Genomic DNA, 461,373 nt, shown 5'->3' with positions numbered 1-461,373 from the left:
ACATGAAAAATATTAACAGGCTGATCGCAAGCTTTCTTATATATCTGCTGATAGGTGCATGTGGCAAAGAAGACAGGCTCATGTACAAGGAGGCTCCCAGTATCTCTTTCCGGCGTGATGTGGTGATGCCGGACAGTATCAATTATACATTTGTGGTAAAACCGGATTCCCTACTGACGGATACCATCTATCTGAATATCCGTATCAGTGGCGTAGCATCGGATAAAGACCGGAAGTTTAACCTGATGACCGGTGAAAATTCTACCGCCATAAAAGGAAAGCATTTTGATATAGGCGAAACCGTTATAAAGGCGGGCGTGTATGCCATTAAGTTCCCGGTATACCTGCATCGCACGCCCGATATGAAGGATAAGATATTCTCCATTTATTTCCGCATGGGTTCCTCGGATGATTTTAAAGCCGGATTCGATAACAGCCTTACCTACCAGGTAAAGGTGACGGATAAACTCTTGAAGCCGGCCGACTGGAGCGATTTCTTTTATGGATCCTATTCGCTGGCGAAGCATCAGTTTATGGTGTCACGCCTGGGTACCACCGCGATTACTATGGGTACGGGCGCACAGTTTTCCCAGATCATGTCTATCCTGCAGAAGATGCGCGTAGAGCTGATCAAATATGAAAATGTAAATGGTCCGCTGATAGATGAAAATGGTAACCGGGTTACGTTCCCGACTATCTGACCGTACTGTTTATTCTTTATCCTAAAAGTTACATCATGAAATTCTCCGTATATAATTGGTTATATATTTTGCTCCTGGTCGCGTTCATACAATCCGGTTGCCTGAAAGATAACGGCAACAAAGCAGTGACGCCTATCAATGTGCTCACCATCACCGATACCACTGCGGTGGCAGCAGTGCTCCAGTTCGATACGCTCACGGTGAAGCCCGATATCAAACAGGCATTGCCGGTAGACGATGGCGGTTTGATATTTGAATGGAGTATCCATCAGAATGATTCCGAAGACGCTTACCCGGTGTATATCCTGGACAGCACCCGTTATCTGCATAAGTCTATTTCTGTGAAGCCCGGTATTTACCGGCTCATTTATAAAGTAACGGTGAAGGCTTCCGGTGTCACCTATTTTAAATTCTTTGACCTGAAAGTGATCAACCGTTTCAGTGAAGGTTGGTTGGTATTGGAAGATATTGGAGGCAAGACGGATCTTACCGTCATCCTGAAAACAGATACACTTTTCCATCATGTTTTCACCAGCCTCAATAAAGAAAATACATTGGACAATCCGGTGCAGGTGGCCACTACCAACACTTACGGCGATAAGCAATTATTCCTCTTCGGGGCAAATAATGCAATTGAACTGGATTATACCCAGCTTACCAAACTAACGGATTATACCAGGTGGTTCTGGGAAACACCAGCTGTATTCCGGCCGCAACGGTTCAGACAAATCAGTACCAGCGTTCGTTTTATTATTAATGATGGTCGTTTAACGGCCCGTTTTTCCGGAGGTTTTCCGGGAGAAGTAAAATATCTCAACACCCTTCCTTTCCCCGGTGGCAAAGCGGACGACTATTATTTCTCTTCTTATGCGGGTGTAGGTCCGCAACCCTATACTGGTGAAAAAACGCCGTACACGGCTTTCTTCTTTGATACAAAAACCAAAGGGTTTGTGTATCTGTCAGGTGCCTCCCTGATCCCTTCCCTGGCGGCCTTTAATGCGCCCACCGGCAGTAGCCTGTTTGATATGCGCAATATCGGGTTAGACTTGCTGGCGATGGATCAGGGTAATGCATCTTATCTGAATAACGCCATTTTTAAAGATGGCAGTAATTATTACTTATACCAGATAGATGCCAACGTATCGGATCCTGCTGTTAATAAGAAGCTGATCACCGGCGACGCGCCTCAGCTGGCCGCTTTTACCAGGATGACCAGTTCTAAAAAGTTGCAGCAGATCTATTTCCTCAGTAATGGAAATATCCACCTGTATGATATTCTTTCCGGTAAAGCACGGGTGATACAAGCCATCGCTGCCGGGGAAGAGGTGACCTATATGCAGTGTACCGGCGATGAAGTAATGGTGGGTACCTGGAATGGCACAGAAGGTAAGTTGTACCGTTATACGATCAGTCCACTCGGTGAATTCGGCGGGGTGAAAGTATTTACGGGCTTTGGAAAAATTGTGAGTATGAATTACAAGGCTGCATAACATCAAAACCCACTAGTTATATGAAGAAATCATTTGCCCTGATAGCAGCTGTCTGCAGTATGCTGTCGGTACAGGCACAGAACGGAAAAGGCTATACGATTAATGGTGTGATCCATGGAATGGATACCGGTAAAGTATATCTCAATACTTTTATGCTACCAGGCCACCAGCCGGATTCCACGATGCTGAAAAATGGAAAGTTTACATTTAAGGGAAAGGTGAGTTCTCCCCAGTTGTATTCGGTCTGGCCGGCCTCGTCCCGGAACGGAGGGGTTGCCTTTTTTCTGGAAAACAGCCAGATTACTATCACAGCAGAAAAGGATTCTTTTTCCGCTGCCAGGGTCACTGGTTCGACTGCCAGCCCATTGTATAAGCAATGGGACGAACAATGGGAAGCTATCCGCCAGAAAGCCGGTAAGCTGTATCATCGTTCCGATGTAGCTGCAAAAAATAAAGACAGCGTGGAAGAGAAGGCCGTAAAGGCGGGTTTTGCAGCACTGGAAGTGGAACTGGATAGTTCCGTGACCGCCTTTGTTAAGCAATCTCCTGCCTCTCCGGTGGCTGCTTTTGTGATCATGGACCGTTACATCAATTATTCTTATCCGGAGAAAGCAGCGGCTGCCTATGAACTGTTGGCAGCTTCCGCAAAGAAAACAGACTATGGTGTGGCTATCAAAGCCTCACTGGATAAGCATGCAAAAATGAGTGTGGGCGCCCGCCCGGTAATGGCGTTGCCGGATACTACGGGTAAGCTGGTTAAACTGTCCGACTTCAAAGGAAAGGTGGTGCTGGTAGATTTCTGGGCCAGCTGGTGTGGTCCCTGCCGGGCAGAAAATCCGAATGTGGTAAAGGCGTATCAGCGCTTCCATGACAAAGGCTTTGAAATTCTCGGTGTATCATTGGATACCGATAAAAAAGCCTGGTTGAAAGCAGTAAATAAAGATGGGTTGAATTGGTGGCATGTATCTGATCTGAAAGGCTGGAAAAGTACGCCGGTGCTGGAGTTTGGTATCTCCGGTATTCCCACCAATTTTATCATGGATGGCAATGGTAAGATCATTGCACAGAACCTGAGGGGAGAAGAGCTGGAAAAGAAGCTGGAAGAGATTTTAAAATAGAAAGCGTATCCGTGGAAACCTTATTTAGTAAAGGGGGTGTGGTGATGTTGCCACAACCCCTTTACATTTTTATTTGGTAAAGGTATTATACCGTCCGATCATGGTATCCAGGTCACCATCGAGGGTTTCCAGCTGACTGTTGGTCATTGCACCTTTTTCTTTGGCATCGCGTTGTATTTTCCGGGCTGCCAGCAGGAAGTCGTGGAAGCTGTCGTAGAAAGATTTGTAGTAGCCTTCTTTGCCTGCTTTGGTAGCGTTGGCCATATCCATAGCAGCATGTGCTGCCTGGTCTTTTTCCAGTTTGTCGTAAGCGGCCTGTGCTTTATCTGCAATCTTTGCATAATCTTCACCGCCTTCTTCCAGCAGATCTATGTAATTGCGTACGGCCTGCATATCGGCTTTCATGGCTACTACATAGTCTTTAACCGGACTATCTTTCAGGATAATGATTTCACTGGCGTCGGCCACTTCATTCACTCTTTTCATCAGCACTCCTTTCTCGTCAAAGAAAACTTGTGCCTGGCTGCGGATAGAATCGGCCAGTGCAAGGCCTTTTACGCCTTTGTCGTCTTTGTAATCCTGTGCTTTCAGGTAATCATCCAGCAGGGTGTAAGTAGCTTTTACCTTATCAAAGGCGGTTTTGAAGTTGGTAACATGTGTTTTGAAGAATGCCTGATCGGTCTTGTTTAAAGCGTCTACCGGTTCCTCTACTTTTACTTTTCCGTGGCTGATTAAATTAATCATGATCGGTTTGATGATGCCGCTCATCATCATGGGATTGCGGTTGTCTGTGAGCCGTTTGGTCACATTGTCGGCGTTGTCAACGAGGCGGACTACATAAGCAGAATTCTTGTTAGACAGGTCTACAATCAGGTTCGTGTATTCAATGACATCATTCGCGGAGGAGGCAGATTTCTCCTCATAGGCCGTGTTATCTCCTTTTTTGCCGTTTTCATTACATGACATAAACGTAGTGGAGAGCAGGGTGGAACCAAGGGCTAAGTACAGCATGGATCTCTTCATGATAATGGTGTTTTTTCGGATTAAACATGGTACAATCCCGTACCGGGGGTTATTTACGTGGGCAAAGATATTTTTTCGGATACAGACTACAAAACAAATGTCAGGAGCAGAAACTACTGGTTTGAGTATATGTCAACATTTTTATTACCGGTAATTTTATCGGGGTTATAAAGATGCATATTGTCAGATCTGTCGATTATACACGGAATACTATGCTGCTGGCTGTTTTTAACGATTTCTATCCGGTTGGAGGCACAGCAGATTCCTCTGGGAAACCCTTCACTGGAAGGTCCTGTGGGGAAAGGGAAGGTGCCTGCACCCTGGAAAGTAGCCGCAGGCACCCCGGATACCCAGCCGGGTATTTTTGAAATTGCATTGGCGCCATCGGCGGGGCGTAGTTATATCGGCATGCATAGTGGCAGAGGATTCCTGGAAGGGATTGCGCAACAGCTGGTCAGGCCTTTGCAACCCGATAGTGTGTATATCTGCAGCTTCGACCTGGCTTTTACACCTGCTTACCTGTACCCGGCCTGTTATGGTAACCTGGCTGTTTTCGGGGGAAATGCCCCGGGAGATACGGCGGAACTGTTATGGTCATCCGGAAATTTTACCCACGAAAACTGGCAGCGGTATCATGCTGTATTTAAACCACATGCTGCTTATACTTACCTTTCCTGTTGGGCCTATCCTACGGCGCCCTGTAATAAAAGCATGTATGGTATTGGCTTGCTGCTGGATAATTTTTCAGCAATAGATCCACTGGTACCACCGCTGGTGACGGCGAGTGTAACGCCTTGCAGTTGTGGAGAAGTGAATGATGGGCGTATAGTCCTGCACGTAAGTGGTGGTGTTGCACCCTACCGGTATAAACTGGATAACGGGAGATGGCAAACGGATAGTGTGTTTGCCGGTCTCAAAGCAGGGCCCCATGCCGCTGATATCATCGATGCCCACGATTACACCGCTTCGGCTGCAGCTTTAGTCACATCTCCCTGGAAAAACTGCATAGTGATATTGCCTACCGCTTTCAGTCCCAACCACGACGGGCAGAATGACATTTTCCGCCCCAAAGTATATGACGCCATACACGACTATCGGTTAAGCATATACGATCGCTGGGGCGCCTTGCTGTTTGTGAGCAATGCACCGGAAGCCGGATGGGATGGCGAAGTAAAAGGTGCGCCGGCAGGGGTACAGGCATATGTATACGTATGTTCGTATACAGATAGCCGTGGTGAACAACACCTGCTCAAAGGCACCGTAATGCTGGTCCGCTAATAAGGAAAGGTAACGGTAAAAACAGATCCGGCTTCGTTGCTGCTCACGGTAATCTGCCCGCCATTGGCTTTCACAAAGGATTTCACAATGGCCAGTCCAAGCCCCGTACCTTCTTTATGTATTGCATTACCGGCCCTGAAAAAAGGCGTGAATAAAAAACGTATATCCTTTTCCGGTATGCCGATACCATTGTCTTTTACTTTGATGCAAAGCTGATCTTTCCTGTAATGCAGGCAGAGTAAAGGCCCCGGTCCGGAAGAATATTTAAACGCATTGCTGATCAGGTTAGTGAAGATACTGGCCAGGTGCGTATTATCGATACTGATATTACGGCGGCGTCCGGATACGGTGATGTGCAGCCGGCGCCGGTCTGCCCGCTGACTGAAATACTGCTCCCGGATCATCCGGGCAAACGGCAGTATATCTGTTACTTCCGGTTGCGTTACCGGGTTACCCGCCACCATGCTCCCGGTAGTGAGAATATCATCCACCATGTTCTTCAAAATGTCTATTTCTTCCTTAATGCGCGATAAATTACGCTCATAAAAGGGCAGCATTAATTCATCGCGCTGCATTTTTGTTTCCAGTAATTCGATAGAAGAAGAAATAGCGCTGATGGGTGTCTTGAATTCATGTGTTGCCAGGGAAATAAAGGCAGATCTCATTTCGAGAAGGTTGGCTTTTCCGGTGGTATGACTGTTGGTTGCATTCAGCATACTTCTCATTTAGGTTGACAGAAAAAATAAGGTTTCTTAGTTCGCAGGATTTCAGTCTGGCAGGATAAATATGGTTGCACACACAATATACTGAATAATTCTATATTTTAAAAATGGATCTTTAATTGAAATATGAACGGTTCTGTTTTAATAAAAATATAAATAGAATATTTTTATATTTATCATTTTCCTACCCAGCTATCCTTTTTCCGTTTATATTTACGAAGAGATTTATAGTACTGCCATATCATTCGAAACCTTTACCCCTTCAGCCATGATCAACATCGGAATCATTGAGGATAACCATTTTCTGTTAAGTAATTATCGCGAATTCCTGGAAGATTTTCAGGAATGCCGGGTTTTGTTCGCCTGTAAATCTATAGAGGAATTTATGGCACTGCCCGTTATCTATCCCGACCTTCAGGTGATCCTGCTGGATATTACCTTGCCGGGTATTTCCGGCATTGAAGGCATCCGGGAAGTAAAGCAATTATACCCCGACACCAGTGTGATTGTACTCTCCGGACATGAAGAACAGCAGTTTATTGTTGATGCCATTAAGAATGGCGCCAGCGGCTATATTATAAAATCGAGCCGCCTGAGCGATATCTATCAATCCATTATGGACACGGTGCAAAACGGTGCCGCGCTTTCTCCCCGCGCAGCTCATTTACTAATTACACATCTCAACAGAGACCCGATGGCACACATCAAAGAAAAGCTCACCCGTCGGGAATACGAACTGGTAGCGTTACTCAAGGAAGGTTACTCATATAAGGAAATGGCGGCCCGGTTGTTTGTTACTGTCTTCACCGTGAACCAACACCTCAAAAAAGTATATGCTAAACTGAATGTTTCCACTAAATCTGAGTTGATCTCAAAAATTTTATCAAATAATTTATTCTCCTGCATCGGTGTGATGCTTTTCCATTTATTTTTTTCAGATTTTAATTTATTGGATATGTTGCTGGTGAACGACGGCGGCTTACTTTAATGAGTAAACATGTGCTGCTTTGTGCCTCAATTTGTACTCTGGTGAGTAATTGAATGCCACTTCATTCTGAAGTAATATTGTATGGAGGGAAACGGACAGTGTAAGAGATGATGTTAAACGCCATATGATGAAATTGAAAACCTGCTTAACCTGGATAGGATGGGGATTGCTATGCTTCAGCTGTTTGTTTACTTCCTGCGTATCAACCAAAAATGCAGTTTATTTCAATGATGTAAAAGATACGGTGCTATTGCCTGCAGATAGCAATTTTGACCCCCGTATACAAAAGAACGACATACTGCAGATTAATGTGAGTAGTATGAACCCGGAGGATGTGATTATTTATAATGTTTCCAACATGACTTCCGCTTCCGGTGCAGGTGGCGCCAATGCAGGCGCCGGCGCAATGCTGGGAGGCTTCCTGGTAGATGAACAGGGATTTATTCAGTACCCCGTACTCGGTCCTATCAAAGTAACCGGCCTTACCAAAAAAGCATTGACCGTTTACCTGCACGACCAGCTCATTGAACGTAAACTATTAGTAGATCCGGTGGTGAGTATACGCTTTCTCAACTATCGGGTTACCATACTCGGAGAAGTGACCAAGCCCACGGTCGTGAATGTTACCAACGAGAAAATTTCGGTACTGGAAGCATTGGGCATGGCGGGGGATATAACGGTGTTCGGTAAACGAAATAATATCCTGTTGATCCGGGAGGTAGATGGAGAACGCATTATACGCCGCATTGATCTGAATGATAAACGCATCCTGAATTCTCCTTACTACTTTCTGCAATCAAATGATATTCTTTATGTGGAACCAAATAAATCAAAAATAGCGACGGCTGACCGATCACGGCAGATCCTGCCTATTGTGCTCAGCAGTCTTTCCCTGCTCGTTATTATCCTGGACCGGTTAGTTGTTAATAAATAGGTTATGCAAAAAGTAAACGGACATAGCATCAAACAAACGGAAGCGCCATTGAGCCTGCTTACGCTGATCCGCACGCGGTATCTGCCTTACTGGCCCCTCTTTGCGGGCGCCGTTGCCGTGGCGCTGCTGGCCGCTTTTCTTTATCTCCGCTACGCCACGCCACTCTATAAAATTTCCGGTGTACTCCTCGTACAGGAAGCCTCCAACGGTCTCGGCGCCAGCGATATGCTACAGTCGCTCGACCTCATGGGCGGCAGCAAAACCATCATGGAAAATGAAATTGAAATCCTGAAATCACGTACACTAACGAAAGCGGTTATACGTAATTTAAACCTCTATGGAGAAGTAGTGGAAAAAGGGAAAATAAGGGATGTGGTACTCTATAAAGATAGCCCCCTGCAATTTACTTTCCTGGAACCAGACAAAATTGCCAGCGCCGCCAGCGGTAACTGGCCTTTTACCTACGATCCCATAAAAAAACGTGTAGCCATCGACGGTAAAATCGTTCCGCTGCAGGATACGGTACAAAGCCGTTGGGGAAAGCTCCTGGTAAAGCCTGGCGCCGGACACGCAGACACCGCTGCTTCCTATGTGCTGCACATCATGACGGAGAAAACATGGATGCAGATGATCCTGGGCACCATGAAAATAATGCCTGCCGCCAAAGCTGGCAGCGTGGTAGACCTGGAATACACCGATGCCGCACCCGAACGGGGAGAAGACATTGTAAATGAACTGATCAGTGTATACAACAAAGCCGCTGTGGAAGATAAGAACAGGACCTCTGCCAACACCATGCACTTTGTGGAAGAACGCCTGCGTATTGTGAGCGCGGAACTGGGGCAGGCAGAAACACAGGTGGAACATTTTAAAACAGCAGAAGGGATTGTTGACATCGGTGAACAAAGCAAAATATTCCTCGCCGGTGTACAGGAAAACGATCGCAAAATCAGTGAGGCCAATATGCAGTTGTCCGTACTGGACGCCATTGAAAAATATGTGAACAGCCAGAATGCCGGTGGCAATATCGTTCCCGGTACCCTGGGCCTTTCAGATCCGGTGTTGCTGGAATTAGTCAGTAAGCTGTCTGAAACAGAACTGCAACTGGAAAGACTACGTAAAACCACCGGTGAAAACAGCCCCCTGCTGGCCAGTTTACACCGGCAGGTAGAACGGCTGAAACCCGCTATCCTGGATAATATCGGGAGCCTGAGAGCGAACCTGCAGGCCGGTATGACCCGGCTCCAGGCAGAGAACAGCCGCAACATGGGCATTATCCGGAGTGTACCTGGTAAAGAGAAGGCGCTGCTGGAAGTGAGCCGGCAACAGGTGATCAAGAACAACATCTATACCTTCCTGCTGGAGAAAAGGGAAGAAACCGCACTTGCTTATGCTGCTGCGGTCTCCGATAGCCGCGTGGTAGATGCGGGGGAGGCCGCCGCATATGCTTTCAGTCCGCAGAAACCCATGGTACTCGGTATTTCCATTCTCGGCGCACTGGCACTCGTAGCGGGATTCATCTCCCTGAAAGATATGATGATCCGCGAAGTGATGTTCCGCGCCGATATTGAACGCGTGACCACCGCACCGATTGCAGCAGAAATTATGCACCACGACAGCAAGGAAGCCATAGTAATGTCCAACAACAGCAGAACTGCAGTAGCCGAGCAATTCCGCGCACTGCGCACCTCTTTATCTTACATAGGACTGAATGGTGATCGAAAAACCTTGCTGATCACGTCTTCTATCTCCGGTGAAGGAAAAAGTTTTGTATCGGTAAACCTGGCCATGAGTTTATCACTTGCCAAAAAGAAAGTTGTGCTGCTGGAGTTCGACCTGCGAAAACCCATGATCAGCAAAATGCTGAATATGCGCGCAGATCCCGGCATCAGCAACTACCTGGTGGGAAAGGCTTCGCTGCAACAGATCCTGCAACCCGTAGGCGATAATGAGTATCTCTACCTGTTATCAGCCGGTATCATGCCGCCTAACCCCAGTGAACTGATCCTGAATGGTGAACTGGAACGCCTGCTGAATGAACTGAAAGAACGTTTTGATTATATCATTATTGATTCCGCACCGGTGGGATTGGTCACAGATGCCAGGCTCATTGCGCCTTACTGTGATGCCACCTTGTACATCGTGCGGCATCAGCGTACGCCCAAACACTACCTGAAACTGGTAGATGAGTTGTACCAGAATAAAGAACTCGGCAAACTCAATATCGTGTTTAACGGTATCAAACGACAAGGTGTAGCAGGATATGGTTATGGCTCCGGCTATGGCGATATTAACGGCTACGGTTATACGGAAGTAACAAAGAAACCCGGTTTATTCCGGCGCAGTGTAAAATAGCTGCTACAGGAATAGCAAGATACCATATCATAGCGGTAGAACAATGGCCGCTCCTGCCTTTATAAATTCTCCACAAACTATCCGATCACCTTAAAACCGGCTACTATGTTTAATGAACAGCCTCCGGTCTGGTATGCGGTATATACCCGGCCCAAATGCGAAAAGAAAGTGACAGATCTTTTCACCCGCAAGAAAGTGGAACATTATTGTCCTGTGCAACCGTTGGTGCGTGCCCGTAAGATCATCCAGGAACCGCTTTTCCCCTCTTATGTATTTGTACATATCCCGGAGAGCAGGAGTTGGGTGGTAAAAGAAACCGACCATGTGATCAACTTCGTTTACTGGCTGGGGCAGCCGGCCATCATTCCCGATCATGAAATAGGATTGATCCGCCAGTTCCTGCGGGATTATGAAGAGGTGTCGATGGAGAAATTTCCTTTATCTGCAGAAGGCGATAAAGTTGTTGCCACCGGCGCACGCATTGTGCAGATCAGCAGCAACCGGGTAAAAGTAGCGCTGAGCAGCCTGGGTTGCTCCCTGGTAGCCACTATTCCATCGAGGGAAATAACGGTGATCAGCGGACACAAGGCCGTAAACGGACATCATTACTGACCATAAACCAATCATCCTATGATGCAGCATATTCTCCTTTGCGGTGGCTCAGGCACCCGTTTATGGCCTTTGTCCAACCAGCAAACGCCCAAACAACTGTTAACCCTTTTTGATGGCTATAGTTTATTGCAACTCGCTTTCCGGCGCAACCGTTTTGCCTGTAACAAGGTAACGGCCATCGTCAATGAACAACAAGCCGCACTGGTGGAGGAACAGTTATTACAGGCCGGCGCCACAGCACCGGTATGCCTGGCGGAACCCGTAGGCCGTAATACCGCTGCCGCTATTGCTTTGGCCGCCTTTACCGCCGACCCGGAAACAATCCTGCTCATCACTCCGGCAGATCATCTCATCGGTACGCCGGACCGTTACGGTATGGCTATTGAAACGGCACGCATACTCGCTTCCAGTAATCATATCGTCACTATCGGGCTGGTACCCACCCGGCCGGAAACAGGCTTCGGCTATATCAGTTATTCCGGGCATGATGTACTCCGCTTCGTGGAAAAACCGGATCGCCCCGTGGCGGAAGCCATGCTGGCTGCCGGTGGCTTCCTCTGGAACAGCGGTATCTTCTGCTGCAAGGCCCGCATCATGCTGCAGGAATTACAGCAACATGCGCCTGCTATCTATGAAGCTGCCGCTATTGCTGCGGAAGAGTGGAAACAGACAGGTGTTTTGTCAAAAGCCTCGATGGAAGCCATCCCCGCAGATAGTATCGACTATGCCGTACTGGAGAAAAGCGACATCGTAAAAGTAGTCCCCAGCAAAATGGACTGGAGCGATGTAGGCAGCTACGAAGCCCTGGCAGAGGCGCTTTCCCAGCACTACCAATACCGGAATCACCAGGCGGTATTCATCGAAAGCGATCCCCGTAAAAGTATGGTGATCGGAAAAGATAAACTGGTGGCGCTGGTGGGTGTGGAAAATATGGTGGTGGTGAATACCGCCAGCGCATTGCTCATCATGCAAAAAGGAAACGGACAGGATATTAAACAACTGCATCAGTGGGTTCGGGAAAACCGCCCGGAACTGCTCTAAACATCACAACATATGGAGGCAAACGATTTAATTTATGTAGCCGGCCACCGTGGAATGGTAGGAAGTGCTATCAAAAGAAGACTCGAAACATTAGGCTACCAGCGCATTATCACCCGCTCTTCCGGTACGCTGGATTTAAGAAATCCTGCGGCGGTAGACGAATTTTTCGCCGCAGAGAAACCGGCCTACGTGTTCCTGGCCGCCGCTAAAGTTGGCGGTATACACGCCAACAATACCTATCGTGCAGAATTTCTCTATGATAACCTCATGATCGCTGCCAATGTTATTCATGCGGCTTATAAACATAACGTTACCAAGCTGCAGTTCCTCGGAAGCTCCTGCATCTACCCGAGGATGGCGCCTCAGCCTATCAAGGAAAGCTTCCTGCTGACCGGCGTACTGGAACAGACCAATGAACCCTATGCCATTGCAAAAATTGCCGGCATCAAGTTATGTGAAGCCTATCGTGATCAATATGGCTGCAATTTCATCAGCGTGATGCCCACCAACCTGTTTGGTATAGGGGATAACTATCACCCGGAAAATGCACATGTATTGCCTGCGCTGATCCGCCGCTTCCATGAAGCAAAAGTGAATCACAAACCATCTGTAACCGTATGGGGTACGGGCATGCCTAAACGGGAATTCCTGTTTGCGGATGATCTCGCAGATGCCTGTGTATACCTCATGCAGCACTACAATGAAAAGGAACCCGTGAATATCGGCATAGGAGAGGATCTCACCATCCGCCAGCTGGCGGAGTATATCCGGGAAGTGGTATGCTATGAAGGCGATATCATTTTTGACGATAGTAAACCGGATGGTACTCCGCGAAAGCTGATGGATGTTTCCAAACTGCACCGGTTGGGATGGAAACATAGTATCAGCCTGAAAGAAGGACTGGTCATGGCCTACCGGGATTTCCTCCAGCAGGATCAGTTCAAATTGCAATCTTAAAACTCAGTGCTATGAAAGTTGTCATCGTAGGAACAGGATATGTAGGATTAGTCACCGGCGCCTGCCTGGCGGAAGTGGGAACCAGTGTGGTTTGCGTAGATGTGGACGCAGCCAAGATCGCCCGTCTTCAGAAAGGGCTGTTGCCCATATACGAACCCGGTCTGCCTGAAATTGTGATGCGCAATCAGCAGAGCGGCGGGCTTTCTTTCACTACCTCACTGGCCAGTGCATTGCCGGGAGCAGAAGTAGTATTCATCGCGGTAGGCACGCCACCGGGAGAAGACGGCAGCGCCGATCTGCAATATGTGTTACAGGTAGCACATGAAGTAGGGCAACATATGGACCACTACCTGCTGGTGGTTACCAAAAGTACGGTGCCGGTAGGTACCGCTGCGCGGGTGAACCGCGCAATCAAGGAGAGTCTCAGTGCCCGCCAGCGCATCATCGAATATGATGTGGCCTCCAACCCGGAGTTTCTCAAAGAAGGTGCGGCAGTGAACGACTTCCTGAAACCGGACCGCATCGTGGCCGGGGTAAATACCACGCATGCCCGGGAAGTATTGGAACAACTTTATCGCCCCTTTGTACTGAACGGCCATCCGCTGCTGTTTATGGACGTAGCTTCTGCAGAGATGACCAAGTACGCCGCCAACGCCATGCTGGCCACCAGGATCTCCTATATGAACGATATGGCCAATGTATGCACGCTTGTTGGGGCAGATATCAACCAGGTACGCAAAGGCATCGGCAGTGATCCCCGCATCGGGAAACACTTTTTGTATCCGGGTATCGGTTATGGCGGTTCCTGTTTTCCGAAAGATGTAAAAGCGCTGATCCGTACAGGCCGCGAATACGGCTACCAGTTGCGCATCCTGGAAGCAGTGGAAGCGGTGAATGAAGATCAGAAGCAACTGCTGGCAGATAAAGTGATACGTCACTTCGATGGCAACATCAGCGGCCGCAGTTTCGCCATCTGGGGATTGTCTTTCAAACCCAATACCGACGATATGCGGGAGGCTCCTTCCCTGATCCTGATAGAACGCTTACTGGCGGCCGGTGCACAGGTACGTGTATACGACCCCGTGGCAATGGAAGAAGCACTGCCGTTGTTGGGCAACAGCGTCACCTTTGCAGATGATATGTACGCCGCCGCCACAGATGCAGATGCTATTCTCCTGGTAACGGAATGGAATGCTTTCCGGATGCCCGACTGGCAACGGCTGAAAGGCCTGCTCCAGTCGCCCGTACTCTTTGATGGCAGGAATATTTATGATGATGTACACCTGGTTAAACAGGGATTCACCTACTACGGTATCGGCAACACGGCGGCAACAGCTGTGAATGCCCTGATGCAATAGCCCCCTAATTTTCTTTATCACTAAAATAAACGATCGTATGAAAGTAGCCCTGATAACAGGTATTACCGGCCAGGATGGCGCTTATCTCGCAGAACTGCTGCTGGGAAAAGGATACATGGTGCATGGCGTAAAACGACGCGCTTCCCTGATCAATACAGAAAGAATTGATCACCTCTACCAGGATATGCACAGCGAAAATATACGCTTCCGCCTGCACTATGGTGATATGACAGATAGCACCAACCTGATACGCATTATACAGGAAACACAACCGGATGAAATCTATAACCTCGCGGCCATGAGCCATGTGCGCGTAAGTTTTGATACACCGGAATACACCGCCAATGCAGATGGTATAGGTACCCTCCGCCTGCTGGAAGCTTTACGCATCCTGAAACTGGAAAAGAAGACACGCATCTACCAGGCCAGTACTTCGGAGTTATACGGACTGGTACAGGAAGTACCGCAAAGGGAATCTACGCCTTTCTATCCCCGCAGTCCGTATGCAGTAGCCAAGTTGTACGCCTACTGGATTACGGTAAACTACCGTGAAGCATATGGCATGTTTGCCTGCAACGGAATCCTTTTTAATCATGAAAGCCCCTTGCGCGGGGAGACTTTTGTAACCCGTAAAATTACCCGTGGCGCTGCTGCCATTGCACTGGGATTACAGGATAAATTATACCTGGGTAACCTCGATGCACAGCGCGACTGGGGCCACGCAAAAGATTATGTGGAAGCCATGTGGCGCATCCTGCAACAGGAAACACCGGACGACTATGTGATTGCAACCGGTATTACCACTACGGTCCGGGAATTTGTACGCATGTCTTTCGCGGAGCTGGGTATTGAAATCGCTTTCCAGGGCAGCGGTGCAGAAGAAACCGGTGTGGTAGCTGCCTGTACCAATGAAGTATATGCTTTGCCGTTAGGAAAGGAAATCGTGGCAATTGATCCCCGCTATTTCAGACCAACGGAAGTAGAGCTGCTGATCGGCGATCCCACTAAATCAAAAACAGTATTAGGTTGGGAACCCGCTTATGATTTACCCGCGCTGGTAAAAGAAATGATGGCCAGCGATGTGGCATTGTTTGCAAAGAAGGAAGTAACACAACTGGAACATTTAATCGGATAATGACATGCAGGTAGCAAACAGGGTGATATTGAACACAGGCGCGCTCTACGGACGGATGCTCATCACCGTTTTTATTTCTTTGTACGCCACCCGGCTGGTGCTGAACCTGCTCGGAGCGGCGGACTATGGCCTGTTTAACCTGATCAGCGGTGTTATCGCCATGTTGTCTTTTCTCAATATGGCCATGACCATCAGCACACAACGCTATATGTCGTTTCACCTGGGCACAAAGGATGCACACAAACTGAAGGTAGTATTCAACTCCAGCGTGTTGCTCCACTTTATACTCGGGCTTGCACTGGTGATATTGTTTGAGGTAGCGGGCAGTTACCTGTTTGATCATGTACTCAATTATCCGCCTTCTCGCACCACTGCGGCCAAACTGATCTTCCAGTTTATGGTGATCAGCGCATTTTTTACCATCATCTCGGTGCCTTATGATGCTACTTTGATTGCGCAGGAAAATATGGTGATGGTAGCAGTACTCGGCGTGGTGGAATCAATGGGTAAGCTGGTGATTGCATTATGTCTGTCCTATCTGCCTTACGACCGGCTTATTGTGTATGGCGGTTTGATGGCGTTGCTCACTGTTTTGCTACTGCTCTTTAAGCAGGTGTATTGCGCCGTAAAGTATGAAGAAAGCCGTATCCGTATCCGGCAGTATTTCGATCCGCTCCTGCTCCGGGAAATGTTTGCCTATGCGGGATGGAATATGTTTGGCGCCGGTAGTTTTGTGGCCCGTAACCAGGGTATTGCATTGTTGCTGAATATTTTCTTTGGCACTATTGTGAATGCGGCCTATGGGATCGCCAACCAGGTAAATGCCCAACTCAGTTATTTCTCTGTCACCATGCTGCGCGCATTAAACCCGCAGATCATCAAAAGTGAAGGCAGTGGCGATCGGCCCCGTATGCTGCGGCTGGCAATGATCGCCAGCAAGTTTTCCTTTTACCTGCTGAGCTTTTTTGCGATTCCCATGATGATAGAAATGCCTTTCGTGCTGCAATGCTGGCTTAAACAGGTACCCGCTTTCACTGTCATAATGTGCCGCCTGATCATTATTGCTACGCTCATCAACCAATTGTCTTCCGGGATACAGATCGCTGTGCAGTCTGTCGGAAAAATAAAAAGATACCAGGTAATCGTCAGCACCATGGTGCTGTTCAATTTACCCATTGCATGGCTGCTGCTGAAAGCCGGTTATCCCGCTGCTACGGTGCTGGTCAGCGCCATCGGGATAGAAGTGGTCAGCGGTATTTACCGTATGGTGGCGGCCAAAAATATTACCGGTTTATCACCGGCGGTATTTTCCAGGCAGGTGCTCATTAAAGCTATTCTCCCGGTGTTACTCTCCGCCGGGTTGGCCTGTGTGCCGCAGCTTTTGCTGGAAGAGGGTTTTGTGCGACTGGGAATCACCACCCTGGTGAGCATTATCGGGATGATCACCTGGATACGCGTCATCGGGCTTACCGCAGATGAAACGGCTAAACTGGAACAACTGATCAACAGGTTTTTTTCAAAAGTACAGGCAAAGATGCTCCTGTTAAAAGCGAACTGATATGTATATACTTTTCTTCACCGACATCTCCCCTTTCCCGCAGAACGGGGGAGAAAGGATCAGGAGTTATTACCTGATCAAAGCCTTATCGCAACTGGGATATGAGGTCGTAGCCGTGGTGCGCAATGTAGAAAAGGTAGACTTACAGAAATATCATCTCCCGAATGTTATTTTTTATACCTACGAAACAAAACCTTTCGACCTGCTTACCCGTATTACCGGTAAGCAATACTTTCAGCGGACTGCCGCTGTGATGGAGATCTTTGAAGAGATCTGCCGCGAATATCCACTCGCTGCCGCTGTTCTGGACTATGGCTTTGTAGGGCACTATATTTCCTATTTCCGGCGGCAGGGTATTCCGGTGATCCTGGGTACACACAACGCGCAGCCTATGATCACCTGGCAACTCCCTTCAAAAGGCCTGGTAGATAAGCTGCGTAAATGGCAGCTGTTCAGCATGGAGAAATTGCATGAGCGGATGTACTTTAATAAAGCCGCTGCTGTATTGGTGGTCAGTGACGATGACAACGCCTATCATACCCGCTTTCTGCCAAAGCAGAAAGTATTCACCGTACCCAACTTCCTCGATGAAAAAGATTACCGCCTGTTTGGAAAGAAGCAGCAGCGCGTGCTGGTAATGACGGCTAACTTCGGTGTATATATGAATTTCGCCGGGCTGAAATGGTTTATCGAAAACGTATGGGATGAAGCACTGGCCGGAAAGTACGACCTGTGGCTGGTGGGCAGGGGTTCCAAAGAAGCGTTGAAGAAAATTACCGGCAAAGATGAATACCGTAACATTGCGGCCTTCGGAAAAGTAGATGATGTGAAATGGTATATCTCTGTAGCCAGTGCCGTCATTATTCCGTTGGTACATGGCAGTGGTACCCGCCTGAAATGCCTGGAAGCCATGGCCCTAAGCACACCCATTATCAGCACCCGTAAAGGCGTGGAAGGAGTGAAGAGCGAACACTTTATAGTGTCTGATGAACCCGGCGCCTTCCGGCAATCCCTGTTATCCTTTGATCCGGAAACAGATAGAGGAGCAAAACTGCGGGAAGATTTCCTGGAAGAATATAGCCTGGATGTAAACCGGGAACGGCTGCAACAGATTGTTCATTACGCGGTACGCGGTAAAATGCCTGCCTGTGTTTAACCGGATCAAAATAGCGTTGTATACTTTGCTCAGTGGCGTAAACCTGTCGCTGGTAGGGCAGTTGAAGCTCAATGAAATTATGGTGCTGCTGTCTGCTCCCTTTGTATTTGACCGGAGAGATTTTAAAACATATCCTTTTTTCCGGAAAATCATTCTTGCATTGGTAGCGCTTTTTGTATGCCAGGCTGTCACCGATCTGTTTATCGTACACAGTTCATCTGAAAATTTTCTGCGGGGCTGGGCGGCCATTATCATGTCTATGCTGTCTTTTATATTCCTGTTTAAAACTTTGGGAGATGATAAAGCGATTTTTTTCTTCCTCTGTATGACCCTGATCAAAAATATTATCTGGACAGATGATAACGCAGATACGGATATGTCTTATTTCAAGTTTAAGATGGTGCCTATTTTGTCGTATGCCGTATATATCTGTTCTTTTTTGTTATACCGCAAAGGGCAATGGAAAGCGGTATTGGCGCTGTTGCTGGGCTATAGCCTGTTATGTTTTGCGCGCGATTCCCGTTCTACCGGTATGGTGTTTTTCCTGGGCGCTATTATCATCTATTGCTTTAACAGTGGTATGTATCTCACGCGCGATCGCTTGGTGGTATTCGGAATAGCGGGCCTGCTTCTTTTCCAGTTTGCCTATATCGGCTATGTAAATGCTGTGCGGAATCATGAGATCGGTGGCGATCATGCTGCCGAACAGATAGAACGGCTTGATAATCCTTACAATCCGCTGGCTTTGCTCATGACCGGCCGTGGGGAAACCTTTGCAGCCCTGGCAGCCATCAGCGATGCGCCCTTGTTCGGGCATGGCTCCTGGGCAAAGGACGACAACCTGCAATACTACCGTATTCTTTTGCTGTATCAGAATGAGGAGATGAATGAACAACTGGCTGCTTCTACGGATCACCTGATTCCCAGTCACTCGATCCTGCTGGGCGCCTGGGTAAACTGCGGACTGGGTGGCTTTATTGCAGTACTGTGTGTATTTATTTTTCTGTTGAAGATGGGCTTTTACCTGATCCGTCATGCGGCAGATACGGCCCTGTACCCGGTATTGGTATTGATGACCATAGGCGTGATCTGGACTTTTCTCTTTTCACCTATTCAGCAGTTACGGTTCAATATACCTGCGGTGGGAGCGATTCTGCTGCGGGCGTACTATGATTTCCTGGAAGAAAGTACTGCGGCGGAAGTTGCCGGACAAACGGATGAATCCCTGCATTTGCTATCTCCCGGAGGGAAAATATAAACGGATAAAACAACAGCTATGAAAATATGCTTCATCACATTAGGCGACATTAAATTTATTGCTACCATGAAACGGGCCATCGGTATGGCCGGGCCGTTATTGTCGCTCGGCTGGGAGGTAGCCATCATTGCGGAAGACAGTGAGGAGAACAGAAAACGTATCGCCATGGAGTGTAGTGAGGCAGTGAAAATCTTTTATTATCAGCGTGGCACGGCGGCAGAAGAAGTGAAGATAAAAACAGCGTTGGTAAACGAGATCGCACCGGACTATGTACTGTTCTGCTCTTTCAGTTTCCGTAACCGCATTGCCAGGAGTAAGCTGACGGTTAAACCGAAGATCCTCATAGAACATTCAGAACTGCCGTCCGGTATTCCAGATAACAAGGGATTGCGCAGGTATGCCCTGCTGGCGCTGGAGTATTGGTCGGTATGGTATGCCGATGGGTTACTCTGCGCCAGCAGGTATCTCTGTAACACCTATACGAAAAGAGCTGCACAGCTGCTTCGGAAGCAACTGCCGGTATTATATTCTCCCTATGCCTTTAACCAGGACGTGGTAGAATCGCCCCGCGTGCGGCTGAAAGAATTGCAGGAAACTTTTGCGGGCAAAACCATGCTGGTGTACATGGGTACGCTTACACGAAATTATGGCTTGTTTACGATGTTACAGGCCATGGAAATGGTGAGTAAGGAAAGAAGCGATGTGATATTACTGCTACTCGGACAGGGGCGTCACCAGGAAGAAGCCAAAGTTTTTGTAAAAGAAAAGCAACTGGAAGCACAGGTGCAGTTTCTCGGATATACGCCGGAAGAAGAACTCAGCTCCTGGTTTGCAGCCGCCAGCGCCTTTATCTCCCCGCTGAATGATACCGTGCAGGATTGGGCGCGTTGCCCCAGCAAGATCTACATGTATATACCATTTAATAAACCTGTTTTCACCGGGCCAATCGGAGAACCACTGGAAATATTCGGGGAAGACGGCTACTATTTCAACAACAATGCACCGGCTTCGCTGGCGGTATTGATCAGTAAACTGGCCAGTGGTAAGCTGTTGCCGGTTACGGTAAACAAAGAAGCGCATAGCTGGGAAAGAAGGGCCGCAGATTTCTCCGCATGGATCAACAGTACAGACGCGGTAAAGGTATTACGTATTGCTAACCTGTAAATGATGACAACGTGAATTATGTATACTACAAGGATCCAAAAGGCAATTTTGGGGACGACCTCAACGGATGGCTGTGGCCGAAACTTTTCGGCGAAGGCCGCAGCGATGACCCGGAAGCTTTTCTGGGTATAGGTTCTATTCTCTTCGAAGGATCGCCGTTATTCCGGGATATTCCTGATAAATGTAAAATTGTATTTGGAACCGGCGTACGGCCTTCTTACCACACTTTCAGTCTGGATAATACCTGGGATATCCGTTTTCTGCGTGGACCGCTGTCTGCCTATGCGTTCAATAACCAGTTCCCCTATATCGCGGATGCAGCTTATGCGATCCGGCAATTGCCGGCATTTGATCAGTTCCTGCAGGTGAAAAAGAAATATAAAGTCAGCGTGATCCCTTATTTCAAATCAGTGCCTTTCTTCGACTGGGAAGCACTGTGCAAACAGTTAGGTTTTAACTATATCTCCCCGAGATCTGAAAAGGGAGTGGAGCATACGTTGCAGGAAATTGCCGCATCGCAGTATGTGATCGCAGAAGCCATGCACGGCGCTATCCTGGCTGATGCGCTGCGGGTGCCCTGGCACCGGTTTATTTTGTCTACTCCGCATACGGAGGGCAGCGGCGTGGCGGAGTTTAAGTGGATGGACTGGCAGGCAGCGATCCGGCTCTATAACATCAATGCTACACCGGTGAAGTTGTACCGTAAATCTTTTTTACATCAGAAAATAAAAGCGATCTCGGGAAACCGTATCAGCGCAGAGTTCCTGGCTACCAATATGGTGAAAACAGCACTACTGGAAGCCCTGTCGGGTGTTACGGAATTTTATTTATCGGAAGAAGATGTGATCAGGCGTATCGATCATAAAATCTATGACCAGGCTTTTCTGTTGAAAAAAGAAAAGTTACCGGATAGTTCTTCATTTATCACAACACATTAGTATATGCAGCAGGAATTTACGTTATCAGCAGGCGAAGGACATTTCTTTTTTGGGTTTCATGACCTGGTGGCATGGAATGATGCCGGGGATAAATTACTCGCGTTACAAACGCCGGATATCAGCGTACCGCCCGATCCCCGTGTTCCCTGTGGCATCGGTTACTTCGATGCGGCTCAACAGTTTCACCGCATGGGCAATACCTACGCTTATAATTATCCACAAGGCGCCCGGCAGCAATGGATTGGCGATACCGATACCTTTATTGTCAATGACCGCGTGCAGGAGGTGTGGGGCGCCAGGATCTACGATGTAAATGCCGGCAAATGTGTCCATGTATTGCATCAGCCTGCGCATGTGATCACAAATGAAGGCATTGCTTTTGGCATCGATTACGCGCGTTTGTACCGGGTAGGCGGCTATGGTTATACCGGTTTGCCGGATAAATATGCACACCTGCATACGCCGGAACATTCCGGTATTGTGAAACATAACGTATACACCGGTGAACAAAGCCTGCTTTTATCCATCGCCGCGGTGGCCAACTATAAAATGAATCCCAATCTCGGGCAGCACCATTATATCACGCACCTGTTGTTGAATCCATCACAGCAGCGACTGGCATTCCTGCATCGTTATAAGCTGAAAGACGGTGGAGAAACTACCCGCCTCATGACCATCGGTATAGACGGTAGTGGCCTCACCTGCCTCGCTACCGGGTTTCTCAGTCATTTCGACTGGAAAGATGATACCCATATCGCCATCTGGGGCAGAACCGGGAGCAATATCGAAAGATTGCGTGGTTCGTTGTTGTATAAGATGATGCCATCCGGTTTGATAACGGGAGGCAAAAAGATGCTGAAGAAATTACTATACACAAAAGAAAAAGGCGCTAAGGCGGTCGCACCTTTTAACTGGTTGCTGCTGGAAGATGTGGATAACGCTGTGCCTGCGATGCTGGCCAAGAATATTATTACGGAAGACGGGCATCCGATGTTTTGCCCGGCTAACCGCGACTGGATGATCTGTGATACCTATCCTGATCAACAGGGCATCCGCACCTTGTTTCTTTTCCAGTACAGCACCCAGCAGAAAACAACGTTGGGTACTTACCGTATGATAGATGCGAAACCAGATCTGCATTTGTCGCACCCGTTGCTGGCCGGTGTGGAAGAAGGTGTGTTAAAGGCTTTTTCGCTGGAGCAGATGGCCTTTACCCGAAGTGGTTTACACTGCGATCTGCATCCACGCTGGAAGCGGGACGGCAGCCTGGTGGCTTTCGATTCTATCCATGAAGGACAGCGGATGATCTATGGTTACGATGTGAGCAGTATTATTTATGCAAACAAAAATGTATTGGTATGATTGCCATCCTGCAACCGCTGGTGCCCCACTACCGCGAACATTTTTTTAACCGTCTGCAGGAGCAGGCGCCCTTTGACCTGTATTGTTATGATCAGGCCGGGATGCAGCAGCAAAACCTGTCGGCAGGCAATACTACCGTAAAGGCATTGCCTGCCTGGAGCGTAGGTCCGTTTGTGTTATATAACCCCCTGCGCTTCTTCAGAAAGGATTACAAGGTGCTGGTGCTGATGCTCAACTTCGCGCATCTCTCCACCTGGATGATCCTGTTGCTGAAGCCCCTGTTGAAACAAAAGATTATTCTCTGGGGGCATGGTATTTCTGTAAAGCGCTATGTACAGGAAGAGCAACACCCCAGCCGCTTGCTGAAGTGGATGATGCAGCTGGCCGACGCCACCTGGTTTTATACACCAAAGGAAATGACGCTCTGGCAGCAGCAGATGCCGGGTATGAAAGCAGTAGCGCTCAATAATACCATTTCCGAAGTAGAGAAAATTATACAACAGAGCGATATCGATAAGGCCGTAATCCGGGAGAAGTATAACATCCACGCAAAACGGGTGCTGATTTACTGCGCGCGGTTTAATGAAACGGGCCGCCGCATTGACCTGCTGTTACAGCTGATAGCGGAAACAGATCCCGCGCAATACGCATTTATCATTATAGGCGCCGGAAAATATAAGCCTGATTTCAGTGCCTGGCCACATGTACATGATTTTGGAGCGGTATACGATCCGGCGTTGAAGCGGGAATTGTTTGGTATGGCAGATCTGTATTTTCAGCCCGGTTGGATCGGGTTGTCGGTGGTGGAAGCCATGGCCTATGGTAAACCGGTATGCACTTTTAAGCGGAGCGAAGCCGTATTGCAATGTGTGGAATACAGCTATATCCGCGACGGCGTGAACGGAATGATCTTCAACAATATGGCGGAGTGTTTATATCTCCTGGATCAGTTGTCCGATGATGATATAACGGTCATGGGCCAACGCGCGCGCCAGTTTGTACAACAGCACCTCACCATGACAGCCATGGTAGACAATGCGCTGCATTCACTAAATAGTCATTGTGTATGAAGATACTTTTTATTGTTCCTTCCTATAAACCGGCGTACGTATACGGAGGACCTATTGTTGTAATTGCGCGGCTGGCAGAGCAACTGGTGCAGATGGGGCATGAGGTGGAAGTATATACTACTACTGCCAATGGGGCAAAGGAGCTGGACATAGCCGCCAATACCACCGTACTCATGGATGGTGTGAAAGTGACCTATTTCAAACGGATCACCGGGGATCATACACATGTGTCACCGGCGTTGTGGAAAGCCTTGTGGCAGCATGCACAGCAGTTTGATAAAGTGCATATCCACTCCTGGTGGAACTTCCTGGTGATGGGAGCTTCTTTTATCTGCAAATGGAAAAAACGCAAACCATTATTATCTCCGCATGGGATGTTCTGTGATTATGTACTCACCGCCCGTAACAACCGGAAGAAAAAGTTATTGCATACGTTAATGGGTAAACGGCTATTACGCAGTACTTACCTGCACGTTTCTTCGGAACTGGAATGGAAAGAATGCCGGCAGATCCATTCTTCCTGGGAGGGTGGACAGGTGTTCAACCTGGTGGATCTGCCGGAAGGTAATTTTGAACGGACAGATAACGGTGTGTTTACCATCAGTTTTTTATCCCGGGTAGACCCCAAAAAGGGGCTTGACCTGCTGATCCGGGCATTGTCCCGTGTGTCTTTTCCATTCCGTTTGCAAATTGCCGGAAGCGGGGATGAGGCATATATAACTACACTCAAAGAATTAATTGCTTCGCTCGATATGGATAACAGCGTCGAATGGGTAGGTTGGAAAGGCAGCGGGGATAAGTTTCATTTCCTTGCTGCCACCGACCTTTTTGCGCTTACGTCCCGCAATGAAAACTTTGCTATTGTGGTGATTGAATCATTGTATGCAGGCACACCGGTGCTGATCAGTGATCAGGTAGGCCTCGCTGCCTATGTGCGGCAGTATGACATGGGATGGGTGACGCCTATTGATAACGTGGAGGTGATCAGTGAACAGCTGACCCGGGCATATGAAGCAAAAGAACAGCGGCAAACGATTACCCGTGCCGCCCCCGCACAGATCCGACATGATTTTAATGATGCCGTACTGGCATCGTCTTATGTAGCATTGTATGAAAAATGTAGTTAGATGAAGATCGCCATAGTTATACTCACCTTTAATGAATCATTGCACCTGGCGCGTTGTCTGGAGAATCTCCGCCAGGTAACGGAGGAGCTATACGTGATAGATGCGTTTTCAACAGATGATACGGTAGCTATTGCCACTGCTTATGGCGCGAAAGTTTTCCAGCGCAAATGGGTAAACTATGCTGATCAGTTTCAATGGGCACTGGAACATTGCGGCATTGAAACACCCTGGATCATGCGCATGGATGCCGACGAATACCTGGAACCTGCCCTGATCAGGGAAATACAGCAGCGCATGGCAGGTATTCCCCCTGCTGTAACGGGTATCTATATACGTAGGAAAGTGCTGTTCAAAGGAAAATGGATCCGCTTTGGCGGTTTTTATCCGCATACGCTGCTCCGCATCTGGCGCAATGGTATCGGCAGTATAGAACAGCGTTGGATGGATGAACATATCATTGTATCCGAAGGTACTACGCTGTTGTTTAAGGAGCATATTGTAGATGATAACCTGAACTCTATTCACTGGTGGGTCAATAAACACAACAACTACGCCATCCGGGAAATGGTAGACCTGCTTAATATCCGTTACGGTTTCTGGCAAACCGATCAGCGGTTGCTAAAAGCCAACGGACAGGCCAAGCGGAAACGTTTCCTGAAAGAGAAAGTGTATGCGGCTATGTCGCCCGGTATGCGGGCTTCGCTGTATTTCCTGTTCCGGTATATCCTGCGCTATGGCTTCCTGGATGGATACAAAGGGTTTCTTTTTCATTTTATGCAGGGATACTGGTATCGTTTACTCGTAGACGTGAACGTACAGGAATTTCAACAAAAGCTGCACGGACAGGAAACAAAGGAAGATATCATGGCTTTGCTGAAAGCAGATTATAACATTCATATCTGAGATGACATGACAACGAACCTCGCCGCATTTAATCCCGGTAACTATTATGCCGGCCCGAAATGGAAAATAGCGATATGGTATTTCCTGAACTACTATATCCTTAACAGTGCGTTTCCCTGGCCGTATGCCCTGAAAACCCGGCTGCTGCGCCTGTTTGGCGCACGGATCGGAAAAGGATTTGTCATTAAAACAAAAGTGCGCATCAAATATCCCTGGTTGCTTCAGATAGGCGATCACTGCTGGATCGGTGAATCAGTATGGATCGATAACCTCACGCAGGTTACTTTGGGAGATCATGTGTGTTTATCGCAAGGCGCCCTGCTGCTCACCGGTAACCACGATTATAAACAACCCGATTTTCCTTACCGGCTGGGAACTATCCATATTGAGAATGGCGCCTGGATTGGCGCCATGGCGGTGGTTTGCGCCGGTGTTACCTGTGGCAGCCATTCCGTATTAACGGTTAACGCAGTAGCCGCCAAAGACCTGCAACCCTGGCTTATTTACTCCGGTAACCCGGCTGTGGCGGTGCGCAGGCGCGAAATAAAAGAGCATCGTGTTACGGTACTAAATGCAGCGACTATATGAAAAAATTACCTGGCTATATTGTAGGAAGGGGAGCCGTTGCTGTTGTGCAGTGGAAGATATGCTATGTGTGCAGTTGTATCGTACTTCTCACCACCGTTCTCCCCCTGCAGGCACAGGTACATTTCACGGACTCGCTGGAAGTTCACGCCGGCGCAGTTGGTACCGTTGCCTCCAAAGATTATCAGCCGCTGTGGCTCATGGCGAACCACTTTGGAACGATTACAGACCGTAAGGGCGATGTATCCGCACACGTGGGATTCAGCAACCGGCATGCCTGGGAGCGTGGTTTCTATTTGCGCTACGGACTTGATGTGTATAACAACGATCAGTTTCATCAGACCTTTATTGAACAGGGATACCTGAAAGCCGGTTATAAACACTGGGAAATCAGGGCCGGCCGCTATGAGGAAATCATCGGGGAAAACGATAAAGATCTCAGCAGCGGATCGCTCAGTATCAGCGGTAACGCACTTCCCATTCCAAAGATCGGCATCGCGGTAACAACGTACACCGATATCCCTTTCACTAACGGCTGGGTACAGTTTAAAGGCTTACTGAGCCATGGCTGGATGGGGCAGGATCAATACATCAGGAATGCCTGGCTGCATGAAAAGAATTTCTATCTACGCATCGGGAAACGGAAGTTGAAAGTTTTTGGCGGCGTCCAGCACTATGCAGTATGGGGCGGTAACCGAAACGACCTGCCAAAAATTACGAACAGCTGGCAGGGATTTATGGATGTATTGCTCGTGAAAACAAAAGACGATGGCACCGTAGGGAATACAGATATACAGCCCAACCGTCCCGGAGATCACAGGGGCGTAATAGAAGGCGGCCTGGAATGGGAAAATGAACAATTTTCGCTGCGACTGTACAATCAAACACCTTTTGAATCCGGCCAGGGCATCAGCATCCGGAACATCGACCGCTTGCTGGGCTTCGTATACACCAACAAACAAGCCGGCAGCTGGCTGCAAAAAATCACTGCCGAATTTATCTACACCAAACAGATGAATGATTTCTACCTGCTCCGGTTGAGGGAGAGTTACTATAACAACGGCGTGTATATGACCGGGTGGGATTATCACGAGCGCATCATCGGCACACCGCTGTTTATTGACCGCAACCGTGGACAACACTATTTCCCTCAAATGAAACCATTAAACTGGGATGATCCGAAAGACTCGCTACGTGGGAAAGGAGGAAACATTATCAATAACCGCGTAGTGGGCGTGCATCTCGGCGCGTGTTATCATCTCACAAAAAAAATAACCGGTAAAACCATCGTTACCTACACGCAGAACTACGGCACCTATACGAACACCGTACTGTTTAAACCCGTGAAACGGCAATGGTATACACTCCAGGAATTGCAATACCAGTTACCACAGAAACGCATTTCCCTGAAAGCGGGGATAGCTGTAGATCAGGGCGAACTGACGGATAACGTAGGTGGGATGTTTGGCGTGTTGTGGAACTGGAAACAATAACTTTTAAATGTAACGTATATGGGTAAACGAATCTTACTGATAGGCGGTAATTTTTCCCCGGAGCCAACGGGCATCGGAAAATACAATGGTGAAATGATGCGCTGGCTGGCGGATAACGGTTACGATTGTACGGTGATTACTACCTATCCCTATTACCCGCAATGGCAGGTACAGGCGCCCTATGAACGGGCCAGAAACTGGTTTAAGAAGGAGCTGGTAAACGGGATTACGGTGTACCGTTGTCCGCAGTACGTGCCGGCGGCGCCTTCCGGGAAGAAGCGCCTGCTGCAGGATGCTTCTTTTGCTGGGTCAGCACTGCTCAAAGTGTTACAGCTGTTATGGAAGAAAAAGTATGATATCGTGATCACGGTAGCGCCGCCCTTTCATCTTGGGCTACTGGCGGTGTTATATAAAAAGCTGAGAGGCGCCCGGTTTGTATATCATATACAGGATCTGCAAATTGAGGCGGCGCGGGACTTACAGATGATCCGCTCCGCACGCCTGATCAACTGGCTGCTGAAACTGGAGAAAATGATCCTGCGTCAGGCAGATCAGGTAAGCAGTATTGCAGACGGCATGATCCGAAAAATAAGCGATAAAGCCGGTAAGGAGGTAATGTATTTTCCGAATTGGGTAGATGTGATACAGTTTTATCCTTTAACGGATAAGGCTATATTAAAACAATCCTTTGGCTTTCAGCCCGGTGATAAGATAGTTTTATACTCCGGCGCCATCGGTGAAAAGCAGGGGCTGGAGGCCTTACTGCATGCAGCGGCTGCCTGGCAGCACCGGGAGGAAGTGAAGTTCCTGATCTGTGGCTCCGGTCCGTATAAAGCAAAACTGGAACAGGTAGCTGCTCAGCTGCAGCTACGGAATACGATCTTTTATCCTTTGCAGCCATTGGAAATGTTTAACCGTTTCCTCAACATGGCAGATGTACACCTGGTCATACAGAAGTCGCATGCCAGCGACCTGGTGATGCCTTCCAAGTTAACCACCATCCTCGCCGTGGGGGGGATTGCACTGATTACCGCCAATGAGGGTACCGGTCTGCATGAACTGGTAAGCCGGCATCAGATGGGAATCCTGGTGGAGGCAGAAAACCAGGATGCTTTGCAGGCAGGCATAGGAAAGGCCGTATGGGATAATACTGCAGATATTGCCCGTAACGCCCGGGCATTCGCAACAGACCATCTTTCTATTTCGGGAGTGATGACGCGCTTTAAAGAACAGGTGGCGTAGCGCTTTTATTGATCAACCATATTCTTTTTTTATGCTGAACCGGTATCTTAAAATTTGTAGTATCCAGTTAGTGGTACTGGATTTTCTCTGGCTGAATGTATTATTTTTTATTACCAGTGCCTGGCTGGAACGGTACGATCGTATGCAGGATATCAATGTGGATATTTTCCTGGTGGTATCCAATCTTTCCTGGCTGGTGGCGCTATATACCAACGGTATTTATTTTCTAAGCCAGCAGTTGTCGTTCGATCGCATTGCGCGCAAAACCATACAGAGTTTATCGCTCTACCTGCTGTTGCTGTTGCTGTGCCTGTTTTTATCGAAGCAACTTTATTCCCGGCTGTTTATTCTCAGCTATTGCGGCAGCTTTACAATGATGGTACTGCTGGGCCGCTGGTTGTTTTATCGTGTTACGGATCATATCCTGCATCGCAACGGTGTAGAGAAGAAAGTAGTGATACTGGGATATAACGAGCTGTCCAAACAACTCGCGGATCAACTGGTGGAAGAGAACAGTAACCTGAAATTTGAAGGCTATTTCGAGGAGTATAATAATGTGCATGAACTATCTTACTACCCTGTGATCGGTAACCTGGAGGCCTGTGTGCCCTATGCACAGTCTAACAACATCCGTGAAATTTATTCTACGTTATCTCCCGAAAAATTTCCTTACCTGTATACGCTGGCGAAGGAAGCAGAGCTGAACCTGATTCATTTCCGATTTGTGCCGGATTTCAAGCTCTTCGTTAACCGCCAGATCTTTGTGGATTACTTCAACAATATCCCGATCATTTCATTGCGGTCCGAGCCATTGGATGATATTGCCAACCGCATCCGCAAGCGGGTATTTGATATTATTTTCAGCAGCCTGGTGATCGTATTTATTCTTACCTGGCTGATTCCGTTGCTGGCCCTGCTCATAAAACTGGAATCAAGAGGTCCTGTTTTCTTTATTCAATACCGTACAGGTCGTAATAACCAAAACTTTCCCTGCCTGAAACTACGCAGTATGTATGTGAACGACGAGGCCAATGCAAAGCAGGCGACCCGCCATGATAGCCGTTTTACTCGTGTGGGCCGCATTCTGCGGAAAACCAACCTGGATGAAATGCCGCAATTCCTCAATGTGTTTATGGGAGATATGTCTATAGTCGGACCACGGCCGCACATGCTCCGGCACACGGAAGAATTTTCACGGGTGATCCAGCAGTACATGATCCGTCATTTTCTGAAACCAGGTATTACCGGCTGGGCGCAGGTTAGCGGGCTACGGGGTGAAATTACGGAGGAGTCTCACCTGCGCAAAAGAATTGAACATGATATCTGGTATATGGAGAACTGGTCGGTTTATCTCGATCTGCGGATCATATTTCTCACAATCCGGAATACGGTGAAAGGAGATGACAACGCATTTTGAATAGGTATGGTTTGTGTGAATGATAGAGTCCTACTCATCATTAAAAAACACCAGGACCATGGCAAAGAAAAAAGTTACTCCCATTGCAAAGCTGAACGCGAAACAGGAAAACCTTGCCCCGCATACGGAAGAAGGGGTTGATCAATTCCTCACCACTAACCAGGGTTTGCGGATCAATGATAATCAAAATTCCCTCAAAGCAGGAGAACGGGGCGCCACACTGCTGGAGGATTTTATTTTAAGGGAGAAAATTACCCATTTTGACCACGAACGTATACCGGAAAGAATTGTACACGCCCGGGGAGAAGCCGCGCATGGTTTTTTCCAGGTGTATGAATCGATGTCGAAATACACCAAGGCCGGCTTTCTGCAAGACCCAGGCAAACAAACACCTGTGTTTGTCCGTTTCTCTACTGTAGCAGGCTCACGCGGATCTACCGATCTGGCGCGGGATGTAAGAGGCTTTGCCGTGAAGTTTTATACAGAAGAAGGCAACTACGATCTCGTAGGCAACAATATGCCGGTGTTCTTTATACAGGATGCCATGAAGTTCCCCGATTTTATACATGCCGTAAAACCGGAACCCCATAATGAAATTCCGCAGGCAGCTTCTGCACATGATACCTTCTGGGATTTTGTGTCTATCGCACCTGAGAGCATGCATATGATCATGTGGGCCATGAGCGACCGCGCCATTCCCCGCAGTCTGCGTATGATGGAAGGTTTTGGCGTACATACTTTCCGGTTTATCAACGCTGCCGGTAAATCCTCCTTTGTGAAGTTTCACTGGAAACCATTGCTGGGTGTGCATTCAGTAGCCTGGGATGAAGCACAGAAAATTTCCGGGAAAGACCCCGATTTCCATCGCCGTGATCTGTGGAATGCTATTGAATCGGGCGCCTATCCCGAATGGGAACTGGGTGTACAGATCGTGGCAGAAAAAGATGAACATAAATTTCCTTTCGACCTGCTGGATCCTACCAAACTGATTCCGGAAGAAGTGGTGCCGGTAATGCGTATTGGTAAAATGGTGTTGAACCGGAACCCGGATAATTTTTTTGCAGAAACAGAACAGGTAGCCTTTCATCCAGGGCATATTGTGCCGGGCATTGATTTTACAAATGATCCGCTTTTACAGGGAAGATTGTTTTCGTATACAGATACGCAGTTATCAAGGCTGGGCAGTCCCAACTTTCATGAAATACCCATTAACCGCCCCATTGCGCCGGTACACAACAACCAGCGGGATGGCCATATGCGGCAAACCATTAACCGTGGCGAAACGGCCTACGAGCCCAATACTATCAGTAATGGTTGTCCTTACCAGGCAAAGATGAAAGAGGGCGGCTTTACTTCCTACGAAGAAAGAATAGATGCTAAAAAGATCCGTGGCCGCAGCAGTAGCTTCTTTGATCATTTCAGCCAGGCAACCTTGTTTTACAACAGCCAGTCGGAGGTGGAAAGAACGCATATTGTAAACGCACTGCGCTTCGAATTGGGCAAGGTAACGCGGACGGATATACGCGAACGTATGGTCGGTATTTTAACACAGATAGATAAATCACTCGCACTCCGCGTGGCTACCGGCCTTGGACTGCCAGTGCCGTCTAAGCCGGAAACACCGATCAATCATATACGGCCGGCAGATGGAGAAGTGAGACGCTATGAACCGAAAGCAGTAAAGCAACAGGTCATCAACTCCCCGGCGCTTAGCATGTCCAACACCGTGAAGAATACCGTGAAATCAAGGCAGATCGCTTTCCTGACCGCCGACGGTGTAGCTGGTAAGGAAGTGGCTAAAATGAAGGCAGACCTGTTGGCGGCTGGCGCACAGGTGCAACTTATTGCTCCTCATCTCGGTAAAATAAAAACAGCAGAAGGCGATCACCTGGAAGTAGATCAGTCTTTCCTCGGGGCCGCCTCTGTATTATTCGATGCGGTATATGTACCGGGTGGAAAAACCAGTGCTGATGCGCTGGTGAAAGAGCCGGCCGCGCTGCATTTTATCAATGAGGCATATAAGCATTGCAAGGCGATTGCGGTAACAGGCGATGGGCTGAAAGTATTGAAAGCCACTTACCTGGAAACGGAAGGCAATGACCCCGGTTTGCTGATCAACAAAAGCAGCAAGGACTTTATCAATGCCATTGCACAGCATCGTTTCTGGGAGAGAGAGGCAATAGATACCATTCCTGCGTAGATATTTTGTTTTAAATGAAACTAAATATCTAAATTTCGGTATACCAGCAACATAAAACGTTCCTATGGATATAAGAGCCATCATTACAGGGAGTACCGGAATGGTCGGAGAAGGGGTGCTGCATGAGTGCCTGCAACACCCGGATGTAACAGCGGTGTTGGTCATTAACCGCAAGCCGTGCGGGGTACAGCACCCTAAGCTGAAGGAAATTATTCATGAAGATTTCTATGATATGTTGCCCATTGCGGCGCAGCTGCATGACTACAATGCCTGCTATTTCTGCCTGGGCGTGTCTTCCGTAGGAATGAAGGAAGCCGCGTATAAGCGGGTAACCTACGACCTGACGATGGAGTTAGCCAAAACACTGGCGGCATTGAACAGCGACATGACCTTCTGTTATGTGAGCGGCGGTGGTACCGACAGCACAGAGAAGGGCCGCAGCATGTGGGCCCGTGTAAAAGGCAAAACAGAAAACGACCTGCTGAAACTTCCGTTCAAAGCGGCCTATATGTTCCGGCCGGGATTTATGTTGTCGTCTGATGGTATGAAAAATACGCAGGCTTTCTATAAGTATGTTGCCTGGATGTACCCTTTTTTCCGGCGCTATTTTCCGCAGTGGGTTTCCACGCTGGCAGAGCTGGGACAGGCTATGATCAACGCCACCCGCTATGGCTACGCAAAACCCGTACTGGAGGTGAAGGATATTGTGTCCCTGGCTCATCATCCTTAAAATACTGGTAACCTGAGGGATAGCAGCCCACTTTATATGGGTTATGGAATGTATCTTTGCATCTTGTTACTTTAACAGTGTAACAGTTGTAGGTTATGAGATGACTGGAATATTCCTATCCCGGGTCCAAATAAAAAAGGCGGTGCTTCGGCGCCGCCTTTTTGTTTTTCAGCTGCTGCGTATAACAAAAAAAAGTTACCTGTAATTGCTTTTGCATTTTATTTTTGTGAGATGAATAAGTCGTTTTTACCAGCCCTTTCACTCGTATGGCTATGCAGCCACTATAGCTACGCACAACGCACAGGCGCCACAAAGGATACCCTGCATACACAGCTGAACCAGCTGGAAGTAAACGCTCCCCGCATTGAAAAGGCGATGATGAAAGTGGATCTAACCATGACACCGGTAAATACGGCGCAGGACCTGCTTCGCAAGGTGCCCGGATTATTCATTGCACAACACGCCGGTGGAGGTAAAGCCGAACAGATCTTTCTGCGTGGTTTCGACTGTGACCATGGTACCGATGTGAACATCAGCGCGGATGGTATCCCGGTGAATATGGTGTCGCATGCACATGGGCAGGGATATGCAGACCTGCACTTCCTGATCCCGGAAACCATTGAGGGTATTGACTTTGGAAAGGGCGCCTACTATGCAGATAAGGGCGATCTGAATACCGCCGGTTATGTGAACTTCAGCACCTTTGACCAATTGCCCCACAGCATGTTTAAACTGGAAGGCGGCGCTTTTAATACCATGCGGGCCATGGGCATGTTCAACCTGCTGCCCACCGGCGACGATACCAAAAGCCACGCCTATATTGCTTCTGAATACAATTATACCGATGGTCCTTTTGATGTGAAGCAGCATTTTAACCGCTTCAACCTGATGGGCAAATTCAACCGTTGGCTCAATGACCGCAACTATCTTGCTATCCAGGCATCTACTTTTACTTCTGGTTGGAATGCTTCCGGCCAGATCCCGGAACGTGCAGTGAGTGAAGGGCTTATTACCCGTTGGGGCGCTGTCGATCCTACAGAGGGCGGTAGTACTTCCCGGACCAACCTGGCACTCACGTTTAAACACGTAGTAGATGAAAACACCGACTGGCAGAGCTTTTTATATTACTCCCGTTATAAATTCAACCTCTACTCCAACTTTACTTTTTTCCTGAATGACCCCGTAAACGGTGATGAGATTGAACAGAGAGATGACCGCAGCGTATATGGTTGTGATCAGAAATTTACCAGGCGATTTTCATTGCCGCATAGCAGTTTTACCTGGCAATCCGGCGCCGGTATGCGGTTGGATGATATCTACAACCTGGAGCTGAATCATGTGTATCAGCGCGATTCCCTGCTGGATCGTTTGTCGTATGGCTCAGCAACAGAAACCAACCTGCATGCTTACACTGAACTGGAATGGCGTAAAGGGAAATGGGCTATTACACCCGCTGTACGGATCGATCATTTTATTTTCAATTACCACGACAAGCTGAAATCCCTTCCAGGGCAGGAACAGCAGGCGACCCGGGTAAGTCCTAAACTGAACTTCGTATATACGGCTAACCGGTTTGCACAATTGTACCTGAAATCGGGTATGGGCTTTCACTCCAATGATGTGAGAGTAGTGATGGCGCAAGAGGGAAAGGAAATTCTGCCTTTCTCCGCCGGTGCGGATCTGGGTGTGGTGTTGAAACCCGCCAGGAACCTGATGATTCAACCGGCCATCTGGTATCTTTACCTGCAACAGGAATTTGTTTACGTTGGCGATGAAGCGGTGGTGGAGCCTTCCGGCAAAACAAAAAGACTGGGAGTGGATCTTAGTGTGCGTTACCAGCCCTGGCGCTGGTTGTACATAGATGCTGATGTAAACTATGCCCATGGCCGTTTTGTGGATGAGCCCAAAGAGGCAGATTATATTCCCCTGGCACCACAATTAACCAGCACCGGTGGGGTGGCTGTGAAGTTGCCTGCCGGCTTCTCCGCCAATATGCGTTACCGTTATATGAAAGCCCGGCCCGCCAATGAAGATAATTCCGTTACCGCCAGAGGGTATTTTGTAAACGACCTGTCGCTGGCATACAGTCTGCCGCGTTGGGAATTCAGCATCCAGGCGCAGAACGTATTTAATACCAACTGGAATGAGGCGCAGTTTGAAACCACCACCCGGTTGAAAAATGAGCCGGCGCCGGTAACAGAACTATGCTATACCCCCGGTACGCCTTTTTACCTGAAGGCGGGCGTGGCCGTGAAGTTCTAAAAACGCATGTGAGCAAAGGGGCAGGAGCGACTGGTTTGTTCCTGCCCCTTTGCTCTTTTTTTAGGCTATCTCCCGAAAAATGCTTTACTTCACGTTAAAATGACGCAAAGAGAGTATGAAGTCTTTCCACGAATATAAAAATCCCTCCCTGGCGGTAGACCTGGTGGTATTTGGTTATCACGATAACACCTTATCGGTGTTATTGCTCAACCGCAAAGAGGAACCGTTCAAGGACTGCTGGACGTTGCCCGGAGGCTTCCTGCAAATGGAAGAAACTTTCCTGGGTACCTGCTCCAGAATCCTGCAAACGAAACTGGGCATGGACCAGGTATTCCTGGAGCAGCTGTATTCTTTTGATGCGCCCGACAGGGATCCCCGTGGCCGTGTGATTGCGGTGGGTTATTACGCCCTGATCAATCCTGCTAAATTTAATGTGGTGGCCGGTAACATGGCCAACGATGTAAAGTGGTTCAATGTGCGCAAACTGCCCGCGCTGGGCTTTGATCATAAACATATTTTTAAACAGGCCCTGCAAAGGCTCCGTTCCAAGATCCAGTATTACCCCGTAGGCTTTGAGCTGCTCGATGAGTTATTCACCATTACAGAGCTGCATGAATTGTACGAATGTATCCTGGAAACTACCATCGACCGGCGCAATTTCCGCCGCAAAATACTGGACGCCGCCTATGTAATCAACACCGGCCTTAAACGGGAAGGACTCAAAAACAGGCATCCCGAACTCTATAGATTCAATAAGCAATTGAAGAAAAATAGTTTCCAGATAAATGTACCCACTGAATCCTGATGTTATGGAAAAACAGTTATATACCCCGGAGATATTTACCATATCGAACTTCCTGAGCCTGGAAGAATGCGCCGCCCTCATTGAAAAAAGTGAGGCCATGGGCTATGAAGAAGCCACGGTAGACGTAGGTGGAGGTGTACAACGTATGATCAAAGGCGTACGAAATAATGAAAGGGTCTTGTATAAAGAGCCAGCTTATGCTACCTTTATCTGGAACCGGCTGAAAGCGTTTGCGCCGGAAGAAAAGGATAACCGGTCTGCTGTTGGTGTGAATGAATTGTTCCGGTTCTATAAATATTGCCAGGGACAACGCTTTAAAATGCACAAGGATGGCAGTTTTGAGCGAAACCGTTTCGAGGCCAGTCAGTATACCTTTATGATTTATCTGAACGACGCCTACACCGGTGGGGAGACCATTTTCGCTTCCGGAGAAATTATCCGGCCGGAAACAGGTACCGCACTGGTCTTTCATCATCCGTTGCGGCACGAAGGAGCCCTGCTGACAGCCGGTGTGAAGTATGTGCTGCGAACCGATATTATGTACAAATAAAACCGAACATGCCCGCAACCTACGTAATAGGTGATATACACGGTGCGCTGAAAGCCTTGAAACAGCTGATCACACGCATCGCGCCGAAAGAAGAAGATACCCTGATTTTTTTAGGAGATTATGTGGATGGCTGGTCCGAGTCTGCAGAAGTGATCACCTGGCTCATGGAGCTGGAAAAACAATACCACTGTATTTTTATCAAAGGCAATCACGATGCCTGGTGTGAATCCTGGTTGCATGGCATCATGCCCGAAGCCTCCTGGCAGCGCAACGGCGGCAAGGAAACCGTAGAGAGCTTTAATAAATTATCACCGGAGCAACTGGCCATCCACACGCAGTTCCTGGAACGCATGCTTCCGTATCATATCGATCACCAGAACCGGCTTTATATCCATGCCGGCTTTACGTCCACTCATGGCCCCGCTCATGAAAGGTTTGAGCCGATGCTTTACTGGGACCGTAGTCTGTGGGAACTGGCACTGGCACTCGATCCCCTCATTCCAAAGGATTCCAACCGCTATCCAAAACGATTAGCCCTCTTTCATGAAATCTATATCGGGCATACACCCAGCCTGAATTACGGCGAAGTAATGCCGATGATAGCCGCCAATGTGCATAACGTGGACACCGGCGCCGCTTTCACCGGGAAAATCTCCGGCATGAATGCAGATACCAAACAGGTATGGCAAAGCGATACCGTGCAGTTGTTATACCCGGACGAAAGAGGCCGCAACCGCTGATCTTTAATCATTATTTTCATGGAACAGAATTTTACCTATAAATGTGCCTGCTGTGGCCTGGAGTATGGAGCGGTACCCCTGTGCTTCGGGGCGGAATTTCCCGCTTCTTATTTCTCCATCCCGGAAGAAGATCGCGCAGAAAGAATTGAAATAACAGAGAGTCTTTGTGTAATAGATGGTGAACATTTCTTTCATCGCGGCCGTATCACCATCCCCATTCATGATTACCCGGAAGATCTGCTTTTCAACGTGTGGACCAGTATCAGCGAAGCGAATTTTCGCATCAGAATGGATAGCTGGGAAGATGTCAACCGCGTGAATAATGCCCCGTATTTCGGATGGCTGCAAACCATGGTGCCCGGTTATGGAGATACGCTCAGTATCAAAACCCAGGCAAGGGAAACCGGACTGGATACTATTCCTGAAATAGAAATAACAGAAGAAGGCCATCCGTTGACAATAGATCAGCAGCAGGGAATCAGCTTTGCGGAAGCACTGAAGAAGGTGGATGGAATTATGCGGGAAGCCCACCTGGGAAAAATATAGAGAGATGCCTGCCAGTTATGTGATCGGATTATTATATCCGGATGAAAAAGGCCGGAACCACTGATCCCGGCCTCTCCACAGCTATTTTCCCACCGCTGCTTTAATGCTATTTAATTCATTCACTAACGTAGCATTTACGGTCTTCACTTCTGTAATTTCCTTTTGCATGGAAATCAGGTACAATGTCAGTTCTTCCACTTTCTTCAATAGTATAGCATTCATATCACCCAGGTCTTGTCCTTCGGCTGTAATTTGCTTTGCGGAAGGCACTTCCGGCAGATGCTTGTTTTCCCGGATAAAAGCTTCGATGGCGGGCAAGGAACGTAATGTATAATCCGGTTCAAAAACATAGTCCGGCCATGGGGTGGTTTGTGTAACTTTCATTCTCCTGGCAGCGATAGTACCTTCTACGGCTAGTCTGTTGGTACCTGGATTGTTGGTGCCGATACCCACATTACCATTTCCTTTTATCATAAACATGGTACCACCATAAGTATTGATGGCAAATAAATTGGCATTATAAAGACGGCTGCCTGTTTTACTTCTGGCGTCCATCATAATGGCAGCTGAATAGGGCTCATTGGCAGTAGGGACGAGGTCTTCTGCTTCAGCAGTGATGCTAAGTGCAAATGGCCGGCCGGGACTGTAACCTCGGGCGGTAATATTGGGGATGAAACTGCTGTCCGCGCCTGTAGCGTTGGTAATAATCAATGCTGCCTTTGCCTCAGGAATATTTGCAAGCGTGAATTTGGCCAGGTGAACGGTCGTTGTACCGGACACGTGCAACCGGGCGGTTGGCGTAGTATTATTCAAACCGATAAATCCATTATTTCTCATGATGGTGAAATAATGACCAAGAAAAGTATCTCCGTTATAACCTGCAATGGAAAAGTCAGTGCCCTGGTTAAGCGTTCCTGTTTCTACATTGGAGGTGAGTAAACCCCAGCGGTTGGCGGTTCCCTGTCTCATGATATAATGGCCATTACCATTGATCCCGGTGGTACTGGACGTTATAAATCGCTGTGCCATTCCGAGACCGTCAATATTGAAATTCGCATTTGGCTGTAAAGTAGTGCTGTTAGTAATAGTCTGTGCATGGCTGATTCCTGCTCCAAGGCAGGAAATGGTAGTTAACAAAAAGAATATTCTTTTCATGGTAAGAAGGAATATAGGTTACAAAATATGGCGTAAGATGTAAAAACTTTTCCACAAAAAAAAGCCCGGAACGCTCAGGTGTACCCCCCTCGCATCCCGGTGCTTTAAACTTAGACAACTACTTATTGAATCACTTCCTGCATACCCTGCATACCAGCGCCCATATTCTTTCTCTTGAACAGGCTGGCATCTATTTTACCAAATCTGTAAGCAAAGGTCAGCCGCATCATCTGCGGATCACGCAAACGGCTGTAGTATTGTGTGAAGTAATCACTTTCAGAATACTGGTCAGACCAGCGGGTTCTGAAAATATCGTTAACGCTGAACGTCACGGACGCTGCATTGTTTTTCAGGAAACTCTTTTTGATCGCTGCATCTACGCCGTAGAAAGAGGCGATATAACCCTGTGAAGCATTCTGCGACTGCTGCATAGGCGGACCGCTCTGCACGTTCTTGTTTTCATTGACAGGCAGATTGGTTTTAGACTGGTAGGTACCGGTTAGCTGCAGCTCAAAACTGGCGGGCAGTTTAAAGGTATTGTTGAGTTTTCCGAACCAGCTCCAGAGTGCGTCCTGTGATTGTGTTACATTATCCGTGTTGATTTTGGAATTGTAGATATTCACATTGGCCGTCATATTCCACCATTTGGCCAGGTTGAACATACCTGTTACTTCTGCACCGGCAGAGTAGCTGGAGTTGGCGTTGATATAGGTGTTCACCAGCAGTTCCTGGCCGTTTGCCGGATCGGTTTCTTTTGTCAGGTAACGGGTAATCAGGTTGTTGGTATGTCTGTAGTAGAGAGATGCCAATATGGTATTGTTACCTTTCAGCGTTTTCAGGTACGACATTTCCAGTGAAGTGGTGAACTCCGGAACCAGTCCGGGATTACCTTTGGTGATATTCAGCTTATCCGTTGAATCTGTAAAAGGAATCAACTGGAAGAAATTAGGCCGGTTAATACGACGGGTATAACTCAGCTGCAATTCCTGTTCGTGTTTCAGCTTCTGGCTTAAGAATATCGATGGGAATAGGCTTACCGGGTATTTGTTGGAGAAATGCTGGCCATTGTTCAGCAGATCACCGGTATAATTGGAGCTTTCTGCACGCACCCCGACCTTATAACCAAAGTTTTTGATGGTATTGGAGATGCTGGCGTAAGCTGCATATACGTTGTCGCTGTTCTTGTAATTGTTGGATGCTGCCGGAATCAATACATATTTCTGGGTTTCCGGATCCAGCATATAGTTGTTAAAATTGCTTTTTGTATTCCGGATGGAGGCGCGTAAACCTGTTTCCAGCTTTAATTTACCGGTAAAAGGTTTTACGTAGTCCGTCTGGATCGTCATAAAGCTCACGGAACCATTGCCCAGGATCTGTTGAATATCGCTGCCGCTGATGTTGTTGCCGGAGTAGCGGTCGGTCCGGTAATCAGAATTGTTGTCGCTTTTACCACCGAAGTAGTTGAAGTCGGCCGTCAGTTCTTCTCCTTCTTTGGGGAACAGGTGCTTCATACCCAATACCAGTCCGTTGGCGTTGAACTGGTTGTGTGAGCTGGAATTACGCTGACTGAAAGCGCGCATTGTACCTGCTTTATCCAGGCTGTCTGTGTTGATATCAATTCTTTCGGTGGGGTTCATGGAACCATGTACCTTGATACCGGCTACAGAGAGGGTGGTGCGGTTGGTCAGGAACCAGTCCAGTCCCAATTTACCAAACACAAATCCACCGTCGGTTTTATTGCTGTTGTACTGGTTGATGAAAGTAGGAGGTACATCGGCGAAGTTGTTACGCTCGGTAGTACCATTGGTGCGGCCTTTCATCTGGTTGCCCATTACGCTGGCGGTGATATTTACCTTATCCTGGCGCAGGTTGAAGTCGGCGCCGCCGTTTACTGCACCGCGTTTATCCACACCGGCACGCACGTTACCGTTGTAACCGGTTTTACGGTTCTTTTTCAGTACAATGTTCAGGATACCTGCACTACCACCGGAGGCGTCGTATTTGGCAGAAGGGTTGGTGATCACTTCCACGTTCTCGATGGCATCGGCAGGAATCTGTTCCAGGGTGAGGGTAGTAGGGCGACCGTCGATATACAGCTGTGGAGCGCTGTTGCGGAGGGTCACATTACCATCAATATCCACATTTACAGAAGGCACGTTTTTCATCACATCCAGTGCGGTTCCACCGGCGCTCACAATATTCTTTTCCACATTGAATACCTTTTTATCGATATCCATCTGCATCAGTGGTTTGGTACCGGCTACAGTAACGCCCTGCAGCTGGGTGGTACTCACTTCCAGCTTGATGTTGCCCAGGTCCTTTTCAAAAGGAGGAAAGCTGATGGCCCGGTCAATCGTTTTGTAACCGGTAGCCGTAATCCGCAGTTTCAGCGGACCCCTGGCAGGTAACTCTTCCAGGCTGAACTCCCCATTTCCTTTGGTGAGCGCGCCTTTTAACAGTTTTTCTGTCATTTTTTTAGTAACACTATCCATGCGGTTCTGCAGGATGATAACGGATGCGTAAGGAACGGCTTTTCCGTCGGGGTCAATAATTTTACCATAAACATGCCCACTGATACTCATACCTCCAGGCATTTTGGCGCCTGCCGGTGGTTGAGCGATAGCATTCATTGAAAGCAAAAACAGGGTGATAAACAAATAAATCTTATACATTTTATTTTAAATTCAGATCACGCAAAAGTATAATCCGCAGGCGGATAAAATGAATTAAATGAGATGAGTGGGGTAAAATCAGCTACGAACAGTCATCTGTCGTCATTGACCTGATTTTCCGGCAATCGCATACAAGGTATCACGGTATGTATCGCCAACAGGGAGTTCCAGCGTATCCAGGAAAACACTGTTTTTCCGGATGGTGGTAATAGCGGCTACAGAAACGATATAGGATTTGTGTATCCGGATGAACTTAGCGCCTGGCAACTGCTCTTCCAATCCCTTGATGCTCATCCTGGTAATCACCGGTTTGGTGCTGCTGTTGAGGTGGATCTTGACATAGTCTTTCAACCCTTCAATCCACCGGATATCAGCAAAAACCACTTTATGTAAACTGTAATCCACATTTACGAAGAAGAAATCCGCTTCTTCCCGGGCGGTTTTTCCACCGGTTTTGAGCTGGTGCAGCTCCTGCGCTTTATTGCAGGCTTTGATAAAACGCTCCAGGGATACCGGTTTTACGAGATAATCTGTCACTGCCAGGTTAAAACCTTCCAGCGCATACTTTTCGTACGCAGTGATCAGGATCACCAACGGTTTATTCGGTAACGATTCCAGGAATTGCAATCCCGTCAGGCCTGGCATCTGGATATCCAGGAAGATCAGGTCCACCGACTGATGCCGTAGTATTTCCATCGCTTCAAAGGCATTGTTGCACTTGCCCGTCAGCTGCAGATAGGGCACCATGCTGATATTGTCTTCCAGCAGGTCCAGCGCCAGGGGTTCATCGTCTATGGCAATACACTTCATCATCAATGGAGATTTAATTGCAAGGATACTATAAACCAGTCATCTTTCTTATCTATATGCAAAACATAATGATCGCCGTATAATAAATTCAGGCGTCTTTTTACATTCGTAAGACCGATACCGCTGGTTTTATCTTTTATTTCGGAGGAATCCTTATTGAATTTGTTTCGCACGGAGAAAAACAGCATATCATTCCGGGTATATAACCGGATATCTATCGTAGCATCGGTAATCAGTCCGGTACCATGCTTAAAGGCATTTTCCACGAATGGAATCAGCAGCATAGGTTCTATTTCGTAGCTGGTAGCGGTGGTTTCCAGGGAAACGTTGATAGCTACGTTTTTTCCAAAGCGTTGCTGTTGCAGGTCGATATAGCTTTGAAGGTATTCTGCTTCTTTTTGTAAGGGTACTTTGTCTTCGTCTGCTTCATAGAGCATATAGCGCATGAGCGATGAAAGTTTGATCAGGGAAGGTTCCAGTACATCTGATTTCTTCCGCGCCAGCGACACCATATTATTGAGCACATTAAACATAAAATGCGGACTCACCTGGGAGCGGAGCAATGACAGTTCTGTTTTCAGGCTTTCATTTTCACGGGCGCTGGTTTGTCTTTCCAGGCGCATTTTATCCACAATCATCTGGAAGGCAGTACTGGCAGAGAGTACAAAGAAGAAGATGAAGAAGGTGAAGAGAATCACCGGTTTAATATCGATCTCCTGGTGTTTAAGGATTATTTTTTCGAAACCATACCTGGACGAGAACATCAGCAAAAATATCCCTACGATATAGATCACATATTCCACGATCTTCTTTTTATATACCAGCTTTGGGATAAATACCCAGGCATTCAGGTAAAAGAAGACCACCATCGTAAAGTCAATGAAATAAAGATAGAGGTCCCAATACTGTTTTTCGCTGGCACGGTCGTGCGCATTGTATTCCTGTGTAGGGTGTAAAAGGTAGGGAAGGGAAAAAAATACCGCCCATGCAATGATATGCCTGACCACCATCACCAGTTTCCCTTGATGCGATTCCTGTCTCATGGCGGCAAATTAGGGCATTTATCTATCCGGGAGATAAAAGTTGCGACCAATTACGGCAATTGTACGACTAACTTACCATTTCCCGGGAGGGGCGAGCCGCTCCCGGGAAAGTGGTTTAAGAAGCTTTACTGGCAGACATCAGCTCCTGTATCCTGGCCGGGCCGGTGATTACATTCGCTTTGAGGTCGCTCAGGATGGAGTATAACCCAAAATAGGTGCGGTTAATATAAAGACTGTGCCGGGAGCCACGGGCTACTTTGGAGTCACGGATTTCTTTCATGTTATAGAGTTCATCCATATAGGCGTAGATCTCATTGAAATAGGCCTCGTTGCCAAAGTCGAAATGGTCCAGCGTAAAGGGTAAGGTCAGCAGATCAATCATATGCTGGAACAGACCGGAAAAGAACTCCACTTCCTTAGGGGTATCGGTGGGATGGATCATTTCCAGGTTGGTATAGATCTGGTGCCGGCGTTTTTCATCTTTCAGTACTTCTTTATCTACCAGCAGGAAGTAGTTGACATAAAAATCTTCCGGAATTTCTTTTACGCAGCCGAAGTCAAAGATGCCTACGGTGCCGTCTGGCCGCATCAGGAAGTTACCCGGATGTGGATCGGCGTGTACCTGTTTCAGGCTATGTACCTGGAACTGGTAGAAATCCCACAGCGCCTGGCCGATACGGTCCCGCACGTCCTGCGAAGGATTGGTTTGCAGAAATTCCTTCAGGTGCTGGCCATCGAGCCAGTCCATGGTGATAATCCGTTCGGATGACATCTCCGGATAATAACCGGGAAACTTCAGATTAGGGATATGCGCGCACTCGCGTGACAGGTCCATAGAGCGGCGCAGTTCCAGTTTATAATCCGTTTCTTCCAGCAGTTTACTTTCAATTTCATCAAAATACTTGTCCATATCCACTTCGTTCATTCCCACGATGCGGATGGCAAAGGGTTTTACGATACGCAGATCGGATTTTACGCTATTGGCCACCCCGGGATACTGGATTTTAACGGCCAGTTGTTTGCCGGCTTTGGTGGCTTTATGTACCTGCCCGATAGAGGCGGCGTTGGAGGCCTGCATCTCGAACTGGTCGTACAGCTGCGAGGGGGATTTGCCCAGTGTTTTTACAAAGGTATTCACTACCAGCGGTCCGCTCAGGGGCGGCGCACTGTATTGCGACATGGCAAACTTTTCCGTATAGGCTTTGGGAAGCATTCCCTTGTCCATACTCAGCATTTGTGCTACTTTCAGCGCACTGCCTTTCAGATTGCTCAAAGTGTCATAGATATCCGCCGCATTGTCCTGGTGAAGTTCCTCTTTGGTAGTGGAGGGATCCATCAGTTTGCGGGTGTAATGTTTGATATAATTGGTTCCTACTTTAAGTCCGGTCGTTACGAATTTGCCTGCCCTTTCCACCTTCGAGGTGGGGATATTGGATTGCTCTTTCATGATGCTTATTTCCTCGTAAAAATAAATTTCCCGAAGTCCAGCAAACTATCCAGGGTATTGGATTTGATGAGCTGGAAACTCAGGTTTACCGCTTTTTCAATGGCGGCATCTGTCATTTCGAACTGCGGACTGGTATCATCCAGCCAATATTTCAGTACAAAGAGGGCCTGTAACCAGAAGCCGTGTACGTACTGATCTGAAATGTATTTTCTTTCCTTGATTTCACTGGAGATATAACCTTCTTTCACCAGGTTGCTCACATACTCGTTAAAAGCCTGACGGAAAGTTTCCAGTTTGTTGCGGTAGAAATCCGGTAACCGGAAATGTTTGCGCTGTAATAACAGGTAGCTGCGGTCTTCCTTGAGTTTCTGTACCCAGAGGAAGTAGAAGGCCAGCAACTTTTCCTGTGCATTATATTGCTGATAAATTTCATCTGCATGTAGCTGATCCAATGTTTGTTGGAAGATCGCTAACCAGATGTCTTTTTCTACCGCTTCCAGCGAACTGTATTGTTCATAGAAGTCGGTTTCAGACACTTCTACAATTTTGCAGAGCGCATATACAGATACGGGCGCTTTACCGTTTTCCAGCCAGTACACTTTATAGGCGTTGCGGATGAGCTGTTTGTCCATATGAAAAAGTTTTATAGTTGTTGACGTAGCCCGTCCGGACGGGTTCCGGAGGTTAAAAATGCGGGTACATACAAATTTACGTCATGCGGGGTTATAAATGCTTTTTTATCCCGGCACGAAATGTTAAAATCTGTTGGCGTATGCGCGAAATTGTTATGTAAAAAAAATGCGCTGGGTATTTAAAAAATAAATATACCTTTGCATCCGAATTCCTTATTGCTCATCTTTTTAAACTACAAGGAATCATGACAGAACATACCCACATATCGTCCCTTTCGCTCCTTGCCTGATCAGGCAGATGCAGCCGCTTTACATTTTAATTAAGCCGGAATAATGTATACATCCCCGTGATGCTATTCATTGCATTATATTTCGTATATACATATACGTTAGCGCCTCCGTTTGCACTCCCGCGAAAGGGAAAACACCATTACTTTTTATTATTTATATCATGGTTGTCTGGCTAAAAACCGGGCAGCAGGTGAAACTATTGTCATGTCATCAGGGGAATCTTCTCTGATAACAGGGTACTCATCTATGAGTAAGATCCAGATAACCCATATATAACCCGTATCTAATAGGTAAGGCTTATATATAGGGGGGATAGGGCTTATGTACGGCTGAGATGGGGCGGGCCGCTATTTAATGCGGCAACCGGCAAGGTAGTTTTACCGGCATTGCACATCAAAAACAACACTTGCTTTATGAGCAATCTGAAAACAAAAGAACTCAGTAAAATAGGATATACAAACGACCAGGCGAGAAGCCTGGTCATCAATATCGTTTCAAAACATTTTAAACACACAGCAAAGGCAGATCTCATGACGCTGCTGGCCGCTATCAAAGCAGATCCGGCCAGTTACCATTCTCACGAGATACTGGGAAAAATAGCGGACACCTTTATGGATGAACCGGTGGAATGTAATTTTCAGTCGTACGAACTGCTGGAAAAAACAGGGCACTTAAAAGTATATGGCGCCAAAGAAATAGAACGCTCTGCCAAACAACAGATGGAGCTGGCCATGTCTTTACCGGTTACGGTGCAGGGCGCGCTGATGCCCGATGCACATACCGGCTATGGTTTGCCTATCGGTGGGGTACTGGCTACGCAAAATGCCGTACTGCCGTTTGCGGTAGGCGTAGACATTGGCTGTCGCATGGCACTCACCCTTTTCGATGAAGGAGAAAGCTTTTTGAAACGCTTTTCACACCAGGTAAAAGTAGCGTTGAAAGAGTACACGCACTTTGGTATGGAAGGCGGCCTGGAATTCGAACAGGAACATGAAGTGCTGGACAGTCCGGTGTTTCAATCGACCGAACTGTTGCGGAAATTGCAGGCGAAAGCTGCGCGGCAGTTAGGCTCTTCCGGTAGCGGCAATCACTTCGTGGAATTCGGGATCATCGAAATGCAGGAAAATAATGCGCTGCAATTGCCGCCCAAAAAGTACCTGGCCTTACTGTCGCATTCCGGCAGCCGTGGCCTGGGCGCCAATATTGCGCAGCATTACACCCGCATCGCTATGGATACCTGCAAGCTGCCACGGTCGGCACAGCAGCTCGCCTGGCTGGATCTCAACAGCAGCGCCGGACAGGAATACTGGTTGTCGATGAACCTGGCGGGCGATTATGCCAAAGCCTGTCATGACCGTATCCACATCAACCTGGCAAAAGCGCTGGGGCTGGAGCCGCTGGCTAAGGTGGAAAACCACCACAACTTTGCCTGGGAGGATACCCTCGCGAACGGCCAGCAGGTGATCATTCACCGCAAAGGCGCTACCCCGGCCCATGCCGGCGAAATGGGGATCATCCCCGGCAGCATGTGTACGGCCGCTTATCTCGTGATGGGAAAAGGGGTGGACAACGCTTTATACTCCGCCTCACATGGCGCAGGAAGAGCGATGAGCCGCAAAAGAGCCAAAGAAAATATGACCGTATCCGGTCTGAAAAAGATGCTGTCTGCCGCAGGCGTTACCCTGATCGGTGGCAGCGTGGAAGAAAATCCGCTGGCGTACAAAGACATTGAAAACGTGATTGGGGCGCAGCAGGAATTAGTAGACATACAAGGCCGGTTCATGCCCGCCATTGTAAGAATGAATAAAGATTAATCAGATGGAACAGATAATTGTACAGATCACCTCCGGCCGTGGCCCTGCTGAATGCAGCAGGGTAGTGGCAAAGGTGCAGGAAATGATGATCAGGGAGGCCCGCGCCGCCGGCATCGGCATACAGGTACTCGAAAATATAAAGGGAGACCTGAATGGTACCCTGCTCTCTGCCACGTTGTTGCTTAAAGGAGAAAAAGTAACGGCTTTCTGCCAGCCCTGGGAAGGCACTATTCAATGGATTGCCCAAAGTCCTTACCGCAAATTCCACAAACGTAAAAATTGGTTTGTCGGCGTATCGGTATTTGACATAAAAAAACAGGTGCAGTGGAATCTGAAAGACGTGACCCTCGAAACCTGCCGTGCGGCAGGACCAGGCGGACAACATGTCAATAAAGTAGAAACTGCCGTGCGTGGTATCCACCGGCCCAGCGGGCTACAGGTACTGGCCATGGACAGCCGTTCGCAGTTACAGAATAAACAACTATGCTTGCAACGGCTGGAAGCAAAATTTCTTGCGTGGCAAGCTGGTGAACTGGTAAAGCAGCAACAGGACCGCTGGCAGGAACATAATGAACTGGAAAGAGGAGAAGCGGTGAAAGTGATAAGGGAGAAGTTGTAAAATAGTGTGATGGGGGAAACAGCGTTTCCCCCATCACACTTCCGTTGAAAAATGCTAGGTTTCCTGCGCTATCGCTTTTGTGTATTCCAGTTCAAACGTTTCTCCATAAATACTCTGATAGGCAGTCATAAAGGAAGTATACATTTTCTTTGCCGACGCATGTTGTCCGAGCGCTACCAATGCCCTGCATTTAAATAACACCGCTTCTTCACACAGTGAATCAAAATTAAGCAGGCAGTCACAGATACTGATCACCTGCTCAGGCGGTGTGGTATGTACTTCCAGGTAATGCAGCAGCAGTGGAATAGCCTGTGCCGACATATCGCCTTTGAACCTGTCCAGCCAGGCGTATTCTGTTTCCTGGAGGAAAGCACCCCGCTTCACGATTTCGGCTATACGATGCATATGCCATTCCTCCATATGGGCGGGTGTAAGCAGCTGGAGATAGCTGATCAGATCTACCTGCATCCGGGGATCATCAAAATGAAAGATCCATTTGTCGTTTTCTTTTATAAGGGTATATGCGCCTGTTTTATCAAGCAGGCTTTTCAGCTTTACTATATTCACCGAACGGTTATTCTTTGCATCTTTCAGCGATCTGCCCGGCCATAATATTTCATTTATTTTTTGGGAAGAAATGCCGCCTTTGCCGGGTAGTGAATGAAGGAATAGTAACAGGAACAATTCCTTCAGCAGTGGACTGAATAAACGGGTGATATCGTTGCCTGTTTTGTCCAGTACGGTGAAATGCCCGAAAAGAAATACCGCCGGAAAGGTGTTGATTGTTTGAGGTATATCGTCTGGTATTACAAAAGGAGCATGGGTACTTATTTCCGGGTCCTCCGTAATCTGTCCGGCTGCTTTGTTTGTTCCCGGTGCTACATTTTCCTGCACACGATCTTCTGCAACAGGTAAGTTTGTTTGCCCGGCAGATAAAAGCAACGGTGCATTTCTTTTCTCATCAGTTATCTTACCCAGGTCTTCTTCTCTCTTATTTATTTTTAACCTCGACAGTCCTGCTGCCAGCAGGAACAGTGAAAACCCAATACCCGCCGCCAGTAACAACCGCATCACATATACAGGTACCGGGTCGTCGGCCGGCACATCCACGGCAAGGAGGTAAGGTGAAAAATGAAGGGTATATATTTTTACTTCCGTGCTGTTATTTTTGGGAGAGAAGAAAGTTACCGCGACCAGCTGATCATTCTGCGGGCAATAAAAGAGTTGTACCGCTGATTTGGTATCGTAGAAGCGGTAAGGAAAGGGTGCTGCCAGTTTGGTGTATGCCGGATTATTCAGTGATCCCCGGATCAGTTGCAGGGAAGAATTCATGCGATCGTTCGGAAATATCAGCGTGAAATATTCCTGGTGGGCGCTGTTAATCACCATGTTGCCGGCGAAACCAAATGGTTCTTCCGGTTCTTTTCCCTTGTAAATGTTTTTGAAAGTATGCCGCTTCACGTCAAATACCTGCAGGTCGTACAGCGAATGAGGATTGAGTAACTGATCGCCGGTGAGACTGCCATAGCCGCCGAGTATATAGAGGGAATCTCCTGCGGCATTGGCTCCTGCTGCGGCCATGTAGCGGGGTGTAAAGAAATCGCCGCCCACCTGGACCGTTTCCCAATGGGGATGTCCCGGAGTATAGCGGTGTACTTCATTTTTATAACGGAAATCGCCATAGCCTCCTAAAAAATAAAGGGAGCTGTCGTATGATGAAAAGAAAATATTGGAATGCCAGAACGTGGTAACAGCCCCTGCATCCATCGGCTGGTTCCAGGCGCCGGTGGCGGAGTCGAAGGCGGCTACCTGTTGTTTGTCGGGGAAGACGCTGTATAACTGCTGCCGTGCTGCATCATATACTGTGCGGATCCCTGCGGGAGTGCCTTGTGGTTGTGGCAATGCGCGGGCACTTAACCTGCGGTTACTGCACCGGTATTCATATAAAGAGTCTCTCCCTGTGAGATAGATCTGTTCTGTTGAAGGATTCATGGCTACACCGGCATTACCCGCTACCAGGAAAGAATCGGCCAGTTCCCACTGGCTGAACTGCGGTCTTAGCCATACCGGGTTTTTTACGGTGGCGGTATGGCCGGTGATCTCGTCTTTTGCCGTATAACCATTTGCGTGGTCAAGGGGCCAGTGATGTTGTAATTCGCCGTCTCCATATAATTCTATATCCCGGAGCCGCATCGGCGCTATATCAAATGACTTAAAGTTTTTCCGGTAACTGGCGCCGAAACAGATGCGCAGTTGTTGCCCGGAAATCACCGGATGCCGGACGGTTTTTATCAACCGGCCGTTGACCGTTACTCCCAGTGTATGCGTTACCGTATTCATGTCCAGCCTTATCCGGTTCCACTGATGGCAAAGGCTATCTTTATTCACCTGGAAGGAGATGCCGGAGAAATCATTGCCTGTCACTATATTAAATTCGTACGTGTGTACATTATAGATCAGGTCTATGTTCTGCTTCTTCTCATCTGTGATCCGGAAAATATATCCGAAATAAGAAGTATAAAAAGGGAGGAAGGATAAATCAAAAGAAAGGGTATACGCTGTTTTTACCGGGAATGGTTTATCCGGAAACAGATCCAGCGAGGTGCGGGATTCCTGGGCAATATTTTTACAGGCAAACTCCAGCCCGTAAACATCCTGGGCTTTGCTGATATGGGTAATCGTAAGTAATAACAATAACAAGTGAGTAAATCTGTACATAGGCTGCCTTACAATTATTTATTGCTGGAAGTCTTTTCAATTGCTCCAAGGGAAAGCGGGTTACCGGCTTTCAATAACGTGGTAAATTACTGTCTCTGTGTTAATATCTTCCGATCTGAAAGTTATCTTTTGTTTAAGAAAACATCGTAGTGTTAAAATAAACGATTATAGCTTCATTTCATAATTATTTTAGCTTAATCGATTTCGTTAATCCCCAGTTAACCTGCCCGTTAATCCCTCACATCCTTAATTGCAGCAGATATTTTATTATTCCTGATCTACAAAATCACAGAATCGCCATGAAAAGATGGTTATGTATGCTCCTGCTGCTCGGTTATGCATTTAGCAGCAATGCGCAATCGCACCCGGTCACCGGACGAGTGATAGACGACGCCGGCCAGCCCCTCCTGGGAGTGTCCATTAAGTTGTCTGGTACCAGCACCGGGACCAACACCGATACAAAAGGTAATTTCAGTATTGCCGCTGCACCCTCCGACCGGTTAATTTTCAGCTTCGTAGGGTATAAGCCGGATACTATTTCCGTTGGAAACAAAACTACCTTCCAGGTGGTATTGAAAGACAATGTTTCCACGCTTAATGATGTGGTAGTGGTAGGTTATGGTACCCAGAAAAAGGCCAATCTCACCGGTGCGGTAGCACAGGTGACCGGGCAGGTACTGGAAAATCGCCCGCTGCCCAATCTCAGCCAGGGCCTGCAAGGGGTGATTCCCAACCTCAACCTGATTCCCGGTGACGGTAAGCCCATTCAATCTCCTGCATATAATATCCGTGGTACAACATCCATCGGGCAGGGCGGAAGTGCGCTCATCCTCATCGATGGGGTAGAGGGTGATCCCAGTATGATCAATCCCGCCGATGTGGGTAGTGTGACCGTACTGAAAGACGCTTCTTCTGCGGCTATCTATGGCGCAAGGGCAGCTTTTGGCGTGGTGCTGATTACCACCAAGGTGCCGGTGAAAGACAGGTTGAGTGTGAGCTATTCTTCCAATTATTCCTTGAAGAAGCCGACCACCGTTCCTGATATGGTAACTAACGGCTACGAATACGCTAAAAACTTCAACGAAGCCTGGACTGCCTGGAACGATTACTCCCAGACGCCCCAGAATATCAATAAAACGCAGCCTTTTTCCCCGGCCTACCTGGCCGCACTCAAAGCGCATAACGATGATCCTTCTTTGCCAAAGACCATTGTAAATGCTGCCGGCGCCTATGAGTATTACGGTAACACCGATTGGTACGGACTGCTTTATAAAGACCATACCACCGCTACCGATCAGAACCTCACCGTTTCCGGCAGCAGCGGAAAAGCCAGCTACTATATTACCGGCAGATATTATGGTCAGGATGGTTTGTTCCGCTTTAACTCAGATGATTATAAAATGTATAACCTGCGCGCCAAAGGAAATATCCAGCTCTTCCCTTTCCTGCAGGTATATAATAATACCGAATTCTCGAACCGTGACTATCATAACCCCGTGAACGTAGGCGAAGGTGGCGGTATCTGGCGCAACATGGCCGATGAGGCGCATCCCTCTTCCATGTTGCTCAACCCGGATGGTACACTTACTGCTTCCGCCGCCTACACCGTGGGGGATCTGTACTATGGTAAAAACGGACTGGACTGGAACAAACAACTTTTCCGTAATACCACCGGTTTTGTGGCCAATATTTATAAGGACAAATTCAGGTTAAAGGGAGATTTTACTTTCCAGAATACCGCAGATAATCAAAAACGTATACGCGTCCCCGTTCCTTACAGCAATGCTCCTGGTGTGATCGCCTATGTAGGCTCCAACTACAACGATCTGATGATGAGCAACTATAACACGCTGTATATGGCCTCCAACATTTACGGAGAGTATGAAAACCATTTCGGCGGCAATACGCATTATTTCAAAGCATTGGTAGGGTTCAACTATGAACAATCTACCTATAAAGGTTTTGCTACCACCCGCAACGGGCTGGTGTACAGCGATGCAAAAGACCTGAATCTTGCACTGGGCACCAATATCAATACCGCCGGTGGCTACGACCGCTGGGCCATCATGGGGGAATTTTTCCGGTTGAACTATTCCTATAAGGATCGCTACCTGGTAGAAGTAAATGGTCGCTACGACGGGTCTTCCAAATTCCCTTCCAACCAGCGTTATGCATTCTTCCCGTCTGTATCCGCAGGCTGGAGAGTAGCACAGGAACCTTTCTGGAAAGTATCTCCTAAAATTATCTCTGACCTGAAAGTGAGAGGTTCTTACGGTTCCCTGGGAAATGGTAACGTTGCTTCTTATGCCTTCCAGGAAAAGATGGCCATTACCCAATCCGGCCGGGTGATCAATGGTGGCAAGCAACAGCAAACCACACAGCCTGCGGTATTGCCGGATGGTCTTACCTGGGAAACATCTACCACGCGTGATCTCGGACTGGACCTGACTGCACTCAATGATCACCTCACTATTAACGGAGACGCTTATACGAGAATCACCAAGAATATGTTTACTGTAGGCCAAACCCTGCCAGCCGTTTTTGGTACGGATGTACCCAAAGGAAACTATGCCGACCTGAAAACGGTGGGCTGGGAAATATCGGTTGGCTGGAAAGACCAGTTTAATGTAGCCAGCAAACCGTTACACTATGCGGTGAGTGTATCCATGGCCGATTACAAAGCCACTATTACCAAATATAACAATACCAATAATAAACTCACTGATTATTATGTAGGCCAGAAATACGGAGAGATATGGGGATATGTAAATGATGGCTACTGGAATAAAGATAACGTGGCGCAGGCAGCTAAAACACAGGCGCTCTTCAAAGCTTCCAACAGCGGACAATGGCTGCCCGGTGATATTAAATTCAAAGATCTGAATGGAGACGGGGTAATTAACAACGGCGCCAATACCCTCAGTCAGCATGGCGATCTTGCCATTATCGGTGATACACTGCCACGCTATACTTATGGTATTTCCCTGAACGCCGACTGGAATAATTTCTTCGTAGGCGCTTTCTTCCAGGGTGTATTGCAACAGAACTGGTGGCCGGGATCTGAATCAGATGTGTTCTGGGGACAATATAACCGTCCCTACAACTTTATGCCTAAATCGCAGGAAGGAAAAATATGGTCAGAGGATAATCCGGATGCTTATTTCCCGCGTTACCGTGGTTACGTAGCCCAGAACGGTGCAGGTGAGCTGGCCAGCGCGCAGTCGAAATACCTGCAGAATGTGGCGTATATCCGTCTGAAAAATTTACAGGTAGGCTATAACCTGCCGCATTCGCTGGTATCCAGAGCGAAGATGTCTTCCGCGCGGGTTTATCTCTCTGCGGAAAACCTCTGGTCGTGGTCGCCCCTGTATAAAATTACCCGCGACCTCGATGTGGAAAGTATCCGTCGCTCCGATACCGTCACCGATACCAACAGTTCCGGGAATGGTAATAACTATCCCATCTTAAAAAGTTATACGATAGGCATCAACATCACACTCTGATAAATAAAAAGGAAAAGCTATGCAACAAGCTATCACCGCATTACTCCGGAAAAGGGTGGCATTGATATTAGCAGCCGGGATGCTGATCACCGGTTGCGCAAAGAACCTCGACCAGGTTCCACAGTCTACCGCTACAAAAGATGCGGTATTCGGCAGTGTGGATGGATTGAAACTCTATACCAATTCATTCTATGACGGATTACCCGGCATCAACGATGTATATAAAACCGATGGCATGGCCGATTACAGCGCCGTGAGTTCCGTACCTGATTTCCTGAGGGCAGGCGCTTATACTTCCAGGGTAGCCACGGGATGGGACTGGAAACAGCTCCGTAATATCAACTACTTTATTGCCAACTGCAATGATCCCCGTGTACCTGTGGCTACGAGGAATAATTATATTGCCCTGGCACGTTTCTTCCGGGCGTATTTCTATTTCGATAAAGTGAAGCGTTTCGGGAATGTACCCTGGATTGGTAAGCCTTTTGAAGTAACGGATCAGGGCCTGTATGCCGGCCGCGATTCCCGTACGCTGATCATGGATTCCGTAATTGCCGACCTGGATTACGCCGCAGCCAATCTTACACTCACTTCCGATCCCACTTGCAGCCAGGTTACACAGAGCGTGGTATATGGATTTAAATCAAGGGTATGCCTGTTTGAAGGTACCTTCCGTAAATACCAGACAACACTTGGTCTTGGCGGCGGCGCCGACAGTCTCCTGAGAAAAGCTGCTACGGCCGCCAGAACGGTGATCGACAGCAAAATATTCAGTCTTAACCAGGTGGGTGGCACTACTATGGCTTACCGCCAGGTGTTTACCAGCGCTGCTCCGATCATATCGGAAGTGATGCTGGCTAACGTGGCCAGTGCGAGTTTAGGGGCCTACAATGATGCCAACTGGTGGTATACGAGCGCCACTTACGGTTCCCGGCTCAGCTTTACCAGGAAGTTTATCAACACTTACCTGAACAGCGATGGAACGCCGTTTACCAGTAAGCCCGGTTACGATACACTGCCTTTTGTAAAAGAAACACAGGGCCGTGATAACCGCCTGGCACAAACTATCCGCACACCGGGATACCTGCGTACCAATAATGGAAAAGTAGTGGCCGCGCCACCGGTATTTTCGTATACCTATACAGGTTATATGCCCATTAAATGGTCGCTGGATGATACGAACCTGGATAACGCCACACTCAATACGAATGCCATCAGCCTGATGCGCTATGCGGAGATATTACTCAACTATGCGGAAGCAAGAGCAGAACTGGGCCTGCTGACAGACGACGACTGGAAAATCACTGTCGGCGCACTACGGGCAAGGGCGGGTATTACCGGTGGTCTGGCAAATAAACCGGTGGTCATAGATAGCTATATGAAAAGCGCCTATTTTCCCGATATTAGTGATGCTTCGCTGATGGAAATCAGAAGGGAAAGAGGGATAGAACTGGTGTTGGAAGGTTTCCGGTTCAATGACCTGGTAAGATGGAAACAGGGACCGTTGCTCGCCGGATCATGGAATGGCATGTACGTGCCTGCACTGGACGTGCCTATGGACCTGGATGGTGATGGTACACCGGATGTATGCTTCTACCAGACCATGCCTGCTAATCCGGTAAAAGGTGTCACTTATGTCAATGTATCTCCGAAACTGGGGAACCTGGTGAATCCGCAGCAGTTGTCGAACGGCACCTATGGCGAATTACACTGGTTGGATAACGTGGAAAAACAATGGCAGGACCGCAAGTACCTGTATCCTGTTCCGTATACTGATTTGCAGCTCAATCCTGCTCTGGGACAGAACCCGGGATGGGAAGATTAATAACCGCATAAATAAAAACAGATGAAGAAAAGCGTAATGCTGTTAATGGCTTGTGTTGTCATTTTATCTTATGGTGCCACCGCACAAAAGTTCAATGTAGGTACCTACAATATGAGGAACGATAATAATAAAGAGGATTCTATTGCCGGCAACGGCTGGAAGCAACGTTTCCCTGTAATCGCTTCACTCATTGCGTTTCACGACTTCGATATCTTCGGTACACAGGAATGTATGTATCACCAGCTGGAAGATATCAAAGGCAGTTTACAAGGATATGATTTTATCGGCGTAGGCCGTGATGATGGAAAACAGGCAGGGGAGCATTCCGCCATTTTTTATAAAACCTCGAAGTTTAAATTGCTGAAGAAAGGTGATTTCTGGATGTCGGCGATCACTGATAAGCCCAATAAAGGATGGGATGCGGTGTTGCCCAGAATCTGTTCCTGGGGCGAGTTCAAAGAAATAAAAACCGGTTTCACTTTTTACTTCTTTAACCTGCATATGGATCATATTGGTGTAGTGGCCCGCGCAGAAAGTGCGAAACTGGTGCTGGCGAAAATAAAGGAAATGACCGGTGGCAAACCAGTGATCCTCACGGGCGATTTTAACGTAGATCAGACCAGCGATTCCTATGCGATCCTTCACACCTCCGGTGTATTGGAAGATGCGTATGAAACAACTGCCATCCGTTATGCGCTCAACGGTACGTTTAATGCGTTTAAAACAGACAGCAAAACGGATAGCCGCATTGATCATATTTTCCTGACCAAACAGTTTAAAGTTAGCCGTTATGGTATTCTTACCGATACCTGGCGCAGTAAACGTCCGGAAGGCGCTAACCCGGAAACCAATGGCAACTTCCCCAAGGAAGTACGTATGTCCAAGTACGTAGCCAGGGAGCCATCAGATCACTTCCCGGTAATAGCTACCGTAGAATACAGCAAATAATCACTTCTTACTTTATCCACAACGGGCCTGCACATGCAGGCCCGTGTTATGAACAGCATCCTATGCAGTCACGCTTTTGTTATCTCGCGGTAATCCTGTTACTGCTCCTGGCCGGCTGCCATGACGGTCCGCAGATCAGCACCGAAGAATATATTGACCCGACGATCGGGAATATTTCCACGTTGTTACAGCCTACCAGGCCCACGATGCAATTGCCCAACCAGATGATCCGCGTATATCCGTTAAGGAAAGATGCCACCGACGATCAGATCAATGGCTTCCCCTTGCAGATAGTGGCGCATAACAACGGGCCCGTATTTATATTGAAACCTGTAACAGGCGCCCTGACGCCGGCAGCGTGGCAACGGCCGCAAACCTATGACCAGGAAGTCATTCATCCCTGGTATTATCGTACTTACCTGCTGGAAGATAATGTAACTGTGGCATTTGCGCCCGGCAGCAAAACGGGCATCTATCGTTTTACCTTTCCGTCAACGGGCCCCCGGCATCTATTGCTGGATACCGCTGCTTACCGGGTGAAAGATAAAAGTATCCGTGCGCAAACCTTCTATCACGGCGATGTACCGGTGTATCTCTACGGAGAATTTAATACACCCGTGAACGTGGTAACACTGACGGATACACTAAAGTATCTTGCTTTTCCTGATACAGCATTCAATAACATCACCCTGAAGTATGCTATCTCTTATGTGAGTATGGCCAGTGCGGAAAATAGTTTTAAACGGGAGATCGGGAAAAAGGATTTTACCATGGTGCAGAAAGAAGGCCGGGCACGATGGAAAAGCGTTACGGACCAGATCAGCGTGGAAGGTGGCAGCCATGCACAGCGCCGCGCATTTTACACGGCATTGTACCGTTGTCATGAGCGCATGGTGGATATTACAGAAGATACCTTGTACTATAGCGGCTACAATAAAAAAGTAAATGTCACCCACCGGCCGTTCTATGTAGATGATGCCACCTGGGATACCTACCAGGTGCTGCATCCGCTGCGCATGATCCTGGACCCGCAACAGGAAGCAGATATGCTGAACGCCTATACGGAGATGTACCGGCAAAGCGGGTGGATGCCCACCTTCCCCCGAATTTACGGAGATCATCCCTGCATGAACGGTTTTCACAGTACCATCCTATTCCTGGATGCGTTGCGGAAAGGCATTCCTGTCGCTGACCTGGAAACGGCTTATGCAGGCATGAAAAAGAACGCCCTCTCGGCAACGATGCTGCCCTGGCGCAATGGCCCGAATGGCGTGCTCGATTCATTTTATTATACGCATGGCTATTACCCGGCGCTGGCGCCGGGCGATACAGAAACCATTGCCGCAGTTCATCCCTTTGAAAAGCGACAGGCCGTAGCAGTGACCCTGGGGCATAGTTACGACGACTGGGTATTATCACAGCTGGCTACTGCATTGAAGAAGGAAGACGATGCCCGCCTGTTTGCTGCCCGTGGAGAAAATTACCGTCACCTCTGGCATGCCGGCCGTGGTTTCTTTATGCCTAAAGATGCTGCCGGCAACTGGATCAATATTAATCCCGCAACAGACGGTGGTCCCGGCGGACGGGATTATTATGATGAAAACAACGGCTGGACTTATCTCTGGCAGGTGCAACAAAATATTCCCGCGCTGATCAGCCTGATGGGTGGAGAAAAGCAACTGGAAGCAAGACTGGATGAATTATTCCGGACTGACCCCGGCATGCCACGTTATGAGCTGTGGCACCAGTTCCCGGACGCCACGGGTCTTGTTGGTCAGTTTTCTATGGGCAATGAACCCGGTTTTCATATCCCCTGGCTGTATAATTATGCAGGGGCTGCCTGGAAAACACAAAAGCGCGTCCGCTTCCTGCTGGATCTCTGGTTCAAAGACAACGTATTCGGTATTCCCGGTGATGAAGATGGCGGCGGTATGAGTGCCTTTGTGGTATTTGCTTCCATGGGCTTTTATCCGGTTACTCCCGGTATTCCTATTTATACTATTGGCAGCCCTGTATTCCCAAAAATAACGATTGCCCTCCCGGAAAGCCGTCAGTTTACCATCCTGGCACCCAATAGCAGCGCCGTCAATAAATATATACAAAGTGCCCGCCTCAATGGAGAAACCCTTACCTCCCCGTTTTTTACCCACCAACAACTGATGAAGGGGGGAACGCTGGAGCTGGAAATGGGGCCCACCCCCAACTACCGCTGGGGTGCCAGCGTGCATGCGTTGTAAGACGGAGGATTCTATAGAGAATCCCCGTCTTTTTCCCTATTTTTATAGCGAACGCGGATATCAACCAAATACCACACGTGGAGGAACTAAGCGACATAGCGCTATTAGAAAGACTGCAGCAGTCCGATGAAGCGGCTTACACCGAAATATTTCATCGTTACTGGGAGAAGCTATACGCCATTGCGTATAACCGTTTACGTGTACGCACGGCTGCTGAAGACGTGGTACAGGAAGTACTGGCCAGCCTGTGGGTTCGCAAAACCGCTGTGGATATCCGTCACCTTTCCGCCTATCTGGCCACCGCCACCCGGTATGCCGTTTTCCGCCAGATCAGCCGCTTATTACCAGATCATCCGATAGATACGCCGGATGTGGCACAACAGATGATAGCCCTGCCCGATATGGATCATCTCGACTATTGCCGGCTCCAGGAAAGACTGGGACTGGAAATTGCCCAGCTGCCGGAAAAATGCCGCCTGGTATTTTTGTATAGCCGCCGCGATCAGTACAGTAACAAAGAAATTGCCGCCGCCATGCAGCTGTCGGAAAAAACCGTGGAAGCCCATCTCACAAAGGCATTGAAGCATCTTCGTGTGCGTCTGAAAGATGTATATCCCTATCTTTCTTTCTTCTTCTGAAAAAAAAGTTAAAAAACACTAAGGGTAAACCGGGTATTTCTGTACTCAGTTAATATGCAGCACCTGAAAGACCTGATCCACCGTTACCTGAAAGGCCAGGCTTCACCGGAAGAAGCCGGTGCACTCCATGATTGGTACAACAGCTTCGACGATAGCGAAGTAGAACTGCCCCTGGAGCCGGGGGAAGACCGCCGACAGCTGGAACAGCGGCTGCTGAACAGGCTGCGGCCGGTGATGCAGCCTGCCCGTGTCAGGAGAACGCCCTGGTGGCGCTATGCAGCTGCGGCAGCTTTGCTCATCCTGGTAACAGTATCGGGGATCATAGGCTGGCAGCACCGTTACCCATCTCCCGGGAAAAAAATAATAGCCACCCACACACCGGCAAAAGATAAAGCACCTGCTAACCAGAAAGCGATGCTTACCCTGGCAGACGGCAGCACTATTACCCTCGACGATGCTGCCAATGGCGCACTCGGCAAACAGGGAGGCGCAAAGATCATCAAAAAGGAAAAAGGACAACTGGCCTATCAGGCAGATAATACCGCCGGGGAAGTGGTGTACAATACGCTAACCGTACCGCGTGGCGGACAATATCAGCTGGTATTACCCGATGGCACCAAAGTTTGGCTGAACTCCGCTACTTCCCTGCGATATCCCACTGCTTTCCGTGGAACAGAAAGAAAGGTGATCCTCCAGGGGCAGGCCTTTTTTGATATTGCTACCAATGCAAAACAACCCTTTAAAGTTCAGGCAAATGAAATGGAAGTACTGGCACTCGGTACCCGCTTCGATATGATGGCCTATGCCGATGAACCCACCATTAATGCTACGCTGATTGATGGAAAGATAAAAGTGCAGGACAAAATCCTGCGCCCCGGTCAGCAAGCCGTACTGGCCCTGTCCAGGCATCAGCTTACCGTAAGGGACGCGGATGTAAATAAAATTATGGCCTGGAAAAATGGCCTTTTCGTATTTAACAACACTGACCTCCCTACTATTCTGCGGGAAGTGGCCCGATGGTATGATGTGGAAATTGTATACCAGGCCGCACCCGGTAAAGAACTGTATGGTGGCGGTATCAGCCGGAATCTTAATTTATCCGCCGTACTGGATGTACTGGAGAAAAACGGAATTAATCACTTTAAAACCGAAGGAAATAAAATAGTCGTATTACCGTAAAAACAAGTTATGAAGTAAACTTTTGAACAATGAAAAAGAACCGGAGGTGCGGACACACCCCCGGCAGCGGTTCAGCATCCTGTAAGATCATTTAAGAATTCTAAACCTTATTAAAAGTATGCATTTAAAATTTAAGGAGATACCATTTCTCCCCAAGGGACTTTTATTAACCAAAATTTTGCGGGTTATGAAAATGACCACCTGGCTTATCCTGATCGCCTGCCTACATGTAAGCGCCAGGAGTTTTTCACAACAGGTTACTCTCTCTGTGAAAAATATGCCCCTACAGAAAGTGTTTGCGGAAATTATCCTGCAATCCGGGGCCACCATTGTATACAATGAATCGGTCCTCAAAAACACCAACCCGGTAACGCTGGAAGTAAACAGCGCCTCCGTACAATCTGTCCTGGAACAATGCCTGCTCCATCAGCCGGTCACTTACGCCCTCAGCAACGGCGTATTTGTGATCCGTCCCAAAGCCGCTCCAGTGGCAGCCGCCACGGATACGCTGGGCCGTATCAGCGGTATTGTCCGGTCGCCCGATGGTATCCCGCTTCCCGGCGCCACCGTGGTGGTGAAAGGGAGCAGCCGGGGCAATGCGACCAACGCCGCCGGACATTTCACGGTATCTGCCAACGCCGGTGAAACACTGGTGTTTACGTTTACGGGCTACGACAAACAGGAACTGCCCGCCCGCGAAGGCATGCAGGTAACGCTGCGCCCCGGCAGCAGTCAGCTGGACCAGGTAGTGGTAGTGGGGTATTCCGATAAAAAGAAAAGTGAACTTACCAGCGCCGTCACTGTAGTAGATGCGGCCAAACTGAAAGACGTGACCACCAACGATGTGGGGACCATGCTTCAGGGTAAGGTGGCCGGCTTACAGGTAGTAAGCAGTTCCGGTGTGCCTGGTGCAGCGGCCGAAATCCGTATGCGCGGTATCTCTTCGGTAAATGCATCTCAAAGTCCGCTCGTAGTGGTAGACGGGATTATCGGTGGCAACTATGATCCCAACGATATTGAAAGCGTTACCGTACTAAAAGACGCCGGCGCTACCGCCATGTATGGCTCCCAGGCCAATGCCGGTGTGATCATCATTACCACAAAAAGAGCCGCCTCCGGGAAGGTACAGTTCCAGGCGAAAGTAACCACCGGTTTCCGGACCCCCGATTTCGGTACCATGGATATGATGAACGGCAGTGAATTGTATGAACGCCAGAAAGAATATTACCGCGATTATATTCCGGGCGCTACCAACAACTCCTATAAAATTGACCTGCTGAAATTCTATAACGAACGCCCGCTGGCCCTGCGCAACCAGAACTATAACTGGTTAACAGATATGTTCCAGCGTGCCCCCATGCAAAATATTTATCTCTCTGCCAGCGGCAGATCAGAAAAATCAGATTATTATCTCGGCCTCTCTTATTACAATGAGAAAGGTACTTTCATGAATACCAAATATCAACGCGTCAACCTGCGCGCTAATTCCACCTATCATTTTACCAAGCGGATCAGTCTTACGAACAACATCAATCTCAGTGGCTCCTTTGGTAAAACATACGACTACAACGATATGTACTATGCCTACCTGAACATGCCCTGGGATAACCCCTACGACAGCTCCGGTAAAGCCCTGTATGTAGATGGCAATGCACCGTTCAAGTGGTGGTCGCGCGATAAGGTGAACCCGATTCATACCATCAATAATTCAGAACATCCGTACAAAGCTTTTGATGTGAATTACGACCTGGGACTGAATATCGGTATCACCGACTGGCTCAGTTTTGTGAGTACCAACCGGCTTTCACTGGGGTATAATAAAAACAAAAGCTGGTATTCACCGGATGTAGCGGGGCAGTATCATAGCGTGGGTAATCTTGCAGAACTCAGCACGCTGAACTACGGCTATATTTCCAATAACCTGTTAAAGGTAGATTTCCACAGAGGAGATCATCATATCAGCGGTCTTGCAGGCGTGGCGGTGGAAGGCAATAATATCGAAACGCTGGGTGCATCCGGGCAGGGATTGCCGGCAGGGTTGAAAGTATTGAACGTGGTATCTACCAAACAGATTGTAAACGGAGATCTGAACGAAGCCATTATTCAATCACTCATTTCGCAGGTGAACTATAGCTTCCGGGATAAATATTTCCTCACCGGATCTTTCCGTGTGGATGGATCATCCAATTTTCCGTCGGCCAACCGCTGGGCTTCTTTCCCCTCAGTGTCTGCTGCCTGGCTGGCCAGCAATGAAGATTTTCTGAAAGATAATGCCGTGGTTTCCAATCTGAAACTCCGCGCCAGTTATGGCGTTACCGGTACACAGGACATCGGTTCGTCGCGTTACCTTGCCTTGTTTTCACTGGCCGCCAAATACAACGAGCAGGTGGCCGCCACACCATTGCAATTACCCAGCCCGGATCTCACCTGGGAAAGTAAATACCAGTGGAACGGCGGTATCGATATCGGTTTGTTTAAACGCATCGACCTGAGTGTAGATGTGTATAACAACGTTACCAAAAATCTGCTGTTACAGGTATCACAGCCTTTGTCTGTAGGCTTTGAAACCCGCTGGCAGAATGTGGGAGAGCTGGTGAATAACGGGGTGGAACTGGGCATCAGTTCCATCAATATCCGCAGCCGTAAATTCCAGTGGAGCACCGATTTTAATATCAACTTCAACACCAATAAACTGCGGAAATTTCCGGCGAGTATTATCAATACACAGTCTACCTGGAGCATTTCACAGATCTACCGCAATGGTGGTAACCTCTACGAATTCTACATGCCTAAATGGCTGGGCGTAGATAAACAAACCGGTGCGCCGTTGTGGGAAGTGGTGGATAAAGATGGCACCCGGAAATCCACGTCTGATTATGCCAGCGCTACTTACCAGGAAGTGGGTTCCGCATTGCCGAAGTTCCAGGGCGGTATGACAAATACCTTTACCTACAGCGGTATTTCGCTGGGGGTGAATGTGTATTTCCTTTCCGGTAATAAAGTGTACAGCAACAACCTGCGCTTTGTGGAAAATGACGGGAACGAACCTTACTACAACCAGGTGAACCTGCCCAAAGGCAGCAGTACCTGGAGCAAGCCCGGTGATGATGCCACAGAACCGAGTCCGCAGAATTCTGCCAACAGCACGCAAACGTCTACACGTTTTCTGAAAGATGGCAGCTTCCTGGCATTGCGCAATATCAGTCTGAGCTACGAACTGCCTAAGGCGTTGGTAAACCGCTGGCGCCTCGATGGGGTGACCGTAGGCTTCACGGCAGATAACGTGCACACCTTTACCAACTTCCTCGGACAGGATCCGCAAACCACCATTACGCCCGGTTCACAGGTGATGCCCGGTGTATCGGATTTCAAGTATCCGAATAACCGCCAGTACCTGTTCAACATTAATTTCAGATTCTAAAATGCCTGTCATGAGATCAGCAATTCTCCTATTGATATTACTCCCGGTATTGTTGTGGCAAACCGGTTGTATGAAAGATGTAGTACCCAGCGATGCCCTGACCACAGAAACCATCAGCAGTTCGCCCGAAGGACTTAAAAATGCCGTGAATGGCGCCTATGCACTGTTAAAGGATCACGTACCCTTTAATGGTACGACTGATGATAATAATATGTACCTGCGCCAGTATTTTCAGTTGTCGGATTTTGCCAGCGATGATATTGTATGCGGACAAACAACAGAAGATCCGTTGTTCTACAGTTTCTCTCTGGGACATTCGCCCACGCAGACGAATACACGGTATTTCTGGTATATCTCCTATAAAATTATCAACGATGCCAATACGGTAATAGAGGCCGTAGAGAAGCAGGCTAACCCCGACGCCACTACGCAGCAGATGCTGGGCGAGTGTTATTTCCTGCGGGCGTTCAGTCATTTAAACCTGTTGAAATTGTTTGCCGTACCCTATACACAGAATCCGGCTGCTGCGGGTGTAATCCTGCGTACGTCTACTACAGACCCGGGGCAAAAAGCACGGTCTACTGTAGGGGAAGTATATGCGCAGATCATTGCTGACGCCAGGAAAGGAGCCGACCTGATGTCGCAGAACAGGGGACCGCAATACGCTTCCCGCGAGGCCGCATGGGCGCTGTTGTCCAGGGCATACCTGTATGAAGGCAATAACGACAGCACCAGCTATTTCGCCGGTAAAGTGATTGATGCCGGCCGTTTTTCACTGGCTACTGCGGCTACCTATCCTGATCTGTTTGCAAAAGCCACTTCCGGTTCAGAAACGATTTTCTGCGTGGCGTTCCGGGCAGTAGATGACTATCGCAAATTTGGATCTATCGCTTCCATGATCTATTCTGATGGTAATTCCGGCTGGGGAGAAGAGTTTGCATCCGCTTCGCTGAGAGATACCATGGCCGCTAATCCGGAAGATGTACGCTGGAAATACATTGTGCCACTGAAAGATGATAACGGTGGTATGCAACAAAAGAATGGGATCGACATTTACTATATCTCCAAGTTCTCCGGCCAGGATGGTAGTCCTACGCTGAGTTCACCGATCATGTTCCGCCTGGCAGAAATGTACCTGAACAGGGCAGAGGCATCTGCGAAAGCAGGTAAAACGGCGGCGGCGCTGGATGATGTGGACCAGATCCGTGCTAACCGCGGGTTGCAGAATGCCTTGTACCATCAGCAGCTTCCGGCCGGTAAAACGGTACTGGAGGTAGTATTGAAAGAAAGGAGAATAGAGCTGGCTTTTGAAGGACACCGTAGTTATGATCTCTACCGGAACAAACTGGCAATGAACAGAACCTACTGGGGATATCATTTACCGGGCCTGAAACAATCCGATATCAACCCGGCCGTAAACCCTTCCGGTTATGCCAATATGATTGTGCAATCTACCAATCCCCGGACGATCTATTACATCCCCATTGATGAAATAGAAACCAATAAACTGTGCGTACAGAATCCTTAAAACTCCCTGATCATGCAAAAGAAACTGCTATATATATTCCTGCTGCTGGTGACAGCATCCGCCTGTAAAAAAGACGATAATAACCCTGCCCCCCTGGTCGTATATGCGATCGAGGTAGACGGTAACCAGGTGTCTTTTACTAATACCACCACCGGCGCTACTTCCTGGAAATGGGATTTTGGCGATGGTACTTCCTCCACTGAGCAAAGTCCTGTACACGTGTATGCCGGTAAAGGAAAATATGTGCCCACGCTGTATGCTACATCTGCTGCAGGTGTTACGGCGGAAGGTTCTACCGTGATCCGTATTTCCAAAACTTCACCGGTGAAGTTAAATGATAACAGCCTGGCCGACTGGGATACCATCAGCCAGAATATGATCACGGCTGGTCCGGCGGGAGGTGTTTTCAAAAAACTCAAATTCGATTACGATGGGCAGAACGTGTATTTCTATGGAGAAATGACCGGGCAGCTGGCCGACGGGGTGATTTTTGATATGTATATCGACAGCGATAATAGCTCTGCTACGGGGCTACTGACATCCTTATTTACAGGTGGGGCTTACGACGTACTGTTGGAAGGACAGTTGCTGCTGAATCAGAGCAGCGCCCCGATTCCCATGGCGATGTATTATCATAACGGAGCGCAAACGGCATTTAGTTTTGATCAGCAGTCCGGTACTTCTTTTTTCAGTATGGGGACTATCAGCGCGGCCAATGGCGTGATCCGTTTTGAAGGAAAACTGGATCGTTCAAAAATAAAAGGATTTACGGGGACGGCTATACGGTTGGGTATGGTGGCCACTTCCGGCGATTGGAGTACCCAGTTGGGTACGATCCCGGATGAAGGGGCGCCTGCTTTTTTATTAAATATGCCGGAATAAATTATTAATTTAAGCCTACAAACAGGACAATGAGCCAAACAACCAATGTCAGCCAACGATTGATTTCCCTGGATGTGATGCGTGGCCTTATCATGATTCTCCTTGCAGGAGAAAGTGCCCGTATCTATGAGTCGATAGCGCATTTGCACCCTACGGGTATTGCAGGCAGTTTAATAGAACAGTTTTTTCACCATCCCTGGAACGGGTTACGTGCCTGGGACCTGGTGCAGCCGGCATTTATGACCATGGCAGGAGCAGCCATGTTTATCTCCTATTATTATAAAACACAAAAGGGCATTACCTGGTCACAAAATTTCAGGCATATTGCTTTGCGTTGTGTAAAGTTGTTTATATTTGGTACTGCCCTCCATTGCGTATATGCCGGAAGGTTAGTATGGGAATTATGGAACGTATTGACACAATTGTCCGTTACCACCCTGATCGCCTACCTCATCATACGACGTTCCTATGGTTTCCAGCTGGGTGTAAGCCTGATATTATTGCTGGCAACCGATCTGATGTATCGATTTGTGCTGTTGCCGGGTTTCGAAGAACCTTTTACACAGGGTCATAATTTCGGAGCCTTTATGGATACCGTGTTCATGGGAAAAATCAATTCCGATGGATGGGTCACCATTAACTTTATTCCTACCGCTGCGCATACCATCTGGGGCGTACTGGCAGGAAAGTTACTGATCAGCGACCGGTCCAGAACACAGAAGATCCGTATACTGCTGATTGCAGGTGTAACAGGACTGGTCACCGGCTTCGGGCTCGACTGGGCAGGCGTAACGCCCATCATTAAAAGGATTGCCACTGCTTCTTTTACGCTGGCATCCGGTGGCTGGGTGATGCTGGTAATGGCATTGCTGTACTGGCTCATAGATGTAAAACAAAATGTGCGTTATGCGTGGATCGCCACCGTGGTAGGAATGAACGCCATCTTTATTTACCTTTTCTTTGAAACCGTAGGGCATCAATGGGTAAACCCCACTACCGCCGTTTTTGTAAATGGATTTACCGGTTTAGCCGGTATCCCGGAAGGCATCCAGGATGTCGTTTGTGCCTTTGTGGTACTTGCGCTGGAATGGGGCCTCTGCTATTGGTTATATAAAAAGAAGATCTTCTTTAAATTATAAGCTATCTACTGAAACCCCCATGAAAAAAAGCTCCGGTATCATTTACCGGGGCTTTTAATTTTTTTACAGGGCCGGTATGTTTTTACAATTTTATTATTTACCTTGATTCAGTTTTAAATCAACAAGCCAGAATCTTTAGTAACAAAAGCGTGAACAGTGGAAGAAACAGATCTCTTCCCTTATCAGTTTTAAAGTCAATGTCACTGTAAGCAGCCACCTTCGGGTAGCGCTACAGGATCGTTATGTGTTTAGTCTACCTGTATATTTACCAATAAGGGTTCCTGTTTCATGAATCATCCGTCAGACATAATATTGGTGCAACGGTTAAAGGAAGGTGATGCCTCGGCATACGATGCTTTATTTATGAAGTATCATAAGCTGCTTTGCCTGAATGCCTATTGGTTTCTCCGGAACGAAGCAGAAGCCAATGACCTGGTACAGACGTTCTTCCTCGATATCTGGGACAAAAAGTTATACCTTCAGTTTACGGGAGATATCAAGGGATACCTGCACCAGGCAGTGAAAAACCGTTGCCTGACCCATCTCCGGAAACAAAAAACAGAACTGGAGAATCAGGTGGCATTTACGCAGTTACAGGAAGATTCCTGCGTGGTAAATATAGAAACTTCTCCTGATTATTATAAGCAGGTATTGTCGGCCATCAATGAGATGGCGGTACAAAAAAGATCGGCAATACAAATGGTGTATATCCAGGGAAAACGGTACCAGGAAGCAGCGGATGAAATGGGCATCAGTATCAATTCTTTCAAAACCCATCTGAAAAGAGGGCTGAAAGTGTTACGTCATGCAATTACTAATAAGGGCTATTAGCCCGCGTTTTAATAATAATGGAGCAAATACCAGCGAAAATATTTGAATTATACCTGGATCATCTGGTGGGCACTATCTCAGCAGATGACAGGTTATATGTGCAGCAGCAGCTGGAAACAAACCCTGTTTTTAAAGCGCAGTGGGAATACCTGGAGCGGGAAGGTGAAACGATAGATGCAGGCGATTACCTCCATCGCATTGATTCTGCAGCTGCCCTGCAACAACTGAAAGCCGCCGGAACAACACCAGCTGCCGCCACCGTAATTCCCTGGAAAAAATGGCTGGCCGCCGCCGCTGTGGTATTATTCCTGGGTTTGGGCGGTTATTATTTCCTGCACACCCATGCCCGCGTGAAAGCACCACCGGTAGCCACGCTGCAAAGGAAACAACCGGTAAGGCTGCTGACAGGTAATGGCGAAGCGATTGCACTGAGTAAAGACAGCAGCGTACAAACCATTGCGCTCAACAACGCTACCCTGAATACCAGCAACGGCGCCCTGCAATATACTTCTGCCGATACGGTACTGAATACACTGGAAGTACCTGCCGGTGAAAACTACCAGTTAACCTTATCAGATGGTACCAAAGTATGGCTGAACGCTGCTACTAAGCTGCGTTTCCCTTTTCATTTCGGTCGTGCCGCCCGTGAAGTATATATAGAAGGAGAAGCTTACTTCCAGGTGGCTGCCAATGCACAACAACCATTTACCGTGCATACATCCCTTACCAGTGTGCAGGTATTGGGTACCGCATTTAATATTAATACCTATCAGACCGGTACCGTGAAAACAGCGCTGGTATCCGGCAGCGTGATTACCCGGGATAAAAAGAACGGGCAGCAAATGCTGACGCCGGGTATCCAGGCCGACTATACGAATAACCAGGGCTTTGCTACTGCACACTTCGACGAAGAAGAAGTGCTGGCCTGGCGTAGGGGTGTGTATTATTATCACCGTATGCCGTTGACCAACCTGTTGAAAGAAGCTTCCCGCTTTTATGGTATCCGTTTTACGTTGAACGATGTTACTGCCGCTAACCAGGTGGTGACCGGCCTGATGGACCGGAGCCGGCTGGATGATTTCTTATCCGATCTTGCCACCACAGCGCACATCAGTCACCAGGTTGCTGGAAATGAGATTATCCTGAAATAGCCTTCTGTACCTCCCTCAAAAATATTTTTACTGCTCCTTGTCACCCGTTTTAAACAAAACGATGTAGTTGTAATGAAGGCATCTGTTTAACCATTTGCTGTACCATCATTTTAACTTGTAAACAGTTCCCGAATGAAAAAAAGTATACGCCACTGCCAGCTGGCTATGCGAAGCGTTGTACGCCTGTTGGTGCTATGCGCTCTTACAGGTATTGCATTTTTCCCGGCGAAAGCACAAACAACGGCGCCCTCGTTGCAAACCATTGTTACCGTTACCGGTAACGAGGTGACGTTGCAGCAGATCTTCCGGGCTATTAAAAAACAAACAGGCCTCACATTGGTATACAGCAATCAGCTGCTGAACGATGGAGAAAAGATGTCGCTCGATTTCCGCCAGGCAAAACTGGAGGAGGTGCTGGCTTTTATTTTTAAGCATAAAAATATCAGCTATGTACTGCAACGCAACCGGATTGTGCTGGACAAAAAATCGGTGGCCGCCCCGGAAACCACGGTAGCTGCTCCTGCGGATAAGTCGGATGAATGGCTGATCCGTGGCCAGGTCATGGATGGCGATGGTAACCCGCTGCCCGGTGTTACCGTTACCGTAAAAGAGAGTAAGAAAGGCACTGTCACAGATGTAATGGGCGTTTTCTCTATCAACGCCAGTAAGGATGATATCCTGAAAATGGCAATGATGGGGATGAACCCCGAAGAAGTAAAAGTGGTCAGCCAGAAAACATTGAAAGTGAGTATGACACCAAAAGTGGATAAGCTCAACGAAGTAGTGGTAGTTGGTTTCGGGAGCCAGAAGAAAGTAACCGTTACCGGTGCCGTATCTACCGTGAATATGGCCGATATGCAGACACCGGTGCGTTCCCTCACCAATGCGCTGGTGGGCAAGGTAGCCGGTATCATTTCCATGCAGAGCGCCGGTGGTGAACCCGGATACGATAATCCTACTTTCACCATCCGGGGTATGGGTACATTTACCGGTAACGCTTCTCCGCTGATCATCGTGGACGGTGTGCAACGGGAAGATGTAAACAGCAGCTACGGTGGTGCTTTTAATAACATTGATCCGGAAGATGTACAAAGTATTTCTCTGCTCAAAGATGCCTCCGCTACTGCCGTATATGGCGCCAAAGGTGCAAACGGTGTACTCATTATCACTACCCGCAGAGGGGTGGCCGGCAAACCAAAAGTATCCGCCAAAGCAGAAACAGGATACAGTGGATTAACCATCATGCCCAACATGCTGGATGGAGTAAACTACATGAAACTGCATAACGAAGCACGCACCAATGCAGGCGATCAACCTGTATACTCCGATGAAATAATACGCAAAACCGCCAGTGGTCTTGATCCTTATATGTACCCGGATGTGAACTGGATCAATACTATTTATAAAGACTGGGCATCCATGGCCAATGCCAATGTGAATGTAAGCGGCGGTGGCGAAGCGATGCGCTACTATGTCTCCATGTCGTTTTACAACCAGGACGGACAATACAATGTAAAAAAGATCAACGACTACAATCCCAATCTCAACTTTAAACGATACGATTTCAGGAGTAACGTAGACCTGAACGTCACCAAAACAACACTGCTTTCCCTCAATCTCGCCTCTATGCTGGTAAATACCCGCTATCCCGGTAACTCCGCCGGGATGATCTGGTATGCTACCTACGCTACCAACCCGATTTCATTCCCGGTATCTTACCCGGATAACAAATGGGCCGGCCCTATCAATAACGGTGGCGCCAATCCCTTTAACCTGGTACAGAATGCCGGTTACAGCACAGAATTCAAACCCTCTATTCAATCTGTATTATCCCTCAATCAGAAACTGGATGCACTCACAGATGGGTTGAGCGCAACGGTTCGCTTTTCTTTTGACACCTATGCGGAATTTGATAACAGCCGTAAAGGACTCAATGACCTCTGGTATGCCAGCGAAAGAAATGAGGATGGTTCTCTCTATTATGGTATGCCCGTTAGAACAGGCGATACCTATCTCAATTATAGTTCTTCTTCACAGGGCGAACGCATGATGTACCTGGAAGGAAACCTGAATTATGACCATAGCTTTGGCAAACATAATATAGGCGCCTTGCTGGTAGGTAGTATCCGTAACCGCCTGGTAGGTAATGCCGGCAGTGTGAAATATTCTATTCCTTACCGCAATCAGAATGCGGCGGCGAGGGTTACTTATTCCTTTATGGATAAATACCTGGCTGAAGTGAACATGGGTGCTACCGGTTCTGAAAACTTTGAAAAAGGAAACCGCTGGGGTTATTTCCCTGCGGGTTCCGTAGGTTGGGTGATTTCCAAAGAAAACTTTTTCCAGCCGCTTGCGAAAGTCGTAACACTGCTGAAGATCCGTGGATCTTATGGTATGACGGGTAACGACCAGATAGGCAGCAATGCCAACGCAGACCGTTTCGGTTATCTCACTATCTATAATACCGGCGCCGGTGGTGTGTCTTTCGGAAGTACCGGTAATCCTGTTTTCCGCAGCGGTATTGCAGCCAGCGTATTTGGTACGCAAGGCCTCACCTGGGAAAAATCTGCCAAAGCAGATATTGGTATTGAAGCCGGTTTTCTGAATAAGTTCAACCTGGTGGTCGATTTATTCCACGATCGCAGAACGGCTATCCTGGTACCTCGCAGCAGTATTTCACCTATCGGCGGTTATTCCTCTGCCGCGATATATGGCAACATCGGTGAAATGGTAAACAGGGGTATGGATGGTAGCCTGGAATACAATGATCATTTTGGAAAAGACTTTACACTTCGTTTATTCGGTAACGTTACCTATGCAAAAAATAAGATCATCTACGCTGATAACCCCAAAGCGATTTATCCCTATCAGCAGTTGGAGGGGCATATGTACGGAGAGTTTAAAGGATACCAGAGTCTTGGTTTGTTCATCAGCCAGGATGATGTGGAAAAGAGTCCTACGCAATCAAGGGTAGTACATCCCGGTGATATCAAATATGCCGATCTGAATAATGACGGAAAGATAAACGGTGATGACCAGACCTATCTGGGTAAATCCAGTTTTCCTGTATGGTCCTATGGTTTCGGATTCAACCTTGGATACAGGCGGTTTGAAATCTCCGCCATTTTTGCGGGGGTAGCAGACGTGGGTATTATGGCCAATGGTTCAGATGTGGCTATGGATGGCGCCGGCGCACCGGGCGTAGGTGTAGTGCCTTTTGCCGGTATGGGACAATATCCTGCCAGTGTGCTGTCTAATATCATGGACCGCTGGACACCGGATAATCCTAACCCCAATGCATATTATCCACGATTAACGATTGCCAACACCGGAGATAACAACTATGTAAACAGCAGCTGGTGGGTAAAAGATGGCAGCTTTATGCGAATGAAGCAGGCCACCTTCAGTTACGCTTTTATCACTCCTGCCATGAAACGCAGAGGTATCAGCAGTTTACAGGCTTACACCACCTGTACGAATATGCTCACCTTTTCGAAATTCAAGTTGTGGGATCCTGAATTAGGTAACAGGGCTGCAAAGTATCCTTTCCCTAAAACAGTAACCCTGGGTATAAGAGCGCAGTTTTAATCAAAGTAAAAAGATCATTTATGACCAGATATAAATACCTGTTACTTTTTTTTATCGGTATGAGTGTAGTGGCCCTGCAATCCTGTACCAAATACCTGGATAAAAAACCGGATAACCTTTTAACAGATGAGCAGATATGGCAAACGAGGGCGAATGCCGAAGGCTACCTGGCCAACATCTACAGCTATCGTGCGGGTGGTGGCGACTATGCCAACATCGGTGCCTCAGATGATATCTCGGTATCCATTCCCAGTACTTCTGTAAGATATATGGTAGGTGGTAACTGGAGTGCTTCCGATTGGAATTATTATAACTGGGGAGGCTTCTACACTGCTATCCGGCAGTCCTTTATTTTTGAGCAGAATATTGATAAAGTACCCGCTATTCAGTTGAGCGATGCGCTGAAAGCACAATATAAAGCCGAAAACCTTTTTCTCCGTGGTTACTTCTACTGGCTCTTACTCCGTCAGTACGGCCCGTTCGTAAAACTCACGAACGTCATGAACCAGAATGATGATTATGATAAATTGAACAGGGCGCCTTTTGATACATGTGTGGCGTATATCAACGAATTGCTGGATGCTTCTGCAAAAGGACTGCCTTATGTGTGGGCATCTGCCGGTAACAATGGCCGTGCTACTGCCGGCGCCTGTTATGCCGTAAAATCCAAACTGGCCCAGTGGGCTGCCAGCCCTTTATGGAATGGTAATCCTAAACTGGCCGGATTTAAAAACCAGGATGGAACACCACTGGCGCCCACTACCTACGATGTAAATAAATGGCGTATTGCTGCGAAAGCTGCAAAAGGAATTATCGATTCCGGTTATTATAAACTCTACACCAATCTCGATAACGGTGACCAGGAATTTAATCCGTTCAAGTCTGTCAGAGATGTATTTCTAACGCCGTGGAACAATGAAATTATACTCGCTACTATGAACTGGAGCCGCTGGAGTTATACCATTTGCGCCTCTCCAGGTCCGAATGGATACAACCTGTATAATACTACCCAGAATCTGGTGGATGCATTTTATATGAATAACGGGAAGTCGATCGATGATCCGACTTCGCAATATGTGGAAACCGGTTTTTCTTCGCAGGCAGGGAGCAAATCATGGGAACAGAAAAAAGGAGACTGGAACATGTATGCCAACCGTGAACCCCGGTTCTATGCTTTTATTGCCTATAACGGCCGCCCGGTTACCTGCGCTGTGTCTGTAGATGATAAGAACTATTTTTCTTCGGATAACAATAAAGATGGTACCGGCAGAATCGAACTATATTATTCCGGTAAATCAGGGATGTCTGCTATGGGGAGCAATATTATTACCGGCTACCTGCCCACCAAGTTTCTTAGCCCGGATGATAACGTGCGTAGTATGGGCAGCGATGCCTATCGCTCGCCGTATATTCTTATCCGTTACTCAGAGATTTTACTCGACTATGCAGAAGCATTGAATGAATATGATCCCGGTAATGCAGATATCGTTACTTATCTCAACCAGGTAAGAACCCGTGCAGGTTTGCCCGGTATTGAAACCGTGTATCCGGATGCCGTGGGTAACCAGGCGCTGATGAGAAAGTACATCCTGAAAGAAAGACAGGTGGAACTTTGCTTTGAAGGTGACCGTTATTACACACAGATCCGCCGCCTTACACTCGGTAAACCGGAGAACCAGACTATTTATGGTATGAACGTTAATGCCAATGATGATAAGCAGGGATTTTCCTTCACCGGATTTTATACCCGCACGTTATTCCAGAAACGCTTCTGGGATGACCGGATGTATATGTTCCCTATTCAGCAGAAAGACCTGGAAAGAGCCAGGGGATTGGTACAGAACCCGGGATGGTAATTTTTTCTTTATTAAATGCTCAACTCATTGCTATGATCAGGCTACTGAATTTATATACACTCACCAGTTGTTTTTTGATGTATGGCCTGTTAACAGGTTGTTCGAAAGACAAAGACCTCACACACAACGATGGCCAGCCCGTGCAGCTGACGGATTTTATCCCGGCTGTAGGTACGTCTTCCACAGAAATACTAATAACCGGGGATAATTTTTCTTCCGATACCAATGATATACGTGTAACGATCAATGGCAAACGATGCGCTATCGTGAACGCCAATACGAAACAGATCATGGTGGTGGTACCGAAGCGCTGCGGCTCCGGTAATCTGGTGGTGAAAGTAGGGAAAGACAGCGTTGTCAGCAAAACGTCCTTCAATTACATTTTCAGACGCTATGTCACTACTTTCGCAGGTAATGGGGAAGCTGCCTATATAAATGGAAAAGGTACAGATGCCTCCTTTAATTTTAACGGTCAGTCGTGGTACAGGGCCATGGGCATTACCACCGATAATGAGGGCAACGTATATGTAGCGGACGTGGGTAACGCCTGTATCCGCAAAATTGATCCATCGGGCAATGTGAGCCTGTTTGCGGGTTCGCCTGGCAACGCCGGCTATGGAGATGGTAAAGGCAACGCCGCAAAATTCAACCTTCCCTACGGACTGGCATCCGATGCTGCCGGTAATATTTATAGTGTAGATGCTGCCAACTACGACATCCGGAAAATTACCCCGGATGGTACAGCTACCACTATCGGCTGGGCACAGCAGGCGCCCTGGAGTGTGGCTATCGATAAGGCCAATGGCAATCTTTATTATACCAGCTGTGATCCGGAAGGGAATATATACCAGCTGAAAGACGATACACAAACACAGATCATCTCCAAACTCACCTATCCGGCGGGTCTTGGGGTGGATAAAGCCGGTAACCTGTATGTATCCGGCAACGGCACGCAGGTGATCACCCAGTATAAAGCCGGTACCTGGACGCCAACGATTATTGCCGGTCAGCTGAATACAGGCGGTTATGTAAATGGGGCAGGAAAGGATGCGAAGTTTTCGAATCCCTGGGGACTGGCTACAGATGCCGATGGCAATATTTATGTAGCGGGGAATGGCACCTGGGACAGCGGCGCCAACGCCGATCAGAGCATCCGCATGATCAGTGCAGGCAGCTGGATGGTACAGACTTTCGCCGGTAGCGATAAAGCCGATTACCTGGATGGAGTGGGAGAAGCAGCTTCTTTCAAAGGTGCGATCGGTGTTACCGTAGATAAGAATGGGGTGGTGTATGTCATCGATAAAAATAATAACCGCATAAGAAAGATCGTATCGGAATAAATCTATGTGTAAACTCACGGCGGCAGTAGTAATACTGCCGTCATTTATTTTTTCGCAAGATGTTAAACAGGAATATGTATTTCTTTTTATTCGCCCTGGTGGCAGGCGCCTGTAGTAAAGGCACTACTGCCATTAACGCAGAAAAGGTGGCGCAGACCCACACGTATTATGTAGCGCCCAATGGTAGCAATACCGCAGACGGCAGCAGCAATCATCCGCTGGCCAGTATCAATACCGCGCTGGGGAAAGCTAATCCCGGCGATACCGTTATGGTACGGGCAGGCACCTACGGAGAAAAGGTGGTGTTTCCACGTTCCGGCCGGCTGGAAAAACTGATCACGCTGAAAGCATATCCCGGCGAAAAGGCCGTGATAGATGGCACCGGCATGACCGTTACCGGCAGGGAGGCATTGGTGACTATCAGTAATGCCAGTTATGTGGTGCTGGAGGGATTTGATATCTGCAACCTGAAAAGCACGGCGGCTGGTGCCAATGTGAATGGGATTACAGCGGATGCCGGGTCCGGGAATATCATCATCCGGAAAAACAAGATCTATAACATAGAACACAATGTGGATCCTTCACAGGGCCGCAGCGGACACGGTATCGAAATTATCGGCAACACTGCGGATGTGATGAAGAATATCCTGGTAGAAAATAATGTGATCCACGATACAAAAACCGGGTACAGCGAAAACCTTACCATCAATGGTTATGTAGATGGATTTACGATCCGGGGAAACACGATTTACAATACCGAGAACATTGGCATTGATGCGGCTGGTGGCTATGCGGCTAACAGTAATCCTGCGTTTAACTACGCACGCAATGGTGTGATCAGTGATAATGAATTATACAATATTGATATGACACACGGACCGGTTGGGGGCACGCATGGTCATGGCGCTATTGCTATTTATGTAGACGGCGCCCGCAATATCATAGTAGAACGTAACCGCATACACGAAGCAGACCGTGGTATCGGCATCGTGAGTGAGAATGATGCATATCCCACGAGCAGCTGTATTGTCAGGAATAATTTTGTATCTAACTGCTGGCGTACGGGTATTTACCTGGGAGGTTATCTTGGTTATACTTCCGGCGGTACGCGTAACTGTTATGTGGTGAATAATACACTGCTGTTTAATAACCGGGAGCCGGGTGCTTTTGGTGAAATAGAGGGGGAGATCCGTCTAACCGAACAATGCTTTGATAACGTGATCCGCAATAATATCGTTTATGCGAGACCGGTAGATATTTTTGTGCATAAGTATACGAACACGGGGTCGGGGAATGTGATTGACAATAATCTTTACTATACTACGGGTATGCCGCAATGGATTTGGGGTAGCACTAACGGTAATGTCAATATGGATTTTAATGCCTGGAAAACGGCGTCAGGTATGGATGCGGCATCAGTATATGGGGTGGATCCATTATTGATCAGTACTACGGTGCCTGATCTGCATATCGCTCCCGGCTCGCCTGCGCGTAACAGCGGTGTGGTAATTTCAGAAGCGGTAAATGGGACGCTGGATATAGATGGTAAGCCGCGTATCGTGAATAACCAGATCAGCAAAGGAGCGCAACAGTAATAAATCCCCTTTTTACGTGATATCGAAAAAGGCTTTCTTGTCGTAGATTCAGGGTAACCTAAATCTGTAGCAATATGAAAAAGAAAATCACTTCCAGGTTGAAGCTCACAAAAATTACTGTAGCAAGTCTGAGCAAAATATCCACCGAAAAAAACAAGGAACGTTCACTGCCGACGACGCAGTTCATTTCCTGCGGAGAAACTTTTTGGGTGTGCTGATAGCCGGTTTGCCCAATGGCTAACGTTTGTTTTAGTTGATGGAACCCGCTGTCACAGGCGGGTTCTGATTTTGCTGCGGGGAAAATAAAAAAGCATTACGTCTTTCCCCGTAATGCTTCTTTTTTACCTGGTTGCTTCATACACCGGGTAATCTGTATACCCATGTGTAGCCCCTCCATAGTGTAATTGCCTGTCGGGTGTATTTAATGGCCAGTCGTTTTTCAGTCGTTCAGTAAGATCCGGGTTGGCAATAAAAGGTTCTCCCCATGCTGCCAGATCTATTATCCCTTTATTGATCAGTTGTGTAGCTTTATCGCGGGTCATGCCGCCTGCCAGTATCAGTACGCCGCGATACTGTTGTCTGAATTTTTCCAGAAATCCTTCCGGTAATGCGTAGCTGCCTCTGGATTGCTGATCCATCAGGTGGATGTAAGCGATTTGCCGTTTACCCAATTCCGCTGCCAGGTAACTGTAAGTAGCTTCTATTTCGTCGTAATGTGGCATCTCATGCAGACCGCCATAAGGTGTTAAGCGGATGGCCACTTTATCGGCGCCGATGTTGGCAATACTGGCGTCTATTGCCTCCAGCAGGAAGCGGCTGCGGTTTTCGATGCTGCCACCATATTCATCGGTGCGGTTGTTTACGAACGGATTCAGGAACTGTTCTATCAGGTAGCCGTTGGCGCCATGTAGTTCTACGCCGTCGAAACCTGCTTTTACGGCGTTGGTTGCTGCGTTCGCGAAATCCTGTACTACTGCTTTCACGCCATCGGTAGTCAGTGCTACGGGTGTGGAGCAGGTAACGAAGCTTTCCTGGCCGTTTTCGTCGTATCCCCATGCGTGGGAACTGGCGGCAGGAATATTGGATGCGCTCACGGGGGCGATGCCACCCGGCTGATTGCTGGTATGTGATACGCGGCCAACATGCCACAGCTGTGTGAATATTTTGGTACCTGTAGCGTGTACGGCGCTGGTCACTATTTTCCAGCCTTCCACCTGTTCATCGGTATACAGCCCGGGAATATGCAATACGCCCGTAGCGGTAGGAGAGATGGCAGTACCTTCGGTAATGATCAGTCCTGCGTTGGTACGTTGCTGATAGTACAATGCGTTCATCTCATTCGGAATACCATTGGGATTCCGGGCGCGTGTCATGGGCGCCATCACGATCCTGTTCTTTAAGTCCAGGCCTTTATCGTTATATTTTTCAAATAATAGCATCTGCTGTTTTTTTAATCGATGGATAATCGGTGTAACCGGCTACGCTGCCACCAAAGAATTTGCTGCGATCGGGTTCATTTAAAGGTAATCCGTGCTGCAAACGGTAAGGCAGATCCGGATTGGCGATAAACGGCCGTCCGAAGGCGATCAGATCGGCCCAGCCTTTCCGGAGAGCTTCTTCTGCGCGGTCCAGGGTGTATTTACCGGCATAGATCAGGGTGCCGGAGAATGCTTTTCTATAGGCCTCCTTGAAGGGGATGGGCATTACAGGTGCATTGTCCCAGTCGGCTTCCGCAATGTGTATATAAGCAATACCAATTTCGTTCAGCACTTTTGCGGCGGCAATGTAGGTTTCTTCCGGATGATCATCCATAGCGCCCATCAGGGTGGTGAGTGGCGCCTGGCGTACGCCTACACGTTCCTTTCCGATGGCATCAGCCACGGCGGTCACTACTTCTTTCAGAAAGCGCAACCGGTTTTCCAGGGACCCGCCGTATTCATCGGTACGGTGATTGGTTTGTGAGTCGATAAACTGTTCTATCAGGTAGCCATTGGCGCCATGTAATTCCACACCGTCGAAACCGGCGGCTATAGCATTACGGGCAGCCTGTGCATAATCGTTGATAATCGCCTTTATTTCGGGCTTTGTCAGTTCCCGGGGCATAGAGTGCTGGATCATTTCTCCGGCGCCATTTTCGGCTCCTTTGCCTTCGGGATCGGCAAATACTTTTACGCCTGTTGCCAGGATAGCGGAAGGTGCTACCGGGGCAGCGCCATTTTCCTGGAGGGAAGTATGCGATACACGTCCCACATGCCAGAGCTGTGCAAAGATAAGACCACCTGCCTCATGCACGGCTTTGGTTACCTGTTTCCAGCCCGCTATCTGTGCAGCAGTATAAATGCCCGGTGTCCAGGCATACCCCTGGCCCTGGCGGCTGATCTGTGTTCCTTCTGATATAATAAGACCTGCTCCCGCACGCTGACGGTAATACTCCGCCATGAGGGATGTGGCCGCTTCTCCGCTGGCCGCTCTGGACCTTGTCATCGGCGGCATCACTATCCTGTTTTTCAGGGTCAGTCCGCCAAGTGTATAATCTGTAAAAAGCATCGTCTTTCAATTTTGATAAGGCAAAATTCCATCAAAAAAGATTATTATCATAATTATTTAACTTATACCTTTGTATCATAATAATGATAATTGATCATGGGACTAAACCTCGAATGGCTACGTACCTTTAAAGCCATCTATGAACAGGGTACCCTTACCGGCGCCGCGCAGGAGCTGTTTATTTCACAGCCGGGCGTAAGTCTGCACCTGAATTCGCTGGAGGCGTATACAGGATATAAACTGTTTGACCGTTCCGCCAAAAAACTCGTGCCCACGGAAAGAGGGAAAGTGATTTATAATTTTATCGAAGAACCACTCGGGAAACTCGAAAGTGCGGAACAACTGTTTCATAAAAGCACTAAAACAGAACGGGCCACTATCAGCATCGGCATGTGCTTCGAAACATTTCAGTATACCCTGGAGAAATATATTGCCACTTTGCCGTTTAATATCATCATTAAGTTCGGTGATTATCCGCAGATGATCCACGACCTCGACAAGGGCTTACTGGATCTCATTATCACGCCGCAGAAAGGTGATCAGACGAACCTGGAATTCAAACCTTTTTCAAAAGAAAGGATTGTGCTGGTGGCCGGCGGTAAAACAGATACACAACCACTGAAAGCACTGCTGAAAAAGAAAGATTACAGCGGTGCTGAAAACTGGCTCAAAGAACAGCTCTGGTACAGCACTGCTGCGGATACCGAGCACTTAAAGCGGTTCTGGCAGCTCAACTTCCGCCGCCACCTCGATTTCAAACCCAATTATATTGTACCGAATATGAGTTCTATTGTGCGCTGCCTGAGCGGGGAAACCGGTTTTTCTGTAGTGCCTGATTTCTTATGCGCGGAGGAAATTGAAGCAGGTGGGATGCAGCTGGTATGGGAAGGACAATCCATCATCGAAAACACGCTGTACTTTGGTACCCGCAAAAAAACAATGTATGCGGATGAAATCAGCCGTATACAGGAAATTTTCCGGCAGATGATGCACCCGCTTACTCATGGATCGTAACGGCAGGTGTAACCGTTAGTGATTTGATATATTCCGTAGGAGTAAGACCGGTCATCTTTTTAAAATACTGGTTGAAAGACGACTTGGCTTTGAAGCCACAATCATACGCCAGTGTAAGCACATTCACCGGTAGTTTTTTTTCATTCATAAAACGGATCTGCTCCGTTGCACGCCTGATCCGCCATTCATTGATATACTGGTAGAAAGACTTACCAGCATAGCTGTTCAGCGTTTCCGAAATATGATACTTACTGATTCCGGCGCCCTGTGCGAGCTTGTCAAGATTCAACTCCGCATCCGTAAATATTTTGGTAGTATGCAGATACGCTTCCAGCGCCTGGAATGTTTGGTGCTGCTCTTCCTTGCTCAGCTGCATCTTCCGCGTAGGTAATATATTTTCTGCCGCCGCTTTTATGGGCTGCATACCCATTATCCCTACATATTTATAACGGATAATGACCACGCAGATAACTATCAGCAGAGAGTATACGATATCCCGGCAGATGATATTAAATGACTGCGCCGGTTGCATCAGTTTAAATCCCAGGGAAATGACACTGATCAGTGCCAGCAGGTAACTGATACTGCGGATCAATTGCTGCTCCGCTGGTGCATCTGGCAACTGCCGCGCAATACGCAGCGACCACCACGGAAATAGAACGCCCAGCGCTATCATCATCCAGGTAGTAATTTCATTGTAATAGTACAGGAAGGCATGGCCGGCAGGAGCCGATAACCATAACAGGCAGGTAACCGTGAGATAGCCTGCAGCACCCGCCATAAAAGGCAGGAATACGTACCAGCGCGACGCAGGTACAAATGCCGCATCCCGGCGCCGGCAGGCGTACAGGTACAGCAAAGGTCCGTAACAGCAACCAATGAACGTATTCATTTGTGCACGTACCTGGTGATCATCTACAAAAGAATAGATACAAAACTTGATAGCGAGATGGGCTGCAATGCAGCATAACAAAAAGATCAGCAGTACATCTGCTTTACTACGCAACTGACTGCTCCTTAGCAAAGCAACTGCAGTCAGCGCCTGAAATGCTCCAATGGCAATTACATATATCATAGTCCGGGTATGTACCGAATGTAGTTAACCAGTATTACCGGAATGTTAAACCTCCCTCATCAGGCCATCTGTCCCTATTTGGTAATGATTTCGTAACATATGCTAATGCGTTGATCCTCAGTAAAAGTGAGTACGGATAAACCGAAAAATACGTGTACACGTACCCGTTGTTCGGCGCGGTCGCACACCTGCACCACAATATTCATCTTTGCCGGAAAATACCTTCGTATGGATCGCATTGTTATAAAATTCACACATGTCTTTTGTCTCCTGATGGGCATGGCAGGTGCAGCATCAGCACAATTATCAGACAGCACACAGCGGGTAGTGCGTATGCAGGGAACCGTTAATTTCCGCGATGTAGGTGGCTACCGCACTAACGATGGGAAGAAAGTGGTTTGGGGTAAGATATTCCGCTCGGCCGATGTAAGCCATTTAACAGACCAGGATCTTACGGTACTGGAGCAGAAGCATATTCATACCGTGATTGATTTCCGGGGTGTGAAAGAAGCTGCCGCAGCACCGGATCACCTGTTGCCTCAAACAGATTACCTGCTTTGCCCTGCCGGCAGCGATAGCCTGCCCAGCGCGGCACAAATGGGAGAAGTGATTAAAAGCGGTCAATTCCTGGAGAAGTTTTATAGCAACACCGACTACCTGGGGGCACGTTACAAACCACTGTTCCAGAAACTGCTGACGCTTCCGGACAATGAGTCGATGATGTATCATTGTACCGGTGGCCGCGACAGAACCGGGATGGCTACGGCGTTGTTCCTGTACGCACTGGGTGTGCCGCAACAAACCATTGAAGCAGATTTTACTGCCAGCAATGTGTACCTGATGCCCATGAATCAGCGGATGTTTAAAGGCATGGAGCAAAGCACCGGGCTGGATACGGAAACCATCCGCAAAGCGCTGGAGCTGAAACCGGAATTATTACAGACGCTTTTTAATGCCATCAAAGGAAAATATGGCAGCGTAGACAATTTCTTTGAGAAAGAGTTAGGAATCGGAGAGAAGGAACGCGCGATCCTTAAACAGAAGTATACGATCTGATAGTAACGGAGGAGGCTACGGCCTCCTCCTTATTTTTTTAGTCTTCTTTCATACCTTTTACCAACCACACAATGGCTAGTCCGCATATGGCCATTACAGCAAAAGACCAGCGCAAACTGGTAGCCTGGGCTACCAGTCCTACTAAAGGCGGTACCACCATAAAACCTAAGTAACCGATGGTGGAAATAGATGCCAGCGTTTGACCGCTATTGGTACTTTTTGATTTTCCTGCCAGGCTGAATACCAGCGGTACCACACAGGCCACTCCCAATCCCGCGAAAATGAACCCGATGCCGGCTGTAACCGGGTAAGGCAATGCAATAGCCAGCGACAGGCCACCCAGGATAAACCAGCCACTGTACATCAGGATAGCTTTGATACCGATGGTTCTTACAAGCCGGTCGCCGATAAAACGACCCGTGGTCATGGCCGCCATATAAATACCGAAAGCCGCTGCCGCAGTGGATTTATGGGTACCTACAATCTGTTCAAAGTATAAGCCGCTCCAGTCGTACATCGTATTTTCCGTGGCCATGCAGGCAAAACAGATCAGCGAGTATTTCAGCAAAGATTTATCCGGCAAAGCAAAGGCTGCTCTTTTTACCGTTTCTTTTACAGGTTGATCCGGGAATGTTTTGGGATAATAATACATCGTAAAAACCAGCAGCAGTACGCTCACCAGCAACAGGTGGTACGACGGCGACACGTTCATGGTGATCATCAGGTAGCCGATAGCGGTACCCGCAAAACCGGCTACGCTCCAGATGCCGTGAAAACTGGTCATAATAGATTTGGAAAACAGGTGTTGTACCTGCACCGCCTGCGCATTCATGGAGAGGTTCAGGAGGTTACGGGCAGAACCGAAGCAGAACAGTACCAGCGCCAATTGCCAGATACTGGTGGTAAATCCGGGCAAACTCAGGATCAGGTTAAAAACCATCGCCCCGAAAACCATAATTTTCCTGCTGCTGAAAAGCCCCAGTAACTTTCCGGTGACTGGCATGGTCAGCATAAGACCGATCGGCAGGGCCAATAGCACCAGCCCGAACTGTGCCTCATTTAAATGCAATTGTTGCTTGATGGAAGGAATCCTGGAAGCCCAGGAAGAATAACCCAATCCGGAAATGAAAAAGAATACAGACGTGGCAATCCGGTATTGCCGGGCATCTGTATCATTGTGAATATCTGCTAACATGATCTGTGTAACACACCCCTTATGGCATGGAAAGCTGCAAAATTAGACAAATCCCGGGAGAAACGACCGGTGGAAAAATACACGTAAGCTGAAAGTCAATCCCCATTTGATTCCAACCCAAAAAATCACGAAATTGCCGGAATGAACCATTTATTCAGACTCATCAGCACGGAAGAAGCCATCATACAGTATCAGATCGATGAACAGCTTTATGAAAGCAAAGAAGTGTTCGAAGATATCGTGGAGGGCGACAGCTATTTTTACCTTCACGAAGGCGATTTACTGTTAAACGGACACTTTATACTCGATACGGATCAGTTGACAGACACCAAGGATGGTAAACGGATCGAAGGCTATATCGTTACCGGGGATCTCACGGTTACCGGCAATATCATTAATGAAGAAGGCGATTATGGTCCGGCTTTATATGTAACTGGTGATGTCAGCTGCCAGAGCATGTTGCTCGGAGGCTCACCTGTTCACATCACCGGGAATGTTACTGCCGCTGAAGTAATCATGGTGCATTATAATCATGGCTGGATGAAATGCCCGGGGGTATTTACTGCGCCTGTTTATATCGGGGACGACTATCATTTCATTCCTGCACAAAAACATATTTCTTTGTTTTATATGAATGACCGGGATCCGGCGAGTCCACCGGAAAACGCCTGGGAATCGGATGAAGACGATGATTATCTGTTGCCTCCCGTATTGCAGCAGGTATTGAATAACCCGTTGACCATTACGCCGGACGAATTGCGCCGGGATCTGGCTGCAGGTGAAGCGGTATTGCAACCACAGGAAAGAAATGCGGAATACTGGCGCCGCAAGGTGGCCCATAACTGGGGCGATCTGCGAAGGGCGCCGATGGAATTCCGTACCCGCGAGATCTGCCTGCAGGCCCTGCAGGTAACTCCTGCTGTATTGGCCTGGTTTCCGCCTGCTTTGCAGCAACCTGACATATACATGCAGGCGCTGGATAAATTTCCTGCTGCCCTCCAATACTTTCCTGCTTCCCTGGTAAATGAAGAAGTGGCGGCTATTGCAGTACATAAACACGGTAAAGCGTTACGCTATCTCCCGGAACAACTTATTACCAGGGAACTTTGCTACACAGGGGCTGCCAATGGCGCCACCCTGCAGCATGATATTCCCGAACATTTTTATGAGCCGGCTTTACTACTGATGGTTATCAGTCATAATGACTATGAAATGCAATATGTTCCTGCAGCCATGATCTCGGAAGATTTGCTGGTAGCCTATGTAAAAGTGGGGCGCGGCGCTTATCTCGATAAATATTGTAATGAAGGGGGTGTTTCTAAAGCCCGTGTACTGGAAAGGGTAGTGGAAGATGGCCCTGCATACCTGGAGAACCTCTTTGGCTGGCATTTATCGCCGGCTGTTTATAACGCAGCACAACAGCAATATGATAATGATACCTATCAGCGCGAATGGCAGGCCATTACGCAGCGGTATGCCACAAAAATAGACCGTGTCAGAAAGCAGTTGTAGTATCCGGCTGCAAGACGCCTTCCGGTATTTCATTGAATGTGGATAACGGTGCCGCACATACGGAGCAGCAGTAGCTTGCAGGTAAATCCTGGAATAAAGTACCCGCTGCTACCTGCTGACCGGCGTCGCCTACGGTATCATCATACACGGTAAAACAGTCGGGGCATTGATGTATCCGGCGTACCGGAGTGGCTGCGGTAGCCAGTGATTGCTGCTCTTTTACATAATGCTGCAACACATTCACTTCGCTGTGCTGTTCATAGAAAGTTTTGCACAATGCCACGATGTAAGGTCCCAGGTGTTCTTTGGAAACGCTTTCCCGGTATATGACCAGCTGCGCGGAGTTGGCGTTGTAGCCGGCGGTATGCAGGATGTCGTAACGCTGCATGTATTTTAACTTGCTGCCATGTTTGTTTTCCTGTTTGCGGATAACAACGGTGCCGAATAAACTGGCGGGTTTGTTTACCCTTACACTGAAGCATAACCCATACGTACGTACGTCGGCTGTATCAAAATACCGGATCACATGCCGTTTGAGGATAAGACCGTCTTCGCAGTTATCTTCTACCTGCCAGTTCAGTTCATTGGCCGCATGACGGACATTGATACCGTATTTGCCCAGTACATAGTCCCACAGTTTGCGATGCGCCGGATCAATATTTTTGATGATCAGTGATTTCCATGGTGTGGCATAGAGTTGCCCGATGCGGGTTTCAAGGCAGATGGCACATACTTCTTTCAGAAAGGCCAAGGGGAAGTCTTCATCTCTCCGGTAAATACCCAGCCAGTAGCTATTTTCATGCTTGTTAAAACCTTCGTAATAAGGTAAATGAAAAGCTGGCAGGTCTGGCTCTTTGTCCAGGGGCCGGGTGATGTAATTATTTTCTTTTTTTACCAGTGTATATATCGTTTCGGGTGTAGTACCTGCATTGATATGTTGTTCTACCGATTTACTCACGGCAGCGATATTGTTAGTGTAAATCAGTTCCGGCCATGCATATAATTGCTGACTGTCCGGCAGCCGGATATAGAGATGCCAGTAATGTACGCTGGCAGAAGAAATCCAGTTGATATGCCCGGTGAATAACGGTACAAAGGTTTGACGGCTGTCGCAGATGTTTATTTTCAGTGCGGGCGTATAGTCGAACAGGTTAAACACATCTTTATAGATCCCTTCACTCAGCCAGCTATCCTGGATAAAAATTCCGGCTGCCGCATAGGAGCTCATGATATTGGGACTGTCGGCTATACGCAGCTGCTGTGCAGCGCAACTGCTTTTAAAGGCTGCCAGGTTTTTATCAGGAATATCGATGAGCAATTGTTGCCGTAAACCAAAACGTACCTGTGTGGCCTGCGCGGCTGCTGCTGTTTTCAGCAGTTCCAGCAGGTAGCCCGGGGAAACAATGCCGCCGGTAAAGTTGATGGGTAAGGTATGAATGTGTTTGGCCATAGTTATACAAGTGCTGTTGTGGGTTTTAAAACAGATTTTGCCAGGATCGCTTTTACTTCCGGCTTGCAGCTTCCACAGCCCATGCCGGCGCCGGAAGCCTGGCAGAGTTGCGCCAGGTCGTGACAACCGGCCGCAATTTTTTCCAGGATATTTCCTTCTCCTACCTGTCCGCAGGAGCACACCAGTTTACCGATCAGTGGGGTGCCTTTTTTCCCGGAGCGCAGGAGTTCCAGCCTTTTTTCGGACAACTCGGTTTTTTGCTGAATAAGATCCCTGAACTCCAGGAACTCTGATTTATCGCCGATCAGGATGGCGCCCACAAGGCGGTCCTGGTGAATGATACATTTTTTATAATAGCGTTTGGCTTTGTCTATAAACACTACTTCTTCGTAAGCCGGATCCTTGGGCGTTTCCACCATCCCCAGCGAACAGAGATCCGTGCCATGCATTTTGAGAATGTTCATAAAAAGAGAGCCCTGGTAATAATGGCTGATGTCTCCGTTAAGATAACGTGCAACCACTCCCGCCTGTTGCTCGGCGGCCGCGGTAATGCCATACAATACGCTGTTGAAGGCGGCAATTTCCCCGATGGCGTAGATATCCGGATCGCTGGTTTGCAGGTATTCATTCACGATCACGCCCCGGTTGCACGATAGTCCTGCTGCCTGTGCCAGTTCGATGTTTGGCACGGTGCCGATGGACATCACTACTGCCTGGCAGGGAATGTACACACCACTTTTCATTCGGATGCCTTCCAGTTGCTCCTGCCCGGTAAAGCGGTCAATTTCGTCATTGTAATAGATGTCGATACCCCGGTCGGTCAGTTCTTCATACAGCAGTTGTCCGCCAAGCGTATCCAGTTGCCGGTCCATGAGCCGGGAGGTACGCTGTATAACCCCTACGTCTATATTAATTTCTTTGAGAGATGCCGCCAGCTCTATTCCCAACAGGCCACCCCCTACGATCATTACTTTGCCTCTGGCCGGATCAATATGTTGTTTGAAGGCGTCTGCATCCATCCGCGTGCGCATGGTGAAGATGCCCGGTATAGCCGGTATATCCCGGAGTGTAGCGGCTCTGCTACCGGTGGCCATCAGCAGCACATCGTACGTATGTACCTGCCCGTTACTGTCTGTCAGCAGTTTATTGGGGCGGTCGATCTGTGTGATACTTACGCCCCGGTGCAAAGTGATGTTGTACTCCGCTTCTTCTGCACGGGTCATTTTTATCAGTTGTTTCCATTGCTGGGTGCCGCTGATATAATCCGGTAGCATCACACGGTTGTAGAAGGGGAGGTTTTCTTTGCTGAATACCACAATTTCATCATCGGTGTTCAGTTCACGGTACGATTTCACAAAGCCACAGGCGCCTGCTCCTGCGCCTATCACTATAATTTTTTGTACCGGCTTCCGGTAACGTTCTACCTGTACGGCAGCGTATTTAAAATCCGGCTGTTTGGAGATAGGATCGAGTAGTTGGCTGGTAAGATTGTTGGCACGGTGTAAATCACTGTTCAGTATCTTCCCCCAGTGCATTGGTAAAAACACAACGCCCTGTTTGATGGTATTACTGAGCTGCGCTTTCACCCTTACGGTGCCACGGCCATTACTGACGGTTACCATGTCATCGGCGTGAATGCCACGTTGCCGCGCATCTTCCGGATGTATTTCGAGAAACGAAGTAGCAATGTGCTGCTTCAATTTACTCACTTTGCCGGTTTTGCTCATGGTATGCCACTGGTCACGGATCCTGCCCGTAGTGAGGATCAGTGGCAGGTCTGAACTGAGCGGTTCAGATTTGTTTTCATCTTCAAAATGATGGATCATCGCTTTTTCATCCGGTGTATAGAAGCGGTGGTCTCCGAAAAGTCGCGGGGTACCCTGACCTCCGGTGTAAGGCCATTGTACACTGCGCTGTTTTTTAATGATATCGTAGTTCAGATGACTGATATCGATGTTGGTACCGGCGGTGAGCCGGCAATGTTCGTCATATATCTCCGATACGTTCGTATAGTCGAAACCGTGATATCCCATTTTTTTCGCAAAACGGCAGATGATTTCCGCGTCGGGCAACGCTTCGCCTGGTGCATCATTAACCTTCGTAAGGTAGCTGATGCGGCGTTCCGCGTTAGTCATGGTGCCTTCCTTTTCTGTCCATGCGGCGGCAGGCAGCACCACATCCGCATAACGCAGCGTTTCCGGCTTGCTGGAAATTTCCTGTACTACCACATACTTCGCCTTTTGCAGGGCGGCTTCGGCAAAACGAACGTCTGGTAAACTGATCAACGGGTTGGTGCACATGATCCAGATAGCTTTCAGCCGTCCGTCGTGCAGGGCGCTGAACATCTCCGTGGCGGTTAGTCCCGGTTTGTCTGATAATGCGGTACCGCCCCAGAATTCCTGTACTTCCTGGCGGTGTTGCGGATTACTCAGTACGCGGTGTGCCGGCAGCAGGTTGGAAAGCCCACCTACTTCCCGGCCCCCCATGGCGTTGGGTTGCCCGGTAAGGGAGAAGGGGCCGCTGCCGGGTTTACCGATATGCCCCGTGATCAGGTGCAGATTAATCAGGCTTAAATTTTTATGTACGCCAACGGCGCTCTGGTTCAGCCCCATGGTCCAGAAGGTCATGAAGCCCTGCGCGTTACCGATATATTCTGCTGCCGTGTAAATATCTGCTGCGGCGATCCCGCAGATAGCTGCGGCTTCTTCGATGCTGCGTGCTGTTACGGCTTCCCTATATGCAGCAAAACCGTTGGTATGTGCGCCAATAAAGCCGCTGTCGGTATACCCGCCGGTGATCAGTGCACGGCCAATGGCGTGATGCAATACAATATCGGTTCCGGGATTTACCTGCAGGTGCAGGTCGGCCAGTGAGCAGCTCTGGGTGACCCGTGGATCGCTTACGATGATCTTCATAGCAGGATTGGCAGCTTTAGCCGCTTCCACCCGCCGCCAGATGATAGGATGACACCAGGCCGGATTGGCGCCTGCCACAAAGATGCAATCGGCCTGTTCTATATCATCGTAAGTACCGGGCACGGCATCTTCCCCCAGCGCCATTTTATAGGCCGCTACGGCACTGCTCATACAGAGGCGGGAGTTGGTGTCGATGTTATTGCTGCCAATAAATCCCTTGATCAGTTTATTCACCACATAATATTCTTCCGTCAGGCATTGACCGGATGCATAAAATGCCACGGCATCGGGGCCATGTTTTTTGATGATCGCTGCAAATACGGCGGCGGTTCTTTCCAATGCCTGGTCCCAGCTAGCCCTTTGCCGGGGCAGGTTCCGGTGGTAGCGCATTTCCGGATACAATAAACGGTCGGAGGTATCCATCACGGTATAGTGCAGGTTCATCCCTTTGGAACAAAGCATGCCTCTGTTCACCGGGTGAGCGGTATCTCCTTCTACATGTAGCTTACCCTGCCGGTCCTTATGTACGACGATCCCACAGCCTACGCCACAGTAACAGCAGGTGGTTTTGAATGATGCTTGCATGTAGTTGTTTTACATTGTTGATGATACCCACGCTGGTGTGAGATGCGATTATAGTTTACCACACCGCCGCAGCAATCCGATCTTACGACACCGCTACCGGCGTCCTCACCGGGGCCTCGGCTGTAACGGGTTGCCGGGTAAACCGTGTCAGCATCACTACACAGGAAATACCGATAACGATATACCCGATATACGTGAACGCCTCTACGTAAGTGATACTTTCTGACTTGAATAGAAATCCGAATAACATCCCGCCCATGTTGCCCCCGGCGCCTACAATGCCACTCACAAGTCCGGCATTTTTTTCATTGATAAAAGGTACGATGCCATAAGTAGCGCCATTGGCCATTTTCAGGAAGAGCGCAAAACTCAGCATGGCGATGATAGCCACTGCCAGTGAACCTGCCTGTGCAAATAGCAATAGTCCGATACCCTCTGCCAGCAGCATGACCGCCAGCAACCAGCCCTTTCCTTTCATACCTGATCTGGCGCCTACTTTGTCGGAAACGATACCGCCCAATGCGCGGGCAAAGAGGTTCATAAATCCAAAGATGCCTGCCCAGAATCCGGCGCTGCCCTGCGATAAATGAAACGTATCTACGAAATGCAGCGAGGCTACGTTGTCGAAGGTGATCTCCATACCGAAACACATGCCGTAGGCCAATGTGAGCGCCCAGATGCGCCAGTCGGCCAGCACGGACCAATCTGTTTTGGTTCCCTTTTTATGATGACCGGTTTCTTCGAAATTGCCGTTGGGCGTATCCTTTGTATAACGGTAATATAGCCACGCTACACCCAGCATCATCAGCCCGGGCAGGATCATGGCATAACGCCAGGCCTCTGCTTTTGTATAACCAAAACCTACTATCGCCGCAAAGATCACCGGCATTACCATATTGGTAACGCCTCCGCCCAGGTTGCCCCAGCCGCCGGTAATGGCGTTGGCCGTTCCTTTAATGGCAGGGGCGAACATGAGTGAGGTGTGAAACTGCGTAATGACAAAGGAGCCACCAATAACGCTGATGGCTAAACGGAATAATAGAAAGGAAGTGTAATCATGGGCCAGTCCCACCAGGAATACCGGTAAAGAACCGAGCAGCAGCAACCGGATGGCTGTTTTGCGCGGCCCCCAGGTATCGCATAAGCGCCCTATCACCAGCCGTGCGATGATAGTGCCGGATACAGAAGCGATAATGATATTGCCAACCTGTGGTTTGGTTAACCCGAGATCAGTACGGATAGTGGGCATCAGCGGTGCGAGGCCAAACCATCCGAAAAAGCAGACAAAGAACATGAGCCAGGTGATATGGAATGTCCGCATCTGTATGGTATCGAGACTGAATATTTTTAATTTATCTAAAGGAGCAGCCATGTGTTAAGTTTTACAGGTTATTTAATCAGGAACTCGGGCCGTATATTGACGGAGATGTAGGCCCAGTTGCTATTGGCAGCGGCGTTTTTAACATTCTTTACCATTGGGGAAGACAGCGTGGCCGTACTCCAGAAGTGGCTGTAGCCGGCTTCAAAACCAATCATTTTAGTTAGTGTATAGTTCGCCGTGATATCTGCTTCGGTGCCAAATTGTTTTTTTATACCGGTAATGGCAGATGCGCTGTAGAATTCATGTACATCGCCGCTTACGGCCCAACGGGCATTCGGTTTGAATTTTGTTTTGATATAATAATCCTGTAATCCCTTGTTGCCAAAACCACTGGCTACATAGAAATAATCCATGCTGCCCCAGAATTTATGGGGCGTGCCATACAGCGGATCAAAGTCCGGACTGGTATAGTCTGCACCAGCGCCTGCACTGAATGTTTTGTTGACACTATAAAAAAAGGAAGCTGATAACAAGCTGCCACTTACTGTTTGTCCGTTTCCGTTAGTTCCAAACTGCTGATAGGCCGCTGCGGTACAGGAGAACCTGTTGACAGCCTGTGTGTAAAACAATCCGGTGGTCATGCGTGTGTTTACAGCGCCTTCGTAAGTTTTCACGGCTACATGTTCCACACTATCGATATGATACCTGGAGAATTGATCTGCGAGGAACAGGAATGATAAGTTCCCTTTGTTTAGTTTCCTGGATACATATAAAAACTCCAGGCTTTTGTATGCGTTCCCGCCATTGGTATTTGCGGTATAGTTACCGGGAGGAGTGGCATTATAAACAGTGCCGCCAGCATTTTCTTTATTCTGGTTAAAAGCGGCGCCGATATGTGTACTCCACGAGTTGCTTTCATACTTTAATACAGCGGCGTCGTGCCGGCGGCCCTGCTGCAGCCAGTCGAGGTTGCCCAGTAAACGGCTGTCGTCGTATACCAGTTCCTGGCGGCCAATCTTTAATGAGAGGCTTTTATTTTTCACCACGGTATCTGTGAGCAGTATTTCCGCCCATGCCTCATGCAGCATAAAGCCATTGTTATCGGGCGTGGTGGTGCGGTTGATGGTAGATGCATCCTGTCCCCATACGCGTACATCCTGTACCGTTAGTCCCAGTTTAATACGGTAGGCGCTGAAGCCGGCCATGAGGCGGGTGCGTTGGGAGGTGAAGAAGGCGGGAGCGGTGCCTTCGGGCTGCGGGGCGCCTTGTCCGTTCCGTAGTTCGGTGCGGGTCCGGAGTTGCGCCCCAAGGGTGAGTTGGGCATACCCGTACTGTGATAACAACAGCCCGGGGAGTATCAGTGATACCCTGCCTGGAAACCATTTTTTCATGTAACTTTGGTTGATTTTGAATGAGCCAATCATTTCGGATCAGAAACCCGGTTAGCCTGCCAGCTGCCGGGTTTCGTTTTTTATATTACACACCTGCCATTTCCATTACTGCGTCTACACCGATGTATACCAGGTCGTCTACGATCTTTACCGGGTAAGTGGTGAGGGAGCATTCGTGTTCATCAGACAGGCATCGCCCATCTTTCAGGGAGAATGTTTTTTTGTGAAAAGGGCAAGCCACTTTGGGCTCATCTTTTACGGTGCCGGTCATGCCCCGGCTAAGCGCCATCTGCTGGCGATGCGGGCACAGGTTCTGCGTGGCATACCATTCGTTTCTGCGGGCAAAATAAAACAGGGCGATCTGCTCCTCTTTATATTTTACACAAACGCCGCCATTGGTAGGTACATCCGATGTTTTACAGGCAAGGAACCAGCTGGTGGTGGTAGTAGTAGACATAGCAGTGTGTTTTGTGTGTGCAAAAATTATTTCCATTCTGCGGCCTTTTTCTGGGCGCGCATGGTTTCAAATTTTACGGTCGGGTCTTTATCTGCCGGTGCATTTACAAAGTGGGAGAAGCGCTTGCGCAGTTCCGGATTTTCAACCACTTCTCTCCATTCGCATTTGTAGTTATCTACCAGCGATTGCATTTCGGCTTCGAGCTGGTGGGCAATACCAAGACTATCATGCAGTACCACATTGCGGAGATAATCCATGCCGCCGTCCAGTTTGTTGAGCCAGGTGGCGGTACGGGTCAGCGGATCGGCAGTTTTGATATAGAACATGAGGAAGCGGTCGATGTACTGAATACAGGTTTCGCTATCCACGTCTGCAGCGAGCAGCTGCGCATGTTGCGGTTTGGAACCGCCATTGCCGCATACATACAGGTTCCATCCTTTTTCAGTGGCAATGATGCCAAAGTCTTTCGATTGTGCCTCCGCACATTCCCGGATACAGCCAGATACGGCGGATTTGATTTTATGTGGTGCCCGTAATCCACGGTAACGTTCTTCGATGCGGATAGCAAAGCTTACGCTGTCGTGCAGTCCGAAGCGGCACCAGGTAGAGCCTACGCAGCTTTTCACGGTGCGTAGTGCCTTGCCATAGGCATGCCCGCTTTCAAATCCTGCAGCAATCAGTTCTTCCCAGATATTGGGCAGGTCGCTGAGATGTGCGCCAAATAAGTCGATGCGTTGTCCACCCGTGATTTTCGTATAGAGGTTATATTTAGTACCTATCTGTCCGATGACAACCAGTTTTTCCGGAGTGATTTCTCCGCCGGGAATCCTCGGAACTACAGAATAGGTGCCGCCTTTCTGGATATTGGCGAGATAGCGGTCGTTGGAATCCTGTGCGGTATCGTTGCCTTTATCCAGGATCATATCGTTCCACAGGCTGGCGAGAATGGAAGCTACTACTGGTTTACATACTTCGCAGCCTTCTCCGTCGCCGTAGTGATCAAGTACATCATCGAAGGAGCGCAGTGATTTTACTTTGATGAGGTCCAGCATTTCCTGCCGGGAATAGGGGAAATGTTCGCAGACTACATTGCGGATATATTTGCCCTGTGCTTTCATGGTAGCGGTAATGAGATCTTTTACCATGGGAGTGCATCCGCCGCAGCAGGTACCGGCTTTGGTGCATTTCTTTACTTCGTCCAGTGTTTCGTGGCCATCGGTTACGGCCTGGCAGATGGCGCCTTTGCTGACGCTTTCGCAGCTGCAGATCATGGCTTCATCCGGCAGGGCAGTAACGCCCGCGCCGGTATCAGCGGCACTACGGCTGGAACCGAGGAGTAAGTCTTCCGGATTGGCCGGCAGGGTCATTTTATTTTTAGTGGTTTGCAGTAACAGGTTATAGGCGGCGGCATCGCCGATTAAAATACCGCCCAGGAGATATTGCCCATCGGTACTGATATTGATCTTTTTGTAGGTGCCTTTGAATTTATCTTCAAACACAATGCTGTGGCACTTTTCAGGATCAGCAAACGGATCGCCGAAGCTGGCTACATCCACACCAATGAGTTTTAGTTTGGTACTCATATCAAAACCGGTGAAGGCTTTTGCTTCACCGGCAATATGTGAGGCGGCTACTTCGGCCATTTCATAACCTGGTGCTACCAGGCCATAGATCATGTTGTTGTAAAGTGCGCATTCACCGATGGCATATATAAAGGAGTCGCTGGTTTGCATTTGTTCGTTTACCTGGATGCCTCCGCGCGGGCCTGTGGTAAGACCGGCAGTCCGGGCCAGTTCGTCGCGTGGTTTGATACCGGCAGATACCACCAGGATGTCTGTCTCCAGGATCGTATCGTCGGTAAACTGTAACCCGGTAACGGCGGTATCTCCGGTTACTTCCCGTGTGTTTTTGCCGGTCAGTACTTTTAGTCCGAGGCTGGCCAGTTTTCCCTGCAGCATAGCGGAGCCCTGTTCATCTATCTGCCTGGGCATGAGGCGGGAGGAGAACTCTACTACATGCGTATTGCTGATACCCAGGTCCAGCAGGGCTTTGGCGGCTTCCAGTCCCAGCAGGCCGCCACCAATAACGGCGCCTTTGCTGGCTTTGGGGGCATAGGCTTTCATCATTTCCAGGTCTTCGATGGTGCGGTAAAGGAATACGCCTTGTTTGTCGATGCCTGGTATGGGAGGTACAAATGCGGCTGATCCGGTGGCCAGCACCAGGTAGTCGTAGGTTTCCACTACGCCTTTGAACGAGTGAATGGTTTTATTGTTCCGGTCAATCTGTAGCACCGGATCGCCCAGGTGGAGGCGGATACCTTGCTGCTGGTACCAGTCGGCCGTAGCCAGGAGCAGGTCATCGGCTGTTTTGCCATCGAACCAGGAGGTGAGGTGTACGCGATCATAAGCCGGGCGGGGTTCTTCTCCAAATACGACCAGTTGGGGTGGCGTAGTCGCCGGTTTGGAAAGGATTTTCTCACAAAATTTATATCCTACCATACCATTTCCTATAACTACTATTTTCATTGGACTATATTTAAGGATCAGCAATCTTAATTATATTATTAATTATTTAATATAATATTATTTCTTGCTTTGGAGATGATTTTATAGGTAGGTGTATGATGCTAATTATAAAATTAAGCGATTTTGTTTTAATTTTAAGCATGCATCTATGTTAAATCATTACATAAAATTAAATATAATATGTATGCCCGTGTCAAATCCCTTTCTATCTTTAATCGGTGCAGGACCCGGAGATCCCGAAATGATCACCCTGAAAGCCATTAATATCATCCGTCAGGCAGATGTGATATTATATGATGCCTTAGTGAATGAATCCCTGCTCAGTTATGCCAAACCAACGGCACTGATACGGTTTGTGGGAAAGCGATATGGCTGTCATGCCCTGTCCCAGCAGGAAATTAACCACCTCATCGTGGAAATGGCCTTTGCCCACGGACATGTAGTACGATTGAAGGGAGGTGACCCGTTTGTATTCGGGCGGGCAGTAGAGGAAATCCGCACTGCCAGGGAACATGGGATAGGCGTAGCCGTTATCCCGGGCATCTCCAGCGCAGTGGCCGTACCGGCATCTCAAATGATACCACTCACCTGCAGAGGTGTGGCGGAAAGCTTCTGGGTAACCACCGGTACCACCAGCAGCGGGGATATTTCGAAAGACATTGCTCTGGCCGCACAATCCACCGCGACTGTGGTGATCTTGATGGCGATGAGCAAACTGGAAGCTATCATGGATATTTTTAGTACCTATGGGAGAGGAGATACACCCGTGGCTATTATCCAGGACGGCACCACGCCGCAACAGAAGATGGTAACGGGTGCAGTAAAAGATATCGTGTGGCGCGCACAAAACGCCGGCATGGGTAATCCTGCGATTATAGTGGTGGGAGAAGTGGTGAACCTCCAGGCCTTGCTCGCAGCAGATACGGTACAACAATTACAAAACAGCGATATCATACATGAAGAAAGACAAACAGGGATGTGATGGCAAAACCTGTCTCCTTTGCCGGTTATCGCTCAAAGAATGGGCGCCCGCCACGGCATTGCACCGCAGAAATTTTACCCTGAACAAGGGCGAAGTGTTGTTTAAAGAAGGAGATGAGGTAGAAGGCATTTACTTTATCTATGAAGGCCGTATGAAAGTACATAAGCACTGGGGCGCCGAAAAAGAACTCATTGTACGGTTTGCACAGAAAGGCGATATTGTGGGGCACCGTGGGATGGGCGGTGTGGGGCATCAATACCCGGTTTCCGCCACCGCACTTGAACCGGTAAAAGTTTGTTTTATAGAGATGGACTTCTTTCAGTCGTCTCTCAAAGTCAATCATGATCTCCTGTATGAACTGATGCTGTTTTATGCACAGGAACTGCAGACTTCCGAAAAGCAGATGCGCAACCTCGCGCATATGTCTGTTAAAGGCCGCATGGCTAATGCCCTTTTACTGCTGCAACAGAAATTCGGTTTTAATAAAGATGGGTTTATTGATCTGCCACTGAGTAAACAGGATCTTGCGTCGTATATCGGCGCTACCTATGAAACCACCTTCCGTGTACTCAATGAACTCATAGAAGAGCGGTTGGTAGCGGTTTCCGGAAAGAGTATGACCATACTCAATGAACATAAGCTACAGCATCTCACTGCCATGAGCTAATGTTCCTTACACAATATATTTCCTTAATTTTTTTTCATTCAGGATGGTGATGGCCCTTCCTTCTACTGCAATGAGTTTTTCCTGGATGAACTCCTGCAGGTTGCGGTAAGTAGTTTCATAGGTGGTGCCTGCAAACGAGGCCAGGTCCTGGCGGCTGATGGTGAAATGAGGATCCTGCTGCTGCCGGCTGATATCCAGCAACGCGTCTGCCAGTCGCGCTTTTACTTCCATATGCACCAGGTTGCGCATTTTCCTTTCTGCCTCCTGCAATTCATCTGCATAAAACTGCATCAGCTTCAATGCCAGCGATGGATTTACTTTCAGGGACGCTTCAAAAAAAGCAAGGTCGGTATAACAAACGGTAGTGTCTTCCAATGCAGTAGCCGAAACGGTATACAGCCGGTCGCCGCTGCCCAGGCCACGGTGACCGAGGATGTCGCCTTTCTGCGCAAAGCGTACAATCAGGTCTTTATCCGTACCCCATTGCTTATGCACTTTCACCCGTCCTTCGTACAAAAAATAAATACCCTGCACCGGACTTCCTTCCTGGAAGATCGTTTCATTCTTTTTAAAAAGTAAATGCTGTTTATGATCCGATACCGCTGCAATCCACTCCGGAATGCTGAACTGGCAAAGAAAACAGGTTTTTAAATCGCAGGCCCCGGCTTTTTTCATGATTGCAATAGTAAGGTTTTTTTGTGTTTTTGAAAGAAAAAATAGGTTTTAATATGATTTAGATCATAATTTTGTGCTGATTTAAAGTATTTTATTGTCATTTTATATAGTATGAATCATAAAATTGCACCGAAATGGGCCGGGAATATGTCCAGGAGAGTATTTTACCTCAGTATACAAGCGGGGATCAACGCGCTGGTCATTGGCGTGGTGGCGAAAGCGCTGGTGATGCTGATCAGTCTTATTACCAATCTCTCTTTCTATGGTAAATTTTCCTTTGAAGAAGGAGGGCCGGCGGGAAACAGCCTGGGCTGGATGGTGGTACTGGTGCCGGTGGTGGGGAGTTTACTCGTAGGACTGATGGCCCGTTTCGGTAGTAAAGCCATCCGTGGTCACGGTATCCCGGAAGCCATGGAAAATATTATCCTGAATGAAAGTAAGATCCCGCCGGTGATTACCCTGCTTAAACCTTTATCTGCAGCTATTTCCATTGGTACAGGCGGTCCCTTTGGCGCAGAAGGTCCGATCATTGCTACTGGTGGCGCCATTGGCTCTTTTACGGGGCAGGTGATCCATATTTCTTCTGCCGAAAGAAAAGTATTGCTGGCAGCCGGCGCCTGTGCAGGTATGGCGGCCATCTTTGGCAGTCCGCTGGCAGCGATCCTGCTGGCGATTGAGTTATTGTTATTTGAATTTTCGCCCCGCTCTGTAATCCCGGTGGCTATTGGTTGTATTACCGGCGCAGGTATGCACATCCTGTTATTCGATAGTACCCCTGTTTTCTCCATGCCGGATATCCCGGCGGTATCGGACATCGCCCTGGTTACTTATGTGCTGATGGGGGTAGTAGTAGGCGTGGTAGCGGCTTATGTGTCGAAGTCCGTCTATTTTGTGGAAGACCTTTTTGAAAAACTCCCCATTCACTGGATGTGGTGGCCCGCGCTGGGCGCTGTGGTAGTAGGTGTGGTGGGTTACTATGCCCCGCATACCATGGGCGTTGGATATGATAACATTAAAACCCTGCTTACCGGTAATGCACCACTGGCACTGCTTTTATCGCTCTGTATCCTTAAATATCTTTCCTGGGTGATTTCCCTGGGTAGTGGCACCTCCGGCGGAACCCTGGCGCCGTTGTTCACCATTGGCGGCGCTTTGGGCGCTTTGCTGGGTGTAGTGGTACTGAAACTTTTTCCCGGCAGCGACATCAATATTGCCACAGCGGCTTTGATTGGTATGGCGGCCATGTTTGCCGGCGCCTCCCGCGCCTTGCTCACCGCTATTGTATTTGCGCTGGAAACCACCGGGCAGCCACATGGATTGCTACCGCTCATCGGCGCCTGCACTGCGGCATATTTTGTATCGTTTTTCCTGATGAAGGGCAGCATCATGACAGAAAAGATCCGCCGCAGAGGAGTGTCCGCTCCGGATGAATATACGCCGGATATGATGCAGCTCATCAATGTAGCCTCGGTGATTACCCGCCCACTGCTGGTCCTGCACGAAGAAATGACCGGAATACAGGCGCAGCAGGAACTGCAAAGAATGAATACACCTTACTATTATCAATACCTCCCTGTTACAGATGATGCCGGGCATTTCAAAGGCTACCTGGACAGGGACAAACTGCGTACCGGTGGCAACATGCGGGTAAAGGAGCTCCTGGCAACGGCTGCTCCATACGTGTATGCCGGTGATGATATTCATCTCGTGACAGAATTATTCAGCAGCTATTCACCGGATATCCTGGCGGTACTGGATGAGGAGAAAAAGATCAGCGGCATTGTTACGGCGGATGCCATATTGAGAACCTACGGAGAGCGCCGCAAGGCCGATGCCCGCTACCATTCTGCGTTTTATGGCAATACCCGCCTGCTGCGCCTGATGGCCCGGGGCAAACGCCTGCTCGCCCGCCCGTGAAGATATAAGATAGGTTGAATGCAGGTCCGCTCCCTTGGGCGGGCCTTTTTTATGAAAAATAAAATATTCTGCCAGGCTGCCCGTCTTCCTATAAAAGTTAACTTTATTCATGCAGCGGAAATTACCCAACATCGAAAGGATACAGCATTCGCAGAACTTCCGGAACGGCGCGTTCCAGAACCTCTCCCTCACGCCGATGAAGCCGGAAGACGTGACCTATTTCACCATGATGCGGAAAATGCTGAAACGCCCGGCAGATGTAAGACCTCCCGGTCCGATGGTAACGGTACATACCGATCTGAAAGCATTGTATTCCGATAAGCCTGTGGTGGTGTGGTTCGGTCACTCCTCTTATCTCATTCATGTAAAAGGATTCAATATCCTTGTAGATCCTGTATTCAGCGGCAGCGCTTCTCCCATGTCTTTTATGGTAAAGGCTTTTCCGGGAGCAGACGCCTATACGCCCGCAGATATGCCGGAAATAGACCTGATGGTCATCACCCACAACCACTATGATCATCTCGATAAAAAAACACTGGCAAAACTAAAACCACATACCCGGAAAATAGTAACTGGTCTGGGTGTGGAAAAAGACCTGGAACATTGTCTTGTTACCAATGATAACATCATCGAACTGGATTGGTGGGAAACCCGCGAAATCGCAAAAGATATACAACTAACGTCTACGCCTGCACGACATTTTTCCGGTCGCGGATTAAAGAGAGGTGGTAGTCTCTGGTCTTCTTTTGTATTGGAAATTTTTGGGTATAAAATCTTTATCGGCGGCGACTCCGGTTATGATACGCATTTCAAAGCCATCGGCGACAAATTCGGTCCTTTCGACCTCGTCATCCTGGAATGCGGTCAATACAACGATTACTGGCCTTTCATCCATATGAAGCCGGAGGAAACTGTGCAGGCAGCCATCGACCTGCAAGCCAAAGCCCTGCTGCCGGTACACTGGGGTAAGTTTGTGCTGGCCATGCATGCCTGGAATGATTCCCCCAAAAGAGTCACCGCTGCCGGTGCTCAAAGAGGTCTCCTGGTCACCACCCCCCGCATTGGAGAACCGGTCACTGTTGGGGAGCGCTATCCGCAGGATCATTGGTGGCTGTAATCAGATCCGGAAACTCACCATTTCCAGTATCCCCTCGCCGGGGGCATGAAAGTAATGATTGCTCCCGGTCACTTTTTTCTCTGTTTCATACAGCGGCTCCGCCGTTTCCAGGATGGCGTCCAGCTGGTAGAGGAGTCCTGCCATATCCGCGCGGTTATTGACATTGAGCGGCATTCCTATATACGCCTCCAGGATCCGCATTACGCCCTGGTGATACGGCAGAAATTTTGCCGGTACCTCTTCTTCTGATAAGGCATAGTCCAATAATACCTGGTTCTTTTTATAAGGTGTTTTAAAGAGATGCATGAGTTGTAAAAAAGCATTGTTAGACAGGTAATGCATCACGCCCTCAAAAATAACGATCGCCGGAACGGCTTCGCGGTAGCCATTCTCCAGCAACCTACTCCACAATAACGCGGTATCGGTAATATCACATTTCGCAAAACGGATGATATGGTCTCCGGGTAAAATGTCGTGGTAGAGCCGTTGCTTCTCTTCCAGGTAACCGTTATCTACTTCTATGATGCGGCTGATCTGTGCCGGGTAATTTTCCAGGAGATATAAAGAGAGCGGATCCAGTCCGGCGCCGAGCATAATCACCTGTTGTCCTGCAAATTCCGGGATACGTTCGCGCAGCATTCCCCGGATACTTTGTTTCCGCAGACAGATCATTTCTATCACCAGCGGATATTGTCTTTTTAACTCATAATGCAGGCGGCTGGTTTCGCTGAAATCAATGGCTTCTATATACTGCTGCTGTAAAGGGGAAGTATAGAGGGGCATGGCGGCTTCCAGCACCAGGCGGGAAGTGGAGGGTACTTTTAATTTCTGGGTCATTTTGAGGTGCATTTAGGATAAAGCTAGCATGTGGCGATGCATAGGTACAGCAGGGTTATATTAATATTAAACAGGTGTACACCCTTCATAATAGGTTATATTTATAGAACAAAATGGTAGCATCATTGTTTCACTAATAATGTCAACAACTCAGATTATGCAGCCACGTATCGCCTCTCTCAGCAAATTGGAACAGGAAGGACGTCAGATCTCGCGTCTGCCTTTCTCCATCAGGATCTTACTGGAAAATGTATTGCGGAACCATGATAACTTCGCCATTACAGATGAACATCTCGACACGCTGGTCAACTGGGACCCGGCGGGAACCGACAAGGAAATACCATTTAAGCCGGCCCGTGTGCTGATGCAGGATTTTACCGGCGTAGCCGCCGTAGTGGATATTGCTTCCATCCGTGCAGAAGTGATCCGTAAAGGAAAGGACGGCGCTAAAATTAACCCGGCCATCCCGGTAGACCTGGTAGTGGATCACTCCGTACAGGTAGATTTCTTTGGCACCGATTATTCTTATACAAAAAATGTGGCCTATGAGTACGAACGTAACAAAGAGCGTTACCAGTTACTCAAATGGGCGCAACAGGCATTTAATAATTTCACGGTGGTGCCGCCGGGTATGGGTATCTGTCACCAGGTAAACCTGGAATACCTCGCACAGGGCGTCATTAACCGCGATGGATGGCTGTTTCCGGATACACTTGTAGGCACCGATTCGCATACGCCCATGGTCAATGGTATCGGCGTATTAGGCTGGGGTGTGGGTGGTATTGAAGCAGAAGCCGCCATCCTGGGCCAACCCATTTATTTCTCCTGTCCGCAGGTGATCGGGTTAAAACTCAATGGCCGCCTCACGGAAGGCGTTACTGCTACTGATATGGTGCTGGCCATTACACAGTTATTGCGCAAATACGGGGTGGTGGATAAGTTTGTGGAAGTGTTTGGCGATGGACTGGATCATCTCTCCGTACCCGACAGGGCTACCATCTCCAATATGTCGCCGGAATTTGGCTGTACGGTCACTTATTTCCCCATCGATACCCAGACGTTGCAATATATGCACCGCACCAATCGTGCGAAAGCCACCATTGAACAGGTGGAAGCCTATTGTAAAGAGAATATGCTCTGGCGCCATGGCAGCGAAAATATTACCTATACGGATATCATTGAATTAGACCTCGGCCAGATACAATCAGCCGTGGCAGGGCCTAAACGTCCGCAGGACCGTATCCTGGTGCGTGATCTGCACAACGAGTTTGAAACCTTGCTGAACAAGGAATTCAAGCGCATGTATACGCCGGAAGGAAAACGCCGTGATACCGCCTGGCTGGCGGAAGGAGGCTCCGGTACTTCCTTTACCTACGAAATTCAAAAATCTACAGAAGAAGTGGCGGCTGTAGAACTGGATTATCTTAAATCGGTTCGCATCAAACTAAAAAATGAAGAATATGTACTGAGTGATGGTGCCATTACTATTGCTGCTATCACCAGTTGTACCAATACTTCCAATCCCAGTGTAATGATAGGCGCCGGACTGGTGGCCCAGAAGGCCATCAGGCGCGGACTGTATGTAAAGCCCTGGGTGAAAACCAGCCTGGCGCCGGGTTCGAGGGTGGTTACGGAATACCTGAAACGTGCCGGCTTACTGGCAGAACTGGAAGCCCTGCGTTTTCATATTGTCGGTTATGGCTGTACTTCGTGTATCGGTAACAGTGGTCCGCTGCCGCCGGCCATTGCAGAAGCGGTGGATAAAGGTAATCTCGTAGTAGCGTCGGTGCTGTCGGGCAACCGTAACTTTGAAGCGAGGGTACATCCACAGGTAAAAATGAATTTCCTGGCGTCTCCGCTGCTCGTGGTGGCCTATGCCATTGCCGGCCGCATTGACGTAGATATGCTCACCGCGCCGCTGGGATATGATCCCAACGGAGAACCTGTATACCTGCGCGATATCTGGCCTACACAGGAAGAAATTAACAACGCTGTAGCAGAAGCAGTAAAACAGGAAGATTTCGAAAATATCTACAAAGTCATTTTTGACGGTGATGAGCAATGGCGCGGATTACTGGCGCCCTCCGGAAAAGATTATCACTGGAGTAATGACTCCACCTATATCCGCGAAGCGCCTTTCTTCAACGGCCTGTCGGAGTTCCCCGCTGCCATTGAAGATATCAGGGATGCCCGTGTGTTGTTGAAGCTGGGAGATTCTGTCACCACAGATCACATTTCTCCTGCAGGCTCTTTCAAGGCAGACACCCCTGCGGGTAAATACCTGCTGGATCGGGGTATCGATCCCCGTTTGTTCAACTCCTATGGTTCCCGCAGGGGCAATCATGAAGTGATGATCCGGGGTACGTTCGCCAATGTGCGGATCAAGAATGAGCTGTCGCCCAAAGAGGGCGGCTTTACCACCATTATTCCTTCCGGTATGGTACTGCCCATTTTTGACGCAGCGCAGCAGTATGCCGCCACTAAAGTGCCGCTGATCATACTGGCAGGCAAGGAGTATGGCAGTGGTTCATCGCGCGACTGGGCCGCAAAAGGCACCAATCTGCTTGGGGTGAAAGCTGTGATTGCGGAAAGTTATGAACGTATTCACCGCAGCAACCTGGTAGGAATGGGCGTGTTACCGCTGCAATACATGGAAGGCGAAAGTGCTGCTACATTGGGATTGAGCGGTACGGAAGCGTATACCATCAGCGATATTTCCACCGACCTGGTTCCCGGCAAGATACTAACGGTAACGGCTACCCCGGCAACGGGCGATCCGGTGGTGTTTAAAGTAAAATCGAAGCTGAACTCTGCTATTGAAATTGAATACTACCGTCACGGCGGGATTTTGCAATATGTGTTGAGAGCGTTCCTGCAAAAAGCATAATCTGTTTTAAACACGGTGTGAACGAAAAAGGGTGTTTCCATTGGAAACACCCTTTTCTATTGGTTAATCTTTACTTCTTGAAAACTCCAGGATCTTTTTCCGGTTGCCTACCAGCCAGATCACATCTTCCCATTCAAACGGGGTTTCTGAGGCCGGGTTCAGCATCTTTTCCCCGCCGCGGGCAATACCTACTACCAGCGCCTGCGTTTTTTCCCGGATACCGGAACCACGGATGGTCTGGCCTTTCAAGCCGTTGTGTTCATCCACTACGATGCTGGTCAGCCCGATGTTTTCATCGGCCACATCGTCGCTTCTTTCCACATTCAATGTATTCACTACGCGGTTAAATTCTTCCAGTTGCGCCTCCGTACCAATGGCGGTGAGGATGTCGTGCGGGAATAGTTTTTCATCACGCGTAGGTGCATAAATCGTAACATTCCCTCTTTTGATAGCGCCTACGTTGATACCGTATTTCTCCCGCAGTTGCAGGTCTATCAGTGGTTTATCCACCAGCGTGGACCAGGGATCGATTTCTATTTCTGATACCTGCGCATCCCACGGCAGCAGATCCGCTGCTTTCGCCTTATGAGCGTCAGCATCTGCGGTTTCACGCGCATTCAGGTTTGTGAGGAAACGGCTTTCAATACGGTTGTAATATTTCTGCAATTGTGAGCGTAATACCAGCAACACACAGCCGAGGATAACGGCGGTACCCAGCAAGGCCGGCCAGAACGGGAAGTATTGATTCACAAGGAAACCCACCAGCAGTACCGCTACTACGTTACGCACCACTTCTACTACTACCAGCGGACCGTGATTATATTTGGAATCCAGCCATAATGCTTTATAGGAGTTACTGGAAATCTTTTTCACCATCAGTGCCCAGATAAAAGGCGACATCATGGCAATACCGATGACCACACTCAGCATCTCCGCGAAGAACAGGTTCTTGACATATTTGATCACAAAAGGACCGATGTAATAAGTATTCAGCAGGATGATGGCCAGTATAATCACACTGTTTAATATAATCACCCTCACATAACTGCGTAAGACAATACGCCAGTCGCTTTCCGCCTGCAGGGTTTGTGAACTGGCGCTATAGCGGTTCAGGGCATTCATCCATCGTTCCGGGATGATCTTTTCCAGCCAGTTGTACAACGGCACGGAAAATTTAATCATATAAGGTGTAGTGAAGGTAGTAATCGCTGAAACGCCTACTGCTACCGGGAAGAGGAAAGAGCTGGTTACCCCGAGGGTAAGACCCAGCGTAGCAATGATAAAGGCAAACTCGCCCACCTGCGCCATACTCATACCTACCTGCACGGCCTGTTTCAGTGGCTGGCCGGATAACAGGGCGCCAAGAGTGGTACTGAAAAATTTACCGGTAAGTGTCAGCAAGGTAATCCACAATACCGGCCAGCGATATTCCACAATCATTTCCGGGTTAATGAGCATCCCTACCGATACGAAAAAGATAGCGCCGAACAGGTCTTTCACCGGTTGTATCAGGTGTTCTACTTTTTCAGAAGAAGTAGTTTCTGCAATGATGGAGCCCATGATGAAGGCGCCCAGTTCTGCGGAGAAGCCCACTTTGGTAGCGAGGATCACCATACCAAGGCAAAGCGCAATACTTAATATCAGCAAGGTTTCACCATTCAGGTAACGTTCTATTTTTTTGAGGGCAGTGGGCAACAGGAAAATCCCTGCCAGGAACCATACTGCGAGGAAGAACATCAGTTTACCGATGGTAAACAGCATCTCCGTTCCTTCAAACTCGCGGCTTACCGCCATGGTGGATAACAACACCATCATGAGGATCACCACGATGTCTTCTATCACCAGTACGCCGAATACAATCTTGGTAAACGGCTTTTTCTTGATGCCTAATTCTTCAAATGCACGGATGATAATGGTGGTGGAGGAACTGGCCAGCAAGCCTCCGAGGAAGAGACTGTCCATAAAGCCCCAGCCCATCAGCTGACCGGTGAAGTAACCAGCTACTGTGATAAAGGCTATTTCTACAAATGCGGTGATGGTGGCGGTACCTCCTACCCGCATCAGTTTTTTGAAACTGAATTCCAGTCCCAGGGAAAATAACAGGAAGATAACGCCGATCTCGGACCATGTTTTAATCCCTTCCGCATCCGCGATAGTGGGAAACAACCGGAAGTTGGGACCCACTATAAATCCTGCGATAATATACCCCAGCACCATCGGCTGCTTGAGCCGTTTAAATAATAAAGTAATAACCCCCGCCGCTCCTAATATTAATGCCAGGTCAATGATCAATGATGGTAGATGCATACAGTAATAATCGATTTAATGTTTCGTGTGATGTACCGTTATGGCGTTGAGAAATCAACGCACATATGTGTCAGATGCCAGTTTCCGGATCTTTGAATTATCGCTAATATATCATTTTTCCGGCGTGGAAGCAAGATAAACTTTGAAGAAGGAGGCGGGTAAAGGGGCAACAGGAGGGGAGAAGACCGGAAGAGGCAGTTATTACCGGTCTTTTTCTGCCTGGATCTGCGCCACATATCTTGATGGCAAGATCCCAAACTGCTTCTGGAAATTTTTTCCAAAATTTGTCAGGGAGGCAAATCCACACAGCTCCGCCACTTCATTGATTTTATAAGCACCGGTCGATAGCAGGGAAGCCGCTTTTTTTAATCGTGCTATATTGATCAGCTCATGTGGGGTAAGATCAGAGATCGCTTTTATTTTCCGGTAAAAGGTAGGACGGCTCATATTCATAAAATCAGCCAGCTGTTCCACATCGAGGTCCATGTTATGAAGATGCTGGTTAATCAGCTCATTTAGTTTTTCAAGAAACTGTTCGTCTGCACTGGTATAGGCCATACTGCGCAGATGTACCAACGGGGTACTGGCGTAATAGGATTTTATTTTATGCCGGTTGCTCAGCAGGTTGGCTACCTGCACCTGCAGGTATTCCGGCGAAAACGGTTTCTCGATATAGGCATCCGCGCCTAACTCCAGCCCTTCAATTTTTGATTGCAGGGTATTCCGGGCGGTCAGCAGGATCACGGGAATATGACTGGAAACAAAATCAGATTTAATGACGCGGCATAGCTCGAAGCCATCCATTACCGGCATCATCACATCGCTGATCACCAGCTGCACCGGATGCTCCTGCAGCAGTTGCAGGGCAGCCTGTCCATCGCGCGCAGTGAGGATCTTGTATTTATCTTCCAGGTCGTCGGCAATAAAGGAAAGAATTTCTTCATTGTCGTCTACCAGTAGTATCAGCGGTTTGTTTTCCATTTGCTCAGATTAAATTCTATTTCCTGGTGAACAGGTAAAGTAAGTGAAAATATATTGAATGTTCCATCGGTGGGCAATAGTTCCAGCCGGCCCTTATGCAGCAACGTTAATGATCTCGACAGCGATAAGCCAATACCGGTGCCGGATTTCTCCGCCGTGGCCTTTGCCCGGAAAAAGGGTTCGAATACTTTTTCTTTCATCTCCGCTGGAATAATATAGCCATCATTTTTTACCAGGATGGTAAAGGTAGTATCGTTTTCTGTTACGGGCAACAGGTGTACCGAAGCTCTGGTGGCGGCATAGCGGATGGCGTTGTTGAGCAGGTTGCCCAGTATTTTGTGCAGGGCTTCCCCATCTACATAAGCAAAGAAATGCAGGACCGATAGTTCAATTTTGAAACGGATGTTCTGCTGCTCCGCTGCCGGTGTAAAGCGCAGGTGATTTTCTTTCAGCAATTCGGAGATATCGGTGCGTACAAAATTCAGACTGAAACCATGTATTTCTGTTTTGCGGAAATCGAGCAACTGGTTCGTCAGTTCCAATAGCCGGTCTGTATTACGTTCCATGATACGCAGGTTTTTCTGGATCTGCGGCACTTCATCCGATTTACGGATTACCTTTTCCATCGGGCCTTTGATCAGCGTCAGCGGCGTACGGATCTCATGTGCCAGATGGGTGAAGAATTCAATTTTAGCCTGGTAAATTTCTTTTTCTTTTTCGTGTTCCAGCAATTGCAGTTGCCGCTTCTGTTTCAACAGCGCGCGCTGATGGTAATAACGGATAACGATATACGCAATACTGCAAAGCAATAGTGCATAGGCGGCATATGCCCAGTAGCTTGCCCAGAAAGGCGGCAGAATAATAATGGTCAGCACTTTTGGCGTAAGGCTCCAGTTGCCGCCGCTGCTGGCCGATTTTACCATAAAGTGGTAGGTGCCCGGAGATAATTTCGTGAAGAAGGCTTTGCGGTTGGTTTCCAGGTAGGTCCAGTCACGATCCAGCCCCTCCATTTTATAGGCATAAGCCGTCATCTCGGGGGATGTATAACTCAGCGCGGCAAAGTCAATACTGAACGACGACTGGTCATGCGACAATACAATAGTATCTGTCTGTGAAATGGATTTTTTCAGGATATCTCCTACCATGGCTTCGCGGTTATACACCTGGAAGCCCGTGATGTATACCGGTGGCAGATAACTGTTACGTATAAACTTTCCGGGGTTAAACCGGATCATTCCTTTTACGCTGCCGAAATACATATTGCCGCTGCTATCTTTGTAAGCGGAGTTATAGTTGAACTGATCATTGAGTAATCCGCTTGCTTTCGTATATACGACCGCGTTCTCCGTGGCCGGAGTAAAACAGGCCAGTCCTTTGGAGGTGGTTACCCAAAGGCGGTCGGTGCGGTCTTCCAGTATACTGAACATCATATTGCTCTGGAAGCCATGCCGCAGGGAATATGTAGTAAAGTTTTGCTGCTTCGGATTAAAGAGGCAAAGGCCATCGTCTGTTGCGAGCCACAGCCGGTGCCGGCTGTCTTCAAAAATACTGTTTACGCGGTTGTTACTGATACTCCCCGGCTTCGCAGCATCATGGAGATATACGCCTTTTTTACCGGTATGCGGGTTGTAGTAGTAAAGTCCATCCCGGATAGTTCCCATCCAGATAGTACCATCACGGTCTTCAAAAGCAGCGGTATAAAAAATATAATAGGGCACTTCGGTGACCGGATCAAAATCATCACGGGAACGGTTATACTTAAATACGCCCCTGGTGGTAGACACGATGATATCGCCATTCCGGGTTTGTAACAGGGAGTAGATAAAGCCGCTGCGCAGTTCATGTGGTCCGTTGCCTGCGGCATAATGCCGGACAAATTTTCCGGTGCGGATATCCATCACATCCAGGCCATGTTCGAAAGTACCTATCCACAGCGAATCACCTGTTACCAGCAGGCCATGCAGGTTAGTATGGGATAAGCCAACTGCCGGCGCCGGCAAAGGTTTGATGTTGGTAAAGCTGCCCGTTGCCGGTGTGAATTTATTCAGTCCGCCATCTTCCGTACCTATCCAGAGATGCCCGTATTTGTCGGCATGAATTTCTCGCACCGCATTCCCACTCAGCGAAGGAGCCCCTGTTTTCGGGAACATTTTTTCAAAATAGGTATACGGTTGCGGGAAGTAATTGATGCCTCCAAAGTAAGTGCCCACCCAGATGCCGCCTTCCTTATCTTTAAAAAAATTATAAACGGCATTGTCTGAAACAGAGTAAGGATCATCATAATTTTTTTTCAGGTTGATGTATTTGCCATCTTTCCGCTGATAAATATAGATACCTGACTCCGAGGCTATCCAGTACTCGTCATTATTCCGTTGAATGATGTCACGGGTATACAGTTCTATCCCTGCTGCATCTTTGCTAAATACATCTTCATAATCACGGGTACGGGTATTAAATAATTTCAACCCCTGACCGGTGGTACACACCCAGATACTATCCTTTCCCATAGGCACAATTTTCTGTATGCCCCTGGAATTGGGTGTTGGAGAATGCGAAAAAAGAGAATAGCTGGCAAAGTTGTTTTTCTGTGGCTGATAAACGCCCATGTTGCCTCCGGCAGATGAGAACCACACGTTCCCGTCATTGTCCACCCCGTTGTACGTGGGGTCGGGAAAGCCCGGTACCTCCTGTAAACTATCAGTGGCAGCCTGGTAACGGAATATCCTTCCGCCGGAGATCATCCAGATATTTTCCTGACGGTCTTTCGCAATTGAGCGGATTTCCCCATCCAGCTTTTTGTTTAGTTCATGAAACTGTTCATTGCGCGGATTATATACATACACCCCTCTGTCTGTACCTACATACAACAAGCCATTGTCGTCCTGGAATAAACAGACGATGGCATTGCCTCCCAGGCTCCCCGGCTGCTCTGTGCGGCGGAATACCCGGAAGGTATAGCCATCGAACCGGTTTAGTCCGTACATGGTGCCAAACCACAGGAAGCCCTGCTGATCCTGTAGCGTACACAGCACGGCATTATGGGATAACCCGTCTTCTACCTGGTAGTGTACAAAACCGGGCGACTGGCCATATACCAACTGACTCAACTGCAGCAATACCAACAATATATAGTGTCGCGCTTTTGGCATATATTCATTTCTGTGGAAACCTTAAAACTAATCGTTTTTCTGCTAAAAGTCAGTACTGGCCCACTAAAAGGCAAAATGATACAAAATCGAGAAAAATTGAGATAAATGGACAAACAACTATTGCAAGTATAGCCTTTCTTTGGAAAAGCATTTTAAGCGTGAAATGTACACTTAAATAAGCCAATTTTAAACCCATGTTATGAAAAGTAGCCAACTACTTTCCCTATTATTCTTACTGTTCATCAAAGGGGCCTGTTACGCGTCGGCAGATACAACCGGTACGTTTACCAATCCGTTGCTGAGCACAGGACCTGATCCCTGGGTGATACAATATAAGGGTATGTACTATTACATGCATACCACGGGCCATAACCTGGTAATGCGCAAAACAAAGAGCATGTCAGACCTGGGGGCATCACAACAAACCGTTATCTGGACACCGCCTGCAAAAGGACCGAATGCCAGGGATATATGGGCGCCTGAACTGCACCGTATCCAGGGCAAATGGTATGTGTATTATACCGCCGGCTCATCAGACAGCATTCATCCGCAGCATTCTTTTGTACTGGAAAATACCGCTGCTGATCCTACCACCGGCACCTGGACAGATAAGGGACAAATCACCGATCCCGTACATCCTTCACATTTTGCCATTGATGGTACCGTGTTTTCCCATAAGGGCAAGCAATATTTCATCTGGAGCGGACATAACGGCAAAGACGCTATACAACGGCTATATATTTCCCTTATGAAAAATCCGTGGACGCTGGCTACCGAAAAAGTGGAAATCGCAGCGCCCACCTATCCATGGGAGCAGAATGGGGTAAATGAAGGACCAGAAATTTTACGGAATGCAAAAGGAGCAATATTTCTTATCTTCTCCGCCTGCGGTTGCTGGACAGAAAATTATACCCTTGGTATGATGACACTGCATCCCGGCGCAGATCCGTTGTTAGCGGCAAGCTGGACGAAATCACCGGAGCCCGTGTTGCAGAGCAGGCCGGAGAATGGCGCTTTTGCACCGGGACATAACGGCTTTTTTAAATCACCGGATGGAAAGGAAGACTGGATCATCTATCACGCCAACTCCAAAGCCGGACAAGGCTGCGGCAACCTGCGCAATCCAAGGATGCAAAAGGTAGCATGGAGTGCAGATGGTACACCATTCTTCGGAGAACCGGTAAAAATAAATATACCGGTTGCCCGTCCTTCAGGAGAATAAAATCACTTTAAGTATATATATGAAAAAGAAGTACCTGATTTTGGCGCTGGCTGTTGGATTTAGCGCCAGTACAGCATTGGCACAGCAGCAGCAAGACTGGAAAGTAGTACCGGGAAAGATTACCACTTCCTGGAGTGAGAAAGTATCCCCTACCGCCGTATTGCCGGAATATCCGCGCCCGCAGATGGTGCGTGACAACTGGAAAAACCTGAATGGTTTGTGGAACTATGCGATCAAAGGAAAAGAGGAAAGTCAGCCTGCCAGCTGGGACGGCAAAATACTGGTACCCTTTGCCGTAGAATCTGCGCTCTCCGGCGTTGGCCGTAATGTGGGCAAAGACAATGTACTCTGGTACAACACTTCCCTGACGCTGCCTTCCGGCATGCAGGGTAAAAAGATCCTGTTACATTTTGGAGCGTCCGACTGGCGTACTACTGTATACGTGAATGGCAAAGAAGCCGGTAGTCATGAAGGTGGCTTTGATCCATTTAGTCTTGATATCACTTCCCTGCTGAAAAAAGGCAAACAGGACATTGTGGTAAAAGTATGGGACCCCACCGATGAAGGTCCGCAGCCAAGAGGCAAGCAGGTAAAGAAACCGGAAGGTATCTGGTATACCCCCGTAACAGGCATCTGGCAAACAGTATGGATAGAAGCAGTAGCAGATACTTATATCGCATCTACCAAACAAACACCGGATATCGATCAGCAAACATTAACGGTGGCTGCTAAGGTAGAGAATGCGAAGCCCGGTGATGAAGTAAAAGTAACCGCTTTCGATGGCGCCATCAAAGTAGCAGAAGGTACTGTCAGCGGGGAAAACGCCCGACTGAAAATAGCTTCACCTAAATTATGGTCGCCCGAAAATCCTTTCCTCTATAATCTTACAGTAACGGTTACACGAAAAGGAAAAGTGATCGACGAAGTAAAGAGCTATTTCGCTATGCGTAAATCATCCATCGGCAGAGATGCCAATGGTATCGTGCGTATGTTGCTGAACAATAAATTTGTGTTCCAGTATGGCCCGCTCGATCAGGGCTGGTGGCCTGACGGACTATATACCGCTCCAACAGATGAAGCCCTGAAATTTGATATTGCACAAACAAAGGCAATGGGCTTTAACATGATACGCAAACACATCAAAGTAGAACCTGCCCGTTGGTATTACTATTGCGATCAGATGGGTATGCTGGTATGGCAGGATATGCCGAGCGGCGACCTGGGCAACGGCTGGGAACCACGTCCTGGTGTAATTGACCGTGGTACAGATCAAAACCGTTCTCCTGAATCAGAAGCCTACTACCGTAAAGAGTGGAGCGCTATTATTGATCAGTTATACAACTTTCCTTCTATCGTAGTATGGACGCCCTTCAATGAAGCATGGGGACAATTCAAAACCGTGGAAATTGCGGTATTCACCCGGGAGAAAGATCCTTCCCGCCTCGTGAACACGGCCAGTGGTGGCAACTTTGTAGCGGTGGGGCATATCATCGATCTGCATAACTATCCTGAACCAGCTATGCCGGATCCGGCAGTGTATGGCGATAAGCGCGCTATTGTATTAGGTGAATTCGGCGGACTCGGATTGCCGGTAGATGGCCACATATGGCAACAGAAAGATAACTGGGGCTACCAGAGTTTCAAGAATGCAGAAGATCTTTTCAAACGTTACAGCGGTTTCACCGACAGACTGGAAACCCTGATCAAACAAGGATTATCCGCTGCTGTATACACACAAACCACGGATGTGGAAGTGGAAACCAATGGCCTGATGACGTACGACAGAAAAGTGCAGAAGATGCCGCTGGAAAAACTGAAAGAGATCCATCAGAAATTATATAACCCTGCACTGGTCAATCTAAAACCATAAGGATGAAAAGACGGAAGTCGTTTGGCTTATTATTACTTTCTTCTTTTTTTGCTGGTCTTATGCCGGCGGATGCACACCCGCATCCGCCAGGCAACCAGGCAGATACCAATACTTTTGTAGCACCGGTGTATCGCGCATTGCCGTTGGGCGCAGTAAAGCCACAAGGCTGGCTGCTGCACCAGTTGCAGATCATGCGCGATGGTACCACCGGTCATCTCGATGAAGTATATGACAGGGTAAAGAACGACAATGGCTGGTTAGGCGGCAAAGGCGATGGCGGAGAAGAAACCCCCTACTGGCTGGATGGCGCGGTACCCCTGGCTTACCTGCTCGATGATAAAATATTAAAAGATAAAGTACTCCGCTACATCAACTGGACCCTGGACCACCAGCGACCCTCCGGTTATTTTGGGCCTGTCTCAAAAACTGAAAGGGAAAAGAATACGCCGGTAGGACTGAATAATGTCGCCGATGGAGAAGACTGGTGGCCAAAAATGGTGATGCTGAAAGTACTGCAGCAATATTATACGGCCACAAATGATTCCCGTGTTTTACCTTTTATGACGCGGTATTTTCACTATCAGCTACAGGCATTAAAAACCTGTCCGCTGGGTAAATGGACCGAGTGGGCCACCTCCCGTGGAGCAGATAATGTGATGGTGGCACAATGGCTGTATAGTATTACGAAAGATAAGCAACTGCTGGAATTACCTGCCCTGATTCAATCACAGGCCTTTACCTGGAGCGACTGGTTGGGCAACCGAAGCTGGGTGATTGACGCTGCCGCACAGCAGAATGATCAGCACTGGATGCGCCGTCATGGTGTAAACGTAGCCATGGGACTGAAAGATCCCGTGATTAACTATCAGTTCACCGGCAATAAAAAATACCTGGAGGATTTACACACCGGCTTCGCCGATCTGATGCACCTGCATGGTTTGCCCATGGGCATTTTTTCTGCCGACGAAGATCTTCACGGTAATGCACCTACGCAAGGCACTGAATTATGTGCCGTAGTGGAAGCCATGTTTTCACTGGAAGAGATCATCGCCATCACCGGTGATCCGCGATACATGGAAGCACTGGAACGTATGACCTTTAACGCACTGCCAACACAGACGACAGACGATTATAACAACAAACAATATTTCCAGATTGCCAACCAGGTGAATATCAAAAGAGGCGTATTCAATTTTTCCCTGCCCTTTGAGCGGGAAATGAATAACGTACTGGGTATGCGTGCCGGCTATACCTGTTGCCTCGCTAATATGCATCAGGGTTGGACAAAATTTACCTCGCACCTCTGGTATGGCGCCGCCGGCAATGGCCTGGCTGCCCTGACTTATAGCCCGAATGAAGTAACAGCCAAAGTGGGCGCCACCAACACACCGGTAACGATCAAAGAAGCCACCGGTTATCCGTTTGAAGACCAGGTGCGTTTTCAGTTCAGTATGCAGCAAGCCGTAGCTTTCCCTTTGCAGCTGCGTATTCCTGAGTGGTGCGAAGAAGCCACGGTGCTGATCAACGGAGAAAAACTACGCACTGCGAAAGGTGGGCAGATCATTACGGTACAACGTAATTGGAAGAACAAAGATCAACTGGTACTGCAATTGCCCATGCAATTACGCACTTCTAACTGGGGCCGCAATTCACGCGCTGTGGAAAGAGGTCCGCTTGTATATGCGCTGAAGTTAGAAGAGCAATGGGAAAAAGGCCACGATGAAGTGGAAGGCGATTATTTCAGCGTGTATCCCAAAGACGCATGGAATTACGGCCTGCCTGAAAAAGTGATCCGGGACCCGGCAAAATACCTGCAGGTAAGTGTGGTGAAACCCGTAACAGATACGTTTGTATGGAATCTGGCCCATGCCCCCATCCGTATTACCACCACCGGTAAGCAGATCCCCGAATGGAAATTAGTAGACGATGTAGCACCGCAGCCGGTAACCGACCGGAACGGTATTTATAAAGGTAAAGTTAATGATCAGGAAACCCCGATCACCCTGGTGCCTTATGGTTGCACCAAAGTAAGAATTGTAGCATTTCCCGTAGTAAAATAAACGATAGCATAAGTACATCAACCAAAAGAACAGCTATGTAAGACCGATTTTTAGTCAGACCCACAAAATCATGTTATGAAAAAACAATTACGCATCCGCGATTTTATCCGGATAGTAATACCGGCCGGCCTATGCCTGCAACTCACGGTATTGCTGCTTTTTGCCCCACAGCTAACCCATGCTGCCTCCACAGAAGTCGTCGTTACGGGTAAGGTAACTGACGATCAGGGGGTAGCGCTGGTAGGAGTTACCATCAGTATAAAAGGTACCAACAAAGGGGCCGCTACCAATGCTGCCGGTACCTACACCTTATCTGTACCCGACGATAATGCCGTCCTGGTATTCTCTTTTGTAGGTTTTCTGAAACAGGAGATCCCGGTGTCAGGAAGAAAAGTCATCAATGTAAAACTGGAAACAGATAGCAAAGGACTGGGAGAAGTGATCGTAGTAGGCTATGGTACCCAGAAGAAAGAATCCATTACCGGCGCTATCTCCGGTGTTACCAGCAAAGACCTGGAACGGGTGCACGCCTCCACGGTGAGTGCCACCCTCGCCGGTAAAATTCCCGGCGTATCCTTCCGCATGGCCGATGGCAGACCCGGCGCCGGCGCCAATATCCAGATCAGGAACTTTGGCCGCGCCCTGTATGTTATTGATGGTATTCAGAAAGATGAAGGTCAGTTCAATAACATTTCCCCGAATGATATTGAAAGTATTTCCGTATTGAAAGATGCCTCCGCTGCTATTTACGGCGTAAGAGCCGCCAATGGCGTGGTAGTGGTCACAACCAAACGCGGAAAAATGGGCGCTCCCAGCACTATTAACGTAGACGCCTACACGGGATGGCAGAACTGGACCCGATTTCCCAAAACAGTAAATGCCTACGAATGGATGCTCGGTAAAGCAGATGCGGAAATGAATGATGAAAATCCACACACCGACATCACCAAAGAAGAACTGGAAAAATGGAAAGCCGGCACAGAAAGAGGCTACCGGAGTTTCGACTGGTATGATTTCATCATCAAAAAGAATGCACCGCAACATTCTATCAACGTAAATGCCACCGGTGGTTCCGAAAATATCAATTACTACCTGTCGCTTACCCGCCTGGATCAGAAGTCGGTGTTAGGCCGTGAGTTTGATTTTAACCGGACCAACATACAGAGCAATGTAGACGCCAAAGTAGCCAAAACGGTGAAAGTAGGCGTACAGATCAACGGACGCATTGAACAAAGGGATAACCCCGGCGTACCAGGCGGCGACGATTACTGGGCGCCACGCTTTGCCCTGTTCCGTAACCGGCCTACCGAACGTCCTTATGCCAATGATAACCCGTTGTATCCAAATGATATTGGTCACAATACGGAGAACTGGGCTGTACAATCCAAAGCGATCTCCGGTTATTGGACGGAAGACTGGCGCGTGCTGCAAACCAATTTCAACGGCGCCTGGGAAACACCCATCAAAGGATTAACGCTGAAAGGCATGTATTCCTATTACTACGCAGACAAGCTGATGAACGGGCACGAATACACGTACGATACCTATACCTACAACGAGGCAACGGATACGTATGTACGTACCGGCGGCAGCTCCAACCCCTGGCGCGAACGCGGTACCCATAAAGTGCTGGAAAACGTATTGCAGGGACAGGCTAACTATAACAACACCTTCGGCAAACACAACATTGGCGCCACTTTCGTAGCAGAAAGGATCAAACGCCGGGAACTCGATGTGTGGGTACATGCCGTACCAAAAAGCAACCTGTTGCCGCTGATCCAGTTTTCCGATATGGATACGTATAACGACAACGACTGGACGGAAGCCCGTGCCGGCTACATTGGCCGCTTTAACTATGGCTATGCAGATAAATATTTCCTGGAAATAGCCGGTCGCCGTGATGGTTCCTGGAAATTTGATCCGGATAAAAGATGGGGCTTTTTCCCTTCCGTATCTGCCGCCTGGAGAATTACGGAAGAGCCTTTCTTTAAAAGCTGGCTCGGTCATAATTCTATTCTCACAGAATTAAAAATCCGTGCTTCCTACGGAGAACTCGGTGATGATGACATCGGTATAGGCGCATATGATTACATGCGTGGATATAACTATGCTACATCTACCGTAATACTGGATGGTACCGTGATTAAAGGTTCCCGCGATAAGGGAGTGCCCAATAACCGGCTGTCCTGGTTTACCAGTAAAATTGCCGATATAGGCGTGGATTACCAGTTGTGGAACGGTAAAGTATCCGGCGCGCTGGACTTCTTTAACCGCCGGCGTTCCGGGTTACGAGGCCGCAAATATGATGTACTGGTACCAAGTGAAATCGGCTACAATCTGCCTGACGAAAACGTGAACAGCGATGGGCACAGAGGCGGTGAATTTTCTATCGCTTATAATGGTAAAGTGAATAAAGTAGATTTTACCGTTGGCGGTAATTTCTCCTATTCCAGGAGCAGGTTAATTTCTACTTATAAACCGATGTTTGGCAATTCCCTGGATCATTACCGGAGTTCGGTGGAAGACAGGTGGAATGGTATTTTCTGGGGATATGAAGCAATTGGTCAGTTCCAGTCTCAGGATGAAATCAACAAATACCCGGTGAACATCGACGGACAAGGGAATAAAACATTATTACCCGGAGATATTATTTATAAAGATGTTAATGGAGATAATGTGATCAATGGTTTAGACGAAAGACCTATCGGTTATCTCGCTACGGGAAGTCCCACGCCCAACCCTACCATTAACTTCGGATTTAACATCGGTGTAAGATGGAAAGGACTTGATTTTACCGCTGATTTCTCCGGCGCTTCCATGTATTCTTACAGCCAGAACTGGGAAATGAAATGGCCCTATCAGAACGGTGGTAACCTGTTGCGCCAGTTTTATGATGACCGCTGGCACCGCGAAGATCCTTTTGACCTGAACAGTAAATGGATTCCCGGAAAGAATCCACCACTGCGGTTTAACAAAGGAGGCCATAGCAACTATAACAAGAACTCTACCTTCTGGCTGCATAATGTGAAGTACCTGCGATTAAGAACAATGGAACTGGGTTACACTATTCCGCAGCAGGTGCTCGACAGGATTCACTTTAAGAAAGTAAGGGTATATGTAAATACCTACAATCTCTTCTCGATAGATAATGTGCATAACCTGGGAATAGAGCCGGAAATCATCGATGAAAATGGTTTGCAATACCCGCAGAACAAGCTGGTAAATGTTGGGTTGAACTTTACTTTTTAAGTAATAAATAAGATTCGTTATGAAAAAAAGTTTGTTATATATAGGTCTTTGCATCTTCGCGCTGAACACCGGTTGCAACGATAAGGACTTTCTAAATGTGCCACCTTCCAACGTACTTCAGAATGAGCAGTTATGGAATGATGAAGGGCTGATCCTTTCTGTACTGGCAGATCTGTACGATCGTTATCCCGACCGGCAGACAGATCCCAATAATGGTATTCCTTCTATGGTAACACAAACCATCGATAACTGGGCGGAATTTGCGCGCTTCGATGAAGCCTTTGCTTCCGAAAACGGTCAGTACTGGCGTCATAGCAGCCGGGAGTATAATTATGTGTTTCCCGGGATGATTGTAGCGGGAAACATAGAAATTACCTATTGGGATTATGCGTATATCCGCGAGCTGAACATCTTCATTGATAAGTGTGCCACTTCCACGAAATTGAAGCAGGAGGTGAAGGACCGCTTCATTGCAGAAGCACGCTACCTGCGGGCCTCGGTATATTTTGAAGAAGTGAAAAGGGTAGGCGGGGTACCATTGATCCTGCAACCGCTGGAGTATGATTACAAGGGCGATCCGGCCTACCTGCAACACGCCAGGGCAAAGGAGTCTGAGATCTATGATTTTGTGATCAGTGAGATGGATAGTATTAAGAAGTATGTACCTGCCAGTCCGGTGAGTAAAACGCGTGTTACGGCAGGCCTGGCACAGGCCACAAAAATACGGGCAGCCCTGTACGCCGGATCTATCGCCAAACATGGCGTAACCACGCCGCAGGTATCGTTGCCGGGTGGGGAAGTGGGCATTCCATCTTCCATGGCCGCCAAATATTACACAACTGCCCTGCAAACAGCGCAGGAACTGATTGGCAGCGGTAGTTATTCCCTCTATAAGAAGAACGCCGATAATGTGACCCAGAATTTCGTGAGCCTGTTTATCGACAAGGGGGCCAACCCGGAAGTGATCTTTGCCAAGGATTATAAATTACAAAGCGGTCGCGTACAGCCATGGACGTTATGGAGTCAGCCCCGGTCTAACGCAGAAGAGCAGCAGGGCGGTCGTTTAAACCCTTCACTGAACCTGGTGCAGTCGTTTGAATTGCTGGACAACAGCTTTGCGCCGTTGCCGGTGAAAACAGCTGGTGGTGATTATATCTATTACAATGATCCGCAGGACCTGTTTGCCAACCGGGATCCACGTTTAGCCGCTACTGTTATATTACCCGGTACTGAGTTTAAAGATAAAAAGGTAGATATCTGGGCAGGGTATATCAAAAAGGATGGCAGTATTGTAACCGGTTCCAACTTCGGCGCCAAAGCCAAACTGGATGGTGTAAACGACGTGCAGGTGGTGGGTTTCGACGGGCCGGTGAATAACCTGGAATTCAGTGCCCAAACGGGATTCATTGTCCGCAAGTATATGGATCCCACCGTTGGCTCCGGCCGTATAGGTACCCAGAGTGAAGTATGGTGGATCCGTTACCGTTATGCAGAAGTATTGCTCAATGCAGCGGAAGCAGCGTTTGAACTCGGACAGGCGGGCGTAGCGGCAGATTATATTAACCAGGTGCGCGAAAGAGCCGGGTTTAAAACACCGCTGACCGCCGCACAGATTACCTTTGGCAGAATTGTACATGAAAGAAAAGTCGAACTGGCCTTTGAAGGACATGAGTTCTGGGACATGAAACGCTGGCGCCTGGCGCATATCATCTGGAATGGCCGCAATACAGATCTGACGCTGACCCCCGGAGATGAAACCGCTGTGAGTACACGGGTATTCGGGTTGTGGCCATATAAAATTTATGATCCGGGTAGTCCGAATAACGGCAAGTATGTATTTAAACAGATCCTGCCTGGTGCGGTGACTGCGCCGCACGAATTCCGTCTTGGTAATTACTATGGATTTATTATGGATGATATCCGTAATAATAATCCGAAAATAGTAAAGAATCCTAACCAATAAATAGATGTAATATGAAAACAAGTAGTTATTATACCCTGTTTGTGGCGTTAGGCCTGCTTTTCGCTTCGTGTAAGAAAGATAATTATAAAGCACCTTCCAGCACCTTTAGCGGTCGGCTGGTGTACCAGGGAGAGCCCATTAATGTAGGTTTTAACGACGTATACTTTGAGCTATGGGAGCCGGGTTGGGGAAAGAGTTCCGCTATTCCCATGTCGGTATCGCAGGATGGCGCCTTCTCTGCGTTATTGTTCAACGGGCATTATAAGGTGATCATCCCTGCTTCGCAGGGACCGTTCCGCTCTCTCTCAGACAAAACCACCAATACAGATACCATGTTGTTAACGGTATCCGGTAATATAAAACAGGACATCGAGGTGATGCCCTATTACATGATCCGTTCTCCTAAATTCACTACTACGGGTAAGGAGCTGACAGCCACCTTCCGGGCGGAGAAAATTATCAAAGATGTGAACGCCCGCGATATAGAGAAGGTAGCGCTGTATGTTTGCAAAACGCAGTTTGTAAATCCTGCGAACAGTATTAAATCGAAAGAGGTGAGCGCCGCGGACATTGCCGATCCGGCTAATATCAGTTTACAACTCACTATTCCGGATGTGGTGCCCTTACAGAAAACGGTATTTGCACGTGTTGCTATAAAAATAGCCGGTGTAGAAGATATGCTCTACTCGCCGGTACAAGAGATCAATTTGTAAAGATTGATGAACAGACCCTTACACATGCCCCCTGGTTCTCCGGGGGGCTTTTTTATGGCTGTTTTTCGTGATGTCTTTCACTTGTGCTTCGATGGTGTTGTAGAGGATGTCGATGAGTCTTTTTACAGCGGGAGAAGGTGTTTTTTTATACGTCAGCATATAAACGGCAACATCCGGTAATGCCGGAAGTCCGCTGCTGGCCGGCAATGCAACGCATCCGGCAGGCAAGCCTATTTCTGTTCGGATGGTGATACCGAGTCCGGCCTGTGCGGCTGCCCACATACCGGCCACGCTGCCGCTGGTGAGTGCTGGCCGCCAGGTGCGTTTCGCCTTTTCAAGGGCCGCCAGTCCGATGCTGCGGAAAACGCAGGGTGGTTCGAACAGCAGAAGGGGTAGCGGTTGCAGCTGCGCTATATTTTTATTGGTGTTACCAATCCATCGTATAGGCAGGTAGCCAAGGGGGATGGCTGCCGCAGGTATCTCTTTTCCGAAAGATAGGATGACATCGAGCTTGCCACTTTGCAGTTGTTGTAACAACAGCGTCTGCCGGTCTAGTGTTACTTCTACTTCCATTTGCGGATGCACGGCGGCAAACTGTGCGAGCACTACCGGCAGCCCGCTTTCAGCAAAATCGGCCGGCAGGCCCAGTTTCACTTTCCCGGCGATATGCGTGGCCGTGAGGGCCTGGATAGCCTGCTGGTTGAGGTCCAGTATCTGCCGTGCATAACTCAATAGTATTTCACCGGCAGCGGTTAACTGCCAGCCGCGTCCCTGCTTAACAAACAGCTGCTGGCCACTGATTTCTTCCAGTCGCTGCATCTGTAAGCTCACGGCCGATTGCGACCGTGATACCTGTTCTGCTGCCCTTGCAAAACTGTCCAGATCTACGGCCAGTACAAAGGTGCGGAGCAGATCCAGTTCCAGCAGGTCTGTTACCATAGTTTAATTTTATTAAAGTGTGGTGTTAGATGTTTCAATATTGCAAATGTATGAAACCACGGTAAATTTGCCAAAGAGATGCCGGCGTTCAAAATATACAGGAAGATAAGTCGGCAACTTTTACAGCCGTTTACCTGTTAAAAATATCATCATTAATAAACAGTATATGCCTTTTATTCAGATTTATCTCGGCGAACATCTGTCGCCACAAAACAAAAAAGATATTTCTCTGGCCATACACCAGAGCCTCGTAGATGTTTTTCATATTCCGGTAAAAGACTATTTCCAGGTGATCCATGCCATGAAGCCCGGTGATATTCTTTATCCCGACAGTTATTTTGATGTACCGCATACCGATAACCTGCTGTATATACGTATTACGGCCCGGGGCGGCCGAACGGTGGAAATGAAACAGGAATTGTATGGGAAGATAGCTTCCCGTATAGCAGCCACTACGCCAGTGAGTGCAGAGGATGTGGTGATCATCCTGCTGGAAAATGATTCACCGGATTGGTCTTTCGGCAGAGGCCTTGCGCAGATGGTCAAGTAAAAAACCGGCCGGGCAGGGATTGCCCGGCCGGGTTTATCCCTTTACACAGTGTAGTGCAGTTCCAGTACGGAATTCGGATATGTTTTGGTGCCGGTTAACCGGAACGTTTTTTCCATCGCAATACCACCAAAGAGTGGTAGCCCGTCTCCAAGCACCACGGGTATTACATGGATCGTCATCTCATCTATCAGCGATGCCAGCGCACCATTGAGTTGTCCGCCTCCTACCAGCCATATATCCCGGCCATTTTCTTTTTTAAGTTGCGCCACAAATTCCAGAATGTCTTTGCTGATAAATTTTACAAAAGTGGTATCTGTCCGGATACTATCTCTCGTAAAAACATAATTTGTTTTATCAGGATACGGGAAAGTTTCGCTGAGTACCAGCACATCTTTGTAGGTATGGTGCCCCATGAGCGTAGTATCGATAGTAGCCAGGAAGTCGGCGTAACCATAATCTGTGTTTTCCGGATTGGGAAAACCTGTAAGCCAGTCGATTTTACCATCCCGCGTAGCAATGTATCCGTCGAGGCTGACAGCGATATATACTTTTAGTTTCTTCATGTTTTTTATACAAAGTTGGGAGTTAAGGAGGAGATAAAATTGTACAAAATTTCCAGAGTTTGATAATGGACGTATCAGAATAATAGGGTGATAAAAAATATCTGATTGATGAGTGTTTTACTTTTTTTAAAGTTACTACATTTGGTAAATGAAGTAAAAATGGAGTTGATGATTGTAGAACAACTTTTCAACAGGTTAGATGCGTTGGATAGTAGGCTGGACGCGATACAACTGTTATTGAAGGTAATGGAAGTGCGCATCCGCCTGATGGAATCACGGATCGATTACCGGTTTGACCGGATGGAAGAACAAACTATCGTCTCTATATAAATATCGTATTAGGAAACGTTTCATGAGTGTGCCCCTGCTGCACCGCGTCTTTATACTTCGAAGGCGTCATTCCGGCAAATGATTTAAACACCCGGATAAAATGCGCCTGATCATAAAAACCATTCTCATACGCCACTGCTGTCAGTGGCGTTTCTGTTTGATGCGCTATCTGTGTCACCGCTTTATTGACAAGACAGAGCTGTGCATATTTTTTGGGTGGCATTCCCAGTACTTTAGTGGCCGTTTGTATATATTTTTTGGAAGAAATATGTTTCCCGGAGATATTGGCCCGTACATGTCCTTTTTGTAAGCTGCCGGACTCCTGTAATGCAAGGATTTCTTCCGGAACCGTTTGTGGCTGCGCCATGCGCAACAGAAATTTTTCCAGGATCCGGAATTTATCTTCTGCGTGCTCCGCTGCCTGTAAATCTGCCAGCAATGGAAAAGCGGCCGCACCCCATATATCGGGTAAAGTAAGGGGATGTTCACGGAGCTTTGCGGCAGAGAAACCACAGAGGCGGTAAAGACCAAAAGGTTTCAGCATAATCCCCAATGCTTTGTAACGTCCTTTGGCGCGGGTAATGACCGGTCGGGTAAATAAGCCGGACACGCCTCCCTGCTGGCTGTAACCAAAGGCAGTCTGCGCGTTTGCCTGTACAGACAGGTGATCACCAAAATTAATGATCAGCTCCTGGTGCAGGAACGGGATGTTGTAAGAAGATAACTGTACGGTATTGGCATCGTGGTACCAGAAGTAGTCAATCGCTTCTCTTAGTTCATTTTTTGGCAGGTATACAATGGCATTCATGATGGGGTAAAGGTACAGATTCGGAATGCAATTTCAACTGATTGGCCGTCAACGGAAATTAATCAGTAAATTGAGCGCTAATCGGCAGGTATGGAGACCGTTACAACAGAGAAACAATTACCCAGGTGGCAGCTTTTTCTGCTTTCGTTTAAAGAAGCCTACAAAGCACTGCAGGCGAATGATCCGTTGCGTATGGCAGGGGCCACAGCGTTCTTTACCACTTTTGCCCTGCCGGCTATTCTCATCATTATTATCCAATTACTCCGTATCATCTTCCGTATCCAGCATCCGGGGCAACGGCTGCGGGTGCAACTGGAAGGCCTGTTTGGTCAGGAAACAACGGAAGCGATCCTGGAAACGCTGAAAGCCTTCCGGAGCATTGCACAGAACTGGATCATTGCCATCGCCGGATTTATTTTCCTGTTGTTTGTTGCCACTACGCTGTTTAAAATTATCAAAGGCTCTCTCAATGAATTGTGGAAGGTAAGACCACAGCATAAAAGTACTTTCGGAGAGATCATGGTATCCCGGCTGAAAGCAGTGCTGGTAATCGTTTTTGCCGGCGTGCTGTTTATCATCGACCTGGTGGCAGAAGCAGCGCGTATCTTTCTGGGGAAATACATCGATCTCTATCTGCCGGCATTGGGCATTTACTATAACAGCACCCTGAATTATGTGATTTCTGTGATCATTGTTACGATCTGGTTTTTCCTGGTATTCCATTTTTTACCTGATGGAAGGCCGAAATGGAAAGTAGGAATTACCGGCGCATTGGTGACCAGTATCTTGTTTAATATCGGAAAAATGGTGTTGAAAGTGATGCTCACATACAGCAGTATCAACAGTATCTACGGTGCTTCCGCATCTACCGTACTGGTGTTGTTATTTATGTTTTACTCTTCCCTGATCTTTTATTTTGGCGCCTGTTTTACCTATGCCTGGGGGGCATTGACCGACAGGCCGGTTACTCCGCTGGCTTATGCCGCACGGTTCGAGATCACCGATGCGGAGGAATAATGCAATGAATAGATAAATAAGTATTATAAAAATTGTACCTTATAGAGATAGATTTGTCAATGGCAGGGCAACCTGGTTTTTAAGATGAATTCCACCTATGGGCAACAAGATTTCACTAAAGGAAAAAGTAGGGTACGGCTTTGGAGATATGGCATCCTCCATGTTCTGGAAGCTGTTCGGTATGTACCTGTTGTTTTTTTATACAGATGTGATGGGCATCGCTGCTGCAGCGGTGGGTACCATGTTCCTGATTACCCGTATATGGGATACTTTCTTTGATCCGGTAGTCGGCGTTTTATCCGACAGAACGCACTCCCGCTGGGGGAAATTCAGACCTTATATTTTATACATGGCGCTCCCTTTTGGGGTGATGGGCGTACTTACCTTTACCACACCGGGTTACAGTGATACCGGCAAACTGATCTACGCATACGTTACCTATTCGGCCATGATGATGATCTATTCGTTGATCAATGTGCCCTATGCCTCTTTGCTGGGCGTTATTTCCACCGATGGCAGGGAACGGAACACACTGGCGTCTTTCAGGATGGCTTTTGCTTTTGGCGGCAGTTTAATTGCGCTCGCATTGATAGAGCCGCTGGTGTCATTTTTCAGCAAAACAGGCGATGCACCCAACCTGCAACGTGGCTGGCAGCTTGGCGTAGCCGTTATTGCGCTGATCTGTGTAATCCTCTTCCTGCTTTGTTTTGCATGGGTCAGGGAAAGAGTGCAACCCATTCAGGAAATGCCTCTTTCCCTGAAAACAGATGTACGGGATCTCTGGCAGAACCGGCCGTGGTGGATTTTGCTCGGCGCCGGTATAGCAGCATTGATTTTTAACTCTATCCGGGATGGCGCCACTTTATATTATTTCAAATACTATATTCAGAATATGGAGGCCTTTAAACTGGGCAGCATGAGCATCACTTATTCTATGCTGTACCTGGTGCTGGGGCAGGGTGCAAATATTATCGGGGTAATCCTGGCTTCGCCCGTGGGTAATAGCATTGGTAAGAAGAACACCTACCTGGGCGCCATGCTGATAGCCTCCGTACTCAGTATCTTGTTTTACTGGCTGGGTAAGGACCAGCTGACACTGATCTTTGTATTCCAGTTTCTGATCAGCATCTGCGCCGGTATCATTTTCCCTTTGCTGTGGTCTATGTATGCAGATATTGCCGACTACTCCGAATGGAAGAATGGGCGCCGCGCTACCGGGTTAATATTCTCTTCCTCATCAATGTCGCAGAAATTCGGATGGACAATCGGCAGCGCCCTCACCGGCTGGCTGCTGGGCGCCTTTGGTTTTAAAGCCAACGAAGTACAGGCACACGCAACACAGAATGGCATTTTATTAATGCTTAGTTTTTTACCCGCTGTTGGATCGTTGTTATCCATCCTGTTTATTGCCATGTACCCGCTTTCCGAAGCGCGTGTGACCACAATAACAGCAGAACTGGCGCAAAGAAGAAAATAATGCAGGCGGAATTGAAAGCATCCCTGGAGAAAGAACTGGCGGCTATCCTGGATTACTGGACGACCTATACACCCGACGAGACCAATGGCGGCTTTTACGGGAAGGTGGATAATGACAATCAACCTACTTCTACGGCCCCTAAAGGAGCGGTATTAAATGCGCGCATCTTATGGACTTTTTCCGCCGCCTTCAACAGCACAGGGAAAAAGGAATACCTCGCTATAGCCGATCGTGCGTATCAATATTTTGAGCGGCATTTTATAGATGAAGTATATGGCGGTGTATACTGGACGGTGGACTACACCGGCCAACCGGCGGAAACAAAAAAACAGGTGTATGCCATTGCCTTTGCACTATATGCCTACAGCGAATACTACAAAGCTACCGCCCATCCGGTGGTACAAAGCAGGTCTGTTGCACTCTACAACAGCATAGAACAACACAGTTTTGATCCGTTGCATGGTGGTTACTTTGAGGCTTTTACCCGTGAATGGAAAGAAATAGCGGACCTGCGCCTTAGTGAAAAAGATGCAAACGAGAAAAAGACAATGAACACACATCTGCATATAGTCGAAGCTTACGCTAACCTATATACGATCTGGCCGGATGTACAACTGCGTCAGCAGATACAACGTTTGCTGCAATTATTTTACGATAAGATCATCGACCTAAAAAGCGGGCATCTGCATTTATTTTTTGATGAACAATGGGAGATAAAAAGCAATGAGGTGTCATACGGACATGATATTGAAGCCAGCTGGCTGTTACAGGAGGCGGCTGAAATAATCGCAGACCCCGCGCTCATTGAACAATACAAGGCACTCGCACTTCTGGTTACCCATGTTACTTTAAAGGAAGGCATAGATAAGGATGGTGGACTATGGTATGAATACAACAACACCCTGATCGAAGAAAAGCACTGGTGGCCACAGGCAGAAGCGCTCGTAGGATTTATCAACGCCTGGCAGTTGCAACCGGAAAGCGATTACCTGCAACATGCGTATAATACCTGGCGCTTTATTGACCGCCATATAAAAGATAAAGTACACGGTGAATGGTATTGGGGGATCTATAAAAATAACCGCATTATTCCGGAAGACAAGGCCGGCTTATGGAAATGTCCTTATCATAATGCAAGGGCATGTATGGAAGGAGTCCGGCGCTTATCGGCTGCGGGGTAGCTTCCTGGTAAGCAATTGCCGGTAATGTGCCGCATCCGGCAGAAGGGAATCAACTCCTTTCAGTTCGCCGGTCATCGGCTCATATCCCTTGATTACTTGCTCTACATGATAGCATAATTGTTTTCCGGTAAAAAAGTAGACGCCATCAAATGCAGGAATAGTAGTATTGGTAAGCAACGCCTGTTTTGCCGTATCATAAGGAAAAGCATTCAGTCTTTTATGCACATGAAGTAATACATCATTCTCAAAATAATAATCTGTTTGTTGCGTACCATAAGATAAACCTATCCAAACGCTCACCTTCTGCAGTTGGCGGCCTTTGAAGAAGCCCGTCAGCTCTGCGCCTCCATCCGGCACGTGCTCAGTGATCGCTGCCGCTGGTAACACTTTTTTCTGTAGCAATTTATCCTGGTCAATCGCTTTGGCAGATGCCTTTATCTGATCAACAACTGCTTTTACAGCCGGTGGCTGACAAAAAGCAATATTGCTTAAAAAAAGGCAAGTGGAAAGGACGATCATCAAAGGGCGCATAGAAAGAGAGATGAGGTAAAAGTAAGTATGCCGAAAATACAGATAAAACCACCACAATCTGGTACTGATTTCACATTTTTTAATCAGTAATTAGCAATTCACCACTCCGCTTTCCCCTGCATAATTATTTTATATATCTTGACAGGTATGAACTGCAAGATATATTCCACGCTTCAAGCTGCTTTCTTATTCGGCGCCCTTACCTTATCGGCGCAATCTGATGTAACGGTACGTTTCAGCGAACCGGCCCGTCATTTTACGGCATCCGCTCCTTTGGGGAATGGCCGTATGGGCGCTATGGTATTTGGAAACACCAACAGGGAACGGATTGTACTGAATGAAATCTCCATGTGGTCCGGTGGGGTACAGGATGCTGATAGCAAGGAAGCTGCCAGCTATCTCCCGCAGATCCGGCAATTGTTGCTGGACGGGAAAAATATTGAAGCACAGAAAATGTTACAGCAATATTTCATCTGCCAGGGGCCCGGCTCCGGCAGGGGGGATGGCGCTAACGTAAAATTTGGTTGTTACCAAACACTGGGAGATCTTTTTATTCAATGGAAAGATACGGTGTCGGCTGTACGTAATTACCAGCGGCAACTACGTCTCGACAACGCCATCAGCACAGTGAGCTGGGAAAAGAACGGGGTGGCTTTTAAAGAAGAAGTACTGGTATCTGCTCCCGGGCAGGTGGCCGTAGTTCGCCTGGTGGCCAGCAAACCTGGCAGCCTGTCTTTCAGCACCGGGTTATATCGTAAAGAGCGTGCAGCCATTCGCGTTGTGAATGGTGCTGTTGAAATGAGCGGTATTTTAAACGGTGGTAACGGCGACGAGGGAACGAAATATGCGGCTGTGCTGAAAGTAGTATCAAAAGGAGGTACCCGCACCCAGCACAACGACCAGATCACCATCAACGGGGCCGATGAATGCCTGTTGCTCGTAGCCGCACGTACCAATATGAACTGGCCGGCGGTGGAAACACCCGGTCCCGCACCATTGTCCAAAACAGTGGCCGATATCAGTAAAGCTGCTGCTACTTCCTGGTCTGCATTGGTACAGGCACACGTAAAAGATTATACTGCTTATTTTAACCGCTGCCGGTTAACATTTACCGATAACAGCAACGAAGACGTAAAGCAGCTGTCTACCATGGACCGCCTGCAACGTTTACAGGATGGCGGAAAAGACGCGTCCCTGGCTTCGTTGTATTTTAACTTTGGCCGCTACCTGCTGATCAGTTCTTCCCGCAACGGTGGCATGCCGGCTAATCTGCAGGGATTATGGGCCGAAGAATACCAGACGCCCTGGAACGGGGATTATCACCTCAATATCAATGTGCAGATGAACTACTGGCCGGCAGAAGTGACTAACCTGTCAGATCTTCACCAGCCCTTGTTCACACTGGCCAAACAGATGTCGGTATACGGGCAGCGTACCGCCCGTACCTATTATAAGGCTGATGGCTGGGTAGCGCATGTGATCAACAATCCCTGGGGCTTCACATCGCCGGGTGAAGGGGCCGACTGGGGATCTACTTTAACCGGTGGAGCCTGGGTGGCCACACATCTCTGGAAACATTACCAGTACACAAACGATAAAAAGTTCCTGAAAGAAATATACCCGGTACTCAAAGGCGCCGCTACTTTCTACAAGGAAATCCTGATCACCGAACCTTCGCACCAGTGGCTGGTAACAGCGCCTTCCAATTCACCGGAAAATGCGTACATCCTGCCAAACGGCCAACAGGGACAAACCTGTATGGGGCCTACCATGGATATGCAGATTGGCAGGGATCTGCTGAAAGCTAACCTGGAAGCGGCCCGCGTACTGGGCACCGACAAAGCCTGGGCCGACAGCCTGCAACTGGTACTCGGTAAACTCGCACCCAACCAGGTAAGTCCTACTACCGGCGGTATCCAGGAATGGCTGGAAGATTATAAAGAAGCAGATCCGCACCACCGCCACGTTTCGCCGTTATATGGTTTGTATCCTTATGATGAAATCACCCCCTGGGATACGCCGGAACTGGCAGTCGCAGCGGAAAAAACATTGCAACGCCGGGGAGATGGCGGTACCGGCTGGTCCCGCGCCTGGAAAATTGCTTTCTGGGCCCGTCTTGGAAACGGTAACCATGCCTATAAAATGTTCCGTGAACTATTGGTACCCGCCGCAGCTACCAGCGAAATCAGTATGCGCTCCGGAGCCGGTACTTATGCGAACCTGTTCTGCGCTCATCCGCCTTTCCAGATCGATGGCAACCTCGGCGCTGTAGCCGGTATTGCAGAAATGTTGCTGCAAAGTCATGGCGGCGGACAGGTCATCCGACTGTTGCCTGCGCTGCCGGAAAACGAAGAATTTGCTGCCGGTAAAGTGAGCGGTTTATGCGCCGTAAACGGATTTGTGGTCGACTTTAGCTGGAAAAATAAAGCGGTACAGGAAGTATCACTGCTGTCTAACACCGGTGCAGAATGCCGGTTGTTACTGCCTTCCCGCGCTGTGGTGAAAGACCGCAGCGGCGCCGTGATTCCGCATCAGTACGAAAATGGCGTATTACGTTTCCCCACTAAAAAAGGAATGAAATATCATATCGCCGTATAGGCGCAGCAGTTTTTTGTCTTACTCCGTATCATCGGAGTAAGACAAAAAAATCGCATCTTTATCTTTCATAAGTAACTATATGGAAGACCTGAAACAAGTGGCTGCCAAAGCAGCATTGGATTTTATAAAACCCGGACAAACCATCGGACTTGGCGCCGGCAGTACCATCGCCCACCTGGTGAACTACCTGAAGGAAACAGACAACTTATTCCACAGTATTACCACCGTCACCTCTTCGTTCAACACCCAGCTGTTGCTCCAGGAACATGGGTTTAACAGTAAACAGATCGGTGAGGTATCCAAACTGGATATTTATTTTGATGGATGTGATCAGTTTGATCACCAGCTGAACGCCCTGAAAAGCGGCGGTGGCATTCATACGCGCGAAAAGCTGCTGGCTGCTATGGCAGACAAATTCATCCTCATTGGAGATGGTTCAAAATATGTAGCGCAGTTATACACCACTTTTCCGGTGGTGATAGAAGTGATACCGGAAGCGGTACCATTTGTGATGAAACAGTTGAAGAAAGTATTTTCGCCGGCCAACCCGGTGATCCGGCTGAGTAACAAAAAAGATGGGGCGGTGATTACGGAAAACGGCAACCTGCTGATTGATATCTGGTTCCGTTCTTTCCCGCTATTAGATAGCCTGAATCATCGTTTGAAGGAAATTCCGGGTGTACTCGAAACCTCACTTTTTTACAACATGGCCCATGCTGCCATCATAGCGGGAAAGAAGGGAGTGGAAATTATTCCGAAAGATCCGGCTTACCTGATCTGAAACTCCCGTGTACCAGCGGTTACATGATAACGTAATCCTTTGCCGGTGGTTTGTGTGATCACCGGTTTATTGTTCTCATATATTTTTTGTGTCGGGGAGATGTTGAAAAACACATCTGCACTGGCATTGGGAGGCACGGCCACATTGTAGGTGATGGTATTACCGTTTCTTTTCCAGGAGGAAACGATTTTTCCATACGGACTTTCGTGGCTGGCTTCAAAATGATCCAGTCCTTCTACGAAACCGGGCGACAACAGGATATTTTTAAATCCGGGTGCAGCTTCATCCGGTTTTATACCGGCAATACCTTTATACATCCAGGCGCCGATTTCACCAAACATAATGTGGTTTCGCGACAGATCAGAAGATGCGTTGATATCCCAGTTTTCAAAAAGGGTAGTAGCGCCGCTCATGATCCACCAGCCCCAGGAAGGGAAGGTACGTTGCGCGGCTACTTTATAAGCCACATCCGCGTAGCCGTTTTCGCTCAGCGCATTCAGGATACTTTTAGTACCGAGTAAGCCTACATCCAGGTGGAAATTATCTGCCGCTACTCTTTTGGCCAGCTTGTCCGCTACCTTGCTTTTCATGGCTTCGGGTACGAGTCCCCAGTATAACGCTACGCTTTGTTCTGTTTGTACCCCTTCTCCATAAATGCCGGTGTCGGTATTCAGGTATTTCTTATTAAAAGCGGTTTTGATCTTTTCTGCCAGGGCACTGTATTTCGTATAATCAGCGGTTTTTCCAAACAGTTTTGCTGCTTTGGCCAGGATCAGCGCATCCGCATAATAATAGGCAGAGGAGGTAAATTCTACGGGAGATTTGGACTTCACCGGTACCCAGTCGCCCAAACCCCAGGTGGTGAGCCCATTCGGGCTGATGGCCGTAATCCGGTCTACATACCGGCGCATATTGTCGTATGAATCAGACAGCAGCGTGGTATCTCCGTAAAACAGGTAAATATTCCAGGGAATAATAGCGATGGTGCTGGTCCAGTCGGGGCCATTTCCCCATTCATATCCCCAGCCACCGGTAGGAATGATGGAAGGCAGTACCCCGTTGGGTTGCTGTTCATCCCGGTGATCTGCCAGCCATTTCTCATAGATGGTAATACCATCGAAGTTGTACAGTCCTGTTTCAATGGCAATCTGTGCATCGCCGGTCCAGCCGTTCTTTTCCCGCTGCGGGCAATCTGTCGGATAGCCGAACAGGTTAGAGAGATAAGCATTATTGGTAGCCCACCACAATTTATTGATCATGGTATCGGAGCCATGGATATGCCCGGTGGGCGGCACATTGCTGTGCATAAAGAAACCGGTGAGGTTATCTTTGTTAAGCGTTACCGGCGCACTGCTGGTAACCTCCACATACTGGAATCCTTTGTAGTTAAAGCGGGGCATAAAAGTTTCTTCCCCTTTACCGCTGAGGATGAAAATATCTGTCTGGAAAGGATCAGTGTCATCTGTTGGGCGGTAATGCACCACGATATTTGACAGGTCCACAAATCCTTTTTTATCCAGTTGTTCGCCGTGTTTCAGTTTGATTACCGTACCCGCAGCACCGCTGACACGGATCCTGCTAACACCGGCAATGTTTCTGCCGAGATCATAAACCCAGGTGCTGTCGTTGAGATGTGCTACGCTGGCGGCTGGAATTTCTTCCACGTTCTCGATGGGATACAGCTGTTGTGAAACAATGTGATTGGAAGGTGCTGATCTGTTGATCACATCTTTCCATTTACTGTCGTCGAAAGCGGTGGTATTCCATCCCGGTTGTTCTTTTCGGGCGTCGTAATGTTCTGCGGTGTAGATGCTGTTGAATACAATTGGCCCCAGTGCTGTTTTCCAGTCTTTCCCGGAGGTAATGGTTTCCACTGAACCATCGGTATAAGTAATCCGCAGATCGAGGCAAAATGCGGGTCTCCCACGCCAGGGCGCTTCATGGAAATTCCATACGGCGGTGGACTGGTGATTATACCATCCGTTGCCCAGCATTACCCCGATGGCGTTTTTACCGGATTGCAGGAGGGATGTTACATCGTAGGTAACGTAGAGGGTGCGGCGGTCGAAGCGGGTATACATGGGATCCAGCCGGTGATTGCCGGCTTTCTGGCCATTGAGATATAGTTCATACAGACCTGCCGCCGCGATATAGGCCCGGGCAGATTTTATTTGTTTAGTGGCCGTGAAAACTTTCCGGAAGTTGCCAGCGGGCTTGAGTTGTACATTATCGCCATCGCTGATCCAGCTGCCTTTCCAGTTACTTTGCTGCAACATACCGGTTTCAAACCACGATTGCGTAGTAGTTGTTTTTTGTCCGTCTTTGTCCCATATTTCCACGCTCCAGTAATACCGGGTAAATGGTTGTAATGCTTTTCCCTGGTACGTGGTGAGCAGGTCTCCGTTGTTGACTTTGCCGCTGGTCCATAAAGGATGGCTGCCAAGCGTAGCGGAGTCGGTGGCTACTTTGATCTGGTAAGCTGTTTGCCTGGCGCCGCTGCGGCTGTCTTCCAGCTGCCAGGAGAAACGCGGATGCACCGCGTCGATGCCGAGAGGCGTAGGCAGGTGCTCGCATTTCAGGCGGATAGGCGTGCAGGCGGTAGTTGCCGGTGAATAAGGATCAGTAACCGGAGCAGCGTTTGAACGCCCGGTACTTACCGTGTTCGCGGAACTATGATAGCCGCTTTCCACTCCGGAAGAATGGTGCCACTTATGATAAAGATAGCCGTTTGCCGTGGCCACGGGTTCGCGCCCCTGCGCCGTAAAAGCAAAGGGCGATAACAATAACAGGTAAAGAAACAGGTTCCGTAAGGTTGAATGCATGCTCAGCTTTAATTATTTCCCGACAAGATAAAATAAGCCCCCCTTTTTTTCGCCTGTTTTATGTGAAAGGAAAAAAGATAGATCGATCTGTCTATTTTTACTTACCTTTGTTTTATGAAGAAGAAGATCAGTGATCCGAAACAGCGTTTACTGGAAACAGCCACCTCCCTTTTCTATAACCAGGGCTATCACGCCACGGGGATTAACCAGGTAATTGAAGAAGCAGGTGTTGCCAGGGCCAGCCTGTATACACACTATGAATCAAAGGAGTCGTTGCTGCTGGCTTTTTTACACCAGCGTCATACCGACTGGATGGAAGGATTACAACGTTTTACAGATAAGGCAACAAAGCCGAAAGAAAAGATTGCCGCCGCATTTGATTTCCTGTTTGATAATAATGAGAAAGAGCATTTCCGGGGCTGCGCTTTCCTGAACATTCTTTCCGAAACCACTGATAATGATACTGCCGTGCTGGCCGTCATACAGGATCATAAGAAAGGGCTGCGCGCTTTTCTCGGAGAGATCCTGGCAAAGGAAAAGCAGGGAATAAAGGATCATGTTTACCTGTTATTTGAATCCGCTATTGTGGAAAGCCAGCTTTACCGCCACCAGTGGCCGGTACAGGAGGCAAGGAAAATGGCGGTGGGGTTGTTGTAGGAGATGTCGCAGGCAAGCCTTTTCGCTAAACGCAACACAAAATATCATCACTAATAAAAAAGATGCTGAGCATCTTTTTTTAAAACTTCTAAAATAGACAGATCGATCTATCTGAATATATCACATTTAAATATTTGCATCATGGAACAGAAATTCCCCCTCCCTCCATTTACACGGGAAACAGCCTTACAGAAAGTACAACTGGCAGAAGATGCCTGGAACAGCAAAGATCCGCAGAAAGTATCCATGGTATACACCAAAGATACGGTGTGGCGCAACCGTGATCAGTTCATCAACGGCCGCGAAGAAGTAGTGGCTTTTCTCACCGGGAAATGGCAACGGGAACTGGACTACAAGCTGAAAAAAGAACTCTGGAGTTTTACGGATAACCACATTGCGGTTTGTTTTGAATATGAATGGCACGATCATACCGGCAACTGGTACCGCTCTTATGGCAATGAACTCTGGGAATTTAATGCAGACGGCCTTATGCAGCGCAGATTAGCCGCTATCAATGATGTACCCATTAAAAGCAGCGAACGGAAATTCCGGGACCCGGAAGAAATCATACTGGCTTGTTAGAGCTGGCCGGAACAGCAATCAGCATCAGGATGATGCCAGGCGGGGAGCACACCCGGCCTGGTACTTTCATGGTGTGAATTTTGTAACTTTGCCACATGGGCAAAACAGAAACACTCCAGGAGTTCTACCAGCACAAGTTCCGGCATATCCCGGAAAAACTGCAACAGGATCTCGGACATTTTAATGTGTTCAGAATGGAAGACTGTATGGTAGACGGGGATATTACCGTAAAATACAGTCGCCGCGACTTCTACAAAGTAAGCCTGTTGCGGGGAGACACCCTCTTTCATTACGCCGATAAAACGGTGGAAGTAAAAGGCAGCGCACTTGTCTTCTTTAATCCGCAGGTACCTTATTCCTGGGAATCGCTGTCCGGTGATTACAGCGGCTATTTCTGCATCTTCAAGGAATCTTTTTTTACAGGCGCTACCCGCAGCAATATCCACGATCTGCCCATGATGGTGCCAGGGGGCATTCCTTCCTATTCCCTCACCAAAAGCCAGGATAAAGAAGTAACGCAGCTGTTTAAGAAAATGCTGACGGAAATCAACACCGATTATGTATATAAATATGACCTGCTGCGGAGCTATCTGACAGAGATTATTCACTATGCTCTGAAAATGCAGCCGTCTGAAACCCTTTACCAGCATGCAGATGCCAAATCCCGTATCACCGCCGTATTTAGCGACTTGCTGGAAAGGCAATTCCCGATAGAATCACCCGCACAGCGCTTCTCCCTGCGTTCGGCCAACGATTTCGCAAAGCAGCTGTCGGTGCATGTGAATCACCTGAACCGGGCTATCCGGGACACTACCGGCAAAACCACCACCACACATATTGCAGAACGTTTAACCGCCGAAGCCAAAGCCCTGCTAAAACATACCAACTGGAACGTATCCGAGATCAGTTATGCCCTCGGATTTGAAGAACCGGCCCATTTCAGCAACTTTTTCAAAAAACAAACCACCCTTACGCCCGGCGCTTTTCGCATTGTTTGATTTTTGCAATGATTGGTTTGATTGCCGTAACAACAGACCCGTGCCACCGGTCTACTTTTGTGTTATCAAAAAACACTTAGATCATGGACAACAAAAAAGTATGGTTTGTAACCGGCGCCTCCAAAGGATTAGGCCGCTCCCTCGTAAAACAATTATTGCAGAAAGGATATAAAGTGGCGGCTACTTCCCGCAGCATCGACGACCTCCGCCAGGTGGCTACAACTGCTGATTTCCTGCCCCTTTCGGTAGATCTGAAGAATGAAGCCAGTGTGCAGGCTGCAGTGGCTGAAACCATCAAACACTTTGGCCGTATAGATGTGTTGGTAAACAACGCAGGATACGGACAAATCGGTAGCCTTGAAGAAACATCTGATGCAGAAGCCCGCGCCAACTTCGATGTAAATGTATTCGGCCTTCTCAACGTAACGCGCAGCATCGTACCGCATATGAGAGCACAGCAATCAGGGCATATCTTCAATATCTCTTCTATTGGTGGATTTACCGGCAATTTCCCGGGCTTTGGTATTTATTGTGCTACCAAGTTCGCCGTAGATGGATTAACTGAATCCCTGGCAGCAGAAGTGGCGCCATTTGGTATCCAGGCTACGATTGTATCGCCCGGTTACTTCCGGACGGATTTTCTCTCCTCCGGCTCCCTGAGCGTACCAGCCAATCAGATCGCTGCGTACCAGTCGGTGCGCGACTCCCAGCACTTACATCAGCAGGAAATCAATGGCAATCAGCCAGGTGATCCCGAAAAAGCAGTAGCCGCATTAATCGACGTGGCGGAAGCGCCTAAAGCGCCTTTGCACCTTTTCCTCGGAGAAGATGCTTACCAGATGGCTTATCAGAAAATTGCAGCGATAGAAGGAGACCTGGAGCAGTGGAAAGCAGTAACAACAGGAACGGCTTTTGTAGCCTAGCCGGTTATTTTGTCTTACCCGGGGCATACCGGGTAAGACAAAATACTTAGCCTATCCCAATATTAAAATCTTTATCGAATTCTAGTTTGCCTTCCCGTTCTTCGGTACTACCCGGCATTTTAAGACCTTTTATCTTAGCGGTTTTACCTTTTGCCAGCAGATCGGCAATGTGTTTGTCGGTGAGTTTTTTACCAAGGATCTCAAATGGAATTTTGAAGCCACATTCTTTGAAATTAGCGCAGCCATAAGCGGTATTGCCTTTTTTGAGCGCATGTGTTTTACATTTGGGACATGGCACTTCTGCAATTACCACCGCCTTTTTAGGTTTCGGTTCTTTTTTGGGCTTTTCTTTTTCTTCCGGTACTGGTGGCGGATCAGGAGCGATGGTGATAAATTTGTAGCTGGCAGTTTTTACTTCTTTGGTGAGGTCTACCACCATCTGTATCAGCTCCTCCTTAAAAGTATCCATCGCATACTCGCCTTTTTCTATGAGGCGGAGTTTTCGTTCCCACTGCCCCGTTAGTTCGGCACTTTTCAGAAGTTCCGTCTGTATGGTATCAATCAGGTCCATGCCCGTTTGGGTGGCATAGATATTCTTCTTTTTCTTTTCGATATATTTTCTGCGGAACAGTGTTTCAATGATATTGGCGCGGGTAGACGGCCGGCCTATACCATTGTCTTTCAGTAATTCCCTTAAATCTTCATCATCTACCTGTTTACCCGCCGTTTCCATAGCTCTCAGCAACGAGGCTTCTGTAAAGGCTTTCGGCGGAGAGGTTTTCCCCTGGTGGATGCGGGGCGTATGCGGACCGCTTTCACCTACTTCAAAATGGGGCAGTATTTTTTCTTCTTCTTCCCCTTCTTTTTTCTCTTTTACATCGTTGGCGTACACCTCTTTCCATCCGGGTTCGAGGATCTGTTTACCGGTTACTTTAAACGGTACCTGTCCTACTTTACCCAGCACGGTGGTGTTGGATATTTTACATTCCGGGTAGAAGGCCGCAATAAAGCGACGGGCCACCAGGTCGTAGATCCGCTTTTCCTCCAGCGGCAAACCACCGGGGTGCATACCGGTAGGAATAATGGCATGGTGATCGGTTACTTTTTTATCATCGAAAACCGTTTTTAGCTTCGGGATAGGATTCGCCAGCAGCGGCGCCGTCAGCGCAGCATAAGGCGTCATATCCTGGAGGATACCGGCAATTTTCGGGTGCAGGTCTTCTGAGAGGTAAGTGGTATCTACCCTGGGATAGGTAGTCAGCTTTTTCTCGTAAAGATTCTGGATATATTTCAGCGTATCATCTGCTGAGAAACCGAACTTTTTATTGGCTTCCACCTGCAGGGCGGTCAGGTCAAACAGGCGTGGATTTCCTTCCTTTCCGTCTTTCTTTTCGAAAGAGGTGATTTCAAACGGGTGCTCTTTCAGGTAAGCCAGTCCTTTGGCGGCTTTATCCGGCGTTTTCAGCCGGTCGATAGCGGCCGTGAATTCCGTTTCCCGGTAAATCGTTTTCAGTTCCCAGTAGTCTTCCGATACAAAGGCATTGATTTCTTTCTGCCGTTGTACAATCATTGCCAGGGTAGGCGTTTGCACCCGGCCGATGGACAATACCACTTTCCCCTGTGCAAACTTTTTGGTGAACAGCCTGGTCGCGTTCATGCCCAGGAGCCAATCGCCGATAGCCCGCGCACTGCCGGCTGCATATAAATTATCGTATTGATCTGCTGTTTTAAGATGAAGAAAACCGTCACGGATCGCTTCTACTGTCAGCGAAGAAATCCAGAGCCTTTTGATAGGGGCCGCGCATTTTGCTTTCAGCAGCACCCACCGCTGAATCAGTTCTCCTTCCTGGCCGGCATCCCCGCAGTTAATCACTTCTTCACAGGCCTGTACCAGGGTTTCTATGATCTTAAACTGTTTTTGTACACCGGAGTTTTCAATCAGCTTGATGCCGAAGCTGGGAGGAATCATGGGCAAATCTTCCAGCCGCCAGAACTTCCATTGCTCGTAATAATCGTGTGGTTCCTTCAGGGTACAGAAATGTCCGAAAGTCCAGGTTACCTGGTAGCCATTGCCCTCATAGTAGCCATCTTTGCGCTGTTTCGCACCGATCACTTCTGCAATATCCCTTGCCACACTTGGTTTTTCAGCAATGCAAACTTTCATAATCGTTTAAAATTGGGTAACAAATGTCGGATAAATAGTTGTAAATGATAGCTGTTAAAATACGCCAAAAAACTTAAAAATATCAGGAGCTGAAAGCAAATCAGAAAACAACCATTATTTTTTGGGCAATCCGTATTTCTTTGCCACCTTATTATACTTTTTCAGGTACTTCTTGTCTTTCTTCACACCCACCGCTGTAATGATACCGGAAGTTTCTGCTTTTACCCAATAGTTGAAAATAAACTTCTCCCGGTCTCGTTCAAAAAACATACGTGTGGGGCGAAGGTTGTTGTTTCTCAGTAGCGCATTTGCCAGCATGGTTTTCAGGTGAGCCATAAAGCCCATCCTGGTGGAGTCTTTCTTATTGAGTACCTGTATATTCAGGTTCCGGTAGTAAAAATTCATCGTTCCCAATGTTGCGTATTTATTCCCCGACCACTGTGAGAAAATGGTATCTGCCACGCCTCGTCTTACTTTCACGGCCGCCATGGGAATGGCCACCTGGTTAAAATCCTTCAGGTCCATCGGAGCGAGATAACTTTGTGCTGTAAACCCCGACAGCGAGTCACCATACGATTCATGGTAAGAAAAATACCGGATCGGATTACCGAGTAGCCGGCCACTGGCCTGTACCTGTAAGCTATCCTCCTTACCATAGGTATTGCCGAAATGTGTAATTACCGCATTGATACCGGTGATGGGTACGGCTGACCATTTATTCGTTGCCCTGGAAGATTCATTGACGGTAACAGCCGACTGGCGCACTATGATACTGTCTGCATGAAGTGCTACCGGCAAGGTCCCGATAAGCTTCGACGGCATCAGCTTTTCTATTCCATGCTGAAACGGAATACGTTTATCCCTGGCCGTAGTCAGCAGGGTACTGTCTATCGTTATGCGACGGATGGCGATGGTGCTGTCGTCCGGGATATCCATTCCGCTGATCTCCAGCAATGCGCCCTTCACCGTAATATAATCTTTCTGCCATGGGGCAGTACGGAAGGTTTCCGCTGCACTCAGATTGGGCGTCACTTCAAACTGATGCAGGTAAAATGTCCGGGTGGCCGGATCGAGGGCAACGTTTTCCGCCTGTGCATGCAGTTGCTTGTTGCGGTAGTAAAAGCCGCCCTGATGGATGCTGGTGTTCCCCACAAAAGGCGACCAGGCTATTTTATGCGCCTTCTGCCAGTAGAAGCCGGCATCTTTAAACATACCGGATAATCGTTGCAGCACCAGGTCAAGCGTATCTCCATGATGTAATGCCAATTGTATATCCTGCCAGTTCACCACTACGCCGGAGCGGAGTGATAGCTGCTGGTTTTTATCCTGGTGCAATTGTCCTTTTTGTAATTGTACCGATAATTGTGGCGCCTCCAGCTGTGTGCCGGTATGATGGAAAGACAGCGCGGACAGATCCAGGTGCAATTGCTGATAGTGTAATAACTGCGGGCTGCCGGTATGGAGCGCTATGCCGCTGCCTTCCAGCTGAGCGGTGGTTTGTAAGCGGGTAGTATCCGCACCATTGAGCTGCGTGTACAGGATGGCAGCATCGGAGACTGCCAGTTTTTGCAATGTCGCCTGCAACGGTGCGGCTTTCTTTTTAGCTGTGTGATGTCCCGTCCTGAATATCTCTATCTGCGGATGGGCGGTATTGAGCGACTGCACCAGCAACTGGCTCATATCTGTACTGTGCAGCGCCGTCTGTAATTGCAGTGCAGGCAGCTTAATTTTAGTATAGCCTTCCGCGTTATGCAATGTGGCATCGGCGGCAGTGATTGTGGTAAGACCGCTGGTATTCAGTTGTACCGCTGCGATGGAAACATCTGTACCCGGACTGTGATGCCGGATGTTGCTGAATTGCCCCGTGGCAGTGCCCCAGGTAATAAAATGCTGCCGTGTGCGCACATTGCGCAATGCTATTTTGTCCGCATTAAAACTGCTATGCTGATCCGCTCCTTCACTACTGAATTGTATACTCCCAACGTCCAGTTGTGCCACGCGTATCACCGGCAAATCTTTTGGCGGCCCGGTTTTTTTTGTGCCACCGCTTTGTGCCTGTATCTTCAAAGCGCCGATGCGTAATACATCTACCTGTATATCCTTCGACTCCTGGTAAACATCCCAGTCGAACACTTCCCAGTAAAGATCATTGGCAGCCATACGTGTTCCATTGGATAACGATACCGTAAGACTGGCGGCTTTATTGTGCCGGTGAGTGCCGTCAAATGCGTAATTGTTCACAGTGATACCGGCCTTGTCCGACAGCACATTCATCTGCTCAATATGCAGGTTGGGCATAGAATGCTTGATATCTACCAACGAATCGCTCATTAGGAAGTTATGCAGCAGGATATCGGTGTTCATATTTTTTACCTGCAGGGTAACCGGGGTTTTTCCGGTAGAGGTGAAATTGATATTGCCTTCTATGATCCGGAAGGTGTTCACCTGTATCGTCTGACTTAATCCGTGCAGGGTCTGGTAGAAGGCGGGCATTTTGATCCGGGTGCTATCTATCGGCATACGCCCTTTTACCGGCGTTTTCGCTTTGGTGAGAAAGTGGATACCCGGTTGGTAAAGTTCAGCACTGGTGGCTTTCAGTCGCTTCCGCAGCAGGTCTTCCAGGCTCACATTATTCAGGCGCAGGGAAGGCGCAGTAAAGGTTAAACCTTTACCGGAATGGTTGCGCGGTGTGGGCCCATATTCTACCTGGTTAAAGATCACATCATTCCGTTGCAGCACAAATTCATCTACACTGAGCTGAAACATGCTGTCGAGCGAGTAGAATTTTATTTTATTGAGACGCAATGCAATACTGTCGGTCGTGATAGCAGGCGTGGTATCATGTGCAATGGTAAGATTATAGATATTCAGATTGGTACGTTTAGTCGTGCCCGTTGATACGTTGCCCCGTAGCAGCAATTCTCCGTCTCTTACTTCAATATACCGGAAGTTCATCCGTTTGAACAAGGTGTTCGGCAAACTGTCCAGCGCTACTTTTTTATCGGTATGACTAAGTTTCCTGCCGGGGAGTTTGAGCACCGGCCGGATACAAACGAGGGTATCTATCAGTAATTCTTCCCGCATATAAATGGCGGGCAGGTGACGGGCATTAAAATAAAACTGATCGGCCGATAACGACATTTCTCCTTTGGTAGCCGTGGCCGCACTGGAAATAGTACAGGAATCGAGCTGGAAGAACTGGTTTTTTCCCGAGAAATGCAGCCGTTTAAAACTGATAGTATTCCTGCCGTCCGGCAGGATCCAGTGTTGGTTGTCGAACGAAAAATCCACATCATCTGAGCCCAGGATGTGGTTATCGGTATGGGTTACCTTTGAGAAATTAACGATTGAGAAATTGAAATGGTCTACCCGTAGAGGCGGTGGACCATTTACCTTGCTGTATACCAGCGATCCGTTCTGCAGATGCACAATGCGGGCATTTACATATTGCAGCGCTTGTTCCAGGTGATCCACTACGGAAGAAAGCTGAAAGCTGTCTGTTCGCGGGCCGCGCGCTACATGTTCGTGAATAAGCAGGGAAGGGTCTATCACGGACAAACTATCCACCAATAGCTTTTTATGCAGTATCAATGCGCGCCAGGATTGTATGGAGAGATAAACCCTGGGGATCGCCACATCATAATGTGCAGAAACGTGTACCGTGTCTTTACCAACAAGTCGTGCGTTCTTTATAATGATATTTCTTTTCCACAGCGAAAAATCAATGGCATCGGCGTCGAATTTATAGCTGTCGTTGGATTCTTTGCTGACAATGTATTGAATGATCTTTACAAACTTATGCTCCACCAGGTAATACAGCAAAAGCCCCAGCACTATCCTGAAGAGCAGGAGTGCACCGAGTATTTTGAGCCATTTATTAAGCCGGGGTGATAGTTTCATATGTCTGATTCAACAGTTGACTTTAATCCAAACAGTTTCACGCCGCTTATGTTCAACTTAAGCCACGAGCCGGGCGATGGCAAAAGCGGCAGCGGCGGCCAGAACGCCTATCATCGTTACTTTCAGCGCGCCTTGTACAGGAGGTTGGCCGGTTACTTTACTTTTGAAATAGCCAAATACGAACAGGCAGATAATGGTCAGAATGGTGGATCCTATCAATCCCCGTTGAGGCGTATCCGTGAAAAGATAGGCCGATAAAGGAAGCAGTCCGCCTACAAAATAGGAGGCTCCGATGGTGAGCGCGCTTTGCCGGGCGCGGTTAGGATTGGGTGCCTCCAGTCCAAGTTCAAACTTCATCATGAAATTCACCCATTTGGTTTTATCCTTCGATAGTTCAGTAGCAATCAGTTGTTGTGCTTCCGGGCTTAATCCATATTCGGCAAATACTTCTTTTACTTCCTCCATTTCCTTGTCCGGTACGGTTTCCACTTCCGCGTATTCCCTTTTCAGTTCACTTTCGTAGTGTTCCAGTTCTGTTTTGCCCGCAAGATAGCCACCAAGGCCCATGGCGATACAGCCTGCTACAATTTCCGCGATGCCGGCAGTGAGGATGATATTATTGCTGCTCACGGCACCACTGAGCCCTGCCGCCAGTGCAAAAGGCACGGTAAGTCCGTCGCTCATGCCGATCACCATATCCGTAATAAAATCCGAGCTTTTTAAATGTTCTTCCTGGTGCATCATTTCCGGGTTTTAGGGAGCATTGTTTATAAATATAATTGCTTTATCGTATTTTGTCGGTACGCTGTAAAGGTACGTTTACGGGTTCATTACGTTTAATCAAAGTTGGAAAATTATGTCGAACGGGATCATCTGTTTTGGAGAAATGTTATGGGATATTCTGCCGGAGAAGGAATTGCCGGGTGGGGCGGTGATGAATGTAGCTTACCATCTGCAGCAACTTGGAGAGCAGGTGTCGCTGGTATCCCGCGTGGGGCGCGATGCCAGGGGGCAGGGGCTACTGGATATGCTGAATGGCTACGGACTGGATACCAGCCTGGTACAGGTAGATGAGCAGGTGGAAACAGGAAAGGTGTATGCCGATATGACCAACCCGCATGATGTGCATTACGATATCGTATATCCGGCGGCGTGGGATTTTATCCAATGGACGCCCGGTTTGGCTGCCCGGTTAAAGGATACGGCTACACGCTACCTGGTGTTTGGCAGTCTTTGCTCCCGGCATGAAGTGTCGCTGCATACCTTACAGCAGGCGTTGAAAGAACGGGTGGTGAAAGTGCTGGATATCAACCTGCGGGCGCCGCATTATACCCGGGAACATATAGAATGGTTACTGGGCGAATGTCATTTACTGAAACTGAATATAACGGAGCTGGAACTGATCTGCAACTGGTACCATCCTTATACGGATAAGGAACAGGCGGTACGACTTATTTCGGAGCGTTTTCATATCTATACCATCGTGGTCACCATGGGAGCTGATGGGGCGCTGCTATTTGCCAACGACCTGTTTTATGCAGAACCAGGTATCGCCGTGGAAGTGGCGGATACGATAGGCAGCGGAGATGCTTTCCTGGCTGGTTTTCTGCATAGCGTTATCCGGGGGCGGCCTGCCAGGGAATGCCTGGTGTTTGCCAATGCGTTGGGTGCGCTGGTGGCCTCCTTTGCAGGCGGCGCGCCGGATTATGACGTAAACGACATCTTAAAAATACAAGGCTGATTACTTCCGTGTCAGCTTTATTTCCATGTCTTTGATCTCTTTACCATCCATGGTCCTGAACATTTCCAGTACCTGGTGGTTTTTGTCGGTCCATGTTTGCACCTGGCGGATGGGATGTTCTTTCCCGGTAACAGGATCTACCGCTTTACCGCTTAAATGCATGGAGTGGGTAGCATCGTCCCATTGACCTTCCATGACGGTGATGCCGGTGCCCATATTATCTATCCAGGTGCTGATAAACACCTTGCGCGCATTGTCGTACGCCATGGTGCTCACGCCTTCAAAGGCCATGCCCATCATGTCGGCAGTAAAACGGCTTTCTTCATAACGGCCGCCCAGGATCATTTTATTGACCACATTTCCAGTGGAAGTAGTAGGCGGGGCGTCCGGTTTCTCCCAAAAGGTCATGTCGGCTGTCCATTCGCCATTGGCGATAGCCATTTTCTCATGTACAGGACCAGGTGTCATGTACGCCGCCCAGGCTTTCATCATGGCGGCAGAGTCTTGCTGTGCAAAGGTGTTGACGTTTATTAACAGGCATAACGCAGCTGTTAACAGGTAAAATGTTTTCATGATTTGCAGCTGTTTAAGAGATGTTTGGATGGGGTGAAATTACAGGCTAACAAGATAAGTTATTTATTTGTACCCGCCATGGCATGCGTGTTATACCTTGCAAATAACAATTCCCTACCTTTGTTACTGAAAGAATAATCCCCTTTATGCAAACAACCATACTGGATGTGTCAGGAAGCAAAGCGCAGCCATTGACGATAGATGCAGCCATTTCCTTTGAACCGTTTATTTCCCATCTCCGGCAACGGATGGAGGAGGAACCTACCGTAAAAGCCTGGTTGTATAAAGAGGTGCTGGCGCAGTTTGAAGCATCGGATATATCCGGGCAGGATATTCCCCTGGAAGACATACATCAATATGCGCCCCTGCTGGAATATGTATATGCCTGTCTTTCTCCTGCTATGAGTTCTGAACAATACCTCGCGTGGGGACTCAGCTTTCCTTTTTTACCACTCATTTTTTACGGCACCAACCTCCTCTATGGTTTAATGGGAGGCAAGTCGGAAAATCATACCTACCAGGTAACCCGTACACCGGAAGATTATCACCGGGAGCGGCTGCAACTCATCTATTCCCTGGTACTGAAACGCCTGTATAATTTCCAGGCGCCCGTGAAAATGGATCAGTATCATGCCGGTATGGATAACGCCACCGGCCTCCTGCAATATTATTCCGTGAACATCAATACCGACTTTATCAGCGTAACAGCAGTAGGTGATTTACCGGAGATTGATTTTGTACAGTTGTATACGCATTTCAGTGAAGGCAGCGGTGTAGAGGTGATGGAAGAAATGCTCCCATTACACCTCTTCCGTTTCCGTGGATTCTGTGTAGCTACCGTAACGGATGTTACCGCCAAAAAAGCGGTGGAAAACATCAGCCAGGTAAGATTGTCGCGCACCGCACTGGTGGATGAACAGAGTTATGAACAGGTGATCCTGTCATTGAAATCGTTGGTACGTGACCGTAATATGGAATTCGACCTGTTTCCCTTTCTGCGGGTAAACAATGAACCGGTTTATGGTTTTGAAAAAGGCGGTACCGGCATTTTAGCAAGTGTATGGGGAGAAGGCCGGCTTTCACCGGAAGAATTCAGCCGCCAGGCAAAAATGTTTATCGCGAAACCGATGATCTTTTTTTCTTCCGATATCTTCCAGGAAAACCGGAAAGAAGATTTTCTCGAACATTTCCGCAAACTGGGAGTACGTTCCCTCGCCATTCTGCCACTTTTTTACCTGCATGAACCCGTAGGCGCTTTCGCCGTGCACACCTGGAAGGATCATATGTTTGATGAAAAAACATTGGCGCTGCTGGAACCCGCACTGGCATCAGTGGCCCAGTTGTTACAAATTTATATCGATGAATTTAACGGGGAGATAGAAAAGGTGATCAAGGAGAAATATACATCCATACAACCAGCCGTGCAATGGAAGTTCAATGAAGCCGCCTGGGAGTACCTGTACCGCGTTAAAAGAAACCAGCCTGCCACGATCAGCAATATCCTGTTTGAACAGGTGTATCCGCTGTATGGCGCTATTGATATCCGAAATTCTACCATCGAAAGAAATAAAGCCATCATTGCAGACCTGGACGGACACCTGAGCATCCTGGCCAACACCCTGGATGTATTACGGCAATACCAGCAAAACGATCTGCTAAAACAGATGATCTACAACTGCCAGCAATGGCAGCAGGCACTGGTGCAGCAGCAGCTGAGTCCTGCCGATGAAAATGCCCTGAACCGTTTCCTGGATGTGGAAGCCGTGCAGTACCTGCAACATATCGCTGCGCAGTTCCCGGTGAGCCGTGAAACCATCAGCAGCTGCCTGGAATCTATGGCCGGCGACTCCAACAAACAGGCGCTGGAAGCATCGATGCAACTGATCAATCAAACGGTCAACGAATACTTTGAATCAGAGAAAAACAAATTGCAGGAATCTTATCCCTGCTACTTTGAAAAATTCAGAACAGATGGAATAGAATATGATATTTATATCGGCCAGTCGATTTCCCCCGACAGACCCTTTGATCATTTTCATCTCAAAAACCTCCGGCTCTGGCAATTATCATCGATGGTAACGATCACCCGGTTAACCTACTCCCTGCGTGTAAGCATGTCGAAAGAACTGCACACCACCCAACTGATCTTTGTACATAACCATCCGATCGATATCAGCTTCCGCGCCGATGAACGCAAATTTGATGTGGAAGGCGCCTATAACATCCGTTACCAGATGATCAAGAAACGGATCGATAAAGTGCATATCCGCAACACGGAAGAGCGGCTCACCCAACCCGATAAGATTGCCCTGATTTATTCCGACCCGAAAGATGTAGATGATTACCTGCCTTTTATCAAATACCTGCAGGATACCGGCATGTTGCTGCCCGGCGTGGAAGAACTGGAACTGGAAGATCTGCAGGGACTGAGTGGCTTGCGGGCGCTCCGGATGAGCGTTGCCGTGGAAGACGCCAAATAAATTCCTATCTTTCTCAAAAATAATTTGCATTCCCGTTAATAGTATACTAAGTTTGTAGACTAATCAACCAGCACCGCAGTAAGCAGCTCATGGAGAAAAAAGATTACGACGCAATAGTAGTAGGGTCAGGACCCAATGGCTTTTCTGCCGCCATCAGGCTGCAACAGGCCGGGTTATCCGTATTACTGCTGGAAGCAAAAGATACCATCGGTGGCGGGATGCGTACAGAAGAACTGACGTTACCCGGATTTTATCACGACGTTTGTTCGGCAGTGCACCCGATGGCCGTAGGTTCTCCTTTTTTCTCTACTTTACCATTGGCCGATTACGGGCTGGAGTTTGTGCATTCACCACTGGCGGCGGCCCATCCGTTTGATGACGGCACCGCTGCCTTCCTGGCGCGTTCGCTGGACGACACCGCCAGGGCCCTGGGAGCCGATGAGAAAGTATACCGCCAGCTTATTCAGCCAGTGGCCGATTATTGGGAGGAAGTAGCTGCCGATAGTCTCGGACCATTTTCTATTCCCCGTCACCCGTTAATCATGGCGCGTTTTGGCCTGAATGCCCTGCGTTCTGCCACGGCTATTGCCAACCGGTTTACTACTACCGCTGCAAGAGGGTTATGGGCGGGCATGACGGCGCATTCAATTCAACCACTGACCAATGTAGCTTCCGCAGCTATCGGGATCATATTATCTGCCGTAGGACACCGCCATGGATGGCCGGTTCCCAAAGGGGGCTCACAATCCATCGGCAAAGCGCTGGCAGCACACTTTACTTCGCTCGGCGGAGAAATTCAGACAGGCGTTCGCGTTAGTTCGCTGGCGCAGTTGCCTTCGCATCGCGCCGTGTTGTTTGATCTCACACCGAAGCAATTGCTCACTGTAGCAGGAGACGTTTTTTCTCCGCGCTATATCCGGCAATTGTCGGGTTACCGCTATGGCCCCGGGGTGTTTAAAATAGACTGGGCATTGAGCGGTCCCATTCCTTTTACCGCACCGGAGTGCCGGCAGGCCGCTACGGTACACCTGGGGGGCACTTTCGAGGAAATTGCCCTGTCGGAGCAATGCGCTTACGACGGCAAACTCAATACCGCACCTTATGTACTGGTATCGCAGCAAAGCCTGTTTGATGAAAGAGCACCAGCGGGTAAACACACTGCCTGGGCTTATTGCCATGTACCCAACGGCTCCGATGTGGATATGACCGGTATCATAGAGCAGCAGATAGAACGCTTCGCACCCGGATTCCGCGATCTGATACTGGCAAAACATATCATGAATCCACAACAGATGGAAACATATAATCCGAATTATGTGGGCGGCGATATCAATGGTGGAATCATCGATATCCGGCAGTTATACACGCGCCCTGCCTGCCGTATTTCACCTTACCGTACTTCTGCCAAAGGAGTGTATATCTGTTCTTCCGCTACACCGCCCGGAGGCGGTGTACACGGGATGTGTGGCTTCCACGCTGCCAACACTGTGCTGAAAGATCTTTTTTAAACCGTCACTATTTGAATAATGCTATATGCCTGCAGTTAAGTCTTATTTACAGGAAGACTGGGCCATCGTTGCACTGGGTTTCCTGATTATCCTTCTTTCACTGGCCGGAGTTTATTTGCCTTCTTTTCACTGGTTAGCCATAGAAGCGCCTGTATTCAAGTGGAGCCAGACCGCAGACCTTACCGGTAAAGTGTTGACCGGCGCCAACTTCTTAAAGATTGTCACACAGTTTATTTATGTGTTTGCCATCGCCATCCTCGGATCTTTACTCACCGGTAAATCCATCAAAAATACCCTGCTGGTATTCCCGGCAGTGTATGTGATTACCATTGTAGCACTGATTGTAGCCGGTAACACCGCACTGAACGACCTGGGACTGGAAGCCGTGATTTTCAGCCTCATCATCGGTTTACTCATCGGTAACCTTTTTAAATTGCCTACCTGGTTCCGCGAATCACTGACTTCTGAATTCTTTGTGAAAATAGGATTGGTACTCCTGGGTACGACCGTTATTTTTTCGGATGTACTGAAAGCCGGTTCCCTCGGCCTGATCCAGGCATTGGTAGTAGTATTGTCTGTCTGGTATTTCTCTTACTGGGTATGTAAAAAACTGAAAATCGACAAGGAACTCACCATGATGTTGTCCAGTGCCGTATCCATTTGCGGTGTATCTGCCGCCATTGCTACTTCCGGCGCCATTAAAGGCGATTCCAAAAAACTGTCGCTCGTTATTTCACTGGTACTGATTACCGCTATCCCGATGATGATTTTTATGCCGATGATCGCCCATCATTTCGGGTTCCCGGAAGAAGTAACCGGCGCCTGGCTGGGTGGCAGTATCGATACCACCGGCGCTGTAGTGGCCTCCGGTTCACTGGTAGGAGAAACGGCGCTTAAGATCAGCACCATCGTGAAGTTTTCGCAGAACGTATTACTGGGTATTGCTGCATTTGCCATCTCTGTATACTGGACTTATACCAAGCATCCCAACGCGGCTGATCCTGATCAGAAACCAACGTTAAGCGTGATCTGGGAAAGATTCCCCAAATTTGTGATCGGTTTTATCATCGCCTCCCTGGTATTTTCCTTCCTGCTTTCGCCAGCTACCATTGCGCCGGTGAAAGGATCGCTGAAAAGCCTGCAGGGACTCTGGTTCGCGCTGGCATTTACCAGTATCGGGCTGGAAACCAATTTCAAAGACCTGATCGGTACAGAAAGCAGGAAACCCGTATATGCGTTCCTGATAGCCCAGACTTTTAACGTGATCATCACGTTGGTACTGGCCTTTTTACTGTTTTCCTGATAGGGGCTGAACCTATCCCACGGATTGCTTTTTTTAGTACTTTGTGGGTATATGAAATACCTGCATCCCTTTACTTTCCTGGAGAAAATGAATGGTGGGCCTGTAGATACAGGAGATGCCGCCGCCATATCCCTTCTCCGGAAAAAAATGATGGCAGAGCTGGAGCTAACAGAAGATAAAATACTCTGGATCGGGAAGCAGGCATTCAGTAAAAACGACCTGCTGAAATTCTTTGACGGGTTGCAATCGCCGCTGAACTTACAATTATATCAACAGATCAATAACGACGAGGTCTTGTCCACTTTCCTGGAAACCGGGAAGCAGACAAGACCTTTTCATGATAACGACTGGTATAAAGATCCCCGCTTTATCCAATTCATATCCCCTTATTACGAACCGCTTTTTACCACAGCCATCCTGAAAGCACTGAAAGAACAGGATGTTGCTGTGTTGCAGCGCCTGTTTGCCAACCCGGTACTAATGGACAGCGCTGCACGGAATAAAAGCGATGAGAAGATCTCCCGTCTTTTGCAGGAAGAATACAAAGCGCTGGAAGAAGCGGGTACACGACGGAAGTCGGACCGGGCCTGCCGCACAGACGAAGTAACGCCTTTGCTCACGCGGCAGCATATGCAGGTGCTGAACACATTGCCGGATCTTTTCCAGGGCCACCGCAACGACTGGGGCCTCTTACTGATCCAGTTTGCTTTGATACTGGACTTTACCAACGAAAGTAAAAGAGCCCTGGCGCTTTTGCGGGAGATGGATATGCTACAGGTGAGTACACATATACGTGAAGAACGACAGCGGCACCTGGAGCAACTCGAAGATAAAATGCAGCGCCGGAAATCTATACTGGGCAGGTTTTTTGGCGCCGGTGCAGCTTCTCCTTCCCAACGTAAAAAACGATCCCGCGACTTCATGATCCGCGGCGCCATAGCTGTGGCGGTAGTGGTTACCATTGTGATTGGCGCCCGCCTGGAACCTGCGTACACGCCGCGTATCCGGGTAGGTGAAAGCAAAACAAGCGTTTTCAGCGGCGCCCGTACTTCTCATGCGATGCAATACCTGCTCTCGCAGATTTTACTGGAAAATGATCAGCGGATGCAGCAGCTATTAACCAAGCCCGCATTGGCCACACCGGTTACCGGTACTGATCTGTATGGACCGGAGTTCATGCTGGCATTAAGTATGCAGGGTACTTACGGGAACGACTATATGCCGCCGCCTTTCGGCCGGCCGAGGGAATGGAAGCAGGAAGACAGTAGCTGGAACGATCCTGCACATCGCCGTAGTCTGCATATCGTGAATCGCCAGGATGTTTCCCTGATCACGATGGTGCAAACCCCCGATTCTTTTTATTCCTGTTATATCGCGTCGTTCGACAGCGCTTTTGTGCCATTACCACTATCGGTAAGCCGCGTATATTTTTATGTGGGGTTAGGCTGGGACGCTGAATGGAAGGCGCCTTATGCCATGGATTATGTTCCTGCGTACCGCGCTCAGGGCTTCTTCCTGATGACCGCGTATGACGCGCTTTCTTTTTTGCAGCACTCCTGCCTGCAATTCAACCTGGATACTACCTACTGGCAGCATTCCAACAGGTATATCCCGATGGAAGTATCGCTGTCGGCGAAACAGGAACTGCAACTCCGGCAGCTGAACAATAATTTTAACGGGGTAGACATGATTCCCGTCGAGTAGCAGATTTTTTAGTTATTTTGCTTTGGTATGAACTATGTGAATCCCTTCGCGTTACTGGAAGCCATGAACAACGGACCCGTAGACCCCGGGAATACCGCTGCGTTATCCCTTCTCCGGAAAAAAATGCTGGCAGAAATTGAACTGACAGAAGACAAAGTACTCCGCATTGCTACCACGGCTTTCAGTAAAAACGACCTGTTGCAGTTTTTTGACCGGCTGTCGTCTACCGGTGAACTGGCGTTTCACGCATCCATTGCGGCCGATCCGGTATTGCTGCGCTTTCTCGAAACCGGTGAAATAACCGGTCATTTCGTTGATAACCCTGTATACCAGACCCCTGCTTTCCTGACATTTATATCACCCTGGTATGAACCGGTATTCACCAATGCGGTGCTGGACAGCCTGAAACATAAATGGCTGGAGAACACCACATTGTTATTTGCCAATCCGCTGTTGCTGGATGGAGAATATACCACCACCAGCTATACACGCATCTTTCGTTATTGCCGGGTATTAGAAGAACAACTCAAGATCAGCACTGCGAAAATAAGAGAAGGCGCCGCATTCAACAAGAAGGAACTGTCGGCTTTTGCCAGTGGGGTATTGGTGGCGCAACTGAACCAGCTGCCTTCGGAATTTCACGAATGGCGCAGCGATTATGGTATCAGTATGATCAACCTGGCGCTCGCTACCTACCGGAAAGATTTTGCATTTGGCATGTCGGTGATACAGCTGATAGAAAAGCTCACCACCACCCGTTATGTGCAAAATGAAAACCACAAACGGAAGGAAATTCTGCAGGCGCATCGCCGCGAGCAACACCGCAACCGCTCGTTGATACAACATATTCTCTGGTATCCCGGACACTGGATCAAACCTATACGCCCCAGGTGGCTGAGTGAAGAGGGGGCCGGCGGTATTATGATTGGAATCGTGATCCTGATTTTTTATATGATGAACAACGGCGATGCAAAAAATCCTGCGCCTAAAAAGAATACGCAAACAGACCATTTTGCCAATGCACGCACCAGCGATCCCATGAAATACCTGTTGTATACGCTGAAAATGACAACAGGAGATACTTCGCAGAAAAAGATGAACTCGCAGCCCAGAACCGGCGACGATGTATATGGTCCTGCTTTTATGGAAAGTTTACGGAAAAGCGGCGTACCATATAAGGTTGATTCCTCCCGGAACAAAGCGGAGGTAAGGGAGCTGGTTGGTCCGGAAGCATCTGCCCGCCTCGTCCCGGAGCACCAGTCGTCTGCGGTTGCGCACCGGCAAAGTATTCATCTCTTTAACCGCCTGGAAGTACCGGCTATTGCCATGATCCAGACGCCGGATACTTTTTATTCCTGTTATATTGTGCCGGGCGACAGCGCCTATCTGCCCTTACAAATCACCGCTAATCAGCTGTATGTATATATCGGTCAGCATTGGGATGCCGGTAAAGAAGCCACCAGTTCAATGGCCGGCTATGGCGCTTACCGTGCAAAGGGATTCTTTGCCTTACCCTACAAGGATTCTGAAAAATTCATGAAGGAAAGCAGCCTGATATTTACACTGGATCCTGTATACTGGGCAAGTTCCGACAGGAATATTCCGATCGAAATTGGTCTTGGTGATAATACCAATCTTTATTTCAACCTGCTGGAAAACAACGCAGCAGGAGTGGAGCTGGAAACCGGCGATTAGCCGATGCCGGTTCCTTTCAGCTGATCCGATTCTTTCTTGGTATCGGGCATCAGGTTGTATAACTGGTTCACGGCCACTTTCAGCTCTTCGTAATTTTTCCGTTCCAGTGCGCGTTCGCCTATTTCCTTGAAGCGGGCGGCGTTTTGCGGATCAGTATAATCATCGGTGCTGATATTGGCATAATAGTAATAGGCATTGATCCAGGTTTCCGGTTTGTTACGCCTGATTTCCCAGCTCAGGTCGTTCAGCTCATCGATCTTTGCCTTGATGGCATAATAGCTCTGCGAAGAAAGATAAGCACTTTCAGCTGCTACTATTTTTTCGTACCGGCTTAAACGGGCATTGTCCTCTTCCTCCCGGATATTCCACAAACAATATTCTTTCCGTTTAAAATACAACTCTGTAATTTCCACAATCAGCTGGTCTTTCCCGGTGCTGTCCAGGTGTTGCGCCAGTTTACGTTTCCGTTCTTCCAGCTGGTATTTTTCATCCGTGATATCATCATCGCTGAGTAGTTCCAGTCGTTCGCTGATATGATCCAGTTCCGTCATGATGTCCTGCACGGTAGCCGCCAGTTCATACTGCTGGCTTTTCTTGAAGCTCTTTATTTTATCGGCTGCTTTCACCCGCAGTTGCCGGATATCATCGATCAGTTTGGCGGTATTGATTTTGCGCACCAGCGGATTAAATACTTCTGAGAACTCCTGTTCATTCATCAACAGTACTGCTTTTACGGAAAGGTCGCGGCTTTCGCTGATCTGTAATGTGATTTCCACATCGGAGCCTTTTACCAGGTCGGTGATGAGATCGGTGCTTTTGATTTCAATCATGCCCAGCGGCACGCAACTGCCGGGAATGGCGTAGCGGCTGCCTTCCAGCACATTGATGAGTAAACTATCCTGTCCGCTGCGCAGAATTGTTTTCATCACTTCTTTGATGATCGTTTTCCGCAAAGGCAGGATCGCATTCTTTTCAAAAATGAGTTCCAGTTTGGTGGTATTGTTTTCCAGGTCATCTATTTCTATGCAGATATCGTTGGGCAGTGGTTGTCCGTGGATATTGAATTTTCCCTGCGAGATGGCGATTACCGGGGCCTGCACCGCTAATTCGTTGTGTGCAGCGTCAAACACCAGGAGGTTAAATACATTGCTGGTATTTTCCGCCAGCAACAACATTTCGGAGATGCGTTCCTGCAACGGTTTGATACCGCTGTCGAAACCACCGTCCGTTCTTACAATACGATAGCTGAGTCCGGCTACCGGACCGGTAACGATGGCGGTGAAATATTCTTCTTTATCGGCCGTATTCTTCTGATAGGCCATCTTAAACTGGATGTTGGGAACGCCTGCTGCCAAAGGCTGGTTTTCTGCCGTTTTCGGTACAGAAACCGTTTTGGTACCTGCATACCAGGCGGCGCCAACTGCTACCGCAGTAGTAGGATCTACACTACAGTTCACAGGGATGCCCAGTTGCGAGGCTACCAGGTTTTTTACCAGTGGTATATAGGTGCTGCCGCCAATCATCACTACTTCCTGTATATCGGCGGCACTCAGCTGATTACGGTCGAGGATCTTCTTTACAAGATCTACCGAATATTGAATGCGGTCGTATATGATGCTTTCAAATTGCTCACGGGTAATGGTGAGATAAATATCGTGGGTTTGTCCCTGTGCATCGGTGATCTCAAACTCTATCTCTGCAGCAGGACTACCCGTTAGCTGTACTTTTACTTCCTCTGCTTTTTTCAGCAGGATATGATACAGCGTATTGTATTTGCCCCTGGCGCTGCGCATCTCAGTGAGCAGGTCGGGGAAGGTATGCTGTTGCTGGAGGGCGGGTATCACGAGTTGTTCTATGATCGCAATGTCGAAGTCAACGCCACCGAGATAATTATCTCCTTCGTGATCGGTAACCCGCATTTCCCCATCTACTATTTTAACAAGTGCCACATCAAAAGTACCCCCGCCAAGGTCGTACACAAGCCACTGTCCTTCCAGGCTGGTAGCATTGCTTTGTTTGTTGGCAAAGGCCAGGCTGGCGGCTATTGGTTCCTGGAGTAATAATACTTCCCGGAATCCCGCGTCGTTACCTGCTTTTTTAGTGGCATTGGACTGGATGGTATCGAAAGAAGCAGGAATGGTGATGATCACTGCTTCCGGCTTTTCGCCGGTATAGATAAAGTTTTTCAGTTCCCGCAGCACCAGGGCAGAAAGCTCTACCGGTGTTTTGAAATCGCTGGTATTGGGTACAAAGAAGGATTCAGAGGTACCCATCTTTCTTTTGAAAGAAGAAAATACATTCTCCGGATCTTTCTCTATCAGTTCCCGGGCTTTGTCGCCCACAATGATGCGGTCTTTCCGGAACGCCACTACAGAAGGCAATGTTTCTTTCTGTCCGAAGGGATTTTTAAAAATCTCCACCGTACCGTTCTGGAATTTACTGATCAGGGAATTGGTGGTGCCCAGGTCGATACCAAAATTAATTTGCTGGCTCATAGGTTTATTTTGCTGCTGCGATGACAACGCCTTTTTGTAAAATGGATTTTTGTCCGCCTTCCGTGTAATATACCACCGGTTTGATCACGTTCACTATCTCCATTTCTGCGGCCATATCGCCGGTGATACTGGCTTCATAGTCTACCCGTGTTTCGCGGTAAGGTTCGCCCAATGGATTCAGGATGGTATAACCGGCTTCTTCAAAGTGTTGTTTGATCCGGTCTATATTCCGTTGGAGGGACAACAACTCCGGTTTGGCAGTTGTTTTCTTGTCCAGTTCAAAAACCTGGTTAATGATCCTGATGTGTAGGGTTAATAGTGGGTCCATGATTCATAATGCTGGTCCTTACAAATATAATAGATAATTTCATCTGTTTTGGGGAGATGAACACTTCCCTTTATCCCGTCAATTTTGTTTTTCCGGAATTTGATATTATCTTAATGGGGTTCCGTTATTTCCACATAAACTCACCTGACGTTATGAAAACTTGGTTGATATTCCTTTTTACTATAGTCTGCTGTCCGTTTTTGCAATCGAATGCACAGTCCGGCCTGCCGGCTATCGGCATTTGTACTTCTTTCTCCAACGACAGCATCGCCGCCGCCACCGGCTTCACTTTCCTCGAAGAAACCGTCAGGAAGATCCTTTCGCCCACACTGAGCGAAGTCCAGTTCCGGGAACAGCTGCATGCCATCAAAGACAGCCACTGCAAAATTCAGAGCTGCAACGTATTTATTCCCGGCCACCTCAAACTGATGGGACCACAGGTCAATGAAACCAGGATCCTGGGCTATGTGGATTCGGTGATGCAGCGCGCACGAATTGCCGGTGTGCAGCTCATCGTACTGGGAAGCGGGGAAGCCCGCAAAATACCGGAAGGGGCAGACCGTGCGCAATGTGTACAACAATTCATCGCATTGGGTCGCAAAATGGCCGCTGTGGCCGCGAAGTACGATATTCTCATCGCCATGGAAAACCTGAATACGTCGGAAACAAATTTTGTCAATACCCTGGCAGAAGGGAACGACATCGTGACCGCTATTCATCATCCCAATTTCAGGCTCACCGCTGATATTTATCACATGCTCCGGGAAAATGAATCGCCTGCCAGCATTGAAAAAGCAAAGGCCGTACTGGTACATTGCCATATCGCAGAGAAGGATAAACGCACGCCACCAGGAGTGGAGGGCGATGATTTCCGGCCCTATTTTGCCGCCCTGCACAAAATCGGGTACACCGGCCATATTATGATGGAATGCCGCTGGGACGACCCCGCCAAACAGTTTAAACCGGCCTTTGATTATATGTCGGCCCAACTCAGAGAAGCTTACGCCAAATAAACACACACTATAAAAACGCCTTTATATGTCTGAATCAAAAAAAACAAGACGGGAATTCCTGCAACAATCATTGCTTGCAGGCGCAGGTCTTACCATCAGTGCTATGGGAATGCCCGCCAGCAGCTATGCCCGTATCATGGGCGCCAACGACCGTGTTAACGTCGGACTGGTAGGATTTTCTGATCGTGCCCGTCAGGCCCTCATGCCCTCTTTCTTCAACAATAACAAAGAACTGAACTTCGACCTGATCGCCGTATCAGATATCTGGAACCGTCGCCGCGACGAAGGAAAGGCTTACCTGCAACAGAAAACAGGTCATAATGTACAGGCCTGTATGAATAACGACGAACTGTATAATGTGAAAGGTCTCGATGCGGTGTTTATCGCTTCGCCCGACTTTGCACATGCCTATCATACCATTGAAGCGGTGAAGCATAAATGTGATGTATACAGCGAAAAACCTTTCGCTGAAACCATGGAAGATGCCCGTGCTGCACTCAAAGCGGTGAAAGACTCCGGCCGCATCATGCAGGTGGGCACGCAGCGCCGCAGTGGTACCAGTTACCATGCTGCTGCCAATTTCATCCAGCAGGGAAAATTTGGTCCCATCACCATGGTGGAAATGACCTGGAACGTAAATCAGCCGGGCCGCTGGCGTCGTCCTGACCTGGTAAATTCCATCAAGGAATCGGATACCGACTGGAAACGCTTCCTGGCCGGCCGCCCGCAGGATAGCTGGGACCCGCGTAAATACCTCGAATACCGGCTCTTCTGGCCTTATTCTTCCGGTATCTTCGGTCAGTGGATGACCCACCAGATCGATACCGTACACTGGTTCAGCGGATTGAAACATCCACGCAGCGCCGTTGCTAACGGTGGCATCTACATGTGGAAAGATGGCCGCAAGAACCCGGATACCCTCACCGCCGTATTTGACTATGGTCCTGAAAATGACCCCAGCAACGGATTCCAGGTAATGTACAGCAGCCGTTTCCATAACTCTGCCGGCGGTACGAAAGAAATCTATTATTCCAATGGTGGCACCATCGATATGTCTACCAACAAAATAAGTTCTACTGGCGGCCTCACAGAAAAAGAAGCCCAGGAAATGAATATGCATGCCAATCTGCTTCCAAGCCAGACCCTGAGCGAGGAAGCCGCAGCAGCCACCAGTGCCAACACCGGTGGGGATACACTCACGAATGCGCATGTACGTAACTGGATGTCGTGTGTACGTGACCGTAAGCAACCGAACGCACCGATTGAAGCCGCTTATTCGCATTCCATTGCACTCATCATGGGTAATGCGGCCTACCGCACCGGTATGAAAGCCACCTTTGATGAAGCCACACAGGAAGTGATGGTAGGAGGTAAGGTATTTAAGATGTAATATCCTGTTAAGCGGAGGCAACTGCCTCCGCTTAATGTTCATAGTCCTGGCAGCTGTCTTCCCCGTTTGTTGTAAAAAGATGGGAATACTTTGTATTTTGAGACGAGAAGGCTTAGAACTATGAACATGAAAATTTTCCACACCTGGCTGCCGGTGGCGGCAGGTCTCACCTTATTGACAACGCCCGTCGCGGCACAACAGCAAAAAGCCACCACACCCAATATCGTTTTTATCCTGGCAGACGACCTGGGTTACGGTGACCTGAGTGCTTACGGGCAACAGAAATTCAGTACTCCCTACATCGATCAGCTGGCGAAACAGGGCATGCGGTTTACGCAATTCTATGCAGGTACTTCTGTATGCGCACCTTCCCGCGCTTCGCTGATTACCGGCCAGCATACCGGTCATACATTTATTCGGGGCAATAAAGAAATAAATCCGGAAGGACAGCAGCCCATAGCCGACACCGTTATAACGTTGATGGAAGTATTAAAACAGGCAGGCTATACTACCGGGATCTTCGGTAAATGGGGACTGGGTCCTGTGGGTTCTGAAGGTGATCCGATGAAACAGGGCGTGGACCGGTTTTATGGTTACAATTGCCAGCGCCAGTCGCACCGCTATTTCCCCACTCACTTATGGGACAACGATACCAAAGTAGTGCTGGAAAAAAATGGCCAGCTACAGGAGATGAATACCTACGCACCTGATCTGATCCAGGAACAGGCGCTCCGTTTTCTCGATGATAATAAGACGAAGCCTTTCTTTTTATATCTCACCTATACCTTGCCGCATGCAGAGCTACAGGTGCCGGATGACAGCCTCTTTCAGCACTTCAGGGGCAAGTTTGCGGAGAAACCCTACAAAGGCAATGACTACGGCCCCAGTGCCACCGTGCCGGGATATGCTTCCCAGCAGTATCCCCATGCTACATTCGCTACTATGGTCACCAAACTGGACAATTACGTAGGCCAGGTAATGGCGCACCTGAAAACACTGGGCCTGGATAAAAACACCCTGGTCATTTTTACCAGCGATAACGGCCCACACACAGAAGGAGGCGCCGATCCGGTTTTCTTTAACAGCGGTGGTGGTTTGCGCGGTGTAAAACGCGATCTCTACGAAGGAGGTATCCGCGAACCATTTATTGCGCGCTGGCCTGGCAAAATAAAAGCGGGTAGTACCAGTCAGCAAACCGGCGCCTTCTGGGATATCATGCCCACGCTGGCACAGCTGACCAAAGCGCCTGCCCTCACTTATACAGACGGCGTATCATTGCTGCCCACTTTCACCGGTACCAAAGGACAACAGCAGCATAACTATCTCTATTGGGAATTCCATGAGGATGGTGGCCGCCAGGCAGTACGACAAGGCAACTGGAAAGCCGTGCGGATGCAGGCCATGAAGCATCCCGACGGTCCGGTGGAACTATATGACCTCGCCAGAGATCCCGGGGAAACAAAGAATATCGCCGCAGCGCATCCGGATATAGCCGCTAAACTGGCGGGGTATATGAAAGAAGCGCATGTGGAAACATCACTGTATCCTTTCCAGCCAAAGTAAGCGGAAGGAAAAGGAGGGGTAAAAAATCGGGGAGATGGAAACAGTTATTACTGTTTCCATCTCCCCGAAATATTTAACGCCCAACCGGGAACATTTATCCTATTAAACCGGCTACAATTGTATTATTAAAATAATATTCCTGTAAACCAAAAGGCCTCTGAATGCCATAAATCGCAAAAATGGGGCTCCAGGATGCCCTGCCAGTAAGCGTTTCAGAGGTAAGTCCTATCTAAGCCCCTGTTGAGCACTATGTCAGGTATATATAAGCCGTACCTATAAGATACGGCTTATATAGGGTGTATATATGAAGAAGATCTCTCTTGTTAGCTTCTATCCACCAGTTTATTCATGGCTTCGGTGTAGCGTTCGCCGGTGTTCGGGAAGCGTTGCAGGAGATCTTCGAGATGTTGCAGATCAGTAGCGTTCAGTTCTACGTCTACTGCGCCGGCGTTGTCCAGCAGGTATTTTCTTCTTTTCGTACCGGGGATGGGGATAATATTATCGCCCTGTGCCAATACCCATGCCAGCGCCAGTTGTGCAGGCGTACAGTTTTTACCGGCGGCCAGTTCTGCAAAACCTGCTGCCAGCAGCCGGTTGTTTTCGGCGTATGCTCCCTGGTAACGGGGCAAGGATTTGCGGAAGTCGCCATCGGCTAATCCGGTAATGTTGAGGTCGGGCGTTACCAGGCCACGGGCCAGCGGACTGAATGGTACGAATGTGACGCCCAGTTCTTTACAGGCAGGCAGCACCTCTTTTTCCACATCCCGCGTCAGCAGGGAATATTCACTCTGCAACGCACTGATGGGATGTACGGCATGCGCCCTGCGTAAACTGTTGGGCGAGGCTTCCGACAGGCCCAGGTAACGTACCTTCCCTTCTTTTACCAGTTCCGCCATGGCACCAACCATTTCTTCTACTGGCACGTTAGGGTCTATACGGTGGGCATAGTATAAGTCGATCACATCCGTTTGTAAACGTTTTAAACTGGCTTCCACGGCCTTTCTCATGTAGGTAGGAGAACCGTCGAAGATCACGTTGCCGGTTGCCGGAGAACCCGTAAATCCGAATTTAGTGGCAATGAAGATCTTGCTGCGGTTGGGTTTCAACACTTTGGCAATCAGTTCCTCGTTTACACCGGCAGCATATACATCTGCGGTATCCCAGAAGTTGATGCCAATTTCGAGGGCTTTTTCCAGGGTGGCAATAGATTCCACATCATCCGGGGTGCCATAGGCATAGCTCATGCCCATACAGCCCAGTCCAATGGCTGACAACTGTACATCGGTAGTTCCTAATGTTCTGTATTTCATATCTTTTAATTTCGGTGGCTGTAATAAGATCATGCAAAGATATACGGCGTAATACTTGCGGAATTGTAATGAGAACAGTATTAATTGTGTAAATCAAAGATCCCGCCGTTATTCGTATTTTTAATGCGTCATATGAACCACGATAACAAACAACAAATCCGGACTCCGCACAGTGTCATCGATATCACCGACTGGTATTGCGATGAGATCAGGCTTACACATACGTTTTCCACTTACGACAATAATAAGCCAATGGTATCCGGCAACGACAGCGATGTTGTGCGCCTGCATTTCGGATTGAAAGGCGACTATGCTTTTTCCTATACGCAATTGCAGCGCTCTTTCGACCTGATCGGCGGTCATCATAATATCATGTACTCCAAAGGCTTTGAAATTGCGGTGACGCCCAAGGCCAAAGAAATAGAAACATTCGGGATCCAGTTTCCCCGGGCGTTGTTTCTTGAGTTTACGCAAAACGGCAATGAACACCTGCAACGCTTCGGAGAAGATGTGTTAAAAGGCAGAAGCGCCCTGCTTTCGGAAAACTGGGGCCCTATTGATACCGGTATCCAGCAGGTGATCGGGCAGATACTCCATTGCCGCTTTACCGGTCAGCTGAAAAAGTTGTTCCTGTTGTCGAAGAGTATCGAATTACTGGTGCTGTCGGCGGAAGCATATAACTACACCGAAAAGAAAGACAGCTTCCTGAAAAGCAAATCGGATAAAGAGAAGATTATTGCCGTGAGGGACCTGATCAATGACCGGCTGAATGATCCGCCGGGACTGAGTGAAATTGCACAACTGGTAGGACTAAACGAATATAAACTCAAACGGGGCTTCAAGGAAACATTTAATACTACTGTGTTTGATTATCTCACGGCGCAACGTTTGCAACTGGCTAACCAGTATCTCCTGGATACACAGAAAACCTCTGCGGAAATAGCCTACGAGCTGGGATACTCCACCCCGCAGCATTTTAATAACGCGTTTAAGAAGAAATTCGGGGTTACTCCCAATTCCGTTAGAATTAATCCGTAAAATGCAATCATGGGGGGCGGCGACTGTTTATTATTGTAGTACCAAAAAAATGATATTATGGACAAGCAATTGAAACTATCGGAATCTATCCATATCGGTGCGCCTGCTGCCAGGGTATGGGATGCTATTACGGATAAAGGAAAAATTAAACAATACTTCTTTGATACGGATGTTATCAGCGACTGGAAAGTGGGCAGTCCGGTAACCTGGGCAGGCGAATGGCAGGGCCAGCGTTATGAGGAAAAAGGCGCTGTGCTGGCGGTAGAGAAAGAGAAGCTGTTATCTTTCAGTTATCTCAGTTCCGGTAAAGAAGACAAACCGGAAAACTATTCCACCATTGTATACAAACTGGACAGTAACGGTAATGGCGAGACGGAATTTACCATTACCCAGGAAAATTTTGCAGACCAGGAAGCCTGTGATCACTCCAAAGAAAACTGGCGTTCGGTGCTGGCTGGCCTGAAGAAGGTTGTGGAAGGGGAATAAATCATTTGCAATTGCAAAAGCAAAGGGGAAGGCCATTGGTCTTCCCCTTTGCTTTTTGACAGCACACTCCGAACAATACACAGACTTCTGTTGTTCTAATATCCTGACATTCCAGCCAAACAATCCAAAGGTATTAAAAGCAATACATATGAAATTCTTAAGTACTTTATTCGTTGTTGTATTTATTTGTATCTCTGCTGTCGCCCAGAAACCGAGGGTCATTATACTAGCCACCGGTGGTACTATTGCCGGTGAAGGCGCTTCTGCCGACAGGGCCGCCTATACGGCCGGTAAGGTACCCATTGAGTCTTTGCTGAAAGCTGTTCCCGGTATTGAAAACATTGCCACCATCACCGGAGAACAGATCGCCAATGTAGGCAGCCAGGATATGACCATAGAAATATGGCAGAAACTGAATAAGCGCATCAATGAAATATTTGCCAATAACGAAGCAGAAGGCATTGTAATTACACACGGTACGGATACACAGGAAGAAACTTCCTATTTCCTGGCACTCACCGAAAGAAGCGATAAGCCGGTGGTGATCACCGGGTCTATGCGCCCATCTACCGCCATCAGTGCAGATGGTCCCAAGAACTTATTCGATGCCGTAACAGTAGCCGCCAGTCCTAAGTCGAACGGTAAAGGCGTGATGGTGGTGTTTAATGAAAACATCTTCGACGGCCGGGATGTAACGAAAGGAAATACTACCAACGTAGCCGCTTTTCATGCGCCTACACTCGGTCCTATCGGCAAGGTGTACGATGGCAAAGTGTCCTACTATATGGAAGCGCTGCGCTTATCCAATAAAAATACCCCTTTCGATATTACTAATATAAAAACATTACCAAAGGTGGGTATTGCCTATATGTATGCCGACGCAGAACCCGGCGCTATCCAGGCGTTTGTAAAGGAAGGCTATAAGGGTATTGTGATTGCCGGTGTGGGTAATGGCAATTTCAACAAAGTTTTTTATAATGCTATTGCAGATGCCGTAAAAAAAGGGGTGGTAGTGGTAAGATCCAGTCACGTTGGCTCCGGAAGGGTTACCCAGTACGATGAAGTAGATGATAAAACACTGGGCACCATTGTGAGTGATGACCTGAATCCTCAGAAAGCCAGGATACTATTGATGTTGGGACTTACGCAAACATCCAACAAAGACATTTTGCAGAGTAACTTCTTTAAATACTGATCTTCCAAAAATAACATATGGGACTGTCTTATATCAAAACCACCGTTGCGGAGCAACGCGCGTTACAGAAACTAAGTCCGTTTGAGCTCAAGAACACATTGATTTCACTGGCCCAGGACACCGCTCAGAAAAGTATTGAGATCATGCTGAATGCGGGGCGTGGTAACCCAAACTGGACAGCTTCCATACCCCGGGAAGCTTACTTCCTGCTGGGACAGTTCGGTATCACGGAATGCCGGCGAAATATTGCAGAAGACCATGGCTTTGCCGGTGTTCCGGAGAAAAGTGGTATAGCAGACCGGTTCAAGAGTTTCCTGGCCCTGCATAAAAATGCACCCGGCGCTTCACTGCTGCAACAGGCCTATCTGTATGGTATAGAAGTACACAAGTTTAAGGAAGATGATTTTGTGTTTGAGCTGGCAGAAAGTATTATCGGCAATGAATACCCGGTGCCCGGTCGTATGCTGGCGCACATGGAGCCTATCGTGCACGACTATATTATCCAGGAGATGTGTAACGGGCAAAAGGAGCTGGGCAAATTTGACCTGTTTGCCGTAGAAGGCGGCACCGCTGCCATGTGTTATATTTTCGATTCGCTGATGCAGAATAAGCTGCTGAAACATGGCTCCCGCATTGCTTTGATGGTGCCTACCTTCACCCCTTATCTTGAAATTCCTGAACTGGAACGTTACCAGTTTGAAGTGGTATATATTAACGCTACCGGCAAAACGAAAGAAGACCGTCACACCTGGCAGTATCCGGATGAGGAACTGGATAAGCTGAAAGATCCGCAGATCAAAGTTTTATTTTGCGTGAATCCCAGTAACCCGCCATCAAGAGCATTGGAGCCTTCGGTAATGGACAGACTGGCAAAGATTGTGAAGAAAGACAATCCTAACCTGATGATTGTCACCGATGATGTGTATGGTACTTTCGTGAATGATTTTCATTCCCTGTTATCGAAAATTCCTTTCAATACCATCTGTGTGTATTCTTTCTCCAAGTATTTTGGTTGCACCGGCTGGCGTTTGGGTGTGATTGCTATCCACGAAAAGAATATCTTTGACAAGCAGATCGCGGAGTTGCCGGCTACGGCCAGGAAAGACCTGGGCAAACGTTACAGCAGCACCACCTTACATCCGGAGAAGATGAAGTTTATAGACCGCATGGTGGCCGATAGCCGCCAGGTGGCCCTGAACCACACCGCAGGATTGTCGTTGCCCCAGCAAACACAAATGACCTTATTCAGTTTGTTTGCTTTGCTGGATAAAGAGAATAAATACAAACAACTGGCGCAGGCGCTGATCCACAAACGGTTGAAATTATTGTGGGATAAGCTGGAACAGCCGCAGATGCAGGACCCGTTGAATACCGGTTATTATTCTGAAATAGATATTGCGAACTGGGCGTCAAAGGTGTATGGAGATGATTTCCTGAAATGGCTGCAAAAGAAAATGCAACCTACCGACATCCTCTTCCGCCTGGCCGAGAAAACAGCCATCGTATTATTGAATGGCGGCGGCTTTGGTGGCCCGGAATGGTCGGTGCGGGTATCGCTGGCCAACCTGCCTACAGACGCCTATACGCTGATCGGTGAAAACCTCACCGAAATCATGCACGAATATGTGGATGCCTACAAAGAAGAAACCGGCAAAAAGTAGCTTTTTTTCATAATGATAGATGTACAGCAGGTGGCTATTGCAAGGGCTGCCTGCTGTTTTTTTATGATTTGGGAATCCGGTATTGATTGCAGAACTTCGTTGTTATGAAAACGCGCACCCTTCTTTTATGCCTCCTGTTATTTTGCAGCATGGCTGCGCAGGCCCAGCAATACGTTCCGGCAGATGCCGGCTCCAAAGTACAGTTTACCATCGTCAATCACCTCATCTTCACGTCTACCGTCAACGGCTACTTTAAAGGACTGAAAGGAAACATCCGGTTTGATCCGAAAGATCCGGGCGCCGCAGTGATTGATGCCACCGTGGATGTAAAGACCATCAGCACCGGCATCGGCAAAAGAGACCGGGACCTGATGGAAGAGAAATATTTTAATGCAGATAAGTATCCCGTGATGCGGATCCTGTCTACCAATATCAAAGCCACTGATAAACCATCCGGCTATCAGCTTACCGCCGCCCTTACCATCAAAGGGATCACACATACCATCGCTTTTCCTTTTACCGCTGTATTATCCGGTAACATGCTGCAGCTGAACGGGCAGTTTACAATTAACCGGAAAGACTTCCAGGTAGGACCTGATAATGCCATTGATGATAAGCTGACCGTGATACTCAGCGTACAGGCAAAGAAATCCTAACGGCTATACGTTACCTGGTTGCAGATAACGTATAGCCGTTGCCGGTAAACATCTTACAAAATAATAACCACTACAGCGGTTGTGTAAAATGATGGGCAGAAATATGATAGCCCTGCCGGTGATATACTTTATGCGCAGGATGCAATGCATGACCTGAATCCAGTTGCACAGAACGTAAACCTTCACTTTTTGCCAGCGCCTTCACATGATCGAGCAGCAGGCCGGCATAACCACGGCCCTGGTAAGCAGGCAAACAGGCCAGGTCGTCTATATAAATATGTACCCCGGTGAATAGCTTGTTCATATGACGGAAGCCTGCAAATGCCACTACTTTCGAAGGATCGTCTTCCGCCGTGATATACGCGATTTCATATTTTTCTGCCTGCATTTCTTTTATCTGCGGCAGTAGTTCGTCTTTTTGTAAAAACGGACGAAGAAAAAGGATTACTTCACTGCAGGCAAGCAATTCCTCGTCGGTGGCAGCGATTTTAACAGTAGGCATATCTTTGTTTTTTGTAGGTGATTACTGACCGGGAATACGACGGGTAGATACGCCGATGCGGTTCCAGGCATTGATAATATTGATGGCCATGATCAGCTCTGCAGTGCGGGGTATCCCGAATGCTGCCACCGCTTTATCATATGTTTCATCGGTAAGGCCATGCTGACTGATAAATGTAATTTCTTCCGTCATGGCCAGGATAATTCTTTCTTCTTCGCTGAACTGCGGGGATTCTCTCCACACCGGGAGCAACAGTAAGCGCTGGGTGGTTTCGCCCAGCTTCAATGCATCGCTGCTATGTTTATTGACGCAAAAGGCACAGCCATTCAGCTGGGACGCGCGTACTTTGATCAGTTCGTGGTGCAGGGGGGAGATACCGGTGCCGGATAAGTATTTTTCTAATCCCAGCATCGCGGAATAAGCAGCGGGATCAACCTGGTTCATCAAAAATCTCGTAGTCATTGTCAATTGATTTGTATTAAAAATGATCTTACAAAGTTACCTGTATCTGGAGTACCTTAGTAGTCCACTTTGTAATCATTAAGTAGTCCAGATGCTGCCATTTAAAACACTCATACAAACGGACAAAACGCTGAAGCTGCCGGTATATCAGCAAATTGCCAACCGGCTTATCGGGTTAATCCAGGAAGGTATCCTCAAGCCGGGGCTATACCTGCCAGGCAGCCGGGTGCTGGCGGAAACGCTCACCCTGCACCGTAAAACGGTGATTGCGGCATATGAAGAACTGATCAGCCAGGACTGGCTGGTAGCCGTACCCCGCAAGGGAGTGATGGTGGCGGATAATCTGCCGGTGATCCGGCCCCGGACCTTCCGGGGAGCTGCTTCCGCGTATGGAGAAGAGTCCGCGTTTTCGTTTCATCATATCCCGGTAGCGCCATTTATGCCCGGTGTGCCCGCAGGCAATGCATTAGTGGTGAATGACGGTTTCCCGGACGCACGACTGGCCCCTCTTGCCGACTGGGTAAAAGAGTGCCGCTCCCTGATTGAAAGTCCGCGTTATCATAAACTGCTGATGTATGGTAACGCTACTGGTAGCGAAGCCCTGCGCAGGCAAATGATGGAATACCTGTCCAACACCCGGGGCCTCAACCTGCAACTGCCACATATCATGATTACCCGGGGCGCACAAATGGCCATCTACCTGGCTGCGGCACTCCTGATAAAAAAAGATGACCTGGTAATTGTGGGGAGTCCTGATTACTTTTTTGCGGATCTCTGTTTTGAGCAGCTGGGCGCCCGCCTGCTCCGCGTGCCGGTGGATGAAGAAGGGATCGACGTGGATGCGATTGAACAACTATGCAGTCAGCGGAAAATAAAAATGCTCTACCTCGTTACGCATCATCATCACCCCACCACGGTGACCCTGAGCGCTGCCCGCAGGATGAAGCTGCTGGAGGTGATCCGCAAACATAAATTGCCCGTGATAGAAGATGACTACGATTATGATTTTCATTATAGTTCTGCGCCTATATTGCCATTGGCCAGTGCAGACCACGGGGGCAATGTGATTTATATCGGTTCATTTACCAAATCACTGGGACTTTCCATCCGGATCGGATTTATGATCGGGCCGGCGGATTTTATCAGTGAAGCGGCCAACCTGCGCCGCCTGATGGACCTGCGGGGCGATAATCTTTCTGAACAGGCGCTGGCTAATCTGCTGGCAGATGGTACCATCGACCGGCACCTGAAGAAATCGAATAAGGTGTATAAAGAGAGACGGGATCTGCTTTGTCTGCTCCTGAAAAAGAAACTGGGCGACGCAGTACAGTTTACGGTACCTGCCGGTGGAATGGCGATCTGGTTGCGCTTTTCAAAAAAGTATCCTTTGCAGCAGGTCTCTCAGAAAGCGGCTGCCCTCGGGTTGCGTATGAGCAGCGGGGAACAGTACCACTATGGTACACCATCGCAGAATGCACTACGCTTTGGTTTTGCTTCGCTTAACAATAAAGAAATAGCATCCGTGGTGGCTATACTGGAAAAAGTATTACAGCAATGGTAGCTACAGATCATAGAACTGCTTCGTTCGGTTGAGCCGCAGGTCCTTTAACAGACCGGCTTTGGCGCTGATCGTAAAACTAAACTGCCGGAAAGTACCAAAGGGGATCAGGTTAATGGAGAGATTGAAATCGTGCAGGTCGCGCGAGATATACATATTGGTATAGGCGATCTGCATGTTGGTGAAATCGAAACCGCTGTTTAAACCGATCTTCCATTTTGGCGTGAGACTGAAATCGCCGTTGAAGCTGACATATTGCGTTACCCGTTTTACCACCCCGCCGGAATCGGGGATGATAGTATTGGTGTAGGAAAGGCTATACGAGAGATCGATGCGCCAGGGGATATCAAAATCCACGTATTCGCCCGGGTTATTGCGTACCTGTGCCAACTGCCGCTGTTGGGCTGCAAAGGCGGCATCGCCGCCCTGTACGTTCAGGGAAGAATCAATTTTTGCTTCCTTGGCTACACTCTTTTTATCTTTCGACTGGAAAGAGGTACTGAGGGAAATGCTGGCATTGGTGAGGCGGCCCAGGCTCAGTTTACCTTGCTGCCATACGTATTTATCCAGGCGCCGGCCACGGCTGTCTACCTGGTAAGGATCGAGATTGCCGCTGGCGGAGATGTTCAGTTTGTCGAACAGGTTGGTGCGGGCATACAAACTGAAGGTAGACAGTTTAAACGAATCTGCCACCAGGTTATAGCTGCCATTGATCCCGAAACCATCCAGCAGTTTTATCTTTTTCTCATGATTGCCGGTCGTATCTTTTTTAGAAAATACCTTCATCTCCAGGTTATTGTCCAGCCCGAAGTTCAGTCCTCCGAAAGCACCGGGAGATGGTACGCCGATAATCGCTCCATCGAATCTGGATACCATTTGCTTATCGCCTTCCTTGTTGTATTGCAGTTCATAATAGTTCTTGCTGTTCAGGTCCGGGCGGTAGCTGGCGCTTAGTGTAGGCCGCATCACGTGGCGGATGGCTTTGATCTTCGATGTTTTACTGAACTGGTACATACCATACAGGGCGGTAGACAGCGACATGCTGGCGCTGATATCGCGGGCGGCAAACAGGCCGGCCTGGTAAGAGGTATCGATGGCGCCTTTGGTACCCGTGCCCAGGTTGGGTTTATTAGGATCCCATTTGCGGTTGAATTGTTTGGTATACCAGTATTCGGTATAGTTGATTCCCGGCGACAGGGTAAACGTTTTAAATACCGGTATAGAAAACGAGATCGGGATGTTGTGCTGCATACCGGTTTGCATGGCGTCGAACATGGCCTGTTTACCGAAGAGAGAATCCTTGAAATTCGCCTGGTTGCGCAGGATGGTGTTGTACGAAATACCTATTTTCTCATACCATTTGGGGGTGCCTACCATTTCCTTTGGCTGGAAAGGGTAGATGGTATTCACGGTGAATGTGGCATCCGGGAAGGAAATGGATACATCCCGGGTGCTGAGGTTCTGTGAATGGTTTAGTCCCATGGTGAGGTTATAGGGCTTTCCCTGCCAGGTTTTGGAGAACGTGACGGAGGATCCGATATTATTATTGACACGGGTATTGTAATCATACACGTTGTATTTATTGTAGGAAGAAGTACCAAAGTTCACCGCAGCGCCGAAATTCACACCGGGCCGGGCTTTGCTGTCCATGCTATGATTCCAGGTAACGCGGAAATCTTTGGAGGTACTGAACTCCGATTTCACGGAGGGGTCGCCAAAGCGGGTGTTGGCGAAGCTGAGATTAAGACCGCCATTGTATTTATACCGTTTCCGGTAAGTGGGACTGGCGGTGAGGCTCCAGCTTCCGTAGGAGTATACATCTCCGCGCATGGTGAGGTCAAAGTTATCGCCCAGGCCAATATAGTAGCCGCCGTTTTCCAGTCCGATCCCTTTTTGCTGGTTTACCACATACTGCGGAGACAGGATGCCGGAGCGTTGTCCCTGTGTGATGGGGAAAATGGCGAAGGGGATAAACAGCGGCGTGGGAATGCCTTCAATTTCCAGGTTGGCAGGGCCGGAGATGACCAGTTTGTCGGGAATAATTTTTACTCTTTTTGCGCGGAACTGGAAGTGTGGGGTATCCAGGTCGCAGGTGGTAAAGGTATTTTTAAAACCGAAGATGGTATTGTCGGCCATCCGTTTGGACTGCTGGCTGCCGATGAAAGCCTCTCCGTAGGTGGAGCGGGTATGATAAATTTTTGCTTTGCGGGTGGTGATGTTGAACTGCATGGTATCGGACTCGAAGCTCTGGCCGTTGTCGGTCATTACCGGGCGGCCGATGGCTTTGCCGGAGGTATCCGTTACTTTGGTAGCTTCCACGATGCCGGTTTCCTGGTCCATGGTGATCCTTTCTGCGGTGATATTGGTTTCCTTATATTTGGTTTCCGCACTACCGTAGAGGAGTAAACGTTTTTTCTGCACCTGCATGATGAGGGAGTCTTTCGCCTTATAGTGAATGGGTGCGTCGAGGCTATCCTTTGATAAAGGAATGGTGTCGGCAGGGAGACTGTCGCGGGTCCCTCTTTTTATAAAAACGAAGCCAGCGTGATGTGGTACGCCTGCGGCAATAAGAACAAAGGCAATCAGTAAAACTGAAAGAAGCTGGCAAAAAATAATTTTCATGTATGCAATTGGATGGCTCCGTTAAGCGAAAATAGTACCGGAATAATTATGTTTGTCTTGTGTAACCAGTTACTAAAAGGATACTGCAATGGAACATTTAAACGAAAAAGAGTGTAAATCGGCTGGCATGGCTGTAAGAGATACTTTGGAAATCATCAGCGGAAAGTGGAAACTGATTCTACTTTTAACATTTTATAAAAAAGGAAAGCGTCGTTTCCGGGAGTTGGTGAAGGAATTAAATATTTCTCCGAGGGTGCTTTCAAAAGAATTACAGGAGTTGGAGATGAATAAACTGGTGACCCGGACGGTACGTAATACCCGGCCGATGACAGTGGAATATGACATTACACCGTATTGCAGAACATTGGGCAGCGTGCTTCAGCCGATGAAGGAATGGGGGGAGTTACACCGGCAGGAAATTATTGGAAAGAAGAATTCCGAATAGGAGTGCCGGACTTCTTTAAAAGAGCAGGGACGAAAGGCAATTGCCCTTCGTCCCTGCTCTTTTATTTTATCGCTGTGTTTAATAGAAGATGGAACTCAGCATATTGGCTTTATCATCCGTTGCCGGTTTGGAAGCCAGGAAAGTACTCATCTGCTGGGCATTGAGCACGCCGGTCAGTTTTGTTTTGAAAGTATTAAAGAGACCGGGTTGCTGTTGTGCATACACGCCGGGATTTTTCCGGTCCTGTGCATGCAGCGCTCTTTTGGCATCAAACAGTTCCAGGATCAGTTTATTGACCTGTGATTTTTGTGCGTCGGACACACCGATATTGGGTAAGAAAATGCGGCTGTAATCTTTTGCTGCCAGTGATTTATCGGCGCCTGCTTTTACCACCTGTGCCCTGGAGGGGCCTTGTTGTGCGCATACGCTGTAACTGCCAATCAGCAGAATACTTGCTATGAGAATGATATTTTTCATGTGTTTGTGTTTTAAAGGTAAAACTATTGCAGTGCCCATGATATCCAGCCGAGGGCATCACCGGCGGTGACCATATCGAATGTTACGCCATCCGCTTTACGGACAATGTAGAAGCCGGGTGATGGGGTGGTATATGGTGCTGCCGTTCTGCCAAAATTGAATATCCGGTTGGTAGCTATTAGTGCTGGCGGGTTTACCACCGGGTCGCCACCATTCAGCATCCGGAATGTAAGTCTGCCCTGGGTGATGCCGGGTTGGGCTATGCCTCCGGCATACACGTAAGGATAACCATCATCGAGGCCCGTGAAATAAGGAGATAACACATCCAGGTCGCCGCCGTTTACCCTACCTGGTAAATATACCATGGCTAAATAGGTACCTCCGGGATAAGGCAGTTTTAACAGATTATAAGCATCATCCACTCCTCTTACATGAAAGCCAGGACCTGCCAGCCAGGCGCCATCCAATCCTGCAATGTAAAAGTTAAGCGCTACATCGGGTTCGGGAGTGAGTGGCGCAAGTGCGGGAGTAATAGTCACCGGTGTATTGCCATTGATGCTGGCACTGATGGTACCTGTACCGCCATTCCAGATCAGGTTGTCGAAACTTTTGATGGATACGCTGCCTACGGTCACCGGACTTTCCAGGAGAATGCTGGTGGCTGTGTATTGTACACCCACATTGGTAATCGTCTGGCTGCCGGTTGTTTTCAGGTCAAATGATCTGCCGCCAACGCCGGGTGTTATTTCCAGTGTAGTGCCGCCTACAGCTACCCGTTTGAAATAGTTGAGGATCTGGTTGAAAGCAGTGTAGCCACCAATACCGTTCGCGGTAAAAGTTTGCTGTTGCGCCTGTGTGGCTTTCACCAGGATACCGGTGGCATTGTTCAGGTTGCCGGTGAGCCGGATGGTATCACCCAGTTCTGCTGCCGGGATGTTGTCTGCAAAAGCAAATTCGAAGTCGGTGCCCCAGTTGAATCCATTACCATATGGACTGTGGGAAACACTGGCATCCGGATCGCAGGGCAGATGGATGTAGCTATATGTATCAAAGATCAGGGTGGGCCGTTGCACGGCTTTTACCCGGTATCCCGAATTGTTGAACACCAATGCGGCGGTGGGGTTGAAGTCGGATATCATGGATACCTGTTCATCCTTTCCGAATTTCATGTAGTAGGTAAAGATGGCCTTCGGACCATTGCGGGTAACGCCCCCGTTGGTAGAAGTACCATTGGTATATTCTGTGAACACCCAGCCATAAGGCGCCTCTGTGAGCTTTTGCTGGTACGTGGCCAAAGCCTGTGCCAGTCTCACATCGGTAGGAGTGCCGTCTATATTCAGGTCTGATTTCCTGCTGCATCCGGTAAAAAGTACCGTGGCTCCCAGGAGATATATCCATATCTTTTTCATAAAAAATAGTTCAGCGTGAAAAACAATTATTGATAAAAGGCTGCCAGTGCGCGACGGCATTTCCGCTGCAATGCGTAAAAGTCGATCGACCATGACCGGGCGTAATAGTCTACTACAGCCGCTTCTTTGGCCTTAAGCGCATCGTATGCTGGTGTGCCGGGACCATCGGTCTGGTCTTCCAGTATCTTTTCATAGTCATCATAACCGGCATTCCCGTTATCAGCGCCTATCAGCATCGTGGCCACCATTTCCACGAAATCTTCTTTCGGATCGGAGGAGGCGTAGGAAGTAATAAATCCTTTCATCCTGGCTTCTCTGTCTGAAATGTTGTACCAGTTGCCGGAATAGGCAGGGGTGATCATTTTAAAGGAAGAAGGCACCAGGATATTCTGATTCAGGATATGCCCGAATTCATGATGCATGGTGTGTCCGATTCTTTTAAACGTATTGGAATCAGCGGCAGCCTTGGTGAAATTGTTGAGTTCATACAAAGTCATGGAAGTACCTCCCTCTGCCTGTCCGAGTATAATAGATCCGTTGCTTTCATATTGCCCTGTGCCGGCCAGTTTCAGCGTTTTCGGAATATACTTTTGCAGGAAAAGGATGCTGCCGGTTTGCTCGTTATATGGCCTGAAGGTAACTGCGAGCAGTGCTTTCAGCAGCGGGATCACTTTTTCTGCCTTTGGTGGTGCAATGGCGTAAGGAAAATCCAGCTGGCCTGGCAACCATTTATAGTATACCGCGATGTTATAGGGCACCATCAGGCTGTCGTGGATAAAAACATCCTCCGGTGTAATGCCGGTAGAATCTCCTCCCAGCCCTACCGGTGGTGTAGTGAGATTCACCGTTTCTTTTTTGCAGGCGCCTCCTATGAGTAACAGGAGGAAGATGCCGGAAATTATATGCAGTTTCATAAGTCTCTTTTTTTTAGTTTATCTCGGATTTAGCTGCATGCCATCATTGACCGCTTCTGCCGGGAGTTGTAACAATCTTCTTTTATCACCGGGAACCAGCGTGGTGTTGAAACCAGGAGAACCCACATGTACCACAGGGATATCATACCGGAGGATATCAAACCAGCGTAGTCCTTCCTGCATATAGGTCACCCTTTTCATGTACAGCAGGCTTTGAATCATAGCATCATCCTGGGTGGTGTTGTAAAAGGCCATCATTTTTGGAATGGTTACATTATCTACTGCCGGATCATAATCTGAAATGTTATTACTCACCCAGGCATTCAGATCGGTAAGTGCCGAGTTATAATTTTTTAAGCGGATATATGCTTCGGCCCTGTTCATCAATACTTCATCCATGCTGAACAGCGCCACTACTTTTACATCGCTTTTGAATTTCGGGAAGTTGAAATATTGTGGTCCGCTGCCGTAGGTTTGTATCGCCAGGCTTCCACCGGTAACATTGGAGTTGAGGATCAGCGCGCGGTTTACATTAGAACCCAGTCCGTAGCGGTAGCCATAATAATTTGCCGGGTACTTGGTGCCAGGGGCTTCCTGCAGGAGGATATTGGCAGCGTTCTGCGAATTAAAGTATTCCACCACCATATCATTATAAGGCAGGCCGTAGAATTTTATCTGGTTACGGATCAGTGTAGCCGGATCTTTACTGCCGAAAACAGCGCTGGAATGCGTCACTACTTTTTCGTAGTCCTTTTTGAATAAATAGAAGCGGGAAGCAAAAGCATGTGCTGCCTGCACGGTGAAATGATACTTTGGCGTATTGCCATAGGCTTCATCTTTCAGCAATGGCAAACCCGTAGTCAGGTCGCTTTCAATTTTTGCATACACGGCGGCTACGTTGCTCCTGTCATATTTGGCGAACACATTTTTACTTACTGTAGTCACATAAGGAATGCCTGGGTCGCTGGCGGCTGTGGCCGGGTTATAGGTTTTGGCAAACAGGGTTACCAGCATAAAGTGTGCATATGCGCGGCATACCAGTGCTTCTCCTTTCTGGGTGGAGTAATTGGCGGAATCCGGACCGTTGCAATAGGACAATGCCTGGTTAGCAGCGGCAATGGCTGCATAGCAGGAATCCCAGTAAGCGATGGGCGCATCGGACGTTACATCATCCGCATCCTGGTATTTGAACGACTGCGTATTGATGCGGAATGTTTGCGGATCCACCCCTACGCCGGAATTGCCTTTGTCTTCCACATTGTCGCTCAATGCTTCACAAAACAGCATGTACAAAGCGTGTGGATAAGCAGTGGCCAGCAACTGGCTCACCTGCTGCGGATTGGAAATCACTGTCCTGTTGTCAGGAAGCGTCTCCAGGTATTTTTTACAGCCTGTTGCCACAAGAAGACCGGTCAACAAGCCTATATAGATCAATCGTTTTTTCATAAAAATACTTTTTGAATTAAAGGCTCACTCTTAATGAAGCGGTGATCTGTTTGTTGATGGGCAATGCCACCCCACCGGTATTATAGAATTCCGGATCCTGTCCATGCAGTCGCTCATCAGCATAAATCAACCATAAATTGTTGCCCGTTACTGTTACGGATGCGCCCTTAAACCCGATCCTGCCCATCAAAGGCGCCGGAAGCTGGTAACTCAGGGATACTGATTTCAGTCTTACAAAACCTCCATCTGCTACCCGGTCATGAGAGTAGTTGTAGTTATTGTAAGGGAAAGCCGACAACGTATTCAGGTTTGTTTTTGTATAGATATCGGGGATGGAAGGAATGTTTGTTTTCTTTTCATCTCCCGGCAAACTCCATCTTCCTTTAAATTCATTGGGTAAGGCATTGTAATCGGTATAGTCGAGGGTATACACGGGTGTAAGCCTTATTTTGTTACCTGCCTGGTAAGTGACCAGCGCGCTCACAGAGAAATCCTTGTAACGGAAGGTATTGCTCCAGCCGCCCGTAATGGTAGGATCTGAAGGGCCTTCGTATTTCAGGTTTTTCAGGTTATGACTTTGCAGGTATACGCCAGGGGAAACACCGCCGGTATCGCTGATAAACTGTGGTACACCTGTTTGCGGGTCCAGTCCTGCGTTTTGCAGGGAGAACAATCCTCTTACAGGATAACCTTCCAGCGGACCGCCGCCTTCTCCTACCAGGTCAAAAATTACCGGGTTGTTTTTGGCATTGGTGATCAGGGTATTGTTGTAGCTGAAGATCAGGGTGCTGGTAAGACCTATATTTTTATGTGCAATGATTTTACCGGTGAGCGCCACATCGAAACCATGTGATTTCATATCGGCATAGTTGGCAAACTGGTTTACCTGCCCACCTACTCCGGAAGTTTTGATTAACCCGATCAGGTCAAAACTTTTCCGGCGGTAATAGTCAAAGGTCAATCCAAGTCTTTCATTAAAGAAGCCCATATCCGCGCCGAGATCCAGTTCATACTTTTTCTCCCAGGTAAGGTCCGCATTTTCCAGCGCCTGTATCAGGATGGCTGTTTCCTGGTCGGACACATAAGGCCGGCTGGTAACAAAGGAGCGGAGAATAGCCGTAGTATTGGTAGCGCTACCGGTGCTGGCGTTCAAACCGTAGCTGGCTTTCAGCATGAGGTGACTAACGGCAGATGAATTTTTCAGAAACTCTTCCTGGTCTACGTTCCAGTTACCGGCTACTGTCCAGGTGGGCAGCCAGCGGGCGCTGGAAGAACTACCCAGTCTGTTGGAACCATCTTCACGTACGGTAGCGTTCAGGGTATACTTATTATTATAGGTGTAACTGGCATTGGCATAGAACGCAATAAAGCGGTCGTAGTCGTTGGTCAGTCCATAATAGGCATTGTTGCTTTCCGACATTTTTTTGATGAAGAGGTAATCCACGAAAGGTGTACCTCCGGAATTGTACTGGTAGCCTACGCCGGTGCTGTTAGACGTCTGGCGGTCGGCATATTTTACTTCCTGTCCTACGAGGGCGCTTACCTGGTGTTTATCGTCATTGAACGACTGGTTATAGTTGAACTGGTTACGGAAGGTGTAGTTTTTCAGTTCCACGTCGTTCCTTTTATAAAAACCACCATAGGGCAGAACTACCACCGCCGGTTCGTTGGGGAAGTCGGGGTTTTTATACAGGAAAGGGTTCCGGTCGTTGATAATGGCGTTGCCGTTGGCGCGGTAGGCGTTGGCTTCATTCGAATTTTCATTCGATTTATGTTCCGCCGTGGTCCGCGCATAACGGATAGCGCCGGTGAAGTCGTAGTTGAAATGCGAATTGAATTTGTAATTCAGGTTACCCTGTAATCTGAAGTCGATCACACTGAGGTCCGTGAAGTTGTTGCGTGTTTCGTTGATGATATTGAACGGTGCGAAGTTGCGTGTAAAGTATTCGAGATTTCCTTGTTCATCGTATGCGGTCATGGCCCTGCTGGTGCTGAGTGCATAGGAGAACGGGTTGATGTCGAAGTCTCTTTTGTAGGTACCTTCCACGCCGTCTGTTTTGCGGTCTTCCGTACCCGGTGCGCGTTGTTGTCTTACGTTACCATTGATCTGGAGGCCGTAGCTCAGTTTGCTGTTGGGGGTGTAGTTGGCCCGCATGTTCACCGTATATCTTTTCACATTATCTGCGATGGTCCAGCCCTGGTCGTTGAAGAAGCTGGTAGACAGGTAGAGCTGTGATTTATCGGTACCGGTAGACAGGCTCAGTGAGTGTTCCTGTGTGAGAGAGTTGCGGAACAGGATATCGAACCAGTCGGTGTTGGCGTTGGCGTAGCGCATCAGGAAAGCCTGACGGGCTTCCCGGGTGTTTTCTACGGCAAACTTACCATTCACGTCCGGTGTTTGCAGCAATCTTCCGAGTTTACCATAGATACCGGAGGTGGATTCGTTGATCAGTCCTGCGTAGGGCAGCAGCTGTTTACGTTCCAGTTCTGCGTATACCGACATCTGGTCGGCCGAGTTCATGATATCGTAGTTTTCGTAGGAAGGTTTCAGTTGTACACCGAAGTTGCCGGTGTAAGCGATGACGGCCTTGCCTGCTTTACCTTTTTTGGTAGTGATCACGATCACCCCGTTCATGGCGCGGGCGCCATACAGTGCGGTGGCTGCGGCGTCTTTCAGGATGTCGAAAGTTTCAATATCGTTGGCATTCAGTCCGGCTACGGCTGAACCCAGGAGGGTATTGATATTACCACTGGTGAGCTGTTCGTTGGATACGTTCACGATGTCTTCCAGTACCACACCATCCACCACCCACAATGGTTTGTTTTCACCGGAGATAGAAGTAGCGCCACGGATACGTACTTTGGGTGCAGAACCGAAAGTACCGGATACGTTTTGCACACTGACACCGGCGGCGCGGCCTTCCAGCATACGGCTTACATCGGTGACCCCGTCTATTTTCACGTTATCTGCTTTCAGGGTAACAGCGGCTCCGGCAAATTTCTTACGGTCGATATTCTGGAAACCGGTTACCACCACGCCTCCCAATTCCGTTACATCATCTTCCAGGGCAAGTACCAGGTTATTCTGGGCTTTTACTTCGTGCGTTTTATAGCCTACAGCAGATACTACCAGGGTAGCGCCTTCGGGTACGTCGAGATCGAATGCACCGGCGGAGTTGGTAATAGCGCCACGTGTGGTACCTTTTACTTTTACGGACGCGCCCACCAAAGGCTCTCCTTTATTGTTCCGGATAATGCCGTGTATGGGGGCGGCGGGTTTAGCGCCCTGCCGGAATACATCAGGAGGTAATTTTTCCAGGGAATCCCTGGCGCTAGCGGGCAACGTAAGCACGAGCAGAAAAAGGGACAGAAGCTTCATAGTTAACAGCGATTTAATTGAATATAATCCGGGCAATGCAGGGGAACAGGTATATACACCTGGTTGTCTACATCTTTTGGTTGAATGCATATGAGGCACTTAAGGGTTTAGACTGATTCTGGTTGACCACTATCGCTGTCCCGGCAGCAGTTGGTTTATTTATGGCTCCGACTTTTTGTTTAAATAGTATAGCAAAAACTTACCGGGGAAACTTATCTACATCAATTACTTTAGCACAGTGTGTTAAGCTAATTTAACAAAAATTATAATACCAGCAGAAGCAAAAAAAGAGGAACGGTTATTTTCCCCGGGGCAACGGCGCTGCATTTTGTCACATGCGAATTTTGCTGTATTTTGCTCCCTTTCTATGGAACTAATCCCATTATTCCAACGTCATGCATGATAATGAATTATGGTACTCCTATAAAGAAGGAGATGTAAAAGCCCTGGAAGGATTATATGAACAGTATTATTCCCCGCTCACGAACTACGGATTTAAATTTACACCTGATAATGTCTGCATAGAAGAAAGCATGCAGGATCTTTTCCTGAAGCTATGGCAGAACAGGGAACGGATTGCGCGTCCGGCAGTAGTGAAGCAGTATCTCTATTTATCTTTCCGGCGTATCCTGCTCCGTAAACTGGAGTACAGCCCTTCCAGGCATGAGGAAGAGCTGGCGGGAGAGCATATACCTTTTCAGCTTGATCTTACTTATGAACATCCCCTGATCCGGAAAGAGCGCATGGCCGAACTCACTGCCAAAGTGGATGCCCTGCTCAGTACTTTAACGAACCGGCAACGGGAAGCCGTGTTCCTGAAATATTATGAAGATCTCTCCTATGAGGAGATCGCAGAGATCATGCACATGAATATCGGCGGCACTTACAAGCTGATCTACCGCGCCCTGGAGCGTTTACGCGAACAGTTTGGCGACTTCACTTTACTCCTGATCCTTTACATCTTAAAAAGGTCCTGAAAATTTTTTTTTTCCGTAAGTGTAGAAAATGGGATAATTCCCTTTTAATCTTGTGTCTTAAGAGGAAAGAGATGCAAGGGCTACTTTATGGATGAGTTGGAAAAAGATTATTCCGGTTACCAGGCCATAGATTTTCTGGCAGATGAAAATTTTATCCGGTACGTAAAATTTCCGGAACCGTTGTCACAGGTTTACTGGGACCGCGTAGCTGCGGCATGGCCGGAAAAGCAGCCACTGATGCAGGATGCCCGAGAAATGATGTATCTGCTGGAACGCCCGGTGATGCAATATAATGAAGCTGCCCGCCGCAAAATCTGGCAGCAGGTGGAAGCCGGCATTGCTGCTCCTCCGCGAATTTCCTTCCTGCGTCGTTACCGCTTCCGCCTGGCAGCAGCCGTGTTATTGCTGCTCATCGCCACCGGGGTCTATCAATATCTTACCGGCACCGTGGTGTATGAAACCGGTTATGCCGACTCCCGGCAGATCACCCTGCCGGATCATTCGCAGGTAACGCTGAATGCACATTCCCGGCTGTCTTACGCCCGTAACTGGCGCTGGAGCGGTAAAAGGGAAGTATTCCTGGAAGGAGAGGGCTTCTTTGATGTAAAACACCTGGGAGATACTTTCCGTTTATATGTAAAGGATGTCAGCGTAACGGTATTGGGAACCGCTTTTAATGTAAAAGACCGGCGCGATAAAACCGTGGTGGTGCTGCAACGTGGCCGCATCCGCATCAATGTAAAAAATAATCCGGCTGCAGGTATCATCCTCTCTCCCGGAGAAGGCTGGGAATACAACCGGTTGCAGGCAGTTGCCGTTACACACAAAACGGATACCACTGCCGCCGCTGCGTGGACGCGTCACCAGCTGGTACTGGAAGGCACCACGCTCAGAGAAGTGATACAACTACTGGAAGATAACTACGGCTATCATGTTATACTGGAAGACAGCTCCCTGGCCAACCGGAAGCTGACGGGCTCCATACCGATGCAAAAGAAAGAGGATTTGTTTTTCGTCTTATCAAAAATATTCAACATCGACATCATACAACAACCAGATACACTTTTATTCAGGGCGAGACCCTGACATTGCTGACTATTATTATCAACCAGTTAATCAACCATTATGAAGGGGATGCTTCAGTTTATTAAAACTGCCGTAGTAGTGTGTGTGCTGCTAGGGTGGCTGTCGCCAGCTTATGCACAAACAACGGGCGTGCCGGTAGCGGCTGCGCTAAAGAAAATTACCAGTGAACTGGGTACAAAGTTCGTTTACGAAAATGAGTTGCTCGACAACGTCAAAACAACCGCCGACCTGCGCAACCTGCGCAGCCGTAAAGTAGAGGAGGTATTGAAAGAGGTATTGTATCCGAACGGATTCATTTTCCTGTACGTCAATGACAATACCTACACTATTATCCGCGATGTACGCAAGCGGGAAGGACAGCCTGCACCGCCGGTTTCCACGGAGGTGGCGCTGCCTGAAAATGAAATGTGGGTGCAGGGAACCGTAACGGATGAAAAAGGATATCCCGTTGCCGGTGCCACAGTAGCCGCTGCAAAAAACAACAACGGCACTGTGACCGATCAGCTGGGAAATTTCCGGTTACGGGTCAACAAAGAGGAGCCGGCGCTGTCTGTATCTTTCATCGGCAACCGGCCCGTGCTGGCACCCTTACAGGGACAAACCACCCTTCACATTGTGATGGGCGCCGATAATATCCAGCTGAAACAGGTGGAAGTATCTACCGGGTATCAATATATCCCAAAGGAAAGAGCGACCGGCTCTTTCGGCCTCGTGACTGCAAAAGACCTGGAACGCAGATCTGCCGTAGGCTTGGTAGAAAAACTGGAAGGCAGCGTAAGTGGCCTGCAGGTGAATGTGGGGCAGCCTGACCGCAACCTGTTTAAAAACAGGGACCAGTTCAGCGTGCGTGGTGTATCTACCATCCTGTCGGAGAAAAAACCGTTGATTGTACTGGATGGATTTCCAACAGAACTGGACCTGGTGAATATCAATCCTAACGACATCGCCTATATTACCGTTTTGAAAGACGCTGCCGCTGCTTCTATCTGGGGCGTGCGTGCAGCCAACGGCGTCATTGTTATCGAAACAAAAAAGGCAGCCTTTAACCAGGCGCCGGTAGTGCGGGCTTCTGCTACCCTCACCACCACCGGCAGGCCACGACTCGATTACCTGCCGATGGCCGGTGCTACGGATTACCTGGGACTGGAAAAAGAACTGGTAGATAAAGGCCTGCTGCCTTTGCCGTCTTCTCCCTTCCTGTTATCCAATCCGCCGCTCACTACCGGTGCAGATCTGTACCTGCAATTTAAAAACGGTAAGATCAGCCAGCAACAACTGGATGCAGCGATCAACCAGCTAAAGGGAAGGGACATACGCGATCAGTACCAGCGCTATATTTTGCGTTCCCCTTTCAGCGAACAATATGATGTTTCCGTTTCCGGTGGCAATACGCATATGCGCAATTACCTCTCGGCTTCCTATACCGATGAATATGCAAATACCAAAGGCGATTACAGTCGCCGTATGGTCGTGAACTTCAACAATGAAACGCGGCTTTCCCAAAAACTGTCACTCACCGCGGATATGTTTGTGACTTCCCTGCAGATGAAGAACAATGGCCTTGGCCTGGGTTCCCTGCAGGGAGGTACCTATCCCTTATCTCCCTACGATCAGCTGGTGGATGATAATGGACAATCCGTCAACTTTGCGCAGCGCTATCCCGGCCGTATCCTGGATTCACTGCAACAGAAAGGATTTTTACCCTGGCGCTATAACTACATCGATGAACTGGCCAACGCCGATAATACGTATCAATCGCTTGCCTGGCGTTTCAACACCGGGCTGCAATATAAAATTGCGCCCACCCTCAGTATAGAAGCAAGGTATATGCTGGAGAAAGTAGCAGATGGCAACCGCCAATATGCCAACCCGCAAAGCTATGCCGCCCGCGATATGGTGAACAGCTTTACGGTGACCACCACCCACGAAAGGGGCGTACCAGCCGGTGGAATGCTGACACGTAACGATGGAAAGCAACAGAACTATACCCTGAGAGGTTTGATCCGTTTTGATCCTAACCTGAAAGGCCACCAGGCTTTAAATATCGTTATGGGCGGAGAGTTCCGTGAAACACTCACTTCCGGTTTTACCAATCGCGCCTATGGTTACGACGACCGGTTGCTGTCGTCCGGCGTGGTGAATTATAACACGGTGTATAAAACCACCAGCGGCAATCAGAAAGTGGCAGCAATGCAAAGTTTTCAGAATCAGCGGGACCGCTATACTTCTGCCTTTGCCAATTTTACCTATACCCTGCATGAAAAATATTCGCTGTCGGGCAGCATCCGTAAAGACGACAGCAACCTGTTTGGTGTTTCCAAAGAATACCGCGCCGTTCCGCTCTGGTCTATCGGTGGCCTCTGGCGCATCAACGATGAATCGTTTATGCAATGGAAACCGCTTTCACACCTGAACCTGCGCGCCACCTATGGCTTCAACGGGAATGTGAATAAAACCACCAGCCCCTACCTGGTTACACAGGCGGCAGGTGGTCCGAATCCATTCAGCAATGAGCAATACGCCTCGGTGTATAATCCTGCCAATCCCTTACTGCGATGGGAAAAAGTGGCCACTTTCAATGTGGGCCTGGATGCCGGTTTCTTCGACGGAAGGTTGACCGCTACATTGGATATCTACCGGAAAAACAGCACCGACCTGCTGGGAAATGTAGAAATCAATCCTACCTATGGCTTTAATACTTTGCTGACCAATAAACTGGAGATGACCAACCACGGGGTAGACCTGGAAGTAGGCGGCAGCATCATTGTTTCCAAACGTTTTACCTGGAAGGCAGCCGCCAATTTCTCCTACAATACCAGTAAGGTGTCCAAAGCATATTTCCAGCAGAATACTGTCACCTATTATACGAGAGCAGGCAACCCTATTGAGGGTAAATCGCTCAATAGCATTTACACCTATCGTTTTGCAGGAATTAATGATAAAGGGGTAGCGATGTTATATAACGGGAAAGATCAGAAAGTGGCAGCAGACGATAATAAGTTGCTGGATGAAAAAGACCTGCAAAGCGTGGCTTACCAGGGAGTGAGTGTAGCGCCTTATTTCGGCGGACTTACACAAACCTTCCGCTATGGCCGGTTTGAGCTGTATACTTTATTTACCTGGAAGTTCGGTCATAAATTCCTGCGCCCCGGTGTTGATGATTATTATAATGCGCCTTATCTGAGAAGTGCCAACAAAGATATTGCCCGTCGCTGGCAGAAACCAGGAGATGAATTACTGACAGATGTGCCTGCGGTAGATGCCGTGCACAGATCATTGTATAACTACCGTTTGAGCGACAATTTTGTGGAAGACGCAGGTTATGTGCGCTGGCGTGAATTAACACTCAACTACCAGTTGCCGGATCAGTGGTTTAAAGGACGTTTTGCCAAAGGAATTAATGTGAGTCTTTCCGGCCGCAACCTGGCCTTATGGACGGCCAATAAACAAGGGATTGATCCGGATTATGTACCGGGTGGCGTTATCAGTGCGTCGTCGTCGCTTGACTATACGCCCGGTGTAGTTTTGCCGCCGGCAAGGTCGCTGGTGTTCAGTGTAAAAGCAGATTTCTAATTTCTTCAATTGCCGATTATGAACAGATTAAAATATTTCGGGTGGATACTGATAGCGCTGTTTTTCAGCAGCTGCCGCAAATATGTGGACATCACCCCGCAGGGAAAAATAGTACCAACCACTGTAGCTGACTTCCGGCTTTTATTGAACAACAGCGATGTGTTCAATCTGGCCGGGGGCACTACAGACCTGATGACAGATGATATTGCTTTTACCGATACTGCTATGTATACCGGAGTACGGCCACAATCGGTATTGAATATCTATTCCTGGGCCGAAACAAATTACCTCCCTTCAGAAGACGATGAGGAATGGAACCTGTATTACAAACAGGTGTATTATAGCAATGTGGTGATCACTGGGATCAATGGGGTGAAGGATGGTGATGAAGAAGAGAAGCAGGCATTGATCAGTGAAGCCAAAGTACATCGCGCATTTGCTTACCTGATGCTGGTGAACCAGTATGCAGTGCAATATGATGCCGCTACGGCTTCAAAGGACGCCGGAGTGCCTCTCTTGCTTGAACCTGGCTATACACAGCATTTACAGCGTGCTTCCGTACAGCAGGTATACCAGCAGGTACTGGATGATCTGCTCAGTGCGGTGAAAGCATTACCGGAATTGCCTGCCTCTAAAATACATGCTTCCAGAGCGGCTGCATTTGCTTTGCTGGCACGTACTTACCTGTACATGAGAAATTACCCGTCGGCGTTAATGTATGCCGACAGTACACTGAACCTGCAGCCAGATTTATATGATCTGCGCACTTTTGCCAACACGAATAATCCACTCGATTTTATGAGTATCCCGGAAGCCTATCAGCATCCGGAAGTGATTCTGATGAAAGCTGCCTATAACCAGGACGGTCCACTTGCACTGAGCCCGGAGTTATTGAACCTGCTCGGTCCGGATGATTTACGGCGGAAAGTTTTCGGTATTGGTGACCAGCTGCTTTTTGAATACGATGGTATTTTCTTCAGTTATATTTCCCCATTTGAAGCGCGGCAGGTAGGACCGAGAGTAGGTGAAATGTATGTAACGAAAGCGGAATGCGAAGCCCGTGCAGGCCAGGCGGGTACGGCAATGACAACGCTCAATGCCTTACGTATCAAGCGCTTTACGACGGATAAATATATTCCGCTCACTGCTACAGACGCCACAGATGCGCTGCATAAAGTACTCGATGAAAGACGGCGGGAACTGATGGGCCGTGGTTATCGCCTGGCGGATCTGAAACGCCTGAATAAAGAACCGGCGTTGGCTAAAACAATCACCCATCCGTGGAGCAGCGGCAACATCACCCTGGCGCCCAACAGCAACCGGTATATTTATCCGGTGGCTACAAAAATACTGGCGGCCAATCCTGAAATAGGACAATCGCCCCGTTAAATGAATAATCAAAAACCACCATTAAAAAATAATCACATGAGAAAGAAAATGATAAGCTTGATGGCCATCTTCAGTATGCTGGCATCGTTGGTCAGTGCGCAGGGAATTGAGTTCTTCCACGGCACCTGGGCAGAGGCGAAAGCGGCTGCACAAAAAGAGAACAAGTTAATTTTTGTAGACTTCTATACTACCTGGTGTGGTCCCTGCAAGTTTATGTCGAATGAAGTCTTTCCGTTGAAACAGATCGGCGATTTTTATAACCCGCGTTTTATCAGTGTAAAGATCGATGCAGAAAAGGGTGAAGGTCCGGAGCTGGCCAGGAAATACGGTGTAAGCGGTTATCCTACACTGATCTTTACCAATCCTAAAGAGGAAGTGGTGTACAGCGTGATGGGATCTACTGATCCGGAAGTATTGATCACACAGGGTAAAATTGCTACTACGCCGATGGCTGATTTTACTGCCATGACGGCCCGTTATGAAAAGAATGAACTGAACAAGGCAGAACTGTTCCAGTATCTCAACCTGGTAAAAGCCAAGGGGGATGATAAGAAAGCGGCAGATGTATTTGCGGAGTATTTTAAAGCCATTGATCATACCATTACGCCCGACTTATTTAAGCTGATCACGAGTTATGTAGACAACAGCGATAACGCGGCGTTTAAGTATGTGGAAGACAACCGCGCTGCTTTTGAAAAGGCAGTAGGTAAAGAAAAAACGGCGAAGTATGTAGATGGTACACTGCTGGACGAAGTTAAGTTTGCCCGCTATGAGAGCGAAGGAGAATACCGGTCTGCCAAATTGCTGCTGAAATCAAAAATGACCCTGGATGAAGAAGAAGAGTTGTCGCTGGATGCCAACTATGCTTACAATGTACAGGATGAAGACGGCTATATGAAATACAGCAAGTTGTTGGTCGATAAATACTACTGGAACAATGATTTTGAAATCAGTAATGTATTGGGAAGTGTCCGTTGGATCAAGAAGGAGGAAAATTTACAGCTCATGAAGCGCTGGGCGGAGCGGGCGTTGTCTTTAAAAGATAATTCCCTGAACAATATTTCACTGGCCATGACTTACAGCGCACTGAAAGATAAAACCACTGCATTGAAATATGTGGCAGCGGCATTGGCGGCGTCTGAAAGGGATAAAGATGGTTATGTAAAGAATATAGAGATGTTGAAGCAGATGATCGTAGAAGGCCGTTAATCTTTTGTTTGTTGGATTTAGTATGCAGCGGAGTGATTACTCCGCTGCATTTTTTTATTATGCTGTTTTACAGAAGGCGATATGATCATGGATCTCAGGTATTTTCTGAGCGCCATTGGTCAGTCCCAGTTGCAGATCCAGCCACAGGATGTAAGCGCAGGGCTCCATGCCGGTGGTGGCGAATGCCTTGTTATTATCGTGGTATTCGGCTGCTGCGGGTGGTGGTCCTCCATTAAACGGGGTGGGCAGTGTCGGGTTCCCTTCAAAACGCAGTGTGAAGGATTCCACATGTGGGTGCGCAATGGTGTACTGCGCGGTGACGGTGGTGGTAATACCGCCGCAACCATGACCGCTGCCGGTGGTTTCCTTGATTTCCAGCATGGCTGCTGCCATCAGGTCTTCATCACCGGTATATCCCCATCCCGGGTGTCTTCTCTGGTGGTAGTTCACATTGGAGATGACTATTTTCTCCAGGGTGTTTACGGCAGTGAGGGTAGTGGTGCCTACTTTCCGGGTTTCAAAGATGATCTTGAAAGTATGGATACCTGCCCTTTGTGCGGCGGGTACCGCATTGCCGGCAATGAGCACAGACGGCGAGGTAAGATCAAAATTATCCCTGGCGAAAGCGGTGCTGCCGGCGTCGAGCGCCAGTTGCGATGTATTCAGCAGTGCCAGTACGCCGTTGGTAGGAGTAAAGATACCGGTGGTGAGGTTATTGCCACGGGGAACGGGGATCCATACTTCGCCGGCGCCGTTGAGGGCAGGGGTGATAATTACGGCGTCGTGTGTCCAGGTAATGGGACCGGTTTGTTTCAGCAATTCGCCGATTTTGAAAGGCAGCAGGGCGTTCAGTACCTGGGCGGAGCTGAGTTCATAGCTAGTATCGGCGTTGATGATACGGAAGCGGTATTCCATTTCATTTGAGTTGGTGCCGCTGGGGAGGGTGCCGTTGAGGTTGAGCGGGCCATAGAAGGCGAGACGGGGTACATCGGTGGTATATCCCTGTGCATCAAACTGGGCGCCGGTAGGGCCTATATCATAGTTGCCCACTCTTTCAAAGAGGGCAGGTACTTCGTTGTTGGGGGTGATATCGTCTGGCAGGCAGAATTCCACGCAGAAGCAGGGACCCCGGTTGGTGCGGTCGGCACGATGGCCGGTGCTGCGGTCTTCCTTGAGTAAAACGGCGCCGGATACCGGTTCTGTGATGGTGAAGTAAAGATCTGGACCGGCGGGCCATTCCACATTGAGCCAGGGTGATAGCAGCGTTTGACTGAAATCTGCCATGGTATAGTCGATCCGGAAATGTCCGTCGGCGTCGGTGAGATTGGAGCCTAAGGGGTCGTCCTGGAGCCAGTCGACGTCGAAGGCGGCTACACGCAGGCCTTGCAATGGTTTCTGGGTTTTGCAGTTGATGACGCGGCCACAGATCACCCATGCATCATATTTAGCCCGGATGAGGCACCACCAGCGGTTGGGGATTACATATTCCCAGGCGGCGAAAAAATCGTTTTCCTGGCCTCTCCATTTGGGTTGGAGGGTGGTGATGTGGAACTGAAGGGTGGGCAGTTTGCCGGGGTAAGGTTTGGGGCGGGGTACGTTGCCACATTCGAAGTCGATGTCGAAGGCTTCTCCTTCGTACTTACTTTCCCGGCCCAGCTGGAAGGCGAAGTTGCCATCTGCATCGGTGGTGGTTTCGGCCAGCAGGTTGCCGGATTTGGCTTTGAGTTCTTCAGCGGTTACTTCATGGAAGGTTTCCTTCACAGCAGCAGCAGCCTGCAGTACTACTTCCCGGGAAGCGGCGGCCCGGTAAAGCCTGATTTTAACGTTGGCAATGGCTTCTATGCAGTATTTATCGCATAAAAGACCTTTTAAATTGCCTTTGAACTGATAGCTCATGACACTTTTTTTTTGGGAGTTATTGGAATTCAGGAAGCAAAAGTTGTTGGGGTAATGATCATTGTATTTTTTGGGGATTGTTTGTGCTGTTTTACCTTTTGCTTCTGGTACAAATTTCCATCTAAATTCACTCGTTATCAAGCGAATAAGTGCGGGAAATGCCGATTACGTATATATCGCGTGGTGGCGGGAAAGCGCTGATAAACGGAAAGGTATTTTGGGTATCCGGAAGAAAAGGCCTTATTTTGCCGGTCAGGTTTGGTAGAGCAACATGAAAGAAGACAGCAGCAATTATTCCCTGTATGACGAGGAGGATTTGGTGACGGCTTTCCAGGTGAGTGAGGATATGAGGGCGTTTGAAGAAATCTATAAACGATTCTGGTTCAAACTATACAATGCTGCCCTGAAAAGAACCACGTCCCAGCAGGAAGCGGAAGAGTTGATCCAGAACATCTTTGAACGGCTGTGGGCCAATCGTCGTAAAGCAGTGATCCATAATATAGGCGCGTATCTGGCTGTTTCGCTGAGAAACATCCTGCATGATCACACGCGCAGAAGGATGACCGCAGAGAAATACAGGCAAACCCTGGATACAGATCCGCTGGTGAATACCACAGAGGAAGATGTAAACCGGGAACTCCTGCTGAAAGATATTGATAAAACACTCCGGGAACTCCCGGAAAAGACCCAGACCGTTTTCCGGCTCAGCCGTTTTGAAAATAAATCCGTCCGCGAGATTGCCGGCAATCTTGATCTCACCGAAAAGGCTGTTGAATACCACATTACAAAAGCTATAAAACTGCTACGGCAGCGGCTTCGCGGGTATATGTCTGCTTTCCTGTAAAATTTTTTAACTTTTTTTTAGGGGTTTGTTTCAGTAGTGCGTCAATGTAATCAGATAAACTGATTCCATGAGCCAATATGAATTCGACGACCTGCTTGAAAAATATCTTTCGGGGCATTGCTCTCCGCAGGAAGAGAAATTGGTATTGGCGTGGTACCGGTCCTTTATAGGAGAAACGGAGATCAATATTTCCGCTGAAGAAAAGCAGCGCATTGAAAGCCGGATCTGGTCGAATGTAACTGCTACTGTTACCAGCGAAGAAGGGGAAATGATGGAGGTGGAACTGGAAACACCGGTAGTACGGATGTGGCCCCGCCGGATTGCCCGGATGGCCATTGCAGGCTGCCTGGTGCTGGTATCCGCAGGCGCCTGGTACTGGATGGCACACAGGGCCGGAGCTGTACCAAAGGAACTCTTTACGCAGGAACCTATTCCGGGTGGTTATGTATCCGTATATAACCAGGAAAATGTGGCGCGGGAAGTGGCATTGAGCGATGGCTCACAGGTAAAACTGGAATCAGGAAGCGTGATTTACTACCCTCCTGCGTTCCAGGGAGCTACCAGGGAAGTGTACCTCAGTGGTAACGCTTTTTTTGATATTGCACACGATGCCAGCCGGCATTTTATTGTGCATACCAGTGAAGGCGTACTGGCGGAGGTACTGGGCACCAGCTTTTATGTAAGCCACGACAAAGCCACCCATAAAATAGAAGTAGCCGTAGTTACCGGAAAGGTATCGGTATACGAGCGCAGAAAGAAGAACGACACCATTTTTTCCGCATCTGCCAACAGCATTATTATTACACCGAACCAAAAGGTGACCTATAAAACAGAAAATAACCAGTTTACCACTTCGCTGGTAGATGATCCAAAACCGGTAACAGCACCGGAGCAGGCGACCACGTTTGATTTTGAAGACGCTTCACTGGATAAAGTATTAAAGGCATTGGAAGAAACCTATGCCATCAGTATTGAAACGACAGATAATGGGCGTTTCGGTCATTGTCATTTTACGGGAGATATTACTAAACAGGATCTATACGAGAAACTGGATATTATTTGCCAATCTGTCCAGGCCTCATATGAAGTAAAGGGTACAACAATTTATATAAAGGGAAAAGGATGTAATTAATAAACACAATACAAAAAGTCATTAAAAGAAAAAACTGGTAATGTGGGGCATTACCAGTTTAGTAAAATTAACCGTTTGCCGCGGTTAAGATGCTTCATGCCGCAAACTTTCAATTAACGAAACAAAGCCACACAAGTTATGAAAAAAAAGCGATTCGCTGCCGTAATCTACTACGTTATGAGATTAACTGCTGTTCAACTTATTCTAGCCTCCGTTTTTTCGCTGTCGCTGTACGCCAATACGGTCAACTCGCAGTCTGTGCTGGAAAAACCGATCTCCATTTCGGCAGAGCAAACTTCCGTGCGGAAGCTGCTGAACCAGATCCGTACCCAGACAGGCGTGAACTTCACCTATAGCAGTGATATGGTGGATGTAAACAGGAAGGTGTCCGTAGAGCTGAAGTCAAAACAGCTGAAGGCATTCTTTGATGATATTTTAAAACCGATGGGCATCGATTTCAAGGTGATCGATAACCAGCAGATCCTGCTGTATCTCACACCTGCCGATGGCCATCAGAATATAGTTGTCACTGGTACTGTTACCGGTGAAGACGGCGCACCTGTTCCAGGCGCCACCGTACGCCTAAAAGGCAGCAGCGTGGGTACCTCTACTACTGTAGATGGTAAATTCAACCTCTCTGTTCCTGATAAACAGGCCGTACTTGTGATTTCTTTTATTGGTTACCAGCAACAGGAAGTAGTAGTAGGGGAGCAAACCCATATTACCGTGAAACTGGCTGCTGAAAACAGTAAACTGAATGAAGTAGTGGTAGTGGGTTATGGTACCCAGCGTAAGAAAGATATTACCGGCGCCGTAGCGGTGGTAAAAGCAGATGCATTCGACAGCCGCCCGATTGTGAGCGCTGCTGCGGGCTTACAGGGCCAGGCCGCAGGTGTGAGCGTTACTGCTCCTTCCGGTAAACCAGGTGCAGGCCTGAACGTGAGCATCCGTGGTAATACCTCGCTGAATGCCAGCAATAACCCGCTGTTTGTAGTAGACGGGGTGATTGTACCCAATATCGATTTCCTCAACCCCAGCGATATTGAAAGCTTCTCTGTACTGAAAGACGCCTCTTCTGCCGCTATTTATGGCGCCAGTGGTGCGAATGGTGTGGTACTGGTAACTACCAAAAAAGGTACGAGCCAGTCGAAGGTATTTGTAAACGCCTACACCGGTATGTCCAACTTCGCCAAGAAAGTAGATGTACTGAACAGCGCTCAATACAAAGAACTGATGAAAGACCTGGGCTTCACAGATCCCAATAACGAAAATACCGACTGGCAGAAGGAAACCTTCAAAACCGGTCGTGAGCAGAATATCCAGGTAGGTGTTTCCGGTGGTACCGATAAAGGGCACTACTATGTTTCCGGTGGTTACCAGAAACAGAAAGGTGTGGTAGCACCCGCAGATTACGACCGTTATTCTGTAAGAGCCAACATCGATAATAAAGTGAAAGACTGGCTGACACTGGCGACCAACCTGTCGTTCAACAGATCCGTATTTGTAGATGTACCCGATAACAACGGCGTGGCCAGAGGTGGTACGATCCTGTCTGCCTTAACCTCACCGCCTACGATCGGTATTTACAATGCAGATGGAACTTATAGCTATAACCCGAATGCAAGGAGTTGGCAAAATCCTATTGCCTATGCGTTTGCACCACAACAGAAAGCGATCAACAACCGTTTCCTGGGTAATGTGAGCGCAGATTTTACCATCTTGCCGGAACTGCATTTCCGTTCCAACCTGGGTGCTGAATCAGAAGGCAGGCGTTACGATTATTTCCTGGACCCCTATTCCACTGACTATGGCGCCAGGGAAAAGAAAGGTTACGGTAAGTCTGAGTCGGTGGAGCGTTTTGTATGGCTCTGGGAAAATACCCTGACCTATAACAAACAGTTTGGCAAACATAATGTAGGCGCAATGATTGGTCACACTATGCAGGAATCCGACTATAATTTCACCGAAGATATTTCCAGGGGATATTCGAGCGATAAAATTCCTACCCTCACCGGTTCTACGATCCGTGAAAAACAGGAAGTTACTAAAAGCCAGTGGGGTAAACGTTCTTACCTGGGCCGTGCAAACTATGGCTATGCTGATAAATACCTGTTTACCGCTACCGTGCGTTATGATGGTTCGTCCCGTTTTGCACCCGATGCCCGTTATGGCTGGTTTCCCTCTTTATCCGGCGCATGGCGTATTTCCAATGAAGAATTTTTTACCAAAGGCGGTTTCGTAAGTGATCTGAAACTCCGTGCGGGTTGGGGTAAAACCGGTAACGATGGTATCGGTGACTACGACTGGCGCCGGCTGTATGCCAGCAACGGTACCGGCGGATTGAACTTTACCAACCTGCCAAAAAATGACCTGACCTGGGAAAAAACAACACAAAGCAACGTGGGTGTGGATCTGAGTGTACTGAACGGCCGTATTACCGTTACCGCAGACGCCTATATCAAGAAGACCAACGACCTGCTGGTAGATGTGCAGTTACCACCAAGTTCCGGTTTTGGTACACAACGTTACAATGTGGGTAACATAGAAAATAAAGGGGTAGAATTTGGCGTAAATGCACTGATTATTGATAAGGCGGTGAAATGGAATGCCAATGGTAATATTTCCATGAACAAGAATAAAGTATTGAGCCTCGGACCCACTCCAAGCTTAGGTTATGCCGATGTATACGAAAGAGGTAATGCCATCCGCGTAGAGCCCGGACATCCACTCGGCGCATTTTATGGCTATGTAGCACAGGGTGTAGACCCTGCTACCGGTAACATGATCTATGCAGACCTGGATGGTGATAAGAAATTATCTGATGGTGACCGCACCTGGATTGGTAATGCACAACCTGATTTTATCTATGGTTTAACCAATAATATCAGCTACAAAGGTTTTGATCTGAACCTGTTTTTCCAGGGTGTACAGGGCAACCAGATCTTCAATGCAACCCGCATGGAACTGGAAGGACTGTACGATTCCAAGAACCAGAGCACCGCTGTATTGCGTCGCTGGAAACAGGCCGGAGATATCACCGATATTCCAAAAGCAGAGAAAAACAATACGAACAACAGTTTGTCATCCTCCCGCTTCGTGGAAAACGGTTCTTACCTGCGTCTGAAATCAGCTACGCTGAGCTATAAATTCTCAAATGATTTTCTGAAACATATTGGTGTGGGCCGGTTAAATGTGTATGTGACAGGACAAAACCTGATAACATTTACCAAATACAAAGGACTGGATCCGGAAGTAAGCAGAGATGCTGCCAATGGACCTTCTATGGGTATCGATTATGGTACCTATCCGCAGTCACGCGCTTTTATTTTTGGTTTGAATGCTGAGTTTTAGTCTTAATAATTAATTATTCCAAGTATGAAACAATTCACTTCTTATATAGCTACCGGTATTCTTAGCGTGTCTTTGCTGTCGTCCTGCACCAAGGATCTGCTGGACAAGAAACCGATTTCACAGTCAGAAACCGCTACCCTGGAGCCATTGCTGCTGGGAGCCTACGATAACCTGTATGATGAATATTATACCTCCGATTTCCTGACCAATGGAGATGTGATGGCAGATAATGCCTATGCAGGTGGAGATAATGCCAATAACTTTGCCATCGATAAGTTTACAGTAAATGCCATCAATGCCAACATCAAGAGAGACTGGAGATACTTATATACTGACATTAAAAACTGTAATCTCATCCTCACTATGGATAGCAGTCTGCCCGATAAAGGACTCACTCCGGAGCGCCGTAATCAGATTCTGGGAGAAGCGTCTTTCCTGCGTGCCTGGCATTACTTTAACCTGATCAGAAGCTGGAAGGAAATTCCGATTGTTACCAGTATTCCAACTGATCTGCAAAGTACTTATGTGTCTAAAAAATCTGCCGACGAGGTGTATGCCTTTATTATTAAAGACCTGGAATACGCCCTGACGCGGGTAAAGGAAAGAGACGATTCCACCAGCGGTAAAGCCACAAAAGGGGCTGTAAATGCATTACTGGCGAAGGTATATGCACAAAAACCAAATCCTGACTGGAATAAAGTAGTCACTTACTGCGATGCAGTAACTGCCGGTGGTTATGACCTGGTTCCCGATTACGCTACGCTCTTTACACTCGCTGGTAAAAACAGTATTGAATCTATCTGGGAAACACAGTTCGATGGCGTATTACACCAGAACTGGGTAACGGGTATGAATACACCGTTTATGTGGGGCGACTGGAAGAAATTCAATATTCCATCCCATACCATCGTAGCAGCCTTTGATGCAGAAGGTGATGCCGTAAGAAAAGCCGCCAGCATTAAATTTGTGAACACCAGCTGGACAGATGATTACTGGCCACAACCTGTTCCTGTGATTAACAAGTATAATGACGGAGATGGAAAGAGCAACACTTACCGGTTGCGTTATGCGGATATCCTGCTGATGAAAGCGGAAGCACTGACAGAACTCAATAAACTGGATAACACTGCCGATGGTGCACAGTATTATATCAACAAGATCCGTCACCGTGCCAAGCTGGGCGATACTCCTGCTACCACACAGGCCGCACTGCGCCTGGCTGTGGAAAAAGAAAGACAGCTGGAACTCTGCTTTGAAGGTCACCGCTGGTATGACCTGATACGTACCAACCGTGCCATTGCAGTCATGAACGCACAGAAAGATGGTCATGGTAATAACCTGAACTACAACGTAACAGCGGATAAATTATACTTCCCTATTTCACAGGATGAAATAGACAGTAATCCGAATATCAACAAGTAAGTACCTGGATTTATAAAAATGAAAACGGAACAGGAGCCTGGGTAACACCGGGCTCTTTGTTTAAATACCTATTGTATATGCATAAAATATTCAACGTTATATTATTTGCAGGCAGCTTATCGCTCTACGCCTGTTCCGGCAGCAAAGGGCTTACACAGCCGGTAACTTCTCCCGACAGTAACCATGCTACCGGCGCTGCCGTCAGCTACTGGCTGAGTACAGGAGATCAGCAGCGCTTGTTGCAGTTGCAGACAGATCGACCCGTTTTTGGCACGGCTACCGCCAACGGATATACGACTATTGAAGTAGACAGCACACAAACTTTCCAGGAAGTAGACGGTTTTGGTTACACCCTCACGGGTGGCAGCGCACAACTGATCAATGCCATGAATGCCACGGCTAAACAACAGCTGCTACAGGAGCTGTTTGGTAATACCGGCAATGCGATCGGTATCAGTTACCTGCGTATCAGCGTAGGCGCCTCTGATCTGAATGCACTGCCGTTTACCTATGATGATGTACCCGCAGGACAAACAGACCTCTCCTTAACACATTTTTCCCTGGAGCCGGATATGGCATCAGGTACAGGACTGATTCCCCTGTTGAAGGAAATACTGCTGATCAATCCGAAAATAAAAATACTGGCTACGCCCTGGAGCGCGCCGGTGTGGATGAAAGACAATGGTTCTTTCAAGGGAGGAGAACTGCAAACAAAGTACTACGACGTATATGCGCAGTATTTAGTAAAGTACCTGCAACAGATGAAAGCTACAGGTATCACCATTGACGCCATCACGCCGCAGAACGAACCACTGAACCCGGATAATAATCCGAGTCTGAAAATGGTGGCCGAAGCGCAGCGCGACTTTATTAAGAACAGCCTGGGACCCGCTTTTGCAGCAGCCGGACTGAATACCAAGATCATTGTATACGATCATAACTGTGATCATCCGGATTATCCGCTGACCATTCTCAATGATCCTGCCGCAGCCAAATTTGTAAACGGCAGTGCTTTTCACCTCTATGCAGGCAATATCAATGCGCTGATGACAGTACATAACGCCGCACCGGATAAAGCCCTGTATTTTACCGAGCAATGGACCAGTGCTAATGGTGGTTTTGATGGTGACCTGAGATGGCATATGAAAAATGTGATCATCGGCAGCATGCGCAATTACAGTCGCACCGCCCTGGAATGGAACCTCGCCAATGATCCCAATTATGGCCCGCATACCCCCGGTGGCTGCACCGAATGTAAAGGAGCGCTTACCATCAGTGGGGCCAATGTGACCCGCAACGTGGCCTATTACATCATTGCGCAGGCATCTAAATTTGTACCGGCAGGCGCCGTCAGGATCGGCAGCAACCAGGAAGGCAATCTCTATAGCGTGGCCTTCAAAACACCGGAGGGAAAGAAAGTACTGATCGTATTAAATGATAATAACACGGCCACTTCCTTTAACCTGAAATACCAGGGCAAACAGATCATACCTGTTTTACCCGGAGGAAGCGTTGCTACGTTTGTGTGGTAAGAAATGTCCACAGATTTGCTTCAGAATGATTACAGATACTATGCTTCCCGCAAGCTTATCTTGATTTTTAGCTGCATCCCCCGAGGGATGCAGCTTTTGTTTGTGGCCCACCTGTACTGGGTTTGATCGGATATGTGCCATCAGGACCAATTCCGTTTGTTAACTAATTATTATGCGATAATTACCATTCCGTTAAGATAGATGTTGCCCCTGTTATCTCACAGAAAATAAAATTTCCTTTGCACCAAATTCTATGGGATGGTAAGAACGATACTCGTCTTCTTTTTATTTTTTTGCAGTATATCCACTACTTTCAGTCAACAGGCTGATCATATTTTTAAAGGGAAAATTCTGGATGCCAATACAAAGGAACAGTTACCTGGCGCCACAGTTCGTGTAACGGAGTTGAAGCGTGCCGGAAACGCCCGTCTGGACGGTACCTTCAGCATTGATAAAGTACCCGCAGGCAACTATCATTTACAGGTCACTTATCTTGGATACCAATCCCTCGATACAGTGGTAAATATTTCCAACGCTACAACTGTCACACTGTTATTACAAACCAATACCCGCGCATTGAATACGGTGGATATCCGTACTAAACGCAATGTTGAGTCAGAACAATCGGCTAAAAAATCGGAGCAGTTATCTGATAATGTGGTGAACATTATTTCGGCTAAAGCTATCCAGTTATCACCGGATATTACGATCGCCAATGTATTGCAGCGTGTATCGGGCGTATCGCTGGAAAGAAGCAGCAGTGGCGATGGCCGGTATGCCATCATCCGTGGTATGGATCAGCGTTATAACTACACCCTGATTAATGGTATCAAGATTCCGAGCCCGGATAACAAGAACCGCTATGTACCACTGGACATCTTTCCTGCCGACCTGGTAGAAAGGGTAGAAGTGAGTAAAACATTAACGCCAAACATGGAAGGCGATGCCATTGGCGGTACGGTGAATATGGTGATGAAGAATGCACCTAACCGTTTTTATGTAAACGGCAGCTTGTCTACAGGGTACAATCAAACACTGTTTGACAGGCCTTTTCAGCAATTCTCCGTGGGAGCGATCAATAGGAAGTCGCCTTATGAAGCACATGGCCCTGATTATCTTGCTAAACCGGAAGACTTCACCAGGGACAACCTGAATTATACTAAAAAGAGCTTTACGCCTAATGCCATCGGTAATCTTTCTATCGGTAACCGCTTTTTTAACCAGAAGCTGGGCGTGATGTTAGGTGGTTCCTATCAGCATACTTACCGGGGATACAACAGTATTTTCAACCCGGGTGAATACCTGGATAAAGCCAATGCAGATGGCGTGTTGTACATCAAGCATGCATATGTGCGTGACTACTCTACCGAGGTTACCAGAACAGGTTTGAATGCAAAAGTAGATTACCGTTTTAACGATAATAACAAGATCAGTTTGTATTCCTTCACCGCGATATTGTCTGACGCACAGACAAGGATAGGCCGTGATACCTTGCAACCAGCTCCACGCACTGCGCCGGGTATTGGCCAGGTATGGTACCTGAACCGTTCCAAGTTCCAGCGGCAAACCATCAACAGCACCACCTTACAGGGTGAACATGATCTGTTGCCGGCACGTTTGAAACTGGACTGGTCTGCCGTATATTCAAAAGCTACCAGTATTATCCCGGATCTCACCGAATATGAGTATGATGGTGGATTTTATAAAGATGGTACTAAAGAAGAACCATACCAGCATCCGAACATCTTACAGCCGTATAGCCGTGCCTGGTGGAAGAATAATGACCGTGATTATGCGGGCTATGCGAATCTTGCTTACAGCAACAAAATAGCTGGTATTCCTTTTAAAGCCACTGTGGGTGGTATGTACAGGGCCAAGCACCGTGATAACTTCTACCAGAATTATAACATGGGCGTAGTGCAGGATGGTCAGGCATTGCAACAATGGACCGATATCTATCATTTTAACTGGACCGTGCTGAACCCTGGTGGTTCACCTGCCGAAGCGAACAACTACCGTGCAGATGAAAATATTTCCGCAGGATATGCCATGTTGAAGTTTACAGTAAAGAAACTGGAAACATTGATTGGCGTACGTATGGAACATACCGATCAGCAGTTTGATACAGATGTACCGGTAACATCAGACGCCAAGTCCGGTACTATCAACTACACGGATGTATTGCCCAGCTTACATTTCAAGTATATGCTGAACAACCGCACCAACCTGCGTTTATCTTATTTCAGCTCTATCAGCCGTCCGGGATATTTTGAACTGGTGCCTTATAATTATAAAGGAGATGAGTGGACAGAAAGAGGTAACCCGCTGCTGAAACATACTACCGCCAATAACTTTGATCTGCGTTATGAATTTTTCCCAAGACCCAATGAGCAGTTGCTGATTGGCGCCTTCTACAAAAATATCCAGAATCCGATTGAATATGGTTTTGCCAGAACCGGTGTACAGGGACAACTCGTGTTCCAGCCGGGCAACTTTGGAGATGCCAGCAACTTCGGAATGGAACTGGTGTATGAAAAGTATATCCGCAACTTTGGTGTGCGTGTAAACTATACCTATACCAATTCTTCTATAGAAACCTCCAAGCTGAAAACATTCAACCAGGTATTCCTGGATCCGGCGCCGCTGGAGAAACGCCCGTTACAGGGACAGTCTGAACATATTGCCAATGCAGCGTTGCTGTACAAGAACCCTAAACTCGGACTGGATGCACAGCTGGCGTGGCAGTTTACCGGCAAACGTATTGTGCTGGTATCGCCTTACTACGGGTTTGATTACTGGCAGCGGGATATGCATATGTTTGATATCTCTGCCGAAAAAACGATCGCCAAACACTTCACCGTGTTTGCTAAAGTACAGAACCTGTTAAATACGCCGTATGAAGTGTATATCAAGGGAGTGCCGGACAATACAGTACCAGTGCCTTACCAGAAAGCAGGTAGTAAGGAAACCCTTGCCCAGAAGGATGTGTACGGACAGAATTATCAACTGGGAGTAAGATATGTGCTTTAATTCCATTCAATATTTAAATCAATCATTTCCAAGCTGAAACTTATGAAAAAGATCCTCTTTAAAAGTGGTCTGGTGGCTCTGACAGCCATCTCTGTGATCTCCTGTAAAAAAGGTAGTGAAAATGTGGAAATTTCCAAACCACTGCTGATAGTGGGACAGTCCATCAGTGATACCATTCTTCCTAAACTGGATGGCAGCGGAAACGCTATTCCTTTAAAAGGAACCATGCTGGCAGGTAAAACCTATCACATCAAGGCGGATGTTACCATTAACCAGGGAGATACGCTTTACATCCAACCTGGTGTAACCGTATTGATTGAAGGCGATGGACAAAGCGCTAAAACCAGTCCCACTATTTATGTAAATGGTTCCCTGGTGAGCGATGGCAGCAAAACTGCACAAAACTGGTTCACTGTAATGGAAACCAGTACTGTTAAGAAATCCAATCCTACCTATAAAGATGATGCAGCCAACGACCCGGCTTTCAAAGGCTACTGGGGTGGTTTCCAGTGTGGTCCTAACGCCAGCCTGCTGTTACTCCGCTGGTCGCACGTGGAATACACCGGCAGTACCTGGGGTGAAAATGCAAAAGACTACGGCGCAAAATCCGGCGATGCCAAGTTCACTATTTTCATGAACAGCACCGGCGCACAGAAAGGTAGCCTGATTGTGGAAGATTCCTGGTTTTATGGTAGTAAAGATGATGGTATCCGTCCAAACAACATCTACATGAGCATCATGAGAAACACTTTCTCCAAGATGGGCGGCACCGGTGGTGAAGCTACCAACATCAAAGACGGTGTGTACGGCGATATGGCGTATAACCTCACTTACGGTATCGCTACTAACGGTCTGAAAACTTCCGGCGATATTGGTAAACCAATGGTAGTAAACATCTACAATAACACCGTAGTAAACTGCGGATTCAGACAAACAAAAGCTACGCGTAACGGTTCTATCAATACAGAAACCAACGCTGGTGGATTTATCTACAATAACATTATCGTTAACTGTAAAGCAGGTCTGAGAATTTCCTACGCTTCTGAAAAAGGTAAGCCAAGCGATACCCTGAACACCATGTACAATAACAACCTGACTGCTATCGGCAGAGGAAATGCCATGGGTGGTGCAGAACAATACATGGTATTTATTGAGCCTAACCAGTTTACCCAGAAGCAATCATACGACCTGAATGGTTACGTAAACGGACCGGTTGCGAGCAATGGTACCAACGCTGGTACCAACACTGCCAACGATTCCCTGAAATATGATCCTATGTTCGTGAATTACGACATGGCAGCTATGAGCCTGGAGCGCAACTACCGTGTGAACCAGATTCCTGCTGGCGCTGACTTCCACCTGAAATCAAATTCACCTGCTATTGGCGCCGGTGTGTTTGCAACAGGTACCGGAAAAAATGCGTATCCTAAAAAAGCCAGCGCTCCTTCACTGACGCAGTATGGCTTCCCAATGAAAGTAGTAGCACAGGGTGGTACTTTCGGTGCCAACATGTCTGCTCCTAACAAGGATCTGGGTGCATTCCCTACCGATAATAGCGGTAACCAGCATACTTATTAATAGCTATGAACGAATACCGGAAAAGGACGTCTTTGTGCGTCCTTTTTCATTTTAATTTTTTTCTGATGATGAAGAGCGTGTATAGTTGCCTGTTATTTTCGGGCTTTGCGGCGTTTACGATTGCCTGTGGTAAGGACAATGGAAGCCCCGTTACGCCGCCACCTGCAGACACCACCATCGTAGTGGTGGATACCGTGAAAACAGCGGGCTATGACCTGTCGCTGCTGGATAGATGCACCCTGTTTAACGAGACACCGGTGGTCACACCTACGCAGAAGCAGGATTACCGGGAGTTATCCGGTGTTGCACCCAGCCGCGTGTATGCGGGACTGTTATATGTGCATGAAGACAGTGGCAATTACAATGAAGTATATGTGACCGATACAAAAGGCCAGGATATGGGCAAGCTGGTACTGGATGGTATTGGTAACCGCGACTGGGAAGATATTGCTACCGGTCCGGGCCCGGAGAATGGAAAGAACTATATCTATGTGGCAGAAATAGGCGATAACAAAGCGGCCAATCCCAGCGTGTTTATTTACCGTTTCCCGGAACCGGATTTATCTGCTGCCAATGCCGCCACCGTGATCCATATTACGGCTGTAGACAAAATAGAACTGGTATATCCCAAAGGAGCGGTGAATGCAGAGTCGTTGCTGCTGGATCCGCTGACCAGGGATCTTTATATTGCTACCAAGGAGCAGGCCAGAAGCACCTTGTATGTAGCACGTTATCCGCAATCAACCAGTAAAGTCACCACCCTGGTGGCGCTGGACAAACTTCCTTTCGACCTGCTCACCGCCGGTGATATTTCCGGCGACGGCAGTGAAATCATTGTACGCAACACCGGGCAGATCTGGTACTGGAAAAGAAATGCCGGTGAAACCATTGCCGCCGCTATGTTACGCAAACCACAAGATGCGCCTTATGCCCGTAACGAACGCCAGGGAGAAGGTGTTTGTTTTGCTGCCGATGGTAGTGGCTATATCACCGATTCAGAAGTGAAAGATTATCCCACTGAAAAAGTGGCGTTATCATTTTATAAAAGAAAGTAAAATTTAATCCTGTATATGAAAATGAAAGTAGCCTACTTTCTTCCATTGCTGGCAGTTGCCGCCATCTCCGGATGTAAGAAGAATGACGATCCCGTAAAGGAAGAAACCCCTTCCACCATCCAGTTTGTATTTACCTCCGATGCGCACTACGGTATTACCCGTCCCGCTTTCCGTGGTGGCGCCAACGTAGATGCACATACGGTAAATGCTGCGATGGTAGCGAGTATGAATACCCTCCCTGCTTTAACCCTGCCATCCGATGGTGGTGTGAATGCCGGTAAAAAGATCGGTTCAGTGGATTATGTAATAGAAGCCGGTGATATTGCCAACCGTATGGAAGTGAGTGCAAACGTGCAAACTGCCGCTGTATCCTGGACACAGTTCAAAGCTGATTACCTGACCAGTCTTACCCTGAAGAACCAGCAGAACCAACCTGCCGGTTTCCTGATGGTACCCGGTAACCATGATGTATCCAATACCATCGGTTACTATGCTAAAATGCAGCCATTAACAGATGCCAGCTCTATGGCGGAGATCTATAACCTGATGCTGAAGCCATCGCTGCTGAGAACACCGATCAGCTACAGCTACAACGGCGACCGTATCAATTACTCCCGCGATATCGCAGGTGTACACTTCTGCTTTATCCAGATGTGGCCTGATTCCGCAGTGAGAATCTGGCTGAACAAAGATCTGCAGAATGTGAAAACGGAAACACCGGTAGTGATCGTAGCGCATGATCAGCCTGCAGTAGTATCCAATCACTTTACCAATCCAAACGGTGATCATGGTATCAACAACACGGATAAATTTGATAACGTACTGGATGAACATTTCAAGGATGGTACCTCTGCCTCGGTAGCCGGTGTAATTGAACAGCGTGCATTTGCCGCTTTCCTGAAGCAGCATACCAATATCCGCCTGTACCTGCACGGACACGTACACGAAAGTAAGTTCTATACCTGGACCGGTCCGGATAACGACGTATCCCTGGCTGCTGCCAGCGCTGATTCGCCGATGAAAGGCCTGGTATCTGCAGCGGATGAAACAAAACTCACTTACCTGTTTGCCGCACTGGATCCCGCAACGATGCAGTTAACCCTGCGTGAGTGCTACTGGAACAGTGTTCCCGGTACACCTGCTACTCCGGTTCAATGGGGTAAAACGATTACCGTAGATCTGAAAAAGAAAGGATAATAGCTGGTTTATAAATTGTAAAGGGCCGTCTCATTGTTTGAGACGGCCCTTTTTACTGTTGCAGGTTATCAGAATTTAATCGTCATGTTAGCAGTGATCCGGGTAGGCGGCTGTGCGGCCAGTCGTGCAGACCAGTACTTTTCGTTTGTGAGGTTATCTACTTTTAAGCCCAGTCGGTATACCGGTCTGTCGTAAAAAACAGAAGCGTCCAGCACAGTATAAGACGGAATGGTAAAGGCAAAGGTGTTGGTATTGGTCTGGAAAGACTGGCTGCCATAGTTACCTCCAAAAGCAAATCCGAGGCCTTTTGCACTGCCCTGCACGAGCCGGTAGCTTACCCATAGATTGGCCAGTGTGGCGGGGCCTGCAGACGCAGGACGTAAACCCTGCAATTTCGCATCTGCCTTATCCATTTTACTTTCGTTGTAGGTGTATCCGGCTACGATATTCAATCCCGGTACGGGGTTGGCAATCACTTCTGCTTCAAACCCTTTACTGAGCTGTGTACCATTCTGTAAGGAGAAGCCGCCGTGAGCAGGATCATCGTACAGGGAATTGGTTACAGAGATATCGTAATAGCTCAATGTTACATTCAGCTTTTCATTAAACAGATCTGCTTTGATACCACCTTCCACCTGGTTGGCCTGCTGAGGTTTAAATGTATTGCCGTCATAATCGGTACCGGATTGATTCTGGAAGCCGTTCATGTAGTTACCAAAAACAGAGAGGCGATCTTTTATCAGCTGGTATACGATACCGAATTTCGGAGAGAGGGCGGTTTGTGTATAGTTACCAACGGTAGAATCTTTGCTGGCATAGTAAGCGCCGAGGTTATGATAATTATCCAACCGGAGACTGGCCATTACGAGTAATTTGTCTGTTACATTGATCACATCAGAGAAGTAAGCGCTGTAGGTATTTTCCCGGTTGCTGTCGAATGTGAGGAACTTCAGTTTGGCAAACATCGGTGTTACGTTATCCCTGTTGAAATTGTTATAGGCATCTCCCGGTTTCCGGTAATTCATCGCCGGCATATTCACGATGGTATCATTACGGGAAGCGCGGAGGCTATAGAAATCTACTCCTACTACCAGGCGGTTACGCAGATTCCCGATGTGGAAATCACCGATGAAGTTCTGTTGTATATCGGTACCGTAGTAAGGATAGGTTTGCGAGGTAACAGCCTGCCGCAGGGTACTGTCGCTCACTACATTCACTTGCGTGGTAAATCCATCGGAGGTAGAGCGGGTGCGGGAAAAGACCGTCTGAGAAGTCCATTTTCCGGAAAGTTTATATTTGATCTGCCCGAAAACGTTCAACTGCTGACTGTTGTAGAACATGGAGTTGTTGGCAAACGATAACTTATAGGGAAGATCCATTTCTGTGATGCTGTGTGCTTTTCCTTTGGTGTAAGGATTCATTCTCATCGGAGAAGTGGCTTTATAGCCGCTCATTTCCGCATCGAGTAAAATCGTGAGCCTGTCGTTTACTTTATAGGAGAAGCTGGGGGCCAGCAGGTAATTTTTGCTGAAGCCGGCATCCTGGAAACTGCGTTCACTGTGAATGGCACCATTGATGCGGAACAGTGCTGTTTTCTCTTCATTTACCGGTGTGTTGATATCCAGGGTGAGTCGGTTCAGATCCCAGCTACCACCAGAATAAGATACTTCTCCCTTGAAATTTTCAAAAGGCTTCTTCGTCACGCGGTTAAACAGTCCGCCAAAGGATGATAACGTGCTGCCGAACAAGGTAGCAGAAGGGCCTTTGATCACTTCAATTCTTTCCAGGTTAGCGGGATCTACACTGGTATATACAAAGCTGCCCACGCCGTTGCGTACCAGGTTGGCGGTAGTAAAGCCCCTGGAAGTAGCGGAGCTTCTGCCCTGGTTGTATACAATGGGAATACCTGCTCCCGGTATGTTTTTAAAGGCGCTGTTGTAATCGGTGACCAGCTGTTCTTTCATCAGTTCTTTACCTACCACGCTGTACACCTGGGGATTCTCCAGGTTTCGGAGCGGTAGTTTGGACACGTCTTCGCTTTCTTTCTTGGCGAAGCGGTTACCGCCTGTGGCGATTACTATTTCTTCCAGGTTGCGGGAAGAGGTTTTCAGTTCTATCTGCAGCACTACACTTTTACCATTTCCAACGGTAACGGTGCGGTGAATAGATTCAAAACCGATCATAGAAACCTCCAGTTGATAAGTGCCATCCGGAACGTTTCTAAAGAGAAATTCGCCGCTCTGGTTGGTGATCATCCCTTTGGAGATGCCTTTGAGCATAACGGTGACATTGGTGGCCGGGCTGCCGTCTGATGTGGTGATGACGCCCTGGATGGTGTTGTTGGTTCCTTCTTCCGGTAGTCCGGCATAGGTAAAGGTGAAGGGGAGTATAAGTAAGAGTAGAAAAAGGCTGATTTGTTTCATATACTGTCGCAATTTTGCGGCACAAAGGTGCGTGTGGAATACCTCAACTTATCTACTCAATCGGGAAAACGATTTACGCAATGCGGAAATACTTTGAAAGGGGCTGTGGTGGCGCGTTGTGATGGTCTATTAGGTTGACGGATTCTTGTTTTTTGGAGGCAAGTGTTAATCGTTTCTTATTAACATGGATTTGGGGGATGAGGGGAAACGGCGTGTTAGATTTGTAGCAGATTGTTAACCCGCAACATAGTGATATGTTGACCCACTAAATAGTCGTAATTTCATTCACCAAACATCTGTCAATTATGCCTTCAAAAAAAGAAGTAATAAAAATAAGCGACCTGACTTCGAATATTAAGGTCTGCCATAATATGAAAGACTTCGGCAACGAACAGTACTTCGTAAAGAAAGCTGCGGCCGCAAAAGTTTCCCTCGAAAAATCGGGTCTTCCTAAAGACTTACACCTCCGGTAAAATCCTCTCCCTATACCCCGTCCATTTCCGGACACCCCCTGTATTACTTCCGGACAAATAATAAATTTCCTGCATTTAATTCTCCCTGGTTTCAAACCTCTCCACCACTGGCATCGCCTTCGCGGCACCACGGGTTGCGTACGCATAAAATCACCCCTATGTTCAAGAATTATCTCAAAATTGCCTGGCGCAATCTCTGGAGAAATAAAGTTTTTTCCTTTATCAATGTCATGGGCCTCACCATTGGCCTCACTGCCTGTTTTTTTATCTTCCTGTATGTTCATTTTGAAATGAGCTATGATAAATTTCATAGCAAAGGAAATCGTATTTACCAGGTGAGTTGTGATGTGATAACGCCCAGCGAAACCATTAAAGGTGGTAGTACTCCCTGGCCGTTTGGACCGAATATGCAACGTGATTTTCCGGAAGTGGAAGCGTTTACCCGTTTCAGTGGTGGCAACCTGCTGGTGAAAAAAGGTAATATCAGTTTCCAGGAAGAACGTACGCTGTTTGCAGATTCATCGATGTTCCGGGTATTTGATTTTAAACTGGTTCATGGCGACCCCGCCACCGTATTGAAAGACGTCAATAGTATTGTGCTGAGTCGCACGGCCGCAAAGAAATATTTCGCAGACAAGAACCCGGTAGGGGAAACCGTTTTGCTGACCGGTGATTTAACCCCCGCTACCGTGACCGGTGTCATGGAAGACATGCCCGAGAATTCCCAGATGAAGGCGGATATGCTGGTATCCATGTCTTCACTTATAAAAATGAACAAAGGGTTGGATGAACAATGGGGGAATTTTGGCGCCATGACCTTCCTGCTGCTGAAACCTAATACCGATGCAGCTGCCCTGCAAGCCAAATTTCCTGATTTTGTAGAGCGTCATAATGGAGATGAAAGAAGAAAGCGCAAGATGTTTTTTACTATTCTGCTGCACCCGCTGGAACAGATCTACCTGCATTCCGACAGACCTGCTTTTGAGAAAGGAAGCATCACGAATGTGTATATTTTTTCCATTATTGCCATCTTTATTCTATTTATCGCCTGCATCAACTTTATTAATCTTACTACCGCCAGGTCGGTAGAACGTGCCAAGGAGATAGGTATCCGGAAGGTAGTAGGGGCTACCAAACAGGAACTGATCCGGCAGTTTATCGGCGAATGTGTGCTGCTGTGTTTAGTGGCGTTTGTGTTAACCGTAATATTATTTGTAGCCTTGCTGCCTACGTTTAACCTGCTGGCGGGTAAAACCATCAGTACTGGTCTGCTGGCCAATAGCTGGTATATTGGGGCCTTGCTCGCAGGAGCCATTGTGATAGGGCTGGTAGCAGGGATCTATCCTGCGCTGGTGCTGTCTTCCTTTAAACCGGTAACGGTATTGAAAGGCCGTTTTGCTACAGGCACCAAAGGGATCTTTCTCCGCAAAGGACTGGTGGTGACGCAATTTGCGATTTCCATTGCGCTGATCACAGGTACCATCGTGGTATACCTGCAGATGCACTATATCCACAGCAAAGACCTGGGCTTTGCGAAAGACCAGATGCTGGTCATAGATACCCATGGCGATCCTGCGCGGGAAGCCTTTAAAGCAGGATTGACAGATATTCCCAAAGTAAGTGATGTGACGATGTCTTCGGGCATTCCCGGTGGCAATACAAATGGTGCCTATTCAGAAATACAGAATAAACAGGGCGATATGCAGGTGGCTAACCTGGATCTGTATGATGTGGATTACGACTTCCTGCAGCAGTATAAAGTGAAAGTACTTGCCGGACGCGGTTTTTCACGGGACTTCGGTGCCGACTCCACCCATGCCATGGTGATCAATGAGGCGGCGTCAAAGCTGTTTGGCTATGCCACCCCGGCAGAAGCCATTGGCAGATCTTTCCGGCAATGGGGCCGCGAAGGAACCATCATTGGCGTGGTAAAAGATTTTCATTTCCGCTCCCTGCAGGAAAATATCAAACCGCTTACATTGCGGCTGGAACCAAGAGATTGTGATATGGTATCTGTACGGGTGGCTCCGGGCGATTTGTCCGGTACCATTGCCGCCATCAAGCGCAAGTGGAAAAACCTGATGCCCAACCGTCCGTTTAATTATTTCTTCCTCGATGAATTCTTCGACCGGCAATACCGTACCGAAGAGCGCTTTGGTAAACTCTTCCTCAATTTCGCGGTACTGGCTATCCTGATTTCCTGCCTGGGTTTACTCGGACTGGCTTCCTACAGCGCCATCCAGCGTACCCGGGAAATTGGTATCCGCAAAGTGATGGGCGCTTCTGTGGCGGATATTGTGAACCTGCTATCGAAAGATTTCCTTAAACTGGTGCTGATCTCCTTTGTGATCGCCACACCGGTAGCCTGGTATTTCATGCACAAGTGGCTGGAGGTCTTCGCCTACCGGATCAGTATTGGCTGGTGGGTATTTGCCCTATCCGGCTTTATTGCCTTGCTGATTGCCGTAGGCACCATCAGCTACCAGGCAATCAAGGCCGCGCTGGCAGACCCGGTGAAAAGTATGCGGGCAGAATAACGCCTAAAATGTTTTAAGCGGTTTTGGAATAAATATTATTCCTGTTACTTTTGATTTCCCGGTAAAACACGGGTTACGGGGTGAAATTTCGTATTTTACCCCGTAATGCCACCTAAAAGGGATCTATTTTAAGTAAAGCTGGTAATGATAAAATTCCACAATCTTTGTCTATGTATCTTCCTGTTGCTATGCTGTGCAAGTACCGCCTCCGGTCAAACAGACGGGCTGGGCTTTTTCAGTCATGAAGTGATACAGGACAAACGGACAGGGCTGGAACTGGGAACCGGTAAATCCATCTGCTTCGACGGCAGCTTTGAATTATCCTTCGACATTGCCTTTGTGCCACAGCAGAAAAATTACTTCGGTTATGTGGTCCGCATCATCCAGAATGAAGAAAAAAACATCGATATCCTTTACGACTATGATCCCAAATTCGGAGATAAGCATTTCCGGGTAGTACTGGGTGATAGTTATTCACATATATCCTTCAGCGTACCCGGACTGGGCAAAACCGACGATTGGCACACCATCTGCCTGAAATTTAATCATCCCGAAGGATTGCTCACCGTAACACGCGACAACGAATCTTCCACTGAAAAGGTGAGTTTTCCGGAGAAATCGTGCTACAAAGTATTCTTTGGCGCAAATGACTACCGCTCGTTCCGCAATGCAGATGTGCCACCCATGAAGATCCGCAATGTGCGGATGAAGGAAAATGGCGCGCTCCGCTACACCTGGCCCCTCAACGAAGAAGAAGGTAACATCGCCGCAGAAACGGGCGACCGGCGTCCAGGAACAGTACTCAACCCCCTCTGGATAAAAAAGATGCACCGCAACTGGCAGCCGCTCCAGCACTTTTCTGTAAACGGCCCTGCCAGCGTAGCTTTCAATAAGGAAAAAGGAATATTGTATCTCATTACACAGGACTCCCTGTTCAGTTACCCGGTAGCTTCCAATAAAATAATACCCGCCGCTTACACGAACGGTAAACAACGTTTGTACAGCGCTTATCAATCGGTATATAATCCTTCCACCAAAGAAATTTATACCTTTTCCCGCGACCTCAGTTCCCTGGCAAGTCTGCGTACCGACTCCCTTTCCTGGAGTAAGTACCTCGATAACCCCGGTCGTGCCGCCGGTTACGGGCACTTTAATAAATATCTCCAGGGCGATAGTGTATTGTATACGTTTAATGGCTACGGCTTCTTCATTTATAAAAATGATATTTTCAGTACCCGCGTACCCGTTATGAACACCGGCCAGCGCGATTCCACTGCCAGTAACATCACCCCCCGCTACCTTGCTGCTGTGGGGGCCGACAGCAATGGTGTGTATATGATGGGCGGCTATGGCAATACATCCGGCAAACAGGTACTGAATCCGAAAAACCTGTACGACTTCCAGTATTACAACGCCACCACCCATACTTTTAAAAAGCTGTATGAACTGAGAAAGGACTCGGAAGAATTTGTATTCGCCAATTCACTGGTGATCCGGAAAGAAGACCAGGCCTATTACGGGTTGATATTTCCCAAAAACAAATTCAACAGCGCCCTGCAAATGATCCGGGGATCGCTCACCAGCCCGGAGTTTCAGGCAGTGGGAGATAAAATTCCCTTTGAATTCCAGGATGTGGATGCCTATGCGGACCTGTTCCACAGCCCGGCTGACAAGCGGTTCATCGCCGTTACCCTGTATAGCCCGGATGATCATAGTCGTACCACCGTCAATATTTATTCTCTCTATGATCCGCCGTTCCCGGCAACCATGCCCTTGCCCCATCCCGCAGGTGTAGAACCGGCCTGGTGGATGGCCATTGCCCTGATCACCGTGCTCACATTGCTGGTGAGTGGGTTAGCACGCCTGCAGAAAAGGAATGTGATCAGGAGTACCGGAGCGCCACAAGCGACTCCTGCCCAGTTTACCGCCGCCACAGAGATCGTTTTTACCGGTCAGCAACGCCAGCAAAACGCGATTTATCTTTTTGGCGATTTCCAGGTGTTTGATTCCACCGGCACAGAGGTCACCAAATTATTCACCCCCCTTATTAAGGAATTATTCCTGATCATTTTGCTGTATACGGTGAAATGGGAGCGGGGCATCAGTGCAGAAAAACTGAAAGAACTGCTCTGGTTTGATAAGTCGCCCGAAAGCGCCCGTAACAACCTGGCGGTAAATATTGCCAAACTCAAAAGTATCCTTGATAAAATTGACGGTTGTGAAATTTCAAAAGATACCGGGTACTGGAAAATAAGAGCCACGGAACAACTGTATGTCGATTATATGGCTTACCTGGCCGGGGCGCGGCAAACGGCGCCCGGTCGCGCCGATATGACAGACATGGCGGGTATCATCCAACGGGGAAGCTTCCTTCCCACCGAAGAACATGAGTGGCTCGATCCCTTTAAGTCAGATATCTCCAATGATATTACCGACCGCTTCCTGCAATTTGCCACCACCACCGATATTAAAGAAGATCCGGCTTACCTGGTGCGCATTGCCGATTACCTGTATGCCTTTGATCCCGTGAATGAGGATGTCATGAGATGGAAATGCAAGGCGCTGGTTATACTCGGAAAACATTCACTCGCCCGTGCCGCCTTTGAAAATTTCGTAAGGGATTACCGGAAATTGTACGGAGAGGAATATCAGCCCGATTTCCAGCAAACCATTTCCTGAGGACCCAGGCACCCACCATTAGCGCTTTAATTAATCCATTAATGAACTTTTTTTGCCTTTTTTTTCCTGAAAACGCCGGATTAATCTTTTATTAATCATTTATTATCGCCTCGCGCTTTACTTGCACTAGCATTCAGATAACCCAACTATTTCACGTTATATAAAGAGCATTCGGATCACAGGGTTATAAAAGCGCAGGAATCAACTAATGAGGAACTTTAAGGCGCAGTCGTTATTTTATTTTTCAGGAACGTTGCTGGCAGGTGTGTGTCTTTTTGGACATATGGCTTGCAATTCCAGTCTCCGGGACACCGGAAAAAATGGCGCAACAACCCTGGCCGACAGGAATTGGGAAGAATACGGGGGAGGCCCGGACCAATCGAAGTATGTATCGCTGACACAAATCAACAAAGCCAACGTATCGCAGTTGTCTGTTGCCTGGACTTACGCCACCAGCGACAGTACCGAGTACCTGTTTAATCCCATCGTGGTGGATAATGTGATGTATGTAGTGGCTAAGAACTATTCCCTGGTAGCACTGGATGCTGCCACCGGGAAGGAGCTATGGATCCACGCCAACCTGAAAGGGATCACCTGGCGGGGACTGAACTACTGGGAAAGCAAAGACCGGAAAGACCGGCGCATCATTTTTTCATTGAACAACAACCTTCAGGCCATCGATGCAGCTACGGGCAAGTCTATACTGAGTTTCGGGAACAACGGCGTGGTATCCCTCAAAGAAGGGCTGAACCGCGACCCTGCCACCATTGGTCGGGTGCAATCCACCACACCAGGGCGGGTTTTTGAAGACCTGATCATCCTGGGATCTTCTCCCGGAGAAAATTACTTTTCCCCTCCCGGCTACCTCCGTGCCTATAACGTACTCACCGGAAAGCTGGTCTGGACTTTTCATACCGTTCCCCAACCCGGTGAATACGGCTATGATACCTGGCCTAAAGACGCCTGGAAATATGCCGGTGGTGTGAATACCTGGGGTGAAATATCCGTCGATACCAAACGGGGCATCGCGTATTTCCCGCTGGGATCGCCTACTTACGATTACTACGGGGCCGACCGTGCCGGTAGTAACCTGTACGGCAACTGCCTGCTGGCATTGGATGCCCGCACCGGCAAACGGCTCTGGCATTTCCAGTTTGTACACCACGATCTGTGGGACTACGACCTGACTGCCGCTCCGCAGCTGATTACCGTAAAACACAACGGAAAAAAGATAGATGCCGTGGCACAGGCTACCAAACACGGATTCCTGTTTACCTTCAACCGCGTGACCGGGGAGCCGCTGTGGCCAATTGAAGAAAGACCAGTACCTCCCAGTGAGATGCCCGGCGAAAAAGCATGGCCTACACAGCCCTTCCAGCCAGCACTTGCGCCTTTTACAAGGCATACGGTGGCTGCGGACGACCTGAACCCGTATTTCACAGCGGAGCAAACAGCCCAATGGCAGAAACGCCTGGCTGCCGCCCGCACCGGTTTGTTTACACCGCCTTCCGATCAACATGAAATTGTAGTGATACCCGGCGCAGTTGGGGGAGCCAATCTTGGTAACACCGCCGCCGATCCCGATAAAGGCATCGTTTATATCTCCAGCCAGGATTATCCTTCCGTGTATAAACTGGAAAAAATGGAAGATAAAGAAGCCCGTGTGAACGGCGCTACCAACAATCGCGGCATGAAAGCCTATCAGCAATACTGCCAGGCCTGTCATGGGGAAAACCGCGCAGGTGCTGCCGGTCCGTCGCTAATCGATCTGGGCAAACGTGTGGATCCTGATAACTTTAAAAATGTAGTAGCTACCGGCAAAGGCCAGATGCCCGGTTTTCAGCATATAGATGAAAAAACGGTGAATGAATTGTACCGTTATCTCGCGGGAGATAATGCAGGCAACAGGTTTGCGGCGGCAAAGAAAGAGGCGCCGGTAATGCCGGCAGGCAATGTGGTGGCCTCGGGCGGTGTACCCGTTCCGGAAACGGCTCCCTTTGTAAGGGGAAGCGGGATGCGCTTTTATCCGCATGATGTGGATACACCGGCTACCCGCTACGTGAGCGACTACGGTCTCGAATATCCGGACCTGATGAAACCGGTATGGTCATCTATCATGGCATACGATCTGAACACCGGTACCGTGAAATGGCGTCGTGCACTTGGCCAGGATGCCAATGCTGCTGCCAAAGGTGGAAAAAATACAGGGATTCCTATCGGCTCCCAACGTAAAGGCATGATCGTGACTTCCAACGGATTACTGTTTGCCACTTCCAAAGGAGGTAAGGTATACGCCTTTGATGCAGAGAACGGAGAAGAGCTGTGGTCGGCCGACCTGCCCTGGGAAACCTATGGTATGCCCGCGATGTATGAAGCCAACGGGCGGCAGTTCATTGTAGTGAGCGCTACCTCGCCTTTTACAAAAGAAAGCATAGACAGATCAAAATTACCCGGTGCATTACCCCGCTCTTACGTGGTGTTCGCGCTGCCGGAAAAAATTAAATAATCATTCCATGCAGAGAAGAACATTCCTCCTACAATCATCCGGCCTGCTGCTATCCGTGTGGATGCTGCCCGCCTTCGCCCGGCCGCTGATCCGTAATAAAATGGATCGTATCGGCATGGGAACAGTGCTCATGCGCTACCGTTTTAAACAAACAAAACCTAAAGAGCTGGCTGCTATCAAAGAGGAGCTGACCTTACTGGAAGTACCGCAATATTACCGCGACCGGTTCCAGGTGTCTAAACTTGAATTCTGGAGCAACCACTTCGAATCACTCGACACCGCTTACATACAACAACTGAAAGGCAAGATCAAAGCGAGCCGCAGCCAGTTGGTGAATGTACAGGTAGATAGTAACTATGACCTGGCCGCCACCGATGAAACAGAAAGACAACGCAGCCTGCAGCACGTAAAGGAATGGATGGACGCTGTATCCCTGCTGGGGTCGCAATGTGTGCGCATCAACCCCGGTCATGCCAATGGTTCCGTAGAAAAAAGTATCGCCTCCATGAAAGAGGTGAACAAATATGCCAAAAGAAAACACCTGATCTTACTCACAGAAAATCATTTCGGCATTGAAATGAATCCCGATACTCACCTGCAGATCGTGAAAGCAGCCGGTCCGGGCAACATTTACACCCTGCCCGATTTCGGGAATTATCCTACGGCGTCCATGTTTGCATCGCTGGAGAAAATACTGCCCTATGCAGGACTGATCTCTGCCAAGGCCATGAACTTCAACGCCAATATGGAACATATCTCCTACGATTTCGACCGCTGTGTGCGTATGACCGAGAAGGCGGGTTTTAAAGGTGTGTATTCGGTAGAACAGTGGAGCCCGGATTTTCAGGACATAGACTATGCGAAAGTAGGCGACTGGCTGATTCAGCACGTGTCTGCCAATATTTAACTTTTATCAATCACAGCTAATAGTTGCTCATGCGTTTTTCTTTTGTTTCCACGTTATTGCTCTTAGTATACACCGCGTCGTCCGCGCAAACGCTGCCCCGTGGCCTTAGCTTTGAGCCGGATTACCGCTTTACCGGCACTGGTATGAAAGGCTGGACATCTCAGGGCAATGCCAGCTGGGTAAGCCGCAACGGCGACATCACCGCCACTGCCAAACCCGGCAAAAGCGGCTGGGTGCTGCTGGACAGCTCCTACCAGGATGTTGGTTTTCACGCCTTGTTCAAAGCCGCACCCGGCACAGAAGCCGGCTTTTTATTCCGTGCAGAAAAAACAGACAATGGCATACAGGGCATCTTTGTATCCATAAAAAATGATACTACCACTGCCTACCGGATCACCCTGAAGGCCGATGGTACCGAAGTACAACGCACACCGCTGAGAGCAGCCGGCAGTATTGTACGCCTGGCACTGCCCCCTAAACCCGAATCGTCGAATAATAATAACCAGCCGGGCCGTCGTCCACCAGCGGCCGGACCGGCTTTACCACTCACCCGTCCGGAAACAGCCCTGCGAGTAAATGAATGGAACCAGATCGAAGTAATGCTGGATGCCGATATCATCCGCACATTCCTCAACGACGGCCGCGAGCTGGGTGGCGCTACAGAAGAACTGAACGGCTATGGCCCTGTAGGTTTATATGTAAGCAGTGGTACTGTGCAGTACAAAGACATCAGTGTAAAAGATATTGCCATCCGCCACCTGCCGGAAGAAAAGACCAGCGACCGTTTCCGCATTCAGCGGATCAACGACATGTACTATTCCTGGAGTGCCGCTGCAGCAGATTTTAACCACGACGGCTATACGGATATTGCCGCCGGTCTGAACGTTTTCTATGGCCCGGAGTATACCACTTCCCGCGAAATTAACCCGGCGCTGACTTACAATCCTTCCAAAGAATTTACGGAGATCAACTGCCAGTACACTTACGATTTTAATGGCGACGGCTGGCCGGATATCTTCAACGGTACCCCGCGCGCTGCCATCTACATCAACCCCAAAGGCGCTTCCCGTCGCTGGGAGAAATACGAAGTCATTACTTCTGTGCAAACAGAAGTGACCCTGTTCCAGGATATTGACGGTGACGGAAAACCAGAACTGGTGTACGGCGCCGATGGATTTGTACGCTATGCGAAACCGGATCCTTCAGATCCTACCAAACCCTGGATTGCACATAATGTATCGGAGAAAGGTTATTCCATGGGGCATGGCCTCGGTGCAGGCGATATTAACGGCGACGGACGTACGGATATTGTGAATGCCTATGGCTGGTGGGAACAACCGGCGCAACGTTCCGATTCTCCCTGGACTTACCACTCCGCTGTGCTGGGCCGTTACGGTCATCGTGCTACCGGCGCCGGCGGCTCCGTGATGGGCGTGTACGACATTAACGGCGATGGTTTGAATGATGTAGTGACCAGTCTTAATGCACATGGTTTTGGCCTGGCCTGGTTTGAACAGAAAAGAGATGCGAAGGGTGACATCTCTTTCGTGATGCATATGATCAGCGATGACTTCTCTACAAAAAATGCCGGTGATGTTACCATCTCTGAAATTCATGGTACTGCGGTGGCAGATATAGACGGCGATGGTATTCCCGATTTTGTAGTGGGTAAACGTTACTGGTCGCATCTCGATAATCATTTTGATCCCGATCCTTATGGTGCGCCGGTGGTGTATGTGTATAAAACGGTGCGCAACCCCAAAGCTCCGGGAGGAGCGGAGTTTGTACCGGAACTGGTACACAACCGCTCCGGTGCAGGATCCGATATCCTGGTGACCGATCTCAATAAAGACGGCGCGATTGATATCATTACCTCTACCGACAGAGGTACCTTTATTTTCTGGAATAAAACAAAGCAGCACTAATAAAAAATTGGTTGTATTTTATAAATCTGTATTACAAATATGAAACGTTTAGCTATTCCGTTCTTTTTACTGATGTGTGTCCTGGGTAACGCTAATGCCCAAACGAAACCGGCTGCCGGTGCAAAAAAAGCGCCTGCCAAAACTGCTCCTTCCGCCAAACAGAAGCCTGCCGCAGCCCCCGCTATTAAACCCCAGGACATCGAAGATGGTAAAATGCTTCTGACCAAATCTGATTGCCTCGCCTGTCATAAAGTAGATACAAAGCTGGTAGGACCGGCTTATGCAGAGGTGGCGAAAAAATATCCGTACTCTGCGGCCAACGTAGACCTGTTATCTTCCAAAATCATCAACGGTGGTTCCGGTACCTGGGGCGCAGTGCCAATGGCTGCCCACCCATCTCTGGCGGCCGCTGATGCAAAGAAAATGGTGAGTTATATTCTCTCTTTAAATGCTAAATAAAGTTCCGCGTTCATGAAAAGAAATACATTACTGGTAATTGTGCTGTCCGGCTTCAGCCTGTTTATTTATCAATGCAAAGTGTCCAATAAAGTATCCGGTGTGAAAAAGGATGCTGCCGGAAATATTATTGTCAATCCCAAACCTTCCCCCGCTTATCAGTCGGTGAAGGAAAGCCTGAAATCCATCCAGGTACCGGAAGGATATCATGTGCAACTGGTGGCCAGCGAACCGATGATCAAAGAGCCGGTGGCCATTGTATGGGATGGCAACGCCCGCATGTATGTAGCAGAAATGCGCACGTATATGCAGGATATCAACGGTACCGGTGAAAACCAGCCCATCTGCCGTATTTCCCTGCTGGAAGATACCAACGGCGACGGTACTATGGATAAAAGTTCTGTGTTCATCGACAGCCTCGTACTGCCGCGCATGATGCTGTGTATAGGGCATAAGTTGCTCGTCAATGAAACCTTCACCTATAATATCTGGAGTTACCAGGATACCAATGGTGATGGTGTAGCAGATGCAAAAGAACTGGTATACAAAAATGACCGGCCTGATACCCGCAACCTGGAACACCAGAAGAGCGGCCTCGTATGGAATATGGACAACTGGATTTATGTAAGCTGCGATCCGGTACGCTATCGTTATGTGGCCGGTAAACTGGTTCCTGATAGCCTGACCAACTCGCCCGGTGGGCAGTGGGGACTGGGTAACGACGACTACGGCCGTTTGTATTTCTCCAGTGCGGGTGCAGAAATTCCGGCACTCGGTTTCCAGATCAATCCGTCTTATGGCTTCCTGAATCCCGGTGATCAGTACAACCGCGACTTCCTCGCCGTATGGCCTATCATTGCTACGCCGGATGTACAGGGTGGTATGAACCGCCTGCGTCCGGACACTACACTGAATCACTTTACCGCCAGCTGCGGACAGTCCGTTTTCCGGGGAGATGCCTTACCGGCAGACCTGAAGGGCGACCTCCTCATCTGTGAGCCGGTGGGCCGTTTGATCCGTCGTGCAAAAGTATCCGATGTAGAAGGAAAGATCACGCTGAAGAATGCTTACGAAGGACAGAAAGAATTCATCACTTCCTATGATATGAACTTCCGCCCGGTGAATACTACCACCGGTCCGGATGGTTGCCTGTACATAGTAGACATGTATCGTGGCATTATCCAGGAAGCCACCTGGACGGCGGAAGGCAGCTTCCTGCGTCCGCGCATCCTGGAGAAAGGGCTGGAGAAAAATATTGGTCGCGGCCGTATTTACCGCCTGGTACATGATGGCTACAAACCTGATGCAAAGCCTCACCTGCTGGATGCAACCGGTAGTACCCTCGTTACTTATCTCGATCATACCAACGGTTGGTGGAGAGAAAATGCACAGAAAGAAATCATCGCCAATGGTGATCTGTCTGTGGTGCCTGCACTGAAAGAAATTGCGCTCGGTAAACATGCCACTATCGGTAAAGCTACCGGCGCCCTGGCACGTATTCATGCACTGTGGACCCTCGAAGGACTGCATGCCATTGATAAAGAAACGTTGTTTGCCGCCTACGGCGACGCCGATGCACAGGTAAGAAAAGCAGCAGTATGGATCAGCGAAAGCTTCCTGAAAAAAGATGATGAAACCGTGATAGCTAAAGTGGCTGCATTGCAGAACGATCCTGCTGCCCAGGTACAGATCCAGCTGGCATTGTCTTTATCTGCCAGTCATTCCGAAAAGGCAAAAGCCATACAAACCGCTATGGTCAACAAATCCAGCTATTCAAAAATGCTGGCCAGCGTGGCCAACAGTGTGGAAGTAAACAACAATACCAAACTGTTTGGCAGCCGCCTGGCGAATATGCCGGCCGCACACCGTAACCTGATCCTCAATGGCGCCAATATCTACAAGCAACTCTGCTCTACCTGCCACGGTCCCGATGGTAAAGGCATTGTAGTAGGCGGCGGTACTGCTGCGGCGCCACCATTTGTAGGTTCCAAACGCGTAAACGGTGATAAGGAACTGATGATGAAAATCCTGCTCAACGGTTTATCCGGTCCGATCGACGGAAAAACCTATACCGATGTGATGGCGCCGTTTGGAGCCACCAACACCGACGAATGGGTAGCCTCTATCCTGAGCTATGTGCGTTACAATTTCGGCAAAAACGAAAAAGGTAAATCGCCCGTGATCGAAGTGGAGAACGTAAAGAAAATGAGAGAAGCGACTGCAGGCAGAGATAAATTCTGGACCCTGGAAGAACTGGAAGCAAACGGTAAATAAATCAATAGCTATACATGCGTAATCCCCTGCAATACACCGCAGGGGATTATGCTATTAAATAAACCAGGATGAAAATTATTTTAAATACAGGCATTGCTTTGTTACTGGCGGTGGCTGCAAATGCGCAGTCGGTAACAAAATATGTAGATCCATACATCGGATCCGGCGGTCATGGACATGTGTTTGTAGGCGCCAGCGTTCCTTTCGGTGCGGTGCAGGCCGGACCGACCAATATCTTTAAAGGCTGGGACTGGGATTCCGGCTACAACTACGGTGATAGTATCCTGATCGGTTTTTCACACCTGCACCTGAATGGTACGGGCATCGGTGATCTGGGAGATATCCTGGTGATGCCTTATACGGGGGAAATTAAAACGGATAAGGGCACAGAAGCCAATCATCGCAGCGGCTATGCTTCGTTGTATTCGCACCGCAATGAAGTGGTAAAGCCGGGCTTTTACAGTGTGTTGCTGGAAGACTATAACATCCGGGCCAGCTTAACCGCCACAGAGCGGGTAGGTTTTCACCGGTACCAGTTTCCCGGTGGTAAAACAGCCCGCGTAATCGTGGATCTGAAAGAAGGTACGCAGGATAAAGCCACTGAAACATTTATAGAAAAACTAAACGATAGTACGTTTACGGGTTACCGTTATTCCACCGGTTGGGCAAAAGAACAACAGGTGTATTTTGCTATTCGTACATCCGTACCCGTAAAAAATTTCCAGGTGTACAATGAAGCGCAACTGCTTCCGGGTACACAAGGGAAAGGCAACGCAGGAAAAGGTTTACTGAGCTTTGGCGATGGTGCACAAACCGTGGAACTGAAAGTAGGGATCTCACCGGTAAGTGCTGCCAACGCATTGGGCAATATCGAAGCAGAAGTGCCCGGCTGGAATTTTGACCAGGTAGCACAGCAGGCAGATAACAGCTGGAATAAAGAACTGTCGAAGATAGAGGTAACGACAAAAACAGAGAAAGAGAAACGGATCTTTTATACGTCGCTGTACCACACCATGATCAATCCCGCCATGTACAATGACCACAACGGCGACTACCGTGGCGCGGATAAAAAAGTATACCACGATAACAGTTTTACCAACTACACCATTTTGTCTACCTGGGACACCTATCGTGCAGCGCATCCGCTATATACGCTGATTGCGCCGGAGCGGGCGGCAGATATGGTAAATACCATGCTGGGTATTTATGAGCAGCAGGGAAAATTGCCGAAGTGGCATCTCTACGGCTACGAAACCGGTACCATGGTAGGGATCAGCAGTATGCAGATTGTAGCAGAAGCTTATCTGAAAGGTATCAAAGGGTTTGATGCAGAACGTGCATACAAAGCGATTAAGGGTACGGCCATGTCTGATAGTCTTGGTATGATGTTCACAAAGAATTTTAAAGTAATTCCCAACGATCAATACCGCCGCTCTGTTGCCACCGCGATGGAAAACGCCATCAGCGATGCCAGCACAGCCCTGATGGCAAAGCAGCTGGGGCATACAGAAGATTACCGTTATTTTCAGCGCCGTGCTGCCAATTATAAATTGTATTTTGATCCGGCCAGCGGTTTTTTCAGGGGAAGAAATGCGGCAGGTGTAATGGCGCCGGATTTTAACCCGGTGCATGCACCGAACCCTGAACTGGCAGAAGGGAATTCGTGGCAATACCTGTGGCTGGTGCCACAGGATGTAACGGGACTGACGACTTTACTCGGTGGTAAAAAAGCGATGGCCGCCAGGCTGGATACTTTCTTCTCCCTGCCGCTCACGGCAGAAAAAGAAGTGCTGGCTGATCTCACAGGGTTGATAGGACAGTATGCACATGGCAATGAACCTGGTCATCATATCGCCTACCTCTATACGTATGTAGGACAGCCCTGGAAAACAGCAGAGAAGGTGCGTTACATTATGAAAGAAATGTACCATGATCAGCCGGATGGCATTATCGGTAATGAAGATTGCGGGCAGATGGGCGCCTGGAATGTTTTCTCTGCCATGGGATTTTATCCCGTGTTTCCCGCATCTGGTAAGTATGTGATCGGCAGCCCGGCGGTAGACAAAGCCGTGATCCATACCGGCGCCGGTGAACCGTTTGTAATGGAAGCTATTGACAACAGCCCGGAGAATATTTATGTGCAAAGCATTACCTTAAACGGTAAAGCCTACACGAAAACATACCTGTTACATGCAGACCTCCTCAAAGGAGGTGTGTTGAAAATAAAGATGGGTAACAAGCCCAATTATAAGTTCGGTGTTTTGAAAGAAAACCAGCCGGAATAAACTATTTAGCCTAATGATAAATTTCATGCGAAGAAACAAACCCGCTATAGCCGTCTGCGTTATAGCACTGATGACATCGCTCCCCGCATTTGCACAGCGCGCGGAGCTGAAACTGCGGTACGACCGTCCTTCAGGTAAAGTGTGGGAAGCCGCGCTGCCGGTAGGTAACGGCCGGCTGGCCGCCATGGTATACGGTAATCCGGAAGGAGAACTGATACGGTTAAACGAAAATACGGTATGGAGCGGTAGCCCCAACCGGAACGATAACCCACATGCGCTGGCGGCACTGCCCGAAATCAGGCAACTGATTTTCGACGGAAAAATGAAGGAAGCCAGTCAGATGGCCGCCAAAAATATCCAGGCAGAGAAGATCAATGGCATGTGCTATCAGCCGGTAGGCGATCTGCAACTGACCTTTCCGGGGCATGAACAATACACTGGCTATGCACGGGAACTGGATCTGCAAACAGCAGTGGCTACCACCACTTACACAGTAAATGGTGTGAAATATACCCGGCAGGTACTGGCGTCTATTCCCGATCAGGCGATCATTGTACAGCTCACCGCCAGCAAACCCGGTAGCCTCACTTTCAGCGCAGGTATGAAAAGCCCGCAGAAATCCAGTGTAGCCGCAAAGGGAAACAACGAGCTGGTATTGTCTGGTATCAGCGGTGATAAAGACGGCGTTCCCGGAAAAGTGAAGTTCCAGTCGCAGGTGAAATTTAAAACCACCGGTGGTAAATCCGCTGCAAACGGAGATGCGATCAGCATCACCGGCGCAGACGCCGTGACCATCTATATTTCCATTGCCACTAACTTTGTGAATTACGCTGATCTGAGCGGGGATGAAGTGGCCCGCACCACGGCCTATATGAACAAAGTATGGCCAAAGAATTTCAGCGGTCTGCTGAAAGATCATATCGCAGCTTACCAGCGTTTCTTTAACCGGGTACAGCTCGATCTTGGTACTACAGATTCCGTTAAAAATCCTACCGATATCCGTGTGCGCGATTTCAGGAACGGCAACGATCCGCAACTGGTTACCCTCTATTTCCAGTTTGGCAGATACCTGCTCATCGCGGCTTCCCAGCCCGGTGGCCAGCCGGCCAACCTGCAGGGAATCTGGAATCCGCTCATGGATCCACCATGGGGTAGCAAGTATACCATCAACATCAATACAGAAATGAATTACTGGCCTGCAGAAGAAACCAATCTGACGGAAATGCATGAGCCATTGATACAGATGGTAAAGGATTTATCCGTTACCGGCCGCGAAACAGCGAAAGTGATGTATGGCGCCGGTGGTTGGGTAACGCACCACAATACAGACCTGTGGCGTATTACCGGCCCGGTTGATGGTATCTATTCTGCGATGTGGCCGATGGGCGGCGCCTGGTTAAGCCGGCATACCTGGGAAAAATACCTGTTCAATGGAGACCAGCAATACCTGAAAACCGTGTACCCTGCTTTAAAAGGTGCATCGGAATTTTACCTGGACTTTCTCGTGGAAGAACCAACGCATAAATGGCTGGTAGTATCTCCTTCCATGTCGCCGGAAAATAATCCGAAAGTATATCCGGGCGTGTCTATCGCGGCAGGTGCTACCATGGATAATCAACTGGTATTTGATCTCTTCTCCAATACAATCCGTGCAGCAGAAATCTTACAGACAGATAAAGCACTGGTGGATAAAATGAAAGCAGCCCGCGACCGGCTCCCGCCTATGCAGGTAGGCCAGCACAGCCAGTTGCAGGAGTGGCTGCAGGACCTGGATAATCCAAATGATAAACACCGTCACGTGTCGCATTTATTCGGATTGTACCCGGCCAACCAGATTTCTCCTTACCGTACACCGGAGTTATTTACCGCGGCACGCAACTCTCTTATCCAGCGCGGAGACGTATCTACCGGCTGGTCTATGGGCTGGAAAGTAAACCTCTGGGCGCGTTTGCTGGATGGCAACCACGCCTGGAAACTGATCAAGGATCAGCTTACACCTGCAGGTGTGAATAAAGGCGAAAACAGCGGTGGTGGTACTTATCCCAATCTCTTTGATGCGCATCCTCCTTTCCAGATTGATGGTAACTATGGCTGCACGGCGGGCATCTGCGAAATGCTGCTGCAAAGCCAGGATGGTGATATTCACCTGTTGCCGGCTTTACCGGAAGACTGGAAAAAAGGACGGGTTAGCGGATTACGCGCCCGTGGCGGATTTGAGATCCAGGAAATGGTATGGGACAATGGTCAGCTGAGCAAAATCACAATCCGTTCCACACTGGGTGGCAATTGCCGCCTGCGGGTACCGAATGCATTAAAAGAAAACGGACAGCTGAAAGTAGCATCGGGTAACCAGACCAATGCGTTCTTCCAGATAGATCCGGGAGCACCGGCACTGGTGAGCGACAAAGCAAAACTGGATGTACTGGCTTTGCCCAACACCGTAGTATATGATCTGCCTACACAGGCTGGTAAAACATATACGTTTGTGAGGAAGTAAATAATGAGTATTATAAAAAAGGGAAGGCTGCATAAATTGCAGCCTTCCCTTTTTTATAATACTAACTGCTGATGTAACCGCAGTAATGTTTCGTCTGCTTTCCCGTTACAAAACCCGGGATGCACTTTAGAGGTTTGTACCACACTGCTCCTGGTGGCTGTTAGCCAACGGAAGCGGCTGGCCATATCCAGTGCGCCGATGGGGCCTCCTGCTTTGCTGCCTTTGGAAATTTCTACAAAGGCGTCCAGGTAGGGGCGGATGGTGTTGATATCTGTCTGAGGAGAAAAGGTGCGTAGTTTCTCTTCATTCAACGTATAGACAGCCTGTAAGAATTTTTGTTGTTTACAGTAAAGGATCACACCAACATTCAGGAATTCTTCCCGCTCTACGCTAGGCACCACGCGTATTACGGCATACTCATATAAGTGATTGTCTTGCATGTTGTGCTTCTTTTACAAAAATGCCGGAATGGCTGATCCGGTTCGTTAAAAATTCAAAATATACCTGCCTTCTTTCTTCCGGGGATGCATCTGCCGGATCTTCACTGCGCAACCACTCTTCCGGGATGAGCTGCACAACGGCGCGGATCCGTTCCGGCGTGAGCAGCAGGCGGAAGGCAACGTCCACCTGTTCCAGTTCTGCGGCCTGTGGCAGCAGCACATGGTCCTTTACCTGCACAAAGGGGCGGAGTGATTGTTCCTGCCAGTTTTGCCAGGAGTGATGAAAATAAAGCGATGCGCCGTGATCAATGAGCCAGAGTTCATTGCGCCACATCAGCATATTGGTGTTACGTGGTGTACGGTCTACGTTGGTAAGAAGGCAATCGAGCCATACTATCTTTGATGCCAGCAGGGGATCAATTTTATTCACGGTAGGATCGTAGGTGGTAGCGCCGGAAAGATAGTGCAGGGCCAGGTTCAGTCCTACGCTTTTTTTCAGGAGGTCCTGGATTTCCTCATCGGGTTCGGTGCGGCCAAAACCGGCGTCCAGGTTGGCAAATACCAGTTCGGGAATTTTAAGTCCGACGAGGCGGGCCAACTCACCACCGATCAGTTCCGCAATCAGTGCTTTCACGCCCTGGCCTGCACCCCGGAACTTCAGGGCATACAGGAACCCGTCATCTGCTTCGGCGATAGCCGGCAGCGAACCGCCTTCCCGTAACGGTGTTACGTAGCGGGTTACATTCACCGTTCTAAGCTGAAGTTGAATATCGTCTGTCATGATCGTTTTCTTGAATGTATATCTGCCAGCAAAAGTAGCTATAGTTATTCACTATCAACGTATCACCGGTTATTTTGTTAGCGTTGCGTTCACGCCATCTCTTTTTTGTTTTTGCCCAGGAAGGCAGCGTAGGAGGATATAGCTGCTTCCAGTACCCGTGTTGTTTTGCTGCCGGGAGTGATCATTTGCGTACTCACTTCCACGCCCGTACGACTTTCTTTCCGGCTCCAGGTACCCACCACCTGACCGTTCACGACAATCACCGGTTTGAAGATGCCATACCCTGTTTCTGCCATTTTTGTGGCAGGTAATATATCGCTGCGGTCTTTGTAGGCCACTGCATATTCATCATACGCGGGCAGCAGCAGGGTAGCAGGGGCCGGTTTCACAGGCTCCTCCCGGGTAAACCAATAGGCCTGCCCGTTAGTCACAATATGATGGAGCGCCGTTTTATTTAATACCAGGCCTGTTTTAATATCTGCCATATTCAGTCCGCTCCACCATTGAAAATCGGTTACAGTAGCCGGGCCACGGCTGCGGAAGTAACGCAACGTGAGCTGTGCAATAGCTTCATCACGTTCCAGGATGGGGGTGCTGGCCGCACGATTTGCCAGCAGGGCATAGGTAAATTGTTTCCCCTGCCGTGGACCGCTGCATATCAGTCCTTCCAGCTCGGCATCCATGAGGAGGAATCCCAGGCGGATATCATCGGTATTGATTTTTGCTTTGTGGAGCAGGGGGAGTATAGCCGTTCGCGTGAGAAAGGGCTGGTCGCTCAGCGCCTGGCCGAGGATCGTTCTGCTGCGGTGGAGATCTTTCTCTGAAATCCCCAGCTTTTCATGCAGCCGTTTATTGAATGCTTTTATTCTGGGAGCGGTGAGTTGCAGCATCCAGCCAATATCTTCCGGCGCCACGAAATGCCAGGTGGGCCGCAGTACATGGGTGCGAAGCAGGCGTCCTTCGTTAAAATCTTTTTCTATGGAAGCGTCGGTACTACCTTGTACACGGTTACCAATTGCCCATTTGGCGCCGGCATAATCCTGGGCCTGGACGCAGCCCATCCATTGTATCAGTTCAGCGGGCCGGGTAAAGTGTGAATGCAGTAGTTGCTGGTGCTGCTGCCGGAGTTTTGCTATCTGCGGACTGTTCATATCCCAAAATTACCGGGCCGCTGTGACAACGGTATGTCAGTTGTTGGCAGGAACTAGGAAACTTTTTCCAGCATTTCCTGTAACCGGCTCTTAACCAATGTTTTCAGGGAAACGGGGGTAATAATATCGGCCTGATCGGCAAAAGTGATATACCAGCGGGAAAACGCCTGGATACAGGGGGCCTCAAAGGTCATCCGGGTATGTGTAGGGCCGGCCTCTTCCTGTTCAAAGCCATAATTATATTTCTGCTCTGTGAGGTAACGGGCCATGTTATTGTGTACGTTGATGACCACCGGGAACGATTGCCCGTTGTCCTTCGGCCGGTCTGCCAGGTATTCCGACAGGGAGATATGTGTTTGCTGAAAAGGTTTGCCGGTATCTTTCACCGACAGCATTCTTTCTGTTCTGAACGGATGGTATTTTTTAGAGGTCCTGCAAAAAGCGATGGCGTTCCAGGTGCCGTTTTCCTGGAAGATGCCAATCGGTTCTATATCCCTTTCATTTACGCCCTTGTCAGTCGCATATTGGATATGCAGGGTGTTTTTTTCGCCGATGGCTTTAATCACCAATGGCAGCGTGTCGTTGAGCAGGTGATTATGTTCCGATACTTTATGTTTGACCGCAATATTTTCTTCCATTTCTTCCAGCACTTTTTTCTGGGCATTGCGTAGTACAGCTTTCACTTTGAACATGGCGCCTTTGAAGCGTTCGCTGTTCTGCAGGTCGGCGTGGTTCTCCAGTATTTTTTCCGCCATGAGGAAAGCAATCACTTCTTCTTCCGTAAACATCACCGGCGGTAGCCGGTAGCCTTCCATGATGGAATAGCCCAGTCCTTTTTCTCCGATAACGGGTACGCCTGCCTGTTCCAGGGAACGTACGTCGCGGTACACGGTGCGCAGGCTCACATCAAAGCGGTCGGCTATCTCCTGGGCCAGCACCAGTTTTTTTGATTGCAGGTGAATGAGGATGGCGGTCAGCCGGTCAAATCGGTTCATCGTTGGAATAAGTATTATAAAAACTAAATTACTGCTTTTCGCCGGATATGAGTTTTAGTACCTTTGCGCGCACAGATAACAGCTATAAATTTATGATGAAACGTTTGTTTGTTACTTTATTACTCCTGACCGGCGGCACTATGGCCGTTTCCGCGCAGGCTGATCTGAAAAAGAATGTGAGCGATACAATTTTGCAGAACCGCCAGCTGCTGCTGGCAGGCACCTTTAATGGCCAGAAAGCATTGCTGCAATTGTTCCCCGGCAAGTATTACCGCCTGGAAAACGGCAACGAACTGATCAACTGGGAATGTAAAACCTGCAAACCTGCACCCAATGAAGATGTCAATGAAGATGGACAGGCCACTTTTCCTTTTAAAGACGGGGTGGCAACGCGCCTGATGAATGTGATGGACTTCCGTGATTCCAGCGGACAACAATACAAAGTGATCAGTTTTAATCATTCTGAATACGATCCGGAAGGACTCCAGGTATCCCGCTTTACGGGTGGAGTGCTGGGCCTCGCCAAATTTGTACTCACCGACCAGGGCTGGAAACTCCGGATGTTTCAGCCGGCTATCAAAGCGTACGGCGCTTTTTCACAATCACCCACGCCAAAGCCTTTGCTGATCGGCAACGATCAGTATGCGTTTATGATTGAGCATATCAACGGCCCGGGTGGTGGTCCTTTTGATGGCGCTGATTACCTCATTGCAGGTATCAACGGCGGCTACAAACAGATCATGGCGGCCTATGGTACGAAAAGAACGGAGGTGGGTGCAGAAGAGGACCTGTCGTCCTGGACCAGTGAATACACCGTACCACCCAGTGATAAGAAATATTTTCGAGATATCGTGATTACTTTAAAAGGGATTGTGACCGCCAGTGATACGGACCGGTTGCCGGATGAAGTGAAAGCTTTGCTGAAAGGAAAAAAGAAAGCGCGTTTTATTGCTGTAGAAAGATATGTGTATAGTAGTAAAGGATACCAGCTGCAAGGACCGGTGAAAGCCAGTTTAGTGAACTGATGATATAGGAGGGGGCTTTACTGGCCCCCTTCTTTTTGCCTTTATTTTATGCTGTAATCCACATCATATATTTTCCATTTCAAGGGAGGGGTAAGGCTCAGGTTATGTTCACGTAAGAACTTTCTTTGCGCGCCTTCCACTCTGCTCACATCATCATGCGCGGCCTCTTTTTTCATTTCTGTTACACGGTTGTTTAAGAATATCTCCAGGTATGCTTCTTCTCCTCCTCCTGCCGCCGGAGTAGTTGCAGAAAGCAGCGTCTTATTCCTGATCTGTTCCAGTCCTTCATACCCGTGCATAACAGCTGCATCAAAATAAATAAACTGCCCCAGGATATTTAAACCGTCTTTTTTTGCCAGCTCGCGGGCAGGAAAAAAATAAAGACTATCACATACCTGTACCTGGATTTGCTGGAAAAGCGTATCCTTTGCGGCCTGACGCCAGGCAGCCGGAAAGCCGGGATCAAGACCTGCATGGGAATCGCTGCCATTGACCCTGATCAGTGCCGGCAGGTAGGCCGACAATACATTGCCGGGTGCTTTTGACTGGTACAGGTTTACCAGTTGCAGTACATCGCCGGTGCCGGTAGTAAAGCCAACGATACCCGTCGTATAACCGCGTCCATCTTTAATGTCTTCCACATACTGAAACTGACCCCGCCAGTCGAGCGTACTGTTTTCCGCACTGGCTACCAGTTGCATGGCTATTTCCTTTTTGGCCGGATCTCCGAGATCTGCGCCGGCAGCAGCTTTTCCCCCGCTGGTATCAATAGTGGTGATATTCTCTTTTTTTGTACAGGACAGCAGTACGATCAATCCACATGCGATACTGCTCCATCTGAATAAGGGAAGTAACTTTTTTGAATAAGTACTCATCGGTAATTGTTGTAGGTTTTGACGTGAAGGAATATGTTGAACTGTTTCAATAATACAGCATAGGCGTGTGACTATTTTTTGTTGCAGGTAAAGCAGGTATTCCAATAAATGCTAAATCGATTCTAGTGCAATGTAAGGGGCAATTGAATGGAAGGGAACGGGGCCGGTTGTTTTTAGAGAATGTTTAACATTTAATTTTTATTCAATTTGTAGGGGTGCGTCATAAAACAACGGGAGCTTCAAAGTAACACCTTGAAGCTCCCGTTGTGCTTATTTTGTATGGTTTCCTTACTTACTCAGTGCCTGAAAATCTTCTTCAGATAATTCGATGGAAGCTGCTTTGAGATTCTCTTCCAGGTGTGCGAGACTTTTGGTACCCGGGATCAGCAGGATGTTGGAAGCACGTTTCAACAGCCAGGCCAGTGCAATCTGTGCAGTGGTAGCATTGTGACGTGCCGCTATTTTACTGATTTTTTCTTCCAGGGTGTGCGGACCGGAAGCCAGCGGATACCAGGGAATAAAGGCAATTCCTTTTTCTACGGTATAATCCAGTACGGATTCCCATTGGCGGTTGCCGAGGTTATAGAGGTTTTGTACAGAAACGATGGGCAATACTTTGGCTGCCTGCTCAATCTGTTCCACATTCACTTCAGATAATCCTACGTGTTTGATTTTACCTGCCTTTACTGCGGCTACTACCGGCGCCAGGGTTTCTTCTAAGGGTACATTCGGGTCTATGCGGTGTAACTGCCAGAGATCAATGGTATCTACTTTCAGGTTCCGGAGGCTTTCCTCGATATTCTGAGTGATCCATTCCGGGCGGCCATCAGGTATCCATTGTTGGGCGTTGGGGCGCTGGAAGCCGCCTTTGGTGGCGATAACGAGGCCTTCCTGGTAAGGATGCAGGGCATCTGCAATCAGGCGTTCATTGAAACCGGGGCCATAAGCCGCAGCGGTGTCGATAAAGTTCACGCCGGAAGCCACTACCTGTTGCAATACTTTGATCGCATTGGGACGGTCGGCTACTTCGCCGAAAACCCCGGCGCCGGCTAACTGCATAGCGCCATAACCTAAGCGGTTAATTTGTAAGTCACCACCTAACAAAAAGGTGCTGGTGGATGATATTTGTGTCGTTGCCATTTTTCTTGATTTTGATGGATCAAAGGTAAGTGGAAGCCGACACCTGAAAATTGTGAAAACAACAGCATTAGTTGTATTAATCAAAGAATCCCCGCATACGCCATGGTAATCTCTTTTGCACGTGCCGCTGTTTCCGGCCGGCCCAGGTAACCGGCGTACCAGGAAGCCGCCTGCCAGGTCATGATATGTTCGCAGGCTACCATATGATCGGTCATTTCCAGTAATCCCTTCTGGATACTGGCAATGCCTGGTTTCAGCAGGGGATTTACCAGTTTGCCGCCCCAGTCGATCGCCTCAAGTTTGCCATCAAAACGGGCTAGTCCGGCGAGGAGTTCCGTTTTATACTGCTGCCATAACTTATGATCCCGTTCCAGCTGGGCTTTGGCTACTTTCATGTGTTCGTTGAAGTATTTGTTGCGTATTTGCTTTTCTTTTAAGGGATCTGCCCCGCTGTATTCCCCCATTTTCACAATAGGTAAGGCTTTTAGCTCGGCAGCTTCTTTTGCGGATAACGCCTGGTGTGCAGATTCATCCGGTTTGGATAAAGGCCGGTAATATTTTGTGTCCAGGGCTTGCTGGTATTGCAGCATTTCTTCTGTCAGCTTCCTGATGTCTATGGCTTCTTTGCCGGGGTCGGCGGATTTATTGGCAGCAGCTGATGGTGAGGGGGCTTTGATATGATAACTGCTCAGGAACTGTTGTATATATGCTATTTTTTCTTCCTCGCTTTTTTCCTCAAAGGCGGCCGCAAACTTTTCGTCGCCCTGCAGTTTGAGATAGAATGCTTTCATAGCAGCCTGCATTTCGGGGCTGCCATTCACAAATGCATTGCCGCTTTTTGCGAGTGATACCGCCACATCTGCCTGCTGTTCCGTTGTTTTCGGAGCCTCGTTGGGGTTGGCTTCCAGTTTGGTCATCACCGCTGCCAGCTGATCCTGAGCCTGCTGGTAGATGGCCTGCCTGGTATTCACGGTGCTCACTGTTGCTGTGGGAGGATGTGCATATTTATAGGCTTCTTCCAGGGAAGCCGGTGGGGCGGGGATACTGGCTGCAATGGGCTGGAGCTTTATTTTGAGTGCAGTTTGCGCTATGGTGGCGATGCCGGAAATACAAAGTATCCCGGCCATGCCGATGATCTTTTTCATGATGGGGTTATTTACCCGCAAAGGTACCAGGTGGAGGGGCACCAGCTATCCGTATAAGTCTTGGAAAATAAAAATCAGTAGTTCTACGGAGCAGCCGGTTTATCGGTCAGCGCGTGCATAAACGCTACCAGGTCGCTGATTTCTGTATCGCTCAGGTGAAGCGGGGTGGGAGAAAGGGTCTGATAGGGATCGTTCATACCAATGCCATTACCACCGCCGGCATTATAAAAGGCCATTACTTTTTCCAGGTCGCGGAAAGCGCCGTTGTGCATGTAAGGGGCTGTCATGGCGCTGTTGCGGACGGTTGGCGTTTTAAACGCACGCTGGTAAAATTCGATCGGGAAAAACTCATAACGGCCGCTATCCTTGTCGGCTTGTGGATGCAGCAGGTCGTCGTTGGCTGGCATGCCGAGATTCTCAAATTCGGTGAACTGGTACAATGGTGGCGTAAGACCGTTGAACAGCGGTGCGAAGTGGCAGGTAGCGCACTGGGCTTTGCCGGTAAACAAATTGAAGCCCCGGATCTGTGCGGGTGTCATGGCCTGTTTGTTCCCTGCAAAATAATCATCCATGGCGCTGTTCATCGGCGCCAGGGTGCTGAGATAAGCCGCTATGGCGGTAGCTATCTGTGGCATGGTGATACCCGTATCGCGAGGGAATGCTTCGCGGAAAGCATCCCTGTAAAAAAGACTATCCTTTAAACGGGCCACAATCACGGCGTGGTTGCCGTTCATTTCCTGCGGATTGCTGATCACAGTCAGGATCTGTTTTGATAAAGTACCGGCCCTTCCATCCCAGAACTGCGCATATTGAAACGCCGCATAGGAAAGTGCCGGGGCATTTCTTCTCACGCTGGTTGTACCATCAATGGCAGTACTGGTGCGTAAACCATCAGTAAAATATAGTTCCGGCCGGTGACAGGTAGCGCAATTACGCCCATTGTTGCCGGATAATGCTTTTTCAAAAAACAGCTTTTGGCCGAGTATCTTTTCTGCCTCCGTATATACCTGCCCGTTAGCAAATGCAGCGGGGTCCAGGGCATCTTTGCTGAACAGGTTTTTTGCCTTGTAATTAAGCGCACTGCGGGTATGCAGTTCCAGTTGCAGCGATGTTATCAGCGTATTCACCGCCTCCTGTAAAGGAAGACCGTATGCTGTGAGGAATTGAAGCCGGTCGAAGGTGTCAAAGTCGGGATGTGCATCGAGGTAGTGTATGCACTGTTGCAGGTAAAGACTAACTTTCTTTGTTTCGGGAGAGAGGCTCGCTAACCAGGGTGCCAGCACGGCCTGGAGTGTACGCACCGATTGTGCTGTTTCGGCAATACCGCTCTTTAATTCCGGTGCATCATAACCGGTGATGCCACCGGCGTACAGGCGTACCAGTTCGATGCGGATGCTTTCCATAATGGCTTTGTCGCTGGTACTGAACTGATACAGCAGGGAAGGAAGATCGGCGGCCGCCGTGCTGATCACATGGGCTTCCGTTTCCAGTATCTTCTTATGGGAAACAGGATCTTTATCAAACAATAATACGGCTATCTGCTGTAAACCTGATGGCGCCTGGTATTCCATGTAGGGCTCATCTATTTCTGTTTTAGCAGGACGGTTGTACACCATCGAGGAGGAAAAGAAAAAGTAGTCGAGGAAGAATTCTATCTGCTTATACTGCAGGCGGCTTTTTTTCAGTGCTTTTTTGGCGGCAGTAATACTTTCGGGATGTTCAGTGCTGATAGCATGAATGGCTTGTTCCAGTTCCAGGGAGGCGGCCGAAAAATCTTCGGCGCCTTCCCTGAAAATGGCAATGGTATTGGTAACACCGTTATCGTTGGCAGATTGCTTGAATCCCCAGGCGGCGAACACCGCCAGGAGTATAAACAAGCTCCATATGCACTTACTTCGACGCATATACGGTGAAGGTATCTTTGATATTGTTGTACGCATCCACCACGGTATATTTTGTTACCGCTGCAGTAGGCGTTACCGTTATACTGCGGGTGTTGTCGGTACGGTTATTCCATTTGTAGGTACCAATGAAGGAGGCGGTCAATACAGCGGGTTGTCCTTTTTTGATGCGGATCTCCGTATTCCGGTTCACGTTTTTCATCATGGTAAACTGATCGCGGATGATGCCATCAGCGCAGATCCATTTCAGGTCCAGCCGGTTGTCCTGTATTTCCAGGATACTGGAACCACCATGTGCCTGGTCTGCAAAGTACATGGCGTGGTGCGGATAGATAGATTGTTTGCCACCCAGTTTTCCCGCAGAACCGCTCACTACATATACGGTACCTGTATTGTGCACACTATCCTTCACGTAAGGCGCGGAGTTGGGAGCGCCATCGTATCTGCCGGAAGAGTTGCTCACATTGTGTTTGGCGGGATTGAAGCTGGCTACCGGACCATAATGTCCTTTGATCAGGCGGCTTCTTTCGTAATCATGACTATGACCGTTCAATACCAGGTCTACTCCGTTACGTTCCAGTATCTGGATAAAGTTTTCGCGGATGTGTACCAGTTCATCTTCTTCATCAGAGTTGTGAGAACCCATGGTATAAGGAGGATGATGCCAGTAGGCGATAACCCAGCCTTTGTTTTTATTGGCAGCCAGGTCTTTTTTAATCCAGGTTACCTGTGGCCCGGTGGTATCGTAGAGACGATAGGCGCTGTCTTCTTTACCATAGCTGTCGAGCGACAGGAAATGGATATTCCCGATGTCGAAGGAATAGAAAGAAGGGGAGTGCGAGGGCACACCACCGGATTCACCTTCGGAAGGCATGGAGAAATTCTGGTAGTAATTGGTCTGGTGCGACAGCTGTGCATACGCTTCCGAGATATCGGTATCATGGTAATCATGATTGCCGGGAGCCGGGAACAGCGGATACTTTTTCAGCAGGTCGTCTTTGTATACATTGAAGAACTTACTCTGGTATTCTGCATCCGTACCATTTGGATAAGCGTTGTCACCCAGCAGGATCCAGGCATTCAGGTAATTATTACCGATATACTTTATCAGCTGTTCCTTTACGAGTTGCTGATTGGTAGAACCATCGCCGCAGTCGCCCAGTGCCGCAATGCGGTACAGGTCTGTTTTACCTGCTTCGGGAAGCGTTGTAAAGAAATTGTCTGCATTGCCCTGCAATACGTTTTTGTAATCACCGATGCTGTAATAGTAGCGGGTGTTGGGCTGCAGGTGCGTGAGTAACACTTTATGCTCTGTTACCAGGTTGGCGTCATCTGCCTGCTGATCCAGTTTATCCGGCGAAGTGCCGTAAAATACACGGCTGCGGGCGGAAGCATCGGTGCGCCAGCGGATCAGCATCTGTTGGGTGCCTGCTGCCTGGAGATAGGGACCACGGATCAGTTTTGCCGCGATGGAGACTTTCTTTGCGGCCACTTCCTGTGCCTGTACCGGCAATAAACCGGCAAACAGGCACAGGAAAGCGAGAAGAATTGATTTCATATGAGAGATACTATTTTTTTGTTGGCGCATAGTCCAGCTGCTTACCGGCGATATCTTCCCAGCGATAATAATGGAAAGTCCGGTCGTCACTCATCACTACAAACAGCCCATGACGGAAGGTATCGTTCAACGGTATATTCACCACGTCCGAACCATCGCTGTGACCTGCACTCACTTTCACTATTTTCTGTAAGGTATGGGTAGTGCCTGTTCTGTTGAAGATATGAAATTTGTTGGCACCCTGGTCGGATACCAGGATATATCCCTTTTCCGGCCCGGTTTTGTAAATGGAAATACCTTCATGATCCTCTGTAAATCCGGTAGTGGCGAACAATGATAATTCTTCGTTACCTTTTTCAGGATCGGCATAGTATTGTCTTACGCCATGTTGTTCATCGGAATAATAGATATACCCGGCTTCATTGTCTACCGCGATGGATTCTATTTCTTTTTTACCGCTATACTGTCCGAACTTACGTACCAGGGTAGCTTTTATTTTGCCGGCGCCATTGTCGGAGAGCCGGTATTGCCACAGGTAGCTGCCATCCTGCGGACCGGTTTTACGGCCTACAATGGCGTAGTGTTCTCCTTTTTTATTGGTGTATACCGCGATGCCCATACCATCCCGGTATTGTTTTTCTGTTTCCCCTTCAAACACCGGAATACCGCCATCATCGATGGGTTGCATATCCGGCAGGGAGAAGAAACGGAGTTTATGGGTGATACGTTCGGTGGTAACGGCATAGTCTACACGTTTTCCGTTGAGCAGCAGGCCATAGGCGATGTCCACATTGTTGGGACGTTGCAGGTGAGATACCACCTGTTTGATCTTTCCGTTGAGGTCAAATACATACAGGGCGCCTTCGGCCGATTTATCGGTACCTATTACCAGGCTTTGTGCCGGGTTGGCCGGGTTTACCCAGATGGCCGGATCGTCGGAGTCAAATTGTACCGGTTCGGTGATGATCACCGGTTTGATGGCCACAGTGGTGTCTGTATATACCTGCTGGCTGGTGGCTTTGCTCACTGGTCTTGCGCAGGCAAGAAAACACAGCAGTCCGGGGACTGCTGCGGAAAATAATATATTACGTTTAATCATGGATGTTAGTACGTTGATTAGTTTTTGGTACCGAAGGCGCCGATGTTGGAAGAAGGAGCAGGGGAGGCGTAGTTGCGGTCGTTTACTACCAGTCCACCCGGGAAATTACGGGTAAAGGCAGTGGTACCGGCGCCGAGGGCAGGTGAACCGGCCTGTACATGGAAGTCCCAGCTCTGGTTGAAATCTGCGTTATTCATCGGTGTATTCAATGGATAATTCACAAACTTCGGATCGTTCTCACCGGCTTTGGTGCCAATGATTTCGTTCTTACCACCTACGATATCGGCAGAAGGCTGAAACTGATTTACCGTTGCCTGGTCAAAGCCATAGTAAAGATCGTGGCTCACTACGGAGCGGGAGTCTTCCGGTTTTTTGGTATCTCTCTTCACACCAAAACGTGCGTTGGCAAACAGGTTATTGTGAAGCTCTGCAAATACAGTGGCTTCCAGCCAGATAGAACCACCTTTTACGGTAGGTCTTCTCCAGCCGGTATTGAGGATGGTGTTGTTATATGCGATCACGTGTGCCTGTGGTGTTTTGGTACCGGAGTTCGACAGTTTCAGGGCATTGGTATTGGTAGCATAAAACAGGTTGTAGCTTACATCTGCCACGCAACCGGATTTGATGTTGATACCTTCTCCGCCGGTGATGCCGGTGCTGTAGAACTGGTTACCGGTGAAGATAATGCTGCCTCCTTCAATATAAGTACAATCTTCATTGAAATTGCGGAAGATACTGTTGTTGACTACCAGTTTGCCACTGGCATTGCTAAACCATAATGCGGGCAGGTTTTCGCCACTCACCGCTTTGTACAGTCCCATTTTCACAGAAGTGGAAGATTCTGTGGTGGTAGATCCGCCGTATTCCAGGATGGTATTATCCAGCAGCAGTTCTGCGCAGGTAGGTGCAGCCAGGATACCGCCCCATTGCTTACCGAATTTACGGCTGTCGGTGCGGTAATTTTCTTCGATGGTAAATCTCACCGGGGCTTCTTTGGTCCCCATAGAATAGAGATTACCTTTTACAATTACTTCCGGTTTTACGAGGGTGTCCATGATCACGAGTACACCTTCTTCAATCACCAGTGTTTTACCTTCCGGAACAATGATGTCGCCGGATACGCGCTGGATGCTGCCTTTGGGCCAGATACCCCACACGTCGCCGTGTACATCACCGGAACCGGTGATGGCTTCACTGAGATCCACATCGCTGTTGGCTTTTTTACAACCCGTGGCTACGGCCACTAAGAGTATTGCGTAAAGGAGAATTTTTTTATAGTTCATGACGATGAATATTTTGAATGAGGTTATAATTTGTAACGTACGCCGAGCAGGTAAGTTTGTTTGTAATACTCTTTCCTGATCAGTGTTTCATTGGCTTTACCCTGTCCTGGCATATTATTGTTGGCGGGATTGGTGCCTTTGATAAATATTTCGGTAGGGGTATTCAGCAGGTTACCGGCTTTGGCGAAAATGCTGAAGTTGTTGCGGAATCTTTTTTCTACCGAGATATCCATCTGTATAAATCCTTTCTGCCAGAAATCGTTATCCAGCCATTGAGATACGGTGTTGATACGTGGGCCGGTGTAAGCGCCTGCCAGTTGTGCATCCCAGCCATGCTGAATGTCTTTGTACAGGATGGAGAGGTTACCGATGTGTTCAGATTGTCCGTACAGCGGACGGGTCTGATCTACGATCACCGTTTCCATATCGCGTTTTGCATTTCTTTGTTTCAGGCTCTTTGGGGTGGTGATAGAAGAATGGGTATAGGTGTAGTTGGCTTTGAAACCAATTTTGCTGAAGAACTTAATATAATCCAGTTCCAGGCCATAGTTGCGGGCGGTACCGAAGTTACCGGCAGAATAGAACTGGTCCTGTGTACGAACGGGATCCGGCTTGATCGTATATTCAATAGGATCCTGGATGCGTTTGTAGAACACGCCAACGAGCAACTGATCGGAGTGATTCGGAAACAGTTCATAACGCAGGTCGAAGTTATCGGCGAGTGCACGTTTCAGATCCGGGTTACCACGTTCCTGGTAGTCTTCCAGCACAATTTTAGCCGGCACAATTTCAAAGAAGCCAGGACGGTTCAGGGAGCGGAAATAAGATCCGCGTAAGTTCTGGTGGTCGCTTAATTCGTATTTCAGGTTCAGGCTGGGCAATACATCGGTATATACCTGGTTGCCATCCGGACGGGTTTCTCCCTGTGGGAAGAACATGTGATAACCCTGGTCGGTATGTTCTACGCGTACGCCACCGGTTACTTCCAGGTCGTTTGCTTTAAACTTGAACATACCATATCCGGCGCTGGTTTTTTCAGAAGCGTCATAGGTAAGCGGGTTACCAACGGCGCCACCGGCATTCTGGATATCCCAAACGATGTCGGTGTTGCTGAAATAATCTTTGCCATACAGGGCTTCTGTATTGGACGGTTTGAAGGTATAGTTATTAAAGAAACTACTTCTTTGTTTGTCGCGGTACAAACCACCAGCAGAGAAATCTACCTTGGCGCCTGCAATCCTGGCGGTATAGGTGAGGTCGAGGTAACCGGCGATATCGTTGTCGGTATTACGTTCCCAGCGGCGCGACATATTAGCGATGGTGGTACGTTTTTCCACAAAGTTGTTGCGGGTGCCATCGAGTGCGAGGGTGGTGTTGTCCGGTACTTCGTTCAGTGCGGAGGAGAACACGGCAGACCATTGCAGTTTTAATCTGCCTGGAATGATTTTATGATCGCCATGCAGGGTAGAATTGTAGATCTTCTGCGTGGTTTTGCGGGAGCGGCTTTCGAAGGTCAGCTGTGCATTACCGGTAGTGGGATTGTACAGGGCATTGGAGAAGTTGGTGGTAACACCTTCCCGTGCCTGGAAGCTTTGCAGGTTCATGTAGGCGGTGTAGAGCGACAACTTGTTATTGTCATTGAACACATAGTCGATTTTACCATGTACGCCGCTACGTTGCTGTTGTTCGCTGTATTGGCGTTGCTGCATGCTGGTGATAACGGAATACTTGGCGGTATCCATATCATTTTTATAGAACGTGCTGGTGGTAACGCGGTAGGTATTCTGGAAGCTACCGGCCAGGATTACACCGAGTTTGTTATGCAGGAAACGCTGGCCGAGAGATACACCTGCTACGACGTTTGGTGCGAAGCTTTTGTTTTTATAGTCGAGGGTACCGGTGGCAAAGTCGCCCGGCGTGGCTTTGAAGTTCTTGCCATTGGCTTCATACGGCGATTTAGAATTGATGCCGCTATGATCGAAGCTGGTAAAACCCTTGTCCAATACCATCTGGCTATAACCGGCAGCTACGTTGGCGTTGAGCGACAGGCGGGTAGGGGCATCTTTCATGACCATATTCACCACACCACCTACGGCGTCTCCTTCCATGTTTGGTGTCAGGGATTTGTATACTTCGAGGCGGTCCAGCAGTTCAGCGGGGAAGATGTCGAGCGGTACATAACGGTATTTGTTATCCGGGCTCGGTATTTTCACCCCGTTGATGAGGGTGTAGTTATATCTTTTATCCATACCCCGGAGGATAGCATACTGTCCGTCGCCGTTGCTGCTGCGTTCTATGGAGATACCGGATACGCGCTGGATCACATTGGCCACTGTGAGGTCGGGAGATACTTCGATAGCCTGACCGGATACCACGTTCATCACCTGTATGGATTTCTGTTCCAGTTTGCGGGCGGCATTTTCCGAGGAAGCTTTGGAGCCACCGGCTACCACTACTTCGCTGAGGCTTTTGCTGCTATGCTCACTGAGGTAGATGTTGAGGGCCGGATTATCGCTTTCGGCTACGGTAACGGCCTTGGTTACTGTTTTATAGGTAAGATGGGAAATGACCAGGTTGTATTTACCGGCCGGTACTTTCTTTAACTCAAAGGAACCATCGAGGCCGGTGAGTGCTACCAGCTTTGTTTGATCGAGTACAACGGTAACGCCTACCAGGGGCTCTCCCGTTTTCTGATCGTACACGTGTCCTTTAAGGTTGCTGGCGCTGACAAAAGTAACGCTCAGCAGCAGGGATAAAAATGTTGTTAAAAGTGTCTTCATTTTTGATGAATTTGATGCGGTGGATGTTTGTAGCGAACCGCATCGCAAAAGTGAATTCCTGCCGAAAAAAATGCAAAAAACCAGCGTAAGCAAAACGTATACAGCGTTAGCAAGCCCGTAAACAAAGCGTAATCAGCGTATACAAAGCGACTGTAAGTAATTGATAATTAATTGATTGTTTGTAACAAAAACCGCCATTACCATTATGTTACGGCAATATTACCGGAATATTAAGCCTTACAGTCCCTGTACAAAAGTGTTGAGTGTATCGCCCTCCGCGATGTTCAGTTTTTTGCGCAGGCGGTACCGGGCCACCCGTAAACTATCGGGGGAGATCCCCAGTATAGTGGCCATATCTTTTGAGTCCATATTCATTTTATGGAGGGCCAGTAATTTGATATCATTGTTGGTCAGATCGCTGTAAAGTGCATTGAGTTTATCGAAGAATACCTGGTGTACCTGTTCGAAGATGCCGGTAAATTCTTTCCATTGTTTCTCATGATTTACGTTCTGGTTTATTTTCAGCACCAGTTGCTGCAGTTGTTTTTTCTGGTCCCGTTTATCTTCCTGTACCATTTCGGAGAGGGTATTGCGTAGTTCATCGAGGAACTGGTTGCGCTGGATGACATCGAGGGTATGGGTGGCCAGTTGTTTGCTTTTGAGTTCCAGCTGGTCGCGTTGCACCCGGTTTATTTCCGCATTTCTTTCTGATACGGTCTGGGCCTGGCTGATTTTCAGCTTCTGGCGCGAGATGGTGAGCAGGCAGAGGATGACGAGCAATACGATCACAATCACCACCGCCGTGTAAATGATGCGGTTCATTTTATGGCTGTTCTCCAGCTGCAGTATTTCGTCGTTCTTTTTGTTGGTATCGTAAAGGATCTGGAGGAAATTCATTTGCTGGTTATTCTGGGCAGAATAGATCTCCAGCAGGCATTTCCGGCTGTACTCCATATAATAATAGGCACTGTCGTTGCGGCCCATCAAATTAAAAGCTTTGGCAATATCTTTACAGGCGGCGGCTTCCTGGTATTTATTGTTGGTTTGCCGGGCAATGGCCAGTGCTTCGCGGGAATAGGGCATACTGCCTTTGATATCACCGGTTTTGCGGAGTACATCCCCGATATTGTTCAGTACCTCCATAGCGGCGATCCGGTCGTGGCGCGAGTCGTACAGTTGCAGGGCGGTACGGAAATAGGTCAGGGCGGTATCGTAGCTGGCGAGATCCTCGTGAATGGTTCCCAGGTTTTCATAGATACCGGCCATGCCGAAGGTATCGTTGGCGCTCTGGTATTGGGTCAGGGCCAGTTGCTGGAAGTAGCCGGCGCTATCGTATTGCTGTTGTTTCTCATAATAATGGCCGATGTAGCCATAGGTAGCGGCCATGCCGGCCTTATCGTTTACCTGCCGGTAGCGTTGCAGGGCTTTATCATATTGGGCTTTGGCTCCTTTTTTATTGATATTCCGGTAATACAGTTGCCCCATATCATTGAGTACGGCTGCTTCTTCGGCTTTATGGCCACCGGCCGTGAAAATATTGGCTGCCTGCTGGTAATAATCGAGCGATTTGGCGTAGTGGCCAAGGATAAAGCACACTTTTCCCATCTGTTGCAGGCATTTGCCGGCAGTCACCTCGTCCTGGTTACTGATGGCGAGGTCATGCATCCGGCGCAGGGCCAGAAAGGCCGCATCAGGCGACTCCTGGCTCAGCTTCCCGGCAGCCTCCAGCTGCATTTGCAGGGTATCCTGGGCGCAGCTCCACATCCCCGGCAGGAGCAGTAAGCATAATACAATAGCAATAAAAAAACGTTTCATTTTGATCGACCGCACATATTGATGAAGCGCAAAGAATGTTTTTTAGTGTTAACTGTATGTTACCAACCGGGGTACCGCCGACATAAAAATGCTTGCTTACGGATACTATTTTATATATTATTGTGTTGCCGGTTACATTTTTGACCCATAAATTAGTTCCAGTTAAATATTGATTATGAAAAGAAAATTCTTATTTACCATGCTGCTGGCAGGAGGATTTTGTGCCGCCCAGGCCCAGGAAAAAGCAAAACCTGAAGATACAGAAGTGTATACCCCGGTGCCACCGGAAGTGAAACCAGGGAAAAAGTGTGGAGAAGCGCCATCTGACGCGATCGTATTATTTGATGGCAGCAACCTGGATCAGTGGGTGATGACCGACAACCGTGATAAACCGGCTGAATGGCTCGTTAATAAAGGTATCCTGACCGTTAATAAAAAGACAGGTAACATCGAAACCAAGAAATCCTTTACCAATTACCAGCTGCATATCGAATGGCGCGTTCCGGCCAATATCACCGGTACAGGCCAGGGCCGTGGCAACAGCGGTGTATTCCTCGCTTCCATCGGTAAAGGGGATGCCGGTTACGAATTACAGGTACTGGATTCCTATAATAATAAAACATATACCAATGGTCAGGCGGGTAGCATCTACAAGCAATCCGTACCACTGGCTAACCCCACCCTGAAACCAGGAGAGTGGAATACTTATGATGTGATCTGGACAGCGCCCGTATTCGGAAGCGATGGTGCGCTGACATCTCCCGCAAAAGTAACGGTGATCTTTAACGGTGTGGTGGTACAGAATGGTTATGAACTGAAAGGACCTACCCAATACATCGGCCAGGCAGCTTACCGCCAGGCACATGGACCAAGCCCTATCAAGCTGCAGGCACATGGCGACAAGAGCGAGCCACTGAGCTTCCGGAATATCTGGGTGAGAGAAATGTAGTTTTTACGGAGAAATTTTTTTGAGAGAGCTGTCAGAGATGACGGCTCTTTTTTGTTGTTTAAAGATGGCCATACTTTTATTTTATTTAGTACAAGTGTTCCGAAGAACGTGTATAATAGTTGACTACCAGCAGATGTGAGGCCTGATCTACACAAGACCTTTCCCATTTTCTTACTGAAAGTATTGTTCCAGTTTTTTCGCTGGTATAATATGATTGTGTTTGATTAATTGATGATATACGTCAATTAATTGATTGTTTTCCTAAAGTTACATAACTTTAGGAAACTATTTCATATATCGCGAAGTGTCATTTTGAGATTGTGGGAAGGCATCTTGCTATAGCAGGAGAATCTGCCAGAAATCTGATAATTGAATATCTGGAAAACGATTAACTATGAGAAAGAAAATAGATAAAGCAGCAGTACTCTCCATAGATAACATCTATCCCCATGGTCTTTCAGAAGAAGAAAAAGCCGCTGCAGACAATGAACTTGTCAGTTACCGGATGGATCTATGGAATAAGATGACAAAAAAAGATCATCTCCGGGCGGATTTATTGCAAGTCAAATATCAGATGGAACGAGTGATTAAGTCGCTCGAATACCAGGGCACCTTGCATTTTGGTTATTTCTTATCCGCTTATATCAGGGCAATTCAGAAGAAACAAAAAGAATTTGCCAGGGAAATAAGTATCGATGAAGCCCGCTTAAGCCGGATCATTCATAATAAAGAATTTCCTAATGATGAACTTTTTATCAGATTGGAAATACATTCAAATAATACCATTCCAGCGCTGAACTGGTTTTTGCTAGCAGAAAAAGGTAAAGCGTATAATATCAGTACCAATCAGGCATTGAGAAAAAAGGAGAAAAAGAATGTGCTGGTTACCATCGCCAGCATCAAATAATTGGTGACATCATACGTTATTCAGTCAGTATCTGATCTATGAAAAAAAAGTATTTTATAACATCCCTATTATTACTGGCCGCTTCCCTGTCTTCCGGCCAAAATGCCTGGAATACCAGGGAGAAAGACTCCACTAATATCTATTACCAGGCACTGAAAGCTTACTTTGGACAATATCCAACAGCCCAAAAACAAACGGTGCTGATAGAAGAGAATACGACTACCACTAAAAGCATTCCCCCACAGATGGGTGTTTTCAGGATTGAATTGCTGGGCTGGACGGATATCGAAGACAGATTAAAAAAGAAGGATACCATCAATCTTATCAGAATAGTGCCCCTGAATGTAGAGGATGGTAAATTCAGTATAGCAATTATTCCCTTCGATGTGGTGAAGACATCAAAGGGATTGCATTACATTAACAGTGGAGGAAGCAATATTGAATTTTTGTATGATTGTGTTGAAAAGCGATTTGATGTGCGGGGAGTGAAGTCATTCTCCTTGTAGGGATAGTAAAGCTATTTTCAGTTTCCTGAATAGTAGTAATCGTTCAGAAAATATTAGTACTTGTTTTGTAAATTACAGCTATGCTTACCCGTACCTGTCTGTTGCTGTTCTTTCCACTTTACCTGTTGGCGCGCCCGGTACCACAGGATGCTGACACATTATATGCTACAGCATCCCTGAAAGCAGATTTCCATTTTCTGAAGCAACGACTGAAAAAACTACATCCTGCGCTTTACCGCTACACGTCTAAAAAAGAAATGAAGGTATTTCTGGATAGCCTGGAGAAAGTAATCACTCATCCCATGACCCAGCAGGCATTTCTCAGTCATATTTCATTGCTGAATGAAAAGATAAGGGATGGGCATACCATGTTCCTGCCCGGAAAGGCCGCAATTAATTTTAATCGTATCCAGGGGAAATTCCTGCCTTTGCAGGTATTTCCTGATAGCGGACAACTCTATATCCTGGCAAATTATTCAGGAAATGATTCGTTGCATGCCGGCGATGAAATTCTTGCTATCAATCATCAGTCTGCCCGGGAGGTACTTACCCAGCTTATCAGACGCATGGTGAGGGATGGAAGCAATCAGACCTATCCCATATGGATCTTAAGACATTATTTCTCCGCTTATTATAGCTTCACTTTTGGTCAACCAACTGAGTTTTTGTTAACCGTAAGAGATACCAGCGGAGTGATAAGTACGCATACGGTGGCAGCAGTGTCCAGTGAAAAGATCCGGGCAAGTCATTCATCTGCGGGGATTACGCTGGCCGCTTTCCCTTCAAAGCCAACGGCCGCTATGCTGACTGTCCCAACCTTTGATTCCTCACTGCTGGCCGCCCGTTATCACCAGGATTTTAACACCACCATAGACAGCTTTTTTCACCTGATCCAGCAACGTGGAATAAAGGACCTGGTGCTTGATTTACGCAATAACCAGGGCGGCGACTTTGCGCCGGGCCGTTATTTGTTGGGATACCTTTTGAAACAGCCGTCCGTCTGGCTATATAACGGAAAGAAAAAGGAGATGATTACTCCTGTATCCGGGCATTTTACCGGAAGATTATTTGTCCTCGTTAATGGGGGCACTTTTTCCAGTGCTGCTATCGTGAGCGCATGCCTGGAAAAGAACACCGCTGCTATTTTTGCAGGAGAAGAAACCGGAGGAAATACCTATATCATTAGTGGGAACCCGTTTGAATTTACCTTGCCCAATACCGGCATACAGTGTTTTATTTCTACTACCAATTATATCATCAATCCTTATGGCAGCAATAGCGGTCACGGATTGATACCCGAATTTGTGGTACCGGTACATATGCAGTACATGCTAATGACCAACGACCCGATGCTGCGCTTTTTAGAGTGGCTGCTAGATGCAGACCTGGATTACCGGAAACATTATTCCTGATGCCCATTTCATGTTATTAATATACCTTATGAAAAATATTTCTTGCATTTTATTAATGAGCTTATCTTTTTTAGTTGCATCGGCTCAGCAAGTAAAGAAAAACCTTGACCTGATTATTGTAATAGATGAAGAAATCAGCGTTGGATCTCTTGCCCAGGTACATATAAAAGCTGTGTCAGCAACACAAGAATATGTCATCAAGGCAGGATATTATCCTGGTAATTTGTCGATGGAGTTATCAGATTATGACAGGTTAATGAGTGAAGATATAAAAACGATTCTTTTATTATTTGACCATTATGAGTATTCCGGAGGGGAAAGTGAAATGACAAATTTTGAAATAAAACTTGAAAAATCATGGCTGCTGCATAGATTTAATATTTTACGTATTTACAACCTGGAGAAAAAGAAGTATGCCAAATTATTTTTTGCTCCTAAGTCGGGTAAGACATATGTATTTGAAATGGATACATCCGAAGGTAGCAGTCGATTAATCAGGAAAAAACAATGAATATGCGGAAAATGTTTCCCGTTATCATCCTGTTATCTTGTCTGAATACTACCGTTCATGCACAGCGGGATTCCCGGCAACAGGTTTTGCATAAAGGGATTATTGGAAAAGAATTCCTGTTTAAGGAAAATGATCATGCCACACAACTAAAATACCTTGGGCACATTAAAACAAAGAAAGGTAAAACACTCAGATTCCTGAATGCTGTGTTCCTTTTTGGTTTATTTGAAAACTCACAGCGCGCATCCTGCCGGATACTGGTTTTCAATGACAAAAACCAGTATTTAGGGAATTATTATGTAGGTGGAATATGGGACTTGCCTGCGAGGATATCAGGTAAGAAACTGATATTTTTGCCATCCCGTGAAGGTTGTAATCAAACTTCGACTGTCAGTTTTGCGCATGGGATTCCCCAACAAATTCATGTATTGTGCACCCTTACCGGAGGAGACGATTATGTTTTCCAACGATGAATAAAGTTATGGAAGGACTATTGGTAGATAGTATTCCAATAAATGTCTGTATGACAAACATGTGATGTGACCTCTCTTTTTTATCATATAAAGAGAAACCGGATAATATATCGTATAACCCGGATAAGATGCTACGATAAATATCTCCCGCAACCCCTTTTCTTTGAACCTTGCTATTTTATCACCGCCGGGAAAATAAAAACGGACGGATCGGATATTTTTTTTAAATTAATTGTAGTGAAAACACTCATCTGTACCACTCCCGGTAACTTTGAATACGGACTGCGGCCCATGCCGCCGCTTTTGCCCGGTCATGCTATTATCCGTATCCGGAAAATAGGGATCTGCGGCACCGACCTGCACGCCTTTGAAGGCACACAACCTTACTTTAATTATCCCCGGATCCTGGGACATGAGCTCGCCGCCGAAATAGTGGCCCTGGATGCATTAGAGGTTACCGGGTTTCAGCCCGGCGACCTGGTAACAGTAATCCCCTACGAAAACTGTGGCCATTGCATCGCCTGCCGTAATGGTAAACCCAACTGCTGTGAAAATATCGCAGTACTGGGGGTGCATAAAGATGGCGGCATGAGCGAATACCTGTCCGTACCGGAGCGCCTGCTGGTGCATGGCGAAGGACTGAGCGCTGATCAGCTGGCACTCGTGGAACCCCTGGCCATCAGTGCCCATGGCATCCGCCGCGCAGCTGTACAACCCGGCGAATTTGTATTAATAATGGGCGCCGGTCCTATCGGGTTGGCGGCTATGGAACTGGCCCGTATTGCCGGCGCCCGGGTAATTGCCACCGATATACAGGACAGCCGCTTACAGTTTGCCCGCCAGGTACTGGACATTCCTTATACGATCAATGCCGCCACCGATGTAGAAGGGCAACTCCGGCAAATTACCGGAGGCGACTTACCCGTGGTGGTAATAGATGCCACCGGCAGCCAGAAAGCCATCAACAACGGCATTCATTACCTGGCCCATGGGGGACGTTATGTACTGATCGGACTACAAAAAGAACTACTACAGTTTTCCCATCCGGAATTCCATAAAAGAGAAACTACCCTCATGAGCAGCCGGAATGCCACCCGCGCAGATTTTGAACAGGTGATCCGTTGTATCAGGGAAGGAACTATTTTTCCGGAGAAATATGTGACGAATCGTATTAAATTCGGGGACGTAAAAAACGTATTCCCCTCCCTGCTGGATCCCAGTAATGCGGTGATCAAAGCACTGGTGGATATCTGACCTCAAAACAGTGTATGATGATGATGAAATCATGGCTATTGTTGTTATGGCTGGGAATTTCCCCGGCTGTTGCTGCGCAATCCGTTGGCCTGCAACACCTGTTATGCGATTACCAGGAAAACCCCATCGGCATCGATGCACCACAACCCGCGCTCAGCTGGCAGCTCCAGGGCAAAGGAACAGGTATCCGCCAAACGGCCTACCGCATCCTGGTAGCCGATAACCCACGCGCGCTGGAAAAGAACAAAGGCCTGCTGTGGGATTCCCGGAAAGTCCTTTCAGATCAGTCGTTGCAGGTACGTTACCATGGTCCGGCATTGCAACCCGCTACTACTTACTATTGGAAAGTAATGGTATGGGATCAGCAAGGCAACCCCTCTGCCTGGAGTGAAACCGCGAGGTGGCATACGGGATTGTTGACCCCGGGCGACTGGCAGGCCGCCCAATGGATCGGCTATGAAAAGATGCCCGATGCCGCCCGCATTGTACCCGCTATTACCAACGACAACGATCCCCGGTATAAAGACCGCAATGATGTGCTGCCACTTCTCCGGAAAACGTTCGATATCCGCAAGCCACTGCAAAAGGCCACCGTTTATATCAGCGGACTGGGACAATTTGATTTACATCTCAACGGAAAAAAAACAGGTGATCACTTCCTCGATCCCGGCTGGACAAAATATGATCAACATGCCCTGTATGTTACTTTTGATGTGACAGAGCAATTGCAAACAGGACGCAATGCCCTGGGCGTGATGCTGGGCAACGGCTTCTTTTATATACCCGGTAGCCGTTACCGCAAACTCACCAGCGCCTTCGGTTATCCACAACTCATTTGTCGCCTGCACCTGCAATATAAAGATGGCAGCACAGAGAATATTGTGAGCGACAGCAGCTGGAAAACCGCCGCCGGTCCGATTACTTTTTCCAGCATCTACGGGGGAGAAGATTACAATGCTACCCTCGAACAACCCGGATGGGACCAACCTTCCTTTGATGATGCTGCCTGGAAAAATGCGGTAGCCGTGAATGGACCGCCCCAACTGAATGCACAAACAGCGGCTCCCCTTAAGATATTTGACCGTTTTACCCCTGTAAAGATCACACAAACCGGTCCTGCTACCTGGGTGTATGACATGGGGCAGAATGCATCTGCTATTCCCGCCATCTCCCTGAAAGGGAAGAAAGGCACGGTGGTAAAAATTACCCCCGCAGAATTGCTCACCGATAAAGGCATGGCTGATCAGTCGGCCGTAGGTAGCCCCGTTTATTTCAACTACACCCTCAAAGGCGACAGCATAGAATCCTGGCAACCACAATTTATGTACTACGGTTTCCGGTATATCCAGGTAGATGGCGCCGCACCCGCCGGTACCCACAACGGTTTGCCGGAAATACAATCGATGTACAGTTTGCATACACGTAACGCCGCCGCTACCATCGGGCAGTTCAGCTGCTCGAATGAGTTATTTAATAAAACATTCCGGCTCATCGACTGGGCCATTCGCAGTAATACCGCCAGCGTACTCACCGATTGCCCCCACCGCGAAAAACTTGGCTGGCTGGAAGAAGCGCACCTGGTAGGCAGCTCTATCCGTTACAACTACGATATCGCAGCACTGTGCCGGAAGGTAGTGCGCGATATGATCCATGCACAAACAGAAACCGGTCTTATTCCGGACATCGCCCCGGAGTACGTACACTTCGACGATGGCTTCCGTGATTCGCCGGAATGGGGCAGCAATGGCATTATCCTGCCCTGGTATATGTACCAGTGGTATGGCGATAAATCGGTGCTGGAAGAAAGTTACCCGATGATGATCCGCTACGTGAACTACCTGGAACAAAAATCCAATCACCATATCCTCTCTCACGGTCTGGGCGACTGGTACGACATTGGTCCGAAATTCCCCGGTGAAGCACAGCTCACCCCTAAAGGGATTACCGCTACCGCGATGTATTACTACGATCTCAGTATTCTCTCCAAAGTAGCCACACTGCTGGGAAAAACCGCTGATGCCCAAAAGTATTACGCCCTCAGCGAGGCCGTTAAACAAAGTTATAACCGTACCTTCTTTAACGATAGCAGCAAACAGTATGCAACGGGAAGTCAAACCGCCAATGCCATGTCGGTATATATGCAGTTAACCGATTCTGTGTATAAGGGAGATGTGGTGGAAAATATCGTTGCTGATATCCGTGCGCATAACAATGGCATCACTGCCGGCGATATCGGCTACCGTTACCTGCTCCGTGTACTCGACGATGAAGGCCGTTCTGATGTGATCTTTGATATGAACAGTCGCAGTGATGTACCCGGCTATGGCTTACAGCTGGCCAAAGGCGCTACTGCCCTCACCGAATCCTGGCAGGGCTACCGCGATGCCTCCAATAACCATTTTATGCTGGGGCATCTGATGGAATGGTTTTACAGCGGCCTGGCAGGTATCCGGCCTGCCCCGAACAGCGTGGCCTTTCAATATATGGTGATCCGCCCGGAACCGGTAGGAGATGTGACCTTTGCCAAAGCGAGTTATATATCTCCCTACGGAGAGATTATCAGCGACTGGAAAAAAGAAGATAACGTGTTTACCCTGAAAGTGCGGATACCGGGTAATACACATGCCACTATTTATGTACCCGCTGAATCTACTTCTGATATTACACTGAACGGTGTAGCCGTGCCCGTAGAAAAGGGCTATAAATCCGGAAGGTATGTGATGGAAACGGGTTCGGGAGAATATGTGTTGCGCGTGATAAACCGGGAGCCGGTGACGACTTCTTCGGGAAGTTATGCGTATCAAAAAAAGTGAACGATTGTTAACCCCTGGATTTTATTATCATATTAGTACGTTGATTCTCCCGCCTGTGTATTTATTTTGATGTCGCTTCTCAATGAATCCATTGTAGTAAGACGCTGTGCCACCTTCGAATAAAAAAGTGACCTGCACCAAACCGGTTAACCTTGGTGGTGCGTTGTAGCGGCTCATTATTATAGCACCAAACCAATCGCAAAGATCAACTATGATAGAAGTAATTAATGATTTGTTAAAAGGACCCATTGAAAAACTGTGGCGTTTTGTGGATAGAGAGGTAGCCCAGGTGATTTCCAACAGGTTGCTGGAGTACCAGGTGGCGGAGTATAACAGAAGTTATCGTACTAAAACGATCCTGCATCGGGTGGAGCCGGTGAAGTTGTTGGATTTTTACCAGCCGTTATTTATCCGGCCATCTAATACTTCGAGTCGCTATCAGAAAATACCTACTAATTCTGTCAAAGAGTTATTTAAGCATACAAGGGCCATTACTATTCTGGGCACGGCCGGTAGTGGGAAAAGCACCATTGTAAAATATTTATTGATTAACTGTATTCAGGAAGCCTTTAAGATTCCAATAAGAATTGAACTGAGGTATTTAAATAAGTACAACGGCAGTCTGCATAAATATATTGAAGAAGAAATATTTGGCTTGGAACAGTTATCTGTTGATCAAAAAGTAACAAAGAGATTACTTCATTCCGGCGATTTTTTATTTTTCTTTGATGGTTATGATGAGTTAAGTTCCAGTGTAAAAGAGGGTGTCACCAAGGATATTAGCGATTTTACCCGCATTTATCCAAATAATTTATATTTATTAACTTCCCGGCCTTACACTAATATAGAACTGCTGGCAGATTTTTCAAATTTTGAAGTATGTAAACTATCTCAGGAAGAAATTGAGCAGTTTGTTAGAAAGCAAATTTCTATTAATGAGAAAGAGATTGTAGAGCGTATTATGGACGGGATCAACACAGCGGACAGGCGATCTTACGCCACGTTCCTTAGTAATCCTTTACTACTCACCATGTTTATTTTAACATTTCAGACTTATTCTACAGTGCCTCCAAAACGCAGTGCGTTCTATAAACAGGTATTTGATTCTTTGTTCCACTTGCATGACAGCATGTCCAAACTGTCTTATGACCGGGAGAAAAAATCGGGTTTGAGTAAAGAGCAATTTGAGCAGGTACTTAAGTTGTTTTCTTTTATTACTTTTTTTAGTGAGGTATTTGTATTTGATCCGGCCTATCTGGAAAGTGTATTGAATACGATCAAAGAAACAAAGAAGAATCTCCAGTTTGAAAATGAACATTTGATTGACGATCTACAGATTGCGATTTGCATTCTGTACAAAGAAGGTGTCGACTATGTATTTCCGCACCGGTCGTTACAGGAATACTTTTCAAGTCTTTACGTAACCAATCTGGAGCCGAGACAAAAGAACAATGTCTACAAAAAGTTGTTACAACAATTTTTACACTATGATACTTTTAGCCTGACATATAAAGACAATTTTTTTACACTTTTAATAGAACAAGATCCAATAGGTGTAATAAGGCACTTTTCTTTGCCTTTTTTAGAAAGAATGGAGCAACTGTTGAGCCAGCCAGGCCTTGAGGAAAGGCCGGAAAAAATCTTGATGACACTAACTATTTTTGCTCATTTTTTTTGTAGAAATGATAGGCGCTTTGATGATTTATTGGTTCCACTTGGGCAATATAACATAAAGCGGCAGCGGATATACCTATCATCTATTGATAGTAAGATAATGCGGTGGCACTTCAAGGATAAAGTAAATGAAGAACGAAAGAGGGAAGTGAAAAATATGACGAGTACTACTTTGGCAAAAATTAAACCTGCTATTCCTCAAGTTATTGAGTTACTCAAAGCAGATCTAAAGCATGAAATAGAAAGTGATAATAGCATTATCGGAATGGTATAGATACCGCCTCGACTGATATTGGTCATAGTTTTTCCACAAACAACTTTTATGACTGAACGTCTTAAAAATAAAGATCCAAAGGACTTACCAGTACTGTTAAGGCAATTAAAGGATGCTGACAGCACTCCTGATTTCCTGACAAAAGAAGATCTCATTTACTTGGAAATGCTGAAAAGCACTCCCCTCAAAAAGAAGGAGCAGGCCGGGGTATATTTCTTATTGGGCTATGGTTATACCCGTATAAAAGAGCAGCGGCTTGCCGTGCATTATTTTGATCTGGCATTTACGTTGGCAGATGATTACTTTCCGCAGCCGAAGATTTTGACAAAGGCCTATCTCCAGGTATTACATGGCGTGGTGTCACAAACAAGCGAGGTGGCATTGGTCAATCATTGCCGGGAATGGTCGGAGCGGTTCAACTTCCCGGTGCAGGATGCCTTCGCTGATTTGGCGGCCGTTTACTACCTGGTGAAAGACTATGACGCGGCCGCTACACTGTGGGGGCAACAACTGGAAAAGGCGCCCGGATGTGTTAATACCTGTCATCTGCTGATAGATACATTATATCATCACCTGCAACGGTATGAAGCGGCTATCTCCATTTATAAGCGTGTACCCGAATCCGTACGGCAAGTGCCCTTTATTCAATTACTCGCTGGTCATTGCTATAAGGCTACAGGAGCGTACGGTGCTGCGGAGCAATTATATAAGGCCGCTATCTCAGCGACGCATCCTGTTAACACGCTTCCTATGCTCGCACTGGCAGAACTCTATGCCGACAGCCTGGCAGATGACCCCGCTGCTGATCAGTGGTACCAGCGGGCCACCGAAGAAAAGGGGAGTAGCTATGAGCTGTTACAGGCCAAAATTTCTTATCTGTGCTTCCTGGTAGCGCGGCAACGGCATACGGCAGCTGTTTCCCTGCTCTTGTTTATGGAGCAACAACTGAATGACAATTTCAATTATCTTCCCGCAGCGGTATTGAATCGCGTGGCCTGGCGCCTGTATGTGTTAAACACCCGCCTGGATCTGGCAGAACAGTTTGCCCGCAGGGCAACTACTTTAGATGCGAATGACGCCGGATATGCCTTTACCCTGCTGGCGATATTGATCTGTTTGAAGAAATGGGAGGAGCTGGCTCCTTATGTGGCCCGTTGGTTAAAGCTTTCAGAAGATGCCGTAATTAAGCGCGACTGGCCCCATTACAGCCTGGTATTCAGGGAGGTGATTGCCCAGGAAAGGCAAACGGATTTCGACGTACTGTTAAACGACCAGCTTTCCGACTGTTGGTTAATGATCCGCTACGCCCTGTATAAAACCACCACCGAAGGAATGCGGTTGCAAATTCCGATGAACATCTATGATCAGGTGGAGTCTATCTATCAGCAATTTATCTGCCCGGATGTACCAGTAATATTTCCTGAGTAGATATTTACAAGCCCGGTAACCTTTACCGGGCTTATTTTATGAAATGAACAAATCTTTCTGCAGTTTAGCGCCTGGCACTACAGCATATTTATCAAAATTGCTAATCCCAGCCGCCTGTAACACTTCTTCATCTATAAACGTATGTCCGCTATAGGAAGCCGGTTGTTGCAGGATGTATTCCACTGCATCTGCCAGGATCTCCGGCGTACGGCTTTTATTGATCAGGGAATCGCCGCCCAGCAGGTTCTTCACCGCCGCAGTGGCAATGGTAGTAGCCGGCCACAGTGCATTGGAGGCAATGTTATACGGCTTTAACTCTTCTGCCCAGCCGGTGGCCAGCATACTCATATTGTATTTACTGATGGTATATGCCAGGTGTGGGCTGAACCATCTCGGATCGAGGTTCAGGGGTGGTGATAAAGTAAGAATATGCGGATTATTTCCTTTTTTCAGGTAAGGAAGACAATGCTGGGTAACCAGGAAGGTGCCACGTACGTTGATATTGTACATCAGGTCGAAACGTTTGGCAGCGGTATCTTCGGTGTTGGTGAGCTGTATAGCGGAAGCATTGTTGATCACTACGTCTATGCCACCAAATTTTTCTACGGCCTGCTGCACGGCCTGTGCTATCTGTGATTCTTCACGGATATCTACCTGCACCGCCAGCGCTTTACCGCCAGCAGCTTCTACTTCTTCGGCAGCAGAGTAAATAGTACCTCCCAGCCGAGGGTCTTCTTCCACGCTTTTCGCGGCAATCACAATATTGGCGCCTTTGCTGGCCAGGCGTAAAGCGATGGCTTTGCCTATGCCCCGGCTTGCGCCAGTAATAAAGATGGTACGTTGCTGAAATGACATAACCCTTGCTTTTTGCGGTGAAAACGAAAGAGGAATTTAAGGAAACTTTCGCTGACCACAAAAAGCAAGGGTATTTTGAGGGATAAGTAGTTTGCAGGGTTAAGAATAACCCTGCGTATTTCTAACCTAAAAAATCAAAATGGGGGGCGATCTCTTCATTGAGCATTCCGAATAGTGACGATGGAACAGTTAAAATAGGATTCAAACAGGACAATAAATTCTTCGACATTATTCATTGCGATGGATCTGCCAATTTCTTCAAGAGTACAGGTGGCGTTCATCGCCATTTTATATGCATGGAGCATCTGTTGTTGCAGATGGTAGGCTTCGGGTGTCATAAAGTAGCTGTCAATAAAGGCTTCTCTGAGCTCTTGCATCGTGAGGTCGAGGGTAACTGCCATTTTAGCCATGGAAAATGCTTCGCCGGTATGTTGTTTCAGGAAGATGAGCGCATCCGGTAACTTCTGTGTAATATACAAAGGGAATATCCGCATAGGCTGACTACTCAGTTTATCCTGGGCTGCGAAATTGAAATACAGTTCCAGGCAGCATCTGTGCATAAATACCTTTGCCTGATGTCCTACCAGCTTGCAGTTGCAGATTTCATCGATCAGGTTCATACAAACCTGGTTGATTTCGTAAGGATCCTGGTTCACCGGGGCGCTTACTTCTCTCAGCGTTTTACTGGCCAGCTGCTGTAATTCAGGATATTTGGCCGCCAGTCTGCCGAGTGTTTCTGGGAGTATGTCTATATGAAAGCTGAACATAACTTCCCATTGTTTCATGATCGCTTTATGCTTGCTGGGTAACAATCTGAAAAGCGCCATTTCCCTTTTGCACATCATATAAGGCCCACTATCCGAGAGCTCTGCCGCTATTTCACCACCCGCCATAAAATGCAGGGCAAAAATCTCTTTCTTCGTGTGTGGAATCAGGAGGATGTTTTCCATGGCATATACTTCATGGGTACGAATGGTAAAATCATCCAATTCCACCGTCTGGCAGATCACATCTGCATTCTCGTTTCTAAGGAATGAAATTTTGGCTGCCAGGATAGGGAGATGGCTGTATTCTTCCGGTAAGTTTTCAGCAGGGATAAATTCCATGTCGTCTGTTTCGATCCTCAATGGGATCCGGGGTAAAAAGCCTTTGTATTCGGGCGATTCCATAACATTTGTTTTTTAGGAAACTTTAAAAAAGGTCTGTTATTTTTGCCTGCTGACCGGGCCGACTGAAGTGGTTTTTATAGGACAGTAACAAACTATTTCAATCTGGCTTAATCAGGTTTGTATCATAAAGTCGTGTCTTTTAACGGCTAACTATATATATACTACACGCGCTTTTCGCGTTTCGTACTATTAGATTGGGAAAATATTTTATAAGTGATATTTTGAGAAAAATAGGTCGCCAATAAGAATATTAGCGACGTTTACATGAGTGCGTAAGGGGTGTAAACCATCCACCCACTTACACCGCGTGTGCTGGGGGTTTTATCCCACTATGAGTTAGTTGTTTTGTGGCCATGTTGGGAGACCGGATTTCATTTTTTGAAGGGCGTCTGCGTAGATCTTTTCGTCAGGTGCACCTTTTTTCATTTGAAGAGCTTTTTCTTCCCATTTGATGGCTTCTCCTGATTGCTTAAGCTTATGCAGCAAGTTAGCGTATGTGTCACAAGCTTCAGGATCACCCTGATACCAGTTTGCCAATGCGTATTTCATTACCTGTGCAGCAAATGTCAATACTTTTGGGTCTTCTACATGCTCAAATAAGGGCCAAGTGATGTTGTTAATGTGATAAAGGGGGTGATCCAATGCTTTTTCAAAATACAACACATAATATTTTCCATAGTTCTTCCAATCTTTAGGTTCCGGTCCAAATCCGGAATAAATCATAGCACTTCCATAAGCAAATTCTTCACCTAAGTCGCCATATTTATTTTTTAACTTTGAAATAACGGTATCCCAGTCAGGAGGAATTTTTGATGTATAGAGAGGCGTTATTTCCTCAGCCTCTATTATCTTTGTCAGGTTTCTTATAGCTGTAGTAGGACCTAATACTTCATCCACCTTTTGCTGATTTTTTAAGAATAATTCAAAACCCTTGTCCTTACTTGTAAACATTGTTTTTGAAAGGAAACTCAAATTTTCTTTTGAGAAAGGAGTAGTTAAAAGGTCAGCATAATCATTACTAAATTTCGTTGTTTTAACCTGGTCCTTTTTGCGAATGGAAATGAGTATCAGTCTTCTTAAAAGTGCAGAATCGCGTTTGCCGTTATTATATTCATTCATCAACTCATCATAACGATTATCATTGTCATTTAAATTCATGTTTGCAGCAATGGAGAAGCTTGAGTCAAGGTTAAATCCGTTTGTTTGGCTTACGAATGGCCGGTTAAGCATTCTCAACTCATTAACAGGAATTTTAATAATAGCACGGTCATAAGTGAGTAACCCATTTTCCTCACCTTCTACATCAAATGGTTGCGTATATATTGACGCGCTAAGGCCCGCCTTTTCAAGCTCTTTTAATTCCTGCATCATATGAGCGTACTTTACCTTCAGTTCCGCGGGTGTCACCTGCACATATCCCCACCCTTGCATGTCATCCCATTCGTGTCCAGGAACAGGTACCCCTACACCTCCAAACTCACCCAGTACTCTGGCCTGGTTAGGTTTTGGCGGCGCCAGTCTGGGCTCAGGATATGAGTGTACATCTGTCATGTCACTGGATACCCAGGGATTGTCTGCTGGTTCACGCAACTGGTTATCTACATACAGTAGTTCCCCGGAATGCCCATTGACTATTCTACTGGAATCATTCTTCTTCACCCATTCAGTTAGTCTTTGTTGATCGTAGGAACCCCAACGCTCATTGAACAGCACCCAAGTGACGATACTAGGATGATTGTGCAATTGCTCCATTGTTTCCTGCACTTCTTTTTCAAAAGCCGGCTTGGATCCAGCGCGAAGGTCCTGCGAGGGGTTTACAAAATCTTGCCAAACTAATATGCCTATTTTATCGGCATGATAGTACCATCTTTCTGGTTCAATTTTAATATGTTTTCGGATGGTATTAAATCCGAGTGATTTAATGGATTTAATATCGAAGGCCAACGCTTCATCTGTAGGAGCAGTGTAGAGTCCTTCCGGCCAGAATCCCTGGTCCAGGATACCAAGATTATAAGTATATTTATTATTCAGGAATATGCGATCGGTTCCTTTTTCATCTTTTTGAATGGCTATTTTGCGCATACCAAAATAGCTTTTTATTTCATCAATGGGTTTGTTATTTTTCAATATTCTGATAGTAAGATCATATAAGAATGGATCATCTGGAGACCATAATCTCACATTAGGAATGTTGACGATAGCTGAATGATCATTTCCTTTAATTGACTTTCTACCGGTACTTATTATTTTCCCGTTCGCGGATGCTATAACTTCGAGGATCGTATTATCTGTATTCCCAATAGTGTTAATATTTACATTCAATACAGATTTATCTATATCCGGTGTTACTTTCAAATGATTAATTCGTGTGGCTGGAACTGTTTCTAACCATACAGTTTGCCAGATACCGCTAGAAGGGGTATAGTATATATTAGCAGGATGAAGTACCTGTTTGCCATGAGGATTGGGTCCTTGGTCGGTTGGATCATAAACCTTCACCCATAAGTCATTATTACCCGGTTTTAAGAAATCAGTAACGTCAAAAGAGAAGCTCTGATATCCTCCTGAATGCTCGCCTACCAGTTTGCCATTGAGGTAGATAGTAGCCTGCCAATCAACAGCGCCAAAGTTTAATAGTATCCTGTCACTTGTTTTTATTTGAGGCCGTTTAATATCTTTTTTGTACCAAAGGCGCTGCTCGGGCAGTAAAGGCTTTTGTACGCCCGAAAGAGCGGATTCAATTGGATACGGAACAAGTATTTTTCCGTCGAATTTGTTAGGAAAGGTAGTAGTCGAATCTGTAATAGTGTAATCCCATAACCCGTTTAAATTCAGCCAATTATTTCTTTTCAATTGTGGCCTAGGATATTCTTTAAGTGCATTTTCAGGGCTTACCTCATTTGCCCATCTTGATTGCATATGAATCGGCGCAATTTGGTAGTTGTTCGATTGATGCTGAGCATAACAAGTAAAAAACATCAAGCAAGCTATTCCTATCAAATTAATTTTTTTACACATTATCTTATTATTTAGTTGAATTGTGGTCTTATGAAATGGATGATGATCGTTATAATCTCCTATTGAATGGCATTAGTTAGTACCCTGGATTTTGAGTTAGGTTTCCATCATATATAATGTCATATGGCGGAATAGGGAATAATTGTTGATTAGTATTCCAAATTCCTCCTTTTAGAGGAGTGACTATTCCCATCACAGGGTCTATCAATTTTGTTCTTTTTAAATCTAACCATCGGTGCCCCCATTCGGTAAATAATTCTACCTGTCTTTCATGATAGATAGATTCCAGTAGGGCCATTTTTTCGTTTATTGCAGATTCCTTCACTCCAGCCCTTTGGCGAATAGCATTTAAATCAGATCTGGCGCCTGCATAGTCATCTAGTTGAGCTCTTGCTTCGGCTCGTATTAGATATTGTTCTCCAAGTCGTAATACAGTGTTATATTCTTTTGGATCCTCACCTATCGTAACGGCCGCAATTTTATACTTGTAAATGAAATAGTAAAGACTGTCTGAGGAACGCACTGTATCAAGCCAGTTCTTTTTTCGTTGGTCATTTGGTTCAAAACTGTTGATTAGCTGTAAACTGGCATAGACCGGAGTGGTAGCTGATAAACCTGTGGTAGGTATAATATATATTTTTGGTTCTTCAGTATTTGCCCCCAGATTTACTGGTTGCAACTGCCAGATCGACTCATTGCTATTTCGCAGAAATACTTTGTTAAGAGAATCCAGCGAATGGATGCCATCGTTAATGGTCTCACTGGCCTGCGTTTCTGCATTTTTCCAATCGCGAGTATATAAATAGCTCCTTGCTAGAAGGGCAATAGCGGCCCACTTGGTAGGTCTCACATGTTCAGTAGTTTTGTTTAAAAGAGTTCCATCCAAATAATAGGGTGATAATAATGATTTAGCGTCTGTAAGATCGGTGATAATTTGCTGCCACACCTTCTCTTTTGGCGTACGGAACATCACCTTATTTTGATTGTAATCTGTTCCTAATATTAGAGGAACATCGCCATATAGGTTTACCAGGTAGAAGTAACAGAAGGCTCTGATGAATTTAGCTTCTCCCAATAGCTGTTCTTTTACAGCGGTGGTTAAAGAATTTGAACTATTAAGTCCTTCAAGGGCAGCATTGGATATATAGATTTCGTTATAGATAACTGACCAAAATGCTGAGACATCAACTGGTATCTGATTTTGATAGTAGGCTTTTAATTGGTTATCCGCATATCCGCTATATAGTGTTAGCTCGTCTGCTGAAAGCCCGGTTATGAATCCTACTGAGTTTAAATTTGTTCCAATTAAATTACTAGCACTTATTTGCGCATATATAGCAGTAAGCGCGGCTGCTGCTGTTTGATCATTTGTGTAAACGTTTTTCGCACTTATAGTAGTAGTAGGAGCGTTTACCTCCAACAACTTTCTACAGCCGATGAAAGTCAATACAAAAATGCACTGGCTTATGATAAGTAAACTAGTTTTAATAGAATTTTTTCTAAAGTATAATGTTGACGTCATGTTGGTTGTTTTACTTATTGCCAATAATTGTTACAACGTAACTTGTGCACCTACAGATATCGTTCTTAGTGGAGGTAAGGAGTAACCAGTTGTTTCAGGATCTAATCCTTTATACTTTGTGATGGTCAGTATGTTTTGGGCATTTATAAATAATCGGGCATCTTGAAGGCGCGCACTTTTCTTCCATGAATCTGGAATTTGCCATGAAACTGATATGTTTTTTAATCTTATGTAAGATGCATCGACAATACTAGCGCTGCTATTGTTGATATTAGTGAGACTTGTAAATCCATCTGTACTAAATTGTTCATGAGTAGCTTTATCACCAGGTTTTTGCCAGCGATCAAGAACACTTGTTAATTGATTGTTTGTTCCTCCTAAAAAACTACCTGGAAAGGCATTATTTATGCCATAACTGTAACCATCAGTGCCCATTCTATTTATAAAAGTAAAGAAGATGTCTAGTGAGTATCCTTTGTAAGTGAAATTATTTTGGAAACCGCCGTAAAATTTTGGATCAAAGTTGTATATGACTGTTTTATCGGTCGGCGAAGATGGGGTGTAAGTAAGATTGCCTTTTAGATCCCTGAATTGATATTTTCCGGAAGTGTCGTTCACACCTGCATAATCAAAATATGTTCTGACTGAAAGAGACCTGCCTATGAAGATGGAATTATTTTTATCTAATCCCTGATAAGAAAGCATTTGGTTTTTAGGGATGGTAATGTTGAAATTTGTACTCCAAGTAAAATGATTAGTTTTTATGTTTATTGTTGAAAGTGTTATTTCCCATCCAGTATTTTGAATAACCGCTGGGAAATTTGCCATTATCCCACTAAACCCTGTAATTCCGGGTAGGGAAGTAGATAGCAATTGATTGGATGATCTGTTCTGATTATAGTTTACACCAAATAGTATTCTATCCTTTATAAATCCCAGATCTAATCCAAACTGTAATTTTTTGGTTGCTTCCCATTGCAAATAAGGATTAGTTATTCGTGAGGGAGAAAGTCCTAATGCTCCTTGGTAAGGATTTCCACTGACAGGAATGGAGCTATAGACATCCAGGAATTGATAATCAGGAATTTGATCATTACCAGTTGTACCATAACTTCCTCTTAGTTTACCAAAACTTATAACGGGCATATTTGCCTGGAAAAACTGTTCTTGAGAGAATATCCATGCAGCACCTATGGATCCAAAATTATGAAACTGGCTTTTGGGACCAAATCTAGAACTACCATCTCTTCGTGCGGAAAGATTAAGAATATATTTGTTCATCCAATTGTAGGATATTCTGCTGTAAATAGCATTGTACTTATATATAGCGTTTAGAGTAGTTCCAAACATATTGGGAGCTGATCCAAGATCTTCCATAATCAGTTCATTATTGAACCCGTAAGCTGTTATGCTTTCCTGATCACTATTTTGTTGGGTGGCGGTCGCTCCTGCCATGATCTCTAAATCCCCTTGGCTGATCTTTTTTATATACTGTATTTGAGGCTCTATAATCCAGGAGCTTATCCTATTTGTCACAAACTGGGTTACATTTAAGGCGTACGATGAATATTCTGGGGGGCTTATGGATGCAGGAGTTTTTAGGATTTCATGAGTCAGTAGACTATTATATCCAAAACTGCTTTTAATAGTCAGACCAGGTATAATTTCGTAACTTAGAATTGCATTGCTAATTAAATTGCTGGTTTGGTTTTTACTTTTTACCGTATTTTTAACAAGGGGGTTTTGACTATAGGTTGTGCCGCCACTTTCATTAGGTTGCCAGTTAATTTTTCCATCAGGAAGAAAGGGTTCTGGTGCTACCGGAGCCAGCGTTATGGCAAAAGGCGTTAGGTCTAGTAGTGGCAATCTGTTGTCATCAAAAATGTATGAGGATGTAAATTGAATCTTAATTTTTTGGTTAGGGGAGTTGCTATTTAAATTTACATGTACTGATCCTTTTGCATCTGAAAAAGGACCGGGAAATACAGTTGTTTCTTTGTGATATCCCGCTCCAAATAGGTATTGAGTTGCAGCGTTACCTCCGGATATATTGAATTGAGCATCCGTATATTGCGCTGTACGTCCAATTAACCTTTCTTGCCAATCAATATTGCGTGTAGTATCCCAGGTGCCATTCAAATCTGCATCAGATGGCGATACAGTAGTATTATCATTTTTTATTGCTTCATGCCTCATTATAAGATATTCCTTTGTGTCTAGTAAGTCTAATTTTTTCTGAATGTGCGACCATCCGTTTTGAAATGTTAAATTTACTTTTGTCAGGCCTGGCTTACCTTTTTTAGTGGTAATTAATACTGCGCCATTGGCGGCCCTGGAACCATAGATGGCAGTAGCGTCAGCATCTTTCAATACTTCTATACTCTCAATGTCTGCTGAATTAATATAGCTAAAGGGACTTCCATTGATTCCAGTAACTCCAGAGGTTCCACCTATTGTATTATTGGTTGGTAGCAGTTGTGAGACAAAGGGGATGCCGTCGACAACATAAAATGGATCATTTCCACTGGCCAAACTATTAACTCCTTGAATACGGACTTTTACACCTGCACCAGGTAAGCCACTCGCTTGCTCAATAAAGATACCAGGTACTCGACCCTGCAATGCAGTTAAAGGATTGCTTACAGGTTGTTTCTCAATATCTTTCGCTTTTAAGCTTCCAACATTTCCAGTATTTAATCGTTTGGTGGTACTTCCATAAGCAATCACTACTTTCTCATCCAGTATATTGGTATGCGTATTCAACTGGACGAGTATGTTTCTATTTTCAGTAATTAACTCTTTTGATTCAAATCCGATAGAGCTAAAGACAATTATAGTGCCCTTATTAACATCAGGTAAACGAAATCCTCCTTCTGCATTGGAAATGGTACCATGTTTAAAATCACTTTTTTTCTTAACGGAAGCTCCAGGTATAGGATTACCATCTTTGTCGACTATTTTCCCAGACAAGTCAAAACTATTTGATATAGTATCAGATTTTGCTAAAGAAATAGGATTCTTCATGAACAGATCCGATTTTCTAAAAATGATAATATGACGGTCGGTTAATGAATATGTTAGCTCTTTTTTATCATTAAGCAAAAAAACCATTACTTCGTTGATTTCAGTTTGACGGAAATTAACACTTACCTTTTTTTGGTTACTGAATTCGGTTTCAGGCAAATTGGTATAAATAATAATTCCTGTTTGTTGTTTTATTTTTTTGAATACCAGCCCCAATGGTATATTATTAGCGGATATGGTAACTTTTTGTATTTGACAATTAGCAATACCAAGTACTGGACTGGAGTAATAAATACAAATCAGTACCGCAATTATTAAGCGCGCCTTACGACGATCAGAAACCCCAAAGGTAATGATGTTCATATAGTACTATTTATTTATGTTTTAGCAAGGGTAATTGGGTGTTGTTAATAAGTACACTGATTGGAAGCAATTCGTACTAATTTTTTTATTTTTCATTTAAATATTATATTTAATTCATATACTATTGACTATCGTTTTCTTCTGGTACCTTGATTCGTAAAAATGAGTATACTATATAGATGTTTTTGATCTACATTAAGCTGTTTATTTGTGAAAAATAGATTCTGTAGAAACTCATTTTTGGAACTCACATTTTACTGCAATAAGAGTTCATTAAGATTAGTTAACTTATCAATTTGATCTTTAATGCCATTAATATTTACGAATCGAATAAATTCATTCCAATGAATAAATGTATAGTTTTGATATTTTTTTTATTAAAATTCCTGATGGGAGTTAAATATGCGAATGCGCAAGAGACTGTTTCCGATATTCATTTTCGTTCAACACAAGTAGAAAAACGGGTGATAGATACAACCGCTTATAAGAGATGGACACATGTTGAATGGGGAAAGATAACTAATGATGGAGCATTTGTCTCTTACATAGTAAAGAATGACTCAATGACTAGTAACGTTGCTACGGTTTTAACTGATGGTCTTAGTCGTTGGAAGATGAAGCTGCCTGGTATTAATGGTATTGAGTTTACTGGTGATAGTCGATTTGCTGCATACATATGCAAGGATACTTTGTTTATAATTAGATTAGGTAGCGATCATATAGAGAAAATACCCGGGGTTCAGCTTTTTTCCACATCTACAAGTGGAAAAGGATGGATTTGTTTTAAATACAAGATGTCTGATAGTCTTATTTTATATAATACTCATTCTGGAAGGAGAAAAGTGTATCCAGCTATTAATAGCTCCTATTTTACTGCAGATGGTAAAGGCTTAATCCTTCAAACAGAAAACAATATAGATAATAGCCAGTCAGTTAGTTTTTTGGACCTCAATAGTGAAAAACTAACTAACGTATGGAAAGGTAAGGGGTTAGTTGGCTTACAACTGGGTCCTAACTCTAACTCGATAGTATTTATAATTTCTGATAGGACTTGCGGCGGAAAATCTATATGGCTTTATGAACGAGGAAAGGATAGATTAAACTTATTGGTGAATAATTCAATCTTAAAAATGGATAGTTCTTGGGTATTGGATGATTATGCAGAGATCAGTGTTAGTGGGAAATATATTTCTTTTTCTATCAGGAAATTGGCGCAGGGGAAAATTAATTCAGAGGCAAAAAATTCTACTGTTAACATTTGGAGTTATTTTGACATAAAAATGCAATCGCTTCAATTAATGAATCAGGAGCAACCTCCTGTATATTCATTTGTGATAAATAGCGATAATCATCATATCACCCCGTTGTGCAAAGAAAATGAATCTGTAATGTCCACTAGTCGTGATAATGATGCATATATCATCGAACACCTTACCAATGATGCAGACGCATTTGAAGCGTATTGGAATTCATTCGCGAAGAGATCTTACTATTTAAAATCAGTTAAGCAGAATAAAAATATATTATTGAAATTGAAAGGCGCTAATATGGTTACCATTTCGCCGGAAGGAAAGTATGCTATATACTATGATAAGGAGAATAGCAGTTATTTTAGCTACGAGGTGGCATCAGGGGTTTATCGGAATATTACATCAGGAGTAAATGTCTCATGGAATAGTATTTATAGAGAGGATCTATTTGCTTATGGGCGGGGAATTTGCTGCTGGGGACGTAATGATGATTGGGTTTTAATTTACGATAAATTTGATGTTTGGAAAGTTGATCCATCCGGGTTAAAGCGACCCGTGAATATAACAAATGGATATGGATTGCGCAACAATATTGTTTTTAATCTTGCTCTTCCCGAGTCATATGGTCGGATATTTTCAGAAACTGACAAGCTGATTTTTAATGCAATTAATATAAACAATAAACAAAACGGATTCTACAAGATTGTGATTAATAAAATTGGAGATCCGAAACTGTTAACTATGGGAAATTATATCTATCAACTTATAGACAATCCTTATTTGTTTGGGAGACAGGAGTTGCCAGTAAAAGCACGAGACGCAGATAGGTTTATTGTTTCCAGGATGAGTGCAACAGATGCTCCAAATTATTTTTTTACAGATGATTTTAGAAAGTTTCAACAGATTAGCGATGAGTATCCTGAAAGAAAATATAATTGGTATCGTACAGAGTTGCATACGTGGAAAAGACAAGATGGTAAGCTGGGACAGGGAGTACTTTATAAGCCAGAGAATTTTGATTCTTTAAAAAAATATCCCGTTATCTTTTATTATTATGAGAAAAAGTCATTTTCATTGAATGAGTACTTAACTCCTGAAAGCATTAATGATGGATGTAACATAAATATACCTACCTACGTTAGTAATGGCTACCTTGTCTTTACTCCGGACATCGATTATGTTATTGGCGATCCTATGCAAGGTACATTTGACGCGGTCATATCTGCTGCTAAATATATTTCACAACTACCTTTTGTTAGGCATGATAGAATGGGGATTGGTGGTTGTAGCTTTGGGGGGGCTCAGACTAATTATTTGATAACACATTCTAATCTATTTGCTGCAGCTTATTCTGCTTCTTCAATTTCTGATTGGGTCAGTGCTAGTAATGAGGTGACCCTTGGTGGGCAAAGTTTTCAGAGCTATTTTGAGAATGGGCAAGGACGTATGGGTGTTCCCTTATGGGAAGATCCTGAAAGGTATATTAAGAATTCACCTATTTTTTATGTGGATAAAGTGACTACTCCTTTGCTATTAATGCATACCACGCAGGATGCCGGTGGCTCTTTTTCTCAGGCACTCGAACTTTATACTGCTTTGCGCCGACTAGGTAAAAAGGTTTGGCTGCTGGAATACACAGATGGTAACCATGGAGTTTTTGGAAAGTCGGCGGAAGACTATGCGATAAGGTTGAAGCAATTTTTTGATCACTACTTGAAGGAACAGGTTGCTCCCAGGTGGATGACTAGAGGTATTCCCGCTAAATTGAAAGGAATAGATAATGGGTTTGAATTAGATTCAAGTATAATGCTTCCTGAAAATGGATTATTAATGCAAAGTATCCAAAAGTAATAATAAGAATATAATACAATTCTCCTTTTAATACTAGTCTATCTTTAGAACTATTCGGGTGGTAAATTTGCAAAGGCAGCTGAATACTCAGCTGTCTTTGCATTAGAGTATTATTTTGTCTTAATAGATGATCATCACGCATCCATTTTGATAAACTGAACTTTATAAACTAGGAATTACAGATATGACAGGACAACTCTGATTGATCGACATGGTACTCGCTTTTATTGTTCTAACACCAACCGGACTTTGTGTAAGTGTATATGTTGTCGCTACTGAGCAAACGGTAAGAGGAGCACCTTGAAACATTATTGTTGTGTCAAGATAGAATACGTGTGCTACTCTATTAGCTTTATATCCTAGTGCTCCGCCGGCAATGGAGACAATGCCTAGAATAGTTAGAAGGATTTTACTTTTGAGCATAGATTATGTGCTTTTTTGCCAAAAAGCTAAAGTTTAAAGGTTATGAAATTTTATTTGTTATAGATGAATTCAGGCCTGCCTATATTTATGAAATTGCTGTATCGAATATACAAGTATGCAGATATTGTATTAAATGATGAAGTAGATAATATTAGTCCGAAGATAAGATGCCGTACTGTAAAGTATCGTCAGTGTATTTTTAAATTGAGGACATATCGCTGCAGGGTGAATGCGGTTTACATGTCTAATTTGAAAATGCTTATTCATCGCTGAAAAGAATAAGTTTTACGACATATGAACTATATGATGTCTCTACTGCTTTTATTCCTACTTTCATCGGTGGATGGAAAAACACAATATCCTTTTAATGATAAAAGTTTGGCTCCTTTGGTGGTTTCTAAGCCTTCCTTAAATATTGACAGTTTAAAAAATTGGGAAGAAGTGACATTCTTACAAATTAATAGCAATGGGAAGTATTGTGGATATGTCATTGAACAGAATCAATCAAATGAGAAGAGATTAGTTTTAATGGGTACTCAAGTAAAATGGAAGATAGAATCTACTATTAAAGGATATTATTCACTTACTTCTAAGACAGATAAGGCAATTTGGATAAATTCAAATGATACTTTATGTGTAGTCACTTTAGGTGGGTTAGATATACACTACGTTCCTAATGTTTCGTCATTTTGGATTAGTGATGATTATTTGATCTGTCAGCCTAAGATTGGACGCATGATAATGTTAAATCTAAATAGAAATTTGAGACAAGAACAGATGAAGGAAAAAAGTACAATTGTTATGGATACACGGAGTATGAAATTGCTTTTGCAAAGAGACGATCAAGGGAGTAAGTTACTTTTAAAATCAAAGCGACGCAAAAAGATAATATGGAATGGCGGAGCTATTGGCAACATTGTAAAAGATAATGAAAAGGGGCAAGTTGCCTTTGTTTTCGAAGATGAATTAAATAGGATATGTTATTATAAAAAGGGAATTGATTCAGTTACTTATTTGAATGTACCGTCGGATTCTACTTATGCTTTTGAAGGTTTATCTAATTTTAGTAAAAATGGAGAATACCTGTTTTTAGACTTGCGAGAACGTAATCCGACTTTGCCACGAATGGAATCTGTAGTAAATGTTTGGAGTTATACGGATAGTAAGTTGCAACGGCAGCAGGTAATGGAACAATCTGAAAGACGGTATAAAGGAATTATTCGTTTGTCTGATCATTATTTTTTTAGATTAGATAGTGGAAATGACTGGTTGTTTCTTCCCCAGATACAAGATTCTGTAGCATTGATACGTCAACAAAACGTCACGACACCCGCAGATGAGATTGATTGGAATATACATAGTCAATTTTTCTGGTATCTTATTTCGATGAAGAGTAATTGCAGAATTGAATTAGACGATCTAAAGAAAAATAGGATTGTACAACTATCTCCTTCTGGAAAGTATGTTATTTATTATGATGGTGAGAAGAAGAACTACTTTGTTTACGAAACACAGAATGGTTATAAGCGATGTTTGACTAAAGGAATTAGCGAAAATTGGTTAAAGACCAACGATGATGTTGGATATGGGCAGTATATTGCTGCCTGGGGGAAAGATGATGCTTTTGTGCTGCTTAATGGCAGAAGAGATATTTGGCAAATTGATCCATCAGGTATAGCATTCCCAATTAATCTGACTGCGGGATATGGGAATAAGCATAACGTTATGTTTTTTTTAGCCCTTGACGAATACGCGCATAGAGCAATTTCACAGAATGAGTCACTTTTGTTAAATGCATTTAACTTAGATACGAAGGAGAATGGTTTTTATAGGACAACGATAGGAAGAAGTGATCGATTTGATTCTTTAATTATGAGTCCTTACGTATATGATATTAAAGATAATCCAAGTATTCCATCTGGTATTAATTACGCACCGCTTAAAGCATCAAATTCAAATAAATTTATTGTACGAAGAATGAGTGCAAATGAATCACCCAATTTTTTCTTTACCAAAAATTTTAGGACTTTTAGTCCCTTGAGTGATATTCAGCCCCAAAAGTTATACAATTGGTATAGGACTGAATTGCATGAATGGAAATCCCTTGATGGTAGTAGGTTGCAGGGTGTTTTATACAAGCCAGATAATTTTGATAGCACTAAAAAATATCCAGTTATATTTCATTATTATGAAAGGAAATCAGATGCTTTAAATGTCTATATAAAACCTAACGTTCTTGATAATGGTTGTGAAATCAATATTCCCTATTATGTCAGTAGTGGATATCTCGTATTTTGCCCTGATATTAAGTATCGAATAGGTGACCCTATGCAGGGAACATATGATGCCATTATTTCGGCTGTGAGGTACATCTTGACATTTCCATTTGTTGATCCTCGAAAAATCGGAGCACAAGGTTGCAGTTGGGGTGGTATTCAGACTACGTATGTTGTTACTCATACGAATTTATTTGCGGCAGCGTGTTCCGCGTCCGGTATCGGCAATTGGGTAAGTGACTATGGGAGTTTATCTGGAACAGGCGAAAGTATGCAGGGAATGTTTGAAAATGGGCAGTTTCGAATAGGGGGAACGCTCTGGGAGAAGCGAGAGGCATATATCAGGAGCTCACCTATTTTTCGGGTTAATTTAGTAACAACGCCTTTATTACTAATGCACACCAGGGAAGACATGATCTGTAATTTATCAAATATACAAGGTTTTTTTTGGTCGTTATGTCAGGCGAAAAGAAAATCTTGGTTTTTATTGTATGACGGCAATCATGGGGTATACGGTAAAGATGGAGAGGATTTTAGTTCTCGTATGAAGCAGTTTTTTGATTATTTTTTGCGTGATTACCCTGCACCTGAATGGATGACTTCTTCCGCTAGGAAGTACTAAGTCGGAATCAAAGCGCATTTATTTTACATTGAGATCATTTTTTTCCTTTTCCCATGAAATAGGAGAATTTAAGGGAAAAGAATGGGGCTAGCGTATTTGTCCGAATGTCTTCGATGTAGTTAACCTCGATGTTCCGAGTGATACTTTTGTTTTGTTTCAATAGATCAAATCCTTGAAATGTAATCATGCCTTGTTTGTGTTGGAATAGTGTTTTGGAAATTGAAGTATTGAGTATCCAGATATTGTTGTTATATGCAGCGGTAAGCCCGGAAGTATAACTGTAGTTTAGAAGCGTGCTTATAGTAATTCCCAATGGTAGATTTACATTGCCGCTGTAGGATATTGTATAGTTCAAATAATTTGTGTTACTACTACGTACGTTAGAGTAATGAACATAGTTGTAATTTATATTAGCTGATAATGCATAGCTAAATAGTTTCATCTGATCTGAGTTGTAGCTAATTGTTTGTGAGGCTAATAACTTATTGTTAATATTCCTGTTTCCATTTACATAGTTTATGGAGCTTTGGAGTATTGATCTTGTAATGATGGTAATTGTGTTCGCCTTTTTTTTAATCGGCAGCCCGCGGTTAAGGTCAAAACTAATAGAATATCCTCCTGAATGATTAAATGGTTGTATTATCTGTCTGCCAAATGAGTCAGTTTTAGTGTCATTTATAATTTGATCGCTGTTGATATTACCTTGGATGGATAGATATAGTGTACGTAAAGATATAGCGTCGAAAGTATTGTATGATAAACCGAATCTATGAGAACTAGCTGGTTTAAGTTTGGGGTTTCCGAGTTTGAGGTTTAGGGGATCGCTGATATCTGGTATAGGCTGTAATTGGGTGATGTCAGGAAATTGGGTTTCTTTCGAATATTGTACTCGAATTTGCTTGTTATTACTAATAGAATAATTAAGATTGAATAAAGGTAATAGTATAGTGCTATGTAGTGATATGTTGGTTAGGTGTATGTCTTTATTGTTGAAGTTGTATGATAGACTGGATAACGAAATCATGTAATTCAGTTTGTTTTTTTGTACATACCAGCTTATTCTTCCGCAATATTGGGCGGATACATTTCTAAATATGTTACTCATACTATCTATGTACTTATCATATAAAGTGTTTGTAGTATTGTAACTGAATGCAGATTTATTGTATGAGTCATTTGTCTGGTCTGTTCCAAGGAAAAAGGTGAGCGATCCATTTTTTTGTACTGGCTCAGTGTAATTAATATAAAATAAAGTTTTTTGACTGTTGGCATCTATCTTGAAGTGTTGATTGAGGGTATCGGCTCTACTTTCTCCAGTTTCTAAGAAGTAGGTGTTCCTTGATATGTTAAATTTTGATTCTTTGCTTTTTCCATTTCCGTAATTTAAATTAAGAATTATTGAGCGACCTTTTTTTTTGAAATTTTTTTCATAGTTTATTCCTCCAGATAATGCCCCTGTATTGTTCTCACCATTGTTAATTACAATTCCGTTATTTATACTTTTGCTATTTTTATTAGATGCATAGTTATTGTTGAATGTATTGCTACTGTGGGATAGTGAATTGTTAGTAGAGAATGTGAATTTCTGAAGTGAGTCGGGCTTGTATTCCAATTGGAGCGAAAATCCGTGATTGATATCGCGGTTGTTGGTTCTTGAATCCTCATCGTTGAATAGTATAGAATCGCTAATAAAGTTTTGCTTAAGACTTTTTTGTTCGTCGATCTTAAACTTGTCGTCCATAGAATAACTAGCATTCAAAGTTGTCTTTCTATTTAGATCTTCCATGAAATTAGCTCCAACGTTCCAGGCTCTCACTATGCCTCCTCCACCAACGTAATTAATGTCTGGAATTCCATTCGTGTTATTTCCATCGCCTATTAGTAGTATTTGCTGATTTTCTCTGAATCGACTTAAATTGGCTTTTGCGCTGAACCTGTTTAAGGTACCAAATGCGGTGCTAAGTTCACCGGAAAATAAATCTTGTTTATTTTTTTTTATTGTAATGTTAATATACTTATTCGTTTCTCCTTTATCTAGACCATTTTCAGAAATTTTGTTAAAGACTTGTATTTTGTCGATTAAATCGGCTTGGAGGTTTCTACTCAGAGTTTTGGGATCATTATTTCCAAAGAAGGCTTTTCCATTAATCATAATTGATTTTACTACTTCTCCATTTACTCGGATGGTGCCGTCTTGGTCTATTTGGATACCTGGAATTTTTTTAAATAGATCTTCAACGGAAGCGTTATTTTTTGTTTTGAAATGATTTGCATTAAATTCTATTGTATCCTTAATGATTTTTACTATAGGTGTTTCTTGCAGTATTTCTACCTCAGCTAGACTTATCCCAGTTCTTTTCATTGGAATGATGCCAACATCAATAGCTTCTACATTTGCCTGCGTTTTTACATTGTGTATTAACGGCTGATATCCCATGTATGTGATATACAGAATGAGATTTTGCCTTGGTAGGCTATCAAAGAAGAAATGTCCATTTTGGTCGGTGAAACCTAGCTTGATACGTGAGGAGTCTTTGGCATACAAACAAATAATTGAAGCATTCGCTAGGCTAGCATTCATTTCTTCGTCATGTATACTGCCCTTAATTTTCATCAAGTGAGAGGACTGGGCATCTAACTCTAGGGTAAATAATGCAATTAGTAATAGGATCAATAAGTGCTTCATGTTGACAAATTACCGGTTCCCGTAAATTCAATCATTTAAACGCAGTCGAATAGCAGTATACTCTATAAGCACTAATTATTTGAAGATCGATATGTTTCGTAAATAAAAATACCGCTGTATGGAGATTGCAGTGACTGATTCTAATTTTGATTTAGTAAATAAAATAACCATTTAGAAATTGTTAATTTTAATAAAGAGAAATTCAATAATCATTGGGTGTAATTGAGTAGCTCAAGCCTCAAGTAACATGAACCATGTAAATATCTATAGAGAATATTTCCAGTATTATATAATCTATTCATTAGATCTAGAATTTTTTATTACTAGTGAGTAATTTCTTCATTTTGTTGTTTATCTATTTGTGGATGATCAATTTAAATGTTGTGCACGTAGTATTACTTTACAATAATCTTGATGCTAAATAAAAGGCTCGATGAATATATCTGATTTTTCAACATCTATAGAAAATAATGCACATAGTGATAGCTTTCCTGTTGCTGTGCATCAACCTTTAGAAGAAGTAGGTCTTCAAAAGGGGGGAGCGATATCTGGAAGTTTGATTGATTATGTATTTAAGAACCCTGCTAATAAATGGTTTGCGTGGGTCGCAATTTTATCCATTTTTTTGCAGCTACTTGTTTTTAAGTTTTTATATCCTTTTGCGGGATTTATAAATGGGGACTCTTATGTGTATTTAGAAGCTGCTTATCATAATGCTTTTGTTAATACTTATCCAATCGGATACTCAAAGTTTCTTCGCTTGATCAGCGTTTTTACTCATTCTGATACGGTGGTTGTGGCGTTGCAATATCTTTTACTGCAATGTAGTACGCTATCGCTTGTGTTTACGTTGTTTTACTTTTATAATCCCACAAAATTAACTCGAGTACTTTTATTTGGTGTAATGTTATTTAATCCAGCTTACTTGTACCTGGCAAATTATATATCAAGTGACGCTTTCTTTCTCGCACTTAGTTTGACTTGGTTTACTCTGTTGATATGGATTATGAATAGGCCAACTAAATTGATGATATTCGTTAATGCGATTGTGTTGTTTGTGGCGTTCACTGTGAGGTATAACGCGTTGTTTTATCCTGTTATAAGCGTAGTTGCATTGTTGTTAGCAAGGCGAAAAGTAATGATGAATATCGCAGGTTTTTTTCTAAGCATTGTCTTAATATGGATATTTGTTTGGACAACATCAAATAGATATGAGAAAGGTACTGGATATAGGCAATTTACACCCTTTACTGGGTGGCAGCTGGCAAATAATGCATTATATGCATATCGGTTTGTCGATAGTGCAAATAGAAAGGAGGTCCCAGTCCAATTCCATAAGTTAGATAGGATGGTGCGTAGTTATTTCGATTCAAGCAGAGATATAAGAACGCATCCTTCAGAGTCATTAATTGCAAGTACTGTATATATGTGGGATCCTAGATCTCCGCTCTGTTTATATATGGAGGAGGAATTTAAAAAGGATAGCTCTGCTTCAGCCTTGAAAAAGTGGGCATCAGTTGCTCCAATGATGAAAGATTATGGTTCTTTTTTGATCAAAAATTACCCTATTGAGTTTATGAAGTTTTATTTGATACCTAATGCTATAAAGTATTATTCGCCGCCTGTGGAATTTTTGGATCATTATAATACAAATATAGACAGTGTTAATGAGACGGCGAAAGTATGGTTTGACTATAAGAGTAACAAAGTTAAGTGCTATTTCAAAGACTTTCAGGTAACTACATTGGACTTCTATCCTGTATTAACCGGTACCATGAATGTTGTATTAGTATTTAGTCTGATCAGTTTTGTATTATTGCGTGGATATAAACACAACGAAGAGCTAAAGAAGGGATTGGTATTATTAGCTACATTGTGGGCAGTGAATTTTGGCTTTAGCGTGTTTGCGTCCCCTATCGCACTTAGGTTTCAATTGTTTCCTATTTTGATATCCTTGTCGTTTACATTTCTACTTATTGAATTTTTGGTAAAGGCAGCAAGGGGAACACAAGATACAAAGAATGTATTCTTGAAAGATCAGGCCATAAGTAGTGCTGAGCATACGTCAATATAGATGAACAAATCAAGAAGCTGATTTAGTATGAGGAACAAATTTTTTTTATTCGTCACCGTAGCATCTGTGGTAGGTTTGTTCTCCTATGAAGGGGTGTGTAAGTTGATGGGATACTCTATTTTTGAAAATACCAATAAGGCGAACTATGTAACGCCTATTTACTCAGGTCGAGAAGGGCAATTATTTCCAGATGTGGATCTTTTAATGGTAGATAGTGTTACCCATATGAATATTAAAGACATACCTTCGGGCAAGCCTACGGTTCTTTTTTATTTTGGCCCTTATTGTCCCTATTGTCAGGCTGAGATAGAAAATATTACGAAGCATATCGAATCGCTTCAGAATGTGCAAATTTATTTGCTTACTGCGTATTCATACGCTGAAATGAAATCCTTCTATGATAGAAATATGCTCAGTAGGTACGATAATATTAAAATCGGAATCGACTATAAGTATAAATTTGGTAGATACTTTAATACAAGCGTCGTTCCATGTACAGCTATTTATAGCTCTAAGGGCAAATTGAATTCAGTTTATCTGGGGCCCCTTAAGTATGATCAAATAAAAGTTGTTTCTGAGAAGTAACTTGTTGCGCAACATAGGCCGTTTGTTTACTTGCAAGTCAAATCGGCCCAATAGAATGGGGAAGCCGAAAGCCATTATAAATGAGTAGGCATGTTTATTAAACAAAGTTTAGCTTTTTGCATTTAAAAAGCATCTATCATTATGAAACAAGCAAAATTAGCATTAACAGCTTTGGCTGTATTCGCAGTTGTTGGTGGTACATTGGCGTTTAAAGCTAATAGAACCCTTAATACTTTTTACAAATACACTACTAGTAACATTAATGGTAACGTAACTGGTATTTGTGACCAGGCTGCCCCATATCGGACAAGTTATCAAACTACAGCTGTTGGTGGTGTAGTTGCTACATTTTCTTCAGCACCTGCACTGAGTGTAACAACTTGTACAGCTCGTGTTACTCCCATTCTTTAATTTTTACGTGGGTAGAGTTAGCATATGATGCTTGCATCTATTTACGTTAAATGTTTATGAAGTCGAGCCGTTCCATAATTTGGGACGGCTCGATATTTTTAGTGTTTTAAATAGCGCGTTTAATAAGGATCCATCTTATTTATATAAAGAATTTAGAGTGGTAAAATCCAGTGATAGTTCAAGTTTCAAAGCATTGTGAGTATTCACTTTTTCAAGTGTTAGTCTAACTGTCAGTTTTGTAATAAATATTCTTTGAGATGAATATCGATAGGGTTTACTCTTTCTTCCACTGCAACTCTTGTTTTTTATAATTATTTTAGTATGCTTACCTGATGCGTGACCAGCAATGAAATTTACTTTATTATATACTTTGATCTGAGCAAATAGTAGTCTAAACGAATTGATATTTGTCTTACGTTGACCCAAATAGCTATAGCTATGACAAGATGTTGATCTGTTACCTTAGATAGTATAGGAACGAGTGTAAGACGTAAAATTCTGTCCCAGTGAGTTGTTAAGTTAGTCCGGTTTTAAAATCATCACTAATTTCTACAGAAAAAGTGATGGACTGAAGTTATTAAGCATTGTTGAATACTACTTTTGTAGTAATAATAGATTTTTGGAATATAATACTGTAGCGGTTATTGGTTTGTTGTAAGTGACTTTACTATTTTATGTTTGATGTATGCGTCAGTATTCTTTTTAAAACACATAAATTAAAGAAAAGGGATATTCTACGTCATCATAGTTTAATCATTTAATGAATAGGAATCACTTCAATGTATTTCCGTAGATTTTTAGTGATAAAATGGGGAAGCCGAAAACCATTAAAAACGAGTAGGCATTTTTTATTAAATAAAGTTTCGCTTTTTTGAAAAAAAAGCATCTATCATTATGAAAAAAGCAAAATTTGCGTTAACAGCTGTTGCTGTATTTGCGGTTATTGGTGGAGCATTAGCATTTAAAGCCAATAGAAATTTAAAACCTTTTTACAAATACACCACAAGTAACATTAATGGTAATGTAACTGGTATTTGTGACGAGAAGCAAGCAGTACAGCTTAATCTGACAGTCACAGCTGTTGGTGGTGCAGTTACAACAGTTTCTGTTACAACTGCGCAGAACGTGACCACCTGTACGGCTCGTGTTGTTTCTAATCTTTAAATAGACAACGGAGGATGCTAACGAAAATGCTAGTATCTATCCGTCATCAGTTATTTAGTAAATTGAGTCGTCCTAGAATATCTGGGACGACTCTGCATTAGTGGTATATAAGAATAGTATTTAGCAATATATGGATATGAGCCGAGTATCGAGTATAATATTCATATTTGTTTAGTAAATGAGTTCTGAAAACGCTTCAATGTATCTGTGCAAAACTAGTTGTTAAAAATAGGAACCGAAAGTTAGTAAGTACGAATAATTATTTTAAAAAAAAGTTTAGCTTTTTGAATTAAAAAGCCTCTGTAATTATGAAACAAGCAAAATTTTCGTTGATAACTTTAGCTTTATTGGCAATTGTTGGTGCAGCTTTGGCATTTAAAGCTAGTAGAAACTTTATGACCTTTTACAAATATACTACTTCTGTAATTAACGGTAAGGTAACTGGTGTATGTGATCAAAACATGACTATACAAGATCGTCTAAAAACTACTTCTGTTGGTGGTGTGATAACTACTTTTTCTTCTTCGCCAGCGATAAATGTAACTACTTGTACTGCTCGTGTTATTGCCGATCTCTAATCTTGGCTTTGCAGGATAATAGATAGTTGTGGTTGTGTTTTTTCATAATTAATTTACATTAATTAAGCCGTCTTAGAGTTCTGGGGCGGCTATATATTGAGATGGTATTCGGTGAATATAGGAACTTTATATTTTATTTGGTAGTGGTTATTAATTTAAGAGATAAAGAAATTCTCTTTTATGGCAAACCGAGTTAAATGCATTAATTGAATAGCTATAGTGATAAATATCTTTTAAAGCATTTTTTTTTAAGAATGCTATAGTGCACAGATTGATCGCAGTAGCGTCATTTCCATCTAGTACAATTTCTCGCTACTTACTATGCTATTGATAATGTTTTTCGTTTCAAAATCTATTTCTGCACTGCTAACTAGGACCTTGAAATACATCGTGCCGAGAGGGCTGGTCAGCATGGTTAGTCTAAAAGGAGAGGTGTCCTTAGGCTTTGTTAATGGCTGTTATGAATAGAGCAAACAGAGTAGTAGTCAAACGTGCATTGCTGTTGAACTAAAAAGCCTTTCAGGAACTCAGTTCCGCCATTGATGACATTGCGTTGTCCGCTTAGGCCGATTACATCGGCCTTGATAACCTTCATCGTTTCGCATTGGAGCCGCGATATTGAATATCTATCTTTAATGTTAGCGAGCAGCGTGCGGAATACACTAAATACCGTCTTGTAGTCTTCGGGTTCTGCCTAACTCCGATAAGTTCTTACGGGTGCTGGCATATGCTGTGTCTATGGTGATACGATTTGCGCTAATACTACTTTTTTACGTCAAGATATCCCACTTGGGTTTTGTAAAAGGCGATGTTACCAATCTTACATCGTAATTTTGATAGTCGCATTTTTTGTGCGGTTATAAAATTTGAAAATAAGAAATGGGGCTTTTCTTTAGTAAGATCCGTTTGGCTTACACCTGCACCTGATGTAATTAATAGCGTTCACTTTAGCTAAAGTAACGGCGTATTTTGTTCGACAAAATTTTAATACATATTGATATCGATTATATTAAATGGATAGGTGGTTTATTGTTTAACAAGTAGAAATGAGGAAAAGAGAGAGAGGGAAGTATGTTTGGGAGTAGGGGTTATATAGGCGTTGATAGCCTCCCTTTTAGTAGCACGTATAAGAAAAATGAGGACCACTGTGATAATAAGAAATTCTAAGAGTCGGTTTTAATCATGGAGTTTGACCAATTATCACATAGGTTTCACATAAGCCTGGTTCTTTTGCTAGTCGAGTTTTCTTACCCTGCATGGAAGTATCTGTTCCCAAGCTGTAGTATATCATCGTCCGCACCGTACACTCCCCACCCTCATACGCAGGCATATAATAATAAGTAGGCAATGCCGCTGCCACGCACGCCAAAAACACCATCCCAAGTAATATCCTCGCTTTTTTCATAAAAAATAAAAACAAGTTACTGAACCCAACTGCAAACGGGCTGCAAAAAACATAACAATACCTTAAACCATCCCCTCCTGAAAAACGGCTATTTTCGCCTCCGTTGCTCAAACCACTGCCATGCTGCATGCCCATGATGATATTGACCTGATCCGTACCGGCGACCAGAAAGCTTTCGAAAGATGTTTCAACCGCCACTGGCCTTCCTTATACGCCTTTGCGTTAAAAATTCTCGGCAATAAAGACGATGCAAAGGATGTGGTGCAGTTGGTGTACATCTCCCTCTGGGCAAGAAAAGAAAAGCTCAATATTACAGGCTCCCTGGAAAGTTACCTCCACCAGGCGGTGCGCTTTCAATCTATCAAGAAGTTAAAGGAAATCATGAACAGGCCGGAAGAATTGGACCGGGTACAGGAATACATCATGCCGGTATTGAATGATATCTGGGAAAAGATGGAAACCACCGATGTATTCAGGGAAATAGATACCCAGTTGGCAGGTTTGCCCGAAAAAACAAAACAGATTTTCCTTTTAAGCCGCCGCCAGCAGCTGTCAATAACAGAAATAGCTTTGCAGTTGAATATCTCCGAAAAAACCGTCAGAAACCAGCTCCACCTGGCTTTAAAGGCATTGCGGCATCATATTGCCATGGCCATTGTACTGGCAGAAATCATGTGTTAATAATTCCTTAACGTACATCTTCGGGACAAGCACCCCTTTTGAAGGAACATATCTATAGAAGAATGTTCCGGATGAATATAGCACAGTTTAAAAGATTGGTCGATAATTACCTGTCGGGAAATGCTTCCCGCAGGGAGGCCACATTGCTGAACAGTTACCTGGATAAGGCCTGGGAAGAAAAGCAACTCCCATCCGATGCAGAAGAGCAGGGGCAGGAAGTGTGGAACAGGATCCGTGGGGAAATAGCGCCCCCGGTAAGGAGTATCAGGGTATGGCGGTATGCTGCCAGTGCGCTGATCATGATCGCGGCAGGTGCGGGGTATAAATATCAGTTCGAGTTGCAGGACTGGCTCGATCCTATTCCTATGCAGAGCGCTACTGCGCTGAAATACCAGGTAAAGAAAATTACGTTGCCCGATAGTTCGGTGGTGATTTTAAATAGTGGGTCCACGCTTACCTGGCCACAGCGTTTCCGTGGCAAACACCGTAACATCAGTGTAAATGGGGAGGCGTTCTTCGACGTTACGCCGCAAACGGCGCCTTTTATTATTACAGGTCCGCATTTGCAGGTAAAGGTATTGGGTACCAGCTTCGTGGTGACGGACAGCAGTAATATAGAAAAGCCGAAAGTGAGTGTGAAAACGGGTAGTGTAGCGGTAACGGCGGCCACGGTAGTACAGCAGTTGCGCGAAAACGAGGAACTGGTGTATGAAAATGGCGCAATCAATATCTATAAACAAACGGAAGTGAATACCGGCTGGACCAGCAAAAAACTCCAGTTTAATGAGTCAGCTTTGGCGGAAGTTTTCGGGGAGATGGAAAAGATTTATGGTATAAAAATAAAAACTGCCAACCGGGCTATCAGGGATGAAAAGTTCACCGGTGCATTCGAGGAAACTGACACCGTAGATGATATCTTAAAAGTAATTGCACTCTCTTACAGGCTAACAATTCATAAAGACAAAGACGGCACTATCGTAATCAGATAATACACGCATATAGGCTTAAAACAATGAACCATCCGCATACTGCGGACGGTAATGGATATTCTTTTTTTAAATCAACAACGAATGAAGGAAAAAATTTTACACGGATGTATGTGGATCCTGCTTTGCTTTGCCTTGCCCGCTATGGCACAGGAAAGCTTCCTGCAGAAAAAGGTCAGCATCAGTTTCAGGAATGAACCCATCGCAAAATGTTTCATCGGGTTGCAGCAGAAGGGAGGCATCACTTTCTTCTACAATCCCGCCGATATCAAAGCATTGGATAAGAAATATAACGCCGATCTGAATAACAAAACAGTGGCCGAAGTCATTACCTGGCTCTTACAGGACACCGGGCTGGAATTCGAAGCGGTAGACGGCCGTAAAGTGGTTGTCCGCAAAATCATTGTTAAACAATCAACAGCACCCCGCAAAAGGACCATAACGGGGATGGTCACAGACGCAACAAAAAACACCCCCATTGCCCGCGCTGAAATTATGGCGCAAAGTACAGGCGCAGTGGTCACTGCAGACGAATCCGGCCGCTTCTGGGTAGAAGTAAAAGATACCAGCGATGTGCTGGTGGTGTATTATGTAGGGTACGCCACCAAAATGGTAAAGGCCGGTAGTCTGCCGGTGTTGGCGGTACAACTCAAACCCGACAGCAAAACACTGAGCGGTGTTACCGTTGATGCCCGCAGACGTTCCAACACGGAAGTGATGATGCTCAACGACCGTAAAAATTCTGCCATGATCTCCGATGGGATCTCTGCACAGAACATCGAAAAAACCGCCAGTATCACCACTACCCAGGCCCTGCAAAGGGTATCGGGGGTAACGGTGACCGACGATAAATATGTGGCCATCCGTGGCCTGGGCGACCGTAGCGTAATCGGTCAGCTGAATGGTATCCGCCTCGCGTCATCAGACCCCGACAGGTCCGCTATTCCGCTGGACCTGGTACCCGCCGGTTTGCTCGACAACATCACCATCTATAAAACCACCACCTCTGATAAACCTGCTGATGCCGCCGCAGGTATCGTGGAACTGAAAACAAAATCAGTACCCGACCACGAAACGCTGACCATCTCCGCGCAAACGGGCATGAACTCACAAACGGGCAGCCACGTGAATAGTTTTTATAACAGCGACATGGGCTTCCTCGGACAAAAAGTAAAGTCCAAAGGTTTGTCCAATGATTTTCAGCAATTGTCAAAACAATACCCCGGCGGCCTGGGCGAGATCCAGCGTAAAATCGCCAACAGCCGCAATGATCCGGCTTTACTGGCAGAAGCCAACCGCATCAATGGTATTATGCATGGCTTCGATCCCGTACTGACCACAAAATATAAAACGGCGCCGCTGAACCAGATCTATTCCGTGACTTACGGTAACAGTTATACGGTTTTTAAGAAACACCAGGTAGGATTAATAGCCGGCGCCAATTATTACAACCGCACCAACGATATCTACGACGGCCAGCTGACCCAGTATAGTGTATACCAGGGCGTGCTCACCGGCAACAGCGCATTGTACAGTCCCCGCGTGATCCCTAACTATATTACCCCCAACAACATTAACCTGGGGAAGTACCTGAATTACAAGGAGAACACCGGCACACAAACACTCAACTATGGATTTTTGGGTGGACTTACCTACCGCTTCAGCCCTCAGCACGAAATCAGTATGCAGTACCTGGGCAGCCGGGGTGCGGAAACACGTGCTACCAACCTGCATGGTGCGTATGAATATACCGGTTTGCCAGGCAAGGTATATAACCTGATCTTTTCCCTGCGCCAGAGCTACCGTACCCTCAATACCTTCAACCTCCAGGGAGAACATAAGTTTGCCAAAAATGAATATGCGCCAAAACTGAGCTATAACCTCGCTACCTCTTCCTCCACACAGGATGATCCGGATTATCGCTTTGTAAACCTGGCCGATTATCGCCTGGATGGCGGCAGTTCTTATCCTGGTATACCCGGTACACCCGGTGGTGTTCCTCCTGTAAATGCTACCAACAGTCTGTATTCCCTGGTATCGGGTTACGTAAACGGCTACGGTCCTTATGGTATCATCCAGGCCGATCCCAATGGACGCCGCTTCCGTTACCTGAAAGAAAATAACTACAACTATAAAGCGGATCTCACCCTGCCCTTTAAAGCCCTGGATAAGAAACAGGAATTTAAAACAGGCGTAAATTACCTTCACCGGAGAAGAAGTTTTAACGAAAACGTACTCTATCTCCCGGGATCTAATTATTCCGCTGCCGGCCCCATGCCTTTGTACGAGGTAAATGGTAATCTCGATCAGCTGGTGGGTTACGACCGTATCGGTATCCGTCCGCCCTCCACTTACAATGAAGAAGGCGCGCCGCGTACCGGTGGTTATTTATACAACATCCAGAAATCCCCCAATAACTATAAAGGCTACTACGAAACCCGTGCCTTCTACGGCATGTTGGATCTGCACCTGACGGAACAATTGCGCCTCACCGGTGGTGTGCGTTTTGAGATGACGGATATCCAGGCAGCAGTAGATACCGCCAATGTATTCCTCGATCCAAGTATCACCACTACTGATGCCAGCGGTAACAAGGTAAACCTGGTATACACAGAGCCTAACTCCGTGTACAAAACAGATTACGAACCTTACTACTCTGCTAACCTCACCTATACACTGAATAAAAATATGAACTTCCGCCTGGGCTATAATACCACCCTGGCGCGGCCGGAACTGCGTGAACTCACTAACGTATTCGACTTTGATCCTTTCCAGTTTGCACTGGTAGTAGGTAATCCCAAACTGAAAAATCAACGCACTACCAACTACGATTTCCGCTGGGAATGGTTCCCTAATCCGGGTGAGGTATTGTCGGCCTCCGTGTTTTACAAACAGATCGATAACCAGCTGACCAAGGTATTCAAACAGAATTCTTCCGGGCTGGAAGCCCGTTTCCCGGAGTTTCCGGCGATAGAATTCCAGAACGATCCCAACAAAGGCCATGTATACGGCATCGAGCTGGAAGTGGTTAAAAATCTTGGTCTGCTATATGCGCCGCTGAAGAATTTCTTCCTCGGATCTAACCTGTTGCTGGCACAAAGTGAAATTAAAAAGACGAAAGAGAGACTGGAAGCTTCCCGTGCCATCGATCGCCGCGCACCGGAAAACAGTCCCCTGTTTGAGCAGGCGCCTTATTCCATGAATATCTTCCTGAACTACAATAACAGGAATTCAGGTACTGATATCACCACTACGTTCAACATGGTAGGAGAGCGGCTGATCCAGGTAAATCTCGATGGTACACCGGATCTGTATTCCAGGCCCAATCCTGTACTGGATATCGTGTTTTCACAACAACTGCTGAAACGCCTCCAGCTGAAAGGTTTTGCCAAAAATATCCTCGATCGTCCGGTGGAAGAAGTATATGCCAACCCCGGTACCGGTGGCATGTTTTACGGAAGAAAATATGTACGCAGAAGTTTTTACCGGGGAACAGAATTTATGCTGGGCCTGACTTTCAACCTGTAAAAGTTCAATGATGAAAATGAAAACTACGCATATACTCATGGCAGCGGCAGTCTTACTGACTGCCTGCTCAAAAAAACTGGATTATAGTTACGATAACCGTGTAAACCAGCAACCACTTACAGCATCTACCATGCGCCTGGTGAATCTGGCCGGGGCAACGGAATTACAGATCAATGGCCAGAAACTCACCAGCTTTACGGCACCGGATTTTGAAGGTGGCTATGGTCCCGATCAAACACGCGGTACCCGCTGGTTCCCGGAAAACGGCCGCTTAGGTACTACCTACACCATCCCGGCTGCATTGCTGAAAAATGGCCGTGCAGACAGTATTATGTTCAGCTCCCTGAGCCAGAAGGTAGGTGCGCCGCCGGCACGCCCTTTCAGCGCTGTTGAAGATGTGAATAAACCGGCCGATTATTATTTCGTACGCTTCCGTCCTAACCAGGCTGGCTTTATAGATTCCCTGTTCCGTATTCCCCGCGATATTTCGCCGGCAGTAGATGCGGGCAGCTGCAAGGTACGCCTCCTCAATCTGAGTTCCACACCGGATGGACATTCCGTTCCCGGGCTATATCGGAATGGCCCGATGAGCGTTACGCTCGCAGATGGAACTGCTATACCGGGTTTATCCAATGTGGCGCCGGGTGCATATTCTGCTTATGTGGAACTGCCTTACGGTACCTACCAGTTCAAAGTACTCAACAGTGAGGGGAAAGAAGTGCCCGCCAGTGGCAGTTATAATACCACCAACCCCGTAACCGGTACGCTGATGGACCTCCAGGGAACACCCGGTATCGGCGGAAATAAGGATACCTGGCTCACTTTTGCACCTATAAAAACGTACCAGCCCGGTGGCATTTATACCATTGTGGTAGCTGGTTCCATGGAAACAAAAATACCAACCGGAAACCCCAACGGAGAAACGACCAATACGGAGAGTAATATCTTTCGCATCATTGCAGATGTACCGGAGCCGGTAAATATCAGCTACGCACGCATCCAGGGTGTTAATGCCGCCGCCGGCAAAACCATTTCCTGGCAGGTAGACGGACAGCCGATGGGTGCAGCATTGCCTTATACAAAACAAACCACCTACAGCCGTTATACAACGGGCACGCATATAGTAAAAGCACTGGGAGACGGCGGACAGGTACTTGCCGAAAGTAGCCTGCCGCTACAACCCGGAGACAATCTCACCCTGTGGTACTACCACCGCAAAGATGGCACTCCCGCTATTTCGGTATCGGCCAATAACATGAGCGGCAAATATTTTGGAGGCACCGCTACTGAAGATGGCTCCTATGGTATATTCAAAGATGCATGGCCTTTCTGGATACGCTTTATGAACTTCTGCCCCGATATGGAGGAAGTTACCTTCACCGCAGACAATGGCCTGCCTTTTCCAGGATTGAACACGCTGCCGAATACTAATAGCGCTGCACAGCATATTGCACTGGGCGCCCCGATGACAGACAATCCATATGTAATGATGTATGTGAATTTCCCCAGCCGGATCTTCTCCTATGCGTCACATCCAGGTGTTCTGCCGGGCGACTGGATCCGCAGTATCACACCACTCACAAGCCGCAATTTTATAGCCCGCCCGGAACTTTATAAAACACCGGAACTGCCACAAAGCGAACCTGGTGTGTATACCGTTGCGCTTGTAGGCAGCACTGCTGCCAATGCTACAGAAAAAGCACGGATGATTATTGTGAAACATAACAATTGAGTCGTTTATGAAGAGACTATACTTTTTACTACCGGTACTATGCGCAGTTGTGTTGCTGTATAGCTGTCGCAAAACGGAATATGCTACCCTGAACAGTCCTGCTTATCTGCGGGTGTTCAACTGTATCGAATACAATCAGAACCTGGGTAATAAAGATGCACCGCAACCTTTCTTTACCTTCATGATTGATCCCGTGCTGGATGAAGCAGGCATCCCGGTGAGTGCCGCCGTTACCGGCGATTTCCTGGATCAGCGTGCTCAGTGGGCTATGCCTTATCCCGATGCCGCCAGTAATGTAATCTGGCAGAAGGAATTTCCCGGCACCAAAAGAGTACTCGCCGCACCTATCGTGAATGGTTATGATTTATCCAGCTGGGCGCAGGTGCCTTCCGGAAAACATCATATCATTTTCCGTACCCGCCCGCTCAATAACACCCCCTATTTCGAACTGGGGCCACTGGAAAAAGGTGTTACCCTCATCGACACCACCATCGATTTGTCGGCCGGAGAAGTATATACGATGCATGCCCTCATAGAAGAGTATGTGAGTCAGCGACCGTTTATGTACCTGCGCCAGGAAACCTTTCCCAAACAGCCATTTGCTGATTCGCTGGTATATGTGAATTTCTATAATCTCAGTTCCATCAACTGGTTCCAGCTGTCGCCGAATGAAATCACCAACCAGTACCTCGTCAGCACCAAGTTGCAGGATACCATGCAGGTGTATTATTCCCTGAACAGACGGAACGGGTCCACCCTCACGGCTATTCCCGGTTACCGGGGTGTACCCATGGGGCAGATCATTCATTCTCTCGACCCAAAAGTGGCGCCGTACTACAGCTTCCCGTTGTTCCCGGATAGTAGCAGCAATAAAATTTTTGCCGGCAATATGAGCCAGCAGTTCGGATTCCTGGGAGCCGGGTATTCTCCGGAAGCCCTGACTTACCCGGATAATCTGCCGGTTGGTGGTTACTCCGGGTTGATCCTGGGAGATTATGGTAACCAGGACAAAACAGGACAGCTGCCTTTCCTGGTCCGAGCGGATCTCCGTACAGGTCTGATCGTCAGCATCCACTCCGGTACCACCAATCCACGCTCTTTTGCTACGGTGAATACCATTGAGTATATCAACCGCAAATTTTACGTGACCACCATTCAGCGAAAGTTTGCACCTCCTGTTTATTAAACACTGAACGTATGAACAATTTTATGAAATATAAATGGGCCGGCATATTGGGATTGTTATTGCTGGCAGCATGCAGCAAGGATAACCTGACGCCGCCAATTGATAAAACCACTGTACCACGCAACATGGGTACATTTATCGAAAACAATTATGATCTGAGCCTGTTAAGTGCCGCGTTGAAAAAAACAGGTCTGCTGGATTCGCTGAACCAGGCCGGTGCCATCACTTTTTTTGCGCCGGATAACGCTGCCTTCAACAGGATCGGGATTTCTACGCCGGAAGAAATAGACCGTATGGACGTGGACAGCCTGCGGTTTATGCTCCGGTACCACATGATACGCGACCGCTACTTTATTTCCACCTTTCCGCGACAGATGGATAATAAGTACACTACGCTCGCAGGAGAAAAACTCTATGTGTCGACTGATAAAGTAGACCAATACATCAAGTCAGACCTCTATACGTTTGTGAATGGTGCTTTTATCATGGGAGGCGCCAAAAGAAATATCGCCCTGGCTAATGGAGTGATTCATATTCTCTACAGACCCATACAGTTTTATAAGATGACGGTGCAGGACTATATCGCCAAAGATACCAGCTTTTCCCTCTTTACGGCCGCTATGAAGCAGTTTGGATTATGGGAAGAATTGAAAACAAAAAATCCGCTCACCGTATATGTACCGGTAAACAGCGCCTTTGAAAAATATGGTATTACGGCGGCGAAAATAGCTGCTATGAAACCCGCAGCGTATAAACCGATTGTTTTTGCCATTTATGCCATGCAGATGAGGCCTATGCATATCTTCTCTGCAGATGGCTATATCATTGGCGGAACAAATGTATTTGGTTCCAACGTTGCCTTCCTCGATGGCGGCTATGGTATCGCACCGGCGTATTTCCACAACAGTAACGAAAACACGGAATCCGTCAGCCTGAACATCGGAATGATGTATGGTCTGAATTGGGGAGCAAACCCGGATGGGCCTTCCCATATCCCGTATGCAGGAAGCATGATGAATACGGATCACCTGTGTACCAATGGTATTGTGCATGTGATCAGTGACCTGATGCTGAACCCGGATTTAATGAAGCAATAAAAATGAAACCGATGAAATTACAGTTACCCGTACTGCTATTAATACTCCTCGCTTTTGTGGCCTGCCGTAAGCAGGACATTGAACCGGAACCGGTAGGTGAGCCCGTGCCGCATGAAGCAGGTCCTGATAAAACCTGGCAGGAACTGCTGGCTACTTCTTCGTATACCCGTTTCCGGGATGCGTGGCAACGTTCTGGTATGGAAGCCAGATTAAAACAAAGTGGTTCAGGCTTCTTTTCCGTACTGATACCCACCGATAAGGCGTTTGACGAAGCCGGTTGGACTGCCGATAAAATAAAAACCGCGACGGCTGCAGAACTGGATGGCCTCCTGGCCTTCTATGTACTGCCAGCCCGCCTGATGCCGGAAAGTATGGCGGTGATACCGGGTAATACGCCGGTAGCTACCTTATCTACCCGCTCTATGGAAGGCCGTGAAAACTGGTACAGCAGGGATTACCTGGATTTTGTTTTCATAGGTAAAGCCGGTGATAGCCTCCTGGTAGACGGAAAAGGTATGAACAAATGGGGCCGGTACCAGCAGGCCTCCAATGGTATCATCTACCCGATAGAACACCTGGTGCCGATGCCAACGCAAACCATGTGGGAATTCATAGAGGCGGAGCCGCGTTTCAGTTTATACCGCGATGCCCTGCTTATTGCGGATAGCCTCTATAAGTCGGAATGGATGGATTTCGGGGTCATGACCATCCTGCAATCAGGTGAACAGATAGGACAGTTAACCTTGTATGCACCCAATAATGATGCATTCCATAAGCACGGGTTTAATAATGCAGAAGATATTCTTAATTATTGCCTGCGCTCCTGGCCACTGCCACCTCCCGATTACGATGAGAATATGTATTATCAGCAACCAACACTTTCTATAGATTCTATCCTGTTTGCGCATGGGATGGAAGTTTATCCTACCCTGCAATTGTATGGGGATGCCCGCATAGGTAAGGTGTACTTCTCCAATGACCTGGCTACCAACGCCCGGTCACTGACACACCTGCTGCTCCAGCCCGGCCAGATGTATTACGGTCCGCCCGTTTACATCAGCCTGGATTTTATTAACAACAACGGGCAACCAGGTGTAAAAAGACACGGCGCTACCACGCCTTACACCGGACTGAAAACAAGGGATATCCGCGTGTTCAACGGTGTGATTCACGAAGTAGATGATCTCTTTATACCATCAAACTAAAAAATGTATCCATGAAAATAGGAAGATATGCAGGTGTGCTGTTGATGCTGCTGGCTGCATGTACAAAAAAAGACGATAGTGCGGCCGGTCCGGACGAAATCAACCGGCTGAGCTATATCATCGACGATAATAAATTCAATTTTTCTTTCTTCAACACCGCCCTCGGAAGAACCGGGTACCGCAACACATTGGCAGGTCCCGGTCCTTACACGGTAATGATTCCGGATAACAACGCCTTCATCAAAGCCGGCTATGCCAACGAGCAGGCAGTGCTCACGGAAAGCGGTAATGTCCTCAACAGTCTTTTGTCCTATCACATTGTGAATGGTACCTGGGAACTGAACAAACTACCGTTTAAATTTAACCAGGAACTGACTTCTGTATCCGGAGCAAAAATGTATGTGACCCGCTGGGTGAAAGGTACGGATACCCTGCTGACCATCAACGGTACGCCGCTGCTGGCTTACAACCTGCCCGCCAGCAATGGTGTGATCCAGGTGCTGGACAACGTGCTGCAACCGTTGACGCATAAAACTTTATCGGCCGCTATCTCCGCTGATACTACACTCAACTTCCTGAATGTGGCTTTGCAACAGGCCGGGTTAAAGGAACTGCTGTCCGGAGAAGATGCCTATACGGTATTTGCGCCATCTAACCAGGCATTCCGCCAGGCAGGCTTTTTATCTATCGACAGCATTAACGCCACAAGCCCGGCAGTACTACGGGAAATGCTGGCCTACCAGTTGTTCAGCGGCCGGAAGTTTGTTTATGATTACATCCTCACCACCGGCCCGTCCGGTCAATCGGATCAGGCGATGTCAAACGGCAATAACACCACCATTCAGCTGCTGAAGTCAGGAGTGAAATACACCGGTATCAGCATCACCGGCCCGGGTAACAGCACTCCGGCACAGGTGAAAAAAGCCAATGTTATGGCTGGCAACGGCGTGTTGCATATCATAGACCAGGTATTAAAAGAAAATCAGTAGTGATGAATAAAATTTTATACATAGCTTATTTTTTCGCCTTCCTGCTTTGCGTGGGCTACCCCGCAACGGCACAGGAAACCAATGGTACCCTCAGCGGAAAAATTACCAACGATAAAAAAGAACCCCTCATCGGGGTCACCGTACTGGCCATCCATGAACCTTCCGGTACCCGCTACGGCGTGATCACCGGTACCGATGGCCGCTACTATCTCCCGGGCCTCCGCATCGGTGGTCCTTACTCCGTGAGCATCACCATGATGGGCATGCAGGCGCAGAAAAGGGAACAACTCAATGTACGGCTCGGGGAACCATTACAACTCAACGTTGTAATGACCGCAGGCGGAACGGATCTGGCAGCTGTTACCGTAAAAGGCACTAAGAAAGCCGCTTCGGCCAATACCACCGGCGCCGGTCAAAACATCAGCCGTACGCAGCTGGCCAATATGCCCACCATCTCCCGCAGCCTGCAGGACATGACGAAGATGGTGCCTCAGAGCTCCCGCGATAACTCTTTTGCCGGTACCAACTTCCGCTATAACAACGTGACCATCGACGGTGCCATCAACAACGACGCTATCGGTTTCAGTCCGTCTGCAGGCGGTATCACCGGCAGCTCCGGCATGCCCGGCTCCAGTACCCGCACCAACGCGGTGTCACTGGATGCCATCGAAGACATGCAGGTATATCTGGCTCCATTCGACGTGAAGATTGGTAACTTCACCGGCGGTAGTATCAATGCGGTAACCCGCAGTGGTACCAACACGGTTACCGGCTCCGTATACGGCTTCGGCCGGAATGCCGGTCTCACCGGAAAAGGCCCTAATGGTAAAATAAACAATGAGTTTTATGATTACCAGGCTGGCGTAAGAGTGGGCTTTCCTATCATTAAAAACAAATTATTCTTTTTTACCAACGAAGAAATCACTTCCCGTCAGGATCCCGCACAACTGGTGGTTGGACAGCCCGAAACCGCGCATATCCTCAACGGAAAAGATGCCGATGATATCCGCAATGCTACGCTCAGCCGATATGGGAATAGCTTCGATCCTGGCACCGCCGGACAGTACACCGCGTACTCCCGCTCGCAGAAGTTCTTTAACCGCATCGACTGGAACATCAACGATAAACACCAACTCTCGCTCCGCAACAATACCATCACGTCCAAAGCCATGAACATGGACCGGGATCAGCAGGATTTCCGCTTCAGCAGCATGGCCTACCAGCAGGTGAACAACCAGAGCTCTACGGTGATGGAATTAAAATCACGTTTCAACAGCCGCTGGTCCAACAGCTTCATCGCCGGGTTCAGCATCGTACACGATAAACGCAACCCGGACGCCGATCCAACCCTGCCACAGGTACAGATTGCAGGCCGCACACCCGGTACCACCATCTACCTCGGTACCGACCGTGAAGCGAGTATCTTCAACATGAAACAACGTACCATCGAAATCTCCGATAACCTCACCTACAGAAAAGGAAAGCATACCGTTTTACTAGGTACCCACAATGAACTGTATCATATCGACTACGGCTTTGTGAACAGCTGGAACGGAAGGGTAGATTACCTGAGCATCGATGATTATCTCAACAACACGCCTTACCGTGTGAGAGGAAGTTACAATTACACCAACAACAGCCGCGAATATATCCTCGCACATCCCGAAGCACAGTTCAATATTAACATGCACAGCGTGTATGCACAGGATGAAATACAGGTCACCGATAAACTGAAAGTGATCCCGGGATTACGCGCCGACTATACCTGGTTGCCGGAAAAGCCCGCCCTGAGCGATAAAACAAGGGATGCGCAAACGGATGGCGCTTTTGGTACTACGTTTACCTACACTCCCCTGAACCGGATCAACAATGGTTACCTGGGCAAAGCTCAACTATCACCACGCCTCGGTTTCCGCTTCGACTGGAAAGGAGATCAGAGCCTCATTCTCCGTGGTGGTACCGGCCTGTTTACGGGCCGCATACCTTTTGCCTGGATCGCTTATGCCTATTATAACAATGGCGTAAACTACGGATCTTATGATCAGAAAGCAGATGCGAAGGTATTTGTGCCGGGGACTGATCCGCTGAAGCCAAATCCAAATGGCATTGGCCAGTTTATTGAGCAGAACGGTGCGCAGATGAATAACCGTAACGTAGGTAAAACACAGGTAGATGTAATCGATAACAACTTTGTGATGCCACAGGTATGGCGCAGCAGCGTTGGATTGGATTATGTGAGCCCTGCCGGGTTTAAATATACGGTGGAAGCCATGTATACCAAAACCCTGAAAGATGTGTTATTCCAGCAGGTGAATATTAAAGACGATCCTAAATACTATCCCTACGATAAAGACCGTCAGCAGCCTATTTACAGTGGTACCACAGACCCGCACTTTTCCAATGCCTATTTACTCAGTAATACCACGAAAGGATACCGCTACAGCTTCACCGGTAGTGTGAACCGCAGCTTCAATTCCGGTATGCAGTTCTCCCTGGCTTATACCTATGGTGGCTCAAAAGATGTATCCAACGGGATCCGTAACTCCATGGAAAGTAACTGGCAGCTGAACCAGGCCCTGAATCCAAATAACCCGGGGCTGGCATGGTCTAACTTTGATGTGCGTCATCGTATAGTAGGTAATGTTACCTATCACAAAGCATGGAATAAAAGCTGGGTAAGTACCCTCACCGTATTTGCTACCGCCCAGTCGGGTAGTCCCTTTACCTATGGCATTGTAAACAACAGCATCCAGGGATTACCACAGCAGGTAAGTCTGCTTTACATTCCGCAGGCCGCTGACGCCGTGAATTTCTTCCGCGATAATAAAGGGGTGAGCGCAGAGCAACAGGCTGCTGCATTTAATGCTTATATAGACGGAGATAAATACCTGAGCCATCGTCGCGGTCAGTTCACCGAACGCAACGCCGGCCGTACCCCCTGGAATGTGCAGGCAGATCTGCACTTTGCACAGGAATATCATTTTGGTGGTAAACAATTTATCACGTTTACTGTGGATATCGTGAACCTCACACACCTGGTAAACAGCGCCTGGGGCCTGGTATATTTTTCACCCAATACCTTTAACTCTACTGCCAGCACAGGGTTAACACCGTTGTTCCCGGCTACACAGAACCTGAACGGTTACCCTGTATACTCGTTTGAAAATCCGGGTAAGCCTTACTCTTTGGACTTCCTGAATTCAAGGGCGCAGGTACAGCTGGGTATGAGGTATTCTTTTTAATCATCGTTAAAGTACCAATAATGAAATATACTTTATACCTGCTGACTGCTTTTCTAATACTGGCAGCAGGCTGCAAAAGAGAGCGGCACAACGATGCAGCTGCCATGAACGTACAATCGTTCTGGCCCAACAGCGGCAACGCGGGAACTATTGTCACCCTGAAAGGGCAGGGCCTGGGTAAAGATGTGGTAGTGGATTTCAATGGCGCTGAAGCCCAAGTACTGGATGCGCGGGATTCCATACTCATTGTACTGGCACCGGATAAAGGCAGCAGCGGTGTGCTGTCGTTAAAAACGGGCGACCGCAAGGTAGAAGCAGGCACTTACACCTACCAGGCACTGAGTATGCACGGCATCAGTCCTGCTAACGGTCCGGCAGGTACGAATATCGTGATCCGTGGGGCGGGCTTCAGCAGCATGTCTGGTCCGGCAGTGGTGAGTGTAAACGGTAAGGCTGCAATCATTACCAGCGCCACTGATACTTTGCTGGTAGCCGCTGTTCCGGAAGGAGCAGGTACCGGTAAAGTAGCGGTAAAGGTAGATGGGAAAGAAGTGACGGGCCCTGATTTTACGTTCCAGGCCATCAGTGCCATGAAACCGGTAAAAGGCGGCGCCGGTACAAGCGTTACTATCAGTGGAGAAGGTTTTAATACTACCATGGAAGGCAACCTGATCACCTTTAACGGCAAGCAGGCCACTGTAGTGAGCGCCGCTGCCGGTAAGCTGGTCGTGAATGCGCCGGAAGGTGTTACCACCGGTCCGGTAGTAGTGAGTGTGAACGGACAGAAAACAATAGGGCAGATTTTTACAGTAGTACCTAAACCGGTGATCAAAACGGTATTACCGTTGAGCGCACCGGCAGGGGCCATTATAGACATCACAGGCGATTATTTCAGCACGTTGCCGGGAGAGGTGGTCGTTACCTTCAACGGACATCCGGCGGTTGTAATGGCGTCTGAAGAGCGTAACCTGAGTGTAAAGGTGCCAGCCGGTGCAGGTAATGGTAATGTGCAGGTAACGGTAAATGACCAGGCATCTGTAGGGCCGCTGTTTAAGGAGCAGTCGCTCGGAATCTCAAAACTGGTCCCCGACAATGGTCTGGCAGGTACGGAAGTACTGGTAAAAGGATTGGGCTTTAGTGCTGATCCCGCTGCCAATACCGTTTCCTTTAACGGTATCACCGTACCGGTTACTGAAGCCACCGACAGTACCTTGCGGGTAGTGGTACCCGTAGGCATCACCACCGGCGCCCTGAAAGTGCAGGTGGGGGCGCTCGACGCTACTGGTCCGGTATTCCGCCGGGCTGGTGTGATCACCATCGTTGGCGGCCCCGATCAGAACGTATTTAGCTATCTCCAGGGCATTGCTGTAGATAGCAAAGGCAACGCTTTTGTGCTGGATAATGCTGTCATCAAAAAAGTGACGCCTGGTGGAACGGTCAGCATTTTCGCCGGGAAAGCAGGTGGCGCCACAGGTAATACCAATGGCACAGGCACAGAAGCCTCGTTTTTCATCCCCGTCGCTATCGTCATAGATGCGCAGGATAATCTCTATATATGCGATCAGGGCAATAGGAATATCCGTAAAGTAACCCCTGGTGCAGTAGTAACTACTTTTGCGCAGGTAAGCTTTACGCCGGTTGGAATAGGGGTAGATCCGGGTGGCCGCCTGTATGTGGGTGCACAATATGCAGGTGTATACAAACTGGACGCCGCCGGCAATGCCAGTCCCATGGGCACAAACGTGAATATGAGCGCACAAGGCACAATGGCTATTGAAAGCAATGGGGCGCTCTACTTTGTGGGTGATAATAACTATCCTTATATTTCTAAAATCAGTGGCAACACACGTACTACTTACGCAGGTGGTCAATGGGGGTATAACGATGGGTCGCTGGCTACCGCTTCTTTCAGTGATCTCAGGGGCCTGGCATTTAATGTGCTGACCGGGGAAATGTATGCGGCCGACAACAATGCCATCCGCCTTATTGCAGACGGAAAGGTAACCCGGATCACCGGCTGGAAAGGGCAGGCTACACCTGCTATTGGCAGCGACGATGGCACCCTGAACCAGGCTACTTATAACAACATCACCGGCATCTGCATCGATAGGGAAGGAAACCTCTATGTGGTGGAACGTTATACAAAAGCAGTCCGGAAAATCATCTTACACTAACCAGGAAGCACTACTAAATAAAACAGCCTGTTTCTTTCCGGAGAAACGGGCTGTTGCCGTTAAAGAACATTCAGAGCAGCCGATCCTGCGTAATAAGCAGCGTATATAAGCATACAGTAGCAATATCTTTCAGATGAATACGCAAATGCCGTAATGCGTACGTCAGTTGGTTTTCCACCGTCCGCTTGGAAATATGCAGCCGGCCTGCTATTTCATCATTCGACAGGTAATCGAAACGACTCATACGGAATATTTCCTGGCAACGCGGTGGCAACTGCAGCAGCAGTTGTTGCAGTTGATCCTGCAGTTCTGATTGCCGGAGCCGCATATCGGCCTCGTTGGCGGTAAATTCATGTACCTCCAGTGCATCGGTATCCGCCAGGATTAATTGCTTTGTTTTTTTCCGGCTGTAGATCTGGTACCGCGTGGAAGTGAGCAGGAACGCAGGAAAAGATTCAATGATCAGTACATGCCGCCGGTTCCATAAACTCAGAAAAATGTCGTGCACTATTTCCTGGCAAACTTCTTTATCCTTTAAATACCTGTATCCCGTTTTGTAAACACATCCCCAATACTTGTCGAACAGGCGTGTGAACGCTTGCTGATCGTCTGCGCGAACGGCATTCCATAACTGAATATCCGGAATATCTACAGGGAACATTGGCAACTGATTGATGAAAAACGCAGAAAAGATAGTTGTTAGAAAATTAAAAAAAAAATATTCCCGGTTTATGTGTGTGCGATGTTTTTTTTCATACTTATAAGCAAAGGATGCTAGCATGACCGAAGAAGAATTCCTCATTCAATACCGTCGATACCTGGCTGGAGAGCTTACTCCTGGCGAGATAGCGGCATTGTTCGCTCACCAGGACGACATACAGCTGGAAGCGGGGGAAATAGCGGAAGAAGAAAAAGAAGAACTGAGAGATAAAATACTGAAGAGGTTGCAGGAGGAAATGCGGCCACCGGCACTCTACCCGGTAAAACGATCGGGGTACCGCAGGTGGTGGGCCGCCGCAGCCGTTGCAGCCATCGCTATCGGCGCCGCTTTTTTCTGGCAATATCGTTCTGCCCCACCGCCAAAAAACATGGCGGTGGCCACTGTGCATCCGGCAGGCATACCAAAGAAAAAAACCTGGCTCACCCTCAGCAACGGGAAAATGATTTCTCTTTCTGATGCGGGAAAAGGCCTGGTGGCAGCCACTCAGGGAGCATCGGCCAGTAAGGAGGCCGCCGGTGAATTAGCCTATTCCCGCCAGCATAACGATACCAGGGCTATACCGGATACCAACAGCATCAGCACCCCCGCTGGTGAACAGTTTACCATTGTACTGGCAGATGGTTCCAAAGTAAAGCTGAATACCACTTCCTCCCTGCGCTATCCTGTTTTCTTTGCTGGCAAACGCGAAGTATATCTTTCGGGAGAAGCCTGCTTTGAAGTAGTTGCGGATCCTGCCAATCCTTTCATTGTACATGTAAATGGCACCACCGTGCAGGCGCTCGGTACGGTGTTTAATATCAAAGCCTATCCGGAAGAAAAGATATCAAAAACAACACTGGTTTCCGGTGCGGTGAATGTGAATGTAAGCGGGAAAAACCAGCTGCTCCATATCGGGCAGCAATTGAATTATGATTTGTCCGGAAACCGTTACTGGATGAAGGAGGTGAATACAGAAGTAGTAACCGCCTGGAAAGAAGGGATTTTTGCTTTTGAGAATGAGCGGATCTCAGATATGATGACGGAAATAGGCCGTTGGTATAATATGGATGTCAGCTTTACCAAAGGAAATGCCAACAGAAAATTCAGCGCAAAAATAATACGTTATGAAAAAATCAATGAAGTACTGAAACGGCTTGAATTAACAGGCTCCATGACTTTCGCGATACAAAAAAATAGCATCATAGTAACAATACGATAGTAATCAACCAAACCGCCACGTTTTCTTAGTATAAGATCGAATCATTTTTATTTTCTTAATTACTTGTCAGATGAATAGTATTCCATGTTCATGGCTGCACAGGACGCGCTCCTGCATGCCAGTAAAATTCCTATGTCTTCAAGGGTGGACGATGCTCTTTTTTCTGTCAGCCTTGCTCTTACCCACGTTGCTGAAAGCTCAGCGGGCTCCTTTACCGGTTACACTCAATGTAAAAAATGAGCCGCTGGGAGAGGTCTTTAAAAAACTGCAGCAGCAATCCGGTATGTTTTTTATTTTTGAGAATGAACTGCTGCAGCAAACATCTCCCGTTACTGTTAACGCCGTAAAACAGCCACTGAAGCAGGTGTTGGACGACTGCTTCAAAAATCAGCCGCTCGATTACAGCCTGATAGAGAATACCGTGGTAGTGCGCGCAAAAGGAAGCGCCGCTCCGCTGCAGAACCAGGTGATCACCGGGAAAGTAACCGACTCCAAAGGACAGCCCATACCCGGCGTAACTGTACGCAGTAAATCAAATAACAGCAACACACAAACGGACGAAGCCGGCGCTTTCAGCCTGAAAGTAACCAGCACAGAAGAAACACTCATCTTTTCCTATATCGGTTTCCTGACCCAGGAATTTCCGCTGAAAGGCCGTCGTAAGGTAGACATTATCTTAAGCGATAATGCTTCCAATCTCCAGGACGTAGTAGTAGTGGGATACGGCCAGCAGAAAAAAATCACCGCCGTTGGTGCGCAGAGCAGCATCCGCGTGGAAGATCTGAAATTACCCGCCGCCAATCTGACCAATGCCATCGCCGGCCGCGTGGCCGGCATCATTGGTGTACAACGCAGCGGTCAGCCCGGTTACGACAATGCGGAAATATATATCCGTGGCATTTCTACCTTTACCAGCAGCAGTCCGCTGGTACTGGTAGACGGCGTGGAAAGGGATTTCGCCAACGTGGATCCCGAAGATATTGCCAGCTTTAGTATCCTGAAAGATGCTTCTGCTACCGCCGTGTACGGTGTTAGAGGCGCCAATGGCGTGATTCTCATTCAGACCAAACAGGGTAAACCCGGCAAAACACTGATGAATGCACAATATGATCAGGGCCTCACCCAGTTTACCCGCATCCCGAAATTCGCAGATGGTATTACCTATATGCGGATGGCAAATGAAGCATATAAAAATAGTAACCCTAATGATCCGTTACCCAAGTATTCGGAAGACAGGATCGCCAAAACCGCCAGCGGAGAAGATCCGGACCTGTATCCAAATGTGGACTGGTTTGATGTACTGTTCAATAAATTTGGCCAGAACCGCAGGGCGCGCGTAAATGCCAACGGCGGATCGGATAAAGCGCAATACTATCTTTCCATAGGCTATTATGACGAAAAAGGAATGTATAAAACAGATGGCCTCTCGGATTATAATGCACAGATAAAATTTACCCGCTATAATTTTACCTCCAATCTCATCCTGCAGTTAACCAAAACAACAAAGGTGGATTTTGGCGCTTCCGGCTGGATCAGCAACGGTAACTTTCCAGGTAGCAGTGTAGACGATATATGGGGCGCTGCCTACAACCTGCCGCCCATTCTTATTCCACCTGTTTACTCCAACGGACAGAATTCAAAACTGCGTACCGGCGATATCAACAATCCCTATACCATGCTGAACAGAACCGGCTATGTATCTGAATTCAGAAGCCAGTTATGGAGTAATATCCGTCTTACCCAGGACCTTGGCTTCTGGCTCAAGGGTTTGTCTGCTACCGGTATGTTTTCGTTTGATAACTACAATGCACATACCATCAGACGTACCAAATCAGTAGATGGCTTCCTCGCTACCGGCAGGGATGCTCAGGGAAATCTGCTGACGCAGCAAACATCTATCGGCTCCAGCTACCTCGGCTATGATCGCTCCAACGGAGGCACCCGGCAGTTCTATTCAGAAGCCTCACTGAACTACAAACGTACTTTCGGCAAACACGATATCACCGGTATGGCGGTGTATACCCAGTCGGATAAATCTGATGCGTTTGCAGGAGATTTTATCAATTCCATTCCCTACCGCTTTTTAGGCGTGGCGGGCAGGGTCACTTATGCTTATGATAATAAATACCTGGCAGAAGGAAATTTTGGCTACAACGGTTCTGAAACCTTTGAGCCCAGCAAGCGTTTTGGATTCTTTCCTTCCGGCGCTGTGGGATGGGTGGCTTCGGAAGAAAATTTCTTTAAACCATTGCTCAATAAAATACAGTTCCTGAAAGTACGCTTCTCCTATGGTCTGGCGGGTAACGGTAATATCGGCGGCCGCCGCTTTGCCTATATCTCTACCATCGACGGTGGCAACGATAAATACCAGTATGGCGGTAATGGCATCAATAACGAAATCAATGGTTATGATATCGGTGATTATGCAGTATCTGTTACCTGGGAAAAAGCAAAGAAAGCGAATCTCGGTATAGAACTCAAAACCTTCCACGACCAGGTATCATTGGTGGTGGATGTATTTAATGAGAACCGCACCAATATTTTCCGTCAGCGTGGCGATGTGCCCAACTACACCGGTATCCGTAACCTCCCCTGGGCCAATCTCGGGGAAATACACAACAAAGGCGTGGAAGGTACACTGGAAGTAAACAAGAAGTGGGGGCAGGTAGATGTGGGCTTCCGGGGCAACTTTACCTGGAACCGCGCCATCATTATCAACGATGCCAATGCACCCTGGCCTTATCCCTGGCAGCAGAATATCGGGCGTAAATTTGGTCAGCGCTTCGGATACACTGCGCTCGGTCTCTTTACTTCAAAAGAAGATGTGGCCAGCAGCCCCCAGCAAACAGGCGTAAACATGCCTGGTGATATCAAATACAAAGATCTGAACGGTGATGGTAAAATAGATGGCTACGATGCCGGTCCCATCGGCTATGGCAGTATCCCTGAAATTGTATATGGTTTCGGTCCTACCATCAGCTGGAAAGGCTGGTACATGGCCGGCTGGTTCAAAGGCATCAGTAATGTGGATATTCAGCTGAATGGAGATGGCCTCCGGCCTTTCAGTCAGGGCGGCGAACGTGGCAACCTGCTCGCAGAAATCACCAACCGCTGGACCCCCGATAACCCCAATCCAACTCCTTTCTATCCAAGGCTTACCTATGGCAATGATAATATGAACTATGCCACCAGTTCCTGGTGGGTGAAAAACGGCGCCTTTCTCCGCCTGCAGACATTGCAGTTCGGATACACCTTCTCCTCCCAGCATTGGCTGAAAAGGGCCGGTCTGTCTGCCGCCAACATCTATTTCATCGGCAACAACCTGGCTACCATCAGCGGGTTTAAACTCTGGGATGTAGAACTCGGCGATGGCCGTGGAGCGAAATATCCGCTCGTGAAAACTTTCAATATAGGCGCTAAACTCACTTTCAGATAAGGACTAAAGCAGGAAAAAATGAACAGCAATATTATATCCACAACGATCTTATTGTTTTGCGGTCTCCTCGTAATGAGCGGATGCGGCAAATATCTCGACCAGGTGCCCAACGATCGTATCACCATAGAAGAAGTGTTCCGCAAAAAAGGAGCTTCTGAACAATACCTGGCCAACGTGTACAGCTATATCGCCGACGATGCCAATGTATGGGAAGGCGTGCCCTGGTTCAGTAACGCCGATGAAGGCGATATTACCTGGTCTAAATACCGGGTATATGACCTGAACATGGGGAATATTAACCCGGGCAATCCGGTGTTCGACAACTGGGGACATAATTACAATGGTATCCGCTCTGCTTCCTATTTCATGGCGCATATCAATGAAAATGTCGAAATCCGCAATGTAAATGGGCAGCAACTGATTGATCAGTACCACGCGGAAGCCCGTTGTTTGCGCGCATTTTTCTATTTTCAGATCATGCGGCAATATGGCCCTGTTGTATTAACAGGTGATAATCCCGCTTCACCGGATGCTCCGGCGTCCGCCTTACAGCTGCCACGTAGTTCTTTCGATGAATGTGTGAACTATGTAGTAGGTCAGTTGGATTCCGCCGCGCAGGTGCTTCCCCTGGTGCCTTCCGCGAATGGCCAGCCCAGTGATCTTGAAATGGGCAGAATGACCAAAGGCATTGCACTGGCAATGAAAGCCAGGGTGCTACTGTACGCTGCCAGTCCCTTGTACAACGGCAACACAGATCTCGCTACTTTCAAAAATCACGACGGCAGCTTCTTCATCTCGCAGAGCTATGATAAGGAAAAATGGAAAAAAGCAGCAGATGCCGCCAAAGCAGTTATAGACCTCGGATTATACAGTCTTTACAAAGATCCTTCCGGTGATCCGGTAAAATCAATGCAGGGCATCTTCCTGCAGGCATGGAACCCGGAGCAGATCCTTGTCCGTAAAAAGAACGGCCTGCCCGACCGCGACGTAAATGCCATGCCCCGCCAGGCAGGTGGCTGGTGTGGAGTAGGTGTTACACAGGAACAGGTAGACGCTTACCTGATGAAAGATGGTAAATCCATCAAAGAATCACCTTTGTACTCCGAAACAGGCTTTACAACGGTTGCCGGCGTAAGCGTGAGCAATATGTATGTAAACCGCGAACCAAGGTTTTATGCAGATGTGATTTACAATAACTGTGTATGGCAGGGGGGAAGCATGAAAGCAGCCGCACCGGTGACCTTCTACCTGTCAGGTCCCAATGGTAAAAACGGACATCCTACCGACTGGACCAAAACAGGCTATCTCGTGAGGAAAAACATTGCTTCCCAGACCAACGCAGGTTCCGGTGGTAATGGCCAAAAACAGGAACGCCCTGAAATTATTTTCCGCCTCGGCGAAATTTACCTGGATTATGTGGAAGCACTCAATGAATATAATCCCAATGATCCTGATATCCTGGTGTATCTCAATAAAATCCGCGAACGTGCCGGTGTACCACAGTATGGCAGTGGGCCGGAAGCCTTGCCTGTTCCCGCTTCACAGGCAGATATGCGGGCAAAGATCCGCCTCGAACGCAGGATTGAACTGGCGTATGAAAGCCACCGCTGGTTCGATATCAGGCGCTGGAAAATAACCGCACAGGTAATGGGAGACATGCATGGGATGAATATCAATAAAGACGGTAACGATTTTTATCAGCGGGTAGTCGCCAGCAGGCATATCTATATTCCTGCACTTACCTGGTTCCCCATCAGCCAGTACGAAATGGACCGCACAAAACTGATCGTTCAGAATCCAGGCTGGTAACTATCACTCCTTAAAACTATTTGTATGTACGTCACTAAGATATACCTGTTCCCTTTATTCCTTTTAGGCTTACTCATGGCCTCCTGTAAAGATGAGGTAAGCCTGCCGCAGCAACCACTGGAGAATTATGTAAAGGTTTACATGCCCCAGGCAGTGGATGTTCCCCGGGCATATACGCTGAAAATTTCAGATACCGCCCAGGAAATTATTTATTCCGCCAGTTGCGGCGGGCAGGATTACCCCACTGCCGATATCAAAGTAAATTTTGAGGTCAGTAATGAACTGGTGGATAGCTTTAACAAGGCCAATGGCACCAGCTATGCGGTGATGCCCGATAAAAGTTATCAACTCAGTACCCTTTCCGCAGTGATTGCGAAAGGAACACTCTCCACCGGCCCTTTGAAGATTTTTGTGAAAACTAACGGACCGGGTTCTATTGCTTTTCTCAAAGATTACCTGCTTCCGGTTGCTATTAAAGATGCCTCGGAAAAAATTAATACAAAGCTCACCACTACTTTTTTTAAAGTACGCGCACAACCGCAGTTGAGCGACTATCCCGCTTACGACCGCACCGGCTGGAAGATTATCGCTTTCTCCTCGCAGGAAGCCAACGGGGAGGGAGCCAACAATGGCCGCGCCGAATTTGTGCTGGATAACAACCCTGCTACCTACTGGCATACCCAGTGGCAAGGCGGAAGTCCGGGCCCACCGCATTTCCTGGTACTCGATATGGGAGCCGTAAAAACACTCCATGGCGTGTCGTTTCTCGACCGGCAGTCCGATAACGCAGGTAAACCGAAGGAGGTAGAGGTGCAGGTTAGCAATGATAATACCACCTGGACCACCGCCGGTACCTTTACACTGGCCAATACCAAAGATCTGCAACCGCAGTTCCTGCCCGCATTCCAGGATGGCCGTTATGTGAAGGTCATCATCAGCGAAAGTTATAACGGCAGTTATACACACCTGGCAGAGCTGAATGCTTTCTAGCGCCAATAGTTTATCAAAATAAAACAGCATGTTTATAAGATCCAGCATTTTAAGCTTACTTTTTCTGGCGCCGTGTTTCACGGCTGCCGGACAGGTAAAGGAGGTAGCCGCTGTGCCACCCGAAATTGAAGATCCGCGCATCACCGGCATTCATAAAGAAGCGGCGCACGCCACACTGATGCCGTACAACCGCCTGGAGGAAGCACTCCGGGGCGACCGGAAAAATTCTTCCCGCTGCCTGCTCCTGGATGGCACCTGGAAGTTCAACTGGGCGGCCTGGCCGCAAAAAAGACCCGCCGCATTTTATGAGCCGGGCTACGATGTGTCCCGCTGGGATTCGGTGACCGTACCTTCCAACTGGCAGGTACAAGGCTATGGCACACCCTTCTACAGCAATTTTAATTATACTTTCCAGAAAGATTTCCCCCGGGTGATGAGCACCCCGCCACGTAACTTCACCGCATTTACAGAAAGAAACCCCGTTGGCAGCTACCGCCGCGATTTCATGCTGCCGGCCAACTGGAAAGGACAACGCATCTTTCTCAGCTTCGAAGGGGTGGACGCAGGATTTTTCCTCTGGGTCAACGGGAAGAAAATAGGATATAGTGTCAACAGCCGTAACCTCGCCGAATTTGATGTAACAGACGCTGTAGCTCCAGGTAAAAATACGGTTGCCGTGGAAGTGTATCAGTATACTTCCGGCAGCTACCTGGAAGATCAGGACATGTGGCGCCTGAGCGGTATCTTTCGGAGCGTGTACCTGTGGAAAGCGCCACAGCAGCATGTCCGCGACTTCAACATCAAAACCGTGCTAGATAAGGAATACCGCAATGCCACGTTGCTGGTAAATACAAAAATTAAAAACTACGGTAACGTACCTACGCCCGAACGCCCGTTGCTCGTAAAATTATATGATGGTCAGCAACCCGTGGCAGGCGCCGCCGGCACCGCTAAAGTGCCGGTCCTGCAACCCGGGGAAGAACAACATGTTCAGTTGAGCATCCCCGTTACCAACCCGGAAAAATGGACGGCAGAAAATCCGCGTCTGTATACGACTGTCATTACCCTCGGTGAGGAACTCCTCTCGGCTACCACCGGTTTCCGGGAGGTGAAAATTGAAGGCAGGGGATTGCTGGTAAATGGCGTGCCGGTGAAACTGAAAGGCGTAAACAGGCATGAACACTGGCCGGAGGTAGGACACGCGATCAACGAACAACAGATGATCCGCGACATTATCCTCATTAAACAGGCCAACTGTAACCACGTTCGTACCTGCCATTATTCCGACGATCCGCGCTGGTATGAACTCTGTGATAAATATGGTCTTTACGTACTCGCAGAAGCCAACGTAGAATGCCACGGCGCCATGAATGAATTCAATGAAGATCCCTCTATCAAAGATGCGATCATCGACCGGAATGTGGCCAACACAGAGAATTTTAAAAATCACCCTTCCGTGATCATCTGGTCACTCGGTAATGAATGCGGCAATGGCGGCACCAATTTCCGGGCTGCCCTCCAGGCTATCAAACAAATAGACCCGGACCGGCCCGTTCATTACGAAGGATTTGGTATAGGCAAAGATAACCCCGCAGATATCGACAGCCGTATGTACACCAATCCCGTTGAATTGAAACAACATGCCGAAAGTGAAAACTTGCACAAACCGTTTTACCTGTGTGAGTATGCGCACGCTATGTTCAATTCTATGGGGTCTGTGGACCTCTACAACGAGCTGTTTGATAAATATCCATCCCTGCTGGGCGGCTGCATCTGGGAATGGCAGGATCAGGGTCTTTACAACCGCAGGAACAGGTCGCATCCCATCATTGCCTATGGTGGCGGCTTCGGCGAGTATCCCAATGATCAGTACTTTATCCACAAAGGGGTAGTGGCATCGGACAGATCCCTCAAACCGCATTACCCTGAACTGAAACATGCGTACCAGTGGATCAGTATCAACGCCACTGATCTTTCCAACGGGAACATCCGTATCCGTAACCGTTACCAGTTTACCGATCTGCAATCATTCCGGGGCAAATGGACCCTGCTGAAAAATGGTATACCAACAGACAGCGGTAGCCTGCAAACCGGCAGCGTACCGCCGGGCGTCACAAAAGATTATCACCTGCCATTGAAAGCGTTGCAGCCAGGTGGGGAATACCTGTTGAATGTAGCCTTCTTTACTACTAAAAAAACGTTGTGGTCTGACAAGGATTTTGAAATCGCTACCCAGCAGTTGTCCATAACACCGCTGCCGGCAGTACAGCCGGTACGGTTATCGGCAGCACCTGCATGGCAGTTGTCAGACAGCAATACCATCGACATAAAAGGCAATGGGTTTGCACTGTCTTTCGATAGAAAAACAGGCACTTTTTCAACGATCATCAGCAACGGTAAACAATTGCTCCTCCGTAATGGTGGCCCCAGGTTACACCTTTGGCGTGCACCTCACCGGAAAGACGATATGTGGGCAGATGAAGACTGGCAGAAAGCAGGCCTCCGGGATATCAGCTGGGAAACAGACGGAGAACCGGTAGTAAAAGATTCTGCGGGATACGTATGTATTACTGTTCAGCTTACCGGGAAAGGGAAGCAACATTTCGTTGTGAAACATCAGGCCCGCTACCTGGTAGATGCGAAAGGACATATCCGCGCCTTTAACCAGGTGAGTTTCAGCGATTCAGCTATTGTACTGGCAAGGCTGGGTGTAAGATTGCTCCTGACGGATCAGTTGAACCAGTTCCGGTATTATGGCCGTGGCCCCATGGAAAACTACAGCGACCGTAAAAGTGGGTCGGCTGCGGGTATTTATGCCAGTACCGTGCTGCAACAGTTAACGCCCTACGAAAAGCCCATGGAAGCCGGTAACCACGAAGATGTGCGTTGGGCCATACTGGGCGCTGGTAAACAAGAGCAGCTGAAAGTATCCAGGATCACAGACCTGTTACAGGTGTCTGCACTGCCTTACCGGGATGAAGACATGGAACACATTCAATACCGGATAGACTTACCCCCGGTGGATGCGACCGTTTTAACCATCAGTAAATTCACCCTTGGCGTGGGCTCCAATGGTTGTGGTCCGATACCACTACCGCCATATGTGGTACATGCCATTCCTGCTTCGTTCAGTTATGAATTACAGGTAGGTACAATTGATTGATAACAGTGCACAAAGAAAAAAGGGACTGACCAGCTGGTCAGTCCCTTTTACGTTATGAAAGAAGCAATTACTACCTAGTATTTAGGGTTCTGTGACATATTTGGATTACGCTCTACTTCCGACTGTGGCAGCGGGAAAATCACATAGTCGCCGTTCCACGGTTGCGCATCTACGTTTTCGCGGGCAGGAATGGACCGGTGTGTTCTCAGGAAGTCGAATTCACCATGCCCTTCAAAGGCCAGTTCAATTCTGCGTTCTGTGAGAATGTTATCGATCAGTGCAGCTTGTGTGGCAGGAGCGAGCACCTTGGCTTTCGCGCGGGTTCTGATCTGGTTCAGCAGGGTGATTGCATCCGGATCAGCAGTAGCGGTGTTGAGCCGTGCCAGTGCTTCTGCTTTGATCAGGATCACTTCTGCCAGGCGCAGGATTGGCACCCATGCATCCACGGTGCTGTTACCAAAGAATTTCTTGGTATAGAAAGCAGTGGTATCACCGGTGGTTTTATTGATGCTGTAGGTGAACAGCGGTTTGGCACGCAGATCTGTGAAACGATCGAAGTTCGGCAGTTTCAGGTAAGACTGGCTGATAGTGATATCACCACGGCCGGCGCTTCCATAATGCTGACCCAGCGCGTTGTTGGTATTCGGGTTATCACCGGAGCTCATTGCTACGGAGAAGATACGTTCCATAGAACTCTGGTAGTTGCCGGCAGACCATACATCAGCCGGAGTAGCCGCCAGTTCGTAACCACGGGGAGATAAGAGTACGCTGTCTGCATAATCTTTCGCTTTCTGCCAGTTACCCTGGTATAGGTAAATACGGGCGAGCAACGCATGTGCCGCACCTTTGGTGGCACGGGCACGATCGTTGTAATCGTCGCCGGTTTCTACCGGTAAAACGGCTGCCGCTTCTGTCAGGTCCTTGATCATCTGATCATATACTGCTTTTACGCTGGCGCGTGGTATTTTATTCTTCGGGTCAAGTGCTTCTGCACCATCCCTTGCTGCTGTCAGCACCAGGGGAACACCCGGTTGTGCCGCTGCCGCATCAAAGGTATACGTTTGTGCATAAGTGTTTACCAGGAAGAAGTAGGTCAGCGCACGGATAAATTTGGCTTCTGCATAGTAGCCGGCGGCTACGGCAGGTGTTACTACCGATTCATTATCCTTCAGGTTACCGCTGAAATAATTGCTTTCAAAGATAGTCCGGTAACCACCAGACCATGCGTTGAACGCATAGATGTTACTGGAGAGCATATTGAAGGTAGGCACGTTCCCAAAGTAAGAGGCCACGTTCACATCATTGCCCCTGATATCAGAATAGATCAGTACACGTCCACCCAGGAACTCCAGGTTCTGCAAGGCATCATACATACCAATAGCTGATTTCTCAATTCTATCCGGTGTGCTGAATGCTTCCTTCGGCGTCAGCTTGGAGAAAGGCACCTGGTCGTTTACTTTGGAACAGGAAAATACCAGCGTAGAAGCGATGGCTACTGCGCCAACAGCCAGGCGGCTGTTTAGTTTTTTCCGGAAATTTGGTTTATATCTTAATTCCATAATTCAGTTTTTTAATCGCTAACAATTAGAATCCAACATTTAAGCCCAGCATGAATATTCTTGGTAAAGACATACCCCTGTTGTCTGTTCCGTAGTTGATATTGCTATCACGGTTGGTGTTGATTTCAGGATCTGCACCTTTGTATTTGGTGATCATAAAGGCGTTCTGTACCAATCCGTATAAACGCAGGCTGTTTAAACCGATTTTTTCCTTGATACCGGGGAAAGTATAGCCCAGGCTGATTTCACGTGCTCTCAGGAAGTCGCCTTTTTCCAGCCAGCGGGTAGATGCCTGGTTGGTAGGTGCATCTGACAATACGATTTTCGGAACATCGGTGTTTTTGTTTTCAGGAGTCCATCTGTTCTTGATTTCTTCCAGGTTGTTCTGGAAATAGTTGCTCATCAGTGCAGCTCTGGTTGCATTGTATACATAGTTGCCACCACTGTACTGCAGCATAATGCTCAGGTCAATGCCTTTGTAGCTGAAGGTGTTGTTGAAACCACCAAACCAGGTAGGATAACCGGATTTGTCGAGGTATTGTGCATCACTGCCGGTAACAGGGCTCATTTGCTTGCTGCCATCAGGTGAAGTCCATTTTTGTGCGGTAGGTACATTTGGATCTACATTGTACATTACCAGTTCACCCTTTGCATTGTAGTACATCGGGTTACCGTTGTCAGGATTTACGCCGCCCCATTTGATCAGCTTGAACACACCCATGCTCTTACCTACGCTAACACGGTTATTGGTTTTGATGATATCAGAACCGTCTGCGGTAGCAGTCACCCTATTTTTGATATAGGTAAAGTTCAGGCTGGATGTCCAGGTAAAGTCTCTGGTAACAATATTCTGGGTATTGAAAGTCAGTTCCACACCTTTGTTCCACATGCTGCCAATGTTGGTGGTCAGGATAGAACCTACTACACCGGTTGGATCCCATGGAGTACCAACGGTAGCCAGGATAGGAGCATCGAGGATCAGGTGGTCAATGTTACTTTTAAAGTAATCCGCTACAAAACTGATCCTGTTTTTCAGCAGGCTGACATCAATACCGATATCCAGTTTTTTGGATTTTTCCCATTGTAAGTTAGGGTCACCGATCTGTGCTACACCAAATCCGTTTACATCACCATACTGTCCGCCGCCATACAGGGAACGGAACGCATAGGAGCGGATATTGGAGTTACCCACCATACCATAGCTGGCCCTGAATTTTACGTCGTTGATGAAAGAGATATTTTCCTTAAAGAAGCGTTCTTCGGAAATTCTCCAGCCAACAGACACACCGGGGAAATAACCACGGCGGTTATTGGTACCGAAGTCGGAATAGGCATCCGCTCTCAGTGTTGCATCAAAGTAGTATTTAGATCCGTAGTTGTAGCCTACTTTACCAAAGTATGATTCAAAGGAGTTGGCGAATCTGCCACCGCCGGTATAGCTGTTGTCGGAACCTGCAAACAGACCATCATAGATTTCTTTGAAGTAAGAATCTGCCAGGTTGCCCTGTCCGGTATACAGTTGTTTCTGTTCTGTATGTTGTGATTCCTGACCCAGTGTTACATTGATGAAATGTACATTGTTAAAGGATTTGGAATAGTTGATGTAGTTAGACCAGTTCCACAGGTTCTGTCTGAGCAGGTTTTCCTGTACCAGGCCATTGTTACCCAAACCTAAACCAGCCTGTAACGGACCGCTGTACTGGTCTTCAAAGTTCTGCATCATATCCACACCAAAGCGGGAAGTGAATTTCAGATCTTTGATCGGCTCTACTTCTATGTAAGCATTGGATAAAACGCGGGTAGACGTGTTATCATTTCTGCCGAGCAGTAAGTTGGAAAGCGGGTGGAAGAAACGGTTCAGTTTATTGGTGGTAATGTTGTTACCATCTGCGAGGTCACCGTTTCCGGGAGGATTTTTAATATAGAGATTACCTGCTTTATCGTATACGGGTACGTTTGGCATGGCGTTGAAAGCAGAGAAGGTAGAACCTCCCAGGTAACCATCAGATAATACGCCATTGTTCAGCGATTTGGAACTGTAAACAGTCAGACCGGATTTCAGCCATTTCTTCGGTGTTACATCCAGGTTCATACGGATAGCGCCTCTGCGTAAACGGTTGCTTACAATCATACCTTGTTGGTCGGCGTATTCTCCGGAAGCATAGAATTTTGCTTTCTCGGTACCACCGGTTAATCCCAGCTGATGGTTATGAATGATACCGGTTCTGAAAACTTCTTTCAGCCAGTCGGTTCTATCTGGTTTACCATCGCCGTTCACGTCGATGTCTTTTGCCAGGATAGCTGCTGTACCGCCGGTTTTGGTAGCATTTTTTGCCTTTTCATTCTGGATCGTGGTGAAGTCGTCACCATTCAGCAGCTTAGGCAGTTTGGCAGCAGTGCTGGTACCTACGTAACCGTTGTAGTTAACGTTTACGGTACCGGTTTTTCCTCTTTTGGTGGTGATGATAATAACACCGGCAGCAGCCCTGGAACCATATAAGGCACTGGCAGCAGCATCTTTCAGTACATCTATCGACTCAATATCATTTGGATTGATATCTGCCAGCGGGTTGTAACGGGTACCGTTACCGCTGTTGAATACGTTGGCGTTATTGAGCGTATTCATCGGGATACCATCTACAATCACCAGTGGCTGGGTACTGTTGGTAATGGAGTTTACACCACGGATACGGATAGATACCGCATCACCCAATACGCCGGAGTTGGTAGCAATGTTCACACCTGCAGCACGACCGGTTAACGCCTGGTCAAAGCTGGTAGCAGGACGGTCATTGATGAGGGAAGAAGAAACATGGCTTACGGAAGAAGTCACATCTTTTCTTTTTAACTCGCCATAACCGGTTACCAGTACTTCGTTCAGTACTTTGTTGCTACCTGTTAATGAAACATTGATACTACTTCTGTTGCCTACTTTTTCTTCTTTTGTTTCATAGCCTACAAAAGAAAAAAGTAACGCATCGGCGGCACTTACTGTAATGGAAAACTTTCCGTCAGCGCCGGATACAACGCCCGTTTTGGTGCCTTTGATAACTACTGATACGCCAGGCAGTTGTTGTCCATCCTGCGCATCTCTAACGCTACCTGTAATCGTTCGTGTCTGGGCATAGGAATGCACCACACCCATGGCTAGCAACAGCCATAGTAGTAAACCTTTTTTCATACGGTTCAAATTTTGGTTTAGATATATAAGAAAATGTTGCGGACAGGCGGCCTTAAGTCAGATTTTGGTTTATTTATTAATCGGGTTGTGTCAGGTAAAGGCGCCTGCTTAATTCATACTTGTTCAGATTTTGGTTTAAAAAGAAACAGCCACCCATCTTTCCGGACGGATCGACATGCGTATAACTTTGATGATTTTGCAACGTTGTTGAAATCTAAGCCTGGCAAGGCATACAGTACCATCTTGATTTTGTTGTGAATAGACATACCTTCTCCCGGACGGATTAAATCCGGCATACGAACATTGGCTATGTAAAGGTTTAATTACAAAACCCGGACGTAGGTGGCAGTACTATCGTCGTTGTTACTACAGCTTTTAGATTTGTTGAAAAGAATTGTTGTCTCCAATAAGCAAATATTAAATAGCAAAAACCATTAATAAAAAATGTTCAAATTTTGGTTATAGGGTCCGTATTAAGTAACAGTGGTTGATGCTGTTAACAAAAACGGATCAGTCTCATTAGCGCCATAAAAATATATTGTTTTTCGCACAAAAACAATTTTACGTAAAATGTTTATTTTTAAATGTAATTACTTACCTCCAGCAGGTTGCCATCCGGGTCACGGAAATATACTGAACGGATAGGTCCCGTAGCGCCGGTACGCTGCACAATACCGCCTTCCAGCACTGTTATTTTTAAAGCCTGCAGCGTGGATAAAATTTCTGCCACATCTGTATCCGCAATAAAACAAAGATCCGCTGATCCCATTACCGGCGTCAACGCCTTAGGATCTATCTCATGGCCCTTTTCATGCAGATTTATTTTCTGCTGCCCGAAACGCAGGGCTTTTCTGTTGGCCCCGAAAGTAACTACTTCCATGCCCAGCACGGTTTCATAAAAATGACAGGTTGCCGCTACCGATTTTACTGTCAATACCAGGTGGTCCAGCCGGTTGATGATCATATGAGTAAAGTTGATGGTTGTATACAATTAAAACGTCGTTGCTGCAGAATTACTGCATCTCATCCGGAAAAATACTATTTTAGTAGCATCTTGAATATTATATCAGCCATAAAAGCAGGAAACGAAGGTTCGTACGAACAAGCCTATGTTAGCAGCCGCGACAAGGTATTTCATTATTTCCTGAAAAAAACCAGGTCTGAAGAAGATGCCCGCGATCTGCTGCAGACCACCTTCCTGAAACTATGGCAATACCGTCACTCTTTGAATGAAGCGTATTCACTTGATCAGCACCTTTTTAATATTGCCTATACCGTTTTTGTAGACGCCCTCCGGAAAGAACAGAAAGCCCAGCGCATCGGGGATATGTTGAGCAGGGAAGCGGCGGAAACAACACCCGCAGATCATAGAGAGCTGGACGACCGCCTCCATAATCTCCTGGAACAACTACCACCGGAAAGAAAAAAAGCATTTATCCTTCACCGCCTGGAAGGATACTCCTATAAAGAAGTGGCCAGCCAGCTTTCGATCTCTGTAAAAGCCGTGGATAACCACATCTCCCGTGCTTTAAAACACCTGAAGAAATACTTTATTTTCTTTTCCCTGCTGCTCCTGCATAGTCTCCGGTTATAAATTACCCGCTTTGCTGCTGCGCAGCCCTGCTTCCGGTTATAAAGCACCAGTATCGTCCCGTTTCCAAAATATTTCAAAAAAAAGCCGCTGCTCTGAGGATTTTTTCTCCCCGCTGCGTATTACTTTATAACAACACGTCATGAAAAAACGCATCCGCAAATATTTCAACAGCCAGGAACCTATACCGGACAAGCACCGGGAACAGGAACTGTGGAACCAGCTGCCCAATGATGCGGGGCAAACAGATGAGTTCTGGCAGGATACCTGGAACAATATCCGCCGGCAGCGAAACCGGCAAACACGGATCATACGCATGAAACAGCTCGCTGTAGCGGCCACTGTAACCGGCTTGTTACTGGGCGCATACTATTGGTTCGGCGTCACCCACCAGGTATCCCACCCACCGGCAGTGGCGGCAGCTACTTCATTCAAAATCATCCGCAATACCACCAGTGATGCCATGGAAGTGACATTGGACGACAGCTCCCGTGTAACGCTCTTTCCCGCCTCCACACTGCGGTACGAAACCGGCTTTGCACCTGGTAAAAGAGAGGTATTCCTGGAAGGAACTGCCCTGTTCAATGTAGAACAGGCGGAAAATAAGCCCTTTACCGTGTTCAGCAATAACATCGCCACCACCGTGCTGGGCACCACGTTTAAAGTGACCGGAACAAAGGAAACATCCTACACCAGCGTCTATCTCTATAAAGGAAAAGTAGTGGTGAAATCCGCCAACCCGCAACAGGTAAAACTCAGTAAGGATTATTTCCTGCAGCCAGGCGATGTTTTCCACTATGACCACCAACATGGCGTTGCTGCGCTGGATCAGCCCAAACATCCGGTAATCAATACCACCCATATCGCCAACACCACTGTGGCCGGCGTTTCCAACTGGTACATGTTCGAAAACCAGGGATTGGCAGAAGTGCTGGATCAGCTGGCGGCCATCTGGAATGTACCGATTCATTACAACCCGGCCGATCTACAGGGACTTAACTTTATAGGAAAAATAGAACGTACAGACACCCTTGTGAATGTCTTGAACGATATCGCGTTACTGAACAATCTGAGAGTTGTGAACAATGGAAAAAACTACAGCATAAGAAAGAAATAAATACCACCAGCAATCATTGCTGAATACCACCAGCAGCAATTATTGATATGCACACACGTAGCATTCCGGACATGCTATGCCAGCATTTTTATGTCTCATTTTTAAAACATCAACAGTGACAAACAGACTTCATTTATCAACCAGAGTCGGGTACCTGTTAGGTATCCTGCTACTATGCACCGGCGCCGCATTATTTGCACAGGAAAAAACAGGCAGCGTGAAAGGTATCGTCCGAAATGAACAAAACGAGAAAATGCCTTTCGTAAGCGTGGTGGCCCGCAATGCCCTCACCAATCTCAGCTCCGGCGCACAAACAGATTCCAACGGCATATTCATTTTCTCCCGGCTTCCGGTAAACGGTACCTACACGTTTGTGATCAGCAGCGTAGGCTATGAACCACAAACACTTCCCGGCTACTCACTCAAAGCCGGTGAATCTACCTCTGTACTCGTAAAAATGAAAAGTACCACTTCCGCGCTCAACGAAATAGTAGTGGTCGGATACGGTACCCAACGGAAAACAGATCTTACCGGATCTATTGCTACCATCAGTCAGAAAGACCTCGCACAGGGCGTGAATAACAACGCCCTGCAGGCAATCAACGGTAAAGCCGCCGGTGTATATGTAAATCAGTCGAGTTCCGCTCCGGGCGGTGGCGTCAGCATCCGCGTCAGAGGCGCCGGATCTATCAATAGCAGCAACGATGTGCTGGTGGTGGTAGACGGACTCCCCGGCGTGAGCCCTTCTTCTATCAGCCAGGATGATATTGAATCGATCCAGGTATTGAAGGATGCCAGCGCCGCTGCCATCTATGGCTCCCGTGCCGCCAACGGCGTGGTACTCATCACCACGAAAAAAGGCAGCGCCGGAAAAATGAATATCACCTACGATGGTTATGTGGGCCTGCAACAGGTAGCCAAAAAACTCGACGTACTCAGCGCGCCCGAATACATGAAAGTGCTGAATGAATTGTCTGTAGCACAAAACCAGCCGGAAGTATTTACCAAAGCACAGATGGCCGCCATCGGCAATGGTACCGACTGGCAGGACCAGATCTTCAAAACCGCGATGGCACACAATCACCAGTTGTCGATGTCCGGGGGCACAAAGAATAACAAGTATTACGTAGGACTGAATTATTTTAACCAGGATGGCATCCTGAAAAATACCAACTACGAAAAATATAATGCACGGATCAATTACGAAATTGCACCTTCCGATAAATTCAACCTGCAGCTGTCTGTCAATCTCAACAGAACGAAAAACAGTCAGCCATATAATCAGACCGGGCTGAATGAAAATGCCGGCGCCATCAATACCGCCGTCAACTTTGATCCTACGGTGAGCGCCAGTCTTGATGCCAACGGCCGCTACCAGTTTAATCCGTTGATCGCGCTGGAAAATCCATTGGCTATTGTGAATGGGATTACGCAGTCAAAAACCGCCAGTAATAATTACGGTACCGTGATGGCAAATTACACCCCCATCAAAGACCTCACATTTACCGCCCGGCTGGGCGTAGATCTCAGCAACTCCCGGGCAGATTATTACAACAGCCGTATAACGCAGCTGGGACTTTCTGCCGGAGGCATCGGCTCCATCACCAACGAGGAAAGTTCGCACTGGATCATGGAGTACCTCGCTAAATACGATCGTAAATTTGGTGAGCATCAGTTCTCCCTTTTGCTGGGAACCACCACCGAACGTTATGATCTGCGTAATGCGGTGGCTTCTTCGCGCAACTTCCTTTCCGATATCACCAATACCAACCTGCTCGGCAGCGGCGATGGTATCAGCGGCGATAATGTAAGCAGTAGCCGGAGTTCCAATAAACTGAACTCCTACCTCGGCAGGTTGAACTATAATTATAAAGATAAATACCTGCTCACCGCCTCTTTCAGGGCAGATGGTACTTCACGCTTTTCTGATCAGCATAAATACGCCATCTTCCCTTCGCTGGCAGCCGGATGGAATATTCACCGCGAAACATTTATGCAGGCGGCAAAAAGTATTTCTAACCTGAAGCTGCGCATCGGGTATGGACAGATAGGCAACCAGGCCATTGAAAACTTTGCGACCCTGCAAACCTATATCGCCGGCGGCAAAGCCGTGTTTGGCGATAACCTCTACCAGGGCGCCGAACCTGCCCGTCTTCCCAATGAAAATCTTAAATGGGAAACTACAGAGGAATATAATATTGGCATTGATCTCGGCCTGTTCAACGACCGCATCACCGCATCAGTTGAATACTATAAAAAGAACTCCGGTGATCAGCTGTTCAGTAAACCGGTAGCTGCGTTTACCGGTTTCTCCTCACAGGTGGTGAACTTTGGAAATGTACAGAATTCGGGTGTAGATATCCTCCTCAATACCCGCAATATTGTGCATAAGAATTTTACCTGGGAAACAGGTATTACCGCCTCCGTACTCCGTAACAAAGTGACCTCGCTGCCGGACTTTATCCCGCAGGTACTCAATGGTGCCTTTTCTTTTGTGCCCAATTTCGCCCTGGTACAAACCGGACTACCCATCTATTCCTACTATGGCTACGAGGTAACCGGAATTTTTAAAGATGATGCACAGGCCGCCGCCTCCGGGCAGGCGGGTGCCAAAGCCGGTGATCCCATCTTTAAGGATACTGACGGTAATAAAGTGATTGATGCAAAAGACCGCACCGTACTCGGCAGCCCCCTGCCCAAATTTACCTGGGGCTTTACCAATACGGTGGTGTATAAACGATTTTCCCTGAACGCACTGTTGCTGGGTGTACATGGTATCTCTACCCTGGATGCCAATGTGATTGAATCGTTGTACCCGATCAATTTCCAGCGCAATCATATGGCTAAATACTATCTCGACCGCTGGACCAAAGATAACACGGATGCGAAGTATCCCTCGGGGATCAACTCCTCCCGCTATGGCGGTCAGTATTCGGTGAACTCAATGACGGTGCAGGACGTGAGTTTCGTACGACTCAAAACCCTGACCCTCAGTTACCAGATTCCGGTAAACAATGCTGCCATCAGAGGGCTTACGGTATACGGCGCCGCAGATAATTTACTCACGTTCAGCAGCTATGATGGCTATGATCCCGACGCCAACGCTTTAGGTGGAAGTGTGACGAAAGTAAGTCAGAACAGTTATCCGTTATCGAAAGTCTATCGTTTGGGCCTTAAAGTAAATTTTTAAAAAACAGACCGATGAAAAAAGTAACAATATTAGCCATCGCGGCAGGAATGATGTTGCTGGGCAGTTGTAAGAAATTTCTGAAAGAAGATATCTATACACAATATGATCCCGCTTCCTTCACCGGCACTGCCGATGGATTTGAAAAAGTATTGAACGGCGCCTACAGCCAGTTGCAGGTAACCGGCTATGCCAACAGGAACGACGTGTATTGCTTTGGTGAATTCTGTACCGACGAAATGTGGGAAACCGGTGGCGGCTTTGAAGCGCAGGCAAAAGATTTTATCAACTTTACCTGGGATGCTACCAATTCCTTCTTTTCTGCTTCCTGGACAAAGTCGTATCTCGCTGTCAGGGATGCCAACGTGATCCTGGATAATAAAGATAAGGCCAGCGGTATTCCTGCCGATAAACTAAAAGCATATATCGCGGAAGCCCGCTTTATCAGGGCTGCTGCCTATAGTTATCTCTATAATTTTTTCGGCCCCGTACCGCTGGTGATCAGCGGCAAAAATGTAGATGCCCTTCAAACAAAGGCCAGCGAAGCCGATATGCAGCAGTTTATCATCACAGAACTAACCGCTGCTGCGGCGGATCTGCCGGCTACACAGGCTCTGCGGGGTAAAGCCACCAAAGGTACAGCACTGGCGGTGTTGTGTAAGTATTACCTGAACAAAAGAATGTGGAAGGAAAGTGCCGATGTGGCCCAACAGATTATAACGGCCAATAATTACAGCCTGTTTACAGATATCAGCCGCCTGTTCGCTGTAGAGAATGAAAGCAACAAAGAATACCTCTATGTATTCCCTTGTATCAATCAAACCGGTTATGGTAATATTGTGATGGCGCATACTTTTCCTCCGGCATATCCTATTCTCACCAACTGGATCATCTTTGGCGCGCAATTCAAACTCTACACAAAATTTGTGGATACATTTGATCCGACAGATAAGCGCCTCAAAATGATCCTCACCAACTACACGGATACCAAAGGCACTTATCATGAAATGTCGAAAGATGCCAGTGGTAATCCCCTGAACAATGCCCGCTCTTTTAAATTCGTTCCCGATCCCAACGGTTTATCTGCCGATATGGGCAATGATATTCCTGTGATCCGCTACGCCGACATCTTGTTGTCGCGTGCCGAAGCACTGAATGAATTGAATGGTCCAACCGCAGCTTCTATTGACCTGATCAATGAAGTGCGTCACCGGGCTGGTATCACGGATATCAAGCTGGCAGACTATCCTGCGAAAGAAAACCTGCGCGATTTTATTTTAGCAGAGAGGGGCCGGGAGTTTTTTGGAGAAGGAAAACGAAGGGAAGACCTGATCAGGATGAACAAATTTATTACCGGGGCAGTGGCCAGGGGTATCAACGCAAAACCTTATCATGTATTATATCCTATCCCGCAAACAGAAATTGATGCGGATAAAAACCTGCAGCAGAATGAAGGCTATCGTTAAGAAAAAATCGTGTGGTAATAGCTTAAGCGCTATTACCATATTATTCACCGGGCTGCTGCTCTTTGGGCGGCCCGGCATTGCCCAGGTATTGCCCACGCCACAGCAGGTGGCATGGCAACAGGCCGGAATGGGAGTGGTGTTTCATTACGACCTGCACGTATTTGATGGCAAGCCTTACAATCAGACCAGCAACCGGATTACACCGGTACCGGATTATAATATTTTTCAGCCTTCCCGCTTAAATACCGATCAGTGGATCAGCGCTGCAAAAGCCGCAGGTGCAAAATTTGCTATCCTCACTGTCACCCACGAAACCGGGTTTGCGCTGTATCGGTCGGATGTAAATCCATACTGCCTGAAAGCGCTTAAATGGAGAGACGGCAAAGCAGACATCGTGGCAGATTTTGTGGAGTCGTGCCACAAGTTCGGTATCAAGCCCGGCCTGTATATCGGTATCCGCTGGAATGCTTTCCTGGGGGTACATGATTTTAAGGTACAGGGCGGGGATCATGACAGCACCTTCCGTCACGAACGCCAACTGGCTTACAACCGTATGTGCGAGGGGATGGTAAAGGAACTCTGTACCCGCTACGGCGAACTGTTTGAGATCTGGTTCGATGGCGGTGCTTCTGATCCTGCCGACGGCTCTCCTGATGTACTGCCAGTGGTAGAGAGATACCAACCGAATACGCTGTTTTACTGGAACGGACAGCGCTCAGATGCACGCTGGGGCGGATCAGAGAGTGGCACCATCGGAGATCCCTGCTGGTCCACCTTTCCATACCCCAGTATGCTCACCAGCCGTTATCCGGCTATTGCGGCCAACCAGTTTGCGCTGGCAAAACATGGCGACAAAGACGGCCGATACTGGATGCCCGCCATGGCAGATGCACCACTGCGTGGTTACAATGGCCGCCACGAATGGTTCTGGGAACCCGGTGATGAAGCGCATATTTATCCGCTGGCAGAACTTGTGAATATGTATTATCATTCCGTTGGAAGAAATGCGACGTTATTGCTGGGATTGACACCGGATACAAGTGGCCTGCTGCCTGCTCCGGATGTAGCAAGACTGGAGGCTTTTGGCGCCGCCATCCGGCAGCGGCTGGATACGCCGCTGCAAGGTACTTTAACCCCCGTAAAGCAATCAGCTGCGCACCTGTCGTTACAGGCGTTGCAGCCGGTGAACCAGGTAGTGATCCGCGAAGATATTTCCAAAGGGGAACGGGTTCGCGCTTACACGCTGGACGCAAAAGTAAACGGCCGCTGGACCACCTTGTTCAAAGGCACTGCTGTTGGGAATATGCGTATCATTACCTTTCCGGCTGTGCGTACCGCCGCGTTACGGCTTCGCATAAACGAAAGTATTGCGGCGCCGGTCCTGTTATCTTTCAGTGCTTATCATGTACCCGGTGTACCGGTCGATCACTAAAAAACACACACTATGAAAAAAATAATACTGGCAACGGCTTTGTTCACCGGGCTGCTATCTCCGGTGCAAAGCCAGACAAAAAAATCGCCCAATATCATTTTCTTCCTCGTCGATGATATGGGGTGGCAGGATACGTCTGTTCCTTTCTGGGACAGCATCACCCCGGCTAACCAGAAATTCCGCACTCCCAATATGGAGCGCCTCTGTAAGGCAGGAACGAAGTTTACAAACGCTTATGCCGCTTCTATCTGTACACCATCCAGGGTGAGTTTTCTTACCGGTATGAACGTGGCCAGGCATCACGTCAGCAACTGGACCGCCTTCAAAAATAAGGCAGTCGACGGGCAGGATAGTGTGCTGGAGATCCCGGAATGGAATGTAAACGGTATTTCCCCGGAACCAACGCAGGAGAGAAGCGTATATGCGACGCCGTTGCCACAGCTGTTGAAGAATCATGGCTACTATACTATTCAGTGCGGCAAAGCCCACTTTGGCGCCTATCAGACGATCGGGGCCGACCCGCTGAACCTTGGTTTTGTGAAGAATATCGGTGGCAGTGCCGCCGGCAACCCCGCTTCCTATCTTGCCGAAGATGACTTCGGACACAAGCCGGATCGATTTATTCTCCAGGCAGAAATACCGGGGCTCGACAAATACCGGGGCAAACATTCCTTCCTCACCGAAGACCTGACACAGGAAGCCCTGCTGGCCATGGATACAGCGCGCCTCAAAAAACAACCTTTCTTCCTCTATATGGCGCATTACGCAGTTCACCTGCCCTATAATGCAGACGACCGCTATATACAGCGCTACCTCGATATGGGGCTCCCTAAACCGGAAGCCGCCTACGCAGCGCTGGTAGAGGGGATGGATCATAGTTTGGGCGAACTGATGGATTACCTCGATCAACATCATCTCACAGATAATACCATCATCGTTTTTATGTCCGACAACGGCGGCTTCTCCCATCCGCCCCGGCAAGGTGCCTCCAATACGCAGAATTATCCCCTTCGCGGCGGTAAAGGCTCCCTGTATGAAGGCGGAGTAAGGGAACCTATGATCGTACGCTGGAATGGAGTTACAAAGCCCGGCAGTGTGAATAGCCAGTATATGATCATGGAGGATTTTTATCCCACTATCCTGGAATGGGCCGGTATAAAGAAATATAAAACCGTACAAACCGTGGATGGCCGCAGCCTGGTGCCGTTCCTGAAACAACCGTCCCTGCGCGATCAGCAGCGGGCATTGGTCTGGAATTTTCCGAACGACTGGACGGGAGGTAAACTGGGTGAGGATAACAGCTGGCTCACGGCCATCCGTCAGGGTGACTGGAAACTGATTTATTTTGAAAAGCAGCAACGGCTGGAATTGTATCACCTGCAGGATGATATTTACGAAGCAACAGATCTTTCTGCCCGGTATCCCGATAAAACAAAAGAGCTGGCCAGGTTGCTCACGCAGCAGTTGAAGGCAAGGAAGGCACAATTACCACTGTATAAAACCACGAAGAAAGCCGTGCCTTATCCGGATGAATTATTGCCTCATTGACACTTATTTTCTTCTTCCGCCGCATCCTGGCTATTACCTGAAATTGTTCCACAGGTAACCACGGGTGCGGCCAGGGAGGCCTTGTCCGGTGAAAGAGCCGGCTATACGAAATAAATGCCCCCTTATCTGCAGTTCCCGCTTACTTCTGTTGTAAACCCGCAACGGACACATCGCTGTTGAAATTATTACGCCACTCAAAAGTATTTTTGTATAAATTGTCACGTAGTAGAAAGAAGGCATCCTCTGTAACCAACATTACGGACAGAAAAAAGTAAGCTGAAAATTAATACTACTGCCTGGCAGTACCCTCAGAATTGCGACAATAAATAACGCTCATATAACCATTATCAGCAGCATGTGCATAAACAAAATAAAATGCCTGATCATAGAAGACGAACCGCTAACTTCGGCCGTACTGGCTGCTTTCATCGACCAGTTAGATACGTTATCATTGGCAGGTATCTGTGTGAACGCGCCCGACGCATTACGGTTTCTGCAACAGGAACAGGTAGACCTGATTTTTCTCAACATCCAGATGCCTAAATTATCAGGTATCGATTTTTTAAAAACCCTCTCCGGTTACCCTGCTATTATGCTAACAACCGCCTACCGCGATTATGCAGCGGATGGTTTCGGATCAAAGGTATTGGACTACCTGTTAAAGCCGGTGGCGTTTGAACGCTTTCTCTCTGCGATCAATAAATACCACGCACTAAAAGAACCATTGCTTAGCCTGCCATCTCAGCTCCAGCCGCCCGATGCAACAGATCCGTTTATTTATTTACGGGCCGATAAGAAAATGGTGAAGGTATTGCTGAAAGATATCGTCTGTATCGAAAGTCTGAGAGACTACGTAAAAGTAAAAACCACTTCTCAGGATATCATCACGTATCAGCGCATTACTTATCTGGAAGAAAAACTCCCTGATGATAAATTTCTGCGTATTCACCGTTCCTTTATCATCGCCATGGATAAGATCAAATCTTTCACCGCCAACAGTGTGGAGGTGGGAGAGGAAGAGCTGCCCATTGGCCGACAGTATAAAGAAACGGTGATGCAGGCGTTGTCCTGAGTTTACAGATCGATGGGAACGAGTACCAGCGGTGTGGGCAAACAGGAGGCGCCCGGCGGTGAGTAGGTGAAGTGTACTTTCTGTACGCTGCCGTCGGCCGGTGGCGTAAACACCTGGATGAGGATGGCTTCCGGCGCTTTGGTGGTTACCAGCTGGTTGCTGGGTAACTGGATCACGCCTTCTTTGAATTTGCCGCCGCTCACCACCATGGTGTTGGCCATGCCGCCGCACCATTGTCCGTTATCGCCACGGGGATTCCAGGTAACCAGTGCCAGGGCTTTGCCGTTGGTGCTTTTCCAGGATAATTCAATGTTATAAAAGATGCCATAGTTGCCATCAAGGCTTTTCAGTTCACCGGTAATGGCTTCTTTGCCGATTACCCAGGGATCTTTTTCACCATCGGCTACCAGGATCTGTGTCAGCCCCTGCTTGGTGTCGAGCGTGTCTTTTACAATAATGCGGTAGTTGCTGATGCCATAGGTGCCGCGTCCTGCGCCTGCATATTGTTTGGTGTCCAGCGCGCCTTTTACGCGGTTGGCCGCTACAGTGGCAGGTGTTTTAAGATCGGTCTGCACAATGCTGATTTCACCGGGTTGGTCTATGATGAACTCATAGAAGCCGTGTACCAGTTCATCATATTTCACGACGGCTTTATCCTGTTTGGGATCGAGACAGATCGAGGCGCCGGGTTTGATTTCCCTGGCTACCGTTTCCGGTTGTGAGTTGAAGAAGTCGGCCAGGCCTTGTTTGCCTGCAAAGAAATAGTTGGTCGTCGGTTTTTGGGAAGAATACTTCAGCATACGGATATGCATGGGTTGTTTGCCGTTGTTTTTAATGACGGCGGCAATTTTCCGGTCCATCTTTTCCGGTTGCTGTACACCGTTTACATTATACAGGTAAAGCCTTACGGAGCCTGGTTGCACAGGTTCTCTCAGGGCCACGCCTTCGGGTACACGGATATACTCCGGGTCGTCCGAAATCAGGAACTGCGGGCCAGGCAATACTATTTTCTGATAATTCAGGGCGGGCAGCTGCTCGTTCAGCAGGCCCGGTACCTGCATGGTATAACCTTGCGGCGTGTTCTTAATAATCGTATTCAATGCAGGGCTGATCTCCTGGGAATGGGCATAGTTGCCGGTGGTAATGGCGATGCCTGACAGCAAGGCTATTCTTCCGAAGGCGGTGATACTCGTCTTTAACATGCGGGAATTTGTTGCGATGAATAGTTAATATTATTATTAATCGAAACAAACTTAATAAAATTATTTAAAAAACAATGCGCCGCTGGTGTAATTATTTATTAAAAGAAAGGAGATTGTGACGGGCAATCAGGCAACCGCCGATCACGCCAGCTTCTTCATGGAGTTTAGACATGCGCAGCTGAGTATCGTTGTTAACAAGACTAAGGGAATACTTATTCAGGGCGCTGCGGATAGGGAGACGGATATAGTCGCCCGTATCAGCCAGGATACCGCCTATGATCACCAGTTCCGGGTTAAAGAGGTTGATGAGCACCGAAATACCGCGTCCTATTTTTTCACCCAGTTCGGCGATCAGCTCAATACAAAGCACATCTTCGTTCAGGGTAGCCTGTATGATATCGGCTACACGCAGGTTGGGTGGCATTTTCTTATCTTTCAGCAGGCTGGAAGTATGTCCCTGCTCAATACGTTCTTTAAATAGCCGGATCAGCGCCTGCCCGGAGGCTTCTGTTTCCAGGCAACCTTTCTTACCGCAATGGCAGATCAGTTCATTGGAGAAGATAGGAATGTGGCCAAACTCGCCACTGAAGCCCGACTTACCCCGGTATATCTTTCCGTCTATCATAATACCCAACCCGATACCATAATCCAGGTTCAGGAACAATACATTCTTCTCATCATGTACGGTGCCGTTATAGAACTCGCCGTAGGCCATTGCCCTGGAATCGTTTTCCACAAAGGTTTTGATACCGATAGCATTTTCCACGATCTGGCTCAGCGGCTCTTCATTGAAGTGGAAATAGCTGTAGCTATAGCCCTTTTCACTGTTGATACGCCCGGAAAGATTCAGGCAGGCCGCGAAGATCTTCTTCTTATCTACTGGTGCATTATTGATAAAGTGCAGGATTACCTGGATCAGGTCTTTGAATGATTCAGGTGTATTGGCCAGGGTAAAGGGGACATGCATTTCCGAATTCACCAGCTCTTTCTTGAAGTTCAGTAAGCCCAGGTTTACATGGAAGTTCTTGATATCTACCCCTATAAAAAATCCTGATTCAGCCACCAGACCGTACATGCTGGCCCGGCGCCCACCTTTTGAATCGTCCTTGCCATATTCTTTTACAATGCCGTCGGTGACCAGTTCATTAATGAGACTCGTCGTTTTGGGTACACTGATATTGAGGGCTACCGTGAGGTCGGTGATGGTAGTATTGCCCGCCTGGTCAAGATGGTCAATAATGGATCTCTTGAGGGATTTGTTCTTATAAGCCACACCGGCGAGGTTCTCTTCTGAAAAGATTTCAAATATGCTTTCCTGGGTCGTCATGCAGTTAGTATGATATTTTTCTTTAAATGTAGTATATAATTAATAAAGTTAATCAAGTTGTCAAGAAAACTACTTTATTAATAAAATTATTTATGAAGTGATTGTTTATAATTAAAAAAATAATAAATTGGGCTTCGTAAATAAAATAATTTAAAAACGATGCAGCCATCTGTTCCCTATCAACCGCAGGAGTCCACACCTGTTCAACAAGATTTCAATACTAACTATTACGCAGGGCTGTATAAAGAGGAGCTACTGGATAACATTCTGCCCTTCTGGGTGCAACACAGCAAAGATGAGAAAAACGGCGGATATTATACCTGCCTCAACAGGGATGGCAGTGTATTCGATACCGATAAGTTCATGTGGCTGCAGGGAAGGGAAGTATGGTGTTTCAGCCATATGTTCAATAAAGTAGCTCCCCGCCAGGAATGGCTCGACATGGCCCTTCACGGTGCTGCCTTTATGGAAAAATATGGCCGGGATAAAAACGGCGACTGGTACTTTTCCCTGAATGAACAAGGTCAGCCCCTCGTACAGGCTTATAACATTTTCAGCGACTGCTTCGCCGCCATGGGGTTTGCCGCACTCGATAAAGCCGCTCCCAGCGACCGGTTTAAAGAGATCGCACTTACCACCTTTGAAAATATTCTCCGCAGGCAGCACAACTGGAAAGGCACCTATAACAAAGCTTATCCAGGTACCCGCAGCCTGAAAGGCTTCAGCTTACCCATGATACTGTGTAACCTGTCGCTCGAAATGGAACACCTGCTCGGCGCCGCCCGCGTAGAAGCCTTTATCCCCACGGTACTCCACGAAGTAATGGAGGTATTCTATCAACCGGATAAAAAACTGATCGTCGAAAATGTATATCACAACGGCGACTTCTCCGACAGTTTCGATGGCCGCCTCGTCAATCCCGGCCACGGCATCGAAGCCATGTGGTTTATCATGGATCTGGCAAAAAGATTAAAAGCACCCGCCTTACTGAGAAAGGCCTGCGATATTATGCTCGATACCCTGGAATACGGATGGGACAAGCAATACGGCGGCATCCTCTATTTTAAGGACATCCTCGGCAAACCGCCGCAACAACTGGAATGGGATCAGAAACTGTGGTGGGTACACGTGGAAGCACTCATCGCACTGGCCAAAGGATTTATCTACACCGGCGACCCGCGCTGCGCCGCCTGGTTTAAAAAAGTACACGACTATACCTGGCAACATTTCCGCGACAACCAGCATGGAGAATGGTTCGGTTATCTCAACCGCCAGGGCGAAGTATTACTGCCCCTGAAAGGCGGTAAATGGAAAGGCTGCTTCCATGTGCCCCGCGCACTCTACCAGGTATATTCCACCTTCGAAGGGCAATAACTATTAGATACATTTTATCAACGCTTAACAATGCTTTTATCGTTCCTGTAAATTGAAAGTTATGAGTAAACCAAATCTAAATGTGCGGTTGTGGCGCACATTCCTGCTGCTGATGGCCTTCCTCGCGCAGCAGACGATCGCCATCGCACAACAGCCACCAGTAAAGGGTACCGTCAGAGATGAGAAAGGAAACGTACTCCCCGGTGCTACCATCCTGGTGAAAGGCACGCAGAAAGGCGTCGTGTCCAACGCTGATGGCAGTTTCAGCATTGCCGCCGGCAACGCTCCGGTTACATTACTGGTATCCATGACCGGATTTAACACACTAACAGCAACGGCTACACCGGGACAAGCCATCCACCTCGTACTCAAAGAAAACACCAGTTCTCTCAACGAGGTAATGGTAGTGGGCTATGGTACCCAGAAGAAAGCCTCGCTCACCGGTAGCGTTGCACAGATAGGCGCCGCTGAACTGAAAAAAGTGCCGGCCATGAACCTCACCAACGCACTCGCAGGCCGCCTGCCCGGCCTCGTAGCCACCCAAACCAGCGGCCGCCCCGGTTTCGACGACGCTACCCTGCTGATCCGGGGTGTAAGCACCTACAACAACAATTCCCCGATGGTGATCGTAGACGGCGTACAACGTTCTTTCGGCAGCCTCGATCCTTCGGAAGTAGAAAGTATCACGCTCCTGAAAGATGCCGCCGCCGCAGCTACCTACGGCGTACAGGGCGCCAACGGCGTTATCCTCGTTACCACGAAAAGAGGCAACAGCGGTAAACCCATCGTTTCCTACGACGGCGAAATCACCCGCACCGCCTTTACCCGTTTCCCTAAATTTCTCAACGGACCGGATTATATGTACTGGTTCAAAAAAGGAGAACAGATGGACAACGATTATCTCACCGCTACCGGTGGCGATCCGATTCCCTATACCTATTCCGATGCACAGATCGCGGCCCTGCGCAACGGTACCAATAAAGATCCTTATCTCGGTGATACCGACTGGACCGGTATGCTCACCGGCCGGAAAACGATGGCACAGCATCACAGCGTGAGTGTAAGAGGCGGCACCGACAGGATCCGTTACTTCTCCAACGCCAGTTACCTTAACCAGGAAGGTGTGGTGAAAGGCTCCGATTACAAACGCTTCAACGTTAGAACCAATGTAGACGCTACCATCAGCAACACCTTTTCAGTGGCCTTTGATATCGGCGCCCGCCAGGAAACACGTAACAGTACCGGTATCCCCGCTGACGACTACGAATACATGAATCCCTTCTACCAGGCAGTAAGGGCATTGCCCAATATCCCGGCTACCTACAACGGTCAACCTACCGCTACACGCTCCAACTCCGGTATCGTAAACCCGATTGCCGCAATAGACAACTCCGGCTGGCAACGGTATATCACCAGCACCTTCCAGGGCGCTATGACTTTTACCATGCACGTGCCTTATGTAAAAGGATTAGACCTGAAACTGATGACGGCCTATGATAAATCTTTCCAGGAATTCAAAGGCTGGACAGAACCTTATACCCTCGTTGTAAGAGAACAAGGCGGCTCCGGGTTTTACTGGAATCCTTCCCTGCCTCCCGGTATAAATATTAATACAGTAAGGCAATCGCAGGCCAACAACGTGCGGCAGACTTTCCAGCCTAGCATCAACTACAGCAAGGATCTCGGCGCACATAGTTTCAAAGCGCTGGCTTTATACGAATATTCCCAATACGATAACAACGGATTTTCTGCTGGCGGCAGTAACCTGGCTTTAACAGAACTGAAAGAAATCGACTTCCGCGACCAGGATAATAAATACTTTGTACAACCCGGCGGCAACAGCGGTACTACTGCCCGCGCCGGCCTGGTGACACGTATCAACTACGCCTACAAAAACCGTTACCTGCTGGAACTGGTATCCCGCTACGACGGTTCACTCTACTTCCCCGTGGAAAACCGCTGGGGCTTTTTCCCTGCCGCATCTGCCGGCTGGGTGATCAGTGAAGAGAATTTCTTCGCCGGTTTAAAAGATAAAGTTGATTTCCTGAAACTGCGGGCCTCTTACGGTAAAACCGGTAACGACCGGGGAAACAGCAACTACCAGTACCTGCAAACTTTCTCCCTGTCGAAAGATCCGGTGGGCGTGATAGGAGACAAAGCAGTATCTGCCCTGTACTCCGGCGCCATCCCCAATGTAAATCTCAAATGGGAAAAAGCATATACCACCAACATTGGTGTGGATGCCACCTTGTTCAACGGCGGATTAAGCGTTACAGCTGATTATTTTTATAAGCTTACCAAAGATATTCTCGACGGACAAGGCGGCTTATATCCACCCTCTATGGGCGGCTACTACAGTACTATTGTGAACAGAGGCATGGCAGATGTAAGAGGGATCGATCTGCAGATCACACATCGCCATAAAGTAAACAGCAAACTGGATTATGGCATTACCGGTAACTTCAACTGGTCGCGCAGCAAAATCCTGGTGAAGAATGACCCTGATGGCTTGCCGGCATGGCAGAGAAGTCCGGGCAGAAGCATTGGTGAAAAGAAAGGCTTTATTTCAGAAGGATTGTTCCAGAACTGGGACGAAGTGAATAACTGGGCTACTTCCCCCAGTGGTGGCGCTGCACCGGGCTTTATCAAATACCGCGATATTAACGGCGACGGTAAAATTACCACAGACGATATTACGTATATGGGTCGCAGTAATACCCCGCAACTCATGTATGGCCTGAGCCTGGAGCTGCGTTACGGTATCTTCGATTTCTCTGCGCTCATTCAGGGTGCAGGCCTGGTGGATGTTTCACTGGGTGGAGAATATGAAGGTTCCTCCGGTGTTTACGGTGTAAATGATAACACACCCTTTACCCGTCCGTTTTACGGTGGTGGCAACAGCCCGTATTACCTCGTGGAGCAGGCCTGGACGCCGGATAACCCGAACGCACGTTATCCCCGCTTAACAGCCGACAGGGCAGGTTTCCCGAATCACAACGGCTGGGCTAATTCGCAATGGGTGGTAAACGGTGCGTATGTACGTTTGAAATCTGCACAGTTGGGTGTCACTTTACCTGCATCTGTATTGAGGGCGTTGAACGTGGAAAAATGCCGCTTCTACCTGGCAGGCTTCAACCTCTTTACACTGGACCATCTGAAATATATGGATCCGGAAATGCCCAATGCGAACAACGGCTTCTATCCGCAGCAACAGATGATGTCTTTCGGCGCTAACCTTACCTTCTAAACGGAAAAGCAATTACTTATGACAACGAAACACTCTTCTATAAAAGGCTTATTGCTGGCGTGCCTGCTGGCAACAGGGGTATCTTCCTGCAAGCTGGATGGCATTCCGGGCGACCGCTACACCGATGCCGCTATCTGGAAAAATGCCGGTAATGTAGACATGTATATGTATGGCATGTACGACCAGTTCAAAACATTTTCTTTCGGTCAGTTTCCCATCGGCTACAGCAACGCCACCGATGCATTTACTGATGTAGAGAAGTATACTTCCAATACCACCGGTAACGGAACAGTGAACAAACTAGCCTACAACCCGGGGCAGGTGAATGCTACCTCCCCGGGCATTTCGGTATGGGACATGGCCTATACGAATATCCGTAAGGTGAATGAGTTCCTGAACGGATTACAGTTGTATGCAAAAGTGACGGATGCACAGAAAATACAGTACGAAGCAGAAGCCCGCTTTATCCGTGGCTATATGTATTTCTGGCTGGCCCGTATCAATGGCAGCGCCATCATCATGGACAAGCTGCCCACGCAGAAAAATAATCCCCGCGCCAGCGAAGATGAAGTATGGAATTATGCTGCGAAAGATTTTGCTTTTGCAGCGGAACACCTGCCGAAAGACTGGGGCGCCGCCGGAAAAGGCAGGGCCTCACAGGGCGCCGCTTATGGCATGCTCGCACGTACATGGCTATACGCTGCTTCTATAGCGGAATACGATAACAAACTGTATAACAAGGATGCACTCACCGGGGTGCCATCTTCCAAAAAAACGGAATACTATCAGCATGCCGCCGATGCAGCAGCAGCGGTAATAGCGCTGGCAGATGCCGGTGTATATGCACTGGATGCCGACTACGGAAAGCTCTTTACAAATAACAACAGCAAGGAAGCCATCTTCGCAGTATACTATCAGCGTACCAGTGTTACCCACCAGTTCGATTACTTTTTCTGCCCTCCGGCAGATGTGGATGGCGGGGGAGCCACTGGTGTTCCAACCGCTGAACTGGTGAACGAATATGAAATGGCCGACGGCCGCAAATTCTCCTGGTCGGAAACCGCTATGAAAGCCAATCCGTATGCCGGCCGTGAACCACGTTTCTATGCCACCGTTTTATATAACGGCGCCGCATGGAAAGGCAGAACACTTAACACCACACCAGACGACGATAAAGAAGGTTACATCGATTTTAAAGTGGTTACCGATCCGCGTAAAACTGTAACCGGCTACTACCTGCGCAAAATGCTTGATGAAAGCAATAAAGACATTCTGGTTGCCGGCAGCGTGCAACCCTGGATGGAATTGCGTTATGCAGAAATATTACTCATCCACGCGGAAGCGCTCACAAAACTGAACCGCCTTCCGGATGCAAAAATATCATTGGATAAAGTACGCGCCCGGGTGAACCTGCCAGGTACACCGGCCACCACGCCAGATGCCATGATGGCTGCTATTGAACACGAACGCAAAGTAGAACTGGCCTTCGAAGGACAACGCTACTGGGATCTGCGCCGTTGGCGTAAAGCACATACGGTATTAAATAATGTGCGCTTCCACGGACACAAGGTAACCGGCAATGGCGTTGGCTTTGATTACACCGAGGTAGACTGCGATAAGGAAAACCGTTATTTCCCTACCTCGTTCTACTATATGCCGATTCCACAGGCGGAAATTATCAATAATACGGCCATGACCCAGATCCAGGGCTGGTAATTCATCATGCGTAACAATAAACAATATGCACATACGAAATTTATATAAAGTTCCGGTAATGATCATAGGGTTAGGCATGGCGTTCAATGCCTGCCAGAAACCTGAGCCTATCTTCCCGAAAGAAGATAACTCCCTGCAGGATATCTGGGTAGCTATTCCCGGTGTGAAAGATGCCAGCTTTATGCCGGTATACAACACAACCAAAGACAGCGCCTATATAGAAGTACCTTACTTTTACCCGGTAGAATCGGATAATGAAACGGATATCACTAAACTCATACTGCGCGCCAATCTCCCGCTGGATGCCGTGATGACACCTGCTATCGGTACCCAGATGGATCTTTCCAAACCGGTGAAGCTCGAAATCAAAGGAGGCACCGGTGCTAAAAGAAACATCGTGGTTGTTACAAAAAAAGTAGGCGACCTCAGTGTGAAAAAAGCCACCATGACCTATTCCCTCGATGGGGTAGATACGGAAGTGGAAGGGATTGTAAAAGATAACGATGTGATCTTCTACGCTATCCCAGGCACCGATGTCAGCAAAGTAAAAGTAGCAGTTACCGTGAATGCGCACTCCACCACCACGCTGGTAGCTGGTGCAACAGTAGATCTTTCTGCCGCAGTGCCTTTTACTGTGAAGAGTATCGATGGCGCCGTGAAAACCTACCAGCTGAAAGTACAACCACCGGTGAAGAAGCCTTACGGCATAGGTATTACCCGCAAACTGTTTGTGAAACTGGGCGCCGCCGGAGGTATCAGTACCGACTATACGGAAACAAGTATGGCGGTGAGTGGCGATTACCTGGTGATTGTCAGCAATACCAATCCGTCTAAACTTCGTCTTTTCAATCGTACCAATGGTACTTTCGTACGGGATATGCCGTTACCTGCGCCCGGCTATTATTCTTTCCAGATGCAGAACGATAGCACCGGCGCTTTACTGGGCGCCACTTTCGCCGCCAGCGGTGATAAGTTCCAGCTGTATCGCTGGAAGAGCGCTACGGATCCCGCACCGGAGAAGATCCTCGAATGGACCAATAACGTGGCATGGGGCGGACTGGGCAGACGGGTACGCATATACGGAGATCTGCAGAAAGATGCCGTGGTATACGCCACCGGATCACTCACCAATGAAGTGTTTAAATGGCGCATCAAAGATGGTAAGGTGATCAATGCCGCCAATACGCCAGACGTAAATGCTGCACCGGTGATCTCCACTTACAAGTCGGGTTCCGGCAGCTGGGGCTATCTCGCAGATGCTGTACCTACTTCTACTTCACTCAGCGGCACCTACTTCCTGAATTATGGCAGCGAAATCGCCCTGGTAAACGGCGGAACAAATATCACAACGGCCACTTTCAATACAGATGCCGCCGGCTATATTTTCCACGCCCCCAGTTTGTATTTCAATTTCAATGGCGCCAGTTATTTCGCCTTCCTGAAGTATACCTCCTGGAGCCTGAACGCAGGAAACATCGCCTTGTTTGATGTAACAGATCCGTCTGCAGTGAGTATGTCGCCCAACAATCCCGGCTACAGCGCTTTCAATGTCTTCAATTCTGAAGTCATCAGTGGTGCGGCTGACAACGGCAATGGTACCGGCGATCTGTGCGTGAGTTTCTCGCCCGACCGCTCCAGCGCTTACATCTACATGGTCCTCACCAATGTGGGTATTATAGGATATGAACTGACCACCTATTAATCAACATTTAAGCTGCCTGTCATGATAAAAAAATATATCGTTCCTGCATTGCTCCTGTTGATACTGGGCGCTGCGGCTTGTAAAAAGAATAATGATACACCGGTGGTAGATCCGGGTGAACAAACGGATACCATTCCCATTCCAACCGGTAAGAAAGAAGCAATTGTGTGGATAGACCTGAACGCAAACGTGTTTGGTACCTATGGCCGGTTCAATGATACGCCAGCCATCCGTAAAACACTGGATACCCTGCAATCAGTTGGTATCACGGCGTTGGTGGTGGATGTAAAGGAATCTTCCGGTCATACGGTATTTCAGAGCGCTTACACCAGCAAGGTAGCGAGCCATAACGGTAAATCGCTGCCCGCTAATGTGGATTACCTGGAATACATGGTAAAAACAGCAAAGGAACGTAAGATGAAAGTATATGCTTCCGTGATGACTTTCGTGGAAGGTGACCAGGATGATAAAGTGGGTGCTGTGTATGAAGATCCTACTTTTAAGAATAAGTACCAGTCGATCGTATGCGACGCTACGGGCAAACGCGTACCGATCACAGAAACCGGCCGCCCCGGGTTTGTAAACCCGGCTTATCCGGAAGTACAGGACCGTATCATCAATATCCTGAAAGAGATCGTACAGAAGTATGCCGTTGATGGCGTGATCCTCGACTATGGCCGCTATGCCAATATCGATGCGGATTTCTCCGACTATAGCAAAACACAGTTTATCCAATACCTGAAAACAACGTTCAATGATCAGAACGCCAATTTCATGAGCTTCCCTACGGATGTGGTGTCTTCCTGGAAAACAGAAAATGGTCAGACTGTTCCCGCTGTTACCGGTAAGTACTACAAACGCTGGCTGGCCTATCGCATGAGCGTGATCTACAATTTTGTGAAAAAAGCACATGCCGCTGTAAAAGCTACCCGTGCGGATGCACTGTTTGGTTCTTATGTAGGAGGATGGTATGGCGATTATTACCCTGTTGGTGTAAACTGGGCCAGCAACCAGTACGATCCGTTCAATGATCCTAAGATACGTATGGACTGGGCTTACCCGCAAACAAAGGACTATGGCTATGCAGAGGAACTCGGGCTACTGATGACCGGTAACTATTTCTCACAGCTGCTGCTGGCTGATAATCCGGCCACTGCGGGTTTAACCTACAACTGGTGGAGCCTCGAAGGCTCGCTGAATGGGGGCCGTTATATCACCAAAGGCCGTGTGCCATTGGTGGGGAGCATCGATGCGGGTAATACCGACTGGAAAAGCAAATCAGATATCCGCAAAGCCATTAAAATGATCCGCTCACAAACCTATGGGGTGATGATCTTTGACCTGGTACATTTATATGCACCGCAATACAACAAATTGCAGGTGCCATTGTGGGACGAAGTAAAAGCCGGACTGGAATAAGCCATGACGCAACGTAACCAGAGCCTGGATGCTTTGAGGGGATTGGCCATTTTCGGAATGGTATTGGCCGGCAGTATTGCCTTTGGCATCCTGCCGGCCTGGATGTATCATGCGCAGGAGCCTCCTCCTGCGCATACCTTTATTCCTACGCTGCCAGGGATCAGCTGGGTAGACCTCGTGTTTCCGTTCTTTTTATTCAGCATGGGAGCCGCGATTCCCTTATCACTGAAAAAGAAAATCAACGAACAGGTGGGTTTTCCCTCCATCCTGATGGCTGCCTGCAAGCGTTATATCTTACTGGTGTTCTTTGCCCTTTTCACCCGGCAGATGACAACCGCAGGATTGAGCCGGCAGCCGGGAATAACGGACTATGTATTACCCGTAGGGGCGTTTGCGTTATTATCTGTATTGTTCTTTCAGCCTGCGGCTGATAACAGGTTATGGAACTGGCTGAAAGCATCGGCGGTACTCATCACCGGCGTATTGTTGTGGTTATTGCCATTTGAAAGCAACAACGGTTTTTCGTTGTACCAGTCAGATATTATTCTCCTGATTCTTGCCAATGTTTCCCTCGCAGGAACGCTGTGGTGGTATCTTACCCGGAATTATCCGCTGGTGCGTATCGCGCTGTTGCCTTTGCTGATGGGTATTTATCTCAGTGGCGCCACACCGGGCAACTGGTGTTACAACCTATTGTCGTGGACACCCTTTCCCTGGATGTACAACAGTAATTTTTTAAAGTATTTATTTATTCTCCTGCCGGGAACGCTGGCCGGTGAATGGATGTTGCAATACCAGGCCGTTACTCCTTCCGCCAGAGAAGTAAAGTACCTGCAACTGGCAGGACTGGCCGCAGGCGTGGTACTGGTCAGCAACGTGGTTTTGTTGTTCAGTCGCCATACCACCATAAATTTTTTCCTGACTATTGCGGCACTGGGCGGCTGTTTCGCTGCCCTGCGAAAAACTGATCTCCGCATCATACCTTTTTTTTTGAAGGCAGGTGCTTATCTTGTTGTGCTGGGACTTTGCTTTGAATCCTTTGAAGGAGGCATAAAGAAAGACCCTGCCACGTTTAGCTATTACTTTGTGACGGCAGGTCTTGCCTTCCTGGTACTCCTTATTTTCTTTTCCCTGCAATACGGCCACACCGGCCGTATGATCATCCGTTGCTTTGCATGGCCCGGGCGTAACCCGATGGTGGCATATGTAGCCGGCAACCTGTTACTGTTGCCACTATTGCACCTGACGGGTGCTATCAGCGTATTTGAAATAATGGGACAGCAGGTATGGACCGGTGTATTGAGAGGAATACTCTTCGCCGGCACTGTATGCGCACTGGCCGCCCTGTTCACGATCAAAAAATGGTACTGGAAAACATGAAAAAAATAATCGCCGCTTTGTCAATGTGCCTGCTCGCTGCCGCTTCACCATTGCATGCACAGGATTCTTCCTATCATAACTATTTGTATGATAGTCGTACCGCCTACTTCCGGGAACTACCGGTAGCGGATACACCGGTCATATTTTTTGGAGATAGTATTACGCAGTGGGGCGACTGGTGCGAGTTCTTTGGCCAGGCCAATATACTGAACAGGGGAATTGCCGGAGATAATACCAATGGCTTACTGGCCCGTGTAGAAGAGGTAACCAGGCATCGCCCATCTCGCTTATATATACTCGCAGGCACCAACGATATTAATAAAAAAATGCCGGCAGCTGCTATTGTCAATACCTACCGCCGCATCGTGGAAAGGGTACAGGCAACGTCTCCGGCTACACGTATTTTTGTGCAGAGCGTTTTTCCGATCAACAATCAACTGATAGGCCGGCAATATTATTCCGGCACCAATGAACAGATTAAAGCACTCAATAAAGGGTTGCAGGCTATGGCAGCAGCATTGCATGTGAGCTATGTAAATATTTACGATGCCCTGCTGGACAGCACCGGGCAGCTGGATGCCCGCTACACCTACGATGGCCTGCACCTCAGCGGGAAAGGCTATCTGCAATGGGTACACGTATTACAGCAACAACCAAATCACCGCGCCAATTAATTACATCGTATGAATCTTTCGTCAATAGATATTGTCATCATCTTTCTTTACCTGGCCGTTATTGTGGGGCTTGGATTCTGGATTTCAAAGAAAGCATCAAAAAATATCCAGTCATATTTCCTCGGAGATAATAATATCAAATGGTACTGGCTGGGCTTCAGCAACAGCAGCGGTATGTTTGATGTAAGCGGTACCGCTTTTTATGTGGCCTTACTCTTTGTATATGGCTTCAAAGCGGCATGGCTGCCCTGGCTCTGGCCTATCTGGAACCAGATCTTTGTAATGGTTTTTCTCGCGATCTGGATCAGGCGGAGCAATGCCATGACTGGCGCCGACTGGATCATCAAACGGTTTGGCGATGATCGAGGTGGCCGCCTGGCACATATTATCGTAGTGCTTTTTGCCATTGTGAGTGTGATCGGTTTTATCGGTTATGTATTTGTAGGTATCGGCAAATTCAGCGGCAGCATTCTGCCCTGGGATCTGACCAATCCGCTGCTGACCAGTCAGCAAACCTACGCCGTGATCATTGTGGCCTTAACAACTTTGTATACCGTAAAGGGAGGTATGTACAGCGTGGTGGCCACAGAGGTGCTGCAATACGGCATCCTGCTGGTAAGCTGCGTATTGGTGGTGACCTACGCCGTACATGATGTGAACTATGTGGAGCTGCATAAAAAAGTACCCGAAGGATGGAGTAATTTCTGGCCTACCTGGAAGCTGGATGTGAACTGGAGCAATTCCTTCCCGCAGGCCAACCAGAAGATCGCCGAAGACGGCTTTACCTGGTTTGGCGCATTGGTGATGATGATGATTGCAAAAGGAGTATTTTCCAGTCTGGCAGGCCCGGTACCCGGCTTTGATATGCAACGTATCCTCAGCGCCAAGAAACCGAAAGAAGCAGCCATGCTCACCGGTTTCACCAACCTGGTGCTATATATCCCGTTATTCATGATGGTGAGTGCATTAACCCTGATCGGTATCAATTATTTTATGCCGGTATTGCAGGAGCAACAGCAGCCCGATTTTGAAATCATTCTCAGCAAAGTAGTAGGCGGTTATCTGCCTGCTGGTGTAAGAGGCGTGGTGCTGGCTGGTTTACTGGCTTCGTTCATGAGTACTTTCTCTGCGTTTGTAAATGCAGCGCCGGCTTACCTGGTAAACGATTTCTATAAAAAATATTTCAGACCCAACGAAGCGCCCGGGCATTATGTGAAATGGAGTTATATCACGTCTGTCGGTGTAATCCTTACGGGTTGCATCTTTGGACTGTTTGCCAATTCCCTCAGTTCCCTTACACTCTGGATCTCTTCCGCTTTGTATGGTGGTTATGCCGCAGCGAATGTGCTGAAATGGATCTGGTGGCGCTTCAACGGATATGGTTATTTTTCCGGTATGCTGGTAGGACTGATATCTGCCACTTTTGTACCTCACCTGATGGATCTGTTATCCACGGCTTATTTCCCGCAATATGCAGATTTGTTTGGCAGCGGTATCGGTACGCTCATCTCTTTCTTTATCATCCTGGTATTTTCTATCACAGGCAGTATCCTTGGTTGCCTGCTTACGCCGGCCCCAAATCAGCAGGTACTTACGGAGTTCTACACCAACACCCGCCCATGGGGCTGGTGGAAGCCGGTAGCCCGCTGGGCAAAAATGGCAGATCCTTCTTTTGTGCCTAACCAGCAGTTTAAATGGGATGTGCTCAATATTTTGGTAGGCATCTGCTGGCAGATGAGCATGGTAATTATGCCGATCTGTTTTGTTTTTGGTTACTTTGAGAAAGGCTTCCTGGCCATGGCGGTATGGCTGGTATGTATGGTGGTGCTGAAATTTACCTGGTACGACCGGCTCCATATCACCGCAGGCGACAGCATACCAACGGCAACGGGTACACGTGTTCATGAACTGGCTGAAAATAACTGATATGCTACCACGTTTTTTACTGGCAGCAGGCTTGTTCCTGTTGCCGGTTGCCGCAGCCGCACAATATGACAGCACTTATGGCAGTAGCTATTACCGTCAGAAAGTAACCCAGTTTAATGCGATACCCGATAAGGAGAACGGAGAAATTATTTTCCTGGGAGATAGCATTACGGACATTGCAGAATGGTCCGATCTGTTCAAAAACTGTCTCATTAAAAACAGGGGCATCAGCGGGGATAAAACAGACGGGATTTTGAACCGGCTTACGGAAGTGACTACACGTAAACCTTCCCGTATTTTCCTGATGATTGGTATTAACGATATCGCCGACCAGGTGCCCGACAGCGTGATTGTAGCGAACTATGGGCGCATTATGGATCGTATCCGCCGTGAAACGCCCGCTACCAGGCTGATTGTGCAAAGCATTCTGCCTACGAATGATAGCTTCACAGAGTTTGCACGGCATCAGCATAAAACGGAGCATATCAGGTTCGTTAATACAGCCATTGAAAAAATGGCCCTGCAACGTCAATATACATACGTTAATTTGTATGACGCAATGTGTGACAGCGAAGGTAAATTAAGCAGTGATTATACCAACGACGGACTGCATTTGAAGGGCGCCGGTTACCTTGTATGGAAGCAGCTTTTGCAGCGTAAAAAATTATTATAATGGAAATTACAGGAACTTTTTTGGATGAGATCAGTCATGATATCCCGCACCAGAACTGGGGCCGGGAGGAATGGCGGAAGGACTTTGTACATATGAAAGCCATCGGTATTGATACCGTGATATTGATCCGTAGCGGCTACCGGCGTTTTATTACCTATCCTTCCCGTTACCTGGTGAAGGAATACGGCTGCTACGAGCCGCCGGTAGACCTGGTGAAGATGTACCTGGAACTGGCCGACGAGTTCGGGATGCAGTTTTACTTCGGCTTGTACGACAGCGGCAAGTACTGGGATACCGGCGATATGCAGCACGAAATGGACAGCAACCGTTTTGTGATCGATGAAGTATGGAAGGCGTACGGCCATTACCGTAGTTTCAAAGGCTGGTACCTCAGTATGGAAATCAGCCGGAAAACGAAAGGCGCCGCTACCGCATTCCGGACGCTGGGTATGCAATGTAAGGAGGTGAGCAACGGGCTGCCTACGCTGATCTCTCCCTGGATAGATGGGAAGAAGGCAGTCATGGCGGCATCTTCGGGTTTAACCAAAGAGGAATCCGTATCGCTGCTGGAACATGAGAAGGAGTGGAGTGAAATATTCGACGGTATCCGGGGCGCCGTAGACGCGGTGGCTTTCCAGGACGGACATATCGATTATCACGAGCTGGAAGATTTCTTCCGGGTAAACAAAAGCATGGCGGATCGCTACGGCCTGCAATGCTGGACCAATGCCGAGAGTTTCGACCGGGATATGCCCATCAAATTTTTGCCCATTAAATTTGAAAAGCTGCGGTTAAAGCTGGAAGCTGCCAGGCGTGCGGGTTATGATAAAGCCATTACGTTTGAGTTCTCCCACTTTATGAGCCCGCAGTCGGCATACCTGCAGGCAGGACATTTATATAACCGCTACAAAGAATATCTGAATTCGTTTTAAAGGCAACAATTACTAACAGCAGCCGGGCTGGCCTCTAAAGGCCGGCCCTTTTAATTTGCCGGATTTGCACTAACTTACCGTATACCCATTAAGTAACAGATTCATGGATAAACAGGCCTCCCCCAATAAGCTGGCTGCTTTCTTTAAGAAACTGGGCCCCGGACTGATCACCGGTGCAAGCGACGACGACCCTTCCGGCATTGCCACCTACTCTCAGGCAGGTGCACAGTTTGGCCTTACTACTTTATGGACCTCATTGCTTACCTTCCCGCTGATGGCCGCTGTACAAGGCATGTGCGCGCGTATTGGCCTGGTTACCTCGCAGGGGCTCACGGTAACGCTGAAGATGCATTATCCACGCCCGGTGCTGTACCTGATGTTGCTGTTCAGTTTCCCGGCCATCACCCTGAACATCGGGGCCGATATCCAGGGCATGGGCGCCGTTTGCCACATGATTTTTCCCGCTATCCCGGTGTCTGTTTTTTGTGTGCTGGTAACGGCCATTATGATGTTTATCATCATTCAGTATTCCTACCAGAAAATTGCCATGATATTAAAGTGGCTTTGCCTTTCGCTGCTCCTGTATATTATAGTACCCTTTATGATTAAGCAGGACTGGGCACAGGTAGCTAAAAACACGTTTATTCCGACCATACAGTACAACAAGGATTTTTTCTCTATCATCGTGGCTATTCTCGGTACCACCATTTCACCTTACCTGTTTTTCTGGCAAACCACTATGGAGGCGGAAGACCAGCAACATAACGGAAAGGGTATTGTGGTAGATAAAAAGATCCTGGGCGATATGAAAACAGATGTGAACACAGGCATGCTGTTTTCCAATATGGTCATGTTTTTTATCATTCTCACTGCGGGGAGTGTATTGTATCCTGCAGGTGTCCGGGAGATAGATACCGTAGACCAGGCCGCTAAAGCATTGCAGCCACTGGCAGGTAAGCTCACTTACCTCATTTTTGCTTCCGGCGTATTGGGTACCGGTTTGCTGGCGATCCCGGTGCTGGCCGGTTCACAGTCGTATATGCTGGCAGAAACCCTGGGCTGGTCTGCCGGTCTCGACAAAAAATTTGCACAGGCGAAACCCTTTTATATTTCCATCATCGTGTCGCTCATAGTGGGGTTGTCGCTCGACTTCCTGGGAGTGAGCCCCATCAAGGCACTGCTGTATACTGCTATTGCATATGGCCTTACTGCGCCGGTGATGATTGTGATGATCATGCACATCGGCAACAATAAAAAGATCATGAAGGAATTTACCAATTCCCGTTTATCCAATGTATTGGGAGCACTTACACTGATCTTAATGACTGCTGCCGCCGTGGCCATGATTTATTTCCTGTTCTGATATCAGGGTTGAGGAAGGATATTCTTATAGATCTTTCCGTCTTTGATGATCAGCAACAGGTTCTTTTCGGGATCTCCCAGTAATTCCAGGTGTTGTAATATATCGCCGTCTACCAGCAGCATATCCGCCAGTGCGCCTTCTTCCAGTACCCCCAGTTTGCCGGGATAGGGATTCCTGGGGCCGGATAAGGCCAGCAGCTGGGCATTATCATAAGTGGCCATTTTCAATACTTCAAAGTTGCTGAACCAGTTTTTCATGCGGAGCAGCAGCTGGTTCTGGTTTTTGGTAGCACCCGGATTAAAGAGCAGATCCGTGCCCCAGGCCAGTTTTACTTTATATTTCTTTGCCCATTCATATACGTGATCGGAACCTTCCCCTACTTTTTTACTGTCGGCTGCCTGTTTGGGATCGGCGTACGCATTGCCATCAGGACCACCGAAAGGTTGCATACTGAGCCAGATGCCTTTGTCTGCCAGTAGTTTTACGCATTCTTCATCCATCAGGTGACCGTGGTCAATACATTTCACACCGGCGGCCACGGCGCGTTTAATCGCTTCGGTCGTATAGGCATGCACGGTAACATAGGTGCCCCAGTCGCCCGCCGCCTGCACTGCCGCTTTCATTTCTTCCACAGAATATTGTGTAGCTTCCAGCGGATCGTAAAGAGAGGCCACACCACCGCCGGCGGCCAGCTTGATCTGAGTGGCGCCATGACGTAACTGTTCCCGGGTAGCCACCAACACTTCATAGGCACCATCGGCTACAATGCCCACGCCCAGTGCTTCCGGTGCAGCAATGGTATGCGACGACATACGGGGAGGATCTACCGGCAGGCGGAAATCGCCATGCCCGGATGTTTGCGAAATCATGGCCCCGCTGGGATAGATCCGGGGACCCGGTTGTATGCCCTGGTCAATGGCCCGTTTGATGCCGAATACCGGTCCTGCCAGATCCCGGATGGACGTGAAGCCACGCAACAGGGTGCGTTCAGATTCTTTCGCCGCACGGATAAACAGGAAACTCTGTTCTCCCAGCATCATATCCTGCATGGTATTGGCACACATAAAGCTATGCCAGTGTGCATCAATCAATCCGGGCATAAGGAACCGCTGCCGGCCATCGATGATGGTCACCATCATGCTCTTATTGGTGGGAATAGGATCTTTGGAGATACGGGAAATTACATTGGCCGTGATCAGCACATTGACCAATGTTGTTTTATTATCCTTTCCATTGAATAACTGTACATTATTCAGCAGTACCTGCTGTTGTGCGATGGCGCATAAGGGAGCCAGCCATATCAGTAAAAGGATGACTAATCTGTTCATGTGTATGCATTTGAAACAGGAACAACGGGAACAGATTTTTGTTCCGGTATACTTAAAATATTTGGGGTACTACCGATGTTTTTTGTAGCTTTCTGCTGATCCCTCTACGTTATCAGCGGATGCTGAAAATAGTATTTGTTTGCAGCAAAAAAGGATCATTTAATCCAGGTCAGATGAACATGTTAGCACGGATATTCACCGCAACAGGAATTTTTTTATCCTTAACAGGAGCCGCACAGTCACGCATACACGTGAGCGATTTCGGCCTGGCGCCCAATACTTTTACGGATGCCACCGTTCGTGTGCAGCAGGCTATTGCAGCCTGTAAAAATCAGCCGGGCGCCGTGCTGGAATTTGCGCCTGGGCGTTACGACTTTTACCCCGATAGTGCCGTGAAAAAAGTATACTACATTTCCAATACTTCCAGCGAAACAGAAGTGCCGGAGAAAACAAAAACCATCGGGTTGTTTTTTGAAAACTTCCGGCAGCTCACCATCGAAGGGAATGGAGCGGAGTTTGTTTTTCATGGAAAGATGGTCACCTGGTTATTTGATCATTGCCAGGATATGACGCTGCGTAATATCACGGTGGATTTTGCCCGCCCTTCCATGTCGGAACTGACACTGAAAACCGTCACCGCCAGTAGGGTAGAAGCCAGCATTCATCCCGATTCAAAATACGCTATCATCAACGGGCACCTGGAATGGTACGGCGAAAAATGGGGCATGAAGCAGTTCCACGCTGTACTGGCAGATACCGCGCAGGGCCTGAATACTTATTCTTCCTGGAAGCCGTTCGATAAAAGTACCGCCACCGAAACGGCGCCCAACAACGTTGTATTTACAGGCGATTTTTCCGGGTTTAAAGGAGCGCCTGGTAATGTGCTGAGTGTGAGGGATGGCATCCGCGACCAGGCGGGCATGTTTATACAGCATTGCCGTAATGTACACCTGGAGCATTTTAACATGCGCTATATGCACGGCCTGGGCATTGTATCGCAGTTCTCCGAAAATCTCTACTACGATCACATGGAAATAGCGCCGGATAAAAAACATGGCCGTATAATGGCTACGTTTGCAGACGGCATGCACTTCTCCGGTTGCAAAGGGGAGATCGTGATTACCAATTCCCATTTCCAGGGACTTCATGATGATCCGATCAATGTACATGGCACCCACCTGGTGATCTCGGAGAAAACGGGTCCACGCACCCTGAAGCTGCGGTTCATGCACCATCAGACCTATGGCTTTGAAGCCTTCTTTGCCGGCGACAGCATCAGCTTCGTACATGCGGCCACGTTACAGGGATACGCCACCGGCCAGATCAGTTCCGCGAGGTTGATCAATGAGCGGGAAATGGAGGTAACACTGCGTAACGATCTCCCGCAGGGCATTACCAGCGGCGATTGTCTCGAGAACATCACCTGGACGCCTTCCCTGACAGTACGCAACTGCCGGTTTGAGTCTGTGAATACAAGAGGACTGCTCGTTACCACCCGCAAAAAAGTAGTGATAGAAAATAACCAGTTCTACAGAACGGGTATGCATGCTATTCTTATTGCAGATGATGCTGCCAGCTGGTTTGAATCCGGCCCGGTGCAGGATGTGAAGATCAGCGGCAATACCTTCGAGGGATGTGCCTATAACCTGGGGAAGGAAAATTATGTAATCGCTATTGCTCCGGAAAATCATGAGCTGCTGAAAGGGTATATGGTGCATCGTAATATCCGCATCGAAGACAATACTTTTAAGATCTACGACCACCCGGTATTGACGGCAAAGAGTACCGGTAATTTATCGTTTACCCGTAACCGTATTTCCTGGATGAAGGATTACCTGCCAGCTACCACGCTGGGTGCTGCTTTCCGGTTAACCGGTTGTGAGCAGGTACACATCAGGGAAAATAAGTGGGACGTGCCTTTTCAGCCGGAAGTATCGGTTATACAGATGCCGGCAAAGGAAGTGAAAACGGATCTGCCGGTGACTAAGAAGTAATTATTTCACTACGCGGAAGCCCTGGTTGCTGAAAGAGGCCCGCCGGTTTACCCGGCCTATATCTACAGAATTAAAAAAGGAGCAGGAAGTGGCGCTGCACCACCAGGAACCGCCCCGGGCATGGGCCAGCCGGGGATTTTCATCCGGTTTTACTTTGCCGGAGCAGAATTCAAATACGTTGCCATATACATCATACAGGCCCCAGGCATTGGGTTGAAAACTACCCACGGGCGAAGTATACATGTATCCATCTGAACTATCAGCCTGCAGATGATCCGCCCCGTGCCAGACATTTGCATAGCGGCCAATATCTTTTTTCTTTTCGCCGAAAAAATAAGTGCCATTGGAACCTGCCCTGGAAGCGATTTCCCATTCATCGAGTGTGGGTAAGCGTACGCCCGCCCAGGTGCAGTAGGCCAGCACATCTTTATAACTGATACAGGTAACCGGGTGCTCCATTTTGTTTTCAATACCCCCCACTGCAACGCCGTTGGGATACCGCCAGTAAGCGGTGCTGTCGTTGTTCCACTCAAATTCCCGCAGCCCGGGCACAAATACCAGTGCATCATGACGCTGCTCAGCATCAGTCACATAACCGGTGGCGGCTACAAAAGCGGCAAACTGCCGGTTGGTGGTTTCGCAGGCGGCAATATAGAAGCTGTCTACCTGCACGGTTCTGGCAGGATTCAGGCCATGCTGCCGTTGTCCTACCCGATAGCTGCCTTTGGGTACCAATACGTACCCGCAGGCAGTTTGCGCGGAACCGGGGAGATACAATCCCCCCAGTAATAATAATATACTAACCTTTTTTAGGAAGTCCATTATAGAAATTGGTAGCCCGTTCAATAATGAGCGCCTCATTGGCACTGTTGAAGTTTAAATATGCCTCGTAGCTGGTTTCTTCATTCGCATACAGTTTTTTGTAGGAAGTAGAGGTCATGAACGGCTCAAATTCATTGTTCTTCATCAGGATCATCAGTAAAGTCAGGATATCGTGGTCTTTATGATCCTTGTTGTAAGTTTTGATCAGCAAAGGAATCATTTCCCGGGCATTGATGTCAATGATCGCCTTTTTATAATTGAGGCCTACCCGGCTGCTCCGGATAATGGAGGCACTCACCAGGGCAATCACGGTATCGCGGTTGGCGATCATGAAATTTCCCTGGCGCTGGCTCCAGCTGTAGTCGCCGAAGGCATCCGGCAGTTGCCCGAAAATTTTCATATGCTCGTCGGGTACCGGTGGACGGGCATCACAGTTCTGGCTATACGTTTCCGCATGGATCAGGTGATAGGTCAGCTTCTCCCGCAGGGATAAGGACATGTATTCTTTTTGAGACAAGGCCAGGGCTTCATTTTCATTATCCTGTATTTTGCTGATCATACCCAGCACTTTCTGCAATCCATCCGGTGGTCTGCTGATTTTCATCCGGTATTCGTGATAAGCCTGGCTTTCTTTGCTGGGTTCCACCCATGTATAATCATCCTGGGCAAAACAAACGCTGTAAGCAGCAACAAGTACAAGGACCGCTACAATTTTCTTCATACAATACTATTGGGAATTAAAAATTTCCGGGAAGATAAAGCAGCTATAAGGATTTCCCAAACAAATCGTTGCCCGGGGCGCTCACCAGGCTGGTTATCAAGACAACCTGTACCATTCCCTTTTCTCAGAATAACTTTTATGAAAGCGTCATTTTCAGTGAACTAACGAAAACTTTCAGTTGTTCTGATAACTGCACCGGGTAAACGATGTGTTTTCCCAACAACTGTATCGTACCGTAGATCCTATACCCTCCCTATGAATAGCTGCCGTTAATTGGATTTCATCGTAAAAATGTTCTAAATGCTTTCATCACTACATGCTTCAATTTTACATCTGTGTTACAACAAAAATAATTCAGGAAAAAGCGGCTCCCGGAAACGGGTGTGGGGCGGGGTGTTTATATTCCTGCTGATCGCCGGTAACCTGGTGGCGAAAGACAGGCATCCGAACCTTCATAAAGAGCTTATGCCTCCGCCCACTGCGGCCAGTGATAACTATAATACGGTGAGAGGAGTGGCGGTTAACGCCAATGTGCTGACCAACGACGATCCAAACGGAGGCGGTCCGCTCACGGTGCAAACCACCCCGGTAAGCAACGTAACAAATGGTACGCTTACCCTCCGGGCCGACGGCTCTTTTACCTATATGCCAAATCCGAATTTCTTTGGGGTAGACCGGTTCACCTATCGCGTATGTGACCGGAACGGCAGCTGCTCCAATGGAGACGTGATGATTGATGTAAGTCCTGCGAAGGCCGACCTGGTGCTTACCCAGAAAACCAATCTGGATACCGGTATTGTCGGCGAACCCCTTATTTACACCGTTACCTTAACCAATAATGGTCCGTCCCCGGTATATACCAATGAAGTGTTTTATGTACTGGAGCAGGCGCCTAATGGCTACCAGCTCATTTCCATGACGCCCAGCGAAGGTACCCTGGATGCCAGCGGCCGTTGGACGGGAGTGGATCTTCCTGCCGGGAAATCGGTGACCATTACGGTGAATGGGATTATCCGTCCGGACTACAACCAACCTACTATTACTAATATTATTACCATACAACCACCCAATAACGTTATTGTAAATACCACCCCCACCGGGCAGATTACCACGCCTGTTATGATCGCGGCCGATCTGGCGGTCACTAAAACCGATGGTACAGATTATTACACACCCGGATCCCCCGTCACCTATACCATCATTGCCACCAACAACGGCAAATCAAACGTACAGCGGGTACTTATCCAGGATATTATTCCTGCCGGCATCAATGTGGCTTCCTGGACCGCCACTGCCAGCGGCGGGGCTTCTATTTCCAACAGCAGCGGCAATACCAGTATCTATCAGCAGGCCAATATGCCTTCCGGCTCACAGGTTACCTTTAAACTCACCCTGGATATCCCTGCCGGCTTTACGGATGTATTAAAAAATACGGTGACGGTACAATCACTTGATCCGGTAGCAGATCCCATTCCCGGGAACAACTCCGCCACAGATATTGATTCCCTGAAAGTCAATGACAGACTGGGTATGGTTAAAACCGGCCCTGCATCTGCTTTTGCGGGAGGGGCGATCAGTTATAAACTGGTGGTTTCAAATACCGGTACCTCCAATGTGTTGAATGCGGTGATAACGGATAATATTGATCCGCGCATCACTAACGTGACTTACACTGTAGCGACTACCGGTGCCGCTACTACCACTGCCACTTCCGGCAGTGGCTCACCGGTAAGGGTAACCGGTAATCTGCCGGTGGGCGCCAATAATACGATTGTGATCACCATCAATGGTACGATCGCCGGTGATGCTACCGGGCAGATATTCAATGGCGCGCTGGTAACTACTTCTTCCGGAAAACAGTTTGAGTCCAATAATGTACTAACTACCCTGCAGACCAAAACAGGATTGAACATTGTAAAAACTGGCCCGGCTGGCGGTACCGTGATTGCCGGCGATACCATCTCCTATAAAATTATCGTGACAAATGCCGGTCCATCCAATGATCCGAAAGTGGATATCACTGACCTGGTGCCATCGGTGATTACCAATGTGAGCTGGACAGCCGTAGCCAGGGGAAGTGCCACTATCACTCCAGGTGCGCCTTCCGGCGGAAGCGGCAACAGCGTGTCCACCTCTGCGGCGATTCCTGCCGGTACTGCCAATGCCATTGAGATTACGATCAATGGCCGGGTACTGCCCGGTGCCATCGGTAATATTAATAACACCGCTACTGCTAAATCAACTGCCGGCGGACAGGTGGACGCCAATAATCTTACCCGGATCGATACCAAACCGAATATTGTAGTGGTGAAATCCGGTCCGGTACAGGTAAATGCCGGAGAAGCGATCAGCTACACAATAGTATACCGCAACAACGGCCTTTCCGATGGGAAATTAGTGTTGCTTACAGACGCCGTACCTTCCCTGATCAGCAATGTAAAATGGACCAGCGTGGTGAATGGCAAGGCAACCATCGCCAGCGGTGCAACGGGTACGGGTAACCAGGTCCGTTTGTTCGCAGATCTTCCTGCGGGAGATAATAACTCAGTGACCGTAAATATTACCGGAACGGTGTCCCCGGGCTTCCAGGGAAATATTACCAACCAGGCATCCGCAGAACTGGAAGGCATTCCCGTGTTTAACTCCAACCAGGTAGTTACCAAAGTGGTAAACAGCCCGAAATTGCTGATCACGAAATCTGGTCCTGCGAGTGTCACCGCCGGCGGTGTGATCACCTACCAGTTGTTTGTTACGAACAGTGGTCCTTCCAATGCTTATGGTATCCGCATCCGGGATGTGGTGCCTTCGCAGATCCGTCAGCCGTTGCTTACCGTAGCTGCAGAAGGTAATAGTGTGGTGACGGATAATACCATGCAGGGCTCCGTGGCCACGGTTACCGGTAATATTGATGCCGGACCGGGCAACCGCATCGTAGTAACGATCAGGGGGACGGTAGATCCTGCGTTTACAGGCACGTTCCGTAATATATCTTCCGCAGCTACCACCACCGATTCCACTAATTCCAACGAGGTGGTGACTACGGTAGATAACAAAGCTGTATTGCAAATCTCTAAATCAGGTCCGGCACAAACTTCCGGTGGTAATGCGATTGCATACCGTATTCTGATCACCAATACCGGTATCTCCGATGCAGTGGGCATGACGATGAATGACGTAGTGCCGGCAGGAATTAATAATGTGAGCTGGACAGCCACTCCGCTGGGTACGGCCACCATTACCGGCAATGCCGCTGGCACCGGTAGCAATATCCAGGTAACTGGTACTATCCCTGCCGGTACAGCCAACCAGATCCAGGTAGATGTGAAAGGAACCATCAGTCCTGCTTTTGCAGGCCTGATGCAGAATAAAGCCACCGCTGTATTGCCCGGTAAACCGGCCGTATCAGATTCGGTGAGCACTACCGTACTGAAACTGGCCAATATCAGTATCAGTAAAACAGGTCCTGCCAGGGTACCGGCGGGTAACAATGTCGTATATACGTTGCTCGTTAGTAACAGCGGTCCATCCGATGCACCCGGAACAGTGATCAGTGATGTGGTACCTGCCCAGTTGACCAATATCAGCTGGACGGCAGTAGCGGCGAATGGCGCCACCATCATATCCGGCGCCACCGGTAATACAGATACCGTAGTGGTGAGAGCCAATATTCCGGCTGGTAATGCACGCGTAACCGTTACCATTACAGGGAAAACAGATCCTGGATTTACAGGCATTATTCAGAATCTTGCCTTCGCTAATCCGGGTGTGGATATTATCCCAAGTCAGCTGGTGAATACAGAGGTATATGCTTCCCCGGCTTTGCATGTAGCAAAGATTGGCCCTGCTGCATTGAATGCCGGTGAAAAAATCAACTACCTGGTGACGGTGACCAATAGCGGTCCTTCCAATGCTACAGGCGTTACCATCAATGATATCATCCCTGCCAGTATCGTCAATGCCAGTTGGACAGCCATCGCTTCGGGTGCTGCTACCGTGGATTCAGGAACTACCGGTAACGGCAATACGGTAAAAACAAGGGTAAGCATACCTGCCGGTACGGTCAATAAGATCGTTATCAGTGTAACCGGTACCGTTAGTCCTGCTTTTACAGGCACCATTAAGAATGCCGCGAATGCTGTTATTGGCAGCGAGCCGCCGGTGCTGTCCGACAGTGTGGTTACCGTTGTGAAGAGCCATCCCGTCCTGGTAGTGAAAAAAATTGGTCCCGATACAGCCAGCGCAGGAGGTACCATTCAATACCTGCTGTCACTCCAGAATAAAGGTACTTCTGATGCACGGCAGATCAATTTCACAGATACAGTTCCTGTGGGCATCACCAATGTGAAATGGACCACCTTGGCCAGTGGCAACGCCATCATTACCGCAGGTGCTACCGGTACCGGCAATATCGTAAAATACACCGCCGATATACCCGCGGGCAACCTCAACATCATTGCCATCAGCATTACCGGTACTATAGCACCGGGATTCACCGGTACGCTGCAAAACAGGGCCAGCGGCATCATTGCGGGTATTGATACAGCCTATTCCAACCTCGTGAATACGGCGGTGAAAAGCGTACCGGGACTGACACTTAGCAAACAGGGGCCGGACTTTATCACTTCCGGTGCTGCTGTAAACTATACGCTGTTGCTGACCAATGCAGGTCCTTCGGATGCAGCACAGGTAAGTATTGCAGACGTCATCCCTGCAGATATTATCAATACGAAATGGACCGCTACAACTGCGGGTACTGCGGTAATCTCTACCGGCGCCACAGGCACCGGCAATAACCTGCTCGTGACTGGTAATGTTCCTGCTGGTGCAGGTAACTATATCCGGGTGCTGATCAGTGGTAAACTGAATACCGCTTCAACGGCAGGTACCATCACTAATATTGCTTCCGCACAGATCCCCGGAGGTACGGTGTTCAGGGATACCGTGGTGTCGCAGGTAGAAATATTCCCAGGCATCCGGCTGGTTAAAAATGCCCCGGATACCATCCGCTCCGGTGCCGCCATCCTCTATTCTATTCACGTTACCAATATCGGGCCTTCCAATGGAAAGGGCATTGTGCTCACAGACGTAATACCTGCCGCTATTCTGAATGCTACCTGGACTGCTACCACTACCGGTAACGGTACTACGGTAAGTCAGGCAAACGGTGCAGGCAATGTAAATATCACTGCGGATATTCCGGCCGATTCCACTGCTGCAGTGGATATCCGGATTGCAGGTACGGTAGATCCCAATTTCGCAGGCGACAGCATTCAGAATACCGCTGCCGCCCAGGTACCGGGTGTTGGCAATCTCAGTTATACAGTAACAACACATGTTATCCATGACGCGGTGTTATCTATCAGCAAAACCGGCCCGGCTACCAGCAATGCCGGCAAGGTCATTACGTATCATTTATCAGTAGCCAATAGCGGGCCTTCCAGTGCCATCGGCGCCCTGATCACCGATACCATCGCCTCCCGGATACTGAACCCGGTATGGACCGTGGTAAACACCGGCGGCGCTACTACCAGCGTAACCAATGGCACCGGTAATGTAAATGTCACCGCTACTATTCCTGCCGGTACCGGCAGAGTGGATATTACCATAACAGGTACTTTATCACCTACACTGGTGGATACTACCATTGTCAATACCGCCTATGCGAAACTGCCTGCCGGTTACATCAATAACGTCCCGGTGAGCAGCAGTGTACAAACGGTGATCCGCAATGAAGTAGACCTGGGTATTGTGAAGTCTGGCCCTTCTTCGAAAGTAGCAGGTCAATCTATCGCTTATCATTTAATTGTGACCAATAAAGGCCCGGCCGATGTGGTGGGTGGCCTGATTACGGATACCATTCCGGCAGCAGTCACCAATATCACTGCCACCGTAACAACTACCGGTGCAGCTACGGCGACCTTGCAACCTATTGCAGGTAATCGTGTAGCCGTTACCGTAAATATTCCTGCCGGGTTGGCCAATTACGTAGTGGTGAATATCAATGGTATCGTAGATCCGTCTACGTTACCCGGACCGATAAAGAACACTGCCTGGATCGAGCCTCCTGCGGGTAGCCATGAAACGCTCCCGGTGAATAACTCCAGCAGTATTACCACGGAAATCACCAATGAAACGGGTGTGATCATTTCCAAGGCCGGACCTGCCAGCCTGAAAGTAGGGGACCCGATCAGTTATACCATTGAAGTGGCCAATGCAGGCGTGTCCAATGCTACCGGCGTACTTATTACAGATACCATCCCGTTGGGTATTGATAACATTTCCCATAGCATCTCGGTGCAGGGTGGCAGTGGTGGTACTACATACACCGACCAGGGTACTGATCCCCGGAGAATTAACGTACTGGCAAATATTGATGGTACAGCAGCCGGTTCCGGAAAAATTGTGATCATTGTGAATGGTACCGTGGCACAAAATGCACCTGCTTTACTGCTCAACCGTGCAGTAGCAGATACCAAATTTGCGACGGTTACCACACAGATAGATAATACGGTAGATCTGGATATCAGCAAACAGGCGCCACAGCAATTGAATGCCGGTGAACAGATCACTTATAATATCGTTGTGACCAACAATGGTCCGGCTAATGTAACGGGGGCAGTTATTACGGACCTGATACCCGCCACGATTCTCTCGCCCGTATGGACCGCAACAGCTTCCGGCGGAGTAACGGTGAGTAACAGCAGCGGTGCGGGAGACATTCATCTCACGGCAGACCTGCCTGCTAATTCCGGTATGTTGATCATATCTGTCACCGGAAAGGTTGATCCTGCGGCCACGGGTTCCATCACCAATACGGCCACGGCAGTACCACCGGCTGGTGTAACAGACCCTACACCTGCTACTGCGTCCGCGACTACCGTGATCCGGAATAAATCGAACCTGAACATTGTAAAGAGTGGCCCGAATGTAGTGGCCTCCGGTGGCACCATCAATTATTCCCTGCTGGTAACCAACCTCGGACCTTCTGATGCGAAGGGGCTCGATATTGCAGACCTTGTGCCTGGCACTATTGAAGGGGTAACATGGACCTCCTCTGCGGGTAATGGCGCTGTGATTACCGGTGGCGGCAGCGGTTCCGGGAATAATGAACAGGTGTTTGCAGATATGATCGTAGGTGGCCGGGTAACTGTGAATATCTCCGGTAAAGTACCTGTTGATTTCACCGGCTTGCTGAGTAACCTTGGAGAAATAGATGATAGTACCGGCCCCATCAAGCGTAGCAATGTGGTGCATACACAGGTGCTGTTCTCCACATCGGTGAAAGTCAGCAAAACAGGTCCTGCTACGGTGAAAGCCGGAGAAGCGATCAGCTATCATGTACTCGTTACCAACGATGGACCTTCTGAGGCACTGGGTCTTAAGATCAGGGACAGTCTGCCGGTACCACTCAAAAATGTCCGGTGGACGGCTACTACGAATGGTGCCGCGTTGATTACACAGGGCGGACCTTCCGGTACTTCATCGCTTATTTCGCTGGTAGCGGATCTTCCTCCGGGAGGAAATAATAGTATAGACATTGCCGTTACAGGTATCGCTGATTCTGCCGCTACGGGTATTATAAAGAACTACGCCACGGCAGTAAACCAGGTTGGTGTTGTAACAACCAGCGATACAATAGTTACCGGTATATTGAGCAATCCGCATATCCGGGTAGAGAAAAACGGCCCGGATACCGTAGCGGCAGGTGGCAGCTTCCAGTATGCCATTCATGTGTACAACGATGGTGCCTCTGCGGCAACGGGTGTGCATATACGCGATTTACTGCCTGCGGTACTCACCAATGTAACCTGGTCTGCTACTGCGGAAGGCACTGGTGTCATCAATGGTGGTAATCTGATCAACCAGCCAGGTAATCCTGATTTTATAGCGGATATTCCTGCTGGTGTAGCCAATGGTATCCGGGTGGTGGTGAATGCGCAAACCGCTCCATCTGCCACCGGAGCTTTTGTAAACAGTGCTACGGCATTGTTATCTGCTACGGATAGCGTGGTGTCTAACCAGGTGAACACCGTGATTGTGCAACAACCGGGAGTGACCATCCGTAAATCGGGGCCAACTAACGCTAACGCAGGTACGTCTTTAGAATACCAGGTAATCATTGGTAACAATGGACCTTCCAATGCCACCGGGGTAGTGATTTCCGATCTTGTGTCCGATACGCTGAAACAGGTCAGCTGGTCGGCCACAGCTACCGGTAGCGCCGTGATCAACGGAGGCAATATTACCAACAGACCAGGTGACGTATTACTTACCGCAGATATTCCTGCCGGCGATTCCAGCCAGGTGATTATTCGCATCACCGGTATTATTGATTCCTCTTTCACAGGACAGATCCGGAATACCGCCGTTGCCAGTGCGCTCCGCAGCAATGAAGTAATCACTACGGTTACGCGCAAAGCGCAGATCCTCCTGACCAAACAAGGCCCTGCTACTATTGCCGCCGGAAGAGATATTCAGTATACCATCGAAGTATCCAACCTTGGACCATCCAATACGGATACGGTGCAGATCCATGATATTGTGCCTGCGCCTATCCGGAATGTTGCCTGGTTTGCTTATGTGAATGGGGGAGCTACCATCTCCGGCGTCAATCTTGATACCAGTCATCTCATCAATGTAAAAGGCTGGATTCCTGCGGGATCGGCGAACAAAATCCAGGTAGTGGTATACGGTGTGGTAGACCCTATGTTTACCGGCGTGATAAAAAATGTGGCTACTGCCGATACCGCTGGCATACCTGCGGCGGCTGATTCTGTCATCACAACTGTCACAAAGCTCGCCAGGTTGCAGATCAGCAAAACAGGTCCTTCCAATGCTGCCGCCGGTACCCCCATATTCTATAGTGTGCGCTTGCTGAACAGCGGACCTTCGTTTGCCGGCAATGTGAACCTGCTGGATATTATACCGGTAGAAATACAGCCGGTACAATGGCAGGCGACCGCTGGTGGCAGTTCGTTGATAAACGGTCTCAAAACATTATCGGGTACCAATAGTGGTATTACCTTTAAAACGGATATTTATCCGGGAGATAGCAATGCCATCACCCTCACCGTAAATGGCATGATCAGCGCCAGTTTCACCGGTACGCTGCGCAACACCGCTATTTTTACTGACACTTCCGGTGTGACCGACAGTGCGGCTGTGAATACTAACGTTACCGCATCTACGGCGCTGACACTCACAAAAATTGGTCCTGCCACAGCTGTTGCTGGTGGCGATGTGAGCTACCGTATCACGGTACAGAATAATGGTCCTTCCGATGCGAAACAGGTAGCTATTGCAGACATCGTTCCAGCGGATATCCTGGTAAGCAACTGGATAGCAGAAGAACGTGGCGCGGCATTCATCTCCGGAAATAAAACAGGTACAGGTAACAATGTGCAGGTAACGGCAGATATAGCAGCGGGACAAACGAATGCGGTGGTGATCACTGTCAATGGAAAAGTATCGCCGCAAACTACGGCAACGGAAGTACGAAATATTGCCACTGTCAGCAGTAACGGTCAACCTGCAGCTGCGGATACCGTGATCACTGCCATCAGCCACCAGGCCGATATCAGTGTTTCTAAAACCGGTACCAGCATTGTAGTGGCGGGGGAAAAGATCCAGTACAATATCCGTATTGGTAATACAGGTCCTTCCGATGCCAAAGGACTGATCATTGCTGATGTGCTGCCTGCTGGTCTTACGAACGCAACATGGACGGCTGTTCCTACTGGCGCCGGCGTAGTGGTATCAGCTGCTACGGGTACCGGCAATGTCAACCTCACGGCTGATATCCCGGCCGCTGCAGGCAATGAAATCAACATCACGGTAAATGCTACCGTGGCAGCTGATCTGACCACTACCATCCTTAAAAACTTCGCCACGCTCACCAATCCGGGTCAGCCAACATTGGCAGATTCTGTGATCACCGTTGTGAGAAAGGTGACGGCGGTAAAGATTATTAAAACCGGTTATTCACAGGCTATCGCAGGTGGGGTGATCAACTACGCGCTTGTTATCACCAATGACGGACCATCCCTGGCGCGCGATGTTAGTATACGGGATATATTGCCGCAGGTGATCGGGAATGCTACCTACACCGTGACGGTGCTGGGCGGCGCTACTGCCACCGTAAACAATGGCACCGGCAATATTGATTTTAAAGCCGATATCCCGGCGGGAACCGGGGTGGTGAGTGTAGCGATTGCAGGCAGGGTAGATCCGGCCACCAACTTCTCTTCTATTACCAATACAGCATACGCAGACAGCGCCAGCAGTACATTGCCGACCGCCATCCTGCGGGTTACCGACCTGGATATTGTGAAAAGCGGTCCGGCCAACGCTACCGCAGGTGGTAGTATAGCTTACCAGCTGGTGATCACCAATAAAGGATTCTCAGATGTGACCGGTGCTGTGATAGAAGATATTATTCCGGCTGCCGTTCAGAATGCACAGGTGGTGTGGAGCACCACTGGTAATGCGGTGGTTACCTTACAGTCATTACAGAATAATGTATTGCGTGCCACCGCCAATATTCCGGCGGGAGCTAATCATAGCGTAATCGCTAATATTACAGGTACCATCAATCCTGCTTTCGATGGCATCAGTATTTTCAATTCAGCTACGGTGAAAACACCGCCGGAAGAAGCAGAGATCAATGTAAGCAATAACACAAGCACCGTTACCACTGCCATAGATACCAGTACCGGTATCCATGTATCCAAAGCAGGGCCGGCATCTGTGAATATTGGTGATACGATTCATTACCGGATCGAACTGAGTAACAGCGGTGCCGCTACCGCCACACCGGTGAATATTACGGATAATGTACCGGCTGAAATAAGTACTGTCAGCTGGACAGCCACCGTACAGGGAGGTAGTGGCAGCACCACTATCAGCAAAACCAGTGGCACCGGTAATAACATTGCATTGCAGGCTACACTGGCTGGAACCGCTGCCGGAGGCGGTACGGTGGTGATTCTGGTGAAAGGTATCGTTACGCCGGCGGCAGGTACAACTATTAAAAACGTAGTGACGGCCGAATACAACGGCAGTAAAAACAGTGAGTTCACAACGGCGGTGAACCGCACGGCTGATCTGCTGGTAACGAAAAATGCTCCGGCAGCGCTGAATGCGGGCGACAGTATCCACTACATCATAACAGCCAGCAACCGTGGTCCTGCCGACGTAACCGGCGCTACGCTCACCGATAATATCCCGGCTTCCGTTCTGCGTCCGGTATGGCGTGTAGTCGCCACCGGTGGTGCGGCCAGTTCGGTATCATCCGGCAGTGGCAATGCCTTACAGCTAACGCTGAATATACCGGTGAACACCGGGCTGGTAACCATTTATGTAGATGGGGTAGTAGCGGCATCCCAACGCGGTACGATCTCCAATATCGTTACCCTGGATCCGCCGGCAGGTATCACTGATCCGACCAAGGCGATTGCATTGGCAAATACATTGGTAGGAACACCTAATAGCAGTAACCTGCAGATCGTGAAATCCGGTCCGGTACAACTGAATGCAGGCGACAGTATTACTTATCAACTCGACATTACCAATATTGGTAACACCGTACTGACGGGCGTGCAGATCCACGATGTACTGCCGGCCGATATAGAAGGCATTTCCTGGCAGGCGATCCCGGTAAGCAACTCCGCTGTTGGAAAAGGAACTACCGGTAACGGACCTACGCTCGATGTGGAAGGAGATCTGTTGTTAAACGGATTGATCAGCATCTTTGTCAAAGGAAAAGTGAAAGATGGCTTTAATGGTGTGCTCACCAATACTGCCAACGCAACGTTGAGTGGAAATGTAATCAATAGCAATACGATCCTCACCCTGGTAAACCAGGTACCGGCTGCGGTAAACCTGGCCATCCTGAAAACAGGACCAGCTACGGCGATATACAATGGTAATATTACTTACACCATCACTGCCACCAACAACGGACCTGTTGCTGCCAATGGCGCCATCATCACGGATGCGTTGCCGCCAGCGCTGCAAAATCCGCAGGTAACCGTAAGTGGTACAACAGGAGGAGCAGGAGGTGTAACCGCCCTGGTATCAGGCAATAACGTAGGCGCCGTCATCGGTACTTTCCCTGTGGGCGCCACGGCAGTACTAACGGTAACGGCTAAAGTAAACGGGCTGGGAAATATCTCCAATACGGCGGAAATAATTCCACCGGCAGGTACCATAGAAACAGATAATACAGATAATTTCAGCACCGCCACTACCATCGTTACCGGTGAAGTGCCGTTGCATATCACTAAAACCGCCGTTACTGCCGGACCTTATGTGGTAGATCAGCAGATCCGCTACCGGATAACCGTCAATAATTCCAGTACGCTTAACATCAGTGGGGTAACGATGACCGATCTGTTGCCGCCGGGCGGTATTACCAGCGCGCCGGTGATTATACCGCCGGTTGTAGGTGCAGCTATTTACCAGGCTGCTGCAAACCGGATCAGCTGGACTATCGCTGTATTGCCGGCCGGAGCAACGGTAGCTCTCGAGTATGATGTGCGGGTACTGAAAGAAGGCTCACTGGTGAACAAGGCAGTGGTTGGCGCATTACGGCAGGGTGAAGGTTTATCAGTAACACCGGATAGTACCACGCATACCATCACCGCTACGGCCATGGCAGATCTGGCGATTCAGAAAGTGATGAAGTCGCCGGCCGCCAACCTGAAAGTTGGTGATAAGCCAGGCTTCACCATCACACTGAATAACCAGGGACCAAATACTGCAAGGGATATCACCGTTACCGATAACCTGTTGCCTAACCTGGACATGCTGGCGGATTACACCGTGAGCACAGGACAGGTGGTAATAGCCGCCGGTAATCATGCCTTCACCTGGAAACTGGATAGCCTGGCCTCCGGGCAAACGGCCACCATGACCTTTAACACCAGGGTTACCGGCACCGGTACCATCTATAACACCGCCACTGTGGCCGCAGTAACCGCCGATCCGGACCTCCGTAACAACACGGCCAAAACTACAGAGCAAACCACTTCCGGCGATGATATTTATATTCCGAATATCATCACACCGAATGGCGATGGCAAGAATGATTACTTCTTTATCCCAGGTCTGGATAAATTCCCGGGATCTTCCCTTTTCATCTACAACAGATGGGGAAATAGCGTATATCAATCAAAGGATTACTCCAATAAATGGGATGGTAACGGACTCAATGAAGGTACGTATTACTATATCCTGAAGTTGAATACACCACAGGGAACCCGCGACTATAAAGGCTGGGTAGAAATACTGCGCTGATAAAACAAGGGGGAGGCTATGACCTTCCCCTTATTTTATTTAAAAATTCTATTACCCTATAGGATTTGTAGAGTATAACATATATTTTTGCTCCCACAATGAAAAAGTAATAAACCAACATCATCACTTCCGGCTGATAAAAAGCTAACATATTAATACAACTACTGAATGAAAAAGCGAGTACTTTTCATATATGGCATTGCTATGCTGTTAACTTTTGCCGCATCGGCCCAACAGGCGGGGAAAACAACCGGTCAGGTAAAGTCCGGCAAAGGAGAGCAATTGCCGGGCATCAATATCCAGGTAAAACATTCCGGTAAAGGAACCGTCACAGATGCGCAGGGACGCTTTACCATTGCGGTATCGCCAAACGATACGCTGCTGTTGAGCGGCATCGGTTATAAAAAACAAACCGTGCCGGTGAATGGCCGCGACTTCCTGGAACTCCGTCTGCAGGACGATGAAACCGCCCTGGGAGAAGTAGTGGTGGTAGGTTATGGCACGCAGAAGAAAAGTGATCTGACCAATGCCGTGGCACAGATCAAAGGCGCCGACATCACCCGTCGCCCTGTATCCAATATTCAACAGGCGCTACAAGGGCTTGCTCCCGGTGTAACGGTGCTCGACAGAGGGGGTGCCCCCGGCGTTTCCAATGCCACCATCCGCGTAAGAGGAATCACCACGTTTAATATCAACAGCAGCAGCACCAGCGGTTACGACCTCGGCAAAAATGATGCACTCGTGATTGTGGATGGAATCGAACAACGGATGCAGGATATCAATCCGGAAGATATTGAATCACTTTCTGTACTGAAAGACGCCGCCTCTACAGCGATCTACGGTTCCCGCGCCACCAACGGCGTTATTCTCATTACTACCAAAAGAGCCAAAGCAGGTAAAGTAACGGTGAACTACAACGGCTATTACGCCTGGCAGAAAAGTGTGAATAAACCAGAGATGATGGACATTGAATCCTATATGCGCGAACAGGTAGTGGCTTATACCAACGCAGGTGTAGCCGTTCCCGCCAGGTTCAGCGAAACATCCATCCAGCAGTATGTAAACGCCACCGACCGGTTAAAATATCCCATGCCCAACACCTGGTTTAATACCATGCTGAAAACGGCGCCGCAGCAAAGTCATACCCTATCAGTTGCAGGTGGTAATGAAGTAGTGAAAACGAGAATGAGCGTACGTTACCAGGATCAACAGGGAATCGTGAACAACTACAGTGATAACCTCAGCGAAGTACGCCTCAACGCAGATTATACACCGCTCAACAGCCGCGTGCATATCGGCGGCGATATCAACTACCGCAACAACAGCAACCAGAAACCAACCGTCGAACCCTTTAACAACATGTTCCATGGCTCACTCTGGGCAGTTCCCAAATATCCGGATGGCACTTATGGCTTAAGCACCCAGGGTAATAATCCACTGATGTTTGATGAAATAGGCGGCCTGTCAAAACAAGGTATCGACTATTTTACCGGTAGTGTAAAGGGAGATGTGGAACTGCTCAAAGGCCTCCGCTTCTCCACACAACTCGGCGCCCGTATCATGTATACCCAACAGAAAAATTTCACTAACGCCTATACGAACACCGATAAAAATACCAACATCACCAAAACGGTGACCAACAACAGTTTGACAGAAGTCCGCAATACGCTCAAAGAATACACCTGGAATAACCTCCTTACCTACGACCGCACGTTTGGCAAACATGATCTGAAAGCACTGGCAGGTTATTCACAGATAGATAATAAACAGACTTTCCTCAGCGCTTACCGCGAACGTTTTTATAACAATGATATTACCTCTATCGGGCAGGGCGCCAATGATGGCACCAAAAGCAACAGTGGGAGCGATGCGGAATACGGGCTGCGCTCTTATTTCGGAAGGATTAACTACGCCTATGCCGGTAAATACCTGCTGGAAGTAAATGGTCGTTATGATGGTTCTTCCCGCTTTGCAGGAGATAAACGCTATAGCTTTTTCCCTTCCTTTTCTGCAGGATGGCGCATTGCACAGGAGCAGTTCTTTGCACCATTGCAACACATTGTCAACGACCTGAAACTGCGGGGTTCCTATGGCAAAACAGGTAACCAATCGGTAGATCTGTACAGCTACTACGATGCCCTCACCGCTACCAGCTACACCTTCAACGGCGTACCCGTGGCCGGCTACCGGCAAACAACACTGGCCAATACGGATCTGGGCTGGGAGAGTACCACCCAGCTGGATCTCGGTCTGGACGCATCTTTCCTCGACAGACGACTAAATGTAACGGCCGATTATTACCGCAAACTGACTTCCGATATCCTGCTCAATCTTGATATACCCGCTACCGTAGGATTGAATGCACCACCACAGAATGCAGGTTCTGTAGAAAATAAAGGACTGGAAATTACGGTGAACTACAGCAGCAAACAGACCGGCAACTTCCGGTACAATATCGGCGCTAATTTCAGCCTGAATGAAAACATGGTGACGGATCTGAAAGGCACCGGTCCTTATATCACCGGTTCGGATATTGATCCCCGTTATATCATCAAAAAAGGATTGCCCATTAATACCCTCTGGGGATACCAGACGGATGGCCTGTTCCAGACAGCAGACGAAATCAGTAAATATCCCACTCTGGCATCCAATACCAGGCCCGGAGATGTGAAATACGTAGACCGCAACGGCGATGGTAAAATTGATGCCAACGACATGACCAACATCGGGTTGTCTTTTCCAAAATATACTTTCGGCCTCAACGCCGGTTTTCAATACAAGGAATTTGAACTGAACCTCCTCATTCAGGGAGCGGCCAAAGTGGATACCCGTCTTTCCGGCGCGCTGGCAGAAATGGGTAACCAGGAAGGATTTACCCACGAGATTTATGCGAATAATTACTGGACGCCGGAGCATACCGATGCCCGTTTTCCAAGACCTATCAAATACGATCTGCGCAATGTGGCTACTTCCGACAGATTGGTCATTGATGGTTCTTATCTGCGGTTGAAAAATATCCAGTTGGCTTATCACCTGCCGGAAGCAATCAGCAAAAGAGCGCTTATCAGTAGGTCAACCGTGTATGTATCTGCTACCAACCTGCTCACCTTCTCCAAACTCAACGAATGGAACCTGGACCCGGAAGCAGAATCAGGAAGAGCGGTGTACTATCCGCAAACGTCCCTCTTTACCGTAGGACTTAATCTGCAGTTTTAATGTTGAAAAAAAAGAAGATGATGAACGCAATCCATAAAAGTATTTATTTTTTTCTCCTGACCGGACTGATGGCCTGCAATAAAGACCTGCTGGATACCGCGCCTACAGACCGGCTGGCAGTCAATATATTCTGGAAAACAGAAGCGGACGCCAAACTCGCCGTCAATGCGCTGTACCTGGATCTGGACAGTACCAATATCCTGTCGCTCGATGCCCTCACCGACATTGGACATACCAACCAGAATTTCGATGTACAGGCGTATATCGAATTGGGTACCTATGATCAGTCCAGCGCCAAAGTATACGGTGAATGGAAAAATGCTTACAAAGGCATTCATGCCGCCAATTACTTCCTGGAAAATGTAGACAAGGTAACTTCCGCGACACCGGCATTGATCAATCAGTTCAAGGGAGAAGCCAAAACATTGCGCGCTTACCAGTATATTAAACTGGCAGGCTTATATGGAGATGTGCCACTGGTTACAACTTCCATCACCCTCGATCAGGCACGAAACCTGAAAAGAACACCGGTGACAGCCATCTACGATTTTATAGACAAGGAACTAACGGAAGCGGCTGCACTGTTACCTGCCAGTTATACCAATGCAGCCGATAAAGGGCGCATTGCGCGCGGCGCAGCATGGGCATTGAAAGCCCGTGCGGATCTGTATGCCGGCCGGTACCAGCTGGCAGTGGATGCAGCCACGCAGGTAAACGGTCTCGGCTACACGCTGTATGATTCCTATCAGAAATTATTCAGTTACGCCGCAGAGAATAACAAAGAGGTGATCCTGGATAAACAGTTTATCAAGGATAATTATCCCAATAATGTATTCAGTATTATGGCGCCCTACAGCCAGAAGAATGGTAACAGCTCCTATGTGCCTACCAAAGTACTGGCGGATACCTATCAGACGAAAGACGGGAAAGATATTCACGCCAGCGGCAGCAACTTCGACGAAGATCATCCTTACGACAACCGGGATCCACGATTGCGTTACAGCTTATTCGTAGACGGCGATATCCTGCCTTCTGGTATTGCATTCCGGCCGGCTCCCAACAGCGGTACGGCCGATGCCATAGGCAGCACGTACATTGCTTCTACCACCGGGTACAACCTGAAAAAGTACATCAACCCGGAAGATTATGCGAACCCCACCAACTGCGGCATCAATATGATCCTGCTGCGTTATGCGGAAGTATTGCTTACTTACGCAGAGGCGAAAATAGAATTGCATCAGCTGGATCAGAGTGTGTATAATGCCATCAATACGGTTCGTCAGCGTGCAGATGTGAATATGCCGCCTTTACCCGATGGGCTTACAGAACAGCAGCTGCGTGCGGCCGTCAGGTATGAACGAACAGTAGAACTGGCCTTTGAAGGATTAAGGCTTTATGATATCCGTCGCTGGAAAACTGCTGAAACCGTGATGAACGGACCTGTATATGGCATCACCTGGAATAACAACGGACAGCGTACCGTTGTGCAGGTGGTGTCTTTTAACCGTGCATTTGATAAATCCAGACACTATCTTTGGCCGGTGCCGCAAAAGGAACGCGACCTGGACCCGGCTTTGTCACAGAATCCAAACTGGTAATTTTTATTTATGAAGCGATATTTTTTTGGTTTACTGGCGGGACTTGCTTTTGGGGCGATGCCCGCTGTATATGCGCAGCAAAGGCCCAATATCATCTTCGTACTAACGGATGATATGGGATACAGTGATCTCAGTTGCTATGGTAATCCGCAGATCCGTACGCCCTTCCTGGATCACATGGCAGAGAAAGGAGTAAAGGCTACCGGTTATATGGTGACTTCCCCCTCCTGTACGCCATCGCGCGTGAGCTTACTGACCGGACGTTATCCTACCCGTTCCCAGCTGAATTTTCCCATTCCTCCGGGATACAAAATCGGTTTGCCCGATGAAGATGTAACCATTGCAGAAATGCTGAAAGGCGTAGGCTATAATACCTGCATGATCGGTAAGTGGCACCTGGGAGATATTCAGCCTTATAATTTCCCCGTGGCACAGGGTTTTGATCATTACTTTGGTTTGCTGTACAGCCACGACTATCGTTCGCCTTATGTGAAAACGGATACGGTGTTGAAAATTTACCGCGACCGTACCCCGGAAATTTTCAAACCTGCCGATACGTCGCTGACGGAACTGTACACAAAAGAAGCCATTAAGTATATCGGGCAGCAGCGGAAAGACAAACCCTTCTTCCTTTACCTGGCGCATAACATGCCGCATTTACCGGTGGCCGCTTCCAAACGGTTCCGTGGACAGTCGCCCGGCGGTTTGTACGGAGATGTAGTGGAAGAGATAGACGCTAACCTGGCGGACCTCTGGAAGGCGCTTGAACAACAGGGCCTGGCTGATAACACTATTTTCATTTTCAGCAGCGACAACGGTCCCTGGATAGATTTTCCTGCCCGTATGTCGGCCGATCATGTAATTAAGCCATGGGATGTCGGCAGCACCGGCATCTTCAGGGGCAAAAAAGGAGAAACCTATGAAGGTGGCCACCGGGTACCTTTTATTGTATACTGGAAAAATCATGTGCCTGGCGGAAAAACGATCACTGACGCCTTTACCAGCATGGATGTATTGCCTACCCTGGCAGAATGGGTGAAAGCACCGCTGCCTGCAGGCCGTAAGCTGGATGGAGAATCCGTATTGGGACTGCTCAACGGAAGTAAGGAGCATATTTCCCATGCGCCTATTTATTACGTCAACAATGGCACACCGGAAGCAATCCGGGTGGGCGACTGGAAGTTACGCAGAACCAATGATGCACAAACAGGTAATAAAAACATAGAATTATTCAACCTGGGCTCCGATGTACGGGAACGCACCAACGTAGCTGCAGAATACCCGGAGAAAGTAAATGCATTGACACAGTTATTGGATCAGTATAATGGCAATACGGCGAATTAATCTGTCGGAAAATAAAGAAAATGGCAGTGGAGCAATGCTTCACTGCCTTTGTTATTTTTCAATACAAGAACCCGGAAATGCTTAAATTCATGGTCTCATTAATCATCATTTATGAAAAAGTCTTTCGTCGCACTTTTATTCCTCTTTGCCGCCATCAGTACCAACGCGCAAAGAGTTACGCCGGATGTGATTTCCACTTCCAAAGGAAACCTCACCATTCAGCCCGTTAATCATGCCGACCTGCTGCTGTCGGCAGCCGGGAAAACTATTTACGTGGACCCTACCGGTGGAGCGGAAAAGCATAAGGGCCTGGCTGCGCCGGACATTATCCTTATTACGGATATTCACGGAGATCACTTCGATGCCGCTACCGTGAACGAACTGAAAACCGCCAACACTATAATTATTGCACCTGCTGTGGTAACCGCCAAACTTACCGGCGATCATATTATCACGCTCAAGAACGGTGACAGTAAAGAGTTGTCCGGTATCAAAATTACTGCGATCCCGATGTACAACCTGCCCGAAAGCGCTACCGCCATGCATACCAAAGGCAGGGGGAATGGATACGTATTAAAAGTGGGTGGCAAATCGGTATACATCTCCGGAGATACCCAGGGTATACCCGAAATGAGAGCCCTGAAAAATATTGACGTGGCTTTTGTTTGCATGAACCTGCCCTACACCATGGACGTGCCCGAAGCCGCAGATGCCGTACTGGCTTTTGCACCTAAGATCGTGTATCCTTACCATTACCGGGGTAAAGACGGGCTCAGTGATGTGAACAAATTCAAATCCCTGGTAGACGCAGGAAATAAGGGCATTGACGTGAGACTGCGCGATTGGTATGCAAAATAATTGGGCTTTCTTTCTACTTTTACCCCACGAACCAATCAATTGTGAATGATAAATTACGCTGCCCTTGATGATGTATCGCTGCTGAAGTTGATGAAGAATGGTGATCAGGAAGCCTTTACCACTATCTACAACAAGTACTGGTATCCGCTGATGCAGCATGTAATGAAGGCTGTGAGAATTTATTCGGAAGCAGAAGATATTGTCCAGGAAATATTTGTTTCCATCTGGAAAAACCGCGACCGCCTGGAAATCCAGGCGGCGCTTAGTACCTACCTGTTTAACAGTGGCCGCTATATGGCCATCAGGAATATAGAAAGGAACATAACCCGCTCCAACTACCTGCAACACTTGTCTGATCAACTGGACAACGGCGGGGTACCATCCCCGGAAACCCTCTTACATATGCGTGATCTGGAAGAAAGAATAGAACAGGCTATTCAAAGCCTGCCAGACAAAATGAGAGAAATATTTAATTTAAGCCGTAAAGAACAGCTGTCTTACCGCGAAATAGCGGAGCAACTGGGCATCAGCGAGGAAACCGTCAGGAAGCAGGTCAGCAATGCCCTGAACCGGTTGAGAATGCAGGTAGGATATGCCCCTGCAGGCCTTGTTTTCCTGCTGTCGGTCATCCCGCACATGCACGGTTAAAATTTTTTTTCCGTTCGTCTACCACTATTCCTTCCGTCATGTCACTAACTTATAGGAAGATGTATGAATATGGATAAAAAAGAGGGCAGGAATTTATTGAACAAGTACCTGGAAGGCCGCTGCACACCAGAGGAACGGGTGCAGGTGGAACAATGGTACGCCGGACTGACAGCCGAATCCGACTGGCATATGGAATCTGCACGCCGGGAGGAAGCGCAGCTGGCCATGAAACAGCGTATTGACCGGCAACTGGGCCTGGCTCCGTCCCGGCCTGTGTGGCAACGCAGCTGGATCCGCTATGCAGCAGCTGTACTGCTACTGGCAGGAGCGGCCACCGTTTTCTTTTTACGTACATCAAAAACTCCGGCGCCAGCCCCGGTAGCAGAGATCCTGCCCGGTGGCAATAAAGCCATACTCACACTGGGCAATGGTAAAACTATTGCCCTCGATCAGGCAGCAGCAGAAAATATCGCGCAACAGGGTAATAGCCGCATCAGCAAACTCGCCGGTGGACAGCTGATCTATCAGTCCCAGGGCAACGCCGTTACCACCGAATACAATACCCTCAGTACGCCGAGGGGAGGCCAGTACCGGCTGGTACTGCCGGATGGCTCTAAGGTATGGCTTAATGCGCTGTCGTCTGTCCGCTTCCCTGCTGCTTTTACCGGTAAAGAAAGAAACGTCACTATAACGGGAGAAGTATACTTCGACATCGCCGCCAATGCCACGCAGCCTTTCCAGGTAAGCATTGCCAATAATCCAACCCGCATCGCCGTATTGGGCACACAATTCAATATCAGCGCCTACCCGGATGAGCCGCTGATTAAAACCACCCTGCTACAGGGAAAAGTAAAAGTGAGCAGCGAAGCCGCGGTGATCCTGCAACCGGGTCAACAGGCGGTATTGGCTAACACTCCCGGCCAGCAACCGGTTTCCTTATTGAAGGAGGTGGATACAGAAGCCGCCATCGCCTGGATGAATGGTTACTTCCAGTTTCAGCAGGCCGACGTAAAAACGGTGATGCAGCAAATCGCCAGATGGTATGATGTGAACATCAGCTATGAAGGAAAAATACCGGATCGCCGGTTCAGCGGGGAAATATCCCGCTCCGCCAATCTATCGGAAGTATTAAAAGGATTGTCAGTCAGTGGAATCAATTTCAGAAGAGAAGGCCGGAATATTATCATTCTGCCATAAGCATATTAAATCAACCATTATGAATCATCAGCCAAAATGTAATGACCCGCAAGGGTTTATGTAAGGGCTGCCCATAAAAAAACCGGAAGTGTTCGAGCACTTCCGGTCTAAAAATGGGTTTGCCAACAAAAAACCAGGTGTGATCTTTTATTTCTCTACCCAAACCAAAATTATGAAATTATTACTTATACCGGTCAGCCCCGGTATCAGGGTCGTTTCCGGCTATGTCCCGCTTCGCCGCCAACGCCTTTTCAAAATTTTCTGGCTTATGAACAAGATTGCTTTTTTGATGCTGATAGCCATGCAGGCCGGTGCCCGCAGCTATGGCCAGCAGGTGAGCCTGTCCCTTCGTAATGCACCCTTACCGCAATTGTTTAAAGAGGTGAAAAAACAAACCGGCTACGTTTTCTTTTATGACGACGCCCTGCTGCAACGTGATGCGGCGATCACCATTTCTTTGCACAACGTTCCCCTGAAAGTAGCACTGGACAGCTGTTTTAAAGATCAGCCTTTTAACTGGGAGATGGTCAACAAGAACATTTACCTGCGCCGTAAACCGAGCACCCGTGTGCTCGACCTGCCCAATGCCTTTAAATTACAGCCGGTATCCGGTAAAGTACTGGATAATACCGGTCAGCCACTCCCCATGGCTACGGTAAAATTACTGCCGCTGGGAAAAGGCACCATGACAGACGAAGCCGGAAATTTTACTATCAAAGATGTACCCAACGGGGAATATATCCTGGAAATTACTTCCGTAGGATTTGAACGCTTTATCCTCACCGTGGAGGTAAACAGTACCCAGGTGCCTAACCTGGGTAACCTGCAAATGAAACTGGCAGTGGCCAAACTCACTGAGATTTCTATTGTTAATACCGGCTACCAACGACTTCCCAGGGAACGCGCCGCCGGTTCCTTCAGCGTGATCAACCAGGCAACCCTGGAAAAAAGAAGCAATTTCAATATCCAGACCTATCTCCAGGGACAGGTGCCCGGCCTGCTTACCAATACCAATGGCAGCATGACCATCCGTGGCAAGAGTACGCTGTATGCAGACGCATCGCCACTCATTGTGATCGACGGCTTTCCTGTAGAAAGGGATCTCAATACCATCAATCCAAATGATGTGGAAAGCATCACCGTTTTAAAAGACGCCTCTGCCGCCTCCATCTGGGGCGTGAGAGCAGCCAACGGCGTGATCGTGATCCAGACAAAACGCGGCGCCGCCTCCCGGAAATCCCTGGATGTAAGCTTCAATACTTCCGTGTCTGTTTCCGCCAAACCGGATCTTTCCAAACTACCTTTCGCCCCCACCGCCTCTTTCATCGGGTTTGAAAAATATAAGGTAGATAACAAACTCACTACCTTCTACGGAAAACCGCGAAATGCGCTGACGCCTGTGGAAGATGCGTATCTCAACAACCCCGCAAATGCCGCACGCATAGTAGATTCACTACAACAGTATCACGCATACGATGATTTCAGCAGCCAGTTTATGCGCAACGCAATCAGGCAGCAATACGGCGTGTCGCTGGCGGCAAAAGGAGAGAAAAGCAGTACCCGTGGCTCTTTCAACTACGATAATACGCCTTCCTATATGAAAAGAACAGGTGATGAACGCTTCTCCCTGGACCTGTTCCAGTCGACCGCCATCACTAAAAAATTGCATGTGGATATGGGCCTCAATTTCGTGATGCTCAACAGCACGAATAATGGTCTTTCCCTGAACGATCTGAAATCCTTACTTCCCTATCAGCGTTTGCTCGATGATAATGGTAACTACGTTCCGCAACCACGTACTTTTTACCAGGCGGATAAAGATGCACTTGTGAAAGCCGGTTATCCGTACAACTGGAATTATAACCTGGTACAGGAATTCCGTAACCATGACAACCAGACACGCAACCGCAATATCACCGCCACCGCTGGTATCAGCTACCTGTTTGCAAAGGATTTCTTCTTTAATACTTCCTACCAGTACGAGAACTATGGCAGTACCAACACCATACTGGAAAATGAAGAATCGTACGATGTTCGCAACCAGGTGAACTTTTCCACCTTTGTGAAGAACGGACAACCCGTAAGCGGCTTGCCTAAAGGAAGTATTTACAGCGTGGCAGAATCAAAACTGCAGACGCATACCTGGCGTAACCTGGTGAAGTATGATGGCATGCTTGGAAGTCCTGTTCACCAGCTTACTGCTATCGCCGGACTGGAGATCCGTGAAGTAAGCGGTAACTCTTCCGGCCAGACGAAATATGGCTACGACCCGGAAACGTTGCAGTTTGCCAACCTGGATTATGTAAACGGTTATACGAATATTCTCGGCAATAAAGCTTTCATCCGCGACGCCTCTGTATTTACCGATACGAAGAATCGCTTTGTATCCCTGTTTTCCAATGCAGGGTATACCTTCGATGATAAGTACTCTGTGAATGCTTCCGCCAGGCTGGATAAGACAAATCTTTTCGGTTCCAGCGACAAATACCGCAATGTATGGCTGTGGTCATCTGGCGTAAGCTGGCAGGCACATAAGGAGGAATTTCTGGAAAATGGTCCGTTCTCTACTTTGATCCTGCGGGCTACCTATGGTATCAATGGTAACGTAGACCGTAGTACCAGCCCTTTCCTTATTGCTAAAGTGGCCAAAGATCAGCAAACGAATCTGAACTACGGCTATATCTCCAATCCCGCGAATCCGTTGCTGAGATGGGAGAAAACCACCGTAAAAAATATAGGTATCGACTATGCCCTGAAAAGCAGCCGCCTTCGTGGTAGCGTAGAATACTACGACCGCTACAGCACCGATCTGCTGGGCAATGCCACTATTAACGGTACCTATGGATTTAACAGTGCTTATGTGAATTATGCCAGTCTGCGTAACAAAGGAGTAGATGCCACTATCAGTGCGCTGATCATTAACCGTGCTATCACGTTTACGGCTACACTTAATTATAGCTACAACAGCAATAAAGTAGTAAAAGTAGATTTTCCAAATCAGACCGTGGGTGCCTTTACCGGCGGCTTGGCCCAGGAAGGACTGCCTTTGAACTATCTCTATAGCTACCGTTGGGCAGGACTCAGTAAAACCGGTGCTCCACAGGTATACGATGAAAAAGGTAACATAGTAGACTATACGAAGGAAATGAATAACACCGCTGCACTGGTATACCAGGGCACCACTGTACCTCCGCATTATGGTGGGTTGTTCTTTGACGTAGGATACAAGGGACTGTCGCTCACCGCCGGATTTATCTATAAAATGGGCAATCACTTCCGCATTCCGCAGATTCAGTACAGAGGCTTGTTTGAAGCCGTATCACAAGTGCATAAGGACTGGGATAACCGCTGGCAGAAACCGGGTGATGAGTTGCTGACCAATATTCCGGCGATGCCGAAAACACAAACCGGTCTGAATATCTATGATAGCTACACCGCCAATGCAGATATCAATGTGGCAACGGCATCGACTATACGTTTTAATGAACTGCTGTTGAATTATACACTGCCAAAACATTTGATGGCAAAGTTCCCGGCCTCCCGGATCAACCTTGGCTTCCAGGCGCGCAACCTCGGTGTATATCTGTTCAATAAACAGAAAATTGATCCGGAATATGCCACAGATCTGAGTATTGGTAATTTTCTATTAGCGCCTCCCGCCGAATTTACATTCAGCATCAAGGCTAACTTTTAAAAACGACACTGATGAGAAAGCTATTATATTTCCTGGTATACGGAGGCATCCTGCTCACAGGAACCGCCTGCAAGAAATACCTCGACATCAAACCAAAAGGATCTTTTATCCCGGAGAAAACATCCGATTACCGCCTGCTGCTGGATGAAACGACCGCAAATGGAAAATCCAACGGCTTTTTTTCCACCTATGGTATGGATCTGATGCTGGACGACGATATGAGCATCAATCCCTTTTCCCAGACCTACTACAATGCCAACGCTTTAAACGCATTCCGCTTTGCGGAAAATATTTATCTCGATTATGAATCAGATAAGGATTGGGAAGCCATGTATAACCAGATCTATACTGCAAACCTGGTCACTGGCCAGGTGATGGCCTCCACCGGTGGTACAGATCCACAGAAACGGCAGCTGATGGCGGAAGCCAGGGTACACCGCGCCTATGCATATTTCATACTGGTGAACCTGTATGCAAAGCCTTACAGCAGTACTACTGCTGCTGCAGATCCGGGAGTTCCTATCCGGAAAGGGCTGGACTTTGAAGAGCAGTTGCCACGCGCTACGATACAACAGGTCTATGATTTTATTTCGGAAGATCTGAACAGCGCGTTACCCGATCTTCCAGCTGCACCCGACAAAGCGGCTACCAACAGACCGGTAAAGCCTACCGTGTTTTCGTTGCTGGCAAAAGTAAGCCTGTTTAAAAATGACGCAACGCAGGCACATGCATATGCAGATTCCTCGCTGGCATATTATCATACACTGCTTGATTATAACGCATTACCGCCAAATCCTTCTTTCCCGCAGGTGATCCAGTATCCGGGCAATTTCCAGAATGCAGAAACGCTGATGGAAAAATCAGGGCCGATGATCAGCCCGATAGCTTATGCGTCTGCTTCGTTACTGGCGTTGTATGACAAGACCAACGACCTGCGTTACCGTTCTTTCTTTTTTGATGACGCCGCCTTCGGTATCAACATCGGTTTTTTCAGTAACGAATGGTCTGGCCGTCAGCCTGCCAAAGGCCCCTCTGTACCCGAAACTTACCTGATCCGCGCGGAGAGCAGTGCGAGACTCGGCAATACCGGTGATGCCATATCAGACATTAACCTGTTGCGCAGTACCCGCTATAAAACGGGTAGCAGCTATACCTTGTCTGCCGGTAGTCCGGCGGAAGCGCTGAACATCGTAAAGCTGGAACGCAGAAGGGAAATGGCTTTCCGGGGTAGCCGCTGGTTTGATATCCGCCGTTATAATGCCGTTGATAATTCAGCTATCACGGTAACGCATACACTGCCGGACGGCACTTTTTCCGTGGCGCCCAACAGCAACAGAAGCATCCTGCCTATCGGCAGAAAATATATTTTAATGAATCCGGAAATCATACAAAACCCAAGGTAACATGAACCACATACGTAGTAAAAAATACCAGCCCGTGATCCTGATCATGGCGCTGGCCACCTTCCTCTTGTCTTTTAAGTACGTTGGCAATCCGCCTGTATTTGAACTGAGTGGAATCATAAAAGATGCCGATAACATAGAAGTAAAGCTGGTGCGCGATGTATACGGCGATGCACAGGAGCTGGCAAGAGATACGATCCGTCAGGGTCATTTTCACCTGCAATGTCCCGTAAAGGAAGTAATGAATGTATCATTGGTATATCATCGCGGCCGCGATATGTATTCCTACCCGGTGATTGTGGAAAAAGGGAAAGCCACTTTCAAGCTATTGCCTACGGGCTTGTCGCAGGTAACCGGTACAAAATACAATAACTGGGTACTCGGCTACCAGCGTGATACCGCCTATATCAACGCCGACAAAATTCTCTGGCAGTATAAACATCCCGGTGCCGCTGATAAAAAGGACGAAGAATGGAAAATGATAGAACTGTTTATGCATCACTTTGATATCAGGAGCAGGTATCTCCAAAAAGTATTGAACAACGGCAAAGATCCATCCGCTGCGGTGATGGCGGCTATCCTGCTGGAGCTGGAACCCGATCGCGCCAAAACAATGACCATTGTAGATGCAGCTGCTAAACAATTGGGCGATAGCAGCATGCTTATCCGCACCGCCCGTAAGCAGAATGCCGCACAGGAAGCTACTATTGCCCGTCGTCAGGGCAAGATGATCAACGAGCCATTTGTTGATTTCACACTGCCTGCGGTTAATGGCGACATGATTCGTTTAGGCGACAGGGTGAAAGCCGGTAAGTTTACGCTGCTGCAATTCTGGGCATCCTGGTGTGTACCCTGCCGCGCAGAAATCCCGTTACTGAAGGAGTTGTATGCCAGCTATCACAGCAAAGGTCTGGAGATCGTTTCTTTTTCTATGGATAACAACCGGACCGCGTGGTTGAAGGCTTCGGAAAAAGAGCAAATGAGCTGGGCCAATGTATCTGACCTCATGGCAGATAAAAGCCCCGTGGTTAAAAGCTATCCTGTAATGGGCATTCCTGCCAATGTGATCATTGATCAGCAAGGAAAAATTGTTTCTTCTAACCTGATCGGTACGGACCTGGAAGAAAAAATTAAATCGCTTTTCAGATAGGTGCATATGAAAAACTTTTTTTTAATCCTGGGTAGTAGTATTCTTTTACTGGCTTCCGATGCGGCAGCTCGCACAGACTACCGCATGCAGCAACAGAAAGTTTCCAATTGGGTGGCAGATACCAATAGTTATGCTTCCCTGCGGCTGTCAGCCGTTCTTTCTGCCGGTAACGGTGTGAAGGTAACCTATACCCCTGCGGGGACCGTATTGGTCACTCAGGCTGCTTTAAATGCCCATGTGATCTGGTACGATAAAGACCACCCAACCAACGAACAGACGATACCCATGCAAAAGAACGGACAGCAGTGGGAGTTTATGCTGACCGCACCACCGCAGGCAGTCATGCTACGGATTACACCAACTGCAGGTGGCAGCGAAAAGTTGAAGGAAATTGTTGATGATAATAACGGAGACGGCTATCTGTTCCCGGTTTATGCCGCCGGCAAACCTCTTCCCTTTGCCTACTACAGCATGTCGTTGCTGATGGCTGGCAGAGCGGGGCTAAAAAAAGATCCTGCCAGGGAACTCATCTACCTGAAAAAAGAAATAGCAGTAAACCCGGCAGCAGAAACACTATTCCGGAGCAGTTATTTTAATATGCTGGCCAACTCCCCGGAGCCGGACGACAAAGTTTTATTGCTCCGTAAGTTGCTGGCCTGGAAAACCAGCAACGAAGACGAACTGACGCTGAACCAGCGTTATTTTCAGTTTCTTGGTGAACGGCATGCGGCAGATTCACTGGCAACGCTGTTACGTAAGCGTTTTCCCAACGGCATTTTTGTCCGGGAAGAACAGCTGGAACAGGTGAAAGCAGAAAAGGATTTTGTGCAGAAGAACAGGAAGTTTGATGCTTTTATGAAACAGTTCCCGGAGCCGGTTGCCAAAGGCGCGCCCGATTATGAATATACCGGGCTGTACCAGGCAATGGGGAGTGCCGCTATAGAAAATGGCGCTTCCCCGGAACCTTATATCGCAAAGCTGCAGGGTAACCGCGATCGCGTTGTCTTTTTTGCGAAGACTGCCCGCTACTATCAGCAGCGGCAACAACCGGAACCCGCGATGACGTGGGCGCGGCGTGGGGTACAGGCTACTGACACCACTGCCTCTTTTGGAGAATGGGATGCTTATCTCACCCTGGCATCACTTTATCTTGCACAACAACAATATGCAGCAGGAATTCCATTTGCAGCTACCGCTTATGCACATACGAAAAGTAAAGAAGCAGCACTGTTGTATGTAAATCTCCTGGTGGCGGATGGGAAATCTGCTGCAGCACAGGCATTACTGGCATATGCCGTGAAAACGGGAAAGGCATCGGTGCAGATGAAGGCACAACTGAAAAAGATCTACGAGAAAGCCGGATCTGCAGTGCCCTATGACCAATACCTTAGTAGCCTGCTGCCACCGCCGGATACCAATCTACGGAGGGAGTGGAGGGCTAATATGCTGCATGAGACAGTAACGGGAATCAGTTTAAAAGATACCAGCGGGAAAACCGTGCAGCTGGCCGACTTTAAAGGAAAGATCGTGGTGCTTGACTTCTGGGCAACCTGGTGCAAGCCCTGTATACAATCCTTTCCAGCTATGCAACAGGTGATGCAGCAACATCCGGAAGTAGTGTTCCTGTTTATCGCCACTTTTGAAACCGGCGATGCATTGAAGAAAGTAAAACAATTCAGCCGGGAAAAAATGTTCCCGTTCCGTTACCTGCTCGATGAACCACTGAAAGGGGAGAGTAACTATAAAGCGTTTACCCATTTCCGTGTACCCAGCGTACCTTATAAGGTGGTGCTGGATAAATCCGGGGTGATCCGTTTCCGCTCCGGTGGCTTTGAAGGGAACGATGATGCCCTCATTACAGAGTTGAACACTATGCTTCGTTTGCTGGAGGAATAATAGAGAATGCTGGTGTAAAATCCTTATTTTTAGTATTTACACCAGCATTAATTCCAGCAGCATATGACAGAAAACAATATCATTTGCCCGGGCTGTAAATTACATCTTGCGTATCAGCAATTAGCCCCTTCGGAAAGGTACAATGCCTCCGGTGAATGCCTGGAGCTTTTCAATCAACTCTCTTCCCGCACGTTTGCTTTTAAACATCCCGATTTTCATCACCAGTTATCCGTAGATGCTTATGGCGCCCAGCACGCCGGCGGTGTGAGCCGTACGGTCACCACCGTTTTTGCGCTTATCGGATTGTATCTGGCCCTGGAGAAAAATTATACCGGCCGGCAGGTGCAACACATTCACAGTATCATTCCCCGGCAATCCTGGGAGGCACTCACCCCGCCACCAGCGCCGGCTGGTAGTATCACGGTAGCGGATGTACTAAAAGCCACCACGGAGGAAGAGCTGTATGCTGCTATGAAAAAATGGGCGCAGTCGGTATGGGACAGCTGGCAGGTCTACCACGACTGGGTAAAGGAAAAAACCGCCCCATATATTTAAAAGAAAACAGGAATGAGATATTTGCATAGTTTTGCGCTTCGCTATGCAACTGACTTCTTACTACCAGCTGATTATTCCCGTGGTGATTATCGCCATCGCCGTACTATGTGTAAAACTTCGTAAACTGACCCTTTCCGGTGGTGTAATGGCTGCTATAGTAGCCTTGTTGGTAGCCGCAGGGAGTGGTTATGGTGGTTTATTTCTGCTGGGCGCCTTTTTCATCATGGGCGTAAAAGCGACTTCACATCAGCGACACCTGAAAACATTGCCGGGGGAAAAACATCCGGAGCAACGCACTGCCGGTCAGGTATTTGCCAATGGCGGTGTGGCGGCTATCATGGGGCTGCTGGCGTTGGTAAACCCGGATTGCGAAGACATGTACATCACAATGCTGGCCGCCAGCCTGGCTGCTGCTACAGCAGATACCTTGTCCTCCGAGCTGGGCATGGTATACGGCCGTCATTTTTATAATATCGTTACTTTTAAAAAAGAAGCCAGGGGCCTTGATGGTGTAATCAGCCTGGAAGGAACCCTCCTGGGCGCTGCCGGTGCCGGTGTCCTGGCATTGCTTTGCGGGATTTGTTTTGGTATGGACGAAAGTGTATGGATTGTTGCCCTGGCTGGTATTGCCGGTAACCTGGCGGATTCCCTCCTCGGCGCCACACTGGAACGTAAGCACCTGATCGGAAATGACCTCGTGAATTTCGGCAACACCCTTTTTGCCGCACTCGTTGCCATGATATGTTATCTTCTTTAATATTTATTGCACCTTAGAAATCTTTTGTGATCCGCGCTTAAAAGGCATTCCAGCCTCAAAAGAAAAATTTTGTAAACTTTCTGCCATTTTCGTTGTTGATAACTCCTGAAAGATACACTTGCTGTCGATCGGATGTATGTAGGTTGATGAAGTATCACCCGTTTTGTTGGTAAAAAATAGTTTTTGTAGCTCATACACTATGGGTTGCAGCGTGTCCTCTGTGCACGTATGGAAACCCTTTGTCTGTCATGAATCAATGCGTGTTGATCCCGTGTTACAACGCAATCATTGGACGGGATATTCATTTTTCAAATGCTGAATCTTTATGGTGAGTAGATGGTCCATGTCTCTATGTAAACAGAAGGCGTCTGTAGTAACGTCTTCTATAGGAATTTTTATGCAACGTTCTTTGTCTGTACTTGTATTGTTAGGTATGCTTACCGTTTCAAAGGTGAGCGCCCAGCAATGTACCGGTTCCCTCGGCGATCCTGTTTTTAAGGAAACCTTCGGCCAGGCGGCTACTGCTGCGAAACCCACGCTGGGAGGCCCGTTGCCGGCAGGCATTACTACCTATGCCTATTATAGTCCCGCTGGCGCAAGTCGCCCTACCGGACCTTATCCAGGTCAGTACACCATCAGTAATACTACCCGTGGCTATAACAACACTTATTTTGTAGACCGCCCCGATCATACTTCCACAGACGGCACCGGCTATTGCATGGTGGTGGATGCAGAAGCCAGCCCCGGAAAATTTTATGAAAGAACTATTACCGGCTTATGCGCCGGTACTACCTTTGAATTTTCCGCCTGGATCATGAACATCAATCCGCAGAATGGTGTATCGAAACCCAGTCTGCGTTTTGATATTGTGGATGCCAACAACCCGAATGGAACGCCTATTACTTCGGTGTCTACAGGCGAGGTAAGCTACTCGGCTCCGGGTACGTGGGTACGACAGGCTGGTATTTTTCAGATGCCGGCTACTACCAGTTCTGTGATCTTAAGAATCTATAGTAATACACCCAATAGTAATGGTAATGACCTGGCGTTGGATGACATTGCTTTTGCGGCTTGTGGTCCTCCGATCACTTTTACACAGGCTGCAGGCGTGGTTTGCAGTGGCGCCAGTACGAGTGTGACCGTAAGTTTACCTGCAGGTAGTTATTCTACCTACTTTTTCCAGTTACAGAAAAGAGCACTGGGTGCTACCGATTGGGTGAATGAAGGGGGCGTAATAAATAACCAGGGAAATAACCAGCATACTTTCCAGGTAACCAATGCGCAGGCAGGATTTGAATATCGTGTAGTGGCAGCCGGTGGTCAGGCGGAAATCAATAACCTCAATTGCCGGGTGGTGTCTACGCCTATCGAGTTGAAAGTAATTGATTTTACAGTGGCCATCAGCGGGCAGCAACCTATTTGTTACAATACGGCTGCTACATTAACGGCAACGGTCACACCTAAGGCAGGTACCGGTACACCCACTACCGGCTTTACCTATCTCTGGGAAACCAGTACTAATGGCACTGCGTGGACTACAGTAGCCGGACAAACAGGTGCTACTCTTAATACCGGCGCATTAACGGCCTCCCGCTATTATCGTGTAACCGCTACGGTAAGTGGCTGTCAGGGCGACGGCGTATCGCAATCTTTCCTGGTGAATGTAAGTCCGCAGATTACCGCTACACTCGGCGCGGTGACCAATGTTTGCGCAGGAACCGTGTTGGTTAATCTCCCGTATACCATTACTTCCGGTACACCCAATCAATATAGTATTGTCAGCACAGACCTGCCTGGCTTTGTACCGGTTACCAATATGGCGCTTTCCGGCTCGCCCGTCCGGATAACGATACCCGCCGGCGCAGCGCCCGGAACTTACCACTTTACAATCAGTTTCAGAAACAGCACGGTAAACTGTAGTTCCGCGTTATATCCGTTTACGTTAGTGATAGATGCGCCGCCCACAACGGCGGTGGCGGGCCCCGACCAGGAATTGTGCGCCGTTACTTCCACTACGCTGGCAGGTAATGTGGCAACAGTGGGTGTGGGTACCTGGACGCAGATCAGCGGTCCCAATACCGCCGTTTTTGCAGATAATCATAATAACGCAACAACCGTCAGCGGGCTCACTACTGGTACCTATCAGTTCAGATGGGGCATTGCCAATGGCACCTGTTTAGCTACCTCCAGTATAGTAAGGATCACCGTAATACCTGCGCCTACTAAAGCAGATGCGGGTCCGGATCAGACACAGTATAATACGGGGGCATTTAATATGACGGCGAACGCGCCTGCCGTAGGTACGGGCAGATGGGCGCTGATCAGCGGTACTGCGGTGGTGAGCAATCCCACTAATCCCAGAACGCTGATTACGTTGAACCCCAATACCACTGCTACTTTAGCCTGGATTATCTCCAATGGTGTTTGTCCGCCGGATTCAGACCTGGTAGTGCTTCGTTACAGAAGCGAGGCGGATATCCGTGTCACCAAAACGGTGCTGGAATCCGGTCCTTACTTATCAGGGCAGGATGTGGATTACGAAATGGTGGTCGCTAACATCGGTCCCAGTAACGCCACCAATGTGCATGTGGTAGATGCGATCCCTGCGAGTATCCAGGTAAAGAATATCATCTACGCTACTACCGGTGCGGCGCAGATCCTGCAAAATAATTCTACCAATAACAAGATTGATCTGAATGCATCTATACCGGTAGGTAACGCGGATGTATATATTATTGTCCACGGGAAAATTCTGTCATCTTTTGAAGGTACTATTACGAACGAAATAGATGCGGTGTCGCTGGACCAGGTGGATGCCAATGGTGCTACTGCGATTTCAGTGATCAGCGCTGCCAGGAGACCTTTCTTTGACGCCATAAAAACAGCGCCTTCTACCGCTGTGGCCGGGGAAGCGATTAAATTCTCCCTGGTAGTGGAAAATGAGGGATTAGGTGATGCCCAGGCAGCTGTGATTACGGATGTGATTTCTTCCAAACTGAGTAATGTAAGCTGGTCGGCTGTTTCCACCGGAAAAGCAGTGATTACCTCCGGGGCAACAGGTACTGGTAATAATCTGCGTCTTGTGGCCGATTTTCCGGCAGATACAGGTAAAGTATATATCAGTATTACAGGTACTGTGAATGCAGATGCTACCGGCAATATCCTCAACACAGCTACGGTTACGCCAACCGAAACCACTGTGCCGCCGGTAAATTCGAATACAACGAATACCCTTATTTCCAGTTCGCCCGGCTTGCTGATTGATAAAGCCCGGACCGGCGCAGGACCCGCTATTGCAGGTGAAAAAATAGACTATGTACTCACGCTGATGAATAACGGGCCGAGTAACGCGGTGGGAACAGTGATTACCGACACCGTGCCGGCAGCCATTCAGAATGTAACCTGGACCAGCACCGTGCAGGGAGCCGCTGTTGTTACTGCCGGAGCTTCCGGCAGTGGTAGCCGGATCAGTGTTACCGGTAACGTTCCGGCAGGCGCTTCCAATCGTATTATTGTTCATGTAACCGGTACCGTTAGCCCGGATTATGCAGGTATTATCCTGAACCGTGCCGTTGCCACGCCTGCGGAACCGGGTATTCCTCCTGTTACAGATATTGATCTTGCAGTGGTGCAAAAATCCCTGAAGCTCTCTATTCAGAAGAGTGGCCCTGCTACGGCGGTAGCCGGAGAACAGATCTCCTACACCGTGGATGTAACCAATCAGGGACCTTCCAATGCTACCAACGCCACGATCCGCGATGTGGTATCACCGGCATTGTATAATGTGAGCTGGACAGCCGCTGTGCTGACTGGCACCGGTGTCATCAGAGACGGCGCAACGGGTAATAAAAACCTGGTGGTTGTTTCGGCAGATATTAATGCCGGAGCTACTATCCGGGTGATCATTACCGGTACCATTCTGCCACCTACGTTTAATCCGATCCATAACACAGCACAGGTAATACCCATAGAGGCAGGTATTCCACCGGTGAATTCCAATGAGGTGGTAACTACCATCAACAGGCAATCGGCCTTGTCCATCACCAAAGTTGGTCCTGATACGGCCAGTGCCGGGGCTATTATTACTTATACTATCAAGGCGGTCAACAATGGTCCAAGTAATGCGCGTGCATTAACTATCAAGGATATCGTTCCGGCCACTATAAATGGCGTGATCTGGAATGCGGTGGCTAACGGCAATGCTTCTATCAGCGGCGCCAGCGCAGGCGTTGGTAATAATATTGCACTCACTGCTGATATTGCTGCCGGTAATATCAATAATATCACCATCACCGTAAGAGGTAAAATTGATCCTACTTTCTCCGGACAAATCAATAATAAAGCAGTGGTTACTCCCGCACCAGGAGAAGGTACCGCCGATTCTTCTACCAAGGTGACCACAGTAACCCGGCTGCCGCAACTGGCCATTACCAAATCAGCAGCTGATTTGATATTAGCCGGAGATACTGTTACCTACACGATAGAAGTTACCAATCAGAATACAGCCGACGCGCAAAATCTCGTGGTAACAGATGTGGTGCCTGCTGAAATCAGCGGTGTACAATGGTCTGCCGTGGCGCAGGGCGCTGCCACTATCAGCGGCAATGCTTCCGGCTCAGGAAATAACATCCGGCTCACCGGATCTATTCCTGGTGGCCTCGCTGCTAATAAACTGATCATTACTGTTAAAGGAAAAGTATCCGCTGCGCTGGAAGGTATTGTGCGGAATACGGCTACTGCTACTCCTTCGGAAGCGGTACCTCCTGTGAGCGCTACCAAAGTAGTAAGGGTAAGAAGAATTCCCACCCTGAGCATCAGTAAATCCGGTCCGGCTACGCTCAGTGCAGGCGAAGCGATTGTATATACCATTATTGTGAGAAATACCGGTTTGTCAGATGCCATCAACCTGATTGTGGATGATCAGATTCCGGCCGCTATACAACAAACTACCTGGACAGCTACTGCCAGCGGAAACGCCACTATTATACGTGGAGCAACAGGTACCGGTAATACCTTAAACCTGGATGCAAATATCAATGGCGGTGGTAATAATTTTATTACCATCACGGTAAATGGAATAGTTGATCCTGCCTTCAGCGGTAGCTTCACCAATTCCGCTGTTTACCAGCCATCAGAAGCGGGTGCTACACCTGGTGTTTCCAACCCGGTTGTCACCACCGTTGTACAAAAACCAAATGTAAAAATCCGTAAATCAGGTCCTGCTGCGGCCAGCGCCGGAGATCAGATCACTTACCGCCTGCAGGTGACCAATCTCGGACCTTCCAACGCATTAAATACGGTGATTGCCGATAACCTCCCGCAGATACTGAATGCTACTTCCTGGACTGCTACTGCCAGCGGCGGCGCTTCCATCAGCACCGGAGCTACGGGTACGGGCAACCTGCTGCGTATAGTCGGCAGCGTACCTGCAAAAACAGGTGTGATTGATATCATCATCACCGCAACAATACCTGCCGCTGTTACCGCGCCTAGTATCACTAACTTTGCAGGTGTAGCGCCGGCAGAACCTGGTATTCCACCGGTAAACTCTGATACGGTGGTAACCGTATTAAGTCGCAAGCCAGGATTGCTTATCAGCAAAATAGGTCCTTCTACTGCACACGCGGGCGAACCCATTGTATACGGTGTGAAAGTGATTAATGTAGGACCCAGCGATGCGGTGGGCGCCATCATCACTGATACAATTCCGTCAACCGTACTGAATGCGAACTGGATTGCCACTGCCAGTGGCGGCGCCAGCATTACTGCCGGTGCAAGAGGCGCCGGCAATATCGTTCGGCTCACTACCAATATCCCGGTTGGCGAAGCAAACTTTATTAACATCGTTGTTGCCGGCGTTATAAAAGATGACCTGTCTGGCACCCTCGTGAATAAAGCCACAGTAGCGGCAGCAGAACCAGGTATACCACCGGTTAGTTCCCAGGTAAATACACTGGTTACCCGCAAAGCGGTATTGCACATCAATAAATCCGGACCTGCCAGTCTCACTGCCGGTAACCCGATCCGTTACAATGTAGACGTTACCAACAATGGTCCGGGCAGTGCCACAAATGTCACTATCAAAGACGTAATACCAGCAGGTATTATAAATGCTACCTGGACCGCCACCGCCATCAACGGCGCCGTGATTAACAGCGGCAATACCGGCACCGGTAATATTCTCCTGCAGGCGGATATTCCGAATACCTCATTGGCCGCCATCCGCATACAGGTAGATGGAAAAGTAGATCCGGATTACAACGCCACCACCATTACCAATACGGCTATCGCACTCAATGATCCATCCGTGACACCGGTTGGAGATACTGCCAGTGTGCTGACAACCGTATCACGCCTGGCTAATCTGCGCATCGTGAAAAGCGGTCCGGCTAACCAGGCCGCCGGTGAGCCGGTGGAATATACCCTCCGTATCCAGAACGCCGGCCCTTCCAATGCTACCGGCGTACAGGTAACGGATGTATTACCTGCACAATTGCTTAACACCAGCTGGACCACCAGCTTCACCGGCAATGTGAAAAATATTTCGCCTGCTGCCGGAAACGGTAACGTGAGTCTCACTGCAGATATCCCGGCTGATAGCAGCACACTGCTGGTCACCATTAAAGGTATTATGAGTCCGGCGGTAGCCAATGGCTCCACTGTTATTAATACTGCTACCACCGGCTTCCCCGGAGGCAGCGCCATTGTGGATCCTAACCTGCTCGATAATACCAGCAGTGTACAAACGGTGGTAGACAATGATCCGGTGGTACGTATTGCGAAGAGCGGTCCCGCGATTACACATGTGGGCGATTCCATCCAGTACAACGTGGTGATCACCAATGGTGGCTCGGGTAATATTACCGGCGCACAGATAGAAGATCTCGTGCCAGCTGCTATCACAGTTGCGTCCTGGAATGCTTCTGCTACCGGAATTGCAACGGTGACAGGCGCGGTCAGCGGCACTACCAATACGGTGCAAACCACCGCAGATATTCCGGTGGGTAATAACAGCATTGTAATCGTGATCCGTGGTATTGTGAATAATACTGCGGGTACTACCATCACAAATACCGCCAGCGTTACAGCGGGTTCGCACAAAGAAAGTTCGGTGACTACTTCTGTAGATAAATCCACGGATGTGAGTATCGTGAAAAGTGGTCCGCAAAGATTATTTGCCGGCGAAGCTGTCAGCTATACCATCCAGGTATTCAACGCAGGACCCAATAACGCCGACGACCTGGTGATCAATGATCAGATCCCGGCAGCTATTACAGGTGTAGCCTGGAATGCGATTGTAACCGGTAATGCTACTGTATTGGGCGGCAACCGGGTAGACAGCACCGGAAACAATATCAATATCCCGGCTACAATAGCAGCGGGTCCGGGTAATTATATCACGTTCACCGTAACCGGCACCGTGAGCGGTGGCACTCCTTCAGGTAACCTGACCAATACTGCCAATGTTACCGTAAATGGTGTTACAGATTACAACCCGGCAAATAACACCAGCTCCGTAACCACCCTCATCGGTCAGGCCACGGGTGTGCAGGTAAGAAAAAGCGGACCCGCACAGGCGGTATCAGGTAATGCTATTACCTATAATGTAGTGGTAACCAACAGCGGTCCTTCTGATGCAACGGGCCTGAATATTCTGGATGTGGTACCCGCACAGGTAAGAAATACGCATTGGGAAGTAACGGTCAACGGCGCTGCTGCTGTAACCGGGCCATTCTCCGGGGATAATAATAATATCAATACCACCGTGAATATACCAGGCGGCGCAGGTAATAATGTGACCATCCTGGTAACCGGCACGCTCAACGATGATTTCGACGGCACTATCCTGAACCGGGTAACGGTATCGGGTACCGGTATTCCGTCCGTCAGCGATTCGGTGAGTACTGTCGTTAACCGTGAAACCGGTTTAAGCATCCGTAAATATGGTCCGGCTACCATCACGGCAGGTGATAAAATCACTTATGTACTGACGCTCACCAATAGTGGTCCGGGATACGCCCGCAACATTGCCCTCACAGATACCATTGATAGCCGCATTCAACAGCCGGTATGGACTACCCAGGTAATAAATGGTGCGACCATCAACACAGGCGCCAGCGGCACCGGTAATCACGTGGCATTGAATGCAGATATCCCGGCTACCGGTAATGCACAAGTAATTGTTACCGTAACCGGTGTAGTAGCCCCTGATGCTTCCGGTACGCTGATCAATGCAGCGACCGCTACGCCACCGGATCCGGGTAATCCTCCGGTGGTGTCGCCACCGGTGATTACCGTGATTGAAAATCATCCGGAATTGACGGTCATTAAAAATGGTCCTACAGCCATGCATGCCGGTGAAACCATTCACTACCTGTTACAGATCACGAATAATGGTCTCAGTAAAGCAGTGAATGCATTAATTACTGACGTCGTGCCGGCAACCATCAGCCAGGTGCAATGGAATGTGGTCAGTGTAAATGGCGGAGCAGTAGTTAATTCCGGCAATACCGGTACTGGTAATAATGTGCGCCTCACGGCAGATGTACCAGCGGCAGCGAACATAACTATTGCTATACAAGGCGTCATTGATTCTACTTTCGCGGGTAGCCTTCCGAATACGGCGATTGTAACACCTGCTGAACCGGGCAATACTCCGGATAGCAGTAATATCGTGACAACTGTCACTTTACAACCTGGTGTAAAAATTAGCAAAACCGGTCCGGCCGCTTTACACTCCGGTGAAAATATCAGTTACACCATTGTTGCCGGTAATGACGGTCCGAGTGCTGCCGTAAATGCACATATTCATGATATGGTGCCGGCAGCAGTTACCAACGTGGTTTGGTCTGCCTCCGCTTCCGGTAATGCCGTGATCAATGGCGCTGTCACCGGTAGTGGTAACGCGATCGATCTGCTGGCCAATATCCCGGCTGGTAACAGTAATCGTATTACCATCACCGTGAATGGTACCGTTGATCCTGCCTTCCGTGATACGCTGAAAAATACGGCGATCATTACACCATCAGAAGCCGGTGCCAAAGCCGATTCTTCTGAACTGGTGCAAACGGTGATCACTGCCACTCCGCAGCTGGATATTCAGAAAACAGGTCCGGCTACGGTGATTGCCGGCCAGCCGATCAGTTATACCATCACCACTACCAACACAGGTTTAAGTGATGCGCTCAACCTGTCCATCACAGACCAGGTGCCGGCATCGGTTACGGGCGTACAATGGCAGGCCGTGGCCAATGGCCTCGCCGTTATTAATGGCGCCAATTCCGGTAATACCAATAATATCAGTCTCACCGGCAACCTGCCGGCAGGCAGCAACAATATCATCGTGATCACGGTGAGTGGTGTGGTAGCAGGTAACACGACAGGCATCATTGTCAATGAAGCAACTGTTACGCCATCAGAAGCAGGGGTAGCGCCAAAGCAATCCCGTGTAAACACCAGCGTGATAACCGATTCCCGCGTGCTTATCAGCAAAACCGGCGATGCTATCATGACAAGGGGAGATAAGGCTACCTATGTGATCATTGTCGCAAATCCGGGCCCAAGCAACGCGGCCGGTCTGAAAGTAACAGATGCAGTACCGGATGTACTCACCAATGTCAGCTGGACGGCCACACCGTTACGCAGCGCGGTGATTAGCACAGGCGCCACCGGTACCGGCAATAGCGTAAATATCATGGCAGATCTGCCTGCGGCAGATACCAGCGGTCTGAGGATTGTAGTGACCGGAACGGTGAAACAGGATGCACCTGCAGGTACTGTTACCAACACCGCACACGTGATATTGAGTAGTGGAAAAGATATTCCATCCGGCGAAGTGGTGAGTATTATCGGCAGTAACACCGATCTGTCTATCACCAAAACCGGGCCTTCGGAAGTATATGAAGGCAGCAGGATCACGTATCAGCTGACCGTGAACAATGCCGGCCCGTCTGATGCGAATGGGGCGACAGTGCAGGACATACTTCCTACAGGGTTGTCGCAGCCGGCCATCAGCGTGGTGAGTACTACCGGTGGCGCAGCTGGTATCCAGGCGGTATTGAATGGTAATACGGCCAATGCTTCTGCCGCCACTTTCCCTGCGGGCGCCAGCTTTGTATTGCAGATTACAGGCATTGCGCCTTTGCCGGGCACACTCAGCAATACAGCTGTGGTGAATACGCCTGCAGGCATACCGGATGCAGATAGCAGCAATAATATCAGTAATACAATCGTGACCACCGTATTGGGCAAAAATGACCTGAAGGTCACCAAAACAGTGAGTCCGGCTGCCGGTCCTTATAGTGTAGGCCAGAAAGTCATTTATACGCTCAACGTCACGAATAATGGTACCGCCGGTGTTAACCCGGTAGTGGTCACCGATCAGTTACCTCCGGCTTCCCAGCTGGGAGATCCGGTATACAGTGCTCCTGCAAAAGGAACCATCACTTTTGATCCGGCACAACGTGTCATCGTTTGGAATGTTGGTTTACTCAATGCAGGCGAAACACAGACCTGGAGTTATGAAGTAACGATCACCGGCCCGGGTCGCGTACAGAATACCGCGATCATCACTGGTCCGCCGGATGTGAGCACACCGGATACGTCCGTTGTTACTATCACCACCGACCGGTACGCCAATCTGAAAGTGATGAAGAAACTGAATACTTTATCACCACTTCATGTGAACCAGGAACTACAGTTTGTTGTTACCGCTATTAACAACGGACCTGATTCTGCTACGGGGGTAATATTGAGAGATGCAATGGAAAGTATGCTAGGTCAACCTATCAGTATGATTACGACCAAAGGCCTGGCCACATTTGACCCGATTACAAAGACCATTACCTGGCAGATACCGGAAATGGCGAATGGTACGCAGGAAACACTGACGTTTACCGTGAAACTGATCAGCGGCGGTACCCTGACCAATACCGCCAACATCACAGGTAATGAAACAGATGTAGATCTTTCGGATAATACTGCTACCGTGACCCAGGAAATTACCGGGGAGGATATCTTCTTACCAAACATTATTACACCGAACGGCGATGGTAAGAACGATTATTTCGTAGTGCCCGGACTGGACAGGTATCCTGGCTCCACGCTGCTTATTTATAACCGTTGGGGTAACCAGGTGTATCAGAATAAAAACTATGATAATAAATGGAATGGGGATGGCTTGAATGAAGGCACTTATTACTACATCCTGAAAATACGTTCCGCGCAGGTAAACAGGGATTTGAAGGGCTGGATTGAGTTACTGCGATAATCATTACTTATTGACTTCTTAAAGAATCTCGTATGACCATAAGCGTGAAATCAAAGTTGATGTTGCTGTTAGTGTTGGCAGGGCTGGTGTTCAAACCAGCCCGTACCCTCGCACAGCAAAATTTACAGTTCAGTCAATATGTATTTAACATGTTGAGCGTGAATCCTGCCTATGCGGGATATAAGGAAGACCCTTATGCAAATGCCATCTACCGCAAGCAATGGGTCAATTTTCCCGGCGGGCCACAAACCGGCGGGGTGTCGATAGACGGTGCCCTCAACGCTTCCCGCGACAACCGCGTGGGGCTGGGGTTACAGGTGATGTATGACAAACTGGGCCCGCAGGATGCCACCTCTATCTACGGCATGTATTCTTACCGTATTCCATTAAATGAAGACGGTGACAAACGTTTATGTCTTGGGGTAGGCGCCGGCGTTACACAATACGCTATTGACGGTGCGACCCTACAGTACAACGATGCCAATGACCCCTCCATTCCGCTGGGAAGGGCCTCTACCTGGGTGCCGGATGCACGGTTCGGTGTTTACTATTTTACATCAAAATTTTATGTAGGCGCCTCCGTGATGGATCTCTTCTCTTTATATACCGATGCCTCCCGGTATTACTGGAAAGGCTACCAGTATAAAACCATCCGTAAAACACAACACCTGTACGTAAATGCCGGGGTCATGTTTGATCTTTCTGAAAACGTAAAATTCAAACCATCTCTCCTGATAAAAGAAGATTTTAAAGGACCTACCAACGTAGATCTCACCGCTTTATTCCTAATCGCCGACAGGCTATGGGCAGGCGGTTCTTACAGAACAGGCGTAAAGCTGTGGAACAAACCGGCGCTGGATAAAGACCTGGAACAACTTGATGCTGCCAGCGTACTCGTACAGTTTAACATCACCAATCAATTCAGGTTAGGATACGCATATGATCTGACCATCAATAAAATGGCTTCTTTCCAGAGCGGATCACATGAAATATCTATCGGGTTTTTATTCCCCGGAAAGAAAGCCCGGGTAATCAGTCCTAGATATTTCTAATGCAGGGATTTCATTTAAACAGACACCATGAAAAAATATGCTGGTATAATTTTACTCATCTTATCTGTACAATTTTTACAGGCACAGGAGCAATTGACGTTGGATCAACAGGCCGCTATTTATTACGCCAAATACGATTATGCAAGAGCCGCCTCTTTGTATGAACGCATTGCCGCAAAGAAAAAAGACAAGACAAAAACGCTGGTGCTGGAAAGACTGGCCGATTCGTACCGGCGCATCAATGAATATGCGGCGGCGGCCGACTGGTACGCCAAGCTGCTGGCCCGTTCCGACGCATCGCCGGATGCACGGCTGTACTATGGTGATATGCTGAAGAGTCTTGGTAAATACGCAGAGGCGAAAGCCGCTTATTCCCAATATGCATCATCAGACCGCGTAAAAAACCGTATCGAAGGTTGCGATGCGGCGCAACAATGGATCCAGTCGCCCACGCCTGTGAGCATCCGCAATGTAGAACGACTTAATACCGCCGGCGCCGATTGGGGCGCTACCCATTATCCCGGCGGCATCGTGTTTGTATCAGATTCATTGTACCGCAAACAGCTCGACAACGGCAGCCGTTTTAACCGGAACCTGTATGGCCGTACACGTACCGATTACCAGAATCTTTATATCGGAGATACCGCCAGCTATGGCAGCGTTTACATCGAAGATTTTTCTCCCACCTTCAATCACTCCAGGTATCACGTAGGCCCCGCTACCTTTGATAAAGATTTCCATACGGCTTATGTTACCATGACAGATTTCGACCGCCGCATTCCGGCAGTAAAGGAAAATAAAGTGAAGTACGGCTACCGCCGCCTGGAATTGTTTTCCTCCCAGAAAGAAGCCAATGGCAAATGGGGCGATTTAACCGCATTCCCTTATAACAAACCAGACGAGTATTCTGTAGGTCATGCTGCCCTCAGCAGCGATGGCAACACGCTGTACTTTGCGTCGGATATGCCTGGCGGACAAGGAAGTACCGATATCTGGTACAGCGAAAAACAGGGAGATGGTAAATGGGGCGCACCAGTTAACTGCGGGCCTTCCATTAATACCGCAGAAGAAGAGGAGTTTCCCACTATTGCGCCGGATGGCAGCCTGTATTTTTCCAGTAAAGGCTGGGTAGGTATGGGTGGTTTTGATATTTTTCACACTACCGGCAGTAAAACACAATGGAGCGCGCCGGAAAACCTGCGGTATCCTACCAATTCTTCCGGGGATGATTTCTATTTTGTAGCCTCCGCTGCCGGAGATACTTATTTTGCTTCCAATCGCCCTGGTGGTAAAGGAAGCGATGATATTTATGCGATTACTACCCCTGAAATATATACCCTTACCAATATTCCGCCCGGACTCGTGATACCGTTTATCGGCACGGTATGTCCGCCGCTGGCAGATGCGTGTATCTACATCTACAACAAGCAACGGCAGGTGGGTTGGTGCTTTATCGGGCAACCCGGCCGGGAAATCAACCTGACACTCGAAAAGGATACCGATTATGAAATCCGTATCCATCGGGGCAACAGGGTAGACACTATCGAATTAAATACCAGGGGTATGAAAGACGGAGAAGTATTAAGAAAAGAGATTTGTCCTGGTAAATAAGCATTTTTTTGCGGGCAATGGCCGATAGCAGCCGCTATTCGCCATTGCTCAGCATCTCCATTTCCAGCAGTTTGCTGCCTCCCGCAAAATCAGCCGCCGCATCGGGGCATAACATCATTCCCAGGGAGTTCATCATCTTTTGAGACACATTATCAATATCTTCTGTGGTGGTAGCCAGAAAAGGCGCCTGGCTTTTTAACCGCTGGATCAGCGCATTCTTCTGCGCTACAGAAATATCCACCAGCTTATTAATTCTTTCTACCGCTGCCTTGTACAGTTCGTCGTAATAAAAAAGCATGTTCATATCAAACCGGTTATTTTGTACGGTTCAAATGTAGCCCTAACGTTATAATCCTGGCTATATGAAAATATTATGACCTATAATTAATAATTATAAATGGATCTGGCCATTTTGATAAAGCGTTTGTTGAGGTCGCTGGTTTCGCCCTTGCGCTGGATGAAGTAAAAGCTGCGCTCTATCCGCAGTCCTTCGAAGGAAAGGATGGTCAGTTCCCCATGTTGCAGCTCTTTGGCGATAGATCGGGTGGAGAGGAATCCTACACAACCGGATTCCAGCAGGAAATTTTTCAATGCTTCTGTGCCACCGAGCCTGACTTTTATTTTCAGGTCATTTAACCGGATCTTACTTTTCTGTAAACCTTTCTTGAGTGCTTCCAATGTGCCACTGCCGCGTTCGCGGATAGCCACGGGCATCTGGAGGATGTCTTTCAGCGGGTAATTCTTTTTGCGGGCCAGCGGGTTATCGCGGCTGCACACGGCTACGATCTGGTCTTTCAGAAAAGGCTGATAGGTAATATTGCTCAGTTGTCCTTTTTCTTCGGTGACGCCTATATTAATTTCTTTATCGAGCAGTGCCTGTAGTACAATTTCACTGTTGCGGTTCAGCAGTGAAATATCGACCAGCGGATATTCCCGGTGAAAGGCGGACATTACTTTTGGCAGGATATACAGGGCCGCAGTGGTGCTGGCGCCGAGATTCAGCATACCGGTAGCCTGCTGCTGATCGTGGATCACGGAAATATCAAATTCCGTTTCCTGTTGGATATGCCGCACGGTGAGCAGGCGGTTATATAACAGCTGACCTGCTTCCGTTAGTTCTATCTGCAAACCTTTTCTTTCGAATAACTTGGTTTTATATTGTTCTTCCAGTCCCTTGATATGTGTACTTACGGCGGGTTGTGAAATAAACAAAGCCTGGCTGGCCTTCGAAAAGCTTTTCTGATGGGCCACTTCCATAAAGATCTGGTGCCGGTTCGATAACATGTGTGCAAATTTAAGGTGCGTACAGGATTTCTCTGCGCCGGACAAAAAGAACCTTATCCTGGTAGCCGGTTACTTTGTTATTCATGATTTCTACTTTTTCTATCCAGTTATCATGAAGGTCGTATGTAAATTCATACCGGTGGATGGTTCTTTCAGAAGTGCCGGAAGCAGTGATCTTATCAGTTATTTTGGCGGTGAGATGTCCTTGTGCATTATATTCACAATGGGTCAATTCTACGGCGTTATTATCCGTAAGATCCGTGGCAGTTCTGAATTTGTGTTCTTCCAGCAATTGTTGCTGCGCATTGTATTTGCTGCGGGTAATTTCCTGTAAGGCGCCGTAGGAGGAATAACGGGTAGTTTCTGTGCGGATACCGTTTGCATCGGTATGTGTATCGGTTTCCCATTCTTCATTATACGGATCTTCTTCTACGGGGATAGGCTCGCCGTTTTGCAGGCATTCCAGCACATTGCCGGCTTCATCGTACCTGGTATAGTAAGTGTCTTCGCTGTAATATTCGGTACTGTCTTTCAGCGCGCCGTTTTCAAAATAATTGTGTTTATAGATCTTGCCTTTAGCAGCAGATGTCAGTGTTTTCTCTACCAGGCAACCTTGCGCATCAAAAGTGTAGAGGAGGGTTTTATCCAGCTCGTGACTGGCGGTATAATCTTCCCATTTGAGCAGACTTCCTCTTTCATCAAAAAAGGATAAGTCGTACCCGTAATATTTACCATCAGGATCTGTGGTAGCATATTTCATTTGTAGTACCGCACCTGTCAATTCGGTATCTGCCAGTGTCTGTTTCATGGTACCTAAAGTTATTGGAAACAATATGAAATACCACAATTTTAATGCTTATTTCTGGATGAAATTTTTTGAGTGGGGAGGGAGGGTAGTTTTCCGGGAGATGATAATGCAGTAGGGCATACTATGCCGGCAACCTTTTCCAGGTGGCCGGCATAGTATACCGTTCAGAAAACAAGTTATTTACCGAACGTAAGGTTTTCAAATTTATCCAGGCGGGCAATGATTCCCCAGCCGTAGAAGTTATTGGCCACGGCGATCATCACTTCATTATCGCCTGCTTTCAATGGCAGTGAAAAAGACGCGTTGTCGATGGAGCAACGGCCATCAGGTTGTTTCATTGCCGGCAGACTGTACAGGTTTTTATCTACATAGGCGAAATTACCATTTACAAACACCCATACTTCATCACTGAAACCCAGGCTCACCTGGCGTACCTGTGCTACCGTGGAATGGATGTTGGTTTTGAGCCACACTATTCTGCGGGCACGGTCGGCCATGCCGCCAAATTTGCGGGTGAGGTTGATCAGTCCTTTTCTTTCTGCCCATATACTTTCCCACGCAGCATCTTTTGCGGGTTTCCAGTCCAGGCTGAAATCCAGGTTGACGGGCGTAGTTATGGGTGTACTCAGTTGCCATTGACGCAGATAACGCGGGTCATTATCGGTAATGTCGATGCCTGCATCCGGCGATAATGCTTCCGTTTGTGCCGGCTTCACCACCAGGTTGGCAATAATTGCCTGTCCGTCAAATGCCAGTCCGCCGTCTGTGGTATTACCTTCTAACCGGGGAACCTGCAATACCGGATGGATGGTATCATTGACGTATACACGCATCTGCTTCCCGGATATGACGAGTTTTACGTGGTTCCATTGGTCTTTCGCAAACCAGGTGGCCGACTGGTACTCAGGCAGCATATCCCATAGATTGATGCCACCAAGATGGGGAGCGTATTGTACGGCATCGCCTTTTCCCGCTTCGGCAGTCCGGAAATAAAAGCACTCATTTTCGGCCTTGCTGTTGCGCCGGAAATAAAACGAAGTGAAGTAAGGATCGAGCGGTTCCATATCATATTCAATGGTACCATTGGTAAAATCCAGTTGCTTCAATACTGCCGAGTCTTTCGTCGTTAGGATCTTCATGGCAGGCACCGATTTATACGTGGTAAATTCCACTCCTCCGGGCCGGAACTCCCAATTGGACGCTTGTAATGGTACCTGGATGGCAGTAGGACGTTTCTGCGCCATAGTCCATAAAGGAAAGAGGCAAAGTAAATACGCGGCGGCTGTTTTTGTCATGACCTGTTTTTTAATTTTGAATGGATAGGTCTGCAAAGCTGAATAATAACTAATTTCAGGACGAATCATCCGCGCATCAAGTCTGTGCAAATCCGTGCAAGCGGGCAATCGACTAACAGGTAATGAATAATAGTTTTGAAATAAATTATATACGGAAGTGTCTGGCGCTGGCGGAAGCCCGCTTGAATCGCGGTGAAAGCAGCGAATGGACGAGTTATGATATCGAAAAACTCAGCATTGCTATAGAAGAGGCAACCGGTGTTACGCTCAGTGTGACCACCTTGAAAAGATTATGGGGAAAGTTGAAGTATACGAATATGCCGGCCACCACAACGCTGAATACGTTGGCGCAGTTTGTCGGGTATGCCGACTGGGGGGAGTTTAAACGCGGAGTAGCGGAAGAGCAGATGCCACAGAGGACCCGGGAACAGGACGTAGAGGGCGGCATTACTCCGAAAGATCATACAAGGACACCGACAACCACCGGCGCTTACGCAGGGAAGCCGCCGGAAGAAGGCAATAACGCATTCGTGCAGGTACCGGATGGCATCATCTCCGGCATGCACGCAACAGAACCGTTGCCGGCAGGGAACTCCTCTCCGGTGCAATACGGGTTACCCGCCCGCCGCCGCTATTGGCTCTACTGGCTTCTCGGACTGTTGCCGCTGGCTGCACTCGTTTATACATTGCTGTTATCCCATACAAAACCTGGCAGGTCCCTATCTCCCGAAAATTTTACTTTCAGCAGCAACAAAATAATGCTGCAGGGGGTGCCTAACTCCGTGATCTTTAGTTATGACGCCACTGCGGCGGGCGCAGATTCCGTTTTTATTTCACAGAGTTGGGATGTGCGCCGCAAGGTAGCCGTGTCGGCCCGGGAGAAAAATTATTCGTCAATTTATTACTACCCGGGTTATTTCCGCGCCAAATTAATGGTGAATAAACAGATTGTAAAAGAACATGACCTTATGATCTCCTCTGGCGGCTGGCTGGCGCTCATTGAACCGCCGTCGGAAGTACCGCTCTATTTCCGGAAAACAGAAGTCGTCAAAGGAAACAGTATCGAAGTGGACAAAGCGCTGTTAGCACAATACCACGTGCCATTGCAGCCAAACCCGCCAGCAGTCCGGTTCTTTTATGTGCAATCATTCCAGGATCTCCGTAACGATCATTTTACCTTTGAAACTACCCTGAAAAGTGATTATCAACAGGGCACGGCCGCTTGTCAAAGGGTGGAAGTACTGATCCTTTGTAAAGATGATGTGATCATCATTCCTTTATCTGCCAAGGGATGCGTGGGCGATTTGTCGCTCTATGCCGCCGGCGCCAGCGTCAGTAGCCGGGATGCAGATCTCTCCCGGTTTGGCTGCGACCTGTCGCAGTGGGTAAAACTGCGTGTAGTGGCAAAAGACCGGCACATACAGTTTTTTGTGAACGATAGCATGGCTGCAGAACTTAATTTTCCGCACTATCCTACGGAAATAGTGGGACTGCAATACCGGTTTAATGGCACTGCAGCAGTAAAAGATACCCGCTTTACGAAAGATAGTGCAGTGATTGATCTGCAATAGCGCCTGCTGCGTTCATCATTTACCGGTTAATAGGGCTTATGGCGTATAGTCGTATCCGGGAACTATATTGATCAATTTTATAGCTGTTATATTACCATCTTCCCGAAAAATTATTAGCAGATGATTGCTTATCTTGGCTGGCTAAACGACGCAGATAATGCCCCCTCCTGATAACCCTGGTAATGTGCTTTCTTCCTGGATTGCCCTGGAAGTTTTATCACCACAAACATTCACAGATCCACGGGATCTGGTATCCGGTTCCTATAGTAGTATTGTGCCTATAGGGGTGACGCCGCTTCCATGGGAAGGCGAAGAAGGGCCGGTTAAACCCAATTTCCGTGCATACTATCAGGTGATACTGGACACTATTTATTTTGATAAAGCTATCCATTCGCTTCTGGAGATCTATGCTGACAAACGCCCGGAACGTCCGGGGGTAAAAGGAGAAGCTATTATGGCGACGGTGATCGTTGATGATAAAGGCCGTCCCTGCCGGGAGCCGGCCGGCAATATTTCCAGCTTTGGGTGGGGATTGAAACCTGCATTGGATAGGGACTTGAAAAGATTATCGGAATGGTCTGCCGCAGAAAAGAAATGGAGTGAGGAGCTTCACAAGTTACTTTATGTAAAAGATAAAGCTGGTGAGGTGCTTCCACTTACGGCAGAGAAGCTCGTAGCAGCAAGACAATTTTTGCACGAAGCCCTGGCGATCCCCGCGTCATTCGTAAAGCATAAAAGTTTTGCGATCCGTACTTATCAACCTGTCAGAAGTGGCGCACCTGAGCCGCTGCTGTTAAATAGTTTTTTTCTTGGCGATCTGCAAACGGCTATCCGTTTGTTTAAGCAGCAATCAGCCAACAATAACCTGCAAAGGTATCTTGGTGTATTGCCACCACCATTCCGTACTCCGCTGTTAAAAGATTCTGTAGCATTGGAACAACTGATTGCGCCGGAAAGGATTCCTCCGGCCAGATGGCCTGGCCCGGGAAGACATTCGTTGGTGTTACTACAGCAGGCCGCAGTTAATGCTGCTTTGGGTGAGGTGAAAAAAGGAGATATTATTGCAGTAAACGGACCTCCAGGCACCGGCAAGACAACCCTGCTAAGGGATATGATGGCAGGACTTATTACAGCCCGTGCAGAAGCCATGTGTACCTTTAAAGATCCGGCAACGGCCTTTAAAGAATCTGGAGAAAAAATTCTGATCAACAGCGCCACTCTGAGATTACACAAACTCGATGCACGGTTGAAAGGGTTTGAGATGCTGATCGCTTCTTCCAACAATAAAGCCGTGGAAAATGTGAGTGCTGAATTACCTGGTTTGCAGGCTATTGCTGCGGATGCGGAAGAACTCCGCTACTTTACTGCATTATCTGATGAATTACTTGGAAAGGAGAGCTGGGGCCTGGTAGCAGCGGTGTTGGGAAATGCGCAGAACCGGAATAAATTCAGAGAAAAGTTCTGGTGGGACAGGGAAGTGGGGATGTCTACCTATCTCGCCGAGGCAGCGGGCACTGAGCAGTTTGTCAATAATGGAGTGGATCCCAATGAACGTCATCAACCCCGCATCATTGCAACGGCTCATGCGCCTGCAGGTGAAGTGGCCGCCCGGGCAAACTGGAAAGCGGCAAGAGCTGATTTTGAGGAAAAGTTGAATGAGAGCCGGGAGCGTTTGGCTGCATTGGAGCGCATCCGGCAGAAAGTATTGGGCTTGTCGGCCCTGGTAAAAAAGGCAGCGCGGGCAAAAGCCGCTCTGCAGGAGGCCAAACGGCAAATGAAAGAAGCTGCTGGAGGATGGAATGCATTGAACACTGCCTTTCAGCAGGCAGAAGAGGCAGTGCTACAGGCCAGGATAGCAGTGGCTCAACACGAATCCTTACGTCCTGGTTTCTGGGCGCGTCTGTTTAATACGAGTTCCGTAAGACGCTGGAAGAGCGAGCGGGAAGTGAAATTGTTGCAGCTGCAACTGGCTGAGAAAAAGCAGGCCGCCGCAGCAAACAGTTTTCACCATCTCCAGCGGCTGATAATGGAATATGACATCAACCACAACAAACTGGAAAAACGTAGTAAGCATGCTGCTGCTAACCTGAAGCAGGCAGAACGGGAAATAGAAAAGCTGCGTACAACAAGCGGTATGCAGTTGATAGATGATCATTTTTTCAAGTTGCCACATGGAGAGCAACATCTGTCTTCACCTTGGTGCGATCCGGAAACACAACGGTTACGCGACAACGTTTTCATCGCAGCAATGAAAGTGCACAAGGCGTTTATTGACGCTGCGGCTAAACCGTTGAAACATAATCTGGGTGCACTCATGCACTTTTTCTCAAACGGCAATATGACCGATATTAAGAAAGCTGCCCTGTTGGCGGATCTTTGGTCTTCCTTATTTTTAATCGTCCCGGGAATATCCACCACTTTTGCTTCCGTGGAACGAATGTTCAGGGACCTGCCGCTGGACAGCCTTGGATGGCTGCTGATAGATGAAGCCGGGCAAGCTTTACCGCAGGCTGCAGTAGGCGCATTAATGAGAACCCGTCATGCTGTAGTGGTGGGTGATCCGATGCAGATCCCTCCGGTAGTAACACTTCCGGAGGCACTGACGCAGGGTATCTGTCGTTCGCTTAAAACAGATCCCAACCGATTTAATGCCCCGGTAGCTTCCGCGCAAACACTGGCCGATGCGGCGACCTGTTATTATGCGGAGTTTGAAGGCCGCTCAGGTACCCGCATAGCAGGTATGCCGTTGCTGGTGCATCGCCGCTGCAATGATCCGATGTTTAGTATCTCAAATGCCATTGCCTACGAGAATCTGATGGTAACCGCTAAACGGCCGGGTAATTCCCCCATACGCGATTGCCTTGGCGCCTCTGCCTGGATACAGGTGACAGGCACTGCGTCGGATAAATGGTGTCTGGAAGAAGGATACGCCGTGCTGGAACTGCTGGGTAGACTCAAACAGTCGGCCATTCCGCCGGAGTTATATATCGTTACGCCATTTAAGATAGTTGCCGACAGTCTGCGCACACTCATTTGGGATGCGGGCATTCTTAATGGCTGGGTAGATGATCCGGGTAAATGGCCACAGGAGCGGATAGGTACCGTGCATACGGTACAGGGACGCGAAGCGGAAGCCGTTATTCTTGTCCTTGGGGCCACCATGGAAGATCAGGACGGTGCCCGCCAATGGGCCGGTGATCCGCCAAATCTACTGAATGTGGCTGTAACCCGCGCTAAAGAAGTATTGTATGTGATCGGTAACCGCAACCGGTGGAAAACGGCCGGCGTATTCCATGATCTGGCAACCAGGGTAAAGTAACATTTCCATCCCCACTTATCAAAAAGAGCCGGCACTTATGGCCGGAATTTCTATCTTTGCCCCCTGTGAAAAAAAGAAGGGCATACATATTATTCTTCATATTCATATTTCATCTGACGGCCTTCGACCAACTGCTGAAGTTACCAAACCTGGTAACACATTACCTGGAACACCAGGAGCGGGATTGCCATATCAGCGTGATGGACTTCCTGTGCATGCACTACTGGGGCAACGACCTGGATGATAATGACGACGACCGTGACCAGCAACTGCCCTATAAAACTGTAGATATTCACGCCCTGCACCATTCTTTTGTGCCATTGGCCAAAACGGTTACCATTAAACAACAGGACTACAGCGATCTTCTCATCGATTATCCCATACTAAAAGATAATTACCTGCCCGAGCCTACTATGAAGGCGTTGTTCAAACCTCCCCGGGCTTAATCCGCTTTCTATTTTTTAAATGAATGGCCGTCTGTTATCACAGGCGCCATCCTGCATTTTATTCCATTTGATTTAACGAACAAGGACATGCTAAATAAAATTATTAGCTTTTCTGTAAAGAATAAGCTGATTATTGGGCTCTTTGTACTGGCACTCATTGGCTGGGGAACTTTTGAAGTAACCCGGCTTCCGATCGATGCCGTACCGGACATTACGGATAACCAGGTACAGGTGATCACCGTTTCTCCCTCTCTCGGAGCCCCTGACGTAGAAAGGTTAATCACTTTCCCGATAGAACAATCCTGTAGTAACATTCCCGGGCTGAAACAAATCCGGAGTTTTTCCCGGTTTGGTTTGTCGCTGGTCACCATCGTATTTAATGATGAAACAGATGTATACTGGGCACGGCAGCAGATCAGTGAACGACTGCAACAGGTACAACAGGAAATTCCTGCCGGTATCGGCTCCCCTGAAATGGCGCCGGTAACCACCGGTCTGGGTGAAATTTACCAGTACGTAGTACGGCCGCTGCCGGGCTATGAAGGAAAATATGGTCCCATGGAACTGCGTACCCTGCAGGACTGGGTAGTGCGCCGCCAATTGCTCGGCACACCCGGTGTGGCAGATGTGAGCAGCTTCGGGGGGCAACTGAAACAATATGAAATCGCCGTCAGGCCCGGTCAGCTGAAAGCCAATAACGTTACCATTGCAGACGTATTTGAAGCGCTGGAGAAAAATAATGAGAACACCGGTGGCGCCTATATTGAAAAAGGCCCAACGGTATTGTATATACGTAGTGAAGGACTTACCCGCAGTATCCCGGATATCGAACAAATTGTGGTGAAATCGCTGGACAACGGCATGCCCCTGCTCATCAGGGATGTGGCCGAAGTGAAGCTGGGCGCCGCTACCCGCTATGGCGCTATGTGTTTCAACGACAAAGGAGAGGTAGCCGGCGCGGTAGTGATGATGCTGAAAGGAGAAAACTCCTCTGCTGTTATTAAAAGAGTAAAGGAAAAAGTAGCAGAGATACAAAAATCCCTGCCCGAAGGTGTGGTCATTGAACCATTCCTGGATCGTACCAAAATGGTGAACAACGCCATTAAAACGGTGGAAACAAACCTGGTGGAAGGCGCACTGATCGTGGTGTTTGTACTGGTGTTCTTCCTCGGTAACCTGCGGGCCGGATTAATCGTTTCTTCTGTGATCCCGCTTTCCATGCTGTTCGCTATTATCCTGATGAATAAGTTCGGCGTAGGCGGTAACCTGATGAGTCTTGGTGCGATCGATTTCGGATTGATCGTAGATGGTACGGTGATCGTTGTAGAAGCTATTCTGCACCGGTTTTCCCATTCCAAACATTTCAGGAATATCGGTAAACTCGATCAGCAAACCATGGATGCAGAAGTAAATGCGTCGACCGGCAGTATGATCAAATCGGCTGTTTTCAGCCAGATCATTATCCTGATCGTATACATTCCTATTTTATCGCTGCAGGGTATCGAAGGAAAGATGTTCAAGCCGATGGCCTTCACGGTGGCTTTTGCCATATTGGGCGCCTTCCTTTTATCGATCACTTATGTACCGATGATGAGCGCGCTCTTTCTCAGTAAAAAAATCAGTCATAAAAAATCACTGGCCGATCGGATGATGATCTGGCTGGAAAGGAGATATCAGCCCTTGCTGACGAGGATCATGCGATTCCCGAAATCGCTGATTGCCGGTACGCTGGTATTGTTTGCCATTGCGGTGTTTATCCTGGGAAAAATGGGAGGGGAGTTTATCCCGGAACTGGAAGAAGGGGATTTTGCGGTGGAAACGCGCCTGTTAACCGGTAGTAGCCTCAATACCACTATCAACGCTACGCAGAAAACGGCCGCCATACTGCTAAAGAAATTTCCCGAAGTAGAAAAGGTGGTTACCAAGATTGGCAGCGCAGAAATTCCAACCGACCCGATGCCATTGGAAGCCAGCGACATGATGGTGATCCTGAAAGATAAAAAAGAATGGACCTCTGCACATACTTTCGACGAACTGTCAGCGAAGATGAGCAAGGAACTGGCGGTGGTACCCGGTGTTAGCGTAGGTTTCCAGTTTCCCGTGCAGATGCGTTTCAATGAACTCATGACCGGCGCCCGTCAGGATGTGGTGTGTAAGATTTTTGGAGAAGACCTGGACTCGCTGGCCTTTTACGCAGGCAAACTGGGCGATATCATCAAAGGCGTGGATGGTGCTATCAACCTTTACGTGGAAACCGTTACCGGTATGCCACAGGTGGTGATCAGCTATAACCGCGACGCTATGGCTAAATACGGACTCAATGTAAGTGATATCAACCGCGTAGTGAACACGGCTTTCGCCGGGCAAAGCACCGGACTGGTATATGAAGGAGAAAAACGGTTTGACATGGTGGTACGACTGGCAGACGATGCCCGGCAACATCTCTCTGACGTACAAAACCTCCTGATTCCCACCCGGCAGGGTATACAGATTCCCCTGAACCTCGTAGCTACCGTGGAAGAAACAGAGGGGCCGAACCAGATCCAGCGCGAAAATACCCGCAGAAGAATCATCGTTGGATTCAATGTAAACGGCAGGGATGTACAGACCATCGTAACGGAATTGCAACAAAAGGTAGCGCAACAGCTCAAATTGCCGCCAGCTTATCATATTGTGTATGGTGGGGCTTTTGAGAACCTCACAGCAGCTAAAGAACGCTTGTCGATCGTAGTACCGATTGCGTTGTTTATGATTTTTATGCTGTTATATTTTGCCTTTAATTCCGTGAAACAGGGGTTGCTTATTTATACGGCCATCCCACTATCGGCTATCGGCGGTATTCTTGCGCTGTGGATGCGTGATATGCCTTTCAGTATTTCCGCCGGCGTAGGTTTTATCGCACTCTTTGGTGTGGCGGTATTAAACGGAATTTTGCTGGTATCGGAATTTAACCGCCTGAAGAAAGAAGGCTGGAAAGATGTGAGCCGAATAGTAGTACATGGCACCAAAACTAAGCTCCGTGCCGTTTTAATGACAGCCCTGGTGCCGTCTTTAGGTTTTATTCCGATGGCTGTGAGCAACGGCGCCGGTGCGGAAGTACAGAAGCCGCTGGCTACTGTGGTCATCAGCGGACTGATCATCTCTACCATCTTAACTTTATTTGTGTTACCTGTGTTTTATATTCTCTTTGAAAAAGGCTTTGGTTATTTCAAACCTGGTAAACGTGCCCTTGCAGTTGTTGTTGTATTACTGATGGCTGCTCCTGCTGCGCTGCATGCACAACAGCGCGTATCGCTGGAAGATGCGGTGACGCTGGCCCGGAAGAGCAACCTGAACATACAGGCATCGCGTATCGGAGAAGAATACTATCAATCGCTGCATAAAAGTCACCTCGATTTCGACAAAACAAACGTAGGCGTGGAATATGGTAAGCTGAACAGCGTGGCCAATGATAACCGCTTTACGATCTCGCAGGGTATTCAGTTTCCGACGGTATATAAACACCAGCGGGATATCAACAATACCAATATCACGCTGAGCAAAACCAGTACGCTTCAAAAGGAAGTGGAGCTGACAGCAGCCGTGAAACAGGCGTTTTATGGGCTACTGGTGTTACAGCAGAAGGAGAAGTTATTGCTACAGGCAGATAGCATTTACCATAATTTTCTCCAGAAATCCGAGTTACGCTTCAATGCCGGTGATGTGGATATTCTCGAAAAATCAACCGCAGAGAACCAACGGCTGCAGATTTCCAATCAGCTCGCGTTGCTGCACACGGAATATGAAACATCGCTGAATCATTTCCGGATGTTGCTGAATAGCCCGGAAATACTGGTGCCTGCCGGAGATAGCCTTATCTATCACCTTGCAGCATTGCCGGATACAGGGGCGGTAGCCCATGCACCAGCGATTGTTTCACAACAACAATTGGTAGAACGCAGTGTGCAGGAAAATAAACTGGAGAAAAGCAAACTGCTACCCACTTTGAACCTGGGATATAATAACACGAGTATCATCGGTTATCAGCGTATAGGCGCCGACGAGAAGTATTTCGGTGGTGGTGATCGTTTTTCCTCTGTGAGCGCAGGTATCGGTATTCCTGTATTCAGTATCGGGCAGCGGTCGCGGATTAAAGCCACCAATGTGCTGATCCGGCAGCAACAGCGTGAACTGGATGCCAACAGGCAGCAAATGAATGTGGCCCTGGAAAATGCATTGCAGGTATATGCACAGCATACCCGGCTGGTGAATATGTACCAGTCGAGGTTACTGGGTAATGCCAACGGCATCATTGCAGCCGCCAACAAGCGTCTTGCGGCGGGTGAAATCGGCTACCTGGAATGGGTGATCCTGGTGAACCAGTCACTCGAAATGCGGGCGAATTATTTTGCTGTCATAGAACAACTTAATAACGCTGCCTTTACCATTGAAAAATTAAGCGGCATTCAATAAAAATCTGTAGTATGAAAACATTCATCATCATAGTATGCAGCCTGGGAATAATGTTGCCGGCCTGTAAAGAAAATAAACCGGCGGATAAAGCGCCGGAAAGTAAAACGGCCGAAGCATCGGTGAGCAATGAAGTACAGCTTACGCCGGAACAAATCAAAACGGCAGGTATTGTTATTCATCCTGCGGAAAACAGGAACATGCATACCGTATTGAAAGTAAACGGTGTGGTAGATGTACCTCCACAGAATATTGTATCGGTAAGTATGCCACTCGGAGGCTATTTGAAAAGTATGCACCTGCTGCCTGGTATGCAGATCGCCAAAGGGCAGGTAATGGCTACCCTGGAAGATCCACAGTATATCCAGTTGCAGGAAGATTACCTGATTGCCAAAAGCAAGCTGCGTTTCCTGGAGGCCGACTTCGTGCGACAGAAAGAGCTGAATGAGTCAAAGGCGAACAGCGATAAAGTATTTCAACAGGTAAGAAGTGAATACGAAGCGCAAAAGGTAATGGCGGGTGCACTCCGCGAAAAGCTTCAGTTGATCAATATCAATCCCGATAAATTAAGTGAAGGAAATATCACCCGCAGCGTTAATTTATACGCACCTATCAGCGGATTTATTACCAGGGTAAATGTGAATACAGGCAAGTATGTAAATCCGACGGATGTATTGTTTGAGCTGATTAACCCGGGAGATCTGCACCTGAGCCTGACCGTGTTTGAAAACGATCTGCAACAGCTGGCAGAAGGACAAAAAGTGACCTGTTTTACAACAGCTAACGGAGGTAAGAAATACGGCGCCAAAGTACATCTCATTACCCGCAATGTAGATGCTAACCGTTCCGGTGAAGTGCATTGCCATTTTGATCAGTACGATAAGTCGTTGATACCGGGCATGTTTATGAATGCAGAAATTGAAATGGACAACGCTCATGTTAGTGCGGTACCGGATGATGCCGTGGTGAAATGGGAAAACAAACAATACATCTTTGTGGCGGTTACAGCAGATAAGTTTGTGATGACACCGGTGCAAACCGGCACCAGCAATGGTGGTTTCACAGAAATTAAAACGGATCTCAGTGATAAGAAGATAGTCACTGAAAATGCTTATTCCCTGTTGATGAAAATGAAAAACAGCGGAGAGGAATAGACCTGCGAAAAGGGATCGCAGCTTGCGGTCCCTTTTTCTTTCCGAACAAATTACCCTTGCGGGTTGTTTAACACAGATATCGCACTTCCCCATTATACTCTCCTGGCATAATCCACTGCAGCAATCGTCTCATTTTACTTTAATTTATAGGAAATGAGCGCAGGCAGATACATCTTCATTTTACTGATACTGGCAGCTGGTAATTTGTTTTCCCGGAAAGCAACGTGTCAATCTGCCGAAAAGAGGACAACAGTACCTGCGTTTATGTCGTGGTTTGAAAGCGATATTGTAGGTAAAATACATGGTCCCTTTTCCTGGCAAACGGATATACAATTCAGAACATCATCTAACGAAAGAAATATTGGAAATGGTCAGCACGGCAATCCCTGGGCGAATCCTTTTCAGGTGGTGGTACGTCCGTGGATACACTATGATCTTGGTGCTACGGGGTTGAAATTTTCTGTATCGCCTATGGGTTATTGGGCTACCTGGAACTACTACAACGGGGAAGATACGTTTGAGCCAGAGATCAGGAGTTCTTTCCAGGTGCAATACAGCAGCCGGGCCGGGCGGGTATACCTCACCAACCGGTTGCGGTATGAATTGCGCTGGTATGGACAGGAAAAACCGGTGAATAGCGGATTTCATGTGCCGGCAGGGAGTAATACCGACTTTTTCAGCGACGACAGTTTTAAGCAGCGTCTGCGATATATGTTCCGGGCCTGGATTCCGCTGAGTGGAAAAGAACTGGTACCGGGTACCTGGTATGTTTCTACGTTTGATGAATTATTTATAGGCTTCGGGAAAAATGTAACCAGTCAGCATACCTTCGACCAGAATCGTTTTTATGCAGGATTGGGCATGCAGGTTGGTCATATGATGCGCTGGGAGGTGGGTTACATGAACCAGGTATTGCCGAGATTTAATCAACCGCCTGATTACAATAATGTTGAACTGAACCATATCCTCGCTACGTGGCTGTTTTTCGACAACGTAGGCGCATTATTCCAAAAAAAATCCGGTCAGAAAAAATAGCTTCCTGACCGGTATTTCTTTATTTGGATTTTGCTTCGAGAATTTCCAGGTAATGTGGGTTGTACATGACGCCCAGTACATTGCCGAAGGGGTCTACTACGGAGGCCGTTACAAATCCATGTCCGCGTTCCGTAATCTCTTCGTTTTCTGTGGCGCCCATGGCCAGTAACCTCTTAACGGTGGCTTTTATATCGTCTACATGCCAGTACATGATAGCGCCGCCCGGACCGCTGGCAGTTGGATTTGGAGAGTACTTGCTATCGATGATACCCAGCTCGTGCTGGTAGTCGCCAATGCGGAATTCGGCATAACCGGGCATTTCGAAATATGGCGGAACGCCGGTCAACTCAGTGTACCATTTTTTTGCAGCTTCATGGTCTGCGGCGAAGTAGCTGACAGTGGCGAATCCTCTCAAAGTGTTTGTAGTACTCATATAGGTTTGTTTTTAGGATGATATTTTTATTGTCTGATGTAAAAGTAGAAAGGGGGTATGACAACCCTATGTCAGCAGCAAACAGCGATGATGAAAAATAGTTTGAATGCCACTTTTTAAGATAAAAATCTGCATGTCAAAGCTGTCGGTGTAAGGGGGGGCAATGAATTTACGGTTTTTGGGGTAAATGGGGGCCGGCAGCAAGAGGATAGCCTATTTCTTTTTGTTTACTACCTCTAATACCTGTTCAAACGTCTCCGGCGTCATCGTTTCCAAATTCGGCAGTGTTGCCATCGTAAAAGATTGCTCCGTCGTTTTGGGTTTTTCCTTTGGCGTATCAAACATATTATCACCGGTGGTACGGATCGCTTTCCGTGTTGAGAAATTGACGCTGTAGGTATTCATCTCCCCGGAAGACCGGTGAATGTCTTCACTGGAATAGCCGATCAGTTCAAATTTTCCTTTCTGGTAGCGGAATAAATAGTCTTCTATGCTGGTAGTCCAGGAACCGCAGCTCGACCAGTAATGCTGCCGCAGCGTGAGCACTCCTTTTTTTATGGTGAGTACATCGTCTTCTATACGATCCGATTCACAGGGATTGTCTGCGTTATTGGGACTGGAAATAAAGGACGTACTTTTGGTAGCCAGTTGATAAGTCCCATCTGTTTGCTTAAATAATATCAATACCATCCTGGGGTTCAGATCCATGGTATCTATCCCCATGCCTTCTTCGTTTTTTACGAGTTTCTTCTTGTTTGTTTCCTGGATGATCATGACCACATCTGCGAGGGAGTCTTTGTTCAGATCCCCCGTAGCCTGGGCGAAAAGTTTCCAGCCGCGGGGAATAAAAGAGGATATGTCGCTACCGGTAGCAGGGATGGTTTGTGCGTGTAAAATGGAAAAGGAGAACAGGGCAATGGTAAAAAGACAGATACGGTACAGCATGACTAACGGTTATGAACAAACGATTTATAATAATCCCGGCGCCGCCCGGGATGCCGGCAAATGTACAAATTTTACCTTTTATAATTCCGCAGGCATACTAGATAAAAAATACAAACTCTTTTGCCAGATAACCGGTTTGATAAGTATTTTTGCAAACCGGAACTCCATACTTACAAAACACACAAACATCATGAAATACTTAATGACGGCCTTTATGCTGTTGGTAACGCTTTTCGCGGCGGCACAACCCCTTTATACCAAAACTTACGGAAGCAGTAACAATAAGCCAGTCATTTTTATTCATGGAGGTCCGGGTAGCAGTGCTGTTGCTTTTGAAGTGACGACGGCGCAAAAGCTGGCAGACCAGGGGTTTTATGTGATCCTTTACGACAGAAGAGGGGAAGGACTTTCAAAGGATCTGAAGGCCGCTTACACTTTCCAGGAAACTTTCGACGACCTGAATGCTATTTATAAACAGTTTGGTATCCGGAAAGCTACCCTGATCGGGTTTAGTTTTGGTGGTATTGTTTCCACACTGTACACCGAAAAATATAAAGACCGGGTGGCCGGGCTGGTGTTGGTTAGCGCCTTGTTGTCGCAGCCGGAAACGTACAAGACCATTCTGAAAAAATCAACCGGCATTTACCAGGCCCGAAAAGATACCGCCGGGCTGAATGATATCCTGCGTATTGAAGGCATGGATAAAAGTTCTTTTGAATACAGGGCCTCCTGTTTCAGGCATTCTTCCCGGAATGGCTTTTTTTCCACACCACATCAGAGCGATTTGGCTAAAAGCCTGTACGCCAGGTTGGAGGCGGATCCTGGTTACAGGAAGTTTTCTGCCGGCAAAAATAATGATGCGGTAATGGGTTTCTGGAAAAATGAACACTATTCCACCATGAGTATTTTACCGGTGTTGAAACAATTACAGGCAGATGGATTAAGCATCCATGCCCTGTATGGTAAAGACGACGGGCTGTTTTCCCTGGCGCAGATCAATGAGCTCCGGAGCATGATCGGGAAAACACACCTGCAATACTTGAAGGATTGTTCACACTATTTATACAGCGATCAGCAGCCGGCATTTATTGCAGCATTGACAGGCTGGCTGCGATAAGTCAACTTTTTTCAACGGGTAGCTACAAGGATATTTCAATTTATATCATTACTTTTCCGCCCGGTAATTTTATTTAACCTATATATGGAGTATCAGCCGGGGTTACACCTGTTAGCCACGTTACATAGCCAGCGAACAGACTTATTAGAGGAAAGCAGCCATTGGCGGGCGTTTATCCAAAACCAGATAACGCAGCACGGACTCACTGAGGTGGGTAATTGTGTTCATGATTTTCCTAGCGGGGGGTATACTGCAGTACATTGTCTTACAGAATCACATATTTCCATACATACCTGGCCGGAGTTTGGCTTATGTACCTGTGATGTTTTTCTGTCGAATTTCAGGAAGAACAACGATGCCATTACAACAGCCATCATGGAGCAAGTACAGCAGTTTTTCGAAGCTTCACTGAAAGAACCCCATTGTATCAGAAGATAGATCCCGTACTTTTTATGAGTTCAACTATACCATCCGGATTTACCTGTCCCTCGTGTAAGCAGCAGCATCACGTATTTGCGCCGGAGAAAACGTATATGTACATCTGTGGCAATTGTTACGCTGTGGTTAGAGCGGGCCCTCATGGGATCCATTCAGATTATAAACTTCATCAGCCAAAGGGCAAGCCTATGCTGCGTGTAGGACTGCATGGAATATTGAAGGGCCGGAATTACAGGCTGATTGCTGTGGCAGAACGGTACGAGGTAAATACCAGCTATTACTGGTTCGAATATACGCTGATGGACGATGAAGGGGAACTGGCGTTTTTATCTACTTATGATGGACACTGGAACCTGCTGAAACCCGTTCCAACCAGCGTTTTACCAACACTGGCTACCAATCCCAATCAGCCGGGTGTTAGCTGGGAAGAAGATCAGTTTGAGCGTTTCAGCCGCTACGTGGCCAAATATAACTATGCTTCCGGGGAGTTTCAATGGGAATCTAATCTGCGCAAAGGAGTAGATTGTGTGGAATATATCTGCCCGCCCCGTTTGCTGGCCGTGGAAATCAATACGAACGGTCCTGGCGAAACGGATATTTTTGGCGGGGAATATATTTTACCGGGAGATGTCAGCAAGGCATTTCTCAACGGGGAAGCGCTCCCTAAACCCGTTGGCATTGCGCCTGCCCAGCCACCGAGATGGAATATAGACGCCAGGCGCTTCCTGATAGGAACACTTGTATTCTGTGTATTAGCATTGATCATTCAGACGATGTATGTATATAGCCGGAAACAACAGCCGGTGTTCAGTGAAAGATTGCAGATGGATACGGGGAACGTCAATAAGCCCCTGATCTCCCCATCTTTCAGGCTGGAAGGTCAGACTTCGAATATGGAAGTGCAGCTGGTAGCCGATGTAAACAATAGCTGGTGTGAAGTAGAAGTAAATCTTGTGAATGAGCAAACAGGAAAGGAAACGGCTTTTGTAGTGGGCACGGAGTACTATAGTGGTGTATCAGAAGGAGAGTCCTGGAGTGAAGGTTCCCGTTTGCAGAAAGAGTTTGTTTGCAGTGTAGCGCCGGGCAACTATCACTTCGTTACTACTTTCAGCAAGGATAGCAATGCGCCATCGGTGAGTCTGGACCTTACCGTATGGTGGGATGTACCTACCTGGTGGAATGCCGTGATCGTATCACTGGTAATGACATTGATAGCGGTGGTTATCCAGTTTGTACAAAGGTCGTTTGAAGCAGAGCGCTGGGCTGGGAGTAACGTGATAAAACATCGTAATTAATGAAAGCAAATTTTAAAACAACCGCAATGCAGTGGTGGCAGAAAGATAAATTGCTGATCTGCCTGTTTGCTGCTTTCCTGACAGTTCTTTTGTTGAGCAACCATTATGGTTACCGCATCTGTAACTGTACCAGTACTGAAAAATGGGAACCGGGCGGCACCCGTAACAGCCGCTCACATGGAGGTGTCAATCACTTTTATCATAAATAACCTGCTATTTTATGGAAGCATTACAATTGAAGTATATCCTGGCCTCCGTTATTTACTCCTTTTTAGGTGTGATTATCCTGGTACTGGCCTTCTGGCTGGTAGACCGCCTAACACCGGAGAATACCTGGAAGGAAATTGTTCAGAATAAGAATATGGCGCTGGCTATTGTGGTAGCCGGTTTCATTATAGCAATAGGACTGATCATCAGTTCTGCGATTCATAGTTAAACTGTTTGGAAGGGTGGAAGCATTGTTGTTTTTTTCTGTGTTTGTGATCGCCACCTGTGGCCTGATCTATGAGCTGGTGGCCGGTACGCTGGCCAGTTACCTGTTGGGAGATTCTGTAACACAGTTTTCTACCATCATTGGCGCATATCTTTTTGCGATGGGTATCGGCGCCTGGCTGTCGCGCTTTTTTAAAAAGGAATTGCTAAGCTGGTTTATCCAGCTGGAAATCCTGGTTGGCCTGATAGGAGGAATCAGCTCCGCTGCGTTGTTCCTGCTATTCGAACATGCGTTGTCTTTCCGGCTGATTCTGTATATGCTCGTAGGGCTTACAGGCATCCTCGTTGGCCTGGAATTGCCACTGCTGATGAATATCCTGAAGAATCGCTATGAGTTCCGCGATCTCGTGTCCAGGGTATTTACTTTTGATTATATAGGAGCGCTGCTGGCCTCCATCGTATTTCCTTTGTTGCTGGTACCTTACCTGGGACTCATACGCACCTCCTGTTTCTTTGGTATCCTGAACGTATTGGTGGCCATGATTGTGCTGGTAAAATTCCGTTCGGAAATAAAATGGGCAGCCTATCTGAAAATAAAAGCAGTAGCAGTGATCCTCTTTTTGTCCGGCATCTTTTTCTGGGCAAATGAGATCATGACTTTTTCAGAAGGGATGGCCTTCCGCGATCCGGTTATTTTTACGCATTCTTCTCCTTATCAGCGGATCGTTTTAACCAGAAGTAAGTCGGATCTGCGGCTATATCTTAATGGCAATCTGCAATTCAGCTCTGCAGATGAGTACCGTTATCATGAGGCGCTGGTGCATCCGGTGATGATGTACGGCGGTAGTCGGCGTAAGATCCTTATTCTTGGCGGTGGGGATGGAATGGCTGCCAGGGAACTGCTGAAGTATCCGGAGATAGAACATATCACACTGGTAGATCTGGATCCTTCTATGACAAGGCTTTTCAAGGAAAATACCCTGCTCACAAAACTGAACAGCAACTCCCTCTTATCACCCAAACTTACAATCGTTAATGCGGACGCCTTTCAATGGCTGAAAGAAAATAAAGAGACTTTTAATATAGCGATCATAGATTTTCCCGATCCGGGAAATTATGCGGTGGGCAAGTTGTACACCACTGCCTTTTATCGGCAGTTGCGTCATTCTCTAAACGACAGCAGCGTAATAGTGGTGCAGTCTACCTCTCCCTATGTAGCCCCAAAGGCTTTCTGGTGTGTAAATACCACCTTGCTTACCTGCGGTTATAAGACAATTCCCTATCACACCTATGTGCCTTCGTTTGGCGAATGGGGATATGTAATGGCTTCTCCGGCAGCACTGTATCAGCAACATGATCAGCTGCCCGAAGGACTGCGCTATTTTGCGGCAGGTGTATTTCCGCAGATGCGCCTGTTTACAGCAGATATGGATAAAAGGGCGGTACGGCCCAATCAGTTAAACAACCAGGTGTTGGTGCAATATTTTGAAGATGAATGGGGAAAATACCAGGAGTAATACTTTGACGCGCAAGGATTTTCTGCGCTATATGGCCTTGATTGCCGGCGGTTCTATTACCGTTGGGCAGTATGTTGCCTGCCAGAATAAAACAGACAGATACGCACATATCACCGGTAAAATAAACGGGGCCTCAGCCGCAATTGGTCACCGCATCCGGGAAGGAAGCTTTCCTGTACCGGAGGTAACCACTTATACAGATACGTTAATTGTGGGTAGTGGTATAGCAGGACTTGCCGCTGCCAGGAAACTGCAGCAACAGGGCATTGATTTTAAAGTGTTGGAGCTGGAACCCACCCCAGGTGGCAACGCCGGTTTTGGTAAAAATGCGTACGCCGCCTACCCACTCGGTGCGCACTACCTGCCCCTCCCTAATCTGCAGCATACAGCCCTGTTGGAGTTGCTGGAGGAAGCCGGTATGCTCACAGGCTATGATGCTGCGGGATTGCCCATATACCGGGAAACAGATCTTTGCTTTGACCCGGAAGAACGTTTATTCATTCACGATAGATGGCAGGAAGGACTGGTACCACAATTTGGTGTTCAGGCTGCTGCATTGTCGGAAATTCAGCGTTTTCTGGCAGAAATGGAGCGTTTGCGCCAGGTGAAAGGGGCCGATCAGCTTTTTGCTTTTGATATTCCGGTCGCCAATAGTTCAGCAGATCCTGTGTATACAGCGCTCGATCAGATCAGTATGCGCACCTGGCTGGAACAGAAAGGATACCACTCAGAAGAACTACATTGGTACCTGGATTATTGCTGTCGCGATGACTATGGCGCGGATGCTGCTGCCATCAGTGCCTGGGCCGGTATTCACTATTTTGCTGGTCGCAAAGGCAAGGCAGCCAACGCCGAATCTTCTCAAGTGCTGACCTGGCCGGAAGGCAACGGCCGGCTCATGCAGCACCTCCTGCAATTCAGTAAAGAAAGCCTGTTGCCCAATTCTCTGGTGTACCAGGTAACACCGGCAGGAGATAAGGTGCAGGTAGATTACCTGGATGTGCATCAGGGTATTACGAAACGGATTGTGGCCGATCATTGTATCCTGGCTGTTCCGCAATTCGTTGGGCGCAGACTCTTGCCTGCCAGGCCTCCGGCTGCCAACTTCGTATATTCGCCCTGGTTAGTAGCCAATATTACGCTGGATAATATCCCTGCCGGCAGCGGCTATCCGCTTTGTTGGGATAATGTGGTATACAAAGGGAGATCCCTTGGGTATGTAAACGCGCAGCAGCAAAACATTTCACAGATCTCACCTGATAAACAGGTCATTACCTGGTATCTGCCGCTCGATCATCTTGATCCGGTAAACTCCCGCAAATATGCGCTCGGATTGGATCATGCGCATTGGGTAAAGTTGATTGCCGATGATCTGGCAATCGCTCACCGGCATATTCATGCGCTCATCCGCCGGATCGATGTGCAGGTATGGGGACATGGCATGATACGCCCTCACCCCGGTTTCCTGACCAGCCAGGAACGCCATGCTGTGCAACAAAGCGGGCATTCCAATATTTTCTTTGCCCATTCAGACCTGAGTGGTATTTCCATCTTTGAAGAGGCTTTTTATCATGGTAATAAGGCAGCAGAAAATGTGATCGCAAGGCGCCGGAGTTAACTATTTTTACTATATTTAGTGAGTGCCGTACGTAGCCCTGATTTATCCACGTTTATCACCTGTAGCCCATGATAACTTTTATAAGAAAATACCCGTTTTTAACACTGCTATGTTTGTTTTTCCATGGTACAACGATCGGGCAGGGCCTTACGCCCCCACCGGAATACTATAGCAATATCAGGATCGCCGACTCACTGATGGAACATAAAAATTGCAGGGAAGCAACACTGCATTATGATCTTGCCTTTAAGGCATTTGGTGGAATGGGCACGCCGGCCGACCGGTACAACGCGGCCCGGGCCTGGGCTTGTACAGGTAATATAGATTCCGTCAATAAGATCCTCCGCAACCTATGTTCCAGGTCCCGTTACTGGAACGATGAGAAATTTATCAACGATCCCGCATTTGCTGGTATCAGGAATAAGGAGGAATTTATATCGTGTTTCAGGGAAAATAAAATGAAATACGCACCTGCTATCAATGTGCATCTTTACAATGTACTGGACACCATTTTTAATGATGACCGGAAGTACAGGTTAATGCCGGTGATGAGTCCTTATGGACAGATAGTAGATACTGCCGCAAAAAATGCTGTTATCAGGGAGATGCAAAAAGCAGATGCTTTTAATGTAACCAAAATGACTGCCGTCCTGGATACTTATGGCTGGCTGAGTGCGGAAGAAGTAGGTGTAAACGGAAACATAGCACAGTTCGCAGTTATCCAGCATGCACCATTTGAGGTGCAGGAAAAGTACCTGCCCTTGCTGAAAAAAGCAGTAGCTGAAAACAAGGCCGCTGGAAGTCAGCTGGCATTGCTGGAAGACAGGATCTCCGTTCACAAAAATGGTTACCAGGTGTATGGCAGTCAGCTGGAAACAGATCCGGCGACCAATACCCTGATCCTATTTCCCATTATCGATGAGGTAAATGTGAATGAAAGAAGAAAAGGTGTGGGGCTTGAACCACTGGAGGAATATGTAAAAAGATTCCATCTCACCTATATTCCAAAAACTAAATAAGCAGGATTATCCCTGCCGGTTATTTCTTTTTACCAGTAAATAACACAGATACAGGAAGATGACCCAGCCAGGAATGAGCGCCACCGGCAATTTCATCCCGGTGATCCACATCAGTACGAGGATACCCACCAGGAATACCAGGCAGATATAATTGGATACCGGGTAAATAAATGAGGGGAATTTGGTACGGATGTTTGCTGCTGTTTTATGCTGCTTGAATTTCAGATGCACTACGCTAATCATCAGCCAGTTGATGATCAACGTAGAAACCACCAGTGACATCAGTACTTCCAGTGCTTTCTCCGGGATTACTTTATTGATCACAATACAGATCGCTGCAAACAAACCGGAAACCAGGATGGCTTTCACCGGTACATGATTGTGATTCAGCTTTGACAGGAATGCCGGTGCATTGCCTTGCCTGGCAAGACCATACAACATGCGGCTATTGCTGTAAACACAACTGTTATATACCGAAAGTGCTGCCGTTAAAACGATCAGGTTCAATACGTTTGCAATCAAACTGGTAAAATAAACGGTATGGCCCATCAGTGTAAACTGAAATCCTTTCAGGCTTTCAAACACCATTACAAAAGGACTGCTGGTAGTGGTAATGCTTCTCCAGGGAGATAAGGCAAAAAGTATAATCAGCGCACCTACGTAAAAGATCAGGATACGGTAAATTACCTGGTTGGTGGCCTTGGGTATTGTTTTCTCCGGTTTGTCGGCTTCTGCAGCGGTGATACCGATCAGTTCAAGTCCTCCGAAAGAAAACATAATGAGCGCAATGGCTGCAAACAGGCCCTGGAAGCCTCCCTTCCCATCGGACTCCAGTAATCCTTTCGGAAAAAAGCCACCGTCGTTCCACAGGTTCTGTATACTGGCCTGCTCTCCGCCACTTCCGCTGATCAGCAGGTAGGTGCCAAAACAGATCATGGCAATAATGGCTACTACCTTTATGATGGAAAACCAGAATTCGGCTTCTCCATATACTTTTACGGAACTGAGATTTAAAGCATTGATGGCAATGAAAAAGAAAAGACTGGACGACCACAAAGGTATTTCCGGCCACCAGAAATGTACATATACGCCTATTGCCGTTAATTCGGACATGCTGACGAGGATGTACAGGATCCAGTAATTCCAGCCGGATGCAAAGCCCGCAAAGGTGCCCCAGTATTTATAGGCAAAGTGACTGAAGCTGCCTGATACCGGCTCTTCTACCACCATTTCACCCAGTTGACGCATGATAAAGAAAGCGATGACACCTGCCAGCGCATAACCCAAAATAACAGAGGGACCTGCCAATACTGCTGCCGGGCCTATTCCCAGAAATAAACCTGTTCCTATGGCGCCACCAAGCGCAATCAGCTGGATATGCCTGTTTTGTAACCCTCTTTTAAGATGGTCTGCTCCTGTGTTTTCGTTTGTTGCTTTCAATGTAAATACGCTGGATAAGGCTGCAAGGTGGCGTAATTTTGGGAAAGAGTAAATGTATGTGAATAAATAATATGCGTTTTATTCCCGGTATCGCAGGTAATAAAAGCAGAAAAGGCATCGGTGCAAACCGATGCCTTTTCCATATCTTTTTGGGAAGCAGTTACTTCGCCGCTACTACCGGCCTTTCATAGCCATCTTTTTTTGCTTTCTCTGACATCGTATTCATTCTTTTTTCTGTATCCGGGTGAGAGGAGAACAACTGGGAGCCTTTCTTCTTTTTATCAGCACCAGCTTCCTGGGAAGCTTTCCATAATTTCTCAAAAGCCATAGACATGCCCCATGGATTGAGTTTGGCGGCTTTCAGGAATTCGTAGCCATAGCTGTCGGCCTGACTTTCCTGGTTACGGGAATATGCGGAGTTCGCCACGGCTTCGCCCAATTCACCCAGCTGAGAATCGCTCAAAGTACCGGCTGCACCGCCTTGTGAAGAAACACCGTCTTTCAGGGCAGAAGTCATCAATGCGGTTTTAAACGCATCTTTCGAATCTTTGTTTTTTACGTGACCGATTTCATGACCGATTACACCCATAACTTCATCATCTGTCATGGTTTGCAGTAATCCGGCACAAACCCGCACACTGCCGTCTGCACAGGCGAAAGCATTGATATCACGAACCAGGTAAACTTTGAAGTTAAGATTCATGCCTTCGTAATTTGTGACATTGTCGGTGAGCTTTTTCAACCGTTGTGCCATGGGATCATCAGCAGGGGCAACAGGATTGTGTTCATCCATCCACTGGATATACTCTTTGGTATACTTGATGACATCGTCATCTGTCAGCGTAGCAGCTTTCACTGCTTTGGCGCCGGCGCCCAGTGTTTTGGTGTTTAATTTCAATTGTGCATGCGAGGTGAGAGCAAATGACATGGTCAAAGCGCAAACGAAGCCTAATCGTGCGTAAACAGACATAAATAAAGGTTTTTGTTTTTTTAAAAGGGTTAAACCGATGATTGCATTCAAGGTTACGCCGCGAATATAGAATAATTTTGCGGATAGGCCATATGGTTATGATTCCAGACAAAAAAATACCGGTTGTCAGGGAATAGGATACATGATAACTTTCCGGGGATATTTACTTTATGCGGAAAGCATTGATATAATGGATGATTTCTTCTATAGACCTGGAAAGTCCACTGATATCAATCTTCGGGTTAGCTTTGTGATAATTAAACCTGATGTAAGTAGAGGTATGCCATCCTGAATCTGCATCGTATTCTTCTGCACAAAGTAACTCCTGTATGTGCTCCCACTCATAGGAAGTGCGCTTATAGGTGATGCCTTTCTTATTGATGACCAGCAATGGTTTCCGGCGCAGGTTGTATTTATAGTTCCATAAATAGATTACTGAAAGAATCAGCCCGTTAAATATTAGCATGAGCACCAGGCCGATGTCGGTTAAGTACAGAATGCCGGCGAGGATAACTAAAAATATCACCATACAGCCGAGCGCCGTTTTTCTTTCAAATACCAATAGTTCATCTTCCTCACTCACCTTGGAGAATTCTGCGAAAGACCTGATGAGTATTTCCCTGTCAAGCGGATCTATATTTTTGTTCTTTTTCAAGCAGGTTGATTTATTGTGAGGCTACCTGCCGAAGATAGAGAATGATTTTTATTTTCCCATTATCTGAAATTCCTGGCTTCGGGGAAAATCTTTCCCTGACCAGCCATCGGGTTTTCATCGGCACGGGACACAGTATTGACTGACGGCGTTTTCCCGGAAGGCAACAGGTGCCGCAGTAACTTTGATAAATTATAGCAATGTTGCACTACCACATGTATTACTTCTCCCTCCCGTTGTACTTTACCGGTGACCATCAATAGTTTTGCCTGAACGATTTCTTTCCGGTAATGATCGAATAACTGTTTAAAAACAACGAGGTTACTACAACCGGTTTCATCTTCGATCGTAATAAAGCAAATACCACTGGCAGTACCGGGGCGTTGCCTTACGAGCACGAGTCCTGCTACGCTGACCATATCGCCATCCTGCATCTTGTCAAGATCTATGATAGGCCGGATATGTAATTGCTGCAATTGTTCCCTCACAAAACTAACCGGATGCGCTTTTAAAGAAAGCGAGGTGGCGCTGTAATCATGTACCACATGTTCTGAAGAGGTCATTTCAGGAAGAACAATAGTAGTTTCTGAAGCGGTTGCTGAAGGCTGACCGGTGAACATGCCGGTCGGATTATCTTTCAGGGCAGATACTTCCCAGAGCGCCCGGCGGCGGTCCAATCCGATGGACCGGAACGCATCTGCATCAGCCAGTTTTTCCAGTGTGGTTAAAGGCACCCCGGCATCAAGCAAGGCATTCACATCTGTATAGTGCTTATTTCTTGCTGTGATAAGGGCCTGTATATCGTCTTCCCGCATGCCTTTTACCTGCCGGAAGCCAAGGCGCAGCACGCGGTGTTCCCCGGCTTTTTCTTCGAGTGTATTATCCCAGCAGGAATGATTGATATCAACAGGCCGCACGGTTACACCATGTTTCTTTGCATCGATCACAATCTGTGCCGGCTGGTAAAAGCCCATAGGCATACTGTTCAGCAGAGCGCAGGCAAATACATCCGGGTGGTGACATTTTATCCAGGAAGATACATAGACGAGGAGTGCAAAGGAAGCCGCATGACTCTCGGGAAATCCGTAACTGCCAAAACCTTCCAGCTGTTTGAAAATGCGTTGTGCGTATTCAGGAGAATATCCTTTTGCTACCATGCCATCAATCAGTTTTCTTTCGTACCGGCTCACCTGACCGATATTTTTAAAGGTAGCCATACTGCGGCGAAGACCGTCTGCTTCTGAAGGTGTAAAGCCTGCAGCTACGATGGCAATTTTCATTGCCTGTTCCTGGAACAACGGTACGCCTAAAGTTTTTTCCAGGATTGCTTCCAGCTCTTTAGATGGATAGACGACCTCTTCTTCTTTATTACGGCGGCGGAGATATGGATGTACCATGCCTCCCTGTATCGGACCAGGACGCACAATGGCCACTTCAATCACCAGGTCATAAAAATTTTCAGGCTTTAACCGTGGCAGCATAGATTGCTGTGCCCTGCTCTCAATCTGGAATACACCGATAGTATCGGCATGTCCTATCATTTCGTATACCTTCCTGTCATCGGGCGGAATGTTGGCCAGGGTCAGGTGTTTTCCATAATGATCTCTCGCGAGATCAAACGCTTTACGGATACAGGTTAGCATTCCCAGCGCCAGCACATCGATCTTGAGAAAACCCAGCGCCTCAATATCGTCTTTGTTCCATTCGATATTCGTACGGTCTTCCATACGTGCATTCAGTATCGGGCACAGGTCGGATAATTTTCCCTGTGTAATCACGAAGCCACCGGTATGCTGCCCCAGCTGACGGGGAAAGCCGATCATCTGGTCAGTGAGTTCCAGCACTTTCCGGAGATGCGGGTCCTGTGGATTTAAACCCTGACTGGAAACTTCTTTGTTTTCCATCCATTCTTCTGTAAACTCCCAGATAGAGCCGGATAAACGGTTTACCATATCTACCGATAATCCCATTGCTTTTCCTACATCCCGCACGGCGCCTTTCTGTCCCTGTTGCGTTACGGTAGCCACAATAGCTGCTCTGTCTCTCCCGTATTTGTTATAGATATACTGAATTACTTCTTCGCGTCTTTCATGCTCAAAATCCACATCAATATCCGGTGGTTCATTACGGGCGGAAGATAAAAAGCGTTCAAACAGCAGGTCGAATTTGGTAGGATTTACGGAAGTAATACCAAGACAGAAACATACCACGGAGTTAGCTGCGGAACCGCGCCCCTGGCAAAGGATCTGCTGTGCCCTGGCAAATCTCACAATATCATATACCGTCAGGAAATAGGATGCATAATTCATCTCCGCGATGAATCCCAGTTCGTGCAGGATATCCGTTTTGATCTTTTCGGTAATACCTTCCGGAAATTGCTCTGCGGCGCCTTTCCACGTAAGATGTACCAGTTCCTCCTGTGGTGTACGGCCTTCCGTGGTGAGTTCATCAGGGTAAACATATTGCAGGCTGTCGAGCGAAAACTGGCAGGCCTCCGCCATTTCCTGCGTATGACGGATGGCATCCGGATATTGACGGAACAACCGCTGCATTTCTGCTGCCGGTTTCAGATACCTTTCCGCGTTTTCGTGTAAGCGGTAACCTGCTGTATGAATTGTACATTTCTCGCGGATACAGGTTAACACATCCTGTAATTGCCTGCGTCCGGGATCATGGTAATGTACATCGTTTGTCGCTATCAGCGGCATATCCAGTTGTTCGCATAATTGCGACAGGCGGTACATTCTTTTTAAATCATCGCCCTGGTAGGAGCGTGTAGCCGACAGGTACAGACTGTTCCCCAACGCCTCGCGGTATTCGCGCAATGTTTTTTTGAAGGCTTCCTCATAATCAAATGCCGCATTCATGGCAGCAGGAGGAACTGCAATGAACCTGATACCTTCGGCATGTTCATATACATCTGTTTTGTATAAGAGACACTGGCCTTTCTCTGCACGTAAATTGCCTTTCGTTAATAAGGCTGATAGCCGGCCATAGGCGGCTTTATCTGTAGGGTAGGCCAGCAGGGGGGGGGCATCCACCAGTTGAAGATGACAACCGGGAATAATACGCATGCCTCTTTCTTTGGCGGCTACATGACCACGCACTATACCCGCCAGGCTGTTACGGTCGGTAATAGCGATTTCCCTGTAACCAAAGATTGCTGCCTGTTCCACCAATTCTTCCGGATGCGAAGCGCCCCGGAGAAAACTGAAATTAGTGGTTACCTGTAATTCGGTGTAATGCATGTTTTATGCTTTTCATTCTCTTACGCAAAAAAGCCATGGATAAACCAGCGTGCAGGTGTATCCGGATCATAATGTCCCAGTCTGAAAATCCAGTACCGCCTTCCTTCTTCATCTTCCAGTGTATAGTAGTCCCGGTGCTCACCGGCTTCCAGCCACCATTCCCGTTCGATACGTTCCGGTCCGTCCGCTTTTTTGATGCGGTGTACTTTACCCTGGTAGATAAATAACATGGGAGGATAATCCGGAATAGGCGCAGCTACTTCAACAAGTTCCGGTTGTGGTAAAAGCCGGATGGGACGGGGCCTGTCTGTTCTCCAGCCGATGTCAGTTTTTTCCTGCAGGTTGGTCGTGATCCGGATAGATCGTTCCGGCCAGTGATGCTGATCCGGTAAATAACGACGTACGGTATCAGCTCCCATCTTGTTGGTGATCCTGTCCAGCAGTTCAGCGATGATGGTATCTTCCAGTCCGGTGCTGCGTTTCCACAAAACATCCTGCGAGGGGAGGGTGTCTTCAACTTTTAATGCTTCCAGTACAAACAGCTCTATTCCCAATGCCGGCGCTATCTGCGGGATTTTTTCTTCGAACAGCCGGAACAGGTGTACCGGTTGATGAGAAGGGCGATTGGTACCGATACTGATCTCACTGACTTCCCCATCTATCCGGTAGCATTTGAAAACGACTGTCCGCAGTCCTTTGCCTTCTTTTGCCAACCGCTCACAAAGAAGATCCAGCAATTGTTTTAAAGCGATTCCGATACCGGTGGCTGTGCGGATGGGTTCCAGGCTGGGTAACCATTCCCGGAAAGCTTCCGGCGGCTGCAACGGATGTATGATTTCATCTTCCACATTCAGCGCCTGATCCAGACGGAGCAACAAGCTGTTACCAAAACGCCGGCGCAGCGCAGAACGGGGCATGTCGATAAAGCTGCTGATCTGGTAAAGGCCGAGTTTCCGCAGCTTTTCCAGTATGGCTGGTTCCAGCCGCAAAGCGTCGGGAGGAAAAGGCAGGAGGGCTGCTAATTGTTCTCCCGGAGGAATTACAGGAGCAGCTGCAGAGCCGTAACGGGCTACTGCCCAGGCCGCACCGGGACTATCGGCTATGCCTATACGAATAGTATAACCAAATTTTTTCAGTCGTGTAAAAATATCTCTCAGGTAAGGTACTTCTCCGCCCCATAGATGAGCGCATCCACTGACATCCAGCATCAATCCATCCGGCGGATCTATAGCGCTTACCGGCGTATACCTGATACACCAGTGCCCCAGTGCAGTCAATAACTTCACCGCTGATCCGGGAATGTTATCAAAAACCTGCAAGGTCGCCACCAAAGCCCTGGCATCTGCTACGGACATACCGGCGCTGATGCCCTGCTGCTGTGCCGCCTGGCTGGCAGCTGTAATGATCATCCGGCCATGATCCGGCGCCGCCAGTACAAAAGGTTGCCCACGTAGTTCCGGCTGACGACGGATCCACCAATCCGTCAGTAATTGACAGTACCATATGGATACAAATCGCCGCCGCATACTATCCTATTTTGCGGATCGGCTGTGGTAAAGAAGGAATACGTTTATCCACCGGCTGAAATTTCCCGGCCGACCATTCAATCTGCCAGGTTCCCGGCTTGCCTCCACGGATCCTTAACAACGCTACCTGCCACCGGGGAAAGCCAACACCGGGAAGCAGATCTTCCTGTTCACTGGCAACAGGCATGATCTCCCACCTGGAAACACAGGTAGTGGTGTTCAGCTGCCGTGGCTGATATCTATGTATAAAACCAGTTACCCTGCTCTGTTCAATAGCCAGTTGCAGGCGCCTGGAATTGGTAAAACTTACTTCCTTTATTTCACCGATCACTACTGCCAATCCTTCACACTTAAGCGCTTCTTCCATCACCCAGAGTGCTTCCCTGTCGGAATGCACATCTACAAAAATGATCTGTTCAGGTGCTATCCCAAAGCTTTTCAGCGCAGGAGGAAAAATGGTCCGGGAAATACTGATCCATACACCTACACCACCTCCCTGCATAAGACCACCTGCCAGGCTGCTGATAAACCCGGCTGTAGCAGCCGCAGGTTCAGCTGCCCTGCTAATAAATTCATGCACCGCACCTGTGGGAAATACCCCATCCGGAAACGCTTCTCTTATCGGCCCAAGTCCTACATCTACGGCAGCATTGTTTAGTGTTGGTCTGAGCCCCTGTAAAAGAAGAATATCCCGCTGCAATTGTGCAATGATATCTGCTTTCTGAGTGGGCATCGTTGTAAATATTTAAACTAAAATATTTAGCAATAATACTAATTAAATTAGTATTTAATCAATATTATTTTTCACACTTTAGTTGGGGTTCATTCACAGGGAGTTAGCCACAGAAAAGGATCTGTAGCCGCTGGGGTAGTGGTGTTAAAGGAAATGATTACTGCTGGTCTGGTTCTTCTTTAGGTTCCCACAACTCAATAATATTTCCTTCCGGATCGAGTATGTGAACGAATTTGCCATAGTCATATTCTGCTATTTCATCTACCACTGTTACGTTGGCTCTTTTTAATTCCGCTACCAGCTCCACAATATTTTCTACCCGGTAATTGATCATAAATGGCTTTGCCGAAGGATTGAAATAAGTGGTATCCTGCGGAAATGTACTCCAGGTGGTAGACCCTTTTTTGGATGGATCATCTGCCTGTAGCCATTCAAACGTAGTGCCGTATTCAGTGGTAGCCAGCCCGAGATGCTGCGCGTACCATTCGTTCATCCCTTTCGGATTTTCACATTTAAAGAATACGCCCCCAAGGCCCGTTACTTTTTTCATATCTGTAAGTGTTGTGCGGTGAGAAAGTGTTATAAATCTACCTCACCCACCTCCCTTTTCCAAAAAAATAAATACCCGATGGCGGTAACGTCTTCCCCGGGTGTCTTTACTAAAAGCTGTCATACTATCATGTACCTACCACGTTTTAAAAACTTTTTTATCACATTTCTTTGCTGTCTCCCACTCAATACTATTGCACAGCAAAAAGAACCGGTGGCCTATGCCAATACTTTACAGGGTACCAATTCAGAATTTTCTCTCAGTAATGGTAATACACATCCCTCTACTGCATTGCCTTTTGGTATGCATGCCTGGTCTGCACAAACCGGGAAAAACGGCGATGGATGGAAGTACCAGTACAAAGCCAATACCATCCGTGGTTTTCAGCAAACGCACCAATGCAGTCCCTGGGTAGGCGATTACGCTGTATTCAGCCTCATGCCGGTAACAGGAAAACTAACAGTAGGAGAAGAAGCGCGTGCTACAGCTTTCCGTCATGCGGATGAAATTGCCCGCCCGGATTATTACAAGGTAACATTGGCGAATAAAATCACGGCAGAATTATCACCCACCGAAAGAGGTGCACACCTTCGTTTTTCCTTCCCCGCGAAAAGCCCTGCCTACGTGGTGCTGGATGGTTATAATGCCCTGAGTGGTGTGAAAATATTTCCTTCACAAAGAAAAATTACCGGATATGTGACCAATGGCCGCTTTATCCCCCAAGATTTCAAAAATTATTTTGTCATTGTATTTGATCAACCCTTCGAAGCCAGTGGTACCTGGGAAAATACCGGCAATCGTATTGCTGCAGACAGCTTATCTGCAGAAGGAAAAGGAGTGGGTGCATTTATCCGTTTTAAAAGCGGTGCTACTGTACAGGCAAGAGTGGCTTCCTCCTATATCAGCCCGGAACAGGCGGAACTTACCTGGCAACAGGAACTGCAATCTTTTACCCGGCTGGAACAAACCAAAGCTGCTGCCGGTAAGATCTGGAATACCCTGTTTAACCGTGTAAAAGTGGAAGGTGGCAGCGAGGAAGACAAGGCCACTTTCTATTCCTGCCTCTTCCGCGCCAACCTTTTCTCACATATTTTTTACGAATACAACAGCAAAGGAGAACCGTATTACTACAGTCCCTACGATGGTAAAATTCATAACGGGTACATGTACACGGACAATGGCTTCTGGGATACTTTCCGGGCGCAGTTTCCTTTAAACACCCTGCTGCATCCTACTATGGAAGGCCGCTACATGCAGGCGCTGCTGGATGCACAGCAGCAATGCGGCTGGCTGCCAGCCTGGTCCTTCCCCGGAGAAACCGGCGGCATGCTCGGCAATCACGCTATTTCCCTGCTAACCGACGCCTGGGTGAAAGGCATCCGTACCTTCGATCCCAAACAGGCGCTGGACGCCTATTTTCATGAGGCCATGAACAAAGGCCCCTGGGGCGGCGCCAATGGACGCGCGGGTTGGAAAGAGTATTACCAGCTGGGATATGTGAGTTTCCCCGAATCACATGGCAGTACTTCGCAAACACTGGAATATGCCTACGATGATTTCTGCGGTTATCAGCTGGCGAAGTTAACCGGCAACGATTTTTATCAATACGTTTTTGGCCGCACCATATATAATTATAAAAATCAGTACGATTCCATCACCGGTTTTATGCGTGGCCGCAAACTGGATGGCAGCTGGCAGGAAAACTTTGATCCTTACGAATGGGGTGGTCCCTACACGGAAGGAAACGCCTGGCACTGGCAGTGGTCTGTGTTTCATGATGTAGAAGGGCTCATCCGCCTGATGGGCGGCAATGTACCTTTCCTTACAAAACTGGATTCCGTTTTCACTGCTCCCAATAAAGTAAACGTGGGTTATTACAAACAGATGATCCATGAAATGACGGAAATGGTAAATGCCAACATGGGTCAATATGCGCACGGAAATCAGCCGGTGCAGCATATGATCTATCTCTACAACTACGCCGGGCAGCCCTGGAAAACGCAGGAGCACGTCCGCAAGGTAATGAAGCAATTATATAACGCGGGTGAAAATGGATACCCGGGAGATGAAGACCAGGGCCAGATGTCGTCCTGGTACGTAATGAGCGCCATGGGCTTTTACAGTGTTTGTCCCGGCACAGATCAGTACGTGATCGGCAGCCCGCTGTTCCCGAAAATGACACTGACGCTTGAAAACGGAAAACAATTTATTGTAGAAGCACGCAACAACAGCCCGGAAAATGTATATATCCAGTCGGCATTCCTAAATGGAAAACCCTGGCCGCACAACTGGCTCCGTCATGCCGATATCGTGAACGGAGGCGTGCTGCTGCTGGAAATGGGGAATAAGCCGGCTACCAGCCGGGGCATCGATCCGGCAGATAAACCTTTTTCTGTGAGCCGTCTTTAAAACAAGCGGGCTGTTAATTTCGCACCGACATGAAGAAAATACTACTGAAACGATTAAATTAGCCCGTAGTTCGAATTCATGTCGATGCGAAAAGATTTTTCCACGTATACAGATGAAGAGTTGTTCCTGCTGGTAAAACAGGGGCATAAAGACGCGTTTGAGGATGTCTACAGACGCTTCTGGCAAGAGTTGCTGGACGCTGCCTACCGGCGCGTAAAAGTGCAGGAAACGGCAATGGAACTGGTACAAAGCTTGCTGGTAGACCTGTATCTGAAAAGAGAAACCATCTCTCTGACTACTTCGCTCCGCAATTATTTACACACTTCTCTGAAAAACAGGGTACTGAATACGGTACGTTCCCAGCTGGTACGTAATACTTATCAGCAGCACGTACTGAACGACAACGGCCTTTATCAGCCGGATGCCGCCACCACCCTGCAACTGAAAGAGCTGCAACGCCACATAGATGAATCCTGCGCCAGTATGCCCGAAAAATGCCGGGAAGTTTTTTACCTGAGCAGAAGGGAGCATTTGTCGTACCAGCACATTGCCAGCCAGTTGAACATCTCTGTAAATACAGTGGAAAAACACATGGTGAAAGCACTGAAGATATTACGCTCACACCTCAAACAATATCATTATATCCTGTTCTGGTGCCTGGTGGCCTTGTTGCTGCTATGTGCGCCGCTTTCAAACTATTTTGAAGCATAATGGCGGTAAGCCGTTTTTCAGGTGTCTAATGTTAGAGAGACTATGGATATGAACAACACCCGGTTAAAAGAATTATTGGATAAATACCTGCAAGGTACCGCCACTGAAGCTGAAATCAGTGAGGTAGACCATTGGTACAGGTCTTTCGAAAATGATCCCGCGCTGACAGCACAATTCAGCCCGGAGCAACGTATGGCGCTGGAGCAACTGCTTTTCCTGCGCATCAGCCGCCAGGTGGAAGCAGCGGAACCACCTGTCAGGGTTGGCTACAGATCTGTGCGTTGGGCCGCTGCTGCTGCTGTGGCATTACTCATTGCCGCCGGGGCCTTCTACCTGGTACGCCAGCAAACCACAAAGCCGGATACCACGCTGGCTACCATAACAGAACAAACCAACAAAAACGCGATAAAGAAAATCAGTCTGCCGGATGGCAGCCTCCTGTGGCTGAATATAGACAGTAAGGTGAGGTATGCCAAACAGGGCAGGGAACTCTGGCTGGATGGCGAAGGTTATTTTGAAGTAGCACCGCAACAGGGAACTCCTTTCCTGGTGCATGCAGGAGCGCTCAACATCAATGTACTCGGTACCAGCTTTAACATCGACGCCTATACGCCGGATGCAAAAGTAACCGTTACCGTAGCCAGTGGTAAAGTAGCCGTAGGCAATGAGCAGCATCAGCCAGCCACGCTTACGGCCAATCAGCAGGCGGTTTACCTCCCTGCGGAAAACCAGCTGGAAACAAATGATATTACGGCGGCAGATGTCAGCGCCTGGACACAGGGACAACTGATATTTAAAAATGCCCGCTTCCGTGATATTGCACAACGGCTGGAACGCCGATATGATGTGCGTATCCGCTTTGCCAGCGAACCTATTGCCAATTCAGTACTAACGGCCCGGTTTGATGCCAACGTACCGTTTAAAAATGTACTGGGCATGCTATGCGATATTTATGGGTTTAGCTACCGGCAGGAGCCGGGAAAAAATGAATACCTGGTATTCAAAAAAGGTCAACCAGCGAAATAACCCGACAGGGGCTGCCCTGGGGGCGTGATAATTTCAAGTTATGAAAGTGAAAACAGCGGATTGCCGGCACGTGTGGCCCGGGTGGCTTGCCTTCCTGGTGCTGGTACTGTGCTGCGTATACCCGTCGCGGATAGTTGCCCAATCCGGCAATACAGATGAATTAAAACGTACCCTGGTAGATATACACATCCTCAATGAAACACTCGATAAAGTGTTTGAACAGGTGGAAGCCGCCACCCCGTTCAGGTTTGTATACAACCCTTCGGAAATAACAAAAAGTGGAAAAGTTACCATCAATAAAAAGAGTATCCCGGTGGAACAGGTGTTGAAGCTGTTGCCACCGATATTGCAATATGAACTGCGTGGCAGGAATATCCTCATCACGCGGAAAGAAGCGCCGGCTGCCAACCAGGTGTCCATACTCACCGGCCGTGTAACGGATGCCAACGGCAACCCGCTTCCCGGGGTATATGTGATGCGTAAAGGTACGCCCCCTCACATGGTAACAGATCCCGACGGTACTTTCAGTATTCATGCCGATCCGGGCGACACGCTGCGTTTTAGTCTGCCTGGTTTCGGTGAACAGGAGGTGCCCGTAGAAAGAGTGAATATGCTCTACGTTTCCCTGTTACCAAAATATGCTTCTCTCAAAGAGGTAGTGGTGATCGGCTACGGCACTTCCAGCAAGGAAAAATTAACCACGGCAGTAGGTACCGTCAGCGGCGAGGCTTTGAAAGAACGCGCTACTACGATGAATCTTATGCAGGGACTGGCCGGAAAAATAGCCGGCGTGAGCGTAATGATGAACTCGGGAAAACCGGGTGGTAATCCCATCGTGAAAATAAGAGGTACCGGCTCTATCAATGCCTACAACGGACCGTTGTATGTGATAGACGGTATTGTAGGGGCAGATCCGCTGATCATTGATCCGAATATTGTAGCTGCGGTGGATGTACTTAAAGACGCTGCCGCCTCTGCGATCTACGGCGCCAGAGGCTCCAACGGGGTGATCGTCATCACCACAAAAAAAGGTACCAAAGGCAATCCCGGTATCGCTTTCCGAAATACGGTCAGCTTCGGCTCCCTGGCCCGTAAAGTGCAGCTGATGAATGCAGATGAAGCACTGGAGATGTTTAAAAGAGAATATGAATATTTGCCAGGTCGCATTGCGCCGCACCTCGATGGCTCACGGCAGTTTGTGCGGAAAGCGGAATTGTTTAATCCGGACGGTTCGCCAAAATATCATACCGACTGGCAAAAAGAAGCCAGCCGCCTCGCGGTATCCCATGAACATGCCCTGTCATTGTCTGCCGGCAAAGATGGTTTCTCTGCGCTTGTCAATCTCACGTACAACGACCAGCAGGGAATCCTGATCAACAGCTACGCCCGGCAGATCAATGGTTTTATCAATCTCGGATGGGATGTGAACAACTGGCTGCATGTACAGGCCGTTATCAACAGCGGCGCCGCCAAACAGAATAATGTAGATATCAATACTTTCGGATTGAATGCAGTGCGGCAGATCTATGAATTTCTGCCCTTTCTACCCGTGCAGTATGCTGATGGCACCTATTCCCGCAAAGGTGATTATCCCGGTGCAGAAGATTCAGAAAACCCGGTGCGGCTCATGCGGGAGGTGAAATCGGTGGCTGGTCGTACTTATACGATGGGCAACCTGGTAACAACGATCCGCCTGAACAGCAAACTGCATATTACCGCAGGCCTCAGCGGACAAACAGGCGCAACTTATAACCTGTATTATTCCGGCCGTGATATCCGTGGATACTCCGATACACAACAAGGCGTGGCTACCCGCGCACATGGTAATTCCGCATCCTGGACTTCGGAAGATTACCTGACCTGGAATAACCAGTTCGGCAAACATAAAGTTACTGCGGTAGGAGGTGCCAGCTGGTATTATTTCGGCAACATGACTACGCAGGCAGGAAGTGAAGGTTTCTTCGATGACTATTTTTCCTATAACAGCCTGCAAACCGGTCTGGTACCACAACGCCCGCAATCGGGCGCCAGTAATACGGCTATGAACTCGTATTATACGCGGTTCAATTACGATTACGATAGCCGCTACCTGTTCGGATTTTCCTTCCGCGCAGATGGTTCCTCCCGTTTCGGCGCCAACAACGTATACGGCTATTTCCCGAGTTTCTCGGCAGCCTGGCGCTTGTCGTCCGAGCCTTTTCTCCGGCATGTGCGCAGCATCAGCGATCTGAAATTGCGGGGCAGCTATGGCATCGTAGGCAATGCTGATATCGGCGACTATGTAACACAAGGCCGGCTGAAAAGCGGTCAGGTGGCTTTCAACGGGCAGCCGGCGCCTGCTGTGACCTTCGATGCATTGGGCAATCGCAACCTGAAATGGGAAAAAGCACATCAGCTGAATATAGGACTGGATGTATCGTTGTGGGAAAACAGGATCCAATTTACCGGTGATGTATATAACCGCGTTACAAAAGATTTGCTCTATTACCGGCTGATGCCCGCCACTTCCGGCTATGAAGGTGTATATGATAACATTGGTTCTATCCGCAACCGCGGCGTGGAATTATCACTGACTACCACCAATATCCGCCGGAAACAATTCTCCTGGAATACTTCCCTGATCTATTCCATGAACCGCTCCCGCGTACTGGAACTGAACGGCGATATTATGTATCCGTGGGGAGGCCGCATCATGGAAGGACGCCCGCTGAACGAATTTTATGGCTACCGCCGGCTGGGTACCTGGGGAACTGATGAGGCGGCCGCCGCAGCGATGTATGGAAAGAAACCCGGTGATCTGAAATATGCAGATCTCAATAATAACAAAGTAAAAGATGCGAACGACCGCACCGTACTAGGTAACGGTATGCCCGATTTCGAAGCCAGCATGGGGAATACATTTACCTACAAAAATTTTTCCCTGTCGGTAGATGTGCAAACGATCTATGGACACAGTCTGGCAAATTTTACCAGGATGCTCATGCAGAATGCAGCCCCCTCTACCAACAGTTACCGGGAACTGCTCAACGCCTGGACGCCGCAGCGGCAAGGTAGCATGAACGCCTCGCTGCGACTGCCACAGGACGGATTCGATAACGAAATGGACAGCTACAATATAGAAAAAGGCACATTCCTGCGGATACGGAATATCGCATTGTCGTACCGGCTGAAAGAAGACTGGCTCGCCAGATATCATATCCGGTCGGCCGTTATCAGCGCCAGCGCAGAGAACTATTTCCTGTTCACAAAATATACAGGATATGATCCGGAGGCTTCCTCCTTTGATGGGGATTTTAACCAGGGAGTGGATCTGTATCAATATCCGAAAGCAAAAACACTGGCGTTCACCTTAAATATTACATTCTGAGTAAAGGAGTTGAAATATGAAACAAGCGATGCTGTGGGGGATGATCATCTTTCTGATGTCCTGCAATAAATTCCTGGAAGAAGAGCCCTCGGGCTCTCTCAATCCGAAAAATTACTACAAAACACCAGAGCAGGTAAGCGCTGCGGTAAACGGCGCCTACGAAGGGCTGGCTACACCCTTTGTTGCCAATATAGGCGTAGCCGTTAGTCCTGTGTATTCGTTGGAGTATCTGACCGGGTATAGCCGCAGACCAAGACCTTCAGGTTTTGAAGATGATCAGTTCCTGCGTCTGGATAAACTTGATAACGCCAATTCCCGGCTGCAAGGCTGGTGGAACGCCACTTATTATGCGGTGGAAAATTGCAATAGCGTGATTGAAAATGTGAGTGTGACTACCGTAGTGGATGAAATGACCAAACAACGTTATCTCGGCGAAGCCTATTTCCTCCGCGCATGGTACTACTTCCAGGCAGTACAGCTTTTCGGGGATATTCCGCTGAAGCTTACTACTACGAAAGATATCAACGATGTGCGGATCCGCCGTTCTCCGAAGGCAGCCGTATATGAGCAGATTGTAAAAGACCTGACGGCAGCAGAAAACGCGGGCCTTTCCTGGATGGACCAGAGCGGGCATGTGAGTCTGGGTGCGGTAAAATCCCTGCTGGCAAAGGTCTACATCACGATGGCCGGCTATCCTTTGCAAAAAGGCGCGCCTTACTATCAGCTGGCATACGACAAAGCTCTGGAAGTAATCGGTAGTCACCAGTTTTCTTTGTTTGAACAATACAGCGACCTGCGTAATCCGGCGGTGCAGAATACCCGGGAGCACATCTTTATGCTGCAACGCCATCCTACGGTGGCGGTGAGCAATATTCACTGGGCCTATCTGCCATATCCTGTGCAGCCGGTTTCCATACAACCCGCTTATGGTGGCGCTATGATGCCGGTGCAGGCATTCTATGATTCATATGCAGCAGACGATGGACGCAAACAGGAACAGGCTTTTTTTTATACAAAATATCCGCGTTATGGTAACCCGGCTGAAATGGTTTTCTTCCCCGACCCTTATATTTTTAAATTCTGGGATCAGGAAGCAGAGAAGACGGGCCGCTCCGGCGCCAACTTTCCGCTGATACGTTATGCCGATGTATTGCTGTTATGTGCAGAAGCAAAAAGTAATATCGATGGAGGCGCCACATCAGATGCCGCTGCTATTGATGCGTACTATGCCGTACGGCACCGTGCTTTCCCTGCGGCACTCAAACCTGTAAACTTAACAACCGATGATATACTCAAGGAAAGATACTGGGAACTTTGTTTTGAATTCCAGACCTGGTACGATATGCTACGCACCCGCAAAGCTTTTGATGTGGCGCATGGCACTATCACCAACCTGGTAGGATACAAAGCGCCCAATCACCTGAGAAGCTTTGATGAAACTGATTTTCAATTTCCATTACCATTAGCTGAAGTTCAGAAAAACCCGGACTTGGCCCTTTAACAATAGCATGAAACTGACGAATTTTTGCCTGGCGGTTTTACTCACCGCTGCGGCACAGGCATCTTTTGCCCAACAACAACACTTTATTGATGGCTATCACGGCGGAGTGTACGGACATTACCCCAACGGATATACGCAATATATCAACAGCCAGCTGCAGGCAAATCCTTACTGGAAGATAAACCTGGAAATAGAGCCCGAAACCTGGGACCGGGTGAAGATCACAGAGCCACAGGCGTATCTTACTTTTCAGCAACTGTTTGCAGACCAGTCGGACAACGGCCGCATCGAATATGTGAACCCGGCTTATGGTCAGAGCTATCTTTACACCGGTTCCGGTGAAAGTATGATACGGCAATTCAGCTACGGTATACAAAAAGTGCGGGAGCATTTTCCCGGAGCAGTATTCACTACCTACTCCAGTGAAGAACCTTGTTTTACCAGCGCTTTACCACAGGTACTGCGTTCTTTCGGATTTAAGTATGCTTCTCTGAAAAATCCCAATACCTGCTGGGGTGGCTATACACGTGCTTTTGGTGGTGAACTGGTATATTGGCAGGGACCCGACGGTAGCAGCTTACTCACAGTGCCGCGTTACAGCTCAGAAGCATTGCTACCCAATTCTACCTGGCAAACCACCGCCTGGAATAACGGTGACGCATATATCCGATCTGCCCGTGCAGCGGGAATTGCAAATCCTATCGGGATGTGCCTGCAGGATGCCGGCTGGCGCAATGGGCCGTGGCTGAAACAACAGGCTCAGTACCAGACCTGGCGCGATTATATCACCCGTATCGCCGATAAAACAAACGTCCCCGTGTGGAAACTCAGCCAGGAAGATATCCAGGTTAGCCTGGTATGGGGCGCCCAGGTGTTACAACAGATCGCACAACAGGTAAGAGCCGCAGAAAATAAACTGGTTATTGCAGAAAAATATGCGGCCATCCGGGCATTGTACGATCATGCCCCATGGCCGCAGCAACAATTGGACACTGCCTGGAAATCATTGCTGCTGGCCCAGCACCACGATTGCTGGATTGTACCGTACAATGGCAGTAAAGGCGATACCTGGATTGATAAAGTGCAACACTGGACCGATCATACCAGCGCCACCGGAAACAAGATCCTGCAATCATCCGGGAATCATACCACCGCCGGTAGCTACATACGTGTACTTAACACCACCGGCCACCCCCGCGAAGAATGGATTGCACTGCCCCGTGGACAATGGAAAGTAACAGACAGCAAAGGAAAACAGGTGGCCACACAACAAAGTGCGGATGATCACTTACTCATCAAAGCCGCTGTACCGCCTATGGGATTCCGTGCTTATAAGCTGGTAGCTGACGGTAATAAGCCGGCAACAACCTCATCTTCTTCACAGCTTGTACCATTGGAAACAGATCTGTATCACATAGAGATAGATCCCGCCAGGGGCGGCATTATCACCAGTCTCATTGACAAAGCAACCGGCAAAGAAATGGTAGACACCAACAGCCCCCGGGGATTCAATGAACTGAGAGGTTTTTTTTATGAAGAAAACACCTGGCATTCCAGCACAGATACTGCTGCTACCGTACGTATCACTGAAAATAATAAAGCATGTATAGGCGTGGAAGTAAATGGCTTTATCGCTGGTCATCCTTTTACACAACGGATCACTGTTACAAATGGCCAGCAACGTATAGACATGCAGGTGAAAATCAACTGGAAGGGTAATCCGGGTATAGGCGCTTATTCGCAGGCCGACAACTACAGCGCAGAGGCTACGCACAAAGCTTTCTATAATGACAGCAGTAAACTGCAAGTGCTCTTCCCGGTGGCATTGAAGGACCAACAACTCAGTAAAGATGCCCCGTTTGATGTAACTGCAAGCCGCCTGGACAATACGTTCTTCAATAGCTGGGACAGCATCAAAAATAATGTAATACTACACTGGGCAGATGTAAGCGATGGAAACACCGGACTTGCACTGTTCACCGACCATACTACCAGCTATGTGCATGGGAAGGATTATCCGCTGGGACTTACCCTGCAATATACAGGCAGGGCGCTCTGGGGCCGCCATTACGATATTACCGGTCCTACGGAAGTCAGTTATGCTATCCTGCCGCATCAGGGCAACTGGGCCACCGGTGGCGTCAGCAATGAAGAAACACGCTGGTGTGAGCCTTTGCAGATCATCTCCGCCACTAATGTAAAAGAAGCATCTCTGCTCGGGTTGTCAGCTGCCGGTTGCCAGGTATCTGCCTTGCAGATGGATGGAAAAGACCTGCTCATCCGGTTGTATAACACCGGTGATGACAAGCCACAGTTGCTCACCTTCAATGGCAAGGCCACACTGGCAACTCTCGAAGAACTCGACGGCCGTATAACGGGAACGCTAACACGTAAAGTAATGAACGGCAAAACAGTAATCCGGCTGGAAATTCCGCGCTTTGGCATACGAACCATCCGTCTTAAAAATGTAACAGTAAATAACTAAACCAGCATATGAAAAAGTTTTTGTATTCTATCGGGCTTAGTCTTGCCGCCTTATCCACACAGGCGCAGGTAAAACCCTTTCAGCAAAACGACCGCGTGATTTTTGTAGGTAACAGTATCACCGAAGCCGGTGCATACGTATCCTACATCTATCTCTATTACATGACCCATTTTCCCGGTAAAAAAATCGTGATCATGAACGGTGGTATCGGCGGAGATAAAGCATCGGATATTTACCGTCGCCTCGACTATGATATACTGGCCAAGAAGCCCAATGTACTGGTGCTTACTTTCGGTATGAACGACACCGGTTACTTTGAATTCAACAACCCCGATGCGGATAAAACCGCTGCGGAAAGGGTAGCAGCCTCCCAACGCAGCTACCAGCAGATAGAACAACGCCTCCTTAAATTGCCGGCAATACAAAAGATCATGATGTCGTCGCCGCCGTATGATGAAACGGCTAAGTTTTCCGGCAATATGTTTCCCGGTAAAACCAAAGCCATGCTGGAAGTGATCAGATTCCAGGAGGCTGCTGCCCGCAAGAACAACTGGGCTTTCACGGATCTGTTCCGCCCGATGTCTGCGCTCAATCAACAGTTGCAGCAAAAGGATTCTACTTTCACTATCATCGGTCCCGATCGCATACATCCCGGCAACGCCGGCCACCTGGTAATGGCTTCCCTGTTCCTGAAAAGCCAGGGTCTGAACGGCAAACCAGTGGCGGAAATCAGTATCAATGGCGGCAAACTGCAACAGGCCGTGAATTGTACGGTCAGTCAGCTCAGCGCTTCCGGTAACAAGGTGAGCTTTAGCTATCTGGCGGGAGCCTTGCCTTTCCCGATAGACACTGTATCCCGCATCTGGGGTAACAACCAGAAACAATCTGATGCACTGAACTGGATTCCCTTTACCGAAGATTTTAACCGGGAAATGTTACAGGTGGCAGGATTATCTTCCGGAGATTATAACCTGCTCATAGATGGACGCATCATCGGTAAATGGTCCGCCGACGCATTTGCGCAGGGAATCAACCTCGCTACACTGCCGGAAACACCACAATACAAACAGGCTACGTCTGTCATGCAGCTCAACCTGCACCGGGCTGAGCTGGAAGCCCGCCTGCGCCGCTACTACTGGGTACAGGGTAACTTCTTTGACAAAAAGCATTTATTATTGCAGGATGATGCCGCCGCATTGGATAGTATCCGTACCGCCGCCAAAACAGACGGTATGTTACGCTTCCACGAAGAGAATTATGAAACAGCCATGTACAAAGAACTGCGTAACGCCTGGCTGAAGGAGATTGACACGGTCATCAACATGATCTATACGATTAACAAACCGGTTCTTCATAAAATAGAGATCGTTAAAATATAATGATGAAAAGGACTTCCATATTTATTCTGACACTTCTCGTGACAACTATCAGCAGGGCGCAAGGCCCTGCTGCCTACGTGAACCCTTTCATTGGCGCCAGCACCAGCGAAGGCGCAGCGGGCATCTATCACGGACTCGGTAAAACATTTCCCGGCGCAGCCACGCCTTTTGGTATGGTGCAGCTCAGCCCGAATACCATCACCGGTGGCGATAACGGTTCCGGCTACAGCTATGAACATAAAACAATCGAAGGATTTGCCTTTACACAAATGAGCGGTATCGGCTGGTATGGCGACCTTGGTAACTTCCTGGTAATGCCTACTGTTGGCGCTTTACAGACGGCCGCCGGTGATCAGCAACATCCGAAGGAAGGTTATCGCTCTACCTACGCCAAACAAAGTGAAAAAGCCAGCGCCGGTTATTACAGCGTGCAGCTCACAGAACAGCCCATCACTGCGGAAATGACCGCCGCCCCCCACAGCGGTATCATGCGCTTCACTTTTCCCGCTAACGGGCAATCCCGTATCCAGATAGACCTGGCCCGCAGGGTAGGTGGTACTTCCACCTGGCAGGAGGTAAAAGTACTGAACGATAGCACCATTGCAGGTTATATGCAATGCACGCCGGAAGGTGGTGGTTGGGGAAATGGTGCCGGTAAAGGTAATTACACAGTATACTTTTATGCACAGTTCAATAAACCCCTGAAGAAATATGGTGTGTGGAGCGCAGATATCCCGGACGGCTGGTCCCGCAAACTGGAAGATGTGCAAAGCGACCGCTATCAGCAACAGGTAGCCAAAGCCAGCATCCTCCCCGGTGTTAACGAAAAAGCAGGTAAGCACCTCGGTTTCTATACCGAATTCACTACCAGTGATCAGGAAGCCGTGTTGATGAAAGCCGGCATCTCTTTCGTAAGTGTGGATGGCGCCAAAGCTAACCTGGAAGCCGAAATAAAAGACTGGAACTTTGATGGTGTGCGTCAGCAGACTTTCGATGCCTGGAATAAAGCCCTCGGAAAAATGACGGTAACCGGTGGCACAGAAGAAGAAAAAAAAGTATTCTACACCGCGCTCTATCATACTATGATTGATCCCCGCAATTTTTCCGATGTAGATGGAAAATATATAGGGGGAGATGGAAAAATACATGCTACCGATAAATTCAGCAAACGCACCATTTTCAGTGGCTGGGATGTATTCCGCAGCCAGATGCCATTGCAAACCATCATCAATCCACGGGTGGTAAACGATATGGTGAACTCCCTGGTAACGCTGGCAGATGAAACCGGCAATCATTATCTCGAACGCTGGGAATTCCTCAACGCGTACAGCGGTTGCATGATCGGCAATCCCGCCGTATCGGTAATGACGGACGCATGGACAAAAGGCATACGCGGATTTGATATCAACAAAGGATATACCTATGCTAAAAACTCCGTGGAAAAATTTGGCAACGGCGTCAAAGGATATTCTACCGGTGGCTTAAGTGTGTCGCTCACACTGGAATATGCGTACTTCGACTGGTGTGTTGGTAAACTGGCCGGTGCGCTCGGAAAAAAAGAAGACGAAAAGAAATACATCGCCCGTGGCGCCAACTATAAAAATGTATTTGATAAGAACAAGGACTGGTTCCGCCCCCGCAATGACGATGGCAGCTGGCAGACCTGGCCCGCAACTGGTCGTATGCAGCAGGGATATGGCACTATTGAAAGTAGTCCCTGGCAGCAAGGCTGGTTTGTGCCGCAGGATGTACCCGGCATGGTGACCCTCATGGGCGGAAAAGAAAAGGTACTGGCCGACCTGGATACCTTCTTTACAAAAATGCCGGAGAACATGATGTGGAACGACTATTACAACCACGCTAATGAACCGGTACATCATGTGCCCTTCCTGTTTAACCGCCTCGGCGCGCCCTGGCTTACCCAGCACTGGACCCGCGAAATCTGCGCGCGCGCCTATCATAATTCCGTAGAAGGATTGGTGGGTAATGAAGACGTAGGACAGATGTCGGCCTGGTATGTACTCGCCGCCAGTGGTCTGCATCCGGTTTGTCCGGGCAGTCCACGTTACGAAATTACCAGCCCGGTGTTTGATAGCATCCATATTGCACTTGATCCGGCTTACGCCAAAGGCAAACAATTTAGCATCAGCACCCGCAACAACTCACCTGCCAATCGCTACATTCAACGTGCCTGGTTAAATGGAAAACCTTACCAGCACTGTTATCTCAACCATGCAAACATTGCCGCCGGCGGAACACTGGTACTCGAAATGGGAAGCCAGCCGGCAAAAAACTGGGGAATACAATAAAAAATTAATAAAGGGATGGCGGTACTGCTTTTTTAAGGTGTCATATCATAGAGACAAACAGTAACCGATCAAAACAAAAAATTCCCGTATCACGGGCCACTGTAAAACGCTGCTTTTACAGACGGGCCCTGTTATGCCACGTATGTAAAATTTTATCACCAAAAGCTGGATGCTAACACGTATTAACGTTATGAAAATGAAATCTACGTTCGCTGCTCCTGTATGCCTGTGCATTGGAATACTTACCCTCGCTTCCTGTGGTAAGAAGAATTTCCTGGATCAGACGGAAACGACTAACCTGAACGAGCAAACGGTATTTGCCGATAGTGCCCGTACAGTCGCCTTCCTCACCAACATTTACCTCGACATCGGTTTTGCGGAAAACGCCACCCGCTTCGAAAACGGCGGACTTGATGCTGCCTGCGATGAAGCAGAACCACAGAAATCTGCTACCGTCACCACCTCCGTCCAGTTTGCCACCGGTACCGTCAATCCCTCCATCATCAGCGCCGATGCGTGGAACACGCCGTATACCAATATCCGCAAGGTAAACCAGCTGCTGAAACACCTGCCCGGATCACCCATTCCATCGTATATCCGTAATGTGATGGCGGCAGAAGCACGCTTTCTCCGCGCATGGTATTATGCCGACCTGCTCAAACATTATGGCGGTATTCCTATTCTCAATGATTCGGTGTATCGGGTGGAAGATAAGATCCCCGCCGTGCGTAATTCCTATAAGGAATGCGTAGACTACATCGTGTCTGAATGCGAGGCAGCAGCTGCCGCGCTGCCACTGGTAAGGATCAGGGAAGACTATGGCCGTGCCAGCGGAGGCGCCGCCCTCGCTCTTAAGGCAAGAGTATTGCTCTTCGCCGCCAGCCCGCTGTTTAATGGTAACGGCATCGTACCCGGCGACGCCGTGACCGGTTACCCGGACAAACTGCCGGAACGCTGGAAACTGGCTGCCGACGCAGCATTAGCCGTAATGAACACCGCCGCTTATTCCCTGAACGAAGATAATACCACTGCTCCCGGATATGGTTTCTATAAAGTATTTACCCTGCGGGTAAACACCGAATACATCCTGGCAAAAATGCAGGGAGGCAACCGGGAACTGGAAACTGCCTGGCAGCCGCCATCCCGCAATGGCGCAAAGGGCGGATTTCCCTACCAGGAATTCGTAGATGCGTTCCCGATGGCCAACGGTTTAGTCATCACTGATCCGGCGTCCGGCTACAACGCCGCCGATCCCTACAAAAACAGGGATCCCCGCCTCGCATACTCCGTGATCCGCGATCAAACCCTGCTGATACAAAATACCGGTTTGAAAGAACCTGTCAATATTTACCTCGGCCCCGATGGCAAAGGTGCCAGCCAGGATGCCGTACACGCAGGCACGCCTACCGGTTACTACACCAATAAAATGCTGGATGAAAATATCGCCGCCAACTACATCCACGGTTCCCAGCGCTGTTTCCCACTGATGCGATACGCAGAAATACTGCTCAACTACGCCGAAGCACAAAACGAATATGCAGGCCCGGTGCAGGAAGTGTATAAGGCCGTAGAACTGGTACGCAAGCGTGCAGGGCTATCTCCCTATGAACTACCGGCGGCACTCACAAAAGACCAGATGCGTGAAACCATCCATGCAGAAAGAAGAATAGAACTGGCTTTTGAAGGACACCGCTTCTGGGATGTAAGAAGATGGAAAATAGCCGCACAAACGGAAAATAAACAGATGACCGGCATGGAAGTAAAACGAAATGGCGGTACTGTCACCTATACCACCTTCCCGGTACGCAAACATAATTTCCGCGACGCGATGTATCTCTGGGCCATCCCACAGGGTGAAACCGCTAAATCGCCTGAGTTAAAACAAAATCCATCCTGGTAAAAAGTAATCACATGAAACCAACACTACGGATATTTTTACTGCTGCCACTCCTGGCACTCCTGATCAATGCCTGCCATCGCAACGATGTACTGGTACCAGAACCGGTGAAAGATATTGCCGGCGAATGGCGTATCGTTAAAGCGGTACGTAATGGCGTGGATATCACCACCCTGGCCGACTTCACCAGGTTCAGGATCCGCTTCACCACCGATCTGCAATACACCATACAAAACCCGCTGCCTTTTGTGGTCAGCAAAAACGGCAGTTACGCACTGGATGATCCAAAATATCCTTTCCGGATCAACTTCCGCCAAACAGGCGCCAACGCTCCGGTGAGTACCACTTTCACTTACCCGAATGTGAATGGAAAACGCAATATGAATTTCACCTTCAGCCCGGGTTGTACTGCTAACACATACGACTACACGCTGGAAAGACTGAATCCCTGATCCAACATAATTCAATACGTTATGAAAAATTATACATACGGTATTATCCTGTTCCTGCTGCTGCTGGCAGGCTGCGTATTCCTCGACGGGGTAGACCAGCCCTCCAGTGCCAAAGCCGGTGAGGAAATGACCATCACCATGCACAATCGCCTGGATGTAGCAGATGGCGGACGAAGCAATGTCCGCCTGATCATCGGTTTCCTGGCTCCGAAAAGCTGGGCCGCTGCCGCCAGTGCTAAAATTACCTATACCACTACCTCATACGGCAACGGCAAAATGGTGCCGGTACCTGCTTCCGTTAACGCAGGCGGGGGGCTGACCTGGCCCGCTGCACTGAAAAACCGGTTTGGCATGGGCGGCAACTATATGACAGACGATCTCGAATGGGTAGTGTTCTGGACAGAACAGGCCTACAACGTGCCACAGGGAGTGAAAGACAAGATCGATGTAACAATGGTCATCAAACCAGGTCCGGAAAATATACAGTTTAAAACAGGCTACTTTCTCGGTACCAGCAGCGAAGGCCTTAGTGATGTTTTCGGTGCCAACAACGTATATAAATGTCAGTTTAAAGATTGCTTCTCCATTACCGGCGGACAGGGAGATGTTATCGATTTCTGTAATCCACAACTTAGTGCCATCACCCCGGGCGTAGCCACCGACAATGATTTCCTGACATTGAGTTTCGATCCGGAAGTAGTGCCCACCGCACTTAATGGCGTAGGCAATATTTATTTCTGTGCAAAAGGATATACCAACGATGGGCAGGTACTCGATGCCTGCGTACAAACAGATGATTCCAAACTGAAAAGTTACACCGGTAAAAAATCGGCGATCACCATCTGGCCTCGCGCATATTTCAAAATGCAGGATGGTCAGACCCTGACGAAGATCGAATACTTTTTTACAGATGCCACCGGCACCGTGAAAGTAGGATTCGGCAATACCAGCGCCCCTTTCGTGTACACTTTTAAATGTCAATAACAATGACTCACAGCTACCTTCATAAATATATCCCAGCCCTTGCCTGTCTGGTATTCGCACTTTGTGGAAACGTGCAGGCACAGCAAACCGGTACCGTCACCGGCAGGCTGATAGATAATTATGGTCAGCCCCTCGCAGGCGCTGCCATCTTCATCAAAAACACCGGCGACAGCACCAGTACCAATGCTAATGGCGGCTTCACTATCCGCGCCGCAAAAAACAGCACCTTGCTGGTACAATATCCAGGTTACAAAACTATTGCCCAGCAGCTCGGGGATACCACTGCACTGACGTTACGGATGGAAGAAACATTTATCCCTTTGCCGCAACGCATCCCCGTACTGTATGGAGAAGCATCACCTAAAAGCTCCGTCGGGTCTATCGCTACCGTATATACGAATCAGCTGAGCACTACGCCATCTACCCTGTATGCATACGCTTTGCCAGGCAGGCTTGCGGGCTTGTATACGCAGCAGGTGAGCGGTTTCCGGAACCCAGGTACCGGCAATAATTTCGACGTGGATATCTTTATTGGTAATATTCCCAAACCAGGCGCCTCTGAGCCCAATGATAATACCGAAATGAATTTATCATTGCGTGGACAGGTGCCCGTTACGATCATTGATGGGATCCAACGCGATGTATTCTCCATTGATCCGGAAAATATTGAGTCTATTTCTGTGCTGAAAGATGGTCTTTCTACCATCATGCTCGGACAACGCAGCTCCCGTGGCGTATTGCTGGTCACTACCAAACGGGCCCGTGCCGGTAAACCACGGGTATCGTTTACGGCGCAAACAGGCGTGCAGCAATCCCTTAGTCTGCCAAAGCCCTTGCCTTCCTGGCAATATGCTTACCTGCTCAACGAAGCGCTGCAAAATGATGGTAAAGCGCCTTTGTACAAAGAAGCCGATTTCCTTGCTTACCGCGATCATACAAAACCATTCACTAACCCGGATGTAAACTGGTGCGATGCCGTGCTGCGTGATAACGCCCCGATGTCGCGCTACAACCTGAATGTGAACGGTGGTGGCAATGTAGCCCGTTATTCCGTATCACTTAACTATACCGATCAGCAGGGCATGTTCAACACTGCACCCGGCAGCAAGTACAACACCAATGCCGGATTGAAACGCTACCTGATCAATACCGATGTGAACATCGACGTTACCAGCAACCTCAATGTAGGGATGCAGCTATTTGGCCGCCTCCAGGAAGGTACACAGCCCGGAGCAGGTACCAACAACATCCTGAATAACCTGTTGGCCACGCCAAACGGTGCTTATCCTGTTTATAATGCAAATGGCAGTTGGGGCGGTACCAATAACCTCACCAGCAACCTGCTGTCGCAAACCATCAACAGTGGCTATATACAGGATAACAGCAAAGATGTAATGGCCAATGTAGACCTGCGCTACAACCTGGGCGACTGGATCCCCGGGTTGTCTGTTAAAGCAAAAGGCAACCTGTCCATACAATCTGCCAACGCGGTAGACCGCAGTAAGAATGACCTCGTTTACAGGATGACGATTACGCCGGAAGATACCCTGTATACAAAATATGGCAATGCAGTAGCGCAGAAAAACGATTTTATTTCTGTTTTTAATGCCCAGTATTTCTTCGGACAGGCTTCGCTGAACTACGACCGGCAATTTGGCCGCCATGGACTGAATGCCGTAGTACTGGCAGATACCAGGCAAACCATCTTCAATTATGACCTGCCCGGAAAATCTACCAATCTTTCCGGTAAAGTTGCCTATAACTATGCTGATAAATATTTCATAGAAGGTGCTATTAACAGAAGTGGCTATAATCGTTACATACCAGGTAAACAATACGGCACTTTCTTCGCCGGTGGTATTGGCTGGGATCTGGCGCAGGAAAATTTTCTTAAAGGAAGCAGCAATTGGCTGAACCAGTTGAAACTGCGCGGTACCTACGCACACACCGGCAATGGTATCGATAATTCAGGTTACTACATCTGGCGCCAGGATTTCAGCGAAAACAACGGCGTTGGCGGCGGTATCTACTCTCAGGGTACTACACGCTCACCGGCATCCGGTTTCCAGGAAAATGGACTGGCCAATGTGAATATCTCCTGGGAAACCGCACGTAAGCTGGATGTGGGCATGGACATTTCCCTGTTCAACAACAAAGTGCAGATCACGGGCGATTATTACCATGATCGTTACGAAAATCTGTTACAGATCCGTGGAAAAAGTATTGCACTTTCCGGTGCTGCTTATCCGCCGGAGAATATCGGTATTAACCTGTACCAGGGCGGGGAACTCTCCGTTACTTACCAGGGGCGCGTTAAACAGCTCAGTTATTTCATTACCGCCAATGGCAACATAGAAGGTACAAAGGCGATATTTATGGATGAACAGCGCCGCGATTACGAATGGAATAAAAGAACAGGTCAGCCTATCGGTATGCGCTTCGGGTATGTGGCAGATGGATTTTTCCAATCTGCTGAAGAAGCCGCAGGTAGTGCTACCATCGCGGGTTACAAACCACAGGCAGGCGACATCCGTTATAAAGATCTGAACGGCGACGGTGTGATCAATCAATTCGATGAGGCGCCCATTGGCACTTACAAACCACGCATCTACTATGGTGTTAATTTTGGTTTTTCCTGGAAAGGAATTGAAGCCAGTGTGCTGTTGCAGGGTGTGGCCAATCGTGTGAACTATGTCGCCAATTTCGCTACGGAAGCAGGTTTCCAGTTCCTCAACTTTACTTACGGTCAGGCTTATCAGCAGATCACCGGCCGCTGGACACCGGAAACGGCGAATACCGCTACTTATCCGCGTCTCACCGCCGATGCCAATCACACCTATAACAAGATGTCTTCTTCTTTCTGGGTGCGCAATGGCAATTATTTCCGCCTGAAAAACATTAATGTGGCGTATAATCTCCCTTATAGCTGGACCAGCCGTGTACGGCTCGGCAGCGTAAAGGTGTTTGCCAATGCACAGAATCTGTTTACACACGCTGCATATGATTTCGTTGACCCCGAAGTAGGAGTGGGGGCCTATCCCATTCAGCGGGTACTGAACACCGGTATCAACATAAAATTCTAGTCAGCCATCTAAACATCGCATCATGAAACATTTCCGCATATTGTTTTTCTTAGCCGGCTGCATGACCGTGATCATCAGCTGCCGGAAAGACTATGAAGTTATTCCGCTTGAAAAAGTAACCATTGAATATGTATTCGATCAGGATGATTCATTGGGTACTTACGCCAATAAATTTCTCAATAACATTTACGCAAAATTACCCGGTGGTTATAACCGTGTGGGCGGCGATCTGCTGGATGCCGCATCAGATGATGCTATCTCCGGCCTCGTGGGTACTTCTGCCGTATCGCAACTGGCTACCGGCGCCTATTCTTCCTACGCTACTATCGGCGACGAATCGCCCTGGAACAGTTGCTACAGTGCGATCCGCGCTGCCAGCCTTTTTGTATCCAATATTGATGTGTCGCCTGTAAAGGAAAAACTACCCAACGGGGCATCTATTCGTTACGCCTGGAAAGCAGAAGCGCGTTTTATCAGGGCGCTGTTCTATTTCGAACTGCTGAAACGTTACGGCGGTGTTCCGCTGATGGGAGATAAGGTAAGGGAATTGGGAGATGATGTTCAAATCCCCCGTAGCTCTTTTGCAGATTGTGTTTCGTATATCGTGAAAGAATGCGATGCTATCAAAGATAGTCTGCGTCCCAATCCTGTAGCCGCGCCGGAACTGAACAGTCATCGCGCTACCAGAGGCGCTGCCCTGGCCCTGAAAGCACGGGTGTTGTTATATGCAGCCAGTCCTTTGTTCAACGGACAGAACATCGACGCCAACAATGCACTCACAGGTTACGCCAGCTACGATAAATCGCGCTGGCAACTGGCAGCTACGGCGGCCCGCGACCTGATCAATGAAAAAACATTCGGGTTGCTTTCCAATTTCAAGGATGTATTTATTACCCAGAACAATAAGGAAGTTATTTTCTTCCGCCAGGGTGGGAATAACACCGATATAGAAAGCACCAATGGCCCTGTAGGTTTTGCACAGGTAGCAAGAGGCCGTACCAATCCTACGCAGGAACTGGTAGATGCTTTTCCCACTAATACGGGGGTACCTATAACAGATGCGACTTCTGGTTATAATTCCAATGATCCTTATGCCCGCCGCGATCCACGTCTCGCCATGAGTATCCTCTATAATGGATCACACTGGCTGAATACGGATCTACAAACGTTTCAGGGTGGCCAGCACCGCCCGGGTGGTGCTGAACCAGGCACGCAGACATCTTACTATATGCGCAAGTTCATGGGCAACTTTGAAAATGCCACGCAGTATAGCAATACCAGCCACGACTGGATCATACTCCGGTACACAGAAGTACTGCTCAATTTTGCGGAAGCAGAAAACGAAGCTAACGGCCCTACGGCGGAAGTGTACCAGGTACTCAAAGACCTGCGCGCACGTGCAGGCATTGCAGCTGGTAGTAACGGTATGTATGGTCTCCGGGAAAATATGAATACGGATGATATGCGCAGTGTAATACGCAACGAAAGGAGAATAGAACTGGCTTTTGAAGAACATCGTTTCTGGGATATCCGCCGCTGGAAGATAGCGCAGCAGGTATATGCAAAAGCATTGCATGGTATGAGTATCATCAAAGACGGACCAGCCTTTAATTACAACGTGGTGGAGGTATTTAAGCCGGTCTTTATGGCCCCCAAAATGTATCTCTATCCCATTCCCTATGACGAAGTGGTGAAGAATGATAACATGCGTCAGAACCCGGGCTGGTAAAGTCATATTCCTTACAAGAAATTTAACTGACTGAAGATGAAAAATAGTATACTGTTTCTCCTGCTGCTGCTGGCTGCTCCGTTTCTCGCTACGGCACAGCAAAGAATCATAAGCGGTACGGTAAAAGATATGAACGGCGTATTGCCGGGTGCTTCCGTTTCGGAAAAAGGCATGCCCACCAATGGTGTGATCGCCGATGCCAACGGTCGCTTTAAACTCACGCTGAAAGGCCGCTCCAATACACTGCTCATAAAGCTGATCGGATTCTCCGGGCAGGAAGTAGATGTGGCCGGCCGCGATGCCATCGATGTGGTATTGCAATCCTCCACCCAGGGTATCGATGAAGTGGTAGTGGTTGGGTTCAATACTGCCAAACGTATCACCAGCACCGGCGCCGTGAGTGCGATCACCGGCGCTGAAATAAGGAACGTACCTACTGCCAACGTGCAGAATGCGCTGATGGGGAAACTTCCCGGATTCGTATCGCAGCAACGTTCCGGTCAGCCGGGAAAAGATGCGTCCGATTTCTTTATCCGTGGGGTGAGCTCTCTCAACAGCGATGGCAATAAACCACTGATCATTGTGGATGATATTGAATATTCCTATGATCAGCTGCAACAGATCAATGTAAACGAAATTGAAAGTATCTCCATCCTGAAAGATGCCTCCACCACGGCAATATATGGAATCAAAGGTGCCAACGGTGTACTGGTAGTGGCTACGCGCCGGGGTAAAGTGGGACTGCCGCAGGTGAATGTACGCATGGAATCAGGACAGCAGGCACCAGTGAAAACACCGAGGTTCTTAAACTCCTACGACGCTGCTACACTGGTGAATGAGGCATATAAAAACGACGGACTGGCACCGAAATTCTCCGCACAGGACCTCGATTTATTTAAAAGTGGTGCTGATCCTTACGGGCATCCGGATATCAACTGGTATGACGCTGTATTCAAAAAATTTGCTTACCAGGCCAATACCAACGTAGACGTGTCTGGTGGCACAGAAGCCGTGAAATACTTTATCTCCGGTGGTTTCCTTACACAGAACGGGCTGGTGAAAGATTTCTCCGATCCGAGGAATGAAGTCAATACCAACTACTTCTTCCGCCGCTATAATTTCCGCTCCAACCTGGATATGCGTGCTACCAAAACGTTGACCATGCGGCTCAATCTCACCACCCGCTTCGGTGATATTAACCAGCCTAAGTCGGCCAACGTGGTATCAGAGGTGTATAACTTCGAAAAGATACATCCGTATTCTGCACCTATGATGAATCCTAACGGAAGTTATGCTTATGCGGTGGATACAAAAGACGCATTGCCTACGCTCAACGCGCGCCTGGCAAACGGTGGCTACAGCCGTACCAAAAGAACCGATTTTGATGTGCTTTATGATGTGACGCAGCAACTCGATTTCCTGACCAAAGGCCTCTCGCTGACAGGTCGTGTGGCGTACGGCGGCATTGAACAATATGCCAGGAACCTGTTTCGCGAAGCCGAACCCCCTTCTTATTATTATAACCCGGCAGACGGATCGTACACGCTCGATCCCCGTGGCAATTATCGCCTACAGGCGTACCGGGTTACAGGCAATACCGATCTCTATAGCCGGAACGTGAATACACAAGCCTTCCTTAGCTATAACCGGATTTTTGGGGATCATGCTTTCAATGCACTCGCGCTGTATAACAGGCAAAGCTATACGTCGAAAGCAGATATCCCTGCCAATTTCAGGGGCTTCTCTTTCAAGGCAGGTTATAACTACAAACAGAAATACCTGTTCGATTTCAACGGCGCCTACAATGGCTCCGACAGGTTCCAGGCAGCCAAACGTAACGGCTTCTTCCCTGCAGTGGGTGTGGGCTGGAGCATTTCCGAAGAACCATTCTTTAAAAATAATATTCCGGCTATCAGTCTCCTGAAACTGCGTGGCTCCTACGGTGTAGTCGGTTCCGACGTTACCAACGGTAACCGGTACCTGTACCGCCAGGAGTATCTCAATGGCGGTGATTATTCTTTCGGGGAGAATGATACCAAAAGCGGTTCTATCTATGAAGGCGAATTGGGCAACATGAACGTAACCTGGGAGAAAGCAAAGAAGGCCGACATCGGTATTGATATGAACCTCTTTAAAGACAAGCTATCCTTAACAGTAGATTATTTTCATGATATCCGCTTCGATCAGCTTGTACGCAAAGGTTCGGTACCCGGTATGATAGGTATTGGTTTCAGTCCGACAAACGTAGCCAGAACCAGCAACCAGGGCTTCGACGGACAAATCAACTACCGGGGAAATATCCGCCGGGTGAACTTTAACACGAGCCTCGTATTCCAGTATTTTAAAAATAAAGTACTGTTTAAAGATGAAGCACAACCCGCTTACCCATGGTTACGGGAAACGGGACTACCGATCGATCAGCCATTCGGATACACGTTTATCGGGTACTATACTCCGGAAGATGTGCAGAAAATCAAAGCTAATACACATGACAAGCCGGCCACACCACTCAGTGAATATCCCATCCAGGCGGGCGATCTCAAATACAAAGACATCAATGGTGATGGCGTGATTGATAATAACGATATGGGCCCTATCGGTAAACCCAACCTGGCCAGCACGGTATTGGGCCTTACCCTTGGCGCCAATTACAAAGGCTTCAGTATTAACCTGCTGTTCCAGGGCTCTTTCGGGTATAGCTTCAGTGTGGTGGGTACGGGTATCGAAACATTCCAGAGCCAGTTCCAGCCGATCCATCAGCAACGCTGGACACCTGAAAACGCTGCTAATGCACAGTTCCCCCGCCTGACCAGCAATCCTACCACGGTGAACAGTGCGCGTACCTATATGTCGGATTTCTGGCTGATAGATGCAAGATATGTGCGTCTGAAAACGGTGGATCTGGGTTATCAATTGCCCAGTCGCTGGTTGCCCGGTAAGTTAAACAACGCGCGTGTATACATGAGTGCCTATAACCTGTTCACCTGGACCAACTACGATAAATACCAGCAGGATCCTGAAGTAGCCAGTAACTCCGCCGGTGACGCATACATCAACCAGCGTGTGATCAACCTCGGTATTCAAATAGGCTTTAAATAACTATCCTCATGAATAAAATGATACTGCTATTGATGACCGGCGGCATTCTTACGTCCTGCGTAAAGAACCCGCTCCGTGATTATCAGAGCCAGGAACGCGCCATCATTTCCTTCAAACTGCAGGAGGGACAGATAGGAACATCGGAGATTGTGAATGGAGCGGATTCCGCTACGGTTACGTTGTACGTGGAAAATGACCTGGATCTGAGTGCGCTCACGCCCGTAGTAACGGTGTCTAAAAATGCAAAGGTATTGCCGGCGCCAGGTGTAAAAGTAGATTTTGCTACACATGGCAACCGCTATACTTATCGCGTTACTTCCGAGTCGGGCGCTCCGAAATACTGGTATGTACGCCTCCTGAAAAAGAATGAACAACCTGCCGGTCCGCGCCTGCAATTGCTGCAAAGCAATGGCAGGTGGGATCCGCGGGTAACGGTATACAGCGATCTTGATTACAACGATTATCTCACCCGTTACCAGAACTGGAACGGCGGCGATGGCTGCTATTCCGCGTTACTGCCAGATGGCCGTATTGTGTGGTCATTCCAGGATAGTTTCTTCGGACAGGTGAGTACCGATCGTAACCGCACCAATAATGTGTTTGTACGCAATGCGGCGCACCTGCAACTGGATACTTCTTTGCAGAGTTTTGTGCAGCTGAATCCCGGCTTGGGAACACAAAGTCAGACCTGGATCAAATATGGTAATGCTCCCGAAGATGAAGACTGGTACTGGCCTGGTGCCGGACAGGTACACGGAAATAAATTCCAGATGTTGCTCAGTCATGTCAGAAAAACGGGCAGCGGCACCTGGGATTTCCAACA

Annotated in this window: 299 protein-coding genes (1 of these 299 only partly in view); 211 read left to right on the top strand and 88 right to left on the bottom strand. The window is 47.8% G+C overall.

Annotation, left to right across the window (positions count from 1 at the left end):
* The first annotated feature begins 2 nt into the window (after nt 1–2).
* The 3 genes from BMW79_RS29445 to BMW79_RS29435 are packed head-to-tail and all read left to right on the top strand — an operon-like array spanning nt 3 to nt 3,309.
* A complete protein-coding gene (locus BMW79_RS29445) occupies nt 3–701 on the top strand; it encodes a DUF4843 domain-containing protein (RefSeq protein ID WP_089901883.1) in 699 nt (232 codons plus the stop codon).
* 35 nt (nt 702–736) lie between these two features.
* Nucleotides 737–2,191 carry a PKD-like family lipoprotein gene (locus BMW79_RS29440; RefSeq protein WP_089901880.1) on the top strand — a complete coding sequence of 485 codons (1,455 nt, stop codon included), beginning with the start codon at nt 737–739 and terminating at the stop codon, nt 2,189–2,191.
* A gap of 20 nt (nt 2,192–2,211) precedes the next feature.
* The gene (locus BMW79_RS29435) at nt 2,212–3,309 is read left to right on the top strand and encodes a TlpA disulfide reductase family protein (protein WP_089901878.1); all 1,098 of its coding nucleotides are present in this window, start codon (nt 2,212–2,214) and stop codon (nt 3,307–3,309) included.
* A gap of 69 nt (nt 3,310–3,378) precedes the next feature.
* Here BMW79_RS29435 and BMW79_RS29430 read toward each other — a convergent pair whose 3' ends face one another.
* Nucleotides 3,379–4,332, bottom strand: a complete 954-nt coding sequence (locus BMW79_RS29430) for a DUF3829 domain-containing protein (RefSeq protein ID WP_089901876.1) — start codon at nt 4,330–4,332, stop codon at nt 3,379–3,381.
* 180 nt (nt 4,333–4,512) lie between these two features.
* On the opposite strand from BMW79_RS29430, the gene BMW79_RS29425 reads away from it, so the two are divergent.
* Nucleotides 4,513–5,610 carry a T9SS type B sorting domain-containing protein gene (locus BMW79_RS29425; RefSeq protein ID WP_143059297.1) on the top strand — a complete coding sequence of 366 codons (1,098 nt, stop codon included), beginning with the start codon at nt 4,513–4,515 and terminating at the stop codon, nt 5,608–5,610.
* Here the strand turns inward: BMW79_RS29425 and BMW79_RS29420 are convergent.
* Complete coding sequence (locus tag BMW79_RS29420) at nt 5,607–6,326, bottom strand: sensor histidine kinase (protein ID WP_177192386.1); 720 nt, start codon at nt 6,324–6,326, stop codon at nt 5,607–5,609. The genes BMW79_RS29425 and BMW79_RS29420 overlap by 4 nt on opposite strands.
* Nucleotides 6,327–6,600: 274 nt before the next feature.
* Between BMW79_RS29420 and BMW79_RS29415 the strand changes: the two genes are divergently transcribed.
* The 28 genes from BMW79_RS29415 (at nt 6,601) to BMW79_RS29280 (ending at nt 38,818) form a co-directional block, all read left to right on the top strand.
* The gene (locus BMW79_RS29415) at nt 6,601–7,320 is read left to right on the top strand and encodes a response regulator transcription factor (RefSeq protein WP_089901867.1); all 720 of its coding nucleotides are present in this window, start codon (nt 6,601–6,603) and stop codon (nt 7,318–7,320) included.
* A gap of 124 nt (nt 7,321–7,444) precedes the next feature.
* On the top strand, nt 7,445–8,254 hold the full coding sequence (locus BMW79_RS29410) for a polysaccharide biosynthesis/export family protein (protein ID WP_089901864.1): 810 nt from the start codon (nt 7,445–7,447) through the stop codon (nt 8,252–8,254).
* Nucleotides 8,255–8,257: 3 nt separating this feature from the next.
* Complete coding sequence (locus BMW79_RS29405; RefSeq protein ID WP_089901861.1) at nt 8,258–10,609, top strand: GumC family protein; 2,352 nt, start codon at nt 8,258–8,260, stop codon at nt 10,607–10,609.
* Between the two features lie 105 nt (nt 10,610–10,714).
* Nucleotides 10,715–11,221, top strand: a complete 507-nt coding sequence (locus tag BMW79_RS29400) for a transcription termination/antitermination NusG family protein (protein ID WP_089901858.1) — start codon at nt 10,715–10,717, stop codon at nt 11,219–11,221.
* Between the two features lie 18 nt (nt 11,222–11,239).
* Complete coding sequence (locus BMW79_RS29395) at nt 11,240–12,262, top strand: mannose-1-phosphate guanylyltransferase (RefSeq protein ID WP_089901855.1); 1,023 nt, start codon at nt 11,240–11,242, stop codon at nt 12,260–12,262.
* A gap of 12 nt (nt 12,263–12,274) precedes the next feature.
* Nucleotides 12,275–13,219 carry a GDP-L-fucose synthase gene (fcl, locus tag BMW79_RS29390; RefSeq protein ID WP_089901852.1) on the top strand — a complete coding sequence of 315 codons (945 nt, stop codon included), beginning with the start codon at nt 12,275–12,277 and terminating at the stop codon, nt 13,217–13,219.
* An 11-nt stretch (nt 13,220–13,230) separates the two neighbouring features.
* On the top strand, nt 13,231–14,577 hold the full coding sequence (locus tag BMW79_RS29385; protein ID WP_089901850.1) for a UDP-glucose dehydrogenase family protein: 1,347 nt from the start codon (nt 13,231–13,233) through the stop codon (nt 14,575–14,577).
* 37 nt (nt 14,578–14,614) lie between these two features.
* Complete coding sequence (gmd, locus tag BMW79_RS29380; protein ID WP_089901847.1) at nt 14,615–15,712, top strand: GDP-mannose 4,6-dehydratase; 1,098 nt, start codon at nt 14,615–14,617, stop codon at nt 15,710–15,712.
* A gap of 4 nt (nt 15,713–15,716) precedes the next feature.
* Complete coding sequence (locus BMW79_RS29375) at nt 15,717–17,270, top strand: lipopolysaccharide biosynthesis protein (protein WP_089901844.1); 1,554 nt, start codon at nt 15,717–15,719, stop codon at nt 17,268–17,270.
* 1 nt (nt 17,271) lies between these two features.
* Nucleotides 17,272–18,426 (top strand): glycosyltransferase family 4 protein, encoded by a 1,155-nt coding sequence (locus BMW79_RS29370; RefSeq protein WP_089901840.1) that lies wholly within the window; start codon nt 17,272–17,274, stop codon nt 18,424–18,426.
* A complete protein-coding gene (locus BMW79_RS29365; protein WP_089901837.1) occupies nt 18,419–19,684 on the top strand; it encodes a hypothetical protein in 1,266 nt (421 codons plus the stop codon). The genes BMW79_RS29370 and BMW79_RS29365 overlap by 8 nt, the downstream gene beginning before the upstream one ends.
* An 18-nt stretch (nt 19,685–19,702) precedes the next feature.
* A complete protein-coding gene (locus BMW79_RS29360; protein ID WP_089901833.1) occupies nt 19,703–20,848 on the top strand; it encodes a glycosyltransferase family 4 protein in 1,146 nt (381 codons plus the stop codon).
* 11 nt (nt 20,849–20,859) lie between these two features.
* Complete coding sequence (locus tag BMW79_RS29355; RefSeq protein WP_089901830.1) at nt 20,860–21,786, top strand: polysaccharide pyruvyl transferase family protein; 927 nt, start codon at nt 20,860–20,862, stop codon at nt 21,784–21,786.
* A 3-nt stretch (nt 21,787–21,789) separates the two neighbouring features.
* On the top strand, nt 21,790–23,148 hold the full coding sequence (locus BMW79_RS29350; RefSeq protein ID WP_089901826.1) for a hypothetical protein: 1,359 nt from the start codon (nt 21,790–21,792) through the stop codon (nt 23,146–23,148).
* A complete protein-coding gene (locus BMW79_RS29345; RefSeq protein WP_089901823.1) occupies nt 23,145–24,218 on the top strand; it encodes a glycosyltransferase in 1,074 nt (357 codons plus the stop codon). The genes BMW79_RS29350 and BMW79_RS29345 overlap by 4 nt, the downstream gene beginning before the upstream one ends.
* Nucleotides 24,215–25,345 carry an XrtY-associated glycosyltransferase XYAG1 gene (locus tag BMW79_RS29340; RefSeq protein ID WP_089901820.1) on the top strand — a complete coding sequence of 377 codons (1,131 nt, stop codon included), beginning with the start codon at nt 24,215–24,217 and terminating at the stop codon, nt 25,343–25,345. The genes BMW79_RS29345 and BMW79_RS29340 overlap by 4 nt, the downstream gene beginning before the upstream one ends.
* Nucleotides 25,346–26,248 (top strand): glycosyltransferase family 2 protein, encoded by a 903-nt coding sequence (locus BMW79_RS29335; RefSeq protein WP_089901817.1) that lies wholly within the window; start codon nt 25,346–25,348, stop codon nt 26,246–26,248. It begins immediately after the preceding gene.
* A 6-nt stretch (nt 26,249–26,254) separates the two neighbouring features.
* Nucleotides 26,255–26,836 carry a WcaF family extracellular polysaccharide biosynthesis acetyltransferase gene (locus BMW79_RS29330; RefSeq protein ID WP_089901815.1) on the top strand — a complete coding sequence of 194 codons (582 nt, stop codon included), beginning with the start codon at nt 26,255–26,257 and terminating at the stop codon, nt 26,834–26,836.
* Entirely contained in the window at nt 26,833–28,326 is a 1,494-nt protein-coding gene (locus BMW79_RS29325; protein WP_089901810.1) for a capsule assembly Wzi family protein, read from the top strand. The genes BMW79_RS29330 and BMW79_RS29325 overlap by 4 nt, the downstream gene beginning before the upstream one ends.
* 18 nt (nt 28,327–28,344) lie before the next feature.
* The gene (locus BMW79_RS29320; protein ID WP_089901806.1) at nt 28,345–29,568 is read left to right on the top strand and encodes a WcaI family glycosyltransferase; all 1,224 of its coding nucleotides are present in this window, start codon (nt 28,345–28,347) and stop codon (nt 29,566–29,568) included.
* 31 nt (nt 29,569–29,599) lie between these two features.
* Complete coding sequence (locus tag BMW79_RS29315; RefSeq protein WP_089901804.1) at nt 29,600–30,985, top strand: undecaprenyl-phosphate glucose phosphotransferase; 1,386 nt, start codon at nt 29,600–29,602, stop codon at nt 30,983–30,985.
* Between the two features lie 58 nt (nt 30,986–31,043).
* Nucleotides 31,044–33,185, top strand: a complete 2,142-nt coding sequence (katE, locus tag BMW79_RS29310; protein ID WP_089901802.1) for a catalase HPII — start codon at nt 31,044–31,046, stop codon at nt 33,183–33,185.
* A 64-nt stretch (nt 33,186–33,249) separates the two neighbouring features.
* The gene (locus BMW79_RS29305; protein ID WP_089901798.1) at nt 33,250–33,915 is read left to right on the top strand and encodes a Rossmann-fold NAD(P)-binding domain-containing protein; all 666 of its coding nucleotides are present in this window, start codon (nt 33,250–33,252) and stop codon (nt 33,913–33,915) included.
* A gap of 231 nt (nt 33,916–34,146) precedes the next feature.
* On the top strand, nt 34,147–36,177 hold the full coding sequence (locus tag BMW79_RS29300) for a TonB-dependent receptor (RefSeq protein ID WP_089901795.1): 2,031 nt from the start codon (nt 34,147–34,149) through the stop codon (nt 36,175–36,177).
* A gap of 115 nt (nt 36,178–36,292) precedes the next feature.
* Nucleotides 36,293–36,982 (top strand): NUDIX hydrolase, encoded by a 690-nt coding sequence (locus tag BMW79_RS29295; protein ID WP_089901792.1) that lies wholly within the window; start codon nt 36,293–36,295, stop codon nt 36,980–36,982.
* Nucleotides 36,983–36,986: 4 nt separating this feature from the next.
* A complete protein-coding gene (locus tag BMW79_RS29290; RefSeq protein WP_089904413.1) occupies nt 36,987–37,532 on the top strand; it encodes a 2OG-Fe(II) oxygenase in 546 nt (181 codons plus the stop codon).
* 8 nt (nt 37,533–37,540) lie between these two features.
* Complete coding sequence (locus BMW79_RS29285; RefSeq protein ID WP_089901791.1) at nt 37,541–38,272, top strand: metallophosphoesterase family protein; 732 nt, start codon at nt 37,541–37,543, stop codon at nt 38,270–38,272.
* An 18-nt stretch (nt 38,273–38,290) separates the two neighbouring features.
* Nucleotides 38,291–38,818 carry a DUF2199 domain-containing protein gene (locus BMW79_RS29280; RefSeq protein ID WP_089901786.1) on the top strand — a complete coding sequence of 176 codons (528 nt, stop codon included), beginning with the start codon at nt 38,291–38,293 and terminating at the stop codon, nt 38,816–38,818.
* 81 nt (nt 38,819–38,899) lie between these two features.
* On the opposite strand, the gene BMW79_RS29275 is transcribed toward BMW79_RS29280, so the two are convergent.
* The 6 genes from BMW79_RS29275 to BMW79_RS29250 form a co-directional block, all read right to left on the bottom strand.
* Complete coding sequence (locus BMW79_RS29275; protein WP_089901783.1) at nt 38,900–39,973, bottom strand: hypothetical protein; 1,074 nt, start codon at nt 39,971–39,973, stop codon at nt 38,900–38,902.
* Between the two features lie 122 nt (nt 39,974–40,095).
* The gene (locus tag BMW79_RS29270) at nt 40,096–42,645 is read right to left on the bottom strand and encodes an outer membrane beta-barrel protein (protein ID WP_089901780.1); all 2,550 of its coding nucleotides are present in this window, start codon (nt 42,643–42,645) and stop codon (nt 40,096–40,098) included.
* Between the two features lie 102 nt (nt 42,646–42,747).
* Nucleotides 42,748–43,458: a LytR/AlgR family response regulator transcription factor gene (locus tag BMW79_RS29265; protein WP_245752716.1), complete on the bottom strand. Its 711-nt coding sequence runs from the start codon at nt 43,456–43,458 to the stop codon at nt 42,748–42,750.
* Nucleotides 43,458–44,498 carry a sensor histidine kinase gene (locus BMW79_RS29260; protein WP_089901777.1) on the bottom strand — a complete coding sequence of 347 codons (1,041 nt, stop codon included), beginning with the start codon at nt 44,496–44,498 and terminating at the stop codon, nt 43,458–43,460. The genes BMW79_RS29265 and BMW79_RS29260 overlap by 1 nt, the downstream gene beginning before the upstream one ends.
* A 115-nt stretch (nt 44,499–44,613) precedes the next feature.
* Complete coding sequence (locus BMW79_RS29255; protein WP_089901774.1) at nt 44,614–45,945, bottom strand: ABC1 kinase family protein; 1,332 nt, start codon at nt 45,943–45,945, stop codon at nt 44,614–44,616.
* A gap of 5 nt (nt 45,946–45,950) precedes the next feature.
* Nucleotides 45,951–46,577, bottom strand: a complete 627-nt coding sequence (locus BMW79_RS29250; RefSeq protein ID WP_089901772.1) for a TetR/AcrR family transcriptional regulator — start codon at nt 46,575–46,577, stop codon at nt 45,951–45,953.
* Between the two features lie 704 nt (nt 46,578–47,281).
* Here BMW79_RS29250 and BMW79_RS29245 point away from each other — a divergent pair.
* Together BMW79_RS29245 and prfH are read left to right on the top strand one after the other, a co-directional pair.
* Complete coding sequence (locus BMW79_RS29245; protein ID WP_089901770.1) at nt 47,282–48,682, top strand: RtcB family protein; 1,401 nt, start codon at nt 47,282–47,284, stop codon at nt 48,680–48,682.
* Between the two features lie 4 nt (nt 48,683–48,686).
* Nucleotides 48,687–49,301 carry a peptide chain release factor H gene (gene prfH / locus BMW79_RS29240; protein ID WP_089901768.1) on the top strand — a complete coding sequence of 205 codons (615 nt, stop codon included), beginning with the start codon at nt 48,687–48,689 and terminating at the stop codon, nt 49,299–49,301.
* Between the two features lie 54 nt (nt 49,302–49,355).
* On the opposite strand, the gene BMW79_RS29235 is transcribed toward prfH, so the two are convergent.
* The gene (locus BMW79_RS29235) at nt 49,356–52,019 is read right to left on the bottom strand and encodes a hypothetical protein (RefSeq protein ID WP_089901765.1); all 2,664 of its coding nucleotides are present in this window, start codon (nt 52,017–52,019) and stop codon (nt 49,356–49,358) included.
* Nucleotides 52,020–52,318: 299 nt separating this feature from the next.
* Between BMW79_RS29235 and BMW79_RS29230 the strand changes: the two genes are divergently transcribed.
* The 16 genes from BMW79_RS29230 (at nt 52,319) to BMW79_RS29155 (ending at nt 79,680) form a co-directional block, all read left to right on the top strand.
* Entirely contained in the window at nt 52,319–55,522 is a 3,204-nt protein-coding gene (locus BMW79_RS29230) for a SusC/RagA family TonB-linked outer membrane protein (protein ID WP_089901762.1), read from the top strand.
* Between the two features lie 19 nt (nt 55,523–55,541).
* Nucleotides 55,542–57,347, top strand: coding sequence for a RagB/SusD family nutrient uptake outer membrane protein (locus BMW79_RS29225; RefSeq protein ID WP_245752714.1), 1,806 nt, complete (start codon nt 55,542–55,544; stop codon nt 57,345–57,347).
* A 21-nt stretch (nt 57,348–57,368) separates the two neighbouring features.
* Nucleotides 57,369–58,295, top strand: coding sequence for an endonuclease/exonuclease/phosphatase family protein (locus BMW79_RS29220; protein WP_089901759.1), 927 nt, complete (start codon nt 57,369–57,371; stop codon nt 58,293–58,295).
* Nucleotides 58,296–58,357: 62 nt separating this feature from the next.
* The gene (locus tag BMW79_RS29215) at nt 58,358–60,532 is read left to right on the top strand and encodes a GH92 family glycosyl hydrolase (RefSeq protein WP_089901756.1); all 2,175 of its coding nucleotides are present in this window, start codon (nt 58,358–58,360) and stop codon (nt 60,530–60,532) included.
* 77 nt (nt 60,533–60,609) lie between these two features.
* Nucleotides 60,610–61,170, top strand: coding sequence for an RNA polymerase sigma factor (locus BMW79_RS29210; RefSeq protein ID WP_177192385.1), 561 nt, complete (start codon nt 60,610–60,612; stop codon nt 61,168–61,170).
* A 54-nt stretch (nt 61,171–61,224) separates the two neighbouring features.
* Nucleotides 61,225–62,349: a FecR family protein gene (locus BMW79_RS29205; RefSeq protein WP_089901750.1), complete on the top strand. Its 1,125-nt coding sequence runs from the start codon at nt 61,225–61,227 to the stop codon at nt 62,347–62,349.
* Nucleotides 62,350–62,536: 187 nt separating this feature from the next.
* Complete coding sequence (locus BMW79_RS29200; protein WP_089901746.1) at nt 62,537–65,770, top strand: TonB-dependent receptor; 3,234 nt, start codon at nt 62,537–62,539, stop codon at nt 65,768–65,770.
* Nucleotides 65,771–65,780: 10 nt separating this feature from the next.
* Nucleotides 65,781–67,298, top strand: coding sequence for a RagB/SusD family nutrient uptake outer membrane protein (locus tag BMW79_RS29195; RefSeq protein WP_089901743.1), 1,518 nt, complete (start codon nt 65,781–65,783; stop codon nt 67,296–67,298).
* A gap of 12 nt (nt 67,299–67,310) precedes the next feature.
* Nucleotides 67,311–68,180: a PKD domain-containing protein gene (locus tag BMW79_RS29190; protein WP_089901740.1), complete on the top strand. Its 870-nt coding sequence runs from the start codon at nt 67,311–67,313 to the stop codon at nt 68,178–68,180.
* Between the two features lie 29 nt (nt 68,181–68,209).
* Nucleotides 68,210–69,319 carry an acyltransferase family protein gene (locus tag BMW79_RS29185; protein WP_089901737.1) on the top strand — a complete coding sequence of 370 codons (1,110 nt, stop codon included), beginning with the start codon at nt 68,210–68,212 and terminating at the stop codon, nt 69,317–69,319.
* A gap of 288 nt (nt 69,320–69,607) precedes the next feature.
* Nucleotides 69,608–70,150 (top strand): RNA polymerase sigma factor, encoded by a 543-nt coding sequence (locus tag BMW79_RS29180; RefSeq protein WP_089901735.1) that lies wholly within the window; start codon nt 69,608–69,610, stop codon nt 70,148–70,150.
* A gap of 17 nt (nt 70,151–70,167) precedes the next feature.
* Nucleotides 70,168–71,301, top strand: a complete 1,134-nt coding sequence (locus tag BMW79_RS29175; RefSeq protein WP_089901732.1) for a FecR domain-containing protein — start codon at nt 70,168–70,170, stop codon at nt 71,299–71,301.
* A 132-nt stretch (nt 71,302–71,433) separates the two neighbouring features.
* Nucleotides 71,434–74,889, top strand: coding sequence for a TonB-dependent receptor (locus BMW79_RS29170; RefSeq protein WP_089901730.1), 3,456 nt, complete (start codon nt 71,434–71,436; stop codon nt 74,887–74,889).
* Between the two features lie 20 nt (nt 74,890–74,909).
* Nucleotides 74,910–76,745: a RagB/SusD family nutrient uptake outer membrane protein gene (locus tag BMW79_RS29165; RefSeq protein ID WP_089901728.1), complete on the top strand. Its 1,836-nt coding sequence runs from the start codon at nt 74,910–74,912 to the stop codon at nt 76,743–76,745.
* A gap of 32 nt (nt 76,746–76,777) precedes the next feature.
* Nucleotides 76,778–78,085: an SBBP repeat-containing protein gene (locus tag BMW79_RS29160; protein ID WP_089904405.1), complete on the top strand. Its 1,308-nt coding sequence runs from the start codon at nt 76,778–76,780 to the stop codon at nt 78,083–78,085.
* Between the two features lie 74 nt (nt 78,086–78,159).
* A complete protein-coding gene (locus BMW79_RS29155; RefSeq protein ID WP_177192384.1) occupies nt 78,160–79,680 on the top strand; it encodes a right-handed parallel beta-helix repeat-containing protein in 1,521 nt (506 codons plus the stop codon).
* A gap of 341 nt (nt 79,681–80,021) precedes the next feature.
* Here BMW79_RS29155 and BMW79_RS29150 read toward each other — a convergent pair whose 3' ends face one another.
* Together BMW79_RS29150 and BMW79_RS29145 are read right to left on the bottom strand one after the other, a co-directional pair.
* Entirely contained in the window at nt 80,022–81,119 is a 1,098-nt protein-coding gene (locus BMW79_RS29150) for an alkene reductase (RefSeq protein WP_089901722.1), read from the bottom strand.
* The gene (locus BMW79_RS29145; protein WP_089901719.1) at nt 81,106–82,227 is read right to left on the bottom strand and encodes an alkene reductase; all 1,122 of its coding nucleotides are present in this window, start codon (nt 82,225–82,227) and stop codon (nt 81,106–81,108) included. Before BMW79_RS29145 ends, BMW79_RS29150 begins: the two co-directional genes overlap by 14 nt.
* 96 nt (nt 82,228–82,323) lie before the next feature.
* Here BMW79_RS29145 and BMW79_RS29140 point away from each other — a divergent pair, with 96 nt between their 5' ends.
* Complete coding sequence (locus BMW79_RS29140; protein ID WP_089901715.1) at nt 82,324–83,241, top strand: LysR family transcriptional regulator; 918 nt, start codon at nt 82,324–82,326, stop codon at nt 83,239–83,241.
* On the opposite strand, the gene BMW79_RS29135 is transcribed toward BMW79_RS29140, so the two are convergent.
* On the bottom strand, nt 83,225–84,316 hold the full coding sequence (locus tag BMW79_RS29135; protein ID WP_089901712.1) for a helix-turn-helix domain-containing protein: 1,092 nt from the start codon (nt 84,314–84,316) through the stop codon (nt 83,225–83,227). The genes BMW79_RS29140 and BMW79_RS29135 overlap by 17 nt on opposite strands.
* 228 nt (nt 84,317–84,544) lie before the next feature.
* Between BMW79_RS29135 and BMW79_RS29130 the strand changes: the two genes are divergently transcribed.
* On the top strand, nt 84,545–85,372 hold the full coding sequence (locus BMW79_RS29130) for a tyrosine-protein phosphatase (RefSeq protein WP_089901709.1): 828 nt from the start codon (nt 84,545–84,547) through the stop codon (nt 85,370–85,372).
* Between the two features lie 37 nt (nt 85,373–85,409).
* Here BMW79_RS29130 and BMW79_RS29125 read toward each other — a convergent pair whose 3' ends face one another.
* A complete protein-coding gene (locus tag BMW79_RS29125) occupies nt 85,410–86,567 on the bottom strand; it encodes an MFS transporter (RefSeq protein WP_089901706.1) in 1,158 nt (385 codons plus the stop codon).
* 141 nt (nt 86,568–86,708) lie between these two features.
* Here BMW79_RS29125 and BMW79_RS29120 point away from each other — a divergent pair, with 141 nt between their 5' ends.
* Entirely contained in the window at nt 86,709–88,079 is a 1,371-nt protein-coding gene (locus BMW79_RS29120) for a DUF4116 domain-containing protein (RefSeq protein WP_089901703.1), read from the top strand.
* Here the strand turns inward: BMW79_RS29120 and BMW79_RS29115 are convergent.
* The 6 genes from BMW79_RS29115 to nirB all read right to left on the bottom strand — a co-directional run bounded on the left by BMW79_RS29115 (nt 88,063) and on the right by nirB (nt 98,723).
* The gene (locus tag BMW79_RS29115) at nt 88,063–89,529 is read right to left on the bottom strand and encodes a rubredoxin (protein ID WP_089901699.1); all 1,467 of its coding nucleotides are present in this window, start codon (nt 89,527–89,529) and stop codon (nt 88,063–88,065) included. The two genes, BMW79_RS29120 and BMW79_RS29115, sit on opposite strands and share 17 nt — an antisense overlap.
* 2 nt (nt 89,530–89,531) lie before the next feature.
* Entirely contained in the window at nt 89,532–93,029 is a 3,498-nt protein-coding gene (locus BMW79_RS29110; RefSeq protein WP_089901695.1) for a nitrate reductase, read from the bottom strand.
* An 82-nt stretch (nt 93,030–93,111) separates the two neighbouring features.
* Entirely contained in the window at nt 93,112–94,401 is a 1,290-nt protein-coding gene (locus BMW79_RS29105) for an MFS transporter (protein WP_089901691.1), read from the bottom strand.
* Nucleotides 94,402–94,418: 17 nt separating this feature from the next.
* Nucleotides 94,419–95,741, bottom strand: coding sequence for an alginate export family protein (locus BMW79_RS29100; protein WP_089904402.1), 1,323 nt, complete (start codon nt 95,739–95,741; stop codon nt 94,419–94,421).
* A gap of 85 nt (nt 95,742–95,826) precedes the next feature.
* A complete protein-coding gene (gene nirD, locus BMW79_RS29095; RefSeq protein WP_089904401.1) occupies nt 95,827–96,198 on the bottom strand; it encodes a nitrite reductase small subunit NirD in 372 nt (123 codons plus the stop codon).
* 26 nt (nt 96,199–96,224) lie between these two features.
* Nucleotides 96,225–98,723 carry a nitrite reductase large subunit NirB gene (gene nirB, locus BMW79_RS29090; RefSeq protein ID WP_089901688.1) on the bottom strand — a complete coding sequence of 833 codons (2,499 nt, stop codon included), beginning with the start codon at nt 98,721–98,723 and terminating at the stop codon, nt 96,225–96,227.
* 184 nt (nt 98,724–98,907) lie between these two features.
* Between nirB and cobA the strand changes: the two genes are divergently transcribed.
* Together cobA and BMW79_RS29080 are read left to right on the top strand one after the other, a co-directional pair.
* Nucleotides 98,908–99,705 carry a uroporphyrinogen-III C-methyltransferase gene (cobA, locus tag BMW79_RS29085; RefSeq protein ID WP_089901685.1) on the top strand — a complete coding sequence of 266 codons (798 nt, stop codon included), beginning with the start codon at nt 98,908–98,910 and terminating at the stop codon, nt 99,703–99,705.
* Nucleotides 99,680–100,372, top strand: a complete 693-nt coding sequence (locus tag BMW79_RS29080; protein ID WP_089901682.1) for a Crp/Fnr family transcriptional regulator — start codon at nt 99,680–99,682, stop codon at nt 100,370–100,372. The genes cobA and BMW79_RS29080 overlap by 26 nt, the downstream gene beginning before the upstream one ends.
* Before the next feature lie 6 nt (nt 100,373–100,378).
* On the opposite strand, the gene BMW79_RS29075 is transcribed toward BMW79_RS29080, so the two are convergent.
* Entirely contained in the window at nt 100,379–101,047 is a 669-nt protein-coding gene (locus tag BMW79_RS29075) for a Crp/Fnr family transcriptional regulator (RefSeq protein ID WP_089901677.1), read from the bottom strand.
* A 111-nt stretch (nt 101,048–101,158) separates the two neighbouring features.
* Between BMW79_RS29075 and BMW79_RS29070 the strand changes: the two genes are divergently transcribed.
* Together BMW79_RS29070 and BMW79_RS29065 are read left to right on the top strand one after the other, a co-directional pair.
* Nucleotides 101,159–102,964 (top strand): chloride channel protein, encoded by a 1,806-nt coding sequence (locus tag BMW79_RS29070; RefSeq protein WP_245752712.1) that lies wholly within the window; start codon nt 101,159–101,161, stop codon nt 102,962–102,964.
* Nucleotides 102,965–103,073: 109 nt separating this feature from the next.
* A complete protein-coding gene (locus tag BMW79_RS29065) occupies nt 103,074–104,081 on the top strand; it encodes an MBL fold metallo-hydrolase (protein WP_089901673.1) in 1,008 nt (335 codons plus the stop codon).
* Here the strand turns inward: BMW79_RS29065 and BMW79_RS29060 are convergent, their stop codons facing one another.
* Nucleotides 104,082–104,918, bottom strand: a complete 837-nt coding sequence (locus BMW79_RS29060) for a class I SAM-dependent methyltransferase (RefSeq protein ID WP_177192383.1) — start codon at nt 104,916–104,918, stop codon at nt 104,082–104,084.
* 157 nt (nt 104,919–105,075) lie between these two features.
* Here BMW79_RS29060 and acnA point away from each other — a divergent pair, with 157 nt between their 5' ends.
* Complete coding sequence (gene acnA, locus BMW79_RS29055) at nt 105,076–107,805, top strand: aconitate hydratase AcnA (RefSeq protein WP_177192382.1); 2,730 nt, start codon at nt 105,076–105,078, stop codon at nt 107,803–107,805.
* A gap of 63 nt (nt 107,806–107,868) precedes the next feature.
* On the opposite strand, the gene BMW79_RS29050 is transcribed toward acnA, so the two are convergent.
* The 3 genes from BMW79_RS29050 to BMW79_RS29040 form a co-directional block, all read right to left on the bottom strand.
* Nucleotides 107,869–110,112, bottom strand: a complete 2,244-nt coding sequence (locus BMW79_RS29050; protein ID WP_089901667.1) for a cation:proton antiporter — start codon at nt 110,110–110,112, stop codon at nt 107,869–107,871.
* A gap of 201 nt (nt 110,113–110,313) precedes the next feature.
* The gene (locus BMW79_RS29045; RefSeq protein WP_089901662.1) at nt 110,314–111,093 is read right to left on the bottom strand and encodes a response regulator transcription factor; all 780 of its coding nucleotides are present in this window, start codon (nt 111,091–111,093) and stop codon (nt 110,314–110,316) included.
* Nucleotides 111,075–114,242, bottom strand: a complete 3,168-nt coding sequence (locus tag BMW79_RS29040) for a sensor histidine kinase (RefSeq protein ID WP_089901659.1) — start codon at nt 114,240–114,242, stop codon at nt 111,075–111,077. The genes BMW79_RS29045 and BMW79_RS29040 overlap by 19 nt, the downstream gene beginning before the upstream one ends.
* Nucleotides 114,243–114,441: 199 nt before the next feature.
* Here BMW79_RS29040 and BMW79_RS29035 point away from each other — a divergent pair, with 199 nt between their 5' ends.
* The 6 genes from BMW79_RS29035 to BMW79_RS29010 all read left to right on the top strand — a co-directional run bounded on the left by BMW79_RS29035 (nt 114,442) and on the right by BMW79_RS29010 (nt 125,319).
* Nucleotides 114,442–115,464 (top strand): glycoside hydrolase family 43 protein, encoded by a 1,023-nt coding sequence (locus tag BMW79_RS29035; RefSeq protein ID WP_089901656.1) that lies wholly within the window; start codon nt 114,442–114,444, stop codon nt 115,462–115,464.
* A 19-nt stretch (nt 115,465–115,483) separates the two neighbouring features.
* A complete protein-coding gene (locus BMW79_RS29030) occupies nt 115,484–117,334 on the top strand; it encodes a glycoside hydrolase family 2 protein (RefSeq protein WP_089901653.1) in 1,851 nt (616 codons plus the stop codon).
* 2 nt (nt 117,335–117,336) lie between these two features.
* Complete coding sequence (locus BMW79_RS29025) at nt 117,337–119,394, top strand: beta-L-arabinofuranosidase domain-containing protein (protein ID WP_245752709.1); 2,058 nt, start codon at nt 117,337–117,339, stop codon at nt 119,392–119,394.
* A 75-nt stretch (nt 119,395–119,469) separates the two neighbouring features.
* The gene (locus BMW79_RS29020; RefSeq protein WP_089901651.1) at nt 119,470–122,643 is read left to right on the top strand and encodes a SusC/RagA family TonB-linked outer membrane protein; all 3,174 of its coding nucleotides are present in this window, start codon (nt 119,470–119,472) and stop codon (nt 122,641–122,643) included.
* Between the two features lie 19 nt (nt 122,644–122,662).
* Nucleotides 122,663–124,606 (top strand): RagB/SusD family nutrient uptake outer membrane protein, encoded by a 1,944-nt coding sequence (locus BMW79_RS29015; protein WP_089901648.1) that lies wholly within the window; start codon nt 122,663–122,665, stop codon nt 124,604–124,606.
* An 11-nt stretch (nt 124,607–124,617) separates the two neighbouring features.
* The gene (locus BMW79_RS29010) at nt 124,618–125,319 is read left to right on the top strand and encodes a DUF3823 domain-containing protein (RefSeq protein WP_089901645.1); all 702 of its coding nucleotides are present in this window, start codon (nt 124,618–124,620) and stop codon (nt 125,317–125,319) included.
* An 18-nt stretch (nt 125,320–125,337) separates the two neighbouring features.
* Here BMW79_RS29010 and BMW79_RS29005 read toward each other — a convergent pair whose 3' ends face one another.
* Nucleotides 125,338–126,258 carry a LysR substrate-binding domain-containing protein gene (locus BMW79_RS29005; protein ID WP_089901643.1) on the bottom strand — a complete coding sequence of 307 codons (921 nt, stop codon included), beginning with the start codon at nt 126,256–126,258 and terminating at the stop codon, nt 125,338–125,340.
* 166 nt (nt 126,259–126,424) lie between these two features.
* Between BMW79_RS29005 and BMW79_RS29000 the strand changes: the two genes are divergently transcribed.
* A complete protein-coding gene (locus BMW79_RS29000; protein WP_089901640.1) occupies nt 126,425–126,808 on the top strand; it encodes a tautomerase family protein in 384 nt (127 codons plus the stop codon).
* Nucleotides 126,809–126,849: 41 nt separating this feature from the next.
* Here the strand turns inward: BMW79_RS29000 and BMW79_RS28995 are convergent, their stop codons facing one another.
* Entirely contained in the window at nt 126,850–127,371 is a 522-nt protein-coding gene (locus BMW79_RS28995; protein WP_089901637.1) for a dihydrofolate reductase family protein, read from the bottom strand.
* Nucleotides 127,372–127,479: 108 nt separating this feature from the next.
* Here BMW79_RS28995 and BMW79_RS28990 point away from each other — a divergent pair, with 108 nt between their 5' ends.
* Complete coding sequence (locus tag BMW79_RS28990) at nt 127,480–127,701, top strand: hypothetical protein (protein ID WP_089901634.1); 222 nt, start codon at nt 127,480–127,482, stop codon at nt 127,699–127,701.
* Here BMW79_RS28990 and BMW79_RS28985 read toward each other — a convergent pair.
* Nucleotides 127,694–128,509, bottom strand: a complete 816-nt coding sequence (locus BMW79_RS28985; protein WP_089901632.1) for an AraC family transcriptional regulator — start codon at nt 128,507–128,509, stop codon at nt 127,694–127,696. The genes BMW79_RS28990 and BMW79_RS28985 overlap by 8 nt on opposite strands.
* A gap of 90 nt (nt 128,510–128,599) precedes the next feature.
* Between BMW79_RS28985 and BMW79_RS28980 the strand changes: the two genes are divergently transcribed.
* From BMW79_RS28980 to BMW79_RS28970, 3 genes are all read left to right on the top strand, one after another.
* Entirely contained in the window at nt 128,600–129,526 is a 927-nt protein-coding gene (locus BMW79_RS28980) for a YihY/virulence factor BrkB family protein (RefSeq protein ID WP_089901630.1), read from the top strand.
* 97 nt (nt 129,527–129,623) lie between these two features.
* Nucleotides 129,624–131,003 (top strand): MFS transporter, encoded by a 1,380-nt coding sequence (locus BMW79_RS28975; RefSeq protein ID WP_089901629.1) that lies wholly within the window; start codon nt 129,624–129,626, stop codon nt 131,001–131,003.
* Nucleotides 131,003–132,184 (top strand): AGE family epimerase/isomerase, encoded by a 1,182-nt coding sequence (locus BMW79_RS28970; RefSeq protein WP_089901627.1) that lies wholly within the window; start codon nt 131,003–131,005, stop codon nt 132,182–132,184. The genes BMW79_RS28975 and BMW79_RS28970 overlap by 1 nt, the downstream gene beginning before the upstream one ends.
* Here BMW79_RS28970 and BMW79_RS28965 read toward each other — a convergent pair.
* Nucleotides 132,167–132,715: a hypothetical protein gene (locus BMW79_RS28965; protein WP_143059296.1), complete on the bottom strand. Its 549-nt coding sequence runs from the start codon at nt 132,713–132,715 to the stop codon at nt 132,167–132,169. The genes BMW79_RS28970 and BMW79_RS28965 overlap by 18 nt on opposite strands.
* A 147-nt stretch (nt 132,716–132,862) precedes the next feature.
* On the opposite strand from BMW79_RS28965, the gene BMW79_RS28960 reads away from it, so the two are divergent.
* Together BMW79_RS28960 and rpiA are read left to right on the top strand one after the other, a co-directional pair.
* On the top strand, nt 132,863–135,313 hold the full coding sequence (locus BMW79_RS28960; RefSeq protein ID WP_089901622.1) for a glycoside hydrolase family 95 protein: 2,451 nt from the start codon (nt 132,863–132,865) through the stop codon (nt 135,311–135,313).
* A gap of 79 nt (nt 135,314–135,392) precedes the next feature.
* Nucleotides 135,393–136,094 (top strand): ribose-5-phosphate isomerase RpiA, encoded by a 702-nt coding sequence (gene rpiA / locus BMW79_RS28955; RefSeq protein ID WP_089901620.1) that lies wholly within the window; start codon nt 135,393–135,395, stop codon nt 136,092–136,094.
* Here the strand turns inward: rpiA and BMW79_RS28950 are convergent.
* The gene (locus BMW79_RS28950; protein ID WP_089901617.1) at nt 136,082–138,916 is read right to left on the bottom strand and encodes an alpha-L-rhamnosidase; all 2,835 of its coding nucleotides are present in this window, start codon (nt 138,914–138,916) and stop codon (nt 136,082–136,084) included. The two genes, rpiA and BMW79_RS28950, sit on opposite strands and share 13 nt — an antisense overlap.
* Before the next feature lie 114 nt (nt 138,917–139,030).
* Between BMW79_RS28950 and BMW79_RS28945 the strand changes: the two genes are divergently transcribed.
* From BMW79_RS28945 to BMW79_RS28930, 4 genes are all read left to right on the top strand, one after another.
* A complete protein-coding gene (locus tag BMW79_RS28945; RefSeq protein ID WP_218150475.1) occupies nt 139,031–139,573 on the top strand; it encodes a TetR/AcrR family transcriptional regulator in 543 nt (180 codons plus the stop codon).
* Between the two features lie 141 nt (nt 139,574–139,714).
* On the top strand, nt 139,715–140,155 hold the full coding sequence (locus tag BMW79_RS28940; RefSeq protein ID WP_089901614.1) for a nuclear transport factor 2 family protein: 441 nt from the start codon (nt 139,715–139,717) through the stop codon (nt 140,153–140,155).
* A 95-nt stretch (nt 140,156–140,250) separates the two neighbouring features.
* Nucleotides 140,251–141,153, top strand: coding sequence for a helix-turn-helix domain-containing protein (locus BMW79_RS28935; protein WP_089901611.1), 903 nt, complete (start codon nt 140,251–140,253; stop codon nt 141,151–141,153).
* Nucleotides 141,154–141,236: 83 nt separating this feature from the next.
* A complete protein-coding gene (locus tag BMW79_RS28930; RefSeq protein WP_089901608.1) occupies nt 141,237–142,076 on the top strand; it encodes an oxidoreductase in 840 nt (279 codons plus the stop codon).
* Between the two features lie 46 nt (nt 142,077–142,122).
* On the opposite strand, the gene BMW79_RS28925 is transcribed toward BMW79_RS28930, so the two are convergent.
* From BMW79_RS28925 to BMW79_RS28915, 3 genes are all read right to left on the bottom strand, one after another.
* On the bottom strand, nt 142,123–144,240 hold the full coding sequence (locus BMW79_RS28925; RefSeq protein ID WP_089901605.1) for a type IA DNA topoisomerase: 2,118 nt from the start codon (nt 144,238–144,240) through the stop codon (nt 142,123–142,125).
* Between the two features lie 114 nt (nt 144,241–144,354).
* Nucleotides 144,355–148,140: a hypothetical protein gene (locus tag BMW79_RS28920; RefSeq protein ID WP_089901602.1), complete on the bottom strand. Its 3,786-nt coding sequence runs from the start codon at nt 148,138–148,140 to the stop codon at nt 144,355–144,357.
* 57 nt (nt 148,141–148,197) lie between these two features.
* Nucleotides 148,198–148,884, bottom strand: coding sequence for a VIT1/CCC1 transporter family protein (locus BMW79_RS28915; protein ID WP_089901599.1), 687 nt, complete (start codon nt 148,882–148,884; stop codon nt 148,198–148,200).
* A gap of 112 nt (nt 148,885–148,996) precedes the next feature.
* Between BMW79_RS28915 and BMW79_RS28910 the strand changes: the two genes are divergently transcribed.
* Nucleotides 148,997–149,881 (top strand): carbohydrate kinase family protein, encoded by an 885-nt coding sequence (locus tag BMW79_RS28910; protein WP_089901596.1) that lies wholly within the window; start codon nt 148,997–148,999, stop codon nt 149,879–149,881.
* Here BMW79_RS28910 and BMW79_RS28905 read toward each other — a convergent pair whose 3' ends face one another.
* Nucleotides 149,882–150,454 carry a DUF1579 domain-containing protein gene (locus BMW79_RS28905; RefSeq protein WP_089901595.1) on the bottom strand — a complete coding sequence of 191 codons (573 nt, stop codon included), beginning with the start codon at nt 150,452–150,454 and terminating at the stop codon, nt 149,882–149,884.
* 146 nt (nt 150,455–150,600) lie between these two features.
* Between BMW79_RS28905 and BMW79_RS28900 the strand changes: the two genes are divergently transcribed.
* The 5 genes from BMW79_RS28900 to BMW79_RS28880 all read left to right on the top strand — a co-directional run bounded on the left by BMW79_RS28900 (nt 150,601) and on the right by BMW79_RS28880 (nt 159,144).
* A complete protein-coding gene (locus tag BMW79_RS28900; RefSeq protein WP_089901592.1) occupies nt 150,601–152,934 on the top strand; it encodes a GAF domain-containing protein in 2,334 nt (777 codons plus the stop codon).
* A gap of 62 nt (nt 152,935–152,996) precedes the next feature.
* Entirely contained in the window at nt 152,997–154,442 is a 1,446-nt protein-coding gene (locus BMW79_RS28895) for a phytoene desaturase family protein (protein ID WP_262487517.1), read from the top strand.
* A 25-nt stretch (nt 154,443–154,467) separates the two neighbouring features.
* On the top strand, nt 154,468–155,745 hold the full coding sequence (locus BMW79_RS28890) for a YeiH family protein (protein WP_089901587.1): 1,278 nt from the start codon (nt 154,468–154,470) through the stop codon (nt 155,743–155,745).
* A gap of 51 nt (nt 155,746–155,796) precedes the next feature.
* Nucleotides 155,797–157,449, top strand: coding sequence for a Med9 domain-containing protein (locus tag BMW79_RS28885; RefSeq protein WP_089901584.1), 1,653 nt, complete (start codon nt 155,797–155,799; stop codon nt 157,447–157,449).
* 27 nt (nt 157,450–157,476) lie between these two features.
* Nucleotides 157,477–159,144: a hypothetical protein gene (locus BMW79_RS28880; protein ID WP_089901581.1), complete on the top strand. Its 1,668-nt coding sequence runs from the start codon at nt 157,477–157,479 to the stop codon at nt 159,142–159,144.
* On the opposite strand, the gene BMW79_RS28875 is transcribed toward BMW79_RS28880, so the two are convergent.
* Complete coding sequence (locus BMW79_RS28875) at nt 159,141–161,639, bottom strand: Hsp70 family protein (RefSeq protein WP_089901577.1); 2,499 nt, start codon at nt 161,637–161,639, stop codon at nt 159,141–159,143. The two genes, BMW79_RS28880 and BMW79_RS28875, sit on opposite strands and share 4 nt — an antisense overlap.
* Nucleotides 161,640–161,643: 4 nt before the next feature.
* A complete protein-coding gene (locus tag BMW79_RS28870) occupies nt 161,644–161,967 on the bottom strand; it encodes a hypothetical protein (protein WP_089901574.1) in 324 nt (107 codons plus the stop codon).
* A gap of 200 nt (nt 161,968–162,167) precedes the next feature.
* Between BMW79_RS28870 and BMW79_RS28865 the strand changes: the two genes are divergently transcribed.
* From BMW79_RS28865 to BMW79_RS28855, 3 genes are all read left to right on the top strand, one after another.
* Complete coding sequence (locus tag BMW79_RS28865) at nt 162,168–162,980, top strand: sugar phosphate isomerase/epimerase family protein (RefSeq protein ID WP_177192381.1); 813 nt, start codon at nt 162,168–162,170, stop codon at nt 162,978–162,980.
* 25 nt (nt 162,981–163,005) lie between these two features.
* Nucleotides 163,006–164,370 carry a Gfo/Idh/MocA family protein gene (locus BMW79_RS28860; protein ID WP_089901568.1) on the top strand — a complete coding sequence of 455 codons (1,365 nt, stop codon included), beginning with the start codon at nt 163,006–163,008 and terminating at the stop codon, nt 164,368–164,370.
* A 126-nt stretch (nt 164,371–164,496) separates the two neighbouring features.
* A complete protein-coding gene (locus tag BMW79_RS28855) occupies nt 164,497–165,933 on the top strand; it encodes an arylsulfatase (protein ID WP_089904386.1) in 1,437 nt (478 codons plus the stop codon).
* A 323-nt stretch (nt 165,934–166,256) separates the two neighbouring features.
* Here BMW79_RS28855 and BMW79_RS28850 read toward each other — a convergent pair whose 3' ends face one another.
* Entirely contained in the window at nt 166,257–167,243 is a 987-nt protein-coding gene (locus tag BMW79_RS28850) for an aldo/keto reductase (RefSeq protein ID WP_089904383.1), read from the bottom strand.
* Between the two features lie 132 nt (nt 167,244–167,375).
* Here BMW79_RS28850 and BMW79_RS28845 point away from each other — a divergent pair, with 132 nt between their 5' ends.
* The 5 genes from BMW79_RS28845 to BMW79_RS28825 all read left to right on the top strand — a co-directional run bounded on the left by BMW79_RS28845 (nt 167,376) and on the right by BMW79_RS28825 (nt 172,279).
* Nucleotides 167,376–168,281 (top strand): helix-turn-helix domain-containing protein, encoded by a 906-nt coding sequence (locus BMW79_RS28845; RefSeq protein ID WP_177192380.1) that lies wholly within the window; start codon nt 167,376–167,378, stop codon nt 168,279–168,281.
* A 57-nt stretch (nt 168,282–168,338) separates the two neighbouring features.
* On the top strand, nt 168,339–168,767 hold the full coding sequence (locus tag BMW79_RS28840) for an SRPBCC family protein (RefSeq protein ID WP_089901562.1): 429 nt from the start codon (nt 168,339–168,341) through the stop codon (nt 168,765–168,767).
* A 148-nt stretch (nt 168,768–168,915) separates the two neighbouring features.
* On the top strand, nt 168,916–169,962 hold the full coding sequence (locus BMW79_RS28835) for a type II asparaginase (protein ID WP_089901558.1): 1,047 nt from the start codon (nt 168,916–168,918) through the stop codon (nt 169,960–169,962).
* 17 nt (nt 169,963–169,979) lie between these two features.
* Entirely contained in the window at nt 169,980–171,623 is a 1,644-nt protein-coding gene (gene aspD / locus BMW79_RS28830; protein WP_089901555.1) for an aspartate 4-decarboxylase, read from the top strand.
* 104 nt (nt 171,624–171,727) lie between these two features.
* Nucleotides 171,728–172,279 carry a YceI family protein gene (locus tag BMW79_RS28825; RefSeq protein ID WP_089901552.1) on the top strand — a complete coding sequence of 184 codons (552 nt, stop codon included), beginning with the start codon at nt 171,728–171,730 and terminating at the stop codon, nt 172,277–172,279.
* A gap of 70 nt (nt 172,280–172,349) precedes the next feature.
* Here BMW79_RS28825 and BMW79_RS28820 read toward each other — a convergent pair whose 3' ends face one another.
* Complete coding sequence (locus BMW79_RS28820; RefSeq protein ID WP_089901549.1) at nt 172,350–172,781, bottom strand: GNAT family N-acetyltransferase; 432 nt, start codon at nt 172,779–172,781, stop codon at nt 172,350–172,352.
* 21 nt (nt 172,782–172,802) lie between these two features.
* Entirely contained in the window at nt 172,803–173,243 is a 441-nt protein-coding gene (locus tag BMW79_RS28815; RefSeq protein WP_089901546.1) for a carboxymuconolactone decarboxylase family protein, read from the bottom strand.
* 91 nt (nt 173,244–173,334) lie between these two features.
* Here BMW79_RS28815 and pdxR point away from each other — a divergent pair, with 91 nt between their 5' ends.
* Nucleotides 173,335–174,804: a MocR-like pyridoxine biosynthesis transcription factor PdxR gene (gene pdxR, locus BMW79_RS28810; protein ID WP_089901544.1), complete on the top strand. Its 1,470-nt coding sequence runs from the start codon at nt 173,335–173,337 to the stop codon at nt 174,802–174,804.
* Here pdxR and BMW79_RS28805 read toward each other — a convergent pair whose 3' ends face one another.
* Nucleotides 174,805–177,423 carry a putative LPS assembly protein LptD gene (locus BMW79_RS28805; RefSeq protein WP_143059295.1) on the bottom strand — a complete coding sequence of 873 codons (2,619 nt, stop codon included), beginning with the start codon at nt 177,421–177,423 and terminating at the stop codon, nt 174,805–174,807.
* 88 nt (nt 177,424–177,511) lie between these two features.
* Between BMW79_RS28805 and BMW79_RS28800 the strand changes: the two genes are divergently transcribed.
* Nucleotides 177,512–177,868: a winged helix-turn-helix transcriptional regulator gene (locus tag BMW79_RS28800; RefSeq protein WP_089901538.1), complete on the top strand. Its 357-nt coding sequence runs from the start codon at nt 177,512–177,514 to the stop codon at nt 177,866–177,868.
* A gap of 78 nt (nt 177,869–177,946) precedes the next feature.
* On the opposite strand, the gene BMW79_RS28795 is transcribed toward BMW79_RS28800, so the two are convergent.
* The 5 genes from BMW79_RS28795 to BMW79_RS28775 are packed head-to-tail and all read right to left on the bottom strand — an operon-like array spanning nt 177,947 to nt 185,493.
* Complete coding sequence (locus tag BMW79_RS28795; protein WP_089901535.1) at nt 177,947–178,345, bottom strand: hypothetical protein; 399 nt, start codon at nt 178,343–178,345, stop codon at nt 177,947–177,949.
* Between the two features lie 23 nt (nt 178,346–178,368).
* Nucleotides 178,369–179,754 carry a DUF4302 domain-containing protein gene (locus tag BMW79_RS28790; RefSeq protein ID WP_177192379.1) on the bottom strand — a complete coding sequence of 462 codons (1,386 nt, stop codon included), beginning with the start codon at nt 179,752–179,754 and terminating at the stop codon, nt 178,369–178,371.
* A gap of 26 nt (nt 179,755–179,780) precedes the next feature.
* The gene (locus tag BMW79_RS28785; RefSeq protein WP_089901529.1) at nt 179,781–180,668 is read right to left on the bottom strand and encodes a substrate import-associated zinc metallohydrolase lipoprotein; all 888 of its coding nucleotides are present in this window, start codon (nt 180,666–180,668) and stop codon (nt 179,781–179,783) included.
* Nucleotides 180,669–180,686: 18 nt separating this feature from the next.
* Nucleotides 180,687–182,114 carry a RagB/SusD family nutrient uptake outer membrane protein gene (locus BMW79_RS28780; protein ID WP_089901526.1) on the bottom strand — a complete coding sequence of 476 codons (1,428 nt, stop codon included), beginning with the start codon at nt 182,112–182,114 and terminating at the stop codon, nt 180,687–180,689.
* A gap of 16 nt (nt 182,115–182,130) precedes the next feature.
* Nucleotides 182,131–185,493 carry a SusC/RagA family TonB-linked outer membrane protein gene (locus BMW79_RS28775; protein WP_245752707.1) on the bottom strand — a complete coding sequence of 1,121 codons (3,363 nt, stop codon included), beginning with the start codon at nt 185,491–185,493 and terminating at the stop codon, nt 182,131–182,133.
* 395 nt (nt 185,494–185,888) lie between these two features.
* Here BMW79_RS28775 and BMW79_RS28770 point away from each other — a divergent pair, with 395 nt between their 5' ends.
* From BMW79_RS28770 to BMW79_RS28750, 5 genes are all read left to right on the top strand, one after another.
* On the top strand, nt 185,889–186,470 hold the full coding sequence (locus BMW79_RS28770) for an RNA polymerase sigma factor (protein WP_089901520.1): 582 nt from the start codon (nt 185,889–185,891) through the stop codon (nt 186,468–186,470).
* A gap of 87 nt (nt 186,471–186,557) precedes the next feature.
* A complete protein-coding gene (locus tag BMW79_RS28765; protein ID WP_089901518.1) occupies nt 186,558–187,556 on the top strand; it encodes a FecR family protein in 999 nt (332 codons plus the stop codon).
* 39 nt (nt 187,557–187,595) lie between these two features.
* Nucleotides 187,596–191,129, top strand: a complete 3,534-nt coding sequence (locus tag BMW79_RS28760; protein ID WP_089901515.1) for a SusC/RagA family TonB-linked outer membrane protein — start codon at nt 187,596–187,598, stop codon at nt 191,127–191,129.
* An 18-nt stretch (nt 191,130–191,147) separates the two neighbouring features.
* Nucleotides 191,148–192,518, top strand: a complete 1,371-nt coding sequence (locus BMW79_RS28755; protein WP_089901512.1) for a RagB/SusD family nutrient uptake outer membrane protein — start codon at nt 191,148–191,150, stop codon at nt 192,516–192,518.
* 36 nt (nt 192,519–192,554) lie between these two features.
* A complete protein-coding gene (locus BMW79_RS28750) occupies nt 192,555–193,727 on the top strand; it encodes a thioredoxin domain-containing protein (protein ID WP_177192378.1) in 1,173 nt (390 codons plus the stop codon).
* 57 nt (nt 193,728–193,784) lie between these two features.
* Here the strand turns inward: BMW79_RS28750 and BMW79_RS28745 are convergent, their stop codons facing one another.
* Entirely contained in the window at nt 193,785–195,623 is a 1,839-nt protein-coding gene (locus BMW79_RS28745) for a transthyretin-like family protein (RefSeq protein WP_089901506.1), read from the bottom strand.
* A 271-nt stretch (nt 195,624–195,894) separates the two neighbouring features.
* Here BMW79_RS28745 and BMW79_RS28740 point away from each other — a divergent pair, with 271 nt between their 5' ends.
* From BMW79_RS28740 to BMW79_RS28700, 9 genes are all read left to right on the top strand, one after another.
* Complete coding sequence (locus BMW79_RS28740; protein WP_089901504.1) at nt 195,895–196,467, top strand: sigma-70 family RNA polymerase sigma factor; 573 nt, start codon at nt 195,895–195,897, stop codon at nt 196,465–196,467.
* A gap of 67 nt (nt 196,468–196,534) precedes the next feature.
* The gene (locus BMW79_RS28735; RefSeq protein ID WP_089901501.1) at nt 196,535–197,599 is read left to right on the top strand and encodes a FecR family protein; all 1,065 of its coding nucleotides are present in this window, start codon (nt 196,535–196,537) and stop codon (nt 197,597–197,599) included.
* A gap of 177 nt (nt 197,600–197,776) precedes the next feature.
* Complete coding sequence (locus BMW79_RS28730; RefSeq protein WP_218150474.1) at nt 197,777–200,950, top strand: TonB-dependent receptor; 3,174 nt, start codon at nt 197,777–197,779, stop codon at nt 200,948–200,950.
* Between the two features lie 24 nt (nt 200,951–200,974).
* Entirely contained in the window at nt 200,975–202,372 is a 1,398-nt protein-coding gene (locus BMW79_RS28725) for a RagB/SusD family nutrient uptake outer membrane protein (protein ID WP_089901498.1), read from the top strand.
* Nucleotides 202,373–202,449: 77 nt separating this feature from the next.
* Nucleotides 202,450–203,904 carry a glycoside hydrolase family 30 protein gene (locus BMW79_RS28720; RefSeq protein ID WP_089901495.1) on the top strand — a complete coding sequence of 485 codons (1,455 nt, stop codon included), beginning with the start codon at nt 202,450–202,452 and terminating at the stop codon, nt 203,902–203,904.
* Nucleotides 203,905–204,162: 258 nt separating this feature from the next.
* On the top strand, nt 204,163–206,934 hold the full coding sequence (locus BMW79_RS28715; protein ID WP_089901491.1) for a TonB-dependent receptor: 2,772 nt from the start codon (nt 204,163–204,165) through the stop codon (nt 206,932–206,934).
* Nucleotides 206,935–206,976: 42 nt separating this feature from the next.
* Nucleotides 206,977–208,512: a hypothetical protein gene (locus BMW79_RS28710; RefSeq protein ID WP_089901489.1), complete on the top strand. Its 1,536-nt coding sequence runs from the start codon at nt 206,977–206,979 to the stop codon at nt 208,510–208,512.
* A 65-nt stretch (nt 208,513–208,577) separates the two neighbouring features.
* Nucleotides 208,578–209,567: a hypothetical protein gene (locus tag BMW79_RS28705; protein ID WP_089901486.1), complete on the top strand. Its 990-nt coding sequence runs from the start codon at nt 208,578–208,580 to the stop codon at nt 209,565–209,567.
* A gap of 15 nt (nt 209,568–209,582) precedes the next feature.
* Nucleotides 209,583–210,764 (top strand): metallophosphoesterase family protein, encoded by a 1,182-nt coding sequence (locus BMW79_RS28700; RefSeq protein ID WP_089901482.1) that lies wholly within the window; start codon nt 209,583–209,585, stop codon nt 210,762–210,764.
* A 68-nt stretch (nt 210,765–210,832) separates the two neighbouring features.
* Here the strand turns inward: BMW79_RS28700 and BMW79_RS28695 are convergent, their stop codons facing one another.
* Entirely contained in the window at nt 210,833–213,187 is a 2,355-nt protein-coding gene (locus tag BMW79_RS28695; RefSeq protein WP_089901479.1) for a TonB-dependent receptor, read from the bottom strand.
* Nucleotides 213,188–213,492: 305 nt separating this feature from the next.
* Between BMW79_RS28695 and BMW79_RS34015 the strand changes: the two genes are divergently transcribed.
* The 10 genes from BMW79_RS34015 (at nt 213,493) to BMW79_RS28650 (ending at nt 231,726) form a co-directional block, all read left to right on the top strand.
* Entirely contained in the window at nt 213,493–213,660 is a 168-nt protein-coding gene (locus BMW79_RS34015; RefSeq protein WP_177192377.1) for a hypothetical protein, read from the top strand.
* 158 nt (nt 213,661–213,818) lie between these two features.
* Nucleotides 213,819–216,197, top strand: coding sequence for an ABC transporter permease (locus tag BMW79_RS28690; RefSeq protein ID WP_089901475.1), 2,379 nt, complete (start codon nt 213,819–213,821; stop codon nt 216,195–216,197).
* A gap of 144 nt (nt 216,198–216,341) precedes the next feature.
* Nucleotides 216,342–218,876, top strand: a complete 2,535-nt coding sequence (locus BMW79_RS28685) for a galactose oxidase (protein ID WP_143059294.1) — start codon at nt 216,342–216,344, stop codon at nt 218,874–218,876.
* A gap of 208 nt (nt 218,877–219,084) precedes the next feature.
* Nucleotides 219,085–221,382 (top strand): outer membrane protein assembly factor BamB family protein, encoded by a 2,298-nt coding sequence (locus tag BMW79_RS28680; RefSeq protein WP_089901469.1) that lies wholly within the window; start codon nt 219,085–219,087, stop codon nt 221,380–221,382.
* Nucleotides 221,383–221,389: 7 nt separating this feature from the next.
* On the top strand, nt 221,390–222,289 hold the full coding sequence (locus BMW79_RS28675; RefSeq protein WP_089901466.1) for a sugar phosphate isomerase/epimerase family protein: 900 nt from the start codon (nt 221,390–221,392) through the stop codon (nt 222,287–222,289).
* Nucleotides 222,290–222,318: 29 nt separating this feature from the next.
* A complete protein-coding gene (locus BMW79_RS28670; protein ID WP_089901463.1) occupies nt 222,319–224,214 on the top strand; it encodes an FG-GAP-like repeat-containing protein in 1,896 nt (631 codons plus the stop codon).
* Nucleotides 224,215–224,253: 39 nt separating this feature from the next.
* Nucleotides 224,254–224,673, top strand: a complete 420-nt coding sequence (locus BMW79_RS28665; RefSeq protein ID WP_089901461.1) for a c-type cytochrome — start codon at nt 224,254–224,256, stop codon at nt 224,671–224,673.
* A gap of 12 nt (nt 224,674–224,685) precedes the next feature.
* Nucleotides 224,686–226,944: a DUF7133 domain-containing protein gene (locus BMW79_RS28660; protein ID WP_089901458.1), complete on the top strand. Its 2,259-nt coding sequence runs from the start codon at nt 224,686–224,688 to the stop codon at nt 226,942–226,944.
* A 68-nt stretch (nt 226,945–227,012) separates the two neighbouring features.
* Nucleotides 227,013–229,229, top strand: coding sequence for a GH92 family glycosyl hydrolase (locus BMW79_RS28655; protein ID WP_089901455.1), 2,217 nt, complete (start codon nt 227,013–227,015; stop codon nt 229,227–229,229).
* Nucleotides 229,230–229,254: 25 nt separating this feature from the next.
* Nucleotides 229,255–231,726, top strand: a complete 2,472-nt coding sequence (locus tag BMW79_RS28650) for a glycoside hydrolase family 95 protein (protein ID WP_089904378.1) — start codon at nt 229,255–229,257, stop codon at nt 231,724–231,726.
* 53 nt (nt 231,727–231,779) lie between these two features.
* On the opposite strand, the gene BMW79_RS28645 is transcribed toward BMW79_RS28650, so the two are convergent.
* From BMW79_RS28645 to BMW79_RS28630, 4 genes are all read right to left on the bottom strand, one after another.
* Nucleotides 231,780–232,166 (bottom strand): DUF3037 domain-containing protein, encoded by a 387-nt coding sequence (locus tag BMW79_RS28645; RefSeq protein ID WP_089901452.1) that lies wholly within the window; start codon nt 232,164–232,166, stop codon nt 231,780–231,782.
* Nucleotides 232,144–232,947, bottom strand: coding sequence for a HipA family kinase (locus BMW79_RS28640; RefSeq protein WP_089901449.1), 804 nt, complete (start codon nt 232,945–232,947; stop codon nt 232,144–232,146). The genes BMW79_RS28645 and BMW79_RS28640 overlap by 23 nt, the downstream gene beginning before the upstream one ends.
* 89 nt (nt 232,948–233,036) lie before the next feature.
* Nucleotides 233,037–234,098 (bottom strand): winged helix DNA-binding domain-containing protein, encoded by a 1,062-nt coding sequence (locus BMW79_RS28635; protein WP_089901446.1) that lies wholly within the window; start codon nt 234,096–234,098, stop codon nt 233,037–233,039.
* Between the two features lie 53 nt (nt 234,099–234,151).
* Nucleotides 234,152–235,093: a helix-turn-helix transcriptional regulator gene (locus BMW79_RS28630; RefSeq protein ID WP_089901442.1), complete on the bottom strand. Its 942-nt coding sequence runs from the start codon at nt 235,091–235,093 to the stop codon at nt 234,152–234,154.
* A 92-nt stretch (nt 235,094–235,185) separates the two neighbouring features.
* On the opposite strand from BMW79_RS28630, the gene BMW79_RS28625 reads away from it, so the two are divergent.
* Complete coding sequence (locus BMW79_RS28625) at nt 235,186–236,118, top strand: hypothetical protein (protein WP_143059293.1); 933 nt, start codon at nt 235,186–235,188, stop codon at nt 236,116–236,118.
* Between the two features lie 41 nt (nt 236,119–236,159).
* On the opposite strand, the gene BMW79_RS28620 is transcribed toward BMW79_RS28625, so the two are convergent.
* From BMW79_RS28620 to BMW79_RS28580, 9 genes are all read right to left on the bottom strand, one after another.
* Complete coding sequence (locus BMW79_RS28620; RefSeq protein WP_089901431.1) at nt 236,160–236,993, bottom strand: chitosanase; 834 nt, start codon at nt 236,991–236,993, stop codon at nt 236,160–236,162.
* A gap of 288 nt (nt 236,994–237,281) precedes the next feature.
* Nucleotides 237,282–238,133: an aldo/keto reductase gene (locus BMW79_RS28615; protein ID WP_089901428.1), complete on the bottom strand. Its 852-nt coding sequence runs from the start codon at nt 238,131–238,133 to the stop codon at nt 237,282–237,284.
* 80 nt (nt 238,134–238,213) lie between these two features.
* Complete coding sequence (locus tag BMW79_RS28610; protein WP_089901425.1) at nt 238,214–239,278, bottom strand: hypothetical protein; 1,065 nt, start codon at nt 239,276–239,278, stop codon at nt 238,214–238,216.
* 83 nt (nt 239,279–239,361) lie between these two features.
* On the bottom strand, nt 239,362–241,182 hold the full coding sequence (locus BMW79_RS28605; RefSeq protein WP_218150473.1) for a cytochrome-c peroxidase: 1,821 nt from the start codon (nt 241,180–241,182) through the stop codon (nt 239,362–239,364).
* Nucleotides 241,169–242,737 carry a purple acid phosphatase family protein gene (locus BMW79_RS28600; protein WP_089901422.1) on the bottom strand — a complete coding sequence of 523 codons (1,569 nt, stop codon included), beginning with the start codon at nt 242,735–242,737 and terminating at the stop codon, nt 241,169–241,171. Before BMW79_RS28600 ends, BMW79_RS28605 begins: the two co-directional genes overlap by 14 nt.
* A gap of 10 nt (nt 242,738–242,747) precedes the next feature.
* Nucleotides 242,748–243,836, bottom strand: coding sequence for a phytase (locus BMW79_RS28595; RefSeq protein WP_089901419.1), 1,089 nt, complete (start codon nt 243,834–243,836; stop codon nt 242,748–242,750).
* Nucleotides 243,837–243,853: 17 nt separating this feature from the next.
* Nucleotides 243,854–245,119 (bottom strand): hypothetical protein, encoded by a 1,266-nt coding sequence (locus tag BMW79_RS28590; RefSeq protein WP_089901416.1) that lies wholly within the window; start codon nt 245,117–245,119, stop codon nt 243,854–243,856.
* Between the two features lie 23 nt (nt 245,120–245,142).
* Nucleotides 245,143–247,899: a TonB-dependent receptor gene (locus BMW79_RS28585; RefSeq protein ID WP_089901412.1), complete on the bottom strand. Its 2,757-nt coding sequence runs from the start codon at nt 247,897–247,899 to the stop codon at nt 245,143–245,145.
* Nucleotides 247,900–248,136: 237 nt separating this feature from the next.
* The gene (locus BMW79_RS28580) at nt 248,137–249,714 is read right to left on the bottom strand and encodes a tetratricopeptide repeat protein (protein ID WP_089901409.1); all 1,578 of its coding nucleotides are present in this window, start codon (nt 249,712–249,714) and stop codon (nt 248,137–248,139) included.
* Nucleotides 249,715–249,889: 175 nt separating this feature from the next.
* On the opposite strand from BMW79_RS28580, the gene BMW79_RS28575 reads away from it, so the two are divergent.
* From BMW79_RS28575 to BMW79_RS28530, 9 genes are all read left to right on the top strand, one after another.
* On the top strand, nt 249,890–250,663 hold the full coding sequence (locus BMW79_RS28575; RefSeq protein WP_089901406.1) for a 3-keto-disaccharide hydrolase: 774 nt from the start codon (nt 249,890–249,892) through the stop codon (nt 250,661–250,663).
* A 394-nt stretch (nt 250,664–251,057) separates the two neighbouring features.
* On the top strand, nt 251,058–251,570 hold the full coding sequence (locus BMW79_RS28570) for a hypothetical protein (protein ID WP_089901403.1): 513 nt from the start codon (nt 251,058–251,060) through the stop codon (nt 251,568–251,570).
* Between the two features lie 38 nt (nt 251,571–251,608).
* A complete protein-coding gene (locus BMW79_RS28565) occupies nt 251,609–252,076 on the top strand; it encodes a hypothetical protein (RefSeq protein ID WP_089901400.1) in 468 nt (155 codons plus the stop codon).
* Nucleotides 252,077–252,156: 80 nt separating this feature from the next.
* Entirely contained in the window at nt 252,157–253,488 is a 1,332-nt protein-coding gene (locus BMW79_RS28560; protein ID WP_089901396.1) for a S41 family peptidase, read from the top strand.
* Between the two features lie 28 nt (nt 253,489–253,516).
* Nucleotides 253,517–253,999 (top strand): hypothetical protein, encoded by a 483-nt coding sequence (locus BMW79_RS28555; protein ID WP_143059292.1) that lies wholly within the window; start codon nt 253,517–253,519, stop codon nt 253,997–253,999.
* 710 nt (nt 254,000–254,709) lie between these two features.
* The gene (locus BMW79_RS28545; protein ID WP_089904371.1) at nt 254,710–255,726 is read left to right on the top strand and encodes a zinc-binding alcohol dehydrogenase family protein; all 1,017 of its coding nucleotides are present in this window, start codon (nt 254,710–254,712) and stop codon (nt 255,724–255,726) included.
* 17 nt (nt 255,727–255,743) lie between these two features.
* The gene (locus tag BMW79_RS28540; RefSeq protein WP_245752705.1) at nt 255,744–258,539 is read left to right on the top strand and encodes a family 78 glycoside hydrolase catalytic domain; all 2,796 of its coding nucleotides are present in this window, start codon (nt 255,744–255,746) and stop codon (nt 258,537–258,539) included.
* A 211-nt stretch (nt 258,540–258,750) separates the two neighbouring features.
* Nucleotides 258,751–260,487 carry an NACHT domain-containing protein gene (locus tag BMW79_RS28535; protein ID WP_089901388.1) on the top strand — a complete coding sequence of 579 codons (1,737 nt, stop codon included), beginning with the start codon at nt 258,751–258,753 and terminating at the stop codon, nt 260,485–260,487.
* A gap of 48 nt (nt 260,488–260,535) precedes the next feature.
* Nucleotides 260,536–261,915, top strand: coding sequence for a tetratricopeptide repeat protein (locus BMW79_RS28530; RefSeq protein WP_089901385.1), 1,380 nt, complete (start codon nt 260,536–260,538; stop codon nt 261,913–261,915).
* Between the two features lie 36 nt (nt 261,916–261,951).
* Here BMW79_RS28530 and BMW79_RS28525 read toward each other — a convergent pair whose 3' ends face one another.
* From BMW79_RS28525 to BMW79_RS28505, 5 genes are all read right to left on the bottom strand, one after another.
* Complete coding sequence (locus BMW79_RS28525) at nt 261,952–262,770, bottom strand: SDR family oxidoreductase (protein ID WP_089901382.1); 819 nt, start codon at nt 262,768–262,770, stop codon at nt 261,952–261,954.
* A 155-nt stretch (nt 262,771–262,925) separates the two neighbouring features.
* Nucleotides 262,926–263,939: a helix-turn-helix transcriptional regulator gene (locus tag BMW79_RS28520; RefSeq protein WP_089901379.1), complete on the bottom strand. Its 1,014-nt coding sequence runs from the start codon at nt 263,937–263,939 to the stop codon at nt 262,926–262,928.
* A gap of 336 nt (nt 263,940–264,275) precedes the next feature.
* Entirely contained in the window at nt 264,276–266,858 is a 2,583-nt protein-coding gene (locus BMW79_RS28515) for a glycoside hydrolase family 2 protein (RefSeq protein WP_218150472.1), read from the bottom strand.
* Nucleotides 266,859–267,033: 175 nt separating this feature from the next.
* Nucleotides 267,034–268,479, bottom strand: a complete 1,446-nt coding sequence (locus BMW79_RS28510; protein WP_089901371.1) for a RagB/SusD family nutrient uptake outer membrane protein — start codon at nt 268,477–268,479, stop codon at nt 267,034–267,036.
* Between the two features lie 30 nt (nt 268,480–268,509).
* Complete coding sequence (locus tag BMW79_RS28505) at nt 268,510–271,866, bottom strand: SusC/RagA family TonB-linked outer membrane protein (RefSeq protein ID WP_089901368.1); 3,357 nt, start codon at nt 271,864–271,866, stop codon at nt 268,510–268,512.
* A gap of 344 nt (nt 271,867–272,210) precedes the next feature.
* On the opposite strand from BMW79_RS28505, the gene BMW79_RS28500 reads away from it, so the two are divergent.
* Complete coding sequence (locus BMW79_RS28500) at nt 272,211–274,967, top strand: alpha/beta hydrolase family protein (RefSeq protein WP_089901365.1); 2,757 nt, start codon at nt 272,211–272,213, stop codon at nt 274,965–274,967.
* A 717-nt stretch (nt 274,968–275,684) separates the two neighbouring features.
* A complete protein-coding gene (locus BMW79_RS28495) occupies nt 275,685–278,288 on the top strand; it encodes an alpha/beta hydrolase family protein (protein ID WP_089901361.1) in 2,604 nt (867 codons plus the stop codon).
* A 34-nt stretch (nt 278,289–278,322) separates the two neighbouring features.
* Here BMW79_RS28495 and BMW79_RS28490 read toward each other — a convergent pair whose 3' ends face one another.
* Nucleotides 278,323–280,974: an outer membrane beta-barrel protein gene (locus tag BMW79_RS28490; RefSeq protein ID WP_089901358.1), complete on the bottom strand. Its 2,652-nt coding sequence runs from the start codon at nt 280,972–280,974 to the stop codon at nt 278,323–278,325.
* A 433-nt stretch (nt 280,975–281,407) separates the two neighbouring features.
* Here BMW79_RS28490 and BMW79_RS28485 point away from each other — a divergent pair, with 433 nt between their 5' ends.
* The 5 genes from BMW79_RS28485 (at nt 281,408) to BMW79_RS28465 (ending at nt 285,786) form a co-directional block, all read left to right on the top strand.
* Nucleotides 281,408–283,048: a hypothetical protein gene (locus tag BMW79_RS28485; RefSeq protein ID WP_089901355.1), complete on the top strand. Its 1,641-nt coding sequence runs from the start codon at nt 281,408–281,410 to the stop codon at nt 283,046–283,048.
* Between the two features lie 27 nt (nt 283,049–283,075).
* Entirely contained in the window at nt 283,076–283,633 is a 558-nt protein-coding gene (locus tag BMW79_RS28480; RefSeq protein ID WP_089901352.1) for a TlpA family protein disulfide reductase, read from the top strand.
* A gap of 141 nt (nt 283,634–283,774) precedes the next feature.
* The gene (locus BMW79_RS28475; protein ID WP_089901349.1) at nt 283,775–284,044 is read left to right on the top strand and encodes a hypothetical protein; all 270 of its coding nucleotides are present in this window, start codon (nt 283,775–283,777) and stop codon (nt 284,042–284,044) included.
* Nucleotides 284,045–284,938: 894 nt separating this feature from the next.
* Nucleotides 284,939–285,208, top strand: a complete 270-nt coding sequence (locus tag BMW79_RS28470) for a hypothetical protein (RefSeq protein WP_089901346.1) — start codon at nt 284,939–284,941, stop codon at nt 285,206–285,208.
* A 308-nt stretch (nt 285,209–285,516) separates the two neighbouring features.
* Entirely contained in the window at nt 285,517–285,786 is a 270-nt protein-coding gene (locus BMW79_RS28465; protein WP_089901344.1) for a hypothetical protein, read from the top strand.
* A 448-nt stretch (nt 285,787–286,234) separates the two neighbouring features.
* On the opposite strand, the gene BMW79_RS34010 is transcribed toward BMW79_RS28465, so the two are convergent.
* The gene (locus tag BMW79_RS34010) at nt 286,235–286,381 is read right to left on the bottom strand and encodes a hypothetical protein (protein ID WP_177192376.1); all 147 of its coding nucleotides are present in this window, start codon (nt 286,379–286,381) and stop codon (nt 286,235–286,237) included.
* A 930-nt stretch (nt 286,382–287,311) separates the two neighbouring features.
* Here BMW79_RS34010 and BMW79_RS28460 point away from each other — a divergent pair.
* The 10 genes from BMW79_RS28460 to BMW79_RS28415 all read left to right on the top strand — a co-directional run bounded on the left by BMW79_RS28460 (nt 287,312) and on the right by BMW79_RS28415 (nt 304,011).
* Entirely contained in the window at nt 287,312–287,872 is a 561-nt protein-coding gene (locus BMW79_RS28460) for an RNA polymerase sigma factor (protein WP_089901341.1), read from the top strand.
* A gap of 71 nt (nt 287,873–287,943) precedes the next feature.
* Nucleotides 287,944–288,861 (top strand): FecR family protein, encoded by a 918-nt coding sequence (locus BMW79_RS28455; protein WP_177192375.1) that lies wholly within the window; start codon nt 287,944–287,946, stop codon nt 288,859–288,861.
* An 81-nt stretch (nt 288,862–288,942) separates the two neighbouring features.
* Nucleotides 288,943–292,386 (top strand): TonB-dependent receptor domain-containing protein, encoded by a 3,444-nt coding sequence (locus tag BMW79_RS28450; protein ID WP_089901336.1) that lies wholly within the window; start codon nt 288,943–288,945, stop codon nt 292,384–292,386.
* A gap of 10 nt (nt 292,387–292,396) precedes the next feature.
* Nucleotides 292,397–294,118 carry a DUF4397 domain-containing protein gene (locus BMW79_RS28445; protein ID WP_089901333.1) on the top strand — a complete coding sequence of 574 codons (1,722 nt, stop codon included), beginning with the start codon at nt 292,397–292,399 and terminating at the stop codon, nt 294,116–294,118.
* Nucleotides 294,119–294,125: 7 nt separating this feature from the next.
* Entirely contained in the window at nt 294,126–295,304 is a 1,179-nt protein-coding gene (locus tag BMW79_RS28440) for a hypothetical protein (RefSeq protein ID WP_089901331.1), read from the top strand.
* A gap of 11 nt (nt 295,305–295,315) precedes the next feature.
* Nucleotides 295,316–296,401, top strand: a complete 1,086-nt coding sequence (locus BMW79_RS28435) for a fasciclin domain-containing protein (RefSeq protein WP_089901328.1) — start codon at nt 295,316–295,318, stop codon at nt 296,399–296,401.
* An 11-nt stretch (nt 296,402–296,412) separates the two neighbouring features.
* Nucleotides 296,413–297,606: a fasciclin domain-containing protein gene (locus BMW79_RS28430; RefSeq protein ID WP_089901325.1), complete on the top strand. Its 1,194-nt coding sequence runs from the start codon at nt 296,413–296,415 to the stop codon at nt 297,604–297,606.
* 11 nt (nt 297,607–297,617) lie between these two features.
* A complete protein-coding gene (locus BMW79_RS28425; protein WP_089901322.1) occupies nt 297,618–298,595 on the top strand; it encodes a fasciclin domain-containing protein in 978 nt (325 codons plus the stop codon).
* Nucleotides 298,596–298,597: 2 nt separating this feature from the next.
* Nucleotides 298,598–301,837: a TonB-dependent receptor gene (locus tag BMW79_RS28420; protein ID WP_089901319.1), complete on the top strand. Its 3,240-nt coding sequence runs from the start codon at nt 298,598–298,600 to the stop codon at nt 301,835–301,837.
* A gap of 20 nt (nt 301,838–301,857) precedes the next feature.
* Nucleotides 301,858–304,011, top strand: a complete 2,154-nt coding sequence (locus tag BMW79_RS28415) for an IPT/TIG domain-containing protein (RefSeq protein ID WP_089901316.1) — start codon at nt 301,858–301,860, stop codon at nt 304,009–304,011.
* A gap of 70 nt (nt 304,012–304,081) precedes the next feature.
* Here the strand turns inward: BMW79_RS28415 and BMW79_RS28410 are convergent, their stop codons facing one another.
* Entirely contained in the window at nt 304,082–304,672 is a 591-nt protein-coding gene (locus tag BMW79_RS28410; protein WP_089904365.1) for an RNA polymerase sigma-70 factor, read from the bottom strand.
* 118 nt (nt 304,673–304,790) lie between these two features.
* Here BMW79_RS28410 and BMW79_RS28405 point away from each other — a divergent pair, with 118 nt between their 5' ends.
* From BMW79_RS28405 to BMW79_RS28385, 5 genes are all read left to right on the top strand, one after another.
* Entirely contained in the window at nt 304,791–305,930 is a 1,140-nt protein-coding gene (locus tag BMW79_RS28405) for a FecR family protein (protein WP_089901313.1), read from the top strand.
* A 151-nt stretch (nt 305,931–306,081) separates the two neighbouring features.
* Nucleotides 306,082–309,366, top strand: a complete 3,285-nt coding sequence (locus tag BMW79_RS28400) for a TonB-dependent receptor (RefSeq protein WP_177192374.1) — start codon at nt 306,082–306,084, stop codon at nt 309,364–309,366.
* 18 nt (nt 309,367–309,384) lie between these two features.
* Nucleotides 309,385–311,175 (top strand): RagB/SusD family nutrient uptake outer membrane protein, encoded by a 1,791-nt coding sequence (locus BMW79_RS28395; protein WP_089901306.1) that lies wholly within the window; start codon nt 309,385–309,387, stop codon nt 311,173–311,175.
* 24 nt (nt 311,176–311,199) lie between these two features.
* Complete coding sequence (locus tag BMW79_RS28390) at nt 311,200–312,165, top strand: discoidin domain-containing protein (protein WP_089901303.1); 966 nt, start codon at nt 311,200–311,202, stop codon at nt 312,163–312,165.
* A gap of 28 nt (nt 312,166–312,193) precedes the next feature.
* Entirely contained in the window at nt 312,194–315,328 is a 3,135-nt protein-coding gene (locus BMW79_RS28385) for a glycoside hydrolase family 2 TIM barrel-domain containing protein (RefSeq protein WP_089901302.1), read from the top strand.
* Between the two features lie 74 nt (nt 315,329–315,402).
* Here the strand turns inward: BMW79_RS28385 and BMW79_RS28380 are convergent, their stop codons facing one another.
* From BMW79_RS28380 to BMW79_RS28370, 3 genes are all read right to left on the bottom strand, one after another.
* Complete coding sequence (locus BMW79_RS28380) at nt 315,403–316,887, bottom strand: RagB/SusD family nutrient uptake outer membrane protein (protein WP_089901300.1); 1,485 nt, start codon at nt 316,885–316,887, stop codon at nt 315,403–315,405.
* A gap of 25 nt (nt 316,888–316,912) precedes the next feature.
* Nucleotides 316,913–320,068 carry a SusC/RagA family TonB-linked outer membrane protein gene (locus tag BMW79_RS28375; RefSeq protein ID WP_089901295.1) on the bottom strand — a complete coding sequence of 1,052 codons (3,156 nt, stop codon included), beginning with the start codon at nt 320,066–320,068 and terminating at the stop codon, nt 316,913–316,915.
* A 580-nt stretch (nt 320,069–320,648) separates the two neighbouring features.
* Nucleotides 320,649–321,032: a VOC family protein gene (locus BMW79_RS28370; RefSeq protein ID WP_089901291.1), complete on the bottom strand. Its 384-nt coding sequence runs from the start codon at nt 321,030–321,032 to the stop codon at nt 320,649–320,651.
* A gap of 90 nt (nt 321,033–321,122) precedes the next feature.
* Here BMW79_RS28370 and BMW79_RS28365 point away from each other — a divergent pair, with 90 nt between their 5' ends.
* The 7 genes from BMW79_RS28365 to BMW79_RS28335 all read left to right on the top strand — a co-directional run bounded on the left by BMW79_RS28365 (nt 321,123) and on the right by BMW79_RS28335 (nt 331,481).
* Nucleotides 321,123–321,662, top strand: coding sequence for an RNA polymerase sigma factor (locus tag BMW79_RS28365; protein ID WP_177192373.1), 540 nt, complete (start codon nt 321,123–321,125; stop codon nt 321,660–321,662).
* A 139-nt stretch (nt 321,663–321,801) separates the two neighbouring features.
* Nucleotides 321,802–322,776 (top strand): FecR family protein, encoded by a 975-nt coding sequence (locus tag BMW79_RS28360; RefSeq protein WP_089901283.1) that lies wholly within the window; start codon nt 321,802–321,804, stop codon nt 322,774–322,776.
* 115 nt (nt 322,777–322,891) lie between these two features.
* A complete protein-coding gene (locus tag BMW79_RS28355; protein WP_218150471.1) occupies nt 322,892–325,966 on the top strand; it encodes a SusC/RagA family TonB-linked outer membrane protein in 3,075 nt (1,024 codons plus the stop codon).
* Between the two features lie 11 nt (nt 325,967–325,977).
* Nucleotides 325,978–327,429: a RagB/SusD family nutrient uptake outer membrane protein gene (locus BMW79_RS28350; protein ID WP_089901275.1), complete on the top strand. Its 1,452-nt coding sequence runs from the start codon at nt 325,978–325,980 to the stop codon at nt 327,427–327,429.
* Nucleotides 327,413–328,861, top strand: coding sequence for an alpha-L-fucosidase (locus tag BMW79_RS28345; RefSeq protein WP_089901272.1), 1,449 nt, complete (start codon nt 327,413–327,415; stop codon nt 328,859–328,861). Before BMW79_RS28350 ends, BMW79_RS28345 begins: the two co-directional genes overlap by 17 nt.
* A gap of 12 nt (nt 328,862–328,873) precedes the next feature.
* Entirely contained in the window at nt 328,874–330,409 is a 1,536-nt protein-coding gene (locus BMW79_RS28340; protein WP_089901268.1) for a sulfatase, read from the top strand.
* 355 nt (nt 330,410–330,764) lie between these two features.
* On the top strand, nt 330,765–331,481 hold the full coding sequence (locus BMW79_RS28335; RefSeq protein WP_089901266.1) for a LytR/AlgR family response regulator transcription factor: 717 nt from the start codon (nt 330,765–330,767) through the stop codon (nt 331,479–331,481).
* 2 nt (nt 331,482–331,483) lie between these two features.
* On the opposite strand, the gene BMW79_RS28330 is transcribed toward BMW79_RS28335, so the two are convergent.
* The gene (locus BMW79_RS28330; RefSeq protein ID WP_089901263.1) at nt 331,484–332,683 is read right to left on the bottom strand and encodes a copper amine oxidase; all 1,200 of its coding nucleotides are present in this window, start codon (nt 332,681–332,683) and stop codon (nt 331,484–331,486) included.
* Between the two features lie 91 nt (nt 332,684–332,774).
* The gene (locus BMW79_RS28325; protein WP_089901260.1) at nt 332,775–334,010 is read right to left on the bottom strand and encodes an ROK family transcriptional regulator; all 1,236 of its coding nucleotides are present in this window, start codon (nt 334,008–334,010) and stop codon (nt 332,775–332,777) included.
* 159 nt (nt 334,011–334,169) lie between these two features.
* Between BMW79_RS28325 and BMW79_RS28320 the strand changes: the two genes are divergently transcribed.
* From BMW79_RS28320 to BMW79_RS28270, 11 genes are all read left to right on the top strand, one after another.
* Nucleotides 334,170–335,384 carry an AGE family epimerase/isomerase gene (locus BMW79_RS28320; protein ID WP_089901257.1) on the top strand — a complete coding sequence of 405 codons (1,215 nt, stop codon included), beginning with the start codon at nt 334,170–334,172 and terminating at the stop codon, nt 335,382–335,384.
* A 61-nt stretch (nt 335,385–335,445) separates the two neighbouring features.
* The gene (locus BMW79_RS28315; RefSeq protein ID WP_089901254.1) at nt 335,446–338,631 is read left to right on the top strand and encodes a SusC/RagA family TonB-linked outer membrane protein; all 3,186 of its coding nucleotides are present in this window, start codon (nt 335,446–335,448) and stop codon (nt 338,629–338,631) included.
* A gap of 18 nt (nt 338,632–338,649) precedes the next feature.
* A complete protein-coding gene (locus BMW79_RS28310; RefSeq protein WP_089901252.1) occupies nt 338,650–340,347 on the top strand; it encodes a RagB/SusD family nutrient uptake outer membrane protein in 1,698 nt (565 codons plus the stop codon).
* A gap of 58 nt (nt 340,348–340,405) precedes the next feature.
* Entirely contained in the window at nt 340,406–342,049 is a 1,644-nt protein-coding gene (locus BMW79_RS28305) for a DUF5018 domain-containing protein (RefSeq protein WP_177192372.1), read from the top strand.
* 21 nt (nt 342,050–342,070) lie between these two features.
* Nucleotides 342,071–343,468 carry an alpha amylase family protein gene (locus BMW79_RS28300; protein ID WP_089901246.1) on the top strand — a complete coding sequence of 466 codons (1,398 nt, stop codon included), beginning with the start codon at nt 342,071–342,073 and terminating at the stop codon, nt 343,466–343,468.
* A 3-nt stretch (nt 343,469–343,471) separates the two neighbouring features.
* The gene (locus tag BMW79_RS28295) at nt 343,472–344,848 is read left to right on the top strand and encodes a DUF5009 domain-containing protein (protein ID WP_089901243.1); all 1,377 of its coding nucleotides are present in this window, start codon (nt 343,472–343,474) and stop codon (nt 344,846–344,848) included.
* Nucleotides 344,845–345,522 carry a GDSL-type esterase/lipase family protein gene (locus BMW79_RS28290; protein ID WP_177192371.1) on the top strand — a complete coding sequence of 226 codons (678 nt, stop codon included), beginning with the start codon at nt 344,845–344,847 and terminating at the stop codon, nt 345,520–345,522. The genes BMW79_RS28295 and BMW79_RS28290 overlap by 4 nt, the downstream gene beginning before the upstream one ends.
* Before the next feature lie 9 nt (nt 345,523–345,531).
* Nucleotides 345,532–347,448 (top strand): sodium:solute symporter family protein, encoded by a 1,917-nt coding sequence (locus BMW79_RS28285; RefSeq protein WP_089901237.1) that lies wholly within the window; start codon nt 345,532–345,534, stop codon nt 347,446–347,448.
* A gap of 1 nt (nt 347,449) precedes the next feature.
* Entirely contained in the window at nt 347,450–348,121 is a 672-nt protein-coding gene (locus BMW79_RS28280) for a GDSL-type esterase/lipase family protein (RefSeq protein WP_177192370.1), read from the top strand.
* Nucleotides 348,121–349,053 (top strand): DUF4434 domain-containing protein, encoded by a 933-nt coding sequence (locus BMW79_RS28275; protein ID WP_089901233.1) that lies wholly within the window; start codon nt 348,121–348,123, stop codon nt 349,051–349,053. Before BMW79_RS28280 ends, BMW79_RS28275 begins: the two co-directional genes overlap by 1 nt.
* Nucleotides 349,054–349,156: 103 nt before the next feature.
* Nucleotides 349,157–350,416: an NRAMP family divalent metal transporter gene (locus BMW79_RS28270; RefSeq protein WP_089901230.1), complete on the top strand. Its 1,260-nt coding sequence runs from the start codon at nt 349,157–349,159 to the stop codon at nt 350,414–350,416.
* Between the two features lie 2 nt (nt 350,417–350,418).
* Here BMW79_RS28270 and BMW79_RS28265 read toward each other — a convergent pair whose 3' ends face one another.
* Nucleotides 350,419–351,744 (bottom strand): metal-dependent hydrolase family protein, encoded by a 1,326-nt coding sequence (locus tag BMW79_RS28265; RefSeq protein ID WP_089901227.1) that lies wholly within the window; start codon nt 351,742–351,744, stop codon nt 350,419–350,421.
* A 173-nt stretch (nt 351,745–351,917) separates the two neighbouring features.
* Here BMW79_RS28265 and BMW79_RS28260 point away from each other — a divergent pair, with 173 nt between their 5' ends.
* Nucleotides 351,918–353,738: a right-handed parallel beta-helix repeat-containing protein gene (locus BMW79_RS28260; RefSeq protein WP_177192369.1), complete on the top strand. Its 1,821-nt coding sequence runs from the start codon at nt 351,918–351,920 to the stop codon at nt 353,736–353,738.
* Here the strand turns inward: BMW79_RS28260 and BMW79_RS28255 are convergent, their stop codons facing one another.
* Nucleotides 353,739–354,560, bottom strand: a complete 822-nt coding sequence (locus BMW79_RS28255) for an SUMF1/EgtB/PvdO family nonheme iron enzyme (protein ID WP_089901221.1) — start codon at nt 354,558–354,560, stop codon at nt 353,739–353,741.
* Nucleotides 354,538–355,281 carry a hypothetical protein gene (locus BMW79_RS28250; RefSeq protein WP_089901218.1) on the bottom strand — a complete coding sequence of 248 codons (744 nt, stop codon included), beginning with the start codon at nt 355,279–355,281 and terminating at the stop codon, nt 354,538–354,540. The genes BMW79_RS28255 and BMW79_RS28250 overlap by 23 nt, the downstream gene beginning before the upstream one ends.
* 300 nt (nt 355,282–355,581) lie before the next feature.
* On the opposite strand from BMW79_RS28250, the gene BMW79_RS28245 reads away from it, so the two are divergent.
* The 16 genes from BMW79_RS28245 (at nt 355,582) to BMW79_RS28170 (ending at nt 400,825) form a co-directional block, all read left to right on the top strand.
* Nucleotides 355,582–368,577 carry a T9SS type B sorting domain-containing protein gene (locus tag BMW79_RS28245; protein ID WP_089901216.1) on the top strand — a complete coding sequence of 4,332 codons (12,996 nt, stop codon included), beginning with the start codon at nt 355,582–355,584 and terminating at the stop codon, nt 368,575–368,577.
* Between the two features lie 168 nt (nt 368,578–368,745).
* Nucleotides 368,746–371,793 (top strand): SusC/RagA family TonB-linked outer membrane protein, encoded by a 3,048-nt coding sequence (locus BMW79_RS28240; protein WP_089901213.1) that lies wholly within the window; start codon nt 368,746–368,748, stop codon nt 371,791–371,793.
* A gap of 17 nt (nt 371,794–371,810) precedes the next feature.
* On the top strand, nt 371,811–373,391 hold the full coding sequence (locus tag BMW79_RS28235) for a RagB/SusD family nutrient uptake outer membrane protein (RefSeq protein WP_218150470.1): 1,581 nt from the start codon (nt 371,811–371,813) through the stop codon (nt 373,389–373,391).
* A gap of 9 nt (nt 373,392–373,400) precedes the next feature.
* On the top strand, nt 373,401–374,735 hold the full coding sequence (locus BMW79_RS28230) for a sulfatase family protein (protein ID WP_218150469.1): 1,335 nt from the start codon (nt 373,401–373,403) through the stop codon (nt 374,733–374,735).
* A gap of 111 nt (nt 374,736–374,846) precedes the next feature.
* On the top strand, nt 374,847–375,593 hold the full coding sequence (locus BMW79_RS28225; RefSeq protein WP_089901209.1) for an MBL fold metallo-hydrolase: 747 nt from the start codon (nt 374,847–374,849) through the stop codon (nt 375,591–375,593).
* 45 nt (nt 375,594–375,638) lie between these two features.
* Nucleotides 375,639–376,241 carry an RNA polymerase sigma factor gene (locus tag BMW79_RS28220; protein ID WP_089901206.1) on the top strand — a complete coding sequence of 201 codons (603 nt, stop codon included), beginning with the start codon at nt 375,639–375,641 and terminating at the stop codon, nt 376,239–376,241.
* A 63-nt stretch (nt 376,242–376,304) separates the two neighbouring features.
* Entirely contained in the window at nt 376,305–377,438 is a 1,134-nt protein-coding gene (locus BMW79_RS28215) for a FecR family protein (RefSeq protein ID WP_089901203.1), read from the top strand.
* Nucleotides 377,439–377,706: 268 nt separating this feature from the next.
* The gene (locus BMW79_RS28210; protein ID WP_177192368.1) at nt 377,707–381,132 is read left to right on the top strand and encodes a SusC/RagA family TonB-linked outer membrane protein; all 3,426 of its coding nucleotides are present in this window, start codon (nt 377,707–377,709) and stop codon (nt 381,130–381,132) included.
* An 11-nt stretch (nt 381,133–381,143) separates the two neighbouring features.
* Nucleotides 381,144–382,535: a RagB/SusD family nutrient uptake outer membrane protein gene (locus tag BMW79_RS28205; RefSeq protein ID WP_089901196.1), complete on the top strand. Its 1,392-nt coding sequence runs from the start codon at nt 381,144–381,146 to the stop codon at nt 382,533–382,535.
* Between the two features lies 1 nt (nt 382,536).
* A complete protein-coding gene (locus BMW79_RS28200; RefSeq protein ID WP_089901193.1) occupies nt 382,537–383,685 on the top strand; it encodes a TlpA family protein disulfide reductase in 1,149 nt (382 codons plus the stop codon).
* Nucleotides 383,686–383,691: 6 nt separating this feature from the next.
* On the top strand, nt 383,692–385,581 hold the full coding sequence (locus BMW79_RS28195; protein ID WP_089901190.1) for a TlpA family protein disulfide reductase: 1,890 nt from the start codon (nt 383,692–383,694) through the stop codon (nt 385,579–385,581).
* 63 nt (nt 385,582–385,644) lie between these two features.
* Nucleotides 385,645–386,136 (top strand): DUF5946 family protein, encoded by a 492-nt coding sequence (locus BMW79_RS28190; RefSeq protein WP_089901188.1) that lies wholly within the window; start codon nt 385,645–385,647, stop codon nt 386,134–386,136.
* A gap of 43 nt (nt 386,137–386,179) precedes the next feature.
* Nucleotides 386,180–386,893 carry a DUF92 domain-containing protein gene (locus BMW79_RS28185; RefSeq protein ID WP_089901179.1) on the top strand — a complete coding sequence of 238 codons (714 nt, stop codon included), beginning with the start codon at nt 386,180–386,182 and terminating at the stop codon, nt 386,891–386,893.
* A 397-nt stretch (nt 386,894–387,290) separates the two neighbouring features.
* Entirely contained in the window at nt 387,291–398,162 is a 10,872-nt protein-coding gene (locus BMW79_RS28180) for a T9SS type B sorting domain-containing protein (RefSeq protein WP_177192367.1), read from the top strand.
* Between the two features lie 32 nt (nt 398,163–398,194).
* Nucleotides 398,195–399,214 (top strand): PorP/SprF family type IX secretion system membrane protein, encoded by a 1,020-nt coding sequence (locus tag BMW79_RS28175; RefSeq protein WP_218150468.1) that lies wholly within the window; start codon nt 398,195–398,197, stop codon nt 399,212–399,214.
* Between the two features lie 27 nt (nt 399,215–399,241).
* Nucleotides 399,242–400,825 carry a tetratricopeptide repeat protein gene (locus tag BMW79_RS28170; RefSeq protein WP_089901173.1) on the top strand — a complete coding sequence of 528 codons (1,584 nt, stop codon included), beginning with the start codon at nt 399,242–399,244 and terminating at the stop codon, nt 400,823–400,825.
* A gap of 34 nt (nt 400,826–400,859) precedes the next feature.
* Here BMW79_RS28170 and BMW79_RS28165 read toward each other — a convergent pair whose 3' ends face one another.
* From BMW79_RS28165 to BMW79_RS28150, 4 genes are all read right to left on the bottom strand, one after another.
* Nucleotides 400,860–401,129: a hypothetical protein gene (locus tag BMW79_RS28165; protein WP_089901170.1), complete on the bottom strand. Its 270-nt coding sequence runs from the start codon at nt 401,127–401,129 to the stop codon at nt 400,860–400,862.
* Between the two features lie 80 nt (nt 401,130–401,209).
* Nucleotides 401,210–402,109 carry a LysR family transcriptional regulator gene (locus tag BMW79_RS28160; RefSeq protein WP_089901160.1) on the bottom strand — a complete coding sequence of 300 codons (900 nt, stop codon included), beginning with the start codon at nt 402,107–402,109 and terminating at the stop codon, nt 401,210–401,212.
* Nucleotides 402,110–402,119: 10 nt separating this feature from the next.
* A complete protein-coding gene (locus BMW79_RS28155) occupies nt 402,120–402,917 on the bottom strand; it encodes a hypothetical protein (protein ID WP_089901157.1) in 798 nt (265 codons plus the stop codon).
* A 176-nt stretch (nt 402,918–403,093) separates the two neighbouring features.
* Entirely contained in the window at nt 403,094–404,212 is a 1,119-nt protein-coding gene (locus BMW79_RS28150; RefSeq protein ID WP_089901154.1) for a hypothetical protein, read from the bottom strand.
* A gap of 122 nt (nt 404,213–404,334) precedes the next feature.
* Here BMW79_RS28150 and BMW79_RS28145 point away from each other — a divergent pair, with 122 nt between their 5' ends.
* The 6 genes from BMW79_RS28145 to BMW79_RS28120 all read left to right on the top strand — a co-directional run bounded on the left by BMW79_RS28145 (nt 404,335) and on the right by BMW79_RS28120 (nt 416,186).
* On the top strand, nt 404,335–405,783 hold the full coding sequence (locus tag BMW79_RS28145; protein ID WP_089901151.1) for a hypothetical protein: 1,449 nt from the start codon (nt 404,335–404,337) through the stop codon (nt 405,781–405,783).
* 157 nt (nt 405,784–405,940) lie between these two features.
* A complete protein-coding gene (locus tag BMW79_RS28140) occupies nt 405,941–409,102 on the top strand; it encodes an AAA domain-containing protein (RefSeq protein ID WP_089901147.1) in 3,162 nt (1,053 codons plus the stop codon).
* A gap of 65 nt (nt 409,103–409,167) precedes the next feature.
* Nucleotides 409,168–409,548, top strand: a complete 381-nt coding sequence (locus BMW79_RS28135) for a hypothetical protein (protein WP_143059288.1) — start codon at nt 409,168–409,170, stop codon at nt 409,546–409,548.
* An 87-nt stretch (nt 409,549–409,635) separates the two neighbouring features.
* Complete coding sequence (locus BMW79_RS28130; RefSeq protein WP_089901143.1) at nt 409,636–414,000, top strand: CusA/CzcA family heavy metal efflux RND transporter; 4,365 nt, start codon at nt 409,636–409,638, stop codon at nt 413,998–414,000.
* Between the two features lie 11 nt (nt 414,001–414,011).
* Complete coding sequence (locus tag BMW79_RS28125) at nt 414,012–415,151, top strand: efflux RND transporter periplasmic adaptor subunit (protein ID WP_089901140.1); 1,140 nt, start codon at nt 414,012–414,014, stop codon at nt 415,149–415,151.
* A 153-nt stretch (nt 415,152–415,304) separates the two neighbouring features.
* On the top strand, nt 415,305–416,186 hold the full coding sequence (locus BMW79_RS28120) for a DUF2490 domain-containing protein (protein WP_089901137.1): 882 nt from the start codon (nt 415,305–415,307) through the stop codon (nt 416,184–416,186).
* A gap of 19 nt (nt 416,187–416,205) precedes the next feature.
* Here the strand turns inward: BMW79_RS28120 and BMW79_RS28115 are convergent, their stop codons facing one another.
* Together BMW79_RS28115 and BMW79_RS28110 are read right to left on the bottom strand one after the other, a co-directional pair.
* On the bottom strand, nt 416,206–416,619 hold the full coding sequence (locus BMW79_RS28115) for a VOC family protein (protein WP_089901134.1): 414 nt from the start codon (nt 416,617–416,619) through the stop codon (nt 416,206–416,208).
* 213 nt (nt 416,620–416,832) lie between these two features.
* Nucleotides 416,833–417,564, bottom strand: coding sequence for a hypothetical protein (locus tag BMW79_RS28110; protein WP_177192366.1), 732 nt, complete (start codon nt 417,562–417,564; stop codon nt 416,833–416,835).
* Between the two features lie 190 nt (nt 417,565–417,754).
* Here BMW79_RS28110 and BMW79_RS28105 point away from each other — a divergent pair, with 190 nt between their 5' ends.
* The 8 genes from BMW79_RS28105 (at nt 417,755) to BMW79_RS28070 (ending at nt 425,000) form a co-directional block, all read left to right on the top strand.
* Nucleotides 417,755–418,681 (top strand): alpha/beta fold hydrolase, encoded by a 927-nt coding sequence (locus BMW79_RS28105; RefSeq protein WP_177192365.1) that lies wholly within the window; start codon nt 417,755–417,757, stop codon nt 418,679–418,681.
* Between the two features lie 84 nt (nt 418,682–418,765).
* Nucleotides 418,766–419,119, top strand: coding sequence for an S-adenosylmethionine decarboxylase family protein (locus BMW79_RS34440; protein WP_089901127.1), 354 nt, complete (start codon nt 418,766–418,768; stop codon nt 419,117–419,119).
* Nucleotides 419,120–419,307: 188 nt separating this feature from the next.
* A complete protein-coding gene (locus tag BMW79_RS28095; protein WP_177192364.1) occupies nt 419,308–420,414 on the top strand; it encodes a DUF4178 domain-containing protein in 1,107 nt (368 codons plus the stop codon).
* On the top strand, nt 420,414–420,623 hold the full coding sequence (locus BMW79_RS28090; RefSeq protein ID WP_089901123.1) for a hypothetical protein: 210 nt from the start codon (nt 420,414–420,416) through the stop codon (nt 420,621–420,623). Before BMW79_RS28095 ends, BMW79_RS28090 begins: the two co-directional genes overlap by 1 nt.
* Nucleotides 420,624–420,634: 11 nt before the next feature.
* Complete coding sequence (locus tag BMW79_RS28085) at nt 420,635–420,850, top strand: DUF350 domain-containing protein (protein ID WP_089901120.1); 216 nt, start codon at nt 420,635–420,637, stop codon at nt 420,848–420,850.
* Nucleotides 420,851–420,863: 13 nt separating this feature from the next.
* On the top strand, nt 420,864–422,363 hold the full coding sequence (locus BMW79_RS28080) for a polyamine aminopropyltransferase (RefSeq protein ID WP_089901118.1): 1,500 nt from the start codon (nt 420,864–420,866) through the stop codon (nt 422,361–422,363).
* A complete protein-coding gene (locus BMW79_RS28075; protein WP_089901115.1) occupies nt 422,338–423,981 on the top strand; it encodes an FAD-dependent oxidoreductase in 1,644 nt (547 codons plus the stop codon). Before BMW79_RS28080 ends, BMW79_RS28075 begins: the two co-directional genes overlap by 26 nt.
* Nucleotides 423,982–424,049: 68 nt before the next feature.
* Nucleotides 424,050–425,000 carry a DUF6624 domain-containing protein gene (locus tag BMW79_RS28070; protein WP_143059286.1) on the top strand — a complete coding sequence of 317 codons (951 nt, stop codon included), beginning with the start codon at nt 424,050–424,052 and terminating at the stop codon, nt 424,998–425,000.
* A 6-nt stretch (nt 425,001–425,006) separates the two neighbouring features.
* On the opposite strand, the gene BMW79_RS28065 is transcribed toward BMW79_RS28070, so the two are convergent.
* The 7 genes from BMW79_RS28065 to BMW79_RS34305 form a co-directional block, all read right to left on the bottom strand.
* The gene (locus BMW79_RS28065; RefSeq protein WP_089901109.1) at nt 425,007–426,440 is read right to left on the bottom strand and encodes an amino acid permease; all 1,434 of its coding nucleotides are present in this window, start codon (nt 426,438–426,440) and stop codon (nt 425,007–425,009) included.
* Between the two features lie 160 nt (nt 426,441–426,600).
* Nucleotides 426,601–427,410 (bottom strand): M48 family metallopeptidase, encoded by an 810-nt coding sequence (locus tag BMW79_RS28060; protein WP_089901106.1) that lies wholly within the window; start codon nt 427,408–427,410, stop codon nt 426,601–426,603.
* 163 nt (nt 427,411–427,573) lie between these two features.
* A complete protein-coding gene (locus BMW79_RS28055; RefSeq protein ID WP_089901103.1) occupies nt 427,574–428,065 on the bottom strand; it encodes a hypothetical protein in 492 nt (163 codons plus the stop codon).
* Between the two features lie 59 nt (nt 428,066–428,124).
* On the bottom strand, nt 428,125–431,310 hold the full coding sequence (locus tag BMW79_RS28050) for an error-prone DNA polymerase (RefSeq protein WP_089901100.1): 3,186 nt from the start codon (nt 431,308–431,310) through the stop codon (nt 428,125–428,127).
* 20 nt (nt 431,311–431,330) lie between these two features.
* Nucleotides 431,331–432,836: a Y-family DNA polymerase gene (locus BMW79_RS28045; protein WP_089901097.1), complete on the bottom strand. Its 1,506-nt coding sequence runs from the start codon at nt 432,834–432,836 to the stop codon at nt 431,331–431,333.
* A gap of 1 nt (nt 432,837) precedes the next feature.
* On the bottom strand, nt 432,838–433,569 hold the full coding sequence (locus BMW79_RS28040; protein WP_089901094.1) for an ImuA family protein: 732 nt from the start codon (nt 433,567–433,569) through the stop codon (nt 432,838–432,840).
* A 157-nt stretch (nt 433,570–433,726) separates the two neighbouring features.
* Nucleotides 433,727–434,119: a VOC family protein gene (locus BMW79_RS34305; RefSeq protein ID WP_089901092.1), complete on the bottom strand. Its 393-nt coding sequence runs from the start codon at nt 434,117–434,119 to the stop codon at nt 433,727–433,729.
* A gap of 129 nt (nt 434,120–434,248) precedes the next feature.
* Here BMW79_RS34305 and BMW79_RS28030 point away from each other — a divergent pair, with 129 nt between their 5' ends.
* From BMW79_RS28030 to BMW79_RS27960, 15 genes are all read left to right on the top strand, one after another.
* Nucleotides 434,249–436,528, top strand: coding sequence for a GH92 family glycosyl hydrolase (locus BMW79_RS28030; RefSeq protein ID WP_089901089.1), 2,280 nt, complete (start codon nt 434,249–434,251; stop codon nt 436,526–436,528).
* Nucleotides 436,529–436,612: 84 nt separating this feature from the next.
* The gene (locus BMW79_RS28025) at nt 436,613–437,239 is read left to right on the top strand and encodes an RNA polymerase sigma-70 factor (RefSeq protein WP_177192363.1); all 627 of its coding nucleotides are present in this window, start codon (nt 436,613–436,615) and stop codon (nt 437,237–437,239) included.
* Between the two features lie 42 nt (nt 437,240–437,281).
* The gene (locus BMW79_RS28020) at nt 437,282–438,265 is read left to right on the top strand and encodes a FecR family protein (protein ID WP_089901083.1); all 984 of its coding nucleotides are present in this window, start codon (nt 437,282–437,284) and stop codon (nt 438,263–438,265) included.
* A 40-nt stretch (nt 438,266–438,305) separates the two neighbouring features.
* Nucleotides 438,306–441,632, top strand: coding sequence for a TonB-dependent receptor (locus BMW79_RS28015; RefSeq protein WP_089901081.1), 3,327 nt, complete (start codon nt 438,306–438,308; stop codon nt 441,630–441,632).
* Nucleotides 441,633–441,648: 16 nt separating this feature from the next.
* Nucleotides 441,649–443,133 carry a RagB/SusD family nutrient uptake outer membrane protein gene (locus BMW79_RS28010; RefSeq protein ID WP_089901078.1) on the top strand — a complete coding sequence of 495 codons (1,485 nt, stop codon included), beginning with the start codon at nt 441,649–441,651 and terminating at the stop codon, nt 443,131–443,133.
* A 7-nt stretch (nt 443,134–443,140) separates the two neighbouring features.
* On the top strand, nt 443,141–445,618 hold the full coding sequence (locus BMW79_RS28005; protein WP_089901076.1) for a glycoside hydrolase family 38 C-terminal domain-containing protein: 2,478 nt from the start codon (nt 443,141–443,143) through the stop codon (nt 445,616–445,618).
* 8 nt (nt 445,619–445,626) lie between these two features.
* Nucleotides 445,627–446,997: an SGNH/GDSL hydrolase family protein gene (locus BMW79_RS28000; RefSeq protein ID WP_089901074.1), complete on the top strand. Its 1,371-nt coding sequence runs from the start codon at nt 445,627–445,629 to the stop codon at nt 446,995–446,997.
* 2 nt (nt 446,998–446,999) lie between these two features.
* Nucleotides 447,000–449,306 (top strand): GH92 family glycosyl hydrolase, encoded by a 2,307-nt coding sequence (locus BMW79_RS27995; protein WP_218150467.1) that lies wholly within the window; start codon nt 447,000–447,002, stop codon nt 449,304–449,306.
* A 196-nt stretch (nt 449,307–449,502) separates the two neighbouring features.
* A complete protein-coding gene (locus BMW79_RS27990) occupies nt 449,503–451,206 on the top strand; it encodes a RagB/SusD family nutrient uptake outer membrane protein (RefSeq protein WP_089904353.1) in 1,704 nt (567 codons plus the stop codon).
* 11 nt (nt 451,207–451,217) lie between these two features.
* Nucleotides 451,218–451,655 (top strand): DUF5004 domain-containing protein, encoded by a 438-nt coding sequence (locus tag BMW79_RS27985; RefSeq protein WP_089901068.1) that lies wholly within the window; start codon nt 451,218–451,220, stop codon nt 451,653–451,655.
* 21 nt (nt 451,656–451,676) lie between these two features.
* Nucleotides 451,677–452,639, top strand: coding sequence for a DUF4961 domain-containing protein (locus BMW79_RS27980; RefSeq protein WP_089901065.1), 963 nt, complete (start codon nt 451,677–451,679; stop codon nt 452,637–452,639).
* Nucleotides 452,640–452,641: 2 nt separating this feature from the next.
* On the top strand, nt 452,642–455,722 hold the full coding sequence (locus BMW79_RS27975) for a SusC/RagA family TonB-linked outer membrane protein (protein WP_089901062.1): 3,081 nt from the start codon (nt 452,642–452,644) through the stop codon (nt 455,720–455,722).
* Nucleotides 455,723–455,744: 22 nt separating this feature from the next.
* Nucleotides 455,745–457,451, top strand: coding sequence for a RagB/SusD family nutrient uptake outer membrane protein (locus BMW79_RS27970; protein ID WP_089901060.1), 1,707 nt, complete (start codon nt 455,745–455,747; stop codon nt 457,449–457,451).
* A gap of 36 nt (nt 457,452–457,487) precedes the next feature.
* The gene (locus BMW79_RS27965) at nt 457,488–460,550 is read left to right on the top strand and encodes a SusC/RagA family TonB-linked outer membrane protein (RefSeq protein WP_089901057.1); all 3,063 of its coding nucleotides are present in this window, start codon (nt 457,488–457,490) and stop codon (nt 460,548–460,550) included.
* Nucleotides 460,551–460,558: 8 nt separating this feature from the next.
* Nucleotides 460,559–461,373, top strand: partial view of a DUF5005 domain-containing protein gene (locus tag BMW79_RS27960; RefSeq protein WP_089901054.1) — the 5' portion only. The gene runs 589 nt beyond the window's last position; only the first 815 of its 1,404 coding nucleotides appear in the window; its start codon is at nt 460,559–460,561; its stop codon lies beyond the right edge, outside the window.

This window comes from Chitinophaga arvensicola (genome assembly GCF_900110835.1).
GTDB classification, from domain to species: domain Bacteria; phylum Bacteroidota; class Bacteroidia; order Chitinophagales; family Chitinophagaceae; genus Chitinophaga; species Chitinophaga arvensicola.
Note: the sequence above shows the minus strand (reverse complement) of the source record. Positions and strands in the feature narration are given on the sequence as shown.

Excerpts from the sequence above, each read along its gene's own strand:
- BMW79_RS29445 (WP_089901883.1), top strand. The coding sequence starts at position 3 with ATGAAAAATATTAACAGGCTGATCGCAAGCTTTCTTATATATCTGCTG.
- BMW79_RS29440 (WP_089901880.1), top strand. The coding sequence starts at position 737 with ATGAAATTCTCCGTATATAATTGGTTATATATTTTGCTCCTGGTCGCG.
- BMW79_RS29435 (WP_089901878.1), top strand. The coding sequence starts at position 2,212 with ATGAAGAAATCATTTGCCCTGATAGCAGCTGTCTGCAGTATGCTGTCG.
- BMW79_RS29430 (WP_089901876.1), bottom strand. The coding sequence starts at position 4,332 with ATGAAGAGATCCATGCTGTACTTAGCCCTTGGTTCCACCCTGCTCTCC.
- BMW79_RS29420 (WP_177192386.1), bottom strand. The coding sequence starts at position 6,326 with ATGCTGAATGCAACCAACAGTCATACCACCGGAAAAGCCAACCTTCTC.
- BMW79_RS29415 (WP_089901867.1), top strand. The coding sequence starts at position 6,601 with ATGATCAACATCGGAATCATTGAGGATAACCATTTTCTGTTAAGTAAT.
- BMW79_RS29410 (WP_089901864.1), top strand. The coding sequence starts at position 7,445 with ATGATGAAATTGAAAACCTGCTTAACCTGGATAGGATGGGGATTGCTA.
- BMW79_RS29405 (WP_089901861.1), top strand. The coding sequence starts at position 8,258 with ATGCAAAAAGTAAACGGACATAGCATCAAACAAACGGAAGCGCCATTG.
- BMW79_RS29400 (WP_089901858.1), top strand. The coding sequence starts at position 10,715 with ATGTTTAATGAACAGCCTCCGGTCTGGTATGCGGTATATACCCGGCCC.
- BMW79_RS29395 (WP_089901855.1), top strand. The coding sequence starts at position 11,240 with ATGATGCAGCATATTCTCCTTTGCGGTGGCTCAGGCACCCGTTTATGG.
- fcl (WP_089901852.1), top strand. The coding sequence starts at position 12,275 with ATGGAGGCAAACGATTTAATTTATGTAGCCGGCCACCGTGGAATGGTA.
- BMW79_RS29385 (WP_089901850.1), top strand. The coding sequence starts at position 13,231 with ATGAAAGTTGTCATCGTAGGAACAGGATATGTAGGATTAGTCACCGGC.
- gmd (WP_089901847.1), top strand. The coding sequence starts at position 14,615 with ATGAAAGTAGCCCTGATAACAGGTATTACCGGCCAGGATGGCGCTTAT.
- BMW79_RS29375 (WP_089901844.1), top strand. The coding sequence starts at position 15,717 with ATGCAGGTAGCAAACAGGGTGATATTGAACACAGGCGCGCTCTACGGA.
- BMW79_RS29370 (WP_089901840.1), top strand. The coding sequence starts at position 17,272 with ATGTATATACTTTTCTTCACCGACATCTCCCCTTTCCCGCAGAACGGG.
- BMW79_RS29360 (WP_089901833.1), top strand. The coding sequence starts at position 19,703 with ATGAAAATATGCTTCATCACATTAGGCGACATTAAATTTATTGCTACC.
- BMW79_RS29350 (WP_089901826.1), top strand. The coding sequence starts at position 21,790 with ATGCAGCAGGAATTTACGTTATCAGCAGGCGAAGGACATTTCTTTTTT.
- BMW79_RS29345 (WP_089901823.1), top strand. The coding sequence starts at position 23,145 with ATGATTGCCATCCTGCAACCGCTGGTGCCCCACTACCGCGAACATTTT.
- BMW79_RS29340 (WP_089901820.1), top strand. The coding sequence starts at position 24,215 with ATGAAGATACTTTTTATTGTTCCTTCCTATAAACCGGCGTACGTATAC.
- BMW79_RS29335 (WP_089901817.1), top strand. The coding sequence starts at position 25,346 with ATGAAGATCGCCATAGTTATACTCACCTTTAATGAATCATTGCACCTG.
- BMW79_RS29330 (WP_089901815.1), top strand. The coding sequence starts at position 26,255 with ATGACAACGAACCTCGCCGCATTTAATCCCGGTAACTATTATGCCGGC.
- BMW79_RS29325 (WP_089901810.1), top strand. The coding sequence starts at position 26,833 with ATGAAAAAATTACCTGGCTATATTGTAGGAAGGGGAGCCGTTGCTGTT.
- BMW79_RS29320 (WP_089901806.1), top strand. The coding sequence starts at position 28,345 with ATGGGTAAACGAATCTTACTGATAGGCGGTAATTTTTCCCCGGAGCCA.
- BMW79_RS29315 (WP_089901804.1), top strand. The coding sequence starts at position 29,600 with ATGCTGAACCGGTATCTTAAAATTTGTAGTATCCAGTTAGTGGTACTG.
- katE (WP_089901802.1), top strand. The coding sequence starts at position 31,044 with ATGGCAAAGAAAAAAGTTACTCCCATTGCAAAGCTGAACGCGAAACAG.
- BMW79_RS29305 (WP_089901798.1), top strand. The coding sequence starts at position 33,250 with ATGGATATAAGAGCCATCATTACAGGGAGTACCGGAATGGTCGGAGAA.
- BMW79_RS29300 (WP_089901795.1), top strand. The coding sequence starts at position 34,147 with ATGAATAAGTCGTTTTTACCAGCCCTTTCACTCGTATGGCTATGCAGC.
- BMW79_RS29295 (WP_089901792.1), top strand. The coding sequence starts at position 36,293 with ATGAAGTCTTTCCACGAATATAAAAATCCCTCCCTGGCGGTAGACCTG.
- BMW79_RS29290 (WP_089904413.1), top strand. The coding sequence starts at position 36,987 with ATGGAAAAACAGTTATATACCCCGGAGATATTTACCATATCGAACTTC.
- BMW79_RS29285 (WP_089901791.1), top strand. The coding sequence starts at position 37,541 with ATGCCCGCAACCTACGTAATAGGTGATATACACGGTGCGCTGAAAGCC.
- BMW79_RS29280 (WP_089901786.1), top strand. The coding sequence starts at position 38,291 with ATGGAACAGAATTTTACCTATAAATGTGCCTGCTGTGGCCTGGAGTAT.
- BMW79_RS29275 (WP_089901783.1), bottom strand. The coding sequence starts at position 39,973 with ATGAAAAGAATATTCTTTTTGTTAACTACCATTTCCTGCCTTGGAGCA.
- BMW79_RS29270 (WP_089901780.1), bottom strand. The coding sequence starts at position 42,645 with ATGTATAAGATTTATTTGTTTATCACCCTGTTTTTGCTTTCAATGAAT.
- BMW79_RS29265 (WP_245752716.1), bottom strand. The coding sequence starts at position 43,458 with ATGATGAAGTGTATTGCCATAGACGATGAACCCCTGGCGCTGGACCTG.
- BMW79_RS29260 (WP_089901777.1), bottom strand. The coding sequence starts at position 44,498 with ATGAGACAGGAATCGCATCAAGGGAAACTGGTGATGGTGGTCAGGCAT.
- BMW79_RS29255 (WP_089901774.1), bottom strand. The coding sequence starts at position 45,945 with ATGAAAGAGCAATCCAATATCCCCACCTCGAAGGTGGAAAGGGCAGGC.
- BMW79_RS29250 (WP_089901772.1), bottom strand. The coding sequence starts at position 46,577 with ATGGACAAACAGCTCATCCGCAACGCCTATAAAGTGTACTGGCTGGAA.
- BMW79_RS29245 (WP_089901770.1), top strand. The coding sequence starts at position 47,282 with ATGAGCAATCTGAAAACAAAAGAACTCAGTAAAATAGGATATACAAAC.
- prfH (WP_089901768.1), top strand. The coding sequence starts at position 48,687 with ATGGAACAGATAATTGTACAGATCACCTCCGGCCGTGGCCCTGCTGAA.
- BMW79_RS29235 (WP_089901765.1), bottom strand. The coding sequence starts at position 52,019 with ATGTACAGATTTACTCACTTGTTATTGTTATTACTTACGATTACCCAT.
- BMW79_RS29230 (WP_089901762.1), top strand. The coding sequence starts at position 52,319 with ATGAAAAGATGGTTATGTATGCTCCTGCTGCTCGGTTATGCATTTAGC.
- BMW79_RS29225 (WP_245752714.1), top strand. The coding sequence starts at position 55,542 with ATGCAACAAGCTATCACCGCATTACTCCGGAAAAGGGTGGCATTGATA.
- BMW79_RS29220 (WP_089901759.1), top strand. The coding sequence starts at position 57,369 with ATGAAGAAAAGCGTAATGCTGTTAATGGCTTGTGTTGTCATTTTATCT.
- BMW79_RS29215 (WP_089901756.1), top strand. The coding sequence starts at position 58,358 with ATGCAGTCACGCTTTTGTTATCTCGCGGTAATCCTGTTACTGCTCCTG.
- BMW79_RS29205 (WP_089901750.1), top strand. The coding sequence starts at position 61,225 with ATGCAGCACCTGAAAGACCTGATCCACCGTTACCTGAAAGGCCAGGCT.
- BMW79_RS29200 (WP_089901746.1), top strand. The coding sequence starts at position 62,537 with ATGAAAATGACCACCTGGCTTATCCTGATCGCCTGCCTACATGTAAGC.
- BMW79_RS29195 (WP_089901743.1), top strand. The coding sequence starts at position 65,781 with ATGAGATCAGCAATTCTCCTATTGATATTACTCCCGGTATTGTTGTGG.
- BMW79_RS29190 (WP_089901740.1), top strand. The coding sequence starts at position 67,311 with ATGCAAAAGAAACTGCTATATATATTCCTGCTGCTGGTGACAGCATCC.
- BMW79_RS29185 (WP_089901737.1), top strand. The coding sequence starts at position 68,210 with ATGAGCCAAACAACCAATGTCAGCCAACGATTGATTTCCCTGGATGTG.
- BMW79_RS29180 (WP_089901735.1), top strand. The coding sequence starts at position 69,608 with ATGAATCATCCGTCAGACATAATATTGGTGCAACGGTTAAAGGAAGGT.
- BMW79_RS29175 (WP_089901732.1), top strand. The coding sequence starts at position 70,168 with ATGGAGCAAATACCAGCGAAAATATTTGAATTATACCTGGATCATCTG.
- BMW79_RS29170 (WP_089901730.1), top strand. The coding sequence starts at position 71,434 with ATGAAAAAAAGTATACGCCACTGCCAGCTGGCTATGCGAAGCGTTGTA.
- BMW79_RS29165 (WP_089901728.1), top strand. The coding sequence starts at position 74,910 with ATGACCAGATATAAATACCTGTTACTTTTTTTTATCGGTATGAGTGTA.
- BMW79_RS29160 (WP_089904405.1), top strand. The coding sequence starts at position 76,778 with ATGATCAGGCTACTGAATTTATATACACTCACCAGTTGTTTTTTGATG.
- BMW79_RS29155 (WP_177192384.1), top strand. The coding sequence starts at position 78,160 with ATGTATTTCTTTTTATTCGCCCTGGTGGCAGGCGCCTGTAGTAAAGGC.
- BMW79_RS29150 (WP_089901722.1), bottom strand. The coding sequence starts at position 81,119 with ATGCTATTATTTGAAAAATATAACGATAAAGGCCTGGACTTAAAGAAC.
- BMW79_RS29145 (WP_089901719.1), bottom strand. The coding sequence starts at position 82,227 with ATGCTTTTTACAGATTATACACTTGGCGGACTGACCCTGAAAAACAGG.
- BMW79_RS29140 (WP_089901715.1), top strand. The coding sequence starts at position 82,324 with ATGGGACTAAACCTCGAATGGCTACGTACCTTTAAAGCCATCTATGAA.
- BMW79_RS29135 (WP_089901712.1), bottom strand. The coding sequence starts at position 84,316 with ATGATATATGTAATTGCCATTGGAGCATTTCAGGCGCTGACTGCAGTT.
- BMW79_RS29130 (WP_089901709.1), top strand. The coding sequence starts at position 84,545 with ATGGATCGCATTGTTATAAAATTCACACATGTCTTTTGTCTCCTGATG.
- BMW79_RS29125 (WP_089901706.1), bottom strand. The coding sequence starts at position 86,567 with ATGTTAGCAGATATTCACAATGATACAGATGCCCGGCAATACCGGATT.
- BMW79_RS29120 (WP_089901703.1), top strand. The coding sequence starts at position 86,709 with ATGAACCATTTATTCAGACTCATCAGCACGGAAGAAGCCATCATACAG.
- BMW79_RS29115 (WP_089901699.1), bottom strand. The coding sequence starts at position 89,529 with ATGGCCAAACACATTCATACCTTACCCATCAACTTTACCGGCGGCATT.
- BMW79_RS29110 (WP_089901695.1), bottom strand. The coding sequence starts at position 93,029 with ATGCAAGCATCATTCAAAACCACCTGCTGTTACTGTGGCGTAGGCTGT.
- BMW79_RS29105 (WP_089901691.1), bottom strand. The coding sequence starts at position 94,401 with ATGGCTGCTCCTTTAGATAAATTAAAAATATTCAGTCTCGATACCATA.
- BMW79_RS29100 (WP_089904402.1), bottom strand. The coding sequence starts at position 95,741 with ATGAAAAAATGGTTTCCAGGCAGGGTATCACTGATACTCCCCGGGCTG.
- nirD (WP_089904401.1), bottom strand. The coding sequence starts at position 96,198 with ATGTCTACTACTACCACCACCAGCTGGTTCCTTGCCTGTAAAACATCG.
- nirB (WP_089901688.1), bottom strand. The coding sequence starts at position 98,723 with ATGAAAATAGTAGTTATAGGAAATGGTATGGTAGGATATAAATTTTGT.
- cobA (WP_089901685.1), top strand. The coding sequence starts at position 98,908 with ATGCCCGTGTCAAATCCCTTTCTATCTTTAATCGGTGCAGGACCCGGA.
- BMW79_RS29080 (WP_089901682.1), top strand. The coding sequence starts at position 99,680 with ATGAAGAAAGACAAACAGGGATGTGATGGCAAAACCTGTCTCCTTTGC.
- BMW79_RS29075 (WP_089901677.1), bottom strand. The coding sequence starts at position 101,047 with ATGAAAAAAGCCGGGGCCTGCGATTTAAAAACCTGTTTTCTTTGCCAG.
- BMW79_RS29070 (WP_245752712.1), top strand. The coding sequence starts at position 101,159 with ATGAATCATAAAATTGCACCGAAATGGGCCGGGAATATGTCCAGGAGA.
- BMW79_RS29065 (WP_089901673.1), top strand. The coding sequence starts at position 103,074 with ATGCAGCGGAAATTACCCAACATCGAAAGGATACAGCATTCGCAGAAC.
- BMW79_RS29060 (WP_177192383.1), bottom strand. The coding sequence starts at position 104,918 with ATGACCCAGAAATTAAAAGTACCCTCCACTTCCCGCCTGGTGCTGGAA.
- acnA (WP_177192382.1), top strand. The coding sequence starts at position 105,076 with ATGCAGCCACGTATCGCCTCTCTCAGCAAATTGGAACAGGAAGGACGT.
- BMW79_RS29050 (WP_089901667.1), bottom strand. The coding sequence starts at position 110,112 with ATGCATCTACCATCATTGATCATTGACCTGGCATTAATATTAGGAGCG.
- BMW79_RS29045 (WP_089901662.1), bottom strand. The coding sequence starts at position 111,093 with ATGGAAAACAAACCGCTGATACTACTGGTAGACGACAATGAAGAAATT.
- BMW79_RS29040 (WP_089901659.1), bottom strand. The coding sequence starts at position 114,242 with ATGCCAAAAGCGCGACACTATATATTGTTGGTATTGCTGCAGTTGAGT.
- BMW79_RS29035 (WP_089901656.1), top strand. The coding sequence starts at position 114,442 with ATGAAAAGTAGCCAACTACTTTCCCTATTATTCTTACTGTTCATCAAA.
- BMW79_RS29030 (WP_089901653.1), top strand. The coding sequence starts at position 115,484 with ATGAAAAAGAAGTACCTGATTTTGGCGCTGGCTGTTGGATTTAGCGCC.
- BMW79_RS29025 (WP_245752709.1), top strand. The coding sequence starts at position 117,337 with ATGAAAAGACGGAAGTCGTTTGGCTTATTATTACTTTCTTCTTTTTTT.
- BMW79_RS29020 (WP_089901651.1), top strand. The coding sequence starts at position 119,470 with ATGAAAAAACAATTACGCATCCGCGATTTTATCCGGATAGTAATACCG.
- BMW79_RS29015 (WP_089901648.1), top strand. The coding sequence starts at position 122,663 with ATGAAAAAAAGTTTGTTATATATAGGTCTTTGCATCTTCGCGCTGAAC.
- BMW79_RS29010 (WP_089901645.1), top strand. The coding sequence starts at position 124,618 with ATGAAAACAAGTAGTTATTATACCCTGTTTGTGGCGTTAGGCCTGCTT.
- BMW79_RS29005 (WP_089901643.1), bottom strand. The coding sequence starts at position 126,258 with ATGGTAACAGACCTGCTGGAACTGGATCTGCTCCGCACCTTTGTACTG.
- BMW79_RS29000 (WP_089901640.1), top strand. The coding sequence starts at position 126,425 with ATGCCTTTTATTCAGATTTATCTCGGCGAACATCTGTCGCCACAAAAC.
- BMW79_RS28995 (WP_089901637.1), bottom strand. The coding sequence starts at position 127,371 with ATGAAGAAACTAAAAGTATATATCGCTGTCAGCCTCGACGGATACATT.
- BMW79_RS28990 (WP_089901634.1), top strand. The coding sequence starts at position 127,480 with ATGAGTGTTTTACTTTTTTTAAAGTTACTACATTTGGTAAATGAAGTA.
- BMW79_RS28985 (WP_089901632.1), bottom strand. The coding sequence starts at position 128,509 with ATGAATGCCATTGTATACCTGCCAAAAAATGAACTAAGAGAAGCGATT.
- BMW79_RS28980 (WP_089901630.1), top strand. The coding sequence starts at position 128,600 with ATGGAGACCGTTACAACAGAGAAACAATTACCCAGGTGGCAGCTTTTT.
- BMW79_RS28975 (WP_089901629.1), top strand. The coding sequence starts at position 129,624 with ATGGGCAACAAGATTTCACTAAAGGAAAAAGTAGGGTACGGCTTTGGA.
- BMW79_RS28970 (WP_089901627.1), top strand. The coding sequence starts at position 131,003 with ATGCAGGCGGAATTGAAAGCATCCCTGGAGAAAGAACTGGCGGCTATC.
- BMW79_RS28965 (WP_143059296.1), bottom strand. The coding sequence starts at position 132,715 with ATGCGCCCTTTGATGATCGTCCTTTCCACTTGCCTTTTTTTAAGCAAT.
- BMW79_RS28960 (WP_089901622.1), top strand. The coding sequence starts at position 132,863 with ATGAACTGCAAGATATATTCCACGCTTCAAGCTGCTTTCTTATTCGGC.
- rpiA (WP_089901620.1), top strand. The coding sequence starts at position 135,393 with ATGGAAGACCTGAAACAAGTGGCTGCCAAAGCAGCATTGGATTTTATA.
- BMW79_RS28950 (WP_089901617.1), bottom strand. The coding sequence starts at position 138,916 with ATGCATTCAACCTTACGGAACCTGTTTCTTTACCTGTTATTGTTATCG.
- BMW79_RS28945 (WP_218150475.1), top strand. The coding sequence starts at position 139,031 with ATGAAGAAGAAGATCAGTGATCCGAAACAGCGTTTACTGGAAACAGCC.
- BMW79_RS28940 (WP_089901614.1), top strand. The coding sequence starts at position 139,715 with ATGGAACAGAAATTCCCCCTCCCTCCATTTACACGGGAAACAGCCTTA.
- BMW79_RS28935 (WP_089901611.1), top strand. The coding sequence starts at position 140,251 with ATGGGCAAAACAGAAACACTCCAGGAGTTCTACCAGCACAAGTTCCGG.
- BMW79_RS28930 (WP_089901608.1), top strand. The coding sequence starts at position 141,237 with ATGGACAACAAAAAAGTATGGTTTGTAACCGGCGCCTCCAAAGGATTA.
- BMW79_RS28925 (WP_089901605.1), bottom strand. The coding sequence starts at position 144,240 with ATGAAAGTTTGCATTGCTGAAAAACCAAGTGTGGCAAGGGATATTGCA.
- BMW79_RS28920 (WP_089901602.1), bottom strand. The coding sequence starts at position 148,140 with ATGAAACTATCACCCCGGCTTAATAAATGGCTCAAAATACTCGGTGCA.
- BMW79_RS28915 (WP_089901599.1), bottom strand. The coding sequence starts at position 148,884 with ATGATGCACCAGGAAGAACATTTAAAAAGCTCGGATTTTATTACGGAT.
- BMW79_RS28910 (WP_089901596.1), top strand. The coding sequence starts at position 148,997 with ATGTCGAACGGGATCATCTGTTTTGGAGAAATGTTATGGGATATTCTG.
- BMW79_RS28905 (WP_089901595.1), bottom strand. The coding sequence starts at position 150,454 with ATGAAAACATTTTACCTGTTAACAGCTGCGTTATGCCTGTTAATAAAC.
- BMW79_RS28900 (WP_089901592.1), top strand. The coding sequence starts at position 150,601 with ATGCAAACAACCATACTGGATGTGTCAGGAAGCAAAGCGCAGCCATTG.
- BMW79_RS28890 (WP_089901587.1), top strand. The coding sequence starts at position 154,468 with ATGCCTGCAGTTAAGTCTTATTTACAGGAAGACTGGGCCATCGTTGCA.
- BMW79_RS28885 (WP_089901584.1), top strand. The coding sequence starts at position 155,797 with ATGAAATACCTGCATCCCTTTACTTTCCTGGAGAAAATGAATGGTGGG.
- BMW79_RS28880 (WP_089901581.1), top strand. The coding sequence starts at position 157,477 with ATGAACTATGTGAATCCCTTCGCGTTACTGGAAGCCATGAACAACGGA.
- BMW79_RS28875 (WP_089901577.1), bottom strand. The coding sequence starts at position 161,639 with ATGAGCCAGCAAATTAATTTTGGTATCGACCTGGGCACCACCAATTCC.
- BMW79_RS28870 (WP_089901574.1), bottom strand. The coding sequence starts at position 161,967 with ATGGACCCACTATTAACCCTACACATCAGGATCATTAACCAGGTTTTT.
- BMW79_RS28860 (WP_089901568.1), top strand. The coding sequence starts at position 163,006 with ATGTCTGAATCAAAAAAAACAAGACGGGAATTCCTGCAACAATCATTG.
- BMW79_RS28855 (WP_089904386.1), top strand. The coding sequence starts at position 164,497 with ATGAAAATTTTCCACACCTGGCTGCCGGTGGCGGCAGGTCTCACCTTA.
- BMW79_RS28850 (WP_089904383.1), bottom strand. The coding sequence starts at position 167,243 with ATGAAATACAGAACATTAGGAACTACCGATGTACAGTTGTCAGCCATT.
- BMW79_RS28845 (WP_177192380.1), top strand. The coding sequence starts at position 167,376 with ATGAACCACGATAACAAACAACAAATCCGGACTCCGCACAGTGTCATC.
- BMW79_RS28840 (WP_089901562.1), top strand. The coding sequence starts at position 168,339 with ATGGACAAGCAATTGAAACTATCGGAATCTATCCATATCGGTGCGCCT.
- BMW79_RS28835 (WP_089901558.1), top strand. The coding sequence starts at position 168,916 with ATGAAATTCTTAAGTACTTTATTCGTTGTTGTATTTATTTGTATCTCT.
- aspD (WP_089901555.1), top strand. The coding sequence starts at position 169,980 with ATGGGACTGTCTTATATCAAAACCACCGTTGCGGAGCAACGCGCGTTA.
- BMW79_RS28825 (WP_089901552.1), top strand. The coding sequence starts at position 171,728 with ATGAAAACGCGCACCCTTCTTTTATGCCTCCTGTTATTTTGCAGCATG.
- BMW79_RS28820 (WP_089901549.1), bottom strand. The coding sequence starts at position 172,781 with ATGCCTACTGTTAAAATCGCTGCCACCGACGAGGAATTGCTTGCCTGC.
- BMW79_RS28815 (WP_089901546.1), bottom strand. The coding sequence starts at position 173,243 with ATGACTACGAGATTTTTGATGAACCAGGTTGATCCCGCTGCTTATTCC.
- pdxR (WP_089901544.1), top strand. The coding sequence starts at position 173,335 with ATGCTGCCATTTAAAACACTCATACAAACGGACAAAACGCTGAAGCTG.
- BMW79_RS28805 (WP_143059295.1), bottom strand. The coding sequence starts at position 177,423 with ATGAAAATTATTTTTTGCCAGCTTCTTTCAGTTTTACTGATTGCCTTT.
- BMW79_RS28800 (WP_089901538.1), top strand. The coding sequence starts at position 177,512 with ATGGAACATTTAAACGAAAAAGAGTGTAAATCGGCTGGCATGGCTGTA.
- BMW79_RS28795 (WP_089901535.1), bottom strand. The coding sequence starts at position 178,345 with ATGAAAAATATCATTCTCATAGCAAGTATTCTGCTGATTGGCAGTTAC.
- BMW79_RS28790 (WP_177192379.1), bottom strand. The coding sequence starts at position 179,754 with ATGAAAAAGATATGGATATATCTCCTGGGAGCCACGGTACTTTTTACC.
- BMW79_RS28785 (WP_089901529.1), bottom strand. The coding sequence starts at position 180,668 with ATGAAACTGCATATAATTTCCGGCATCTTCCTCCTGTTACTCATAGGA.
- BMW79_RS28780 (WP_089901526.1), bottom strand. The coding sequence starts at position 182,114 with ATGAAAAAACGATTGATCTATATAGGCTTGTTGACCGGTCTTCTTGTG.
- BMW79_RS28775 (WP_245752707.1), bottom strand. The coding sequence starts at position 185,493 with ATGAAGCTTCTGTCCCTTTTTCTGCTCGTGCTTACGTTGCCCGCTAGC.
- BMW79_RS28770 (WP_089901520.1), top strand. The coding sequence starts at position 185,889 with ATGCATGATAATGAATTATGGTACTCCTATAAAGAAGGAGATGTAAAA.
- BMW79_RS28765 (WP_089901518.1), top strand. The coding sequence starts at position 186,558 with ATGGATGAGTTGGAAAAAGATTATTCCGGTTACCAGGCCATAGATTTT.
- BMW79_RS28760 (WP_089901515.1), top strand. The coding sequence starts at position 187,596 with ATGAAGGGGATGCTTCAGTTTATTAAAACTGCCGTAGTAGTGTGTGTG.
- BMW79_RS28755 (WP_089901512.1), top strand. The coding sequence starts at position 191,148 with ATGAACAGATTAAAATATTTCGGGTGGATACTGATAGCGCTGTTTTTC.
- BMW79_RS28750 (WP_177192378.1), top strand. The coding sequence starts at position 192,555 with ATGAGAAAGAAAATGATAAGCTTGATGGCCATCTTCAGTATGCTGGCA.
- BMW79_RS28745 (WP_089901506.1), bottom strand. The coding sequence starts at position 195,623 with ATGAGCTATCAGTTCAAAGGCAATTTAAAAGGTCTTTTATGCGATAAA.
- BMW79_RS28740 (WP_089901504.1), top strand. The coding sequence starts at position 195,895 with ATGAAAGAAGACAGCAGCAATTATTCCCTGTATGACGAGGAGGATTTG.
- BMW79_RS28735 (WP_089901501.1), top strand. The coding sequence starts at position 196,535 with ATGAGCCAATATGAATTCGACGACCTGCTTGAAAAATATCTTTCGGGG.
- BMW79_RS28730 (WP_218150474.1), top strand. The coding sequence starts at position 197,777 with ATGAGATTAACTGCTGTTCAACTTATTCTAGCCTCCGTTTTTTCGCTG.
- BMW79_RS28725 (WP_089901498.1), top strand. The coding sequence starts at position 200,975 with ATGAAACAATTCACTTCTTATATAGCTACCGGTATTCTTAGCGTGTCT.
- BMW79_RS28720 (WP_089901495.1), top strand. The coding sequence starts at position 202,450 with ATGCATAAAATATTCAACGTTATATTATTTGCAGGCAGCTTATCGCTC.
- BMW79_RS28715 (WP_089901491.1), top strand. The coding sequence starts at position 204,163 with ATGGTAAGAACGATACTCGTCTTCTTTTTATTTTTTTGCAGTATATCC.
- BMW79_RS28710 (WP_089901489.1), top strand. The coding sequence starts at position 206,977 with ATGAAAAAGATCCTCTTTAAAAGTGGTCTGGTGGCTCTGACAGCCATC.
- BMW79_RS28705 (WP_089901486.1), top strand. The coding sequence starts at position 208,578 with ATGATGAAGAGCGTGTATAGTTGCCTGTTATTTTCGGGCTTTGCGGCG.
- BMW79_RS28700 (WP_089901482.1), top strand. The coding sequence starts at position 209,583 with ATGAAAATGAAAGTAGCCTACTTTCTTCCATTGCTGGCAGTTGCCGCC.
- BMW79_RS28695 (WP_089901479.1), bottom strand. The coding sequence starts at position 213,187 with ATGAAACAAATCAGCCTTTTTCTACTCTTACTTATACTCCCCTTCACC.
- BMW79_RS34015 (WP_177192377.1), top strand. The coding sequence starts at position 213,493 with ATGCCTTCAAAAAAAGAAGTAATAAAAATAAGCGACCTGACTTCGAAT.
- BMW79_RS28690 (WP_089901475.1), top strand. The coding sequence starts at position 213,819 with ATGTTCAAGAATTATCTCAAAATTGCCTGGCGCAATCTCTGGAGAAAT.
- BMW79_RS28685 (WP_143059294.1), top strand. The coding sequence starts at position 216,342 with ATGATAAAATTCCACAATCTTTGTCTATGTATCTTCCTGTTGCTATGC.
- BMW79_RS28680 (WP_089901469.1), top strand. The coding sequence starts at position 219,085 with ATGAGGAACTTTAAGGCGCAGTCGTTATTTTATTTTTCAGGAACGTTG.
- BMW79_RS28675 (WP_089901466.1), top strand. The coding sequence starts at position 221,390 with ATGCAGAGAAGAACATTCCTCCTACAATCATCCGGCCTGCTGCTATCC.
- BMW79_RS28670 (WP_089901463.1), top strand. The coding sequence starts at position 222,319 with ATGCGTTTTTCTTTTGTTTCCACGTTATTGCTCTTAGTATACACCGCG.
- BMW79_RS28665 (WP_089901461.1), top strand. The coding sequence starts at position 224,254 with ATGAAACGTTTAGCTATTCCGTTCTTTTTACTGATGTGTGTCCTGGGT.
- BMW79_RS28660 (WP_089901458.1), top strand. The coding sequence starts at position 224,686 with ATGAAAAGAAATACATTACTGGTAATTGTGCTGTCCGGCTTCAGCCTG.
- BMW79_RS28655 (WP_089901455.1), top strand. The coding sequence starts at position 227,013 with ATGAAAATTATTTTAAATACAGGCATTGCTTTGTTACTGGCGGTGGCT.
- BMW79_RS28650 (WP_089904378.1), top strand. The coding sequence starts at position 229,255 with ATGCGAAGAAACAAACCCGCTATAGCCGTCTGCGTTATAGCACTGATG.
- BMW79_RS28645 (WP_089901452.1), bottom strand. The coding sequence starts at position 232,166 with ATGCAAGACAATCACTTATATGAGTATGCCGTAATACGCGTGGTGCCT.
- BMW79_RS28640 (WP_089901449.1), bottom strand. The coding sequence starts at position 232,947 with ATGACAGACGATATTCAACTTCAGCTTAGAACGGTGAATGTAACCCGC.
- BMW79_RS28635 (WP_089901446.1), bottom strand. The coding sequence starts at position 234,098 with ATGAACAGTCCGCAGATAGCAAAACTCCGGCAGCAGCACCAGCAACTA.
- BMW79_RS28630 (WP_089901442.1), bottom strand. The coding sequence starts at position 235,093 with ATGAACCGATTTGACCGGCTGACCGCCATCCTCATTCACCTGCAATCA.
- BMW79_RS28625 (WP_143059293.1), top strand. The coding sequence starts at position 235,186 with ATGATGAAACGTTTGTTTGTTACTTTATTACTCCTGACCGGCGGCACT.
- BMW79_RS28620 (WP_089901431.1), bottom strand. The coding sequence starts at position 236,993 with ATGAGTACTTATTCAAAAAAGTTACTTCCCTTATTCAGATGGAGCAGT.
- BMW79_RS28615 (WP_089901428.1), bottom strand. The coding sequence starts at position 238,133 with ATGGCAACGACACAAATATCATCCACCAGCACCTTTTTGTTAGGTGGT.
- BMW79_RS28610 (WP_089901425.1), bottom strand. The coding sequence starts at position 239,278 with ATGAAAAAGATCATCGGCATGGCCGGGATACTTTGTATTTCCGGCATC.
- BMW79_RS28605 (WP_218150473.1), bottom strand. The coding sequence starts at position 241,182 with ATGCGTCGAAGTAAGTGCATATGGAGCTTGTTTATACTCCTGGCGGTG.
- BMW79_RS28600 (WP_089901422.1), bottom strand. The coding sequence starts at position 242,737 with ATGAAATCAATTCTTCTCGCTTTCCTGTGCCTGTTTGCCGGTTTATTG.
- BMW79_RS28595 (WP_089901419.1), bottom strand. The coding sequence starts at position 243,836 with ATGATTAAACGTAATATATTATTTTCCGCAGCAGTCCCCGGACTGCTG.
- BMW79_RS28590 (WP_089901416.1), bottom strand. The coding sequence starts at position 245,119 with ATGAACTATAAAAAAATTCTCCTTTACGCAATACTCTTAGTGGCCGTA.
- BMW79_RS28585 (WP_089901412.1), bottom strand. The coding sequence starts at position 247,899 with ATGAAGACACTTTTAACAACATTTTTATCCCTGCTGCTGAGCGTTACT.
- BMW79_RS28580 (WP_089901409.1), bottom strand. The coding sequence starts at position 249,714 with ATGAAACGTTTTTTTATTGCTATTGTATTATGCTTACTGCTCCTGCCG.
- BMW79_RS28575 (WP_089901406.1), top strand. The coding sequence starts at position 249,890 with ATGAAAAGAAAATTCTTATTTACCATGCTGCTGGCAGGAGGATTTTGT.
- BMW79_RS28570 (WP_089901403.1), top strand. The coding sequence starts at position 251,058 with ATGAGAAAGAAAATAGATAAAGCAGCAGTACTCTCCATAGATAACATC.
- BMW79_RS28565 (WP_089901400.1), top strand. The coding sequence starts at position 251,609 with ATGAAAAAAAAGTATTTTATAACATCCCTATTATTACTGGCCGCTTCC.
- BMW79_RS28560 (WP_089901396.1), top strand. The coding sequence starts at position 252,157 with ATGCTTACCCGTACCTGTCTGTTGCTGTTCTTTCCACTTTACCTGTTG.
- BMW79_RS28555 (WP_143059292.1), top strand. The coding sequence starts at position 253,517 with ATGAAAAATATTTCTTGCATTTTATTAATGAGCTTATCTTTTTTAGTT.
- BMW79_RS28540 (WP_245752705.1), top strand. The coding sequence starts at position 255,744 with ATGATGATGAAATCATGGCTATTGTTGTTATGGCTGGGAATTTCCCCG.
- BMW79_RS28535 (WP_089901388.1), top strand. The coding sequence starts at position 258,751 with ATGATAGAAGTAATTAATGATTTGTTAAAAGGACCCATTGAAAAACTG.
- BMW79_RS28530 (WP_089901385.1), top strand. The coding sequence starts at position 260,536 with ATGACTGAACGTCTTAAAAATAAAGATCCAAAGGACTTACCAGTACTG.
- BMW79_RS28525 (WP_089901382.1), bottom strand. The coding sequence starts at position 262,770 with ATGTCATTTCAGCAACGTACCATCTTTATTACTGGCGCAAGCCGGGGC.
- BMW79_RS28520 (WP_089901379.1), bottom strand. The coding sequence starts at position 263,939 with ATGGAATCGCCCGAATACAAAGGCTTTTTACCCCGGATCCCATTGAGG.
- BMW79_RS28515 (WP_218150472.1), bottom strand. The coding sequence starts at position 266,858 with ATGCAATCAAGATGGGCAAATGAGGTAAGCCCTGAAAATGCACTTAAA.
- BMW79_RS28510 (WP_089901371.1), bottom strand. The coding sequence starts at position 268,479 with ATGACGTCAACATTATACTTTAGAAAAAATTCTATTAAAACTAGTTTA.
- BMW79_RS28505 (WP_089901368.1), bottom strand. The coding sequence starts at position 271,866 with ATGAACATCATTACCTTTGGGGTTTCTGATCGTCGTAAGGCGCGCTTA.
- BMW79_RS28500 (WP_089901365.1), top strand. The coding sequence starts at position 272,211 with ATGAATAAATGTATAGTTTTGATATTTTTTTTATTAAAATTCCTGATG.
- BMW79_RS28495 (WP_089901361.1), top strand. The coding sequence starts at position 275,685 with ATGAACTATATGATGTCTCTACTGCTTTTATTCCTACTTTCATCGGTG.
- BMW79_RS28490 (WP_089901358.1), bottom strand. The coding sequence starts at position 280,974 with ATGAAGCACTTATTGATCCTATTACTAATTGCATTATTTACCCTAGAG.
- BMW79_RS28485 (WP_089901355.1), top strand. The coding sequence starts at position 281,408 with ATGAATATATCTGATTTTTCAACATCTATAGAAAATAATGCACATAGT.
- BMW79_RS28480 (WP_089901352.1), top strand. The coding sequence starts at position 283,076 with ATGAGGAACAAATTTTTTTTATTCGTCACCGTAGCATCTGTGGTAGGT.
- BMW79_RS28475 (WP_089901349.1), top strand. The coding sequence starts at position 283,775 with ATGAAACAAGCAAAATTAGCATTAACAGCTTTGGCTGTATTCGCAGTT.
- BMW79_RS28470 (WP_089901346.1), top strand. The coding sequence starts at position 284,939 with ATGAAAAAAGCAAAATTTGCGTTAACAGCTGTTGCTGTATTTGCGGTT.
- BMW79_RS28465 (WP_089901344.1), top strand. The coding sequence starts at position 285,517 with ATGAAACAAGCAAAATTTTCGTTGATAACTTTAGCTTTATTGGCAATT.
- BMW79_RS34010 (WP_177192376.1), bottom strand. The coding sequence starts at position 286,381 with ATGAAGGTTATCAAGGCCGATGTAATCGGCCTAAGCGGACAACGCAAT.
- BMW79_RS28460 (WP_089901341.1), top strand. The coding sequence starts at position 287,312 with ATGCTGCATGCCCATGATGATATTGACCTGATCCGTACCGGCGACCAG.
- BMW79_RS28455 (WP_177192375.1), top strand. The coding sequence starts at position 287,944 with ATGAATATAGCACAGTTTAAAAGATTGGTCGATAATTACCTGTCGGGA.
- BMW79_RS28450 (WP_089901336.1), top strand. The coding sequence starts at position 288,943 with ATGAAGGAAAAAATTTTACACGGATGTATGTGGATCCTGCTTTGCTTT.
- BMW79_RS28445 (WP_089901333.1), top strand. The coding sequence starts at position 292,397 with ATGAAAATGAAAACTACGCATATACTCATGGCAGCGGCAGTCTTACTG.
- BMW79_RS28440 (WP_089901331.1), top strand. The coding sequence starts at position 294,126 with ATGAAGAGACTATACTTTTTACTACCGGTACTATGCGCAGTTGTGTTG.
- BMW79_RS28435 (WP_089901328.1), top strand. The coding sequence starts at position 295,316 with ATGAACAATTTTATGAAATATAAATGGGCCGGCATATTGGGATTGTTA.
- BMW79_RS28430 (WP_089901325.1), top strand. The coding sequence starts at position 296,413 with ATGAAATTACAGTTACCCGTACTGCTATTAATACTCCTCGCTTTTGTG.
- BMW79_RS28425 (WP_089901322.1), top strand. The coding sequence starts at position 297,618 with ATGAAAATAGGAAGATATGCAGGTGTGCTGTTGATGCTGCTGGCTGCA.
- BMW79_RS28420 (WP_089901319.1), top strand. The coding sequence starts at position 298,598 with ATGAATAAAATTTTATACATAGCTTATTTTTTCGCCTTCCTGCTTTGC.
- BMW79_RS28415 (WP_089901316.1), top strand. The coding sequence starts at position 301,858 with ATGAAATATACTTTATACCTGCTGACTGCTTTTCTAATACTGGCAGCA.
- BMW79_RS28410 (WP_089904365.1), bottom strand. The coding sequence starts at position 304,672 with ATGTTCCCTGTAGATATTCCGGATATTCAGTTATGGAATGCCGTTCGC.
- BMW79_RS28405 (WP_089901313.1), top strand. The coding sequence starts at position 304,791 with ATGACCGAAGAAGAATTCCTCATTCAATACCGTCGATACCTGGCTGGA.
- BMW79_RS28400 (WP_177192374.1), top strand. The coding sequence starts at position 306,082 with ATGCTCTTTTTTCTGTCAGCCTTGCTCTTACCCACGTTGCTGAAAGCT.
- BMW79_RS28395 (WP_089901306.1), top strand. The coding sequence starts at position 309,385 with ATGAACAGCAATATTATATCCACAACGATCTTATTGTTTTGCGGTCTC.
- BMW79_RS28390 (WP_089901303.1), top strand. The coding sequence starts at position 311,200 with ATGTACGTCACTAAGATATACCTGTTCCCTTTATTCCTTTTAGGCTTA.
- BMW79_RS28385 (WP_089901302.1), top strand. The coding sequence starts at position 312,194 with ATGTTTATAAGATCCAGCATTTTAAGCTTACTTTTTCTGGCGCCGTGT.
- BMW79_RS28380 (WP_089901300.1), bottom strand. The coding sequence starts at position 316,887 with ATGGAATTAAGATATAAACCAAATTTCCGGAAAAAACTAAACAGCCGC.
- BMW79_RS28375 (WP_089901295.1), bottom strand. The coding sequence starts at position 320,068 with ATGAAAAAAGGTTTACTACTATGGCTGTTGCTAGCCATGGGTGTGGTG.
- BMW79_RS28370 (WP_089901291.1), bottom strand. The coding sequence starts at position 321,032 with ATGATCATCAACCGGCTGGACCACCTGGTATTGACAGTAAAATCGGTA.
- BMW79_RS28360 (WP_089901283.1), top strand. The coding sequence starts at position 321,802 with ATGAAAAAACGCATCCGCAAATATTTCAACAGCCAGGAACCTATACCG.
- BMW79_RS28350 (WP_089901275.1), top strand. The coding sequence starts at position 325,978 with ATGAAAAAAGTAACAATATTAGCCATCGCGGCAGGAATGATGTTGCTG.
- BMW79_RS28345 (WP_089901272.1), top strand. The coding sequence starts at position 327,413 with ATGAAGGCTATCGTTAAGAAAAAATCGTGTGGTAATAGCTTAAGCGCT.
- BMW79_RS28340 (WP_089901268.1), top strand. The coding sequence starts at position 328,874 with ATGAAAAAAATAATACTGGCAACGGCTTTGTTCACCGGGCTGCTATCT.
- BMW79_RS28335 (WP_089901266.1), top strand. The coding sequence starts at position 330,765 with ATGTGCATAAACAAAATAAAATGCCTGATCATAGAAGACGAACCGCTA.
- BMW79_RS28330 (WP_089901263.1), bottom strand. The coding sequence starts at position 332,683 with ATGTTAAAGACGAGTATCACCGCCTTCGGAAGAATAGCCTTGCTGTCA.
- BMW79_RS28325 (WP_089901260.1), bottom strand. The coding sequence starts at position 334,010 with ATGACGACCCAGGAAAGCATATTTGAAATCTTTTCAGAAGAGAACCTC.
- BMW79_RS28320 (WP_089901257.1), top strand. The coding sequence starts at position 334,170 with ATGCAGCCATCTGTTCCCTATCAACCGCAGGAGTCCACACCTGTTCAA.
- BMW79_RS28315 (WP_089901254.1), top strand. The coding sequence starts at position 335,446 with ATGAGTAAACCAAATCTAAATGTGCGGTTGTGGCGCACATTCCTGCTG.
- BMW79_RS28310 (WP_089901252.1), top strand. The coding sequence starts at position 338,650 with ATGACAACGAAACACTCTTCTATAAAAGGCTTATTGCTGGCGTGCCTG.
- BMW79_RS28305 (WP_177192372.1), top strand. The coding sequence starts at position 340,406 with ATGATCATAGGGTTAGGCATGGCGTTCAATGCCTGCCAGAAACCTGAG.
- BMW79_RS28300 (WP_089901246.1), top strand. The coding sequence starts at position 342,071 with ATGATAAAAAAATATATCGTTCCTGCATTGCTCCTGTTGATACTGGGC.
- BMW79_RS28295 (WP_089901243.1), top strand. The coding sequence starts at position 343,472 with ATGACGCAACGTAACCAGAGCCTGGATGCTTTGAGGGGATTGGCCATT.
- BMW79_RS28290 (WP_177192371.1), top strand. The coding sequence starts at position 344,845 with ATGAAAAAAATAATCGCCGCTTTGTCAATGTGCCTGCTCGCTGCCGCT.
- BMW79_RS28285 (WP_089901237.1), top strand. The coding sequence starts at position 345,532 with ATGAATCTTTCGTCAATAGATATTGTCATCATCTTTCTTTACCTGGCC.
- BMW79_RS28280 (WP_177192370.1), top strand. The coding sequence starts at position 347,450 with ATGCTACCACGTTTTTTACTGGCAGCAGGCTTGTTCCTGTTGCCGGTT.
- BMW79_RS28275 (WP_089901233.1), top strand. The coding sequence starts at position 348,121 with ATGGAAATTACAGGAACTTTTTTGGATGAGATCAGTCATGATATCCCG.
- BMW79_RS28270 (WP_089901230.1), top strand. The coding sequence starts at position 349,157 with ATGGATAAACAGGCCTCCCCCAATAAGCTGGCTGCTTTCTTTAAGAAA.
- BMW79_RS28265 (WP_089901227.1), bottom strand. The coding sequence starts at position 351,744 with ATGAACAGATTAGTCATCCTTTTACTGATATGGCTGGCTCCCTTATGC.
- BMW79_RS28260 (WP_177192369.1), top strand. The coding sequence starts at position 351,918 with ATGAACATGTTAGCACGGATATTCACCGCAACAGGAATTTTTTTATCC.
- BMW79_RS28255 (WP_089901221.1), bottom strand. The coding sequence starts at position 354,560 with ATGGACTTCCTAAAAAAGGTTAGTATATTATTATTACTGGGGGGATTG.
- BMW79_RS28250 (WP_089901218.1), bottom strand. The coding sequence starts at position 355,281 with ATGAAGAAAATTGTAGCGGTCCTTGTACTTGTTGCTGCTTACAGCGTT.
- BMW79_RS28245 (WP_089901216.1), top strand. The coding sequence starts at position 355,582 with ATGCTTTCATCACTACATGCTTCAATTTTACATCTGTGTTACAACAAA.
- BMW79_RS28240 (WP_089901213.1), top strand. The coding sequence starts at position 368,746 with ATGAAAAAGCGAGTACTTTTCATATATGGCATTGCTATGCTGTTAACT.
- BMW79_RS28235 (WP_218150470.1), top strand. The coding sequence starts at position 371,811 with ATGATGAACGCAATCCATAAAAGTATTTATTTTTTTCTCCTGACCGGA.
- BMW79_RS28230 (WP_218150469.1), top strand. The coding sequence starts at position 373,401 with ATGAAGCGATATTTTTTTGGTTTACTGGCGGGACTTGCTTTTGGGGCG.
- BMW79_RS28225 (WP_089901209.1), top strand. The coding sequence starts at position 374,847 with ATGAAAAAGTCTTTCGTCGCACTTTTATTCCTCTTTGCCGCCATCAGT.
- BMW79_RS28220 (WP_089901206.1), top strand. The coding sequence starts at position 375,639 with ATGATAAATTACGCTGCCCTTGATGATGTATCGCTGCTGAAGTTGATG.
- BMW79_RS28215 (WP_089901203.1), top strand. The coding sequence starts at position 376,305 with ATGAATATGGATAAAAAAGAGGGCAGGAATTTATTGAACAAGTACCTG.
- BMW79_RS28210 (WP_177192368.1), top strand. The coding sequence starts at position 377,707 with ATGAACAAGATTGCTTTTTTGATGCTGATAGCCATGCAGGCCGGTGCC.
- BMW79_RS28205 (WP_089901196.1), top strand. The coding sequence starts at position 381,144 with ATGAGAAAGCTATTATATTTCCTGGTATACGGAGGCATCCTGCTCACA.
- BMW79_RS28200 (WP_089901193.1), top strand. The coding sequence starts at position 382,537 with ATGAACCACATACGTAGTAAAAAATACCAGCCCGTGATCCTGATCATG.
- BMW79_RS28195 (WP_089901190.1), top strand. The coding sequence starts at position 383,692 with ATGAAAAACTTTTTTTTAATCCTGGGTAGTAGTATTCTTTTACTGGCT.
- BMW79_RS28190 (WP_089901188.1), top strand. The coding sequence starts at position 385,645 with ATGACAGAAAACAATATCATTTGCCCGGGCTGTAAATTACATCTTGCG.
- BMW79_RS28185 (WP_089901179.1), top strand. The coding sequence starts at position 386,180 with ATGCAACTGACTTCTTACTACCAGCTGATTATTCCCGTGGTGATTATC.
- BMW79_RS28180 (WP_177192367.1), top strand. The coding sequence starts at position 387,291 with ATGCAACGTTCTTTGTCTGTACTTGTATTGTTAGGTATGCTTACCGTT.
- BMW79_RS28175 (WP_218150468.1), top strand. The coding sequence starts at position 398,195 with ATGACCATAAGCGTGAAATCAAAGTTGATGTTGCTGTTAGTGTTGGCA.
- BMW79_RS28170 (WP_089901173.1), top strand. The coding sequence starts at position 399,242 with ATGAAAAAATATGCTGGTATAATTTTACTCATCTTATCTGTACAATTT.
- BMW79_RS28165 (WP_089901170.1), bottom strand. The coding sequence starts at position 401,129 with ATGAACATGCTTTTTTATTACGACGAACTGTACAAGGCAGCGGTAGAA.
- BMW79_RS28160 (WP_089901160.1), bottom strand. The coding sequence starts at position 402,109 with ATGTTATCGAACCGGCACCAGATCTTTATGGAAGTGGCCCATCAGAAA.
- BMW79_RS28155 (WP_089901157.1), bottom strand. The coding sequence starts at position 402,917 with ATGAAACAGACACTGGCAGATACCGAATTGACAGGTGCGGTACTACAA.
- BMW79_RS28150 (WP_089901154.1), bottom strand. The coding sequence starts at position 404,212 with ATGACAAAAACAGCCGCCGCGTATTTACTTTGCCTCTTTCCTTTATGG.
- BMW79_RS28145 (WP_089901151.1), top strand. The coding sequence starts at position 404,335 with ATGAATAATAGTTTTGAAATAAATTATATACGGAAGTGTCTGGCGCTG.
- BMW79_RS28140 (WP_089901147.1), top strand. The coding sequence starts at position 405,941 with ATGCCCCCTCCTGATAACCCTGGTAATGTGCTTTCTTCCTGGATTGCC.
- BMW79_RS28130 (WP_089901143.1), top strand. The coding sequence starts at position 409,636 with ATGCTAAATAAAATTATTAGCTTTTCTGTAAAGAATAAGCTGATTATT.
- BMW79_RS28125 (WP_089901140.1), top strand. The coding sequence starts at position 414,012 with ATGAAAACATTCATCATCATAGTATGCAGCCTGGGAATAATGTTGCCG.
- BMW79_RS28120 (WP_089901137.1), top strand. The coding sequence starts at position 415,305 with ATGAGCGCAGGCAGATACATCTTCATTTTACTGATACTGGCAGCTGGT.
- BMW79_RS28115 (WP_089901134.1), bottom strand. The coding sequence starts at position 416,619 with ATGAGTACTACAAACACTTTGAGAGGATTCGCCACTGTCAGCTACTTC.
- BMW79_RS28110 (WP_177192366.1), bottom strand. The coding sequence starts at position 417,564 with ATGCTGTACCGTATCTGTCTTTTTACCATTGCCCTGTTCTCCTTTTCC.
- BMW79_RS28105 (WP_177192365.1), top strand. The coding sequence starts at position 417,755 with ATGAAATACTTAATGACGGCCTTTATGCTGTTGGTAACGCTTTTCGCG.
- BMW79_RS34440 (WP_089901127.1), top strand. The coding sequence starts at position 418,766 with ATGGAGTATCAGCCGGGGTTACACCTGTTAGCCACGTTACATAGCCAG.
- BMW79_RS28095 (WP_177192364.1), top strand. The coding sequence starts at position 419,308 with ATGCTGCGTGTAGGACTGCATGGAATATTGAAGGGCCGGAATTACAGG.
- BMW79_RS28090 (WP_089901123.1), top strand. The coding sequence starts at position 420,414 with ATGAAAGCAAATTTTAAAACAACCGCAATGCAGTGGTGGCAGAAAGAT.
- BMW79_RS28085 (WP_089901120.1), top strand. The coding sequence starts at position 420,635 with ATGGAAGCATTACAATTGAAGTATATCCTGGCCTCCGTTATTTACTCC.
- BMW79_RS28075 (WP_089901115.1), top strand. The coding sequence starts at position 422,338 with ATGAATGGGGAAAATACCAGGAGTAATACTTTGACGCGCAAGGATTTT.
- BMW79_RS28070 (WP_143059286.1), top strand. The coding sequence starts at position 424,050 with ATGATAACTTTTATAAGAAAATACCCGTTTTTAACACTGCTATGTTTG.
- BMW79_RS28060 (WP_089901106.1), bottom strand. The coding sequence starts at position 427,410 with ATGTCTGTTTACGCACGATTAGGCTTCGTTTGCGCTTTGACCATGTCA.
- BMW79_RS28050 (WP_089901100.1), bottom strand. The coding sequence starts at position 431,310 with ATGCATTACACCGAATTACAGGTAACCACTAATTTCAGTTTTCTCCGG.
- BMW79_RS28045 (WP_089901097.1), bottom strand. The coding sequence starts at position 432,836 with ATGCGGCGGCGATTTGTATCCATATGGTACTGTCAATTACTGACGGAT.
- BMW79_RS28040 (WP_089901094.1), bottom strand. The coding sequence starts at position 433,569 with ATGCCCACTCAGAAAGCAGATATCATTGCACAATTGCAGCGGGATATT.
- BMW79_RS34305 (WP_089901092.1), bottom strand. The coding sequence starts at position 434,119 with ATGAAAAAAGTAACGGGCCTTGGGGGCGTATTCTTTAAATGTGAAAAT.
- BMW79_RS28030 (WP_089901089.1), top strand. The coding sequence starts at position 434,249 with ATGTACCTACCACGTTTTAAAAACTTTTTTATCACATTTCTTTGCTGT.
- BMW79_RS28025 (WP_177192363.1), top strand. The coding sequence starts at position 436,613 with ATGCGAAAAGATTTTTCCACGTATACAGATGAAGAGTTGTTCCTGCTG.
- BMW79_RS28020 (WP_089901083.1), top strand. The coding sequence starts at position 437,282 with ATGGATATGAACAACACCCGGTTAAAAGAATTATTGGATAAATACCTG.
- BMW79_RS28015 (WP_089901081.1), top strand. The coding sequence starts at position 438,306 with ATGAAAGTGAAAACAGCGGATTGCCGGCACGTGTGGCCCGGGTGGCTT.
- BMW79_RS28010 (WP_089901078.1), top strand. The coding sequence starts at position 441,649 with ATGAAACAAGCGATGCTGTGGGGGATGATCATCTTTCTGATGTCCTGC.
- BMW79_RS28005 (WP_089901076.1), top strand. The coding sequence starts at position 443,141 with ATGAAACTGACGAATTTTTGCCTGGCGGTTTTACTCACCGCTGCGGCA.
- BMW79_RS28000 (WP_089901074.1), top strand. The coding sequence starts at position 445,627 with ATGAAAAAGTTTTTGTATTCTATCGGGCTTAGTCTTGCCGCCTTATCC.
- BMW79_RS27995 (WP_218150467.1), top strand. The coding sequence starts at position 447,000 with ATGAAAAGGACTTCCATATTTATTCTGACACTTCTCGTGACAACTATC.
- BMW79_RS27990 (WP_089904353.1), top strand. The coding sequence starts at position 449,503 with ATGAAATCTACGTTCGCTGCTCCTGTATGCCTGTGCATTGGAATACTT.
- BMW79_RS27985 (WP_089901068.1), top strand. The coding sequence starts at position 451,218 with ATGAAACCAACACTACGGATATTTTTACTGCTGCCACTCCTGGCACTC.
- BMW79_RS27980 (WP_089901065.1), top strand. The coding sequence starts at position 451,677 with ATGAAAAATTATACATACGGTATTATCCTGTTCCTGCTGCTGCTGGCA.
- BMW79_RS27975 (WP_089901062.1), top strand. The coding sequence starts at position 452,642 with ATGACTCACAGCTACCTTCATAAATATATCCCAGCCCTTGCCTGTCTG.
- BMW79_RS27970 (WP_089901060.1), top strand. The coding sequence starts at position 455,745 with ATGAAACATTTCCGCATATTGTTTTTCTTAGCCGGCTGCATGACCGTG.
- BMW79_RS27965 (WP_089901057.1), top strand. The coding sequence starts at position 457,488 with ATGAAAAATAGTATACTGTTTCTCCTGCTGCTGCTGGCTGCTCCGTTT.